The following is a 461,373-nucleotide window of genomic DNA, read 5'->3' as shown; positions in this document are numbered from 1 at the left end:
CGAGTCGTCGCGTGGATGTCATCATTAGTGTCCTGCCGATCAAAGCCGAGGTGCCAGTTGTGATTGTCAGTCCTCTTCCAACCCGACAAGATATCAACCAGATTCAGAACTGTCTGGAAGCCTTGCAAGTGGAGGGAGGAATTCGAGAGCAGGCTGTGAATGCTCACAAGGAAGCTTGGTTCCCCACTCTGACTGCTGATCTTAATCCGTCAGATTTGCCGGTGGTAGAGAGGCTGTCCCAGGATGTCATTTGCAAAGGGTATGAAATCAGTCAAAAAATCGTGACTGCTTTCCGGGAGTACCTAACAGAACAAATGGCAAGCGGACTGACGCTGCACCTCCTATTGATGGTAAATCGACTGGCTTTTGGCTCACCTTATCAGGAGGAGTGGGAATCGTCGGCAGAGGCGGAATCGATAGAATGGAAGGCATGGCGTGAAAGGCTGAACCGATTGATGGCTGAGGCAAACTTCCAAGTTCCACCTAGTGAAGTGACGGCCATTATGCGCTATTTTTCAGGAAAGGGGACGGTAGAGAGTGAAAGTGGATCTACTCATACGCAACGGACGGGTCGTTGATCCTTCCCAGAACCTGAACGGGCACTATGATCTTGCCATTCGGGAAGGGCGGATCGTTGGGTTGTATGAGAAAGGGAAGACAACCGATGATCAAGGGATGAATCTGGAAAGCAAGGAGATAATCGATGCTGAGGGATATGTGGTGACACCTGGTCTGATCGATTTGCACGCTCATGTTTTTCCGACAAAGACGAGTTTGGGCGTAGCCGCGGATCGGGTCGGGATCGAGCAAGGAGTGACAACCGTAGTAGATGCTGGCAGTGTCGGACTATGGTCGTTTGATGCTTTTCTTGAAGAAGCAGTGTATCCTTCTGTTACTCGTGTTCTGGCATTTCTGAACATTTCAGGGGATGGCTTGTGCACAGGAGGCGGGGAACTCGCAGACATGTCGCGGTTAACCCCGAGAGAAGCGGCAGCCCTCATAAGAAAACAACCGATTTTACGAGGGGTAAAAGCCCGCATGAGCGGTTCTGTCGTCAAGCAAAACGGGATACAACCCTTGCTCGTAGCCAAGGAAGCAGCGAGGGGAGCGGGCGTACCTATGATGGTTCACATCGGAAACGCTCCGCCAAAACTCACGGAAATATTGCCTCTCTTAGACCGGGGAGACGTAGTGACACATGCGTTTCACGGAAAAAAAGGAGGGATGTTCGACGAACGAGGAGAGTTGATACCAGAGGCGCAAGACGCGTTGGAGCGGGGAGTCTTACTCGACATCGGGCACGGCGAAGCGAGCTTCAGCTTCCAAACATTGCGTCATGCGCAGGCCCAAGGTATTATGCCACATGTCATTAGCACGGATGTTCACCGGCGCAACATCGATGGTCCTGTGCACAGCTTGACGCACACCCTCACGAAGTTTCTCGCCATGGGTTATTCGCTCGACGGTGTGATTGCTGCGAGTACGCTTGCGCCCGCACGAATTCTCGGGCTGGAAAACGAGATCGGGACGTTGAAAGTAGGGGCATGCGCGGACGTATCCATTTTGCAGATTAAAAAAGAGCCGACAATTTTGAGCGACAGTGAACAAGAAACGGTGGAGACAATGGAAAGAGTAGTGGCTTATCAAGGGATTACTTCGGGAAGGGTACTGACATGCAAATGATTGATGACATTCTCAAGGAACTGATTGAGACAAAATCAGAACATTTATCTGAAATTTCAGAAACAAAACAAATTCTCCAAAAAATTGAGGAGGAGTTCCGCCTCATGGAGATTCAAATACCGCGAGATCGCTGGCTAGCCATCGGAGCTCATGTACTGGCATTTGTACGACGGATGACCAACGGTGAAAGGCTGCCCGTGATTGAAGCGGAGTTATTCGCCGAAATTCATCCCGATATGGTTACGCTCTCGCACAAAATTCTTTCGGAAGAGAAGAGTGCGTGGCAGGCAGATGACACAGAAGCGTTTCTGTTAGCAGTTCATTTTGAAGCCATCCGTGCCATGCAGATGGGGCCATCGTAAAACATTGCTGTGAATATAGGGAGGTTTTGGATATGTCTAAGGTAAAAATCGTGATTGGTGATCGTCTCGGAAAAGGACAGAACATTGCAAAAGGAATCGAAGCTGCTGGCGGGACCGCGATCGTCATTCCAGGTGTTGGCGCGGATATGAAGGTAGGAGATGTCATGGTCAGTGAGAGTGCAGATCTCGGGTTGTCCTTTTGCGGAAGTGGTGGGGCTGGGGCACTCACTGCCAAGACCAAGTATGGTTTTCCGGTCGAGTACGGCTTGCGCTCCGTAGATGCTGGTATTACTGCCTTGCGTAGCGGAAAAAAAGTAATTGGCTTTGGCTTCATGGATACAGAAGAGCTGGGCAGGCGCATGGTGGAAGAATACATCAAGCTGGGAGGGAAGTAATCCATGTACACGGAGACGACACAGACCTTGCGATTATCCGGCAGTGGCGATACGAAAGAAGGAGCCTTCAACAAGATTTTTTCCCAAATCAAGCATGTGGTTGCGAGACAGACGAGTGATTTGGTCGTGCGAATCGAACCTGTAGGGGTTTCCATTGTGTCGGCGACAGAAACAGTCAAGCATGAGCGATTTTTGGGATTGTTCTTCCCTCGCAAACGGACGCGGTATGACATCACCGCAGATATTCAAGTGAGGCTGGGTCTAATCCATGTAGAAAATATAACGTTTCAGCAGCAGACCGAGCAGAATGCGGGTATAGGGCAGTTGGTTCGTCAGCGATAGAAAGAGACAGGGGGTAGGTTCAGTGGTTACGTTGATGATTGTGTTGAAGTCGATTGTCATCGGGGCATTGGTCGGCTTCGGTGTTGGTGCGGGGGCAGCGAGGATGTTCCATGCACCCAATGTACAGGGGATGGGAGCATTCCGGACTTTTGGAGAGCTGAACGCGTGTGCGGGCGATCCCATTTCCCACTTTTCATTTGGTCTTGGCTTTTTGTTTAACTCGTGGGCGTCTGTTGTTGGTGCGGGTGCGTTGACGCAAGATGTGGATCATCGCGTTATCCCGAACTGGGCGGCGGCCGTGTTGCTCTGGCGCAACAAGAATGTCGCGGAGACGTTGCACAATCCGAAGCAAATGGCGATTGCCGGAGCAGCAGTTGGTGTCGTCGTGGTCACTGTGTTGAATTCCACTGCAACGGCGATTCCCGAATCGATGCAGCTCGTAGCGACGAAGGTACTGGTCCCGGCTGCGAACTGGTTGATCAACCCGATCATGCCGATTGTGTTCTGGATGGCGACGATGGATGCAGGCAAACGGACAGGGATTTGGGGAACGGTCTTGGGTGGTTTGTCTCACTTGGTCATGGGAAATGCGGTGCCTGGAATCGTCTTGGGTATTTTGATCGGGAAAGGCCTGGACGACAGTGGTTGGAACAAAATTACCAAATCCATGTTTATTGCAGTCATTCTCTTGTTTGTATTCAGTGGCTTCTTCCGCGGTTTTGATGTCGCGCTCTTGAAGAGTATGTACGTGGAAATTCCACAGTGGTTGATAGAGCTTCACGAAACATTTGGATCGGTGGTGAAAAAGTAATGGGTGAATTGCAAGCAAAAGGGTTTTGGTATTCAGAATGGGCATTTCCGCTTTTTGTGGCGTGCTTGTCTGCGGGAATCTTTGCGGGTACTCATCTTTACTATGTGTATCATGTCGGTGCTTTTAACGATATCGCCATCGTTGCGATGCTCGAGGCGGGGATCAAGGGTGGCGGTTATGGTGCAGCTGCTGCGTTTGGTGCGAGCTTTTTGTTTGCACGTGTTTTGGAGGGGCCGCTGGTTGGGATTCTCGATATTGGAGGTTCGTTGCAAACAGGTATCGGGATTGGCGTACCAGCGTTGATGTTGGGAGCGGGATTCACAGCTCCGTTGACTTCTTTTCCTTTGGCGCTGGCGACAGGTGCGCTCTTGGGCTTCATCATTGGTACCGTGATTATTTTGATTCGGAAGTATACGATCAACGCATCGAACTCCACCTTTGGTGCCGATGTCATGATGGGAGCCGGAAACGCTGCTGGGCGTTACTTAGGCCCATTGATCATCATTTCTGCGATTATGGCTTCGATTCCAGTTGGACTTGGCGCAACAGCAGGAGCAGCGATTTTCTACTATTACAACAAACCGATTGCAGGAGGTGCGATTATCGGAGCCATGATTCTTGGCGCCATTTTCCCGATTCCGACACAATGAGGATAGAAAGAAGAGTTTTCACAGGAAGGATGGGCAAACCATGGGAATCTATCAGCAGTTAGGGTTGAAGCAAGTCATAAACGCAAGCGGTAAGATGACGGCACTGGGTGCTAGTGCCGTCCATCCTTCTATCGCACAGGCCATGGGAGAAGCCGCCATGGATTATGTAGAAATCAGTGAGCTGATGATTGTGGCAGGTCATCATATCGCAGAGGCGACAGGTGCAGAAGACGGTTGTCCTACCTCAGGAGCAGCTGCCGGCATTGCTATTAGTGTAGCGGCAGTCATAGCAGGGTGCCATCTGAGTATGATCGAGCGGCTTCCTTTTTCCGAAGGGTTGAATAACAAGATCATCATCCAAAAAGGACACGCGGTGCACTTCGGCGCTTCCGTTCAACAGATGATTGCACTGGGCGGTGGGAAAGTCGTAGAGGTCGGGCATGCCAATCACGTAGAAGCAGAGCATTTGCGAGAAGCCATTGACGATCAGACCGCAGCACTGCTCTATGTCAAATCTCACCATGCGATTCAAAAAGGGATGCAATCGCTAGACGCGATGATTCAACTCGGTCGGGAGTTTGGACTTCCGGTCATTGTTGACGCGGCGGCGGAGGAGGATCTGCGGCGCTACGTGGCGATGGGTGCCGATCTTGTCATCTACAGTGGCGGAAAAGCAATCGGCGGACCAACGTCAGGCTTTATCGCAGGGCGTGCCGATCTGATTGCCGCATGCCGCGCGCAATATAAAGGCGTCGGTCGTGCCATGAAGGTAGGCAAGGAAGCCATTGCGGGTTTGCTTGCAGCGCTTGGACAGTACGACCCCGAAAAGCAAAATGCTCCCGAACAGCGCAGTCGAGTGGAGTGGCTGGCTGGAGAACTGAACAGCTTGCCCGGTGTGAAAGCAGTGATCGCACAGGATGAGGCAGGCAGGTCGATCTATCGAGTGCAAGTTCAGCTTGACGAACGAGTGGCAGGAATGACGGCTCGGGAGCTTACACGCCAACTGGAGCAAGGAAATCCAGCTATTTTTACCCGTAACCACTATGTGAATACGGGTGTGATTGCCTTTGATCCACGACCGTTTCACGAAGGGCAAGAACACATCATTGCAGCGCGAATAAAGGAACTGCTGCAAAAACAAGGAGAAGGAGAATAACAAAAGTGGGCACACCGAAAATTCGTTTAAACGTTTTAGCAAGGGATGTAGAAAACGCAAAACAAATATGTGCCGTCGCTGATGGCCGCGCTCTAATCGGGATCTTGGTCAAAGGATTTGCGTCCGTAGAAGCAGCAATAAAGGCTGTTGAACAATACCAGCAAGCAGGTGTACCCGTGTCTGTAGGGCTGGGCGCAGGTGATCCTACGCAATGGAAAAAGGTCGCAGAAGTCGCGGTGCAGACCCAACCGGATCACGTCAATCAGGTATTTCCGGCAGCAGGCTATACGCTCGGCGGGCTACAGGCAGTCGGCAACTCACATACGATCGTGAATGCATTGATTGCCCCTGGTGGTCAACCAGGAAAGGTTCACGTCACCACGGGACCAATGAGCAACAAAGTTACAGAATGGCTGTCTTGCGATGCAGCCGCCGCGATGCTGGCGGAGATTGGTGTACACTCGGTCAAATTTTATCCAGTTGACGGACTGGAAAGGCTGAATGAAATCAAGGCGATGGCAGAAGCAGCCGTACGTTACGGGATTCCCGTTTTTGAGCCGACTGGCGGGATCGATGCTGCTTCGATTCGGCCGATTGTGGAGGTATGCCTCGAAGCAGGTGCAAAGCAGGTCATACCGCATATTTATACATCCATCGTGGACAAGGAAACGGGATTGACTCGTTTGGATCAAGTAGAAGAACTGCTGACGGCTATAGAAGGCCTATAGCAATTTAATGACAAAGGGATAGGAGTGAATCGAATGAGAGAGAGACAGGTCATCGTCCAGTTGGCACAGGGATTACACGCGCGTCCGGCTTCTTTGTTTGTGAAAGTGGCAGCTTCCTTTTCCAGTGAAATCGGATTGAACAAGGATGAGAAGAAGGTGAATGCGAAGAGTATTATCGGCGTCATGTCCCTCGCGGTGTCGAAAGGACAATCGGTCGTCTTGACTGCGGATGGTGCCGATGCGGAGCAGGCGCTGGATGCGTTGGAGCGCGTGTTGGCAAGTGTGGAGTAAAGGGATGCGTGAATGCGTGTAAAAGAAAAAGGGATGTCTCAAGTGAAAGCTTTGAGATATCCCTTTCTCCATTGTTTCGCTCTTTAGCACTAAAACACGTATTTTAATTGGTTACAGAATCCTGTTCCGTGGGGTTGAAACCTCTAATGATTAGCCATATAGCCAAAACCAATTGTTGAAAGGCTATTGGAATGTTCAACATCATGTAGGTTGTATCCAGCCCGATGAAGCGAATCATAAATAATAAGCTAGCCAATATGGACGATGTTGACCCAATTAGACCCCAGACTGACAACCAACGTGGAACTAATGTAGTTCGGTAAAATATGTAGTTGAACAAGAACATAGCCAGAACAAATGCCAGTGTCGTTGCCACATGGTTTACCAAATCACGTCCTTCCCGCAACAATTCACCCAGTGTCTGAAAATACATTGCATACAAAGTTCCAACTTTTGCAAACTCTTGGCTTGCTGACAATAGCAACAGAAGAATGATTACACCAAGAATAATGAACACGCCCGCAATGATGCCAAAAGCAACAGATCCGAGAGCTAAACTTTTATGATGCTTACTTAACAACGGATACATCAAAATAGGAATACCCACATAGGCAACAATCATCAACAATTGAAAAAATGCGCCTAGTAGTACCTGATTCTCATTTGAAGAAGCCATGACAAGGTAGTCTGCTCCATCAATTACAGGAACAACACTAAATAAACCTGTAATCAATCCGGCTATTAATAACACCCCAGTCATAGTTGCAGATCTTCTACCTGCATTTGTACTCTTCCTCAACATAAATTGCCTCCTTCGGCATTTTTATCGCGTATCAAGTCTAGAGGGTGAAGACGAGTATAGTTCAATGAGGCTGTCTATAACATTACTATTCAGTTGAGATCCATGTTTTGCTTCATGCTGACGTTGAGTCTGGAACTAATTTTCAAACCAAAACCGCACATCTTATAGCTCCTTTCTTTAAAAATGCTTCCAAGTAATATCAATACTCAAATACCCAATCGCTTTCTCCTTGAAGGTCAGCGTTTCTTTCGTTGCCAATTCTGGTTTACGAAAACAGACAAGGTCTCTGTGATATCCAAAAGCGCGACACACTTCCGGTCGAACGCTATGAATGCCACACTGATCTTTTTGCATGTCGTAGAAGATACAAGTCCCAAACAGTCTCGGTTGATTTTCCAGGTCGTCACGGAGCTTTTTTGGAAACGCTTTCAATTTCTTGTATATCATTTTAAATTCCTTCTCTGTAATGGGAACAGGACCACAGCACAATCCTTTACAGCCTTGGCAAGGCAATGCTTCCATATCATCTACAACCTTTCGTCATGTGATAATTACTAGAAAGAACAAAAAAGATGATCCTCGTTGATTCAGGGGATCATCTTTAGAACTACCGCATGTAATTGTGTGGGTTATTCAGAAATTCCGTTAGAAGAGAATACTGTTCTTTTATTATAACACATGTAGGAAGATTTTGACGAAGCTTTTGAATGAATGGCTTGTTTATTTCGTCAAAACATACAACCACTCACCGTTGCAGTCCTCGTCGTCCCCGGTCAGTCCATCTAAGACGCGTTCAAACGAGAAGACGAGTTTCTCAATGATGCGCCGCGATGCTTTATTGTCTTGGTGTGCTTTTGCGTACAACCGATCGAATCCGATTACATCAAATGCGTACGCAGTAAGAGCGGAGGCAGCTTCAAAAGCGTAGCCGTTCCCCCAATAATCCCGTCCGATTAAATCATAGAGCTCTTTTTCTGGAGTCAGAAAATCGAGAACGCCAGGTAAACAACTTTGGGTTTTGCATGAGTTCAAAAGATTCCATCAAATCAACTTCTGCGTAAGGACGGATGATGAGGCGTTCGGTTTCTAAGTGCATGGTAGAGATCGTTGATTGCATATAGGATGTTCCCGTTCGATTTAGAAATGATCGTTGGATAAAAAGAGGAGAAGCGCTCACGGTAAGCGCTTCAGACCTCATGTGTGTTTAATCAGAATGAGTTCTTCCACTTCTACGCCTCGTGCTTCCGAAAATGCCCGATCTACACCGAAAGGCTGAAAACCGTTTTTTTCCAACACACGAATGGACGCGATGTTGTCATGGGCGACACGCGCATATACAGGACGTGTTCGGAGTTCCTCTAAAAAGAGAGTAAGTGCATTTGTCGCGACTCCTTTGCCCCAAAAGCTTTTGTCTATCCAGTATCCAATCGTAGGCAAGCCAAACAGTTCAAAGCACGAAACATTTCCGACAATCTGCCCATTCATGACAATGGCTTTTTTCACAATCGAATCATTGTTCAAAATCCTTGTCCAATGAGCGGTGAATCCGTCTCTATCTTCCGGGTCCTTGACAGTAAAGGCCGCCATCTCATGAGCAGATTTGTCTAATTGCTGAGTGAAAAATATGGGGAGATCTGCCTCTGTTACTTCTCGTAAAGCAAGGGACTGATCACGCAATGGTTCCAAGGAAAAGCACCTCCGAAAAACATCAGCTATTCTCTCTTCACCAACACTTTGATAATCATCGACAGTACTGTGAGAACCAAAATGACATTAGCGATGAGCATAAAGCTAGGTAAATCCAGCCTAAACAAGATGTACACACTCCTACTCGTTACTACCTCTGAAAGTGAAGAAGACTAGTTCTCCCCGGTGACAAGCATGATCGCAAAGCCATCATAGCCCTTGCTGCCAACTGTCTGTACAACGGTTCCACTGACACGTTGCTCTTCAGCAACCATATCGGTGAATTGACGTACACCGACAATATTAGGATCCGTGTTTGTTTCGTCCACAACTTGACCACTTCGTACAACATTATCTGTGATAATCACAGTGCCTTTGCGAGAGAGCTTCAATGCCCATTGGAAATAATCGGGGTTTCCTTTTTTATCTGCATCGATAAAAATAAAATCAAAAGGACCCTGATTTTCTTCGTGCAGTTGGATGAGAGAATCAAGGGCAAGTCCGATCTTCACTTCTACAATCTGATCCAGCCCTGCGCGGGTAATGTTCGATTGCGCAACTTCAGCATGCTTCTGATCATATTCGAGAGTAATGAGACGACCATCTTCAGGAAGTGCCCGGGCTAGCCAGATGGTACTGTATCCACCAAGAGTGCCAATTTCCAGGATCGAACGAGCGCCTTGAATCCGTGCTAATAGATGAAGGAATTTACCTTGATTGGGTGCTACATCAATAGCTGGAAGACCTGCAGCTGCATTCACTTGAAGAACTGTGTCCAGAACGGAATCGGCTTCCAGTAATTTATCCGTAAAATAGTGATCAACCGCTGTCCATTGCTCTCTGTTCATCATCTCAACTCCTCAAGAATTTACAGGGATATCATAACACGATTAGCAACTTTTGGCTGAATTTTTTGAAGCAATTAACACATTTCAGCGGAAGGTTCCATGGTCGATCAAGTTTTATAGGTAATATTTTCACCTGTTACCATTATTTTCGCATAGCGTGAACGAAGAGTTTTCAAGATAATAGAAAAGTAATCCAAGCTAGCTAGTATAATCCAACCTTGGGGATTCTATTCCACGCGTCCGACTAATTGATGCAGTCAAAGTCGGCGCCATTTTTTTATTCCATCCATAGGTAAATGTACCTATTATTGCTCGTTGTCAACAGAAAACAAGTCCTATATGATTATATCATTCACGTATGACATACGCGTACTACCCCGTACGCCCCAACCACTTTTTGTTGGTTGGGATTTTTTTTTGGTCCGTTTCATATCCAATTATCTCCTATCGCGTTTCGATGCGATTTTTTATATCCTTGTACATAGGACTCGAAATGTTCTTGGGGTCCGCGGTGACTCAAATTATGCAGAAGAGTCACCGCTTTTTTCTTTACATACTTCCTCCATTCAAGGTCAAGCTAGTAACAGGTGATTTTGTTCAGGAGGTGTTTTTTGTGCGTGCAACTTTCGTGGTGCTGACCCTAGCTTTTGCTTTGACCGTAACGGGGTGTACAAAGCAATCTGGTACGGAAACAAAGAAATCTGGTACAGAGACGAAGCAAAAAGCGGAAGCGGAGCCGTTGTGCATGCCTGTTCCCGTCAGACATTATCAATGGGAAGATCGGGCGAGATCAATTACAGCTAGCGTGAAGGGCATTGACAAAATAGTGGTTGTGCAAATCGATAAAGATCTCGATGTGGCTATTCAAGTAACGAATTTTAATCGGTTCAAGATGGAATCGATTCAAAAGGAAGTCGGAAAGAAATTAAAAGAGGCCTTCCCAGAAGCCAATATTCATGTGACAGCTGATAAGCGATTGATAAAAGATTTACAAAGGCTGAGTGACGAACGGTGGCCAACCGATGTAAAGGCGGCATGCCAGAAGAAGAAATCCTTAAAAGAAATTGAAAAGAAAATGAAAGGCTAGCGGATTTCTCAAACCTCACATACTACATGGGTAGAGTGAGGTTCTTGCTGTCTCTTTTTGGTGGAATAATTAAAATCGAATGAAAATTATGTGATTGAAAACGAAGAAGGACCCCCTGACTGGGAGTCTATATAAGCTAGTGGTGATCATGATCGTAATAATGCGCGCGTTCTCGATCTCGTTCTCGATCTCGATGGAGGTCGATGCCGCGTAATTCACCCTTGGCTTTTTCCACGAGGACTTGATAATCTCTTACCACTTCCGTCAAGGTCGTAACGGATTCCTTATAGTCGGGATCATTACAGATTCCATCTATCGCTCGATGGAGGTGATACATCTTATCTTCGGTTTTTCGGATAAATTCTACCCAATCCATTCCGTTCATAAAATACCTCCTTTCCGTCATAGCCTTTACTCCCATGTACGAAAGTATGCAAGGTGAAATTCGAATAAATGATGCGTAAGTAATCTAATAATGAACTTTGGTCTTGTAACAATAATCTGTTCATGATAACATACCTCACATCACTAGCATCAAAGGACGAGACTTGAGGTGTATCAAATGAACGGGTTAGCCAAACTGAATCGATCGCTTGAGAAAATCATGCCCATACTAACGCCGAGCAGTGTTGCTATTGGCGTTTTAGCCGGGACACATTTGCAACCGTTTGCTTTTTTGTCCCCTTGGGTGTTTGCCTTCATGACATTTGCGGGCAGTCTCGGTTCAGGATTTAAAGAATTTGCAAAAGTACTGACCAGACCGCTCCCCTTAATCGTCAACTTGTTGATTCTCCATGCACTAATGCCGCTTGTTGCTTGGTCGATGGCGCGGTTGTTTTATCCAGATGATATCCATGTCATCACGGGCTTCTTGTTGGCTGCCTTAATTCCCACAGGGATCACGAGCTTTTTGTGGTCATCGATTTATTTCGGGAATATCGCACTGACGCTATCCATTATTTTGTTGGATACGATGCTCTCCCCACTGATTGTTCCGTTGGGGATGTCCTTGTTTTTGGGGGCTACCGTCGAGATGGATTTGGCAGAGCTGATGAAGGGTTTATTTTATATGATCGTGTTGCCATCTCTTGTGGGAATGCTGCTCAATCATTTGTCAAAAGGGAACGTCAAAAAAACGCTGGCACCAAAATTAGCGCCATTTTCCAAGATGGGTATGGGTGTTGTCGTCGCCATCAACAGCTCGATGGTCTCATCTTACTTTCATATGATGGATGCTAAACTGGTAGGAATGGCGGTCCTCGTACTCGTAGTAGCCATTTCAGGTTATGTAATGGGATGGGGGATCGCAAGGCTATTCGGATGGGAACGTGATGTGATTGTCACGTTAACCTTCAACAGTGGAATGCGAAACATTAGTGCAGGGGCAGTTATGGCAATCACGTACTTTCCGGCGCCAGTTGCTCTTCCTGTTGTTCTCGGTATGCTTTTTCAGCAAATACTCGCTTCTACCTTCGGAAAGTTTTTGGAGCTGGTCGAGAAAAGACCGCAGCATCAACCACAGGAACTATCAAGCTAAAAGCAAGAGCCGTTTTCCAAGACCAATGGGAAAACGGCTTTTTTCTTAGAGATTCTTCCTAAATAAAGCAATTTGTGCGACTTGGCAGGACAATATTGAAAAAAGGGTTGCGAACTTATGTTCTCATTTCCTATAATGTAAATACAATTTCCCACACAGGATGGGTATCTGGATTACAAATGTTCGTAGGTAGGCGGGTGGAAAGGTGTGGCTAACGGCAATCTTGAAGTAACGAACGAAGAAAGAGAGGCATTTATGTACATGCTGCGAGATTCTGCAAGAGAGAATTACCCCTTGAATGTGAGCTGGTGTGTGTCCTTTGAGGGGGAGCGGGGGAATACCTGTAGCATGTGGGGTGTGGTCAAATGGGTAGACCCAAAGGCGAGACGTGTTCAATTAGCAAACCAAACGGGTAGTCAATGGATCGAGATGGAGAAAATTATCAATGTACATGCATAAGGGAACGTATAGAAACCTTACATGAAAATCGACTCATCGTAAGGTTTCTTTCCTTTCTTTGCACAAAGAAGAGAGTGTGTCACAAAACCTAACATTAAAACGCAGAAAATTCGAAAGTTTGGTTGACATTCGAATTTTCTATGTTAGAATATATAACATGGCATGCATTCTCTCCACTTCCTATTTTGACCCAATCATTGGGTCCTTTTTTTTGCCTATGTTTCATTCTTCAAATACGGCTTTCCATCCGCTTGAAATAACTTGCTCACCATTCCATAAAGGCGACCTGACATGTTAGGAAAAACGAAGGAGTATTCATTCGCTCCTTGATTCAGCAAGACAATCGGTGCTTCCACGATGTAGGGGATTTTCATGAGATCGAGCATCTTCTTATATTCCTCTACCTTGGAATGGTCGACCGTATAATAAAATGACTTGGAAAAATTCATGCGAACACGCTCCTTTTCCTTATTGTAGCATATCCTCAGTATGTCGTATAAATGGACATAATAAATATTATGTAAACACAATATGATTTTTTCTTTATCCTTAGAAATAGAGAAGATTCACAAAGACCCCTACCTGTGATAAGATGAAAGACCAAAATTTTACCAATAGGAGAAAATGATGATAATCAGCCAACAACTACTTTCTGTGAACGGGTTATCCTACACGATTCGCTCTGCAATGGAGACAGATGCACAACAATTGTCGGAACTGCGACTGCAAATCGATGGTGAGACTGAAAATTTGGACAGAGAAAGAGGGGAGGCTTTCATCGATGTGCAAGGATTCGAACACATCATCAAAACGGATGCAGAAAGTGCAAGAAATTTGTTTTTAGTGGCTGTTACTCAAGATCGGATTGTCGGGTTTTCCAGATGTGCAGGCGTTTACTTAAATAGATTTGCCCACAAAGTAGAGTTTGGTGTATGTGTTTTACAAGAGTTCTGGGGTTTTGGCATTGGGAAGAATCTCTTGCAAGAATCGGTTGACTGGGCAGACGCCAACCACATTACCAAAATGACGTTGAATGTAATGGAAAAGAATGAGAAGGCAATTGAGTTGTACAAACGGTTTGGTTTTGAAATCGAAGGGGTACTCAAAAACGACAAGGTCCTTTCTGATGGCAATTACTACAACACCATTATTATGGGTAGATTCAAAGGCGACATGAGAGCATAATGAAAAAACTCCGCTAGCATAAGCGGAGTTTTGCTGTCTAATCATTGGTGAAACAGTTGTTTAACTGCTGAAGAAGCTACGGCTGGAGTGCTTTCTTTTATAATGAGAGCTGCCGTAATGGGAATGTCCGTACCGATTGCTAGAGCTATACTTTCTGCGGTGTTTGTAATCGCTGCTGCTGTATTTCCGGTACTTATGCGAAGATGAGTGATTACCGAGTAAATTTTTCAAAAGCTTCTTAAGCATATCAATCACTCCTAGTTAGGTTGGAAGTCTATTTCGTATAAGTATATACGAATATGTCTGAGAACCGTTTCATTATTTTTCTACGTTTTCGTGAAAAGCTGGACCAATCAGATCGATCCGGTTCGTCCATATTCCACCTGTAAAGCTTTCTGGCACCCGATTTAAATCAGTCGGAACATCAAAGCCTTGCGACACATCTCCACTGCCTGCGACTAGGATCACGCGTGTGTCTTTTGCTTCCATTCTTGCCATGAACCGATTCGGCCAACCCCAGAGCCATGGGGCAATCTGATCGGGAATATGCAATTGGGTTTGTGCACAGGCTTCTGGTACATATCCGGACCAACCTGCTGCTATGTACGGGATCAGGCAGCTTTTCATTGTCGCCATAGACATCACACGCAGCTGGGGCAGTTGTTGTTTCAATGTCTCGATTGGCTTGTCACCGCCATAAACAGAGAGCTGTGCCAGTCGTTTTGCAGGCAACGCCGCCAAAACATCCGCCAACGCTTTCCCTTCGAGTGGGTCATTACTTTTGATATGGATAAGCAGTGATCGATTAGGGAATGTTTGTAGCACATCATCGAGAGAGGGCATCATGCCAATCCCTTTTCCACGGAAGGAGAAGGTTTTCCCTTCATCCGCAGTATAATGGTAGCCAATGTCGAGCTGTTGTAATTCGGCCAAGGTATAATCTCTCGTGACACCGGTGCCATTTGTCCGACAGTCGAGCGTCCAGTCATGAAACACGGCGAATCGATTGTCTTTGGTCCATTGTACATCCAGCTCGACGACGTCCGCACCTGCATCAAAAGCTGCCTGCATGGACGGAATCGTATTTTCCAGGTACGGATGCTCCGGTGGATAAATCCGTTTCGCCGTACAAGTTTCATTGGTGATGTTCTCCATATGAAAGGTTTGTGCCATCCCGCGGTGAGCAAGTAAAAAAGGCTCGCCTTCTGGCTCTTTTGCAAGATAAGAGCTGTTGCCTAGAAAGAGGAAAGCCATGAAAAGAAGGGGAATCCAGATGCGTTTTCGCTGGAACCATTTCTTTCGTGGTTGATTTCGTTGATTTGACATGATGGAATACCGCCCCTTCCTTAAAATTCTCTGTTCATTGTAGCAAAACGCAAGGGAGGAAGGTACATCCTTTGGGAGTAGGGCTAGGGCTAGGGGCTTGGCATCATTCGAAAAGACTGGCACAATAGACAATAGACGGAAGAGAAGATGTATCCTTGAACAGCAAGGGGAGATTCCATGAAAATAGCATTGCACCAAATCGCTTATCAGATCGGTATGCATCCAACTGAGATGGCGAAGCTTGTCTACGATGGTGAAATAACGGGTGAGGTACCTGACCGCGATCCGCAAGCAAAGGATGCCTGGGTGGATTTGCACTCTCTGCGTAACTTCGTTCAATGGCGATATGATCAGGGACGAATGGAGCAGATGTTCTATGATAAAGCTATGCGTCACCTAAACAAAGCAATGCCAAAAAAATAATCGAAACCGGAGGAGAAACATGCAAGACAATATTATTTACTGCATGGTGCCAAAAGCATACTGGGAAAAGTGGATGGACAAGGATCACTACTTGCCGCGCGATTACGAGCAGGAAGGCTTTATTCACGCGACGAAAGGGGACGAGCTGCTTGAAAAGGTAGCAAACCGCGTCTATGCACAGTTTGACGAGGAGTTGTATGTACTCGTTGTCGATGAAACAAAAACGACTTCGGAAGTCAAATACGAGGCTGCGAAGGACGGGTTGCTGTATCCACACATCTATGGACCGCTGAATCATGATGCGATTGTGGATATAAAGAAAATGAATCGGATAGACGATCAGTGGCGTCTGGGAACGTCCATCCGCTAATCTTCTACCAGCTAAACCACTTGAGTAGCGCAAGCACTTCTTGGCGCTTAGCCTCAGGGAGCTTGTCGAGTCTGCGCAAGAGAAGATCGATTCGCATGCGCTGTTCCACTTCGGATTCCGGTACCTTTTGTCCCTTCACCCATTGACGTTTCAGGCGGACTGGATCTGTATCAGAGATGATCCGAAGCAGCTTTCTTTCCAACAAATCTAAGGAAGCCATAGGTGAAACCCTCTTTTTCGTTTAATCCGTTTCTTCTATTATAACACGGGTACATAAAGAAACCATGATTGGCGCACAATGGTAAAGGTGTTGAATATAACCCTTTGTAGGAGGCGTATCGATTATGGCGAAGCCGGATGACCGTTCTGACAACGCAGAAAAACTTCAACAGATGATTTCCAATACGGAAGAGAACATTCGTGAGTCCGAAGATTACCTGACGGCTCATGCTGGAGAGATTTCTGCAGAGGAAAAATCAACCCTCGAAGCGAAAAATCAGCGTCGTGAAGAAAGCATCGAGGGATATCGCGCGGAAATCAAGGATGAATCTTCGCAGGCATAACCTTGCTATCAAACGTCTGGCGCCACCTATGCGTCAGGCGTTTTTTCATTCTATCGGGCAAAAGTGCAACAAAACATGATTTGTTTTGCGAAACATGGTAATCTGTAAGGGTACAAATTGAATAAGAGGAGAAAGACTTATGAAGCGACCAGAAGATACACGCGTCGTTGTCGGCATGTCCGGCGGAGTTGACTCCTCCGTGACGGCTTACCTGCTTAAGCAACAGGGATATGACGTCATCGGCATCTTCATGAAAAACTGGGATGATACCGATGAATTCGGCCACTGCACGGCGGAAGAAGACTTCCAGGATGTCCGGCGCGTCTGTGAACAGATCGGCATTCCATATTACACGGTAAACTTTGAAAAAGAATACATGGACAAGGTATTCCAGTATTTTTTGGATGAATATAAACGAGGACGTACACCGAATCCGGATGTCATGTGCAACCGTGAAATCAAGTTCGGTGAGCTTCTCGCCAAGGTCATGGATCTGGGGGCGGATTATATTGCTACCGGCCATTACGCGCAGGTCAAGTACATCGATGGCGAGTACAAGCTGATTCGCGGCGCTGACAACAACAAGGATCAGACTTACTTCTTGAATGTACTGGGCCAAGAACAGCTTTCCAAAACGATGTTCCCGATCGGTCATCTTCCGAAACCGCAAGTAAGGGAGATTGCAGAGAAAGCAGGACTTTATACAGCGAAAAAGAAGGACAGTACTGGGATCTGCTTTATTGGGGAGCGCAACTTCCGCGAGTTCCTGCAAAACTACTTACCTGCCAAACCAGGAAATATTGAGACCGTAGATGGAGCAGTCATCGGTACGCACGACGGACTGATGTACTATACATTGGGTCAACGACAAGGCTTAGGGATTGGCGGAGGTCATGGCACGAGCGGACAGCCTTGGTTTGTTGTAGACAAAGATCTGGAACGGAATGTCCTGATCGTTGGTGAAGGCTCTGATCATATCCGCCTGTACTCGAAGAGTCTCTTGGCGACCAACGTGAGCTGGGTCAGTGATAAGAAGCCTTCCGAAACGTTTTCTTGTACAGCCAAATTCCGTTATCGTCAGCCAGATCAGGGAGTAACCGTTCACCTGCTGGAGGATGGCAACGTAGAAGTTGTATTTGATCAGCCGCAAAAAGCAGTGACACCTGGTCAGGCTGTTGTCTTCTACGATGGAGAAGTATGCTTGGGTGGAGGGACGATTGACAAGGTACGCTTAGTCGATAAAGAGAACTAAGATAGACGGGGGAAGCACTCGGTGGATGCTACGAAAAAATCAAAAGTGATTATCGTTTCATTTTTGGCGGGAGCAGTTCTCTTGGCGATCATCTCTTATTTCGGGATGGCCTCCATGGGTAAAGAGCATATGGCGACGATCCAAAACGTCATCAAGGAGAACGGCGGGGTTGTAAGCGCGGGTGGAGTGACAGCGGTTCCGCTGGAGGAAAGTCCTTTTACCAACAGCGGAAAAGGCAATACCATTTACCGAATCCACTTTACGAAAGATGGGCAAACGTTGACGGCTTGGTATCGTGCCGATAACGAATCCTCCATCAAGAAAGAGCCGGAAGCATGGATTCTACCGTAATAACAAGGATAAACCTGACTGGGAGAGTGAAGGCATCACATGACCCAATATGCTGGACTGCGTGAGCTGGCTGAACTGATTCGAAGACTCGAGCCAGAGTTAGCGGGTGCACAATTAAGTATTCTTGCTCATGAGAATAAAGAGGAAATCGCAACACTGCTAGTGGAAGGACTCGGAATGAAGGTTCCTGTCCAACACAGCTCCGGCGAATATGCGAATCATTTGGCGATTTTGCGTGTTGGAGCGAACAAGTACACCTTTGCGCAAGACTGGAGAGAAGTGTACATCAGTGAAATCAACTACTGTGCGTGTCGCATACCTCCAGGGGCCCATGGATTGTTGGTTCACCATATCGATTATCCAGGCGTGATTTATGATGTCTCACGAAAACTGGCCGAGTATGAAATCAATGTTTCCAAGTTGAATGTATCGCGCGAGCAAAAAGGGAAGAATGCCCTGCTTGTCTCTGTGACTGATGAAGAGATTACACCGACGATTGTTTCCGCCATCGAAGAGCTGCCCCAAATCACCAGAGTGTTATCACTACAGTAAGCAAATCATGATAAACAAAAACTGCCCGTTTTTAGCGGGCAGTTTTTTTCGTAGCGAATTTGAGTCCATAGCTAATGAGGACTGGCAAAACGGACGAATGATTTTCGTCAGCAAATTCTTTAAAGGAAGCCTTGATTTGACCTTTACCCATGGAGGATAATCGTACGACCATCGCCAGGGATTTTTCTTTGACCAAGAACCGGCCATCGTTTTCCAACTCCCCAATGCTGAGGAGCGCATGGACGTCGAGATCATCTGTCAGCAGCTTCGGTAATTGACTCTCCTTCGCAAGCAGCACGCTCTCATTCCAATGAATCGAGGGACTGCCAGCTATATAACGTTGAAAAGCATGTGGTTTGGTCAAAAGTACATGCAAAACAAACAAGCCACCTAGCGAATGTCCAATAATCGCTTGCTGCGTCCGATCGATGGGGAAGTCATTTTCAATGCTAGGTTTGAGCTCCTCCTCCAAAAAGGTGAGGAACTGTTCCGCTCCCCCCATCTGAGGCCACTCTGTACCACTTGGGTTGCAAGGAAGCTCTGAGGCTGGAACTTCATATGTGTAATCAAAGAAACGGGCAGGATGGTACGGACCCTCCGTTGGATAGCCAATCCCGACGACGATAGCAGGATACACACCAGTTCGTTCAGGGTCACGTGATTGTATCCGTATCGCTTCGGTCATGGTGGCAAAAACAGAGTTGCCGTCTAGCAAATATATGACGGGAAAACCTGATTCCGGAGCGGGATCAGCAGGTATACTTACGAAAATGTGATAGTCTCGCTCTTGATAGGTCATGTTTTTACTGTATGAACGAGGAATGACGACAGGTTGATAGTCGGTGCTTTTCATGAAGGCTACTCTCCAATCTCCCCAAGGCTAACCAGCACGCACAAAATCTATTATATGAACGAGAACCAGAGATTGGCAATAGCCGAAAAAGGAGAATAGTTAGTTTTCGAAAAGAGCCCATACTGAGCTTGACTCCTACGATATATTGAGGTAAAGTAAGTTTTACCAACTACATATTGATGCGGTAAGGTGTTTGCCAGCCAGATTTGGTAGACTTAATAGGGAAGTCGGTGAGAATCCGACGCGGTCCCGCCACTGTAATGAGAGAGTTCCATTTGCGAAAAAATGCCACTGATCCTGAAGGATCGGGAAGGTGTAAATGGAGCGATGATCCAAAAGCCAGGAGACCTGCCTAACCGCTTGCACTGTTTACCCTACGGGAGATAGGGAAGTGTTCGAGCGCTCAATTCGCATTGGCGAATTGCTAGATGGAAGTCATCACGCGCATTCGGCATGTAAACGTCGGATGCGCTTTTACTTTGGCTAAATAACATACATACAGAGTAAAAATAGTAGGATAGGATGAGGGACATGCTAATCGCTTATGATTCAAAAACAGGAAACGTCCGAAGATTCGTCAACAAAATTAATTTGCCACATGTGGAAATTAATCAAGATATGGTGCTGGACGAGCCATTCATTTTGGTCACATACACGACGGGATTCGGACAAGTGCCGGAGAAGGTGGCGACGTTCCTGAAGCGAAATCATGTCCATCTGCGCGGAGTATCTGCCAGCGGCAACCGCAACTGGGGAACCAGCTTTGCCAAAAGCGCGGATACGATCGCGAGCCAATATGGCGTTCCGGTGATTTCTAAATTTGAACTGTCCGGTACCGGCCGTGACGTGGAACAATTTACGAGTGGGGTGGCAGCAATTGCGGCATATTGAACTGAACAACGAACTGATGCAGCGTGGCAACGACGGATTTTATCAACTGGAAAAGGATCGGGAAGCGGTTGCGGTCTTCATGGAAGAAGTGCAGTCCAACACGATGACTTTTAACAGTGTCAAAGAACGCATGGACTATTTGATCGAGAATGACTTCTATGAGAACGTCTATGAAACATACACGGTTGAGCAGGTTGATGAAGTTTTCCGTTTGGCCTATGACGCTGATTTTCAATTTGCTTCGTATATGGCTATCTCCAAATTTTATAAAGATTACGCCTTGAAAACGAACGATAAATCGATGTACTTGGAGCAGTATCCAGACCGGGTGGCCGTTGTGGCACTGTCCCTTGGACAAGGTGACTTTGAGCTCGCCAAGCGTTTAACAGTATCCATGATGGACCAACGTTTGCAACCAGCGACACCAACTTTCCTGAACGCAGGCAAAAGCCGCCGCGGAGAAATGGTCTCCTGCTTCTTGCTCGAAATGGATGATTCACTGAACTCTATCAACTTTATTTTGGGCACTTGTATGCAGTTATCCAAAATTGGCGGCGGGGTAGCCGTGAACCTGTCCAAGCTCCGCGGACGAGGAGAGCCGATCAAAGGCGTCGAGGGCGCGGCAAAAGGTGTCATGCCAGTCCTCAAGTTGTTGGAAGATGCATTTTCCTACGCGGATCAAATGGGCCAACGCAAAGGCTCAGGTGCAGCGTATTACAACATTTTCGGCTGGGATATCAACGAGTTTCTCGATTGCAAAAAGATCAATGCAGATGAAAAAGCGCGCATCAAAACGTTGTCCATCGGCCTGATCGTACCAAACGTTTTCTACAAGCTGGCTGAGGAAAACAAGCCACTGACTGTGTTTGCTCCGTACTCCGTGTACAAAGAATACGGCGTGCATCTGGATGATATGGACCTCGATGACATGTACGAGGAGCTCCTGGCAAACGATCGCATCAAGAAAAAGACCGTGATGAGCGCACGCGAGATGTTGACCAAAATCGCGATGATCCAAATGGAATCAGGCTATCCGTACATCATGAACAAAACGAATGCGAACAACAATCATGCCCTGAAAGATCTCGGCTCGGTGAAAATGTCCAACCTGTGCACGGAAATCTTCCAGCTGCAGGAGACTTCGACGATCACCAATTACGGCGAGATGGACATCATCCGTCGCGATATTAGCTGCAATCTGGCATCTCTCAATATTGTCAACGTGATGGAACGCAAAATGATCCGTGAATCTGTCCACGAAGGAATCGAAGCCATTACAGCCGTAAGTGACATGACGCGTGTAGAAAACGCTCCAGGCGTTCAAAAGGCTAACCGCGAGCTGCACTCAGTAGGTCTCGGTGCGATGAACCTGAACGGTTATCTGGCAAAGAACAAAATCGCTTACGAAAGTGAAGAAGCGAGAGATTTCGCCCGTACGTTTTTCATGATGATGAACTTCTACTCCTTGGAAAAAAGCATGGAAATTGCCAAGGAAACAGGCAAGACCTTCTTGGGCTTTGAACAATCGGAATATGCAAAGGGCACTTATTTTAACAAGTACGTGACGAATGACTACAGCCCACGGACGGAAAAAGCAAAGCTTCTCTTTGAAGGAATGCACATTCCGACGCCAGAGGATTGGGCGGAGCTACAGCAAAAGGTGCAAAAGCATGGCGTTTACCATGCGTATCGTTTGGCGATTGCACCGACACAGAGCATTTCCTACATTCAGAATGCGACTTCTAGCGTGATGCCAATCGTTGAGCATATCGAAACGAGAACGTATGCCAACTCTACGACGTATTACCCGATGCCGTACTTGTCGCAGGAAAACTATTTTTACTACAAATCGGCATATGTGATCGATCAATTCAAAGTAATTGATCTGATTGCCGAAATTCAAGAGCACATCGACCAAGGAATATCGACTGTGCTGCACGTGAACAGCAACATTTCAACCAGAGAACTGGCTCGCTATTACATTTACGCAGCGAAAAAAGGTCTGAAGTCACTCTACTATACGCGTACGAAGCATTTGACTGTAGAAGAGTGCATTAGCTGCGCGGTTTAGTGAACGCGATTCATAAAAGGAAAAGCATCAAGCAAAAAGAGAAGAGGAACGCCATATGAAAGCAGTCAATTGGAACAGGCCGGACGACGATTTTACGATGACGTTTTGGAATCAAAACATCATGCAGTTCTGGACGGATGATGAGATTCCGCTATCAGATGACAAGATGGCCTGGATGGAGCTCAGTGCAACTGAACGGGACACGTATAAAAAAGTATTGGGCGGTCTCACCTTGCTGGATACGGTTCAAGGTGGAGTAGGGATGCCGAAAATCATGGAGCATGTCGATGGACTGCAAAGAAAAGCGGTTCTCGCCTTCATGGGCATGATGGAGCAAATCCATGCCAAATCGTACAGCAGTATTTTTACCACGCTGGCATCGACAGAAGAGATTGACGGTATTTTTTCGTGGGTAGAAAATAATCCACATCTGCAAAAGAAAGCGGCCCTCATCTCGAAACGCTATCAAGAAATTGAGAAACCGAAAGATTTGTATATGGCGATGGTAGCGTCCGTCTTCCTGGAAAGTTATCTGTTTTACAGCGGCTTCTTCTATCCGCTCTATTTGGCGGGTCAAGGAAAGATGACAAGCAGCGGGGAAATTATCGATTTGATTGTTCGCGACGAGAGCATCCATGGACTCTATGTCGGCGTTCTCGCGCAAGAAGTCTATCAAGGTCTGAGTGTGGTCGAGCAGACCGCAGCAAAAGAGGAGCTGTATGCCCTTTTGCATGAGCTGCAAGAAAATGAAGAGGCCTATACGACTTCGTTGTATACGGAAATCGGATTGGCTGACGAGGTTCATGCCTACGTGCGCTACAACGCGAACAAGGCATTGATGAATTTGGGGCTGGACCCGCTTTTCCCGGAGGAAGAAGTGAACCCAATCGTGCTGAACGGAATTCGTACGCAGACGAAGCAGCATGACTTCTTCTCGAAAAAAGGAAATGGTTATGTCCGCACGCTAAACGTAGAACCATTGACGGACGATGATTTTAGATTTTAGTATGACAAAAAATGGAATCTGTGTTACTGTATGAACAGTATGCTGCCCTGCTCGTTTAAGGGGGCACTTCACAGAACCATGACAATTTCATAAGAGTGGGAACAGGTTCTTTGGTTATCAAGCTCGACCAAGGATGAAAAGGGAAGTCGGTGAGAATCCGACACGGTCCCGCCACTGTATGTGGGGAGTCGGCACATTTATCAGCCACTGATCCAAACGGATTGGGAAGGCATGTGCAGATGATGATCCCAAAGTCAGGAGACCTGCCTGTTTCGACGACACTGCTTAACCTACGGGAGATAGGGAGGTGTTAGGATGCTGTGATCTCAGTGCTTATTTGGCATTTCTAACGTTCTTTTTGATCGTTGGAGATGCCTTTTTTATTGGGCGGATTCAAGTCAGGATCGAATGAAGAATGGAGAGGAAGCTCATGAAAAGCAGCAATTTGGGATATCCACGGATCGGGAAGAACCGCGAGTGGAAAAAGGCATTGGAAGCATTTTGGGCTGGCACCCTCGATGAGGCAAGCCTGGTTCAGCAAATGGAGCAAATCCGTCACCAAAACCTGTTGGTTCAGCAGGAAAAAGGGGTCGAGCTGATCCCTGTAGGTGACTTTACGTACTACGATCACATGCTGGATATGGCTGTGATGTTTGGATTGGTCCCCAAGCGCTATGAATACGAGGGCGGCCCGGTTTCATTAGCGACATACTTCGCCATGGCTCGCGGTTCGAAAGAAGCTGTCGCCAGCGAAATGACGAAATGGTTTAACACGAACTACCATTATATCGTCCCGGAATTCGGGGAACGACAACCAACCATAACCGAGAACAAGCCTCTCCAGGCATATTTGGAGGCCAAAGAAAAGTATGGCATCATCGGAAAGCCCGTCATTGTAGGCCCGTATACGTTTGTCAAATTGTCCAAAGGATATGAGAAAAACGAATTGGAGATCGTCGTGGATCAACTCGTACCGCTCTACATAGACGTTCTCCAGGAGTTGGAGCTGCACGGTGTGGAATGGGTGCAAATCGATGAGCCTGCATTTGTACTGGATGTTTCGGAGCAAGAACGCGCCCTCATCAAGCGTATCTATGCGCAAATGGGTCAAGCTCTACCACATCTGCAGTGCATGCTGCAAACCTATTTTGAAGCAGTGGATTGGTATGAGGAGCTGGTTTCCTTACCGGTAAAAGGAATCGGTCTTGATTTTGTACACGGATCGAAGCGAAATCTAACCAATCTGAAAAAACACGGGTTTCCAGCAGAAAAGATTCTCGCAGCGGGAATCATCGACGGTCGAAACATATGGCGTGCATCCATTGAGGAGAAATGGGAGCTGGTCAAAGAAATTTCCGAGATTGTTCCGCTCGAAAAGCTGTGGCTGCAGCCGTCCAGTAGTTTGTTGCATGTACCGGTAACGGTTGAGGCAGAGAGCGGTTTGCCAGAGGAAGTCATGCCTGCATTGGCGTTTTCCGACGAAAAACTGGGGGAAGTACAGCTTTTAGTCCAAGGATTCCGATACGGTAAATATGTTATATCAAAAGAGATCGCCCAAAATGAAGCGGACTTGCTGAAGCTAGCATTATCCCCAGCGAGGAATCGGGGAGAAGTAAAGAATGCTTTACGTCAAATCGCTACTGCAAAACTTGAAAGAAGTGTTCCTTATCCCGAACGTCGAGAGATTCAACAAAATACGTGGAAGTTGCCACTGCTGCCAACTACCACAATCGGAAGCTTCCCGCAGACGGCAGAGGTTCGCCAAGCCCGACAACAGTTTAAAAAAGGGAGTTGGACAGTGGAGCAATACGATGCTTTCATTCAGGCGCAAATCAAGGAATGGATCAAGATCCAAGAAGAGCTCGGACTGGATGTCCTGGTCCATGGTGAGTTCGAACGAACAGATATGGTTGAGTATTTTGGCGAAAAGCTCGATGGCTTTTTGTTCACGAAAAACGGCTGGGTGCAATCATATGGCTCCCGCTGCGTCAAGCCTCCTATTATTTACGGAGATGTAGAGTTTGTGGCACCAATGACGGTCAAGGAAAGTGTGTATGCAAAATCATTGACCGACAAACCAATGAAGGGCATGTTAACGGGCCCAGCAACCATTTTGAACTGGTCGTTTGCTCGGGTAGATGTCTCCAGAGAAGAAGTGTGCGAACAAATTGCCTTGGCATTGCGAAAGGAAGTAGAAGCCTTGGAAGAAGCGGGGATTCTCATGATTCAAGTCGATGAACCAGCGCTGCGCGAAGGACTTCCGCTCAAAAAAGAAGAGCAAGCCGCTTATCTCGAATGGGCAGTCAGAGCGTTTCGTCTAGCGACCTCTACCGTTGCGCCGAGCACACAGATTCATACACATATGTGCTACTGCGAATTCCATGATTTCATGGATGTCATCAGTGAGCTCGATGCCGATGTGATTTCGATTGAGACTTCCCGCAGCCACGGAGAGCTCGTGTCAGTGTTCGAAACAGGTACATATGACAAAGGCATCGGGCTCGGCGTATACGATATCCATAGCCCCCGAGTTCCAGCTGTCTCTGAGATGGAAGATATGGTAGCCCGAGGTGTACAAGTACTTCCACCTGATCAATTTTGGATTAACCCGGATTGCGGGCTGAAGACAAGAGGGAGAGAAGAAACCGTTCAGTCATTGCGAAACATGGTTGCGGCAACCAAAGCGATTCGGAGTCGTTTGACAGCCCAGTAGGGAAGGTGCACACGATGAGAGGAGCCACACAAATGATGACAGAAGCGCGACCGATCCAACAATCGAGAACCTTTTTGACTGATCTCGTCTTGCCGCCGGATACCAATCACCACCATACCATTTTCGGCGGGAAAGTCATGGCATACGTTGACAAGATCGCCTGCATCGCAGCCATGCGGCATTGCCGTAAGCCTGTTGTCACTGCGTCCAGCGATTCCTTTGATTTTCTAGCGCCAATCAAGACGGGGGAAGCACTCAACCTGGAGGCATATGTCACCTGGACCCATAAGACATCGATGGAAGTATTCGTGAGAGTGGAAGCGGAGAACTTGTTGACCGGAGAAAAGCGGATGACAGCCCGTGCGTATCTGACGATGATTGCCCGCGACGATCAAGGAAAGCCGACGAGCGTGCCTGGTGTCATTCCTGGTACAGAAGAAGAGCGGATACAGTATGAAAAAGCGAAGGAACGCCATGTATTGAGAAGGAAGCGGAAGGAAGAGAGGTAAGGAGAAACACCGTGCTACATAGAAGCCTTCGGTTAACTTGTTTGCGACAGGTTACCGGAGGCTTCCTTATTTTATTCGCAAACATTACCCATTTCCAAAAATTCATCCCTCGCCGTACCCCTTATCCGTCCAAAGGTATGCGGTGAGCCAGTGTACAAAAGGAGACAAAACGAGACAGGTGTCCACTTTTGTTCCCCCCAAAAAGTAAAGCGGTTACAAAAAACCGCAATGTGACCTGCTTCGGCGGTTGGCATACTTTTTGCGATATCCCTTGAGTCAAAGGCTGGACCTCAATAAAACATGTTCGAGGAGGAGACACGTAAATGACGAAAGTGGATCAGCAAGTCAAAGGGATTCCGTTGTCCCGCGAAAAGGCCGCTTGGATGTACCAAAAAATGCTGGAGATCCGGAAGTTCGAGGACAAGGTGCACGACCTGTTCGGCCAAGGGAAAATACCCGGTTTCGTCCATTTATACGCGGGGGAGGAGGCCATCGCGGTCGGGCTTTGCGCGCACCTGGACGACAGCGATACCATTACCAGCACGCATCGCGGGCACGGACACTGCATCGCAAAGGGGTGCGATCTGAATGGAATGATGGCGGAGATTTACGGTAGAGCCACGGGACTTTGCAAAGGGAAGGGAGGCTCCATGCACATTGCGGATTTGGACAAAGGAATGCTCGGGGCGAACGGCATTGTCGGTGGAGGCTATCCGCTTGCTTGCGGAGCCGCTTTGACTGCCAAGTACAAGCAGACAGGCGCTGTAAGCGTATGTTTCTTTGGTGACGGAGCGAACAACCAGGGGACGTTCCATGAGGGGATCAACCTGGCAGCCATTTGGAAGCTGCCCGCCGTGTTTGTAGCAGAGAACAACGGATATGGGGAAGCCACGCCGTTTTCGTACGCCTCCAGCTGCAAAACCATTGCGGACCGTGCGATCGCCTACAATATTCCCGGCATCCGAGTGGATGGCAAGGATGTACTGGCCGTTTATCAGGCTGCACAGGAAGCGATCGAGCGTGCCCGCCGGGGAGAGGGGCCGACTCTGATCGAGTGCGTGACGTACCGCAACTACGGCCACTTTGAGGGCGACGCCCAGAAATACAAAAAAGAAGAAGACAAGAAGGCGCATTTGTCGGAAATAGATGCGATCAGGAAATTCCGGAACGATTTGCTCTCCGGAAAGCTGTTTACTGAAAACGAGTTGGATGAAATCGAAGCTGCGGTTGACAAGGCGGTCGAGGAAGCAGTCGCGTTTTCGGAAAACAGTCCGTACCCGGAGCCGTCCGAACTGCTGACAGACGTATACGTGTCGTACTGAAAAAACGATAGCAAAGGAGGAAGGAACATGACCAAAAAAATGAGCATGTCGCAGGCAATCAACGAGGCGATGAAACTGGCGATGCGCAGAGACGAAAACGTGATTTTGATGGGCGAGGATGTAGCTGGCGGGGCACAGGTCGACCATTTGCAGGATGAAGAGGCATGGGGAGGCGTTCTCGGGGTAACGAAAGGCCTCGTCCAGGAGTTCGGAAGAGAGCGGGTGCTGGATACCCCGATTACCGAAGCGGGCTATATCGGGGCGGCGATGGCTGCTGCGACCACTGGTCTTCGCCCGATTGCCGAATTGATGTTCAACGATTTCATTGGGAGTTGCCTGGACCAGGTGTTGAACCAGGGAGCCAAGTTCCGGTACATGTTTGGCGGCAAAGCACAGGTGCCGGTTACGATCCGCACGACGCACGGCGCCGGATTCCGGGCGGCGGCGCAGCATTCGCAAAGCCTTTATGCTCTGTTCACGGCCATTCCTGGCATTAAAGTGGTGGTCCCGTCCACACCTGCTGACGCGAAAGGGCTGCTGCTGGCAGCCATCGAGGACAATGACCCCGTAATCTTTTTTGAGGATAAAACGCTATACAACATGACGGGGGAGGTGCCAGACGGTTATTACACAATTCCGATTGGCAAGGCGGACATCAAGCGGGCCGGTTCGGATTTGACGATCGTCGCGGTTGGTAAACAGGTGCATACAGCCTTGGAGGCGGCGGAGCTGCTCGCCAGGAAAGGAATTGAAACGGAGGTCGTCGATCCGCGCAGCCTGTCGCCGCTCGATGAGGATGCGATCTTGGGGTCCGTTCAAAAGACGAATCGGCTGATTGTCATCGACGAGGCAAATCCACGCTGCAGCATTGCGACCGACATCGCGGCCTTGGTCGCGGATAAAGGCTTCGACAGTCTGGATGCGCCGATCAAGCGGATTACAGCACCGCATACCCCGGTTCCGTTCTCACCTGTGCTGGAGGACCTGTACTTACCGACGCCACAAACGGTGATTCAAGTGGTATCCGAACTGCTTGGCGACAAATCGCTGTTGAGTGTCTGATTCAGAACGAAAGAAAGAAAACGGAGGGAAAACCGATGGCAGTAGAGGTGCTCATGCCGAAGATGGGAATGGCGATGAAAGAGGGAACGGTTTCCCATTGGAACAAACAAGTCGGCGATCTGGTAACCAAAGGAGAAGTGATCGCTAGCATCAGCTCGGAAAAAATCGAGGCGGATCTGGAAGCACCGGCGAACGGTGTTTTGCTGAAAATCGCTGTTTCGGAATGGGAGGGTGTGCCGCCTGGAACAGTCATTGGATATATCGGTCATCCAAGCGAGCAAATCTCGGAGGAAACGGCCGCAACGGCGACGTTCGAAACGGCTGCTCCCGAGAAAAAGCCGGCGGAGCCAGAGGTTGCGGCGAAGTCAACCACAATAGCAGCAAGTCCGGCGGCTGCGAAAGAAGTGAAAATTTCCCCGGTCGCGCGCAAGTTGGCCGAGGCGGCCGGTCTCCCCTTGGAATCTCTCATCGGCACGGGACCGGTGGGCAGGGTCACAAAGGAAGACGTAGAAAAGGCGATCGCTGACCGGGAGGCGAAGCAGGCTGTAGCAGCGGAGGATGATAGACCACCTGCCGTTGTCGTGGAGGAAACGACGGAGCAATTGCCTGTCACGGGCATGCGGAAAGTGATCGCTTCCCGGATGATGGCCAGTTTGCGGGAAAGCGCCCAGCTTACGATCACCACACGGGCCGATGTCACGGACTTGATCGGTTTGCAAAAGAAAATGAACGAAGTCACTCAAAAAGAGCACGACATCAAGCTGACCCTAACCGATCTTATCGCGAGGGCGACGGTTCTCGCTCTCCTAAAGCACAAGCAAGTAAACAGCGCCTATATCGATGACCGGATTCATCGGTACGGGCACGTCCACCTGGGAATAGCCGTCGCGCTCGAACAAGGGCTGGTCGTTCCGGTCGTTCGGTACGCGGAATCAACATCGGTGCTGGACCTCTCCCGCCGGATCAAAGCGCTAGCTGCACAGGCGCGGGAAGGGACGCTTGGCATGGAAGAGATGCAAGGGTCTACCTTCTCCATTACGAATCTTGGAGCTTACGAAATTGAATTCTTTACGCCGGTGCTGAATCCACCGGAGGCAGGCATTCTCGGCGTAGGGGCCGTGCAGGAAACGCCTGTCTTCATCGATGAGGAAGTGCAGCGGCGGAGCATTCTCCCGCTCAGCCTGACGTTCGACCATCGCGTACTGGACGGAGCACCGGCAGCCGAATTTTTATACACGCTGAGAAAATACCTGGAAGAGCCGTACCGGATGCTCTTGTGAAGGACGTGATGGGATGAGTACGATTGCAGTGATCGGAGGGGGACCTGCCGGCTACGTTGCAGCGATTGCCGCCGCAAAAAAGGGCAAACAGGTCACCCTGATCGAGCAGCGGGTGTTGGGTGGGACCTGTCTGAACGAAGGATGTATGCCAACCAAATCGCTCCTGGAGTCCGCGGAGATGGCAGAGAAAATAAAGCATGCCGGCCGTTTCGGAATTCGCGTGCCCGAGCGGGAAGTATCGATTGACTGGCCGGGAGTGCAGAGCTACAAAAACAACATCGTACAGCAACTCGTCATGGGAATCGGATTTCTCATGAGAAAAAACAAAATCAAGGTGCTGACGGGCAAGGCTCGTTTTGTCAGCCAACGCCAAATAGCGGTAGAGAATGATCAAGGAGAAGAAATTGTTGAAGCCGATAAAATCATCATCGCTTCGGGATCGGAGCCGATTGAGCTACCGTTTGCGCCGTTTGACGGTCGCTGGATCATCCACAGCGGACACGCGATGTCGCTTTCAGCGGTTCCCGAGACATTGCTGATTATCGGCGGAGGTGTCATCGGATGCGAGTTTGCTAGCATATACAGTCGCATGGGGTGCGACGTGACAGTGATTGAAATGGCGGATCAGCTTCTCCCCGGCGAAGATGCGGATATTGCGGGTGTTCTGCATGATCAGCTGGAACGAACCGGGGTGAAGATCTTGACCTCCACGTCGTTGACCTCGGTCGATCAGCAGACGAAAACCGTTCGTTTCAAGAACCCGGATGGTAGCGGGGAAGTCGCAGCAGAGATTGTGCTGGTTGCCGTCGGAAGGATACCACGGACGGCTGAACTGCAACTTGATCGGGCGGGTGTAGCATTCGGCAAGCAAGGTATTTTCGTAAACGGGCATATGCAAACGAACGTGCCACATATTTACGCATGCGGGGATGTTGTCGGAGGCATCCAGCTCGCCCATGTCGCTTTTCATGAGGGAACGGTAGCAGCCTTGCACGCGTGCGGTCTGGACGCCAAAGCCAATTATCGGGCCGTACCGAGGTGCATCTACACGTCGCCGGAAATCGCTGGTGTCGGCCTCACTGAGAAGCAAGCCAGGTCGCAATACGGAGACGTGCGAATCGGAGAATTCTCGTTCTCTGTTAATGGCAAGGCAATGATTCTCGGTGAAGCGATCGGAAAGGTGAAGGTCATCACGGAACCGGAATACAACGAAATACTGGGTGTGTCCATCGTAGGTCCGCGTGCGACGGAGTTGATCGGACAAGGAACGGTCATGATCCACGGAGAAATGACGGCGGATATGATGGAAACGTTCATTTCTGCCCACCCGACGTTGTCTGAAGCTGTTCACGAAGCTCTGCTGTCTGCCATCGGTCATGCCTTGCACGCCTGAAGCATCGGTGCAACCAAAAGCCCCCTGTAACCCAGGGGGAATTTTGCTTTGGGCCATTGTAAGCGCTGCGATTTTTGATTAGAATTTAGACAAAGAGAGACGACCTTGCATACATTCTGGCAGGAGTTACTTCAGGCGAGTTACTGAGGGAGGGAATGTATCTTGTTTGAATTCGCATTAAGTTCGCAGATGTGGAAGCGGTTCGTTCAGGAAGGTGTATTGGATTCTTCCCGGATTCACCAATCCATCATCGAATCTTGGTATCGCTCCCGGAACGCCCAAGTCAGCCCGTACTTGGACCGGGGAAGGCACATTCTGAGCGGGGAATCTCTTAGGCACCAACAGCAAAAGAATGCTTTGCTTATGGACGTCGCTGCCCCTTTTCTCGAAAAAATGGATCGAATCGCGAGCGAGATGGGAATGATCGCGCTTTTAATCGATCCGGAAGGCTACGTGCTCTGGATGAAGGGAAACAAAAATGTCCGGGAGGTAGCCGAAAAAATACGATTCGTAGAGGGCGTGCGCTGGACCGAAGCCGAAATGGGGACAAATGCAATTGGGACGGCGTTGTCACTGGGGCAGCCGATTATGGTAACCGGCTCGGAGCATTATTCCATAGCTTCCCATGGCTGGAGCTGTGCTGCCGCTCCAATACGCAGCGATGACGGGGAGGTCCTGGGTATCCTCGACGTTTCGTGCCCGGTCGACCGGGCGCATCCATACATGCTGGGGATTGTTACCCAAGCCGCTTATACGCTGGAAAAAGAAGTGAAAATCCGCTCTCATCGCGATGAGATGGAATTGATTCAGGGATCGATGGAAGTACTGGAAAAGGAACAGCCGCTCATTATTTGCACCCCACGTCAAAACGTCGTCGCGGCGAGTAGGTCGATTCGTCAGAACATTCCGAACTGGAGTGGGATGCGTGCCGATGAAATATACATACGCGGGTACCAAAATCGGATGGAAGTGCCGATTTGCTCTGCGGAGCACGGTGGTTTCATCGGCAAATGTATCTACCTTCGGAATGCAGAGGAGCAACAGGTAAGGCAGGCCGTCTATCAGGACAAGGGTTCCGCCAAGCCGTTTCGGTTCCTTGGCGAAGCTGGCACAAGCCGTGTATTTCGAAAGATGCTGGAAGAGCTTGGACGGGTTGCTTCCACGGACATCAATGTCTTTATCCTGGGCGAGACAGGCACCGGAAAAGAAGTGATCGCACGTTCGATTCATGAAAACAGCAAGTGGGCAAGCGGGCCGTACGTTGCGGTAAACTGCGGCGCGATCCCGAGAGAGCTGCTGGAAAGCGAACTATTCGGCTATGTGGAAGGGGCGTTCAGCGGGGCGAAGCGAACCGGAGCGAAGGGGAAATTCCAACTTGCCCACCAAGGAACTATTTTCTTGGACGAAATTGGGGAAATCCCCCACTCCATGCAGGTGGCGCTTCTCCGTGTCTTGCAGGAACGGAAAATTACTCCGCTAGGCGGCAGTCAAGAGATACCCGTCGATTTTCGCGTGATTGCGGCCACGCACCGCAATATCCATCAACTGGTCAAAGAAGGTAAGTTCCGAGAAGACCTTTTTTATCGTCTGTACGTATATCCGGTGCATGTTCCGGTACTCAGGCAGAGGGCAGAAGACATCCCGCACCTCGTTCACCATTACTGCGAAAAGCATGACTGGGATGCTGTTTTCCCTCCGGAATTCTTTGCCGCGCTGATGGCTTACACCTGGCCAGGAAACATTCGCGAGCTTATGAATGTACTGGATAAATTGCGGATTCTCTCTATGAACAGCTGCGACGACCTCTTGCATCTGCTGCATTCCTTGCTCTATCAAAACGCAGAGTTGAGCAAAAGCGTCTCCTCCAGCCTTAGCTTTTCTGAGCAGAGGATGGAGGAACATGGGGCTTCTCTTTCGTTTCGCGATAAGATATTGCAGCAGCAAATGGTCGAGGCGCTGCAAAAGACGAACGGGAATGTGTCGAAAGCGGCAAAACTTCTGGGAATCCCCAGAAGTACATTCTACAAACGAATGCATCGGTTTGAAGAAACGACAAATTCCCCTCGGAGTTGACGGTGTCAGAGGGGAGCACTACAGGATAAGTCTTCCTCTCTGCCAACTGAGAAAATGGAAGAGAAGGTACGCGAGCGAGTTGAAAGGGTATAGGTTAATTAATAAACATTATAAGGAAGACAGCTTTCGCCGTTATCCTGCACCGATCTGGAGCTTGCACTTCACCAACATGCCAAAAACAGCTAAAAAAGAAGAGTATGACGCATACTCATCCGTTAGGCTTGAGCTGGATGCGCATACGGGCCGACTGCTTTTCATGAATATCCGAAATCCAGCATGGGCTTCAGCTGATTACCCGGAAGAAAAGCTTGCCAGAGACAAGGCTGCAACTTTTATCGAGGACTTATTCGGTACGGAAGCAAAACAGCTGAAAGCCGAACAAAATCTCGGCAGAGGAAAAGCAGGATCTGGTGACGGGAAAGGCAACAAGCTGGAATGGGCTCACACCACCGTCGACTATCACTCTCTCATCAATAACCTCCCTCTGTCCAGCAACTCTCTCTCTGTATCCGTTGATCATGCTGGTCATATTATTCGCTATGAAGCGTATGATTTCATCGATCCTAGCAAAGTGAACTGGCCTGATCCGAAAAAAGCGATAACACTTGAGGAAGCGAGCAAAATCTATAAGGACAAGCTTAAGATGGACCTGGTATACGTATCGGAGCAGCCGATTTCCTATGCAAAAAATGGAAAATCGGCAGAAATGAAACCGATGCTCATTTATCAATTGAATACCAGTGGTTGGATCGACGCTCTAACCGGCAAAGTCATAAGGGAAGAAACCGAAATGTCAGGAGAGAGTGTTCATGTAAAAGGAGAAGGGAAAAGCATCAAAATAGCTTCCCGCGAACAAGGAGAGAAATGGCTGAAAACTCAGTTTGGTATTGATGTGTCTGGTGCGACCTTTGAATACGATGATCACAAGGACAATCTTTTAGATGGACTTCAGACAATCGAATCCTATCGTTGGATGAACGATTCAAATAAAGGTACGCCTGCATTTGAGCTGGTTAGCATCACGACAGATGAACAGAGTGATCGGCTCATCGACTTCGATCTGATTTTGCCAGACGAACGAAAAACAGAGCAGAAAATCAGTGTAGAGGAAGCGAAGAAAAAAGCGATCGCAGCACTCGTACCTTATCTTGACCCGGCGTTAACGGAGCTATCGCTTATCATAGAGACTCCTGAAGAGGATATTCCGGAGTGGGTAGACAAGAACAAGCTGGATAAGGAAGAGGATAAAGCGTATTCATTCACTTTCCTCGGAAAACGCAACGGGATCGAAGTATATGACGAGTCTTATATGGTGAGGGTAGACAAGGCAACGGGGACGATTACAAAGTTAAACCTCCACCCTCTCAACCCGGGCATTACCCTTCCAGATTCCAAGAAGATTGTAAGTGCAGCAGAAGCAAAAGAAACGATCCAACAAGAAATTGACCTGGAACTGGTCTACGTGTGGGAGCAGTATGATGGTCAAAGAGCTCCCGAACCGCAGTTGGTCTACCAGCGCAAATGGAAGAATGGCTATAGCTTTATCGATGCTTCGACAGGGGAGCTCGTCAAGGTGTCCCGCCAATAAATGACGACAGCCGATTTGCTCTCGCAGCATTATCGGCTTTTTTGGTGCGCCTAGACTGGGCGTCGTCTCAAAGGTGAAAGTCGGCAACCACGCAAAAAAATATCCATGAGACATGAGTTCAGATATAATGAGAATATATGTTCCTATTCTTGTGAGGTGTTTCACGTGACGAAGAAAAATGAGGTCGTAATCAAAAATCATCGCTCCAATTATCCGAATCCGATCACGCTTGTAGAAGGGCAAAGAGTTAGAATAGGCAAGTTGTATGATGGACCGGAAAATTGGCAAAATTGGCGGTATTGCTACACCTTGGATGAACAGCAGCTGGAGGGCTGGGTACCTGAGCAAATCATTGAAAAAGATGGGGAGATTGGGATTTTGACCACCACCTATACGGCAAAAGAGCTAAATGTGGACGCTGGTGATCGCGTAGTCTTTATGCATGAGTTGAATGGCTGGAGCTGGTGCGAATTAGAGAGCACCGGGGAATGTGGATGGATTCCAAATGAATGTCTCAGTACGGAACGATAAAGAAAAGAGAAGGGGGCATCCGACTACGGAGGCTCCTTTTCGTTATCCACCAAAATGAAGCATAAACTACATTTTCCAAGAAGTATTGAAGTGATTTACTGCAAAAGATATACTATTCTCAAAATTAAAACAAATCAGCATGATAAAGGAGCTTCAGGCATGGCACAACTCGTAAAAGAACGGATTCGGAAGCAGTATGGAAAGCTGACAGCAAGCCAAAAAATCATCTGTAAGATCGCGATTGAAAAGCCAAGCTTACTTGCGATCCATACCGCCAAAAAAATCGCGGAGTTTACGAATACCAGTGAAGCGACCGTCATTCGCTTTTGTTATGCATTGGGTTACTCCGGATACACAGAGCTTCAGGAAGAAATCAAAAAGTCTCTATTGATAGGAGACCAAAGGAAGGGGCCGATTCAGAAATATCGAGACACGGAGGTTACTCTGGATCTGAGCAATTACGCTCATCAAGTGATGGAAAGTGATATTGCGTATCTCCAACAAGGCTTGCAGCAAATTGATTACACGTTGCTCCAAGAGGTGGTTAAAAGCATCGTACAGGCAAACCGAATCGTAGTGGTAGGGTTTCGCTGGTGCCATATTCCTGCAAAATGGTTGTTCCAGGCGTTGAATGCGATCAAAGGAAACACACATCTGTATACGGGAGCCGTTGATAACGCAGATTATTTTCTCACCGAACGGGATCAAGAATGGCTAGTCATTGCGATTTCATTTCCTCGTCATCCTGGCGAGACGGTCGCAATGGTCCATTCAGCAAAAGAGTTGGGAGCGAAGATTTTGGCGATTACGGAAGGCGAGTTCTCCCCCATTAGCCAAGTCGCAGATTATCTTCTGAAAATCACCACACCCCAACCCGTTGCCACTAGCGGTATGCCCACACTATTTTCCATGCTAAATGTTCTAATCAAAGGCGTCATGCTCCATGACGCGGAAAATGTCCAGAAACGATTGCACCACTATGATGAAATCAGTTCGAAACTATACTCGTTTGTCGGAGAGGAAGAGGAAGACTTCTCGATCTTTTGAAAGCAGAAAAAAGGAGAAAAGGGAAAGGGGAATCCTGCCAATGACCAAGCCGATTTGGTTCACAGCGACTGGCGACAGCTTCATTACTCGCAATCTTCCATACAGGGACCAAGCTTTTGAAGAGATAGCCAGCTTGCTGCACCGTGCGGACGTACGCATTGCGAATCTGGAGACGACCGTACACGATAATGAGGGCTATCCCAGCGCACAAAGTGGAGGCACGTGGGCAATGTCACCACCTTCCGTTTTGCAAGTCATGAAAGATTATGGCTTTAACATGATTGGCTGGGCGAATAACCATGCGCTCGATTATTTGTATGGGGGGCTAGAAGCAACGGAACGATATCTCAATGAGTATGGCTTCGTCCATGCTGGCGCAGGCAAAAATCTCGCTGAAGCGGGAGCTCCGCGTTATCTTGAATGCGAAGGCGCCAGGGTAGCCCTGATCGCTGCGACATCGACTTTTCATCCATGGTGGGCGGCCGGAGATCAGCGTTCGGATAGTATCGGGAGGCCAGGTATCAACCCGATGCGCTATGTGATGACTCACCACATTACTGAAGAAAAGCTCGCTGATCTGCAAGCCATTGCGGAGTCGACGGACATTAACGCCTTCAACAAGCTTCTCATCGAGGAAGGCTTCATGAACGATCCGGGCAAGGAGATCTTTCTCTTCGGAAATGCACGTTTCATGGTAAGCGAAGAAGAAGGGACGACTACTCAGCCGCATCCGCGTGATCTGAACAGAATCGTCAAAACGATTGAGCAGGCAAACAGGCGGGCTGATTACGTCATCGTGAGTATTCACGCTCATGAGATGAAGGGGGAAGCGAAAGAGGTTGCGGCTGATTTCTTGCCTGTATTCGCAAAAGCGTGCATCGATGCGGGTGCACACGCAGTGGTGGGACATGGCCCCCATTTATTGCGAGGCATTGAAATCTACAACAACCGACCGATCTTTTACAGCCTGGGAGATTTTATTTTTCAGACAGAAGCCGTTACGAGTCAGCCCGCAGATTTCTACGAGCACTATGGTTTAGACCACACCCATAATGTGGCAGATGCGTTGGAAGCGATGAGTGCCAACTATACACGCGGACTCTGTGTGCACAAAGAAGTGTGGGAGTCGGTTATTCCCTTGTGGAAAATGCAAGATGGTGAACTTCTCGAACTGGAGCTGCATCCGATTGAACTAGGTTTTGATCTGCCTGTACATCGTATGGGGTGGCCGAAATTAAGCGGGGATACCACCATTTTAGAGGGGCTTAAAGCGTTGAGTGAACCATATGGCACAGTGATTGAGATCACGGATGGAATTGGGCGCGTGAGACTTACAAAATAGCGGGAAACAGCGGTAGTCTATTTCCTGTACAAACGGAGTGATTCACATGATGGCCAGAATCACAATGATTATGTTGTTTTTGCTATACATGATCAATTATGCGGATAAAACGATTGCGGGATATTCTGCCGTGCCGATCATGACTGAATTTTCATTGAACGAAAAAGACTGGGGACTTGTTGGAAGCAGTTTCTTCTGGTTTTTCTCCATAGCCGGGATTGTAGGCGCGGCATTGTCGGATCGCATCGGGACGAAAAAAATGCTGGCGATCATGGCACTTTCCTGGACTGTCATTCAATTCGGCGCTTATGCGATCGCGGGTTTGCCGATGCTTGTCGTAGCGCGGGTATTGCTTGGAATAGGCGAAGGGCCGTTTTGGGCAACAGTTGTCAGCCATTTAAACAAATGGTTTTCCGAAGAAAAGCGTGGATTGGTTTATTCCACCGTGAACTTCGGTGCTTTCGTCGGTGCGGTTGCTTCCGCACCGGTGATCGTCGCGCTGATTGATAGCTATGGATGGAGATTTTCCTGGGCGTTTATGGGCGCACTCAGTCTGATGTGGCTCTTGGTCTGGCTGTGGATCGGAAAAGAAAAACCACTTGTCAGCGTCGCACCTGCAAAAGTCGAACCTCCGACCTTGCCAAAAGCGAAATGGTCGGATATATCCGGTGTCTTGCTCTCATCCACGTTTCTATTCTGTTTTTTAATCTATTTTGCTCAAATATGGGGGACGACCTTCGCATCCGTATGGGAGCCTGTCTATCTCGTCAAGGTCTTCCAGTTTACGAATCAGGAAATGGCCTATGCGATTGCTGGCACGGGACTTTTAGCTGGACTGATGACCATACTGATTTCTTCCATTGGTGATCGTTTCTTTAAAAAGCATCGCAGCTATCGCAAATCATACGTTCTGGTTGGAGGTGTTTCGATTATACTAGGGGGACTGTGCTTTTACAGTGTTACTCTTTTTCAATCTACGGTACTTGTTTTGATCTTTCTGTGTCTAGGAAAAGGGTTTGCTTTTTCTGTTGGAACAGCTGCCTCAGTCATTGTCAGCAGCTTGTGGCCAGAACGCACGGGACTTTTGGTAGGCGTGTTGTCCAGCCTGGTTACGTTGGCAGGGATCATCTCGCCGCTAGTAACAGGCTCTATCGTTCAGTCTGCTGGAGATATTGGCACTGGTTTTGGCAACGCCATGATCGTCAACGGGTTGCTCTTTATCATTTGCGGCGTGCTTTTCCTGCTCTTTGTGAAGCGCAATGAACAAGTCAATCAATCAGCACCGCCAATCCCTCATGTTTCCTAAAAGTAATACTTTATAGGCTTGGTTCCAGATGTTAAAATTTTCTGAAAAGGGGGTAGGTGTGTGATGTATCATTTGAGTGAAGGTCTCATGCAGAGCGCGAAACAGTTTGCGGATTGTCCAGCCTTTGTCTTTATGGGAGAAACGACGACGTATGCACAATTCAATCAACAGGTCGAACATCTCGCAGCAGGACTCGCCCAGCACGGGATTGGAAAAGGGGATGCTGTCGCCCTGCTCATGGATAATCGGCCGCATTTTGTTAGCGCTTACTATGCGATACTCCGCGTAGGAGCTGTTGTTGTTCCCATGAACCCCATCTATACGGCTCGCGAAATTAGCTTCATTCTATCAAATAGTAAAGCAAAGGCAGCCATTGCCTTATCCACATTGCAGCCGGTACTAACCCCGATGAAGGACCAAATAGAAGATTTGCAGCTTCTCATCTACACGGAATCTATTGAAAATGAAATAACGATCGATCAGCTTGTACAGGAAGGGCAAGAGTCAGAGGAAGGATACGTGGAGCCGGAACGAAACGAAGATGACCTCGCTGTAATTCTGTATACATCAGGCACGACTGGCCAGCCAAAAGGAGCGATGCTCTCCCACCGTAATATGGCATCGAATGCGGATGCGATGGGGATATTGTTCGAGTTGGTGCCAGAAGATCGCATGGTCGCGGTACTCCCGATGTTTCATGTCTTCTGCATGACGGTGTGCATGAATGGCCCGATTCGCACGGGAGCAGCCATCATTATCGTGCCAAAATTTCATCCAGTAGACGTCCTTCAAACGATTCGTGAGCAAAAAGCCACATGTTTTGCAGGGGTTCCGACCATGTACAACTATCTGCTACAGGTGCCGACTGCGACAAAAGAAGATGTCTCCTCCATACGGATATACTGTTCGGGAGGTGCATCCATGCCCGTAGAGCTCCTGCACAAGTTCGAAGCGAAATACGATGCCAAGGTACTGGAGGGCTACGGTTTGTCCGAGGCAGCACCAGCTACAACATTTAACCCACTGCACGGGACCAGAAAGCCAGGATCGGTAGGAGTCGATATCCCGCTTGTGAAGAACAAGGTCGTCGATCCGGAAGGAAACGAAGTGGCACGTGGAGAAGTGGGCGAGCTGGTGGTGCAAGGGCCGAACGTTATGATAGGGTACCTTGGTTTGCCAGATGATACGGCAGCGGCGCTTCGAGATGGTTGGTTGTATACGGGAGACATGGCGCGTATGGATGAAGAAGGATATGTGTACATCGTTGACCGCAAAAAAGACATGATTCTCGTTGACGGCTATAACGTGTATCCGCGTGAGGTAGAAGAAGTGCTTTATCAGCACCCTGCGGTTATCGAGGCGGCTGTGATCGGGATTCCTGACGAGGTGCATGGTGAAGCAGTCAAGGCATTTGTGGCTTTGAAGGAAATAGCGGTTTCTCAAGAGGATATTATGGCATTTTGTCGTGACAAGCTGGCGAAATACAAAGTTCCTCGTCAGGTCGAATTCGTAGCAGAGCTTCCCAAAAACACTACAGGGAAAATCTTGCGTCGCTCGTTGCGCACCTCTTAAATGATCGTATGACGAGATGTGGAGGTGTTTGGATTGCTGCGTTTGATTCATGCAACAGAAGGAAATCAATACGAACAAGCACGTGAACTTTTCATGGAGTACGTAGATTCATTAGGAGTTGATTTGAGCTTTCAAAATATTGCGACCGAAATGCAAAATATACCGGGCGAATACGCACCCCCAGACGGTTGTATTTTGTTGGCGTTAGATGATGAACAGCCAGCAGGATGTGTTGCCTTACGAAAAATAGATGAACAAGTTTGCGAAATGAAGAGGTTGTATGTGAAACCTGAATGGAAAGGAAGGGGCGTTGGGAAAAAATTAGCCTTGGCGATCATGGACGATGCGAAATTACGAGGCTATTCCTTCATCCGTTTAGATACGCTTCCTACGATGGAACAAGCAATTCAGCTATACCGCTCGTTGGGATTCTATCCAATTGAGCCCTATCGTTTCAATCCGATTGAAGGCACGCTGTATATGGAGAAAAAGCTCTTCTAAAACATTGGCAAAGAGGCCTCCCAACGATACGAACCTAGATGCATTAGGTCGCGGGGAGGCTTTTTTCTGTTCTTTACACTCACCTTTATGTAAGTAACTGAACAAAATGTGCATACTTACAAATTTGCAGAGAGCATTTTATACTCATAAAACAACAAACTTCAAGGAGGAACTTACTTTGAAAACCCTTGTAATTGTCACACATCCAAGCATCGAAACATCCGTCATCAACAAGCGATGGGTAGAAGAACTCAAAAAATATCCAGAAAAGTATACCGTACACGAATTGCATAAGGCATACCCAGATGGAAACATTGATGTGGAAAAAGAACAGCAATTGATTGAATCGCATGGGAATCTTGTTTTACAGTTCCCGGTTTACTGGTTTAATTGTCCGCCTCTCCTGAAAAAATGGCTTGACGATGTTTTTGCATATGGGTGGGCGTACGGTTCAAAAGGAGGCGATAAATTAAAGAATCGCAAAGCTGCATTAGCCGTATCTGCGGGAATAAGGAAAGAGGATTATCAGGAAGAGGGAAGGTATCGGTATACACTTGCGCAAATATTGACCCCTTTTGAAACAACCTTCCGCTACTGCCACGCGGATTATCGTTCATTCTTTGCGTATTATGGTACGGAGACAGAGTCCGGGGAAAATGTACCTGGTCAAGAGCTTGAACCGACCGGCAGCGTATTGGATAAGAGCGCGCAAGATTATTTGAAATTCATTGATAACCTGTAAGAAGTCGGAAAGAAAAAAGAAGTATTTCCTCGTTCGGGAGATACTTCTTTTCCTGTTAGAAACAATCTATGCTTGCTGCCTTACTTCCTCCCGAGGGGGCACGCTGTTTTTCTCTCCCCAGTCGCACATCATATTTAATAAGGGAATCAGAGAAAGCCCACGTTCTGTTAAGGAATATTCCACTTTGGGAGGGACTTGGGGAAATTCCTTGCGGATGATCAGGTCATCTGCCTCCAGCTCTTTTAACATCAAGCTTAGCGTTTTAAAAGAAATGGTACCGATACTTCGCTTTAGCTCATTATGCCGCATTACCTTCTTTTCAGCTAGCCAATACAAAATGATCATTTTATATTTACCGCCTATTAGAGACAATGTATATCCAAAGCCAGTGTCTTTCAGCTCCACACCAGTCGGAACACAGGTTTCACGCACGAAGTACACTCTCCTTTGGGAAGTATAGTTTGCAAATGCATATACTTCACCATACATCATGCTGCCATTTTTGGAAAGCGATGCGAGCAAGAAACCCTTGGATCTTTATGATTCGACACTCTTTTGCTGGCGCTCAAGCTTGCTGGGGCCTGCGTATAGTACAGAAAAGAAACCAATAACGGCGAAAATCAATCCCACGGTATAACCATGATTGATGGCGCTTCCTAGAGAGTGACTCAGAAAAGAATGAACACTCGGCTCAATTGTTAAAGGCTCACGCATGAGAACTTCAGGATTAAGCAGATCAGCTACTTTCTCCAAGGAAATGCCATGTAATGACGCCCCTGTGGATACGATACTCGCATAATTTTGGTTCACAACAGCAGCCGTGATCGATGCGCCGAGTACGCCTCCCATGTTTCGACAAAAACCAACGATCGAGGAAGAAATACCGATATATTTTTTATCAACCGAATGCACGATCGCGTTTTGTGCAACGCTCATTAACGGCCCGATTGCAGCAAACCCGAACAGAATCATCAAGAGTGTTAAGAAAAAGAAGGAAATGCCAGTTGAAACGTACATAAGAAAAATAGAACTAACTACACAAGCGAGCATAGAGAACGCCATGAGAGATCGAAAGGAAAATTTTGTTTGCAACATTCCGAATACCACGGCACCTCCCGTCAAAGAGAGCATCAACGGGGTCAAAACACTATTGGAGTTCGGATATCCAAGTACGGCCACAGCGAAAATAGGCAAATAAGTAATAGCAGCAAACATGATGGCACCTTGAGAAAGACAGGCGATACAAGTCGCGACCACCATTCGGTTTTGGAAAATCTGGAAAGGAAGGATCGGTTCCTGTACATGACGTTCTACCATAATAAAAGCGATCCCCACTATTCCGGCCAGTGCAAACAGTGAGATGATTTGCCAAGAAGACCACTCATATTCTTTTCCTCCCCATTCAAGCGCCAGCATGACAGCTACACAAGCGACGATTAATGTAACGGTACCCCAATAGTCAATCGTTGGCTTTGTATGAGAACGGGATTCTTTTAGGGAAAACAGAAGCGTTAAGAGAGACAACAAACCGATCGGAACATTGACATAAAAGCACCAACGCCACCCCAAGTAATCAGAGAGCAAGGTCCCGACTTGAGGGCCGGCGATAGAGGAGAGCCCAAAGATTCCGGCAAACACGCCAGAGATTCGTGCCGTATATTTCGGATCAGAGGATAGCGTAAACAGGATTGTGAAAGTAATCGGAAAGAGCGCCCCTGAACCAATTCCTTGAAGGGCACGAAAAGCAATTAGCTGTTCGATGCTTTGGGCAACGCCACACAGTGCCGAGCCAATGAGAAAAATCGTAATCCCTAGTAAGTAAAACAACTTGCGCCCAAAAAGATCGGACATTTTCCCGAAGATGAGCATCGTACTGGTCGCGGCTAAGACGTATGAGGTGAAAACCCAGCTCATGCTTTCAAAGCCACCAATATCTTTAATAATGTGACTAATAGCCGCCGAGGTGATGGTATTGTCGAGGGAAGACATCAGTAAGCCCAGTGCCATTGCAATGATAATAAAGCGATTACGTGTATCGGATCGTGACATAAAAAGCGAACTCCTATCTCTTTTTTCTATTTATCTAGCAAACTTCGCTACAAGACTATTATTTGTGCATTCGTTGCCAATAAATAGGGAAAGAACAGTTGCAAATCAAACTTTACCTCGTCGATGAATTGTACAGAAAGTGCAGTCAATCTTACCATCTACCCTTACCAATCAAAACAGCGGTAGCCATGGACCAGAAATAAAGTCCTTGTCTACCGCGATTCATTGAACGATCATTCCGATAGTTGAAAAGTGCTGAGGATTACTTTTTAATCAAGCATGAGATACCAGTAAATTGCTACCTCATCACTGTCTTTGTCAAGCCCCCTGTAGACGTAGGAATCGAAACCTCCGATGACAAAACCACAACTTTCGTAGAATTTACATGCGCGGACATTATTACTTTGTGTCTCCAGCATGATTCCCGTCATCCCGCCATCCTTCGTCCAACGTATAGCCTGTTCGATTAGTTTTTTACCGAGACCGTATCCTCTATATTGCTTATCAACTTTAATATCTTCCACATAGGCAAATTTGTTCCAATTTCTTTTCAAAACAATTTGACCCACAACTTGATTATTCACGAGCGCTACATAAATGATTTGATGGGGATTGCCGATATAGTTCGAATAATCCTCAACAGTATCTTCCTCAAGCTGTTCATCATCGTAGCTTTTATTCCTAAGAGGGACCTCCTTCACCGTATATCCGATTCGCTGTCCCATAAGTTGTAAGACAAGGGTAGAGTCTACGATAAAGCTCCCATCAATGTTTGAACCACAATCATCGTCCCCAGCACGCATTTCCCTAATGAAAATATCCATATTCGTCCTCCTCTATTTTTATAGGGTGAGAATAGAGATATTAGGGGGACCACGGACTTAACGGAATACATATTGCTCCGTCATTTTCAGAACCTCCTGGTTTTATTTAGCATTTACGATTCACTAGATCATTGTACAATCATTGCTTAGCAGGTGCTAGCAGTTTGAGAACAAAGTCAGATTCGAGCAGGTTGCCGGAGAACGGCTCTTGCAGTTGACTTTGCCCTAAGGGGAAGGGGTATAAGTAGAATATCGATACAGATTGAGCAATGGAGGTGAGCCTGTGCTAGCAATCGGAGAGTTCTCAAAGATATGCGGAGTGTCAACGAAAACGCTTCGTTATTATGCCGAAATTGGACTAATGAACCCAGACGAGATTAATCCTGAAAATGGCTATCGGTATTATTCTATCAAGCAACTGACAAAGATGCTCTTCATCAACCGTTTGAAATCGTACCATTTTTCGCTGGACGAAATCAAAGCCATTCTGGAAGTGGAAGATGATCAATCGGAAGAAAAGCTTGTCTCCACGCTTCTTCGCAAACAAAAGGAAATGTATGAAAAACGAAACGCTTTGGACTATACCATAAAACAACTGAACCATGATCTTTTGAAAATGGCGCAGGGGATCCCCATGATGGCATACCTTGACAACATAGAAGTACAGCTTGTGGAGACCCAGCCAATCCATATTCTCTCGTTACGCCAGATACTGACGAGTGCTGATTATGTAACAGGATATGGAAAGTACTTTGGTAAGCTGTATGAAAGGGTTGCGACTGAAAAGCTTAACTTGCTCGGTACACCAATGACGATTTATCACAGCCCTGAATACAATCCCTCTGGAAACGATACAGAGTTTGCGCTCCCGGTCGAGGAGGCTGTAAAGGGAACAAGAGATTTTCCAGGGGGACTTTGTGCAAAGTCTGTCTGTCAGGGTCCTTACTCAGAATTGACATCGGTATATGCCAGGTTGAGGGAATGGGTAGAAAATGAAGGCTATGAATTGGTGAGATCACCTTACGAAGTCTATGTAACCGCACCCGATCATGCCAGTGTTGTTACAGAAGTGTATTTTCCAGTCAGAAAAAATTGACATTCTCCGTGCATAGGAGGGAATTATCATGCAAAGAAGCGATTGGCCTACTACAGAATGGCAAGCAGGAGACCCGGCCGTGTTGAGCATAGACGCTGAAAAACTAGCAGAGCTAGACCCTATCATTAAAGCCTCGTACAGCAACATAAACGGAATCGTTGTTGTGAGAAATGGTTATCTCGTCTATGAAAGCTATTTTCATGGCTATGGACCGAAAGATAGGCACCATGTAGCGTCTGTAACGAAAAGTATTCTATCCGCTCTCATTGGTATTGCTATAGAGGAGCGGTTTATCAAAAATGTCGACCAAAAGGTGCTGGATTTTTTCCCAGACTATGCACCCAATCATACCGATACACAAAAACAAGCAATCTCCATACGCCATCTCCTCACGATGACAGCCCCCTATCTTTTTGAGGACTGGCACGAACCACTGGACAAGATGTGTATGCAGTCCGATTGGGTAACATATACCCTGGATATGCTCGGGCAAAAGGGAGAGATTGGAGCGTTTAAGTATTCGACCGCTGGAGCGCATCTGCTTTCAGCCATCCTTACACGCAGCACAGGTAAAAGTGCCAGAGAATTTGCCAACGAACACTTGTTTAAACCCATCGGTATAGAAGAAATCCCTGATTATGATATGAAAGCGTTTGGGTTTGAAGATTTATTCGGGAATGATGTGAGAGGGTGGGTAAAGGATCCTGACAACAACTCCACAGGAGGATGGGGGCTCACGTTAACTCCCCGTGATATGGCACGTATTGGCTTGCTCTATCTGAATCGCGGCTGTTGGGACAATCATCAGATCATTCCAGAGGCTTGGATAGATGAATCAACCGCAATGAATCCCAATCAATACGGCTATTTATGGTGGTTGCGTGAAGAGGACGGTGTTTTTTCATATGCTGCACTGGGCGATGGCGGTAATGTTATCTGCTGTATCCCGGAAAAAAACCTCGTCGTAGCCATTGCTTCAGCATTCATGCCGAATTCTCGTGATCGATGGACGCTGATCAAGGAGCATATTAGCGGGGCGGTAAACTAAGGCATCAGATAGGAATGGAAACAATGAACCGGGGAGTTGCAGCTCACCCGGTTTCACTGTTAAACGATCGTTTAACTACACTTTACTTGGAAGCGTAATTTTCGGCAGCAATGCAAATGTAGTAGCTTAATCCCGTTTGCTGTTCTTCCAACATCGCGCGGTGGAACTCATCTGATAGGAAAAATCTTGCCTGCTCGGCAAATGCTCTCGCATCAATCGGATGGTCTTTTTGTAAAAAAGCAAGATGGTTTTCGATCGCAGAAACAACAGCTTCGTCGTCGACACTTTTGTTGTTTTTCAACGCCTCTGCCATAAACGTCATGAAAGCCTTCGCTTCTGCAGCTTTTTCATTCAGGGAAACCACGTCGAGATTCTCTGTATCCAATTGAAAATCGTACGCTTTCTGCAAATGCTCATTTTGTTGAGTGAATGCCTGCTTCCATTCTTCTTCATTCAATCCATCAAACATGTTCGCTGTGGACATATTTCCTCGCTTCCTTTCGTGTCGAATCGTTTCTTCGAGAGTATTCAAGAGGCGCTCCAAGCGTAGCTGGCGTGCCTTTAACAGCGTTTGCTGCTCACATAAACACCGAAGTCTGTCTGGCTCGTGATCAAGTGCAGCTTTAATGCTGTCCAACGAAAAATCAAGCTCACGATAAAACAAGATTTGTTGTAACCGCTTGAGTTCATTCTCACCGTAATAGCGGTACCCATTTTCTGAAACGGTTTCTGGCATCAGCAAACCAATCTTTTGATAGTGATACAGAGTCTTGATTGTGGTACCAGACAGTTTGGCTACATCGTTAACGGTATACAACATGGCGATTCACCTCCTGAAATCGAGTTTGCAGTCTGACCTTAGGTTGGAGTCAAGCGAAAAAATGAAAAGAGGAGGATGGCGAAAATCAAACGAATGTCAGCGTATGATCCATTTATTGGGTGGAGGGATTCGCATGACGAAGTTGTTTCACTTGGATTCTGAAAATGACATCGAGAAGGTAGTGGCCCAGTCACAGCAAATCGCACAAAAAGCGATGCACGAATACGACTTGGATTGGCAACACATTCGATTCAACCAACTGTCCGACACTTGCACGTTTGTCATTGAAACGGAGAAGGATGGGAATTATTTACTCCGCATTCACGGGACCACGAACAGAAAGGAAATAGATTCCGAGCTTGCTTGGCTCAGTTATTTGCATGAAAAAATAGAGGTCGAGATTCCAACGGGAATAGATGGCCGCAATGGTTCCAAGACTGTGAGCATCAAGCTCGCAAATGGTGAATGTGTCTTCGTATCCGTCATGCGTTGGGTCAAAGGGGAGCATACAGATAAAGAACTGACCGAAGAACAAGTTTACAAAGAGGGTGTCTTATTAGCAAAGCTTCATACAGTATCTCAGCATTTCCAATTGACCCCTGAATTTGCTCGTCCGATCTGGGGAGTGGATAGCTTCAAGCACGCTATGACTCGTTTGACAGAGCATTACCATCGGTTTCTGACAGATGAAGAATTCGAGCTATATCAATTGGCAGCGGATAAGGTACTCACTTGTCTTGGAAAATTGGACAAAAATAGCAGCCACTATGGAATGATTCATGGCGATTTGCACCAAGGTAACATCGTTTTTCACAACGGAGATCCTCGGCCGATTGATTTTGGAAGATGTGGGTTTGGATACTATCTTTATGATATCGCCCATACCATTTTGGGTCTATATCCTGCCCAAAGAGAGCTAGTCGTAAAAGGCTACGAGAGTTTGCGGAAGCTAGAAGGCGACTGGCTCCCTACACTCGAGAGCTTCACGGTGATGGTCATGATCGAGAATTATAGTCATCATGCTCCTGACCCCAGGGAAACCGAGGGGCTAAAAGAGGAACAGCCCTATGCAATACCGATCATCCAAAACTATATGAACGGTAAGCCGTTTCTTTTTCCTTCATCGCACTAGCAAAAAAGGCGACGGAAGCTATTCGGGTTAACTACACGAATATCAAGCCACTATTTGAAATGGTTTTATGTGTTGGAATTGAGAAATTTAATAGGAAACAGTTAAAAGTTATGAAAAAAACAAATAATTACAATAATGCGTTGACAGATAAAATGCTTGGGGGTAAATTTTGGTAAAGAATTTTTTAAAGTAATTTAAAAAATCGTAATCCAGAAGAATAAACGGAGGCAAAGAAATGATAGTAAGGGGTAGTGTTTTTTCTAGTATGCTAGAAATGGAAACCGGAATAACGGTTATTATTCCAAACAAATTTAATATGGAGCAAAATTATCAAGTGGTATATCTGCTTCACGGTCTTTGCGGAAGTAATGGTGATTGGGCAAATTATACGATGTTGCCTGTTTACGCAAATGACTATAATGCAATATTTGTAATGCCGGAAATTTCCAGAAGTTTTTGTTCGGATATGAAATTTGGATTTAAATATTTTAGTTACATTTCCGAAGAATTGCCAATCATATGCAAAAGTGTCTTTAACATATCTTCAGAAAGAGAGGATACGATAATTATTGGTGATTCAATGGGAGGATATGGAGCTTTGAAATGTGCATTGTCAAAACCAGAGCAATATGGTTATTGTTGTGCATTTTCATCACCGTGCTTGTTTTTAAAGGAGGATTTAGATGAGCATGGAGAGATTGAAAAATTCAGAATGGTTTATGGAGAACAGATGCTCAAGGATTTTCAAGGGATTTTAGGAGGGGACTTGGAGTGGAGTGAAGAGCATGAGATATTGGACTTAGCTAACAAGATCAAAGATCAGTCAGTCAGACCTGAAATATATATCGCATGTGGAACTGAAGATTTTTTGCGTGATAGTAATGTAAGATTCAGCAATGAAATGCGGAATCTTAACTTTGACATTGAATATGAAGAATGGTCTGGCAATCATGACTGGTATTTTTTCAATGAAGCGTTACAAAAAGCATTAAAGAAAGTTTTGAAATAATTTGAAGTGTTATTCTCATCAAAGCCTCGGCACTTTAATAAAGAAATTTACATAAGATAATTATGGTAAACAAATATTCAAGGACACGTAAGCAGACTTTGCTAACAAAAAAGGCAGCGGTAGTCTAGGACTTTTTCTCGTCCGAAGCTACTCCTGCCTATTTGAGTTTATCCTTCCTGTCGCAAATGACAAGCGAGCTGTAATTTCAGCAAGTCTTCGGGATTTCGCAAATCAATATGAAGAAGCTCCTCAACTTTGCGCAATCGCTGATACAGCGTATTGACGTGAATGTGCAGCTCTTTGGCGGTCAGTTGAGGGGATTGACTGCATTTCATATACGTTATGATTGTCTGTTCCCATTCCTCATATTTTTCCGGGTCTTCCCAGAAAGGGGCAAAGACATCTTGAATGAATGCATCAATATCGGCCTGACTCTGGTTCAGCATGAGGCGATTGACACCAAGGTCTTTGTAGTGCACCACACCAGAACGGCTGCGGTTGGTCAGGTAGTGAGCGGCTTTCTTGGCTTCCTCGTAGCTTTTGCTGATTTGCTCAATCCCGCTTGCCAAACTTCCCACACCAATGGATAACGATGCTTCTTTGCCAAGATCCCATTCATAGGACGCTTGTTGCAGCCTCTCCCGGATGTCCTTTCCATCTCGAGAGCCGAAAGACCGGACGAGGAGGGTGACATGGTTATGGAATCCATAGACAAACATCTGTGTTTTACTAAACTCCCATTTCCAACGGGTAATGAGTCGGTGAATGTTTGCTTCTAGCAATGCCAGGTCTTGGCACTGCGTCAGATGGGCATAAACTAAGTAGTATTTTGCTTGCGGCTGTAACCCCATCGAACGGGCGCGGTCAACCAGTTCATTGCCTTTGCTTGCGATCAGTTCTTGAAAAAGATCGTGTGCACGTTTGTACAGCACGGAGCTGATCGATTGCTTTTTTACCAAATCGAGTATGAGCACAGCACTCCCTTGCTCGACTGTCATACGTGCGAGATCAGATAGTCCGCGTTCGTCCAAGGGAATCATGAGACATCCGAGAAAAATGCTCCCATTGATTAGTGGATACAAACAAAATAGTTGATCGTCACCCGAAGCGGGAGAGAACAAGGTGACAGAAACAGGCTGTCTTCTTTTGTTCAGCAACGTATACAGTTCATCCCAGCTAAAAAATATCATACTCTTTTCAGGATACATTTTTTGCTCAAGCCAGTCGGCAAAATGGATGGAATGTCCGGTCATTTTGCTTAGGTTTTTTACGATTGTTTCGGCCCCTTTATTTTGCAAGGACAACTGCTTGATAGATTCATGGATATGGTTGCGTTGTATCAAATCATCGTGCTTGGCTTGCAGTTGGGCTCTCATGGCAGCCATGTGGTCATACGCTTGTTTGACTTCAGCATAGAGCTCGGCATTTTGCAGGGCGATGGAAGTTTGGTCTGCGAAGCCTTGGAGGAGGTCAAGGTCGTACTCGGTGAACACATTTTCCTGATGAAACTGATGCAGGACAAGTACACCAATACGCTTTTCTCCACGTGATATTGGAACACATAACAACCCATTCAAGTCACGCAATGCTTTGGCGTGGTTCAGAGAGTGAAAGTTGTTAGCAGAGATATCCTTCATCGCATGGGCTGTTTCTTGGTTGGTTCTGTACATGCGTGGGATTCCGTCTTCGAACACTTTGCCCGCGATGGATTCTCCCACCCGCATTTTGAGATCCTTGAACACCGTATCGTGAAAACCGACGGCCTCTTTCGGAATCAATCGGTCGATCGTGGGATCGTACAAGTGCAGGAGGCCTGCGTCTGCAGCCGGGATAACAGCCAGTGCATTACCAATGATGCCACGGATGATTTGGTGAACGTCGAGGGTAGCAGATATCGAACGAATTCCTTCAAAAAGCTTCTTGCTTTCCTTTGCTTTGGCTGTCATTTTTTCTTCTGCCATCAACAGGCGAATGCCGAACCACAATAGTTCCCATTGGTCAGCGGTAAGAATGATAGGTTCGTTTGTTGTATGTGCAAGGCAAATGACGGCTTGTCCCTCGTTTTCGTAGAAAAAACGGTATTTCTGTTGGGCATAGGTATAACGCATGTGGACAGCAACGTTGTCACAGGGAGGTACTGTCAGAGGGGGAATATTCGTGGTGGCGTTTTCATGAAAAGAGGAGAAAACAAGCCGAAAATGTCGATCACGCGAAAATTGGAACCAGATCGAAAAGGGCTGATCGCCAAACCATTCATGTAGTTTTTTAAGCAGGAGCGAAAAAGAATTCATCCACGTGTCCTCCATGTAGAGAAATACACATTTATAGTTGGAAATAAGTGTCTGTATATACATTGTATTCATAATTTTTGCTATATACAATACTTCTATAAGACGCGGAAGGTGGGAGACGATTTGACAGCAACCTACAATAACTACATCGCTGGAGCTTGGGTGACGAGCCATACTGGACAGGTTTTCCCTAGCACGAACCCTGCCAATACGAATGAGATTCTCGGTTATTTTCAAAAATCGGACGGGCTGGATGCACGTTCTGCGATTGAAGCTGCTGCCAATGCTTTTGGTGAATGGTCGCAAAAATCGGCTCCCACACGTGGAGAGTTCTTGTTTTCCCTCATTCACTTATTGGAAAAACACAAAGAAGAGCTCGCAGAAACGATCACCCGTGAAGTAGGAAAAACATTGCGCGAAGCGAGAGGCGAAGTTGCCAAGACAATCACTTCCATGAAGCAGTTGACCGGGGAAGCCACACGCTTGACGGGTCAAACGGTGCCTTCCTTTGATGAACGGGTAATTGGTTACACGGTGCGAGAGCCAATCGGGGTTTTCGCGATCATTGCCCCGTGGAATTTTCCGCTGGGGATTGGCTTGTGGAAGATCGTCCCAGCCATCCTCGCGGGCAATACGGTTGTATTCAAACCAGCGAGCAACACCTCCTTGATTAGCGTAAAGCTGGTACAGCTCCTGATTGAAAGCGGCGTTCCCAGTGGCGTTGTGAATTTGGTAACAGGACCGGGTGCGGTAATCGGGGATGAATTAGCGAATCATCCACTGGTCAAAGGGATCTCATTTACGGGTTCTTCTGAAGTGGGACTTGCCTTGGGGAGGGCAGTTGGAGCCAGAGGAGGCAAGATTCAGGCGGAGATGGGCGGGAAAAATCCGGCGATCATACTCGCGGACGCCGATATTGACCTCGCTATCGATTCCATCGTATTGAGTGGATTCTTCGATAATGGCCAACGCTGTACGGGGACAAGTCGTGTATTGGTTGTTCCCGAAGTAGCCGAACAAGTAAAAGCAAAACTGATCGAGCGGGCGAAGGGCTTGAAAATCGGGAATGGTTTCGATCCAGACAATCATAACGGTCCAGTAGTGGACGAGCATCAGCTCAATTTGTATCTTCATTATGTACAGAAGGGCATCGAAGAAGGCGGCGTACTGGAATGCGGGGGTAAGCGCCTTGTAGATGGTGATCTCGCCCAGGGCTATTTCGTTGCTCCGACGGTGTTTACCGGCATCACGCAGGAGATGACGATTGCCAACGAAGAAATTTTTGGCCCTGTGATCGCCGTGATCGATGTGGATTCTTTCGAACATGCTATGCGAGTGGCTAACCAGGTGGAATTCGGCTTGTCCTCCACGATTTTTACGAACGATTTGCAAAAAGCGTTCCAATTTGTCAAAGGCATTCAGTCAGGTGTCACGCATGTCAATATGCCGTCGACTCATTTTGAATCACAGTTTCCGTTTGGCGGCAAAAAAATATCTGGGTTGGGTCCGAGAGAGCAAGGGGAGTCAGCGCTCGATTTTTACGTCGAGACAAAAACAGTTTATATTCGGCCATAAGTATAGGGAAAGCAGGAGGAGCGAAGATGGAAGCGATTGGCGTTATCGGCATTGGTGCAATGGGCAAAGGGATGGTCTGCAATCTGCTGCAAAAAGGCTACCACGTGTATGCCTATGATCCAAGTCCGGCAGCAAAAGCCTGGGCGAAGGAAAAAGGAGCGACGGTCGTAGAGTCTCCACTGGCAGTGGGTAGCGTAGCGCGTGTCGTTTTCACTTCGCTTCCAGGTCCTGCGATTGTTGAGGAAGTCATGCTGGGTGAGGACGGACTTTTCTTATCATTAGGGGCTGGTAGTTTCGTATTTGATACAAGTACGATCGATCCTGCCACGGCAAAACGTCTGAATCAGCATGGCGTAGGTAAAGGGATCTACTACTATGATTGTCCGGTGAGTGGAGGACCCGCGGGTTCTGCTGCCGGAACGTTGACCATTATGGTTGGCGGTGATGAGGCAAAGCTTCCGGAAATCATGGACTATCTCAGGGCGATTGGGAAGGAAATTTTTTATCTGGGGGAATCCGGCTCCGCACAGGTGGCGAAGCTTTGTCACAACTCTGTCGTTGCAGTCATTACAGCAGCGTTGGGCGAGGCGTTCAGTGTCGGGGCAAAAGCTGGCGTTGATCCACACAAGCTGGCAGCTGTTATGGACAAAGGCTCTGCCCACAATCGTGTGCTCTCTGTTTTTGGGCCGAACATCTTGTACGGTACGTATGAAAATACCGTCTTTTCCTTGGATCATATGCACAAGGATTTACAGCTATATGCACAAACCGCACGTGAACAGCAAGTGCCTGTTCTCGTTGGAGGCACGGTTGCGCAAATGTATGCGGCAGCCAAAGCACAAGGCAAAGGGAGCTGGGATTCGAGTGCGGTCTGTACCGTGACCGAGGAGCTGGCTCATACAACGATTGCGCGTTAAGTGTTGAGTTTGACGAAAGAGAAAGTAGACTACGGCAACTATTGCTGTAGTCTACTTTTTTATGCAGGCTCTTATTGAATGAAAGTATGGATCACTATCTGCGATCAAAAGCAAGACTCGCAGCAAGACCTGTCAAGACACTTGCCATGAGCCAACGCTGCACGCGCAGCCATGTTGGGCGTGTGCCAAACCACATAGCAACTCTGCTTGCTACCAGAACAATAAGCAGGTTAACGGTAAAGCTGACGGCTATTTGTGTGAGGCCTAAAGTAGCACTTTGCAGGAGCACCGATCCCCGCGCAGGATCTACAAACTGAGGCAAGAGTGAAACATACAAAATTGCAATTTTGGGGTTCAGTAGATTTGTCATGAATCCCATCAAAAATAACTTTTTCGGTGGTTCAATCGAAAGAGTATCAGGCTTGAGAATGGAAGCTGCACCCGGTTTGACCGCATTCCAAGCGAGCCAAAGCAGGTACACAGCTCCGACCCATTTGACTGATTCGTAAATAAACGGAACCGTTATGAAAAGAGCAGAGAGGCCGAGCATGGTTGCAATCATGTAAATCACGAATCCAAGTATGACACCAAGAAGTGAGATGACTCCAGCTTTGCGACCTTGAGAAATGGTACGAGAAATGAGGTAAATCATGTTAGGGCCCGGAGAACAAACCATGCCGAGCGAAACAAATAGAAAGGCAATAAGAGTACCAAAGCTCACCAATTTACATAACTCCTCTCCGTGGTTTTGTTCATTTTTGCACAAGAGTGCTCAATCACATACAATGCTTCGAACGGATGGATCACTGTCGGGTTGCTATAGCTATAGTACATCGTCGGGTCGAAATTAAACAGATTAAGTGTAAACGGAACGCCGTAAAAAGGACTGATTGGGGCAAGAACGGGGATGTTTTGATTCATATAAGTGAGAAAAGGCGGATTCATCGACAAGTAAAACAAGAAAAACAGGCAAACAGAAGAACCGCTCTGACATTATCTTTTCGATCATGAAACAAATAGCTGAAAACATTCAATTGGCTATCAATTTTTACGAAGCCTGTGCATCACGCTGTTGACATCCACAAACAGTGGGTCTAGCATGAATGATCATGTCCGATGAGATAGAAAGGAGTGAACGACTTGCAAGAACTATCCTCCATAGAACTGAACCAATACCTGCAAGAAAAGGAGTCGGTCGCTCTTTTTGTCTATACACCGATGTGTGGGACCTGCAAGCTTGCAGCACGTATGCTCAGCATCATGCAAGAAACATTGCCTACCGTCCCTCTGTATCAGATCAACATTAATACGGCACCAATATTGGCAGAACAATGGCAAGTAACCAGCGTACCCGCCTTGCTGATCTTTTATAAAAATCAATTGTTAGACCGCCATTATGCCATCCAGTCCGTTGGATTTTTATACGATGTATTGAAACCTCTTGCCTAGACATACACCTATTTCCTTCGCCATGAATATGACAAAGAGAGAAGAAATGCGAAGGAGGGGGCGTATGCAAATCCACGTGGTGGAAGAAGGACAAACCTTAGCGAGCATCGCCGAGACGTACGGAACGACCCCGGAAGCGATCAATAAGGCGAATGAATTGCCAGACCCCGATAAACTGGCAACCGGACAGGCGATGGTGATCCCGATTGTAGGAAGCTACTATTGGGTCAAACGAGGAGATACGTTGTATACGATCAGTCAGCGAAATCAGATCAGCGCAGCAGAGCTTGCTCGCGTCAATGGGATTTCTCCCTATAAACCGCTACAAGTCGGGCAAAAGCTATATATCCCGCCTCGCCCTAGACGAGCGGCTGATTTCAATGCGTATGTGGAACCGCGCCGTACAGTCCCACCCGCGATGGAAGCGGATGTTCGGACGGCTGCCCCTCATCTTACGTATTTGGCACCGTTCAGCTTTCGTATCAAACGGGATGGAACTCTCCAACGACCAAATCTGAACAATTTTCCGGCAATCGCAAAAGAAAACCAGGCCCTACTGATGATGGTCGTGACGAATTTGGAAAAAGGTCAGTTCAGCACGGAATTGGGCGCACTCATCCTGAACGATCAAGAGTTCCAGAACAAATTGTTGGATAATATTCTCGCGACCGCCCGTGAGCTTGGAATGGGGGATATCCATTTTGATTTGGAGGCTTTGCCTACAACAGGTGCAGAAGCGTACGCGAGCTTCTTGCGAAAAGCAAGGGATCGTATACATGCAGCGGGGTTGATGATGTCTGTTGCGCTCGCGCCGAAGACGAGTGCTGTGCAAGCAGGCAAATGGTATTCCGCCCATGATTACAAGGCGATAGGAGCGCTTGCCGATTTTGTCGTGATCATGACGTATGAATGGGGCTATAGTGGTGGTCCTCCCATGGCGGTTTCTCCGATCGGACCGGTGCGGCGTGTCTTACAGTACGCCATTACCGAAATACCAGCCGAGAAAATTTTGATGGGCCAAAATCTGTACGGATACGACTGGACCTTACCGTACGAGCGAGGGACGACAGCGCGAGCATTGAGTCCACAGGCAGCGATTGCACTGGCTTCCCAGCATAATGCCGTCATCCGGTATGACTATCGGGCGCAGGCTCCGTTTTTTACGTACACCGATAATCAAGGCAAGCAACATCAGGTGTGGTTTGAGGATGCACGGTCGATCCAAGCCAAGTTCAATCTGGTTAAACAGCTTGGTTTGCGAGGCGTCAGCTACTGGAAACTCGGTTTGCCATTTCCGCAAAATTGGCTGTTGATCGAGGAGAACTTTCGCGTCCGCAAGCGTGCATAGTCATCTGGCGTACATTCCATCACGGGTTGTACGCCTTTTTTTCGAATGAACAATCATGGTATGATGAAGATGACAGGAAGGAAAAGGGGAGAAATCATGGGAGAATGCAAATTGGATCACAGCCATGAGGACGTACTCAAGAAACTGGCAGAACAAGCGCCTCATCTGTCGGAATTGCGTGTGAGTCAATTCAAAAATCAGTTGAATAGCGAACTCAGCCAAGAGCGTCTAAACGAGCTGTTTCATTTATTGAAAAAGTATGACCTGGCAAGCCCAGAGGAGCGTCAAGAGCGCGAAAAACAAATGGATCAGTTGTTTGGCTAAGCTTTATACATACGTTTTTTCGTTTTGCCCCCAAGTGGGAGAATCAGGCTGGAACCATGGTTCCATGCAGCGAGGAGTAACGATGGACGACAGACTCTATTATCAGGATGCCTATACAAGAACCTTCTCGGCCCAGGTGACTAGGACTGGTGTCGAGCAAGATGGGACACCTTACGTGGTACTGAATCAAACGGCTTTTTACCCTACTGGAGGCGGACAGCCTTCCGACCTGGGCGTATTGGAAGAGATTCGTGTGGTAGATGTGGAAGAGGTAGATGGCGAAATTCGTCACCGACTGGAGGCTCCTTTGTCCGAAAGCACAGCGGAAGTAACGGGGCACATCGATTGGGACCGCCGCTTCGATCACATGCAGCAGCATGCTGGTCAACACATTTTATCGGCGTCTTTCCTGGAAATCTTGCAGGCGGAGACCGTCGCCTTTCACCTGGGCAAAGAGCGTGTCACCATTGATGTACGACTGGATGAGTTGACTGCAGATGTATGGGAGAAGGTAGAAAAGCGAGCGAATCAGATTGTTTTGGAAAACCACCCCATCATTGCACGGTTTGTTGATGACGAGGAATTGGCAACGCTGCCCTTGAAAAAACAACCGACTGTTACGGAAAATATTCGCGTCGTGATGATACCTGATTTTGATTACAATCCATGTGGAGGAACACATCCAGCGCGGACGGGCGAAGTCGGGATGATCAAGATCTTGGGCTGGGAGCGGCATCGCGGAAACATTCGTTTGGAATTTATCTGTGGCTGGCGAGCTTTGCGGGACTATAACCAAAAGCAAGCTGTCGTTCGTGATACGGCGAAGTTGCTCGCTACCAATGAAGGAGAACTGATCGCACAGACGGAACGTCTCCTTGCAGAACGCGACACCTTGAAGGCAAAAGTGGCAGAAGTGGATAAGCAGCTCTTGGAAGTGGAAGTCAATCAACAATTGACTGCTGCCACCAAACTCGGTCATTCTCGCCTCATAATGAGCACCTTCACAGACAAAACCATTCAACAGCTTCAGCAGTTCGCACAGCTGGCTACTGCTCTGGCGCCAGATGCAATTTGCCTCTTGGCTGCTACTGCCGAAGACAAAATGCAAGTCGTGTTTGCTCGTGGACAAGAAGTCAACATAGCCATCAATCAAGTGTTGAAAGAAACCTTGCCGATCATTAACGGAAAAGGCGGGGGAAATCCTGCCATGGCACAGGGTGGCGGGCAGTCAGTAGTGGATGCGGAAGAAGTATTGCTGCATGCACGCAATCTGCTGGAAGCCTCGCTGATGTAAATGCATTCGATTCAAGAAAAGGAGGAAACCGCGATGAACTGGAATCCGGGAGATATTGTTCGTGTTTCGCAGCGGACTGGTGAATATATTGCAGAAGTATTGGAAATCCACGACTCGAAGCTGCTGGTAAAAGTGTTGGCAGTAACCAAATACCCAACCCAAGGCGATTTGCATTCTTCCTACGAAGTAGATGTGCCGCTGTTTCACCAGCGTCCAGCACTCTCTTACATGGAAAAATTCATGACGCCTGTCCAAGGGGTCATTCACTACAATGGAGCGATTCCAGATTACAAGGAATCTGTGCGTCAGGCGATGGAGAGAGAAATGGAAAAGCTTGCAAAAATGGCAGCTTGGGCAGAGCGCTGTCTCGCTGAGCTCGAAAAGATGCACAAGGAAGCCTTTACAAACACGAAATAGAGTGGTACTGTAAAACTCGAATGTACGATAATTGCATAGCTTTACTACCAAACGGGGGCCAAGCAACGTTGGCTGAGATTGTAACGAGTGTGTTACTGACCGTTGAACCTGACCTGGGTCATGCCAGCGGAGGAAGAGGTATTTGGAATCAGGATCACATGTCGCATCCGAGCGGAACTATGCTTGTTTGCGAGCATGGATGATAAGATGACACTCAACCATCCGAGGCGGATGGTTTTTTTATGCCATTCGTCCGGGGAGATGGGATGGGTATACGGCTTCTTCTGTTTGTCTGAATCGACTCAGGCAGGTGGGAGAAGCCGTTTTTTTTCCAGTAGAAGGAGGTAATCAATGATTGTTCAACTGAATGGGAAAAAAGTAGAGTTGGCGGAAGAAATCACGACAGTGCGGGCCTTGCTCGCTTCTTATTCCCTGCAAGAGAAAATTGTCGTCGTTGAGCGAAATGGTGACATTATTAATCGCTCTGCGTACGAACAAACACCGATTGCAGACGGAGATCGCATAGAAATCGTTCATTTTGTCGGAGGAGGATGATCAGCATGATGGATAAATTGAAAATTGGACCTTACGAGTTTCGCTCCCGTTTACTTCTAGGGACAGGTAAATTCGCTGATTTGGATACACAAGGGAAAGCAGTAGAGGTGTCGGAAGCAGAAATTTTGACCTTTGCGATTCGCCGCTTGAATTTGGAAAATCCGCAAGAACCGAACTTTTTGGAACAACTCGATTTGAAAAAATTCACCCTGCTACCAAATACTGCAGGTGCCTATACAGCAGAGGAAGCAGTGCGCATTGCCCGTTTGGCTAAAGCATCTGGACTGTGTGACATGATCAAGGTCGAAGTCATTGGAGACCCGAAAACACTTCTCCCTGACCCGATTGGCACGCTCGAGGCTTCGAAAATCTTGGTGGAAGAAGGCTTTATCGTGCTGACCTACACCAATGATGACCCGATTCTGGCCAGACGTCTGCAAGAGGTTGGCGTACATGCGGTTATGCCAGGTGCGTCTCCAATTGGTTCCGGGCAAGGGATTGTCAACGAAAACAATATCCGCTTTATCATCGAAGATGCGAAAGTACCGATTATCGTAGATGCAGGGATTGGCTCGCCAGCAGACTGCGCAAAAGCGATGGAACTGGGGGCTGACGGTGTCTTGTTGAATACAGCAGTCGCTCTCGCTGACAATCCTGTCCTGATGGCAGAAGCGATGAAGCTAGGGGTCGAAGCAGGTCGCAAAGGCTTCCTGGCAGGCCGTATCGCGAAAAAGCGTTACGCATCCGCGAGCAGCCCGACCGAAGGGATGATTGAGTAACGTGCATCGACTGACAGAAGCGGTAGAATCGATTGCCAGCCGCAAAGAAGAGCTGTTCGCCTTATTGGCAGAGCTCGTTTCTCATCCGACTGTGAGTCCTCCCGCACGAAACAGCGATGTCGCACAAGGAGTAATCGCCAATAGACTGCAAGCGATGGGATTCGAAGTGGATCGCTGGACGGTATATCCGGGAGACGACAATATCGTCGGGCGGTTATCAGGGAGTGCCTCAACTCACGCAAACAGCTTGATTATCAACGGGCATATCGATGTGGCTGAAGTCGGAGATGACATCGGGTGGACGTATCCACCTTTTGCTTTGACATATGGCAAGGATGGACGCCTGTACGGTCGTGGAGTTGCGGATATGAAAGGCGGACTCGCAGCGAGCTTGTTTGCGATCCAAATGCTTCGCGAACACGGAATCGAGCTCCAAGGCGATTTGCTCTTTCAATCCGTCATCGGTGAAGAAGCGGGTGAAGCGGGGACATTGGCCGCCATCGAACGTGGCTATCAGGCTGACTACGCCGTTGTAGTGGACACGAGTAATCTCCAAATGCAAGGGCAGGGCGGGGTCATTACAGGCTGGATCACGATTGAGAGTCCGATGACGCTGCATGACGGAATGCGTGCACAGACGATTCATGCAGGCGGCCGCGTCAGGGGAGCTTCTGCCATTGAAAAAATGACGAAGGTGATTACCGCACTACAGGAGCTGGAGCGGGACTGGGCAGTAATGAAGTCCTATCCCGGCTTCCCGGCAGGCAGCAATACGATCAATCCCGCAGTCATCGAGGGAGGTCGTCACGCTGCGTTCATCGCAGACCGTTGCGCTCTCTGGATTACTGTTCATTTTTATCCGAACGAATCCTATGAAGAGATTATTCGAGAGATCGAGGATCACGTCGGGCGTGCAGCAGCCGCTGATCTTTGGCTGAGAGACAATCCTCCAACCTTCCGTTGGGGTGGACGTTCGATGATTGAGGAGCGCGGTGAAATCTTCCCATCACTGGAGTTGGATACGAAGCATCCGGGGTTGGCTACACTGCAATCCGCATATGAGAGTCTCATGCATCAAACGCCTATTGTTAACATGTCGCCTACGGTGACGGATGCAGGCTGGTTTGCGCATGCAGGCATTCCGGCTGTCCTATTCGGACCGGGTGAGCTCGCACATGCACATGCCGTAGATGAATCCATTGATCCTGACCAGCTCGTTCATTTTGCCCAGATCATGACCCGTTTCATCGCCACCTGGTGCAATACCCCAAAGGAAGCGAAGGAGTGAGTATCCGCATGACAACCTTTACTGATCGTTTGAGAAAAAGTGTAGCCCCAATCTGGGAGCGTGTTCATCAACATCCTTTCGTCACCGGACTTGGAGATGGCAGCCTGCCTGTTGGTGCCTTCAAATATTACATGAAACAAGACTACATCTATCTGATTGATTACGCGAAAATGTTCGCGATTGCCAGTGTGAAGGCGTACGATCTGGAAACAAGCTCTCGCTTTGCCGCTTTGCAAGAATCGACGCTGAACACAGAGATGGAGCTGCATCGTCAGTATGCCGAGCGCTTTGGCATCTCTCGCGCGGAGCTGGAAGCGACAGAGCCTTCCTTTGTGATGCTCGGGTACACCAGCTACATGCTGCGTGTCGCTCATCAAGGGTCGTTGGCCGACTTGGTGAGTGCACTACTCCCATGCACATGGAGCTATTGGGAAATCGGAAAGCGCTTGGCACAAGTAGAAGGAGCGCTGGATCACGAACTGTATGGCGAATGGGTACGTATGTACAGCTCTGATGAATTTGGGCAGTTGGCGATTTGGCTGATTGAGATCATGAACCAATTGGCGGAAGGTAAGAGCGAGCAAGAACTGGCCAAACTGGAGGAGTATTTCGTCAACACCTCCAAAATGGAGTACATGTTCTGGGACATGTCCTACAGAGAGGAAATGTGGCCGTGGGAGAACAACTAGCTTTCGCCGACGTCAGCTTTTCGTATGGCGACAGGCAGATTCTCGATCATTTTGATCTGCGTGTGGAAAAAGGGGAATTCGTCAGCTTGATCGGTCCGAGCGGGATCGGGAAAAGCACCTTGTTTCAGCTCATCGCAGGTCTTCTTGAGCCGGGACAAGGCGAAATCAGGCTCGGCAGTGTACCAGTCGCAAATCGTTTAGGGCAGGTCGGCTATATGCCCCAACGCGATCTGCTCATGCCATGGCGTACAATTGTCGAAAATGCAGCTTTGCCGCTGGAAATCAAAGGTATGACGAAAAAAGAAGCGCATGAGCGTGTCAGACAGCAATTGCCAAGGTACGGGCTTCAGGATTGGGCTGACAGCTATCCAGCCCAGCTTTCCGGTGGCATGCGTCAGCGGGTTTCCTTTTTGCGTGCGTTGTTTTCAGGCGCAGAGATGATGCTGTTGGATGAGCCATTTAGTGCATTGGATGGAATTACGAGAATGGATATGCAAGAGTGGCTGATGGAAAAGTGGCAGGAAACAGGCAGTACGATGCTGATGATTACGCACGATATCGACGAAGCTATTCTACTTGCAGATCGGATTATCGTCCTTTCAGGTAGTCCGATCACCAAGCCCATCGAATTAACCGTTCCGGTGAGCAGACCGCGAACGGCGAGCAGCCGCAACCAGGCCGGATTTTTGGCATTGCGTGAGCAAATTTGGGAATTGCTTCGACAGGATCGCCAATCAGCAATGAAGCCCTTGAGGAGAGAAGCATGATGGGGAGAGGCATTTGGTTTGGCATCTCCATCGCCATTTTTCTCCTGGCGTGGGAAGCTGGTTGTCGCTTCCTTGGGGTGCCGCCATTCATTTTACCACCGCCTAGCGCTGTGGTCGTATCGTTGTGGGATTTACGTACCTCTCTAGTAGGTGTACATCTTTGGGCGACGTTAAAGGAAGTGTTACTGGGGCTATCGATCTCGATTGTATTTGGAATCTCCCTTGCCTTTGCAATGATTCGCAGTCGGATTGTGGAGCGTCTGGTCTATCCGTACATCGTTATTTCCCAAACAATCCCAATCATCGCATTATCACCTGTATTTATTTTATGGTTCGGTTATGATTTATCTGGAAAAATCGCTGTAACGATTCTGTTTACTTTCTTTCCGATCGTTGTCAACACGTATGATGGACTTCGCTCGACTGACAAGGAAATGCTCCAGTTGTTAAAAACAATGGGGGCAACGAACGGACAAATTTTCACCAAGCTGCAACTCCCGTCGAGTTTACCCCATTTCTTCAGTGGTCTGAAAGTGGCAGCTACTTACAGTGTGGCTGGGGCGACGATTGGGGAATGGCTGGGAGCGAGCGAGGGACTCGGGTACTTTGGGAGACGGGCATCCGGCAATTTTCAGGCACCCGCGTTGTTTGCCTCGGTCCTGTTACTCTCCATTCTCGGCATGCTACTGTTTTGGCTAGTTGGACGAATCGAACGTCATTTTTCCCCGCATATGAAAATCAAAGGAGAACAACAATGAAACCTTTCAACAAATGGACAAAAGCATTCATGGTACTTACATTGGCAACGGGTCTTGCTGCATGCGGCAATCAGGCGAGCTCGGATGCTGGTCAGACGCAAGCCCCTGCTGATAAAGGAACGGAGCCGACTGAGTTGACGATTGCGCTCGATTGGTATCCGAATGCTGTACATTCCTTCTTGTATGCCGCAGAGGAGCAAGGGTATTTCAAAGACGAGAACCTCAAGGTGACCATGCAAATGCCTTCGGACAGCAATGATCCGTTGAAGATGGCGGCTGCGGGCAAAGTGGATTTGGCGATCAGCTATCAACCACAGCTCATCCAAGCTCGTGCAGAAGGCGTTCCTGTCGTATCTGTAGGTGCGCTCGTTCGTCATCCGTTAAACGTGATCATGACGCGCCAAGACAGTGGAATCGATACTCCGCAAAAGTTGGCTGGAAAAAATATCGGTTATCCATCACTTCCACTGGATGAATCGATCGTACGTCAAGTTGTGAAGCATAGTGGTGGCGATGATTCCGGATTGACCTTCACAGATATCGGCTTTGACATCGTCCCAGCGTTGACGGCCAAAAAGGTCGATGCAGTGGTAGGTGGCTATATCAACCATGAACAACTGATTTTGGAGAAGCACGGCATTCCAGTCAATGTGTTCAAGCCTTTTGAGTTTGGTGTTCCAGACTATTATGAGCTCGTATTGGCAACAAGTGACGAGACTTTGGGCAAAAAGCAGAAAGCTGTGGAAGGTTTCCTGCGTGCGATTGGCAAGGGCCAGGACTATGTGAAAAATAATAAGGAAAAGGCACTCGATCTGTTGCTTGCCAAACAGGCTGCCGATTTCCCGCTGGAAAAAGACATTGAGACCAAGAGCTTGGATACCCTGATTCCGTTGATGGATGCGGGGGAAAAGCCTTTCGCATACCAGACGGCCGAATCTTGGCAAACACTGATTGATTGGATGAAAAAAGAGAAGCTGATAACCACTGACGTCAAAGCAGAAGAGATCATGCGCGATCTCGTGAAGTAATTGACGCAGGAACATTAAAAGCACCTCATTTGCACGCTTGTGAGAGTCTACTCTCCATTGGCGAGTCAAGGGGTGCTTTCTCTATGCTGTCTTTCTTTTAGGAAGAGAGGGGGAAGCAAAGCTCTGCTGTCATCCCTTTTCCTGTATCGCTTGTTAACAGCAGGTGTCCATGATGAGCGGCAGCTATACGTGCAACCATTGGCAAACCGAGACCATGACCATTGTGTAACGGAGATTTTCTTTTTGACGAATACGGCAATTCCACCAAGTCAGGCAGCATGCTTTGCTCAATGCCTTTTCCGTTGTCAGTGATAGTCAGGAGAGCATTGCGCTGGTTGGGTGACAGGGTCGTTTGCACGTGGATGCGACAGCCTGATGGGTTATGCACGATGCTGTTTTGGATCAAATTCGTAATGGCGCGGACAAGGAGTTTTTCATCGCCCATCACGAAGCATTGTTCAGTCGTGACATCCAACTCGATGGTAAACGTCTCTGCCAAATCATTATTCAAAAAGTCAGTGACAATTTGCCGGGCTAGTGTCGATAGCCGAATTGGTTTGGGATGGATGGGCTGCATCTCGTATTCCAGCATGGAGACGAGATTCAAGTCGCTGACCAAAGACCGGAGCTTTTCCCCTTGCTTTCGAATAATGCTTGCTTTTTGTTGCTGTTCGTAAGGCACCACGTCGCTTTCTTCCAATTCACTGGCATACCCGAGCACCATCGATAATGGCGTGCGTATATCGTGGGAAATTCCTGCGATCCAGTTCGAGCGTGCTTCGTCTCTGGCTTTTAGCAAAGCGTTCTTCTCCTGCAGAAGCGCCGAAGCATGATTGATGCTTCGGGCAATCCCGCTGAACACTCCTTTTGCCTCAACATGTGTATGCTGATCTTCTGACAGAGCGTGAATCCCCCTAATCAGTGGACGGATTGACCGAATGAGTCGAGAGCCGATGAATAGCGAGAGAAGAGCGGCGAGCAGTATATTTCCGAAAAGTAAAGCCAGCAATCGATATGGCAAATCACTTATCCAACTGATCGGGAAATGAATCTGGTACTTGGCGAGACTGTCCTTCGGGTAGCCCACGACGACCAGCCCCATCTCATGTTCCCAAACAAAAACAGGATAGTCTTGTAAATAATTTCGTGAGAACTGCGCCACTTCTGCTAAGGAAAAGGTGCGGGGCAATTGGTCTGGTATGGCGTAGTCCCAGAGGACCTTCCCATCGTTCGCAATCAGCATGGCCCAAGCCTGGCTTTTTTGCAACCATTCTCGTGCATTTGGTTCCAACGTATAGTGGGAACCGTTTACGTGAAGACCTTCTGCGACAGTTTGTGTGACGTAAATGGGAGGAGAGCCTTCATTTATGCCTTTGAAAACAAATGTACCGAGAATGATGTAATTGACGATGAGCAAAAAGACGGCGATTAGGATAGAAGCACCTGTATAACGACGTAAAATTCGTGCGGCTCCATCCATCTACGACTCTTCCTTTACGAGTAATTTGTACCCGAGTCCTCTTACCGTCAGCAAATATACAGGAGTGGACGGACATGGCTCGATCTTTTCGCGAATGCGCCGCATATGAACCATCAGTGTGTTTTCATACCCGTAGTAATCGTCACCCCAGACGGATTGGCAAAGGGCATCACTCGTGACGATTCGTCCCCGATTTTCATAGAGTTTTCGCAAGAGGGCGTGCTCCTTGGCAGTCAACGCGTATTCTTGTTGGTCTCTCGTCACGGTTGCTGCCTCCAAATCGATTATACTGTCACCAAGCTGGAAAACGGGCAGACGTTCGATTTGGGGAGGAGCGTAAACGCGTCGTAAAATGACCAGAAGACGAAGAACGAGCTCACGCGATAAAAATGGCTTCACGATATAGTCGTCAGCGCCCAGGCCAAGTCCGAGCAATCGATCTTCATCTCCCCCTCTCGCTGACAAAAAAATGACAGGGATTTGCGAGAAACGACGGATCGAAGTCAAAAGTCCAAATCCATCTCCATCAGGCAGCATGACATCCAGAATGGCGACATCTGGCTTGTCCGAAGCGAATATCCCTAGCGCCTCTTTACAACTACCCGCATGAAAAATACGAGAGAATCTTTCCTTACGCAAAAATCCATCGATCATATTTCTGATTTCAAGCTCATCTTCCACGATGAGCACTTTTTTCTGTTTCCACTCTTCCATATTGAATCACCCGTATTCATTATACTCGCTCGATTTGTCTGTTCTACCCACTTGGAGTCGATTTAAGGTTGTCGTAAGATTCCTGTCAGCTTATTGACGGGTTGGGACTCTATGATTTCATTTGAGAGACCAACAGATAGGAGCGAGAAAACATGAATACGGTGATTCGAACGGAAAACCTTTCAAAACACTATGGAGGAGCCTATTGCGTCCAGCGTGTGAATCTTGCGGTAGGAGAAGGGGAGGTCTATGGCTTCCTCGGTCCAAATGGTGCAGGAAAATCGACGACTCTAAAAATGCTGCTAGGATTAGTCAGGCCGACGGAAGGGAGTGTATCTGTATTCGGGAAGGATTTTTGCAGAAACCGACTTGAAATTTTGAGTCAGACGGGTTCCTTGATCGAGGCTCCTTCCTATTACGGTCATCTTACCGGCCTTGAAAATATGCGTGTCATGCAGCGGCTGCGAGATGTCCCGGACAAATATGTAGAGAAGGCTTTGCAAATCGTTCGTTTGGAAAAACAAAAGAACAAAAAGGTAGATCAGTATTCGCTCGGGATGAAGCAACGACTGGGAATTGCCATGACTTTGCTGCATTTTCCAAAGCTCGTTATCCTCGACGAACCGACAAACGGTCTGGATCCTGCGGGAATCGGGGAAATTCGGGAATTGATTCAATCATTGCCACATCAGTATGGAATGACCGTGTTGATTTCCAGCCATCTGCTCTCGGAAATCGAGCAAGTAGCGACGTCCATTGGCATTATCCACGGGGGGAAACTCTTGTTTCAAGGAAGTATGGAGCAGTTGCAACGGAACAGCCAGCCTCATGTTTGGATGAAAACGCAGGATAATGAAAAAGCGAGAAGAGTTCTTCAAGAAATGGAGCTTTCTCCAAGTCTCCAAGATGGCTTTCTTGTCATGGAGGGTATGGAAGATAGGGAAGTAGCACAGACAAACCGGACGCTGATGATGGCGGGCATTGATGTTTATCGCATTGAAGTGCACAAGCAAAGTCTGGAGAGCATTTTCCTCTCTCTTACTGGTAGGGAGGGAAGTTTGTAATGCGGACGCTTTGGCTGGAGTTTTATAAAATTCGACATAAGCGTTTGTTTCTCATGCTCGCTATTCTTTTGAGTATCGAACTGGCATGGGGGTTTATGGCTGTTAGTACGTCGATGAATAAAAATCCAGATGCGCAGACGTGGAGCGCCATACTGGTTACGATTACAGCCATGAACGGATTGTTTTTGCCGATCGGTTCGGCTGTCATTGTTTCACGAATTTGTGATATGGAACACAAGGGGCGTACATGGAAGCTGCTGATGGCTGCCTCTGTTAGCCGAAAAGCGGTTTATGCGGCAAAATTCGTCTCTGCGGCTGTTTTGATGGGGAGTGCAGTCATTCTACAGGCTATGGCGATCGTGGCATTTGGCATTGGCTATGGTTTAGCAGAGCCAGTCCCGATTGGCCTTTTACTCTGCATTGTCGTAGGGACCACACTGACAAACCTCGTGGTGATTGCTCTGCAACAATGGGTCTCTCTCGCCATCAAAAATCAGGCGTTCAGCCTATGCCTCGGGATGATCGGGGGATTCATTGGCATGACAGCGAGCTTATTTCCGCCACAAGTCGGACGTCTTTTCATCTGGTCGTACTATGTAGACTTTTCGCCCGTTGCGTATCAGTACGTGAACGAAACCATGTTGTTTACCAACCGTGAAATCGGCATTCATTTGCCGATCATCGTCGTACTCATGGGCATCGCATTTTTCCTTGCTGGGAGTATTCACATATCCCGGCAGGACGTATAGGGAGGACCTTGCATGATATTCAGATGTTTGGGAGCAGAATGGGTAAAGCTTCGCCGTTCTCGTATATGGCTCGTTTTGCTTGTGCTACCTGTTTTCAGTACGCTGATCGGCTTTGCGAACTACTGGATGAACCAAGCGATCCTGCAAAATGGCTGGTACAGCCTGTGGACGCAGGTGAGTTTGTTCTACGGAGAATTTTTCTTGCCCATTCTCATCGCGATCTGCTGTTCGTTTGTGTGCAGACTGGAGCATGTAAATCGTAACTGGAATGTAATCCTGACAGCGCCAGTATCAATTCCAACGATTTTTTTCGCGAAGCTGGTGGTAGTTGGTGTTCTCCTTTTTATTGTGCAGCTTTTCTTCTTTGTGCTATATATTTGTGCAGGTTTCATGGCTGGACTGCACACACATTTTACGTTTCCTCTGGAAGTGTTCGGATGGATCATGCGAGGCTGGCTGGCTTCGCTCACCATCATCGCCTTCCAGCTTTGGCTTTCCACGCGGATACCGAGCTTTGCTGTACCTGTCGGCATTAGTGTTTGCTCTGTTTTTGTAGGGTTGGGCTTGTATGTGTCGGGGCTCGGGATGTTATTTCCTCAGTCACTTTTAACGATTGGCATGGGCGTGCTCAGTCAAGAGAGTTTGACGCTAGGAGAGCTGGGGGCGTTTGTAGTCATGTGTGTACTTTTCGTGACGAGCGGTTGTGTGCTGGGGATTCGTCGTCTTACGAGAGAAGGTCTTTAACAGTTTTCACCATAATAACGGTTTCCCTTTCCTGCCAAACAACCTTATAATAGAAGGTGAATGCTTGAATGAGGAGAAGTTTCCATGGACGACAAACACATAAACAAGACGAATAGCAAATGGGTGATCTGGGGGTTTATTCTCAGTGTACTCGCTTGTGCTGTGTCTATGGTGATTTTCATCTACGTGATGCGCAACTGACAGCACATGATGGTAACGTCAAAAAACCGCTCGTTAACGAGAGCGGTTTTTTGCTATTTCATTAGCGGGATATCGCCGTTATTTTTCGGATGACTTGTTCTTGTGATAGCTGATTCAACTCGGTAAAGCCAAGGTTGGAAAGAGCAATGGTTTTTCCTTGATAGATTGGATAAACGCCTTGCCAGAGACCTGCTGTACTGTACATCTGTGATCCGCTCACTTTTCGTAAAAATAATAAATAATTCCCTTCCGCCAGCGGCCCAGGATACTGCAGGTTGAGCGGACTGGAGGCATCGGGAAGCGGCTCTACGCCAGTGCTTAGCACAGTTACTCGTCTGGATGCTGTGCCTTTTATGGCCTTTTTTACCTGTAGTTTTTGTGTGTAGTTCACGATCTTGCCTTGGGGAATGTTGCGTCCCGTGGGATAAGCCCGATGGGTACTGTCTACCTGTGCGATGACGATTAAGTCGCACTTTTTGACGAGCTCCGCAAGGGAAGAATAGGGGGAGGGATCTACTTGTACGCGCCCGATGTCGGTTTGGGCATGGACGGGGAATGAAAAGGCGCAGAGAAGGGACAGACAGAGGAGCAATCGATAGAACATGAAACCATTTCCTCCAAACGAAAGAAGTCTTGAAGGTAGTATGAACGGAATGGCTATCCTTCATGCCTGTAGACTTTTAGTATAATGGTAATATTCCGAATAAATAGAATACGTGCTATCATGATGGCGTACTGTGATTTGTTGGTGGAAATCGCCCAGACTATGACAAGGAGGTTATCATGAATCATTTATTTGCTTTTCGACGTGTCGGTACGTGGTTTTTCGTGTTGGCTCTCTTGTTGCAGGTAGCAGCTTCGCCTGCGCTAGCCAAGGAAGAGGCCGCTTCTTCTAGTCCTCTTGCACTCAGCATAGAAAAATTCCTCGCCGATTTGAAAAACGATGAGAATAGCAAGGGAATGTACGCTGGAATCGCGGTCTACGATCTAACCGACAAAAAGTACGTATATACGCACAATGCCAAACGTAATTTTATCCCGGCCTCCAACATGAAGCTGTTTACGACAATTGCAGGTCTGGATAAACTAGGGCCAGACTATCAGTGGAAGACCGAGGTGTTTGTTTCGGGAAAGGTAAATAACGGTGGAGTTTTGCAAGGAGATCTGATTTTAAAAGGCTATGGGGACCCTAGTCTGAAGCCAGAAGATTTGCAGCAAATGGCAAAAGCCATCAAAGATTTGGGGATCAAGCGAATCAATGGAAATCTGCTTCTCGATGACAGCTATTTCGATGAGACCAGATTGGGTACGAGCTGGATGTGGGATGATGAACCGTATGGGTACAGCGCCCAGATCAGTGGATTAGCCGTAAATAAAAACGTTGCGACTCTAACCGCAATCCCTGGAAAAACGGTGAACGATGCTCCCGTCCTGACCATGAACCCAGCTACTACATACATAACAGTCACAAACCAGTTGAAAACGACAGCGGGCAAGGAGAGCAATGTGCTCATTGAGCGTCCGCGCGGAAAAAATGAAATCATCGTATCCGGTACGATTGGGATGGAAGCAGCTCCTTATGCTGAAGATGTCACGATGGAAGACCCGGCTTTGTATGTGGGCGATCTATGGAAGGATCAGTTGCTGAAACAAGGGATTGCCTTACATCCGAAGACAGAAGTGAAAAAAAACGTGCTGCAAAGCGGAGTACCGCTCTATACTCACTTGTCCAAACCGTTGGGTGAGATCACGGTGGAGCTCAACAAGGATAGTGACAACTTCTATGCGGAGATGCTTGTAAAGACACTGGGCGTTACCCAGAAAGGTGAGGGGAGCTTTGAGGCAGGCAGTGAGGCGGTAGCAGACGTTATGAAGCGAGCTGGCATTGAGTCAGGCTTCCGTCAGGTAGATGGCTCGGGGTTATCGAGATTTAATATGATCACTCCGGAACAGATAATCGAAACACTCATCTTTTTGCAGGAGCAAGAATATCGAACGGAATTGGAAAAATCACTCCCAATCGCAGGAGTAGACGGCACCTTGAAAAACCGCATGAAAGGAACCGGTGCGGAAAAGAACCTGGTAGCAAAGACAGGCTCATTAAGCGGAGTCAATACCATGTCGGGTTATGTAACGGCAAAAAATGGTCATAAGCTCGCTTTTTCGATTTTGATCAACGGCATTTATAAATCGAAGTATGCAAGGGAGCTGCAGGATCGAATCGGAATTTTGTTAACAACCTACCCGGATATCGCAGCACCGGAAGGATTCAGCCCTCCAGAGAAAAAGACGTACCCACTCTCTGCTATGATCGATCCCATCCTAGATACCCCGGAAGCAGCAGGGGTAACGGCCGGAGTTATGATCAAATCGTTGGATTCAACAGGTGACCCTGTTTTATACGAACGGGATGCGGATACACTGCTTACCCCTGCTTCGAATCTGAAGCTGCTGACGATTGCCACGGCGTTGAACCAGTTTGGCTCGGATTACGTATTCAAAACGGAAGTGTATGGAGACGCCCCGATCACCTCTACAGGCATACAACAAGGCAATCTGTATGTGAAAGGATACGGTGACCCTACCTTGCACACAGAGAATGATCTAAAAGCGCAGGAAGGTGTGTCGATTGAAAAAATAGCAGGGTGGCTCAAGCAACAAGGAATCACGCGTATCAATGGGAACCTCGTGATGGATGACAGCTACTTTGACCAACAACGGCTTGGCCTCGGCTGGGCATGGGATGACGAGAGCTACTATTACAACCCGACCATAGGGGCTCTTGCCATGAACCGTGGGACGGTCATGATCGAATTCAAGCCCGCTAACGATGCTGGAGAACCAGTGAAAATCAACGTACTTCCCAAAACGGCTTATGTGCAAGTGATCAATGAAGCCAGGACCGTACAAAAAGGCGAGGAAAATACATTTGCTATTCTGCGTGACCGTGGAACAAATACCATTCGACTGTCAGGGAACCTCCCGCTTGATCATGAAGGGGATTACGAGCGAGTCCCTGTGGAAGAGCCAGCCAAGTACGTAGGGACCGTGCTGAAAGAGACGCTGGAGCAAGAAGGAATTGCGTTTGCTCCGAAAAGCGAAGTGCTGATTCAGCCAGTTCCTCCAGCAGCAGTAAAATGGACACAATTTGAGTCACTGCCTCTAAAGGAAATCGTACAGTACCTCAATAAACGAAGTGACAATTACTACGCAGAAATGCTCCTCAAGACGCTCGGAGCTGCAAAGAAAGGGATAGGGAGTGCAGCCAATGGTGCAGAGGTCGTTCAGGAAACCGTAGCTTCGCTCGGCGGAAATACCACCTTCGACATGATGGATGGCTCAGGATTGACCCGCTACAATCTTATTTCTGCTCGGCAGATCGCATCTGTACTTGAGGGGATGACCACGGAATCGAATTTTGCCGCTTATGATGAATCTTTACCCATAGCGGGAATAGATGGGACACTGAAAAGCCGCTTGAAGGACACAGCCGCTGCGAATAATCTTCATGCGAAAACAGGTTCGATGACAGGTGTGAACACGCTGTCGGGCTATATCACGACCAAAGGCAAAGAGAAGCTCATCGTATCGATTATGTTCAATGGGTATGTCGAGGATGAAGAGCTGTTTACCAAGATGCAGGACCAGATCATTACGGTACTAGCCAATTATGAATAGGAATCACGCAAAAAAGGAGCCCCAATTCCGGGAGCTCCTTTTTCTGTTGGCGTCCCCTGAACTGGGTCAATGCCTGTAGCGGTCAATCAGCAGGCGACATATCTATATTCAGATCAGGAAGCAGGCGAAGTACAGAACAACGGTGAAGGAGGGGAAAAAGAGAAGATGCACCCTGCACTCTTTCATTGGAAGCGTTTGGAGCAAGTCGTAACAGAAGTGCTTGTTCAGGCAGGTGCCAAACATAAGCACGCAAGGCTTGTCGCAGAATCTCTCGTCCATGGTGATTTGCGCGGCATCGAATCCCATGGTTTAGCGAGGCTGCCGATCTATATCCAACGAATCGAAGCAGGCTTGATTGAATTGAATGATGAACCAGTGGTATGGAAACAGGAAGGAGCAACAGCACTGGTAGACGGCAAAAACCAACTGGGTGCGGTCGTCGGGGTTGCGGCATTGGAGGAAGCGATCAAGTTGTCGCAGCAGATGGGAATCGGGGCAGTAGGTGTTCGTCATTCCAACCACTTTGGCTCCTGTTCGTACTATGCAGAACGAGCGATAACAGAAGGGAGGATTCTTCTGGTCCTTTCCAATGCCCCCGAAGCCATGGCGCCAACAGGAGGGATTCGCCCTTTTTTCGGAACGAATCCGATTGCAGTGGGGATACCGGCAGGGAAAGAACCATCCTTTTTGCTAGATATGGCTACAAGTGTCGCTGCCAGAGGAAAAATCGCCTTAGCCGTTAAAAAAGGAGAATCCATTCCTGCGGATTGGGCCATCGACCCCAATGGGAATGAAACGACTGATCCCACACAAGCCTTGCTAGGCTCACTTTTGCCGATCGGGGGAGCAAAGGGTTATGGATTGGCGATGTTCATCGATATCTTGTGTGGGCTGCTCACGGGTGCTGCGACAGGGCCACATGTAAAAAGCCTGTATGACAATTGGGACGATCCACAAAATGTTGGACATCTATTCTTGACAGTGGATATTGAACGATTTATGCCACTCCCCGATTTTTGTGCCAATATGGATGCCTACATTCGTGAGGTGAAAAGCGTACCTACGAAAGAAGGTGTATCCGAAATTTTCATTCCTGGGGAGATCGAGAGCCGAAAAAAGCAAGAACGTTTGGAAAACGGTATCCCGTTCGATCCGAATCTGACAAAAGAACTCAGCCAATTATGCCGCACCTATGGAGTCGATTTGCGCGCCGCGTATCATACCCCCTAACTTTCCTTTCGCAGGAGGTTTCCTGGACAATCCATCGGACATAGACTAATGTCATCGGTTTGGAAAGGAGTGAACCGCTTATGCAGCGACACATGTGCAAAGGCAAAATTCACAGGGCGACAGTTACGCAGGCCGAACTGGATTACGTGGGGAGTATCACAATTGACGTTGCTCTCATGGATGCGGCAGATATCAAGCCGTATGAAATCGTGCAAATAACCAGTTTGCGGAATGCAACGCGCTGGAAAACATACGCATTACCCGGAGCGTCGGGTAGCGGAGTCATCTGTCTGAACGGTCCGCCTGCCCACTTATTCTCGCCAGGAGATCTTGTCATCATTTTGAGTATGGGCATGTACGATGAATCCGAGGTCGAACAGCTCGTTCCCAAGGTCGTGTTTGTGGACGGACAGAATCGTATCACGAAAATAGAGGAGCATCATCTGATAAAGAATGGAGAGACACTGCCATAAAACCGCCAAACGTTGGAAAATGGGGCAAGCATAAGCACTTGGTTAAAGACGAACTTTTGCAGGAGTATTTGCCCAAAACCCGCGTGTACTCTCCTGAAGAGCTATGGCAGTATGCAGAAGCGTTTACACACGTGATGCTGAAGCCTTCGGGGGGCGGCGGTGGGGCAGGAATTATTCAAGTAACGGCACGTGGAGAAGAGAAGTATTTGGTCCATAGCGGGAGTCGTCAGCGTCTCGTAGAGGGGAAGGAGGCCACGATCCGATACGTGGAATCGCTGTTTCGACCAAAAACATACCTGCTCCAGCCACGTATCCCACTCGGTAGAATCAACGGCAAGCCTTTTGATGTGCGTGTCATGATCCAGCGCAGGAACAACAAGGAGCCTTGGGTGATAACAGGGTGGTGTGCAAAGCTAGCAGGTCCGGGCTATGTCGTGACAAATGTGGCTCGCAGCCGCGGAAAAGTCTTGCCTATCCAGACGGCAATCAAGCTGTCCAATATAGAAGCAGGCCCGCACCTCTTGCGTGATATCCGCATGATAGCTACGGCGGTAGCGAATCGATTGGGAAGAGCCTATCCGACACTCCGGGAGATCGGTTTGGACTTAGGGATTGATGTGGATGGCAAACCGTGGATTATTGAGGCCAATTTCCGTCCTTCTCTTTCTCTCTTTCAAAAGCTGGAGGATAAGACCTTTTACAAACGAATTGTTTCCATGCGAAAACGATAAGAGGAAGACCACTTGTCGAGGTTGCTCAAACGGTAAGATATGGGCAGGTGGTTTCCTCTTTTTTCTATTGCGAATGAAGTGTGAAAAATCTTTCAATTACAACTATGGCGTTGCTACTAGCGAAGGAGCGCAAAAGTTGATAGAATGCCTCTCAATAAGATGGGAGGTAATATACACGTCGATGATAACCTTGTCTAAGAAAGAGATGCTGCTGGTCAGTTTTATGCTGTTTTCGATGTTTTTTGGTGCAGGAAACCTTATTTTTCCACCCTATCTGGGTCAAGAGGCTGGTTCCCTTGTTTGGCTGTCGATTGCAGGCTTTGTACTATCTGCTGTTGGTCTTCCTATTCTTGGTGTGATTGCTATCGCAAAGGCAGGGAGCTTTTACCAATTGGCAAGTCGTGTTCATCCAAGCTTTGCTCTTATTTTTCCTATTTTGATTTATGTGTCGATTGGACCCGCACTTGCCATCCCGCGTGCAGGCAGTCTCGCTTACGAGATGGGAATGGCACCGTTTTTGCCGGCACAAGCCGCTGATTCCACCTGGAGTCTTTTCCTCTATACGCTTGTATTTTTTGGCATTGTCTTTTGGTTCAGTCTGACTCCTTCCAAATTGATTGATCGTTTTGGGAAAATATTGACGCCTACACTATTGACAATGATTGCATTGATCTACATCAAGAGCTTATTCACACCACTCGGTCCAACGGGGGTACCAGCAGGAAAATATGCCACCAATCCGGTTGTGCAAGGTTTTCTGGACGGGTATTTAACGATGGATGCTTTGGCTGCACTCGTATTTGGAATCGTGATCGCCAATACACTGCGGAGCAAGGGAATCGAGGACAAGAAGCAACTGTCAGCGAATATGATCAAAGCAGGTCTCGGAGCAGGCATGTTGCTGACATTCATCTATGTCGTTTTGGGATTGCTGGGTTCATCCGGTGCCTCTTTAGGAAGACCGGAGAATGGCGGGCTACTCCTGACAGCAATCATGAGGCAGCTATTTGGGACAAGCGGTACGCTGATTCTTGGTGTCATCTTTACCGTTGCTTGCCTCTGTGTATCAATTGGACTCGTAACTTCTTGCAGCCAATACTTTCATGGACGATTCAAAGGTTTGTCTTACAAAGGATGGGCGATTATTCTCTGTGTCCTGAGTATGGGGGTTGCAAACCTGGGACTATCGGAGATTTTAAGTGTATCTGTCCCCATTCTGGGAGCTATTTACCCGATTGCTATCGTACTCATTTTGCTGGCGCTGCTAGAGCGCTGGATACCTGCGCATTCGTCTGTGTATATGACGACTGTCGCAGTTGTGACGGTTTTTGGTATCGTGGATTTGATGAATCTTACGTTTTTTAATCAGGGCTGGAACGATATTTTGGGTGTCCTTCCGTTTTATAAGGAAGGTGCCGGTTGGATCATGCCAGCGATATTTGCTGGTTTTGTCGGTGTTCTGCTCGACCTTCGGAAAAGGACAAACCGCACAGGAACAGGAACAACAACAACAACAACAACTTCCCCATCAAAATAAGGCAGCATGTAGAGAGGGCTTCGTTTTTGCGAAGCTCTCTTTGTTGTGGAAGAAGCATTTGTTACTTTTTCCGAGGTTCATCCGTATTAAAAGTGTTAAAGCTTAAGCAGCAGTTGAGGAGGTTCATTGACGTGAAAGTAGCACCTGTAGCGGAAGGTGAGCGCATTCGACAGCTAGATGGGATTAGAGGCTTTGCCCTTCTGGGGATTGTGCTGGTGAATATGCCGTCATTTTTATATCCCATCATGTTCTTGCCAGATGCAGGGATGGTCAATACCCATTCGGAAATGGATAGTTGGATACGGCTTTTGTTTAACATGTTTGTACAGGCGAAGTTCTACACCATCTTTTCGTTTTTGTTTGGGGTAGGTTTTTTTCTGTTTATGCATCGCGCCGATAGCAAACAGTTGCCTTATCGGAGTCTGTTTACTCGCAGATTATTCGTGCTGCTGATTGTGGGGATGGCCCATCTTGTTTTCCTCTGGTACGGAGACATTCTTCATACGTACGCCTTAGCTGGTTTTCTTTTGTTGCTGTTTTACCACAGGCAAGAAAGTACGATCAAGAGATGGGCGTGGACGCTTTTGGTTGGTATGCAGGCCCTCTCTGCTCTGACTCTGACCGTTCCTGAGGAGCTCGTTCCTATACCAGATCAATCACTACTCATTCAAAAAGCTATCGATGCTTATACCAATGGGTCGATGATCGAGTGGTTGCAATTCCGGGTTGGTTACGAAATTCCGCTCGTTCTTTCCTTTGAGTTTTTTGTCATTCTATCGGTATTTCCTCTCTTTTTATTCGGATTCTTGGCAGCCAAGCGGGGAGTATTCGAGAGGACGGAAGATTTTATTCCAGCCATCCGCCGCGTTTGGTGGCTCGCACTGGGCCTGAGTGTTGTGCTTGTACCAATGATTCCTCTTGTTCAGTTTGGCGTTGTAAAATTTCCTGCCTCAATCTGGATCACCGTTCAAACATTTGTTACATGGAGCGGTCTTAGTCTATGCGCTTTTTACATCACATCACTGCTGCTTCTTTATCGGAAAGAGAGCGGCAAGCGCATGCTAAAGCATTTCGAACCGGTCGGCAGAATGGCGTTAAGCAACTATTTGAGCCAAACCATCATCGCCGTGTTGGTTGTGCGTGTTGGACATTTTTACGGAACGCCTGCGTTGGCTCTCGGATTGGTGTTTAGCTTGGTAATCTTCACTGTGCAAATCTTCGTTAGTCGCTGGTGGCTTGCCAACTATCAGTTTGGTCCGGCAGAATGGCTTTGGCGCTGCTTGACATACGGTAAATTTGTACCAATGAAACGAAAAGGAGGATCTCATGCGATTTGACACTCTCATGACAATTGCTGTCGTGCTTGTGCTGACGTCCTGTTATTTTTATTTGTGGAGAAGGCTTGGCTCGAAAACGTCCAGTTAATTTGGACGTTTTTTTGTTCCTTCAGCGTCAGGGCGGCATCGGATAAAAGTGGAAGGATTGGGGCAAAATTTTCCTATCTCACAACCCGAGTAAGTAATAGCAGCGCTCTGACAGTAGGAAGGAGAAAGAGGATGGCGGGCAACTGGATTCCGTTTTTGATCGGCTCCTTTGTAGGATCAATGGTAGCACTCATCGTGGTGGGACTGCTTTTGATCTGTCTTTTTCGTCCTCTTACCCAGTGGGTGCTCGCCAAGTTTATGAAGCGCATTATGTCAGACCGCTATCCGGAAAATATTTTTGAGATGGTCTCTGCAATGACCAAAGTCAGTCCACGTTACGTCCTGGAGAACAGCTTGCGAGCAGCTGCTGGACAAGCTATCGAGCGTCCTTTCGGAAGTCCACGTAAGTTCTTGAACTTCGATAGCTTGATATTTTCGCCTGCACAGCTGGCGAAGATGCCTTCGAGTGAGGATACAGAAGTGGATATGAAAATCACGATTGGACCCATGGCAAAAAAGCCGTTAACTTTGGACATTCCGCTCATGGCAGGGGCCATGGGATACGGTATCGGTGTAAGTGAGGATGTGAAAATCGCGATTGCCAAAGGAACGGCCGCCGTAGGGAGTTTGACGAATACGGGTGAAGGTCCATTACTGCCGGAAGAAAGGAAATTCGCCAAACATCTGATTCTCCAATACAACTCGGGAAAGTGGGCAAAGGAGCCGGAAATTTTGCGACAGGCCGACGCCATCGAAATCCATTTTGGGCAGGGGGCGACTGCAGCTGCCGCGAGCTTTATCCCCGCTGAATATATCAAGGGAAGAGCTGCTGAAATCATGGGGGTTCAGGATGAAGAAATGATCGTCATTCCTTCGCGGCATCCGGAAGTAACAAAGCCGGAGGATCTAAAGAAGCTCGTAGACAAGCTGCGCACCATAACAGACGGCGTTCCGATCGGCGTCAAAATCTGTGCTAGTGCCATTCTTGAAAAAGACCTGGAGATTGTCATCCAAGCCGGTGTAGATTTTATTAGTATTGATGGCGGACAAGCGGGGACAAAAGGAGGACCTCCCATTCTGGAGGATGATTTCGGTTTGCCGACGATTTATGCGCTGACCCGCGCTGTGCGCTATTTGAAGAAAAAAGGTGTAAAAGAACGGATTACCTTATTGTCCGGGGGCGGATATAATACCCCGGGGGAGTGCTTGAAAGCGATTGCTTTGGGAGCGGACGGCATCTTTATGGGGACGGCTGTTTTGTGGGCGATGACTCATGATCAGGTGACAAAAGCCATACCGTGGGAACCACCGACAGAGCTAACCACCTATCCAGGAAGCTTGAAAAACAAATTCGACCCCGAATCAGCTGCGAAATACTTGACTAACTTTTTTCTTTCGTTTGTGGATGAGATGGAAATTGCCATCCTCGCGCTGGGGAAAACGTCTCTTCGTGAAGTGACCGCTGCGGATCTCGTCTCACTCGATGAGATGACGAGCAAAGTGACGAAAGTACCCCTTGCCTATCATTCATCCTCTTCCAGTTAGAATCGCTTGATCGACGTACGAATGGGAGGGATTCGTATCGAACAGAAGATCATCCAAATCAAGTCGCCCGCACAGTATAACGGATGGACCATGACGCAGACGTGGGAGCATCTTCTTTTTTTACATTGGGCAATTTCCCCAGCGTCTATTCGAGCACTGATTCCAGCAGGACTTGAACTCGATACCTACAATAACATGGCTTGGATCAGTATTATCCCGTTTTTGCTGAGTGGCGTGCGTCTGCGTAGGATGCCATCCGTACCATTCACGACGACTTTTCCTGAAATCAATGTTAGAACGTATGTGAAGGGGAAAGGGAAGACGGGTGTGTATTTTCTTTCTCTGGATGCGTCGAATCCTTTAGTGATCAAGATTGCAAAATTTTGGTACCGACTGCCGTATTATCGGGCCCAAATGGCTTTTCAACGCCAAGGGGATGAGATCGATTTTACCTCTCGACGACTATCTGGTCTACCTCAGTCACCCTCGTTCGAAGGCAGCTACCAGCCTCTCAGTGACAAATTTTTGGCAAAAGAGGGAACGCTGGTGCATTGGCTAACAGAGCGATACACGCTCTTTTGCAGGTGTAGCAGAACGAAGCAATTGATGTTTGCGGATGTAGTACACGAGCCGTGGCAGCTACAGGAGACAGCATTTCATATTCGTGAAAATGCGATGACCGAAAACCTGTCGATCCCACTCACGGATTCTCCACATTTAGCACTGTATTCACGTGGGGTACAAAGTCTGATTTGGCCGATTCGAAGTCTAGCGGATCTATCTTCGGATCAAGGTGGATAGTAGTGACTGATACTGCTCCAAAGGGTATCAGTCTTTTTGATTTGAGGCTTGCCAGACTGACTTTTGGTCGGTAAGATGGAAGGTAGCACTTTTTTTCGCAAGAACAGGAAGGATCTGGTATTTGGTTATGGCTCGAAAAGAACGAATTGGTGAGTTGGATCTGATCCGGGCCTTTGCATTCTTGGCTGTGGTTTATCAGCATGTCATTGGTGTGTACATCCGTGAGCCGGGTCTGACAGAGCAGGTGTCGATCATCTACGGAATGTTGTTTCATTTGCTAAAATTCGCGGTACCAGCATTCATTTTCATCACGGGTCTTGTTTTGTTTTACAACTACGCTGAAAAAGTGAACTATATTTCCTTCACGCGTAAACGGATAATCGAGATTTTGGTCCCGTATGGAATATGGTCGGTGGTCTATCTTTACTTGATGGAGAAGCCTTTGGGTGAGGGAGCAGCGTTCGTTTGGAATGTAAGCAAAAATTTCCTGACAGGTACATCCTCGTATCATCTGTGGTTCGTCGTGATGATTTTTCAGTTCTATCTTTTGTATCCGTTTTGGCAAAGAGTATTTGAACTTTTCCGCAGATTCGTGACAAGCCGCTTTCGTCTCGTTCTCGCTCTTGGTGTCACCGGATTGATTTATGGGGGCCTCATGTGGTTTTCAGCGCGGTACATCCCGGCGCACGGTTTTCGGTTCGATATGAATTGGCTTGATACGTATTTCATCAAATACCGTGATCGAAATGCGTTCTATTATTTCTATTACTTTTTGTTCGGTGGTTTGGTCGCCTTCACGTTGCCTGCGTTTCGTACCATGCTGAAAAGATACTGGTACTGGATCATCATTTCGGTTGGTGTCCTGTACGCAGTCATTGGCTATGAGCTTTTCCGTGAATCAGGGCAAGGCCAAATCAATTTAAACGAAGCGACATCCTTGAAACCGTCCATGTTCCTCTATACGATGGCTTGCTTACTGGCTGTGTACGCTCTCTGCCTATGGGTGAGCAAAAAGCAGTCCAAATGGACACATTGGCTAGGACTCCTTGGGAAGTATTCGTACGGAGCTTATTTGATTCATGCGCTGATCTTGACATACTTGATGAAGTTTTTGCGCGAGCTTCAGCTTTTTCACACGGGCGTGTGGGGGAGTATGGTAGCATTCGTCTTGTGCTCCATTCTTTCATTTGCCGTATCATATGGGCTGGGAAAACTACCGTTTGGTTCCTGGCTGGTGGGGGCAGCAGAGAAAAAGACAAAAAAGGTCCCGTCCTCTCAAAAAGAATGGCAAAACGCTGGGTAATCGCAGGCAGTTTGGCCAGATGCAGAGAATTGTTGGAGCTTGAAGGGAGAAGCGAGACGTCATGCTGTTAGCTTATATACAGTTAGCCATGGCTATGGCCTTGGTCGGAAGCAACATCTCCATCGGAAAAGAAATTGTTTCCCATGTTCCCGTGTTTTTGTTTTCGGAGCTGCGCTTTTTGCTCGCGATTGTCATCCTATTGCCGTTGCTCGCTATGCGTGGAGAATGGAAAATGTCTTGGAGCCGTGAGGAAGGCAAGGTGTTATTCTGGCAGTCGTTTTTCGGCGTTTTTTTGTTTAGTATTTGCATGCTGTACGGTGTTCAGTGGACGACTGCTACTGCAGCCGGTATCATTACGAGTACGGTACCTGCCTGCATCGCTTTGTTTTCGTTCTGGATTCTCAAGGAAAAATTACACGCCAACAGCTTAGTGGCGATCGGTCTTTCTGTGGGCGGCATCGGCTTCATTACGTTCACAGGAAGTGGAGGGGAGCAAAACTGGGTAAGCATGCTTGGAAATTTGCTCGTGTTTTTTGCGGTCGTCAGCGAAGCGCTTTTCACGATTTTCGCCAAAAGACTGTCTGGGAAAATTACGCCTTTTCAAATGACGACTGCGATTAATGTCATCAGCTTTGTCTTGTTTCTTCCGTTTGCGATCTGGGAAAGCTTGCGGTTTGATTGGAGTGCCGTACCTGCACATGTATGGTGGCTTCTTGTGTACTATGCGTTTACGGCCAGCGTCTTATCTTTCATTCTCTGGTACAAAGGAGTGGAGAAGGTGGAGGCTTCCAAAGCGGGTCTGTTCACCGGAATGATGCCGATAAGCGCTGCTCTCGTGGCTGCCTTTTTCTTGAACGAAGCATTTACTTGGATGCATGGGGTGGGGATGATCCTGGTGCTCGCTTCCATTTTTATCGGAACACAGCAGCCTCGTCGTATGCGTTCGTCGATTGAAAGCTAATAAAATAGCATGATGGAACAGGTCTCGGAAACCCTCGTATTTATACTTCTTGGGTATTCGGGGCCTTTTTGAAAGAAAACGAAAAGCGCCCAGACACGAGGTCCAGACGCTTGTTCAATAGAGCAAGCTACATTTATTTGGTCAATGCCTTTTCCAAATCTTTCACACCGCTGTAGACTAGTTCGAACAAGTCCGCAATGTTTTCTTCTTCAATGCAAGAGAAAGCGATACGCAAATCGGTTTGACCGAGAGCGATTGTACCTACGCCATACTGTTCCAGCAAGTGCTGGCGCAATGCTTCCGCTTCGACAGTCTTTAGCTTGAGGCACATGAAGTAGCCAGAGTTGAATGGATAGTAGGTCCACACGTCATCGTATTTACCGCTGTCGAGCACTTCCTTGGTGCGGTTGGCGCGGCCTTTCATGATATCGAATTTCTCTTGCTTCTGTGCTTTGTACTCCGGTGCAGTGATTGCCTGTAGGACGAACGTTTGGGAAGGATGTGATCCGCTGGAAAGAGTCGCACGGATGATTCCCATTGTCTTCTGCTCCAAAGCGCTGAGCAAGTCGCTGGATGGGGATGCATACGTAATGAAGCCAACACGGAAGCCCCATACGTAATCCTCTTTAGTAGCCCCATCTACTTTTACAGGCAGAATGCGAGGGTGAACGTCGCACAGGCTAGCGAAGAGAGATTCGTGCATCGAATCCTCGAAGAACAAGCCGAAGTACGCGTCATCCGTTACGGCAACAATGTTGATCCCAGCCTCTGCGCCTTCTTTTAGTGCAGCGACGATTTGTTTTCCTTCCTCTGGACCTGGTGTATAGCCAGTTGGGTTATTCGGGAAGTTGAGTACGACGATGGCTTTGCCTTTGTCTTTTTGTGCGAGAATGGCATCACGCAAAGCAGCAGCATTAAATTTCATCTCGTCGTTATACAATGGGTAGTAGACCATTTCCGCACCACGGCGGATCGAAAACGTAAGCTCGTAGTTTTCCCAGTTTTTGTCCGGGATGATGACGCTGTCGCCGCTGTCAGCGAACAAGTCAGATACGATGCTCAGACCATGGGTCAATGCGTTTGTAACGATTGGGTTACTAAACGTATGATTAGCCAGTGCAGGCTGTTCCTCGATCATTTTTTTACGCCATGCTGCACGCAGCTCAGGCTTTCCTGCTGGGGGAGCATATTCGTAAATGTCTTTTGGCTGGTAAGCAGATAGGTTATCCTGGATGACCTTAAGGTGCATCGGTTGACCATTTTCCAGTGCAATCCCGATGGTTGCATTGTACTTTTTCGCTTTTGCTTTCGCTTCTGCCGACTGGCTGAGAATCCCCTCTTTAGGGAAATAAATCAGCTTGGCGATATTGGATAGCATTTCATACACGTGGGGGTTTTCTCGTTGGATGGTTTCGTTCAGCGTTGATGCTAATGAATGCATGGTAGCCTCCCTTTTCATATACAAACATCTATCTTTACCAATAAAGATAGCGTATCTACATGCATTTGTCACCCTTGCCCAACGGGATATTTCAGATTTTACGAGGTTCCTTTTGACAGCGAGGACCTGATTTGCTACCTTGAAATCGAAAACTGACTAATGCGGGAGGGAGAAGCAAATGGCTGAACGCAGGATCGTTCGCCTGGGGGACCCTGTCTTGCGTGAAACTTCAAAAAGAGTACTATCCATTACTCCGCAGGTCGAAAAGATATTGGATGATATGGCCCAAACGATTTACGCTGCGAAAGGTCGAGCAGGCTTGTCTGCGATCCAGATTGGCATCCCGGAGCGTTTAGTCGTGATGGATTGCGGTAGCGGCTTGATTGAACTAATCAATCCGGTGTTGGTGGAAAAATCCGGTGAGCAGGTAGGGCTAGAAGCTTGTCTTTCGATACCAGGTGTTTTTGGAATCGTTCGTCGGGCGAATTATGTCAAAGTTCAGACGCTGAACCGCCAAGGACAAACAAAGACAATCGAAGCGGAAGATTTCCTGGCTCGGTGTATTCAGCACGAGATGGACCATTTGGAAGGAATATTGTTTATTGATCATACGGAAGAGATCTACTCAGCGAAAACAGGAAAGAAACTGAATCGCAAGGATTTGCTCCGGATACAAGATAAAAGTAGAAAAAATGGTGGAAATAAGCGACGCATAAACAGCAAGGAGATTGACTCATGAAACGTTGGAACATTATGTTAACAGGCTTCGGAACAGTAGGACAGCAGGTGGCTCGACTGCTGGAGCAGCGAAGGGAGAGGTACCGCGAGCTATATCAAGCGGATGTCAGACTCGTGGGAGTCGTTCGTTCAGCTTCCGGCCTCTACGATGAGAACGGAATCGATTCGGGAAAATGGGCAGACTATGCTCATACAAAACAAACAAGGAACCCATCTTGGAACGCGCTGGAATTTATCAAGTCAGCTCAAGCAGACGTGCTCATCGAGGCAGGTCCATCTGAAAAAGAGGGCGGACCCGGTCTTACTTTTATTCGTTATGCTTTGGAGAATGCCATGCATGCGATCGCCATTTCAAAAGGCGCACTTGTAGTCGATTATGCTGGCTTAGCCGCTCTTGCCAAAAAACATGGCGTCGCATTGAAAGGGAGTGGAGCAACAGCAGCAGCTCTGCCGACGATCGATCTGTTGCAGTATAACTTGGCAGGCTGTGAAGTAAAACGCGTCGAAGGTATTTTTACGGGAACGACAAACTTCGTGCTCACAAAAATGATGGAAGAGGGGCTCACCTGTGCAGAAGCAGTCGAGCTCGCTCAGAAGATGGGGATTGCCGAACCGGACCCTTCCTATGATATCGATGGATGGGATACAGCTTCGAAGCTCACGATCTTGGCAAACGCTGCTTTTGATGCGCAAGTAAAACTAACCGATATAACACGCGCAAGTATTCGCGAAATAACCTCGTTACAAATCGAGGCGTGGAAAAAGCACTCGAAGATTCCCAAGCTGATCGGAACGATCCAAAAGGAAGCGAATGGCACGGTATCTGTCGCAGTAGATTTATGTGCGGTGGATCTTACCCATCCATTTGCATCTGTATCTGGTACGACAAAAGCCATACGGGTAGAAACAGATGTCATGGGGGATTTATTGGTCGTTGGAGGAAAATCAGATCCTGTGGCGGCAGCGGCGGCTGCCTTAAAAGACCTTGAACATATTATAAGCAGATAGGTTCATTTGCATGTGCTTCCAGTGTTCCTTAGGAATGAGTCGTTTAGAACCGCGTGCATACTAGGGATGTACCACCAATAACGGTGAGGGGGCCATACGGATGAAACAATCGTCTGATGTCAATGCCGAGCTGCAGCAAGTATCTGCTTACCCAACGAAGCAAGAAATGAATCAAAAGGATGTTGCTTTGCTCAATGAGCAGGAAAGCTGCTGTACCCCCAAAAAACAGGCGGCAGAAGCGAAGCGAAAGTAACGCGTACACGAAAAAGCCGGGTCTCGATTACGAGACACCGGCTTTTCGTTTATCAGGCAGTGTTCTACCCGATAAATTCTTGTACCCAGTAGCCATTTGTGAAGCCTACACCAATTTTTGTGAAATCAGGGTTCATAATGTTTTGGCGGTGGCCTTCACTGTTCATCCATTGTTGCATAACTTCTTGTGGACTCTGTTGACCCATGGCGATATTCTCGCCTGCAGTCGAGTACTGAATGCCATACTGCTTCATCATGTCAAATGGAGAACCGTACGTTGGACTGTTGTGGTCAAAATAGTTGTTAGCAGACATATCTTGTGCTTTTGCCAACGCTACTTTGGACAGTGCCGCATCCATTTGAACAGGTTTGAGACCTGCTTTTGCACGTTCTTGGTTCACCAAATCCGCGACTTGTTTCGCAAAATCACCAGTTTTAGCTTCATCCGCTTGATTTACCGGAGCGGCAGGCTGAGTGACATTATTGCTAGGTTGTGCTGGTGCCGTTTGAACTGGTGCTGGTTGTGCTGGAGCTTGTTGTACGGGTGCTGGTTGGAAAGTTCCTGGTTGAATCGGGCAAGGTTGTACAGGTGTTGCTTGTCCTTGCTTAACAGGTTGCATTGGCTGTACTGCTTGTGGCTGGCCAGGAACAAAGCCTTGTTTTTGGAAAAAGTTAAAGAACTGTTGTGCATTTGGTGCTTTTTGGAATTGTCCCATATTTTGACCCGCATTGAATTGGAATTGTCCGTTCTTCAATGGGCAGTTAGATGCTGCGGAAGCAGAAGAAGCAAACCCTGTCAAAGCCAAGCCCAGACCAAGAGTCATCGCGATTGTAACAGAACCAAAACGTTTCATTAAACAAATCTCTCCTTTTTTTGGCCTACGAGGTTAGTTGTCGGATTCGGATTGAGGAAACAACCCTACGCCAGTTCGGCGATTCACCCCAATGTGGAATAACTCATCCACAAAAAAGTCCCCCGCACTTCCTTTTCAAGAGGAAGTCTCGGCTTATTTCGTTTGGCATGAACAACGATATCAGACAATCCCAATCGAAATAAAGGAGTAATATATGGCAACTAGCTAGAATCGTTGATAAATTAGGCTCATTTCGCTTTGTTTGATTGTTCCTTCCATGCAGTTAAGCCGCCTTCCAATGCATTCGCATGAAAACCATGCTCACGAAGCAGAGCCGCAGCTTTTTGAGCTTTGTTACCTGTTGTACATAAGGTAACGATCTGCACATTTTGCGCGAGTTTTTCGGTTTCTTCATCAAGTGGCTTGTCCTGTTCCTTCATAAGAAGATAAGGGACGTTTCGCGCCGACGCGTTTTCGTGAACGAGGCTGCCGGAAATAAATTTCTCGGCGTCGCGTACGTCCAATAAAAGTACAGGCACTTTCTTTTCAAGCATTTCGGATAATTGAATGGTTGTCAAAATATGATTTTCCAATGTAATCCCTCCCAATCCTATTGTAACAGAGTACCGCTTCGTCCAGAATAAGGCTGAACGGTTGCTTTTATTGGACAACCATGGTAGAATGAGGTTGCTACTTGGAAAATTGATACCTAATCATTCATCGAGGTGTTTGTATGCTGATGGATAACATTTTTGAATCCCCGATTCACACTGGCGCGGTCATCGGAGCCGCAAGGATGGAAGAGAGGAAGGGCTTTCATTGTTTTAGGTTTTCAAAAGGTTTAGTTTTTAATTTTGCAGTTCCGTCCTATGACATTCATATATTTGCTAAGTAAGTAAAATTCACATATCATGAAGGCGTATCACAGCACATGATTTGGTATTTCTTCATGATATGTGAGCTTTATTTGCTTCGGTAAATATGACTAGCATATTCAAATTGAATTTTTGGAGGTTTTTTTAGATGCAAACGAACGGAACAGTAAAATGGTTTAACGCAGAAAAAGGTTTCGGTTTCATTCAAGTAGAAGGCGGAGACGATGTATTCGTACACTTCAGCGCAATCCAAGGTGACGGTTTCAAAACTTTGGACGAAGGTCAAAAAGTTCAATTCAACATTGTTCAAGGCAACCGTGGCCCACAAGCTGAGAACGTAGTAAAACTGTAAGTCTCCTTTTAAAAGAAACTGTCCTTTCGAGGGCAGTTTTTTTGTCGTAGAACATAGAAGTAAAAAGGCGTTGGGATAGTCCCCAGCGCCTATTCGTGCATGCGAATCATTAAAAAAGGAACTATGGCGTCCCACCATAATTCCTCATTTTCTTCCTGCAAAATAGTTAAATACAAGTTTCGATATCGACAGTTTGGAATTGACTGTCAAGAACGGTAAGACCAACAACTTGACCGCCGCCGATAGAAGTACGGCCATAAGTGGTGAGAAGGACATTTCTGTTGTTTTCTGCTACGGTAAGGCGAACTTCATAGTGGAAAGAAGCGGGGACAAGCGCATTGAAAGCAGTGCGAGTATTCGCAGGGATAAATTGCGTAATGTCAAGCAAGGTGCTAACTGGATTCGTTTGCGTAACGGCGTTACCCCAGTTCAATACTTGCACACGTACTTCAACCTCTTCTGTGTTCAGGTTTACCAGGTCGAGGTGAGCAGTGACAGCTCGGGCGAGGTTATTTTGCAAAATACCAGTCGTTCTCACCGTATTTCTTCTTGGGCGTCTGTGATTTCTGCTTTCAGTATTACCTTGATCGTCGTCGTATTCGATTTCAGACATCCATGTTCACTCCATTCTTGTGTAATCTAGTGGGACAATAATACGATATTGTTTCTTGTCTTGATTTGTAACGGCGAACGTAAGGGGACGAGTAACTATTTTTGATAGAGGACGGTGGAGGGTTTGGGAGAAATGCCTGTATACAAGCAACTAGACTATACGGCTCGATTTGATTGGGGATACGAAGGGGTGGAACAGGTCGGAGCAGCATCGGATATGATCGTGATTATCGATGTACTCTCGTTCAGTACGTGTGTAGATATCGTAACGGGACGTGGGGGTATCGTCTATCCTTATCAGGTACAGGATGAGTCAGCCATTGCATTCGCCAAACAAAAAGCAGCGCTGCTCGCTGGAAAACGCGGCGAACCAATCTCCCTTTCGCCAGCCTGTCTGAAAACGGTTCCGGTGGGAAGTAGAGTGGTGTTACCCTCACCAAACGGATCGACCTGTACCGTGTTGGCAAAGAAAACAGGGGCGAGGGTGGTCGCTGCGTGCTTGCGTAATGCGCTATCCGTAGCCAGATACATACAGCAGCAGAAAGGAACGATAACGGTCATTGCTTGCGGTGAACGGTGGGGAAATGGAGCATTGCGACCCGCTATTGAGGATATGATTGCGGCAGGTGCGCTGCTTCACGAACTAGAGAGGTATCGTTTGTCACCAGAGGCTGAAATGGCGGTGGCAGCCTTTCGATCTGCTCAAGGTCTTCTTCCCGCTTACTTGCAGAAATGTGCTTCCGGCCAAGAACTGATCAGTATGGGCTACCTAGAAGATGTCTCACTGGCAGCGGAATGGAATCAGAGTGGCTCAGTTCCAGTGCTTAACGATGATTTTGCGTACGAAGCGATTTAGTCTTTTCGCATAAAGAATCCCTCATTCGGTAACCATGGTTATGAACCACACATGAGAAAAACTGGATAGGGAGGATTCATATGGATGACAGCAGAAAGTCCATCAACCAGGCAGAAGAAAATATCCTGACGAATCGTCAAGGCCATCCGATCACAGACAACCAGAACTTGCGGACAGTGGGAAATCGCGGGCCAACCGTTCTGGAGAATTACGACTTTCTTGAAAAAATCACGCATTTTGATCGAGAGAAAACACCTGAACGTGTCGTGCATAGTCGAGGTGCAGGAGCACATGGCTTTTTTGAAGCGTATGGAACCGTAGGTGATGAGCCAGTTTCTACATACACGAGGGCAAAGCTGTTTTCGGAGCGTGGGAAAAAAACGCCTGTGTTTGTGCGTTTTTCTACGGTTAATCATGGCACGCATTCGCCCGAAACATTACGCGATCCACGTGGGTTCGCGGTGAAGTTTTATACAGAGGATGGGAACTGGGATCTGGTTGGCAATAACCTCAAAGTTTTTTTCATTCGGGATGCGATGAAGTTTCCTGATCTTGTACATGCATTCAAGCCTGATCCTGTCACAAACATCCAAGACGTGGAACGGATCTTTGACTTCATCTCGAACACGCCTGAGGCTATGCATATGATTACGTTTTTGTTCTCCCCGTGGGGAATACCAGCGAACTATCGGCAAATGCAAGGCTCTGGCGTAAATACGTACAAGTGGGTAAACCATGAAGGCAATGCGGTCCTGATCAAGTACCATTGGCAGCCGTTAGCGCAAGGGATAAAGAATTTGACACAAAAACAGGCGGAAGAGATCCAAGGGAAAAACTTCAATCATGCCACACAAGACTTGTATGAAGCGATTGAGCGAGGAGAATATCCAGAGTGGGAATTGTGCGTCCAGATCATGAGTGATGACGATCATCCTGAGCTCGATTTTGATCCGCTTGATCCAACGAAAATATGGCCCGATGATCAGTTCCCGTTTCTTCCGGTAGGCAAAATGGTTTTGAACAAAAACCCGGATAACTATTTTGCAGAGGTCGAGCAAGCAGCTTTTGGGACAGGTGTTTTAGTGGATGGACTGGATTTTTCTGATGACAAGCTCCTGCAAGGAAGGACCTTTTCTTACTCCGATACGCAACGCTATCGGGTCGGCGCCAACTATTTGCAGCTTCCGATCAACGCGCCCAAAAAGCATGTCGCTACCAATCAGGAAGGCGGCCAAATGCTGTATCGAGTGGATCGGACGCAGCGGCATATTAACTATGAGCCATCAACGATTGGCGGATTGCAGGAAGCCAAGCAAGCAGCTCCTGATCATCAGCCAGAAGTGGAAGGGAAGGTCGTTCGTCAAAAAATTGATCGCACCAACGATTTCAAACAAGCGGGAGAACGTTATCGCCTCATGGAAGACTGGGAAAGAGAAGACCTCATTGCCAATCTGACGGATGCACTTCTCTCCTGTGATCCTCGTATTCAAGAGAAAATGCTTGGCTACTTCTCGCAATGTGACGAAGAGTACGGTCAGCGTTTGAAAGCTGGAGTTGCACAGGGCAATGGCGGAAATAGCAAAGAGATGGGCGGACCGATGGGGGCAACAAATCCTGGAGCGGCTGTCAAGGAAGCCGAACAACAGTCCCGTCCGTCCAAGCCTTACTGATGACCCGAGAACAACATTACCGAATGAACAGTGGAGCTTTGCTAAATCCATGGCAAAGCTCTTTTTGTATCCTGTTGCAATTTTACTTAACAATCAGTAGGCTAAAACGTATCGGATTGATTTACCAAAGGAGACGTCATTCATGTCAAAAGATAATAAAACACATCAACATATTGTAGATGCAGCCTTTCAATTGTTTGCGGAGCATGGGATTGAAAAGACAAGTCTAACGATGATTGCTACTGAAGTAGGGATCACGAAGCCTGCGATTTACTACCACTTTGCATCAAAGGAAGCACTTCTCGATTATTTGTTTGATCAACTGTTTGGATACTATACATTCTCCCATTTTTTCACCGTTACTGATTTTACAGCTGACAATTTCGCGGAACTCCTTATCGAAACTGGGTTGAAGCTATTGCCGAGCGAGGAAGAGGATTATGCGGTTTTACGTGTCTTCAATCAATTTCTGCTGTCTGTCAGTCAAAAAGAGAAGTACCGAGACAAGCTGCGTCTGATGCAAGAAGATTTTTTGCAGGGCTTTACCTCCTTACTGGAGCGAGGGATAGAGTTAGGTGTCGTCAAACCTGATCGTGTCGTAGCAAAAGCTCATATTCTAGCACTCGTCGTCGATAATATCAGTAATTACATGCTGATGGGAATTGAGCTAGATCAGAGGGAAATCTGGACTGAAACAGTGGGAAGCGTACTAAAGTAATCGAAAAACAGTGACGCAATTCGAGTTTCCAGCGTCTTACAATTGTTTACATTAGACGATGGCGAGGAGATTCATGATGGTACGAAAAAAGAAATGGGTAGCACTGTTGAGCTATACCGCGGTACTCTCCCTATTGACGACGGGTGGGGTCTTTGCTGCATCCCCTGCGAAGGTAGCTTCCCATAAAGTAGAAGCTTCGGTTGATGCGAAGGGCAATACCGAGGTGAAGCTACAGGCTTGCAGTCAAGATAATGCGAAAGCGGATCTTTCGAGCATAACGACGAAATTCTGGAAACCGTTGGAAAATAAGCTGGTACTGGAAGGGATTACTTCGATTGCAACAGGCGTCATTTTTGATGAAGCAGGCTATGGGTGGAGGCCAGGCATTTCTTATGCCTTCACCGAGGATGGGGAAGTGTGGAAATGGGGCTTTCAATCTGACAAGAAGTATGAACCGCACAAGCTAGCCGGGATCAAAGATGCTAAGCAAGTCATGACGGATTATGTCCTCACGAGCGCCGGTGAAGTATGGCAGATCGATGAGAAGAAAGCACCAGAAAAACTGGCCGGTCTGGACAAAATCAAGAACATTCAGCAGATCGACCTTCATGACGGCGTACTCTTTTTACTGAAAGAAGACGGTACTGTATCGAAATGGGAAAAAGGAGCGAAAGCAGCCGAAAAGGTGACGAAGCTCTCGAATATCCGTGAAATGTATAGCTCAGCTTTTTCCTTGTTTCTAGTAGATGACCAAGGGAAACTGCTTTATCTCGATGGCAAATCCGGAGAGCTGAACACAGAAAATCTGCAGGTCATGGATATCCCCGGGAAAGTCAAACAGGTAGCCATCGATTATACGGATCGCGCCTTGATCCAAACAGAAAAGGGCGAAATGTACAGCTACAATGCAAAAGAAAATGAAAAAGTTGTGCGTGCTGCTCATGCAGATGGTGCGATGCGGATGGCAGTTGGTGGAGAAGGATTGTATTTGATCGTAAAAGCGGACGGAACGGTTTGGGGTTGGGGACATAATACCCTTGGAATGCTCGGTGCGAATCTGGAAAATGATCTGGAGGAGCCTGTCAAAATAGCAGGTCTCTCAGATATTACAGACGTAAAAGCTGGTACCGACCATGTGATTGCTCTCGATAAAAAAGGAAACGTCTATTCATTTGGCAGCAATATGACAGGACAGCTGGGGAGAATTCCTGTTACCTTTGACAAATGGACAGAATTTGGCGAATTACGTGATGTAAAACAGGTAGTAACTGAGCTGGATCAACCGTACTTCGTTCGGAAGGATGGTTCTGTATGGAGTTTTGGCGCAGATCGAGTGCCATATGAAGTGAAAGGACCTACCAAAGTAAAAACGATGGATACTATCCTGGATTCTCCGGTTACCTTGAATGAGAACGGACAAATCCAGTTGTGGACCAGTAAATTTAGCAATTGTGAGACATTGGCATTGCCTTCTCGCATCAAGGATTTTGTTGGTGGGGAGGAGCATCTCTTATTGCGTACGGAAGATGACCAATTCCTGACAGTAGAATTCAGCTTCGATTCCGCAGAACGCGGAGGGGTATATGTCATCACGAACTTGCGCCCACAAAAAGTGGAAACCCTCCAAATCGATTCAAAAATGGCAGCGGATGTGACCAAGCTTTATGCTAATCTTTATACGTTTTTTGCTGTGACGAAAAATGGCCAGGTATTATACGCAGAACGGAAGAATGATGAGCCGTTCACTTCATTTGCACAAATAGCAGGTTTGGAAGGTATTCGTGAGCTAGCACCGGAGTATTTTGTCCGTTATACAAAGGATATCGCATCAGTTTGGGCAATCAATGATGCAGGCAAGGTTCAGGAAATTCAAGTTTACCCTGAGAGCGAAGGAAAAGATGCAGGAGCTATCAAAGTGAAGCTGGAACCCAAATCGGAAGAAGGCATTGCCATGATGAGCGGACGTTTGCGAATTACCAAGGATGGGCAAATATTCGAGCATGATTGGGAACCACTTCAAAAGCAAAAAGTGGCGGCTCCCGTTAGACTAATTTCCTCCTCGTACAACTATGGTATCGAAGGACCAGGCTCGCATTATCATGTGCTGGTTACTGAAGATGATAAGATCGTATTAATTGGCAATAATCCATACGGAAAAGGTGAGCATCAACCGGGTATGGTCAGACAATAAAAGACGGGAAGAGATGGCACAGTGGGAACATTCATTTTCCACTGTGCTTATTTTTTCCCGTTTTTAGAATGAAGGTGATCTGGCGAGATGATCCAGCGACAGCGGAGCAAATAATTGAGCGTTTAGCTGACGCATTTGAAAATCATGAAAAAGTAGCGGGAACATTCAAGTCTGTACATAAATCGTCCAGACTTTTTCCTTTTCACCGAGAGGGAGATTCATCATTGCCATGGATAAACATGGGAGGACAATGTAGAATTATGTCGAATGTATATTTGTGAATAAGCATGAGCCTATACGCACGTTGGTTCTATGGAAAAGGAGAATCTATGTAAATGCAGAAGTCATCAAATTCGTCCAAAGAAAACAGCGCTGCATGCTGCCAACCGTCGAATTCGCCGGCAAACGATTCTGCACGGATATTAATAGAAGGAAACACCGAAGTTATCGCACAAATGAACATGATTAACTTGACGGAAGAGGATTTGCAGTTAATCGCAGCGTTTCGCCCTGTCATTGAGACTGAAATTGAGCAGATTACTTCTTCTTTTTATGAATCGATTCTCCATGTGGACTCTTTGAAACAAATTGTGATGGAGCACACTACCGTTGAACGATTACGTCAAACCTTAAAAAATCATTTAATCGAGATGTTTGACGGCCGGATGGATCCTGCCTTCATTGAAAAACGCATGAAGATTGCGATGGTCCATCGAAAAATCGGGCTTCCTCCCAAATGGTACATGGGTTCTTTTCAAAACCTATTAGGTACACTCATGCGAATAATAGATGATCGGAAAGACGTTTATCCTGACTCAAAAAAATTGGTTCATGCTATTACAAAGCTGCTCAGCTTTGACCAGCAATTGGTTTTGGAGGCTTACGAAGACCAGACACGTATGCTGGAGCAGCGTGCCAAGTCGATGATCGAATATCAGGCGTTCCACGATGAACTAACCGGCTTGCCGAACAGAAGAAAGCTCCATCAAGCCTTGCAGGAGGCGATTGGCAGCAATAGCGAACAGGGTACGCGATTTGCGGTGCTGGTACTTGACATCGATCGTTTTAAAATGATCAATGATTCTTTGGGCCATACGTACGGGGATCGCTTTTTGCAAGAAGTGAGTGATCGGATCAAAAAAAGCGCGGAAGGATTCGATGTGACGATTGCCCGTATGGGTGGTGATGAGTTCACACTGATCTGCCAAAATGTCGAAGATGATTACGAGTTTTCGACGTTGGCTGAACGGGTGGTCAAGGAAATCGAGATCCCATATCTCTTGCAGGGAAAAGATTATTATGTCTCGGCGAGTATTGGTGTCGCGGTGTATCCCGATCATGGATGCAGTGAGGAGCAATTGCTCAAAAATGCTGATGCTGCCATGTACGAAGTGAAGAAAAACGGGAAGAACGGATTTCAGTTTTTTACCAATGAGCTCGATGACCAAGTGTTGATGCGTATTGAACTGGAGAGGGATTTGAGAAAAGCGGTAAAGAATGACGAGCTGGTTTTGTACTACCAGCCACAGATTCAAACGGGGATCAATCAGCTTATTGGCGTGGAAGCGCTCGTCCGATGGAATCATCCGACAAAAGGAACCCTGTCACCTGGCGTGTTTATCCCGATCGCGGAAGAAACGGGCTTGATCTTTGAGATAGGCATGTGGACATTAAAGGAAGCCTGCAAGCAAATGAAAAAATGGCATGAGGCGGGTGGACCCTTGATTCCCGTTTCAGTCAATCTGTCCTCTCGTCAGTTCCACCAACCCAATCTCGTAGGCTATATCCGACAAATCCTTGTGGAGACTGGACTCGAACCGCAGTACTTGGAATTGGAAATAACGGAAAGCATGATGATGGACGCAGAGCTTTCCACAGAAATTTTAAAGGAATTGCACGAATATGGCGTGAAAATTAGTCTGGACGACTTCGGAACAGGTTACAGCTCGCTCAGCTACCTCAAGCTGCTACCCATTCACAAACTAAAAATTGATCGTTCGTTTATTACAGATATCACGATGAATCCGAGTGATCAGGCGATCGTCGCAACGATCATTTCCATGGCGAAGCATCTAAACATGAATGTCATTGCGGAAGGAATCGAGACGCAGGGACAGTTAGATTTTCTCACAGAGAATGCTTGTAAGGAAATCCAAGGGTATTACTTTAGCCACCCACTACCCGCAGCGGAAATGGAAGAAGCACTCTTCATGCCAGTTCGCGAGCGTTTTGACCATCCTTTGTAAAGCATTTCTAAACAGTCGATGGAATCATTTTGAAATTATTGATACAATGATAAGAGTCCCTTCGGGGGCTATTTTTTTAAGGAGGGTTTTTCCGATGATGAAGAACATTACGCTCATCAAACATGTTTATGAAAAGCAACTGGGGGGTGAAATCTACTATGAACCCTAGTATTTTGAACGGCACCAGAAATCATCTGATCAACCAGCTTGTCTTTTTTGACGAGCAGTATTCACTTTTTTACGATCAATATGTACGCAATTATGGGAAAGAAAAGCAAGCCATCGATGAGATTGTCGAGCGTTACAAGCAAACACTTGAAAGCCTTTTGGCAAAAGAAGACAGCGCACTCTTTCAATCGCTTAAAGCAATTACGTTATTAGGCAGCAGCGTTAAAGTGCTATTTGAAGAAGATCAATTTGAGGAGTCATTTACTGTGGTTTATCCCACAGACATTGACCCGGATAACAACAGAATTTCATTCTTATCGCCGATAGGCAGGCAACTGCTGCTAGCGGCTCCACACGATTCTGTTGTGCTGGAGAGCCCTGTTGGCAGGCAACAGGTGCAGGTTCGGGAGATAAGCTTTACATATATGGGGGGATTCTCGTCACCTTAGGAATCTACCCTTCGCAAAGATCATGTGAGAAGACACTAACACGAGGTTAGTGTCTTTTTTGTCCATTCTAGTAAAATACAAGAAAAGGAAGCTGTGGATACAGGAGGGAAAGACGATGAAAATCATAGCCTGTCCAACATGTGAGCAAGACGTGCAATGGGATATGAATCGCCTGCAGAAGCTTGGGGAGCGATGGGTGATGGCTTGCGAAAAATGCGGTGATCAGTGTTTCAGCGTGTCAGAGGAAGAAAAGGAAATGATTCTTGGAGGCATACGATTGACGGAAGAGTATGTACCGGATATCATCAATGCTTATTCGACTGTTATTCCTCGTGAGTAAATGCCACTCGAATACTTCGAGAGTCTGATTGTTTTTAGGGATGATGATTGCTCTGGTATGTCATACAAAGAAAGAGATAGGTGTGGAGCATCGTATGGAAGAAAAAATTACTCTAATATCTACAAGAATCCATCTAATATTGAAGATGAAGAGTTAGTCAGTTGGGCTATAGATCTGGATTAATCGACAATCGGAGCATGTTTGAATACACTACCATAATCTGCACATACTACCATTCACGAAAACAATCAAAACCTGAGGTGAACAGCAATGGCACGTTCGAATTCCCTGGTGTATGGACAAGCTCGTGCAGCATTAGATCAATTAAAGTACGAGATCGCTGCTGAATTTGGAGTCGAGTTGGGAGCAGATACGTCAGCACGCCAAAATGGCTCTGTCGGCGGAGAGATGACGAAGCGTTTGGTACAATACGCGGAACAGCAAATGTTTCGACTGTAATCCCTCCTTGTGAGGGATTTTCTTTCGCTTACATTTGACCGAAATATCGCGTATAGGATTTTCTCCTACTCATGCGTATCTCATGTTGGCTGTTAACGAAAAAAGGAAAAGGTAACCCCGACTCAATTGGCGCAAATTCTTCACATGACGCCATCAACGATTACTCGTTTTGTCGATCAGGTAAAATCAGTCACACAGATGATTCACGAAACAGTCGAAATGCTGGAAGGGAGCAAGTCGGAGTCTCGATTCCAGCATTTGTAAGGTGCGGGATAGTTGACAGTGTCCTAGACTTTTGTCAATTTGTATGTACAAACCAAATTTTTGGAGGATTTCCATGGAAACTCTCGTCATCGCAGTACACCCTACCATGTCTCAATCTCGAATCAATCGAACATGGAAGGAAAGAATACAACAAGAAGAAAGTGTAACGGTTCACGATTTATACGCTGCCTATCCGGATTTTCAGATCGATGTTGAACAAGAGCAAAAGCTGATGCAAGAGCACGATCGTATCGTCTTTCAATTTCCGCTTTACTGGTACAGCACACCGGCCCTGTTGAAACAGTGGCAGGATGTTGTGTTGACGTATGGTTGGGCTTACGGATCTGAAGGAAACAAGCTGCATGGAAAAGAGCTTCTCCTCGCGATTTCTACGGGCGGACCCGAGGAAGCTTATCAACGTGATGGATACAACTACTATTCCATCAGCGAATTGATCAAACCGTTGCAAGCGATGGCAAATTTAACGGGAATGAAATTCTTGAAACCATTCTTATTCCAAGGGGTATCGGGGGTTTCGGATGAGCAAATTCAACATAGTGCAGAAGAATATGTTGCTCATGCACTGAACGCTTCCTTGGAGCCGATAGGAAAATAGTCAGACACGAGAGACGATGAGAAAGTTATCATCGTCTTTTTTGTGTTGCTTGAAGTGGTTCGGGGTACCCCAGCAAAAAACCTTGACCAACAGGTACCCCAAGTGCCAAAGCGACAGCTAAGTCCTCTGGCTCCTCGATTCCTTCCAGTACAAGCTGAATATGATCTTGGCAGTATTGGACGAAAAGCGAGACGAGCTTTTGCTTATTGGGCATGGAGGACAGTTGATTGCCGAAGTATCTGTCGAGCTTAACGATATCTGGTTCATATTCCACGATCTTTTTTAATGACGCGGCACCTGAGCCGACATCATCTAATGCGATCAGGAATCCATGCTGACGCAGCTCACGTATTTTTTTCCCCAACAATCTTAACTCCCACATCTTGTCTTCTTCATTGGTCTCATTGATTTCCAAGACAATTCGACGGTTCCACGATCCAAATAGGCCCTCGGTAACAAACGATAGGAAAGCGGGGTTCACCAACGTAGAAGGAAACACATTGATGAACAAATATGGGGCATGATCGTTGAAAGTCACATTCGTAAAGTAAGATTCAATCGCTTTTTTCATCGACATGGTATCCAATTCAAACAAGTGTCCTTCTTCACGAGCTTTTCGAAAAAGGAATTCTGGTGAGTGCTGTGTAGAGGAGCGAAGAAGTGCTTCGTACCCGAAAAAATGTCCTGTCGCCAGATGCACCAGGGGCTGAAAAACTGGATATGGCGGTTCCTTTGCCAATACGACGTTCATGGAATCATATTCCTTCCTGCACGAAATATTTTACTTGAGGAAAAATTGTTTCCTTAAGGAAAGATAATTTGTCGATATTTTACAACAGAGAGGTGTTGTTTGCAATGCAAGCCTCATGTGAAATAAATTTTGCATCAAGGAAACAAAATTGGGTGTATACAAAATATTTTTCATCTTGTAAACTAGGCTTGTAATCGACAATCAAGATTGGAGGAAATAGGAAATGGAAGCCTTTACGTTACCGGAACTGCCATATCGTTATGATGAGCTGGAACCTTACTTGGATGCGAAAACGATGGAAATTCATCACGGAAAGCATCATGCTACATATGTGGCCAACTTAAATAAAGCCTTAGAAAACCACTCGCAGTTCAGGAATGCCTCGGTCAAAGAACTAATCAGTAACTTGCAGGATATCCCGGAAGACATTCGCATGGCAGTTCGAAATCATGGGGGCGGGCATTATGGACACAGCTTGTATTGGTCGATCATGAGTCCCACTGGCGGCGGGAAACCAACAGGGGATATTGCGAAAGGAATCGACAAGTATTTCGGAAGTTTTGAGAAAATGAAGGATGAATTGACAAAAGCATCTGTCAGTCGTTTCGGATCAGGATGGGGATGGCTCGTCGTCAACGGAGACAAGTTGGAAGTGATGAGCACGCCTAATCAGGATACTCCTTTTATGGAGAAGAAAACGCCTATATTGGTCGTAGATGTGTGGGAGCACGCGTATTACTTGCAGTACCAAAATAAACGTCCTGATTTTGTCTCTTCGTGGTGGAATGTAGTCAATTGGGAGGAAGTCAATCGTTTGTATAACGAAGCAATCCGCTAAGGCAGGTCCATTAATGAACAGACACGCAGTTTATTTTCAAGAACAGGAAAAACGTCGAGAAATTTTGGTGTTGCTTAAGAAGCGCCGTTCGGTCGATGTCCAGGAACTGTCTAAATATCTCGGCATAACAAAAGTCGCAGTACGGAAGCATTTAGATGTTTTGCATAGGGAACGGTATATCGAGTCTCGATTGGTTCGTCAGCGAACAGGCAGACCAGCCTATGTGTATCATCTATCGAATACTGCTGAACAATTATTTCCGCGTCACTACAGCGAGTTGGCTACAGAGATGTTGACGGGCATTCAGGATTTGTATGGGGAAGCTTTTGTCGATCAATTATTTGAGAAGCGGATGGCACGGATGTTACAAAACTATCGGGAGGTAATGAGAGGACAAGGTTTTGACCAGCGAGTGAAAACATTGGCAAGCATACAAAATGAAGAAGGATACATGCCTCACTTGGAAAAAGTCGGGGATGGTTTGTATACGCTTGAAGAAGCGAATTGCCCTCTCTTACAGGTAGCTATTCGCTATCGCCAAGCATGTCGATGCGAGCTCTCCTTGTTTGAGTCGCTAGTAGACGCGCATGTAGAGCGTACTTCGTGTATGGCGGAAGGTCAAGTAAAATGCCGTTACCTGATTAAAGAAAAGCTCAGCAATGAAGAATCGTAGGTAGCAAGACATCCGTTACAAGGGCGGATGTCTTTTTGTTGTAAGCAAGGAGTTGATTGGTCGGTGATTCATAATTTTGCGGGTTATGCGGGATAAGGTTTGCCATGGGAAGACGAATTGTATACCCAAAGGGCAAGTGTCTATACAACCAGACGGGCGATCACGTATGGATAAAGAGAGGCGTATTTTGATGGAAAGGAGTGAGGACATGCCGATCGACAAGAAAAATCCTAAGAATAAAAGACCAATGCCAAACCAGCGAGGCTCCTTGCAAAAGTCGAGAGCATCACTCCCGCTCCTCTTTGTCGCACCGAAGGAACAGATGCGGTCTCTGGAAGGTGCTACAGATAAGCAGAAAATGTATCGCTCCAAGAAACCAAAGGGCAAGCGAAAACAAGCACCTCCACCTCCGGTCAAGCAGATGACTACCGAACAAGTGCCACCTGTTGCAGCTACGACCCCACCCCCTATGAATGCCAAGGATCGTACGCAAGAAAACAACAGTTCTCAACAAGAACTGATTCAAGCAAAAGTAGTCTACGTGGAAAACGCGGGTCAATCGTTCATGCAGGTTGCTTTTTTAGAAGAAATTTGGGACGTAGAGTGGGTACATTCCTTACGTGTCCCCTGGAAACTCGAGTGGAAGGAAGTGGAATGCCAAAGTAAGATCCATATCCAGCACGTTCGACACGATGATAGCAAAAAGATTGTCTGGCTGTCAGGTGAGTTGGAAATCAAGGGGGTGGGGGTCACTGTCCATTCGCAAAAAGTAGAGCATGAAACGATTCGCATACCCTTTACTTCTACAGTATTACGCCCTTCTTTGCCCAAAGAAAATGTAGGAACAAGCGCAATTCTTCTCACAGCACCAGCTTGTCCGACGAATAGATGGGTAGAGACAGGGGACTGGCAAATCAACCTCACAGCAGATCCTCTCACCCATTCGCAATCAGAATGGAAGGAGTTCAGCGGCTTGGCAACCATTAGCGGTCGTGTATGGTGGTATCGGAAGCAGCTGGTTCCCGTTCCGCCTCCATACATAACGAAAAAGGTAAACAGTCTTTTCTAGAAAAAAGGGCAGATAACGCTTGGCATCAGCCAAATCCATATTGTGTCTAGTCCATATAATATAAAGAGAGTAGGTGGCTGATAAAGGAGTGAGAGTAAAATGGGTATACATGGCGATGGCTGTAAATGTGGCCAAACTCAAGTGACGCAAAACAGCTGTACAGTGGAAAATGCCCGAGTGTTCGGAATGGCTTCAACCGAAACCACTTTTCCTAAAACGATTAAAGTACCTGTAACGTTGGCAGAAACGGCTGTTGTCGTATGTGTCGAGGCTAATGTCCATTTAGAGAGGCCTGCCCTTGAGATCATTCGGGTATTGAAGAGTGTCATTCTGGAACAATGTGAGCTGGTTCCCACATTTAACCCGCTGTCTGCAAAGCTGTTCGTCAGCGGTTTTATTCGAAAAAATATCGAGTACACCACAGTCGATCAAGTAACGGGAACTGCTGTTTGCGGTGATGTACGACATACAACAGCACTGATACCATTCGATTTCTGTACGGATCTGACCTTTCCTGCTACAGGACCGACTTTGCAACTGGCACCAGATTTCGAGTCACACGGAGAATATTTGAATAAATCAGGTCACGCGGCAAAGATTAACGTAGGTTTGTTTGGCAACCGAAAAGTTTACAATGAGAGACCGTATTGTGAGCTGTTATTCACGGAATTCACCGAATTAGATATCGGTTTGGAAAGTAAGCGGTGCAAGGACACAACCAAAACATTCTCGACCGTTCGTGAAAAAATCGTTCTGCGTATTGGTCTAAAAGTTTTGCAGGATCAACAAGTTCCTATTCCAACGACCCCACCACCGACACCCCCACCAAAACCGACATTTCCGCCACCTTGCAAACCGATATGTCCACCTAAGAAAAAATGGTAGTAAAGCTGTAGGAAAAGAAACATAGAAGAAGGGCAGATGAGACTTCCGGTAGCGTGATTACATGCTGACTGGTAGTCTCATTTTGTTAGGCGTGATAAAAAATGTTAAATATGAAATGAAACGCAGGAAGTAAGTGAGGTCAGCTGTGACGATGGATGGAAAGGATTTATTTAAACAAAGCGACAAACAAAATCCGTTACGGAGCATAAACTCTCCGTTCTCAGGTAGTAGCGGTCACGCATTTCTCTTACGATTTTGATGAAAAGCGTGCTCTATGGAAGGAGAAGGATGTGCGATGTTTCGAATCCGTTTTAGTATATTTTTGAGTGTATTTGTGGCGATGGTGGGATTGATGATTATTGCTCCCGTAATGCCGCCGCTTATCCGTGAATTAGGCCTCAGTGAAATTCACTCTGGCATCATTATTTCACTCGGTTCAATTGCAATGGCTGTGATGGCACCTGTCTGGGGGCGGTTAAGCGATCTGAAAGGAAGGAAAGCTGTCATTGTCATTGGTTTTTTCGGAATGTTTATGAGTTATGTCCTGTTCACAGCGACCATGTATGCAGGATTATCACAGGTAATAAGTGGCGGGCTTCTCGTTGGATTGCTCATTGTGGCACGCGGATTGATCGGTATGTTTATCCCGGCAGTTCCATCTGCTGCGCAGGCGTACATAGCGGATGTAACTAACGAAAAGGGTAGGGCGGCAGGAATGGCTTTAATCGGTGCAGCCAATGGGATGGGGCTTGTTCTGGGTCCAGCGATTGCTGCAGCCTTTGCACTGATCGGTCTGATTTGGCCGTTATACATAGGCGCACTGTTGCCGCTGGTCGCATTGGGCATCGTGTACTTCTTGATTCCGGCTCAAAAACCCATCATTCACGAAAAACCTCCCAAGGTGAGTCCTTTTCAAAAAGGCCTTCCCCTATATTTGTTTGCCGGTTTGGCAACGATGCTCAGCATTATCACCTTACAAGTCGTTGGAGGGTTTTATTTTCAGGATCAGTTGTCTTTAACAACAAAGGAAACCGCCAGAATGTTATCAGTAGGACTTATGATTTCTGGCATAGCGATGATTGTCACACAAGGACTACAAATGAAAAATCCTAAATGGCAACCAAGATCACTCATACTTTTCGGGGCGGTGCTCTTAATCATCAGCTTGTCTCTCTTTCTTTTCTTCATCCATGTGATCGTCTATGCCGCGGCATTTTTCTTGTTTGGTGTAGGAACTGGGCTCATGATGCCAGGATTTATGGCAGGAGCTTCGCTTGCCGTTGATCATGAACAGCAAGGAGGAGTTGCGGGGCTTGTGGCATCGGTCCAAGGAATTTCCGCTGTCATCGCACCGATTCTCAGCACAAGTCTTTACCAGTTGAATAAGTATCTGCCTTTTGCCGTAGTAGGTTTATTTGTGATGCTGATGGGAGCAACATTGCTTTTCGTCAAAAGCAGGTCAAAGATCAACGAAAATACAAGAATAGATTCGTAATCAAAAACGATATGGATACATTGACATTCTGGCATATAATTGGGATAGCAATTTCTTACGAGGAGGATCTATGCTCCGTGAAAATAAGTGAATTATCCCAATTAACGAATGTCAGTACCCGGTCGATCCGTCATTATGAAGAAAAGGGCTTGCTACAGGCAGAACGACTGGAAAACGATTACCGCTATTTTAATGAATCGGCAGTCAAACGTGTCAAAATGATTCAACTGTACTTGAAGCTGGGGTTGACCGCAGATGAAATCAGGACGGTCTTCAGAGGGGAAGTGGCAGCTCCCGACGATTACGAATATTGCGAGGAAATGCTGGCGATCTACGAACAAAAGCTCAGAAAAGTGAACGAACAGATGGAGGCACTCCAAGAGTGGAAGAAAACGCTGGAGAGGCAAATAGCTATTACACGTGGTAAAAAGGTTACGAGTTAGTTCATGGTCACGGCCCCGAAGCGATCAGCTGCTCCGGGGCCGTCTTTTTACAAGGAATGCAAGTTTTGCCCGATGCCACCATCCACAGTTAGCCTCGCACCAGTCGTAAAGGTAGCGTCAAAGGCGAGGAAAAGCACCGCTTTCGCCACTTCTTCTGACGAACCATGACGTTTCATGGGTGTAATCTTGTCACCAAGCTCCTGGAAGGTAACGCGTTCTGCATCCGTGAAACCGGCAACTCCCATGGAAGGCGTATCAATGAAACCGGGACTCACGACATTGACGCGAATACCCTTGTCTAGCAACTCCACCGCAAACCCGGAGGCCAAGGAACGCAATGCCGCTTTAGATGCACTGTATACGCTCATGCCAGGGTAGCCGCCTTCATCCGCTACGGAAGATGTAAATACGATGGAACCTCCTTCATGAATTAGCGGCGCCAAGCGCTGGACGGTGAAAAATGCCCCTTTCGTATTTACCTCAAAAATCCGATCGTAGGTCTCTTCAGTGACTTCCAAAAACGGTTCCAGAATAGAAGTACCTGCATTCACATGGAGAAAATCGATCTTGCCAAAATGCTTTTCAACATAGTCCCCGAATGCTTGCACATCCTTCATGCTCGATACATCAGACACCACAACATGTGCCCGTTCGCCCAGCTCACGTTTTGCTTCCTCGGCATTTTTCGGATTACGACCAGAGACGATGACCTCGGCGCCGCCTGTCAGCAAAGCTTTTGCCACAGCCAAGCCCATACCATGTGTTCCTCCAGTTACGACTGCTTTTTTCCCTGTGTAGTAGTTCATTTTTGTTCCTCCTTGAGCGAATGAGATCTCTTTCTGGATGTAGTCTAAACGTTCACGCTAATGTGAAAGTCAAGGGCTTATAGAAAAAAGAGCGGTTCATCCCTCATGAATACGGAACCGAAGTCGTAATTTTTTCTAATTTGATCCTACCTATGCTTTTCATATCTTTGTTAACGCTTGGCTGTTGGGAACAAACGTGATGAGAGAGGAGAGCTCGCACGCCAAAAGAGGTGTACCATATACAGAAGCACTGGATATTCCATTTACAGGTAATCGTCAACAGCTTTTATGATACTCCTAAGGCGGAGAAAACCTTCTAATTCAGAAAAGTAGCTTTGAGATTAATGGGAGCATGATAGAAAAGGGGGAGGCGAACCCCCACCCTTCTGGTGGTTCGGACGATGGTGGCCAGTTGAAATCCATCGGACATTCGTATGTGATTCCGTTTATCCTTTGATCTCTTCTTCAAGGATAAGTGCGTGAACAATTCCTGGACCATGAACGCCAATAGTTAAGTCGTTCTCAATATCGGCGGAACGGCTGGGACCGGAAATAAAGTGAACGCCCGCAGGCATTTTGCCGTCATTCCATTTGTTGATTTCCTGTAGAGCTTCACCCATACGTGTTTTGATATTTTCAGTTCGAATGACAGCCATAAAAATGGTGGGTAGCAAGCTGAGAGAGCGGCCTTTTGACGCTGCCGAAGTCATCACGACTGTGCCAGTATGGGCAATGGCAAAATCTGCAATAGAAATCCCAATATCAGCATGCGCCGCTTTACTCAGCAAATCAGATTCTTCCTGTTTCCGCCATATCGTCATCTCTACACCATTGAACGAGCTGTCCTGGTACATGCTTTGAAAAAGGACGTGGTCTTCGTGAATGATTCGTTTTGCTTCAAAGGTTTGGACTACTTCAGCGATATATGAGCAAAGAGCTTCTGGAGAAGAAAAGCGTTTAGCGACACCACCAAGCATCTCCCAATTTTTAATAAATAGGTCTATTCTTTCATCAGAGCTGAGATGGTACATTTTCCAAAAGTCCGGAACACCGCGAACGGGTTGTGGGGGAGGAGTGGTCATCCGGTTTCTGCCTAACCGATTTGCGATCGTGTTGAAGAATTGTGCTTCTTTTTCACTGTGACTCATGTGTGTTCCCCCGTTTTTTCAGGATGTCGGTTAGACGATCTTTCATTTCCGGACCCATTTCCTGCCATTCAAACTGAAGTTCAGTGTCAAGCGCTTTCCACGTATCCCGGAAGGAGTGTTGGGCAAGTTTTGGTGCGTAACGATAGGTATTCCAACCCTTTAAAGGTCCGATTTTGGCTGTGATCACTCCACCTTTGACAAAAGGCTTTTGTCCCAGTTGGCTGATTCGCAGAATTCGACGGAACAGTCTGTGGTTGGAAGAAATAAATTTAAAGGCTTTCATTCCCAGTTGTTCCGCTTTCTTTGTCAAAGCTTCTTCCACATTTCGTCTGCGTTGGTAGACGAGCATATCATGCAGCGGTATTTTAACGGGACAGGCTTCATAGCAGGCCCCACATAGGCTGGATGCATTCGCCAATTCCTTGTCTTCATGCAGGAGAGGAGTCAGTACGGCGCCAATCGGACCACTGTACACCCAACCATACGCATGTCCGCCTACATGTCGATAGACAGGGCAAGCATTTAGACATGCTCCGCAGCGGATGCAGTTTAAAACCTCCTGAAATTCGGGATCTCCCAGCTGCTTTGAACGGCCGTTGTCAATAATTACTACGTGTAACTCCTCTGGTCCGTCGGAGTCATCTGAGCGGCGAGGCCCATTTATCAACGACATGTATACCGTCAGCTTTTGCCCTGTAGCGGCACGCGGCAGCAAGGTAGCCATTACTTCAAGGTCTTCCAAAGAGGGAATGATTCTTTCCATGCCCATGAAGGTGATCTGTGTTTTAGGAACCGTGCTTACCATGCGGGCATTTCCTTCATTGGAAAACAATGCGATGGAGCCTGTTTCCGCGATAGCAAAGTTGCATCCGGTCATCCCAATCTCGGCTTCAAGGAATTTCTCCCGCAGCTTTGATCGGGCAAAGCCTGCCAGAACAGCAGTATCTGCTGGTAAGCGCTTTCCAGCCACGTTTGAAAATAGCTCTGCTACTTGCTCTTTGTTTTTGTGAATGGCGGGAATGATTATATGGGAGGGAGTCTCACCGGCGAGTTGAATAATATATTCTCCCAAGTCCGTTTCCACCACTTCGATTCCATGTTGTTCAAATACTTGATTAATATGCACTTCTTCAGAAAGCATCGATTTTGATTTGACAACGGATCGAGTATGTTTTTCTTTCACGATATTCATTGTGATTTCTATAGCTTCTTTGGCATCAGAGGCGAAATGTACATGCCCACCTAACGCTCGCACATTATTTACGAACAGCGACAGGTAGTAGTCTAAATGTGCAATTGTATGCAGGCGAATCTGCCGTCCTTGTTCACGCCATTCTTCCCAGTTACCCAACTCGTCAGTTGCAGTAACTTTGTTTGTTCTCAGTCTTTCTGTTGTGAATTTTACGGCATTTCGCAAAAAATTATCGTTTAGTGCAGTTTGTGCGCGTTCATTTAAAGTTGCGGTTGAGGATGCTTTTGCGCTCATACTCCTTTCACTCCTTCATACAATAGCTCTGCCAGATGCATTACGCGAATCGGATGTCCCTCATGGTGCAAACGTCCGGAGATATTTGTTAGGCAGCCCATATCAAGGCCGACCAGGACCTCTGCATTGGTTTCCAGCACATGTTCTGCTTTTTCTGTAACCATTGCACCGGAGATGTCGGAGACCTTTATGGCAAAAGTTCCTCCGAATCCGCAGCAATCCTCCGCAAAAGGAAGGGGCACAAACTCCAAACCTTTTACCTGGGAGAGCAGAATATGAGGCTCGTCTTTTACGCCAAGTAAACGGCTACCGTGGCAGGAGGGATGATAGGTGACCCGGTGGGGGAAGAGGGCACCAATATCGGTCACCCCGAGCACATGAATAAGAAACTGCGAGAACTCATAGCTTTTACCAATGAGATCATGAGCAAGTGCCAGATATTTCGGATCTTCTTTAAAAAGAGTAGGGTAGTGGTGATGAATCATCCCGATACAAGAACCGGATGGAGCAACCACAAAATCGCTGTCTGCGAATGTATGAATAATTGTTTTTGCTCCTTCTCTAGCGGTATCCCAATACCCGCTGTTAAAAGCTGGTTGGCCGCAACACACTTGCCGTTCGGGAAAATCCAGCTTGATGCCATATCTAGCGAGAAGTCGTGCCATTGCTTCGCCCACTTCAGGATATAAAGCATCCGATAGACAGGTAATAAACATTGATACTTTCATTCATCCAGCTTCCTTTCGAATTTATTAGCCATCATGATCCATCCAAATATATGATCATGATGTCATCTGATGACTTGTTTAAAAAAGAAAATGCTTGATCTTAATCAAACATTTCTTTTTCTACGCCAAGTAGGTGGTAGAGCATGGATTCTTCGGCTCTTTTGGAATTTTTGTTAGCGATAGCCTTGAAAATTTCCTTGTGTTCAGCCAGGAGCCGTTCCGGATTTCCTTTCGTTTGAAACATTTTTTCGCGGCTTGCTTTTAGTGCCTTGCTCATGGTCTCAGATATGGATTGCATGATTGATTCCAGAACCGAGTTATGGCATGCTTTGGCGATTTCGTAATGAAATTTCCAGTCGGCCTTTTCTCCTAAATCTCCATTTGAAACTGCTGCTTCCATTTCCTTCAATGCATCCTCGATACGTTGCAAATCTTCATCAGACCGTCTCTCGGCGGCTAGTTGAACGATTCCCGTCTCAATGATCTTCCGAACCTCCAAGAGTGACATGATGTCTTGTTCCGTGACAGGTTGAATCGGTTCAAATCCAGACAATACCTCTTCTGGATTTAAGCGGGTGACAAACGTACCTTCACCCTGACGAATGGTCACAAGACCCAACGTTTTGAGTGCACTGATTGCCTCTCGCATGGTTGACTGACCGACTCCAAAAAGGTCACTGAATTCGCGAAGAGAAGGCAGTCGATCTCCAGGTTTGTAAACGCCATTGATAATTTGATCTTTGATATAGTCAGATACTTCTTCGTACGTTTTGCGTACTTTGAATTGTGGCACCGCTTTCATTCTGCATTCACCCTTTACTTTCTTAGGGTCATCTGATGAGTTCATCCTACCTGAATTGTCAGTTATTTGTCAAGGCTGCATCCTTTCTGGCATAGGTTACGAGGGAAAGGGTACATAATTCAACTTTTAAAACAACTAGTTTCGAATATTCAAAAAATACTTGTCAAAAAAAACAAGGGTACATATAATGAGAACTGTCGAAAAGAAGACATCAGATGACCATATCAGATGGTGACACTTTGACTGTCTGGTAAATACAAGTTCGTAAGGGGGATATCAAGCCATTTTACATTTAAAATTCCGAAACCGCTTTCAAATAAAAAGAATAAAAAAGAGGTGGAAACCATGACATGGACGCAAGTTTTTACTCCGGTTGGGGGGAGTCTCGTAATCTCTGCGCTTGTTGCGCTTATTCCCATTCTTTATTTTTTCTGGGCGCTTGCGATCAAACGTATGAAGGGCTATATGGCAGGGCTGACCACTTTACTGATGGTGATCCTAGTTGCTGTATTGGTGTATCGCATGCCCGCGGGAATAGCGATAATGTCTTCGGTGCAAGGGGCCGTTTATGGTATTCTGCCCATCGGTTGGATCATCATTTCCTCCGTATTTTTGTACAAGCTCACGGTGAAAACAGGGCAATTTGATATTATCCGCAGCTCTGTCTTATCAATCACGGAAGACCGCCGTCTGCAGGCACTTCTTGTCGCCTTTTCTTTTGGAGCCTTTCTTGAAGGGGCAGCCGGTTTTGGCGCTCCTGTAGCGATTTCTGCTGCGCTTCTTGTCGGCTTGGGTTTTCATCCTTTGTATGCCGCGGGTCTTTGCTTAATTGCCAATACGGCACCCGTTGCTTTTGGTGCTATTGGAATTCCGATTATCGCCATGGAAGGTCCCACTGGCGTTCCAGCCATGGAAATATCCAAAATGGTCGGCCGCCAGCTGCCTATCCTATCTGTCTTTGTTCCCTTCTATCTGGTTGTAATCATGTCTGGATTTAAAAAGACTCTTGAAGTGCTTCCGGCGATCCTAGTTTCCGGCATTTCTTTCTCCTTGACACAATACTTGACATCTAATTTTATGGGGCCGGAGCTACCTGACATTTTATCTGCACTGGTTTCTTTGGTTGCGTTAACCTTGTTCTTAAAGGTTTGGAAACCGAAAACGATTTTCCGTTTTCCCTCGGAACAAGCAGCTACCGCGGAAGTAGCTGCCTCTGCACAAGCTATCAAGAACAGCAAAGCTCTCTTTACACCCGGACAAGTTTTCAAGGCATGGTCTCCCTTCCTGGTATTGACCGCCTTTATCTCTATCTGGGGAATTCCTACTGTGAAAAAAGCGCTGGTCGGCAAATATGAAGGGGCTAACCTTTTATTTAACTGGCTCAATCCGATTGGGAAAGCATTGAGCTTCACGCCTGAGGTCCCTGGTCTGCATAATCTGATTATCGATGGGAATGGAAAACCGATTGCTGCTCTTTTCAAATTAGAAGTATTGGTAGCAGCCGGAACAGCGATATTGCTTGCTGCCATTGTTACCAAATTCATCGTTAGCATCTCTTGGAAAGATTGGCTTGCCACTTTTGGCGAGACATTGATCGAGCTGAAATTTCCGCTGCTCACGATTGCGACTGTTGTCGGTTTTGCCTATGTTGCAAACGCTTCCGGAATGAGTACCACACTGGGGATGGCGTTGGCGGGCACAGGGGCGTTATTTCCGTTCTTTTCTCCGTTCCTTGGCTGGTTAGGGGTGTTTATAACTGGCTCAGATACTTCTTCCAACCTGCTGTTTGGAAACCTGCAAAAAGTCACAGCAACATCAGTGGGAATGGAACCTGTGTTGGCCCTAGCAGCTAATACGAGCGGTGGGGTAGCGGGTAAAATGATTTCGCCGCAGTCGATTGCCGTTGCCTGTGCTGCGGTAGGACTCGCCGGAAAAGAATCTGATTTATTCCGCTTTACGGTGAAACACAGTTTATTCTTGGTTGTAATAATCGGTATCATCACGTATTTACAGTCCAATTTACTGTCATGGATGGTTCCATAAAAAATAGCGGGTGCTGAAACAGCGCTCGCTGTTTTTTGATCCGTTCCAATTTAAGTTTAACCAGCCACGCGTTATTGGAATAGATTCAATTACTTTCCATTCGAAAAAATGATAGAGGCTCTAATTAAGTCTTCCAATATCAATTCCTCTGTCAATGACTACCGCCGTATGTGGACTGCATATATGGTGGTATGGGAAGAAGGGGGCTATCCGTCCTCTCTTAATCCTTGAGCGGGCTAGGATTTGCGAACAGGTAAATAGGCTTTTGTAATTTTACAGACGACACTGTAAGCGGGATTGAACACGTTGGCCACCTCATATTCGACGACTTGGCCGAGCAGCAGGCTTGCTTCATTTACCGAGAGTCCATAGTCTTCGACTAGCAAGGAGAGCATTTCAGTAGTTGCGTGCTGGAGCGCTTGTTCGAGCGGTCTGACGTTGCCGATGCAAGACAAGTGAGTGTCGGACTCCACCCTCGGCCATTTTATCGTCTTGCCCTTATGCACACGGACGGAAAAACGGACGTCTAACGATATTTCTATACCCGTGCCAACAATTTCGCCGCATCCCTGTGCCACATGTCCATCGCCAAGATGAAAAAGCGCGCCTTCCGCAAACACTGGAAAGTAGACAGAGACACCGGCAACTAACGCTTTGTAGTCCATATTCCCGCCGTAATTGCCGCTTGTCGCCGATGATATGGCCTGATCTCGGGAAGGGGCTACACCGAAACAGCCGAGAAACGGACGAATCGGCAGGTTCAGGTATTCTAAACCGGGTGTCGGCTCCTCTAACCTCGCTATACCCTGCGCAGCATCCACCTGCCAGCGGACGATTTCCAGAGTGGGCAATGTTGTAGCTGTCAGCGGATCGACTACGTTAGGCGCAAGCACATTGGCTGTCCATCCCCAGTCCCGGTTTGGCGTCATCGATTCCAGCTTAACCTCCAACACATCACCTGGTTGTGCGCCTTCCACGTAGAAGGGACCCGTCATCGGATTTCCTCTGGGGGCAACGCTTTCTCCCATGTGATCCCATCCTCTTGCATCGATGGTAGAGGTGATAACCGTGTCGCCGTCGTTTATAACCAGCGCCGGTTCATAAGAGCCGAAATTGATGTAATACCGTTGCGGTTGAAACGTATGTATGGCCATTTCATTCACTGCCTTTCCTGGAATGTTTGAAGTTAAATATCCGAATATTTGTTTATACTAATTCCTAGTATGGAGGATAAAATCCTTTTCGGTATCTTATCCAAGTTTTCTCGATGTAATATTGACTAGTGTCTAATACTTTATTTTCTTTTGACAGTAGCTATCTTGAAACACATTATCGGTTGCTCATTCCTCTCCCATTTACAAGGTGATCGTAATAATCTTTAATAAATTCGGTTTTGTATTTGGAGAGAGTAGAACTAAAACCATTGAAAAAATGATAAAACGTTACTGACATACTGTTGTCAGTAACGTTTTTATATAGTCACGTTGAGATGATATATGAAGGAACATTTATGCCAAATACTATACGTTCTTGAAATGCACAATCGTCATCTATTCTGAAGACGAAACGTTGTAATTAGCAAGAAACGTATAAATTTTAAAGAAGGAAGGGATAGGAACGATGCCGATCAAGGTAACAATCCAGAAAAGTCGCTACTGGATTGGAGTTGTATCTGCTTCACATGTAAAACGGGGGGTGCTGGGTGGATTCGCCCAGCTCTGCCATGGCAAGTCGGCACCGTTGCGTCGGATGTCTCCCGGTGATTGGTTGATATACTATTCTCCACGAACAGACTTGTCTAAGGGGGAAGTGCTTCAAGCATTTACCGCTATTGGACAAGTTGCAGATGACAAAATCTACGAATATCCGATGTCCGAATCCTTTGTGCCATATCGTCGGAATATCCGCTATATTCCGTGTCGCGAAGTGAAGATTGCCTCTCTATTGGATCAGCTTACCTTCACGCGCGGGAATCGAAATTGGGGATATCACTTCCGCTATGGTCACTTTGAAGTCGGTTTCAAAGATTTTCTGACGATTGCTGGCGCAATGCTTGGCGATGTGGAAGGTATCCACGAGTAGATAAGTGAATGGCAGCCGTTTTTTAGCGGCTGCCTCTTTCACCTCATTCCCAATCCCGAAACACTATATTTTAACAGGAACGTGTAGATACGCCTTCGCGTGGATTTTATCTTCGATGCCTGTGACATTGGACTCCAAATGAAGTAAAACAGAACGGGGCTATCGTCAACAAAGCTGCCAATACAGACTCGTAAGCTTATTTATTATTTATGATTTTCTATCCTTGGAAAAGTTATGCAACAGATCCTTTGCCTACTATCGGTAAACACAAGGTGTTTTCTTCTCCAGCTTCTAGAGGGTGCTCGAATGCCGTGAATGGGCAAAATCGTATCTCAGGGGTATCTACAAAAACACATGGTAACACTGGCGTTTTTGTTTGTGCGAGAAGGTAGTGGTGTGTGATAACATGGAAAATATTTCTGTTGGCGTATTTGGAAGGGGGAGAAGGAAATGTCCACGATCGAACAGATTACCGAACATATCTTGATTATGCATGCAAGTCATGACACAGATCGCCCGATCCTAGTAGCCATTACGGGGGCAAGAAAAACCCTCTTGATCGATGCTGGAAATTCACCGGCGCATGCCGCGTTGTTTCGTCAGGAGTTGCAAAGGCTAGGTGTTCGTCTTCCAGATCTGCTCATATTGACTCATTGGCACTGGGATCATACATTTGGAATGTCAACATGGGATCTACCTACCATCGCGCAGGCAAAAACCGCACATTCATTGAGTAAGTTGATGGGGCTGGAATGGTCGGATGAAGTCATGGAACAGCTTTGTAAGGAGAAGATCATCAATGCCAGCACGATGGCGAACATCAGAAAAGAGTACGGAATGAACCGGGACTTGATCCGAATAGTCGAGCCGGATATCCTATTCGATGAATCGATCACGATCGACCTTGGTGGCGTGACATGTCAGGTGAACCATGTCGGAGGTGATCATTCGGAAGATTCGTGCTATGTGTACGTAAAAGAAGATCAAACGCTGTTCCTAGGAGATGCCTTGGGTCCCTCTGTCTATGGAGGACCGCGCAGTTATACAGCCTCCTGTTTTCTGCGCCTGTTGAAGCAAGCGTACCAGTCTGAAGCAATCCTTTTCGTGGAATCGCATGGTCGGCCATTGGACCGAGCTGCCTTTCAAAAGGAGCTCAGTGATTGGGAGCAGCTAGCTCGACTTACAGAGCAATACGGGCAAAACAGAGAACGGATCGTAAGCGAGATGTGTACCTTTCTCCAGGTGTCAGAGCTTCCACATGAATTTTCAGAAGCTCTCGAATGGTTCATGGTAGGGGCTACCTACCAATGATGTATTTAGACGGGTTATTGACAGTATCTTGGGAATGAAAGGAGAATCTAACATGAGCATTTGGCCTAAGCCTTTCTTGGAGCCCGAAGTATTAAAACAGCGTCTGCTTATCCTGAGCGCACTGGATATTGTATTGTGTGAAGAGGAGTGGCTGCGCAGATATCAGTTCGATCCGCAATGGGATGAAAACACGACATTCGCGAGCGTTAGCAACGGTTCAGGCGACGATCTTTACATCCTGTTCACCCCTGAGGGTGTTATTGTAAAAGGATTCGATCATGAATCGGAAATGAGTCCACATACCAGGGAAGAATACGAAGTCTGGCCTGGTATCTATGAGCAAATCCCTCCTGCTTTGCTTCATCGACTCGATGACGAAGCGTTAACCAAGGAGGAAGTTACATTTTGCCTTTGGCGAGAATCTACCGATCACGTATGGAAAACGGGAGACGTACATAATCCGCAAGGGCTGGATGACGGATCAGATTTTTTGCTTGGGATGATATATGATCATCCAGAAGACTATGTAGAGTGGGCGGAGGCCTACTACGAGGTGAAGGTCCCACTTGATGTAGTTGGTCATGTATTTACGAATACTTCCATCACTAAAGAAATGATGATGGGGCTGAATCCAGAAGTTGATCTGGAAATGGCGATGAAGGAGCTTCAAGCAATCGGTTTTACCGTTACATAAAGGACGCCATGACTCATAAAACCACATTGGAAAGAAGATGACGATATGCCAAAAGGTATGTATTCTCAAGGAGTTGCCGTCTTGCTGTCAACGGCGGTTCCGATTCACAAAATAGCAGATATGCTCAAAAATCAATTCGAAATTGCGAACATCATGGAAACGTTCGACCAATGGGTGTTTAGCGGCCCTAGCTTGCTTATTCCGTATCGTCCAGAAGTAAACGGATATATTCAGGTCGATGTCGTCGATAAGCCTTGGCCGGATGCAATGGGAGACCCAGCAGAAGATACGATGCTGTTTGGCGCTTGGTCGATGGGCTTTTTCGGACCGTTTACGTTCTCGAATAGCCTGGAGCGGGCAGCTCAGCAGTCGTGGGGATATCCCGAAGGGCGGCAAGCCGCATCTGAGCACGGAGCGTTTATCCGTATTCGCTCTTCTTTCGTGCTAGGGGAGTCGGACGATCAGGCTCCTGTGCTGCCTGAAGATTATGAAGCGCTCCCGGAGTTGATGACGGTCACTGCCATCGCTGAGTCGCTGTTGAAAATGCCAGAAGCCCTTTGCTTTTTTAATCCGAATGGGGAGTGCGTCGCGTCTGCCGAGCTGATGCAAGAGCTGAATCAACGTTATGAGCAAATCCAGCTCCTTCCGCTGGAGCTATGGTCCAATGTCCGGTTGTTCAATCTTTCAGAGGGATGGCTCTTGATGGATACCGTCGGCATGCAGCAGTTGGATGTGATCGATCATGAGGCGGTATTTAATGGGGATGCCTACGATCCGAATGAGGTCGCGAGTTTCTTGCGCAATATATCGAACTATGTATACGAGAATGGTCCTGTTATCAATGACGGCGATACAACCGATGGGCCGGGGGATGAAATTTGGAAGTGTGTCTTGTTGGAGGAAGGGTTGGCAAGCCCTCCGCGTGATGTGCTTCGCTGGTATCCGTTAGATGGAAGGGAAAAGCCTGCTGGATTGGAATAATCACTTAGGAGTACTAGGAACTTAATAGGAAAAAGCACGACCATCCCCCTGTTTCAGGAGATTGTCGTGCTTTTATTTGTTAGTATGAGAATTTAAGAGAAGTCAGGCTCACTGGTACCTACTTATTTGATAATCTCCTCATAGATCAGCTTGCCGTCATGCGTATACACGCCAATCTTTTTGGTCCCCGAGATGGTGTACTCGATGGCGACTGTCTCATTCGTAGGAGTGATCAGCAATTGATGTGGAAAGTTAAAGCTTTGATTGTTAGCAGTGTTCGCAATGACCTGGGTATCCGTATGGAATAATTGTCCCGTCTGCTTGAGCTCTTTTATTTGTTCTGGCTTATTTAGCACATATTGTTGAGGGGAGACGACTTTATCTGCTGCATTTATTTTAGTAAAGGTATATTGCTTGTTGGTTTTCGTCACAGCCAGAAAATGGCCATCGGATGTCGGGTGGATAAACGCATACTTTTTGGAAACTATGAGTCCCTTTTTATTCATCAGCACATAAAATTCTTCGTTCCCCAGCTTGCCTGAGACAATAAATGCTCCACTGTGCATATTCGATTCAACTTTATAGTTACGAGAAGGCTTCAGCATAATTTTGCCTTCATTGCTGATAAAATGCGTCTGTCCATTTATTTTTACTCGATGCCAGCCTTCACCATACCCGAAATATTCATCGAAAAATGGCTTGCTCAGTATTTTTCCGTGAATAGTTCGCATGCCCATCTTGTAGTATTCGTTCCCTTTTGCGTCTTTTACCATTTCACCATAGGGCAAGTAGTACGGATCAAACGTTTTCGTAGTCCGTTCGGCTAAGTAGAATGGATGATCCGCGTCGGGAAACTTCTTGGTAATTTTCCCTGTTTTGGCATTGTACAGATACGGCAGGTTTCCCGGATAGTCCGTGCCCGTAAACCATTCTCCATGTATCTGCTTGAGAAGAGCCAACATCGCAACAGGTAATCATTTTCTTAACATTGCCCTGCTTATCGTAGAAGTAATAGTCCATATGCTTAAAAAAACCAGTATCAAACAAATAACCGTACCCATTTTGGAGTGGGTACACCTCACTTTTATAGGGGGGCACAATGCTTTTTAATACTTTTCCAGACGTTGAAACCAAAGACATGGTGTACTGCGTTGGGGGTGAATCGCGCTTGTAAAGTGGTTGCTTCGTGAAAAGAAAGAATGGCTCTGTCAAATGAGACGGTATTTGCAGGTTTTGATACACCACTGGCAATTCCGGTAATCTTGATGAGTCTTGCTGCTCTTCGGCCTTGATTGGAGAAGTTGAGAAGAAGGTGAGTAACAGAACGAGCATGGTTTTTAATAAGGTAAAAAATTTCACGATAGGAATTCCTTTCTAGTAGGTTGATGAGTTGGTCCTTAATCTATGCCGGTTCCATGGTTACAAATGTTACCATACGTTTGTAAAAAAATGAAAGAGTTATTAATGTGGCTACGAATTTTATTCAACTCAGGGAACAAAGAATCCATCAGAAGTATATATTACGAGAAACAAATCAGCGAAAATGTAAATTCCGTATTTTATATCTAATTATTACATTATTGTTCGGTTTTAAAGCGACCTCTTTGTGCCTTGTTAAAAAAATTACGGGGGTAATACTTTTATGTGGGCCCTTCATTCACTTTAAATCCGAACATTATCGGCATGGAAGAAGGGGCGGAAATGTTTTAATGGTTCTGCAATCAAAAACGCTTTCTGATTACATTCCCTGGAACCGAAATCCGACAGAGCGTAGACAACCCCAAATACCCGAACAACGGATACAAAAACATGAGCAACTGACTATACCCAATCAGGCACAATACGAAAGCAGTAGAGAACAAATACAAATATAGCCGCGATTCCGGAACGTCCAGTAATTCACGCAACTGCTGACCAATTCCGAATACATTAGAAATCAATGTAGTAAAAATCTCGGAATAGAGCACGAAAACAAAGAACAATTGAAGCCACTCGTTCCATTGGTCTGTTACAAAAAGGATCGGGATATTCATGAGACGGACGTCGTCCCAGTTGGCCAACATGGCCGTATGGACGACGAGGAGCATGAATCCAAGCACGACTCCGCCAATGACGGCTGCCCGAAACAAAACAACCTTGTCGCGGATCGCATAGCCGATCGGGATGAGAACGGATTGGGCCATGGCCAGATTAAACGACACGTATAAGACTGTTTTCCATAAGAAGGAGTAATCGGATGGGGGTGAGAGAGGCATGGGAGATTCTGCGGTGCCATCCAGCAAAATGAGCAAAGCGAACAATACCATGGACGGAACGACAATCGCATTCACGACGAGTAGCTGCTCCAACCCTTTTCGCAGAATCAACAGGGCGAGCAAAACAGTGGCTGTGGTCCCGATCAAATACGGGATGTCAAACTGCTCCTCCAAGACTGAGCCCGCTCCTGCCAACATGACAGTCGTTACGCCAAAAAGGGTGAGAAAGACCAAAATATTCATCGTACGACCAATCATCGGTCCAAACAGTTTTTGATTAAAGGATTCATAGGAGGGTGTGCGCAATTGATGAGCGATTAGCATCATCTTGTAGCCCAGCCAGACAAAAAGAGATGTGGCGAGCAGGATGCCGATTGTTCCGGCATGGCCGTAGGCGGTGAAAAACGCGAGTATTTCTTGACCGCTCGCAAACCCGGCGCCCACGACGGTCCCAATGTACGTCGCTGCGACTTGGATACTTTTTCCCCACAACTTCATACTGGTTTTTTCCTTTCCTATCCAAATAGAGGCTAGTACAAGTGTATGAGTCTCGGAGAAAAACAGAATGAGAAAACTCGTCTATCTCATAACCTAACCAAGGAAAAAAAGCGAATGGCTCGTGACCATTCGCTTTTTCGTATAAATACCGACATTTTACAGAAGAAACATCGCCACGATTGTCGTCACCAAAAGCCCAATCGCCACGGGATACAAATTTCGTCTTGCCAGCTCAAAAGGATCTACTCCACAAATGGCTGCAGCAGGTATCAATGCCCAAGGAATGATCGTTCCACCGCCGACCCAGATGGCGGCAATTTGTCCGAGCGCTGTTAACGTTGCGGCACCGGCACCCAGAGCAGTTGCAAACAGTTGGGCCAAAGAGCCAGCCAGTGTAATCCCGGAGAAGCCTGAGCCATCCAGCCCTGTAATGACACCCACTGCGGATACTGTGAGGGCAGCTACTTCCTTGCTAATGGGAATCATATGTGCAAGCGCCACACCGAGGTCATTTACGATTCCGTGTGATCCCTGTGGCAGCACCTCCCCAAACACCTTGATAAACCCACTGTCCCCCATATAAAAGAAAGCAGCAATCGGGATGACCGGACCAAATACTTTAAAGCCGAACTGAAAGCCTTGAATGAGATGTGTGGTTACCTGCTCGAGACCACTTTGCTTGTGCGCCAGCATCGTTGCGATGATGAGGATGAGCAAGGCGGTTCCGCCCACAAGCGCCGTTGCATCACCTCCGCGTAAATCAAAAGCAAACATGGCCACGACATCAAGGACAAATAATACTGGTACGAGCCCAGCCAACGTACGCCGCACGCCATCTGACAACGGGACTCGTGCGGAAGTAAAAACAGCATCGGGGACGACTGTCTCTTTGGGAGATGCAAGCACGCCGAGCTTCATGTCTTTTTTCAAATACCAGAATGCAATTGCAGTAGTCACCACGCCCATAATAATAACGAGAGGGACGCTAGCCGAAATCACGTCCGAAACAGGAATTCCTGCGGCTTTGGCCGTTAAAGTGGGAGCGCCTTGAATAATATAATCGCCGGACAGTGCAATCCCATGTCCAAACAAGTTCATCGAAACGGCGACACCCATCGCAGGCAAGCCAGCGCGCAATGCCACAGGTAACATGACAGCTCCGATCAGTGCGACAGCTGGAGAAGGCCAGAAAAACCAGGAAATGACCATCATGACGATCCCGATGACCCAATAAGCCCATGCAGGATTTCGAACCAAATGGGTCATCGGCCGAATCATCGTTTCATTTACGCCCGTATCGGTCAAAACGTGACTCATCGCAACAATGATGCAGATGACTAAAATCGTCGGCAATAGCTCGGTAATCGCGTAGATGAAGCTGCCGAATATTCCGCCGACGGCTGTTGTCACAGAGCCTGTCGCGACGAACCCGATGATCGCTATACCCACGATACTGATCAAACTCGTATCTTTTCGCAAAACCATCACAAGAATAATGCCGATTACGAACAAGACATACACACCATGTATCCACAAAAGCTCGATTCCCATGTCGCACCCTCCTTTTTCGTTACTCCGATGAAAGTACCTTGATGTCACAACATATGCGAAAAATAGGCCATGGGTGAACGCACATCCTAGAGCAGACGGGTGAAGCATCTGCAAAACTGGCATTTTTGTCCACGATATGCCACTATTAATGAATGACGTATATTTGGGTTCCAAGCAAGAGAGGGGGATCGGCATATCGACGTACGTAACCAGTCCGTCGTGAAGCCAACTACGATGAATTCGACTACACCCATCCAACGTAAAATGGACCAGGCAATTGAGCTATTGGAGCGCCGTTTCCTGGAAAGAAGTGAACTGATTCGCCTTTTAATGCTCGGCATCATGAGCGGAGAAAATGCTTTGTTAATCGGTCCGCCGGGTACAGCCAAGTCTCAGCTAGCACGATCAGTCTCTCAGCTTTTTGGATCAGAACATTGGTTCGAGTATTTGCTTACCCGTTTTACGACACCTGATGAGATATTCGGTCCAGTCTCCCTTCAGCAATTGAAACTGGATCAATACGTACGAAAAACAACGGGCTATTTGCCCAACGCCCAGTTTGCGTTTTTGGACGAAATTTTCAAAGCGAACAGCGCGATTCTGAATGCGCTGCTATCTATATTGAACGAACGAATTTATTTCAATGGCAGAGAAAAAGAGGAGGTTCCCTTGCAGTTTTTAATCGCTGCATCGAATGAACTTCCTGATGACGATGACCAATTGACTGCTCTTTATGACCGCTTCCTGTTCCGTTACGAGGTTCACTATTTGAAAGTCGCTTCCAGCTATGAGCGCATGTTTTCTTTGCCAACAACGCCTCTTCCCGTTGTGTTCTCGCTGTATGACGTGAAGGATATTCAAGCGGCAGCGAAGCAAGTGGTCATTCCAGAAACCATCATTTATTTCTTGTACCGCCTAAAACAAGACCTGGAAGAAAAAGAGTATGTGCTCTCCGACCGTCGCTGGAGCAAAATCGCGCATGTATGGCGTACTTCTGCCGCCTTGCATGGACGTGAGCAAGTGACGATCTGGGACACGGTTTTCACTCCGCATATGCTGTGGAATGTCCCTGAGGACTTAACCGTTATGCAGGAAGTGTTTGAACAACAATTTACGGAAATGTTGAAGAGTGATATGGAGAATGAATTGCCACTCCAGCGTTTCGGACAAATTGCGGATAAATGGAAGGAAAAAGAATCGGAGCTGCATGCCTTTCAGTTTAAAAAGGAAGTGGGCGCAAAGCTGGGCAAGGAAGCGACGGAGCGCAATGTCCGTTTGCTGGAGGAGAGTCGCGATGAGGTCGAAGACACGGCGCGAGACTTGCGTAATCGGCTCATTCAGTGGGAGAAGCGGGAGCACGATCTGCATGCCTATGTCCTGGAAAAAAACCGCTTGATTCCCCATGTAGAAAAATACGCGGTCAAATATTCGTATCTGCGCATTGAAGGCGAACGGATTTTGCAGCAGCTCCAGCGCACGTATCGGACGATTTTTGACAAGGAAATCCCCGGGGCGGATTATGATTTTACGTTGTAGGGGGTAGATCGTATGATCATTCGCGCTAGCGGTGTTGATCGCTATGTATTTGAAACATACCTCGCCTCTTCGCGCACCGCTCAGGAATGGGTTCATGAGGCGCGAGCACGAGCAGCATGGTTTGATTTGGAGCTCTTGGCCGACTTTTTCCTCGTTTTTTATTTGGAAAAGCCGGAGATCGATCTGACACAAGAATCCACTCCTTTTCATCATTGGATGATTCGTACGCTCATGAAGCAGTATTTTACTCGCATGATTCATCCCCGTACGGTCGGGCAGGAAAGTGCGTCGTTCAAAACCGCAATCAAGGCTTTGCTGTGGCTGACCGAGACGTTTTCCGAGGAAGTGAAGCAGCGGGAGAAGGATCAACGGCCCTCTCCGCTCTTAACTGGCTTGAAAGACCAGCAAGGTCAGGAAGGAAGCCAACAAGCACAGCTTTCCGAGCTATTAACCGAAAAACAAAAAGCCAAGCTCGAGTTGGTCGGTTATACCCTTCAACAGGGGAAGCGGGTCGTGGAGGACAAGCAGGAGGCCATGGACACCAAGCCGTTAGTGCGGGCAGAGGTATTGTCTTTGCAAAATCGCATTACCGAGCTGCAAGAAGAAATGAAAGTGCAGTTCACGAAACGGACCAAGCTTCTACAAAAGGTGAAAAAATTGGAGGGGGAGCTCGTCCAACGTGAAAAGCAGCTAGATAGACTGCAAAAGCAAGAGAAGGAAGCGATCGCCGCTTTTGAAAAAGAGCTGGGACAATGGCTGGAGCAATCGTTAAAGGCGACGCTATCTACTGAAGAACTCGATACGCTTTTTGTCGAAGAGGTATTTACGGCCAGTCAGCGTTTTGCGAACCGAAGCTGGGGGCATGAGCTAGGAAAGCTGCGGAGGCAAAGCTTTGAGCAGTATTTGAAGTGGATTGAGAAATTAAAGCGCCATCCTGATCTGGTCGCTTTTCTAAACGAGGTAGGCAGGCAAGTCCATCGCTTCCGAGTAAAGCGCAAAGAAATTCGCTCCAGACATTTTCCAGAGGAATACTATGATTTGCGACAATCGGGCGATATTGCACACATGCTGCCTGGTGAAGCAGTGCTTCTCGCTGATCCGGACTTCGAGGACTACTTCATGCTCAAATGGCTGGAGCAAAAGCTCATGACCTACGATACCTCGGGATGGGCAGAAGAACCGCCAAAAGGTCCGGTGATCTGCATGTTGGACACATCCCATTCGATGCGCGGAAGTAAGCTGCGGCTTGCGCAAATTTTTATCATGACGTTTGCCGCCCTTTCGATGCTGGAAAAGCGTGATTTTATCCTCCTCTTGTTCGGGGCTAAAGGTGAGATTAGAGAGCAACCGCTCTATCACAAAAAGCCGGATTGGCCTGCTTTTTACGGCCTGGCGCAAATGGCGTTTGGCGGCGGAACGCACTTCGACGCCCCGATGAAGCGGGCCATCGAGCTGGTAGAAAAGGAACAAGCGTGGAAAGGTGCGGATTTTGTCATGGTAACGGATGGAATTGGGGGCATTTCTCCTTATGTCCAAGAAAAACTCATCTCTTTGGGTCAGCAGAAACAAGTTCGCTTGCACAGCTTGATTGTGGGTTCTGCGAGGCAGCATCTTGTACAAACGTATGATCTGCTGGGTGTTTCTCACCGTGTCAAATTTGCGACGAGCTGGGAAGCGGATGGGGAGGAGAATACAGGATTGCTCCTGGATGTATTTCAAATAGCCAAATAAGTCGTTCGACGCTACTTCCAAATCTCGTCTCCTCTCGTGGGACGGGATTTTTTAGTGAAGCTTAAGAAAAAATTTATCTCTTACCCACTTTTTTCTTTATTTGTTTCGCCTATGCTGAGCGTAGCCAGGCAACCTGTTCAAATGATGGATACTGCAAAAGGAGGACACTATGGAGGAACTGATTAAGCTGGCCAAGCTTATAAGGGGAGTCAATGTCTTGTTTTCAAATATTGCGCAAAAAGAGTTAGAGACAAATGAAATCAATTGGCAACAAGTATTGATTCTCGAAATTCTTGAAAACGGGCCAAGAACGATGGGAGACATTAGCAAGGCTGTTAATTTGTCAAACAGTACAACTTCGGGCTTAATTAGCAGGTTGGAAGAGGAAAACTTGGTACGGAGATACCGAGACCAAACGGATCGCCGAATCGTCTGGGTTTCACTGACGGAGCGACTATACAGTGCATAAAGAAATCGGCTGAAAAAAGCGGATAGACCGCTTCTTCTCAGCCGTTGATTATGACCCTTATTAGCCAACTCTCGCTGCCATCGTACGTCCGAATTCAAGCTCGTCGAATTTGTTCTGAACGACTTGACGATCGTATTCCCATTGGGCATCCTCCAGCGCATACTCTACTGGAACATCCCGAATAATCGTAGCCAGCTTTTTGCTCAAGTACACCTGATCGCGATTTTCTTCCAGCTTGCTGCGCATTTTAGGCGTACAGCTTGCCAGATTTACATATAGGTTATCCAGATCACCATGCTCGGTAATCAGTTTTGTCGCTGTTTTTTCACCAATTCCTGGGCAGCCTGGAATACAGTCAGAGGCATCTCCCATTAAAGCTTTGACATCAACGACCTGTTCAGGTGTAATTCCCCGCAATGCCAAGAGGCTCGCTGGATTATAATGCTCGTGTTTGCCACCATTTTTCAGGATTTTAACGCTTACTCGCTCAGATACGAGTTGCAAGCTATCGTAATCACCTGTCGCAATGATCACCTCGTGTCCTTCTTCGGAAAGGCGTGTGGAGAGCGTACCTAATACATCATCGCCTTCATAGCCTGGGCAACCCAAGTTCGGAACCGAGAATGCATCCGTTACTTCTTTTACCAAATCGAATTGTGGAATGAGCTCATCCGGTGCCGCTTGACGATTTGATTTATATCCGTCATACCATTGACTGCGCACCAAAGACTCGCGCGAAGCGACATCCCAGCCCACCACGAGATGAGTAGGACGTGTCAACTCTGCGTAATCGAGCATCATTTTTGTAAATCCATAAACCGCATTTGTGTACACACCTGTTGAAGTCTGGCGATAGGCTCCACCCCAAGCAGAACCATAAAAGGCGCGAAATAAAAAGCTCATGCCATCGATGAGCAGTACTTTTCCTGAATCACTCACAAAACCTTGCCCCTCTCACTACCAAACTATACGCACCATTATAGCATAAAGGAGCGGGACAACCTTGTCAGATTTTACAACAGAAATATCAAGTGAAAACGTGCATGTACTTTTTTTACGGTGGGATGATAGTACCACAAGAGGTCAACAACCACTCTTGAATATCAACTTCCGGTCTCAAGGTGAGAAGCAAAAAACGCTAGGCGGTTCAACTCCGTCCCGGGAGAAAAAAAGCGTTGGGAGGAATCAATCATGGCAAACAACGGTGGAAGCTCCAACAACCTGCTAGTTCCTCAAGCGAACCAAGCTTTGGATCAACTCAAGTATGAGATTGCATCTGAATTCGGTGTAAATCTCGGACCAGACACTACTTCTCGTCAAAACGGTTCTGTTGGTGGCGAAATTACCAAGCGTCTGGTGAGCTTTGCTGAGCAACAAATGGCTGGCCGTCAAGTCTAACGTACTGACAAGTAAATAGCTGGATGATGAGAGGTCCCTTCAATAAGGGGCCTTTCTATTTTTCCAAACGCCGCCCTTTTCTGCCACTTGTGTGCAAACACACAAGCACAATCGCGGACTAGTCATATGGTGTAACGAACAGTTAACTATCCTCGTTTGTCCAGTGGAAAGGAGCGACGTCCGGCTATGAAGAAAAAAGAATTCAAGCAGCTTTTAAAAAAGCATCCCGAATTTGAAGCGTGGGTCCTCGAAGATTCCATGCGGATTAGAGCGGTCCGTAGCAACCCCGGTATGGCCGAAGAATTGTTTAAAAGATGGAACGACCGAAAAAAAGGGGTACTTGATTTTGAGGGCATCTCACAAAAAACCAAACGTGCAAGCGAAATGCTGACAGGCGTGCAATCCATCATGGAAATGATGTCGGATTATTCGAAGAAACAGTAAGATTACATTTGGAATGATTGGAGAAGGCTAGCTCATTAGCCTTCTTTTTCTTTTTCCTTTCAGGGTGTGTTTTGTTATACTAGAAAATGGGAGGGAGCATGTCTATGTTCAAATCAATGGTTAGTCTCATGTTGGTCACAGCATTGACGCTCGTCTCTGGGACAAGCATATTTAGCCAGACAGTAGAAGGGGTTTACGCCCAAACAACGAAACAACAGCCAGCGATTAGCGTAACTCCAGCCAAAACATATCCTGGGGACGTTATTTTTGTACGCAGTAAGGAGCCACAAACCGTAACGTTATTCTCTCAGAACTATCGTTTGCAAAAGACACAGGATGAGTACGCCCGGTTTATCCCGATTCCTTTTAACACGAAAGCAGGGACCTATAAAGTTACCTCTGCGGACAAAAAACTTTCCGTAACAGTGACAATCGCACCGAAAAAATTCGAAGTAGACAAGCTCACGGTAAGTAAACAGCTTAACAAAATGCGACAGGATACAAATCGAATCAATGCAGATCAAAAAAAGATCAATGCAGCCAGATCAAATTCGCGAGCGATTCCATATTTCACGGAGCCGTTTCAACAGCCAGCAGTCGGAAAATTAACGACTCCATTCGGCTACCAACGTGTAGTAAATGGTGTACCAGCCAACCGGCACGCGGCGATTGACATCGCAAACAAAACAGGAACACCAATCTGGGCGAGCAACCATGGGAAAGTGGTTCTGGCCGACTCTTTGTACTTAACAGGCAATACCATCATCATCGATCACGGGTTAAATATTTTTTCCATTTATGCTCACTTGTCCAAGCTAGAAGTAAAGACAGGGCAAGAAGTGAAACAGGGACAGGTGATTGGACAAATGGGTAGCACCGGTTTTTCTACAGGTCCTCACCTTCATTACGGCATGTTAGTGGGTAATACGTATGTGAATCCGCAGCCGTTTTTTGACGCATCACCTTTCCTCTGGAAGTAATTTGGAGGTGTCTTCATGAGAGTCACAAATGTGCCAAGCAAAGTGCTCAACAACATGGTTCATTTCTTGGCGCCGTATGAACAGGCAGTTGAAGAGCTGAAGTTAAAACTAAAAGGAATTAAATACGGCTTTCAAAAAAGCGGCCGTTATTCTCCTATTGAATTTGTTGTCGGACGAGTGAAAAAAGTCGACAGTTTAATAAAGAAGGCGAACGAAAAAGGAATCGACTTTTTGGGAGATCATTGGCAAAGTGACGTCGCCAAGGAAGTCCAGGATATCGCGGGCCTTCGAGTCGTATGCCGCTATGTAGACGATGTGCGTGAGGTGCAGCAGTTGTTGCAGGAGCGGGAGGATATTGTCATTCACGATGTCAAAGACTATATAGCAGCCCCGAAGGAATCCGGCTATAGAAGTATCCACATGATCGTCTCGTATACGGTCTACCACGGTAGCGAAAAGAAAACACTTTTTTGTGAGATCCAAATTCGTACATTGGGAATGAACTTTTGGGCGACAAATGAACACGAACTGCGCTACAAATATGCGGGCAACATTCCGTCAGACGTTTTGCAGCAGCTTCATGAAGCGTCCGTGATCACCCATCAGCTGGACGTGTTGATGAACAATTTGCGTCAAGAAATTCTCACACCGGCAGAAGTTGATACGACACTGGAAGAAAAATTGGAAGAAATATTTTCTTTGTACGTCAAGCAAGATCTTGATTCCGCTGCTGCCTTGTACAGGGAACATGTCAGTGGTTTCGAAGAGGCTTTTGCGGACAATCCTAAGTTTAAAATGATCCACGATTTGTTGGGAATCCGGTTGAAATAACGTCTTTTGTTGTCTACAGACCAAATGTAACCTGAAAATACGCGACAAAGTAGGAAAGGATATAGACTAACATGCGCTTTTTACTAACGAACCTACTCGTTGTGGTGATGGTTTTGTTCAACCTGGGCATGCCTTCCGCTTATGCCGAGGAGTCATCAAGCCTGGAGCCTAACACTCTCACTGGACAATCAGCCATTCTGATTGATGCTACAACGGGACAAGTCTTGTTTGAAAAGAACCCTCATGAGAAGTTGTACCCTGCTAGTATTACAAAAATCGCAACAGGTATTTACGCGATAGAAAAAGGGAATCTGGATGACACTGTCACCGTCTCCAAAAAAGCACGCCGTGAAGAAGGAACACGTGTTTATTTGGAGGAGGGAGAACAGATTTCCCTGCGCAATTTGTTATACGGACTGCTCATGAATTCAGGTAACGACGCTGGTACAGCGATTGCTGAGCATATGGGCCAGACGACGGAGCGTTTTGCAGTGGATTTGAACGCCTTTTTGAAAGAAAAAGTAGGTGTCAGCGAAACGAATTTTACCAATCCACACGGACTGCATGATCCGAATCATTACACGACTGTTGCCGACATGGCCAAAATTTCGCAGTACGCGATGAAAAACCCCGTATTCAGGGAAATTGTTGGCACGAAGCGGCTGCCTTGGCATGGACAAACGTGGGAAACAGTTCTAGTGAATCACAACAAGCTCCTGCGCGATTACGAAGGGGCAACTGGCATCAAAAACGGTTTCACAGATCAGGCGATGCATACGCTGGTAGGCTCCGCCAAGCGTGGAGAAACGGAGCTCATCGCGGTCACGATGAAGGCCTCTACCAGTGCAAATGCTTACAAAGATGTAAAAAAGCTACTGGACTTTGGCTTTCAAGGATTTGAGACGAAACCAATCGCCAAAAAACGAGATTCTTTTTCAGAAGCTGCTGTCCCTGGCAACAACTCGGTTGTGACTTTTACAGCCAAGGAGGATTTGTATGCGACGGTTCCCAAAGGTTTAGAGCCTTTAGTAGAGCTAAAAGCAGATGGGAAACTGTCTGTACAGGCTGGTAAACTAGCCGTCTCTTATCCGTTGCTTCGTCATGATCCGCCTGCTCCAGCTTCTACTACTGTGTTTGGGGATTCAGAAGGTGGTAACCCACATCCACTGGCCCGTTATAGCGTCTTAATCGTCTGGTTAGGAATGAATCTTTTCTTAATCGTGTATACGTTTTCCCGTGCACAGAGGAATAAACGAATTCGCGAGCGCAGTCTTCAACGGCGGTTCTACTAATACAAAAAATGAGAATCCAAACAGGACGTGTCACTATGCGCGTCCTGTTTTTTTGTTAGGTCATCTCATCTCTTGTTGAGTCGTGAGGGATAGATGCCGTGTCCAATTGTGGAAAACGAGCGTACATTAGAGTAAGAACTTTTCTCTGGTGAGGGGGAGTGAGATGGACAACCGAATCTATGATCGCCCTGCCGTGTCCGTCATCATCCCATTGAGTGACAGCGCCAGGAATATGAAGAAACTGCTTTCTGTTGTCAAAAGAATAGATCCACACACGGAGGTAATCGTCGTGTGCAACGGTGTGAGCTCCCAAGAAACTAGCCTGTCCAATGAATGGGGAGCACAAGTTATTTCAACCGGTTTGGAAGTAGACAGCTATGAGGCAAGAGCGATCGGTTCTGCTCATGCGAGGGGAGACGTTGTACTTTTTATCGACGAGTGCCTCGCCATGCCTCTCTTATACTTGAAGAAATATGTCACGCTGGTCAAAAAGGGATCGGATGTCATTATCACGACATGCTCTGACCATTGGGGATCCAAAAGAGGAAACCGTTCAGCAGGGAGTGCCTATTGCCTGTTGAATCATCTTCTTGGTCAAAAAAGTATGGGCTCCGCTTCCTTTGAGAATATTCCCTTTGCCTTAAGCAGAAAAGCGCTGGAGGCAATTGGTTCCGAGACTTTATGCAATCCGGCAGTTGCTTTGGTTCAAGCGACTGTCTTGGGGCTCAAAATGACGACAATCGCCCCGTTTGCTGTGGAAAAACAACCAACCGGCACTTGTGATATTGTGCGAAAAGACATCCGTACGATTTACCGTGAGCATGCGAAGGCAATCCAGTTACTTACGGGTGGAACGAAGCTGCGACGCGCAGAGCAGGATGGACAAAGACACCGCGACTTGGTGCAGTCATCGGACGTTTTACATTTGCGCTCGGTCATTCAACTAGAATCACGCGTTAAGGAGGGCGGTGTATGGGGTGGCAAACGCAAAGCGAAATATGCGAGATCCCACAAAAAAACGCGAAGAAGAGCACATTAATGGCAAAGAGAAATGCCAGAATGTAAATCGATTAAGTGTCATCCTCTCTGTTCACCACGAGCGGACGATCAAAAAAGTGCTCAAACAAATTGAGAAACTCCGACCCATGGAGATTGTACTCGTTGTGGATGGCTGTCCGGATCAATCGGTAAAAAAAATGCTCGCTTACTCCTCCTGTCCACTCACAGCGTTTGTGTACCCGTTTCCTTTAGGAAATGATGTATGGCGAGCAATTGGTGCCAAGGAGGCCACAGGAGATGTGTGGCTGTTTCTCGATTCAGATCACGTCGTAGCTGCAAATGATATGCAGGCCTTTGTCAGATCGTGTTACCAAGGAGCAGACATTGCGTTGAGAAAATGCATGACACCCCTCCGCCAAACATCCATGGAAGCGGACACCATTTTGCTAGCGAAGACATTTCTCAATGCCCTGGTTTCACGTCATGAACTAGGAACTTCCTCGATGTATGAATTACCTTTTGCTATGACGCGACAAGCTGCCGCTATCATCGGCGTTCAACATTTGGTCGTACCTGCAGTTGCGCACGCTATTGCTCTACACAATCAATTGCGTGTCGTGTCATCTCCTTACATTGCATCAGCAAAACTTACGAGAAAAAGAACGACACCAAGAAAGAATAAACCGAGCGATAACCGGACGATCCTGGGAGATCACCTGGAAGCAATGGATTACGTGATGTCCATAAATGAATGAAACCGATGTCGAGGCGATGCCATTTGTGGGCATCGCTTATTCGTTGTGTGCTGAAGTCACGCGCAAATGCGCCATAATAAGCCGCTGGAATCATTTGATCTCTTGACTTTGCATTGTTCGGTTTTTGTAGTACGATAGGCAAGTAGGTCATTTTTTCTTGATAAAGGAGCAAACAGATTATGAGTATCCATATTGGAGCACAGCAAGGTCAAATTGCTGAAACCATCCTGCTGCCGGGCGATCCGCTACGGGCCAAATACATTGCTGAAACTTTCCTCGAAGGAGCAGAGTGCTACAACAACGTGCGTGGCATGCTTGGCTTCACAGGTACATACAAAGGTAAGCGCGTTTCTGTACAAGGAACGGGCATGGGTGTTCCTTCTATCTCGATCTACGTCAATGAGCTCATGGAATCTTATGGCGTTCAAAACCTGATCCGTGTAGGCACTTGCGGGGCGATCCAGGAAGACATCAAAGTACGTGACGTGATTATCGCCATGAGCGCATCTTCTGAATCCCAAACAAATCGTCTCCTGTTCAACCAGATTGATTTTGCTCCTACTGCTAACTTTGAATTGCTGCACAAAGCGTATCAAGTAGCGACTGAGCGCAATCTACCTGTCAAAGTAGGGAATATCTTTACGAGCGACAGCTTCTATCGTGAGAGCTTGGATTTGTACAAAAAATTGGCATCCTATCAAGTGCTTGCAATTGAAATGGAATCTTCCGCGCTGTACACATTGGCTGCAAAATACAAACGCAACGCATTATCTATCCTCACCGTGAGTGATCATATTCTAACTGGTGAAGAAACTTCCGCTGACGAGCGCCAAACGACTTTCAATGAAATGATTGAAGTAGCGCTGGACGCAGCTCTGATCAAGTAAATTAGCATGCAGACGACATCCCACTGGCAAACTATCGTCAGTGGGATTTTATGTAGAGGATGGAAAAGGGGGAAGGAATCATGAATGATAAATGCCCAGCATTTTTTGAAACGGCATTTAACGAAGGGTATACGAAAGAGCAGAATGGCTATTTATACAGGTTGTTCCGTCAAGATGTAGGCAAACTTCAGATAAAAACTGGAAAAATCGTGGCGAACGATCCGTTTGTCATGTTTGAGACGGAACCATTTGTGGAGGTTTTTCCAAAGGGGAGCTTCTCCGTACAGCTCGCTATCGCGCAAGTTCAATCCCTGTCAAAGGATGGGCAAACGGATGACGCTCTGGAGCCTGATGAACGGGTAGCATTGGCACGGCTTGTCTTCTCTGATAAACCTGTCGTGTCTTGGAAAATGGCTGTTTGGCCGGAGTCAGATGTATCGCAGCTTGGCGAAGGTGAATTTTTTGGCTATGGTGTGGATGCGGGGACAGGCTCGTTCATGGATGCAGAATCTTGCACGCTTTTGGAACGAGAAATGGAGAAGGACGAGATGTTCTATGAGACGTTGACAAAGAAAATGGATCAAACGTATAAACACACGCGGAGTTGGGGGCTAATTGATTTAGCGGAAGGCTGTAATGTTGCCATGTTTTCAACAGGTTGGGGAGACGGCAGCTACGCGAGCTATATCGGTTATGATGCTGAAGGACAGATTGTGCGTTTGGTAACAGATTTTTACTTGTTGGAATGGATGGGAACCGCAGAAGAATAGAAGGTGGGTAAATAGGGGAAAGAGAGAAGAAAAGCGAATAGACGCCAAAGTAGAGTGCCTCCAGTGGCACTCTTTTTATTGGTTATTTTTTCTTATTTCGTTCGAGATATTGCGCCAGGTTATTTAAGGTATTTTCGTACGATCTTTTTTTCGTCGTAGTGGTGATCGTTTTGGATTTTGGGATGACTTTGGTCATTTGGGGACCTCCGGGCGTTTTTAGTTATAGTGATCTTAATTATAATATATATGAATTTACAATAAATGTAAATACTGTTTTTTATTTAAAATGAATTTTTTTATTTTGATGAAATTTAAGCGATTTAAGCAGATCGTTGATAAATGTCTGAGTAAGCCTTATTCGATGATGGATGGTTCACAACAGTTCTGTTGCTGCCTGTTAATGTCTTGCACTGAAACTGACAAATTAGGTTTTTAAGAGCAAGTTTGGGTGCATCTATGTATGTCATATGGCAGTAATAGATGAGAAAAAGAAAAGCTATATATTTTACAGCATCATTCAGTTAGATCCATGTTCGACCAAGTTTGTGACACAAAACTAATAAACAGGTGAGTGCCCCTCTCAGAAATTATGCATTTCATTTTGAGTCCGATAATATATATTATGTAAACTGATAAAAAGAGCAAGTGGGACAGTAACTAAAGGTTCTTGGTTCCGATGATCTACATTATCAGGAATCTGGTTGGCAAAGGTTCCGGATAATCATCAGTTGCGTCCGGATAAGTTTCGGAGCCGTTCCAATAAGTTTCGTGGATGGTCCATAAAAATCGGTTGCGTCCTTATAATCGATTTATTAGGAGGACGATTAAGTTTGCAGGTGAAACAAGCGATGGATGAATTCTTGTTTTATATGGAGGTTGAACGCAATGTATCAGTGAATACGATACGTAGTTATGCGTACGATTTACATGTTTTTGAGGCTTTTCTCACGAGGGTCCATGGCACATCGGCACTGGAACAAATTCGTAATTCGACGGTTCGGAGGTTCATTCAAGACCAGGTCATTGAGCATCAGACACATCCGCGCACGCTGCAAAGACGTATTTCCTGCTTAAAATCCTTCAGTCGTTTTTGTGCAAAGGAAAACTGGATATCGAACGATTTTATGGTGGGCATTCATGCACCGAAAACAGACAAAAAAGTACCGGTTTACATGAAGTTAATCGAATTACAGATGCTATTTCGGTTTTTAGAGAATGATCAGCGTAAGTTATCGTTACGGAATCATTTGATGTTTAAGCTGTTGGCAACAACCGGGATGCGTCGCCAAGAATTAGTTGATTTGTCTTGGGGGCAGGTTGATTTGGAATGGAATTCCATACGGATTCATGGGAAAGGTAATAAAGAACGTATACTCCCGCTGCATCCGATGGTGATTCCATTGATCAAGCAATACCAGGAACACTTGGAAACGTTTCAATTGCATACTTCCGAGCCAGTTTTTACGAATTACATGGGTCAACGGATAGATCCTCGCGGTTTACATCGGATCTTTAAGGAAGTCCTTCATAATGCGGGCTTACCCCCTCACCGGTTTACACTGCATCATTTGCGGCATACCTTCGCGACTCTGCTCTTGCGTTCCAATGACGATCCTTCAAAGGTAGATATTCGTACGTTGCAGGAGCTTCTTGGCCATGAAAGTTTAGCGACGAGGAGGTTTTATAAAATGCTGTTTCAGTTCATGAAAACGCTATTTCATGAACTGTTTAATAAACGCACTGAAAATCGATTAATTACGTGCTTCGCTTCTAAACGAAATCAAACATTTAAATGATTCCTCTTACTCTGATCATTTCTCTTTATTTTTCCCAATCCTTCTTTCACTCTCAGTTCATTTGTTATCTTCTTCACTATCAAGTTTTGATTTAACTTAACACACTTCTATCCTCTTTCCACTTGTGTTCATTCTAATGGCTTTTTGATTCGTACTGATAATTTTTTCGAATGCCCCTACTCTATGCGAATGTAACTGAAGAACCTTTGGACCAATTGCAATTATCAATGAATTAGAAGGCATTATTACATTATTTTTTACAATTGGACCAATCCTTTTTGAGGGATCATAGCTGCTACATCTGGATGGGTTTGGAGCAATTGAATCAAATCTGCTGAACAACATTTCCTACAAAATTATTTATTCAGCAAGATTAGATTAAGAAAAATGACTTCAACCTATTACACATAATTATTATTTTGTGCAATAGGATCGAATACGAGAATGATTTACACGATCTACAAAAGAAAAAGCCTCATCGTCGTCCGATGAGGTCCTATCATCATTACTTCCTCGCCCAATCAGCGATGGCCTTTATGTCTTCCGGTTTTGTTCTGCAGCAGCCGCCGATTAATCGGGCGCCAGATTCATACCATTCAAGGGCATTGTTGCCATAGCCATCTCTAGAAGATGCTCCGTACCACGTCTTGGTTGTCGGGTCATACCGCTCCCCTGCATTCGGATATACGACGATCGGCTTCATTGTGCAACTGCGTATTTCCTGAACAAGCCTAGGAATATTCCTGGGCGACGTGCAGTTAATGCCTAAAGCGGCTATTTGCTCTTTTTTATCTAGCCATATTGCACATTCCGTGATCGGTGTGCCGTCTGATATATGCAGTTCGTCTTTTGCACTGAAGCTGATCCACGCATAAACTCCGGGAAATTCTTCCAGAAGCCTGACAAGTGCTCTGGCTTCGCTCAAGCATGGTATCGTTTCGCAGGCAAGTATATCGGCGCCTGCATCAATCAGTGCTTTCATCCTAGGCCTGTGGAAATCGATCAGTTCCTCTTCGCTCAGTTCATAAGCTCCTCGGTATTCGGAGCCATCAGCCAAATAAGCACCATACGGACCGACTGAAGCAGCTACAATAGGCTTTGGCCGATCCAGGCGGCCATCTGAGTTTTTCCAAAATTCATCCCGTGCTTGTACGGCTATCTGAACGGACGCCTGAATGAGAAGAATCGCATCCCTCTGGCTCATTCCCCGCCGGACAAATCCTTCCACCGAAGCCTGATAGCTGGCCGTGATCGCGCAGTCAGCCCCCGCCAAAAAATACTCCGTATGCACACGTTTAATTAACTCGGGATTTTCCATCAGCACTTTTGCTGACCATAGGCTATCGTTCAGATTGCATCCGTGACGCTCAAGCTCAGTGGCCATGGCGCCATCGAGGATCATCATCGGAAATTTCTCTAAAATCGTTGCAATCGGATTCATCGTACGCCGAACCTACTCTCGTTCTATTTTTTTATTTCCATTACATCCACAATAGAGTCACTGGTTTTGGTGATTTGCTTTTTGCGATTTTTGATATAGTAAAATAAATAGCAACCAGCCATAAATGCTATACCGCAATAGATCGCAATCCGTTGACTTGGGTCAAAAGCAAGTCCGACACAAGATGCGAGGCATAAACCAAAAGCGGCAATCGGTACAAGCGGGTACAGAGGCGTGCGGTATTTCAAATCGTTGATATCATTGTTTTCCTCAAGAAAACGCTTACGAAACATAAATTGGGACGCTGCAATTGCCATCCAGACAACAACTACGGCAAAACCAGAAATCGAAACAAGAACGAGATATACGGTGTCAGCAGCAAACACACTGGACAGAAGCGATAAACACGCAATCAACATGCTAATGATCAAAGCATTCATCGGTACACCTTTGGAATTTACTCTCCCCAGTCGATGGCTGATCATATTTTCTTTCGAAAGAGCCCACAGCATGCGGGTTGAGGCATACAAGCCCGAGTTAGCAACGGAAAGCAATGCCGTAATAATGACAAAATTCATAATATCGGCCGCGTAAGGCACCCCGATGTTGTCAAAGACCAAGACAAACGGGCTTTCAATAACGCCAGCTTCTCTCCACGGAATTAAACCAGCTAGTACAAAAATGGCGCCGATAAAGAATATCATTGTTCGCCAAATAATGTTCGTCATCGTACGGGGAATACTCTTCTCCGGGTTTTCGCTTTCCCCAGCAGTGATCCCGATTAGCTCCGTTCCCGAGAAGGCAAAGTTGACGGAGATCATCGTCATCACTACAGGGAGAAATCCGTTCGGGATAAGACCGCCCTCTCCAAAAAAATTAGACAACATGGGAGCGGGTGATCCTGTTTTCAATGGAAGAAATCCGAACATCGCAGCGCCGCCCAAAATGATGAACAAAATAATCGCAATGACCTTCACACCTGCGAACCAAAATTCAGTTTCTGCAAAAAATTTGACGGAAAGCGCGTTTGCTATAAAGATCACTCCACCAAAAATAGCGCTCCACATCCACACAGAGGTGTCCGGAAACCATCGCTGCATCAAAAGACCAGACGCTGTAAATTCAGAGCCTACTGTAACCACCCACGTCAGCCAATACATCCATCCTACTGTAAATCCGGTTGCTGGCCCGATATATTTAGTGGCGTAGGTTTGAAAAGAGCCGGTTACAGGCATGGCAACTGATAACTCCCCTAGGCACAACATGACAAGATACATGATTAAGCCACCCACCAGATAAGCAAGAAGCGCTCCCCCAGGACCTGCCTGATTCAGGGTATAGCCAGAGCTTAAAAACAGCCCTGTGCCAATTACCCCTCCTAGGGAGATCATAAACAAATGTCTGCTTTTCATCGTACGACGTAGTTCGGTCTGACCTTTTTCATTCATGTGCCCCATGTTGTTCCACCCCTTAGTGAAATGAATGTTTTTCAGGCATGGTGGTTCCCTGTTACGTTAAAAGTCTGAAGCATACTACTTTCGGTTCGGTCATTTCTTGCAGGGCAAAGGCAATTCCCTCACGACCGATTCCCGATCCTTTCACGCCCCCGAACGGCATCGCATCGATACGGTAATCAGAACTATCGTTAATCATAACACCTCCCACTTCTAGCTTGTAAATAGCAGAAAATGCCTTGTCCACTTCACGTGTGAAAATGCCAGCTTGAAGTCCGAAAGGTACTTGGTTCGCTTCACGTATAGCAGTATCCAAATCCGCGACTTTGAAAATAGAAACGACCGGACCAAATACTTCATCCTTCGCAATCTTGCAATTCGCCGGCACATTGATTAATACGGTCGGTTCGTAATAGGCACCGTTACGTATCCCCCCGCAAAGCAGCGTCGCACCTTTCTGCACCGCTTCAGTCACCCAATTCTCAACTCGTTTCGCTTCGTTTTCCGAGATCATGGGACCCATATCGGTTTCTTCCGATAATTTGTCTCCGACTCGGTATTGTTTCGTAAGCGTGACGAACCGATCAACGAATTCATCATAAATTTCTTCCTGTGCATAAATGCGCTGTACTCCTAGACAATTTTGACCAGCTGCCCAAAACGCACCCGACACAGACGACTCTACCGCTAGTTCCAAATCAGCATCTTTCAAGACGATGACGGGTGAGTTTGAGCCTAGCTCCATGCTCATCTTTTTTAGCCCGGCTTTTTTCATGATCGCTTCTCCAGTAGCTAGCCCACCTGTAAACGAAATCATTCGAATTGCCGGATGAGTGATTAATGCCTCCCCCATGTCATTCGTAAAGCCAGTAATAATGGAGAGCACCTTCGGAGGAAGTCCCGCTATATCAAATGCTTCTGCAAGCAGCAAGGCACTCAAAGGTGTCGTTGGCGCAGGTTTGACAATAATGGCATTTCCAGCAGCAATCGCGGGTCCGATTTTGTGTGCGACGAGGTTTAACGGATCGTTAAACGGTGTGATGGCAGTAATGATGCCAATCGGAAAACGGTAGTAATAGCCGACGCGATTTTCGCTGCCTGGCATTTGGTCAAATTGTATCGTTTCTCCGTAAATTCGTCTCGCTTCTTCCGCACTGATCCGCAATGTCTCTACACAACGCCTTACTTCCTTTCTTGCTTCCCGGATCGTTTTACTTCCCTCAAGAGCAATGACCTTCGCATATAGTTCTTTGTTCTCGGAAATCCAATCAGCGGCACGATGGATGATAGCCATCCGCTCATGCACTGGAATGGCCGCCGCTATCGTTTGTCCATCTTTTGCCTCTTCAATGGCGAACAGTACGTCGTCCTCATTAGCAGCCGGCACCGTTGCAATGATGCTATTATCATGCGGATTATGAACGTTCATTTCTTTATCGCGGGATACCCACTTCCCAGCTAGAAACATCTTTTTTTTAATGAAAGTTTCCGTCATCATCAAGTATAGACCTCCAGTCGAATTTCTTTTGCCCTACAATTGGCCACGGCTAATGTTGATCAAATCAATGAGAATAGAGAAGCCAGTCTCTGTGCGTCCAGCTCCTGCACCGATAAGCGTAATCGGACCTGCCAAATCGCAGTAATAGGTGATCGCGTTTTGCGCCCCTAATACGCCTGCCAACGGGTCGGTTAACGGGATTGCTTCGGGACCAACCTTTGCCATTACATGCTCCCCTTCTTTAACAACTCGTGCGATCAGCTTCCATCTTTTCTTATTTTCTTTTGCCCATTGAATGTCTTGTGGGGTAAGTTTCGAAATTCCTTCACGCGCGATCTCGTCTCTTTGAATATGAGCGTTCATGATCGTGTTTGCCAAAATCGTTACTTTATATTGAGCATCAAAGCCTTCGACATCGTTTCGCGGATCTGCCTCTGCATACCCGAGAGATTGCGCTTCTGCCAAGGCGTCCTCATAGGTCAATCCTTCCTCCATCCTAGTGAGGATATAGTTTGTTGTTCCATTGAGAATTCCGCGAATTTCGGAGATGTCGTTACCTACCAATGAAACGAGTGGCATACGGATGGATGGCGTTCCACTCATAACTGTTCCTTCATAGCACCAGCGAACCCCGTTTTGTTTTGCTACTGTCTCCAACTCTCGGAATGCCAGAGAAACGGGTCCCTTGTTGCTCATCACGATATTTTTCTTACTTTCAAAGGCAGCCTTACAATGATCGATCGCTGGCTGACCTGTTTTAATATCCGTGAACGTCATTTCTACGATCGTATCCGCATTGCTTTCCCTAATCGTTTGAAAGCTGTCCCAGCCTTTGATTAAGCCAGGGGTATCAGGGTAGCTCTGCAAACTGCCCGTTTCGCCCACAATACGTAAAGCCAAAGAGAGATCCAGACCGTCTGGATGATAGAGGGAGCCTTTCATCAGATCAGAAATCGCTACTACTTTCGCCTCGAAACCTACATTTGCGTATAAAGCGTCCGCTTTCGTTTCCAAAATTTCCGCCAATCCTTGTCCTACCACTCCAAAACCGAGTAATGCTACTTTGTGTGTCATTCTGATTCGATCCTCCTACAATGCTGTTTTGTTCATCTGTGAAGCCAAATAGTTGAATGCCTGTTCGAGATCTGAAATCAAATCTTCCGTATCTTCAATCCCAACCGACATACGAACCAATCCTTCAGAAATCCCCAAGGCCATCCTCTCCTCAAGCGTGCATTCCACGTGACTGGTCGTCCTAGCTGGGCCATAAATCGTCTCGACAGCACCCAAATTTCCCGCCCGGTTTCCTAACCGCAAATGAGGCAGAAAAACTTTAATCGCCTCCATTTCACCTTTCAGAACAAAACTAAGAATACCCCCGAATCCACTCATCTGCCGTTTGGCGACCTCATGATTTTTGTGGCTTTCTAATCCCGGATAATAGACAGCTTCCACGCACTCTTGTTTTTGCAGGAATCGGGCAACTTCCATTGCGCTTTTCGCTTGCTGCTCTACCCTGAGCTTTAATGTTTTCATCCCCCGCAAAATGAGGTAGGCGGACCAAGGATCCATCGTTGCTCCATTTATTTCTCTGTAGTGATACACTTTTTCCATCAACTGCTGAGAACCGCAAACGACTCCGCCCAATGCGTCCGCATGCCCGCTTAAAAATTTGGTGGCGCTGTGAATAACGAGATCAACACCGAGTAGAAGCGGATTTTGATTTATAGGGGTCGCAATCGTATTGTCGATAACAACCAATGCCCCGACTGATTTTGCTAGCTTGGCCAAATGCTCGATGTCCACAATTTTCAATGTCGGATTCGTTGGTGATTCCAAATAAAGTAACTGGCAGCCCTTTTGAATTTCTGTTTCAATTTCTTCTTGATTGCCGGTGTTGCACAAAACAACATCAACATTAATATTGGGCAAAAATTCAGTGAAAATTTTGTTCGTACCTCCGTACGTATCTTTTATGGAGACCACCCTGTCACCTGGTCGTAAAAATGTATACAAAGTACTGCTGATCGCAGCCATGCCGGATGAAAACGCTATAGCTCGCTCGGCCCCTTCCAGCGTTCTCAGTTTTTCTTCAAAGGCCTGAACAGTTGGGTTGGTCATGCGATTGTATATATGGCCTGGTTTATTCCCGATCGCTACGTCATACCATTCATCCACATCATCATATCCATAAGCTACACTTAACACGACAGGGACTTGTGTAGAACCAAAAACACTAAACTCCTTTTCGCCAGCCCAAACCGTTTTTGTACCCATTAGACTGTTGGAATTATCGATTTTTTTCATTTTTGCCTCCACTTTTGTAGAAATAACTTAACTCATGTAAAGAATATACAATATATAATATAATCATTGGTGAACACCTCCTATTCAATGATGAACATTCGTGATGTTTTTTGTGTTTAGTATATTGTATATTTTGTATTGTATTATTCGTTTCTAGAAAACACAATAGTCTTAATTTTTTTATTTATAAAAACGACAAGAGTTGTTACTACTCTTGTCGACCAGTCAAACTTATTTCTATTAAATCATCTCAGGATGCTCAATCTTCCAGTGATGGAATTGGATCAAGTTCGCCAAAGCATCTGAATCTCGTTCTTTAAAATAACGCAAGATCTGTTTATGTTGGTCGTTCATTTGTTTTAAGATGACATACAGTTTTTCCGAGTCGTTGCTCAAATAGGACTGCCGAATAAAACTGTTTTGCAATGATTCCATCATCGTAATCAGTGTATGGTTGTTGCACTTGTCGATGTACACCTTATGGAAAGCGGTTTGATATTTTTGATAATCATCGTAATTGTTCTCTTGGATCGACACATCAATTTTCCGTATATACTCCTCCATCTTGGACATATCATTGTCCGTGATAAACTCCATTGACAACCGTGCAGCCAAGGCATCCAATGAACCAATGACGGCGAATACATCCAACTTTTCTTTCGTATTTAGTTCCTTTACGAGAAAGCCGCGTCTCGGAATATACTCCAGGAGATTATCAGAGGACAACTGGATGAGTGCTTCCCGAACGGGAGTCCTGCTGACCTCCAGCTTTTCACAGATCTCTGCTTCATTAATCTTGTGATTTGGCAGCAATGTTCCATTCTGGATTCGCGAAGCAATATATTTGTATACGTGGTCTTTTAATGAGTCGTATTTGCGAGTAATCATCGTTCACCTCAATCAAAATAATATTTTGTATTTAATATTATGGTAGCATTGCACAATCTTTTGTTCAAGGTGTACCCTTCTGCTACAAGAACCTCGAAATGTAAATGTATCCCGGTTGTTTGTCCAGTTGTACGAATGTCTCCAATTGGTTGGCCTGACTGGTCCGCCACCAATTCTTCCGATCATTTTTAATTCCTTTCTTGAACACTTTTGATATGGAATAAAATCCTAATTCATTTTGGTGCAGTCGTGGTGTTTAGAAACAATTTAATCCTCCTAGATCATCCATCTGGCATTACTTACTTTGGATAAAATTTACTTGCTAGAATGAATGTTCTACGCCCCATTATCTGCTTATTAACAGCTTGTCATGCAGTTTGATTCTTATGCCGTCCTTCCCCTGTTATACCTCTCCTACAACTGTGCCGTCATAGACAACAAATATGATTGCTGGTTACAGGATCGATGACTGGTCTACCTTCTCCATCAAACAACGGTTCATCCATTTGAGCAAATTCTATCAGGTCTTTATTGTCCGTGAATACAATCTTCATGTATTCTGCGATAACCCCAAGTCCCTGGTTATCAGCCGTTGCTTCCTTTTGACGCTTGATCTCGGCTTTAATTTGAGGTTTTCGTGGGTTTTCCCAGCCAATTGCTTAAGCTTGCAACCTTTAATAGCAAATAGGAGGGGTATGCCCCTCCTATTTGCTATTAATCAGCAAGACTACCGATTCTTGCTGATGTGATTGGAGACTAGTAAACCGCATTCCAACTGAATACGTACCAATTTTTGAATGGGAATAACTGTATAGTTTAGTTCTCGTTCCAGCTCATCCGTATACTGTCGCAATTGGCGAAGCCCTTCTTGCAGCACTGCTTTCAATTTTGTAATTGCCTCTTGGTCGGTTGAGCCTTCCTTTGCTAGCCGCTCTAGCTCATATTCGCAAGTGCGGACCGCTAGTCCCAGGCTCAATCCTCGATAAAACTTCGAAACCACGAAACTGCTGAAAACTTGGGAACCCTTTGCCGGCTTTTCAAATTCAGGATCGCTCATTGCCCATTTTCTCTGTGCTTCGTTCCTTTCTTTGCGTGCAGGGGAAGAGGGGTCCATCAACTTGAAAAACGGGTTATCCTTTGAAATATAGGACCGTATGCCACCCAAAAGTCCCTCCAACATTTCAAAAAAAGCCTCACTTTGATCTGCTTCGGTCAGAAGTGCCTCTCTGCGGGAGATATTTGAGTCACTCTGATCCTCTATTCGTGGATCGAAAAAATATGGCAGCTCGGTGATTAATGTTACACAATCCGCTTTCGAAGAGGCGTATGTGTGGCTGTCTGCCCCCACATCAAGTGTCGGGGCTGTTCCTGTATGTTTCTCCATATAATCATAGTATTCGTCTTGTCCGTTTAAACTGAAGATGGCCGGAGCAAACTCTGTCGCAAATGGCGTCTCTGGTTCTCCTAGATCTAAAGGCACGTCTTCTTTCCTTGCTGAATTGTGAAATTTTTTGTATAATTCTGGCGAATCGTGTGAAATATACCAATAGGCACCGCATAATCCCCCATTGTGTAATGAATACATAAACGCAGGTCTAGTCTCGTCTATGATTTTCATAAGCACTTGCGTTTCAGGCAATGGTTTGTCAAAGCGATATTCTTTATATTCAAAAGGAAAAGTCCATTCCACCTGCTCGTAGCCGACAGGTCTATAGTAATTTCTAATGTAGTTAAAAATATTGAATGGTCCTTTAAACCAATTTTCATTTAGTCGCGTACCATCAGGGTCAACACATTTGATGATGTACCACGTGAAGCCCAGCTCGTCGCGCAAGGCCTTGTCCTCTGCCAATGCCCGGGAGAGATATTCCATCGTCATCGCGCCAATTGGCTCGTTAGGATGCGGGCAGGCAAAGCATAACGCATTTTTGGGCCCGTCTCCGATTTTGATACATTGAATGGGGTGTCCATCGCGGGACTTTCCCGCCTCAAATACGGTTACAGCATCAGGAAACTCTTCGGCCAGCTTTCTGGTGCTTTCATCCATTTCATCTACTGTTAGAAAAACCTTGTAGTCTGGCACCTTATCAATCACATGTTGAAAATTCATCGATCATTCCCCCTCGTCTGATGCAATCTTCCAAGTCATTCTAAAAAGATGCTATTCCTGTAACGTATCGATTAGGTTCTTGACGTAGACGGAAAGACTCCGTTTATTTTTCTACCCAGCTATCTTGGAAATTGGGAGTATAAGACGTCCATTTCACGCCTTTTACTCGCGAGCTTACTACCACAAAGATCTTGTCACTATAGATGGGAACAACATATGCTTGCCCAAGGAGATGTTGTTGGGCATCTACATATACCTGTTTTCTGGCTTTCGTTTCAGCGGTTGCACGTCCTTTTGTTAATAAGGCATCCAGCTTGCCGTCTTTTAGACCACTTATGTTAAAGCCAGCACCAATTTGGCTAGAGTGGAAACTTTGATATAAAGCATCAGGGTCATCGTAACTATAAGTAACCAGCGTTACATCAAAATTTCCTTTCATTAGTCCATCACTATACGCTGACTCCTCTAAATTTTGAATGGTAGCTTTGATACCCACCTCGCCCAGCATAGCTTGCAGCAACTGAGCTTGCATCTCAAACCTAGCCGAAATCATAAAGGAAAGGGTAAATACTTTTCCATCCTTTTCTCTCAGGCCTTCTCCGTTTACCTTCCATCCAGCAGCGTCAAGGAGCTTCTTTGCTTCTTCCACATTGTATTGGTATCCGTATTTTTCCAATGACTTATCATACCCCAATGTTGAAGGGGATAACAACGTTTGGGCAACCTCTCCTTCACCCATCAAAACCGCCTGGACCATCGCTTTTTTATTAACCAGCATATTGAATGCTTTTCTAACTTGGAGATCCTGGAACTCCGGTTTTGTCAAGTTCATATATAAACTAAAAGGTATCCCAGCCCGTAAGAGTTCCAGAACCTGATATTTTGGGTTATTTCGATACTTCTTGATATCTTTTGCGGGTACATCGAATGCAACATCGATGGTACCGTTTTCCAAAGCGGCCAACATAACACTTTTATCTGGAATTGTTTTGACCACCAGTTTATCAGCTCTTGGCGGTCCTTGATTTTCATCGAGCGGCATGGCCCACTTAAAGGCTTCATTGCGAACCAATGTAACCCCTTCGCCAGCCTTCCAGCTCTCAAACTTCCATGGACCCATTCCCACAGGATTTCGTCCATATTCCTCACCATATTTTTCAATGGCCTTCATGGATAGCGGTTGAGTTATACCAGTGCCTAAATCTTCAAGAATCGACACATTGGGTTCATGTAATTCAAGGATGAGGGTTTTATCATCAGGGGCACTGACGCTCTTCACCGGCATCATAACTATTCCCGCCAGTTTTGCTTTTGTTTTCGGATCCTTAATGCGTTCAAAGGTATCCTTAAAACTTTTGGCAGTCAGAGGTGTTCCATCGTGAAACGTAACATCAGAACGAATGGTAAAGGTGTACGTTTTTCCATCCTCTGAAATCTTAAATTCACTTGCGAGATTAGGTTTGAATTCTTTTGTAACAGGATCCTTGTAGACCAGCGATCCACCCATATTCCAAGTAACACCCATATCGTTACCAACTGACTTGTGAACATCTAGGGTATCTGCTTCACTTGCGTAAGCCACAGTGATGGATCCGCCTGTCTTTGGTTTGTCAGCCTCTGGCTGTTGATTTGGTTCAGATGTGGTTGATTGTGTGCTGCATGCAATCACCAACGACGTACATATCATAATTAGTAATCCTAAAATAATGCCATGAAATCTCTGTTTCTTCTTCTTTACCATGTTACAGCTCCCTTGTTCTGTATTTTTTAAAAAATCTACATGACGACATAATTTTAAAAATATATCTGACCTCCTTTACGTTTAAAGCGCCGGCATTAGCCCCCTGGTCCCGATTATAAAACCTCCAGCAAGAGGAGATTCAATCGTTAGTTTTCGACAATATGTTTCTTCAAAAGAATAGGGAGCTTGTTTAAGAAGCTCCCTGCGCGTGCTGAAATTTCAGCTCAGTCTTATTTTATTATCGTATTGTTAGAGTGATCGGAGCGTTGGAGAGAAGGGAATGGAATCAAGAGAATGCGGCCATTTGGCAAAATAACAGGTGCTCCTATTCACCTACTTGTTTTGTCATAAAGCCTCTTCCGTACACATTATTTTTCGGATGAAAAATCCCCGAACTACGTTAATCCGATCTGGACTGAGTTGTTTTCAAGCGGTTTCTATGTTTTAAGAAAAACTGCTTCTTCTTGTTTTCGTTACTCTGTTCGGAGGGATCAGGCATCGATTGATCACTGTCATTCTCGCTCGGAACCAAAAGCGATTCCATAAACTCTTTTGTCGGGATATACGGTTCATAGGCAAGAGGAACTTTTGTTATCTTGCTCGTCAATTCATCAAGGGCTGCAAGATCATCAACGCCAACTTGATGAACAGATGTTTTTCCCAATGCAAGAATTGCGACCTTCATTTCTTCCACAAACGACGTAAGAAAGTTCTCTAAATACTTTGCTGCTTCTTCCTCATCAAATTGAGCAGTTAAACTTCCCGGATAAAAAACAAGTTGAGTAGGAGGTTCCCAAGGAACTGCTTTTGTTACCTGATCATGCGTCATTGCCCACAAGAGAGCCGTCCCCATATAGACACCATCAACCCCTAACGCAAATGCTTTTAGGCAATCAGATGGCGTGAAGTATCCTCCTCCGCTTAACAAGGTAATTCTTTCCTTCACCCCGCGTTTTTGTAAGTAATGTACGGCACGTGAAACAGCATAAATGGTGGGGATTCCAAAATCGTCTTCCAGGATGGGAGGTCCGCCCTTAGATCCTGCCTGTCCGCCGTCAATGCTTACAAAATCAACCCCAGCAAAAATGGCGACTTCCAAATCGGCTTCAATCTTTGCGCTTGCACATATTTTAACTCCAATGGGGATTCCACCAGTAAGGGCGCGCAGATGATCAACTACTTTGCGAAGATCTTGTGGTTTATTGATATCCTTATGCCTGGAAGGAATGACGACATAATCATCATTCCCCACCTTCAAGATTTTTCTGGCTCTTCCTTGAACGTACTCCGAAGGGATAAAAGTTGCCGCACCCGCAATGGCTCCTTGGCCGATATGGATTTCAATCGCATCGGCCTGTTTGAGAATTTCTGGCTCTTTTGACCACTTGCCGCTGTGGTATTGAATAATTAAATGTTTGGCGTTTTGTCTCTCTTCGGGTAAAAATCCCCCTTCACCCGTATTTGTTAAAGTGCCGACCGCAGCGGTTCCTTTTGCAATCGCTATCTTTGCTTTCTCTGACACACCAATCCCATATCCCATTCCTCCTGCCATAATGGGTATTTCCAGAGATAAAGGTTTTTTTGCCTGAGGCCCGATGGTAATCCGCATATCTACATCTACATCTTCAGGGGTAACTAACGTGGCCAGTTGTGCCGGTGAAAAGATAAGTCCGTCGTAAGTAAGAAATTTACGCGGACTCCCAAATGGTCTTTCTATAACTGCCCCTTCTGAAGCGCGCAAGCTATTTTCAATCACAATTCTTGGTGACAGGCGAGTCAGTGCTGTTACCATTTCCCAAATGTTTTCGGGATACCGTTCATTCATGAGCCGCTTCGTGAACCGGCCAATGATCCATTGCAGCAACGACCTTGAAAAAATAAGAGCTAGAATTCCTGAAAATAGAATGGCTGTCATTGTACCCGTAAATGATCCGATGTCAAAAGACATCCATTTACTTCCCATTACACTTCTCCCCTTCGATACCGTTAGCAAAAGCGTACAGGCAGATAAGAATGATCCATGCGCAGGTTAGTGATAGTGGCAAGATTTTCAGAAATTTTGTGTTTTACCATCTTTTGGTTTACCGCAGTATCGTATTCTTTTCCTCCTGTAGTATTATCCAGTTAGACAAGTTTATTCCCACAAAAACGCCGGTGAGCACCCGCCGAACCTCCCGGGGCGAATACGATTTATGTTTGTTCAGCACCAGATCGAACTGACATGGACAGGAGGGTAGCAGGAATTTCATGCATGGAGTCAAAAAAAGCCTTTCCATCCGGTTGTCCCGGCAGAAAGGCTTTTTTGACTTTAGCTTTGCGGTTCCTTTTTGTGGAGTTCCTATATGATGCCCCCAAACTCTATGGCCTTAAACTAGAAAAAGGCAGCCGTTATAAGCTTGAGGAAGTTTGTGACTAAAAATCTTAGGTTTGTCGCTGTTTGATTAGAAGTTGTCATTGTATAATTCTTGTTGCTGTTCCTCTGCTATGGTCTGTAAGTCATATGCGTTAATTCGAAACAACTGATAATCGCCCGTATCCGCTTTTTTTGCGGCGAGCTTACTTAGAAATTTCGGGGAGCCTTCGTTTTCTTCATCGTAAACTAACAAGATACCGTCAGAATTGGCTAGCAAGAATTTGTCTTTCTCTCCAAGCTGCCAAGCTCCCTGATAAGGAGTTTGATAGACACTATTGATATAATCAGCTTGCATCACAATATTTCGGTAGTAATCCTGGGTCTCTTCCTTCCACTTTTCCTCTTGATTCAAAAACGGAGTAATTACCGCCAGTTTTAGATGCGGATACTCCTTTTTCAATTCCAGAACAGTTTCGGCTGCCCACATTTCTACCCCTAGTTGACCTGATATGATGACCCATTCCAATTCTTCTTCAAGGAATCTTGCGAGTTCCCGCTTCAGTGCTTTCTTAATTATCGCTAAGCCCGGATTTTTTTCATTGAAAATGCCAAGCTCGTGAGCCTTGTATCCTGATACAAATAACCGTTTTAACATGTTGCCACCTCAAATTTAAAAGAACTCTAGCGCTTCGTCTCATTTTTTCTTATATTATCACAAAGGTAGTTGGTCTCCTAAATTCCGATGATCGAGATAATAAATCCTCTATCCAAAAGCGAAGGTGTAATTTTTCACCCTTCAAGCTGAAATGTGCCCAAAAAAGCTGTAAAACAGCTGCTTAACCTCACAAGACGAGAATATTGAAATACCTGCTGATTTTATCGATAATATTGCCTTTTGTCCTTTTCTTTTACAGATACTCTTAGTTTCCAAAGTTCTTGAGCCAATTGAAAAGCTTCCTTATCATCTCCTTTTTCAATTGCTATTCCCCTTGCTTTTAATAGAGCATTCACAGCAGGAGATAGGTCGGGAGAATCCACAACCCATATTTTAAAGTCATGTTGAAATGGATCCGTATCGCTCCAAACATAATGATGTTTTCGAAATGCAGCACCAACTGTGCTTTTCGGAAGCTCTTGCTTACAACGAAATAGTTCTTTCTCATCTTTACCTAAAAACACCAATTGCTTGTTATCCACAAATACAAGGGAGATATCTTGCTTTTTGAAGAGAATTTCATCATCTCTAATTTTACATGTGACTTTATCATCATATACAGACGTTTCTAAGCTTTCATGAAAAGAGAGTAGAGTCAAGACAATCCCTGCAATCAAGCCAAGGATCATAGTAACAATGCCTACCCATGCTCCGTTATAGGAGGCAATTAGTTGTAAGGGCCCCTGGAAAGGTATCCACGGCAAAGAACTGCCCCATTTAGCAATACTCGGAAGAAACCAGCCGAACACTAAACCGATAAGAGGGAAACCAAGCCACAAGATAATCTTGTCCGTTTTTGAAAAATTTAATAATGTATGATTCTCACTCATGTAAAGTCTCCTTTGTTAGATAATACGCTTGTAATGGTTTCTCTCCATACAGCTGAAACATCCAGTTGAATGCCAATCAACGGATAATTTGATAAGTTATCGAGTGTTAACGCTAGTACACATGCTTTTTCACGCAAGCCTTTTGAATCCGTATGACCAAATTCTTCCCCTTTTTGTAGTAATCGAAAAAAACCGTCAATAAAGCCTTCCTGTACGGCCTTAATTTTTAATCGGTACTCTTTATTATGGGAAGATTCTCGGCTCCCATATATAAGAAACTCATTTAATACCTGTACAACAAGCATTTGTGTATCTGTAGTCTCTTCAACCAATAATTGCAAGCCGTCACGAACCATCTTCTCTACAAAATTCTTTTTCGTATACTCATGAATTTGAAAGTATTGTTCAAAACTATACCCTTCTAAAATCCAAGCGAAAACAGCGTCTATTAGTTCCTCTTTCGAAGAGTAATAATAATAGATGGATGGCTTCTGTATGCCTACAGAATGAGCAATCATGGAAAGGGAGGCTTTTTCAATTCCATACTGTCCGATCAACCATGTGGTCGTTTCAAGAATTTTTTGTCGTGTTGCTTCGCTTTTATTCATTTTATCACCATTTTCTACCTAACGTTAGTTAGATAATAGCCGCTAATTTCGCTGATTGTCAAGATGGAGGTAAAATATTCGGCTCCCAACATAAAAAGAAGCCGTGAGAATACGGGATAACTCCCTGCATTCTTCTCGGCTTTTCGCCTTACTGCCTAACCCATTTTCACTACGAACTCCATACTTCCGAGGCCACCCCATTTGGCACTTACGACATCTCCTTCCCGTAGCTGATGGGAACCGGTAATGCCCCCGGACAAAATCAAATCTCCCTTTTGCAGCTTGCGACCTTCGCGAGCAAGCATATTCGCCAGCATTGCGACTGAGCGGGCTGGATGACCGAGAACTGCCGCACCAGCCCCCAAGTCTTTGAGCTCGCCATTGATCGAAAGGGTAACGCCAACCAAATCGAGTTCAAGTTCATCAGGCTTTCTCCATGTCGACCCGATAAATACACGGGAAGACGAAGTATTGTCCGCAATGACATCCGGCAAGGTAAACTGGAACTGCGCATACCTGCTGTCGATAATCTCCAGAGCGGGAACCACATAGTCAGTGGCTGCCAGAACATGAGCCTCCGTGATGCCCGGTCCTTCCAAATCCTCACGCAAAACAAAGGCAATTTCCGCTTCCACCTTGGGATGAATCAATTCATTGATCGGCAGAATCCCGTCCTCGATATTCATATAGTCAAAAATATAGCCCCGAATCGGTTCGTGCACATTCATCTGCTTCATTTTTGCCTGACTGGTCAAACCCATTTTAGAGGCAAAGATTCGATGACCCTGCTGAAGCTTGAGGGAGACAAGCTCATTTTGGATACGATATCCATCTTCCACGGTCAGATCGGGGTATTCAGCTGTCAGCTTCACAACCTCCTCCCTATTCAACTCCGCATCCACCAGCTTCTGAGCTAGCCTTTTGTATAATAGTTCCGATTGCACGCTGATCCCCCCTAAATCATTTTGGTAGAGCTGTACCGTTGGGCGATTTCCGCTGCGACATCCAAGATCATGTCTTCTTGTCCGCCCACGACCTTTCGTTTTCCCAGCTCGATCAAAATATCCCGGGAATCGATACCGAATTTCCTGGCTGCACGCTCGGCATGAAGCCGGAAACTGGAATAAACACCCGCGTATCCGAGAACGAGAGCGTCTCTGGTAATTTCCTGAGGTACTTGAAGAATCGGCGACACGATATCCTCCGCCAGATCCATCATTTTGTACAAATCGACGCCCGTCTGAATGCCCATTCGATCCAGCACAGCTAGGAGAACCTCGGTCTGTGTATTGCCCGCACCTGCACCCAAGCACCGAACACTGCCGTCAATCCAGGTGGCACCCTCTTGAATGGCGACGAGCGTATTGGCCATGGCTAAAGACAAATTATTGTGTGCATGGAAGCCAATGGGAATATTCAGACATTGCTTCAATGATCGGACTCGTTCCCCTGCTTGATCAGGTAGCAGAGCGCCAGCAGAATCGACGATGTACACGACATCGGCTCCATAGCTTTGCATGAGTCCAGCTTGCTCCGCCAGTTTTTCCGGAGCAGCCATATGCGCCATCATCAAAAAGCCAACTGTCGTCAAGCCAAGCTCTTTCGCTTGATAAATATGCTGAGCGGAAACGTCCGCTTCGGTCGCATGTGTGGCGATTCGTGCCATGCCTACCCCTAGGCCTGAGGCTGTCTTCAAATCTTTGATCGTGCCGATTCCCGGCAGCAGGAGCACGCCCACTTTCGCTTGTTTACAAACGGAAACAGCAGCCTCGATCAGCTCCAGCTCGGGGGTTCTGGACAGACCATATTGCAGGGACGATCCGGCCAATCCATCTCCATGGGAGACTTCAATATACGGTACGTTTGCTTCATCTAATGCGCGCGCCACTTCGACTACTTGCTCCACGGTAAACTGGTGATTGATCGCATGGCTTCCATCTCGAAGCGCTACTTCAGTGATCACAATATCACGAGTCATTTGCGGTTCCTCCTTTCATTCGTGGCTATATACTCGTGCCGATGCCGATAGCTTGCTTGGCATATTCCTCTGCTACCTTCACCGCTGTCGCCGTCATGATATCCAGATTGCCTGAATAAGTAGGGAGGTAGTCGCCCGCGCCTTCCACTTCCAAAAACACGGTGATTTTGTTTTCATCAAAGATCGGTTCTGAGCGTAGGCGGTAACCAGGAACGTATGATTGAATATAGGAGACGGTCTGATGAATAGCCTTCACGATCGCCTGTCGGTCCGCTCCTTCCTCCACTACTGCATAGACAGTATCCCTCATCAGGATCGGCGGTTCTGCCGGATTCAGGATGATGATCGCCTTGCCTTTCTTCGCTCCGCCAATCGCTTCGATACCATGTGCGGTCGTCTCCGTAAATTCGTCGATGTTGGAACGTGTGCCAGGACCAGCGCTTTTACTGGAAATAGTGGCCACGATCTCTGCGTAGCTGACCGGACTCACACTCCCTATCGCATGAACAATCGGAATAGTAGCCTGGCCGCCACATGTGATCAAATTGATGTTTTTTTCATTCAAATGTGCACCGAGATTCACAGATGGTACGACAAAGGGCCCTACAGCGGCAGGCGTAAGATCGATGGCGAGCTTTCCAGCCTCCTGGAGCGCCTTCGCATGCCGAATATGCGCATGGGCAGAAGTAGCGTCAAAGACGATATCCGCAAGATCCGCACTGCTTTCCAAAAACGGTTGTAATCCGCCGTCAAATACGTAGTAACCAGCTGCCTTTGCTCTACGCAGACCATCCGAATCAGGATCGATTCCAATCATGGACGTCAGTTCAAGAACTGGCGACCTTCCCAGCTTGATCATCAGGTCTGTCCCAATGTTACCCGAGCCCAGTATGGCTACCTTTACTTTCTTCATACACGCACTCCTTTCGTGTTTTTTACTTACTAAACCTGACTCCTACAGAACCAAGTCCAGCAATCCGTGTATGAAATACATCGCCAGGCTTCGCTTCGACCGCTGCCGATAACGCACCGGACAAGATGATTTCTCCCGCTTGGAGTGTTATCCCTAATTCGTACAGCTTGTTCGCTAACCATGCTACACAAGATGCAGGATTGCCTAACGCGGCGGCACCTACACCGGTATTGACCAGCTCTTGATTTTTATAAAATGCCATTCCTGCCAGAGGAAGATCCAGATCTTGCGGTTTCATAGGATGTCCACCCAGCACGTAGAAGCCGGAGGATGCATTGTCCGCAATGGTGTCTTCCAGTTTGATTTGCCAGTTGGCGATACGGCTGTCCACGATTTCCAAAGCAGGCACTACATATTCCGTTGCCATTAAGACGTCATAAGTGGTTACATGTGGCCCTTCCAAATCTCGCTTCAGCAGGAAAGCAATTTCTGCTTCAACCTTTGGCGAAAGGACATGCTCGAAAGGCAGTTCTCCGTTGTTTTCCACGACCATGTCGTCCAAAAGATGTCCATAGTCTGGCTGTTCCACGCCAAGCAGTGTCTGCATGGCGCGAGAGGTCAGGCCGATTTTCTTCCCTGTAATCCTCGCGCCTGCTGTCACTTTTCGCTCAATCGTCTTCAATTGAACGTGGTATGCCTCTATTTCGCTGATTTGCGGATCCAGTAAAGTGAGTGGCGATACTCCCACCCCTTCACGACTCGCCGCCGCTAAATGATCGGCGAATCGCGTGATTTTTTCTATGTCCACACGGCTCCCTCCCTGATTTGCTGTTCTTCTCGCTATAATTTTAGGGTGATTGTCTTGACCTCGGAGTAGAATTCGAAGCTGTGACGCCCGCCTTCGCGGCCAATCCCGCTGTCCTTGGCACCGCCAAACGGAGTTCGCAAATCACGCACATACCAGCAATTGATCCATAAAAGACCTGACTTCACCCGATCAGCCACGCGATGCGCGCGCCGCAGATCGTTGGTCCAAACGACTCCTGCCAAGCCGTAAGCCGAATCATTGGCGATCCGAATAGCGTCCTCTTCTGAACGAAATGGAATGATCACGATGACCGGACCGAAAATCTCTTCCTGCGCCACCCTCATTTTGTTGTCTACATCATAGAGAACGGTTGGCTCCAGGAAATTGCCGTCACCCAGCCCGCTGATCCGTTTTCCGCCGTAACCGAGTTTGGCTCCTTCTTCCAGTCCGATCTGGATGTAGTGCTCCACCGTTTCCAAGTGACTGCGGGACACCAACGCCCCCATATCTGTATCTGGTTCCAGAGGATTTCCCACCTTGATTCTTTGAACAGCCGCCAAAAATTTGTCCAGAAACTGATCATATACGCTTTCTTGTACCAACAAACGCGATCCCGCCAGACAAATCTCGCCCTGATTGCGGAATATCGCCTCGACCGACCCTTTTACCGCTTCATCAAGATCGGCATCCTCAAACACGATATTGGCTGATTTGCCTCCCAATTCGAGCGATACCGGAATCAGGTGCGAAGCGGCATTCTGCATGACAGTCTTTCCAGTGTTCGATTCTCCCACAAAAGAGATCCGGCGCACATGGGGATGCGTCGTCATTGCCGTACCGACAGTCCCGCCAGGACCAGTGATGATGTTGAGCACGCCAGCAGGCAAACCCGCTTCATTGGCAATCTCACCGAGCATCACCGCCGAGAGAGGCGTGTACGAAGCTGGCTTTACCACGACGGTATTTCCTGCCGCTAAAGCAGCCGATGCTTTCCAGGTCATCTGCATAAAGGGCAAATTCCATGGAATGATCAGACTTGTCACACCTGCCGGAGCATATTTGGCGTAGGACATAAAATGGCGCATTTCATAATGCTCATGGACCGTGTATTTAGCCATTTCGGCAAAGAAGCGCAAATTGGCTGCCGCTCTCGGAATATCGAAGCCCCGGCTTTCTTTGATCGGCTTGCCGACATCAAGCGTCTCCACCAAAGCGAGTTCGTCCACACGCTCCATCACCAGATCAGCCATTTTGCAGAGAATCTTGGCTCGCTCATCTACGGACCTCTCACTCCAAACGCCTGACTCAAACGTACGCTGCGCCACGTCAATCGCCCTTTTTACATCCTGTTCACTTGCATTGGCCACAGAAGCCAGCTTGAGATTTGTCGCCGGATTGATCGTATCAATGGTTTCTCCGGAAACAGCGTCCACGTAAGCTCCGTCTATGAATAGCTTGGCGCCTTTTATTACCGGGTTTTCCTTGGCAGTATGACTCATGGGAATCCTCCTAATTCTCGATTTCCAAGATCATCTCTACTTCTACGGCGTTATTTAGCGGGAGCTGGGCCATCCCTACAGCGGATCGCCCATGCCTGCCTTTCTCGCCGAATAGCTCCACCAACAAATCGGATGCCCCATTCATGACTGTAGGCTGATCGATGAAAGCTGGGTCGCTGTTAACGAATCCGAGTATTTTGACCACTCGTTTGATTCTCCTCAGCTCCCCTAGCTCATGTTTGGCAACAGCCAGCAGATTGAGCATACACTGCCTGGCAGCCATGTAACCTTCCTCTGTCGTGACATCCTGTCCCAGCTTCCCTCGATATTCATTTGTCCCTTGTCCTGCCAGAAAGAGGAGATTGCCCACTTGGACACAACCGACATAATTACCGGCAGGCTGTCTCGGTTCAGGCAGGTCTAAGCCCATAGCCTGTAGCCGTTGTTCCGGTGTTTCAGTCTGATGCTTCACAGTGCTTTCATCTCCTTTATGTTCAGGAAGCGAAGCGCGTTTTCACCCAGCAACGCCCGCTTCTGTCCGTCAGTCAGCTCCAACGTATGATCGATGACTTCCCCGGGAGGTGTTTCACGAAGCAGGAAGGGATAATCCGAGCCCATCAAGATCTTATCTTCGCCAAAGCGCTTCATCATGTATGGAATGTTCAGTGGGTCGTATGTCAAGGAATCAAAGTAGAATTGTTTCGCGTACACACTAGGCGGTTGTTCGGTCAGACGCAGATGCGGCCATACCTTCCAGCCTTGGTCCAGCCTGGGGAGAATATAAGGAAAAGAGCCGCCGCCATGGGCAAAGCAGATTTTCAGGCGCGGAAACTTCTCGATCACACCTCCCAAGATAAGACTTGCTGCGGCAAGCGCTGTCTCACTTGGCATCCCGACGGTGTACATTAAGTTGTGCCGCGGCATTCGTTCTCTGCCCAGTGTCTCCCATGGATGGACGAAGAGTGGCACATCCCATGTCTGACACATTTCAAAAAAAGGAATCATTCCCGGGTCGTCCAGATTGTTGCCATTTACGTTGGTACCGATTTCGATCCCTCTCAGGCCTAGCTCGTGCATGCAGCGATCCATTTCCCGAATGGCTGCCTCGGTGTCCTGCAAGGGAACTGTCCCCAATCCGATGAAATGATTCGGATGTTGGTTGACTGTCTTTGCAATAAAATCGTTTTGAATCCGCGCCATCACTTCTGCTTCGGATGCCGGGGCCCAGTAGGAAAACGTGACCGGAATAGGTGACAACACCTGCATATCCACGCCTTCTTGCTGCATGTCATGAATCCGTTTTTGGGGATCCCATACCTGATCCGTCACTTCGCGAAATACTTTTCCCCCGACCATGATAGTTGCCCCGCATGTGCAAGTGCGGTGCAGAACTGGCCAGCGCTCTCCATGAAATCGTTCAGCCAGATTAGGAATATCCTCTGGAATGATGTGGGTATGGAAGTCTACTCGCATTTCCACTCACTCGCTTCCGGAGACATGACGTGCCCGCATTTTTGGCATGTACGCAGCTCCAGATTACTGTTGAAGCCTTCGATCGCCTCTTTTACCTGCACCTCTATGTTGGTCAGTTGAATCCGTACGCGATGCATTTCGTGGTCGCAGTTATCACAGTACCAAGCAAAGTCCTCCAGTTCTCCCTCACTTCTGTTGCGCTCAATCACAAGGCCGATGGTATCCGCGATCCGGTGTGGGGAATGCGGGACATTCGCCGGAAGAAGGAACATTTCCCCTTCTCTGACCGTAATGATCTCGCGCTTTCCATCCTGATTTATGATCTCTACGAAGCAATCACCCTTCAGCTGGTAAAAGACTTCCTCGGATGGATCAATGTGAAAATCCCGCCGCTTGTTCGGCCCTCCCACTACCATGACCATAAGCTCTGCATCTTTCCAAATCACCTTGTTATTCACAGGTGGCTTGAGCTGATCGATGTGATCCTCGATAAACTTCCACAAATGGATAGGTGCCAATGTACCCATGCTCTATTCCCTCCCTGTTTTACCTTGTTTAAAGAACCTGCTCCGTCTGCGATGCCGATTTGGCAGCAAAAACGCTAAGCGCGTCATCCACCATCGTGCAAGCATGAGACTTCTTGTAGTTGTTGTAAAAAATAGCCAATTTACGCACCGGATCACCGGTATAGTACCGCTCGTATTGCAGCAAACGCTGTCCAAAGGCTTCCCCGCACAGGTCCCAAGCGAGCTTAAACAGGCGAACCCGATCTGTACCGGAGATACCCTTTCGTCCCGCATAAAACTTTTCCATATCCTCCGCCAACTCGGGATGCACCATATCACTGTCTGTCGGGGACATGAGCAATCCGCCTGCTCCAATAATTTGGATGACTTCGATCGCCCGCGGGTACAGCTTCGGAAGCAGTCCGCGAATGGTTTCGAGCTGTACATAACCCGGCATGAGCTCGCCCGACGGCAAGGTCTCGTACTCCAGCTCTGCTGTCTTTAGCAGCGCTCTGACCGATTCCAGCGATTGCGCTAGCTCCCCGAGATGGTTTTGGACATTCGGATAGACGTCTACCCCGATGGAGTCTGCCAGCCGCATGGCAACTTCCGTGGCAAATTGGAGCTTCAACAGTCCTCTCACCCCTGTCTGGTGCGCCGGCTGTTGTCCGATACCTGTCTTTGGATAAAGCAGGTTGGCTGCTTCTACATTGTTGTACAGGAATAAGCGCTCCCAAGGCACGAGTACGTCATGAAAGACAAGAACAGCATCCATTTCTTCGAAGCGAGATGCCAATGGATGGTCATAAACGGAACGAATCCCATCCTGCATGGGCTCTCTACAAATGATCCGCAAGCCTGGCGTGTTAATCGGTATGGCAAATGCCAAGGCATAACGCTCATCTCCTGGCTGGAACCCGGGGAACGAGTAAATGATGACTTCATCCGTGATCGGCGCCAGTGTCGCGAGCATTTTCGCTCCTTTGACAATCAGTCCTTCCGGCGTCTCCTCTACTGCCCCCAAATGGGTGTAGACATCGTTTTGTTCGTGCGAGGACTTGCTGCGGTCATTTTGCGGATTGATAATCGCATGCGTTAAAAACAGGTCTTGATCGCGAACATACTTGTAATAATTTTTCACATTTTCTGCCCACTGTGGATTGTACCTTTCCAAGAAAGACGCATTGCTGTATAGCGACGTCAAGACGATATTGAGAAAATCCGGCGTTCTTCCCATCAAGCCAAAAGTGGCTTCCGCATAAGCTTCGTACACGGCTCGTTTCGCCTGCAATTCCTCAGGGGTCTTTGCAACGAGAAAGGCGTTGTTCACACGCTCACCGGTCTCCTGACAAATATGGGTAATCTTTTCCTGGTATTTCTCGTCATGCTGCATGTCATACAGTTTGGCTATTTCCTGAATCGGCTGTCGAAAAACGGCTTCCTCACATACATTTGTCACCTTTCTGCCTTGCAGCCAAATCTCCGGTTGCCGTGATTTCAAGCCCCGAATGTATTGGTCACCTGTACGGATTCCCACTACCATTCCTCCCTGTAGATTTTTGTTGGTTGAGCCGTTTTTGATCTTAAATCGCATTATAATGTCTGTCTCTTCTGAAAAATGTAACCCACTTAACATCACGGCTGAAAAATAGAAACGGAGTGGGAAAGTCGAATGGCTCACCTGGTTCATCGGCAAGTGAGTATGTAAACGAATTAACATCATTTCTGTTTTTCTTTCGAATGCACATCCTTTTCACGTTGAAATATTGGTAAGGAGCTTTTTATTTTCATATAATCAAGAGTAGTAAATTCAGAAAATTAAGACTCAATATGGGTTGGGGTGGATGCTTAGAGGAGGCAAGATCATGGTTAAGGAAAGGAGCGGCGATGATGGTATCCCCTTTTGAAACTGATTTGAAATGGGAAACCCTTTTAGAATACGGTACCCGCCAATTTGTGAAAAGAAAAACGGCTATCTATCAGCAAGAGACGATGGGAGAAGGTTTTTATTATCTTCATAAGGGTTTGGTGAAGATAGTGACCTCTACCTTCAAGGGGAAAGATCGCCTGGTGAACATCGTAGTACCTGGTCAAATTATGGGACTTCAAACGATGGATCAACAACCTCATTTCACTACGGCTATTGCTGTAAAGAATGCAGTCGTCTACCATTTCTCCTGTTTGCAATTCCTCGAAATGTTGAAGGCACGCCCTGAACTCTTGTCTCTTTTCACCCAAACAATCAATCAAAAAATGCGGATTCTTTTAACCGCCATCAACTTGAAAGCGCTAACTTCGGAAGAGCAAATTGCTCGTCTCCTGCTCAACATTTGTGAAGACTTTAAAAACCACGAGGTTCCCCTCACTCAACAAGAGCTGGCTGAATGTGCTGGCCTCACCCGTATTACTGTCTACAAGATCCTGAAGGCATGGAAGGAAAATGGCATCATTGAAATCAAAAACCGATCCTTTGTCGTCAAACGCCCAGATATGTTGAAGCCTCCACAACTCACGGCAAATACTGCTCGCACAGTGTAAGCAAATCATGTGAAAGGTGGTCACAATGGCCTGTCTCCGCTATCAGTGGACCCCGTACCTCATGTATGGCAAGAAGATCGAAATGGAAAAACACACAACGATCTACCATCAAGGCAATGTGGGAACTGGATTTTATTATCTTGACAAAGGGAGCGTAAAGATTACGCTGTTATCTGAAAACGGACATGAGCGGACTATCGATTACATTCCCACAGGTGGGTTGTTTGGGGAGCACGGCGCCTACAACGGCTCATACCTGACATCAGCCATAACGACTTCTCCTTGCGTCATTCACTTTTTCTCCGACGAGGTCTTATCGCGCATATGCCAAGATCACCCCCAGTCGGCAGTGATCTTCACCAATTCACAAATCTATAAGCTCCGTCTCCTCGCTGAAATCATCGCGTTTACTGACAGTCCCATTGAGCTTGCGATGGCTAATTATCTGCTCAAACTAATAACAGTGTACGGAAATAATGTTATTCCTATCGATCAGTTGTCTTTTGCCCGCTATATTGATACGTCTCGCATGACGGTGAACAAGACTTTGCAGAAATGGCGACAGCAAGGCTTGATTGAACTTTCTGAGCGCAGTGCCATTCGAGTTGTAGATATAGAGGGATTGCGTGGGATTTACTCTCGCATCCAATGTAAATAGGGCGAAGCCTCATCAGGCTCGCCCTCTGCATTACAAATATATTAATACAGCCTGTTCATTTCTGCTCAGAGCAGATGCATCTTGGCTTCTGCCTCGTCCCACGGCACCGAATAGCCAGCCCCTTTGGCGCAAAAGATCGAGGAGGAGGTATAAACCGGATCGGCATCCTTTTTATAGCTTATCCTTTCCATCACTTCCTCCGCGTTATGGCAGCGATCGTATCCGCCAAATACACAGCGGATGCTGCCTCGTCCATGCGTGAAAGAAGCGAATTCGGTGCTGTAATTCATGAATGTTGCTATGGGTACCCTGCCCGTAATGACCGCATGCGTATCCGACATCTGTGGTGGCTCGAACGAACCTGAGGCGCGCTGAACATCCGAAAGTACCCTCCCCATCTCGTTCACTCCCACCTTTATTTTGAAGTCGTAGTAGGGTTCTAACAGCATATTCTCCGCTTTTTCCAGCCCCTGCCGCAGTGCGCGGAAGGTGGCCTCACGAAAGTCGCCCCCATGCGTATGTTCGTTATGCGCTCGGCCTCTTAGGAGCGTAATTTTCATGTCGGTGACCGGCATGCCTGTCAATAGTCCATGATGCTCCCGTTCATAGAGATGAGACCGAACTAAATTCTGGTAGTTAAAACTCAGTTCATCAGGATGACATACGCTAGTGAAGCGGATGCCGCTGCCTCGCTCTCCCGGTTCAAGCATGAGATGTACTTCCGCGTAATGCCGGAGTGGCTCGAAGTGCCCATATCCCGTCACGGCAGACTGTATCGTTTCTTTGTACAGGATTTCCGGTTGACCGAAAGAGACAACAAAACCGAAGCGCTCCTTCACAACCTGCTCCAGCACTTCTAATTGGATCAGACCCATAACGCGAATGTGAATCTCTTGCAAACTCTCTTCCCAAACCACATTCAAAGACGGGTCCTCCGCATTCAGAATGCGAAACGCACCGAGGACTTGCTGCACATGAAGCGAATTGTCAAATAGTACTTTCGACTGTAGTGTCGGTTCAGTCTCATAAGTAAACTTGTCTGAGTAGACCCCCACCCCTTGTCCAGCTTCGGCTTCGGACAAGCCGACAACCGCGAACAAATCGCCAGCAGCTACTTGTTCAACCGAGTGTGATTTCCTACCAGTAAACAATAAGATTTGTGTAATTTTCTCTTCGTACCGAAGTCCACCGTTCTCATAGCTGAGCAACTCCCGGACCTTCAGCTTGCCACTCAGCGCTTTGACGAAAGTTAGTCTCAATCCGTTTGCTGCGTGTCGAATTTTATAAACGCGCCCCCCGAATGGAGCCGTTTCGTCATAAGACGCAGTTGTCAACGAGGACAGTTGATCCAGGAATTCTACAACGCCATCATCCTGTAGTGCCGAGCCGTAGGTACAAGGGAAAAGCTGACCTTCTCGTATCATCTCTTGTAAGGCGCCCAGCCAGAATTCTTGATCGTCCCTTTCCTCTAAAAATGCTTCCAGCAGTGAGTCGTTTCGCTCTGACATCATTTCCCGTAGTCCTTCGCTGACAATACCGTTGACGAAATTGTCTCTGATGCAACAAACATCCCCAGTCAACTGACTGCGTATCTCCTCTTCTGTCCTGCTGGCATCCGCGCCGATCCGATCTGTTTTATTGATGAAGAAAAAGGTCGGTATCCGATGTTTGCGCAACAACTCCCAGACTGTCTCAGTATGACCCTGAACACCTTCTACCGCACTGACAATCACGATAGCGTAATCCATGACCCCGATCGCCCGCTCCATCTCGGAGGAAAAATCGACGTGTCCAGGTGTGTCGATCAAATAATAAACGTCGCCCTTATGGTGCATAACCGCCTGATCGGCGAACACGGTAATGCCTCTTTTCCTCTCAATATCATGGCTATCCAAAAAGGCATCTTGATGATCCACCCGGCCCCGCGACCGGATACTGTTTGTATGGTATAGCAACTGTTCGGCGAAAGTAGTCTTGCCCGCATCCACATGGGCAAACAAGCCGATCGTTAGACGCTTCATGTTATCCCTCTTCCATAGCTACTCGACTGCAAATTCTTTTCTTATTAAAACATAAGAATGGAGAAGAAGAATAGTTGATTAAGGAATGATGCGAGGGTCTAGCGGTATGTACACCAAGGATGGCGAATTATTCCCAGGCAGCCAAATGTAGAACAGCTCTAGTGGGTGACTGGCGTGGAATCTGTTCGTACATTTCATAGAAAAAGACCCGCGTTACCTGCTCGTGGTTGTCCACCTTGGCTAACTGGAGCTCGGTGGCTCGATTCGAATATAACGATGATAGAGAAGGCCCCCCCTGTGGGTCACTCTGCAACTACACTCATTCGCATTCCATGCCAATGGATTTTTACTGTTCCGTAAAAATAAAGGGTTAGATTGGCTGCCAGTTATTTAACTTGCGGGCAGTTATTTTTCAATAGCTCTTGTTTTTATGCTTCAGACAATGGTAAAATATCACAGGAACATCAGTTCGTATTTTGTGTATTTTCCTACAGATAGGGGGAATAGGCGTGGTTGACATCGTTGAAAAAGAGCAATTTTCGATTATTGGAAAATTAGGAAAGGGGTTTGCTCCTGAAGCTCCCCAATGGGTACCGCCATTATGGCAAGAAGCAAATCGTAACTTTATTGTGATAAGCAACTTCGCCATCCATCAGCATGTGCAAGCTGCTCCCGTTTGTTTGGTTAAGGAGTCGACGCATACATGATCCAATTGACGAACCGCCAAGCACGGCAATTTCTGTTAATGAAGCATGGGCTGTTGGGCGAATATCAATTTACCGGAAAGCAAGGCGTAATGGATTTTGTGCGGCAGGTCGGTTGTATTCAATATGATCCCATCGATGTTTGCGGAAAAAACGCCGAACTGGTTCTGCAGTCGCGAATCAAAGGATTTACCAAGAATATGCTCGACGAGTTGCTGTATCAAGATAGACTCCTGATCGATTATCCTGACAAGAATCTGGCTATTATTCCGATCGAGGACTGGCCGTATTTTGAGCGATACAGGCAAGCCGCCCGACAACATGCCAAGCGCTATCCCCAAATGGAGGTTTTGACAGCGCAAGTACGGACTCATATTCAAAATCACGGTACGATAAGTTCGGATGAACTGAAATTGGATGGAGATTTCACTTGGCAATCGGCGATCCACTGGAGCAGCGGAAACAATACATCGCGATCGGTGCTAGAGCAGATGTACTCGACAGGTGAGTTGATTATCCATCATAAAAAAGGAACGCGTAAATATTACGATATGGCTGGGAAGTACATACCGCCAAACCTGCTGAATTCGCCGGAGCCACTGGAGGACGAGCTTGAGCATCACAAGTGGCGGGTACTGCGTCGAATCGGTGCTGTTGGCCTTTTATGGAACCGCGCATCCGATGCCTGGCTGAATATATGGGGATTGAAAGCGGAGCAGCGCAACGAGGTTTTCCGCCAACTGTTACACGAAGATCGCATTGTTGCTGTTGCCGTAGAACAAATGAAGGATATGCTATACTGTCGCACGGAGGATTTGCCGCTTATTGAAACTGTCCTGCAAAATCCGGCACCGAAATTACGCTGCGAGCTGATTGCTCCGCTGGACAATTTGATATGGGACAGAAAGCTGATCAACAAATTGTTTGGCTTCGATTATACTTGGGAGATTTACACGCCTGCAAACAAACGGAAATTCGGCTATTATGTGCTGCCTCTATTGTATGGAGAGAGCTTCATCGGACGAGCCGAGGTAATCGTGGAACGAAAAGCCGGGACGCTTGTTGTTAAAAACATCTGGTACGAGAACGACATAAAGCCAACAAAGCAATTGCGAACAGCTTTGAACATTTGTTTTCAAAATTTTGCATTATTCAACGGATGCGAGACGATTTCGACAGAAAACAGAGCCTGAGGTAACAGTAAAAATGTCGAAAGGCGGCAATCATATAAATATCAGCCGCCATCTGTAAATCGCTAAGATTGATGAATTATTTTCTTTTATAATTTGAAAGCTAACGGAGAACGTTAATTTGAATAATAAGCATAACACTAGCGGTAGTCTAAGACTTTATTTCCAAGGTCTTAAACCACCGCTTTTTCTTTTTATAGATCAAACATTTACTTCATCGCTTCGTCAAACACAGATTCTATTTGATCCACCTCTTTTGACACCGCGAATAAAACAAACGGCCCTTTCGTCTTCAAAACATGCTTTTCGATGAGAAAATACTCCTCTGGGCGATAGTCTTTTAATTTGATTGTTTGGGCCTCGATCCGTTGCTGGATTTTCTCTGTTACATTTTCGGTGTCGCTCGCATCTTTGACTTTAATGATAGCCAGTTCCTCTGCTTTCACATTGGATGAGGCCGTAAAGAGGATAAAATCCTCCACTTTTTCTGCGTCGATGTGATACAGCTTTTGAAGTTTCTCCAGATCCCCTTGCTTCATATCCTGAAAACTTACAGTTTGTTGCATTCTTTCTCCCACTTTTGCAGCCGATAGTTCTTCAGAAGTCCCGCCGTCACTGGAGCATCCGGCCAACATTCCCATTCCGATAGCAACCATAAGCAGTACAGACAAAAATCGCTTCATTTTATTCACTCCATGATGTTCAGAATAGAGGTGTCTTCAAAAAACGTTTGGACGTTGTAAAGGAATAGCATGTCATGAAACTGCCGATCTTGTATGAGCTTTCCTACGGATTCCTCATAATATCGAAGGTCAACGACATCAATCTCTGCGAAGTGTTCGGCCAAAAAAGGTATCAGGCTATTGGCGTACGAATCTTTCACGATCAGCAGCTTTTTCCCGTCAGGATGGTCGGTTGTAATTCGGACCAATGCATGATTGCCGTTCAGGAATACGGCATACTTATCCTTTTTGGACAGGTTGTCCATCTGGTACAAGGAATCCTCAGTACGGCCTTCGTCCACGTACTCCACCTTCTTTTTGCTTGCCTCTTTCGGCAGATAAAGATCGATGAGATCAGGCTGCAGATGACGAAAGCCGCTTTTCGAATAGAGCGATCCGTAGAATGCATCCGTCACCTGCAGAATGTTGAACGCAGCTTCGTCTTTCGGAACAATCCCCATCTGTTTGCACAACACCCGGTAAGCATCATAAGCGCCTTTGCTCGTCCAATGATGATCCGTTTTATAAAAAATGTTATCTTCACGTCCGGCATACAGCGCGGGATAGATATCAACGAAGCGAATATCAGGTGGAAGCAATTGCCGTACTCGATTCAGCGCAGCATGTTCGTCACCCATTGGTGCGTAGTCGGGGAGTTTATCCCGAAGCAAAGCCGCGGCGGTCGGTACCAGCATGATGTACTTACGAAGGTCGGGCGTTGTCTGGTGAATCGACTGGATGGCCTGAACTCTGTCATTCACCTCGGTGTCTAGTGGCGATGAGAAATGTTGAATCAGGTACCCATCCTTGCCCAGATAAACACCATTGCTGTCCTTTTTGCCCATAACACGATCTGCATCCGTTTTTAGCCCGATCCAAACGTCCCGGAAAGCAAATTGATCGGTGATATAGGTCTCGTAATCAGAAGTGAACTTCCCCGCCAGCAGTGATCGCAGCGAAAATGGCGGCCTCTTTTCGAGCACCCTGTTTTCCGATTCCGAGAATGCCTGATCAGGGGTCAGTATGTTCAAAACAGCCACTATGAGGATAAACAGCAAGAACATCAAGCCCGTCACGGCTCGTGTTTGTTTGTCAGAGCTGTTCAAGACAACTCCCTCCCCTCAAAACCGAAAATATAAGAATGGATTGTAATCCTCAAAGACCAAATAAGCAGACGACAAAACCAAACTGATGATAGAAAATGTCAAAGCAGCGATCATGCCAACTGAATTCCATCGGGCTTTCATTTGCTCCAATCCTTTCCGGGGCAGCGGTGTCGCGCATAAGGCCAACAGAACGAGCAATCCCCCATACGTCGTCAAGTCGTAGAGCGCCTGACGATCCACCCATTCGTGCGACCCGAAACCAAACATCGTACGGATGAACATCCACGCGGAAGGTAACTGTTCGAATTCAAAAAGGACCCACCCGACAACGATAATCAGCAACGTATAGAGATGTCCCGCCCAGTTTGGCCAACGCTTCAGCCATGTCAGTAAAAACAGCTTCTCAAGCGCAACGAAACAGCCGAAATACAAGCCCCAGACGATAAAGTTCCAGCTAGCCCCATGCCACAGACCAGTTAAGAACCATACGATCAAGAGGTTACGGAACTGCTTGCCCAAGCCCATCCGATTACCGCCGAGCGGAATATAGACATACTCCCGGAACCAGGAACCGAGGGAAATATGCCATCTGCGCCAAAATTCTGTAACGCTTCGTGAAATATAGGGATACTTGAAGTTTTCTGGAAATTCGAAACCGAACATTTTGCCGAGTCCGCGCGCCATATCCGAATACCCGCTGAAGTCGAAGTAAATTTGAAACGTAAACGCCAGGATGCCGAGCCACGCGGACAGGACAGTCAAGTCTTCCATCGGCGTCGACTTCACATTGGTCCATAAGAGTCCGATATTGTTGGCGAGTAGCACTTTTTTGGCCAATCCCCGGATGAACCATTCCGCTCCTTCTCCGAACCGCTCCAACGTCACTTTACGAGAGACCAGTTGCTCCGCGATATCTCCATATGTAACGATAGGACCTGCGACCAGTTGGGGAAACATCGTGACGTACGTGCCGAAAGCGACAAAATTTCGTTGTGCTGGCACTTTTCCCATGTATACATCCACTACATAGGACATCGTTTGGAACGTATAAAAAGAAATACCGACGGGTAGTGGCAGATCAGCCACCTGTATATGCAAACCGAATAGATCATTCACATTCGAAACGACAAACCCGGCATATTTAAAGAAACCGAGAATCGCCAAACTGCCGCAGATGGAGCCGAACAACACTGCTCTGGCGATCGGCTTGCGGTGACTGTACTTGTCGATCACAAGCCCGTTGATATAATCAAATACGGTTGTAAAAATCATGATGATGATATATATCGGTTCACCCCATGCATAAAAGATGAGGCTCGCTCCGAACAGAACAGCATTTCTCAAATTTTTAGGCGACACATAATAAACGAGTAGTACGGCGGGCAAAAATTGAAACAGGAATATCAGACTGCTGAATACCAACGTTCGTTTCCTCCCGCGCCGTTATTTTGCGCTCTTGTTACGACCCAGCTCATCTTTTATGTAATCGAGCAGGATCGGATAGAGCTCGGCTTGGAAATGAATGCCGTCCGCATCGTACATCTCAGGATGATCGTCCACAATTGATGACACATCGATGTATCCGACTTGTACCTTGCTTGCCAGCTCCTTCAGTCCCTTATTGTAGTCGTCGATATTTTGATAGCGGGGCTCCGCTTTTTCTGCCTTTTCGGTAACAGGGGTAACGGATAATATCGTGATGGACGCCTCAGGAAGCCTTTCTTTGATGCGACCGATCAATTGGGCGTAGTACGACAACGAATATTCCTTGGGATGGTCGGTCGGCCATAAAATGTCGTCCGAACCCAGCTGGATAAAAATATGCTCGGGCTTTCGCTTGACCAATTCGTCCACATCTTCCAGCGCGAATTCAGCCGTTTTCCCCGCACCGGCCAGCACGTTCTCCTCTTTCAGCACATCATGGTAAGACAATCCCTCCGTAATCGAATCTCCTAGAAAAACGCTTTTCTGATACAGTGATGCATATGAGGTTTGCTTCGCAGTGGAGATGTCCTCGACCTGCCTGGTCATCTCGGGAGCGGGTGGTTGTCCATTGCTGCCACACGCCGCAACCGATAAGGCGACCATGGCGAACAGTGTAATACTCATCATTTTCCTTTGCACTTTCATCTTTCCCCTTTCTTCTTGAACAAGGTAAAGAGTAATCGTCAAAGATCAAGATCAGATGCAGATCGTGTGCAGATTAGGTAGAAATGCAATAAAAAAAGTGCAGAACCGAGGTTCTACACTTTCGTTTTCTTCAATTCAAAATAGAACAAGACGCCTTCCTTCGTGTTCATTGCCCCATAGAGCGCCCCATGAAGTTCTAGTATCTGTTTGGAGATCGCCAGGCCCAATCCGGTTCCTCCCGTCAAACGGTTGCGGGAATGCTCGACTCGGTAGAAACGATCCCATATCTTCTCCAACTGCTCGCTCGGAATCTGGACGCCTTTGTTTTCGATGCAAATCTTGACAGTATCCTCCCCTTCAACCGTCGAGATGACAATTTCCTCTTTTTCCGGTGTGTAGCGAATGGCGTTTGTCAGGAAATTCACGATCACCTGCTCGATTCGATGCTGATTGGCGATAACCTCGACTGGGATTAAACGGTGGTGCAATTGTAACTGCTTGCTGGCGAGGTCCGGTATCAACCTTACGCAGATTTGCTCGAGTAGCCCATCAATCCGGAACGAATCCATCTGCATTCTATACGTACCGGATTCATATTTTGCCAATTCCAGCATATCCGCAACCAGCATGTTCATCTTCTTCACTTCATCTTCCATCGCAGCAAAATAGTAATCTCGCTTCGGGCTATCTGCCTTATCCTTCAAAATGTACAGGCAGCTTTCCATAATGCTGAGCGGAGTTTTCAGCTCATGCGACACGCCAGCTATAAATTCCTTGCGCGTTTGCTCCAGCCGCTTTTCTTTCTCAATATCCTGCTCCAGACGGACAATATGGGCATGCAGCATATCCGAAAGCCGATTAATATTCCGTGACAAGCTGCCGATCTCATCCTCCGTTTTGATCGGAATTTTTTCAGAGAAGTCCAGCTTGGCCATTTTTTGCGTCATGTCGTCCATTCGGAGCAAAGGAGCTGCTATTCTGCGGGAATAATAGAAGGAGGCGAGCAGAATGAGCAGCAAGGTACCTGCAATGATGTAGCCATAATAACTTCTCATCACCCCTGCAGCTTCGTTTACGGGCTGCAGTGATGTCATGGCAAACAGATAGGCGGGTTTCCCTGTTTGATCGGTCACGCGCTCAACGAATATTTTGTAATCGATATTGTTCTCTTGGTAGTCCGTTATGGTGCTTGTTTGCTCCACAACATCTCCGTATAGAAGATCCGCTTGAAAAGCTTTCACCCGTTCAAGAAATAAGCGGTTCATATAGCGGGATACATCCGCGCCTTGCGGTGTTCGGACCTGCGTGATGGTTCCACGAAACAAAACGCTGGGATAACGCTCATGGTATTCGGTGCCACTCTTGAATCTCGGGACGACCTCATACTCTTTTTTGACGAGTTGCTGATTCTCCAGTTGATCTTCCTCTCTGAGATTGGAGACACTCCTCCCGATCCGTTGCGCAAACCATTGATTATCGAACATGATCCCTTCCATGGCAATCTGTTGTCCCGCTTTCACATAAGTATCTAAGAAGGGGTTATCGGAGCTTACATCCTCCACATCCATGACCGTGTACAACGGAACGACAATCGACTTGCGAGAGAGAGCTGGAGCGGCGTCCGAGTTATCCAAACGGACCTCCATCTGGAAATCGTCCGTGTATTTCAACTGGCCTCTGTCATCCAATCGAGCAAACCAGGCATTCGTCTTTTGATAAAACTCCTGTTCCTTCCTGACCTCATCCTGGGAAGCCCCGTCATGAGTCAACTCGTTTTGCCGATAGGATTGAAGAACTTCCTTCACCTTTTCTACCTTTTGATGAACATAATACTGCTCGAAAAATACGGTTTGTCCGATAAAAATGCTCGCGATCACAGACAGGCATAATCCGGTTGTGAGCAGAAACAGCTTGCGTACAATGCTCGTTCTCATGGCCGGTCCTCGAATTTATAACCGGAACGAACAACAGTGACAATATGCTTCGCCTGCTCTCCCAGCTTGGAACGCAAATTCCGAACATGGCTGCTGAGTGTGCGATCCTCGCCGACAAAGTCGTAACCCCAGATTTTTGTAATGAGCTGTTCTCTGCTGAGGATGATGCCCTTGTTTTTCATCAAGTAGGCTAAAATTTCGAATTCCGTGTGCGTCAGGCTGTAGTTCTTTCCCTCAATCGAAACGGTTCGGGACGGCAAGTGAATCGTAATCCCGCCGCCGGACAACATATCCCCAGGTTCTTGCATTTGCCGGTTTTCCAGCAACCGTTTGGAGCGTGCCAGCAGAATGGGTGGACTGCACGGTTTCACCACATAATCGTCTGCCCCGAGCTCAAATCCAAGCAACGTGTCATCCTCATCCGAACGAGCTGTTAACATCAGAATGGGGACGTTGGAAACTTTGCGAATGCGTCTGCATACTGACCACCCGTCCAATTCCGGCAGCATAACGTCCAGAATGATCAAATGTACTTCATGCTCCTGAAATAACGTCAGTGCTTGAGTTCCATTGCTCGCTTCCAACACTTCGTATCCTTCGTCCATCAAGTATTCCTTCATAATCTCTCGCAAAATCTGCTGGTCTTCTACAATCAGTATCGTTTTCGTCATGCTTATGACCTCTCGTCCCTCTATCTCTCCAAAAGATATTTTTTAGAATGTTATCATGACTTTGGGGTCGTCACAATATGGCACAGCGTCAAATCGACATTCGAGCTATCGTCCATACTGGGTGCACAACAAAAGCCAAATCTTGTCGTCTAACAAGATTTGGCCCGTTTCTACTAGAGCTGGAAGTCATCCTCACCGCTTATTTTTCAACTTTGTAATACCGGTCCCCGGTCTTTGGATTGAAGTATACACGACGCTTTTCCTGACTTACTGGATCGATCGTCACTTCATTCGTCGGCTCAAATCCGGGCGGGACGACTTCTCCGTGGTCTTGGTGCAGTCGTTTGTCTTTGAATTTCGAAATGATGAGCAAGGTGATGAAAAGCAAGATCTGAAAAACGATGTAGGAAATGAAATAAATCATTCCTTACACCTTTTCAATGACAACTGCTGTACCGTATGCGACAACTTCCCCCATATTTCCCATATTTCCAGAGTCGTAACGACACATGACCACAGCGTTAGCTCCCATGGCAGTTGCGTTTTTTATCATGCGGTCAAGTGCTTGCTTGCGCGCGTCCTCCAGGAGCACCGTGTATTCCTTGATTTCTCCGCCAACTACTGAACGAAGACCTGCCATGATGTCTCCCCCAATTCCGCGTGCTCGAACGATTAAGCCGAATGTTGTTCCTTTCACTTCAACGACACGATATCCTGGAATGTTTTCTGTTGTTACAACGATCATTCGCTTCTCCTACTTTCTGCTTTTATTTTTAAAGATCACATGCAGCACGATGTCAGCGCTAAAATGACTAATGATCGCAGCTTCTAAACCGTAGCGCCAATATAGGAAGCCAAACAAGATGCCCATGATACCGTTTAGCAACAACGTCCATACAGTGACCACGTTACCTTTTCCGTACGTCATGTAATTGGATGGGAGATGGGATACCGCGAAAACAATGGCGGCAACAAGGATGCCCAGCCAATAGGAAATTCCCAGCCACCCCATCTTCTGTACCAAAAATACGACAACAGTCATAACCCCTAGACGCATGAGCACTTCTTCGCAGACCCCCCCGTAAAAAGACGAGAGAAAGCCGAAGAACCGTGATGAAATCGGTTCTTTACCCATTAATGTGGTCATGTGTTGTTGAAAGAAAGAACGATCCGCCCATTTTACCAAAAGTCCTACCGCGATACCTGAACCAATCGATATGGTCCAAAACGACCAGATGGAAAAAGGCAGCTCCGTTCTGGACACCCAGTAATCGAGAATCCAGAGTCGAAGACCAGTAGAAGGCATGAGCCACAAGCCTATGGCAGTCGCCAGAGCCAGAAAGACACAACTCTGCATGATCATAATCGCAACCATGACGGAAACAGGCGGGACTTTATTAGTAGAGTAGATGGCGGCTTGCAACTGTACATGTTGGCGAATCGTGTTGGATTGAATAGGTATCGTGCATAGAGCGCACAGTACACTAACCAACCAGATCAGCCAAAAATGTTCCATTTCTACGCCTCCTCCTTAGATTTCTGATCGCTCCAAAAAGTACCAGCCCATAAAGAAAAACACGATGTTGAGTGTAAAGACACCTGCGAGGCCCGGTAAACCTGTGATGAATGCTTGCGCCAGCGTTGAGTTTTCTTGAATCACCATCATTGCCGCATTTGACAATCCGCCTGGAGACACCATATCCAAAAATTTACCGAGAAATTGTGGAACCGTGAAAATCAGGATATTGAATACAAGTGAGGCCCCACCGGCACCAACAGCATTGTTAAAAAAGCTGGAGGCGCACAGCGTTGTTGTGACGACAAGGAATAGATTCGGTATGTACATCAACGTACCGATCCATACGTGGGTCCAATCAAGTTTTCCGAAAAGGATCTCTGTATAGTAGGCAGTTATCCCCATTCCTATTAGCATGCTTGCCATTGTTAACGTGTAGTAGGTAATGGCTTTGGCGAGATAGTATTTCGCCCGACTGATGGGCTTGACGAATACCATGGATGCTACTCCAGAGGCTTTTTCTCCGGCAATGGACCCCATGACGATAAGGATTAGCACAAACGTGCCGAGTGAGCTAAATTTGCTAATCGCCGTCGAAAGTACTTCCGGAGCCGACGGGGTTGGAATTTTGATGACGGCCCCTTCCGGCAGTCCTGTGGAATTGGCCAAAATATCCGGGAGCATTTTCATCGTAATCGGTTGTGTAATCATTAAAGCAATAAACACAATCGGAATAATGAGTATCTTGTAGGTTTTGACCAATTCATTAAATTCTTTTTTGATCATTGGGTGGGAAGTCATCAGTTATTCACAACCTTTAGGAAAATATCTTCGAGGGTCGATGCGGACAAGCGATAATACGCAAGTGTCCCGCCAGTTTCCAAAAGAATGTGCGGCAGGAGTGCCTTGGCTTTTTCCATGTCATTGATAAGAACTTTGTAAATACCGCCTTCTTGGCTCCATTCCCTAATCCAGGTTAGCCCATTCAATACATCAGTTAAATCGATGTCCTGTTGATCAAGCTTGAACTCAATCAATGGCTCCACATGGTTTGCTCGCAGCTGATCCAAACTCGACGACAGCACCACCGTACCGTCCTTGATGATGACGATGTGGTCGGCGATTCTTTCGATGTCATCCAAAATGTGAGTCGACATGAAGACAGTCATATGTTGCTTCAACTTTTCAATTAGCAATAAGACGTCATATCTGCCCATGGGGTCTAGCGCGGAAACGGGCTCGTCCAAAACGAGTAGCTTGGGGTTGTGGATGAGCGCCTGGGCAATACCCAGACGCTGTTTCATCCCTCCGCTGTAACCGCTTATCGGGCGGTTCCTCGCCTCATTGATTCCGCATAACTCCAAGAGTTCATCAGTCCGCTGCGCAATTGTGCGCTTGTCCAATCCATAAAGTCTGCCCACCCAATGCATCCACTCTGTCGCAGTCATGTAGTTATAAAAGGCTGGGATTTGTGGACAATATCCGACTTCACTTGTGACTTTATTACGGTCGGTCACGACGTCGTAGCCTACTACTCTCACTTTTCCTCCGGTCGGTGCAGCCAACCCGGTAAGGATGCGGATGGTCGTCGTTTTCCCGGCACCATTCCCCCCAAGAAAACCGACACAACCGATGCCATCGACGGAAAAGGTTACGTTCTTTAACGCTTTATGGTCTTTGTATTCCTTTGTGAGGCCTTCACATTCAATAACTCGCAAAGAATGTCAACCCTTTCCTCGGTTCTCTTGAGCTAGTCTTTTCTGCCTACAAAGAAATACACGATTGGACCCAAGGTGTTGATAAAGATAATGCCGAGAGCCCACGGCCATTTTTTTCCACCTGCAACTCGGTATGCTTCACGTCGAGCCAGGTCAATTAATGCAATAACTGCTAGGATCAATTGAATAGCAATGATAGGTGCAAGTAGCTGAATGTCAAATGGCATGGATAAAACCTCCAATTTTTATAGTTATTTTAAAGTTTATCACTATTTTGGATATTTTCCCACCCGCCACCATGATAATGAGGTGACGGATGGGCATTTATTTTTTATTGCAGGGCTTGTTCCGGTAATTTTAGTTGGCCGCTTCTGATAAAGTAATCAAGGACTTTACCGAAAACTTCCTCGTCAATTTCCGGGCAATCAATGTCGTTTTGACGCAGCAAACGAGTCGTTTTATTGCCCACATAGACGACACTTCCTCTGCTTGTGTGGCCGTCTGTGAACAGATTGCCGAGCGGAGCGGCTGAGTTGGCCTCATTACCTTTTTCTTTCGTATCTTCTTGCACCGCCTCAATCCATTCATCCATGGTGACTCGTTCCAATACAAAACCTCTGTTTTCAATCGCTGAAATCAGGTCTTCGTAATCGGTTGAGTTCGGGTTGAGCAAGTGGAAGTTTTCGCTCAAGCTCTGCTCGGTCATGGAGAGATGAACGATTCCTTTACTTGCAAAATCTACCGGCATCATGTCCAGATCGCCGCTCATGTCAGGAGCTTTGCCCAAATCTATAATCCCTGCTGCAATTCTCCACATCAGGTCGTCCTTCTGGCATGCTCCTGTTTCGCTGTCCCCAGTCATCCGTCCGCAACGGTATATCGCCGCTGGAATGCCGCGTTCGCGTGCGAGGTTGACGAGATGCTCGGCTACCCACTTGCTTTGTGTATAACCGGAAGTAAGGACGCGACTGTTCTCTGGCATGTCCTCTTCGCGGAAGGCCATGGATTCTTCCGTTTCTTCGGATGCAAACGTGAAAATCGTGGAGACGAAATGCACAGGCTTGGTCTTTTTGGCTACAGCAAGTCGGAGGATTTCCTCTGTCCCTTTTACGTTTGCTTTCTTCAAGGCTGCGTATGGATAGACAAAGTTAACAAGAGCACCGTTGTGGTAGATCACATCCACTTTTTCAGCCAGCGCAGAGAACTGGTCTTCGGACAGATTCAGACGTGGCTTTGCCAAATCACCGATTACAGGGATGATCCGATGCGCCTGCTCCTCATTCCATAACTCGTATAGCTCTAATGTTTTGCGGAGTCGTGCCATTCCTTCCTCTTCGTCAGAAGCTCGAACCAAGCAGTAAATGTCAGCGTCAGTCATTTGTAGCAGGTCACGCAACAAGAAAGCACCAAGGAAACCAGTGGCTCCTGTCAATAATGCCGCTTGGAACTGGCTTGGATCACCGGCGTACGGCTGTTCAGCCTGAATCGCTGGGTCGAGTACGACTTCATCCTTGAGATCCTTTGCGTCGATGTCATGGGAAACAGCAGAAAGACCGTGTTTGAGAATTTCCTCGATGGTCTTGGCCATACCCGCAATGGTCGGGGTCTCGAACAGGATTCGTAGCGGTACCTCAAGCTGTAGCTCTTCGCGAACCTTGAAGATAAGCTGAGTGGCGAGCAATGAGTGACCGCCAATCTCGAAGAAGTTGTCGTGTACTCCGATTTTGTCCATTTCCAGTACGGAGGCCCAGTGCGTATGCAACATAATCTCGACTGGCGTTTGCGGCGCTTGGTATTCGACGCCTGATTCCGAGCGGTCGTATTCCGGCTTCGGTAGCGCTTTGCGATCCAGTTTACCGTTTGGCGTCTTCGGTAAGCTCTCCATGATCATAAAGTGTTGCGGGATCATATAGGCTGGAAGCTTGTCAGTCAGGAAGTGGTTCAGGTCATGAGACGAACTTGTGTGATTCTCTTCGAACACGATGTACGCTACTAGACGTTTGTCCCCTTCTCTGTCTTCACGAGCGACTAGCACGACTTCCTTGACTTCAGGGTGGCGTCTCAAAACAGATTCGATTTCGCCCAACTCGATACGATAGCCGCGGATTTTGACCTGGTAATCTACCCGGCCCATAAACTGAAGATTCCCATCTGGCAAGTAGCGTACGAGATCTCCAGTCCGGTACATCCTCTCTCCTGGCCCACGGAACGGATTCTGCACAAAGCGTTCCATGGTCAGATCGGGGCGGTGGAGATAGCCACGTGCTAAGCCTGATCCACTGAGGTACAATTCTCCCGGTACCCCTACTGGAACTGGTTTGCGATGACTGTCTAATACAAATACTTGCGTATTGAACTGCGGTCGTCCGATCAGTGGTTCGCTGATGGCTCCTCTTTTCACGATGGAGTGTGTAGAGTAAACGGTGTCCTCTGTCGGTCCGTAGAGATTAAAGACTTTTTCTACGTGTTCGAAGGCGTACAATTCCTGTGCCAGCTTGTTAGAAAGTGGCTCACCGCAAAGGTTGATGACACGAACCGACGCCGGAATCCCTTTCATACGTACCAGCTCCATCGCCGCTGACGGTACGGTATTGATCAATGTCACCTGGTTGGCTGCTGGCAAGGCTGGCAACTGTAATGCATTTTCAGCCATGATAACTTTGCCACCCATGGTGAGTGTTGCGAACATTTCGTAGACAGACAAGTCAAAGCAGATTGACGTAGAGAACAGTACGCCGCTCATCTCCTCTGGTGTGAATGTGTCGTGTGCCCACGATAGGAAGTAGCTGACACTGCGATGTTCGAGTGCTACACCTTTTGGATTGCCTGTAGAACCTGACGTGTAGATGACATAGATCAAATTGTCGGAAGTCCCAAGCTTGGTCGGGTTTTCCTCGCTTTCGTCGGCAACTGCTTCCCAATCATTGTCCAGGCAGATCACTTTGGCGTTGTGCTCAGGTAGAGTTGGGAGCAGATTTTCTTGCGTTAATAGGACGGGAACCTGTGAGTGCTCGATGATGTAGGCAATGCGGTCTGCTGGATAGCTTGGGTCGATTGGCACATAGGCCCCGCCCGCTTTCATAATGGCCAAAAGTCCAATCATCATCTCGGTTGTCCGCTGAGCGCAAACACCGACGAGCACTTCGGGTCCCACGCCTTGCTTGCGTAAATAATGAGCCAGCTTGTTTGCTTGTCTGTTCAATTCCCTGTAGGTAGTCGTTTGATCTCCTACAATGAGAGCGATGTTGTCCGGGGCTTTCGCCACCATGTCCTCAATCATCTCATACACGCATTTTTCTTTCGGGTATGGCGCTTCTGTACGATTCCATTCGGTAACGAGTCGTTGTTCCTCTTCCTCACGCATGAGCGGTAGCAAGGTGATTGACTGATCCGGGTTGGCAATGATTTCTTCCAAAAGCTTGTGGAAATGATCAACCATTCGAACGATCGTACTGTGATCAAACAACGCCTTGTTGTACTCCAAGGTAGCAATGAGACCGGCTGATGTCTCCAACATGGTCACCGTCAAATCGAACTTCGAGGTAACGGCCTCTGCACCGACGTCAAAGCTGCTTATCTGAATATCATCAACAGGATCTACCTGCATCGGGATGTTTTGCAGAATAAACATCACCTGGAATAGCGGCGAGTAGCTCATGCTACGCTCGAGCTGCAGCTCATCTAACAGTTTTTCAAACGGAACGTCTTGGTTCGCATATGCCCCCAGAGCTGTCTCACGAACGCGTGCAAGCAATTCGCGGAAACTTGGCTGACCTGACATATCTGTGCGTAAAACGAGTGTATTGATGAAGTAACCGATCAATTGCTCCGTCTCTTGTTTGTTACGTCCCGCAATCGGAGTTCCGACGAGAATATCCTCTTGGTTCGTATAGCGGTACAACAGCGTTTGGAAGGCTGCAACCAATGTCATGAAAAGTGTAGCCGTTTCTTTTCCGCTCAGATTACGCAATTCTTCCAAGAGGTCGGCTCCAAACTGAACGGAGAGCTTTTCTCCTTCGTATGTCTGTACAGGTGGGCGCGGTCGATCAGTTGGCAGTTGCAGTAATGGTTCGCTGCCCTTGAGTTTTTCTCTCCAATACTCGAGCTGTCCATCAAGAACCTCTCCACGTAGCCATTCACGCTGCCAGACGGCAAAATCTGCATATTGGATCGGCAATTCCGTAAATGGCGATGCCTCTCCTTGACTAAACGCTTTGTAATTGGTCATTAATTCGCTCATCAAAATTCCCATCGACCAACCGTCTGCAGCAATGTGGTGCATCACGAACAGGAACACAAAGTCGTTTTCATCGAGCTGAACCAGATTGGCTCGGAGCAACGAACCTTTGGTCAGGTCAAATGGCTCGAGTGTGGCCTCTTCAGCTAGGCGTTTGACTTCTGCTTCCCGTTTCGAAGGATCCAAAGCCCGCAGATCGGTTTGGTTCATAACCCAGTCGTCCTCTGAGTGAATCACTTGAACAGGACGTCCGTCACGAACCTCAAAGCGAGTACGCAAGCTCTCATGACGCTGTATGATAGCTTTCAAGCTTTCTTCCCAAGCGGATATGCTGAGGTCTCCCTGAATCCGTAGGAACGATGGAATATTGTTGACTGAGCTTCCTTGCGTGAACTGCTCCAGGAACCACAAACGCTGCTGGGTAAATGACAATGGGAGCGGTTCTTTGCGAGATACTTTTACAATCGGTGGAGCCATCTTAATGGATGTTTGCTTGGTCAGCATAACGAGCTGTTCACTAAGCCCTTCGACTGTTGGGTACTCAAACAACGTACGAATTTGCAATTCTACCCCAAAGATTTCCCGCAAGCGAGAAACGGTCTGCGTTGCGAGCAGGGAGTGTCCACCTAATTCGAAAAAGTTGTCATGGACGCCAACTTTCTCGACGGAAAGAATTTCAGAAAAGACGTTGGTGACCATTTCTTCCACGGGGGTACGTGGAGCGACATATACGGCTGTTAGCTGGCCCCAATCTGGCGCAGGTAATGCTTTGCGGTCTATTTTTCCGTTGACCGTCAGTCGAATTTCCGGAAGCCACATGAAATAGGACGGGATCATGTACTCGGGAAGTTTCTCTTTGAGCCAGAGCTTGATTTCGTCTATCGACGTCTCCTGCTCCAAAGCATTAGTCAAATAGGCTACCAATCGTTTGTCACCAGGTCTTGCTTCTCGCGCAATAACGACTGCTTCTTTGATTGCTTCATGCTGTCTCAATGCCTCTGCAATTTCGCCTAACTCGATACGGAATCCGCGGATTTTCACCTGATCGTCGACACGACCGATGTAATCCACGTTGCCATCTGGCAGATAACGAACGAGGTCGCCTGTTCGATAGAGTCGTTCTCCCGGTTGACCGAATGGATTCGGGATAAAACGCTCTGCTGTAAGCTCTGGACGATTCCAATAACCACGCGAAAGACTCTCGCCACCAATGTACAGTTCGCCCGGAACACCGATAGGGACTGGTTGTAGATTTCGATCTAACACGTACAGCTTGGTATTCGGGAATGGACGCCCAATCGTTGGGGCTTGGTCAGCATCCGTTAATCGAGCGATGACCGTACCAACTGTTGCTTCCGTCGGTCCGTAGCAGTTATAAAATTTTCGTCCTTTTGCATAGTGGGCAACCAGTTCACGGCTGCATGCGTCTCCTCCGACCTCAAGGCAGACCAGATCCGGGTACTCTTCAACAGGTAGTGACGCGAGTACCGAAGATGCCATCGATACCTTGGTGATGCGACGTTCACGAAGGGTGCGAACGAGGTCTGGTCCTGGTAACAGAGACTCACGATCTTCGATGACTAACGTTCCTCCAGAGAGCAGCGCCTGAAGAATCTCGGAAATGGAAACGTCGAAGCCAAATGACGTAAATTGCAGGACACGGCTGGATTCGTTTATTTCGAAGTAATTCAGGTAAGCCTGCACCATATTCATCACACTTCGATGCTCAACGGCTACCCCTTTCGGCAATCCCGTGGTGCCAGATGTGTAGATAACATAGGCAAGATTGGTTGATACGACATCGCTTTGTGCGTTTTCTACGGACATCTGCTCGTAGAACAGTCCTTCATCCAGGCAGATGACGTTCGCTTTCGTTTTTGTGAATGGCTCTGCAAGTTTCGCTTGTGTCAGGACGACAGTTGCTTGTGAATCTTCCAGGATGAAAGCCATTCTTTCTTCGGGATGAGCTGGATCAACCGGCACATAAGCTGCTCCCGCTTTTAATACACCAAGAATGCCAATGATCATTTCCATGGAGCGCTCCACGCAGATCGCAACAGTCGTATCAGGCTGCACGCCTTGAGCGAGAAGCAGATGTGCTAACTGGTTGGCTCTTTGGTTCAGATCCGCATAAGTCATGGCTTGTTGTTTATACTCAAGTGCAATATTTTCAGGAGTTTTCGCGACTTGTTGTTCAAATGCCTGATGAATGCAAAGTTCGCGTGGATACTCTTTCTCCGTGCGATTCCAATCGATGAGTACCTGCTCGCGCTCGACATCGTCTATCAATGTCATGTCACCGAGATGTATCTCCGGAGACTTGCTCATAGTGACCAAGAGCTGGGTAATTTGGTTCAAGACCCGGTCGATCATCGCGTCATCAAAACGGTTTTGCTCATACTTGAGTTTGATGGCCACTTGCTTGCCTGGTGCTGCCACCAAGGTAAGAGGATAATTCGTCTGTTCGACTGCTGCTACGTCGTGAATTTCCAAAGAAACACTGGACGAAGCTGAACTGGACTCTTCTGTTTCTTGCCCTGTTGCTTGTACAGCCGGATAATTCTCAAATACGAGTATCGATTCAAACAAGGCAGATCCACGCGGCAGTTCGCTCCATCCTTGAATGTCGAACAGCGGAGTGTATTCATATTGGCGTATCTCCAACTGTCTGTGCTGCAAGTCTCTCAGCCACTCTAGCACGGTCGCGTTCGTCTGCAAGGATATCCGGACAGGTAAGGTATTAATGAAGGAACCTACGATCGTCTCAACATTGGAGAGGTCTGCCGGTCGACCTGAACCTGTCGCACCAAAAATGACTTCCTCTTCCCCGCTGTAGCTTCCGAGAATCCAGCCCCACGCCGCTTGTACCAAAGTATTGAGCGTTAACTGGTGTTCGCGTACGAATTTTTGCAAGTGCTCGCTCGTTTCTTCTGATAGAAGGACGCTCTTCTCTTCGTATTGCTTCGGTCCCGCAGTGACTACTGCTTTGCTCATACCCAAGCTGGTTGGTTCGTGGAAGCCTTTTAGTTGGTTTACCCAGAAGCGTTTGGCCTCCTGCATATCCTGACGTTTCAACCAAGCAATGTACTGGGAAAACGGCTGAGGATGTCCAAGCTTAACCTCTTGGCCTTCGCTGATCGATGCATAATAGGCAAACAGTTCGTTCAGTACCAAAGGAACACTCCAACCATCAAGGAGAACGTGATGGAAGCTCCATACGAAGCGATAGCTATCTTCTCCTGTTCGGAAGACAACCCATCGTGACAAAGGTACATGTGTAATATCGAAGCTTCGTCTACGGTCTTCCTCCAGAAAGGCGGTAAACATCTCATCCTGTACATCCGTATGCAGATGACGCCAATCTTCCTGACAAAGAGATACGTTTACCTCTTTGCGGACAATTTGGTGTGCTTGATTCAAACCATCCCAGACAAAGTGAGTTCTTAGAATGCTATGACGGTCCATCACTTTTTGCCATGCTTGCTCGAATACCGGCACATTCAGGTTCTTGAAATCAATCGCAAATTGGACGACGTAATCCCCGCTGTCACTCGCATACAGGGAGTGGAACAGCATCCCCTGCTGGAGCGGAGAAAGTGTATAGACATCCTCGATATATCGGTCAGAACCGATGTGTTTGTCGATGCTCTTCTGATCCAATTCAGCCAGCGGAAAATCAGATGGGGAGTAACCGCCAGCTTCCTCTGTCGCGCAATGGGCAATAATCTCACGAAGCGCATCCATAAAATCCTTCGCGACTGCTGTTATCGTACTCTCCAGATGAATCTTCTCACTGTATCGCCACGTCACATGCAGTTGTTCTCCTGCAACGACACTATTTACGTCGATCAAATGGTGTCGCCCGGCGTCCGGGCTAAGGTTGGAACCGCTGGACTCAGGTGCCCAGCCAAATAAGGAGTCGCCATCGACAATCTGATCGATTTTGCCCATATAGTTGAACAGCACTTGTGCTTGAATGCGGGAAATTTCATCGACAATATGCTGATCCGCATGGAGGTAACGAAGAACGCCATAACCAAGCCCTTTGTTCGGGATCGCACGCAGTTCTTCTTTGGTCGTCAAAAGTGCTTTTCCTACGGAGAATGTTTCGTCCCATTGAAGGTGCACTGGATACATGCTGGTGAACCAGCCGATCGTACGGGACAGATCAATTCTCTCTGACAATTCTTCACGACCATGCCCTTCTACGTTTACGAAGACAGATCGATTACCCGTCCATCGAGTAAGCGACTTTGCCAAAGCGGTTAGCAGGACGTCATTGATCTGGGTGCGGTATGCCTGCGGTACGTTTTGCAGTAGTGCTTTGGTTTCTTCGCTGGTTAATGTAGCGCTGACGGACTTTGTCGTTGCTTCTGTATTCTCCCCTTCATCTGTCATATCCACAGGTAGTTGTGCTGAATCGACGGAGGATTTGCTCATCCAGTACTTTGTTTCGTTTTCCAAAGCATCTGAATTCGCATAGCGCTCCAGTTCTTCCGCCCATTCTTTGTAGGAGGTCGTTTTCGCTGGTAGTTTCACCGCTTGCCCTGCGACAATTTGTTGGTAGGCGTTTTGCAAGTCCTCGAGAATGATGCGCCACGATACCCCGTCAATGACCAAGTGATGTGCGACAATCAACAGACGATTAGGTTGGTCTTGACCCAAATCAAAATAAATGGACTGAACCACATGTCCTTCAAACAAATTCAGACTTGCCTGCGTCTCATCTGCAATCTTTTCGATGGCCTTGCATTGCTCATCTGGTGTAAGGTGGGACAGATCTTCCATCCGGAATGGAATCGTATCACTAGGCGCTTCCATCTCTTGCTTCCAGCCAAACTCTGTCTGTATATAACGCATACGTAAAGCATCGTGCTGATTGAGTAAATGCCCTACCGCTTGTTTCAGTGCTTCCTGATCAATACCTGGCTGGATGGAGAGCAGTACGGATTGATTCCAGTGATGTCTGTTCTTCAGCGGAAGCTGGAAGAACCACTTCTGAATCGGCAAGAGCGGCAATTCGCCGATAATCGGACCTTGTTCAGCAAGGATCGCTTCTTTTTCCTCAACGACCTCTGCTAATTCAGCGATGGTTTGGTACTCGAATAATTGCTTCGGAGTGAGCCTTAGACCTGATTGATTGGCACGTGACACGATCTGGATACTGAGAATCGAATCACCGCCCAGCTCGAAGAAATTATCGTGTATGCCAATTTGGTCAATACCGAGCACATCTTTCCATATCGCGGCAAGCTGTTGCTCCTTTTGCGTTGTTGGGGAGACAAATTTTCCTTCCAGCTCAGGACGATTGAAGTCAGGTGCAGGCAAATTTTTACGGTCTACCTTTCCGTTTGGTGTGAGCGGCAGATATCCTAACGGGATGAAAAATGCAGGAACCATGTAATCAGGCAGTACTTCCTTTAGCGCTTTGCGGATGTCACTTGTGGTAATCTCCGTGTCCTCTTCTACAACCAGGTACGCAGCAAGACGCTTCGTCCCTTGATGGTCCGTGCAAACAGTGACCACTGCTTCTTTTACCGCAGGGTGAGCGAGAATGGCTGTTTCTACTTCCCCCAGTTCAACGCGGAATCCGCGAATACTCGTCTGATCATCTGCACGACCGATGAACTCAATGTTGCCGTCCTCCAGGTAGCGCACCAGATCCCCTGTACGGTAGAGACGTGCTCCTTCTCTTTCACTAAAAGGATGAGTGACAAAGCGCTCTTGTGTCAGTTCGGGACGATTCAGGTAGCCGCGGGCCAAGGAACTTCCACCAATGTATAGCTCACCCGTGACACCTACGGGTACAGGCTGCATACGCGCATCGAGAATATAGACTTGCACGTTGTCAATCGGACGTCCAATGGATGGTGCAATGCTTTGTCCTGTCGCTACCGGAACGATACCAGCTGTTGCAACGACTGCGTTTTCGGTTGGACCGTATTGGTTCACCAGGATAAACGGCAGGTTCGAACTCGGATAGTGATGGAGCTTGTCTCCTCCTGTCAGCATGTAACGAAGCTTGGTATGGCTCGGCCAATCCAGCGCCAACAAGCTCTCTGTTAAAGGCGTCGGCAAAAAGCTGATGGTGATCTCAGAATGGATGAGCCAATCACGCAGTTTTTCCGGTATGAGACGGATTTCCTCTTCTGGTAAATAAAGCGTGGCTCCTTTTGTTAAATAAGGCCAAATTTCCCAAACAGATGCGTCAAATGCCGTCCCGGAGATCTGTGATGCGCGATCTTCAGACGTGACATGATATACGCGTTGATGCCAGGAAATTAAATTGAGAAGAGCCGCGTGCTCGATCTCAACCCCTTTTGGCGTGCCTGTCGAACCAGATGTGTAGATGACGTAAGCAAGCTGGTTCGTCGTAGTCAAGTTCATTGGAGTCATCGTACTTTCCTGAGCGATCGACTCCCAGTCTGTGTCCAGGCAAATCAATTGGCTCGTACCCGCAGGGAGTTTTTCTGCGAGGCTGGCTTGTGTAAGCACAATCGACATACCTGCATCCTGCATCATGAAGGCGAGACGATCCTTGGGATACGCGGGGTCCATTGGTACGTAGGCACCGCCAGCTTTCATGATAGCCAATTGACCGATCAGCATCTCAATCGAGCGCTCAACGCAGATCCCTACCAGATTTTCCTGACCGATTCCCTGTTTTTGCAGATAATGCGCGAGTTGATTCGCTTTGGCATTCAGTTCCGCATACGTAATGGATTGGTCCCGTGTGAAAACAGCCAGCTGGTTGGGCATTTCATGAGCGACCTGATCCACCAGTTCATGTACGCAATGATCCTTGGAGTAGGCCATTGCGGTGTTGTTCCATTCTGTTACGACCTGCTGCTGCTCCGTTTCTCCCATCAGTTGTGTAGCGGTGATCGCCTGGTTTGTGTTGGCAGCAACGGCCTTGAGCAGCTGAGTAAAGTGTTCGATCATTCGTTCTACTGTGTTCTGGTTAAATAGAGATGTGTTGTACTCGAATGTAGCGGACAGACCTTCTGCCGTCTCTGCCATCGTCAAGGTGAGATCAAACTTGGTTGTTTCTACCTGTTGATTCCCTTTTGGTGGCAAAATGCGAATCCCGTCAAGCGCTTCTACCTGAACTGGAATATTTTGCAGAACGAACATCACTTGGAACAAAGGCGAGTAACTGAGACTGCGCTCTAATTGCAGCTCGTCTACAAGCTTTTCAAAGGGTAGATCTTGATGGGAATAGGCTCCCAAGGCTGTTTCCCGTACACGGCTAAGTACCTCTCTGAAGCTAGGCTCGCCTGACAAATCTGTTCGCATCGCCAATGTGTTGATGAAAAATCCAATTAATCCTTCTGTCTCTTGGTGACTGCGTCCTGCTACAGGAGTACCGACGAGAATGTCGTCTTGTCCTGTATATCGATACAGAAATACTTGGAATGCGGCGAGCAACGTCATAAACAACGTCGTACCTTCGCGCTTGCTCAAAGAATGCAGATTCGTCATCAATTCTTTGTCATACATCAGTGTGATGCTGCTTCCTTCATAGGACTGAACAGCAGGACGGGGACGATCTGTCGGCAATACGAGAAGCGGTTCTGCTCCACCCAGCTTTGCACGCCAGTAGGACAGTTGTTTTTCCAATACATCTCCTGTAAGCCATTCGCGCTGCCATGCCGCATAATCTGCGTATTGTATAGGCAGGTTGGTAAGTTGCGGTACTTCTGATTTGCTAAATGCCTGATAGCAGGTAAATAATTCGCTGAGCAAAACACCCGCTGACCAACCATCGGCGATGATGTGGTGTACATTCAGCAGGAAGATGAAATCCTGCTCTCCTGTTTGAATAATCGTCGCACGCATGAGCGGTCCTGTGACGAGGTCAAACGGCTTGTTCGCATCTTCTTTGGTCAAGCGTTGTCCTTCGTCATCTCGTCTATCATCTGGCAGCTCGCGTATATCCATTTTGTTCAGTTTCCAATCCATCTCTGGATGAATCACCGCAACGGCTTCCCCGTTGATGTCGGAGAACGTTGTACGCAAGCTCTCGTGACGGCAGATAATCATCTGCAAACTTTGCTCGAGCGCTTCAATGTTTAGCTCTCCTTGCAAACGAACGGCAGTTGGAATGTTGTAGAGCGAACTGTTTGGCATCAAGCGGTCAAAGAACCATAAGCGCTGCTGTGCAAACGAAAGCGGCAAATGTCGATCACGTGAAACGGGTACGAGCGGAATACTAGAGAGTCCAGATTTGTCCTCGTTCATGGATACAATCCATTCACTGAGTCGGTTGACTGTCGAATATTCAAATAAAGCACGGAGCGGTAAATCTACGTTAAACGCTTCTTTTAAGCGAGAAATGGTTTGCGTAGCCAAAAGAGAATGGCCACCAAGCTCAAAGAAATCGTCGTAGCTACCGACTCGTTCTACCGAGAGAACCTGCGACCAGATGTTGGCCACTAGCTCCTCTGTAGGAGTACGGGGGGCAACGTAATTACGCTGCGTGGAAAGTTGTCCCCAATCTGGTACCGGTAGTGCCCGTCGGTCTACTTTTCCATTAACCGTAAGCGGAATCGTCTCCAGCCATACAAAGCCTGCTGGTATCATGTATTCAGGCAACGATTCTTTCAGGAAAAGAACGAGCTCCTCCGCGGTTGGCATGTCTCCCGTTGCTACCAGATAAGCAGCCAAGCGTTTGCCCCCCGCTTTTTCTTCCCGGACGATGACCACAGCTTCATGGACGGCAGGATGCTGTCTGAGCGAATTTTCAATCTCACCCAATTCAATGCGGTAACCGCGAATTTTGACTTGATCATCCATACGTCCAAGAAATTCGAGGTTGCCGTCCTCCAGATAGCGAACCAGGTCGCCCGTCCGATAGAGTAGCTCTCCTTCTTTGCCGAACGGATGCTTGATAAAGCGCTCTGCTGTTTGTTCTGGACGATTCCAGTAGCCGCGAGCCAAGCCTTTTCCTCCGATATACAGTTCACCTGGTACGCCGATAGGCACAGGCTGCCTATTTGCATCCAAAACGTACAGCGTCGCGTTGGCAATTGGCCGACCGATAGGCGGATTGCTCATTCCAGCTTCGCAACGCATCATAGTGGAGCATACGGTTGCTTCCGTTGGACCGTAGCAGTTGAAGAACTGCCGATTCGCTGCATAGCGTGCCACAAGTTCTCGGCTCGGAGCTTCTCCGCCTACAATCAAGGTTCGTAGATCAGGCAGGTGAGCTTCAGGCAATGCTGCCAGTACCGAAGAAACCATGGATACGGTGGTAATGCGTTGTTCTTGCAAAACTTGGATCAATTCAGGGCCTGGCAAAAGGGACTCTCGATCCTCGATGACTAGCGTCGCACCAGCGAGTAAGGCCATCACAATCTCAGACACCGATACGTCGAAGCTAAACGAGGTAAATTGCAGAACGCGACTGGCTGGCTGAATATCAAACGCATCGATCAAGGCATGGGCCATGTTTATCACACTGTGGTGCTCTACCATTACCCCTTTTGGCTGCCCAGTTGAACCAGACGTATAAATGACGTAGGCAAGATTATGTTCTGTGACCTTGCAAGCAATGTTGGCACCAGGTTCATTCGTTAACGGATTGCTGGCTAAACAAATGACATTCGCCTGTGTTGCTGGCAAGATGTCCATGAGAGACTGCTGGGTCAGCAACACATTTGTTTGAGAATCCTCGATCATATAGGCGATGCGTTCTTGCGGGTAAGCCGGGTCAATCGGTACGTAGGCAGCTCCCGATTTTAAAATGCCGAGTATGCCGATGATCATCTCAGGGGAACGATGCACGCATATGCCGACGAGTGTATCCGGTTTTACCCCTTTGCTTACGAGCTGATGGGCCAGTTGGTTTGCCCGCTCGTTTAGTTCCCTGTAGGTGAGCTCCACGTTTTTATAGGTAACGGCAATCGCATCTGGTGATTTTTCCACTTGTTGTTCAAACGCCTGATGAACGCACAGGCCGCTCGGATATTCCACCGTTGTCTGGTTCCACTGAACGAGAACCTGTTCACGTTCGTTTTCGCTGATCATCGAAAGATCGGCTATCCGTTGCTTGGCGTTTGTAGCGATAGAGATCAGGAGCGAATGAAGCTGATCGAGAACTCGCTCTATAGATGATTGCTCAAACTGGCTTTCATCAAATTTGACCTTGATGTCGATTGTTTTGCCTGACGCCGCAACCAAGGTAAATGGATAATTGGTTTGCTCCTCGGAATGTACACCTATGATCGAAAGCTCACTCTCTCCACTACCGCCGCTAGCATTACCGACAGGAGTATTTTCAAAGACGAGAATGCTCTCAAACAGAGATTGTCCACGTGGCAAATCGCTCCAGCCCTGAATTTCCACGAGTGGGGTATATTCGTACTGGCGGAAGTCGGCTTGCTGTTGTTGCAGAGATTTGAGCCAATTGATTACGCTCTCCTCCGCTCTTACCTGCACGCGGACAGGAAGTGTATTAATAAACAGACCAATCATTGTCTCGACCCCAGGCAAATCGGCAGGACGTCCGGATACTGTGGCGCCGAAAATAATGTCGTCTTGCCCACTGTAGCGATTCAACAGCAGTGCCCATGCGCCTTGCACAACCGTGTTGACCGTCAGGCGATGTTGACGAGCCAATGTCTGTAATGATTTGGAGATTGCCTCGGAAACGGTCAGATCTAGCTCCCGATAATTTTTCTGGTCAAGGTACGGATTTTTATACGCTCGACCGAATGAAAGTGGCGTGGTTTCCGTGAAGCCTTGTAGATACGTGCGCCAAAACGCCTCCGCTTGCTTCAAGTCCTGCTTTTTCAGCCAGACGATGTAGTCACGGTAAGATTTAACCGGAGGAAGTTGTACAGGCTGCCCTTTGCACAGCATGTTGTACGCCGCAAACACTTCCCCGAAGACGAGCGGCATACTCCATCCGTCTATTAGCACGTGGTGCAAAGTCCACGAAAAATGAAAGGTATTACTACTCAACCGGAACAGATTTAATCTCATCAACGGCGCTTCTTCGATATTGAAACCACGTTTGCGATCATCTTTGGCAAAGGTATGAAGAAACGATTCTTGCTCGGAGGAGGAAAGATGAATAATGTCATGTTCCACCAGGGAAACCTTCAGCTCTTTTAAGACAACCTGGACGTATTCTTTTACTTTACCGCCAATAAACCTGGTGCGAAAAATAGCATGTCTGTCTACGAGGCATTGCCATGCCTGTTCGAATAACGGAATGTTCAAGGGACCTTGCAGCTTCAACCCCATCTGTACGATATAGGCTCCGGACTCTGGTTCCAACAAGCTGTGGAAAATGAGACCTTGCTGCAAAGGAGTAACGGGATAATACGTTTCAATGTTATTCATCTTCTCCTGCCCACTCCCATAAAAAATTTGCCATAGAGGCGCCGTGGTTGACGCCTCTATGCAGTTTGTATTCATTACTTGTCTTGGATGAGATCAAGTAAGTCGGCAATCTCTTCATCATCCCAACCGAATTCGGACAGATCACTTGTTGTTGGTGTTGAGGTCGTCTCCGTCTGACCTAGCTCGATCAATTGTCGTAGCGCGCTTACATAGTAATCAACTAAATCTTTGACGGTTTCTTTGCGATAAATCTCTTCACTGAAGGCGATCGTTACAATCAATTGTCCCCCAACGACAGAGCTACCGAAATCCAGCAGGTGCTGACGTTCCGAGTTGCGGTTGAAGTTGTCGCCTCTTGCTTCGTTTGCAAAGCCAAACAAGGATTCTGTGTCATCGGCTGTCTGATCAAGCTGACCGAGGTAGTTGAAGCTAATCTCTGCTTTTGGCAAAGACTTGAACGTTTCAGTCGTTTCCTCGTTCAGGTAACGGAGAATTCCATAGCCGATCCCCTTGTTCGGAATGCTACGCAGCTGTTCTTTGGTCGTTTGTAGCGCTTCTTTGAGAGAGGTAGTTCCCCTCGTATCCAAGAGGATGGTATACATGCTCGTGAACCATCCCAAGGTACGCGATAGATCGACATCGTCAAAAAGCTCTTCACGTCCGTGCCCTTCCAAATGGACGAGGGAGGTTTGATTTCCAGTCCAGACGAAAATGGCTTCTGCCAATGCAGTGAGCAAGACATCATTGATCTGCGTTTGGTAGATCGAAGGCAGATCCTGTAAAAGCACTTTGGTTTCTTCCTGCGTAAGTGCAACAGAAACCATCTTTGCAGTAAGCTCGCGGTTCTTTCCGTTCTCATAATCTTTTGGCAGAGCGTTTACTTCTGTATCGAGGCTGCTTAACCAATAATCTGCTTCCTCTCGCAGGCTGTCCGATTGGGCGTACTCCGTCAATTTTTCAGCCCAATACTTGTACGAGCTGGTTTTTGGCGGCAGCTGCACCTGCTTGCCTTGTAGCAGCTGGATGCTTGCCTTATTCAAGTCTTCCGTGATGATGCGCCAAGACACACCATCGACTGCCAAGTGGTGAATGACGATTAGCAAGCGGCCTTCCTGTTCACTGCCCAAATCAAAGTAGACGGCACGGAGCAACGGACCTTCCGAGAGATGCAAGCTAGCCTGAGCTTCCTCAGAGATTTCCCCGATTCGCTTCACTTGCTCTTCATGCGGCAAATGACCCAATTCCTCTACGGTAAATGGAATGATATCTGTCCAGTCCTCGTTGATTTGCTTCCATTTTCCATCCTGATGGTAGAAACGGAGGCGGAGGGCATCATGATGACCGAGCAAGTGATAAAAAGCTTGTCTCAAAATTTCCGGATCGATCGGTTTGACCGTTAAAAGTACAGATTGGTTCCAGTGGTTGCGATCTGCCAATTTTTGCTCGAAGAACCAGCGCTGAATCGGCAGAAGTGGTACTTCCCCTGTGACGATGCCTTGCTCGGCGAAAATGTTAACCGACTCCCCAATCGCTTGTGTCAACTCGGCAATCGACTGATTTTCGAACAAGAGCTTCGGTGACAAGCGAATTCCAGATTGTGCTGCACGGGCCACGATCTGAATGCTTAGAATCGAATCACCACCGAGTTCGAAGAAGTTATCGTGAATTCCGACTTGCTCTACGCCTAGAACCTTTTTCCATATTTCGGCCAATACTCTCTCGGCGAACGTCTCCGGAGCAACGAATTCTCCATTACTTACTTTGTACTCCGGTACAGGTAATGCACGACGGTCTACTTTGCCATTTGGAGTGAGTGGCAGAGCATCCATGATGACGAATGCAGCTGGCACCATGTACTCCGGCAGTATTTCTTTGAGGTAGCTGTCAAAGTTGCCTGCTTGGTCCTCTACCCCTTCTTCAAGCACGACATACGCGGCCAGTCGTTTGACACCTGGCATATCTTCGCGGGCAAGGACGATTGTTTCTTTGACAGAAGGGTGCGTGTACAGGGCGGTTTCAATCTCGCCCAGCTCGACACGGAAACCACGGATACTCACCTGATCGTCGGCACGACCGATAAACTCGATGTTGCCGTCCGGCAAGTAGCGGACAAGGTCTCCTGTGCGGTACATTTTTGCCCCTCGAATGTGCGCAAACGGATTTTCGACGAAGCGTTCTTGTGTCAGATCAGGACGTTTTAGATACCCGCGCCCCAAGCTGTTCCCTGCGATGTACAGTTCGCCTGCAACACCGATCGGCACAGGTTGCAGTTTTGCATCAAGAACGTATACTTGCACATTGTCGATTGGGCGTCCGATTGTGGGTGCGGCTATCTGACCAGCTTGTACAGGAACGATGCCTGCTGTAGCTACCACGGCATTTTCCGTTGGTCCATACTGATTCACCAATGTAAATGGCAGATGAGCCGATGGATAGTGATGCAGTTTGTCACCGCCTGTCAGCATGTAGCGCAAACCAGTATCGGCCGGCCATTCAATAGACATCAAGCTCTCTGCTAATGGTGTTGGCAAGAAGCTGATCGTGATTCCTGAGTCGACGAGCCAATCACGCAGTTTTTCCGGTACGAGACGAATCTCTTCTTGTGGCAGATACAGGGTGGCTCCAGCCGTCAGATACGGCCAAATTTCCCAGACAGCGGCATCGAAGGCCGTTCCGGCGATTTGTGATGCCCTATCTTCTGGCGTGACGTTGTAAGCGTGCTGGTGCCAATAGATGAGATTCAACAGAGCACGTTGCTCGATTTCCACGCCTTTTGGTGTTCCGGTAGAACCAGAAGTGTAAATGACATAAGCGAGATTGTTCGTTGTCGTCGTAATTTCGGGTGATTCCGTGCTCTCACTGGCAATCAAATCCCAATCGATATCGAGACAAATAAACGTTGCATCACCTGTTGGCAATGCTTCAAGCAAGCGTTCCTGGGTTAATACGATCGGCATGTTCGTGTCATCCATCATGAAGGCAAGGCGCTCCTTTGGATAAGATGGATCCATCGGAACAAACGCGCCGCCTGCTTTGAGAATCCCTAATTGGCCGATCAGCATCTCGAGAGAGCGTTCCACGCAAATACCAACGAGTGTCTCTGGCGTAACCCCTTGTTGATGCAAGTAGTTCGCCAGCTGATTCGCTTTCGAATCCAGTTCTGCGTAGGTGAGCGAGCCTTCGCTGGAGACGACTGCCAGTTGATTAGGCATGTTCCTTGTCATTTCGGCAACTAGCTCGTGTACTGTCTTCTCATACGTGTAATTGGCAACTGTGTTGTTCCACGCAAGTATAAGCTGTTCACGTTCATCCGGACGAAGCAATGGTAGCGCCATGATCGATCGATCTGGTTGGGCGACGATTCCCTCCAGTACATGATGGAAATGGTTCACCATTCGCTCCATCGTTGTTTGGTCGAACAAATCGGTATTGTAATCAAACGTAGCGATCAGGCCGTTTGGCGTTTCTGCCATCGTCAAGCTGATGTCGTATTTTGACATCACTTCTTGGCTCTTGCTTTCAAACGGAGCAATCTGAATGCCTTCAAGCTCATGCGTCTTCATTTCAAAGTTTTGCAGAGCGAACATGACTTGGTAGAGCGGCGAATAGCTTAGACTACGTTCCAGCTCCAGCTCATCTATTAACTTTTCAAAGGGCAGGTCTTGATGGGTATATGCTTCCAGTGCTGACTCGCGCACTCTTGCAAGTAGTTCACGGAAGGTTGGAGCGCCAGACATATCGGTTCTCATCGCCAGCGTGTTGATGAAGAAGCCAATTAATGACTCCGTTTCTTGTCTATTGCGTCCAGCAACCGGACTTCCGACGATAATGTCGTCTTGCCCGCTGTAGCGATGAAGCAGGATTTGGAATGCTGCGAGCAAGGTCATAAAGAGCGTGGCGCCTTCTTGTCGGCTGAGCGCGTGTAATTTTTCCACAAGCTCGGTCGGGAAACTCGTCGTGTATAAGGCTCCATTGTATGTCTGTACAGGTGGACGCGGACGGTCTGTTGGTAAGGCCAATAGCGGCTCACTGCCACTCAGTTTTGCTTTCCAGTATGCGAGTTGTTGCTCCAGCGCCTCTCCTTGTAACCACTCACGCTGCCAAGCTGCAAAGTCTGCATATTGGAGTGGCATGTCGGTGAGTTGCGGCGTTTCTTCCTTGCAAAGCGCTTCATAAATCGCAACCAGCTCTCTTATGAAAATGTTCATCGACCAGCCGTCAGATACGATATGGTGCAAATTTAGCAGGAAGACGAATTTCTCTTCGCCGATCTGGATGATCGTTGCCCGCAGTAACGGTCCTGTACGTAGGTCAAATGGTTTGGTTGCCTCTTCTCTCTCCAGGCGGTGTACCTCGGTGTCACGCTCTTCTTCTGGTAGATCACGCAAATCAATCTTGCCCAGGCTCCACGCGATTTCTGGGTGAATGACCTGTATCGCTTCCCCGTTGATGTCAGTGAAGGTTGTTCGCAAGCTCTCGTGCCGCTCGATGATCATCTGCAGACTGCGTTCCCATGCATGAATGTTGAGGTGTCCTTGCATCCGCATGGCAGACGGGATGTTGTACAAGGCGCTGTCCGGCATTAAGCGATCCAAGAACCACAAGCGTTGCTGGGCAAAGGAGAGCGGTAGATGCTGGTCGCGAGAAACGGGTACGAGTGGAATGCTGGCAACATTCGATTTGGCTTCCAGTAGTCCGGTTACTTTTTCGCTCATTTGTGCCACGCTAGGATTATCGAACAAGGCACGGAGTGGTACTTCCACACCAAATGTTTCTTTCAGGCGGGAAACGGTCTGGGTAGCCAAGAGTGAATGTCCACCCAGTTGAAAGAAGTCATCGTGGATTCCAATTCCCTCAACGGAAAGAACCTGCGACCAAATATGGGCAACGATTTCCTCTGTTGGAGTACGCGGTGCCACATATTCCTTTTCTGTTTCCCCCTGTCCCCAATCCGGTGCTGGAAGGGCACGGCGATTTACTTTCCCGTTGACCGTGAGTGGAATCTCTGGCATCCATACATAACCTGCTGGAACCATGTATTCCGGTAGGGTCTCTTTCAGGTAGTGGATAAGCTCAGCATCACTCGGTTGTTGTTCGTTTGCTGCAACGAGATAAGCGGCCAAACGCTTGTCTCCTTTTCGATCCTCACGCGCGATAACGACGACATTCTGAACAGCCGGATGTTGCCTGAGTCTATTTTCGATTTCGCCCAGCTCGATTCGATAACCGCGAATTTTGACTTGGTCGTCGATTCGTCCGAGGAATTCGATCTGTCCGTCTTCCGTATAGCGAACCAGGTCGCCAGTCTGATAGAGGCGTTCTCCTTCCTTACCGAACGGATGATTGATAAAGCGTTCTTTCGTAAGCTCAGGACGATTCCAGTACCCTCTGGCTATTCCTTTTCCGCCGATGTACAACTCGCCTGGTACGCCTATTGCCACAGGTTGCAGGTATGCATCCAGTACATACACTTCCACATTGGCGATGGGTCGGCCGATTGATGGAATTTGGCCGTTATTCTCACAACGTACGAGAGTAGCGGTGACAGTTGTTTCTGTTGGTCCATAGCAGTTAAAGAGCTGGCGATCCTTGGCGTGACGAGCAACAAGCTCTCGGCTTAACGCTTCCCCGCCGACAATCAGAGTCTTCAGGTCTGGCAAATCCGCTTGTGGCAATGCCGATGCTACAGAGGAAGCCATTGTCACGGTCGTGATGCGTTGTTCCTGCAGGACTTGGATCAACTCCGGACCAGGTAAAAGTAATTCGCGATCCTCCAAGACGAGCGTGGCACCAGCGAGCAGGGTCATAGCGATCTCGGAGACTGAAACATCAAAGCTAAAGGATGTGAATTGCAAAACCCGGCTCGTCGCATCGATTTGGAACGAATGGATCAGGGCATGTGTCAAATTGATAACGGAGTGGTGCTCGACCATTACCCCTTTTGGCAAACCGGTTGATCCAGAAGTATAGATGACGTACGCGAGATGATGCTCATGGACGCTGCTATCCACGTTTGTGGTAGGTTCTTCTGCCAGTTCATCGCTATCGAGGCAAATGATCTGTTTAGAAGGAACTGGTAGCATGTCTTTCAGCGATACTTGCGTCAACAAAATGTTCGCCTGCGAATCTTCGATCATGTAGGCAATGCGATCTTGCGGATGCGCCGGATCAATTGGCACATAAGCTGCCCCTGCTTTCATTACACCGAGGAAAGCGATGATCATCTCGAAAGAACGCTCGACGCAAATGCCAACTAGCTTGTCCGGTTGTACTCCCGATGCAATCAACCTGTGTGCCAGCTGGTTTGCACGGTTGTTCAGCTCGGCATAGGTCAGCTCCTTCTTCTTGTAAACGAGTGCAATCGCATCAGGGGTCTTTTCCACTTGTTTCTCAAATGCCTGATGTATGCATAGCTGGGTCGGATAATCTACGCGCGTGTCATTCCATTCGACTACTACTTGCTGGAGCTCGCTTTCACTGATCATCGACACCTCTGCCAAGCACTGTTCAGGCTTAGCCATCATGGATTCGAGCAAGTGAGACATCTGGTGCAGAACTCGTTCGATATTTTCAGACGCGAATCTGCTTTGGTCGTATTTGATCTTAAGGATGAACTCTTTACCCGGACCGCAGACGACGGTAATTGGATAATTCGTTTGTTCCATCGTCTCCACATCAGATAATTGCAGCTGATTGTGTTCATCTTTTACCGATTCACCAATCGGGTAGTTCTCAAAAATGAAGATGCTCTCGAACAGGGCAGCATTACGAGCTATTTCACTCCAGCCTTGGATGTCAACCAACGGCGTGTACTCAAACTGACGAAGCTCCACTTGATGTTCTTGAATCTCGCGTAGCCATTCCCGCACCGATTTGTTCGCATCTATAAAAACACGAATCGGCAGGGTGTTGATGAAGAGACCTACCATGCCCTCTACGGTAGGCAGATCAGCCGGACGACCGGAAACGGTTGCACCGAAGACGACATCATCCGTTGCGCTGTATCGGCTCAGTATGAGAGCCCATGCTCCTTGGACAAGCGTATTCAAGGTCAGCTGATGAGTACGGACAAAGGCTTGCAAACGTGAAGTCATTTCCGCTGATAAGCGAATTTCTTTCTCTTCGTACACTTTCAGCGTATTTTCCCGGACGCCTGAGTGGTTACTCATCGCTAATGGGGTTGACTCGTGGAAGCCTTTTAGCTGTTCACGCCAAAAATGTTCGGCAGCACTCAAGTCTTGTCGCTGTACCCAATCGATATACGCAGAGAATGGTTGGACGTAGCTGTACGAAACCTCTCTGTTTTCTGCTAGGGACACATAAGCACTAAACCAGTCTTTTAGTACAATCGGGACGCTCCAACCATCAAGCAGTACATGATGGAAGCTCCAAGTGAAGCGATAAACTCCCTCACGTAAGTGGAACAACGTCCAACGCATGAGTGGTGGAGACGCAATCTCGAAATTTCGTCTGCGGTCAGCTTCTAGGTAGTGGGCCAGCTCCGTTTTTTGCTGCTCCGTTGTCAAATGACGAAGGTCGATTTTTTCTACAGTTGCTTTTACTTGTTTGCGTACAATCTGATGAGCCTCAGAACCTTCCCAAACAAAATAGGTACGCAAGATTGGATGACGATCCACTACCTTTTGCCACGCCTGTTCAAACGCATCGACGTGCAAGCCCTCCATCGTCATGGCAAAGTGAACAATATAGTCTCCCCCTTCTTGTTCGTACAGGGAGTGGAACAGCATGCCACCTTGCAATGGACTGAGTGGATACACGTTCTCGATCAGGCGATCCTGTCCCAGATGCTTGTCGATAGCCCGTTGATCCATTCGCGCTAGCGGGAAGTCAGATGGTGTATAGCCGCCTGCTTCTTCGGACTGGCAGTGCGCCATGATCTCGCGCAAAGCTTCCAGATAGTTGCACGCAAGCTCTTGAATCGTGCTTTCCTCGTGAATGTTTTCGCTATAGATCCATGTGACATGGAGTTGTTCGCCGGATATGACACTGTTTACATCAATCAGGTGCTGGCGTCTTGTGTCTTTCCCCAGATTGGAGCCTCTTGATTCTTGTGCCATGCCAAATCTCGATTCGGCTTGTACGATCTGATCAAACTGTCCGAGGTAGTTGAAGCTGATTTCTGGCTTCGTCTTTTCACCTAGCCATTTTTTCAACTCCTGATCCTGACTCAGGTATTGGAGGATGCCGTAGCCTACACCTTTCTTTGGAATGAGACGAAGCTGTTCCTTGACCGCTTTCAAAGCGTCGCCCCATGTCTTCGACGGATCAATCGAAAGCTGTACCGGGTACATGCTCGTAAACCAGCCAACCGTACGGGATAAGTCTGCTCCTTCGATAATTTCCTCTCGTCCGTGCCCTTCCAGATGAACAGCTACTGTTTTTTCACCTGTCCACCGATTCATTACTTTGGTTAAAGCCGTAAGCAATACATCATTGATCTGCAGGCGGTAAGGCGAAAGGGTATCCTGCAGCAACGCACGAGTTTCTTCGATAGTAAGCGCAAGACTGACTTGTTTGGAGGTTGCATCTGTGTTTTGGCTTGGCTCGAAGGCACGGTCAATGGGAAGTGGACTCACTTCATCACTTTGACCCAGCCAGAACGCTTTTTCCGGCTCGATCGCTTCGGAATTCGCATAGGATTGCAATTGCTCTGCCCATGACTTGAATGAAGTCGTTTTCGCTGGGAATGATACCGGTTGATCGTTTACCAATTGCTCGTAAGCAGTTTGCAGATCCTCTAGCAAAATGCGCCAGGACACACCGTCAATCACCAGATGGTGGGCAACAATCAGCAGACGACCAGGTTGGTCCGCTCCAAGATGGAAGTACACCGCTTGGAAAACGGGTCCCTCACTTACATGTAGACTAGATTGCACCTCGTTTGCGATTTGCTCCAGACGATCGGCTTGTTCTTCTTCGCGAACAGCGGACAGGTCCACACTACGGAATGGAATGGTCTCAGGAAGTCCCTCGATATGTTGGGTCCAGCCTTGCTCCGTATGGATATAACGCATACGTAATGCGTCGTGATGCGTGAGCAGACTCTCGATGACACGCGCTAGAACAGTCAGGTCAACAGGTTGTTGGACCGTCAAAAGCAAGGATTGGTTCCAATGATGGATCGACGGTTGTTCAGTCGTGAAGAACCACGATTGAATTGGCGTGAGCGGTACCTCTCCCGTCACGATGCCTTGTTCTGCTTGGATTTTTACTGCTTGTAAGCCGCCAATCTCTGTCACGACACTTGCCAGTTCCGCGATGGTTTGATTTCTCAGGAGTTGTTTCGGTGTCAAACGAATTCCAGCCTGATTGGCTCGAGAAACAATTTGGATACTCAAGATGGAGTCTCCACCCAACTCGAAAAAGTTGTCATAAATACCAACGTTGTCAATACTTAGGACTTTTTTCCATATATCTGCAAGCGTAGCCTCTATAGCAGTTGTCGGCGCAGCAAAACTGCCTTCTGTTTCGTTGTGTAAGAAATCAGGTACAGGCAATGCTTGTCGGTCTACCTTACCGTTTGGGGTCAGCGGCAGGTTATCCATGATGACAAATGCAGCTGGCACCATGTACTCAGGCAGCTTTTCCTTCAGATAGCTACGGAAGTCACTTGCTTGAATTTCTTGATTTTCTCCAAGTACAACGTAGGCAGCGAGTCGTTTTACGCCCGGAGTATCCTCTCGCACGAGGGCGATGGTTTCTTTTACTGCCGGATGAGTGTACAGAGCCGTTTCAATTTCACCCAGTTCGACCCGGAATCCTCGAATGCTCACCTGATCGTCAGCGCGGCCAATGAAATCTATGTTTCCATCTGGCAGGTAACGAACCAGGTCTCCCGTTCGGTACATGCGCGCTCCTGGTTTTTGTGAGTATGGATTGGCTACGAACCGCTCTTTGGTCAGATCGGGGCGCTTCAGATAACCCCGTGCCAAGCTGTCTCCTGCAATATAGAGCTCTCCGGCTACACCAATCGGCACAGGTTTTCGTTTTTCATCAAGGACGTATACCTGCACATTGTCTATTGGACGACCGATTGATGGTGCGAAAACATGAGTAGCTTCTGTCGGAACGACACCTGCAGTGGCGACAACCGCATTTTCAGTTGGGCCGTATTGGTTCACAAGTGTAAACGGCATGGTTGCTGGTGGGTAATCGTGTAGCTTGTCGCCCCCTGTGAGCATATACCGCAGCTTCGTGTCGATAGGCCATTCCAAGGTAAGCAGCCTTTCCGCCAATGGCGTCGGCAAAAAGCTAATCGTGATTCCCGATGCAACAAGCCAATCTCTGAGTTCCTCCGGGACCAGACGAATCTCTTCTGATGGGAGATAAAGCGTTGCTCCCTTTGTCAGGTACGGCCAGATTTCCCAAACAGACGCATCAAAGGCTGTCCCTGCGATTTGTGAAGCTCGATCATTTGAATCTACGCTGTACGACCGTTGGTGCCAGGAAATGAGATTTAACAAGGCGGCATGTTCGATCTCTACCCCTTTTGGCGTCCCAGTAGAACCAGACGTATAGATGACATATGCCAGATTCTCTGTTGTCATTGCCATGTTCGGCGCCTCGCTGCTCTCTTCCGATATGATAGTCCAATCACGATCCAAGCAGATGAATGAGGCAGTACCTTCCGGCAATCGCTCTAACAGTCGTTCTTGGGTTACTACAACTGGCATATTGGCATCTTTCATCATGAATACAAGGCGCTCTTGTGGATACGCTGTGTCCATTGGGACATAAGCACCGCCAGCTTTGAGGATTCCCAATTGACCGATGAGCATATCGATGGAACGTTCTACGCAAATGCCGACAAGTGTTTCGGAGGATACTCCCTGTTTTTGCAGGTAGTTCGCTACCTGATTCGCTTTGGCATCCAGTTCTGCATAGGTGATCTGCCCTTCTTCGGATACAACTGCTAATTGATTTGGCAACTCTTGTGCAATCCGGGCAACCCTTTCATGCACGCATGTTTCGCGTTCAAAAGGTACATTTGTATCATTCCATTGATGGAGAAGCTGCTCCTTTTCCATATCGCCCAGGAGAGGTATGGCTGTGACTGGTTGCATCGGATTTACCGAAATCGCCTCTAGCAAATTCGAGAAATGGTTCCCCATGCGCTCGATCGTTGCTGGATCAAAAAGATCAGTGTTGTACTCGAATGTTGCAATAAGTCCGTCAGGTGCTTCTACGGTGGTCAAGGTGATATCAAACTTGGCGCTTACACCCTCCTGACCTTTGTGGAAAGGCTCGATGCGAATCTGGGACAATTCTTGTACTTCCATCGGGATGTTTTGCAGTACGAACATCACTTGGAATAACGGTGAGTAGCTTAGGCTTCGTTCCAGCTCCAGTTCATCTACCAGTTTTTCAAACGGGACGTCTTGATGCGCATAAGCTTCCAGTGCGGTCTCTCGTACTTTTGCTAGCAAGTCTCGGAAGGTTGGTTCCCCAGACATATCCGTACGCGTTACCAGGGTGTTAATGAAGAAACCAATCAGTGACTCCAATTCCTGTCTATTTCGTCCTGCGACCGGACTTCCGACGAGGATGTCTTTTTGACCACTGTAGCGATAGAGCAGGGTCTGAAAGGCAGCTAGCAAGGTCATGAATAAGGTTGATCCCTCTTCACGACTGAGCACTTTTAGATCGGCAAGCAGTTTTTCCGGGAGCCTAATTGTATGCATTGCCCCTTTATGGCTCTGAACAGCAGGGCGTGGACGATCTGTCGGCAATCTCAGAAGTGGTTCTGCATCGCCTAATTGTTTTTTCCAGTACGCCAATTGTTGCTCCAATACCTCACCTTGTAACCAATTGCGTTGCCATGTGGCATAGTCTGCATATTGCAGCGGCATTTCGGCCAGTTGTGGTGTTTCCCCAGCAGATAACGCTTCGTAAATGGAGACTAACTCCCCCATGAATACACTCATGGACCAGCCATCCGCAATGATGTGGTGTAAATTGAGCAAAAATACATGCGCTTGTTCATCCATGCAAATCAGTTTTGCGCGCAATAACGGCCCTTGATTCAGATGAAACGACTGTTCCGCATCTTCTATGGCGAGACGCAATACTTCCCCTTCTCGCTCTGCTTCGTTCCAGTCTCGTAAGTCGATTCGTCCCAGGTTCCACTCAATCTGCGGGTGAATGACTTGAACGGCTTCTCCATTCCTATCGGAGAAAGTTGTACGCAAGCTCTCATGACGTTGGATGATCAGCTTGAGACTGCGTTCCCATGCCTCGACGTCTAGCTCACCCATCAGACGAACAGCAGTTGGGATATTGTAGACGGAACTGTCTGGCAGCAGCTTGTCCAAGAACCACAAACGTTGTTGTGCAAATGAGAGCGGCAAGTGTTCGTCACGCGACACGGGCTTGAGCGAGATGTCAGTGAGACCCGCTTCCCCTTGTAATAATGCCGTAATTTTTTCGCTGATCGCTGCCGTTGTCGGATAATCAAACAGCGTACGAAGCGGCATGTCTACGCCAAAGGTTTGACGCATACGGGAAATCGCTTGGGTAGCTAGGAGAGAATGTCCCCCTCGTTCAAAGAAATCGTCGTGAATCCCGACTTGCTCTACGGAAAGCACCTGTGTCCAAATGTTCGCCACTATTTCTTCTGTTGGTGTGCGTGGTGCGACATACTCCTGTTGTGTGGTCAAAAGTCCCCAATCCGGTGTAGGCAGCGCCCGGTGGTCTACTTTTCCGTTGACCGTAAGCGGAATCGCCTCCATCCAGACGATGCCTGCTGGGATCATGTAATCCGGCAATGTCTCTTTCAGATAGAGAACGAGCTCCTCTGTAGCTGGCTTCTCGTCACCCATTGCAATCAGATAAGCAGCCAAACGATTGTCGCGTACGGTAATGACAGCTTCCCGAATCGCAGAGTGCTTTCTCAATGCGTTTTCGATTTCACCTAGTTCGATGCGGAAGCCGCGAATTTTCACCTGATTATCGATACGACCGAGGAATTCAAGGTTACCGTCTGGCAGATAGCGTACCTGATCCCCTGTACGATAAAGACGTTCGCCTTCCGCTCCAAACGGATGAGTGACGAATCGTTCCGCTGTAAGCTCTGGACGATTCCAGTAACCGCGTGCCAAGCCTTTTCCACCAATGTACAGCTCACCTGGTACACCTATAGGGACGGGCTTAAGATTGGCATCTAAAACGTAGATGGTCGCATTGGCGATAGGGCGGCCAATTGGCGTGTTCGTCAGATTTGTATCCAAAAGCATCAGCGTGGTGCAAACGGTTGCTTCCGTTGGGCCGTAGCAATTGAAAAATTGACGATGATTTGCATAGCGAGTGATGAGCTCATAGCTTGGCGCTTCGCCACCGATTACTAATGTTTTCAGATCAGGTAAGTCGGCGTCAGGTAATGCCGCAAGAACAGCGGGCACCGTCATCACAGTCGTGATTTGTTTTTCTTGCAAGACAGAGATGAGTTCAGGGCCTGGCAAGAGCATTTCTCGATCCTCAATGACTAGGGTCGCACCCGAAATCAAAGCCATGACGATCTCCGCGACAGATACGTCGAAACTGAACGAACATAACTGCAAGACGCGGCTAGACGGCTGGACTTGGAACAACTCAATCAGGTAATGAGCCATATTCATTGCACTTTGGTGTTCGACCATAACGCCTTTGGGCAAGCCAGTGGAACCAGATGTGTAAATGACATAGGCAAGATTTTGTTCTGAAACCCCGCACTTCACATCGTGAACAGGTTCATTTTCCAAAGCATTGCTATCAAGGCAAATTACCTGAGCCTTCGTTGTAGTTAAATGGCTTGCCAGAGATTGCTGGGTCAACACGATGTTTGCCTGCGAATCCTCGATCATGTAGGCAATACGCTCTAGCGGATGCGCCGGATCGATTGGAACGTAGGCGGCACCTGCTTTCATCACTCCGAGAATCCCGACGATCATCTCAGGAGAGCGCTCGATGCAAATCCCGACGAGCGTATCTGGTTTCACGCCTTGGGCAAGGAGATAATGCGCCAATTGGTTCGCTCGCTGATTCAGCTCGGCATACGTCATTTCCATCTCTTTGTACATGAGTCCGATCGCATCGGGCGTCTTTTGTACTTGTTGTTCAAATGCTTGATGAATACAAAGCCCGGTCGGATAATCGACCTTCGTATCGTTCCACTCGACCAAAACCTGCTCTTGTTCGCTTTCGCTGATCATGCTCACATCTGCCAGAGTTTGATCAGGATTGGCTGTCATCGATTGGAGCAGAAGAGTCATTTGCTCTAGGACACGTTCGATACGTATAGGATCGAATCGGTTTTGATCAAAAACGATTTTGAGGACAAATTCTTTTCCAGGGCCACATACTACGGTAAGTGGATAGTTCGTTTGCTCCGCAGAGTCTACATCAGAAATCTGAATACGGCTGTCCGCTTCTTTCACAGACTCGTCAATCGGATAGTTCTCAAAGATAAAAATACTTTCGAACAGAGAGGTGTTGCGCTCGAATTCGCTCCAACTCTGGATGTCAACCAGCGGCGTGTACTCATATTGGCGAATCTCCAATTGCATTTCTTGCAATTCGCGCAGCCATACCCGAACGGTTTTGCTTGGATCGAGTGTGATTCGCACCGGAAGCGTATTGATGAACAGACCCACCATATTTTCTACACCAGGCAAATCGGCTGGACGTCCTGAACCAGTTGCCCCGAATACGACGTCTGCTTCCCCACTGTAAGCTCCGAGGATCATGCCCCACGCACTTTGTATGAACGTATTCAGCGTTACCTGATGCTGACGGGCAAAGGATTGCAGCTGTTCGGTAAACTCGGCCGAGAATCGGATAAAGCGCTCGTCGTAGGTTTTGGGTTCTCCAGTGGATTGGAGTGCTTGTCCGAGATTGATTTGTGTCGGCCCGTATATCCCTTTCAGATGGTTGCGCCAGAAGCGTTCCGCAGCTTGCATGTCTTGGCGCTGGATCCACGCAACATACTGGGAAAATGGCTGTACAGCCCCAAGCTGAATGTCTTTTCCATCTACCAGTGCTAAATAAGCGGCAAACCAGTCCTTTAAGACGAGCGGCAAACTCCAACCGTCCAGTAATACGTGGTGGAAGCTCCAGATAAAGCGATATGTTTCGTTGCTAATCCGAAACAAAGTCAAACGCATGAGAGGTGCTTCTGTAATCGAGAAGTTCCGCTTGCGATCCTCTTCCAAAAATGCGTCTAACGATGCTTTCTGCCTATCCGTCGGTAAGTGTCGCAGATCTCTTTCATCAACTGTCACTCGAACGTGTTTGCGGACAATTTGATGCGGATTCACTATTCCATCCCAGATAAACGAGGTACGCAGAATGGAATGACGATCGATGACTTTTTGCCATGCTTGCTGGAGTGCATCGACTTGCAAATGATGGATCGTCATGGAGAACTGAACCACATAGTCTCCGCCCTCTTGCTCGTACAGGGAATGGAAAAGCATGCCTTCCTGCAACGGCGTCAGTGGATAGATGTTCTCGATGGAACGATCTTTCCCCACATACGTGTCGATTGTACGCTGATCCAGACGAGATAACGGGAAATCAGAAGGAGTATAGCCCCCTGCTTCTTCCGAGCGGCAATGAGCCATAATCTCACGCAAGGCGTCCATATAATCTTGAGCAACTGCTTCCACCGTACTTTTCTCGTGGATGTTTTCGTTGTAAAACCAGGTGACATGCAGTTGTTCTTCGGAAATGACGCTATTTACATCGATTAAATGCGAGCGAATGGAATCAGGTGCAAGATTCGAGCCTCTCGATTCAGCAGCCATGCCAAACTTGGAGTTAGATGAAACGACCTGATCAAACTGGCCGAGGTAGTTGAAGCTGATCTCTGGCTTCATTCGAGACTTCAACTGCTCTTTCAGCTCGTCATCCTGACGTAAGTAGCGCAGGATACCATAGCCAACTCCATTTTGCGGAATGGCTCGAAGCTGTTCTTTGACCGCTTTCAATAGTTCGCTCCACGGTTTCGTCTGGTCAAGTGTAAGTTGTACAGGATACATACTCGTGAACCAGCCAACGGTGCGGGATAAATCCGCTCCTGCCAAAATATCCTCGCGTCCATGCCCCTCGAGATGGAAAGATAACGTCTGTTCCCCCGTCCAACGGTGCATCGCTTTTGTTAAGGCAGCGAGTAATACATCGTTGATTTTCAAACGGTAGGGAGAAAGTGTTTCCTGCAACAGGGCACGGGTTTCTCCTGCGTTTAACGAGAATGTTACTTGTTTGGTAGTCGCTTCGGTGTTCTGACTCGGTTCATAAAGGTGATCAATCGGGATCGGACTCGCCTGATGATCTTGTTTGAGCCAGTACTCTTTTTCTTGCTGGATGGCGTCTGAATTGGCATACGCAACTAATTGTTCAGCCCACATCTTGAACGAAGTCGTCTTTGCTGGCATTTGTACGTCTTGACCGTTCGCTATTTGATCATAGGTATGTTGAAGATCCTCCAGCAAAATACGCCACGATACACCGTCAACAACCAAGTGGTGAATGACGAGCAACAGTCGGCCAGCTTGCTCTTCGCCCATGTTGAAGTACACAGCCTGTACAACGGGACCTTCTGTGATATTTAGGCTCGCTTGTACTTCTTGTGAGATTTCCTCCAGCCTGGACTCTTGTTCCTGTTTAGGGAGATTAGAAAGATCCACGCTACGGAATGGAACATTCTTTTCAAGACCTTCCATCATTTGTGTCCACATGCCGTCATGGTGTGAAAAGCGCATGCGCAACGCATCATGATGGGCCAGTAGGCTCTGGACGGTTTGCTTTAGTACAACAAGGTCTACTGGCTGCTGAACAGTTAGAAGTACTGACTGATTCCAGTGGTGCAGTGACGGTTGATTGGAGTCAAAGAACCAATTTTGGATTGGGGTGAGCGGTACATTTCCAGTAACAGCGCCCTGTTCATTTTTCCATTTGATATCTGTTTCTTGGCTAAAATCAGTAACAACGCGCAGTAATTCTGCAATGGTTTGATTTTCAAAAAGTTGCTTGGGTGTGAAGCGTATTCCGGAATGATTGGCTCTTGCGACGATCTGGATACTGAGAATGGAGTCGCCGCCCAATTCGAAAAAGTTGTCGTAGATGCCGATGTTCGCAACACCCAGCACACTTTTCCAGATTTCTGCCAATTTTATTTCCAAATCCGTTGCAGGTGCTACATAACCGCTATCCGCCTCATTTCGGGAATAGTCAGGGATTGGTAGCGCCCGGCGGTCCACTTTTCCGTTTGGTGTCAGTGGGAAGCTGTCCAACTTCACAAAGGCGGATGGGATCATGTACTCTGGCAACTTATCCTTGAGGTAGGATCGCATCTCGGTGTGAGCAACCTCTTTTTCCTCTGCAAAAACGAGGTAGGCGGCTAGGCGCTTGTCTCCTGGAGTTTCCTCTCTCACCATGAGTAATGATTCTTTTACAGCCGGATGGCTCTGCAACACTGTCTCGATTTCGCCTAGTTCAATGCGGAAGCCGCGAATTTTTACTTGATTGTCGATACGTCCGATAAACTCAATCGTGCCATCAGGCAAATAACGAACCAAGTCACCAGTACGGTACAGGCGAGAGCTTCCATGTGGATCAAACGGATTCTCCACAAAACGCTCTGCGGTCAACTCCGGATTATTCAAATAGCCAAGAGCGAGTCCATCTCCGCCTATATATAATTCGCCTGCTGCACCCAGAGGGACAGGTTGTTGATGCTTGTCCAATACGTACACTGTGGTATTGCTGATCGGTCGGCCGATCGGGAAGGAGCTGACTCCTTCTGCAAGCTCCGTGACGGGATGGCAGCAAGTAAACGTCGTATTTTCCGTCGGTCCATAGCCGTTTATCACCGTGATATCGCCAAGAGAGAGCACCTTGCGTACATGGGATGTGGAAACAACATCCCCACCGACAAGTAGCTGCCGCACGCCGCGCAAGTACTCCACCTTGTGGTCAACCATGACCGTGAACAGACCAGCCGTCAACCAAAGTGTCGTCACCTTGTGATTTTGAATCGTCTCCCCCAGTTCATCGAGGGAAGGCTGATGTGGCGGCATCAACACCAGCTTCGCTCCGTTTAACAACGCTCCCCAAATCTCAAAGGTAGCAGCGTCAAACGATACGGTGGAGGCTTGCAGGAACACGTCCTCTTCCGTAATGGTCACGTAGTTTGTGTTTTTGATCAGGCGGACAATCCCGCGTTGGACGACCAGCACTCCTTTTGGTGTTCCCGTCGAACCGGAGGTGTAAATGACATAGGCGAGACTGTCGGCTGTCATATCTACTTGAGGAGCAAGCGTGCTTTCTTCTGCCCATTTTTCCCCGGCCTGGTCGAGATTGAGAATGGTAAGCTCTTGTCCTTGCCACTTGTCAGCCAAATGCTTCTGTGTCAATAAAATGGAAATCTGGGCATCTGCCACCATGAAAGCCAGGCGTTCTTCTGGATACGCAGGGTCGAGTGGCACATACGCCCCGCCCGCTTTGAGAATCCCGAGCATACCGACGAGCATATCTAACGAGCGTTCTACGCAAAGCCCGACAAAAGTGCCTGTTTCTACTCCTTGCTTTTGCAAGTAGTGGGCAAGCTGATTGGCTTTTGCCTCCAGCTCGGCGTAGGTCAACTGTTCATCTCCCGCAACGATGGCGATACGATCCGGGTATTGGGTCGCTGTTTCGGCAAACAGTTGTGGAACGGTTTTATCCCGAGGGTATTCGCTCGCTGTGTTATTAAGCTCTACTACCTGTTTATTTCGTTCGCTCTCCCTTAGAAGATCAAGCTTTTCAATCGACTCCTCTGGTTGGGCGATGATAGCCTCAAGCAAATTTTGCAAATGGCCAGTCATTCGCTCGATCGTCGATCTGTCGAACAAATCTGTGCTGTACTCAAAGGAAGCCACAAGTCCGTCTGCCTGCTCTCTCATCGTCAATGTGAGGTCAAACTTGGATGTCGTCAAATGTCGCTCAGAATCCAGTGGTGTCAACTGAATGCCGGACGTTACTGCATCCTCCAGCGGGAAGTTTTGCAGGACAAACATGACCTGGAACAACTGCGAGTAGCTGAGGCTACGCTCTAGCTGTAGCTCATCGACCAATTTTTCAAAAGGTAAATCTTGATGTGCATAGGCCTCCAACGCTGTTTCTCGAACGCGTGCTAGTAATTCTGTAAAGGTGACATCTCCTGTTACGTTGGTTCGCAGTGCCAAAGTGTTGACAAAAAATCCAATCAAATTCTCGGTTTCTTGCCGATTGCGTCCAGCTACCGGACTTCCCACAACGATGTCTTCTTGTCCACTATAGCGGTATAGAAGGGTCTGGAATGCAGCCAGCAACGTCATAAACAAGGTAGAATTGGACTCCTGGCTAAGCACTTTCAATTTGGCAAGCAAGTCCGCAGAAAAGGTCTTGGTGTAAATGGCTCCTTTATAGGATTGCACAGCGGGACGCGAACGGTCTGTCGGCAGTGCTAGAAGCGGTTCTGCTCCATTCAGTTTTTCTTTCCAATAAGCAACCTGCTGTTCCAAGATTTCGCCGTCCAGCCACTCACGCTGCCATGTGGCAAAATCCGCATATTGAATCGGCAGATCTGGAAGCTCTGGTGTTTCTTGTTTACGGAAGGCTTCGTAGTTGGCAAGCAATTCGCGATAGAAGATGCCCATCGACCAACCATCAGAGATGATGTGGTGCATGTTGATCAAGAAGACATATGCGTGATCATCTGTTTGGATCATCGTTGCACGTATCAGCGGTCCCTGTCCAAGGGAAAAAGCTCGGGCCGTTTCGGTTTCAGCCATCTGCTCTACCTTTTGTTCTTTCTGTTCAGCGGATAGGTCCCGCAAGTCCAAAATGTCCATTTTCCAGTCCATATGCGGATGAATCACTTGTATGGATTGTCCGTCTATTTCGTGGAACGTGGTACGCAAGCTTTCGTGACGCAAAATGATCGCCTGTAAGCTCTTCTCCCATGCCACTACATCGAGTTCTCCTTGTAAGCGAAGGGCAGATGGGATGTTGTACATCGGGCTTTCCGGCATGAATTGATCAAAGAACCACAATCGCTGTTGGGCAAAAGACAACGGCAGATTGCTCTGTCTTGACACAGGCTGAATTGATCCGCCAATCGTTTCTTTTTCTCCCAAATGAAGTGCTGCTCCCTGTTCACTCCATGCTGCAATGGTTGGATGTTCAAAAATGGAGCGCACCGTCTGCTCTATTCCAAACGCCTCTCTCAGGCGTGATATGACTCGTGTCGCCAAAAGGGAATGTCCACCTAGCTCGAAAAAGTTATCGTGAATCCCCACTTTTTCTACTCCGAGTACCTGCGACCATATGTTGGCAATCAGCTCTTCTACCTGATTGCGCGGCTCCATGTAGCCTTTGTCGGAAGCAGGATTTGTCCATTCCGGTTCCGGCAATTGTTTGCGGTCGATTTTACCATTTGCCGTCAAAGGCATCGCATCAAGGAAAATATAAAATGATGGCCTCATGAATTCTGGCAACTTTGTTTTTGTCCATGCACGCAAATCAGAAGTTTCGAGGTTGTTGTCTCCTGAAACGGTAAGATACGCCGTTAGATGCTTCTCGCCCGGCTTCATCTCACGGACCAAAACCACAACTTCGTTTACAGATGGATGCAGGCTGAGTGCTGCTTCCACCTCACCTAACTCGATGCGGAAGCCGCGGATTTTTACCTGATTGTCGATACGACCGATAAACTCAATCGTGCCATCAGGCAAATAACGAACCAAGTCACCAGTACGGTACAGGCGAGAACTTCCATGTGGATCAAACGGATTCTCCACAAAACGTTCTGCGGTCAACTCCGGATTATTCAAATAGCCAAGAGCGAGTCCATCTCCGCCTATATATAATTCGCCTGCTGCACCCAGAGGGACAGGTTGTTGATGTTTGTCCAATACGTACACTGTGGTATTGCAAATCGGTCGGCCGATCGGGAAAGAGTTGACACCTTCTGCAAGCTCCGTGACGGGATGGCAGCAAGTAAACGTCGTATTTTCCGTCGGTCCATAGCCGTTTATCACCGTAGTACCGCCAAGAGAGAGCACCTTGCGTGCATGGGATGTGGAAACAACATCCCCGCCGACAAGTAACTGGCGCACGCCGCGCAAGTACTCCACCTTGTGGTCAACCATGACCGTGAACAGACCAGCCGTCAGCCAAAGTGTCGTCACCTTGTGATTTTGAATCATCTCCCCCAGTTCATCGAGGGAAGGTTGATGTGGCGGCATCAACACCAGCTTCGCTCCGTTTAACAACGCCCCCCAAATTTCAAAGGTAGCAGCGTCAAACGATACGGTGGAGGCTTGGAGGAACACGTCCTCTTCCGTAATGGTCACGTAGTTTGTGTTTTTGATCAGGCGAACTATCCCGCGATGGACGACCAGTACTCCTTTTGGCGTACCTGTTGAACCCGATGTGTAAATGACGTAAGCGAGACTGTCGCCGGTCATATCTACTTGAGGAGCAAGTGTGCTTTCTTCTGCCCATTTTTCTCCAGCCTGGTCGAGATTGAGAATGGTAAGCTCTTGTCCTTGCCACCTGTCAGACATGTGCTCCTGTGTCAATAAAATGGAAATATGGGCATCTGCCAGCATGAAAGCAAGGCGTTCTTCTGGATACGCAGGGTCGAGTGGCACATACGCCCCGCCCGCTTTGAGAATCCCGAGCATACCCACGAGCATATCTAACGAGCGTTCTACGCAAAGCCCGACAAAAGTGCCTGTTTCTACTCCTTGCTTTTGCAAGTAGTTGGCAAGCTGATTGGCTTTTGCCTCCAGCTCGGCGTAGGTCAACTGTTCTTCCCCTGCAACGACAGCGATACGATCCGGGTATTGGGCCGCTGTTTCAGCAAACAGTTGTGGAACGGTTTTATCCCGAGGGTATTCGCTCGTAGTATCGTTTAGCTCAACCAGTAGATGCTGCCTCTCTTCTGGACTGAGGATAGAGATAGAGGACAAGCGTTGTTTCGGATTCTCCACGATGGCAGCTAGAATGGATGCCATTTGGTCAAGTGTCCGTTCGATTGCCGTCTGCTCAAAGCGGTCTGTCCTGTATATCATTTTGATGCTAAATTGCTCGCCCGGAATCCCGACAATCGTAAGCGGATTATCTACTTCTTGGAAGTGCTCAACCTGAGAGATGGAAAAACCGAATTCCCACTCTTCTCCTTCTCCTAGCGGATAGTTCTCAAAAACGAAAATACTTTCAAACAGTGGTAGTCCACGGGGTACATCCGTCCAGCCCTGGATATCCACCAATGGCGAGTATTCATATTGGCGGACTCTCGATTGCTGATTTTGCAACTCTTTGAACCACTGATCCAACGCTTGCTCAGGCTCTACTTTCGTTTTCATCGGCAACGTATTGATAAACATTCCAACCATCTGCTCTACACCTGGCAGATCGCTCGGGCGCCCGGAACCGGTTACCCCGTATACCACGCTTTCTTCCCCACTCAAACGGCTGAGGAGAATGGCCCATGCCCCTTGCACGATGGTGTTGACCGTAACCTTATACGTTCGAGCTAATTTTAAGAGAGCTTTCGAGACTTCATCAGTCAAGGTTCGAGTGGTTTCATGAATCCCTTTTTCCTCTTCTGAACCTCTCAAGGGATAAGATTCAAAAGGAAGAGGGGTTGGACCCTCGACGGACGACAGGAACTCGCGCCAGAACTTTTCAGACTCCGCCTTGTCCTGACGACGAAGCCAGGAGATATAATCCTTGAATGGCTTTGGCTGCGGAAGTCTCAAGTCCTTGCCTTGGCAGTACGCCTCATAGAAATCGAGAACTTCCTGGAAAAGAATGGGGCTGCTCCATCCATCCAAGAGCAAATGGTGAAAGGTCCAGATGAACTGGTGCACATCTTTGGCCTTTTTGATGACCGTCACTCGCATGAGTGGGGCTTCGCTCAAGTCGAAGCCCACCTCTTTTTCTTTTTGCAAAAACGATGTCAGCATGGTTCTTTGCTCTTCATCGGTGTGATGTGACCAGTCGTCCTGGTGTATGGAAAAAGGAACACTTTCGAAGACCACCTGAAGTGGCTTCTCCACTTCTTCCCAAAGGAATCCAGTACGCAAAATGGAATGTCTTTGAACCACTTTGTTCCAGGCTTTTTCAAAGTTGCCGATGTCAAGCTCGCCTGTAAGAATGGCAATGTTCTGTACCATATAGGCTGAACCCTCAGAGTACAGCGAATGGAACAACATCCCTTCTTGCAGCGGGGATAAGGTGTATAGATCAGTAAAATCCCCCATTGGATTAATTCCCCTTTCTTTTCTTCAGCTTGGAGAGAACCTTGTTTAACGCCGTCTGACTCAAGTCCGCATCCTCGAAGTCTTCGACTCTATAACTTTGTTTCTCCGCCTGTATCAGTGAACGCAGGATTTCTGTGAAATGACGAGCGAAAGTCTCGACACTCTCTTCGCTATGCAATGTCTCGCTGTAGAGGAAGCTGAGGTTCAGCTTACCTCCTGTGACTGCCCCCACCACATCAATCAGATGGGCCCTTCTGTTGTCCGGACTGATGTTGGAGCCTCTTTCTCCTTCCGCAAATCCAAACAGGGAATCTCCTTCACCCACCTGATTGAATTGTCCCAGATAGTTGAAACTGATCGGTGGTTGTGGAATAGTTGCCAACTTTTCGGACACCTGGCTATCTTTTGTCAGGTAGCGCAGGATGCCGTATCCAAGACCTTTGTTCGGAATTTGTTGAAGCTTTTGTTTGACTCTTTCCAGCGCATTTTCCTGAGACATGTTCTGATCCAGTCGAATCAAGAGTGGATACATGGACGTAAACCAGCCGACCGTGCGGGAGAGATCGACCTCCGAGAACAATTCTTCACGACCGTGGCCTTCCAGGTTGACTAATAGGGCTTCTTCTCCCGTCCATTTGGCGTGTGCCAATGCTAGCGCGGTCAATAGAACATCATTGATTTGTACGCGGTAACGGGACGGTACTTTTTGTAGCAGGGCTTCTGTCTCTTCCTCCTCCATTGCAATTGTTATCGTCCGGCAGTTCCCTTCTGTGTTCGACTCACTGTCATGGATTGGCGATGTAAAGGACACCATCTCTTCTGCTGCAGCTATCCAGTACTCCTTTTCAGCGATAATACGTTCAGAAGCTGCGTACTCATTCATTTTTACTGCCCATGCCTTGTAGGAGGTTGTTTTTGCTGGCAATTGAATCTCTGTTCCCTCCGCAGCCTGTCTATATGCCGTTTGCAAGTCTTCGATCAAAACACGCCACGAAACGCCGTCTACCGCCAAATGGTGGATGACTATCAGCAAACGGCCCGGTCGATCATACCCGAGATCGAAATAGACGATCTTCATGAGCGGTCCGTTTTCCAAATCTAGGCTCGCTTGTGCTTGGTGTGAAAGTTTTTCGATTCTTCTCATGTGCTGAGCCGGCGAGATCATGCTCAGATCCTCCACGATGAGCATGGGTTCCGATTGGACTTCAGCGTGAGTCTGCTTCCACTGTCCATCAGTGTAGGTATAACGAAGGCGGAGCGCGTCGTGGTGAGCAAGCAGGTGGGAAATGGCTTGCTCCAGATGCTCTTCGTCCAATTGTTCGTTCACTTGCAGGAGCATCGATTGGTTCCAGTGATGTGGCGTTGGTTGCTCTTGCTCGAAGAACCATTTTTGGATCGGCAATAATGGAGCTTCACCTGTTACCATTCCTTGCTCTGCTTCCATTTTCGTGCTTTGGCCTGCAACCTTTGCCAACTCTGCAATCGTTTGATGATCGAAAAGGTTTTTCGGAGTTAGATGGATGCCAGCTTTGTTTGCACGCGCGACGATTTGAATGCTGAGGATGGAGTCGCCCCCAAGCTCAAAAAAGTTATCGTGAATGCCGATGCGATCCATTCGCAGAACGCCGCACCAGATTTCCGCCAGTTTTTGTTCGATAACGTTGGTAGCCTCTGTAAACGAATCAACATCTTGGCTGCGATCATAGACAGGCATTGGAAGTGCTTTTCTGTCTACTTTCCCGTTTGGCGTAAGCGGCATTTCATCCAGCATGACGAAAGCAGATGGCACCATATAATCCGGAACATGTGCTTTGAAGTGTTGGCGCAGCTCGGCTGTGTCAACCTCCTGCTCGGCTTGCTTGACCGCATAAGCGACGAGCTGTTTCTTGCCCGGTTCATCTTCGCGGACAATGACGACGGATGCGGCAAGAGCAGGATGCTTGGCTAAAACTGCCTCTACTTCACTTAGCTCGATGCGGAATCCGCGGATTTTTACCTGATTGTCGATTCGGCCGATGAATTCGATAACACCATCTGGCAGGTAACGAACCAAGTCACCCGTCCGATACAGTCGTGCCTGCAGATCAGTTGAGAACGGGTTTGGTACAAAGCGCTCTTCTGTCAAGTCAAGACGGTTCAGGTATCCTTGGGCCAGACCATCTCCGCCGATGTACAGTTCACCTGTTACGCCAATCGGGACGGGCTGCATGTTGCTGTCCAGTACGTACACCGTCGTATTTTTGATGGGTCGGCCAATCGGGAATGAACTGATCGTCTCTGGCAGCTCCGTGACTGGGTAGCAGCAAGTGAATGTCGTGTTTTCCGTTGGGCCGTACCCGTTGATAATCGTGATCCCTTCGATTTCCAACGCTTTTCTTACGTGAGGAACCGAGACGACATCTCCACCGACGAGCAGTTGTCGAACTCCCTTCAAGTACTCTTTGTGATAATCCACCATCAGGGTGAACAGACCCGCCGTCAGCCAAAGTGTCGTAACCTTGTGCGTCTGAATGGCTTGCCCCAGTTCTTCCAGGGAAGGCAGATCCGGTGGCATCAGCACCAGCTTTGCCCCATTCAGCAAGCTGCCCCAAATCTCAAAGGTCGCCGCATCGAATGATACTGTCGATGCTTGCAGGAAAACGTCCTGGTCTGTGATCGTCACATAATCGGTTTCTTTGACGAGACGGACAATGCCTCGATGGATGACAAGCGTTCCTTTTGGCAATCCGGTAGAGCCAGAGGTGTAAATCACGTAAGCGAGACTTTCCGCTGTGGTGTCAATGTCAGGTGCCTGTTCACTTTCTTCGGCAATCATCACCCAGTCGCGATCCAGACAAATCACGGTATGCTCACTGGATGGGAGTGACGGTAGAAGTTGCTCCTGTGTGAGCAAAACGGTGACTCGAGCGTCGTCCATCATGTATGCCAGACGTTCCTTCGGATAATCCGAATCGAGCGGTACGTAAGCCCCACCAGCTTTGAGAATCCCGAGCACCCCGATCAGCATTTCGAGCGAACGCTTTACGCAAATACCAACGAGTGAACCTGGGCGAACGCCTTGTTTTTGCAGGTAGTTGGCCACTTGGTTGGCTCGCGTCTCCAATTTGGTGTAGGTGAGACTCTGGCCTCCCGCTACCACTGCTATTCGATTCGGGTAGCGAATCGCGGTCTGCTGGAACAATTGATCGACGCGTTGATCCCGTGGGTAAGCTGTCGTGGTGTCGTTCCATTCCACCAGCAACTGCTCCCGTTCTGCCTGAGGCAAAAGCGGCAATTGGGTAATGGCCTGCTCCGGCATTTGAACGATGGCTTCGAGTAAGTGATGGAAGTGCTGTGACATCCGCACAATCGTCGTCTCATCAAACAGCGCAGTATTGTACTCAAATGTTGTGATCAATCCGTTTTGCTTTTCTGCCATCGTCAACGTCAGGTCATATTTGGCGGTGACAAGGTGCTTGTCCATATCGAATTCCGATACGCGAATGCCAGCCTTTTCATCTAAATCTAGCTGGAAGTTCTGAAGGACAAACATCACTTGGAACAGCGGCGAGTAGCTGAGACTACGCTCTAGCGCCAGTTCATCGACCAATTTTTCAAACGGAAGATCCTGATGGGCATAGGCTCCTAGCGCCGTTTCCTTCACTCTTGCCAGCAAATCACGGAATGTCGGTTCTCCTGACATATCCGTACGAAGCACCAATGTATTAATGAAGAATCCAATCAATTGTTCCGTCTCTTGTCTATTGCGTCCTGCGACTGGGCTTCCGACGAGGATGTCTTCCTGTCCGCTGTAGCGGTAGAGCAAAGTTTGGAAGGCAGCCAGCAAGGTCATGAACAACGTCGATCCTTCTTCACGGCTAAGTGCTTGTAATTTGTCGAGAAGTTCACCTGCGAGCGCCGTTGAATAAATCGCTCCCTCGTACGTTTGTACAGCAGGACGTGAACGGTCAGTCGGCAAAGTGAGAAGCGGTTCAGCACCACTTAATTTTTCATTCCAGTAAGAAAGCTGTTCGTCTAATACCGAACCTTGGAGCCAGTCACGTTGCCAAGCCGCGTAGTCAGCATACTGCACAGGCAAATCAACTAAATCGGGTATGGCGTTTTGGCTAATCGCTTCGTAGGAAGTGAACCATTCGCGAATGAATACTCCCATCGACCAACCGTCAGAGATGATGTGATGCATGTTCAAAAGGAAGACCGTTTCTTGCTCGCTTATGCGAATCAAGGTGGTACGGAACAACGGACCTTCGCTCAGGTTAAATGGCGTAGCTGCCTCGATTCCCGCCAGTCGCTGTGTTTCTGCTTCGCGCTCGTCCGCTGGAAGCTCCCGCAAATCGACTACATGCAGCGGCTGTTCTTGGTAAGGGTGAATGATTTGAACGGCTTGCCCATCCACGTGGTCAAAAGTTGTCCGCAAGCTTTCGTGGCGCTGGATCATTACCTGCAAGCTCTTGTTCCACGCCTCCATATTCAAATCTCCGTGCAATCGCATCGCGGACGGGATATTGTACAAGGCACTGTCTGGCATCAGACGATCCAGGAACCATAGACGCTGCTGCGCAAAGGACAATGGCAGATGACCTTCCCGTGAAACAGGTTCGATCGAAGCTCCTGTTGTTTCTTGCAAAAAGCTTCCGAGTGCTTCGGATAGTTCTGCAACGGTTGGGTTTTCGAAAAGAGTACGGATGGGTACTTCTCCGGCAAACATGTCACGAAGACGGGAAATGACCCGTGTCGCTAAGAGAGAATGCCCGCCGAGCTCGAAGAAGTTGTCATGAATCCCGACTTTTTCGATACCGAGCACGTGCGACCAGATTGTGGCGACCAGCTCCTCCGTTTGGTTGCGTGGCGCTACATACTCTTGGGTAGAAGCCATTTGCCCCCACTCCGGCTCTGGCAGCTGCTTCCGGTCAATCTTGCCGTTCGGTGTGAGCGGCATAGCGTCCAGCCAGACAAAAACAGATGGAACCATAAACTCCGGCAATTTTGCTTTTGCCCAGACCGCTAAGTCAGTGCTCTCTTCGCTACTTTCCTCTTTTGTCGTCACATACGCCGCCAGACGCTTGTCACCCAGCTTGTCTTCTCTTGCCATCACCACGGCTTCCTTGACAGCCGGATGGGTGCGAAGGACAGCCTCCAACTCTCCCAACTCGATTCGATAGCCGCGAATCTTCACCTGATGGTCAATCCGTCCCAAATACTCGATTTGTCCATCTGGGAGATAACGGACCAAGTCACCGGTGCCGTACATCCGCGCTTGCGGGTCAGCGTGGAATGGGTTGGACAAGAATCGTTCTGCTGTCAGCTCTGGGCGGTTCAGATACCCGCGCGCCAATCCTTCCCCGCCAAGATACAGTTCCCCAGGTAAGCCGAGTGGTACAGGTTGCAGGTTGGCATCGAGAATATACGCTTGTGTGTTGGACAGAGGACGACCGATTGTCGGTTCTGACGTCGCGCCTTTTGTGACCTGTACATACGTGGAGTAGGTCGTATCCTCAGACGGACCATAGAGATTGAAGACTTTTTCCACATGCCCCAGCGCGTACAGACTTTGCGCCAATGTGTTTGGCAGTGGCTCTCCAGCCAGGTTGACCACTCGTACCGTTGACGGGATGACGTTCATCCGCACCAGTTCTTTGGCCGCAGATGGGACGGTATTGATTAATGTCACTTCGTTGCCTGCTGGCAGACTCGGCAAATGCAAGGCGTTGTCCGCCAAGATGACTTTTCCGCCGTAGGCTAAGGTCACGAATATTTCATAGACAGACAGATCGAAACAGATAGAAGTCGACGCGAGCACCCCACTCATTTCTTCAGCCGAAAAGACCGTTTTCGCCCAGGCGATGAAGGCAATGACACTGCTGTGCTGAATCGCTACCCCTTTGGGCAGACCAGTCGAGCCCGAGGTGTAAATGACATAGGAAAGGTTCGTTGGTACCACTAAATTCGGCAAGTTCTCTTCGCTTTGCTCTGCGATAGCCTCCCAGTCTCGATCCAGGCAGATTACTTTTGCTGTACGCTCGGGCAGCATGGATAGCAAACTTCCTTGGGTCAATACGATCGCCGCTTGCGAATCCTCCAACGTATAGCCGATTCTCTCTTGGGGATACGCCGGATCAATCGGGACATACGCCCCGCCAGCTTTGAGAATACCCATCATCGCTACGATCATCTCAGTCGTACGTTCCATGAGCACAGCCACCAAGACCTCTGGGCCGATTCCTTGCACCCGCAGATAGTGAGCCAACTGGTTTGCTCGGCGGTTCAGCTCGGCGTACGTCAGTCTTTCTTCTCCGACAATTAGAGCCTCCGCATCCGGTGTTGCGACTACTTGTGCTTCAAATAGCTGGTGCATCACCGCGTCACGAGCATATTCCGTTTCCGTTGCGTTCCATTCTACTAACAGCTTGTGGCGTTCTTCGTCTGTGATGAAGGAAAGTGTACTCAACTGCTGTTCCGCTTGAGCAGTTAGAGCATGTAGAACCTGAGACATCTGTTCCAATACTTTTGCAATCGATTCCGTATCAAAACGTCCTTGCTCATAGATCAATTTGAGAGCAAGTTCATCGCCAGGAGCCACTACCAAAGTCAATGGGTAATTGGTTTGCTCCACTGCTTGGACTTCACTCAGCGACACTCCGGAATCTGACCCCTCACTTGTGCTATTCAAGTAGTTTTCAAAAACGAGAATACTATCAAACAACGATTGTCCATGTGGAACCTCACTCCAGCCTTGGACGTCTACAAGTGGTGTGTACTCGTACTGGCGGATGTCTAATTGTGTCTTTTGCAGTTTTTGTAACCATTCTTGTATTGTTTGGCTTGGGTCAAACATGACGCGGACAGGTAGTGTATTAATAAAGAGTCCTACCATGTTTTCCACTCCTGGCAGCTCTGCTGGACGACCAGAAACTGTCGTTCCAAAGACAACATCATCTGATCCGCTGTAACCGCTCAGGATCAGTGCCCATGCCCCTTGCACCAGCGTATTTAGCGTCAACTGCTGCTGGCGGGCAAAAGCTTGCAGGTGGGCCGTTACTTCTTTGGACAAGTAAACGGTACGATCTCTGTAGGCTTTAGGCTGTATGGCATGACTTCCTGCTTTTCCCATAGCAAGTGGCGTTGATTCGTAGAAGCCTTTTAACTGCTCCCGCCAATAGCGCTCCGCAACTTGCTTATCTTGCTTATGGAGCCATGCGATATAGCGACTGAATGGTTGGACTGCTTCTAATTTTTCTTCTGCGCCTTTATCGATCGCTTGATAACTTGCCTGCCAATCTTGCAAGACAATTGGCATACTCCAGCCATCTAGCAAGATATGATGGAAGCTCCATAAGAAGCGGTACGTATTATCGTCTGTGGAAAACAATGTCCAACGCATTAATGGCGCCTGATTAAGCTGGAAGTTTCGCACCCGGTCTTTTTCCATGTAGGATTGGATTTCAGCTTCCTGCTTATCGACATCCACATGACGTAGGTCGATTATTTCCACGCTTGCTTTTACTTGCTTTCGGACGATTTGATGCGGTTGTTCCAAGCCTTCCCAGATAAAGGAGGTACGAAGAATCGCATGACGGTCGACTGTTCTCTGCCATGCTTGCTCGAATGCTTCCAAGCGAATATCTCGCACTGTCATGAGGAACTGTACAACATAATCGCCGCCCTCTTGTTCATACAGGGAGTGGAACAGCATCCCCTCTTGTAGTGGGGTCAACGAGTATACACTTTCGAGCTGACGATCCGAAGCGATGTATTTGTCGATAGACTGCTGATTTAGATTAGCCAATGGGAAGTCTGACGGTGTGTAACCCATTTCTTCTGCTGATTGCGTGTAAGACATAATCTCCCGCAATGCTTCCATGTAATCATCAGCAATCGCCGCAATCGTCTGTTCGTCATGGATGTTTTCGTTGTACAACCAGGTGACGTGTAGCTGATCTCCTGTCACCGCACTAATGACATCGAGCAAGTTCTCTCGAATCGAATCAGGGGCAAGATTGGCTCCACTGCATTCAGACGCTATGCCAAACGTAGAGGAAACGGCCACCGTCTGATCAAATTGCCCGAGGTAGTTGAAGCTGATTTGCGGTTTCGGTTGAGCGTTCAGCTGATGTTGTAGTTCAAGATCATCACTTAGATATCGCAAAATTCCGTAGCCCACACCCTTATTGGGAATCCGGCGGAGCTGTTCCTTGACCGTCTTCAGCGTATACCCCCAAGGTTTTTCTTGCTCGATAGAAATCTGTATCGGGTACATACTTGTGAACCAGCCAACCGTATGGGATAAATCTGCTCCCTCGATAATCTCCTCGCGTCCATGCCCTTCCAGAGTGACGACCATTGTCTCTTTTCCTGTCCAGCGATTCAGCGCTTTTGCCAAGGAAGCAAGCAATACGTCATTCATTTGCAGACGGTAGGAAGGAAGCGTCTCGTGAAGCAAGTTGCGCGTCTCTTCGGCGGTCAGAGTAAGTGTAATCTGTTTCGTGGATGCCTCCGTGTTTTGCGCTGGCTCATACGTACGGTCGACAGGAAGTGGTTCCACTTCATACGCTTGGTTTGCCCAAAAAGCTTTCTCCTTTTCAAGCAAATCAGAGTTGGCATAAGTGTGTAACTGTTCAGCCCATGCCTTAAACGAGGTCGTTTTTGAAGGGAATTGCACCTCCTGACCATTTACCGCTTGTTCATAGGCCAACTGCAAGTCTTCCAGCAAAATGCGCCAGGATACCCCATCGACTACCAAGTGATGAACAACGAGCAGCAGTCGTCCCGCGCGTCCTTTTCCAAGGTGGAAGTACACAGCTCGTAACAAGGGGCCTTCCGTGATGTTCAGACTTGCTTGCTTCTCGCCTGCAATTTCTTCCAATCTCGTAAATTGTTCCTCTGGTGAGATGCCAGACAAATCAACCAAATGGAAAGGTACAGGTTCGCCCAAGCCCTCGATGTGCTGTGACCATATACCGTCGTTGTTGATATAACGCATGCGCAAAGCATCGTGGTGTGCAAGCAACTCGGTAATGGCACGCTCCATGGCGCTTGTATCAACCGGTTCCTCGACTGTCAACAAGAAGGATTGGTTCCAGTGATGGATAGACGGTTGATTTGCGGCAAAGAACCACTTCTGGATTGGCGTAAGCAACACATTGCCAGTCACGAGGCCTTGTTCCGCCAGTTGAATAGCACTTTCCCCGTTTCCAGTTGTGGAAACAAGAGCTGCCAGTTCAGCGATTGTTTGGTTTTCAAAGATCTGTTTAGGTGTAAGACGAATCCCTGCTTGGTTAGCCCGAGAGACGATTTGGATACTCAGGATCGAGTCTCCTCCGAGTTCGAAGAAGTTGGAGTTGATACTGATTTCGTCGATTCTGAGAACGTCTTGCCAAATCTCAGACAGTTTGTGCTCGATCAAGGTATGTGGTGCAACGTAGTGCTCATTACTTGTGTACGCATAGTCAGGTTTTGGCAGGGCCCGACGGTCTACTTTCCCGTTTGGCGTAAGCGGCATTTCATCCAGCATGACGAAAGCAGATGGCACCATATAATCCGGAACATGTGCTTTGAAGTGTTGGCGCAGCTCGGCTGTGTCAACCTCCTGCTCGGCTTGCTTGACCGCATAAGCGACGAGCTGTTTCTTGCCCGGTTCATCTTCGCGGACAATGACGACGGATGCGGCAAGAGCAGGATGTTTGGCTAAAACTGCCTCTACCTCACTCAACTCGATGCGGAATCCGCGGATTTTTACCTGATTGTCGATTCGGCCGATGAATTCGATAACACCATCTCGCAGGTAACGAACCAAGTCACCTGTCCGATAGAGCCTTGCCTGCGGATCGGTTGAGAACGGATTTGGTACAAAGCGTTCTTCGGTCAAGTCAGGACGGTTCAAATATCCTTGCGCCAGACCATCTCCGCCGATGTATAGTTCTCCTGTTACGCCAATCGGGACGGGCTGCATTTTACGATCCAGTACATACACAGTCGTATTCTTGATCGGACGGCCAATCGGGAATGAACCGATCGTCTCTGGCAACTCCGTGACTGGATAGCAGCAGGTGAATGTCGTGTTCTCCGTTGGGCCGTACCCGTTGATAATCGTGATCCCTTCGATTTCCAACGCTTTTCTTACGTGAGGAACCGAAACGACATCTCCACCGACGAGCAGTTGTCTAACCCCCGTCAGGTACTCTTTGTGATGATCCACCATCAGGGTGAACAGTCCCGCGGTCAGCCAAAGCGTCGTAACCTTGTGCGTCTGAATGGCTTGTCCCAGTTCTTCCAAGGAAGGCAGATCAGGCGGCATCAGTACTAGCTTTGCCCCATTTAGCAAGCTGCCCCAAATCTCAAAGGTCGCCGCATCGAACGATACCGTGGACGCTTGCAGGAAAACGTCCTGCTCAGTAATCGTCACATAGTCGGTTTCTTTGACGAGACGGACAATGCCTCGATGGATGACAAGCGTTCCTTTTGGCAACCCGGTAGAGCCAGAGGTGTAAATCACGTAAGCGAGACTTTCCGCTGTGGTGTCAATGTCAGGTGCCCGTTCACTTTCTTCGGCTATCATCGCCCAGTCGCGATCCAGACAAATCACGGTATGCTCACTGGATGGGAGTGACGGTAGAAGTTGCTCCTGCGTGAGCAAAACGGTGACTCGAGCGTCGTCCATCATGTATGCCAGACGTTCTTTTGGATAATCTGAATCCAACGGTACGTAAGCCCCACCAGCTTTGAGAATCCCGAGCACCCCGATCAGCATTTCGAGCGAACGCTTCACACAAATGCCAACGAGTGAACCTGGGCGAACGCCTTGTTTTTGCAGGTAGTTGGCCACTTGGTTGGCTCGCGTCTCTAACTGGGTGTAGGTGAGACTCTGGTCTCCCGTTACCACCGCAATACGATCCGGGTAACGCATCGCGATCTGCTGGAACAATTGATCGACTCGTTGATCCCGTGGGTAAGCCGTCGTGGTGTCGTTCCATTCCACCAGCAATTGCTCCCGTTCTGCCTGAGGCAAAAGCGGCAATTGGGTAATGGCCTGCTCCGGCATTTGAACGATGGCTTCGAGTAAGTGATGGAAGTGCTGTGACATCCGCACAATCGTCGTCTCATCAAACAGCGCAGTATTGTACTCAAACGTCGCGATCAAGCCGTTTGGTCTTTCTGCCATGGTCAACGTCAGGTCATATTTGGCGGTGACAAGGTGCTTGTCCATATCGAATTCCGATACGCGAATGCCAGCCTTTTCGGCTAGGTCTAGCTGGAAGTTTTGGAGGACAAACATCACTTGGAACAGTGGCGAGTAGCTGAGACTACGCTCTAGCGCCAGTTCATCGACCAATTTTTCAAACGGAAGATTCTGATGGGCATAGGCTTCTAGCGCCGTCTCCTTCACTCTTGCCAGCAAATCACGGAATGTCGGTTCTCCTGACATATCCGTACGGAGCACCAATGTATTAATGAAGAAACCGATGAGTGACTCGATCTCCTCCCGATTTCGTCCTGCAACTGGACTTCCGACAAGGATGTCTTCCTGCCCACTGTAGCGATAGAGCAAAGTTTGGAAGCCAGCCAGCAAGGTCATGAACAGTGTCGATCCTTCTTCACGGCTGAGTATACTCAATTTTGCTAACAGCTCAGCTGGAAGCGTAAAGGTATACATCGCGCCATCATAGCTTTGAACGGATGGACGCGGACGATCTGTCGGCAAAACCAATAGTGGTTCGGCATCCACTAGTTTTTCTTTCCAGTACGCTAGCTGATGCGTAAGTACATCTTCTTCCATCCACTTCCGTTGCCATACAGCATAATCGGCGTACTGTAGTGTCAGATCGGCTAATGCAGGTTCTTTGCCGTGAACAAACGCTTCGTACAGTGCTCTCATTTCTTTGATGAAAATACCGATAGACCAGCCATCGAAAATAATATGGTGCATGTTAAATAAGAAAACGGCTACTTGCTCGCTTATGCGAATCAAGGTGGTACGGAACAACGGACCTTCGCTCAGGTTAAATGGCGTAGCTGCCTCGATTCCCGCCAGTCGCTGTGTTTCTGCTTCGCTCACGTCCGCTGGAAGCTCCCGCAAATCGACTACATGCAGCGGCTGTTCTTGGTAAGGGTGAATGATTTGAACGGCTTGCCCATCCACGTGGTCAAAGGTTGTCCGCAAGCTTTCGTGGCGCTGGATCATTACCTGCAAGCTCTTGTTCCACGCCTCCATATTCAAATCTCCGTGCAATCGCATCGCGGACGGGATATTGTACAAGGCACTGTCTGGCATCAGACGATCCAGGAACCATAGACGCTGCTGTGCAAAGGACAATGGCAGATGACCTTCCCGTGAAACAGGTTCGATCGAAGCTCCTGTTGTTTCTTGCAAAAAGCTTCCGAGTGCTTCGGATAGTTCTGCAACGGTTGGGTTTTCGAAAAGAGTACGAATAGGTACTTCTCCTGCAAACATGTCACGAAGACGGGAAATGACCCGTGTCGCTAAGAGAGAATGCCCGCCGAGCTCGAAGAAGTTATCGTAAATCCCGACTTTTTCGATGCCGAGCACTTGCGACCAGATTGTGGCGACCAGCTCCTCCGTTTGGTTGCGTGGCGCTACATACTCTTGGGTGGAAGCCATTTGCCCCCACTCCGGCTCTGGCAGCTGCTTGCGGTCAATCTTGCCGTTCGGTGTGAGCGGCATAGCGTCCAGCCAGACAAAAACAGATGGAACCATAAACTCCGGCAATTTTGCTTTTGCCCAGACCGCTAAGTCAGTGGCCTCTTCGCTACTTTCCTCTTTTGTCGTCACGTACGCCGCCAGACGTTTGTCACCCAGCTTGTCTTCTCTCGCCATCACTACGGCTTCCTTGACAGCCGGATGGGTGCGAAGGACAGCCTCCAACTCTCCCAGCTCGATCCGATAGCCGCGAATCTTCACCTGATGGTCAATCCGTCCCAAATACTCGATTTGTCCATTGGGGAGATAACGGACCAAGTCACCGGTGCCATACATCCGCGCATGCGGGTCAGTGTGGAATGGATTGGACAAGAATCGTTCTGCTGTCAGCTCTGGGCGGTTCAGATACCCGCGCGCCAAGCCTTCCCCGCCAAGATACAGTTCCCCAGGTAAGCCGAGTGGTACAGGTTGCAGGTTGGCATCGAGAATATACGCTTGTGTGTTGGACAGAGGACGACCGATTGTCGGTTCTGACGTCGCGCCTTTGGTGACCTGTACATACGTGGAGTAGGTCGTATCTTCAGACGGACCATAAAGATTGAAGACTTTTTCCACATGCCCCAGCGCGTACAGACTTTGCGCCAATGTATTTGGTAGTGGCTCTCCAGCCAGGTTGACCACTCGTACCGTTGATTGGATCGCGTTCATCCGCACCAGTTCTTTGGCCGCAGAGGGAACGGTATTGATTAATGTCACTTCGTTGCCTGCTGGCAGACTCGGCAAATGCAAGGCGTTGTCCGCCAAGATGACTTTTCCGCCATAGGCTAAGGTCACGAATATTTCATAGACAGACAGATCGAAGCAGATAGAAGTGGATGCGAGCACCCCACTCATTTCTTCAGCCGAAAAGACGGTTTTCGCCCAGGCGATGAAGGCAATGACACTGCTGTGCTGAATCGCTACCCCTTTGGGCAGACCAGTCGAGCCCGAGGTGTAAATGACATACGAAAGGTTCGTTGGTACCACTAAATTCGGCAAGTTCTCTTCGCTTTGCTCTGCGATAGCTTCCCAGTCTCGATCCAAGCAGATCACTTTTGCTGTACGCTCAGGCAGCATGGATAGCAGACTTCCTTGGGTCAACACGATCGCCGCATGCGAATCTTCCAGTGTATAGCCGATTCTCTCTTGGGGATACGCGGGATCAATCGGGACATATGCGCCACCAGCTTTGAGAATGCCCATCATCGCTACGATCATCTCGGTCGTACGTTCCATGAGAACAGCAACCAGGACCTCTGGACCGATCCCTTGAGAACGAAGATAGTGAGCCAACTGATTTGCTCGTCGGTTCAGCTCCGCGTACGTCAGTCTTTGTTCTCCGACGATTAAAGCTTCCGCATCCGGTGTCGCGACTACTTGTGCCTCAAATAGCTGGTGCATCACCGTATCACGCGCATACTCCGTTTCCGTTGAGTTCCATTCCACTAACAGCTTGTGGCGTTCCTCGTCTGTGATGAATGAAATGGCAGAGAGATGTTCCGTAGACCGAGCCATCATTGACTCTAATACTTTGATCAACTGAGCCAATACCTTATCCATGGTGATCTGCTCGAATCGATTTGTCTCATAAATCAGTTTGAGCATTAGCTCTTCGCCAGGCGCCGCCACCAATGTCAATGGATAGTTCGTCTGCTCAACTGCTTTGATTGTGTTTAGTGACATGTCTGTATTCGCATTTGTATTTGCACCAGACATGTAGTTCTCGAAAACGAGTATGCTGTCAAACAACGCCTGTCCGAGCGGCACTTCGCTCCAGCTTTGAATGTCAACGAGCGGTGTGAACTCGTACTGACGAATCTCACTCTGTTCCTGTTGGATGTTCTGCAGCCAGTCGATCACCGTCATTTGTTCCGAGAAAAGCACACGAACAGGCAGCGTGTTGATAAACAGCCCCACCATGGAGTCCACTCCACGCAAATCTGCAGGACGTCCCAGATTGGTTGTCCCAAATACTACTTCCGACTCACCTGCGTAACGGCTTAAAATCAACGCCCACGCACCTTGGACTAGCGTATTCATCGTCAGTTGATGCCTACGGGCAAAAGCTTGCAGACTCGCAGTTGTTTCCTTCGATAAAAGTATCATTTGATCGGCGTATTCTTTTTGTTGCACAGCTCTTCCACCCGGTTTCCCCATGCTAAGAGGAGTTGGTGTACGGAAGCCACGCAGATGTTTTCGCCAATACTGCTCTGATGCCTCAAGACTCTGCTGCTTTAACCAGGCAATATAATTGGAAAACGGAGGAGCGATAGGCAGTTCTGCTTTGGTACCATCAACAGATGCCTGATAATAGGCCAACCAATCGTTAAGTACGATCGGTGTACTCCAACCATCCAACAACATATGGTGAAAGCTCCAAACGAGCTGACTGGTTTTCGAATCTAGTCGAATCAACGACCAACGCATCAATGGCGGATGAGCGAGATCAAAGCCTAGCTTCCGATCTTGTTCGAGATAGGTTTGTAAGTGAGCTTCTTGCTTTTCTTTTGGTAAGTGACTCCAGTCCAGTTGTTCGACATGTGCTTTTACTTTTGTATGAACAACCTGATGCGGTTTCTCTAATCCGCTCCATAAGAAGGAGGTTCGGAGGATGGCATGTCGCTCGACCACTTTTTGCCATGCTTCTGAAAACTTCGCCTCATTCAAGTGATCCAAATTCACGACCAGTTGAACGACATAGTCTCCGCCTGCTTGCTCATAAAGAGAGTGGAACAGCATCCCTTCTTGTAATGGTGTGAGTGTGTAAATGTTCTCGATCAGACGATTGTTCCCGATGAACTTGTCGAGGCTTTTTTGATCCAACTCCGCCAATGGGAAGTCGGAAGGTGTATAGCCACCTGCCTCTTCAGCGTGACAATGGGCAATGATCGCTTGCAATGATTGCACATAGTCACGAGCAAGCTCTTCAATCGTTCGTTGTTCGTACATATCGCCGCTGTACGTCCAGGTCATTTCTAACTGATCTCCTGCCACCATACTCTGGAAATCGAGTTTATGGAGTCGGGCTTCGTCCTTGCTGAGATTGGATGCTGACCAGTTCGGAATGATCTGGAACAAGGAAGCATCAGTCGTTTGATCCTGGTCGAATTGTCCTAAGTAATTGAAGCTAATCTCAGGTTGCGGATAAGCTTGCAGGGTATTTAACGTTTGTTCGTCTTTCCTTAAATAACGATGAATGCCGTAGCCAATCCCTTTGTCAGGAATCGAGCGCAATTGTTCTTTGACTGATTTTATCAGGGAACCCCAAGGTGTCTTTGGCTCCATTTCCAGCAAGACCGGGTACATGCTTGTGAACCAACCTACTGTTCGGGAAATGTCTACGCCATCGACGATTTCTTCTCGCCCGTGTCCTTCAACTGAAACATAAAGTGTCTTTTGCCCGGTCCAGTTGTTATAGGCTCGGACCAAAGCACTGAGTAGCACATCGTTAATCTGAGTACGGTAAGCGGCTGGTACCTCCTGCAACAAGGCACGTGTCTCGTCCACGCCCAGTTTTACCTTTACTTGTACGGCCAGACTTTCTGTGTTCTTTCCATTCGGATCGTCAACAGGCACGTTGAGTACATGACTTGTATCCAGATTCGCCCAGTATTCGTCGACTACGCTTTGCTCTGCGTACTGTGTCAACTGTTCCGCCCATCGCTTGAAAGAAGTCGTCTTTTGAGGCAAATGCAGCTGTTGCAACCCTGTCAATTGTTGATAGGCCGTTTGCAAGTCTTCCAGAATAATTCGCCAGGAAACACCATCTACAGCGAGATGATGAATCGCAATGAACAGACGTTGTTTGTCCCCGCATTGGAAGTATGCAGCACGAAGCAATGGTCCTTTTTCGATATCCAGACTTTCTTGTAGCTCGTCTGCAATGGCTTGCATTTGTTCCTCTATGTCCGTCTCAAGTACCGCCGTCGTCAAATCTACGATCTGAAAGACGTCCTCATCCGAAACGACATCATGATATTGCTCCCATTTTCCGTTGACGTTCCGAAAACGCAGGCGCAAGGCATCATGGTGCGCGAGAATCACCGCAAAAGCTTTTGCCAACAAACTCGCATCCATTTCTTCACGAACAGCAAGCATGACTGATTGATTCCAGTGATTGACATGGCAAATTTCCTGCTCAAAGAACCATGTCTGAATGGGTGTCAGAGGCAATTCGCCTGTCACAATCCCCTGCTCCCTATGCACTTGTGGTGCATCCTCAAGAACATCTACACTTGCGGCCAATTCTGCCAATGTTTGAGAGTCAAACAAGTGCTTTGGTGTAAATCGGATACCCGCCTGATTGGCCCGCGCCACGATCTGAATGGTCAGAATCGAGTCACCGCCCAGTTCGAAAAAGTTATCGTGAATCCCGATTGACTCTACACCTAGAACTCCTTGCCAGATTTCGGCCAGCTTGAGCTCAATTTCCGTTTGAGGGGCAACAAAGCCGTCTTCCCATTGAGTTCGCACAGTATCGGGTAACGGCAAAGCGCGGCGATCTACTTTTCCGTTTGGAGTGAGAGGAAGGGCATCCATCAGTATAATGACAGAAGGCACCATGTAATCTGGAAGTCTATCTTTCAAAGACTGACGCAATTCAATCGTCTGTACCTCTTCTCCCTCATGAAGCACAGCATAAGCCACCAGTCGTTTCACACCGGGCGTCAAATCCTCCCTGACGATCACCACTGCTTCCGAGACAGCTGCATGTGCATACAAAGCCGACTCTATTTCCCCTAGCTCAACCCTGAATCCGCGAATGCTCACTTGATCATCAGCGCGCCCAATAAATTCCAAATTGCCATCTGCCAAATAGCGAACCAAGTCGCCTGTGCGGTACATCCGTGCCCCTTCATCTGTAGAGAATGGGTTGGGTACAAAACTGGCTTCCGTCAAGTCAGGACGATTCAGATAGCCACGTGCCAAACTTTTCCCCGCGATGTAAAGTTCCCCGACAACTCCTACAGGCACAGGTTTTCTGCTTGCGTCGAGCACATAGACAGAAACGTTGTCAATGGGACGTCCAATGGAAGGAGCCGCTTCTCGTTCTCCGTGCACGGGCACGATGCCGGCAGTAGCAACGACGGTATTTTCTGTTGGGCCATATTGGTTTACCAACGTAAACGGTACATTCGCAGACGGGTACTGGTGCAAAGTATCACCACCCGTCAACATGTAGCGCAATGCTGATTCGGCTGGCCAATTCAACGTAAGCAGGCTCTCTGCCAAAGGTGTTGGTAAAAAGCTTATCGTAATGCCAGATTCGACTATCCAATCACGCAGTTTTTCCGGTACGAGACGAATCTCTTCCTGTGGGAGGCAAATCGTAGCACCCGCTGTCAAATACGGCCAAATCTCCCACACCGAAGCATCAAATGCTGTACCAGCTATTTGTGATGCACGGTCTGCAGTATTTACGTTGTACGCTCGCTGATGCCAATTGACTAGATTCAAGAGTGATCCGTGCTCGATCTCTACTCCCTTTGGCGTTCCTGTAGAACCTGACGTATAGATAACATAGGCGAGCTGTTCTGCTTTGGTCGTAACCGCTGGCGCAACCGAACTCATCTGAGCCATTAGATGCCAATCTCGATCCAAGCAAAGGAACGTTGCAGCGCCTTCTGGTAATGCATCTACCAACCGCTCTTGAGTTAAGACCATAGACATCTGTGCGTTCTTGATCATAAAAGCGAGTCGTTCTTGGGGGTATGCAGGGTCCATCGGCACATAAGCGGCACCTGCTTTGAGAATCGCGAGTTGACCGATCAACATCTCGATGGAACGCTCCACGCATATTCCCACCAAGTCTTCCGAGCCAATCCCTTGTTTTTGCAAGAATTGAGCGAGTTGATTGGCCTTCGCATCCAGGTCTGCGTAGGTGATTGCACCTTGGTCACCTGAAACCGCAATCTGATCAGGCAACGTTTGTGCGATCTGGGCAACAAGTTCTTGCACGCAAAGATCGCGGGAATAATCAACCTCAGTATCATTCCAACCGCCGAGTAGCTGATCTCGCTCCCCATCGCCTAACAGTTCAACTTCCGTTATTTTCTGCGCTGGATTGGCCGCAACAGCTTGCAAAAGATTGCAGAAATGCTCTGCCATGCGCTCAATTGTCGTACGATCAAATAGATCTGTACTGTATTCAAACACACCCTTCAGTCCGTGATCCTCGTCTTCAATCATGGTGAGAGTCAGATCAAATTTGGTCGTCTTGTTGAGATTGACTTCATTAGGGGTAATGGATATCGTTTCGCCTTTACGTACACCCGTTGACATTCCCTGTACGGAGAAAAGTACCTGGAATAGCGGCGAGTAGCTGAGACTGCGCTCAATTTGTAATTCATCCACCAATTTTTCAAAAGGAATATCCTGGTTGGCAAAAGCATCAAATGCCGTCTCACGAACACGTCGCAACAGTTCAACGAATGTAGGGTCGTTCGACAGGTCCGTACGAAGAACCAGCATGTTGACAAAGAATCCGATCAGGTTTTCGATTTCCTGACGATTACGTCCCGCAACAGGTGTTCCGATCAGAATATCTGTGGTATGCGTATAACGGTACATGAAGTGCTTAAATGCCGCTAAGAGCGTCATGAACAGAGTCGCGCCTTCTTGTCGTCCAAGCTCGCGTAGCTTTTGCCCTACTTCCCTCGGCACGTAGAAAGAATAATTGTCACCGCGATAGCTTTGCACGACTGTCCGTGGACGATCGGTTGGAAGTGGCAAAAGTGGTTCACTCTGGCCCAGCTTCTTTTTCCAATAACTGAGCTGCTGCTCCCATACATTGTCTTGCCATTTCTCTCGTTGCCAAACTGCGTAATCCCGATATTGAATGGGTAAATCGGCAAGCGGTACTTCTGCTTCTTTAACGAATGCCTCATAGATTGTGCTTAACTCGTTTACGAATACATCCATGGACCAACCGTCTGAGATGATGTGATGCATATTTATCCAGATTACGGACTCTTGTTCCTCCAGTCGGATCAACGCTGCCCGCATCAATGGCCATTGATCCAGCTGAAATGGCGTCGCGCCATCTTCTTCCACCATACTCATCCAGATCGTGTCTTTTTCCGCTGCTGGCATCTCGCGCAGATCAGTGACAGGAAGTGACAAATGTACATGTGGATGAATCACTTGAACCGCTCGTCCTTCTATGTCCTTAATCGTTGTTCGAAGGGATTCATGCCGTTTGATGATTTCATTCAAAGCACGTTCCATTACATCCGTATCAACCGCTCCACGCAGATGGAATCCGACCGGAATGTTGTACATGGCGCTATTCGGGATCAGTCGATCAAGGAACCATAGACGTTGTTGGGCGTAAGACAGTGGCAGCTCTTGGGAACTGTCCAAGGAAAACGGTTGTATCGGGCTTTGCTTTATCGGCTCAGTACCTTGACGAGTGAGTCGAATACGTTCAGCCAATTCTGCTACCGTCTGATAGGTAAAAATCTCACGCATCTGAAGCTGGGTCTGAAATACTTTGGATGTACGGGACAGCAATTGTGTCGCTAAAAGCGAATGCCCTCCCAATTCGAAAAAGTTATCGTGGATTCCGACCTGTGATACACCGAGAACCTCCTCCCAAATCCGGGCGAGCAATTCCTCAATCGGATTACGCGGCGCACTGTACGCGTTGCCTGTTTGCACATTGCCATCTGGGAGCGGCAAAGCTTTGCGATCAATTTTGCCACTCGAGGTCAGAGGGAACTCTTCCATTTGAATGAAATGCGACGGAACCATGTAATCTGGCAGGGTTTGCCGAAGCAATGTACGTAATGAGGCAACAGTCCACATCTGGTCGGCGATAATATAGGCGCATAGATACGCTTGTTGGTTATGATCTGTTTGTGCCACTACCACTGCATCGCGAATCGATTCTTCTTCGATCAACCGGCTTCGAATTTCGTTTAACTCAATCCGGAACCCGCGAATTTTCACTTGATGGTCAATGCGTCCGAGGTATTCAATGTTTCCATCCTTGCGATAACGAGCCAGGTCGCCCGTACGGTACATGCGTTTGCCTGCTTCAAACGGGTGGGGAACAAACTTTTCGTTCGTTAACTCTTCATTGTTTAGATAACCCCTCGCCAATCCAGCTCCGGCAATGCATAATTCACCAGGAACCCCGATTGGCTGTAACTGCCCATGTTGATTGACGATATTCATTTGGTAGTTGGCCAAAGGCTTTCCAATAGGCACAGGATTTTCTATCAAGTCTGCCGTGAGTGAGAAGCAGGAAGCATAAATGGTAGCTTCTGTCGGACCATAGATGTTCTCCACTTTCACTTCTGGCAATACTTTATATACTCTTGGCGCAAGATCATTCGGCATTGCTTCCCCGGCAGCCATGATGTACCGTAGTCGGTTTGCCTCTTTTCGCCCCTCGAGATACTCGATAAAAAGAATGAGCATAGATGGAACAAAATTGACGTGAGTTACGTCATAATTAACGATGGATTCCCAAATTTTGTCAGGTTCTTTTTCTGCGCCAGGTTCGAGAATCACCAGTCTGCCGTTACCGAGAATCCAACCGAAGATTTCTGCGACGGATACGTCGAAGGTGTAGGTTGTTTTTAACAAATACGCATCTTTTTCTTGAAGCGGATATTGCTCTTGCAGTGCGAAGATTTGGTTCAATAGACTCGCATGCTCGATCATGACGCCTTTCGGTTTGCCTGTCGAACCCGATGTGTAAATGACGTATGCAAGATTACTCGTTTGGGCTACATTTGCAAGATTACCCGGTGCTCCCTGATAAAGCTCATCCGCCTCCAGATCAAAGATCCGATCAGCAAAATCAATTGTTTCTAAAAAGCGTTTTTTGGTAAGAAGCAGCACGCTGCCGCTGTCTTGTAAAATGTATTCGATGCGTTCTTTCGGGTGAGCCGGGTCGATTGGTAAATATGCGCCGCCTGCTTTAAAAATCGCAAGAATGGCAATGATCATTTCCGCTGAGCGTTCTGTGAGCAAGCTGACAATACTTTCTGGCCCGACCCCTTTTGCACGTAAAAATGTAGCGAGTTGATTTGCCTTTTCGTTTAGCTCACGATACGTAAGCTTTTGCTCTCCCATGACTAGGGCAATGAGGTGTGGTTGTTTCTCTGCACGCTCTTCAAAAATCTGGTGAATCAAATAATCAACAGGATAATTGCGATATGTATCATTAAAAATATGGAGCTGAAGGTGCTTCTCTTCGGAATTGACCACTTCTAGATTTTTCAAAAGGATATCCGGTGTTTTTGTCACTTGCGTCATGATAGTAGTGAGTTGCTGATTGAGGTGTTGGAGCTGATCTTCCGTAAATACGGATGCATTGTAAAGATACGTAACAGTGAGGGTATCGTCTGAGGTGACCATTATGTTTAGGTCGTAGTTGGTTTGTTCAAAGGCATGCAGATTTGTAAGAGTGAATTCTTGGTTATATTGGTTCAGACGGGCCAAAAGCTCTGCGCCCATCGGATAGTTTTGAAACAGAATGATATGATCGATCAATTGTTGATTTTTTTGAATGTCGGCGAGGGAAAGATAATGATATTTTTCCAGCGAACTCGACTCTTCTTGTACTTGTTTCACCAGATCAGAAAACGTTTGATTGTCACTCATCTGAACACGGACAGGTACGGTATTGATGAAAAGTCCAACCATCTGGTCTACGTTCGGGATATCGATTGGACGGCCAGAGACAACCGATCCGAATACAACGTCATCAATATTGCTTTGGCGCTGCAACATGAGGCCCCAGATTGTACGAAAGAGATTGTTTACCGTTACTTGCAATTTTCTAGCGATATGATTCAAGTCGCTCGTCAGCGACTGACCAATGGAAAAGACCAGCTCTGCTTGCTTGTATTTGATTCCGGTACCCTGCTTTTGAATAAATGTGCTCGGCTCATAGCCACTTAAATACCGTGACCAATTGACTTTTGCTTCTTCTGCATCCTGTTCCCCTAACCAGCTAATGTACTGGCTGTACGGATAAACTTGGCCGAGATTGACTGGTCGTTCTTCTTTTACTTGTTGATAGATTTGGAAAAAGTCATGTAACACAATCGGAATGCACCAGCCATCTAGCAAAATGTGATGGTGACTCCAGATCAGTGTATATGCGTCAGAAGAGGTTTGGACAAGAGTGAGACGAATGAGCACATCTTTTGCCAAATCAAAGTTTTTCTGACGTTCTCTTTTCGCAAAGTCCTCCAAAAAGACAGCTTGCTCGTCTTCAGAGAGGTGTGTGATATCTATCACCTGAACGTTTGTCTTTCTTTCCTTAAGGACAATTTGTCGCGGCTTTTGAACCTTCTCAAGGATAAAGACAGTTCGGAGAATATCGTGTCGCTCGATCAGCGCGTTTAAGCTTTGTTCGAGAATAGCTGGATCGATGAATCCTCTAATGGTAAAGCGCAATTGTTCGAAATAGGACTCTGTTCCTTCGTCCAGGAGGGAATGAAATAACATTCCCTCTTGCATGGGAGATAACGGATATATATTGGCGATCTTTTTACTTGACACGTCTACTCTCCTCCTGAGCTCCATTTACTTACAAATCGCCTATCAAGTCCATAATGTCATCGAGTTCTTCCAGAGAGAGCTTCTTGTCCACGAAATCACTCGGTGTTAACTCAGAATCTTTCTTTTGCAAACAATGTACAATAATAGCGTTCAAATGAAATTGATAGAGTCCCATGAGCTTGTCTATCGTCGTTTTGTGATACTCATGGCGATTGTAATTCAAATAGATAATCAGCTCACCACCGATAATCTTGGCATACATATCTAGTGGGTGCATGCGTTCGGCGTGCGGGCCTTGTACTCTACCCCCTGATAGATCCGATATCGTAAACAGGTCATTGTCCAGATCGGCATCATACTGTCCCAAATAATTGAACACAACTTCGGGTTGGTTTGTGAAAGGGATGTCTCGTTTGTGCTCGGTCTCTGTGAGATACTTTAAGATGGCATACCCGATTCCTTTATTAGGAATTCCACGCATCGTTTCTTTGACCAGCTTGATCTGCTCCGCCAGTTGGCCTGATTTGGCAGCAGGAAGGACGACTGGGAAAAGGGAAGTGAACCAACCTACCGTACGGGAGACATTCAAGCCTTTTACAATCTCTTCACGTCCATGTCCTTCCAAAAAGACCCTAACATCGTTTGCCCGTGTCCATTCCTGCAACGCCATTCCCAAGGCAGTCAACAAAATCTCTTGCGTTTCCGTTTGGTAGGCGTGATTGGTATGGCGCAGTAATTGTTCCGTCTCCATTTTGGAGAAACGAACTGACGTTGTTATCGTCTCATTTTCGGTCTGGTAAATGGTCTCCTGATCCTTTGGCAATGGACGGGTCTGAATGGATTCGACTTTTTTCCAATAAGCTCGTTCGTTTTCAAGCTTCTTGCTATTGGCGACGTTTTTTAGCTCTTTCGCCCATTTTTGATAAGAATGTGTTTTTTCCGGTAAAGCAATTGGATTGCCTGATGCTACTTGCTGATAGGCGATTCGGAAGTCTTCCAGAATGATTCGCCAGGAAACACCGTCAACAACCAGATGGTGAATCGCAAAAAGCAGATGGTCACCTACTCTTGTCTTGAAGAGCGCTACTTGAACGAGCGGCCCCTCCTGTAAATTCATACTCGCTTGAAGACGGCTTGCTTCTTCTTCCACTTTGTTACGAGCGTCCAGCTCTTCTGTAAAATCAAACACATGGAATTCGAACAGATTACCATCGGCGTCCCGATTAAACTGGACAAATCCCTCATCCGATTCGATAAAGCTCATGCGCAGGGCATCATGATGAAGCACAAGTGCATGGAGAGACTCCATCAATAGTTCGCTATGGAAGCCCTCTCGGCTGAAAACCATCATGGCTTGATTCCAGTGATGTCTACTTGATGTAATCCGTTCAAAGAAGTAGTGCTGGATTGGTGTAAGCAAGACAGGCCCTGTTACCAGTCCCTGATCGATCATGATACTTTCGGAAATGACAAATGGTGCCATTCGTTCGATCGTCGGATATTTAAACAAATGATTGACTGCCATTATGAGATTCATCCGTTGCAGACGAGACGCAATTTGCAAACCCTTGATCGAATCTCCACCAAGCTCGAAAAAGCTGTCTTGAATCCCTACCCGCTCGATGCCAAGTACTTCTCCCCAAACTGTGGCAAGAATCTGTTCCATTTCAGAGCGCGGTGCCACATATTCCACTTCGCTTCCCACACTTCCATCTGGTTCGGGGAGGGCCTTGCGATCTAGCTTACCGTTGGATGTAAGGGGAAACTCCTTCATGAGAACGAAGTGGGCGGGTATCATATATTCTGGCAATTCACGGCGAAGCAGGTCTCGCAATTGACTGACTGTCCATTCCTTCGCGGAAAGCAGATAGGCGCACAAGTATGCCTGATTGTTCTGGTCGACTCGAGCCATAACCACCGCGTCATTAATGGACGCTTCCTGAATCAGTTTGCTACGAATTTCTTCCAGCTCGATGCGGTATCCACGAATTTTTACCTGATGGTCCATCCGTCCGAGATACTCGATATTGCCATCCTCACGATAGCGTGCCAGGTCGCCTGTTCGATAGATACGCTTACCAGCCTCTAATGGATGGGCAACAAATTTTTCTGCTGTCAGCTCTTCGTTATTCAAATATCCTCTTGCCAAGCTGATCCCAGCTATACAAAGTTCGCCAGGAACGCCTATTGGCTGCAATTGTCCGTACCGATTGACGATGTACATGCGATAGTTGGGCAAAGGCTTTCCAATGGGGACAGGATTCTCCAGTGAGTCTTTTGCGAGCGAATAGCGAGACGTGTATATTGTCGCTTCTGTTGGCCCGTAGATGTTTTCCAATTTCACCTCTGGCAGTACTTCATATACTTTTGGCACGAGATCGTCCGGCATCGCTTCCCCACAAGCAAGAATGTACCGCAATCGGTTGGCTTCGTTTCGCCCCTCCAGATATTCGACGAACGGAATCAACATGGATGGCACGAAATTGATGTGGGTGATCCCTTCTTGGACTACCGCGTGCCATATTTCTTTGGGAGTCTTTTCTGCCTCTGGCTCGAGAATCACCAATTTTCCATTTCCAGGTATCCATCCGAAAATTTCGGCTACAGAGATATCAAAAATGTAGGTCGTCTTCAGCAGGATCGCATCTTCACTCATTAGCGGATATTCATCCTGCATGGCATGGAGCACATTGAGCAGCCCCCCGTGTTCAATCATCACGCCTTTGGGCTTCCCGGTTGAGCCTGATGTGTACATGACATACACGAGGTCATCCGGCATGTTAACCAGTGGTAGATTGCTTGTATCTGGGGAAAAGCTACTCTCGCTGTCCAGATCTATAACACCCGCTGTAAAGCTTGCTTTTTCAACGAAACGGGACTGTGCCATCACCATCTTGGCGCCGCTATCTGTGAAAATGTAGGAAATTCGGTCAGCCGGACTGTTCGGATCGATCGGCAGATAGGCTCCACCTGCTTTCAATACGGCGAAAATGGCCACTATCATCTCGAAGGATCGTTCCGATATAAGCATCACCAGATCGTCTGGTTTCACCCCTTTTGTCCGGAGGGTATGTGCCAGTTGATTAGCTCGTTCGTTCAGCTCTCGATACGTCATGCACTGTTCTCCAAGAACCAATGCGATCTTGTCAGGTGTAACAGCAGCCCATTCTTCTAACAACTGCATGATCAATTTGCCGGGGTATGTTTTGGATGTATCGTTTACCCCTAGTAACAAATCGAGGCGTTGCGCTTGGGGCATTAGTTCAAACGTTTTAACTTGCGCCTCCAAAGCGTGAACAGCTTGCAAAAGGAGGTGTTCAAACTGCGCAATCATGCGGTGGATCATGGATTCATCAAACAACCGTGTGTTGTATTCAAAGACAATGTGCAGCTCATTGTCCCGCTCCACTGCTTCTAGTGTCAGGCCGAACTTGCTAATCCTGTTGTTGATATGACGCGTGTAGTTTTCCAACCCTGTCTCCGATGAGCCTTGCATCATGAACATCACATCAAACAGGGGATGACGATTCCCGTCGCGTCTTGCGCCGGAGCCTTCGAGAATTTTATCAAAGGGAACGTACTGGTTTTGCAAAGCGGACAAAAGCTCTTGCTTCACCTGTTGCAGGTTATGTAAGAAGCTTTCTTCATGATCAATTGAGAGTAGAAGTGGCAAGGTATTAACGAACATCCCAAGTATCTCTCGCGTATCTGGATGCTGTCTTCCATCTGTTACGGTACCTAGTATGACTTGCTCGCTGTCGTTATTCATCTTGGATAGCCAGACAGATACGATGGTAAGCATCAGCATATAGAGGGTTCCATCATGTTTGGTTGCGGTGGTCTTGAGCTTTCTCGTGAGTTCTTTGGTTGCGCGATACGTGATCGTAGCCCCATCAAATGTCAGTTGCGGCGGACGTTTTCGTGTAGGAAGCTGAACAACAGGAAGCTCGCCCTCAAGAAGGGTTTTCCAGTAAGTAGCTTGCTGTTTGTATTCCTCGCTTGCATGCCAGTCATTTTGCCATCGCGCAAACGACTTATAGGTATTCTTTAAAGGGGGAAGCTGCTGTTGTTCGAGTAAAGTCTGTAATTCCCGTAACAAAATCGACTTGGATAATCCATCCATGAGGATGTGATGGGAGTCGAGCCAGAGAACCTTTTTGTCAGGAGTTTCAATGATTCCAGCCCGGAGCAATGGCGCTTTTGCCAAGTCGAATGGCTTGATGTGCTCTGCAAGTAGACTGTGCAGGACCTCTTCTACACCCGTCTGACGGACAAATGATAGTTCGGAACACGTGACAATTCGCTTTACGATTTCGTCATGATACATGTGGTACGTGCTTCGTAATCCTTCGTGACGTATCACCAGCTGTTGCAAGGCCAGCTGGATATGCTCCACATCTACGGAGTGGGGAAAGTCAACCGTGAATGTCACATTGTATGCGATCGACTCGGGATCCTGCTGTTGGATAATGTACATCCGTTTCTCCACCGCGGATGTTTCGTATTGCTGTTGTACGGTCAGCTCTTGCAATGGTGGTATGTTCGTCTGCTCTTGCTCTGTGAACAAACGTTTCAATTGGCGAATCGTTGGATGCTTAAAAAGCTGGTCATATCTCAAATCGAATCCGATATTTTTGAACTGGGAAATGAGCTGCATGGCCTTGATCGAGTCCCCACCGCATTCAAGAAAATGGTCGTCGATTCCCACCTGCAAGATTCCTAGCACACTGCTCCACACGTGAGCCAATTGTTGTTCAAGCTCATCAGTCGGCCCGACGTAATATTCCCTCAGCAGCTCCTCATCTCCCTGTACATCTGGCAATGCCCGCTTGTCTACCTTTCCATTCGTGGTGAGCGGTAGCACGTCCATGTGAACAAAGTGAGTCGGGATCATGTAATCAGGAAGATCATTTCCGAGCCATTCCCTCAGCTCGTGAAAAGGGATTTCATCAGGAGCGACATAGTAGCTAACTAGGTATTTGCGGCCATCCTCCCGTTCTTTGGCGATAACGGTTGCCATTTCGACCATTGGATGATTCATGAGGAATGGTTCAATTTCTCCTGGCTCGATCCGATACCCGCGAATTTTCACCAAATTGTCGAGGCGGCCCATGAACTCGATGTTCCCGTCAGGCAACCAGCGTGCCCTGTCTCCCGTGCGGTACATGCGCTCCCCCGTCTGCGGATGAATGATGTATTTCTCAGCAGTCAAATCTGGTCGGTTCACATACCCTCGTCCCAACCCTCTACCGAGAATAAATAACTCGCCTGCTACCCCAATCGGTTGTAATGCCAGCTTTTCGTCCAAAATTAAGATGGAGGTATGACCAATAGGCTTGCCAATCGGAATGCTCTGGTATTGCTTGTCCACCTCAAAAACAGTAGCAAGAATCGTGCACTCTGTCGGTCCATACAAGTTGTACAGCTTGTAAGCACCGCGCCGATCAACCTTTTTTAGCACATCCCCGCCTGTAAGCATCGCTCGAAAAGAACAATTATCCATTTGCATGAACTGTTCAGCTGCTCCCGTCGGAAAAAAGCTGATCGTAATGCCTTCGTGGTTACAATAATCATTCAAGGCAATCAGATCATACTTCAGGGCAGTTGGCACGATGTGTAGTGAAGCGCCCGTAAGCAGATAGGGGAAAATATCCAATACAGATCCGTCAAATGAAAAACTGGAATAGACAAGGGCTTTGTCTTCATGGCTCACTTCAAAGTACTGGCGATGCCATTCACAAAAATTTACCAAGTTGCCATGCTCGATCATCACGCCTTTGGCCAAACCGGTCGATCCCGATGTATACATGACATAGACGAGATCTGTTGATCGATTGACGTGCGGTAGATTCTCTTTTCTGTCGCTAAAGCTATCAGGGTCACACACGTCCATCACTTCTAGTTCGCAGATGCTTTTCGCCTTTTCGATAAAGGGAGTCTGTGTCAATAAAACAGGTGCACTACTGTCGTTTAGCATATAAGCGATTCGTTCATCCGGATAATCCAGATCGATAGGGAGATATGCAGCCCCTGCCTTTAGAACGGCGAGAATACTCACCAGCATGTCCAGTGATCTGTCCATCATGAGCGCCACCAGATCGTCAGGCTTAACTCCTTTGGCACAAAGGTTATGAGCTAACTGATTGGCTCGCTCATTTAGCTGTTTGTATGTCAAGGACTGGTCTTGACATACAGCTGCCAGACTGTCCGGTGACACTTCGACTTGTCGTTCAAACAACTGATGATAGGTTAGATCGCTCTGCCTCTCTACTTGTGTTCGTTTCCCACAAAAACGCTTTAATGCCAGCAGTTCTTTTACGGTAGTCATATTCAGGTTTTTGTAGAAATCTCGGTCTTTTTTGTAGTGAATCGATCCGCCAGTTGGTTGTGGAAAAGGTGTGATCCGCCCGCTGACAATGTTCTCCCATTCTCGGATGAACAGGTCTTCAATCACCTGATTCGCTTTGTTGTAACAATCGATCAACGTATCATCGTCATTAAAAGAAATCTCTTCCTGAACAAGGATATTGCCGGTATCGATGTTCTCGTCTATGAGGTGTAGCGTAACCCCTTTTGGTGTCTCATCCCAAATGCTCCAGAAAACAGGGTCTCTCCCCTTGCTCCAGGGCAAGAGGGATGTATGTAGATTGACAATGCGCCCTTTGAAATGAGAAACGATTTCCTTACCCAGAATATAGCCGTACGCGTAACTGACAACATAGTCAATCTCTTCGAAATATTCGGTTTGTTGCTCCCGTTTTTTTGTGCACACAATGACTTCGTGGTTTCTTGATTCCAGATACTGGACAATCCTGTTTTCTTTGCTCATGAATGTTGTTAGGAATAGTATTCTCAAAAAAACATCACCAGCATTTCTCATAATTTCGTTGACAAAAAGTTGACTTCGATTGAAAATCATCCTAGATGGAAGTTGTACCACATTTTTACTTTTTGTTACATGTTTTTACATATAACTCAAAAATATGGTTCTCTGCAAGTAGTTGTATGTAAATTTTTTTATTTTTTTGGCCCGACAAATAGAGGAAAGAACGCCAAAAGGCGCTACTCTGCTTGTTTTGAGCGATGAAAGGAGGTAAGTTTACCACTGGTAAAAATTGACAATTTCTGACAACTCCCGTTTTCAATGCTGCACTTCGCTCAATTTGACATTTCACTCTGATATGAAATTGCCTCTGTGTCTCCATCTCCAGTTGGTTTTGCCCATTTGGTAATCAACTCATTACCTTTACAGATTTTTAATATTCCGAATTGGATAAAAAGGTTACGATATGAGAGCTGCACATGAAATTGGAGTCACAGAGAAATCTAGGAAAGGGGATTTTTTTATGGAGCCTGCAATCGTCATTAAGGATCTCAAAAAATCGTTTGGAGACAAAAAAGTTCTCGATGGCATTTCCCTCTCGATTCCCAAAGGTAAAATTTTCGGTCTACTTGGACCTAATGGAGCTGGAAAAACAACCTCTCTACGTATCTTGTCCTGCCTCATTGAGCCTACGTCAGGAGAAGTCACTATCCTCGGTCATCAAATCAGCAAAAATAAAGAAGAGATTCGCAAAAAAATTGGTTGTGTAACGGAATCTCCCGGGGTGTATGACAAGCTTTCTCTGTTGGACAACCTGGAATTCTTCGCCTCCTGCTACCAGATTCCCAAAGCCAAGCGTGCTTCACGCATCGAGTATTTGCTACGCCAGTTCGATTTGTGGGACAGAAGAAATGATCCTGCCGGCAGATTGTCGAAGGGAATGAAACAAAAACTTTCGATTGTTTGCGCGATTTTACACGACCCAGAGGTGCTTTTCTTAGACGAGGTCACAGCCAATCTCGATCCGGTCAGCACCCGGAAGCTGAAAGATCTGATTCGCGAGTGGGCTGCATCTGGAAAAACGATCATCTTTTGTTCACATATCCTCGCAGAAATTGATGAGTTATGTCATGAATTCGCCATCATTAAGGGTGAGGTGATTCGATTAACCACCCCACAGAAGTTCCGCGAAGAGTGGACCACCTACAATGTGCTTCTTGACGTAGGAGCGGATTCGAATAAATCGGAACAGATCATTAAAGCCGCCGAGGAAGTGGAGACGTATAAGCGCACCGAAGATCAGTTCCATCTGAGGGTAGCCAATCCGAAGACCTCAAACCCTCAGCTGGTCAAAAAGCTGGTTGCTGCGGATATTACCGTCAATTACATAGCACCCATCTCCGTGTCACTGGAGGACTCCTATCTCAGCTTGTTGAATCAAGAAAAGGAGGCGATCTAGGATGCCGGGATTTGTTATTCTCCGGGAATGGAAAGAGCTTTTCGCTGCCCGCTCCGTATTGATTACGAACCTTGCGGCACCATTCGTTATATTGATTGTCGCTCTGATCACTACTGTATTTGCCCAAAACGGTAAAATGGAGTTCATCCTTAACCTGATGAAATTGACCAATCCCCTCCTTAACATGGCAGGTACAGATGGTCATATAGCGATTGCCCGCTTCTACTTCCTTTTGTTCCTGATTGTACCGGCGATGATCCCCTTAACATTTGCCACGACGAGTATCATCATGGAAAAAATGACAGGAACATTGGAAAGCGTACTGGTCACCCCGATTTCCACCAAGGAGTTTTTGCTCGGTAAGGTCTTAGCTTACTCCTTGCCTTCCATCGCTTTGACCTGGGTGGTACAGCTAATTTTTCTAGGGTTCATCTTTGCAACCTTTGACAATGCTAGCGAGTATTTTTCCATCGTATTTATTCTCGCGATGCTCCTGCTGGTTCCATTTATTTCGATCATCAGCGTATCCATGAGCGTCATTGTTTCCTCCAAAGTTGACAACGTCGCAGCAGCCCAACAATTTGGTGCCATACTGGTTCTGCCGATCATCGGACTTGCTGTCAGTCAGGTCATCTTCCTCTCCATGATGAGCAATCCGGTAATCTATCTGGGTATGGTCACGCTTTGTGCGGTGGTAGCCCTGATCCTGTTCCAGATAAGTATTAAAGTGTTTGATCGCGAGCATATCATCAGCAAGTGGAAATAACCGAGGGGATGAAAAATAACCACCTTATGAAATCGTTGTTGTTACACGATTCCATAAGGTGGTTTTACTTTTGGGTTTTGTTTTTAGCCAATAACCGCTTTGAGAGTTTGCGTCATCGTATGCCAGTCTTCTTCTTGCATGATCGTATCTAAAGGTCTCTTCAATTCCATTAGTACATCCTCTACATAATGCTCACGTCTCATCCCTACGAGGACACTGTGCACCTCTGGAGTGGCACGCATCGTTCTAATCGCGGATTGGCTGAGGTTATCTGTTGTCATTAAATGCGGTTTCACCCTCGTCAGCTCTTTCGAGATATCCAGTGAACGCTGGTAGTCTTTCGGGGCGTAGTAGCTCTGCAAAGCTTCTGCTGTCTCCATGAGAGCTGCCTTGTAAGTATCCAGCCATTGCTGCGTCTGGTCGTCCAAGCCCTCATGCCTTTTAATCGTATTGCGAATATCTTCGATGATCGGTTCAAACAAGAAGTTTCTCACATTTTGCACATTTGTGGCAGAGTATAGCTTTTTCCAGTATTTGCGAAGTGTAGCTCCAGATGATATTTTTTTCTTCAGCTCTTTCACATCTTCCTTCTCCATTTTTAATAATGGCAAGACGCGATAGACGATCTGATCCTCTACATCATCTACACGATTCAAGCAATCCTTGATTCGACGAATGGCTTCTTTTTCGTCAATGACCGCGCTCTGATCTAGTTGGATGTTCGTCAGGCGGAAGATTTTTTCCTTTGCTGTCACATCTAACGTCCGGTTGGTCATGACACCAAGCCCTTTTTCCTTGGCAAATAACAAGGCACTCTTGCCTTGCGCATGACTTTTTTCCAGTATGGCACCGGATTCGTACATGTTCATTGGAAACTGGATGACGCGAAAATGGTGATTCGGCGTAATCTTTTCTGCAATGTCCCAGAGGGTATCTAACGCAACAAAATCAAATTCTTTGACATTGCTGACAAACGAATTGGCACTGACACCATAGCATTGAATCCGACCTGATTCTACTTCTTTCTCCAGATGTCGAAAAGCCTTCTCCACTCGCTCTAATAATTCATCATACGCTTCCTGTTGTTTGATCTTTTTCATTTTGGCCCATAGCAAATACCACTCTGGATTGTGCAGCATGTAGCAATCAATCGTGTCAACCTGCAAGCGCTGCAGGCTGCGTGTCAGCTGGTCTTGAAGATATTCAGGGTGGATACATATCGACATTCCTTCGTGTACCGTCGTGAAGTCTTGATACGGTTTTCCTTCCGCTGTCCTCTTCGTCGTTTCCTCGGAATCCTCGCCTTGTACGATACCGGCCTTGGACACGATTACAAGCTCTTCCCGCTTTATTTTTTCCTCACTTATCAGCTGCTTCAGCACATTACCGATGACTTTCTCGGCGCTCCCATTTGTATACATACTACTCGTGTCAATCAAGTTAATTCCTTCGAGCAACGCTTTACGGAGAGCCTGCTGGTACTGCTCATCCTGTTCATCAATCCGGTACGTTCCGAATCCAACCTGACTGATCCACACATCGAAGCTGCCAAATTGCTTATAGAAAAGATGGGGATTGGCCTGAGCTAGGCGCTGTGTCCCCTCTCGTGTTGCTTTTCCTGTCATCATCCTATCCCCCTGTACCCAGTAAGATAATTTTGAAGAGTTGACCCCACAATACTAATGACTTGGTCCTGTTGCGAATGGATGAAGAAATGGTCCCCTTCCAGCATGTAGGTTTGAAAAGCAGCGTTCGTGTGATCTGCCCAGGCTTCGAGATGTGTTATGGAAAAGTCAGGATCCTGCCAACCGCCAATGGCCGTTATTCCCGACTCCAGCGGCTCCTCGTCTTGATACCGATACGTCTCGCATATCGTGAAATCGGCCCGAAGCGTAGGGAGAAGCATATTCAGAATCTCCTGGTCCTCAAAAATTTCCTTTGGCGTGCCATTCATCGTTCGTACGCCCTCCAGAAACTCTTGATCTGGGAGATGATGGATAGCTTCACCCGGATCTGGTAGATGTGGAGCATGGTATCCGGATGCAAACAGGTGCTGCGGCTTGAGGTTGTAATGTTTGCGTAAATATCTGGCCAGCTCAAAGCTGACCAGCGTTCCCATGCTATGTCCAAAAAAGGCAAACGGTCGATTCAGATAGGGAAGGAGCGCTTCTGCCAAATCACGAATCATTACAGACAAATCCGTGTAGCAAGGCTCTAAAAAGCGATTACTTCTGCCCGGGAGCTGTACAGGACAAACGCCAATCTGAACAGGCAGCTTTTTTTGCCAATCCCGATAAATACCAGCATGGCCACCAGCATAGTGAAAGCAAAATAATAGCACTTCTGCCTCTGCCGTCGTTTTTGCAGAGAGTAGCCATCTGTTCTGGGAAACGTACATCTTTTGCATAGGTATCCTCCTCGCTATTACTTAGGGAACAATGCGAATCTTTGCATTATCTTTTAATTGTGATTGCCCCTTGATAACTACCTTGTCTCCAGGTTTCACTCCAGAGCTGATTAGTGTCTTCTCCGTTCCTTTCGAAGCAATCGAGATTTCCTTCTCAGCTACTCTTTCTCCATTCACGACGTAGGCTACCGATTTCCCATTTCGCTCGAGGATCGCATCTGTTGGTATGAGAATCCCTGCTTGTCCATTGATTGAAGAGACTTCTGCCTTCATTCCGGGTAGTAACGTGCCTTTTGGATTTGGCACTTCTATTTCCACGGGGAAAAGCTTGGATTGGTCAGAAGCCTTTAGTCCCACGTAGGTAATACTGCCCTTGACCTTGATATTTTGAGACGGAACCTGCAAATTTAGCTGTGTTCCTTTTTGAAAGCTTGCCAACGCTTTTTCAGACACATTCACCTTCACAATCATCGGGTCAAGGTTAATTACCGTTGCAATAGGCTTTTGCGGGTTGATTGTATCGCCTTCTTGGACTTGGATATCGGTAATAATGCCGTCAATTGTTGATTTGATCAGTGTGTTTTCCAATGCATTCCTAGAAATATCCACTTCAACCTTTCCTTGTTGCACATTTGCTTGCGTGACTCGTCCATTTTTATCGGCTGTATTCACTTGTGACCGTGCAGTAATCAAAGCGGTTTGCGCCTGATCCAGCTGGCTTTGATACTGGTTTTTTGCTTGCAGATACGCGTTTTCCGCATTCTCAAGCTCACCTTTGGACAAAGCTTTCTGTTCAAACAGCTTTTTAGAGCGGTTGTAATTTGCCTGCGCGAGCGTCAATCCTTGTTCCATCGTACGCTTGACACTCGCATAGGTTTGCTCCGCCTGCTTCAGTTGACTGTTAGCCAATTCGCCAGACGTCCCCATTTTGTTGGAATGCTCAAGATTTGCGTTGGCGACTGCTAATGCTGCCTCAGCTTGGCGCAGTTTCAATTGCGCTTCGGTTTGATCCAGCTTTCCGATGACTTGTCCTTTTTTTACTGTATCCCCTTTCTTTACCAGGATTTGAGAGACGGTTCCGGTAGTTTTGCCGTAAATACTCACATCCGTGTTAGCGAATACCTCTGCAAGCAACCTGTCAGAGTCTTTGAGTTCTCCTTCTATGACTTCCTCTACTTGAACATCAACGGAATTCTCCACTTTAATGGTTTCAACCTCAGTGCCGGACTGGCTTTCGGTTGGTGTTCTTCCTTCTTTTGAATTGGTATTGTCTACGGATTGTGAATTGCATCCCGACAGTATTGTCAAGCCTAAAAGACATGCCACGCCTGAGCTGATTAGCTTCGTCTTCTTCATATTAAGTAAACTCCTCCCTCTGCCTTACCCAGACTTTTTCATATCGCGTAAACTTCTCAGTACGGAAATGAACATATCTTCACTTGGCTCGATCTCCGCTTCTTTGGTATCAGGGGCAAAAAACTCTTTTTTGATCCGATACAGCAATTCATACCCGATAGGAACCACGAACAAGGTCAGGATCGTCGAAGTAACGAGTCCACCAATGACCACAATCGCCAAGCTTTTAGTCATCAAGGCCCCTTCAGAAAAGCCGAGGTAAAGTGGCAAGAGCGCACTGACTGTCGCAACAGCCGTCATAATAATGGGTCGTACGCGGGTAACGCCAGCTTCGACAACTGCCTCACGCATAGAAGTCCCTTCCAGTCTTCGCTGCTGGATATTGTCCACATACACAATTGCATTGGTAACAACGATTCCGACCAGCATCAAAAAGCCGATAAGTGCCGTTATATCGAGAACGGTATCCGAAATGAACAGACCAAATAATCCGCCGATCACAGCAAGTGGCAGGGACAGTAGAATCGCGAGCGGAGCTGTAGCATTGCCAAAAGTGATGAGCATGACGATGTAGACGATAAAAATCGCTGCACCAATGGCTAAAAGCATATCTTTAAAGCTTTTTTCCATGTCACTTGAGACACCTTCAGATGACAATGTAACTCCAGCAGGCAATTTTTCCGCTTGCAACATCGCAAACAGGAAATTACTCGCACCACCTTTGTTGTCGCTCGTGATATCTGCTGTAATTTGCACGAATTGTTTTTCGTCCTTGCGCATGATTTGTGATTGAACTTTTTCTTGGTCAATCTCGGCAAAGTCCACCAAACGAACTTGTTGCTTGCTTGGCGTTTGGATGTAGATATTATTCAGTTCCTCTAACGATTTCGCATGGTTTTCACTGAGTCCAAAGAAGAGACTATAGTCTTTGTCGTCGACTTTGATCTTGCCAATTCGGGTATCCGAGACCAGGAGGTTGACTTCTTGAGCCACCTGTACAGGGGAAACGCCCAGTTCCGAGGCTTTGTCTCTATCGACTTTGATGACAACTTCATTTTTGAAATCATTCAGATTGTCCTTCACGTTGGTCAACAGCGGACTTACTTTCAAGTTTGATTTGACAATTTCGCTTGCCTCTTTCAAACGATCCAGATCTGGTCCATACAGAATCACCTTGAACTTGTTGGTATCGCTGCTACCAGGTTTCGTCAAGGCCATTTCGGTTCCTAGTGGAATCATAGGTTTGACGATTCCCTCAAATTTTTTGATGGTTTGGTCGAGATTCACATCTTGCCCTATTTTGATTAGTAAGAGGGCTTGGTTCGATTGGCGTATTTCCGCTTCATTTTCAGAGCCAAGATTGATTTCTATGTACTCTACTTCAGGCTGCTCCATCAATTTACTTTCGACCTGGGCAACCGTTTGATCGAGTCCATCTAGTTGTGTACCTTTTGGCATCGTTACTTGTGCGAATATGTACTTCGCTTCCGGATCAGGAAACAAACCGTATTTCATATACGGGAGAAGCGCTAGACTTGCGACAAATAGAACGAGTGACAGAAATCCGACAGCAGGCTTGCGGTTGAGTGACCATTGAAGCAACTTCCTGTACGTGTCAGACCCTTTCCCATGTTCATATTCCTTGATATTGTGGTCTTTTAAAATCATCAGCTTGGCTAACAGTGGAACAATCGTCACGGCTACTAATAGTGAGGCAAACAGCGAGCAGACGACGGTTAGTGCAAATGGGCGGAATACTTCTCCGATCATCCCCCCCACAAATACAATGGGTAAAAATACGGCGGTTGTCGTAAAAGTCGATGAGGTAATGGCATGTAGCATTTCGTGGGTGGCGATTTGAATCAAGCTTTCCTTGCGTTCTTTGTTCAATTGCAAATGGCGGAAAATATTCTCGATAACGACGATACTGTCATCCACGACTCGTCCTACAGCCACTGCCATCCCGAACAGTGTGATCATATTGAGAGTGATGTCCATCCAGGACATGAAAATCAGACTTACTAAGATGGATGTTGGGATCGAGACTAGGACGATGAGGGTCGCTTTTACATGACGTAAAAACAGCAAAATGACTACAGAAGCCATAATAGCTCCAAGCAAGCCTTCCTTGAGCATGCCGTTAATCGAATTCTTGATATCGACAGAAGTATCATAAATCGTGGTAAAGGTTAAGTTCGGGTACTCTTCTTTCAAAAGGGACAATTTTGCATTAATGGCATCACCGGTTTCTACCGCATTGGCGTCACGCGTTTTGTAAATATTGATGTTAATTCCATTCTTTCCGTTATAGCGGCTGATCGAATTAACGACTTCATCAAAATTGATTTCAGCGATATCGCCAAGTCTTACGTAGGTAAGCCCATTTTTAGGGTCACTTGGGAGGAATATCTTGGTGTTACGAATATCTTCCACTGTGAGGTAACGGCTCACCACGCGAATGATGCGCTCTTCCCCATCCTCGATGATCGAACCGATAGGCAGGGCTACGTGATTGTCAAGTAAAAGCTGTTTCAACTGCAACGGAGAGATTCCGTAGTAGTTTAGGGCATCTACCTTTGGCAGGATTTTCATTTCTTTGAATTGCCCGCCTATTGTTGATACTTTATCAACACTTTCAATGCCTTCTAACTCTTTGAGTACGGTTTCTTTTACATCGTTGTCAAAATGATCGAGTCCACTCTCCTTATCCTGTCCTGTCACGAACAGATAATAGACGGGTTGATTGCTGAAGCCCTGAATCATTACTTGCGGTCTGTTTACTTTACTGGGAAGCGCGATACTGGAGATTCTTCTTTCCAGCTCGTCCCTGACAGCTTGTACATCTGAACCGGTCTCCAAGTAAACCTGTAGCGTGGAACTATTGTTGCTTGAGTATGACTCCACTGCCTTAACGCCCGTTACATGCCCAACTTCACGTTCCAATGGCTTCGTTACATCATCGAGAACATCTTCTGGTGATGCATCCGGATAAGTCGTATTGACTAGAAGCACAGGGAAAGTGATATCCGGCATGTTCTCTACCTTGAGAGACATGGCGGCAATGATTCCACTAACTACGATAAGCAGGCTCATAATAATGATAGCTGTTGAATTTCTGAGAGAAAAATTCGTTAGAAAACGCAAGGCATGCCCCCCTCATTCCTAATAAATTCCATTCTCTATATTACCCCTCATTTTTTCCGTATTCAATAAATTTCCATAAAAATTAAAATTTGTTTTTCATACCGCTTTTTGAACAAACAGAAAGAAGACCAAAAACCACCTTACGACGGAGTTTTTGATCTGCTTACTCGATTAAGCTCTCGAAATGTTAAAAAATTGTATGTTTTCTACTCACACGGAATGTGAGGGAAACGGTCTTATTTAATGAAACCATGAAGGACGATATCCCCGATCGCGTGTGCAATCATTGCGTACTCCAGCCCGCGCTTCCAGTAGAGGTATCCGTATAATATACCTGCTACCCCATTAAGGGCGAGCGTGCGAATGAACAAAAGCGGGGTAATCTCACCAAAATAAACATTTGCCGCAGGGAGATGACCAAGCCCAAATATAAGGGCTGCCCCAATGATGCCTGCCCAGTACATCCATGGCTTAGGGGAGGATTTACGTCCGAATAACTTGCTCAAAATCCACACGATCATGGTCATCATAAATAAACGAACCATGACTTCCTCGTATACTCCACCTTGAATGGCTGTCAGGATGCCTGCCCAAACCGACACTTCTACGTCTTGGGCTTTTTCTGCCAAGATTGGTAGTAATGGTTGGAAAACGGCGAATTCCAGTAGGAGCAGCAGACCCGTTGCTGCAAATCCAAAGATGACTGCTTGAATGATTCCCTTTTTATGAAAGGACTCTCCACCCGTTTTATATAACCACTTCCGAAGGACAGGGGCATCCAAACCAACCTTGGTTGCGAAGGTCAATCCAATCCACGAAAACAGAAACGCCATGATGGTTCCCTGTAAGACGAAAATTGCCATTGCAACCGGTATCGGGAGAGGTACCAGGGCTAATGCATCCCCGCCAATTGCCAGCAAATAGGGAATAGCTGCGATAAAACCGATAGCGCTCACCAACGATAACAGAAATGCTATTTTCAAGTTTTTCATTTTACTTTCTCCTTCCTGTTTTTTTGTAATAGTAGTGGCTGCTTGCGATCGAAATCAGAATTGTCACCAATACAATGATCAACATTAGGATGTAATGTAAGGTTGTTGGTAAGAATGAGGTGAGCATGATGAGAATTCCTCCGATGAAGAACACACGGGAACTCAGTAGGTGGGTATTTTTCCAGACCTCTTCACTAGCGAGTGACCATGGCGTGCGTATCCCAATCAGATAGTTATGTCGAAAACGAGGCATAAAATTCCCAATTGTTATAAAGAGAATTCCCAAAATAAGGGTTACGAATATCCCAATATCTAACATATACCCATATCCATATGCGATTATCACGCTATGGATGACGAGAAGTACGATCATTAATGTATGCAAGATTGTATCGTGACTGCTTTGGAACTTTTGGTAATACTGTTTTTGACTGCGAACAGCCACGAAGAGAAACAGCATCACAACCGGAATGAAGGCTACACCCACAACCTTAGGCGCAAAACCATTCGGTTCACCATTTGGTCCCCAATGAATGACCATCTGATCCGGCATGGAGGGATAGCAAAATACACTTATGACTACACTGATGGCAAATAATAATAGAGACAAATTGGACTTATTCATGTGACTCCCTCACTTTCTAATGGAATTGTATAAACCATTTTAATAAGTCTTGAAAAACGGTCGTATTCAGAGAGTAGTAAATGTTTTGCCCTTTTCGTTCGTCGTAAACCATTTGTGCCTGTTTCAACAAGCTGAGGTGGTGGGAGATGCTGGGCTTTGTCATTTGAAAATGATCGGCAATTTCTCCAGCCGTCATATCTTTCTCCCGCAAAAGGTCAAGAATCTTTCTTCTTGTGGGATCAGAGAGTGCCTTAAATGCGTAATTCATTGACATAATCAATCGATCCTACTTTCATACGTCATTTTTAGATATTTAGGAATTTATCTAAATATTGAATTGAAAAATGCCTTGTGCCAGCTCGTAAGGCACAACTGGAAGGAGGAAGTTTTTTGAATCGTTCATTTCCATATCAATTCTACCACAAATTACAAAATTTATCCAACCATTCTGATACAGTTTATCCTAACTCAGATAAGTATTTACTTCCATAGTAATTCCAAAGTAAGTAGAATGTCGAGTGACATAAGCATTTTCTGGCAACACGCAGTCAGTATCCTTGGATATATCACTCGACAAGAATCAATCTAAGCGAGCAATCTCATTCTATTGTTTCCGCCGACTTTCATGAGCACATCTTGTCAATTACGATTGGATTCGTGAATATCTAAAGGTATGCCAAATTTCATTATCATCCTTAATGGTTAGATAGATTTGCCCCGCTCCATAATCCGCCATGGCTACGTATACTTTTCCAGGGGTATAATCGCCCACATATTTCCCATAATAATCGCTATCAAATGTTAAACTTCTTCCCGATATTTCAAAGGTTACTGATGTCCCTGTCGCTGCTATGCATTTGACATTTACTTTATCTACTGCTGGTTGTTGATAGGTTTGATCATTCTGAGTTTGCACTGTGCTTTGCTGTCTGACAACTTCTAAATCCTTTTTTAATGCGTCATTCTTTTTCGTACATGCTGACAAGGCTTCTTGTACTTCCGCCAGACGTCGCTCTAATCTGGCAATGTGTCTCAGTAATTCGTAATCGTTGTAGTGTCTGCCTTCTCCCGCCGAAATTGGATAATAACCCTCTTGCGGATACCACCCGTACATATATTCCCTCCTCCATTGGCTTTCACACACTTTACGTTATGGATTTAACGCCTAACTCGTTCGCCCATTTTGCCAAAAATTGGTTTTGTGCTAACTCCACTAAATGAGACAACGGCCACCTAAGACCTGCATATAGAGTCTTAGACTGACCGCTGTTTTTATCGCTTATCAAATTCCACTCCATATTTAGTGAAGATGGCCGTGTATTTATTCTCGAATATGGTCCATCGCTTTTCTGTTCCGTACTTTTCCTGCAAAGCCTTCCAATAATGTTTAGCCGCTGCTACTTCATTGGATTGTAATAGCAAATGAAAGCTCTCTTCGCTCAGATGTAAAAATGGCCCTGAAGTGTAATAATCCACAATAGATCTGGCACTGGTCATCGTTTCATAGAAATGAATCGCCTCTTCTAGTCCACTTAGAAGTGTTTTTCTTACGTCATCCATATTCGTATCCGGAGTGATTGAAAATCGATCTGGTACAGACTCAACAATCTCCCCCATTCTTGCTCTGAAGTGACACTCCGCTTCTAGAGGTGCTGTTAGAATCTCTCTCGATTGTATTTGTGCCAACTCCGCTGCATAAATACCACAGTTCACATAAAACATTACATGGTCCGCTGCATTGCCAGCAGATTTTTGGAAGTTGAACATGTAGATGAGGCTTTCGGTTTTCTTAGTGAAATTCAAACCCTTCTTTGCGAAGCCACGCTTAGAAAGGAACGGCTTTACGTCCTGTTTCATCATATCGGTAAAGAGCTGCTGCAACATGATCCCTCCTAGAAGATTTTTTTGGTATGTCGTACATCCGCCCAAAATCAGGAGCGCTTACGCCAAGGCCAGGCTAGGTCGAGCAAGGCAGCGATGGCTGCTCCCGCCGTGTACCGCACAAGATCCGCCGTCAAAAAGCCTTTTCCTAAAACCAATGCCCCAAGCGTTGTCTCCCGTAGGTAAATGATCCAACCGGCCTGATACAATTGGCTGCCTTCGATCGCAAAGCAAAACGCGAGGCTACACCACAGTGAAAAAGAAATCTTTTTATAAGTATAACAAGTACGAAAGCCGAAGTAGATCATGCACGCCCATAATGCATCGCCAAAATGCTCAGCTACAAAGACAGGCAACACATCGTCGAATACTCTGGACCCTAAACCCAAAGCCATAACAGCAAAAACGGCTACGATATAGCCACCCCTGGCTCTCCATCCACACGTGGAGTGCTTGTTACGCGTAATCAAAACTTTATGAAAGTAATCGTAAATTTTGTAAAGCTGTCTTTCTCACTCTCCACTTTAATCAAGGCACGATGTGCTTCGACAATGGCTTTGACTAGCGCCAATCCAATCCCAGTCGAATCATGCTTGTTAGAACCTGTTGCTTTGTAAAATCGATCAAAAATATGCGCCAATTCCTTAGTTGCAATTCCTTCTCCAAAGTCTTGAATCACCAACTCCGTATAAATAGGCGTATCTTTTACGTGAATGATGATTGTACTGCCGGGTTTTGAATGTTCGATCGCATTCTTCAGCAGGTTCATCAAAGCTTCCTGCATCCATAGTTTATCGTGAACAACGACGATTTCCTTGGGGGCATCCCAGTCAATCGCTATATCCTTATCAATGACCATCTTTGCCAAGCCGTCTATAACTTCCTCGATCGTCTCCACCAAATTGGCTGGTTCTTTAACAAACGAAATAGCTCTGGCGTCGATTTTCGCTACTTTTAACAAATTTTGAATTAAGACATTCATTCTGGAGATTTGAACTTCATTATTTTGCAAAAGTTGAACTTGCTGCTGACGAGGCAGCTCTGCATTTAATAACATTTCATTGTATATGGATATCGTGGAAAGAGGCGTTTTTAATTGATGGGAGATATCTTGCAGAATTTGTGCTAAAAACTCTTTCTCTTCCAGAAGATCCTGCATGCTTTTTCGGATAATATCCTTCATGGAACGAAAGGAAGCCGCTAGTTTGGCAAGATCCCCTTCTTTATTTTCATTGATGACTACCGAGTAGTCCCCGTCGATTATTTTTTTAGCTGCGGAAGTAAGTTGTCTGATTTTATGGAAGACCATCTTGAATTGCATATAGCTTGCGCCTAGCAGAATCAATCCGAAACAAATCAATCCCCAATAAATCCATTGATTATGGCTGGAAATATGTTTATTTAATAGGGGAAAAAGCTCTGACTCCAAATCTTCATATAATCCATACTGTCTAAAGAGCTCTCTTCCTTTTTCCCGATACTCATTTGAATTAGATGCGTGATTTGTTAAGACCTTCATAATTTCCGCTTCATTCTCGGGATTTTGTTCAACCAATCTAGCCGTAATTTCACCCCAGGTTGCAATGGAGTCGCTTTTCACAGCATCATAAAACAGTTGATGGGCAATAATCTGGTGAATGGTAAATAGTGATAACAGAACGGCCAGTATCGTCATATACCCTTTCAATTCGGTATTCTTCATCATCTTACTCGCTACTCACATCCTTATTCCACCGATAGCCTAATCCTCTTTGGGTGACGATAAACTGCGGATTTTTGGGGTCATCTTCCACTTTATCTCTTAGACGCTTGATGTATACAGAAAGCGTGTTTTCATCAAAAAAAGCATCTTCTCCTTCCGATACTTTCATCAAGAGATCATCTCTTTTTAGTGCTTTATGGGCGTTCATCATGAAAGTAAGCAGAAGCTTGTATTCAAGATTGGTTAATGGAATGCTTTCCTGATTTTTATAAGCCTTGACGAGGTTCGTATCCATTTTTATATTTTCAGATACTAAAGTGATAGAAGATGTTTGCAACCGTCCACGTTTGCGCAATTGCACTTTCACTCTGGACATGAATTCTTTGACTCGGAATGGTTTCGTTATATAATCGTCTCCGCCAATATCCAGTCCCATTACTACATTTGCTTCCTCATCCAAGGCCGTTAAGAAGATAACAACCGATGAATCGTTTTGTTTTTTGAAATGCAGACATAAATCATAGCCGTTTCCATCTGGAAGGCCGACATCTAGGATCGCCAAATCAAAAGGTTGAAGTTCAAACTGGTGTTTGGCTTCTTTTACACTAGAGGCTCTGACTACCTCATAGCCTTCATTTCTCAATGAGAATTCGATGGCTAGACCAAGCGCCTCATCATCTTCCACGAGCAATATTTTATGCAAGGTTGTCCTCTCCTCATTTTCATTCCAGTGTTCAGCCATTGACCAATCCGAAAAGCCCGACTATAAAATAGCCAGGCCCATTTTATCATTGTTCCCTGATCACATCGATAAGATTATCTTTTTGAATTTTTCTCAGTGGCAATAGAACAGATAAAAAGCTGATGATCAAAGCTGAAACAAACGTAATGAGACAAGCTTCGTAGGGGATCGTCCATTCGACCCTCAAGACACCGGAAGCCGCCAAATAGATAATATAAGACAGTATACAACCGAAAAAGATCCCTTGCAAACTTCCAGAAAAACCGTAAATCAGCGCTTCATAGATGATCATTTTTTTCAAATCCCTTTGTGACATGCCTATGGATTTTAACGCAGCAAGTTCTTTTCGTCTGATGATGATGCTGATCGTAATCGTATTAAGGATATTGAGACTGCCAATCAAAGAAATGACTGTGATAAAACTGTATACCAGCACTTTTATGACGAGCTCCGAATCTTTCTTCACTTTATTCTCATCGATGTGATTTACAATGGAAATGACGTGTTTTTTTCCAACAGAGTCCTCGATGTGAGCAACAGTTGCAAGAGATTGAGTCTTATCCTTCAATTCGATTTCAAAATGGAGGTCCTGTTCCTTCACTGCGGATACATTTTCAACTGACTTCAAAAGCTCCAAAATTTGCTGTCTTTCTGCTGAAGAATCATCATGATCTTGTTTCAGGTAGATGGATAGATCAGTTTTCGCAGATAAGTCCTTCACATATTTGGATGCAAATGCCATATCCATCATTGACGAGAAAGTAATAAACAAGACGCTGGATATAATGATGGATAGAATCGTGATGGTATAACGATTTTTATTTCTTTTGACATTTTTCAAGGCTAGGCTCAAAGGAAAAGATAACGGCTTTTTCAACACGTTATTCTTATGTTTTTTGATCGCTTCTTTTTTGATGGATAACCTGCTGCTGATGGCCAGCAGTGGGGATATTCTGCCCGCAAAAAAAGCTGGGTAATAACTGGACGCTAGTACGGCCGTCAGCGTAATGATCGAACTGATGAATAAAATCCACCAATCGATATGAAAGAACGAAACACCTGCACCCTCTTCTAAAATGATCGAGAAAATGGATTGGAGAGCAGCGACCGCCAATATGCTACATACAAGTCCAACCGGAATGGCGATGACAGCCAGCACAGCCGCTTCTCTCATCACGATTTGTCTAATTTGCTTTCGCGTAGCACCGATGCTTCGGAGCATCCCGAACTGCTTCATCCGCTCTACGACGCTGATTTGAAAAGCGTTGTAAATCACCACAACTGTCGCGATCACAACAATACTAACAACGATGACGAGCACGGCCAGAATCGATTGATTCGATCCTGGTTTCAAAACTTTGATCAATTCCTCATTGATAACCAGATCCTCGTCTTTCGTCAGTGATTTTATCTCATCTATTACCTCTTTAAAGTCCGCTTTCTCGTTGATTTCGGCTAAGATCCTACCCTCCCCGATAGCAAAATCATGTTTATAGGTTAGGAAACGACCCTCTTTATTTTTCTGAGTGAACGCCCGATTATCCAGTAAACCAACCAGTTGATAGGTTTGACCATCCAATTCTAAGGAATCGCCGATCTGAAGACCCTTTTTCAAAAAAGGAAGCGTCCATGAATCGACAGCTGCTTCATGCTCATTGGCAGGTAATCTGCCATCAGCGAGACTGTAGGTTAAAAACTCCAATGCGCTATGATCAGCGAAATTCTTTTGAACAGAAACATCTCCATCTCCAACCGGAACGATTCCGCCCTGAGACATCAAACCATACGAAGCAATTTGGGGATTATATTTGATTTTGTTTAATAGAGCTTCATCGTAATTGGAAATACCGAGATGAAAAGAAAACCCGTTTATCTTCTTGATGTTCTCGATTTGGGATAGTTGTGATCCTTTCATAAAAAGGCCGACTGTCGAAATTAACGCTACAGAGAGTATGATTCCGATCAAAGTCAAAATCGTTCGTTTCATATTCCCCTTTAAATACTTGCTGCTTAATTGTTTATAGCTGCTGATCAAAATCATTCTCCTCCAGTCTTTTAGCTAATTCGCAGCAAGCCGTTGGTCTGAAATGATCGTACCGTCTTCTATCGTGATGATCCGGTCAGAAGCCGAAGCAATCGCGAGATCGTGAGTAATCAAGACAATGGTTTGATTGTATTTTTTGGCAGTCAATCGTAATAAATCTATGACTTCCTTCGTATTTCGTGTATCCAGATTCCCAGTGGGCTCATCCGCCAAAATCAAATGCGGCCGATTCATTAAGGCTCTGCCGATGGAGACCCGTTGCTGTTGACCTCCCGATAATTCGGAAGGCAAGTGGTCTTTCCGTTCATGGAGACCCAGGATTTCAATAAGTTCATCCAGATACTTCATATCTATCGGTTCCTCATCCAATAACATAGGCAACGCGATATTTTCCTGGACATTCAATACCGGGATCAAATTAAAAAATTGAAAAATAAACCCGACTTTTCTTCTTCTGAATATCGAAAGCTCATCATCTGAATAATCATAAATATTATGATCCCCAATGAATACTTGTCCTGAAGTTGGACGATCCAACCCGCCTAAAATATGCAGCAGTGTACTTTTACCAGAGCCGGAAACACCAACGATGGAAACAAACTCTCCTTGCTGAATCGAAAGGTGAATCCCCTTTAACGCATCTACCTTGCTATTTCCTTCCCCATAACTTTTTACTACGTTTTCCATTCGTACAACTTCCATACAGTCACCCTCTCATCAACCAAACTCAATCTTGTACGTCTACGAAGTTTACTTTGTCTTCACTATTTGCGTATACGTTCCCGATTTCTTGTAAGATTTGGTTCACCTGATCTTTTTTCTTATAATCGAAGCTGCGATTTTCAAACTGGATCAAGGAGAGCGTTGACTCTGCTTCGGTTAATTGGTTGTAAGTCTGGTCGTCAACGATAACAAGATCCGCTTGTGGTATATACCCGATCCACATCTGATGGTTCACATGGGCTACAGGTACCATCTTGCCGTTCAAATCAATTTGGCCATTCTTCATTTCATCATCACTAAAAGAGTAAAGCAGATTTTGACCATTCGATAATTGTTTTATGCTAGTAACAGGGTCTGAAATAATAGATGTGCTGTTTGGCTCTTGTCTGGCTCTGAGAATCCCCTTCTTGACGAATTGCTCAGCGGTGGCTCGAGTAACAACCGAATATTTGATCTCTCTAGTATCAAATTCTTGACCTGTTTCTTTCTGACCTTGCTCTGACAATTTCGTAATTTTTTTCGTTGTAACCAATTTGATTTTGTAGTCCATCGCTTGTTTGGTGTTATCTTTATACAACTCTTTGACCTTATTCGCATCTTTTTCTGTGCCGATTACGAGAACGCCATCGACCGGTTGTGATGGACCTTCTACATATCGGTTTACTCCGAATCCAATCCCTGCAAAAATGACAATAGCCAACAAGAAACCTATTACTTTTTTCATCTTAATTGCTCCCTTATAAACTATTTATGTCTGGATTATAGACGAGACTTTCCTGTAATTGAATGACTCTAGTCTAACGATTTTGACCTTCTTTCTTACCATTTAGTAAGAATGGAGCCAAGCATCAGTCTCCTCCCGCAGGATAAATCAAAAAAGACCGCTTCACTGGCAAAAGAAGCCGAAGCAGTCTTTTCTCTTATACAGATGTAGTTGTGCTTTCTTCTCGTTGAAGTAATACATTTCTCATTTCCTGCATCACCGATGGTCCTTGTGGCAAGACGAAGTTAGGCTGCGTGGTGCCAGATGCTACTTCATAAGCCATAGCTTCTACTGGATTCACAACAATGTGACCATCCTCTCGGAGCTGGTTTACATTTCGCTGAACCACATTTTTTGTCCACATTAATCGATTCATATTTGGAAAGAACATAACGGGTTTTGGATGCGCTAGAATAGTGGAGGTTAGCAAGTTAGGGGCAAGTCCGTTTGCAGCTTGTCCAATTACATTCGCCGTCGCTGGCAAAACAACGAACAGATCTGCCCACCGTGCTAACTCAACGTGGTTCATTTTCTTCTCAAGACTAGGCTCTTCATCTATAAATATCTCGTCACAGTAAAATAAAATCGTAGACGGCGGGATGAGTGTTGCCGCCTGTTCAGTCATCACGACTTTTACCTCTTTGAAAAGGGCTCGAAACATACTAAGATAAGGAGACACTCCTATAACGGCAATCGAGCCTGATATTCCGAGCAAAAGTTTCTTCTCCTTCAGAAATGGATCGTGTGTCATCCTTTGATTTCTCCTCTTCTAGGCCAACAGGAATGGCTGATCCCATTGTGGCTCTTGATTACTGCTTGCAGAAAGAAGAGCAAGACCAATACCGGCTGCACCTTCAAGTGCGCCTGCCTTATTGAGCCCTACTTTTCCGTCACCATTTGGTTCTATATCTTGATAACCAAAAGGGAGTAACGGATTAAAATTATCTATTAGGCACTTAGCTAAATACGCGATATGTGGTTGATAACGCTCGTCATCTGTAGTTGTTGCCATTCTAAGCGTCATTTGCATAAGCCCCGCTTTTCCATGACAAAACGTATCTGCGTACAGATTCCAATCGCTTTCTGATCGCTTGAAAACATCATCATAAGCTTGAATAGCCAGATGACAATAAGATGAATCTTGCAAAGCTTCACCCGCTAGATAGAGCGAACGAGCTACCCCTGGTGTCCCATAGCACCATGCATCACGTCGAAACGACTGCGGAGAAAGCACTTCTTCCCCTAGCTCTTCCTCTAATTTCACTCTACCTCTCCACATAATCCCATTAGCGTCCTTTTCCTTCCAGCGCACCAACCATTCAGCTATGCTACGTATTGCCTCTCTCTGACCAGTTACTTCTACTCCTTCTTTCAAAGCAAGTGATAATAAGGCTAATGGTCCGGGAATCCCATGAGCAAGTCCTACGTTAAAATTTCCTTTCGGATACAACTCTTTATCAATGTCTAAATACTGCATCTCTTGGGTCAAGTACCACCCTGGTATTTTTCTACCATCTTCATAATCTCTTGGCTGACTTATATATACGAGATATTGCAAAACATCCTGTAAGGCGGCATGAAGAACATCGATTTGCTTACTTGCCAGTAAGTACCGTCCAATGCCTGCTACACCTTTAATAGCATCATAGATATGAGGATTACTTCCCCCTCTTTTTTTATTAAGGACATACTCATCTTCAAGTATGACCGCAGTTCGTTTAGCGAGCAATTGATCCAGCTGTCCAAGAAAACGCTGATAATGCTCCCGATTGCGTGAAGCTACCAGCGTAGCAAAGCAAATACCTGCTACTCCACCAAACATGGATTCGCTTGAAATTCCAACGGCCTTAATTTTTTCTTGAAGAGCAAGAAGATGTTCATGAGCAACTATATTCCAACCTTGATCAGGGAAATGTCGATCCAGCTCGGCAAAAAAGAGTATCGTACCGGGATATCCGTGAGAAAGAGTAGCAGCCCCCCAAGGATGTTGATGAATCGGCCCTACGACACTGATGTTATCTTTATTCATTACGACTTTTTCTACTTGAATGGGATCTCTCAAACACTCGGCTACCTTGAGCGCAGTAGATAAAGCCTTTGTTCTTAACTCTTCATTTTTCATCCCTTTCCATGCTTGATTAGTCGTTACCACTGCTTTATTTGTCTCCATACTTTTCCTCTCTCTTTTACATTTGTCCAACCATCTGTCTTGTCGATTCATCCGTTTCTTCCAGATAAAAAGAAGCCTGCATGTGAAAAAGAGATGCATAAACGCCGTTTTCTGCTAGTAGATCCTTATGCGTACCCGCTTCAATGATCTCTCCTTGTTTTAGGACAAGAATCTGGTTGGCATATCGAACAGTTGAGAATCGATGGGAAATAAATAATCCCATTTTATTTTGGGGCATTTCACGGAACCGAGTGAATACTTCTTGCTCTGCTTGAGGGTCTAGTGCTGCTGTCGGCTCGTCAAGAATGTATAAATCCGCATCGCGCATGTAAGCACGAGAGATGGCAATACGCTGCCACTGTCCCCCTGAAATCTGATACCCATCCGCAAACCATTTTCCAAGCTGAGTATGAAACTGCTGCGGAAGACGTTTAATCATTTCATCTGCTCCGGCCTGTTTGCTTGCATCGATTATTGCTGCTTCATCATCAGCTTTTAGATAGTTACCAAAGCCAATGTTTTCATTGACTGCCATCTCATATTTAATAAAATCCTGAAACAAGGCGCTAATTTTTTGGCGCCATTCATTCTCCTCATAGTGGTAAATTGGCTTACCATCATACAAGATTTCGCCTTCTGTCGGTTGATACAATTGCGTAATTAATTTTACGATGGTCGATTTTCCTGAACCGTTCTCTCCTACTAATGCTAGCGTTTCTCCTGGACGAATGACGAAGCTTACATTCCGTAATGCATAGGACTCGACACCTTGATATTTAAACGAGACATTGCGAAACTCTAAACCAGACGCGTTTTTCTCACATGGATCACTTTCTGAAATTGCTAATCTGTTTTCATCTGGCACTGCTAGAAATGTAAATAACTGACTAATGTACAGATTGTTTTGATACATGTTAAAGATCGTTTGCATAAGATCTGTGGAGGTTGTTTGGGTGTAAGATATCGCTTGGATAAACGCTATCAAGCTGCCTACTGCAATCGTACCTAACATCGTTTCCCATACGACATACGACTGCATCGATACTACAGCAAGAAGTGACAGAGCTTGAAACCCAAGCGCCACCTTTGTCCTTTTTATCACCATTGCCTTGTCTTGATTAAAAAATCGCTCGTAATATTTGCGATATCTCTCGACCAGAAATGGGCCAAGTTGAAAGATTTTTAGTTCTTTTACTGATGAATCGCTGGTCAATAAATTCATCAGATAATATTGCTTACGACGATCAGAAGCTCGGTTGTGGTCAATCATGAATTCCTCTTGTCCTAATCGAATAAATGAGAAAGTAGAACAAATAGGTAGCAAGAGCAAAAATACTGCTAGCCACCACTTCCAAGCGATCAGCATAGCGGATACAGACAGTAATACAATCACATTACTAATAATACTTATCACCTGTTGAAATAACTGATAGGGGCGAAACGTGGAATCTTGCTTTGCTCGTTGAAGCTGGTCATAGATTCCGGCATCCTCAAAACTTGAATAAGGAAGTCGCGTAGCTTTATTCATGATCAATAGGTTTACATGATTGGATAACAGTTCTTGATACAACGTTTTATAGACCAGGTCAACATGTTTGAGAATATCGCGGATCACGGCGAGAAACGCGAACAGCCCAAACGCGATAATAAGCGGAACGATCCCGCCACCTGCAGAAATGGCGACTGCCGCATTAATTAATGATTGCGTGGCAATAATCACACCTACAGGAATCAAGCTACTTAGAATCGTCAATATCATAACAATCGCAAAGTAACGAGGATTTGTTTGATACAGTAAACGAAAAACACTCGGCCAATGAGAGAAGGAAACAAATACATTTCGAATCGTTTCTAATCGATTGCTGTTGTGCTTAAACGGAGTCACCAACATTCTCCCTCCAGTGAAGCTGGCTGTGTAAAGTATGGCGTACAAAGGCCATCGCTTTATCTTCCATTTCTCGCCTTACTCCAAATAAGCGATTGCAATGTAAATGGATCAAGCTGCCCATGATCATCGATGGGGAACTCCAAAGAGAATGGTTTTGTTCACCCTCAGCTACAAGCCTTCCAAAATCCTCCATTACATCCGCTCTCAAGGCCATTGCTTCACAAATGGCTTCCCCACTTGGATGACTACGCAATCCTTGCCAATCGTTCCGCGGATCAGCGAGAGAAAGCAATGGTTTGCGCCATTTTCGGAATTCTTCTCTATGGGCATCCTTTTTTACACGCATTTCCATCCATGCCAGTTGCTGTTCGAAACCCAGTCCGAATCTAGTCATTATGTCAATAATACTAATCGTAGCCAAAACATAGTCAGGTAGATTCGTTTGACGGAACCGCAATAATCTCAAAAGATTCGCAGTCGTCTGGCTATCTTTAGCAAATACTCGCTCCGCATCAGCCATGATCGATGGTCCACCGTATCTTTCTACTTCGCGATCATATGTATCAATGACCATTCTTTGAATGAATCCTTCTCGTTGACACTCTTGAATCCAAGGGTAAAGTTCTGGAAAAATCTCCTGCATAAGCTTTTCGGGCTTGCCGTGAAAACGGAGGCGAATATGATGGCCCGGGTCTATGTATCGCATGAAAAACCATTCGTCTGCCGCTCCTTTTTTAACCATGGAATCGGCAAACACACGTATCTGATCAACGATAAATTCATCCTGTCTCTGGTGGCCCCCATACAGTTTTAAAAACAGCCAATCACTTCCAGGAAGTTTTGTGTATTGCTCCTTAGATAGAACATTTTCATTTTGATAGGAGGGGGTATTTTTTTTCTTCTCAATATGTGGTCTTCTCAGTAATGGAACCACACATTCCATCGAAAAATGCCCCTTTGGTCCAGTGACCCAATACTCTTCTGTACCCCCGATTTTTTCACGGAGTTGAATGCTGCTTGTCTTAAACAATTCTGTACGCAACTCTTCTACATGATAAGGATTATCCAAATCTAACAAAATACGGTTGTCACCGAATGCCATGTACGCATATCGTGGTAGATCCCACGCGATTCTCCATGTAGCAAAAGCTTCATTCCAGATTTTGTCTTCTTTCGGATCTCCCTTCAGTCCCAGAGAATCTGGTGTCACCTTCCAAATAGCAGGTGATAAGATGGTTTTTCCATATCGAACACGTGGAAGATACGGCGAGGCATCCATATTCCCCCAAGAGAATGGACTCCAAAGACGTACATTTTCCATAGAAACTTCACGCAAGAAACGATAAATATTTGGAGCATTCTTGAAATTAAGCATATTATCCGATGAAAAAATTAGTTTCTTTCCATGTGTACGGGATCTCAGATAGAAATGCTCTATAGTGGCACCTACCACAATATCCTCAAGTTGAAGGGAATGTAGAGTCTTCTCTGAGCAATTCGTACCAATGGCCAGTTCATATTTGCTAACGGATGGGTGGAGTACGATATTGGCATGACGACCAACGGCTGAAAGATAATTGGCATCAACAAAGATCACATCTTCATGTTGTTCCTGTATTTGATTATGGACCTGTTCATGTTTCTCTATCGCTTCTGGTCCGAGTATATCGAAGAATCTCCCAAACGATTGACCCACCTTAGCTGAACCAGGCATGGGTGCTACCTCTAGTAGATAGTCTCCTTGATCGATTGCATCCTGTGAGGGTCCGATTACCTCCACGTACATTTCCAAGGAATCCGGTGCGTATTTCGTATCTACTGGCTCTGTATCTAGCTGGTCGAGAAGATCATTAGTAATTTCTATTTCTCTTGTTTTTGTTGCAATTGCATGAACTACTTTTCTCATCAAACTAGCTTCACGCTTCTCAGAATACTTCAGAGGCGACACTGGCTCTCTTCGACTGCTTTGTGGAAACATATATCCTGCTGGAGCCCCTAAACCAACCTCATCACTAAGAAGCTCCAAAACGGGGACTTCTCTTGACGTTCCGTATTTCTCCAAAAAGTCCTTATGGTAACTTCTTAGATGGGCTGCTCCTCGCTGTGGTAAGGATAGTCGCCACAGACATTCCACCGCTTTTGCTACTTCTTCACCTATACCCTTGTGTAAAGATACGCTGTGATTACCTACATGGAGGTCTACTTGTACGGGCATAATGCTTGCTTCAAGAACCTTCATCCGCGTAATTAATTCTTGAAAGCCTTGTATCCCTGTTCCAATCGGAAGTCCATCGTACTGTTTCATTCTTGCTTGAATCGCAGCTAATTCTGAATATATATCCTGTACACCATCAAGTAATGCAAGGCGCTCCATCACATAAGCAAATGGAGTTGCTACCGTGAGTGGTGGACGTAATTCGCTAATCAAAAATTCTTGAGAAAATAATTGCCATAGTAGTCCGGTTACTTTCTGTTCCCCCGCCTCAGGGTACTTTTCCATCAACCTTGCAATTAATTGTTCAAATAGGATCGGCTTTTTTGCCAGATCAAACACGGTGTGCACCACTTCTGTAGCACGGATAGAAATCCTCTCTTTTTGTTTACCATCTAACCATTTCATTTGCCCGTATTCAGTGGCAAACGTAAGTTCCATTCGCCCGCCGACCTGTACGGAAGCGTGATTTCGTTGTACTTTTAACTGTTTAACTACATCTAGTCGTTGCTCTATTCTCTGAATGATTGCAAGCAACCATTCCATGTCTGGACGTGTACGTTTTTGGTGAAGGTGTGAGTCTTTCAAAGAGACGTTTGTCTTGTCAGTGAATGAGCCCAGAGCAACACCAGCGAATAAGCCATATGGAGTGGCACGGGTACTCATCCTTAACAAAAAACGAACAAAACTAGATAGTGCCTGCTTGGTCTTTCGAGAAGTAGGATCGCCTTCTAGATTCGGCAATGCTTCGTAAAGCGATGGACTAGAGATGAGAATAGCTTCTCGTACCTTTTCGTCCTTCGCATATTCCTTTATAGCAGCTAGATAATCACTGGTTTTATTTGATTCATAGAAGGTTTCTATTGGATACAGTGGTACCCGTAGCATAAAAAAGTCAGCTGAGGCATATAGGTTACCCTCCTTCTTGTTCTCAGGGTAGCGAGTAGTCAGCTCCCTCTCTAACATCTGCTTGGCCATTCATACCCCTCTTTCCTATGCATGAAGTGAGACTATAAAGGAAGAACATCGCTTATCGCGATGCTCCTCCAGCGTCAAACTAAATTAGCAGCAGTTGCTTTGGCACCAAGTAACTGAGCAGAATGTAGTGCAGATGATGTCGCTCACTACTGAATCCGATTGTACTTGATTTACCTCTTTTACTTGAACATCCAAATCAAACAGATCGTTTTGCATTTTTTGTTCCTCCTCAAATTTTAATATTCGTACCCAGAACTTCACGCGCGTTTGTAAGTGCTTGGTTACGCTTACAATAATAAAATAGTAATTATTACCAGTAAAGGGTATTTTTTAAAAATTCATAGAGTTTTTTTATTTTTTTACTCTTAACGTTTTTTAAACAGAAAAAACCATGTCTCATTGAAAAAAATCCAATGAACATGGCTTGTCTCTCGTCACAAAGAAATCGTCTCAAGAATTTCCTCTTGCTCCCGGTTGTTAACAATGAAAAACCAATTGGATAATAGTACCTTCACCGAGCTTACTTTCTATTCTTATTTCAGCGTCATGAATGTTAGCTATCTCCTTACATAAAGAAAGCCCGAGCCCGAGGCCTCCTCCATTCGCTCTCGATCTCGATTTGTCGGACATAAAGAATGGCTCAAAGACTTTGTTTATGTCGTCATCAGGAATACCAATCCCTGTATCTTTCACTTCAAGAATAATTTTTGACTCCGTATCTCTGTATGAGCGTAGCAGTATTTTATCGTTGTTCTTCGATGCTTTAATGGCATTGTCTATCAGGTTTGCAAGTAAAATTTTCATCAAATCCTTATCCATGAAAACACTCAGATTCTCCGTCGATATTTCCAGATCGATATTCTTTATGTTCAGCTTTGGTATAAAGGAATGTTTGATTTCCACAAAAAGCTCGTCAAGATTTCCCTTTTTTAACTCATAGTCTTCTTTTCGCAAAACAATGAGCTCCATAAGCTTAAATGTCAATTTCTCTAGCCGCTTTCCTTCTTCATAGATAAAGCTTAATGAGTTGATATAAGTCTCTTCATCATATTTATTTGTCCGCAAATAATCCGCATAGCCTATGATCGAAGTTAAAGGAGTCCGAAGTTCATGTACCAGGTTATCGATAAACCTTTGCTTGTCTTCTGAAGATCTTTTAAGCTGGTTTACTTTATCTTCTACATCAACGGCCATCATATTGAAATTTTCCGCTAACAGTCCGATTTCATCCTTCGATTTGACCATGACTCTTTCGCTGAAATTCCCGCCTGCAATTATTCTTGTTGACTGGATTAGTTTATTAATCGGTTTTACGATATACATGCTCATGATGATGGTAACGATGACCAAAATTACTGAAATAAGAGCATTTAACTTGATTAAAAGGCTTAATAGGTCTTGTCTATTTTCATAAACACTCGAAATATCTTTCACGTAAGAAAGCTTATAGTGATTATTTTCCAAATACATATTCTTCGCTATAAATAAGTACGTCTTTTCCCCTAGATCCCGTATGATGTAATTTACTTTATCGGATGGGATGTTTAATTCTTCTCGATTCGTAAGAGTTATCTTGTTATTTTTAAAATGGCTAAAAATGACTTCGTTTTTCTCATCTATTACATCCAAATACACATCCTGTTCTCCGAGGTTGTCCAAGTACGTACGAATCATGGAATCTATGTTTGCTTTGCCAACTCCTTCTGCAACTGGGGTTGAAGACTTTTGAACTTTAAGTAGATATAGATTTGATTCTAAAGAGTTAGCAAATCGATCTTGTTCACTTATCCCGGAACGGATCTCCATATTGAGATTGAGTTCAAAGCTGCTATTAATAAGGTAAATGGATGCTGGTACAAAAAAGATTTCGAATATGATTAATGTACATAAAAATATCCGCTGCCAAAATTTCATTTATTCCTCCAGCCTATATCCCAGTTTAAATACTGTTTTAATTTCCTCTTTCCATCCCAGCTTTCTTCTTAGCTTTTGTATATGGTTGTCAATCGTCCGAGTCTCGCCAACGTAGTCATATCCCCAAATTTTTTCTATGATTTTTTCCCTCGTTAACACGATGTTTTTATTTTGCACTAAAAACACCAATAATTCGAACTCCTTCAAGGTAAGCTCTATCAATTCACCGTTCTTTTTCACCTTCATTTCTTCCAAGTATACTTCTGTGTCTTTAAAATTTATGATGTTGCTTTTTTTATTGTAATGCCTTAATACATTTTCAATCCTGGCGAGTAATTCAATTCCTTCAAAGGGTTTCGTAATATAGTCATCGACTCCTGCTTTTAATCCATACACCTTATCTGTGACAGAACTTTTCGCAGTTAAAAAAATGACAGGTATCCCTAAAGGTTTAATTTTTTCAAATAAAGTAAATCCATCAACTTTCGGAAGCATGACATCCAAAAGTATGAGATCAAAACGATCTCTTTCAATCACATTTAGGGCTTCCTCTCCATCAAAAACGATGGAACTCTCATAATTTGCCGTATTTAAATTCAATTTTATTAAATTTGCTACGGCGATATCATCTTCAACCACTAAAATTTTTATCATACAGTTTTTACCTCGTTCCTTTTGTAACGGTTAGATGGAGTAAGTACCATTTCGGGCACTTACTCCATCTAATCAATCCGCCAATTTTTAATTCACTTTCAGTCCTCTGAAATTCTCACTGTGGTCTTTTTCTTCGGAAGGTAGAGGGAGTAGTCTGTCATAATTAATCTCATAACTAGATACGGAATAATTCTTCAGACTAATTGTCATCTCTACATCTCTTCCATCTTCCAGGTTACAAAGAACACGTACGGTTCCGGAGCTAGCGGTCTTACTAACCTTCATCGTATTTTCCTTAACGTTTTTCTGTTGTTTACCAAAAAAGCTGATAACCGCAGTTTTAACTTTCGCATCATCGATTGTTGTCTCTGAGCTTCGATCTTCATTAGTGAAAGCAGTTAAAGAAACAATTTCACCTGTTTTTTCATTTATGACAATGCGATTAGAAGATGGCATTGGCTGGTTTAAGTCTTCAGCACGAGCAAACTGTACCACGATAACATCTGCCGTTTCTTTTTTGGCGTTTTCTTTTAATACAGCTGCATCTTCTTTTGAATATAAATCCATAAAGAACTTAAAGTCTTCTTGGTTGTTCGTTCGATTTACATGCGCCTCACCAAAAGATTTCGCGTCAAGCTCCATGTAGTCTTTTAGAGCTTTCGTTGCCATTTTTACCGCTTCTTCATCACTAATCTTTCCGTTTGTTACTTTGACTACATCATTCGTAGTGGTTTGAGTTGTGCCATTTCCTTCTTTGCTTGCTAACGTTACGACTTTGTTTTTCGTAGATTGAATCGCGTTATCGCTTGCAAATACCGCTGCTGTAGCACCGCCTACAATTGTTAGTGCCATTGACAAAACGAGAATATTTTTTTTGTTCATGGTAATGCCTCCTGCAATGTTTTATTTTTGGTTTGGGCACGAAACCCTTGTTACAGGTAATAGAATATAGCGCTCATATGTTAAAAGTATCTTTCAGTTGTCTCCAAGTTGTAAATTCTATAAAAACCATTTCGTTCGTTGTTACAGGGAAGATTGAAAACCACCTGGAGGCTTGCTTCAGATGGTTTCCAAGAGGGGGGTATTGCATTCCTACCATTCAATTACTAATACTACTATAGAAAGAAAAGCAAAGAACAGTATCCAACAACAAATACTGTTCTTTGCTTTATATTTTCAGATTATGCTTATTTAAGATCGAAACGATCTGCATTCATTACCTTCACCCATGCAGCAATGAAGTCTCGGACAAACTTTTCTTTGTTATCGTCTTGGGCATAGACTTCTGCAATGGCACGCAGAACAGAGTTTGAACCGAACACGAGGTCAACAGCAGTCGCTGTACCCAAGAGTTCACCGGTTTTGCGATCACGTCCTTCAAATACGCCACCGTCTACTGGCTTCCACTGTACGCCCATATCTAGCAAGTTAACAAAGAAGTCGTTCGTGAGTGTACCTACCCGATCCGTAAATACACCGTGTTGTGTGCCCCCGTGGTTTGTACCAATAACACGCATACCGCCAACAAGTGCCGTCATTTCAGGAGCAGTCAGGTTTAGTAGCTGTGCCTTGTCTATCAGGAGTTCCGCAGGACTGACACGATATTGCTTCTTCTGGTAGTTCCTGAAACCATCAGCAATTGGCTCGAGCACAGCAAAGCTTTCTTCATCTGTCTGCTCTTGGGTAGCATCGCCACGTCCTGGGGCAAAAGGAACCGTTACATCAAAGCCAGCATCCTGTGCAGCTTTTTCTACTGCGGCGCTACCGCCCAGTACGATCAAATCGGCCATACTGACTTTTTTACCAAAGTCCTCTTGAATGACTCCCAGGATCGTAAGCACCTTTTCAAGTTTTTTCGGCTCATTGACTTCCCACTCCTTCTGGGGAGCAAGACGGATGCGCGCTCCATTCGCGCCGCCACGCATATCCGAGCCACGGAAGGTACATGCGGAAGCCCAAGCCGTTGTTACCAGCTCGCTGACGGTAAGGCCAGAGTCTAAAATCCGTGTTTTCAGTTCTGCTACATCGGCATCTGTTAATTCATATTCAGCAGCGGGTATAGGATCTTGCCAGATAAAATCTTCTTCTGGAACTTCTGGACCTAAATATCTTGAGCGAGGTCCCATGTCGCGGTGTGTGAGTTTGAACCATGCAGTTGCAAATGCATCTGCAAACTCTTCTGGATTCTCATAGTAACGACGTGAAATCTTTTCGTATACTGGGTCCATACGCAAGGCCATATCCGCAGTGGTCATCATCGTTGGAACACGAACGGACGCATCTTCTGCATCCGGTGCAAGATGCTCATCAGCAGGATTTACAGCAACCCATTGGTGTGCACCTGCTGGGCTCTTGGTCAGCTCCCATTCATATCCGAACAAGAGTTCAAAGAATCCATTATCCCATTGTGTCGGATTCGCAGTCCATGCACCTTCAATACCGCTGCTGATGGCGTCGCGACCTTTACCGGAACCGTGTGTGCTCTGCCATCCTAAGCCCATTGCTTCCAAAGGAGCAGCTTCCGGCTCTGGGCCTACAAGAGCAGCATCTCCTGCGCCGTGAGCCTTCCCAAATGTATGACCGCCTGCTACAAGTGCAACGGTTTCTTCATCGTTCATTCCCATGCGTTTGAAGGTTTCGCGAATGTCACGAGCACTAGCAAGCGGATCTGGATTCCCGTTCGGACCTTCGGGGTTCACATAAATCAGACCCATTTGAACAGCAGCGAGCGGATTCTCGAGATCACGATCGCCGGTGTAACGCTTATCACCTAGCCATTCCTTTTCAGCACCCCAGTAAATATCTTCTTCTGGATGCCAAACATCCGCGCGTCCGCCTCCAAAACCGATTGTCTTCCCGCCCATGGATTCAATAGCAGCATTACCTGCTAGAATATACAAGTCTGCCCAAGAGATCTTGTTGCCATATTTTTGCTTGATCGGCCATAGAAGTCGACGAGCTTTGTCAAGGTTGGCATTGTCTGGCCAGCTGTTAAGGGGAGCGAAACGCTGTGTGCCGGTTCCAGCACCGCCACGGCCGTCTCCTGTACGATATGTACCAGCGGAGTGCCAAGCCATACGGATAAATAATGGCCCATAATGTCCGTAGTCGGCAGGCCACCAATCTTGGCTGTTTGTCATTAGATCATAAAGATCCTGCTTGAGGGCCTGGTAGTCCAACTTTTTGAACTCTTCTGCATAATTGAAGTCTTCGCTCATCGGGTTAGATTTTCTGTCATGCTGATGCAGGATGTTCAAGTTCAACTGGTTGGGCCACCAGTGTTTGTTCGATGTAGCACTAGGGTTGTGATTCGTAGTGCTACCGTGCGAAAACGGGCACTTTCCAGTGTTAGCAGTTGCCATAGAGTCCATTTGTCCCTCTCCCGTCATTTAAATTAAGTATTAAATAATAATACTTCTAATTAATTTATATAGCAGTTAACAGGGGAAATCAACATCTTTTTGCTTTTTTCATCGTAAGGATTTATGGACAGTTGCGATTGGCATCTCATGAATACGATAAAATATATGAACTCTTTCATTTTCGATATTATGCTGATTCTAACGTATGCATGGACCTTGTAGATTATGATCTTGTCACCAGCTCGTTAGCCTCTTTTCCATGTGATTATGGTTTGTTATCAGAAAAAGCCCACTTTTCTCCCTTACGGAATGAGTGGGCTTTTAGTGCGAAAACGGTTCAACTTCGCTTACGATGATTCTCTATCATTTTCTTAATACAAGCTGAATGACATGGGCTAATCCAGTGTGTGCCTTTCCTGCGATACGCTCTTGTTCACCATAGAAGAAATGGAGCACCTCATGCCCTTCGCACCAAGCAAGAATATCTTTTGGTTCATATAGCATTTCACGTTCTGAAGGGCCGCCTGTACCATACTTTACTTGTTCCTCGGAAAATACCTCAAGCATGAGAATTCCTTTAGGCCTTAACGCCTTTTTCATTTTATTAAGAACCGTGGTTTGAGCGTCTTTTTGGAAATGTCCATATACCATAATGGCAGCGTCATATTCCTCTCGCGGGACATCTTCCTCCAACAGGTCAATTTTTTGGGTATGCACGTGAACGCGATGTTTGTGAGCCAGTTTTCTTGTTTTTTGCAATCCGCTTTCCGAATAGTCAATGGCTGTCACTTCAAGATTTTTTTTTGCTAAAAAAACTGCATTCCGGCCTTCACCCTCTGCAAACGCAATAACTTTTTGAGATTGTTCTAAGCGGAAAGCTTGTTGTTGAATAAATATGTTTGGTTCTTCCCCGTAGTAATATTCGTCTGTCTTATAACGCTCATTCCAAATATTCCCCATACTTACCGGCCTCCCTTTATGTCTTTAATGAGTGTAAAAAAGCAACGTAGCTACAAAACACGCTCTGGTTACTTACAATGACTATTATGGAGTTATTATATCTATAATATCTCTGAAACTTGTTCTGCGTCAATAGGTGACGATTCATGCCACCGTACGCACGTGCAGGCAGAGCGGACTTACCAGCGATATGGTAAAGGGCGAATCGTCTCTACTAGACATCCGCCCATTTCCCGCTTTGCTTCAACTTGATGAGAGCTAATGTAACAGCTGAATGCAAAACGGTCAGATAAAGACCCTTTATTTGGTCATGAAATCCAACGTTGGGGTACCCGTCTTCAGGCATGGGTCTTAAGAACTCTTTGCTCATGCAGCTTCACGATTTCGATGATGGTGTTCACAGCGTGCATCATGTTGTCAACGGAAACATATTCGAACCGCCCGTGGTAGTTTTCCCCGCCTGTGAAAATATTCGGTGTTGGCAACCCCATGTAAGATAGCTGGGAGCCATCCGTACCACCGCGAATCGGCTGGATACTCGGCACAATTCCGAGGTTTTCTAGTGCTTGCGTGGCAATGTCCACTACTTCCATTACAGGCTCAATCTTTTCCCGCATGTTGAAGTATTCATCTTTGATTTCGAGTTCAATTCGATTTTCTCCGTATTTTTTCTGTAATTCTTCTACGATACGAGCCAGTTCGGACTTCCTCTCCTGAAACCGATTGCGATCGTGGTCCCGGATTAAATAGCGAAGCTGCGTTTGCTCGACGTCACCTTGAATGGAAGACAGATGATAGAAGCCTTCGTAGCCCTCCGTCTCCTCAGGAGCTTCGTCAGCCGGCAGCTTTCCATGCAGCTCCATGGCTATTTTAGCGGCGTTAACCATTTTCCCTTTGGCCGAGCCGGGGTGAACGTTCTTCCCTTTACAAATAATGGTCGCTGATGCCGCATTAAAACTCTCGTATTCGATTCCGCCAAGAGGGCCGCCATCCATCGTATAGGCATATACTGCGTCGAAGGCGGAAACATCAAATTTATCTGGGCCTCTTCCGATTTCTTCATCCGGGGTAAAGGCCACTCTTACTTTCCCGTGTTTCAGTTCTGGATGGCGAATCAGATAAGCCATGGCGGTCATGATTTCGGCAATACCGGCTTTATCATCAGCGCCAAGCAATGTGGTGCCGTCTGTCGTGATTAAGGTGTGGCCTTTGTAACCAGCCAGCTCTGGAAACTCGCGCGGCGAAAGGACAATATTCAGTGCTTCATTCAAGACAATGTCTTGGCCGTTGTAATTTTCAATGACTTGCGGCTTCACGTCAGCGCCGGTAAAATCGGTGGCCGTATCCATATGAGCAAGAAAACCGATTGTGGGTATTTTTTTATCTGTATTGGACGGTAGGGTTGCCATTACATAACCGTTCGAATCCATCGTAACTTCCTGCATACCTATGGCTTGTAGTTCGTCAACAAGCATTTGGGCCAGCACGAGCTGCCCTGGTGTTGAGGGGCACGTTTCGCTGTTCTCATCGGATTGTGTATCAACTTGTGCGTAAGAGATGAATCTATTCATGATCTCCGTTTTCATGGTCTTATCTCAGCTCCAGTACAATTAGTCAAACCTATTTTAGAATGAAGCAATCTCGTGACAAATTCTACCACGATCCCCATCGATTCTTCAATCAATAGCCTGATGCTTTCAAATGCCCTTCCATTACGTTTCTAGACAGTTAACTAAATGCTCCCAGCCTCATCGAAATTCGTTTTGGCACTAACTCTGAAAAATAAACCAACGGCGAACCAAGACCTGAAAATATAGTCTTAGACTCACCGCTGGTTTGATTGAAATTTCTATCCAGTATTACTTCCCATTCCAATGATAAATGAGTTGCACAACGCCAGAGGAGAACGTTCGTGTTTTCACCAACGTTAGATTCAACCTCTGTTTTATATCCATAAACAACGGTTTTCCTTCACCTAAAATAACAGGGTGAACAGATAAACGAAATTCATCTACAAGTTCTAAATTGATAAAAGTTGTCATAAGACTAGCTCCACCATATAGCCAGATATCTTTCCCAGGCTTATTCTTTAGTAGGTTTACTTCTTCAAGAATATTATCATTGATGAATATTGCTTTATTATCCGTCCCTTTTTGTGTCTTGGAAAACACATATTTTTCTTTACTATGAACCAATGACCAAATCTCTTTTTCAGTATCTGTATGTTCATTTTCCGGCGTAAATTGCCCCCATAAATCATAACTTTTTCTTCCGTATAGAATCGTGTCTATTTCATGTAAGAAATCCACAAACCCCATCTCAGAGTCCATTATGCACCAATCAACTTCTCCATTTTTCCCTTCAATAAACCCATCTAAAGTAACAGCTAAATCTACTATGATTCTTCGTTTCATGAGTGGTTACTCCTTTCGTTGATCTACCACCCATTTTAGACCATTAAACATGTCACCTTGTGTCTTATTCGTCATACAAAAAAGCTCACTTCATTGGCGATAGATGGACCATGCATGTGGGGAAAACGCGGTTGCCCCGGTTATACATTCTCCCTTACCACGCGTTCTCATGTCCATGCATCGGGCAATAAATGTCCTTCTGCTACCAGCTTTGAGTTGCCTTCCAAGTAAACGGATTCGGCAGCATAATCTGTGAGATGGTAAGAAATTCTAAGTGGTCCCCCTCGAGTAAGCAGGTTTACAGAGGTGTCTACATGTCCTAAAACACCTGCAATGATTGCTGCAGCAGTCGATCCGGAACCGCACGCGTAGGTCTCTGCCTCTACTCCGCGCTCATAGGTTCTGATGCGAAGCGTTTGCCTATCAATCGGTTCCACAAAATTTACATTCGTACCATTGGGAAACTGCTTCTCATCATTTCTGACCATTCGGCCCCATTCTCTGAGCTGGTCGTCCGTTATCGCGAAAACATTTTCGACAAACCAGACCGTATGGGGAACGCCGACAACACCGTAGTGGTAGACGCTATTCGGTCCGTCCCACTCATATGGTTGATTCAGCTTCAGCGCTTGCAATTGAACGTCGGGGAGCTTGACCTTCACGCCGTTTTGATTGAGCTCTGCCTGATAGATGCCGGCCATCGTTTCGAAACTCATCTTCGTCTTGGCTGCTCCGATTTGGTAAGCAAAGCGCGACATGCACCTTGCACCGTTGCCGCACATTTCTCCTTCACTGCCATCTGCGTTAAAATACCTCATCTTAAAATCGGCGATGTTGGAGTTCTCCAGCAGCATGAACCCATCCGCACCGATTGAAGTGCCTCGCCTGCATACATGTTGGACAAAGGCTGAAAGCGCAACCTCGTTCAACAGGCCATCGCGATTGTCTACTATAATAAAGTCGTTGCCACAGCCATTCATTTTTGTAAACGGGATCCCAAGATCAAACATTTCGCTCCTCCTTTTATCTGATTTACCTTGCTTAAGAAGGATCGATTGCGCGAAATGATTGATAGAGATGACAAGCGACCGATTGCCCTTCTATTTCACTGAGCTTTGGCAACTCGACTTTGCAAATTTCCATGCTGGAACGGCAGCGCGGATGGAATTTGCATCCCTTCGGAGGATTAGTCGGAGACGGGAGATCCCCCGATAACACAATTTGCTCTCGTATATCATCAGGATCGGTAATGGGTTTGGCTGAAAGCAACGCTTGTGTATAGGGGTGCAGCGGTCGTCCAAATAGCTTCTCTTTCTCAGCATACTCGATGATTTCACCTAAATACATGACCGCCACTTTATTGGCAATGTGCTCAACTACGCTCAAATCATGGGAAATGAAGACATAGGTCAAGGAAAATTGTTCTTGTAAATCCTGCAGCAAATTAAGGATTTGCGATTGAATCGACACATCTAGTGCGGAAACAGGCTCATCTGCGATAATCAGCTTTGGCCGAAGAATCAGGGCGCGGGCGATGCCAATTCGTTGTCTTTGCCCTCCGGAAAATTCGTGAGGATAACGAGATAGATGCTGCTTGCTCATGCCGACAATCTCAATCGTTTCTTCCAGTAGCGCTTGTCGATGCTGTCGGGGAATACCATGCGAAATCAGTGGTTCCGTCAAGATGTGCCCGATCGTTAGTTTCGGGTTCAATGTTTCAAATGGATTTTGAAAAACCATTTGCATATTTCGTCTAACTGCATGCATTTCATTTTTGTTCATTTTTCCTATTTCGTTCCCTTGGAAACGAATCTCGCCTTGGACGGGCTCCAGCAAACGCAGAATACATTTTCCCAATGTAGACTTTCCGCAGCCTGACTCCCCGACAATCCCCAGCGTTTCTCCTTCATAGACGCTCACATCAATCCCGTTTAGAGCATGAACATCATGCGGTTGTTGAAGCCACCCTCTTTTCAAGCGAAACAGCTTGCGTAGTCCTTTCACTTCCAGGATTGGAGTCGTCATCCACCTACCACCGAGCTTTCCTGTACATGCCCCTTGTCTTGGGTAAATAACCAGCATCGACAAGAAGAATACTGATCCACTGGACGGAGAACGGGATTCTGCTCCCAACATATCGCCATCGCTCGATCGCATCGCGGGGCAAACCTGCACCCATTGGGTTTGTTTTCCGGTGTCGGCACACTACCTTTTATGCTGTGAAGCCTCTTTGTGCGTTGCCTTGGTGTCGATTGGAGCAAACCTACGGTGTACGGGTGCTTCGGATTGCGCAGCAACGACCGTACGTCCGCTGTTTCAATCGCTTGTCCCGCATACATCACCATGACGCGGTCGCACACTTCAGCGATCACCCCTAGATCATGCGTAATCATGATCACTGACATGCCGATATCCCTTTTGATTTTTTTGATCAGATTCAAGATTTGCGCTTGAATGGTCACATCCAATGCGGTCGTCGGTTCATCAGCGATCAGTAATGACGGATTGCAAGCGATCGCCATGGCAATCATCACCCGTTGCCTCATTCCTCCTGACAAACGGTGCGGGTAATCCCTGTAAATCTCTTCCACTCGGGAGATGCCCACCACCGTAAGCAAATCCAGTACCCGTTGCTTTACCGCCGCTTTGCTTTCCCCCTCATGCGCGTGCAGTACCTCACTGATTTGTCGGCCGATCGTCAACACCGGATTTAACGAATGCATCGGTTCCTGAAAAATCATCGCCATTTCCTTGCCTCTGAGACTGCGCATCTCGGCTTCACTCAGCGCAAGCACTTCTTTCCCGTTGAATCGAATGCTTCCAGTCAAAGTGGCATTATTGTCCAACAGTCGCATGAGCGAGAGCGAAGTGACGCTCTTGCCGCACCCCGACTCTCCGACAATTCCCAGCGTCTCCCCTTTTTTCACATGTAAATCAAGCTGATCAACCACCGTAATCGTGCCCGACTCTTTCGAGAATCGGGTTGTCAGCCCTGTCACTTCCAATACATTGTCCATCAATGGAATCCCCTCTCCCATCCTCTTATTGCCCTTTTACTTTTGCGTACGAGGATCAAAAATATCACGCAAGGCATCTCCCAGTCGGTTTACAGCCAACACGACAATGGTGATGGCCAATCCCGGGTATGTCGCTAGCCACCAGGCATCGGACAAATAATCTTTTCCTTCATTCAGCATGGTCCCCCATTCGGGTGTCGGCGGCTGCGCGCCCAAGCCGATAAAGCCCAATGCAGCCGTATCGAGAATCGCTCCCCCGACGAACAATGTCATGTAAACGAACAATACATTCGTAATATTGGGGATCACCTGAAAAAGAATGATCCACCAGCTCGGCGTGCCGATCGATCTGCTGGCTTCCACATATCCAGACGACATGATGACGAGCGTCGCTGCCCTGATCAGACGTGCAAAGCTGGGAATGGAAGAAATGCCGATTGCGATCATCGCATTGGTTTGACTCGGTCCAAGCGCCGCGACAATGGCCAAGGCCAAAATGATCCCCGGCAAGGCGAGCAAAATATCCATAATCCGCATGAGCAGGTGATCAATGAATCCTCCCACATACGCACTGATGACACCAATCATCGTTCCTGCCACTACTGTGATGCCGACCGCCATGACAGCAACCACAAGCGTAACGCGCGTTCCGTATAAAATACGGGAAAGCAAATCGCGGCCGATCGCATCCGTTCCGAGAACATGCTTGGCAGACGGTCCTTGCAAAAAGGCATCGTAGTTACTTTCAGTAGGGTCATAAGGAGCGATCCAAGGCCCGACGATTCCAATCGCAGATATAAGTAAAAGCACCACCAAGCTTAGTTTTGCTGCTCGCTGTTTCTTGATTTCCCCCCAAAATGCAAGCGTGGGAAACATCGGGGATTTGGCATGCGTCGCCCCATGTGCGGCGGTTTTGCTCACATCATTCAATTTACCGCCCCTCCTTTTCCGTAATGAGGTCGACACGCGGATCAATCAAACCATAGAGCAAGTCGACCATCATATTTACCACGACATAGACGAAGCCCATCAGTAGCACAATACCCTGAATCATCGGAAAATCACGGGCTGAAATCGCTCCGATAGCTAATGTGCCAATTCCAGGCCAGTTGAACACTTGTTCGATGATAACTGCCCCGCCCAGCAAAGTCGCGATTTGCAAGCCCACCACCGTAACAACAGGAATCATGACATTGCACAACGCGTGTCGGAATAGGATGATCGACTCCCTCAAGCCCTTGGCCCGTGCCGTTCGAATGTAATCATGGGAAAGCACTTCGACCATACCTGAACGCGTCAGTCGGCTGATCATCGCGGAAGACAAAACGCCCAAGGTACACGCAGGCAAAACAAGATCCTTCCATCCCGTACCACCCGCAATCGGAAACCAGCCTAATTGAACGGAAAATAACATAATGACGATTAACCCCAGCCAGAAGCTCGGCAGCGATAATCCGATCGAAGCTGCCGCCATCAGCATAAAGTCCAAGAGTGTATTCTTGTATTTCGCAGCAATCATTCCCATCGTTAAGCCAATGACAACCGCGATGCCAATCCCAGCAAAGGCTAGTTTGGCCGTTGCCGGAAACCGTTCCATTATTTCCACGATGACTGGTCTTTCTGTTTGTAAGGAGGTCCCGAAATCTCCTTGGATGACTTTTTTCATGTAGGTCAGGTACTGATGAGGAAGGGGCTGATTTAGCCCCATTTGTTCACGCAACTGTTCCACTTGTGCTTTTGTAGCCTTTTCCCCTATCATAATCCGTACCGGATCACCAGGAATAAAATGAACGAGCGCAAACGAAAAGATGGAAATGCCGAGGAGGACAATCACTCCTGATAGCACCCGATTCAACAAGTACTGTTTCATGATTCGTTCACTCCTCTCTTCCAGATTGCGTATGGCTAAACTCGCTTGGGAATTTGGCGATAAGAGCCCATCATGCGAATTACCGTTTGACTTTTGTCTCGTATAAAGCGTACAGTTTGATCCGAGCCGTCAACGTTCGCAAGAAAAACGTCTTCGTCGATAGCTTTTAAAGAGAATGAGTCCGAATGATCTACCGTTATGATCAGCGTACCTGCATCCACGCTTACCTAAAGATGAATTCCTTCCATAGAGCCATACTCGCCCGCATATTCATGCAGACGCTCTGTCGGGAGGTCATATTCCTTATACGTGACATGCGTTGATTTCGCCGGACGATTCTCAATGCAGTGAAACGTGCCATGTGCCAATGCGGCAGCCGGCGAACCACTGAGATTAGTGAGCACCACGGTAGCCAGTCCGTATTCCGGGATGATACTCATGTGGGCTTGGATCCCTTTTTCTCTGCCGCTATGGCCCAGCATCACAGCACCGTAGAAATTGGGTGTAATCGCTACACCATACCCGTAATATTGGTTTTGTTCGCAGCGGAAATAAGGGGTGATCATCTGCTGTACACTTTCCGTGCGAAGAATCCGTTCCTTGCCAATCAAACCTTTCGTTCGAAACAGCTCGGTGTATCTCATCATATCGGTGAGCGTTGATTTTAATCCGCCGGATGATTGAAACGGCGGTGTCTCAAATAGCGATGTTCTATCCTCGTACCCGTGCAACTCCGCCAAAGAAAAGCAACTATGCTGCATTCCCGCTGGTTGGAGAATATGCTCCTTCACATACGTCGAATATGGCTTGCCGCTTGCCCGCTCAACAATTGCTCCCAGTAGCGTATAGCAATCATTGGAATAACTGAACTCCGTACCTGGTGCGCCCAATAAAGGAAATTCCAGTTGTGCCATATAAGACATCAATTCCTCATAAGTATTTATCCCACGCTTGAGTGCTTCATCGACGCAAGATAATGGCGGCAAACCGGAGGAATGAGTTAGAAAGTTGTGAATGGTGATTGCTTCCGTTCCACCACTTCCCGTTTTTACTTGAAACTCTGGCAGAAAACGGGAAACAGGATCGGCAACCGTCAGTTTTCCGGCTTCCTGTAGCTGCATGATCGCAATAGCGGTGAACGATTTCGTAATCGAAGCGATTCCGAACAAAGTATCAACTGTCACTACCTGACCTTGCTCAATATCTCGATAGCCGAAGCCTTTGGCATAAATGAGCTGTCCGTGTTTGGCCACTCCAATTGCAGCTCCAGGCACCTTGCTTCCCAACATTGTTTCTCGGGCAAACTCCTCATAACTCACGATCCATTCCTGATTGTTCATCACCTGTTCTCCTTGTTTTTTGTTTCTCCGCTTACTTAACCCACACGTCCTGATACCATTTCAGTCCGGATGGATCAAGCATCAATCCATGAACACGGTTGTTTACCACGACAAACCGTTTTTCCGTGTAAATGGGAATCCAAAACGCCTCCTCTACAGCGCGCTTCTGAAGATCTTCATAGATTTTCGCTCTATCGTCGCTCTTCATCGTCACCTGTCCCTTTTCCAGTAAGGAATCGATCGTTTTGTCATGGATAGCTGAACGATTCATCCCACCGATCTGACTTGAATGCATGAACGGAAACAAGATATCAGGGTCATCAGCGACGTATCCATCCAGCGCCAAGTCAAATGTGCCGGCAGCAGTTAACTGGTCGACTGCGCTGCCTTCCAGAGTAATGATTTTCACGTCTACCCCAATTGCTTTGAACATTCCTTGCATCAACTGGGCAGGTTGAAACCATGCTTCCATACTCAACAATTCGAGATGAAGCGGTTTTCCTGCTTTCTCCCTTATCCCTTGTGCATTCAGTTTCCATCCGGCTTCTTCCAGGAGCTTCATCGCTTCCTCGGGGTTGTATTTGTATGCATATTGGGCAATGGATTGATCGTATCCGAACAAATTTGCTGGCAGCGGACCATCTGCAACAATTCCTTCGCCTTGCAAATGCGACTGCACGATAGCCTCTTTCTTTACTGCCATTTGCAACGCTTTGCGTACGTTTTTATCTTGTAAAATTTCGTTTTTCAAGTTCAGCTCGACAAACAGCCCCAAACCGCGCTTTGTCTGCTCCAGTACGGTAAAATGATCGTTGTTCTTGAATTTCTTAGCGTCTTTCGCAGGCAGATCAGCGATGTCGATGGTTCCGCTTTCCAAAGCAGCGACAGCCGTTTGCGGATTTCGAATCAATTTCAGAACTAATTTGTCCGGCCTCGGTGGTCCTTGATTTTTAAAGAAGGGCATTGCCCAGCGATACGCATCATTCTGAATCAGCGTGATTGAATCTCCTGATTTCCAGCCCTCCATCTTCCATGGACCGACACCGACCGGATTCCTTCCGTATTGATCCCCAAACTTTTGCACAGCTTCCACCGAGAGTGGCTGCATCCAGCTCGCGGAAGTGAAATAGGTGAGGAGTGTGGCAGACGGTTCATTCAACTCCAAAATAAGGGTCTGATCATCTGGTGTTTTAATCGATTTGATGATGCCAAGAACCATCCCTACGCCTTTCGGAGCGATTTCCGGAGACATGGCCCGCTCAAACGTTCGCTTGTACGCCTGTGCAGTAAGCAGCGTCCCATCATGAAAGGTAACGCCTTTGCGAATCTGAAATGTCCATGTCTTCCCATCTTCCGAAATGGAGTACGATTCCGCCAGATGGGGATTAACCTCATTTGTTTGGGGATCTCTGTAAAGGAGAGCCCCCCCTAGATTGAGTGCGACCCCCTCTGTGCTTAACGTTGTCGATTTGTGGACATCGAGTGTATCTGGTTCACTGCCGATCGCGACGGTGATCGTTCCTCCCTTTTTCTCGGATATACTGGCATCTTTATTTCCTACATCCGTATCTTGTTTCGTTGCAGGTGCATCGCAGCCGGACACGATTGCCAGCAGTACGAAACAGGAAAGGACAATGCTCACAAACGTGGCGCTTTCCCGCTTTCTTATCCACATGAATGACACCACTCCCTTGTTTGGGAAATATCCTCGCCCCCTACGATTTGAGCCAATCAACCGTTTTTTGATCTAGCTTTTTGACGAGAGCCGTCAGCAATTTCACCGTATTTTCCACATCATCATGATGGAGAATCGAAGCGTGACTGTGGATATAACGCGCAGGGATTGCAATGACGATGGATGGAGCCCCTTTGCCAACCATATGAGCAGCTCCTGCGTCCGTACCCGCACCTGCAATAGCACCATATTGATACGGGATGCCTTCCTCTTCCGCCGTATCAAATAACAGATCCCGCAACTTCCGATTGGGCACGAGCGAGCCGTCGAATAGACCAATCGTAGGCCCGCCACCGCACTTGATATCAGGCAAATTAGGAGAGTCGGCGCTTCCCGGCGTGTCAAACGTTATCCCCGTCTCCAATGCAATGAATAGATCCGGCTGCACCATATACGTGCTTGTGAATGCGCCGCGGCATCCCACTTCTTCTTGTGCTGTAGCGCCGCTAAATACGATGTTGGGATGATCCGTTTCTTGCAACTGTTTCATCACTTCAATGGCTGTCAGACAACCGCCGCGATTATCGAGCGCTTTTGCCATATACATCTTGTCATTTGCCATCACCGTGAAAGGGCAGATCGGTACAATTGGATCACCCGGGCGAATTCCCAGCTCCTTTGCCTGTTCTTCGCTGGATGCTCCGATATCGATGTACATCCGCTCGATTTCAACCACTTTCTTTCGTTCTTCCGAAGACAGCAGATGCGGCGGTTTTGACCCGATTACGCCGACAATATCCCCTTTGCGTGTTTTAATGTTCACGCGCTGTGCCAGCATCACCTGCGACCACCAGCCACCAAGCGGCTGGAAGGCGATGAATCCATCCTTCATCACACGCGTTACCATGAACCCCACTTCATCCATATGGCCCATCATCATGATTTTCGGTCCATTGGCCAGGCCTGTTTTCTGACCGATTATGCTTCCCAGATTATCTGTGAACACTTCTTCTGTAAGCGGTTCCAAGTGCATGCGTATTAATTCTCGCACTTCCTGTTCTTGTCCGGGAACGCCGGAAGCCTCTGTCAGCTCTTTCAGTACCTTTACCCAACTATTCATTCATATCTTCCTCTCCATTTGCAGGTTATCTCCATGTATCATCCATTCGATCATAGGAACCGATGCGAAGATCTGCTTTTTCGTTCGCCAGTACATGCTTGGCTATACGCTCAGATGGGGTACGAGGCAATTCACTACGGTATTCCCAATATCGTGGAACCTTGTAGTAAGCAAGATGCTCGGTGCAATGAGAGATCAATTCATGAGGAGACACCGTTTGGCCCGCTTTCACTACCACGTATGCCTTGATTTCTTCCCCGCGTATTTCGTCCTTCAATGGAAGGCAGGCGGCATATTGCACAGCCGGATGCATTTTCATGACTTCCTCAACCTCAGTAGCCGAAATATTTTCCCCACTCCGGCGAATCATCTCCTTTTTTCTGCCGACATAATAGATGTATCCGTCTTCGTCCATTCGCACCAAATCTCCGGTGTGGAACCAGCCGCCCTGAAAGGCAGCGCAAGTCGCATCAGGATCTTTATAGTAGCCATCCATCAGCCCCAAGCCCCGCAGGAGGAGCTCGCCAACCTCCCCCCTCGAAACGGGGCGATTTTGAGTATCAACAATGCGGACAGTCCGGTCTTTATCCGGTTTTCCGATGCAGCCTGTTCCGAGCAATCGGTCATGATCTTGTGGTTTAACCGAAATATCTCCGCCTGTCTCTGTCATGCCAAAAACCTCATACCATGGCGCGCCCCATCGCTCTTCCAATTCGCGGTGCAGATGCGGGGGAATGGCCGAGCAAAGGATGGTGCGAACGTTATTTTCCCTGTCAAATGGTGAGCGTGGTGCTTTGACCATGAGCGTGGGCATGATTCCCAGACAGTAGAAAAAAGTAACGCCATATTGCCGTACTTTCTGCCAAAATGTAGAGGGATGAAATCGATCGAGAACCACAAGCTTTGCCCCTACAGCGATTGCCCCCAGCAAATTCCACTGCGGGTCCATATAGTAAAAGGGCTGCGCCGTTAACAGTACATCTGAATGGGTCAAATGGGGATGCTGCTCGACCATCTTGTTTGCTATGGTGAGCCAATATTCATGTGAGAGCATACACCCTTTGGGGAAGCCTGTCGTGCCGGATGTATACTGGATGTTGACTAAAGTTTCAGGAAAAACGGTAAGCGCTGTTGGAGTCGTGGGCGCTGTCTCACACATTGCTCTGAAATCGACAACGTTGGGATCGTCTGATTGGTCTACTGAGAGGATTGTTTGGAGGGTTTGTAAGGAAGGTCTGATCTTCTGTAGTAGGGATAAAAACTCCTGTGAAGTGACAATAACGATTGCTTCGGAGTGGTTTAGGATATACTGTGCATCGTACTCTTTGTAATTTACATTTATCGGCACGATATTCGCGCCTAGTTTTGCCAACGCCAGCCAGGTAAGCGGGAATTCCGGCTGGTTCCTCAGCATGACGGCTACCCGATCCCCGTAGCCAACGCCCAGCACTTGGAGCATGTTGGCGATCTGATTGGAACGGTCTTCTATCTCCTTAAATGATAGTTGTTCATTCCATTCATCAAAGACAAGCCCGATTTTTTCTCCCCATCGTTTGGCCGCCCGTGCCGTCAAAGACTTGATTTCTTGCACGTCCAAAAGGTTTCAGCCCTCCTTCTCTAAACCGATCCTTTTTTTCGGAACCCTTCAGCCGCCTGCTTGGATTCAATCGTTTGCACGGTTGCCAGCGCATGCTCGATCTCCAATTCAAAAGCTGCCTCCAGATCGCATTGTGCCCCGCGATTTAGCGCAAATTTGGCTTTTGCAAGCGCTACTTGCGGGAGCTCCGCTAACCGTTTCGCCCACTTGTCAGCTTCTTCAGCTAACACTTTATGATCCACTACCTTGTTGACGAGTCCTAACTGCAGTGCTTGCGATGCACCAAACCTTTCGCCCGAAAACAGCAATTCTTTCGCCCGGACCAGTCCGATCGTGATGGGAAGGATATGCGAAATCCCTCCGGTAACACTAAGTCCCACACTCACTTCGGGAAAGCCGAATTCGGCATCTTGAGCGGCGATGATCAAATCGCATCCGAGCGCAAACTCACACCCTGCTCCTAATGCATAACCATGGACCGCAGCGATCACCGGGAAAGGAACACGCTGGATCTTTCGAGTTATATCCTGAATCTTCTGTAAATTAAGGCGAAGATCAGCCTCATTTGCAGGCTTTTCTTCATGCCGCAAATCATGTCCTGCACAAAAAGCATTCCCGCGGCCAGCCAGTATTGCTGCCCTTACTCCTTCCCGTTCCAACTTGTCGAGCGATCCATACAGCTCCTCTACCAATTGTGGAATCACCGCATTTAACCGCTCGGGGCGATTCAGGTGAATCCAGCCTACCTCTTGATGGATCTCACACTCTACCACCGCCTTACGTGTTGTCATCCTTTATTACCTCCGTCTTTATTTTGGAAATCAATGCTTTTGCATTCGAACCGAGCACCTTCTCCAGCACCTCGGGCTTTATGCTTAATTCCTTCCATTCTGCAATCGCGCGTTCCAGAGGAAATACAGGCCAGTCTGTTGCAAAGAGGATTTGATCTTGCAAGAGGTTGTTAGCTAACCTGTACATCATTTCCCACCCTGCTCCTTGCACTCCCAAATACTTTGGAGAAAGCCCGCCCAAATCCATCAGAACATTGGGGTGCTTGCGCGCTACGGCAACCATTTCGGGCACCCAGGGCCATCCCCCATGACACGCAATCAATGTTAATTCCGGAAAATCACAGGCGACTTGATCCAGCAACAGCGGGTGTTCATTCCGGATGGGATGAATCATCGAATAATTAATTCCGGTATGAATAGCAACTGCTAAGCCTAACTCGGCAGCCTTTGCGTATACGGGATATAATTTGCGATCATCAATCTGCATCTCAAAAAATGCAGGCTGGATGTTTACTCCCAGAAAGCCCAGTTCTTTGATGCGGCTCACTTGTTGGACAGCGCGCATCGGTCTAAAATGCTCCATTGAAATTGTACCGAATCCTGAGAAGAGCCTGGTGTGAGCGGATATGACTTTTGCCAATGCTTCATTCAGCGCATCCCCATCCTCGCCGAATTCGTATTCTGCGTGCATAATGGCGTGGTCTACTCCTGATTCCTTCATTTCTTGAATCAAATCGTCGAGCGTTTTCGCGATAGTCGATCTTACTTGTAACACCGCATCATATTGCGCGACGTACTCATTTCGCATTTCACCTAGGCTCGCCTCACGGAACTGCTGTGGCAAGCGGACACGGGCATCAAGAATGTTCATCCGCAGTAGCCCCCAGCCATGGTTTCATAAAAAAACGAGCGGGTTCAGGTAGATCCAAATCGGCGACAGTCAGTTGCTGGCCGTTTCGCTTTGCCTGAACGAGTGCAAGCGCCATATCTGAAAAATTCAAGCTGATTTCTTCCAATGAATTTGGGCCATCGGGCGAGTACCAATGGGCGACACCTGTGCACATTTGAAGCAAAGCCAGGACGGCAAGCTTGGTATTTTCTATCGTAAATACGCCCTCCTCTAATCCGCCCGTTAAAATACGCTGCCAGAGCAGCTCATATTCACTGCGCAACTTGGCAATTTCTTCGCGCGTATTTCCTGTCAGCGCACGGAACTCGGTATCTACTACTAGCGCTGTTAGCTTGTCAATGGCATGGCTGGTAACATGAAGCTGTACAAATGCTGCCAATTGCTGTTCGGGCGCTTCAAGCTCAGCGAGTACTTCCTTTGCATTCCCAAGAAGAGTCTGTAATCCTTCTTGCATGATGGCAACGAGCAGATCCTCTTTTGTCTTCATGTAATGATAAAGGGTGGAAGAGGTTACCTCTGCTTCTAGGGCGATATCACGTATGCTGGTTGCTTCAAAACCTTTTCTTGCGAATAGCCGTAATGCTGCTTGAAATATTTTTTCTTTTGTCAAAAAAGCGCGCTCCTTTCTACCGATGATTGCAGGAAAAGAGAGTCCCTCATGTCCAGTTACTTGTGGCGGTACCAGGTACCATCATCTGCTTTTTGAGTTTAGCCGATCGATCGATCGATAGGCTGTTTGTAATCACCACTTTACTAATCACCTGATTTAATGTCAATATTATTTTTTATTTTCTGATATTTATTTTGGCATAACAAAAATCTCCTCCGGTTTCCCATGAGGAGATCTGAATTCGTTATGTTTCATTACTTCAAGTATCTTCCCGTGATCGATTGCTCCGCATGGATGATCTGCGGAGGTGTGCCCTCGAAGACCACCTGACCGCCGTAGCTGCCTCCGTCCGGCCCCATATCGATAATCCAATCCGCTTGGCTTATCACATCGAGGTTGTGTTCGATGACGATTACCGTATTGCCTGCATCCACGAGGCGGTTCATGATCTCCAGAAGGTGACCGATATCGGACATATGCAGCCCAGTCGTCGGCTCGTCCATCACATAGATGCTGCCCTTCTTGTGCAGCTCGCTTGCCAGCTTGATGCGCTGGCATTCCCCGCCCGAGAGCGTGCTGAGCGGCTGGCCGAGTGTAATATAGTTCAACCCTACATCACTCATCGCCTGGAGCTTGCGCACAACCTCTTTTAGCTCAAAAAATTCCAATGCCTGTTCGACGGTCATCTCCAGTACTTCTGCAATTGACTTGCCGTTCAGCTTGTACGCGAGCACCTCTTCCTTGAACCGTCTACCTCCACATACTTCGCACGGTAGCTTTACGCTTTCAAGGAATGCAAGGTCTGTATACACAACACCCAGTCCTTGGCAGTTCTCGCAAGCACCTTTGGAGTTGAAGCTGAACAAGCCTTGGTTGACCTTGTTCGCGGAAGCAAACGCCTTTCGCACATCATCCATAATCCCTGTGTAGGTCGCGGGATTCGAGCGCGTTGACACGCCTACCGCCGATTGGTCAATGACGATCGCATCTGGATGCTTGGCAAGGAATACTTCGTTAATCAGCGTACTCTTCCCAGAGCCCGCGACACCGGTAACGACCGTCAGCACTCCTGTTGGAATATCAACATTTACATTTTGCAGGTTGTGTAGTGTGGCGTTTTCGATGGTCAGCTTGCCAGTCGCTTTCCTGGAATCTTGCTTGAGTTGGAGCGGCCGATTCATATGGGTACCAGTCAGAGTCCCTGACTCTAGCAGGCCTTGGAAGTTTCCTTCATACACGATGGTACCGCCGTGGCTGCCAGCGTGAGGACCGACATCGACGATATGATCTGCCACCTTAATTACATCGGGATCATGCTCGACGACAATGACGGTATTGCCCTTGTCGCGCAGCTTCTGAAGCAATTCGTTTAGTCTATGCACATCACGCGGGTGCAGGCCAACACTGGGCTCATCGAAAATGTAAGTGACATCCACCAGACTGCCGCTCAGGTGCTTCACCATCTTGACGCGCTGTGACTCGCCGCCGGACAATGTATCCGTCTCACGGTCCAGCGTCAAGTAGTCCAGTCCGATATCGACCAGATGCTGCAACCGCTCCGTCAGCGATTTGACCATCGGTTCAGCAACTGAATCGTCAATCCCTTGAATGACGCGGATAAGCCGACCGACCTCCATGGAGGACATCTCCGCAATATTAAGTCCGTTGATTTTGCAGTTTAGCGCGGCTTGACTGAGTCTTGCTCCGAGGCAGCTTGGGCAGGGACCCTCAGAGATGAACGGCGCAACAGCTTTTTGTGTACGCTCAGACTTCGCCTTTACATCCTGCTTAATGTATTTGTTGGTGAACTTCTCAATAACGCCTTCCACTGTAATATTCGTTGCCTTCCCTGCGAAATCCATCTTCACTTTTCTCGCCTTGCCATAGAGCAGTTGCTCCAGTTCCACTTCCGAATAATCGCTCAGCTTCTTGTCTGGATCGAACGAACCCGACTGCACGATGATCGTCCAATCCCAGCTGTCCACTTTATAGTCCGGCAGCATGATTGCCCCTTCATTCAACGACTTGGACATGTCTACTGCCTTGCTGAGGTCGACGCCTAATTTGCGACCGATCCCGTTGCATTCGGGACACATACCTTGTGGATCGTTAAAAGAGAACATGTGCGCTTGTCCAACATTGGGCTTTCCTACTCGGGAGAAGAGAAGACGGAGAATGGGAGAAATATCGGTAATCGTGCCCATCGTGGAATGGGAACCGCCGCCCAACCGCTTCTGGTCCACGATAACTGCCATGCTCAGGTTCTCGATCGCGTCCGTATCCGGCTGCGGATAGCGCGGCAGGAAATTGCGAACGAACATGCTGAAGTTTTCATTCAGCAATCGTGTGGATTCTGCAGCGATCGTATCGAAGACGATCGACGACTTGCCGGACCCAGATACACCGGTGAAGATCGTAATCTTCCGCTTGGGAATACGTAAGGAGACGTTCTTGAGATTGTTTTCCCTCGCACCCGAGATTACGATATACTCCTGATTAGACTCGCTCATGCCCATCATCCTTCCGATAGTATTCAGTTTTACTTATATTTACATTGTACCATGAAAAAGCTGTTAGGGAACATCAGTTCCTCCAACAGCTTTTCATTGTCAATCATCCCATGTTTCTTTGCTTGATTACAGAAGAGGCAAAATTGCGTTCGCGTACGCCTGGGCTCCCTTTTGATTAGGATGACCGATGGAGGCACGTTTGCAAATCTCGAAATCCAAGCCTGTGCACCCAGCTTCTGTGCAGGAGACGAGTCGCTCGGCTGTGATCAGGTCTTGGGGTGTCAGATCCAAATTGATGCCGAATACATAGGGATCATCGGTCAGCGCCGCATGCTCCGGATCAAAATTCGGATCAGCGAAAAAGATACTGCGTCCGCTCGTCGAAGCTGCTGCCGTATTGCGTCACTTCAATTAGGATAATCTGTCTTTTTTATTGAAAAGGGAAATTACGGCGTCCGAGTTTTTCCAATTGATCCGATTTTCGTTTGTACGGAAAGTGGACAGCGGCTGGACGATTCATTCCTTGATGAGAGAAGCAATCGCCCAGGACATGCGGGCACGCACTCCTCTTCATTTTGCAGATTTGCAAAAGCGGTCCGTTCACTACTATTATGAGAAGTTCACCAAGTCAGCCCATTCGGTCCGCACTCCAGAGGCATTGGAGCTAACCTTCTTTTTAGGTGACGCACTCATTCGCGCTTTTTTAAATTGGTTCGATCCATTACCCCAACCATTCGAATCGATCCACATTGGTCATCGGGAAGAACTGCTGGAGTATATCCGCAACCAGCGACTCTGTCCCTCCCCTAAAACAATCAAACTGTTTGATCCGCATACAAACCGCCATTTTGATTTTCACCTGACAGCGGAGACCTTGTACCCATTGAATTGGCTTGATCATGACCGACTATTCTCTCTCGGGTATGACGTACTTCGCGTTCTGCGCAATGAAAACGGAGCGATCTCGGCACTTGCCGCAGTTGTTCCCATCAATGAAAAAACTCTTCCTTATCTGATGGAACATTCCGGCTCCCGTTCCTATTTTACTGCGCTATCCAAACAAGACCTAGAACGGTTCTCCGTGCCAGAACACGCACGAGCAGGCTGGTTCATTCACACGATTCATCAAGACCATTACGAGGATGTTTCCCAACACACTGCCATTGGCCATTTGCTGCATGGGTTGATGTTCACTGGGGAGTTTTTGTTGTGTTCACCTGCACCAATTCCTTTTTTCAAAGCCGCCCGTGAAAGTTTGGGATTTGATATTGCTGAATTTGCCACCCACACCAACTACGATGGAGTAACACCCACACTCGTATTTTTTCGTGATACGCAAGGCGAGCATCTCCCCGCTTACTTGCAAAAGCTGCTCAAACGATCGGGATTGGATTTGAATTTGCGTCTGGAAGAAGAAGCGGTTCCATCTCTTGCTCTACCAGCTTCACAGGGCATGGTTACCTCGCAGAACATGAGCATACTGACGGTACGAGAAAGGGAAGTAGCTGCTCTTGTTCTGGAGGGATTAACGAACGCCGAAATCGCTGCCCGCTTGTATTTGAGCGAAGTAACGGTAAAAAAGCATTTGAAATCCATTTTTGAAAAGATGGATGTCAGCAACCGGACACAACTGGTGAAAAAAATGCTTGTGTAAATCGAAAAAAAGAGGAACCGTAGATGGCGGCTCCTCTTTTTTATGTACCTAACAATGGTTACGGCATGACATACGGTTGTTCGAATAAAATATTCTCGACTGCCTCTACTACTTTTTCTGTCCACTCCCGTTCCTGGTCCACGTTTGTGAGATAAATAATCGTTTTATCTTTTTGAATGTAACGTCTTAGCCAGCTTCTATACCCCGGCCAGCTTCCGCCGTGATGCACGACTTTTCCTGTCACCTGATCTTCACGTAGCCGCCAGCCATACCCATAATGAGATAGACTGTTGTCACTAAGCTGCACTGGGGAAAACGCTCTCTCTAGTGTTGCTTTTTTGACCAGCTTTTCTGTGTAGAGAGCTCTGTCCCACTTACGCAAGTCATCCAGTGTTGAACTGACCGCGCCGTCTCCCTGAATGCCATCCAGATAAATGACAAAATCCTGCTCACTTGATTCATCCGGTAACACTAGTGCTTCAGATGGAGCAGAATACAAGTAACCGTAGGCGTAATGCTGGATCAACTCAGGAGAATGTCTTCGGTTGTACACTTTCGTGTGCTGCATATCTAGTGGTTGAAAAATGTGTTGCTGCAAGAAATCGGCAAATCGTGTACCAGCTACGTGTTCTACGATAGAAGCCAATAATGCATAGCCAGTATTACTATACTCATACTTTTCATTGGGTGGAAACAATACGGTGGGTCGATGCTTGATTAGCTGTTCGAGGATGTCTTGATTCGTCGCGATTTTCGATTTGTCCCAATGTTCTGCAAATAAATCCATGTAATCTGGCAAACCGGATGTGTGCACAAGTAGGTTCTCTACGGTAATATCGTCATAAGGGAAATCTGGGAAGAAGCTGTTCACTGTATCTGTATAGTCGAGCTTCCCTTGCTCTTGCAAGATCATGATGCCCATTGCTGTAAACGCCTTGGAAACGGATGCAAGCTCAAATACAGAATGCGGTGACAATCTCTCGGCCGTTTCGAGATTGGCCATTCCTATGGAATTTTGATAAAAAGGTTTTCCTTCTTCCAAAATCAAGATGTTGCCGCTCCAATTATTTTGTTCAGCAATCGCAGAAAAAAGCTCATCAAGCTGGCGGCATCTTGCATCACTTACGTTGGCTCCCAGTGTCATTATTCGTTTCCCCCACTCGTTTTTGTAAATTGTCTCCCCGAAAAAGCCATTCGAACAATCTTATTCTTTTCAGCTCTGATAAACCGTGCCGCGAAATCTGTACCAAAAGCCCGGACTACAAAGAGATCTTCAGAAAACGGCTTCATTACGTAGTTTTCTCCCAAAAAAGAGAGCATTAGCTGACCATTTTCCAATCGGACCGGCAATGTCCCAAACTCACTAGAATGATAATCCCCCACGAATTGATTCATTGCTTCCTCAGTTAGGAAATCAATCTTGCTAACCAGATGAGAGGATTCAGGAGGGCGGTTTTCCAGACTGTTTAGCGCACCCACCATAACTGCCAGAACCGGCGACAATTCTAGATTGGACAGTGCCACTCCGGCCAGTCCTGTTTCGGGAAAAAAGCACATCTGAGCCGTAACCCCTTTAATACCACCACTATGCTCCACTAATGTTTTTCCATAGTAGTCAGTTGTTATGACCAAGCCATATCCGTAAAATTGACCAGGTACCAAGTCAGTTGGAAAGTAAGGGGTTATCATTTGTTGTACACTTTCCGGCGTCAGGATACGATTGCCCCGTGCGGTAAGCCCACCTTTGCAGAACATGTCCGTATATTTCAACATATCCCGCACGGTTGATTTTATAAATCCTGCCGCCCGAGAAGCGGGAGAATCCCACCAGTTCGGAGATGAGAGCACTTCCTTGTGATCGCCTCTGTCTCGCATGATATACAGCTTTGTAATATTCTCATAGCCATTTAGCTCTTCCAGAAAAAAGCTCGTGTGCTCCATCCCGATTGGATCGATGATATGCTCCTTGACATAAGCCTCATACGACTTCCCGCTGACGCGTTCAATGATCGCTCCCAGCAAGGCGAAGCAGTCATTGGAATAACTGAACTCCGTGCCTGGTGGCCCTAGCAGCTCTAAATCTAAAGTAGAGATTACACTCATCAGGTCTTCGTACGTATCGATTGGGACCGTTTCATCTGCCTGATTTTGCATCAATGGAAGGTCTTCTACCTCGTTCGCTTCCAAGCTTCGCATCACACTTGCCAAAAATGTGGGCAAGGGGGGAATTCCACTCGTATTCGTCATAAAATGATGAATCGTGATTTGCCCCACATCAAGATTTTTCAGACGGAATTCCGGCAAGTATTTGACAACAGGGTCATGTACGGATAACTTACCCGCCTCTTGTAATTGCATGACTGCCACACAAGTAAAGGATTTTGTTATCGATCCGATACCAAAAACCGTATCGATTGTAACTCGTAACTGCCGTTCCACATCACGGAAGCCAAATCCGTTACTATAGAAGGTTTGACCATCCTTTGCTAATCCCATACAAACACCAGGAACCTGACTTTTGGTTATCAAATTTTGGGCATATTTTTCAAAAGAATCAATCCATCCGTTATGTTGCATGCGCTTCTCTCCTTTGTTGGCATGTAGTTAGTTCTCGACCCAGCTGTCATTATATGTCGGCATGACAGATGTCCACTTTACTCCTTTTACTCGAGAATTTATGACAGTATAGGCCTTATCGTAATAAAGAGGGACAACGTACGCTTGCTCAATGAGATGCTTTTGTACATCCATATACACTTGCTTTCTGGCATGAGTCTGTAAGGTTGTCCGCCCTTTCAAAAGGAGGGCGTCTAGCTTGTCGTCTTTTACACCAGACAGGTTGTAGGCACCGCTGGAATGGAAATAAAAGTATAAAATATCAGGATCATCATAGACGCCCGATATCAACGTTACATCAAAATTTCCTTTGATGACTTCCTGCATGTACCCTGCTATTTCCAGATTCTGTATCTTTATGTTGATACCAGCCTCTCCCAGCATGGCTTGGAGCAATTGGGCTTCTTTGTCAAAATCTGCGGTACTGAGTAAATTCAGACTCAGTGTTTTTCCGTCCTTTTCTCTCACACCACTTCCATTTACTTTCCAACCAGCATCGTCCAACAATTTCTTGGCTTCGCTCACATTATACGCGTACCCGTACTTTTCTAAGGATTTGTCATACCCTAGCGTCGATGGAGATAATGGCGTATGGGCTACTTCGCCTTCTCCCTTCGTAACAGCCTGGACAATGGCTTCTTTATTGATGAGCATATGAAATGCTTTACGCACCTGAATATCTTCAAACGGTGGTCTCTTCAAATTCATCTCCATCAATAAGCCCAGTCCTGGACGCAAGCGTTCTATCACTTGATATTTCGAATTATTCCGATAATAGATCGCGTCTTTCGCAGGTATTTCCGTTGCTACATCGATAGCACCACTCTCTAGCGCTGACAATCTGAGTTGGCTGTCAGCAATCGCTTTTATGACAAGCTTGTCGGCTCTTGGAGGACCTTGATTTTCATAATATGGTTCTCCCCACTGAAAAGCTTCATTTCTAATATAGGTGACAGCTTCGCCCGTATTCCAACTCTCAAACTTCCACGGCCCTACTCCCACAGGACTCCTGCCATAATCCTCCCCAGCGTTTTCAATCGCTTTCAATGATAACGGCTGTGTAATATAATTCCCTAGCGAATCGAGGAAGGCAGTATTGGGTTCATGTAGTTCCAAAACGAGGGTCTGATCGTCTGGCGCTTTCACACTTTTTATTGGAGCCATTACCTCAGCGGCTGTTTTTGCTTTTGTCTGTGGATTAAGAGCACGATCGAAGGTTTCCTTAAAACTTTTTGCGGTCAGCGGTGTCCCATCGTGAAAGGTAATCCCGGAACGAATGGTGAAGATCCACGTTTTGCCATCCTCAGAAATTTTAAAGTCACTAGCTAGAGAGGGCTTGTATTCGTTTGATGCAGGATCCTTATAGAGCAGAGATCCACCGAGCAACCAGGTATAGACCCCAGCAGATCCAGCAGACATGTGAGCATCTAATGTATCTGGTTCATAAGGGTACGCTACTGTAATGGTTCCGCCCGATTTTGGTTTGGCACTCTCCTGTTGCCAGGTTGGAACAATTGTTTGCGTGCTGCAACCAACCACCAGGAACAGACATAGCGTGACAAATCCCCCTATAAAGACACTGTACGTTTTTCGGTTGTTTTTTTTCATGTGTCAGCATGCCACCTCCCGCCCTTTTTTATTTGAAAGAACTTCCGATGATGACAGATGATTTCACCTCCTTCGCAAGCTGTAACAAAGAGTACTTTTACTCGTTATCCAGTTGTTGAAGCTTACACTGTACTCCTTGGTAGAATAATTCATTTGTTTTCATATACGATTGCAGACCTGGGTACAGGATTATACAAATTCTTCTAAAGCGCTCGAGATTTTCGGTTTGGCTTGAAAGCAACCATTCAGCAAATCGACGGAAAAATGATTGCGAGACAGGGAGTTCGTCAACATCCGCAAACAGCAACACATACTCTTGAATATTCGCCTGTACGACAGGACTATCTGGAGTTGCATGTTGCTCTGCTGCTTTCAACAGCTGTTTATGGTTTTTAAGCATTCTGGCAGTCCACATCTCCACACTGATTTTAGGCAGGTGAACTACTTCCAGGAAGGACATAACATTATGCTTCATTTCCCGGACAATCTGTGGATCATTAAACATTGCCTCCAACTCATCTAATGCAGCCGTTTGCGCTGCCGAACGATTGCCTTCCAGCAACGAAGAGACGTTAACCCCTAGTAAAAATATCTCTCGCCATTCAACCGGAAATTGTTCAGGAAAAACGGACGAAAACATTTTTTCCAAAATAAACTTTTCTCGTTCCAATGCATTTGTGGAAATCGATTCAATTAGCTCGTGCATATAGCTCAAAGAATCATTGCCATCCTTACTCTGCTTTGTTTGTTCCAAAATAGTCTTCATGCTGGCAAGTGTACGCATTTGGATGTCCAAAGCTTCGATTTGCCATTCTATCGCCATATCAACAGGGATATCCCCAGCTAACATTCTCTTAATATCATCAATTCCAAAGTTTAAATAGCGCAGGGTTAGGATCAGTTTTAACCGCCATATTTCCTCTGCTGTATACATACGATGACCTCCAGGAGTTATCTCAGCAGGTGAAAGCAGGCCAATCTCATCATAATACCGAACAGTGGGTACAGAAGATCCTGTCATTTTCGCCACTTGTCCTATGGAGAACTTCACTTCCTTTGTTGTTAGATCGTTCTGTTGATTTTGTGTGGTGTCTAATCTGTTCCTCGCCTTTGCGTGCACGTTATAACACCCCCCTTTAGCCAATTATAAAACCTCATGTCACTTGAGATTCAAGAGGCAATATGAAAAAGCCCGGTGGTTCTTGACACCTGATTTCGTAAACAAGATCGGACGGTTGGAATTATTCATAGATATCTGTGCTTACATAGCTCAGACCTGAATGATTAATCGTTAACACAGCAGCAACATTTCCATCGGAATTTTCCGTGATCCTTGAAAGATCTTGTTCTCCATAGACATAGCACCTCTTTTCGTATATTTTGGACTATATAGTGTCTGGTCCGAGCTATATACAGATTAATTGCAGAATATAGCGTACATACATGGAATATAACGTCCGAATTCAATGGAGGGTATTTATGGAAGAGTTTCACACAAATATTGGTGAGAATATAAAGCGTATCCGAAAAGAAAGAAACTTGAGCTTGGATAAAACTTCTGAAATAACAGGGGTTAGCAAAACGATGCTCGGACAAATTGAGAGAGGCAAGTCTGCGCCAACCATCACTACCCTTTGGAAAATAGCTAGTGGGTTGCGCTTGTCCTTTTCTTCACTCGTTAGTCAATACAAGCCGAATGTCACGATCATAAAAAAGAAGGAAGTAAACCCCATTATTGAAAATAACGGTCAATATCGTGTGTATCCACTAGTCCCATATAATCCCGAACAGCAGTTTGAGATCTTTTCAGTAACCCTTGAACCAGGATGCGAGCGTATAGCAGAACCGCATACTACTGGCGTTGAGGAGTTTATTCTCGTAAATGAAGGCACGCTAGAGGTTGTCGTCAATGAACAAGTTTACGTAGTTGAGCCAGAGGATACTCTTATTTTTAAAGCAGACAGACCTCACATTTATCGGAACAACGGAGATCGTATTGTAAAATGTTCCGTAGTCATTCACTACTCCAGTCAATGAAACAAAGAGAAACCCCATACATGTAGGGTTTCTCTTCCGTTAGATCACTCGTATAGATGTTATCCTGTTACAGTGTTCCCCCATTCCCGTTTCCGTTCGTGGAGCGAGCTGGCAATAATACGGTCTAACAGATGTGTAAAGGTCATACCTGCTGCACCTGCACTCTTTGGAAACAGGCTGTTTGCGGTCATCCCCGGTAAGGTGTTCACTTCTAATACGTAAGGTATATCCTGACACAAAATCATATCGACCCTTGCATAGACTTTGCACTGCAGCAGTTGGTAGCTTGCGAGCGCAGCCTCGCGCACACGCTGCTGGGTAACGGGAGGAAGCTCGATCACCTCCTCCTCCGCGCCCCCATCCTCATATTTCGCTCGGTAGTCGAACCACTCTGAATGTGCGGAGCGAATGCCGATTATCGGTAGTACCTCGCCATCCAGAATCGCGCAGGTTAACTCCGTCCCTTTCAAATAGGGCTCAATCAAGATCCCCTGATCCAAATGGCTGGCTTCCTGAACAGCCGACAGCAGCTCCTTCTCATTTTGCACGAGCTGGACACCTATGCTGGATCCCCCCAAGTTTGGCTTCACAATCACCGGGTAACCCAATTGCTTCACCGCTTGTGGATCATAAACGTCCTTCCAGTAAAGTCCTGCAGGCGTTTGAATGCCCGCTGCCTTCAACAGCATCTTGGACAGTTGTTTATTCATGCATAGGCTGCTTGCCAGGACACCGCTTCCTGTATAGGGAATACCAAGTGTCTCCAGTGCTCCCTGCACTGTGCCATCCTCACCATATTGACCATGCAGTGCCAACAGCGCGAAATCGATGCCAGCCTGCTGTACCTGCGTGATTAAATCCGCTCGCTGAGTAATGACAATGGGAACTGCCTCGTAGCGACTCCGATCCAAATGATTGATCATCTCTTGACCAGTCTTCAGCGAAACTTCTCGCTCTGAAGAAATACCACCCATAATAACGCCTATCTTCATGATGACACCTCATTTTTCTTCCAAATGGTTGTGTAGTTTGTAATCGTTATGTCTCCAGAAAGCGGCGCACCTGTTTGCCGATTATCTGAATCCCCCGCTCGATATTTTCATCCGTTACTCGTGAAAAACCTAGTCGCAAGGTATTCGTCCCTGTTCCTTCTTGAATAAAAAACTTGTCCCCCGGTGTAAAAATGACCCCTTGCTCTGTGCAAGCTTCTAGCAGTTGGCGTGTATTTACGCCTTGCGGAAAGGTAAGAAACAAATGCAAGCCCCCGTCCCCAGATAGCTGCGCCTCAGGGAGATATACTTCACAGCATGCCTTTGTCAGTTCATATTTGCGCTTATATTCCATACGGGCTTTTTTGACATATTTATCAAAGTTTCCATTTAGCAAATATTGATAGAGTATTGATTGATCGATGGTTGAAGTGTGAATGGTGCGTGCACGCTTAATGCTTTCCAGATTGTCGATCAATGCCTTGTCTCCGAGCACCCAGCCCACTCGCAATCCAGGGAACAGTACCTTGGAGAAGCTACCAATATAGATGACACCATTCCCCTGCCCTGCTGTGGCGATTAATGGCGCAACATGCGCTCCCGAGTAGCGCAACTCCTCGTTGAATCCATCCTCGATCACCGGAATCTGATAATGCATCAGTAATTTCATAACCGCACTGCGCTTCGCTGGCGACATGACTATGCCTGTCGGATTGTGATAGGAAGGAGTCAAATAGGCCAAATCGAAGCTGTTTGTCTGCTTATGCAACACCGCCTCAAGCTGCTCCACATCCATACCATCACTCTCCATCGGTATGCCGGTAATCTCAAATCCTTGCAACTTCAAATTCTTGATCGCTGTATGATGGGTCGGATTTTCACAAATGGCTGCCCCACGGCGCGCAGAAGGACGAAGTACCGACAACACGATGTCAAAACCTTCTGTAAACCCGTTTGTTATTAGCATATCCTTACCGCTTAAATCGACGCCCTTATTCTCCATATATCGCATCAAGTAATCGATCAGTGGCTTGTAGCCCTTGGCATAGCCGTAGTTGAGTAAGACCTGCCCTTCGACTGCCATCCGATCCAAAAACGCCCGCCTTACATCCCCCAAGTCAAACAACTGCTCATCCGGCGCGATGCTTGTAAATGAAATGGTTTCTTTTTTGCCGCGTATGCCTTGCTTCATCATGTCCAGTTCTACAGCAGATACAGCATATTCGTTCATTCGTGCCTTCCAGTCGATTTGCCAGGAGGCATAGCCGTCAGTTCCTTCGTTATCCGCAGTCAAATGGCCCACCATCGTGGTAACATAACTGCCTTTTCCTGGAATCGCATACGTAAATCCGTCATCCTCTAAGCCTTCGTATGCAGCAATGACCGAATTGCGGCTCACTTTTAACAGACTGCTCATTTCTCGGGTGGAGGGCAGCTTTTGATCTGCCTGAAGCGCACCTTTGATAATTAAACGTTTGACGTATTCTTTCACTTGTATCGCGACTGGACGGTCACCAACAAGCTTGAAATCCTGGAACATCCTTCATCGCCCCCGTCTATAATGATGGCATGGGAGACGAGAGAAAAAAAGAACCACCTCACTGGATTTTTCATCCTTCGGTGGTTCCTCTGAAGCGGTCAGCATCCATCCGGCGGTAAAAATGACGTAAAAAAGAACCCATTTTTCTTAAGGGTTCCTCTTTTGCAATCAGTTTTAATAGACCGATCGTGGATCCTTTACCAAATGCTATCCACTTTATGGTTGTTTTGCGCCATCACTATATACTTGTCCAATTGCTGGCTTACCCCCAACACTACGTCACTTGTTAGACCATGTTTTCCAGCCAATTCAATCATTTGCTGTCGTAGTTGTTCGATGCTTGTTTCCAGATCCAAGTGGTGGCGACTTACTTCTATTCCCGCGCCCCAGAACGTGCCCTTGCTTTTCGGGGATGTTCCTGGGTGCACAGAGACGTCCCTTTCTAATGAACTTGCGATACCTTTTATGTTAAGCACCTCCTATGATTTACAAAATATGACATTAATAACTATAAATCAATATGCAAGAATTCACCAACTAAGAAAAAATTGAATAGAAAAAAACATCCTATCGAAAGGATGTTTTTTCGTGTCTTATAAAAACTGTTTCTAAAAATCTGCACCATGCTGATAGTTAATTACGTGTTGGGCCTCAGACTTTTGTGGTTCGTAAACGATGCCACTGCTAAACCCAAACGTTAGAAGAAGGGCCAGGAATACATTTTTCATTCTTTTTCATCCTCTCTACTTATCATCTTTTTTAGTAATTGTTGATACAGCGTCCTACAACTCGTTTATAAATGTAGCTTCAGCCTTCTTCTCTCCAATTACAATGGCTTGATATTGGAGAATCTGTGATGGAGAAGCAAGATGTCGATATTTTTCAAACAACTGTACGCATTGCAGAGCATCATAATGTCGATTCATCAAATTCGATAGTACGAAACAGTGCAGGGTTTCATTGAGTCCACTTTCAATGCGCCCCTTTGTAAAATCATATATTGCTTTCTGATATCGATATTGGAGGTGCTGAACCATATTAACCAACAATGTTCGTTCATGGAATCTACCAATGTCTTCAGAGAGGCGTAATAAAACCTCATCGACACAAAAATGATATTTATTAGCAGCTTCCATAATTGTAACGAGGCCCGGAAGTATTTCATCAGGCTGCTCCGCCAGATAGTCGGTGTATTCCTTAATGATATCTTCATTTCCCATTAATACTTCCAGTGTGTAAAAATTCGCTTTCGCAAAGACAGCAAACCGCTCAACGATTCGTAACCCTTCATCGTCCAGAAGTTCAAACCAATATAAATCGGCGTATGCTTGTACATATTCTTTCGATTGTGAATAAGCGCCTTGCATCTGTAGGACTAATCCTTTATATAAATAACCCATTCCATAGTAGTAGACGAGTGGGCGTTCTGTTTTTATCAACTCTGCCGCTCGATTTTTTCTGCGTTTTTGCAGCTTATCTTGATAAATAATTTTGGAAAGCTCTCGTAGCTCATCTGCGTAAGTTTCTGCTTCACTCCATTTTTGCAAAGTGAAACAAACCTTCGCCAAATTTAATAAGGCGTCTAATTGATCCGTTTCGGGTAATCGCTTTCGATATAATGAAAAGCGAATAACAGCCTTCTCATTTTCATCGGCATTTGTCCCGAGAATTGCCTGAAATAATCGGTAGTGACTCATCACAAACTGGGTTGAGTAGCTATCTTTCTCGTTCTCAATTACGTACTCATAGAATGGCACCGCCTTTCCCAGTTTTCCCTCCTCATATAATTGCTCTGCCACAGTAAAAAGGATGGAAATATTTTTGGGATTCTCCAACAATTGGGAGGCAACAGCTTCAATGCAATCCTTTCGCCTATTCTCAGCGCTTCGAATCAAATAAGGTATCAATCGGGGGCGCGAAATTTTCCCTTCATATAAACATTCATCGGGATATAGTTCATACATCCAGCCTGGCTCGTAGCCAAACACCGAAGCGAGCGCATCTAATTGACCTATTGTGATAGCCCGAGGTGGATTCCCATTTAGAATCTCGCTCAATGTCCCCGGATTAATACCAGTTAAATCCCCTAGTTTGCTTAATGTATAACCGCGCGCTCGCCGATGTTGTTCGATTTCTGACCGCAGCGACTGGTGCAATGTCCCTAGCAGTCCCCCCATATTGGATCACCCTTTTAGTTTTACTTTATTTTACAATCAAATGGTTTTTTTTGGAAGATGTATTAGACATTTCTTTGTCGTTTTACTAGTTTTTGTAAGGAGATGTTCACATGCAAGTAACCATAACAGAGCTTGTTATGGTTACACTAAGCTTTCGCTATTCCTTTTTCCCAATCAACATTTCCACTTCCTCGATTTCCTTCGGGATCTGTGACGAGAGTATCTCGCAGCCCTCTGCTGTTACCAACACATTATCTTCAATCCGAATCCCAATGGCTTCTTCCTCTATGTACAGACCTGGTTCAATCGTGATCACCATACCAGGCTGCAAGCCAACATTGTAATCTGAGAAATCGTGCGTATCCAGTCCAAGGTGATGTGACACGGAATGATAGTAGTATTTGGAGAGCTCACTGCTGTCTTGGATGAGACCGAGACGTAGCAGACCATCTGTCAGGACCTGTTTCGTAACATCATTGAGTTCTGAAAGTGTGACACCAGGCTTCACTGCTTCGATGGTCTTGATTTCTGCTTCGAGCACGAGTTGATAGATCGCTTTCTGTCGTTCAGTAAAGCGACCATTTACGGGAAACGTTCGCGAAATATCAGCCGCATAGTAATTCGATGCTGCACCGAGGTCGAGGAGGACCAAGTCACCATCTACCGCACGCTGATTATTCGCTTCATAGTGCAAGATAGTAGCATTGACGCCACTAGCAATAATGGGTAAATAAGGAAGCTCGCGAACACCGTGCGACTTCAACGTGAAATCATAGTGCGCCTCTAGTTCATATTCCATGATTCCAGGACGTGCATACGACCACATGCGCCGGATTGCTTCATCCGTGATCGTAATCGCACGTCTGATCTCTTCGATTTCGGCCGAACTCTTCAACATACGCAGTTCTTTCAGCCATGGGCCCGCATCGTGAATTTGAAGGGTCCGGTATTTCTTCTGCGCGTCTTCGGCAAAATTGTCTGCAGGGGTCAGCTCGTCGCTCCACTGATAGCGATACAAGTCAAGATAGAGTGAGGACTTGCCTTCGCAGCGCCTCACAAAGACTCCAAATGACTCCAGCCACTCATCGAGATAGTCGAAGTGTTCAATACCAGATTGCTCCTTCGCCTCTTGATCGGATAAGACCGCCCCTGTCCATTTCGCTTCCAGCTCATTTGGGCGCTGAAGAAATAGCGTTTCGTTTACGATGCCAGCGCGTTTTGTGATCATGAGAATGAGGTTGCTGCGCGAAATGCCCGTTAGATAATAGAAGTTGCGGTTTGGTGAAAACAGATATTTATCGTCATTGCTGCGTGTCTTGACAACCCCTGAAAAGAGGACAAGTGCGCTGTGGTCTGGCATTTTTTCCGCGAGTTTTTGACGGCGCTTGATGAATTCTATTGAATGTATGGTGTTTGTCATATGTTTGATACCCCTTCGTTCGTGAGTTTCTTCACGGATTGATATCGATTGTGAAAAGCGTTCTTGATCGCTTCAAGTTCAGTATAGTCTGATAATTTTCTGCCGATTTCAGTTTGAAAGTATCCTCCTTTCTTCTTTATTTTAGGATACTTTCATCAATTGGGAAACGAGTTTCAACAAAGAGCAGTTGCTTTATGCAAACTGCTCCTTGTCACCGTAGATTACGAAGGTTGCCGGGTTTCATCGGGCCAGTCCCTCCACCACTCTCGATAAGAATGTTCTATGAAATGTAATTTCATAGAACATTCTTTTATTTTTCTTTATTATTTATGGAAATGCAAGAATGTCGGCCCAAATCTTAATTGTCGTGGCTAGGATCAACAAGGCTAGAATGGTTTGGAGAATCCGGGTGTCCAAACGTTTGCTGACCTTTGTACCGAGCGGCGCTGCCAAGATGCTGGCGAATACCATGATCACGGATGGCCAAAACAATATATCCCCTGCCATCCATTTTCCTATGGTCGATCCAATGGAAGAAAGGAAGGTGATGGCAAGAGAGGAAGCAATCGCAACTCTTATCGGTATCCTAAGGATGATCAACATGATGGGAACCAAAATAAAAGCGCCAGCTGCCCCTACAATTCCAGAGGCACCTCCGACAATCAAAGCGGATAATACAGCTGTTGGCTTATGAAAGATCATCTCGGTCGTCTGTTCACGTTCGTCCATTCGCTTTTTTGGCAGGAACATCAAGATTACAGCAATGGTGGCCAGAATGGCGTAGACGATATTGATGGCATCTGCTGAAAGATATTTTCCTCCATATCCTCCAAGCAAGCTCCCTACAATAATGGCACTTCCCATGTACACAACGAGCTGGTAATGGATAAGCTGATCTTTGCGTAGAGTCCAAACAGCAGCCAGGGTGGCAAAAAATACTTGGACGGCACTTATTCCGGATACTTGGTGAGCTGTGTAAGCAACGAATCCAAGGGCGGGCGGAATGTACAGAAGCATCGGATACTTGATGATGGAGCCCCCGATCCCGACGAGACCAGAGATAAATGATCCCGCGAAACCGATAACAAACAGTGTGATTACGAGGTCGATAGTCATAGGCTCACCCTTGCAACTCCTCGCTTCGTTTTATCCTAGTTCTACGACTGCCAAGCCGTCTCGTTGCCATTTCAATATTCCGCCGCTCAAATTCATCACTTCTTTGAATCCGTTTGCTTTCAGAATGCTGGCGCCAATAGCGGATCGGGCACCGGAACGGCACTGTACAAGAAGTGGCTTCTCGCGAGGAATCTCAACCAGCCGCACGGCGAGTGTACCGAGCATGATGTGCTGTGCATCCGGAATGTGTCCTTCCTTCCACTCAGCCAAATTACGAACATCTACTACGTGAACCTCTCCTTTTTCCACGCGATCTGCAATCTCCAGCGGTGTTACCTCCTCGATTGTCTCGAGCGAAGACGCTTCCCTTTCTATTAACTTGCCGCAGTCGATATATCCTGTGACATGATCAATCCCTACGGAATGCAGGGCTTGCAAAATCTCGTCCAGCTCATCTGGGTTGGCCAGAATGTGAACCGGGCGATTGTAATCGACAATCCAGCCCGCCCAGTTGGCAAATGACTTGTTAAAAGGAATGTGAAGAGTTCCCGCCAGATGCCCCTTCGCAAATTTCTGAAAAGGACGCGTATCGATCAGCTGTCCGTTTTCCACCGATTCCTTGACCGCTTCAAGCGAGTTGAACTCTTGAACAACGGGGAGTTCCTTGAGCAAAGCAGGGCCTTCCTTATTCACGCGCTTCATCACTGCAAAATACGTTGGCGGCTCTGGTTGTCCATCAAGGAGTGCCTGAACGAATTCCTCTTCACTAGAGTGTGACATCGCCCAGTTAAAGAGTTTTTCGTAGCCGACGGTAGAAGACGGCACGGCCCCCAGTGCTTTCCCGCAAGCACTTCCTGCGCCATGAGCTGGCCATACCTGCATATAATCCGGCAGTTGCTTGAATTTTTGGAGGGACTGGAACATGTCTCGTGCACCTGACTCGGACGTACCCTTCATTCCCGCCGCTTTTTCGAGCAAATCCGGTCTGCCGATATCGCCGACAAAGACGAAATCTCCCGTGAAGATCCCGATGGGGCGATCTGCATTCCCTCCATGGTCAGTCAAAAGGAAGGAGATGCTCTCAGGCGTATGGCCAGGCGTATGCATAACTTCAAATAGCAAGTTTCCGATAAAAAAACGATCTCCATCGTGGACAAGCTGATGGTTCAAACCCTCCAAGTATTGATATTTCCAGTCTTCATCGCCCTCATTGGATAAAAACAGCTTCGCTTGGTGAACTGCCCCCAATTCCCTGGCACCAGATACAAAATCAGCGTGTATGTGGGTTTCCGTGGCGGCTACAATGGTAACTCCCTCTTCTTTGGCGACTTGAAAATAAGGAGCCAGATTACGGGCAGGATCGATCACAATCGCCTCCCCGGTTTTTTGGCAGCCAACCAGATAAGATGCATGGGCCAATTTCTCATCAAAAAAGTAACGCAATAACATGGTTCATTCCTCCCTTTACAACATCTCTTATTCGTTTAATTTTCCCACGAGAACTTCGAGAAGCGCCACGGAAACAGATTCGCTTTTACGCTCGGCTCGCACTTTTGCTTCTTGGAAGACAGCCACGCCATACTCTACCTGCGCAGCCACATTTACATCAATCCTTTAAGCATGCCATTCCAATAAAGGATGGGAAGCAGTTCTCTTTTCATCAGGTACATACTGAATCTCTCTTTGGATTGGTCAAAAGGAAAGGTTTCACACGGTGTCAGGTTGTAATCAAATTCGGCTAGCACGAGTTTGTTGTACCCCGTTACGAGTGGGCAGGATGTATAACCGTCATACTTGGCAGCCAAGGGAGTCCCATTGATCAGCGCGAGCAGGTTTTTCTCGACGACTGGTGCCTGTTTGCGAATCGCAGCTCCGGTTTTGGACGTGGGAAGATTCGTGCAATCGCCAATACCGAAAATAGTGGGAAACCTTTTGTGCACAAGTGTAAATGGATCGACATCCACCCAACCTCCTGTGTCTGCCAATGCGCTGTTTGCAATGAAATCGGGCGCTTTCATGGGAGGGGTCACATGAAGCATGTCATACTTCCATACTTCCTGCTCTTTGGTTTCCAGATTCTCGAATACAGCTTCTTTCGTATCCGCCCGCACTTCCAATAGGTTGTGCTTGTATCTCGTTTCGATGTTCTTTCGACGAATGACGTTGTTGAGGGTATTGGCATACGTAGGAACGTCAAAAATACTTCCCTTTGCCGATGCAAAAATGATCTGTGACTGCTTGCGAACTTGGAGCTTGCGAAAGTAGTCATCGGCCAAATACATGATTTTCTGAGGGGCCCCGCCACACTTTACGGGTGAATTCGGGTGGGTAAAAATGGCAGTACCGCCTTTAAAACTCCGGATGGCTTCCCATGTACTTTCAACCGTTTGGTATGCGTAGTTGCTGCAAACACCGTTTTTTCCAACGGCATCCTTCAAGCCCTTTACCCCTTCCCAATCTAGTTGCAGACCGGCTGCAACAACGAGGTAGTCATAGGAAAAGACGGCCCCCTGTTTCGTATGAAGCGTATGTTGTTCTGGTTGAAACATGGTGACCGCATCGCAAATCCAGTCGACGCCTGCGGGAATCAGTGCAGACAGATCACGCTCGGATTTCTCCTTTTTTGCAGCACCACCTCCGACTAATGTCCACAAAGGCTGATAATAATGCTTGGATGCGGGATCGATGATGGCGACTTGTCCTCTGAGCCTTTTGGAAGCCCGGACGAGACGGGCAGCAACAGAGATACCGGCTGAGCCTGCTCCCACGATGACAACCGTATAGTGTACTTGTTTTGCCATAGTTCCTCCTTCGACGACGATATGGTTTCCAAGTGTACGATGATGGTTCTTGAGGTGTAGTCTCTCTATTCAGTTTATTCGCCTGTCCTTTTTTCCATATAGGGGAAGTCCCCTACTTTTTGATCTATGCAAATTAAAATGCCAAATCGAGATATCTATTTTTTATGGCGTATTGGATCAATTGATGCTTAGAATCCAGTCCTAGTTTCTGCATGATATTCGTTTTATGGTTCTCCACAGTTTTGACACTGATCAACAGCTTATCTGCTATTTCCTTATTGGTATAGCCAAGCACAATGAGTCTGACTAGCTCCTTTTCACGTAGCGTTAAAACAGAAGGTATCGTTTTGGCATCCGATTTCAGCCATAGATTAATGATCTCTTGCGATACAGAAGTCTTGTAAAAGCGCTTGCCTCTGTAAACCTCCACAATGGCTTGATACAGCAGCTCTCCATGGCTGTTTTTTAAAATGTATCCATGGGCTCCGACGGTGATGGCTTTCTGGACAAAAATCTCCTCGTCATGCATAGTCAAGATGACGATTTTCGCGAAAGAATTCGACTTGCGAATCTCATTGCTCGCGGTAAACCCATCCAGCCCATTCGGCAATGACAAATCCATGAGCACTACATCGGGTTTTAGCTCATTGGCTTTCAGGATGGCATCATTGCCTGTGTGACTCTCTCCGACAATTTTAATTTGAGAGTAACTTTCGAGAAGCACACGCAATCCCTTCCGAATCATCGTGTGATCATCAACCAAAAGCACCCGTATCACTCTACTCCCCCTCCCTGTCCTACTACCGTTACCTTGATCGAAGTACCTTCGTGAAGCACGGATTGAATCTGAAGAGTCCCCTCCATTTGATCCACTCGTTCTTCCATATGTTTGAGGCCCAGACCAACTTGAACCTGATCGCGCACAAATCCAATTCCATTGTCCTGAATCAGCAAAGTCAGTAGGTCGTCCTCCTTGTACAAGATCACCTCAATGAGTGTCGCCTTCGCGTACTTCAGTGCATTATGTAAGCTTTCCTGGATGACACGGTACAGATTGATTTCCAAGTTTGGCTGAAAATGATCACTGACATTACTGTAGGAAAAGGTAATGGAAACATCCTGATGTGCTTTGTTCAAGCTGGAAACCAGATGCCGTACCGTAGGAATCAGACCCAGTTGATCGAGACTATGCGGACGCAGCTGTAAAGAATACAGCTTGACGTCTTGTATCGCTTTTTCCAGCTCATTTACGATCTCTTGCATGAAGTCCCGGAATTGTCCTTTCTCGTTGAGGTGCGCTTGAATCGCTTGAATGCCTACCGAAACGGAATACAAGGATTGTCCTACGCCGTCGTGCAGCTCACGGGCCAGGCGCTTATGTTCATTTTCTTGAGCTTCTAGCGTTTTTTGCAGCACCTGCTTGGAGATTCTGACCTCCTCCTCTTTTTTCTTGACCGTCATATCTTTTAAAACTAATAGGACATCCTGCATGTTTTGTTCACCATTTTCATAGATGACAGCCGTGCTCATCTCCATGTCTACGTACCGTCCTTCATAGGTAGGCATCGCAGAAAGAAAATAGGGAACCTCCCGTTTGGCGAGCAAATAACATCGTTCTTCTCCCGGTTCCAACTCTCTGTTTTGGCAGTAGGAGCAGAACGGGACCTTTTCTCCTCGTTTCCAACCGGTCATTTTCTCTGCGGATGGGTTCATTACCATGATTTTTCGTTCCTGATCCATGAGAATAATCCCGTCCTGCAAGTGGTCGAAGATTTGTTTCAGATATCCGTTATCCATCGCCTTTCCTTCATCGCCAGAGCGTTCAAAACAAGTCGGACTTTGATCCATTATTGGTCCTCCATACTGAAAGATATTGGGATCATTTCCCCTATGACCCAATCGTAAAAGACGGGGAGCACCTTTCAAATAGGTACCTTCCCCTATCTTTTGTGACGCTAAATGATGGTTAAATAGATACTGTGCTGTACTTCGCATCTGCGTATGAAAAAGCCGAGTAAACGCTAGGTATCATCTCCTAACATGTACTCGGCTTGCCACCTGAATATTTTCCTCCGTGCCCAAAGACGATCTACGGATAACCGTTTTCTTGCTTACACGATTGAGCTTCAGCAATGAACATCATCGGTTTTATCGTAATCCAACAGAAGCTTTGCTTCGTTCATAGGCAAAAATGATCATCGTCACACCTAAGATTGCACAAATCATATACATAAAGGAATAAGAGAAATGATCAGCAACTGGCCCCATGATGACTCCTCCCAGAGAAACACCCAAATCGGCCATAGCTATGAATAACCCGATTAACACATTGCGATCCGTCTTTGGTAGAACAAATGTCAAATACGTCGTTAACGTTGGATAAAGAAGGGCTTGAGCAATTCCCATTAATATGGCCCCTACGTAGAGAAAGGCTGCTCCACCCACGCTAGAAAAGCTTACACTTAACGCCGCTACCGCAAGAATGAGCATAATTCCCATCATAAACGAGGAACGCCACTTGCCGTCTGATGGAATTTTTTTTCTCAACACAAACCGTGATAATACGACGGTACCCGCTTGAAGCATCAGGAAAATTCCCGCATTCCCGTAGTTGATTTGTACAGCGTACAGCGGTATAAAGGTTGTCACAGCTCCAAATATAATGGATGCCGCCAGCATCAGGACGCTGCATTTACATAAATACGGGTTTTTGACCAATTGGCTCACGGAACCAAGCATGGTTGCTCCCTGTTCAGTCTGACTCGGAGCAGGCTCAGCTACTTTTTTGTCGATGCTGGCGCTATAACCCACCACTCCTGTAAGGATCGCAATGGTGACCATGGCAACTGTAAAATAAGAACTATCCCCCGCTTGCCAGATGCCTAAAGCGAGTAGAGGGCCAAAAATACCAGGCAAATAAGCACATAAGGAATACAGAGAGATCCCTTGTGAACGATCTTTGTCCGGCAACGCATCAATAATCCCCAGCTGTAAGGCCATGGAGAAAAAAGCGGTACACATCCCTTGCAGAATACGGGCAACAATAAAACCCTCTAATTCAGTGAACGTATATAAAATGAGAGCCGCTCCATTGAAAATAAGAATCGTGCGGAGCACTTTGATTGGTCCATGTTTTTGGATGATATGGCCTGCCCACGGCCGAAAAAACATGGTTGTAAACAGATACGCTCCCATAACGACTCCAATTGTTGTATTGGTCGCACCCAACTCTGCACCCTTTAACGGAATAATGACATTCAGAATAGAGTTCGCACTAAAATACAAAAGAGTCAATATGTATAAACGTAAAAATGACCAAGACAGAGCCCCTCTCATAGCTCTTGCTCCTTCCTCTGATCCTCTGCTCACTCTTATTGCCAATTCCTTTAAGCAATAGTCATTTGCAGCAGTTTCCTCGTATAGGCGGATTGAACATCTTTTAAGTCTTCAACCCTCACAATCTCTTCGATCTCACCATTTCGTATGATCATGACTCTGTCGCAAATATAGGCGGCAGCCTGTATATCATGAGTGATGAAGATATAGCCAATCTTGTAACGTTTTCTCAAATCTTTTAGTAATTCAAGCACTTGCATTTGCACAGACCCATCCAATGAACTGATTGCTTCATCGAATAGAATGCATCTCGGTTCCGTGGAAATGGCTCTCGCTATGCATACCCTCTGAGCCTCCCCCCCTGATAGCTCATGAGGATATTTCTTTCGATAGGAAGGATCCAACCCTACTTGACTTAATAAATGATCAATCTCGCTTCGAACATCTTTTCGTCCCCTTCTTTTCATTTGCAAAGGCTCCCGAATGGCGTCCTCAATCGTATATAATGGATTGATCGAAGAAGTGTAATCTTGAAAAACAGCGCTGATATTCCCTGTTCTTACTTTTCGATCCTCTACTTTTTTGCCCTCAAACAAGATGGTACCTCGATCAGGCTTTTCTATCCCCAGGAGCAATCTTCCTAATGTCGATTTACCACTTCCGCTTTCTCCGATGATGCCGAGACACTCCCCAGACTTGCATTCGAAGCTAATGTTACTCAACACTTGCTCTCTTTCCCTTGAGAACAATCCGCCTTTTCTGTATGATTTCTCAACACACTCAACGCTCAGCAATACTAACTCCTCCCATGACCCTCTTAAAATGTTGATTCATCGCCAGCTTCGTGGAGAGCAAGTAACGGGTATAGGTATGCTGCGGTTCATAGAAAATGGCTTGTGTCGTCCCGTTTTCAACAATTTCTCCTTCTTTCATGACGAGAACCTCATCTGCCATTAATTTGACAATCCCTAAATCGTGAGAGATGAAGATCATGGAGCAGCCCATTCGATCGCGCAATTGCAGGAACTGTTCAACCACTTCGAACTGCGAGATTGTATCAAGTGCTGTCGTGGGTTCATCCGCAATCAGAATGTCAGGCTCCAATACGATAGCCAGCGCAATCATGACCCGCTGCAGCGTTCCACCCGACAACTGGTGGGGATACTTATTCATTACCTCTATCGGGTCTTTCAGCATGACGCTTTCCATGGCATTTTTCATTTTGGTTGTAATTTCGTCACGGCTCCATCCAAAATGCTCCACTAGCGTTTCCTTTAAATGAACGCCCACCACGCAAGAGGGATCAAAGGCACGCATGCCATTCTGTAAAATCATGTAAATCTGCTTTCCCCTCTTTTTCCTCATCTCCTGTTCTGAGAGCTCCATGAGGTTTTCTCCTCGTAATAGAATGTCTCCCGATTGGCGAAGCCCGGCCTTATTCAATCTCATGATGGCCTTGCACGTAACCGACTTCCCGCTTCCACTTTCTCCTACAATGGCCAGACAGCTTCCCTGCTTCACATGAAAGGAACTGTTTGGAACGATCACTCGATCATTGCGGCTGTCCCAGATTTTCAGGTTATTTACCTCCAAAATGTTCATCTTCCGGTTGCCACCCCTTTTCCTTCGAGCTTCACGGCAGAGGCTCTTATTAACCCTTGCTGGTTATAGGTAGAAGTCATCAATTTGGGATCTAAAGCAACTTGAAGCGTATCAGACAAATAGTTAATGGCCGATACGACGATCACGATGGTCAAACCGGGAGCTAGCATGAATTCCGGGCGGGCAAACATGACGTCTCTCGCTTCATTCAACATCATGCCCCACTCTGCTTCCGGTGCTTGAATGCCTAAACCGAGGAAAGAGAATCCCGATATTTGCAAAATCATCGAACCGAAGGAGCTGCTTGAAATGACAGCAATGTCGGGCAATGCAACCGGAATCATGTGCCTGATCATGATTCCCATATTGCTTGCGCCGATTGCCTTTGAGAATTTTACATAGTCGGATTCCGCATATTGCATGACTGACGCTCTGATGATTCGAGCAAACCACGCCCATTTCATCAATACAAAGGCGATGATTACATTTTCAAAGCCTACTCCCAAAATGCCGATAATCGCCAGGGTCATGACATATCCCGGAAAAGAAAGGATCACATCGCAAACACGCATCAAGAAGGCATCTGTTTTTCCACGAAAGTAACCCGCAAGAACCCCTACAATTGACCCAATCAATACAGATAGGAGCAGCGCAGCGAAGACCCATAGCATGCTGGGACGAATCGCGTAAATGAGTCTGGATAAAACGCATCGCCCTAAGTGGTCGTTGCCCAAGAGATACTCCCATGATGCGGATGCAAATCGAAGCTCCATATGTACTTCTGCGGGATCATGCGGTGCAACGAAAGGTGCAAATATCCCAGCCATTGCTGTAAGCGAGATAACGGATAAGGATAGGACAGCAACCTTGTCTTTCCACACATTTTGTAATCGATTCATCTATAGACCATCCCTTATTTTGGGTTTCAATGCCGCATTGATGATGTCGGAAACGGTGTTGAACAGAATAAAAGCGACTGCCAACACAAGGACATAGGCTTGAATGATTGGAAAATCCCTGCTTAAAATGGATTTGACACTTAGCGTGCCGAGTCCCGGCCAAGCAAAGATGTTTTCCACGACGACTGTGCTTCCCAAAATAATGGGAATCGCCATGCAAAATACAGAAATGGCCACCTGCAATGAATTTCTGAGAATGTGCATCGTGATCTTTTTCTCCGATAAGCCGCATGCCCTTGCGTAGAGAACATAGTCTTCATTCATGTTGCTTAACATGGAACTTCTGATGATTCGAAAATAGATGCCAGCATAGCTGATTGTAATCACAACAACGGGCAATACATAGCTTTTGTACGACTCCATTCCGCTTGTCGGAAGCAAATCCAGCTTGACGGAAAAATACCAGATCAGCAGAGCGGCGAGCCAATAGGACGGCATCGATGTCAGGAAAAATGAAACGCCTCTGACTGATTTGTCCACCCATTTGCCTGCGTTCAATGCGCATGCCACTCCCAAAACGATGGACAGCGAAACGATGGCAAAGGCCGAAACCAACGTCAGCTTTAATGTGTGGAAAAAGGCTGGTCCTAGCATAGACCACACGGGTTTTCCCGTTATGTATGAATCTCCAAAATCAAGCTGCAAGCATGAAGCAACCCAGTTTAGGTACCGGGTCAAAAAGGGTTGGTCCATCCCAAGTTTCGCTCTGGTTTGCGCAAGTAACTCATCCGTTATTGTGGGGATGCCTTGCGAATGCAGGACCACTTCGGCAGGATCCATGGGAGATAGATGAATGAAAGAAAACGTTACAAACGATACGATCAGGACCAAAGGAATCGATAGCATGAACCTTTTGATGATATAGCTACCCATGGCACGCTCCTTTTTTCCGTATTTATTCAAAGTACATCCGCTCAAATGGAAGCTCGAATTGCGTTTGCTTAAACGAGATACCCTGCAGGTTTTTGGGAGCCAGGATCGTGACTCTTCCATTCGTAATCGGAATAAATACGGCTTCCTCATGGACCATGGTCAAAATATCGGTATATAACGATTTTCTATGTTCCTCATCAGTCGTCACCATGACTTCTTCTATTTTTTTATAGAGCTCATCAGCTTGCGCGATGCCTCTTGTCGAATGGTAATAGGAAGACTTGGAGGTAAAAGCAGCGATTGTGCTCTGCGGATCATACGCGAGTCCCCATGTTTGATTAAAAAGCAGGTCATAGTCACCTGTAGACCTTCTGTTCGCAATCGAAGATGACTCCTCGCCAATAATCTCCAGATGAACCCCAATCCTTTTTACCGTATTTTGAATCAATTCAGCCTGCGTTTTTTGCGTGGACGAATTTACATCATAATAGAGCTTCACTGTTAATAGCTTTCCGTTTTTCGTTCTGAATTCGCCCGCATTCCCGATAACCCAGCCTGCCTCCTCCAAAATCTTCTTCGCTTTTTCCAAATCGTACCCCCGCTTCTCTAATTTCACGTTGGCGTAATTCACATTCGAAGAGAAAAGGGTATACGCTGGTTGTTCCGTGCCTTCAAATATTTGTTTGCTGATGGTCTCTCTGTCAATCGCATGCCAAAACGCTACGCGTACAGCCTTTTCATATACAGGGCTCTCTGTTTTGCTGCTATTGGCGACAATTATGCCTGTGTTCATTGGTTGACTGCGAATGATTTGGTGTTCACCTGATTCAACAAATTGATTCATGGCTGCCACATCGAGACTATTAGCTCCTCGATCATCCGTAAATAAAACGTTGACTTCTCCCTTTTGCAGTGCCAAGAAAGTAGTTTCTCCTGCGGGAAGTACTTTGGCTGTGATTTTCTTCACTTTAGGTGGGCCACCCCAATAATTTTCATTCGTTTCAAATACGGCATACTGGTCGACTTTATGCTCAGTGAGCTTATAGGGACCCGTTCCGTTATAACCACTAACACCATCTTTGGTTCCCCCGTTCACAAAATTTTTAGGCGAGATGAATACATAAGGTCTTGTCATCGACAATTCGACCAGAGTCGGGTAGTACGGTTCGGATAAGACCAGTTCAACCGTATACTCATCGAGTACATTGCAGGCCACGATCTTTGTTGATAGCTTGATCCAGGAATGCTTGCTTGCATTGCTTTGCACCGCTTCGATATTCTTTTTTACTGCTTCCGCATTAAACAGCTCTCCATCATGAAACGTCACGTTTTTTCTCAAATGAAACGTGTACACTTTTCCATCTTCGGAAACTTCCCAAGATTCAGCCAACGAAGGTTTGATCCCATCTTCTGTATTTTCCACCAACGATTCGTACACCATCCCTTGAGCTGGCATGGAGCCGGAATAAAAATGTGGGTTCATATCGTTAATATCTTTCGAAGTGGCATACACGATCTCTTTCCCTTTATTGGTTGACTCCGTTTTTTCCATATCACCGTTACTGCAGCCAACCAGCAGAACGACGGAGACCATGAAAGTCCTTAATAAAGATCCCATTCTTCTTGTCATACCATTTCCTCCAGAAAATACGTGTTAGTATGGTTTCTTTGATCCGATACCCTTTTCGATCTCACTACATATCATTTTCAAATCTTCTGCAAAGCTTTGCACAACGAACGCATCCGATAACTGTTCACCCTTACGTGTTCGCGCAGCTTCCGAAATTTTACTCTCGTACGTTTCAATGAATGTATCAATTGTCGGGCAGCTGATATCTATGTATCTTGCAATGCCCTGAATCATTTTTATCCGATAGTAATCTTCCTTTGGCATGCGCGGGATATCCCAATACCCTTCTTTATTCATAAATATTTTCTGGATGGGGACAGCAGAAAAATCGAAGTATTTACCATCTGAATCTGGCTCCGAAAAAGGATCAATCAACAGTGAGGTATATCGAATGAACAATAAATACTCTTGATGAATCGTTTCATACTGAACGAAGTTTTCGATATCATCACGTGATAGACTTTCCAGCCTGACCGGATAGTTGTCATCTGTCATGAACTTTAGCAAATTGAGCCCTTTTATATTGAGCTTTTCCACCACTTTGGTAATCTCTTTCCATTGAGCCAGCATATCGCGTATGAGATATTGCGTGATGGGGCCCTCTGGAAACATTTTGTATACGTACTTTTTGATTGGTTCCTCTCCAAATATCACACGAAGGGAGAAAGCATTCATAAACAGTGGCGGATGCACGTATAGCGATATGTTTCGCGTTTCCGCTTCGATCGGAGAGTCCATGACTTCCAACTGAATACCTAATTGCTCAAATAACTCACAAAGTCTTTTTACATTCGGGGAGAAAGAGCGCGTCGAGCCGATGTAAAGCTTTTTCTTAACCCCTGTCGTAATCACTCGATTTGAAGGCTTATCATGGAACCAGCGTGTATCACCAAGGTATGTAGAAAAACTGATAATCTCCGCATTCGAACCAATCCTGTTTAAATAATGGCGTAGTAAACTGTTGGAACCAAAGGTGGGAGAAACCAAAACCATGCACGTTATTCGTTGTAAAACCTGATCATTTATTTGTTGTAAAACCTCTGTATATGCATCTGTTGTGACAGATAATATGAAGGTATCCCATTCCCCTGTAACGCTCCCGTATCCATGGAATACATGATCGATTTGGCATTCGCCTTCCATCTTTTGATGCTTTTCATTTTGAATATCTGCGCGAATTTGCTGACTGCTTTGCTTAAGTGCAGTAAAGAATGATTTGGAACGAACAGACTCACGCCCAACGACCCCGACGCAACAATTCCAATGTTTTTTAAGCATGACAGCCATTTGAATGGAAGCAGGACCTGTTCCCAATAGCAAGATTCGTTTCATATCACCCATAGAAACCTCCTTTTAAGATCAGCATGCAGCCGATGCTTTTTTGTACAACGCGATATCAAATACATGCTCGGGACGCAAGATGGTTTCAATCAGCCTCCATTTCCGCTGATCTACCTCTCTCATCGGGTAGTTAAAAAGGGATTTCATTTGATTGCCGTATCGCATCGCCACGATCACTTGGTCATTTGTCAATGGATGTAATTGTTCCAGGAGATCATACTTATTTGCAACCGTTGAACTAAAGATGATATGGGTTGCATCCTTCGTCATATCAAGTCGTTCCACAAACTCTTTCTCCAAGCGGATAGACAATCCACTTCCCAGCCTTTCTACAACACTCCGTCCTAGTTCGATGGCCTCCTCATCAATGTCGATACCAACTACTTCTGCTCCAGTCCGCTTCGCAATCAATAATGGCGTCATGGGAAAGGAACCTGAGCCTACCATCAACACCTTTGAATCAACAGTAACTTGAAAACTCCCAAATTCTTCTTCAATACAAGATTCTATGTTCTGAAAGTAGTCGGTCTTGTCGTCAATCCCTTTTAGCAGCTTCAGCGCACGATATTTCTCCATAATCGCAACGCAAATCGCCGACGATTTCCTTACATTCTCCACAAGCTGGTTCAATTGGTTTACGATTGGCTGTTCTATCTGCTCCCAGGCCTCTTTGTTTCTTTCATCCGTTATGAAAGTAGAATACTCATCGATGATCTTCTCTAACTCCGAGCTGTAATGGATGGTACCGTCATATCGATCGGCTAAATGGGTGAACCTTTCAAGAAATGCAGTCAACTGTTGATGCAACTGTTCTGGTCTATTCATTCCGTTCTCCCCTTGCTATCTTGAATCTCGATGAATGCTTTGCCTTGTGCCACGATTCCGACTGCACCCTCTATTTTGAGACTTGTTACTTCTTCTTTTTGCCAAGAGGCCGTTACATGAATCGTGCCTCCCGGTTGCCTAATGTGAGCAGCGATATCGCCTTGCTTTTTCCAAGCCAGATAGGCCCCAAGTGAAGCAGTACCTGACCCACAGCCGTTTTCCCAGATCATGCTATCTAATGACGGAACAAAGATAAGTGGAGCCAATTCATTCGAAGCTGGCTGATACAATAGCACCCCGATTAAACTCAACCCTACTGTTACTCCAAGCAGCTTGGCTAAAGATTCCGCACGTTTTCTTACCGCCTCACTGAACTGGTCTACTTCAATCACGATGTGAAAGAAATCTTGATACCTCACAATCACCATGTTTATTTCATCGCCATCATAGTTGATTGACTGCTGCTCGATCTTTTTGGGAAGAGGCATCGAAACTTGACAGTAATATTCGTCTTTAATTCTTTTCACTTGACAAACAACGAAATGATCTGTGCCGGAAGCTTCCAAAACAATTTCGGTCAAATCATGATGCTGTAGACCATTTTCATGCGCGATAAGCAACGCTAATGCCATGCATGCGTTGCCGCAAAACTCACCCCCAGCCATTTGTAGATGTGCTGCTGCTCCATGATTATTCGGTTTTTCAATAAAACCCACTTGTTCAGCATGGACACTAGCGTAGGACATCATTTTTGAGGCGATGTGCGTATACTCTTCAGCTGGATGATTGTTTTTCACAAGAATGGTCATATTTTGTGTGGGATTAAACTTTATAAAATCGATTTCCCGTTTCATCTCAACCTACCCTCTTACCATATTTTTGATGAAAAGCTAATGACCTTAGATTAACCGTAATCATTACGATTTAACACTCAAAAAAATAAACCGTAATGATTACGATTATTATCGAGTAAATCATAACCACAATTTGGGTGTCTGTCAACGGTAGACTTGTCGTTCTTTATTCCTTTTCTCGAACTCGATCACCCTTCCAGGGATGCGCTCTAGTATTTTCTAGTAGGATTTTTGCATTTATACAAGAAGAATACCTTGACTTAACAAAGTGGAACAGGTAATCTTTACCCGCACCACAAACGGATTTTATCGTACAGAAAGGTTGTATTGACTTCATGGCGTTATCTCAAACTAGTATCAAGAAACAGGTCAACAAGGAAAAGTCTTCTATCTCATTGCTCTCTCTTACCGTCGGTTCTTTTGCCATTGGGATGACGGAATTTGTCATTATGGGGCTTTTGCCGAATGTTGCAGAGGATTTGAATGTCAGTATTTCATCTGCGGGACAACTCATTACCATGTATGCTCTGGGGGTAGCCGTCGGCGCACCGATCCTGACAGTCCTCACCCATCGGATTCCCCAAAAGAAGCTACTCTGTCTCCTTATGATTCTATTTATTCTCGGGAACGGAATCTCTGTGTTTGCTCCCAACTACGAAATATTGATGGGAGCACGCCTGATCACCGCTTTGACGCACGGGACGTTCTTTGGGGTTGGGGCTGTTGTAGCCTCCAGTCTTGTAAGTCCTGACAAACGTGCCGCAGCCGTTTCCATTATGATGGCAGGTCTGACGATTGCTAATATTATTGGTGTGCCTCTGGGGACTTTCATTGGTCAACACATGGGATGGCGGGCCTCATTTGGCTCTATTGCGATCATGGGAATGATAGCACTGATCGGAATACTCATTTTCGTCCCAAACATCCGGCAAGAAAATACGGGGAGTATCACTGGGCAAATTACTGCCCTACTCAAGCCGAAGCTTCTTCTATACCTTTTGATCGGAGCGCTAGGCAATGCAGGTTTATTCACCGTATTTACGTATATAACGCCACTGCTGACGCAAATTACCGGTTTTGCTGAGTATCATGTAACGTGGATTCTTGTCCTCTTCGGCTGTGGTGTGACCATCGGCAATATCGTGGGCGGAAAGCTTGCGGATTGGAAGCTGATGCCGTCCATTCTCGGACTTTACTTAATAATATGCATCATTCTGACGCTGTTTACGTTTACCCTGTATAGTCCCATAGCTGCCGTATTGACCATCTTTCTTTGGGGAGCTGCTTCTTTCGCTGTATTTCCAGGGCTGCAAGTACGGGTGATGAATCTCGCTCAGAATGCACCAGCACTTGCTTCTACCTCCAGTCATTCTGCCGGAAATCTAGGAAATGCTACTGGCGCTTTCATTGGTGGATGGGTGATTACACATCTTGATATAACCTCCCTCCCATGGGTCGGTGCGATGCTCGTAGGACTGGGTCTGATTTTGGGAATCGCATCCTATCTGGTTGAACGCAAGCCGCAACAAAGTTGAAAAGGGTACTCAGTATGAGCACCCTTTTTTCTTTTACCCTGTTTTTGCTGTTCCGTACGGTTTTGCCAACATTCGTTCCCACATCGGAATAAACTGCTTGATCAGCGGTCCAATGGCAAGGGCCGTCACAAATGTCCCCACCGAAACAGGCCCGCCAAGTAACAAGCCCAACACCATGACCGTGCACTCTATACCGATCCTGACTTTACCGATGCCCCATCCCATTCGTTCATGTAATGCTAACATAAAACTGTCACGTGGACCCGCTCCCAATCGTGGTGATATATACATCCCTGTTCCGATCGTATAGATAAGCAGACCGACAACGAACAAAATAGCTCGTTCTACAACGGTCTCTCCTGTAGGAATCCAGTTCAGCCACATAAAAATGTCAATAAACAGCCCAAAGAAAAACATGTTTAAAAACATACCCACGTTAGGCCGGATCTTGCCAATGATGTAGGAAGCGAGAATGATCATGGCTCCCACGATCTGCGACCATATGCCGATGGTCAGTCCAAATGTCTTCTGTAATCCAATATGCAGTGTATCCCATGGCGCAACACCTAAATGAGCCTCAATCATCATGCCTATGCCTAACGCCATGACCGCCAGTCCGATCATAAACACACTGTATCGAACTGCAAGCGGATGAAGCAGAAACTTCCTCCACATGAATTTCTCCCCCTCTAATTATTCTGACTTTTCCAACGCGCGTAGGTGGAGATTTGGTGAATACTACCATATCAAAAACGATTTGCGAATTCATAAGGATCACCTTCCTATTTCGAAATGGGAAACATGATTTCTACGATGGTACCCTGGTTGATCTCACTTGAGATGGTGATGGTTCCTTGATGATCTTTCATTATTTTATTGCTGACAAGTAAACCTAAGCCTGTTCCTTTCTCTTTCGTGGTATAAAACGGTTCACCGAGCCTGGGCAGCAGTTCTTGGGAAATGCCACATCCATTGTCGGTAAAACGTATCAGCACTTGGTTATTAGGTAGACATGTGGTTTCTATACTGATTATGCCATTCGTCGTGATAGCATCGAGGGAATTTTTCAATATATTGATAAAGACTTGTTTTACTTGATTTTCTTCTCCATTAATCGCTATCGGAAAATGACTGAATATTGTGTTGATTGTAGTGTTGTTGAGATTTGCTTCTGATTCAAGAAACTTTACCACGCTTTCAATGAGCGGGTGTAAAAGAATCCGCTTCACATTCAGCGTTTGCGGTTTGGCCAATACAAGTAGCTCACTCACAATAAAGTTGATTCGATCTAACTCGGACAACATAATGTCTGTATAAGTAGCGCCCCCCGATAGTGTTGGCCGCAAATATTGGATAAAGCCTTTCAATGCCGTAAGCGGATTTCTTATTTCGTGCGCGATACTTGCAGCCAATTCACCGATGACGGACAACTTCTCTGTTCTGCGGAGAAGTTCTTCATTTTGTTTCCTCTCCGTTATGTCACGTGTAATATTGATGAAGTATTGATTTCCGCCATCCGAGCTAAAAAACGGCATCCCTCTTGATTCGAGGTAGATCCATTTCTCGTTTTCCAGTTTGTATCGATACTCACATGTAACCGGGATATCGAACTGAATCATCGTGGAAAATCGCTCACAGACGAGTGCTGCATCTTCTGGATGTATGTTCTCAAAAATAATATGGCTCGTACCTAATTTCTTCACATGGGAAGGTGAACTATATGATACGTGACCGTACTTATCCATCACGGAAATGAAGTCCGCCGTGTGTTCGGCAATGAAGCGATATTGTTCCTCGCTCTTGCGCAAGGCTTCTTCGGAGTGTTTCCGCTCGGTGATATTGCGTGAAACGAATAGAAAGCTATCAATCTCTTTGTTCTCAGACATAATCGGAACACAACGTGACTCCCAATACACCCACGATCCATTTTTATGACGTAATCGAATCTCCATTTGAACATTTTGGGGATGCATAGAGATTAAGGAACGCATATCTTTCACGGTTTTTACATCATCAGGGTGAATGAGATCAAAACTATTCGTTTGAAGAAATTCATCCTGAGTGTATCCCAAGTGGTGTTCGATAGAAGGAGATACAAAAAGATTATTCATGTGTACATCATGTTGGCAAATAACATCACTCGTATTTTCTACAAGGATGCGGTACTTTGCCTCGCTTTTCACAAGTGCTTCTTCCGCCATTTTGCGGTCCGTTATATCTCTGGCGATGACTGAAGTGCCTACAATCGTACCTTCTGTATCTCTTATAGGGGAAGCTGTTAGACCAACCTGAACGATCTCGCCATTTTTTCGTTGACGCACGGTCTCATAGCCCGTTATATTTTTTCCTGCAAATTTAATCTCGTGGAAAATGTCCTTTGTCTCGTTAATGAGATCTTCAGGTACAAGACAGTACGGGTCATTCAGGAGATCTTGATACGTCCAACCATAGATTTTTTCAAAAGCACTATTCAAAAAAAGTATATTACCCTGCATGTCCCTAATTGAAATCGCGTCCGTAGTCGTTTCAACAAGTGACTGAAGCAGCTCTTTCATGTTGAACTGTTCTTGTCTAAGGTTGATTCGCTGAGCTTCTTTATCCATAGGTTTATACCTTCCTTAAACGAAGATTGTGAATAATGTTAATATTCTATGCCCGTTGAAAATATCCTTGAGAAAATATCTATCCCACTAAAAAAATCCCGCCCCTTAAAAAGGAGCGGGAAATTCTGGCACCATTTCTTATTGAGGGCTTTGCTCAGAAGCCATGGCACTGGCTTTTGTCTCATGAACGGTGCCAAAGGGATGTTGCGGTGGCGCATAGATGGAGTATACCTTGAGCGGCGTATTGCCTGTATTGATGACATTGTGCCATGTGCCCGCGGGAACCATGATGGCATCGTTATCATTGACTCTTCGTTCAAAATCTAAATGATCTTGGCGATCACCCATCCGAACCAGTCCTTGACCTTCTTCCACTCGGATGAATTGATCTGTATTCGGATGGTTTTCTAAACCAATGTCGTCTCCAACATTTATGCTCATTAGCGTCACCTGCAAGTGCTTCCCTGTCCATAATGCCGTACGAAATGTGTTGTTTTGCTTTGTGGCTTGCTCAATATTCACGACAAAAGGCTTTGGTCCATAATCTCTCAATTCGATGGTATTCTGATAACGATCCCAGTATCGATTCCCATTCGCATGGCCCCAGTTGTAATAATGAGGGCTCCACCCATAGTGAAAATGGCTGTTATTCCAGCCGGCAAGCACGGGATAATACCCTTGATGGTAATGGTAATAGTTGTTGTACATCTCAATCTCCTCTCCAGTGTAAAGGATTTACCCTTTAGCCTATGTAGCTACCTGATGACAGGTAACTATGCCGAAGAGCAACTTCAGATGGTACTACACAACCATCACATTCTTTCTTGCCTTTATTGTCGTTATGCTTGGTGGCCGGTCATCCTTTCACGGGTATCAATTTCCACGCCGGATAATCGTTTGCTAAAGGTCGCTCGCCAATTTGAGGACAGTTCTTCTACTTCCAACAGATTTTTCATCCCATCGATATTGTCTTTTTCTTGATGCATGATTCGGTTTGCATACGATACAGTTATTGCCTTTGGGTGGCACGAGAGCCTTGTCAACACATCTGAATGCGATACCAGCCCTTCTTTCAACACGCGAAAATAGAAGCCGGTATAGCCTGTCTCCTGTACCTTAAGCAGCATTTCAGGTACACCATATCGTACAGACAATTTGTAACAGGGCTGTCTCGGTTGACTCACCTGTACGACCGCTTCCCCTAGCTGAAAGGTATCACCGATACAAACATCCGTTTCTACTAATCCCCGGATCGTCAAATTTTCTCCGAAGGCACCGATTGGAAGCTCCGTCTGTAATTCAGCCTCCCAAAATGGGTAGTGCTCATAGGGATAGACGCATACAGCCTTTTCTTTCCCTCCATGGTGGACAAGATCTGCTTGCCCATCTCCCTCCAAGTTCAAAAAGGATAAATATAGAGCCTTTGTGGTCGGGGTTTTGTAAATACCGGTAGAAACCTCTTTGTTTTGATACGGTACCTGTTTGGGTTTCCCTACATTTATCGAAAGGATTTCGATATTCACAAGCGATCACCTCATACTTTCATGAAAATGTATATTGTGCAGTACATTCATATAAATTTATAATGGTTTATTCTATAATGATAGGATAATCCTATTATTAGATCATAAATCGCTGGAGGGATGGTCGTTGGAGCTCAAGCAATTAGAGTACTTTATGGCACTGTGCCAGGAGTTGAATTTTACTCGTGCAGCCGAGAAATTAGGTATTGCACAACCTTCACTCAGTCAGCAAATTCGTTTGCTTGAGCATGAAATCGGCATGCCCTTGTTTGATCGCATCGGCAAACGAACGGTTATGACGGAAGCAGGCAAAACATTGCTTCACCATAGCTATCATGTGTTTCATGAATTGTCACAGGCGCGTGCAGCGATTAGCGAGCTGCAAGGCTTAAGCAGAGGTGCATTAAAGATTGGTGTACTGCTGACAGTTGTCAATTACTTGCTCCCGCCTACTGTTATTGAGTTTCACCAGCGTTATCCAAAGGTTGAATTGTCTGTTTTCGGGTTGAGAACCGGTGATATTTATGAAGGACTTCTGAAAAACGAACTCGATCTGGGGATTGTTTTTTTGCCTATGGAGCATGACGATCTGGAAACCATTCCGCTCTATACAGAAAATCTGGCATTAGGAGTTCCTGCTGATCATCCGCTCGCGAAGGAAACGTTTGTTTCGCTTACGATTTTGAAAGAAACCCCCTGCATTTTATTGCCGAACACGTACTTTTTGCGTCAGTTGATTGATGAAAGGTGTAAGGAGCTGGGCTTCTCGCCACAGCCTGTTTTGGAAATGACCACAATGGAATCGATTACGAATATGGTCGGGCAAGGTGTCGGTGTCACGGTACTTTCGAAAGGCTACCTCGACTATATCGATGATAAACGGATTCGCACGATTCCGATCCAACAACCTAATATGACGGCGCAAATCGGTATCGTTTACCGGAAAAACAAGTATTTGTGTGCAGCAAGCCGAGTTTTTATGGAGCAGTTGATTGCTTCGGTTAAGCGTGATGAAGGTGGATCATGCGTGAGTCAAGATTAGTTTATGATGAGGCGAATCATTGTTCAATAGCATCGTTGTTATCATTTCGATAGGTATTCCCTATCATTTGTCAGGTACTCAGGTACTTATGAATCACCTGTATTCGGCTTAAAATGAAAATGAATGCAGCTTATGGTTATCATAGGGAATCACGATGAATAAAGCCTTTGAACGCTTCAACAAATTCTCTATACTGGCTTTTTTCGAAAGCTAAAGGCGGAACATGGATCGGTTTTGACATGTCCACGCCATATCCGAACGTTTTCCAAATGATGTAATCCTTCGCCTCCTCTACATACGTGGTGACAACTGTACAAGAGAAATCCATGTCATCCGAACAAACCAAAATAGGAAGAGCAACATTTGTAAAAGAAAGCAATGCGAGGACTTTTTGTTGATCGCGATTATCAAACAGTCCGATAGGTGGCACTAATAAATCAAAAGAACGACTCTGAGTATTTTGATTCAAATAGTCATTCAAAGTGATGTCATTGATTGTAATGACGTATTGGGGATGCTGAAAACCCTTCATCTGATCTTGGCGTATTTCGATTTTACTATGTATGTATTTATGGGCCTTACCCACTATAAGCACCTCCGTCAAGGATGACTCTTTGTATTGACTCCCTTTCATTTTACATGTTCATAAATCAGAACACTATGAGAAACGAAGGCTCTGGAATGCACGCTCACAGAGCCAATCGTTACTCTTTCGTGTCGTCAATCTATTCCCGCTTTTTTCAACGAAACATGAACACTCAAGCCTCTATCCGCAGAAGGAGCAATAGAGATGCTTCCCTCGTGATCTGCGACAATCGCTTGGGCGATGGCCAGACCAATCCCGCTTCCGCCCCTTTTTCGCGTACGGGATTTGTCCACACGATAAAATCGCTTAAAAAGGTGGGGAATCTCTTTTGCCTGAATACCGATCCCTGTATCCTCTACCACAATGTGCACAGCCTCTTCATCCCCATATGCGCGTACCTTCACTTGTCCTTCATCTGTATATTTCCGTGCATTGTCCAAAAGGATGTCCAACAACTGGCGAATCCGCTCCCGATCCATCAAAAGGACAATCGCTTCTTCCCATTCAAAAAGCAGCTTAATTTGTGGAGGGAAAATGGGAACCCACGCTTGCTTTACTTCCAGAAGCAGAGGGGTTAGTGGCTGCACGACTTTCCTTGAGCCTAGTTGTGAGTTATGCTGCAATTTGGCTAGCGACAACAGATCATCGATGAGTTTGAAAAGTCGTTTACACTCCTGCTCCACAGCAGCGAGTGCTTCGTCCCTTACTTCTGGTTTGTGCTGCCCCCATCTTTGCAGAAGACTTACATACCCTTCAATAATCGAGAGCGGTGTACGTAATTCATGAGAGGCATCTGTGACGAATCTCTGCTGATAGACCATTGCTTCTTCCATACGATCTAACAACAGATTAAAGGCATGGATCAACTCGTAGATTTCACTCTCTACGTGATGATGGTGAATTCGCTGGGAGAGACGTTGAGGGAAAATGGAATGGATTTGCTGGATAAGATGATCGAGAGGCTTCAGTCCCCAGTTGCTCAACCAGTAGCCTCCAATCGCCGAAAGTAGCAAGGTAAAAAAGGACGAGAGAAAAAGAATCGTGAGCAGGATGGAAAAATACCATTCAAGTGCTTCTGTCGTAGTAGAAATTTGCACAAACAAAAGCTCCGATGTGAACGGTAGCTGCACAGGTTCTTTAGCAACCAAGGTCCTTTCATAATAGTCTTCCGGCTCTTTTGTCCAATTGGCTCCCTGTATTGAAGCGATTTCCTTGCCGTTTTGGTCGCTGATGTTGATGAATTGATTGACGTCAGCGTAATTGGTTAGCAAACGCGTCAGATAGGGAATCTTCAAAGATGCTTCTTCGGTGATTTCTGTTTTCAAATCGGCTGCGATGGCCGTCGCTTTTTGATTGAGTAATTTTTGCTCATGTTGATGGACGAGATTAGAGGTACTGAAAAAAATAAAAATAGACAAAAAGAGAAGCAAAACCAGCATGCCAGAGCTAAAAAACAGTGTCAGTCTCCATTTGAGTGAGTATCTGCGAGGTGTAAGCACTGCGTTCTCCTTCTAATCTCGTAGTGTATAGCCGATTCCTCGAACAGTATGTATCAGTTTGACGGATGGATCACTTTCAATCTTGTTTCGCAAATACCGGATATACACATCCACGATGTTGGTATTCCCCATAAAGTCAAAGCCCCAAACGGCTGTAAGAATTTGCTCTCGCGAGACCGCTTGCTCTTTGTTTTGAACCAGATAATAAAGCAAATCAAACTCGCGTGGGGTCAACATGATTTCCTCGTCATCGAGGAACACCCGCCGTGCGTTGGGCTGGATACGCAAGCGACCAACCACTATCTCCTGATTCGCTTTTGATTCCCGCTGACGTAACAAGGCCCGAATCCGGGCAAACAACTCCTCGATGGCAAACGGCTTCGCCAGATAGTCATTGGCTCCACTGTCTAGCCCCGTGACGATATCTGGAACCTCTCCACGAGCCGTGATCATGATAATGGGGACATCCTTGGTTTCCCGTATGCGCCGGCATAGTTCGATCCCCGATAATTCGGGCAACATGACATCCAGAAGAATGAGGTCGTACTCAATCGTCAGTGCCTTTTCTAATCCGGAAAGCCCGTCGTATTCAATATCCGTCGAAAATCCTTCATTCTCCAACTCCAACTGTAAGTATCTTGCCAAGTTATGCTCATCCTCCACGAGCAGCAAATAGCCTTTTCCATCTGGCGTAGGCATGCATATCATCTCCGTTTGAATATCTTACCAACAGTTTTCTCAGGAAACTCTCATGAAATTCTACCGGGAATCTTAGTTTTATTCTGTACGATAAGAGCGTGGACGAGAAACATACAACAAGATTAACCATTCAGAAGGAGGAACATCATGACAAAGCGAAACTGGAAAGGTACTACTACGGTCGTAGCTATTCTAATGGGAACTTCTCTTCTCATGAACGGACAAGCCTACGCGGCTTCTGAGACAGGTCTCACCTCCACAACTACACATAATCAGGATAAACTGCAGAAAAAACATAAGAATGACCAGAACCTGCAACAGATTATCGAAGAATCCATTGCAAATCAGGGCAATGGACAGGCTGAAATGGACCAATTTGATCAAATGGTTCAAGATGGTATGAATAACGACCTGACAGCCAACGAGGAGAGTACTACTGATAGTAATCTGAATAAACAGACGAAAGATACTGCTGCTTCATTTGATCACAATACTTCTGCCTCCTCTTCTGACATTGCCGATCAGGTCATTTCCGAAGGATTGAAGTATAAAGGCGTTCCCTATAAATACGGTTCGAGCAAAAAAACAACACGTACATTTGATTGCTCTTCCTTTACACAGCGAGTGTTTAAAGAGGTTGGCGTAAAACTGCCTAGAGACTCGCGACAACAGTCCAAAGTCGGTCAAAAAGTCTCGAAGGATCAACTGCAAAAAGGGGATCTCGTGTTCTTCCACAGCTATGGCAGCTCGTCTTCTCGCATTACCCATGTTGCCATCTACGCTGGAGACAATAAGCTGCTGCACACGTATGGTAAACCTGGAGTTACGACAACCAAATTCAAAGGGACTTCCTGGGAAAAACGCTTTGAGCTTGGAAGACGTGTGATTTAATCATCTTCGGTGCCACACAAAAAGACTGCTGAGTGCTTCAGCAGTCTTTTTCATCATCACTGTAACGAAGGAAGCAGGAGAAACATGTTCCGCTACCCTACTTTGTAAAAGAATCTCAGCAAACTACAAAAACTCTGTCACAATGACACCTTCCTGATTGTCGCCTGAAAGCACATATTTTCCATTGGTAGGCACTTGAATCATGATGCTAGTATTTACCGGATAATAATAAATTTTGTAGTCGCCACCATTTATACTCCCCGACACTTCCTTTGCTTCTCGCAAGTAATTCACGTATTCCTCCAGGGAGAATTGACGCTCCTGCATAATAGCGCTGTGTGGCAAACCTATAAATCGGTAATGCATAGGATTATAAGGAATGCCAGTGATTGTGACCTTTTCCTTTGGATAGCGAAGAATGAACCCGTATTTCCAAGCGTTTTCTTGTAGCCACTTCCCTTCAGGAGATTGGTCGATTTTCATTTGTGTGGATGCAACATCCAAGGCTGTTCCCAAATGATGTTCCTTAAAACAATCTGGCAATGCACCTTCGTCATGTCCCTTTTCTTCAGCCGGTTTTCCCGTTTTTTCCAAACTTCGATAGCCGCTTTTGATCATAAAATCATTTACATTGTCACTGCTTGCTGCACCGGCCATCTCGTTGAACGCCTCCGCTGCGTTCTCAGACAATTCAATAGAATTATCTTGCAAGCGATAGCCTTCCACCAAATATTTGTGCGAAGACAAAAGGATCACATCGGATGGGACAGCCTCTGAATGGATCGGATGGTTCTTGTTGACTAATAACAGATCGCCCTGATAAATCTGGTCTTGTTCAACGCGAATCGCTTTGTATTTCGGGAAAGCTGCCGTGTACGGCTCTTTTTGTTCCCATAAAGCATCTATGAATGTCCGCAAGAATGGATAACCCAATAGCAATAAAAGAATACCTAGTAAGAGAAACCTCTTTTTCATTTCCATTTCCTCCATGGTTCGAGCGCATGTTGTTTTTTTCAATATGATGGTACTAGGCAATGTTAAATGAAATCGTGGTCAAAAGATAAAGTTTTCCTTAAATATTTTTACTGTAAACAAACTGAAAATTTTCAAGGTCCCTTGATATTCGATAGGAGCAAAGGAAAGCTGAAACGTTGTCAATTATTGCTCGTCAAATGGAGTGAAACTTCAAAAATAGACGAGGTGGCTACCATGAATGTCAGACAACGTACGATTTCTCTTTCTTTCCTTGCATTGTTAACCGTGTCATTCGCCCAACCAAGCTTTGCTGCAACGACTCCTTTTACGGATCTCGTCCAATCTGGAGCAAAGGATAAAATTCTTTCCTTACAGCAAGAAGGTGTGATAAAAGGCGTAGATGATAACAAGTTCGCACCTAATGAAACGATAACAGCTGCTCAAGGTATTCAACTGATTGTAAATGCCTTTGATTTGAATCTGGCAGCGATCCGTTTTGTAAAAGCTCCACAAGCCAATGACTTTTTTTCCAAAGCAGATAACGAGGCTTGGTATGCAGAGAGTCTCATCATAGCGGCTGTGAACGGTTTGGAGTTACCAGCTGATCTCGATCCGAACGCTGAATGGACTAAAGAGCAATTCATTCACCAGCTGATGAGAGTGATGGAGACCAAAGGTAATCTTCCCATGATCAAACTAGTGCCGGTAGAAATCAAAGATGATCATGACCTCACCGTGGATTATCAAGGCTCCATTCAACGAGCTTTGGCAAGAGATGTGATCGAATTGGATAAGGAAAACAAGCTCCATCCGCAAAAGCCCATCACGCGTGAAGAGGCAGCCGAAATGATTTATAATGCCCTTGCTTATTTGAAAAACCATAAGCCTTTGAACTAAAACAAAAAAATGCAGCGATCCTCGTGAAGAGGGGCTGCATTTTTTACTTACTTAACCAGTAATCATCTGATTTACTTGCCCGGTTATCAACAGCATCGCTTGCAAGACAGGCATCATACTGACAAGATCAGACGAATGGAAGCGTACCGTGCGTCCTTCGATGAGTTCAATTCCTGGCATCCAGCTGACTGCTGTGGCAAATTGTGATTTTGTAAACTCGACTTCTATCGTATTCTCTACTCTTTGCTCAAGCGGTTTCACTGTATTGCGATGGAGCAATGCCTCTTTTGCCCGCTGACGGATCAGCTCTCTCGCACGGACGGGATGCATCGCTTGCGACGAGAGTCCAGTTATCCCTGTTTTTACAGCGACTGTAAAGACTCCAGGGATATGTTCTTCCACCTCCTTAGCCGTTTGGGAATCTCCGGTAACGAGTACGACTGGGACACCGAAGGCTCCTGCGATTGCTGCATTTAAACCCGCTTCGCCCACCTCTTTGCCATTTAAGATAAGCCTATGGATAGCGAGGCCAGACAGTGTATGATTGAGTACTGCATCTCCTGTTCCCGCTTTTCCATGATAACCGATGAAAAATGCGGCATCGCAGCTACTGTCGATTCCCTGCATCATACAGAGAGGCTTGAAAAAACCGCGGATGACATCTGCCTGTGGGTGCAATTCTTCCAGGATGATATTGTTCATCGGTCCATGAGACTCATTGACGATAATTTCGGTAGCTCCTGCTTCCAGTGCACCCTCAATCGCCGCATTAACATCTTGGGTCAGCAGTCTTCTCCCCGCTTCGTAATGTCTGCGACCGGGGATCACATCCTCCCATTCACTAAGTCCGGATATCCCTTCCATGTCCAACGAAATAAACACCTTCATGAGAAACTTCCTCCCTATCTTCGATTAGGTTGCTTTCGGTATTTGGCGCGATCCAAAGGCCATGCGCTTGATCTTACCGTCTGGATGGCGAACAAAGCGGATGAGTGAATCGATGTTGTGGCGCGTGAACAGAAACGTGTCTTCGCCCACGGAACGCAGTGGAAACACATCATTGCCTAAAACGAGTAAGAGCTGTCTCTGTGCTTCATCGAATCTAATCTCTACTGCGTCTCCTTCTCCTGATTTATATGTACCAGGGCATTGCTGCAAGGAATCAAGCGACACTTCCCTATCAGGAAACGTGGCGAACTGCGTCTCGAGCGGGCGACCGAACATGCTGTTCAATAAACCTAATGTCAGATTGGTAATGGGGGCATCATCCATGTTGGTCAAAAGAACGCCGGTTACTCCCGCCTCTGGGATGATGAACATTTGTGCTGTGATCCCTTTTAAGCCGCCGGTATGGGTGAGTAACGTGTAATCTTCAGTAAATGGAAGTACGCCGAGTCCGTTACCATAGCTGCGACTCAAGTCAATGCGTACATGAGGAGCAGTCATTTGTGACACGCTATCTCCCGAGATGATTCTCGCTCCATTTGAAAGCCCGCCTGTCCGATAGACATCCGCATACCGAAGCATGTCACGTGCGGACGATTTGAGAAAGCCTGCTGCACGCATGGAGGGAGCATCCCACCAACCAGGGGCACGTACAACCTCACGAACACCATCATTCATGCGACATGTGTACAGCATGGTAGTATTGTCGTCCTCTCCTAATTCCTCTACATGAAAAACCGTTCGTTCCATGCCAACCGGCTGTAAAATATGCTCTTTAACATAGTCTTCATATGTTTTGCCGCTGACACCCTCAATAATTGCCCCCAGCAAGCCAAAAGCTTCGTTCGAATAGCTGAATTCTGTCCCGGCAGGTCCCAACAATTCGAAGGGCAGCTTCTCTATATATGCCATGAGGTCTTCGAAGGTATCGATTGGGTGTTTACATTGCGCTTCAAAATGTTGGAGTAATTCTTGTGCTGTCGGATCGGCTTGTAAACTGGGTAGCATTGCGGGAATGAGAGATGGAAGTGGTGGAAATCCGAGGGTATGGGTCATGAAATGATGAATGGTGATGCTCTTCGTTTGGGCTTCATCCGGTGTGCGAAACTCAGGCAAATACGTGATGACCGGATCATGTACGGAAAGCTTTCCTTCTTCCTGAAGCTGCATGATCGCCATGCATGTAAACGACTTCGTAATTGACCCGATGCCAAATACCGTATCCAGATCGATAGGAGCTTGCTTTTCGCGGTCTCGATAACCAAACCCTTTTCCGTAAGCGAGTTCCCCGTCTTTGGCTACCGCAATGATCGCACCGGGAACCTGAAAATCATCCATCAGCTTTTCGACGTATGCTTCAAATGACGCTTCCCACTCATTCATCTTCATGTCATACCTCCTTAGATTTATTACATACAAACCGGAAAGCAATTTCAGTTTTTTAATTCCGAAGTGTACACTTCAAAAAAACAAGGATATGAAGTTCATGCACTAGTAGAATTATAAGCGGCAGATGAAAAAACAACAATATATAATTCTGAAAATAATTAATTTTCACAACGAAACACAATTAAATAAAAATGGCCCTTCGTCTTGTATGACGCACGTCAATCAGAAACTTTAAAATGTAAAAGAAACAATCTCTTATTAGAATAAAAAATAGAGTAATAGCTGCCGGTTTTAACACCAGCAGCCTCTGTTTGTGTTTGCCTTACTATCGAACATATAAGGCTCAACTGGCCGAGCCGTGTGGACATATGCGGAATCCATAGGGGAAGTTTCTTGAAGATGAGCACACGTTCGCACGATACGGTTAACCAGATATTTAAAATATGAATCTGTCCTTTTCTGTTACCATCTATGAGCCGGCTATTTTTTTTCCTCTTGGTTGTCTGCTGTTTGCGTCTGGTTCGACAGTAATGCCGATTTGATCAAAAGTCTGCCCTTCGGCGAGCTGGTAGGTCAGTAATCCGAATCCGTTTTCGTCCGGCTTGAATATGCCACCATTTTCTCTCTTGCTGTTTTTCAGCAGCCAAACCTGGTAAACCTGTGAACCTTCGACGCCGGGCAATTCGTGAACCTGCACCACCAAATTTTTCTCTGATCCCTGCTGGACAATATAGGCGACACCATTTGTTTCCGGGTGGCTTTGATTGGCTGCTTTTAAGGGAATCGCCGTTACAATTTCAATGGGGACATTTTCCTCATGGCGATTTTCTACTTGTATATTCGCTATTCCAAGGCCAATAAACGCGAGCAACAAGACGGTCACCATACTCGTTGAAACGGGAGTGAACTGGCTTTTAAGCATCATGGCGAGCTTGTTCATCTTAACCATGAATGTTTCCGTACCGCTTCTTTTGGGCTCAAAAACAAACCCAAGTACCTCGCCTTTTAGCGATTCAGGCACCTCGATTTCAGTATAATCGAACGGCAAAGCATGCCAGGCCTGGGATAATTCCTGATATTCTTTTTTACACTCCGCACAATTCTTTAAATGTTCAGCAAAGGCCATGTGTTCGCTCTCCTTGAGCTCATTTGCTATATATGAAATTAAATGATCACAAACCCTTCTCATTTTATATCCTCCATCTCCAGATGCTTCCTCAATCCTTTAAGAGCCTGGTGAAGCCTGCTTTTAATCGTGCCAAGCGGCTCTTGTTCCAGCTTGGCGATCTCTGAAAGAGAATACCCTTTCCAATATAGCAGATCGATTAATTTTCTTTGGGCCGTCGGCAATTTGTTTTTCGCCATCGCAATATCATTCGTATTTACTCGTTGCTCGACTGCATTTGCAGGATCGGCGATCTCTTCATGTTCCTCTTGATGGTGTTGCGTATGCTTCTTCTCTTTGCGAAGGTAGTCAATGCATATATTGCGGGTAATCGTGAGCAGCCAATTTACAAAGCTGCCTTGAGCAGGATCGTAATGGCTGTTTGTTGTCCATAGCCTCAAAAAGACCAGCTGAATAATTTCTTTCGTCTTATCCTCATTCCCATTGCAAAACTTCATAACGAAGCCGTAAACAAGCTTTATATATCGATCATAGAGCTCCTCTAATGCGTGACCATTTTTTTCGTTAACCAATCGCATTAATTCCGCATCGTAATTTTCTTTCATGTGGCACTCCCTGCTTTTGGATAAAAATTATACTGCCATAACCCTTTTTTAAAAGTAAAGATGGGAACGACCGCGACTGATCGTTCCCTGGGAGGCTTATTCAAATGTTGTTTCGCTGTTTACGACAAACCATACTTCTTTTACTCCTTGTCCGTTTATATCCCCTTCTTGCTGGTCTTTTGCAAAATAATAGAGAGGAAAGCCTTTGTATGTAACCTGCTTCTTCCCGTTGTCTTCTCTTGTGATCGTACCGAAATCCTTTTTGTCAAAACCTTCTGGGACTGCGAAATTCTCCTGGGTAAATGCCGGCCAGTTTGCCAGGCATTCCCCGCTGCAATTGCTTTTTCCTGCTTCGTCCTTTTTAAAGTAATACAGGGCCCTTCCCTGTGGATCCGCCAAATACTCTCCTGCTTTTTCATTCTTCAAAAGCTGGAGGGCTTGTTCGGATTTAGTTGGTTCCGTTTTGGCTTGATCGGGTTGAACCGCCTCTGTATTTACCTCCGTGCTTTTTCCACAAGCAGCCAAAGCAAAAATAATCAAAAGCATTGCAAGTGTAAAAACTACTTTTTTCATGTATGTTCCTCCTTACTTCCAGCCCCATTTTTGAAAGATTTGGTGAGATTTTTCCGTTCTTAAATAATCAATAAATTGCTGTGCCTCTTTTTTCTGATCAGTGATTTTTGTCAGGGCGATCGGCGTTCCACGATAGAGTTTTTCTTCTTCGGGCAGTTCGACCAGGTCAGTCACATCCTGGAGCCGGTAATGCCACGATTCATAGGTAATCCAGGCGTCCAGACTGGAATTCGATTTCCATCGTTCAATGGCTTCGGCACTCGACTTTACAGAAACGGTAATATTTTGAGTAATGCCTCCGATCAGCCCTTTTCTGCCTGCCAGGTCTTCCCACAGGCCAAGCTGGCCAGCCCCATTCACATCCATTATTTTTACTCCCTTTTTCGTTAAATCCTCCAGACTTTCAATCTTCTTAGGATTTCCTTTCCTCACCAATATTCCTGCAGCACGTGCGTAAAGCTCCGTACGTGTTTTGGTGTCGATCATGTCGGGGTAGTTAAAGATAAAGTCCTGCAGCATATACTCGGAGCCACCGAAAATAATATCTGCATCTTGCTTTGCTTGACCGATCCACTTGCTCTCTGGTCCGGCTGTTATTTCCACCTTCATTCCCGTCTCAGCTGAAAAATGTTCAGCAGCTTCTTTGATCGGTCCAAGTGGTCCACCTGGTCCGTACACCCGGATGACTTGGTCACTTTGGCTAGAATTTGGTGTCGCCTGGGACGCCGGCTTACCGTCCATTTGTGCATAGGCTGACATTCCGGCAGCCGTAGTGAAAAAAAGCAGTAGAACTGCTAGGCACACGGTCTTCCTCATGATTCTTCCTCCATTTCACACTTGTTTTTTAATGGTACTATCAAAGGAAACGAAGGGAGGCTGTAAACGGTTTGATTGTAATTGTGAAATAGTTAGAAAGTTACATAAAACGATGAAAAACTAGACTGGTGAAGAATAAATAAAGATCTCCGCACAACCTACGCCAGTCTGGCCAGGTGTGGTGATCTTTGTCTTTGAGATGCCGTTGTAAACAGAAAAAAACGACCCTTTTTCAGGGCCGTAAAATAGTTTGCTCTTATTTTTCTAATTCTCCATCGCTATTTGTTACCGCAAAGTTGTAATTAATAGAGCGTGTAAATGGTTCGCCATCCTCATTGATGCCAGTTACGTCAAAGGAGAGATTATAAACACCTGGCTTCGTCGGCACAGTAAAATTGCCAGTAAGCTCATCTTCTTTTACGGCAAACTTCACTTCATCAAGGACGCTTGCTTTTTCGCCGTTCATGGAACGAGTCAGGTTTGCTTTTTCCAGTAACGATTGATCAATTTCGTTTTTGCCCAGGTCGACGGAAATCTTCGCTTTGTCGCCTTTCTTGAATACCTTTTTGCTCGCCTTTACTTTCGCTTCTTCTCCACCATCCACGGAACCAACCATGAAAAAGGCGTCGTCAGAGCCCTCCACTTCAAGTGTCCATTCGCCTGCTTCAGGTTCCTCTACTTCAATGAAGTGATGAACAGCATCTTGGAATATCCCGGGCTCATCTTCCGAGTTGCTTTTTTTACTAAGATCGGCCTCATACTCTTTGCCAGACGGACTGATCAGGGTCACAACGGTGTCTTCCGACGAGGTCATCGTATCAAGATTCAGCTTATCGATTCCGCTCTCCAGGAAAAATGTTTCGGAGGTGTTGTCTTCCACTTCGCCTCCGCGGAGAATAACGGAGCTTTCTTCTACAGTGGTTTCTTTCGATTTGTCTTTGCTTATTTTATTTGCACGTTCTTTAATGGATGCGTTTTGCAATTTCGGCTGAACCAGATCCCATGTTTGTGAGGCTTTCGCTATTTGACCGTGGGAAACGTCTTTTGTAAAGCTCTTGATCCCATACGGCAAACCGAAGGCAGACTCAACAGAAACGGCTCCATCGTCTTCACCAGGAAGAACCGCATGACCAAACCAGGTAGCACTAAACCAGCCATCATCCCCTGTTCCAGCGGCCATGTATGTCTTTGTTGAACTATTTTCGCTACGGCTGTCAGTCTGCGCACGGAAGTTGGCCATATAGGACGTTTGCAGGGAATACACGGCATCATCTTTTTTGCCAAGAATGTCAGCGAGCCATCCCGCCCAGTTGCTGTACGCCATGTCAGCCAATTCTGAACCTTTGTTTGGCGTGGAAAGCTGGTGAACTACGTTGACATACGGATGTGCGCCATAGTGAACGAGCGCTGTCTGTGTATCGATGCCACCTTTGGAATGTGCAATGATATTGATTTTGGAAACACCGTAATAATCTGCAACCTTTTTAATGACTTCGGCGAGCTTGGCTCCGTTTGTCCACATGTTTCCACCAGTACCATCCGCGTCCTTCAGTTGTACAAATGCGGTACGATACCCGGCGTTATAGGCTGCATCATAATATCCGTCTGTTGTATACCAGGTATTGTAGGTGGAGTGCAGACCCTGGACAAACAGGATCACGGGCTTGTCTTTGGATGCATTGGGAGGAACCGCACCTGTGTACCAGTCACCAAAATGACCACTTGGATTGTCGTCATGCAAAACCGGAGCTGGAGCGGCTGCGCTTGCTGCTTGCGGGTAGACCAGCGCCGTTGATAATGTAACGGCCGCTAGCAAACGAGATAGTGCTTTCTGATTCATGAAAAGAACACCAACCTTCACCTTTGGATTTATTGTTGCCGTACACAATTGTTAAAATGGTGCACGGATTGCAACTGCCTGTTCTACCTTCAATGTGTCTTGAATAATCACCATGATCGTATTCATTTGCTGATGAATAAAGAAATGCCCACCAGGCATGGGGTAAAATTTGCATTCTCCCCCGCAATAGTCTCGCCATGCCACAATATCTTGGATTTCAATAGAATCTTCTTTCCCAAACAATACCGTCATATTGACAGGGATTTGTTTGGGAAGCTCATTATTCATTTCATAAGTTTGCACGGCCTGGAAATCAGCGCGAATCATAGGCAAAAATACCTCCAAGATCTCGTGATTATCCAAAACTTCATTGGGAGTGCCCCCAAGTGTACGAAGCGATTCGATGAACTCGTCATGCGGCAGGTTGTATGTTTTCACCAGCTTCTGATACGCATGTGGCACGCGGGAGGCAGACAGGAACAAGTGCTGGGGCAGTGGCTTTCCATTCTGCAACAGCTTTCGCGTCAGTTCAAACGCAATTAATCCGCCCATACTGTGGCCAAAAAAGGCAAAAGGTTCTTCCCCCAGCTCTGGTGTAATCCGGTTGTATACATCCTCCAAGACCTCATAAAACGAGGTGGAAAGAACCATGCTATCGCCAATTAATGAAGGCCGTACCTCGAATGGATCAATTTCCAATAACGCTGGCGACACTACCCGCTTCCACCCGTAATAGATGCTGGGAAGCCCACCTGCGTACGGAAAGCAGAACAATTTCATCTCTTACCCCTCCCTTTCCTCATTGCGTATTATCTCGACATCTTTCTATGAAAAATAGCCTGATCCAAATCTTGTAAATCCCTCATCACTACTTGAGCAGCAAACTGATTGGCAGTCGCGCATGCTGATAATTTGTAACCTGGATCGATCTCATACTGATGAAATGCCCAAGCATCGCGGGAATCACTTTGCGATATCGTAATCGATTGGTCCAGGTTTTTTCTTATGGCGAATGATTGCAACGGGATGGATAGCCCCATGCCTCTCGCTTTTATATAGCTCTCCTTCAAGGTCCAAAGGTCGTAGAAATATGAAACCTGTTCATCTGGATGTTTTGCCAAGAGATCCTCTACTTCGGCTGTTGCAAAATAATGAGTGGCAATATCCAAATCAATCGGACATATTTGCTCCACATCAATCCCCACCTGCGCGTCATGCGTGGCGCAGACGACCCATTCCCCGGAATGCGAGACGTTAAAGCAGAAGTTGGGAAATGATTTCAAAAAAGGTTTTCCGTATGCATTGTAGTCATACTCGATTTCGTCATTGGAAATCTCGTAGACTTCACAAATGAGAGAACGTACCAGCACGTCCGCGAGCAACGCCCGATAGGAGTCAGCCGGATTTCTGAAACGATTGACCCGTTCCCGTTTTTCTTCGGGCAGTGCTTGTAAAAATCGGTTGAACGACTCTTTCTCCATGACAGCAGGACATTTCAAAGCGTAAATGGCAATCATGTAGCGCTCACCCTTCTTTCGGTCAATTCCAGGCTACTCATTTGATCTGCTCGATCCTTTCGCTGCTGCACTTCATACAAGTTGGCATAGATGCCGTTGTACTGCATTAATTCCACATGGCGCCCTTGCTCGATAACCTTTCCTTGATCCATCACGTAAATCACATCGGCAGCCTCTACAGTCGACAGGCGATGAGCGATGACAAGTACTGTTTTATCTTTCATGAGTGCAGTTAATGCTTGCTGCACCCAATATTCCGATTCTGCATCCAAAGCAGAGGTTGCTTCGTCCAGTAAAAGAATCGGTGCATTTTTCAAGATAGCTCTGGCAATGGCAATTCGCTGACGCTGGCCGCCGGATAGCTTGGCACCGCGTTCTCCTGTTTTTGTCTGGTAGCCATCTGGCAGTTCCATAATAAAATCATGCGCATGCGCGGCTTTGCTTGCCTGGATGACATCCTCTTCCGAAGCGTTCAAGCAGCCGTAACGGATATTGTCTTCAATGGTTCCTTCGAACAAAAAGGCATCCTGAGGCACGTATGAGATCAAGCTTCTGATTTCTGCCAGAGAATAGGCGCCCATGGGCTTGCCTAGTAAATAAAGAGAGCCGCTCGCAGGTGGGTAATACCCTAACAGAAGTTTCATGACGGTGCTTTTTCCACTTCCACTCGATCCGACTAGGCCAGCCATTTGGCCTTGCTCGACTCGCAACGAAACACCATCCAGCACATTTGTATCTTCGGTGTATCCGAAAACGACCTGCTCCAGCTTCAGCATGCTTTCGCAATGCTGGTGTTTGTCGGTGCTCTGCTGATACTCTTCTGGTTCGAGAGGTTCATTCAGAAAATCGACGACCCGAGAAGCGCCAGCTAGCGAGCTCTGCAACGCTGTAATGACTTGGCCAAGCTGGAGAAAGGCCAGTGTTACAAGCATCTGTTGTTGAACCAGAGCAACCAGCACACCCAACCCGATTATTTGTTTGGACACCATCATGATTCCAAAAACAAGCATTCCTCCGAAGCTTACGAATTGGATGAAGAAATTGGTCCCTTCCAATAATCCGTGTTTATGCCCTTGCTTGATGGCAGACGAAGCTACTTCTTCATTTGCTGCCGTGTAACGGGCGGTCACAACGTTATGTAAATGAAACATTTTGATGATGGGCAACCCAGACAAAAAATCGTTTAATCTTTCTGTCCCAATCCCCATCTGCTGCTGCATTCGGTCTCCAATGCGCCGTACAGACTTGGCAAACAGCGTATTCACATAAAGAGTCAATGCGCTTACGATCAACAAGACGACGGCAATTTTCCAATCCATTGCAAACATTCCTATGATCGAGCCAATCAGTGACAGCAGGATGATGCTCAATGTTTTCAATTGCTCTGCGTACGCGTTTTCCATGAGGACAACATCATTGCCCAGTCTCGACATCGTATCTCCCGAATGGTGCTGCTCATAGTAATCGAAAGGCAGCTTGCTCAAACGTTGATAGACATGAAGCCGAATGTTGGCAATGAGCTCACGGACGCATCGACGATAGATGTAGCTGAAAAATGGAGACAGGATACTTAGCAAGAGGAACATCACAGCCATGGTGGCAATCGCTCTGGTTAATAAAGCAGGGTCTTTTGTGTTCGCAAAATCCGTCAGATCCTTGAATACGAAAGGTAAAGATACCAATACAGCTGCTTGACCGATTCCGTCTCCTACGAGTCCTAATATATACGCTCGCTTTTTCGATTTCATAAACGACAGCAGTTGAAGTAGTTCCCGCATCAAACTCTTGATGAACATGCCTATACCCTCCCTGCTGCCAGTGAGCTGTGCGTCTCTGTGGCAAACTGTTTTTGATACAATCTGGTGTAAGCGCCGTCTTGGGCAAGCAAATCATAATGTGTACCCCGTTCAACAATTTGTCCTTGCTCCAAAACGAGCACTTCATCCGCGTCTTTTATCGTAGACAGTCGATGAGCAATGACGAGAACCGTCCGATTTTTCATTACATTTTCCAGTGCTTCCTGTACCAGAGCTTCCGATTCTGTATCTAAAGCAGACGTTGGTTCATCCAGCAGCAGAATCGGGGCGTCCTTCAAAATCGCTCGGGCAATCGCGATCCGCTGTTTCTGTCCTCCGGATAAACGAGAGCCTCGTTCTCCCACTTTTGTTTGATATCCTTGCGGCAGCTCCATGATAAAGTGATGCGCATTGGCTGCTTTTGCCGCTGCGATAATCTCGTCTTGTGTCGCATCAATTCGTCCATATGAGATATTTTCCGCAATAGACACGGGAAATAGCGTCGTATCCTGAGAAACCATGGAAAGATAGCTCCGCATGTCCGGCATATTCCACTCCGTCATGGAATGACCGAATACATTGAGTCTTCCGTTGCCCGGTTCCATTTGATAAAACCCGCACAGCAATTTCATGATGGTGCTCTTTCCACTTCCGCTTGCACCAACTAACGCAACGGTCTTATTTGGATGTAACGTAAAGCTAACATCATCAAGAATCCTTACCTGATCGTAGCCAAACGTAACGTTCTCAAACTGTACAGGAATCGCTTGTGGATCAACAGGAATCGCAGGCAGATCATTTTGTTCAACTGGCTGTGAAAAAATTTCTTGCAGCCGCTTTGCCGCACCTGAGGTCTCTTGTACTTGGGCAAACAAAACGGGCGCGAGTGAAAGAGGTTCGATAATGAAGTGAAGCAAATAGCTGAAAACGACCAAGCTGCCCAGATCCAATTCTCCCGCCTGAATCAAGTACCCACCATAAGCAACAAAAAACAGAATGGGGGAAGAAAACAATAAAATCCCTGGTGCTGTCATCCACGCACGTTTCTTCTCTGCCTGGAACGCATTTTTCAAAACCTGCTTCATACCCGCATGGTATTTACGATACAGGACACCTTCCAATTGAAAGGCTTTGACCATGTGAATCCCGGAAAGCGTATCCTGAGCGATTGCGTTCGTTTTACCCAGATGGTCCTGCATTTGCTCCGAATATTTTTGAAGCGGTCTGCTCATCCACCCTGTGATCGCGATAGCGACGGGGAGGATTGCAACGCTGAAGATGATTAACTTCCAATTGATCGTCAACAACAGTCCTAGAGCTCCGACAAAAACAACCGGCAAATAAAATAGCTGATAGAAATGCTTTTGCAAAAAGCTTTGCAAGATTTGGGCATCCGTTGTTAAGCGAGAAACGAGATCGCCAGAATGAAATTTATCCATTGTGGACATGGGGACTTTTTCAAGATGAGAAGCCATGCTGTTTTTCAAATCTCTCATGGCTCTTGCACTAAATCTAGCTGCCGAATACGTGATGAAATATTTTGAGAGAAAACCGACGATGGTCAGACAAAAAATGATAAGGGCAATACTGACCAGCTTGTCGAAGTTGTCCGTATGTTCAACCATGGTTTTGATCAGGATTCCCATCCAAATGTCTGCAACAGCCACAAGGAGCGAGGCAATGATACAAATCATGACCCAACCTCGATAAGGCTTTACATATGAGAGTATCCAGCCAAACACGGGCTCTTTCTTTCTGTGCTGAGCTTGCTTGGTAAAAATCATTTGCTGCTCCTCTCCAAGGATGTAATGGATGAACTCCCCTTGGAAAACGTGTTCCCAAGGGGAATCATCACAAAGCCTCGATCTTATTTCAGAATGAACAGCTCTTGCAGGATGTCTCGGAGGATGGAGGCATTCATTGTCACGTAATTTCCACCCAACATTCTGGAGTGGATACCGTACCCTTCGTACGTCATCAGTCGTTTCGTAGCCTGTGTCCAAGCGGCTTCATTCCATTTGACTGCGGCCAGATCTTCTTCGCCCGATTCCAGCTCTGATTGAATGAGATGGATCGCTGCGTTCGTTGCACCCGTATTGATCAGTTGATTGTGGTACATCACGTAGCTGACCGTTTTTCGAATGAAGCTTTGCTTGACGAATTCATTGGCAGCGTACAAATTGAAGTCTTCTTGCGTCATGTTGAACATCTCGATGTTCTCACCAATTTCGGCAAATAACTGGGCAATGTCACTCTCTGTTTCCGCCAGAGTCCTCTCCATCACCTTGTCTTTCCAGTACGAATCGAACAAGATGAGATCGGTCACGACATATCCTTGGTTCTCCAGTTCTTTTGCGACTTCAAATGCCAGATTGCCTCCAGAGGAATACCCCATGAGCGTATAGGGTCCTTTTGGATCAATCGCTACAATGGCTTCGATGTACTGCTCAAGTCGATTGTCTTCTTGGATGAAATCAAAGCTATACAAGGAGACGCCCTTGATTTCATCAGCAAGCTTTTGGTAATAGACACTTTGGGCTCCAATCGGCGTAAAGCAGAATACCTTTCTCGCCGTCTCTTCATTTAAGAGAATGGGACCACCGGAGTTGCCCTCGAAGTTCTTGTGCGTGATGAAATCGGCTACCTTCTCAATGGTTGGATGCTGGAAGATAAGGTTTAACGGAAGTTCAATCTGCATGTACTCATACACCTTTGCAACTAACAGTGTTGCTTTCAATGAGTGCCCACCCAGTTCAAAGAAATGGTCAGTGATGCCGATTGGTTCTATCCCCAAAACTTCCTGCCAAATGGCAGCCAATTGATGCTCAGTCGCACTTCTTGGGGCCACGAACTCACGTGAGGCCGCATCCGATGGCTTTGGCTTCGGCAACGCTTTGCGATCCACTTTTCCATTGGCTGAAAGCGGCAGTTGATCCAACTGGACAAAATAGCTTGGAACCATGTAAGCAGGCAGTTCCTTCGCCAGATAATTTCTCAGCTCGGAAATGGATACCTCTGCTGCTGGGACGAGATAAGCGCAAAGATACTGTCCGGCCGTTACGTCATCCTCTTGCACAACTACCACTGCCTGATCGATGCCATCGTAAGCAAGTATAGTGCTCTCGATCTCCCCGATCTCGATGCGGTACCCTCTCACCTTCACCTGTTCGTCAGCCCGGCCGATGTAATCGATCGTGCCATCCGTCCGCCATTTCACCAAGTCACCCGTTTTATACATGAGCTCGCCTGGCACAAACGGATTCGGAACGAACTTTTCTTGAGTGAGCTCTGGTTTATTCAAATAACCTCTTGCCAGTCCGGGTCCTCCGATGCATAGCTCTCCCACTACGCCAATCGGTTGCAAATGATGTTGCGTATCTACGATGTAAACCTGTACATTGGCTAGCGGTCGTCCAATCGTGATATCTTGCCCCGCTTCAATCGAACGAGAGATGGTGGTGACGACGCTGTTTTCGGTCGGACCGTATTCATTGTTGATCTCGATTGCTGGATGCTTTTCTTTCGTTTTTTGCACAAGCTGCGGAGGTAGTTTCTCGCCTCCCAGTGTCACGCAACGCAGAGGTGAGAAGTCGGCAGCAGTCGAGCAATCCAGAATTGCCTGGAACAGACTCGGTACACCGTAGTAATGTGTGACTTCCGTCGAGGCAATCAGCTTTTTCAGCGCTACCGGATCTTTCGCTTCTTCCTCTCTCGGCAAGACGCAAGTAGCACCTCCGAAAAGCGGAGCGAACAAGCTGGCTACAAACCCATCGAAGGCAAATGAGAATACCTGCAACGCCTTGTCTCCCGGTCCGAATCCATATTCATCTCTTCTCCACTGCAAGCAATTGACGATTCCTCGATGTGGAATCATAACGCCCTTCGGCTTACCGGTCGTACCCGATGTATAGATTACATAGGCGAGATCAGTTGGTTGATTGAGTGATGAGAGATTGGAGCCATCCATCTTGTTGTCATGCTCTGCGTTCAGATCAAGCCAGTCAAGACCGCTCGACACGCGAGACAATAGTTCTGATAAATGAGATTGGCAGAGAAGCAGTGCTGCGTTGCTGTCCGCAAGCAGGTACTGGATGCGTTCTTGCGGATAAGCCGGGTCGATTGGAACATACGCTCCGCCTGCCTTTAAGATACCGAGGATGCCAATGATCATCTCTGGTGAACGCTCCGCCATGACTGCTACAAGACGATCGGGTCCAACTCCCCTGGTGCGCAAAACTCTTGCCAGTCTGTTGGCCCGCTCATTGAGCTCGCTGTACGTCAGTGACTGACCGTTAAAGAGAATGGCTGCCTGATCTGGCGTCTTCGCGACTTGCTCTTCGAATAATTGATGCATCGTTTTGTCCGGTACGTAGCTAACACCTGTATCATTGAACTTCCCGAAAATTTGCTGCTTCTCTTCCGTCGAGAGCATATCGATTTCGCTCAAGCGGATATGCGGGTTTTGCACAACGATTTGGGCAATAGCCATGAAGTGGTTGCTTAACCGTTCAATTGTCTCTCTCGTAAACAAGCTTGTGCTGTACTCCACGCCAATGCGAATCTCTTCACGCTCTTCTGTGGCAATCAACGTCAAATCAAATTTGGAATGGTTGCCAGCCTGATCAGTCATGAAAGGAGCGAGTGTCAAGCCGAGCAAGTCGATAGCATCATCCGTGTTGTTTTGCACAGTAAACATCGTGTCGAAGAGCGGGTTTCTGCTTAAGTCTCGCGGAATGTCGAGTTTTTCCACCAGTTCCTCAAACGGATAATCCTGATGAACATAAGCGTCCAGTGCATTCTGCTTGACTTCCAGCAACAACTCGGTGAATGTTTTCCCAGCAAGCGGCTTGTTTCTCATCGCCAATGTGTTGACAAACATACCGACGATTGGTTCCAGATCAGCATGGGATCTGCCTGTAATCGGTGTGCCGACGATGATGTCCTCTTGCCCGGAATATTTGGAAAGCAGTACGTTGTACGTCGCGAGGAGCACCATATACAGTGTCGTTCCCGTTTCTCGGGCCAACTGGTTCAAGCCTTCCATGAGCTGTTTACCGGTTCCGATGCTATACTGATCTCCTGCGAAATTTTGAATGCTTGGTCGGGTGAAATCCGTTTGCAGATTCAGCACTGGAATTTCGTCTGCAAACACTTGAGCCCAGTACTGTTCTTGCTTGTTGAAGGCATCGGACTCAAAAAGCTCCCGTTGCCATACGGAGAAGTCCTTGTACTGGATTCGCAGCTCTGGCAAAACATCCCCTTGGTATAACTTCACTAAGTCAGACAGGAGAATGCCGGAGGATACACCGTCGGAAATGCTGTGATGCATGTCGGTAAAGAGCACATGACGATCTTCTCCAATATGCAGGAGACGGACGCGAAGCAACGGCGCTACCCCCAGATCGAATGGCTGAACAAGGGATGAAAGAACCTCTTGTGCCTGATCTTCTGTGATCGTTGTATACGAAAGTTCAAAAGATACTTCCTCGTGAATCTTCTGAACAGGTTCTCCATTTACAACGGCAAAAGACGTACGAAGACTTTCATGTCGCGCAATCAGCCGCTTGAACGCTGTCTCTAATCGTTCCGGTTCCAGCTTTCCTTCGATCAGCATAGTCGAAGGCATATTGTAGCTGATGCCGACTCCCTCGAACTGATGGAGGATATACATGCGCTTTTGAGCTGATGAAACAGGGTAATACTCTTGCGCAGGTGCTGGTTGGATCGAAATGACATATCCTCTTGCTGTCTCTTCGATGTGTGCAGCCAATTGCTGAATCGTCGGTTTTTCGAACAAAATACGAAGCGGAATATCGACTTGATATTCGTTATGCATGCTCGAAATCACACTCATCGCACGCAGGGAATGACCGCCAATTGCAAAGAAATCATCCAGAACCCCTACATGTTCCACATTCAGCACTTGCTCCCAGACGCGGGCCAATTGTGCCTCCAACTCCGTACGAGGTGCCACGTACTCTGTCGTTCTGAGTAGAGATACATCTGGCGCCGGTAAGGAACGTCTGTCGATCTTCCCGTTTGCGGTAAGCGGCAGCGCTTCAAGCGTTACGAAATACGATGGAATCATCGCTTGAGGCAATTCTTTTAGCAATTCCTTACGTACTTGTGCTGTATCGATCTCATGGTCTGCCACCATGTACGCGCATAGATACTTTTCTTGTCTGTGATCCTCTCTTGCGATGACAACTGCTTCAAGGATTCCGTCCAGCTTGCGTAGCTGGGTCTCGATTTCGCCCAGCTCGATACGGACACCCCTGATTTTCACTTGATGATCGTTACGACCCAGGAATTCTACATTGCCATCCGTGCGCCATTTTGCCAGATCACCCGTACGGTACAAGAGTTCACCTGGTGCAAAAGGATTTGGTACGAACTTCTCCTGTGTCAGCTCAGGTCTGTTCAAATAACCGCGAGCGACCCCAGCTCCACCGATGCACAACTCCCCCACGACTCCAACAGGTTGAAGATTCAATTGTTGATCCATCACATACATCTGCATATTCGGCAGCGGTTTTCCGATCGGTACCGTTCCCGAGCGAATGGATGAGACATCTGTTTCTTCGTAATAGCTGGAATCGATGCACGCCTCTGTTACGCCATAACTGTTAACAATGCGCATTGTCTGGCTGAATCTGGCGAGCAAGGTCTTGAAGTCTTCTGCCGGACAACTGTCTGCTCCGAGGATCAGGAGCTTCATCTGACTGATGTCGAGCTTGTTTTCGTAAATGTAATGCATCAACGGCATGATCAAAGCTGGTGTGGCTTCGAAAATCGTTATTTCATACCGCTTGATGATTTCGTACAAGGAAGCAGGGTCCATTTTGACCTCATTCGGGCAAATGACCAGTTGCCCTCCTGTGAGCAATGCTCTGGCAAAATCGCCAGTCGATACGTCGAAGGCGAAGCTCGCCATTTGCAGCAAGCGAACCGGGAAGGTATCCAAGTGATACTCATCCTGCCATGCAAACGCGACATTCGCATAGCTCCGGTGCTCGATCACGACCCCTTTTGGCTTGCCAGTCGTACCGGACGTATAAATGATGTAAGCAGCGTGTTCCGGCAGTGCAACAGGTTCCAGATTGCTCGCTTCTCCCTGATACAACCCCTCTGCATCCAGATAGAGCGTTTCGTAAGGGAATGCAAGCTGCGTATTCATCTTTTGCAAGGTAAGGAACAACTTCGCATCGCTATCTTCCAAAATGAATGTTTGGCGCTCCAACGGATAGTCTGGATCAATCGGAACGTAGGCGCCGCCGGCTTTCAAAATACCGAGCGTCCCTACTACCATGTGCAAGGAGCGGTCTACCATGATGCCGACATTGCTCTCTGGCTTGACTCCCATTTTGCGCAAAACACGTGCGAGTTGGTTGGCTTTTTCATTTAATTCCCGATACGTAAGCTGTTCGTCCTCGAAGATGACAGCTACTTCGTTCGGTGTTTTTTCTACCTGCTCTTCGAATAGCTCCTGGAACGTTTTATTCGTTGGATAAGCGGCTTTTGTTGCATTGAAATCATGCAGCATTTGCTCTATCTCTTCTTTTGACAAAACATTGATCTCTGCCAGCTTGCAATCTGGATTGGCAATGATCGTCTGTAGAAGATGGACGTAATGTGCTGCCATGCGGTCGATCGATTCTTTTGCAAACAACTTCGTGCAATAGCTGAATTGCACGAGAAGCTCATCCTGTTGTTCCATCGCGTCCAGAGCGATATCGAATTTCGCGATCTTGCCATCTACCGGGTAAGCGGACATGTTGAGTCCGGCAATTTCTAATGCAGACGAGTCCGCAAGCCCCAGACTGAACATCGTATCGAACAGTGGATTTCGGCTTAAATCGCGCCGTACTTGCAACTTATCTACGAGATGTTCAAACGGATAATCCTGATGTTCAAACGCTTGCAGTGCATTCTGTTTCACGTCACCCAAAAACTCGCGGAAGGTCAGGTTGCCTGCTGCCACATTTTTCAAGGCAAGCGTGTTGACGAACATGCCGACGACTCGTTCCACATCTGCGTGGGATCGACCTGCAATCGGTGTACCGACAACGATTTCTTCCTGTCCTGCGTATTTGGACAGCAGTACATTGTAGGCTGCCAAAAGCACCATGAACAGTGTGGAGCCCGTATTTGCAGCGAGTTGTCGCAACTCCGCAAGTAATTGATTTCCTGTACCGATCGCTACTGTGTCGCCTTCGAAGCTTTGAACAGTAGGTCTTGGGAAATCATTTGGCAGGTTGAGTAACGGGATCTCCCCTGCAAAGACATCCGTCCAATAGTCCTGCTGTTTTTGGAAACGCTCAGACTGGGACAGTTTCGTCTGCCAAGCAGCAAAATCTTTATACTGGATGCGCATGTCAGGGAGCTGCTTTTCTTCGTATAAGCTCGCAAACTCCTTGGCGATGACTGCAAGCGATACACCATCAGAGATAATGTGATGCATATCCATGAAGAACAAGTGTCGTTCTTCTCCCAGTTTCAACAAGTGAACCCGGAACAGCGGAGCCAACTCGAGATTAAATGGCTGAACCAACTCTTGAATGCGTTGCTCTACTTGGTCTTCTGTCGCCTCGGAAATACCGATGTGCAGCGTGACATCCTCATGGATTCGTTGAACTGGTTCCCCGTTTTTCGAATGGAAGGATGTTCGCAAGGATTCATGTCGTTTTACCAGTGTTTGGATCGCATGTTCAAAGCGCTCGTAATCCAGTTGGCCATCTATGATCAGCACATTTGGCACGTTGTAGCTGATCCCGCTTCCTTCAAACTCATGCAGGATGTACATTCTTTTTTGTGCGAACGAGACTGGGTAAAACTCTGCTTGCTCTACTAGTTGAATGGTCTCGAACTGTTCAATCTCACTCGCAGTGATATAGGCAGCCAGCTCATGGATCGTAGCAGATTCAAACAGTGCTTTTAACGGAAGCTCTACCTGGAATGCTTTATGCACCTGCGTGATTACATTCATAGCCTTGAGAGAATGTCCACCCAGTTCAAAGAAGTTGTCATGAATGCCTATCGGATGAATCCCCAGAACCTCTTGCCAAATTTCTGCCAGCTTCTGCTCCGTTGTATTTTGTGGGGCGACATATGTGGCGCCTTGTACCCGATCTCCAGATGGTTCAGGCAAAGCTCTGCGATTGACCTTCCCATTTGCAGTCAAAGGCAGTTTATCCATTTGAACATAGAAGGCTGGAACCATGTAGCTAGGCAATTCTTTGGAAATAGCCTCTCTCACCTCTGCTACGTCGAGCTCCTCTTCTGGAACAAAGTAAGCGCAGAGAGCTTTTTGGCCGTTCGTATCATCCATCACGGTAACGACAGCTTCTTTTACCTTTTCCAGATTAGTCAAGACGCTCTCGATTTCCCCAAGCTCGATCCGATAGCCCCTGATCTTTACCTGTTGGTCGATACGTCCCAAATACTCAATCGTTCCATCCGCCTTCCATCTCGCCAAATCCCCTGTGCGGTACATATTTTCACCAGAAACAAACGGATTCGGAACAAACTTCTCGGCGGTCATTTCCGGTTTGTTCAAATAGCCTCTCGCAACTCCATCACCACCGACGCACAATTCACCGGGCACCCCAATTGGCTGCGGCTGGTTGTAGCGATCCACGATATAAGCTGTGGAGTTCGAGATTGGCTTCCCAATCGGAATATTGTCTTCGAATTCCTTCTCAATCAAATAGCATGTCGAGAAAGTTGTGTTTTCGGTCGGGCCGTATCCGTTCCAAATTTCCAGAGCTGGATGGGCGCTGTTAACTTTGTTGATGTGTCTCGGAGACAGTGCTTCGCCACCGACGATTAACGCACGCAAACCTTCAAACATCGCCGGGTTGTCTTGCGAAAGCTGGTTAAACAGTGGTGAAGTTAACCACATCGTGGTAATCCGATTCTCTCGCAGGAAGCTGCCTAACTTCTCCGCATCCAAAAGGACATCCTTGCTCACAAGGAACAAGCTAGCACCATGCAACAGAGCCCCGAAAATCTCGAACGTCATGGCGTCAAAGCCAATGGCGCCCGTTTGAATCATGCGATCTTCTTCACGTACCTGAACGTAATTCGTATGTTTCACCAATCGGGTGACATTGCGATGCTCGACCATGACTCCTTTTGGCTTGCCTGTTGAACCAGACGTGTACATCACATAGGCCAAGTCCTTGGCGTCATTGAGGTTAGTCGGATTGCTGGCATCTTCTTGCTCCAGGCTCTCGTCTTCCAAAATGATTGGAATGAGACCTTCTTCCACGAGATGCAAGAGATGTCTTTGAACAAGGACAACCTTCACGCCGCCATCTTCGAGCATGTAAGTAATGCGCTCGGATGGATGCTCTGGATCAATCCCCAGATAGGCGCCTCCCGCTTTGATGATCCCCATAATGCCTGTGATCATCTCGAGAGAACGATCTGCGATCAATCCGACAACGGAATCCTTCCCGATTTCCTCACGGCGAAGAGCACTTGCGATCTGATTGGCTTTCTGGTTCAGCTCCTGATACGTCAACATCTGTCCGTCAAAAATGACAGCGGCTTGCTCAGGCGTTCTCAGAACCTGCTCCTCGAATAGCTCTTGAATGGTGCTCTCGCGTGGATAATCGACTATCGTGTTGTTAAATGCGACCGTCACAAGCTGTTTTTCTTCTTCGGTCAACAAGCTGAGCTCGTGCAAGGCAGCGGTTTGATCTGCAATAACTCCTCGCAGCACCTGTAGAAAATGACCTGCCATTCTTTCTATCGTGTCTCTTTGGAACAATTTCGTTGAGTATACGAGACCAAAATGAATTCCTGTCTCATCTTCATGTGCTTCCAGCGTGAGATCGAATTTGGCGTTGCCTTGCTGCCCATCTCCGGAGTAGGCTTCAAATTTCAGTCCATCCACCTCAAAGGCTTTTTTGTCCAGGTTTTGCAAAATAAACATGGTGTCAAACAGTGGGTTTCTGCTGAGATCCCGCTGGATTTCCAGTTTTTCGACCAGTGCTTCAAACGGATAATCCTGATGGGCGTATGCTTGCAGTGTATTCTGTTTAACATCTTCCAAAAATGCCTGGAACGATTTTTTGCCGTCAGGGTAGTTTCGCAAAGCCAATGTATTGACAAACATCCCCAAGACTTTTTCTACATCCGCATGCGATCTACCAGCAATCGGCGTTCCCACTACGATGTCTTCTTGACCGCTGTATTTGGAAAGGAGCACATTGTAAGCCGCCAGCAAGACCATAAACAGCGTAGTTTGGTTCTCATGGGCGAGCTTGTATAAATCGTCCATCAACGTTTTGTCAGCCTGGAACGTAATGCAATCTCCCTCAAAGCTTTGAACAAGCGGGCGAGAATAATCGGCGGGCAGATTCAGTACCGGAATGTCTCCCGCGAAGGACTGCAACCAGTAGTTCTCGTGCTTTGTATAGATGTCGGTTTGGAACAGATCCTTCTGCCAGACAGCAAAGTCTTTGTATTGAACAGCCATATCTGTTAATAATTGGTTTCTATACAACTTCGAGAATTCCTCCATGATGATCCCGACAGAGACACCATCCGAAATGATGTGATGCATATCCATCAGGAAGAGATGTCTCTTCTCTCCCAATCTGAAGAGTCCAACCCTCAACAACGGAGCCTTTTCCAAATCAAATGGTTGCACAAATGTTTCGATGGTTTGCTCGACTTGATCTTCCGTCAAATCCTCATAGCGCACATCCAGTTCGACTGCCTCATGTACACGCTGAACAGGCTCACCATTCACTGTGTGGAAGGATGTCCGCAACGATTCGTGTCGCTTGACCAGCCCGTGTATCGCGGTTTCAAAGCGTGCGTAGTCCAGATCGCCTTCAATAAACATTACGCTTGGCATGTTATAAACTGTGCCGGTACCTTCAAACTGGCGCAGGACATACATCCTCTTTTGTGCTGAAGAAACGGGATAATATTCTTGCTGCGGTACAGGATGAATCGGTATATGCGTGTCTTTTCCACTTGTCTCGATATACTGTGCCAATGCCTGAATGGTAGGTGTCGCAAAGAGCACGCTGAGTGGAAGCTCTACTTGATATTCTTTATGGATCTGTGCGGAGAGCGACATGGCTTTCAAGGAATGCCCGCCTAACTGGAAGAAGTTGTCGAGAACACCGATGTCGGTTATCCCGAGCACATGTTCCCAAATCTCTACCAGCCTGCTTTCCACAGGACTTGCTGGCGCCACATATTCTGCCCCCGTTACAGGCCTGCCTTCTGGTTTCGGCAAGGCTTTCCTGTCGATCTTTCCATTCGGCGTAAGCGGGAGATGATCGAGCTGGATCAAGTACGCAGGAATCATGTAAGACGGCAAGCTTTTCGACAGATACGTCCACAGATTCGAGACTTCAAGCCTTTCTTCCGCCGTGTAATAAGCAGCAAGCGACGATTGGCCCTGTTGGTCCTCATGGACAATCACGACAGCCGAAGTCAGCTTTTTAAAGGAGAGCATAACCGACTCAATCTCGCCGATTTCAATCCGATATCCTCTTACTTTTACCTGTTCATCCAAGCGACCGATAAATTCAATCGTTCCGTCAGGGAGCCACTTTCCTAGATCGCCCGTCTTGTACATGCGCTCGCCTTCCAAATACGGATGAGAAACAAATTTCTCTGCTGTGAGTTCCGGCTTGTTCCAATATCCACGTGCCAAACCGTGGCCACCGATGCAAATTTCCCCGACGACGCCGATTGGCTGTAGCTGATGGAATTTGTCCACAATATAGATGCTGGTGTTGGCAATGGGACGTCCGATTGTTATCACAGAATCCAGTTGCGAAATTCGTTGATAGGTGGCGACGACACTGCTTTCTGTCGGACCGTATTCATTGACGATGACCAATTGCGGATTCTGCTGATTGCTCTTCTCAACGAGCTGAGCGGTTACTTTTTCGCCCCCTAGTGTGACGTTTTGCAGGGAACTGATATCTGCAGCAGAACCGCATTCCAATATCGCTTGGAATAAACTTGGCACGCATGTCATTTGAGTGCATCTCGCAGCTGCAATGAGCTTTCTGAGAGATACAGGATCTTTCGCTTCTTCGTCCTTCGCCAGGATGACAGCTGAACCGGAAAGGATCGGCGTAAAGAAGGAAAGAACAAAGGCATCAAATGCAAAGGATAGGGACACCAGTTTTCGATCATGAACACTAAACTGATACTCCTCTTTTTTCCACAGCACGTTGTTGACAATGCCTCTATGCTCGACCATGACTCCTTTTGGTTTACCTGTTGTCCCCGATGTGTAAATGACATAAGCCAAATCGGAAGCGGTTTGAATCGGTTCGAGATTCGAACGGTTGGGAGAATAGTTGTTCTCCTCCTCCAGATACAGGCATTCCACGCTCACGCTAGAAGCCAGTTTAGCTCCAAGATGCTTTTGGGTAAGTAACAGACGGGCTTCGCAATCCTCCAGCATGTAGGCCACACGGTCTTCCGGGTATTCGGGATCGATAGGCACGTAGGCTCCACCTGCTTTCAAAATGGCCATGATTCCCACAACCATTTCCAAAGAACGATTCGCCATGATTCCTACGAATTGGTTAGCCTTTACTCCCCGTTCACGCAAGGTAACGGCAAGCTGGTTTGCTCGCTCATTCAATTCGTGATAGGACATCTGCTTATCACCGATTACAATCGCTGTAACCTGTGGTGTTTTTTCCACTTGCTCCTCAAACAGCTCATGGAGTGTCTTGTTCTGCGGATATTCCGTATGCGTTTGGTTGAATTCTACTAATAAGCGATGCTTTTCTTCAGCGGAAAGCATACTGATTTCGGACAATGTAACGGCTTCTTGCTCAATAACGGCATGAAGGATTCGGATGAAATGTGCCGCTATTTTTTCAATGGTCTCTCTTGTAAACAATTTGGTGCAGTAATCAAGGCTAAAGATGATTTCTTCATCTTCTTCGTACGCCTCTAATGACAGATCAAACTTGGCCTGATTTACTTCTGCCATATAGGGTGTAAACGTCAGTTGCTCCATTTCGAATGGCTTCTGATCCATATTTTGCAAGATAAATACGGTGTCAAACAAAGGATTGCGGCTCAGATCCCGTTGAATGTCCAACTTATCGATCAGCTCATCCAGTGGATAATCCTGATTCTCAAAAGCTTTCAGCGTATTGTTTTTCACTTCTGCCAAAAAGCTAAGGAAGGTCTTCGTCCCCACAGGCTCGTTTCGCAACGCCAGTGTATTGACAAACATACCGATGATCGAATCCGTTTCAGCATGGGACCTGCCAGCAGTAGGCGCGCCAACAATAATGTCCTCTTGTCCAGAGTATTTGGCCAGAAGTACATTGTAGGCCGCCAGCAAAACCATGTAGAGCGTAGCTCCTGTACCATGGGCAAGTCGATTCAGTTCTTTTTTCAAAAGGGCACCGGAGCCGAAAATAAATCGCTCACCCTCGAAGCTTTTCACAGAAGGTCTCGGATAATCCGTTGCAAGATTCAATACAGGAATTTCTCCCGTAAAGGTATCGATCCAATAGGCTTCCTGTGCAGCAAACTCTTCCGTCTCGTACCATTGATTCTGCCAATGGGCAAAGTCTTTGTACTGAATGCTCAGTTCAGGCAGCTCTTCCCCGTGATAAAGCTGAGCAAGCTCTTGAACCAGAATGCCAATCGATACACCATCCACCACAATATGGTGAAAATCCAGCATAAAAAGATGGCGTTCCAGAGGCAGTTTGACCAGTCCAGCGCGTATCAGTGGAGCTTTTTCCAAGTCGAACGGTTGAATAAATTGCTCGACGATTTGTTTCAGCTCTCCCTCTGTTGACTCCATCGACGAGATTTCCAGTTCAACATCTTCATGTACGCGCTGAACAGTCTCTCCTTTCACGGTGTGGAACGAGGTACGCAGAGATTCATGGCGTCTCACCAGACTCTTGAGCGCTTGCTGCAAACGCTCTGTATCCAGCTTGCCATCGATGTACAGGATGCCCGGCATGTTGTAGCTGATACCTGCACCTTCCATTTGTCGGAGAATAAACATTCTCTTTTGTGCAGAAGACACGGAGTAATACTCCTGCTTTTGGACAGGTTCAATCTTCGTATACTTGCCTTTTCCAGCAGTAGCGATGTATGCCGACAAGCCAGCGATGGTAGGCGATTCAAACAGTGTTTTCAACGGCACATCTACATGAAGGGTGCGATGGATCAAAGAGATGACGTTCATCGCCTTCAAGGAGTGTCCGCCCAACTCGAAGAAATGATCGTGTACCCCGATTGGGTTCACGCCAAGTACACTTTGCCAAATGTCTGCGAGCGTAGCTTCCACTTCATTGCGCGGAGCTACATACACGATTTCAGATGTGGATGCTCCCTCTGGCTGAGGCAATGCTTTGCGATCCACCTTGCCATTTGCTGTGAGCGGTAGCTTCTCCAAATAAACAAAATAAGAAGGAACCATATAAGCTGGCAAATGGGACGCCATATAAGCTCTCAGGTCGGCTGTCTTGATTTCCCTATCGGAAACGATATAAGCGTACAAGTTGTTTTGCCCTTTTTCATCTGGACGGGCAAGGACAATAGCCGTTTTGATCCATTCATGCTGCATAAGCCTTGCTTCGATCTCACCCAATTCGATCCGGTGTCCTCTGATTTTGACCTGATGGTCGATGCGTCCGAGATATTCCACGTTGCCGCAGGCTAGATACCTTACCATGTCTCCCGTACGGTACATCCTGCTACCCGGTTCAAACGGATTGTCAATGAAGCTGGCTGCTGTCAGTTCTTCACGATTCCAGTAGCCGCGGGCCAAACCATCGCCAGCAATGCACAGTTCTCCTGCAACCCCTATTGGCTGGAGCTGGTTGCTCGCATTTACGACATACAAACGGACGTTATCAATCGGTTTGCCAATGGGAATCACGCCATACTCCGGCAAACGAGGGCAAATCCAGTATGTCGCATCAATCGTGGATTCTGTAGGACCATAGAGGTTAATCAACTGTGCCGTTTGCGTCTGGTAAAAGCGCGAAACTAGCGCAGGTGCCAATGCTTCTCCACCACAAAAAACGCGTTGCAAGCTCGTGCAATTGCTCCATCCTGGTTCGGTCATGATCAGGTCCAGCAAGGAAGGAACCATCTGTAATGTCGTGATCTTCTCTTCTCTGATCATGCGAGTCATGTACGCGATGTCGCGATGTCCGTCTGGCATTGCCAGTACCAGGCGTCCCCCTGTGATCAGTGGCAAATAAAATTCCCATACGGAAGCATCGAAGGAAAATGGCGTTTTTTGCAAGACAGCATCTTCTGTAGTCAGCGGGAAGGCATTCCTCATCCAAAGCATGTGATTGCAAATCGCTTGATGCGTGATCATAACCCCTTTGGGATTTCCGGTCGATCCAGAAGTATAAATGACATAAGCCAAGTCATCCCCACCAGCGACATTGTCAAGATTGGTGTCGTCCCCTGCATAAATCGCTTCATCGTCAACATCAATGATTTCTCCTGTATACTCTACTGTCTCTTTCAAATGACGCTGTGTCAGAAGAATAGGAGCCTTGCTGTCGCTGAGCATGTATTGGATTCTTTCTGGCGGGTAGGTAGGATCAATTGGCGTATACGCACCACCTGCTTTTAACACGGCCAACATGCTCACGACCATCCCGATAGAACGGTCTACCATAATGCCGATCAACGTATCTGGTTGCGTTCCTTTGCTCCGCAGCAAACGAGCTACTTGATTGGCCCGGGCGTTCAACTGGCGATAGGTCAATGTGTATCCGTCATAGGCTACCGCTACTTGATCTGGCGTAAGCACTACCTGCTCTTCAAACATTTGATGCAATACCTGATCAGCGGAACGTTCGACAAAAGTGTCATTGACGTTCAGGATCAGAGCACGTTTTTCTGCTTCTGTCATCATGTCGATTTCTGCTAGCTTGGCATTCGGCTGTGCAGGAATGGTACGCAGGATTTCCAGATAATGATGGGCCATTCTTTGGATCGTTTCTTTTTTGAACAGCTTTGTTCCAAATGCAAATTGGAATTGAATGTCAGATTGCGATTCACTCGCATTCAAAGCAAGATCGAACTTTGAAATTTTGTTAAACAACTCATAAGGAGCTGCTGTAAGCTGCTCGATTTCCAGCGACTGCTGATTCGCATTTTCCAAAGAAAACATAGTATCAAACAAAGGATTTCGGCTGATGTCACGTTGAATCGCCAGCTTTTCCACCAGCTCTTCAAATGGATAATCCTGATTGTCATAAGCCGCCAGCGCATTTTGTTTCACTTCTTGCAAGAATTCGGTAAAGGTTTTGTCACTCGCAGGATGATTTCTCATCGCCAACGTATTCACAAAGATTCCCATGATGTTTTCCACGTCGGCATGAGAACGACCAGCGACAGGCGTCCCCACAATGATGTCCTCTTGGCCCGAATACTTGGACAGGAGGACATGGTAAGCTGCGAGCAAGACCATATACAGGGTTGTTCCCGTATCTGCTGCTATCTTGCGCAAACTCTCCGTCAATTCTTTTCCTGCGTCAAAAAGGACAAGATCCCCATCAAAGCTCTGAATGGTTGGTCGCGGATAATCCGTCGGCAGATTGAGCAAAGGAATTTCATCAGCAAACGTATTTAACCAGTGGAGCTCCTGCTTCTTGTACACATCCGTCTGGAAAAGCTCATTTTGCCAAGCCGCGAAATCCTTGTATTGGAGAGAAAGAGGCTCCAAGGCTTCCCCTTGGTATAACTTGGCAAATTCGCTCAGTAAAATTTGGGACGAAACACCGTCCGAGATGATATGGTGCATATCGAGTAGGAACAAATGACGATCTTTGCCCAGCTTAACCAAGCCTGTTCGAATCAACGGAGCGATTCCGAGATCAAAAGGACGGACGAAATCGCGCATGATCTGCTCCGCCTTGTCTTCCGTAGACTTCAGCATCAGGATGGGTACTTCTACCTCATCATGCACTTTCTGTACAGGCTCACCATCGATACGGTGGAAGGAGGTGCGCAAGGCTTCGTGGCGCTCCGCCAGTCGTTGGACCGTGCTAGCAAAACGATTGTAATCCAGCTTTCCTTCCAGCAGCATTGCGCCCGAAATGTTATAGCTGATGCCACTTCCTTCAAATTGCTGAAGGATGTACATTCTCTTTTGAGCAGAAGATACGGGATAAAATTCTTTTTCCTCAACCGGTTGAATGGCTGTGTACGCGCTTTTCCCCGATTTCGCGATAAAAGCAGCGAGCTGGGATACGGTCGGATTCTCAAACAGTGCCTTTACTGGCAAATCCACTTCCAACGCTTTCGATACTTGAAAGATGACTGTCATAGCCTTCAGTGAATGTCCGCCCAAATCAAAGAAATGATCGTGAACACCTACACGACTAACCCCCAGGGCCTGCTGCCAAATCTCAGCCAATTTGGTTTCCATTTCATTCTGCGGAGCGACGTACGCCGTTCCCGTTACAACTGCACCGTCAGGCTTCGGCAATTTCTTCCGCTCAACTTTTCCATTGGCTGTCAGCGGAATTTCTTCCAGACGAACAAAGAAGGACGGGATCATGTAGGAAGGAAGCGTACTTCCCAAATGCTCTCGTAGTTCTGATACGGTCAACTCCTGCTCGGAAACAATGTAGGCATAGAGCACATTTTGACCACTGTCATCCTTTTCCGCGATAACAACGGCTTCCTTGATCCATTCATGCTGCGTTAAACGCGTCTCAATCTCACCCATCTCAATCCGATGTCCACGAATCTTCACTTGATGGTCGATTCTTCCCAAGTATTCCATATTGCCGTCGGGCAGCCATTTCGCCAGATCGCCTGTTCGATACATTTTGGTCCCCGGACGGAACGGATTATCGATGAACTTTTCCTGGGTCAGGTCTGGTCTGTTGAAATATCCTTTGGCTACGCCATCCCCAGCTATATACATTTCACCGATGGAGCCAACGGGTATCGGCTGCATAGCGGAATCGAGCAAATAAAGCTGGACGTTGTCAGCAGGAACTCCGATTGGTACCGATTCTTGGATCGGCTTCTCTGGGTCATACAAATAAATCATGCAGCCTACAACCGTTTCGGTAGGTCCATACTCATTGAAAATCTTGACATTCTGTCCAAAGTTCTCATAGATTCTCTTCGCCAATTGGGTTGGCAAGTTCTCACCACCGACAATAAACCGTCGGATGCTGCTGTTTGTTCCATCTATTTCTTCTATCAGCTTCAAATGTGTTGGCGTCAGCTTGATGATTCCCACTTGATTATCTTGGATGATGTCTAAAATGACCTGTACCTTATCTGCCCCTCTGTATACATAGATCGTATTGCCTGACAAAAGTGGCGTGAAAATCGAGGTGACAGTCAAATCAAACGAAATGGAAGAGTATAACGGAAAGTCGACAGCTTCCCCTTGAACATACTCCTTGTTCGCCCACCAAATGTAATTGACGAGACCTCGGTGGGTAATCATCGCGCCTTTTGGATTCCCCGTTGACCCGGAAGTATAGATCATGTACGCCAAATCGTCCGGTGTGCATGAATTGTCAAGATCCGTACTGTCACCTTCAAACAAAGAAGGATTGTCTAGGTAGAGGATGTCGCCTTCAAACTCGACTTTTTCTTGAAGATGAGACTGCGTCAATAGAATCGTCGTCTGACTGTCATCTAGTAAATACTGAATTCTCTCTATCGGATACTCGGGATCAATCGGCAAATAGGCGCCGCCTGATTTTAGAACTGCCATAATCGCCACAATCAGCTCGAGTGAATGCTCCGCCATAATGGAGACGATACTGCCCTGAGAAATTCCTTTCCCACGCAGAGCTCTGGCCAACTGGTTGGAACGCTCCTGAAGCTCCTGGTAAGTAAGGCGATCTTCCCCGCAAACAACCGCTACTTTCGAAGGTGTCTGTCTTGCCTGCTCCGCGATCAGCTCGAAAATCATTTTGTCGCGTGGATAATCAGCGGTTGTGTCGTTATAAGCGACCAGCAATTGCTGTTTTTCCTCATCCGTAATGATGCCGATATCTTCAAGCAGTACATTCGAATTGTGAATGACCTGATCAATGATCGTTTTCAAGTGACCTTCTACTCGGTTCATAAATGACTCTTCATAAACCGATGCATTGTAGCTCAACTTTACATACATCTCATTCGAAGGCGCGACTGCTACCACAACGTTAAAATCATAGGAAGTCTGTTCTTCCCCATTTTCCACGTTGAATTGAAAGCCTAAGGAATCCTCCCGATCACTCGAAGCATGATCCGGGTAGTTTTCATACGTCACCAAATGATCAATTAACTCTTGTTTCAGTACCGTCTTGCTCTGAATTTCGTACAGCGGAGCGAAATCATAAGAAGCAGAAGCCAAGGCTTGCTTCTGAACTGTTTTTAGCAGCCCACTGAAGGTTTGTTTTCTACTCGTTTGCACGCGGGTTGGGATCGTGTTAATGAACAATCCGACCATGCTCTCAATCCCTTGAATCCCTGGCGGACGACCTGACACAACAGAACCGAAAACCACATCGTCCGAGTTTTTATACTTGCTCGCCAAAATCCCCCAAAGAGATTGAAATACACTGCTCAACGTAGCCTGATTCTGACTGGCAATCTGCATCAACTGCTGAGTCTTCTCAGGTGCGATGGTGAAAAGATTCTCCACATGGACATAACTGCCATCTTCCGCTACATTCTTCTTTTTAGGGAAGTCAGCCTGATGGTCATAGCCTTCCAGGTAGTTCTGCCAGTAAGTAAGTGCTTCTTCTTTATTTTGCTTATCCAGCCATTTGATATATTCGCTGTATGGTTTGGTTGCTTCTCGCGGAATAGTCTCACCCTTACGAATGGCGGCATAGTACGCGAGCAGCTTATGAAGCAAGACCCCCAAAGACCAACCGTCGACGATGATATGGTGGAATGCCCAAACGAACTGGTACTGGTTCTCCCCCGTTTGGAAAATGGCTGCTTTCATCAAGACGTCTTTCGTCAGCTCAAACGTATGATGCTGGTTGGTATACGCTTTTATGTATTCGTTCTGATCATCTATTGGCAAATGAGCAATGTTTTCGAAATGAATGGTAACTTTTCTCTCTTTAAAAACAACCTGTCGAGGTCTCTGCAGGTTTTGATAAACGAACACCGTGCGCAAAACTTCATAGTTCTCTACGAGCTTGTTCATGCTCTCTTCAAAAATGGGCAGGTGAAAATCACCTTGGAGTTTTGCGGACATTTGGAGGCAGTAGGCGCTGCTGTTTGTGTCACTGACAGCATGAAACAACATACCCTCTTGCAATGGGGTTAACGGGTAAATTTTTGCGATATTTTCCTGCTTATTCATTCTGCACCTCAACTCTGTGATTTATCGTTTTAGAGAGGGTTCCTCCAATAAAAGCGAAATGTCCAAGCTTTTATTGGAGGAATAACATTTCTCATGTCGCCTGATTAGATTAATTCCAGGATGTTCTCCAGTTCTTCCATGGAAAGGTCATCATCACCCAGATCGCTCGGGGTCAATTCCCCATTTTCTTTTGATAGGCAATGCTCAATAATGCTGAGCAAGTGATTCCGATAGCTATCTGCCAATCTCGCGATGGTTTCTTCCTGATACTGGAGACTGTTGTAGCCAAAACTGATCTGGAGCTTTCCATCCTCGATCATGCCGGAAATATCCAACAAGAATACTCTCTCCGATTCTGGACTGAAAAGCTGACCCGTACCAAGTGGCGAGAAAGTAAATCCACCCGATTTTACATCCGAATCAAATTGCCCGAGGTAGTTAAAGCTGATTTCCGGTTGCAGGCTAAATTGCAGGGATGGACGCAGTTTATCCGCCGTCATCGTGCGCAAAATCTCGTAGCCAATTCCTTTTTTCGGAATACGGCGCAAGCTTTCTTTGATTTGCTTGATTTGGTAGGACAAGTCCTTTGATTTTTCCATATCAAGCACAACAGGGAACTGGGATGTGAACCACCCAATCGTTCTCGTCACGTTCATTTCATTCTGAATATCTTCGCGACCGTGACCTTCGAGGTTGATAACAGCATAGTTGGTATTCGCCCATTCTTTCACGGTTAATCCCAAAGCAGTCAGCAACAGGTCATTCATTTCGGTGTGATAGGCATGATGAACGTGGCGTAACAGGTTTTCTGTCTCTTGGGCTGTCAACTCGACCTTCGCTGTACGTGTGTGCTTTTGTTTACGATCTGCTGTAACAAAATCAGTAGGCAACTTTTCTGCCGTGACCGTGCTCTCGAGGTTGTGCCAGTACGCAACTTCTCGTAAAAGCTCCTCACTCTCCGCATAGTTTTGCAATTGAGCCGACCAATCCTTGAATGAATCTGTCTTTTTCGGCAAGACGATCTCCTGATTGTGGAGAGCCTGCGAATAGGCAGATGAAAAATCTTCAAACAAGATGCGCCAAGAGACGCCATCCACGACCAGATGATGAATCGCGATCAGTAAATGGTCCCCTTCCCTTGTGGAGAAGAGCGCCAAGTGAACGAGCGGCCCCTGTTCCAGATCGATACTGCTTTGGATGTGATCAGACAACTCCAAAATATGAGCTGCGCTATTTGCATGGTCTTTCAAGTCATACGAATGGAAGCGGAATCGCTCACCTGTCAGTGCTCGATTGATTTGCGTGATCGTCTCATTCTCCTGTTTGTATACCATGCGCAACGCATCGTGGTGCTCGACGATTTTATAGAACGCCTGCTGAACAAGTGCCGGATCAAAGCCATCCTCCCGGAACAGCATGACAGCCTGATTCCAGTGGTGACGATCAGTGAAATTGCGCTCGAAGAACCACTTCTGGATGGGTGTCAAGCCAATCTCGCCTTCTACTACTCCCTGATCGCTCTCTCTGTTGTTTGGTATGACATGGACGGCAACTTGTTCGATGGTCGGATATTGGAACAGTTCCTTCATCGCCAGCGTCCAGCCTGCTGCGTGCAAACGCGTGGATACCTGAATGGCTTTGATAGAATCTCCGCCCAATTCAAAGAAGTTGTCTTTGATTCCCACTTGCCCGATTCCCAATACCTCTGCCCAAGTCGTTGCAAGTAAATGTTCCAGTTCGTTTTGCGGTGCTTCATATTCTCTGCCCGATTTTTCTTCGTGGCTTGGCTTTGGCAATGCTTTGCGGTCAATTTTGTCGTTCGGTGTCAACGGCATCTTATCCAACTGAACAAAGAAGGAGGGAACCATGTAATTTGGCAATTCTTTTCCCATAAATTCTCGAAGTTGAGCCGGGCTTGCTTCCCCATCAGCTACATAGTATGCGCACAGGTAAGGTTGCCCCTGGTCATCCAAATGTGTGATAGCTGCTGCCTCAATAATCGACTCATATCGCAACAGAACACTCTCGACTTCGCCCAGCTCTACCCGATGACCACGCACCTTCACCTGATGATCGATTCTGCCGAGATACTCGATATTTCCATCCGGAAGCCATTTGGCCAGATCCCCGGTACGATACATCTTCTCTCCTGGCACAAACGGATTGTCGACGAATTTTTCAGCCGTCAATTCTGGTCGATTCCAATATCCTCTGGCTAACGCCACCCCGCTGATGCACAATTCACCTATTTGACCAACTGTCTTCAATTGCATTTGTTCATCCACGATGAACAGCTTCGTATTCTGAATCGGTTTGCCAATCGTAATGGTCTGACCAACTGGTTCATGAGGCAAAGCTTTCCAGAGTGTCGCGCAAACCGTACTCTCTGTAGGGCCGTAGCCATTGACATAGGTCACTTTCTCTTTCCATTGCTCTACCAAAGCGATAGATGCTGCCGATCCAGCAGTAATCAAGATGCGCAATGACGGCATACGATCAGGCTCAAGATAAATGGCATACGTCGGCGGCAACGTGAGAATAGTAATTCCGTTTTTGTGGACGTATTCCTCAAATTTGCGGAAGTCATTGATCGTATCACGCGAAATGATATACAAGGTCGCTCCTGTCAATAGCGCCATAAACATATCCCACACCGATGCATCAAAAGAGATACTCGCAAAATGCCCTGGACGATCTTGTGGCGTTACGCCGAGTTGATTTTTGAAAACCGCCTGTAGGTTTGCTGCCCCTTTGTGCTCCAGCATGACGCCCTTTGGATTGCCAGTGGTACCAGACGTGTAAATGATATAGGCCAGATCTGACGATTTGTTGATGCAAAGCAAGTTGTCTGTATGCGACGAATAGCTCCCCGCGTCGTCCAAATCGATAATTTCTGCCTGACTGGACACTTTGTGGGTCAAGTGAGAATGGGTAAGCACGAGCTTCGACTGACTGTCCTCGATCATGTAGCGAATTCTTTCTTCGGGATAATCAGGATCGACCGGTAAAAATGCGCCGCCAGCTTTTAAAATAGCGAGTGTGGCAATGACCATTTCCAAGGAACGCTCTACCATCATGACGACAATTTGCGAAGGACCTACCCCTTTTTCCCGCAAAACCGCGGCTAGCTGGTTCGCTCTTTCATTGAGCTCTTGGTACGTCATCTGCTTCTCTTCAAATACAATAGCCGTTTGATCAGGCGTATTCGCTGCCAGGTCCTCAAAGAGCTGTTGTATCGTCTGGTCTTCCACGTACTCTCTGTCTGTATGATTGAACTCCACCAGCAACAACTGCTTTTCTTCTGGCGTCAACATCTCAATCGCTTGAAGTTGCCTATCAGGGTCTGCCGCAACATTGCGTAGAATTTGCATGAAATGACGCGACATTCTGTCTACGGTGTCTCTTCTAAACAGCTTGGTGCTGTACTCCAGTCGCAGCAACAGGTCTGTTTCTCGTTCAGTTAGATGAAAAGACAGGTCGAACTTTGAAATGGCAAGCGCGCTTGTCGATTCATAGGGATGATAGGTTAGTTGACCAAGTGTTTTTTGGTACAAATCGTCGGTTTGCAGAATGAACATGGTATCAAAAAGTGGATTGCGTCCCGGATCACGTTGAATGCCAAGCTTCTCAACCAGACTTTCCAACGGATAATCCTGATGATCATAGGCATCCAATGCATTCTGCTTGACTTCCATCAAAAACTCCCTGAAGGTCTTCTCTGCTATCGGTTTGTTTCTGATTGCTAGCGTATTGACGAACATGCCGACAATCGGTTCGAGCTCAGCGCGAGTCTTGCCGGAAATTGGCGTTCCGACAACGATATCATCCTGCCCCGTATACTTCGAAAGCAGCAAATTGTAGGCGGCTAGCAAGACCATGAACAAGGTCGTTTTCGTCTCTGCAGCCAACGCGTGTAAAGCTTCCAACAGAGGTCTATCGGTAGCAAGTACGATTTGATCACCCTCAAAGCTTTTCACAGCTGGACGCGGAAAATCTGTCGGGATCTCCAAGACAGTGTTATGCCCCTCAAACGCATGACGCCAATACTCTTCCTGCTTCTTGAAGTCATCTGATTCGATAAAGCGTTTTTGCCAGACAGAAAAATCTTTGTATTGGATATGCAGCTCCGGTAATTGTCTGCCTTGGTACAACTCCGCCAGTTCGTTGAAAATAATTGTGATGGACGAGGCATCCGAAGCAATATGATGCATGTCATACAAGAGAAGATGACGTTCATTCGAGATTTGCACGAGACCCATGCGCAGCAGTGGCGGAACAGCCAGATCAAACGGACGGACAAACGCATGGAAAATCTCATCGATCTGATGTTCTTCTGCACTCCTATACTCCATTTCCACTTCCACACGGTCATGAATTTTTTGGACCAGCTGATCTCCTACCATTTCAAAGGAGGTTCTCCATATTTCGTGACGATCTACCAATGCTTGCAGCGCATGCATCAATTGATCGCGGTCCAGTTGACCCTCTAGCATGATCATCCCAGGCGTATTGTAGCTGATGCCCGCGCCTTCCAACTGATGGAGCACGTACATCCGCTGCTGGGCAGAGGATACCGGGTAGTACTCTTGTGGTTCTGCTGGCTGAATCGATGCATCCGACGCATTCTCACTGTTTGCGATCAGCCTGGACAAGGCTCGAACGGTAGGCTGTTCAAAGAAATGCTTCAACGGAAGATCGGTTTGAAGCTCCCGATGCACATGCGCTACTACCGTCATGGCTTTCAAAGAATGTCCGCCCAGCTCAAAAAAGTTATCCATTACTCCGATGCCGGAGATGCCAAGGACGTCTTCCCATATCTTTGCCAGTGTTGCCTCTACTTCATTGGCAGGCGCGACATACTCCACACCTGTTGTAGGCTTTCCTTCCGGCTTCGGCAGCGCTTTGCGATCGATCTTGCCATTTGGCGTGAGCGGGAAAGCGTCCATTTGAACCAGATAAGTTGGAACCATATACGCTGGCAGTTCTTGAGATAGATGTGTTCGCAGCGCCACTTCCAGGATGTTTTCTTTACCGGTAAAATAGGCTGTCAGGTAGGCGTCCCCACTATCGTCCTGATAAGCAACGACAATCGCTTCATTTATCGTTTCATAGCTGAGAAGAACCGATTCTATCTCCCCGATCTCAATCCGGTATCCTCTCACTTTTACTTGTTCATCCAGGCGTCCTGCGAATTCAATCGTACCGTCCGGGAGCCATCTGCCAAGGTCGCCTGTCTTGTACATGCGTTCACCTGGTTCAAATGGATTGGAAACAAACTTCTCCTCGGTAAGCTCTGGTTTGTTCCAATATCCGCGCGCCAAACCAAGTCCGCCTATGCATATCTCTCCTACTACACCGATTGGTAGCAGCTGGTGAGCATGGTCCACGATGTATATGCTTGTGTTTGCAATTGGCCGTCCGATGGTGATCGGAGCATCCGGGAGCGTATCGCACAGATAGGTGGCGATAACGCTGCTTTCTGTTGGACCATACGCATTGACAGTGATCATCTGCGGATTCATCTCTTTGCACATCTCAACCAGCTTCGGCGATAGCTTCTCTCCCCCGAGCACAGCCATTTTCATTGGGCTGATCTCTTCGGTGGTGCTGCATTCCAAAATCGCTTGGAACAAACTCGGCACGCATAACGTGTAGGTGCAACTCCATGTTGAGATGAGGTTTTTGAGTGCTATCGGATCTTTGGCTTCTTCATCCTTCGTTAAGACAACAGTTGAACCGGATAGAATCAACGCAAAGAAGGTAAGAACAAAACCATCAAAGGCAAAAGATAGGGCCAACAAACCTCTGTCATGGACGGATAAAGCAAACTCCTCTTTGTTCCACGTCACACTGTTGACAATACCTCGGTGCTCCACCATGACCCCTTTTGGCTTGCCTGTCGTACCCGATGTGTAGATGATGTAAGCCAGATTGGTAGCCGCATGAATCGGGTCAAGGTTTGTGGTGATGCGGGAGTAGTTACTCTTATCCTCCAGATACAGGCATTCCACCCCAGCAGCAATCTTTGTTCCAAGATGCTCATGAGTAAGCACCAGACGAGCTTCGCAATCTTCCAGCATATAAGCAATGCGATCATTCGGATATTCGGGATCAATCGGCACGTATGCTCCACCAGCCTTGAGAATGGCAAGGATTCCAATCACCATCTCCATGGAACGATTTGCCATAATCCCAACTCGTTGGTCAGCCTTTACTCCCTTTTTCCGTAATGTGCGAGCTAGCTGATTGGCTTTCTTATTGAGCTCATGATATGTCAACTTTTGGTCCCCGCAAACCAGTGCGATTTGATCAGGGGTTTTCAGCACTTGTTCTTCAAATAGCTGGGGAAGTGTGCTTTCCAACTGAACAGGCTTGGATGTGTCATTGAATTGAACCAACAATTCCTGCTTTTCCTGCTCGGTGAGCATCTCTATCTCATAGAGAGCCAAATCCGTGTTCCGGGTGACTTCTTGCAAGATTTGGGTGTAATGACGCGACATGCGCTCGATGGTCTCCTGCTTGAACAGCTTGGTGCAAAATTCGAAGCAGAATAAGAGACCTGCATCGTTTTGAGTTGCTTCGAGCGACAAATCGAATTTCGCCATCTTGCCCTCTGGCACGTACGGCGTCACTGTCATGCCCTCGATCTCAATCGGATCGGCATCCATGTTTTGTAAAATGAACAACGTGTCAAACAATGGATTGCGGCTTCGATTTCGATTGACCGCCAGCTTTTCGACGAGCTCCTCAAACGGGTACTCCCCATGCTCAAAAGCAGAAAGTGTATTGTCCTTCACTTCTTGTAAAAATTGCTTGAAACTTTTGGTTGCCACCGGCTGATTTCTCATTGCCAGCGTGTTGACGAACATACCCGTGATGCTTTCCGTGTCAGGGTGCGTTCTTCCAGCTGTCACGGTTCCGACCACCATGTCTTCTTGCCCGGAGTATTTCGCGAGCAAAACATGATAGGCTGCCATGAGCACCATGTAGAGCGTAGTACCCGTATCGGCCGCCACTCGTTGCAAGCCATCCAGCAGCTGTTTTTCAGAACGGAATAGATAACGTTCGCCCTCAAAGCTTTGAACAGACGGTCGAGAGTAGTCCAAAGGCAGGTTCAAGACAGGAATTTCACCACGGAATCGCTCGGTCCAATACGCTTCCTGCTTTTTGTATTCGTCTGTCTGTGCCAAGCCTTTTTCCCAAACTGCGAAGTCTTTATATTGAATGCGCTGCTCTGGTAAGGAATTGTCTTGATAGAGCTGCGCAAAATCATTCAGGATGATTTGCGATGACACGCCATCCGAGATGATATGGTGCATATCGATAATCATGACATGGCGCCGCTCTCCCAGTTTGACCAGTCCAACCCGGCTTAATGGCGCCTTTTCCAAATCAAACGGACGCATAAAATCCGTGATGACTTGATTCAAACGATCTTCTGTTGCTTCCATGTAGATAATTGGCAGCTTGCATTCCGGATGGATGCGTTGAACCGGCTCGCCGTTGATAGTATGAAAGGAGGTTCGCAGCGATTCATGACGACTCACCAATTTGGCAATGGCATGCTCCATCTGCTGCATATTCAATTCCCCATCGAGTACCGTCACAACGGGCAAATTGTACACCGTACTATCTGGATCGAGCTGGTTTAAAATCAGCATGCGTTTTTGCGCAGAAGATACGGGATAATGCTCTTGTATGACGACCCGCGGAATAGCGTGATACGATCCTTCCTCTACCCCTTCCACATACTTGGCGATTTCTTGAATAGTTGGTCTATCAAACAAGACGCGAAGCGGAACATCTGCTTGGCAGTCTTTTTGCATCCGGGAAATGAGATGAATCGCTTTTAGAGAATGACCCCCGAGCGTGAAAAAATTATCCAGAATGCCAATCGGGGACACGCCGAGTACGCTTTCCCAAATCGCTGCCATTTTCTGTTCCAGTTCGGTTGTCGGAGCGAGATAATCCGCTCCCGTAAAAGCGTTCCCCTCAGGGATGGGCAAGGCTCTTCTGTCTGTTTTTCCGTTAGGTGTGACCGGAATTCGCTCGAGTTTTATAAAGAACGAAGGGATCATATACTCCGGTAGCTTTCGTGATAAGTACGTACGCAGCTCCTCGTTGCTGACTTCTTCTGTCAAAACGACATAGGCGCACAAGTACTTTCCGCCAGTCTCATCCGCTCGATCAATGACCACTGCTTCCTTAATCACGTCGTGGTTGAGCAACTGCGATTCGATTTCCCCCAGCTCGATGCGGTGACCCCTGATTTTTACCTGATGGTCGATTCGCCCTAAAAACTCGATATTGCCATCTGGCATCCAACGAGCGAGGTCACCCGTTCGATACATTCTTTCTCCTGATTGATACGGGTTCTCGAGAAACTTCTCCGCAGTCAGCTCCGGATTGTGCAAATATCCTCTTCCTACGTTCGCACCAGAGATATACAACTCCCCAACAATGCCCTCTGGTTTCATCTGGAGCTTTTCATCCAAAATATAAATGCCAGTGTTGCTGATCGGTTTTCCGATTGGTGGCAGCTCCGGTATATCCATGCTTGGGTCCATGGTGTAGGTGGTCACCACATGTGTCTCCGACGGCCCGTAATGATTGTGCAAAAATACGTGATGGTTACGCAGATATTTCTGTAGCTCAAGCGTGACGACGAGCTGTTCTCCGGCCGTGATAATGTGCTTGACGCAACGCGGGAAGCTTTGTGCATAATCTTTTTCGTTAAAGATAAATTTCAAGAAGGATACAGGGAGGGACAAAATGCTGATCTGATTTTCCTGGATAAAGGTAAACAGTTTTTCAACATGACGTCTCAACTCATTCGTGATGAGATAGAGCTGTCCCCCGGAAAGCAGCGTGGAGAAAATCTCCTGGTAGCAAACATCAAAGCTGCAAGTGGTATACTGCAATACTTTTTCATGAAAATCGATGTTGGTCTTGGCAAACGTAAAGTGCATCAGATTTGCCATGTTTTTATGCTCAAGCATGACGCCTTTTGGTTTCCCCGTTGTTCCTGAAGTGTAGATGATATAAAACAAGTCATCTGGATGATTGATCGTTTCGACAGGTGCACTGCTCTCTTCCCAGATGGCTGGAGCGTTAATATCGATTTTTTCAGTAGAAGCGGAGACTTTCCCAAGCAAATACTGCTGGGTCACTACCAATTGAATCCCGCTATGCTCGAGCATGTAGGCAATTCGTTCTTCTGGCAGCTCTGGATCAATCGGTACAAACGCACCACCGGCTTTCAGAACCCCTAGAATTCCGACAATCATCTCGATGGAGCGATCCATCATCGTTCCAACCAGACTGTCTGCTGCAATCCCTTTTCTTCTCAAAAATCTGGCGACCTGATTGGATTTTTCGTCTAGCTCCCGATACGTCAGATGCTGTTCCCCGAATACGACAGCAACCTGCTCGGGTGTCCTTTCCACCTGTTCCATAAAGAGTTCATGCATCGTCTTCGTAGGATAGGCAGCCGAAGTATCAAGATTTCTAGCCATTAGCTGTTGTTTTTCCGTTTCTGTCAGCAAGGTAACCTGTTGAAGGGTGACCTTCGGATTGTTTGCCACGCAAGCTGCGATCTGCTTGAGGTGCCCAGCCATTTTTTGGATAAATCCTTCATCGAAAACAGCAGCATTATAGTCAAACCGTATCGCAATCTCTTCTTTCGGCATTACCATGACGGTCATGTCATAATTCGTAGGTTCAAACATCTCGACATCAGAAATGGCAAAGCCTACCTGCTGCGTCGCTGCTTTTTTCTGCAAGGCCTCGACTAATGGATAGTTTTCGATAACCATCAGGTGATCGATCAAATCTTGCTTTAATACGGAATCGTTTTGAATGTCGTACAAAGGTACATGCTCATATGGCTGAGATTGCCGTGTTCTTTGGTGCACATCCTGTATTAAATCGGCAAAGGATTGATCGTTTTTCGCTTGAATACGGAATGGAATGGTATTGATAAACAACCCTACCATTTTTTCGATTCCGACGATTTCTGTTGGTCGCCCGGATACAACAGAGCCGAATAGCACATCATTCGTAGCGTTATAGGATTGGAGCAGGATTCCCCATAAGGTTTGGATCACAGTTGGCAATGTCACTTGATTTTGACTTGCGATCGCAGAAAGCTGCTGCGTCAGCATGCGGTCCAGCACAAAACGATATTGCGCTGGTAGAAAGGCATTGCTAGAAGACTTCCCAAATTTCGGCAAGGAAGTTTGCTGTTCAAACTGTTCCAGATAGTCTCTCCAATATGCGAGAGCAGCCTCTTTATCTTGCTTTTCCAGCCAACGAATAAATTGGCTGTATGGCTGCACCGGATCAAGGGAAATCGGAGCCCCGTTCTTCAAGGATAAATAGACGGAAAGCAAGTCATCAAAAATAATGCTAAAGCACCAACCGTCCATGAGTATGTGATGAAAACTCCAGATGATTTGGTATTCGCTCTCCGTCATTTGGAAAATAGCCACTCTCATCAACGAGTCTTTCGCTAGATGAAAGGTTTTCTCTTGGTCATTCCTTTTGTATTGTGTATAGCGTTGCTGCTTTTCTTGCTCGTCGTATGCAGTTAAATCACAAAAAAGGATGGGAATGGGCCGTTCTTTCAAGACAACCTGCAAAGGCTGCTTTAATTTTTCATAGAGAAACAGCGTACGGAATACGTCATATCTCTCTACCAGCACATGCAGACTATTGGTAAACAAACCAACATCAAGATCGCCCTGAATCGAAATGGACATCTGTACAAGATGAGAGTTATGTTCTTCGTCTAGCAAGGCGTGAAATAACATTCCCTCTTGCATGGGCGTCAATAGATACATATCTTGTACTTGTTCTTTGCTAAAAACACTCATTCCGGCACCTCGATATCAACATTATTTGTCTTATTTGTTTAAAAATGTAAGTTGGGAGCATGATTTTCCCCATGAAATTTTAGCAAGCGTTTCTCTAGTTAAGCGTATTGGCAAGTGCTTCGAAGATGTCGTCCATTTCTTCTATTTGAAGTCCTTTTAGACTAAAGTCACTGGGAGTCCGTTCGACTTCTTTTTTCTGCAAGCAATGGGTAATAATTGCCCGGAGATGTTTTTGATAGCTCTCACTCAATTGAAGGATGGACTCTTCTCTAAACTGCTCCTCACTGTAAGTAAACGTGATGAGAAGCTCCCCACCTTCCATTCTTCCTGTAATATTCAAGGAGGTATAAATCTCCGAATCGGGACTCAGATTGTTCTTCCCATCGGCACCGAGTGAGTTGCCTGAACTATAAGGAGAACGGGTAAACATTTCACTGTTAAGTCCTGAGTCAAACTGACCCAAATAGTTAAACGTCACTTCAGGTTGCAAGGAAAAGGACAAGGAACTTCGTTTTTCAGGTTTTGTCATATATTTTAAAATTTCATAGCCAATGCCTTTATTAGGGATCTTCCTCAGGTTTTCTTTCGTGCATTTGATATGGTCAGGCAAGTGATTCATTTGACTCAAATCTAGTAAAACAGGATATTGGGACGTGAACCATCCGATTGTTCTTGTCACGTTAGCGTGTTCGATCACATCCTCGCGCCCGTGCCCTTCCAGATTAATCACGATTTGGTCAAGCCTGCTCCACTCTGCAACAGCCAACCCCAACGCTGCCAGTAACAAATCATTGATTTCTGTTTGATAAGCAGAATTTGCCTGCTTCAACAACTGTTCGGTTTCCTCTGCTAACAATCCGACCTGTATGTTTCGGATACTTTTCTGTTTGCAGCCGACCGTTTCATAGTCTTTTGGAAGGGAAGTATGCCTAGCTCCGGATTCAAGATTCTCCCAATACGGGATTTCTCTGATCAATGCATCACTATTCGCATACTCGTTCAGCCACACTGCCCAATTTTTAAAAGAATCTGTTTTTTCTGGGAGAACGATATCTTTTCCTGCTAGTGCCTGACTGTATGCAGTTGCTAGATCCTCAAACAGAATGCGCCAAGAGATTCCATCCATGACTAAATGATGGATAGCCAAAAACAAATGATCGCCTTGAAGCGTATGAAACAAAGCTGCCTTTACCAACTGTCCCTCTTGTAAATTCATACTGCCATGCAACCGTCTCGTCTCTTCTTCGATTGCTTGCTGGACATCCGAATGAGTGGTCAGATCATATTGAAGGAATTGGTATAATTCACTCACCAATCCACGATTCTGTTGAACGATCCTACCATTCTCGTTTCGATAGATCATACGGAGCGCGTCATGATGAGAAAGGATTTTATCCAAGGCCTTTCGGATGGCTTCAGGATCAAATCCCTGTTCGCGATACAGCACATAGGATTGATTCCAATGGAACATATTCGTAAAGTTCTTTTCAAAGAACCATTGTTGAATTGGTGTTAAGTTAACAGTGCCTTCGACGATTCCCTGTTCGCTTCTCCTCGTCGTACTTTTGACATAAAGAGCAACCTGCGAAATTGTCGGGTAATTCAGCAAATCTTTCGTGTCTAGTTTTCGTTGATAGGCATGTAAACGAGCAGCGACCTGGATCGCTTGTATGGAATCCCCACCGAGTGAGTAAAAATTGTCGCGAATCCCAATTTTCTCGATTCCTAATACCTCTTGCCATACGTTTGCAAGAATCGCTTCTGTCTCATTTCTGGGAGGTTCGTATGCTGGATTTGTCTCAGAAGTAATATCGGGTTCTGGCAATGCTTTTCGATCAATTTTGTCATTCGGCGTAAGCGGCATTTTATCCAGCTTCACGAAATAAGAAGGAAGCATGTACGCAGGAAGCTTTTGAGCCGCATATTCTCTGATCTGCGCAGGAGTTACTTCCAGTTGCGAAATAAAATAAGCGCACAAATAGGGTTGAGCGTGTTGGTCTTCTCTAGCGATTACCACTGCCTCTTTTATTTGTTCATGTTTCAGTAAGACAGACTCGATTTCTCCTAACTCAATCCGATGACCCCTGATTTTCACCTGATGGTCGATTCTGCCGAGAAATTCGATTTCTCCAGTCGGCAACCATTTGGCCAGGTCTCCTGTCCTGTACATCTTCTCTCCTGGTACAAACGGGTTATCCACAAATTTTTCGGCGGTCAAGTCTGGACGATTCCAATATCCTCTTGCTAAGCCTACTCCACCTATGCATAATTCACCTTCACTGCCAATTGGCTGAAGTTGCAGCTCTTCATTGACAATATAAGCGGATGTATTTTGAATCGGTTTACCGATTGGGATCGTCTGGTTGAGAAGCACATTGGAAGGCGCCTCCCATATTGTCGCGCAAATGCTTGTTTCTGTAGGTCCGTATGCATTCACGTACCTGACTTTGTTTTTCCATTTATTCACTAAAGGGAAGTTAGCAGCTGAACCTGCCGTAATCATGATGCGAAGAGTAGTAATATGCTCTGGGGTGAGGTGCGTCAAATAAGTGGGTGGCAACGTGATGATGGTCAATTCATTTTCATTTACATAGTTTTCAAAACTGATGAAATCATGAATCGTCTGCTTGGAAAGGATATAGAGGCTGGCACCGGTTAATAAAGCCATGAACATTTCCCATACCGATGCGTCAAAAGACATGCTGGCAAACTGCCCAATCCTGTCTGCAGGTGTTACACCAAACGTATTTTGAAAGAATGATTGCAAATTCGCGATCCCTTTATGCTCCAGCATGGTTCCTTTCGGTTTGCCGGTTGTGCCTGAAGTATAGATGACATACGCCAAGTCAGTAGGTTTGCTTGGCAAGTCAAGGTTGGAATCTGAGCGAGAATCCAACTGTTCTTCCTCGATTACCACTACAGGACCACGGTATCCGACGTCGTATACAAGTTGGCTGACACTTTTCTGGGTGATGACGATTTTGGTTTGACTGTCTTGTAGGATATATTGAATCCGATCACGGGGATATTCGATATCGATGGGAACATACGCTCCGCCAGCCTTGAGGATGGCCAGAATAGCCGTAACATTTTCAATGGATTTTTCCATCATTACACCGACAATGCTGTCTGTTGTAATCCCTTTTTCGATCAGTGCTCTTGCTAATTGATTGGCCTTCCTGTTGAGCTCCTGGTAAGTTAAGCGCTCATTTTCATAAACGATGGCAACTCGGTGCGGCACAGCCTCTGCCTGCTCCTCGAACAACTGATGGATCGACTTATCCTGGGGATAATCCGCCTTTGTATTATTAAACAAGGCTACCTGTTCTTTTTCCCACTCCAAGTCGATAAGATTGGCCTGATTTGCTAACATATGTCCCCTCCGATAATTGGCAAACTTTTGTCTATCATGAAGTACGACAATACAATGAAATGGCCAAACAAGTAAACGAAGCTACAAGGAAATGGTCTGCTAAAACTGAAGATGGAGCCTCAGTGACGAATGGATCATGTTAGCCCCCCTCTCATCAACACCATTTAATATAATGGCCAATTGTAACAAAATATGTGGGTTTTTGTATCTTTTTTGTAAGTATTACCCATCTTCATATTACTATGGTCATGAACCAATTTTCACCTACAAATTTTCCACGATTTTACACTTTTTCACAATGGGAATAATTCCCTGTTTGCTCCATGCAGTTTTCAGGACAAAAGTCACCTTCCATTTTTGGTCAAAACATGTGCTCTGCTACTCTTACCTGGAAACAAATGTGCTGGCCTGCACACCTCCTTACAATCCAGCAGAATAACGTATTCTTATGCACCTGTTTGAGAAACTGTTATTCATTATAACAGAGAGTGTTTTGGAAATCAGTTAAAAAATAGGTAATTTTTGTTATTTGTGTTACTTTTTACCCAACCATTCTCCCATCCCTAAAAAAGGCTCACACTTTCTGGGTTCATTCGAAAGTGTGAGCCTTTTGATTTACGATTTCATGGAGGAATCGAAACGGTGGACACTATTCTTTCAGGGAAATATTCTTGTCCTTCAGTCGCTTGTTCGTCGTACTTCTGACGAGCGTATATATGACAGCAAAAGCAGGGATTCCAAGCAGCATTCCCATTAGCCCGAACAATGCTCCCCCAACCAATAAGGCTATTATCACCCATAAGCCATCCAATCCGATTGAATTACCTACCACTCTTGGATAGATAAAATTCCCTTCAATTTGCTGCAAGACAAGAATAAAGGCAATGAACCAAATAGCCTTGACTGGATCGATCATTAGAATGATAAAGGCACTCGGAATCGTCCCGATATAAGCACCAAAAATCGGAATGATGCTCGTAACACCAATGATCACACTCACAAGTAATGCATAAGGCATGTGAAATGCCCACATTCCCACAAAACAAAGCCCGCCAAGAATGAGAGCCTCTGTTAGCTGGCCTGAAATAAAGCCACTAAATGCGCGATTGGTGATTTGTCCAATTTCTACAGCCCGATCCGCCTTTGCTTTTGAGGAATAGGCATAGACGAGTTTTTTCGCAATGAGCGTCAACTTTTCCTTATGGAGGAGCAAATAGACGGACAACATTAGTCCCATGATGACATCGATAAAACTAACGGTAAACATTTTCGTGTACGTCAGTAATACTGGGATGGAAGTCAGGAAAAAATGGCCTAACTTATTTACAATTTCATTCCACTTCTCCATGAGTGGATTCCATAAATCGCCGGACAAGTTAAACCTCTCTGCAAAACCGTCGACGAAAGCCTTTAATGATTGCATGTCATTCGGAATACTTGCCGCAAGCATGGAAATACTCGTCAGAAGCTGAGGGACAATAAACCACATGAGAAATGTAAAAAATACCAGGACAGTCGCAAGGGTTAACAGGATTGAAAAAGGACGTCTTACTTTCAACCAGATTCGATTGTTGCCGCGGTTAAGGGGGGAGAAAAGTCTTTCTTCATAAAATCTCATTAAAATGTTCAAGATGAAAGCAATGGCAATCCCATAAATCACAGGATCTAATAAGTCAAATATTTCATAGACAAATGACTTTACCTCAGGAAAATTCCATACCACAGCAAACAGCAATACGGTGTAAGTCGCGATCATTATGTATTTCTTTATATCTCGCCAGTGTACTTTCTCCATCATTTTCCGGATGACTCCTAATCTTTGTGAGTTCTAAGTTGATCTGTTTGTTCATAAACTTTTCCATTACTATGTCCACCCAAAAGTATACTATGTTTTTTAGCTGTACGTAATTATTTTTCCACTTTCACTAAAACTCCCCACGAACTTATCACAATCATGCGTATCAAAACATACTGAAAAAATATAACAGGCTACCACTTAGGGCAGCCTGCCTATCTTCTATAGGGGGATTAACTCCCCTTTTTTTACTTGGGTGAGTTACGTAGCACGTATCAATTCCCGATCCCGTTTGCCGTGTAGCCAGTGATAAAGCGGGATACTGAAAAGGATAAAGGCAACCATCCCGCTGAAGATCATGCGATATCCTGTGTGTGGTACGATAAATCCGAGCAGATAGGGCCCGATTCCTAATCCCAGATCATACATAATGTAGTAAGTAGAGGTAGCTAATCCAAAGCGATGCGGAGCTGTCACCTTCACAGCTACCGTTTGGGCAATGGAGTTAAAGTTACCGAAGCCTACTCCAATCAATGCAGCGGATAACAGCAGCATCCAGGAAGTCGAAGCTTGACTGAATATAAGCATCCCGGCAGCAAATATCACCAGGCTGGGGTAAGTCACGATGTTCGCCCCTCTTGCGTCCATTAGCTTCCCTGAGAATGGTCGCGAGAGAATAATGACAATGGCATACACCAAAAAGAAATAACTCGAAGCTGAGGTGAGATTAATTTCTTCCGCATAAAACGAGAGAAATGACAAGACACCCGAATAGCTGAAGCCGATTAATAAAGCGACGAATGAAATCGGTAAGGCTTTGGGCTCGATGAATTTCGAAAGCAGAGAACCTTTTGCTTCCTCTTTTACACTTGTGGAAGGAAGCGGAACATTGATTTTTGCCATCGCATAAAACAGCAAACAAATCAGGGAAAACACGACATTCAGCGTGAAGATCCAGGTGAAACCATTTTCAAGCCGCAATAAGATCATGCCGAGAAAAGGACCAATCGCAGTGGCTAAAATCGCACTTAAGCTGTAATAGCCAATCCCCTCACCCTTGCGAGATGCGGGCAAGATTTGGGCAATAATGGTACCTGTAGCTGTACTGGCAATACCAACGGCGATTCCTTGCAGCAATCGATTTACCAGTAAAAAGCTGGTATGGACGGCAAAAAAGTAAAGCAACGAGGTGACAGCAAAAAATCCCAACCCAATCCAAAGCGTTTTTTTCGTGCCAATATGACTTATGGCTCTACCCGTGAGTAGCCGCCCGATCAAAGCACCAATGATAAAGATACTGGAAACTAATCCGGCTAAACTGGTTGAAGCGTGAAATTCTGTTTTGGCATACGAAGCGATTGTAACCATTAGTAAAAAATACATAAGTGTCAAAAGAAAATTGATGAAAGAAACAATGACGAACTCTTTTGTCCAAAGCCTTTCCTTATTCACTGCTTACCCTCTTCTCTTTAGGTTCATGATAAGTTTTTCTAATACTGTGGCTGCTGCGTCTCTTTCTTCTTGTGTGATGCCCTCCATTACTTCTTCCAAGAATGGATCAGTCGCTTCCATGATCGTTTTATATAGCGCTTCACCTTTCTCAGACAAGCACATAATTTTTTGCCGTTTGTCTTCACCTGATAAAATTGAAATCATTTCACGCGCAGCTAATTTTTGCGCAATAGGTGTAATCGCCGGCTTCTCTACTTGCCAATAATCGGCAACGTCGCTAAAAGTAGCCGAACCGTTATTTTTGAGATAACGAATTAACGCCCATTGCGTGACGGATATACCGAATGGAAGTAATTCCTCTTGCAATTGGTTATTGTATACACGATGTGTGAATGCGACTTTTGAAAAGAATGGGTACATGTTACGCTCCTTATCATTAGTTAATTAATTTAATTAATTATAAAATTATATATCTTTCCTTGCTGTTTGAGAAGGTCTAAATCAAGATGGGTTACCTTGTGGCTTTTTCCTCACACATTCGTCTAACCTATATCATCATACAAAGGAGAAAATCATGCTGGAAAAAAGGTTCTTCGCTATTCACTTCCTATTATTGCTTTTCTTCGTACTTTCTTTTCCAATCCCTACGCTTGCGAAGGAATCGTCCATTCAAAATCTGTATTATGTATTTGGCTGGGATGAGAAAGGCAATGTCCGCATTACTGATTTGGTAAAAAACGAAATCCTCTCTTCCATTCAGTACCAAGCTGAATATGGCACCATTTATAATGCGATGACTCCTTCCCTTCCGAATGGTTCCAATCAATTAACGTTGGATCAAAGCCCACCATTTCAACCAGGCGCGGCCATCGAAATTCGCTCAGAATCGTTTGGCGGTAGAATGAATGCTCCGCTTGTCCATCAGGCGAAAGTTACTGCCGTCCGAGGAAATGATTTGTATTTCTCTCCACCTACGACGAAAGTGATCGACAGGAACATTTTTATCAAACGGGGCAGCCACTGGGTTCGTAAATGGGATGACGTAAAGGTGGAACACCAGGAAACCGCTACTGGTAACACAGTCATTGTCACAGGTCATACTCCGATTGCAGTGGTTACAATACAATATGCATTGCAAAAAAACAGCCCAGCCATCGATATCACCGTAAAAACCACCTATAAGCGAGAGGCAAAGGTTTTTCGTGAAGCCTTCGCCCTGCAATTCAAGCCAAATGTGACAGAGGTATATCGCAAGAATCGGAAAGTGGACGCACAGAAATTCCAACCTTCTTACTGGCTGGATCACCAAGGCGCGAAATTTGGTCAAGGAAAGCAAGCAGCTTTTTTGTACCATGCCCCCAACGTGTCTTCACTTGAATTGAATACAACGCAAAAACAGCTCATCGTGAATCTGGATCACATGAACGATCACAGATACGTACAGCAAGGCTCTACGAATCAAGTCGGAAAAGTCCGCCACGCTTCCGAATATCGCGCAAACGAAGAACGGACGAATTCTTTCTCGCTGGTAGTTGGGTATCAACCAAAGCTCATGCCGCGTTTTATGAGCCAGCCTTCTGGTTTTTTGGCGACTCATGTATGGACAGAGCATGCTGACGAGCAGACGCTGCAAACGAATCGAGCTGTTTATTTCGGCTCCGAGAGGATTACATCGTCGGCACAAGCAACAGGCGGTTTTGTTAAACACCGGATTCCGGTTACAAAAAGCGTATTTTACTCGAATCCGTATTTTCAAGCGAAATTGCCTGTCAATGTCGCCATTGCGCAAAGCCCTGAATTTTTGCAGTTTCTGAATGATCTGAATCGGAACGGTGATGAAATTGGGCTACATACCCTCTATCCATACGAAATCAGACACTATCAAAAGACGACGGAAGATGCATTGCAGGTAATGAAAGATCACTTCCGGAGCCGTACCTGGATTGACCATGGGTATTTGAAGACCAGCTTTGCGTTTAACGCGCTCGACAACCAGACTGCGAATTACTTGGCGCATCAGTGGAAAAAATACGGCACATCGTATTTTTGGCACTACAGCTCAGAAGATATCGCGAATCCGAATAATGGTCTCGATCTGTACCAATCCCAAAGAGGCGACTCCCTGCGCACTCCGCTCTATTGGTCGCACCCGACAGTGACAGGCCCGTTTTATTCATGGTCGGCTGCCACCATTCCAGAAGATTCACTTTATCTGTATCGGAAGCAAAATCTCCAGCAGCTCATTCAAAACCGTGGAGTTTTTATCAACCATACCTACTTGGCAAGATTTCCATCCAACAAGCAGGGCGGGAAATTTGTCATTCGAGATGCCCAAGGAAACTGGATCATCCATCCCGATTTTGACCGCTTGCTAAAGCGAATGGAAGTTCTGCGAGACCAAGGAAAATTGCATTTGACAACCGTACGTGAAATCATGGATTATTGGCTCGCCCTCTCTCAAGTCAGATTGGAATATGCACCAAACGGCTCTATCGTTCTGCACAACGATGGTACGCAAAAGATTTCTGGTCTTTCCATGGCGACAAAAGCTTCGGAAGTTTATGTGAACGGGATGAAGCCGTCGCAAAAGAAAGCGGATGGCGATCTTATCTTTTGGTTCGATCTGGAGCCAAATGCAGTTGCCGTTATTGCTGCGAACAAAGTAGATAGTACTTCACATCCGAAATAAATCCCACAAATACAAAGAAGCTTCCCTAGTGGGTCTAGGGAAGCTTCTTATTCCTTTATCTATTGAGACAATTTTACCAAGCTGTAGTTTTTCTTACCTTTGCGGATAATGATGAAGCGACCGCCGATAGCAAGGCTTGGCGTTACTTCCAGTTCCAGATCGGTAACACGTTCACCATTCATGGAGATAGCGCCTTTTGTAATATCCTCACGTGCTTGACGTTTGGATGGCTCGATGCCGACCTCAACGAGCCAGTCGACAATGTTCTTCGTTTCGAGGGTAGATTCGAATGTCGGCATTTCTTTGAAGCCTTGCTCGATCTCATCTGCCGACAGCGATTTGATATCTCCAGTAAACAAAGCTGCTGTAATGCGCTTCGCCTGCTCCAGCAATTCCTCGCCGTGCACAAATCTCGTCATTTCCTCTGCCAGCGCTTTTTGCGCCTCGCGTTTATGTGGCTCGGTCTGTACTTTTTCAGCCAGCTCTTCAATTTGTTCCTTGGAGAGGAACGTAAAGTATTTCAAGTATTTCACAACATCGCGGTCATCGGTATTCGCCCAGAATTGGTAGAATTCGAATGGTGTTGTTTTATTTGGATCAAGCCAGATGGCTCCTCCTGCTGTCTTCCCGAATTTCGTGCCATCTGCCTTCAGCATCAGAGGAATAGTGAGACCGAATGCTTTTGCTTCTGGTCCTTCTTTTTTGCGGATCAGATCGAGACCGCTCGTGATGTTACCCCATTGGTCGGAACCGCCGATTTGCAGTTGAACATCTTCATGTTTGTACAGATGCAGGTAATCCAGGGATTGCAGAATTTGATAGGAAAACTCCGTAAACGAAATGCCGCTTTCCAGTCTGCTCGATACGACATCCTTGGCAAGCATCGTATTGATGCTGAAGTTTTTCCCGTAATCCCTCAGAAATTCAATGACATTGATTTTGTGCGTCCAGTCGTAGTTGTTCACCAAGCGAATTTGGTTGTCGCCATCTGTAATGAACAGCTTTTTCATCTGCGCGGTGAGTTTGTCGACGTTCTCCTGAATCTGTTCCAGTGTTTGCAAAGAGCGCTCGGATTGACGGCCGCTCGGATCGCCAATCGTACCTGTTGCACCACCGATCAAAATGACCGGACGATGACCAGCGAGCTGAAAGCGTTTCAGTACCATGAAAGGAATCAAGTGACCGATATGCATGCTGTCACCTGTTGGATCGACACCACAATATAACGAGACTGCTTTTTCATTCGTTAATTCTCGCAGCCCTTCTGCATCTGTTTGCTGATTAATGGCTTCGCGCCATTCGAGTTCGTCGATAATATTCACTGCCATACACTCCTTCAATCTCCTATGGTAAAAAAACAAAAAATCGCCCCTTGTCTATTGTAGACATAGGGACGATTGAATAACCGTGTTACCACCCATCTTGCACCAATGGACCCAAGCGCTTGCGCAGGCCATTCATGCCACTCGTAGCGAGTTATCGTTCGCGATTCCGCTCGGCATTACCCGAGATACTCCAGAGTGTAATTCGCTCGCTTATTGTGTACCGGGTTCCATCAACCCCCGGCTTTCTAGGACAGGGAATAAGCTGCTACTGGGCTCTTTCAACGTATGTTTCATATGAAATTAAAGTCAGTATATTGAATTCAAATAGCAATGTCAACCATGTAGCAAGGATTCCGCCACGATCCCTTATTTTATTTTCGTAAGACCGTTGGAGGTTAGTTCATAAACAGTTGTTGCGACCTCATGCAAATACCGTCGATCATGCGAAATACTGATAATCACACCGTCAAAAGCCGTTAACGCCCGGCACAGAACAGGAGTCGTCAAAGGACTGAAGTTTCGGGTCGGTTCATCCAATATCAAGATTTCGCACTGATCCAAAATCATTTTTAACAGGAGCAATTTCGCTTTCTGTCCCCCAGACAAGTTTTGAATGGGTTGGTGCATCTCATCTTTTGTAAATTTCATACTGCCTAAATGCGTATACGCTTTTGTGATCGCTTCTTTATTCCCGGTTCTTTCCAGGTACGCAATCGGTGTTTTGGTCGAATCCAGTTGTTCTTCATAATTTTGGGGCATATACCCGATCTTTAATGACGAGTGCTGGACTAGCTCATCCATGATCTTTTTCAACAACGTCGTTTTTCCGATCCCATTTTCCCCAATAATCGCGACTTTTTCTGGCCCGTTAATCGATAAATGAATCTGTTTCGATAGCTGATTGTTCGCTATTTGCAGGACTTCCAATGAAAAGTCGAGGATTTGTTTACTGCCAGGCACATGTACCTCAGAATCAAATCGGAATTCGCTTGCTTCTTCCACACTCGGAGCCTCTACAAACGTTTCCGATGCTTTCTCCATGCGCTCTCTTTGATTTTTCAAAGACTTGATCTTCTTTTGCAGACGTGGATTTGAGCGGGACACGTTCCGATGTTGATGCTCTGCCTTATTCCAAACGTCGTGCCATTTCTCCATTTGCTTTTGATGATCAGAAACTTGCTTTCTGGCTATCTGTTCTTGTTTGTTCAGGTGGCTCTCGCGATTCGCAATGTAATTTTCATATGGCTCTCTTGAAAAAGTATATTTGGGTACTTGTTTACGCTTCGTCAGCTCCATATGAAGGATACCGTTTGCTGTATTCGCAATAAATGTTTCGTCATGCGATACATATAGGACAGGAAGCGATGTTTGTTGAATAAACTCTTCCAGCCATTCCATCGTTTGAATATCCAAATCATTCGTGGGTTCGTCTAGCAATAAAACGTCAGGATTCTGTGCCAGCAGACTTAAAAAGCGGTATTTGAAACTCTCACCACCTGACAGAACACCCATCTTTTTATCTGAATCCAATACATGAATGCCGAGGTCATCCATCGCCCTCACCAGTTCTTTGCTCCATTGATTTTCGACAAAAAACTCGGCGATGGTCCATTGTTTTTCTTCGCCCGATAGCTCCTGTGCAAGAAATCCCATGGAACAATCGTTTCGCAGCACGTTACCTGCAAATGTGCAATACTCGGCAATCATTTGTTCCGCGTATATCAACTTTAATAAGCTGCTTTTTCCATTTCCCTCTTCCCCGATGATGGCTATCTTGTCACCGGTTTGCAGGGTCAGATGCAAATTTTGAATGAGAGTCCTGTCGTCTTTTTTGGTGGTAATCGTGATATTGTGCAGTTCAACCATGTGGATTCCCCATTTCGTTTTTACGTTTCTCGTCATTTACTCCTTGTTCATCTGTATCACCCCCTTTTTTGACAACAAAAAAAGATGCTCCTGTCCAATAAACAGAAGCATCTTGCTCTCGTAATAGAAATCGCTATATGAAAAATAGATCATACAGGAATTCAAGCTATACATTTGCGGGTGAATTTGGCTTCTTGTTTATTTATTATGGGATTGGCTTTTCCAATAAATAAACAATTGCGCAAATGATTCACCCTCCGTTCCATGAAGTTGACTTCAATATAGCATGGCCTTCTAAATATTGTCAATGTAGCTATTCGACCAAGGCTAGCAATTGTCCGAGCTTGTCCTTGATGGGGGAAGATTCCTTTTTTACCACCTGTGCGAGCTTCTTATTCCCACCAAAAAGACGATAAATAACGGTTTCCCGCTTGTAATCTTCCAGCGCTGCAAGCTCCTCTATAAGCGCATCCACCAGTTCTGCACGATCGATGGTGACATTTTTCAAAGGCTTCGCCGAATCACTACTGCCAAGCACCAGAGAGACGAGTACGGGGATATTCTCTACGGTTACACCATGCGCCTCCATAAAAGCTAAAGCAAAATCGTCCTGAGCAGACTGATGCTCCGTGTCGACCATCTCCATATAGCGACGAAAGAGTGGAAAAAAATCGCTGCTAGACAAGCCGAGAGCCAATACCGCATAGGTACCAGGCATCACGGATTTCTCGCTTGGCTCTACATCCCCGTACCACGCGAACTCCTCCATCGCAAGCTCGGCATATTCTGCGATTTTCGGATATAACGCAGGATAACGGGACGCATTGGCAAAAAACTGATGGAGACCTGACTTCGCCAGCTTTTTTACTTGGAAGTAATTCTTTTCGCTGCTCTTCAGCTTGAGCTTGTACCCTTTGGGAAAGCCTTCACGCAAAAGGCCGTTGATAAAATCAATGGCTTCACCGTAGGCAGCTTCTTCCTCCGATACGATACGGATGTCGATCGCTTGTAAAACGTCATTGGCCATTGCTTGAATCAGGCTGCTTTTATACTCGTTTTCAAAGCGACCACTGCCCCGTTTTACATAGTCCACAGCTCGCTTGGAGCCAAGCTGAACAGCGAGGTCCAGGTACTTCTTGCGGGTATCCGGCTCCTTGTTACCTATTGCGAGAGCGACGTACAGGAAAAAGTCCAGCTCCTCTGTTTTTGGTTCCTGACGCTCCTGCTCGGGTTTCAAAATCCAATCCAATCCATAATGCCCGGTACGATCAAAAAATTCGACTAAAAAACGCTCATCCGCCCAGCCTTTTAAAGCCAAAGTATAGTGGTATGTCCACGAATCACTGCGTTCTTTGTTGGAGCGCAGCTTTTCGCTAAGACGCTGGATGAGTGGTTCGACAAGCTCCTGCTTTTGTTCCATCAAATCGGGATTGACGAGGCAATGAGCGAAGAAGAAATCGTCTCTTTCTTTCGGACGTACAGGAAGCTCCGCTTTAATTTTTGTTTCGATAAATTGATCCAGTACTTGTTTTAGACTCTCGCGTTTTCGCTCGTTTATGAAATGGCGAGCATGGCATTGCACCGATTGTTTCCACTCAAATTCGAAAACAAGCTCGAAGCGGTAATTAAAAAAGTGAGAATCATAATCGGTGGAATGGAACAGGGATTCCATTCGATCACACAGTGCGGGGAAAAACTCATTCATGAGCATTTCCTCTGTAAGCTCCTCGATATAAGAGCCAGCATCGTATTTGTACGAGTCGTCACTCCAACTGAAAGGTTCGTGGACATCCACGTGGATTTTGCCATTGGCCCAATTGAGTTTTCCTTTTCTCCACGCCACTCTCAGGTAGTCTTTGACCCCCGCCTGCAGTAGACTCCAGTCTTTGATCTCTTTGATCCGCTGGTTCTCTTTTTGGTAAATTTCTTGGATAGAAGTCCATACTTCGTTTAGAAATGCTTCTGCTGCCTCATGCATTGACTGACTCTCCTCCTCGCAAAAAACAGCGCTGTCGCCTTTAACCGATGACCTTGACGACATTGCCCTCGCTATCGGTAATATTGGTTTTCACAATGTTGATGGCAATTCCTTTCAGGGAAGGAATCTCAAAGCTGCTTTCCTTTGGAAGCAACTGCTTGGTAAGCGCAATCGTTGTCGCATCATCGAGAACAAAGCGAATAACGTCCTCTCCTGGAATACATTCAGGATTGGCTCCTGACTCAAAGACAATGCGGACATCAGGTCCCAGCAGGCTCAGGCTTTCTCCTTTTCGCATACGTCCGCGGAGAATTTTTCCGATGACTTCCGCTTGCTTAGCTCCCAAGCTCAGGGTCGAAGGTGCTTTTTTCAAGAAGCCTTTTTTCCCTGGCTCCCAGCCAAGCTGGCTGACAAACAAATAGGCAGTGTTGGAGCCTTCTTGTTCCATTCCTTTTTGAACAGCATCAGAAACTGTAGAGTTGCAAAGGAGAGAATCACGCTCGAGATCGGTTATGTAGGAAGGCATATACGGCAAGCCAGATTGAAGCACACCACGTGTATTCCAAGCCATCATTGCATCGAGTTCATCACCAGTGATTCCTACCATTTGCAAAAATTGCACCCGCCCATTCGGCGTATCGATTTCGGCAAGCTGTGGGTCTGTGACAAAAGCGAGCGCAGTCAGTTGGGTATCGGCACCCAAGCATATCGGACCGTTTGCATCCAAATGATCACCTGCTTGAAAAACATTGCCCGTGTTGAATACGTAACGCCCCATATTTTGAAGCAAATTCAGCGCCCAGGCAGGCGGTTCCTCCTCGTCGTCTTTACGAGCCAATCGAAACGTCAATTCAAAGCCAAAACCGCTTTCCTCTTCATTCTCGGACTCTTTTTCATACAGTTCAGTAAACCCATAAGTCACAAAATGCCAATGCGGGTAAGGCTCGTCCGCTTTGTAGGCGCTAATTCCATCTAATGGATCGGGACCACCCAGTGCATACGAGATAAGCGTGCCGTAATGTTTAGGCTCCTGCTCTCCATAAATCTTTCGCATCTCCTGATCAATGGCATCCCAGCCAGCTGACATCATTTCTTCATTCAATTCTTCGTTCATCTCTTCGTTCATTTCTCACGCCTCCTATGTAATGACTGTCTTAACAATAGCCAAAATGAAATTTGGATACTCTATTAGACGGTCAATACTACTTAGCAAATTACATCGTTCTCATTCCCTTCAATATCAAAGTCTTTAATATGTTTGTGCTAGCCCATTTGGAACGACTGGCTTCGATAACCAGTGCTGGTCGGTTTGCACATGATTTTTGCGCACAAACTTGGCGGCAGATTGTTTAAAATCTTCGTACGGAAACCTCTCCGTTACCCGTACCACGTACCCCTCTTGTTCTCCGCCGAAGGCAGATTGTTTGGTGTAGCAACTTTTTACGGTCTCTTCCTTCCAAATCCCTCTGTATAAGACAGGTGCTGTTTCTAAGCCCAGTAGTTCGGCCCATTCTACCGTTTCATCCCACGACAAGCATTCATTGTTTTCATTCCAGATCGAGAACACGTAGAAATAGCTCGTTAGGTATTCGTAGTAGATGGAGTGCAGCGCATATACGTTTTCCCCGCAAATTCTCCAGCCTTCCGGGATATGAAACGAAATCGTCCCGTGAAGCATCTTTACCCAATGTCTAGATGCGTGATCTTTGCTATCGAGTGACCTTGCATGGATATGATTTCGGTACAGCGTGGTATTTTCTCCATCCAGCTTTTCTGTTACGACTACTTGTTTCCCCTCGAAGTGACACACTGAACTCAAGATTTTATCGTCGTCGGTTCTACTTCTTGACCAGGGTAGATGAAAGGTTCTCGGATATTTTTTCAACAACGTTATTCACCTCCTTATTTGGCATAGGCATCTCCTTCCTTGAAGAAGTACAGCTTCCACAGGTACTCTTCGCCCAACAAATGATAAATCTCGGAAATATCTTGCTGAGTTCCATAGTTAATCTTCATGTGCATTTGAATCAGGTTGACGGCTTCGAAAATAAAATCATCTTCGAATCCTAATTCTTTTAAGAAATGACAAGCAATTTGCGCAGAAACATGCTCATGTCCGAAGTAGGAGTAATGGCCTTTCATCGGCTTGTAGGTTTTGCAAAATGGTTTTCCTGTATCGTGAAATAAGGCGACCACTTGCATGAGAAATTTGTCTTCTTCCGTGTAAAAGGCGTTTACATAATCGAAAACATGATAGGTATGCTTGCACAAAGGGTACTGATGATAAGGGTTTTCCTGATTAAATTGATACATCTCTTTGAAGATGGGAATGGCATTCAACCTTTCAAACAGCTCTTCATAGGAGGGTTCTTTTTGAAGCAATTGAACGAATTCTTCTTTTTCAATGGAATAAGGAACTGGCTCGTGCAAGAGATGAATGTGATCCCAGCCCTCATTCTTAATGGGAAAATGGAAGTTCTTCCGCATCTTCGCCAGGATGTATTCGTCTACGGTTCTCTTTCGGGATCGATTGCGCTCTAGGCAAACGGTATAGGGAACATCGACGTAATAGCATTCCTTCTGGACATCGGGAAATTTGGCAAGGACCTTCATTCTTTTCTCTCTGTCAATATTGGTTGCGTCTAAAATGACATTCTTTCCATTCGCCAGCTCCGTTGCGATTTTCGAATAGACCTCAAAAAATACTTGTGCTGATCTTTTTTGTTTTCGCTCGTCACCAAATAAGTTCTGACGAATTTCATCCGTAGACACGATTGTTGCCCGTTCCTTTTTGGCAATTTCTTGTGCCCACTTGCTTTTGCCACTGCCCGCAATGCCTGACAGGACGATTAATTTCTTTTTCACTTATATCTCACCTCCTTTCAATAAAAACAAACTTTCGACATGCTTTTCCAATATTATACACACTTCGCGTATTGATGGCACCCTTCTTTGTTCCTAGATTTTCCGTTCTTTACAGCCATGGGCCAAAGAAGTTCTGGATAGCTTGCTCGGAATAGCTATCTTCGCCGCGCCAATTTACTACGGCAAAAAAGTCGTTCTTCCCGCCACGCCCTGGTCTGTCCTTGCTTGGCGCCAAGATCCCGGCGGATGCAAGAATTTCCATGAAGACATCCCGTTCGTTTTTGCTAGATGCAAAGACACCATGGAGGCGCTTCTCCAATTGACGGGCGGCATCGGTTGGTTCACTGCTGGCAATGATGGCTAGCACCTGACGGAGAATTGCTACATCTTCTTCCTGTACGGAAAGATTTTCTTCCTTGCTTAACAGCTCCAGATCAAGCATGAGGTACGGTAGATAGTTTAGGCGGATACCTCCCCACTTGATTCTTTCAAAATTCAAAACGTTCAAATCTTCTTCGGTATATAACTCTCGTCCAGCGATATAATAACGGTCGCACTTATGGCAGTCTCCGTACATGGCGAAATAGGTGCCGTTTTCTGGATTTGTATACTTGCCGACGTTACTTTCGAAGTCATGGGCTTTTAAAGACTCTGTCAAAGCCCAGCTAGACAAGGCGCTGCGCAGGTACACCTTTCGCGTCGAGAGACTGTGCAAAAATGCAGCGGCGGCTTGTTCTTTCGTCACTTTTTTATGCAGAGTAATGATTTTGTCTATACACTCTTCGTGACTAATTGTCTGCAGATCAAACATGAGACCTTTGCTTTTGGCGTATTCAAAATCTGCTCCCGAAAAATCGTATGGGCGACTCTTCCACCCGTTGCTGCTCCAAAATGTTTTCATCAAGATTTGCTTTGCTTTTTTATCCATAAAGCAATTGCTCCTTTTTTCTTCAGCTTCCCATATTTTAGCGCGAATCCGACGTATGAAAAAAGAGTCCAACATGTGAAAGATCGTTGGACTCTGATTGCATACTATCATGTACCGCAAAACGTTTGGTAAGGACATGCCGATTCCGCTGGTAAAGTCGTGTATTCTACCTGTTCAGGCGTGTACGCATATGGATTGGAAAGGACCTCCAGGAGTCGTTCCATCACCGTGTAGTCGCCCTCTTTCCACGCTGCTTCCAATGCTTCTTCTACACGATGGTTCCGTGGGATGATTGCCGGGTTGCTCTTTTTCATTACCAGTTGTGCCGCAGCGGTGTCCTCTGGCTGTCTTGTTAGTCGTGCTTTCCACTGCTCGTGCCATTCCGTGAATTCGCTCGTGCCAAACATTGCAGTTTCTTCTGGTTGATTAAGCGTGAAAGCACGGAATGTATTCGTATAGTCAGCATGGTGGTCCTTCATCATGTTGAGCAGACCTTCGATCAACGCTTCGTCTTGCTCCTCTTCGTTGAACAATCCGAGCTTTGCCCGCATTCCTGTGAGCCAATGGCTGTGATACAGTTTGCTAAATTCGGCAAGTGCATCTTCGGCCACTTTTACAGCCTGCGCTTCATTTTCATGCAACAACGGCAATAAGCTTTCCGCAAAACGAGAAAGATTCCACATAGCAATGTACGGCTGATTTCCGTAAGCATACCGACCCTGAACGTCAATGGAGCTAAATACAGTTGCAGGGTCATATGTGTCCATAAAAGCGCAAGGACCGTAATCAATCGTTTCGCCGCTGATTGCCATGTTGTCGGTGTTCATGACTCCGTGAATAAATCCTGCGAGTTGCCACTTGGAAATCAGCGCAGCCTGACGCTGGATGACTTCCTTCAGTAAGAGGAGGTAGCGGTTTTCTTCTGCTGCGATCTTTGGAAAATGTCTTTGCAACGTGTAATCAGCCAACGCACGGAGATCTTCTATGGAGCACCATCTTGCCGCGAATTGGAACGTCCCTACTCGGATATGACTGGCAGCGACACGCGTCAAAATAGCACCAGGCAGCTCGGTTTCGCGATAGACAGACTCGCCCGTTGTCACTACTGCAAGGCTCCGCGTAGTAGGAATTCCGAGTCCATGCATGGCCTCGCTAATGATGTATTCGCGCAGCATCGGGCCAAGGGCTGCTCTACCGTCACCGCCGCGTGAATAAGGTGTTCTGCCTGAACCTTTCAGTTGGATATCAAAGCGCTCGCCGGAGGGTGTAATTTGTTCACCAAGAAGAAGAGCCCTGCCATCGCCTAGCATGGTAAAATGACCGAATTGGTGTCCCGCATATGCTTGGGCAAGAGGCATTGCGCCTTCTGGGGTTTTGTTTCCCGCAAGCATGGCTATGACTTCTTCGCTTTGCAGAGCTTCGACATTCAGCCCAAGCGTTTTTGCCAAACGTTCATTGAGAATGGCTAGTTTCGGCGATCGTACAGGAGGTGGATTGAGCCTGGAAAAAAACGATTTTGACAGCGTTGTATAGCTGTTATCAAAATTCCATCCCGGTTCGATTGTTGCTTTTTTGTCTGTCATTGGATCTCCTTTTATCGATTGGCGTTATTTACATGGACGTAACGTACACATGATACATTTTGCCAATTTATTATACCCTTTTCTTGCGAGTTTCGAGCACATTCGTACATTTTTAGCCTACTCCCAGCCGAATATAATTCATGAATGGGAGGAAAAATACCATTTACATATAACCAAAAGGTGTTATATTATTTTAAAGTATAACCAAAGGGTGTTAGATTTTCACTACGAAACGGAGAGATTTTATCGTGGAACAAAACAATCAACAAGCCGTAGAAGATATTAGACAAACCATCGTTTTCGACGCCCCTATTCAAAAGGTATGGGAGAAAGTATCCACTGCGGAAGCCATTTCTGCTTGGTTTATGCCCAATGATTTTCAACCAGTGGTAGGTCATGAGTTCCATATCCAATCCCCTTTTGGGCCGTCTCCATGCAAAGTGTTGGAAGTAGAAGCACCACATCGCCTTTCTTTTGCTTGGGATACAGACGGGTGGGTCGTCTCGTTTCTTTTAAAAGAACTGGGAGAAAAAACGGAGTTTACCCTCATTCATGGTGGATGGAAAGCGGCAGATGAGATTATCGGAAAAGCAAACGCGAAGAGCTCAATGATTCGCGAGAAGATGAATCAAGGTTGGGTTGGTATTGTACACGAACGTCTGAAAAAGGTTGTGGAAGGGTAAATGTCTGCTTCAGCAGAAAAGGTTGATGTATTTCAAGCGATCGCTGACCCTACTCGTCGGGAAGTACTTCGCTTGCTCGCTGAAAAAGAATTGCCGATCTCAGCGATTACCTCTCATTTCCCCATAAGCCGAACGGCTGTAGTCAAGCATCTTCATATACTTGCTGACGCAGATTTGGTTACAGGACATAAGGTAGGTCGCGAGAAAATCTATCGGTTGCATCCCGGTCCTCTGACGGAAGTAAAGCAGTGGCTTTCCTTTTACGAGCAGTTTTGGAACAATAAGCTCTCTATGTTGAAGCATCTGGTGGAGACCGATGGTGATACGACGTTAACTGTCGTGCAATCCGAACCGGATCAAAAAAGGAAATAGATTGTCATGCCCTTCCCTCTTGATCGTTTGCCCCAAGATCAAGAGGGTTTTCTTTGATCAGGCAGTACAGATAGAAAAAGACTGCCGATTGCTCAACAGTCTGGGTAGTTTGCTTACTTATTCAATAGCTCGGTCAGTTCAGTGGATTCGGTCAAGTGCAACGGTGCCGTTCCATAAGTTTTGCCATCTTCTGAATCAAACATATGGTCTTTGTTTTCTCCACTCAATACGAAGAACAGTGTCTTCGCCTTTACTTCCGCTTTGTTATCTGTATTAACAGTCGCTGGCAAAGTGTTTGTCGTTACTTCAGCGTAGTTGAATTCTACTGCCAAAGCCTCTTTCTTGTCCTTCTCCACCGCTTGGGTGCTCTCGTCAAAACGCATTTGGTCCGCAGGTGTTTCAAAGCGTTTGTTCATGAGCGCAAGAATTTCCTTGAACTTGTCATCTTCCGGCTTTAGGGATGTTTTTTCCCCTTGCTTGTACACGACGATTTCTTGTGGAGTAGCGATCACCTGTTGCTCTTCTTTTTTCGTTTCTTCAGGTTTTTGCGTAGTTGTTTCACCCGCTTGCTGTTGGGTACCTGTTGCCGCCTGATTTTGATTTTTTGGTTGCTCTGTAGGCTGCGTGTTGCCGCAAGCAGTCAGGACTGCTAGCAGGAGTACAGCCGGGATCCATGTAGACTTTTTCATGTTGAAGACCACCTTTTACTTTTTCTCTCCATTGCTTTACTCCCGTAATAGAAATAAGAGCGATCACGAACATACGCGAACACGCCCGACCGATTGAACTAACGTGGAGTGCTTTTAACCAAAGCATTATAATAAAACCAAAGTAATATTGCAAATAATCACCAATTGTTGTCTTCGTGCAAGCACGTCTTATTGAATGGGAAAGATGAATGAAGGCAGTACAATTCGGACGACAGACGGATTCCTAAGGAGATACTTCATGAATCATCAAAAAATCATTCATTTCAGTGATAAGGACTTGGATGGCGTATCCTGTGCAATTCTTAGTCAAATTGCTTTTTCCAATCAAGAAGTCGATTACCGCGGGGTGACTCCTTACACTGTCAATCAAGAAGTTCAAAAGTTTATCGAAGAAGAGCTTACCCCCGATGCGTACGTGATGATTACCGATGTAAGTGTCACTGACGAGGTCGGATCGCTTATTCAGAAAAAGGTCGATCAAGGACATGCGTTTGTCTTGATCGATCATCACCCAACTGCCTTGCCGTTGGCTTCCAAGTACGAATGGGCAAAAGTTATTACGGAAGAATCAGGGAAAAAGACTTCGGCAACGAGCCTTTATTATGATTACCTGGTAAACCAGGGGTATCTGACCCCTACTGGCGTTCTCTCTGACTATGTGGAGCTGGTTCGGGCCTTTGATACGTGGGATTGGGATGCAACCGGTACTGTACAGGCTAATCAACTGAACATTTTATTCTATATGATCGAGCGAGACACGTTTATTCAAAATGTGCTAGGACGCTTGCGTGTTGATGGTGCCAATACAGACCAATTTGTATTTGATGAAGTAGAATCTATTCTCATCTATACAGAAGAAAAGCGAATCGATGAATTTGAACAAAAAAAGCTGAAGCAAATGAAGCTGATCCCCGTAGAAATCGATTTAGATGAGCCAAAAACATATCAAGTAGGCGTGGTTTTCCTTGAGCAATATCACTCCACGACAGGCAATTTCTTATGTAAAAATGCGGAAATGATTGATTTCGTCGCGATGCTCGATCCTGGAAAAGGCAGAATCAGCTTTCGAACCATACGCGAAGACCTGGATCTGTCGGTGATCGCCCAACATTACGGTGGGGGCGGTCATCCAAAGGCTTCCGGATGTTCCTTTACAGGCGTTACGTTAAAGGCTTTTGTGTACCCTGCTTTGCGGACGAATTAGAGCAAAACAATAAAAAGTCCCATTTCTCTATCCGTGAAATGGGGCTTTTTATTCTTCCAGAGTACAACTAATTGTTAACACAACCATTTATTTTACTTGTGCCTCTCCGATCTCATATCGCAGTTGTATGGACCCGCTTTTTCCATAAAGCTTTGTTTCTAGCAACTTCATGTCGTGACGTGTGTTGATGTTGTCAAAGTAATGTTTGCCGCTGCCCATTAAGACCGGATGAATGATTATCCGGAGTTCATCAAGCAAATCAGCATTGATCAAACTTTGAACAAGACCCGCACTTGCAGGAACAATGATATCACCTTTGACTTGTGTTTTTAGCTGTTGTATTTTTGTCATGACATCAGAGTGAAGGAGTGTAATCGTCTCGGTGTAGTTCCCCCAATGAACTTCTGTAAACTCACGATTATTGGTTACTACAAACTTCTGAGTCTTATTCATTGCATCAGCCCAATCCCCCACTTGAAACGGCCAATAGCTTGCAAAGCCTTCATAGGTGACTCGCCCCATCAAGATGGCGTCAACCCTCTGGAAGAACGCAAGACCATCATCTGTGGCGTCGATAATTCCAGGCAACGCCCAGCTAACCATATTGTCTTCTTCTCCTGTCGGCCCCGTATAAATACCATTCAATGTGCTGCTTACGTTTGCCATTATCTTCCCCATCGAATCTCCGCCATTCTTTCAAAATTATTATCAAAAGATTACCACATTTCACCACTTAGTACTTCTTCTCGATTGCTCAAATTCCCCCTCCAGCAGAAGCAGTCGTTCCTACATTTGGAGAAGACATTACAAAGAAAGGTGAGGAAAACGAAACGGTTTTCCCCACCTTCTTTCTTTTAGAGACTTTTCGTCCAATTACAGTTCAACGATCTTTGTAGCAATGTTATTGCAAAACTCCCTGTCATGCTCGACAAAAAGGATCGTTGGCGAGTGCTCGAGAAGCAGCTCTTCAATTTGCATGCGCGAAATGACATCAATAAAGTTAAGCGGCTCATCCCAAATATGGAGATGGGCTTTCTCGCAAAGACTTTTCGCAATCAATACTTTCTTCTTCTGGCCGCCGCTAAATGCGGAAATGTCCTTCTCAAATTGTACGCGGGAAAAGTCCAGCTTTCGCAAAATCGATTTAAACAGGCTTTCATCAATGCCGTTTTCTTGGGCAAAATCCGTCAGATTGCCCTTTAGATGCGAAGTGTCTTGGGATACATACGAGATTTTCAACTGACTCCCCTTTCGGAAGGCACCAGTATGATCGATGTTCTCCCCGCAAATGAGCTTGAGAATGCTGGATTTGCCAGAGCCGTTTTTGCCTGACAGCGCGATACGCTCCCCCTGCTCAATCGTAAAACTAATATCTGAGCAAACCAACTTCTCCCCATAACGAATCGAAACCTTATCCAGTTCAGCAAGTTGGTTCTTATGGTAAGCAAGCTGTGCAATCTTTAAGCTGTCATGGCTTTCAATGTTTTTCAGGAGCTTCGACTTTTCTTCCAGCGCAGATTGCTGTCTTTGCTCAATTGATTTAGAGCGTTTCATCATTTTCGCAGCTTTGTGACCCACGTAGCCTTTGTCGAGCTTAGAGCCTGAATTTAAGGTACCATTTTTCGTTTTTTCCACAGCGTCCGACCAGTTGCTCGTACGTTTCGCTGCGTCCGACAAGCGTTTAATGTCTTTTTTGAGCTTCTCGTTCTCAGCGAGTTCATAGTTATCCTGTCTCTGTTTATTTTCCCACCAATCGGAGAAATTCCCTTTTTGCACCTCGATGTTCGTCTTGTTGATGGACAAGATGTGATCGACACAATTGTCCAGAAATGCTCGGTCGTGAGAAACAAGAATATAACCGCTTTTGGAATGGAGATAATCACTGACGAGCTCCCTTGCATGCATGTCGAGGTGATTGGTTGGTTCATCAATTAACAAAAAACTGTTTTCCTTTAGAAATAAGGCGGCTAACATCACTTTCGTTTGCTCCCCGTTAGACAAAGATTCAAATGGACGATATAGAACATCCTCTGAAACCTTTAAGAGGGAGAATTCGCGCATTAATTCCCATAGCTGATAGTCCGGGACAATGTCTTGAACGATATCAAGCGTCAGATATTCTTTGTTCTCGACTTGGAAAGGAAAGTATTCAAAGCTGACATGGGCACTAATCTTCCCGCTGTATTCATATTTACCAAGCAACAGGTTGAGAAAAGTTGTCTTCCCCCTGCCGTTTCTTCCCGTAAAACCCAATTTCCAATCCGTATCAATTTGGAAGCTCACGTTTTCAAAAATGTTATCAAAACTGCCTTCATAGGCAAACGTCAAGTTATTTACATTGATTAATGACATACAATCATCCCCCTGCATGCAAAAAATAGAAAAGCTACAAGAAAGTTACTCTCTTGTAGCTCAAATAAATACAGCAAATCCAACTCAAAAAATGAAGTTAGATAAGGATATATTGTTTGAGTGAAGAGATATAAGTAACTTTCTTGCACATAAAGAATAAAACATGCGAAAGATATCGCAGTTTGTTTTATTTTTTAAGCAAGAAAATTATCCATTATACTCTTCAGCTCCAGTCATTAAGTTAACAGCATCATAACATATTCATTTATACGTTTCAACAAGTAATATTTCCGTTTTTTTACTGCGATTCTATTGAAAACTCGTGTACCCTCGCAACAATCGTTTTGCTGGAATAAGAATTTTTTTCCATAAAAGAAGGTATTTTCAAATGTGTTTAGAATTCTCATGCTTATTGAAATTCTTTTTTCTTATTCGCATTCATATGGAGGAGTAAATCATGAAAAAAGTGGTAAGAAGTCTGGGTATTCTCGTCTTGGCATCATCATTCCTGTTCGTCCCGACTCAAGCAGCGGATGCGGTAGGAAAGGGAAAAGACTCTAACGTCCGTCCACAAAAATATATCTTTGATGGAAACTGGAAGTACGGTGATACGTTAGTAGTGGCATACGATACGTTCTTTCCGAATGGATGGATTTCGATTGAAAAAGAGCCACATCGTGGAACACAGCTTGGATATGAAGTAGCGAAATATATTAATGGCGCGAATTATGGGCAAGTGGAAAGAAGCTTGAGCTTTAACATCCCTTCTGGTTGGGTAGAAATCGGTCGAGGTTATAACAGCAAGAGACAGGCTTATATCGATATCAGAAATGAGAATAAAAAACGGTACCAACCTCACGAGCTGGAGAATAAATGGGTCGGTACCGGGGTGCCTGTACCATATGGCTGGGTCGTGGTAAATGTAAGTCTCTATGAAAAACAAATCGTCAATATCACCAGTATCCCTACTGAATCCAGCATTGAAGCGGTCAAACACCCTTCGCCAGCCTTTGCTTATGAAATCCCAAGAGGCTGGGAAATCACTGTAGACGGAGAGCATTCTCGAATTCTCACAAGAAAGTACTAAATCATAACGGATACAATCTATTACGAAATGAGATCATGAAACGACCTGTAGGTAACACGATGGAAAACCATTCGTGCAACCCACAGGTCGTTTTCGTTTTTCGAAATGTAGCTCTCAGCGGCTTCCAATTATATGTGCAGTTGAATCTCATTGCCATAAGGAACCTCCATAACCGCACCTCATGGCTTTGAAGTTTTTTCAGCCGACATTCATTTCAGTAATTTCAGTATTGACTAAAATTACTGAAAATACTTAATATAATACTCATAACATCTTTTAGGAAGTGATGCACATGAAAAAAACTACTTCGATCAGTGCTGTGCTCTTGTTTGTCACCATACTCGTTGGGGTTCTTGGCTCGTACAGCATCATTATTGCGCTGCCATTTATTGGAGAAGAATTTCATCTGAATCCAGTGGAGCAAGGTGCGATCATCAGTGTTTATTTTTTAGGCTTCGCGATTTTTACCATTCCGGGAGGGATCATTGCTGATAAACGAGGATCGAAGCAAATTATTGTAATCAACTTGGTACTGTGGGCAATATTGACTGCGCTTACAGGGGCGGTCACAAGTTTTGCAGCCTTACTCGTCATCCGATTTTTGTTGGGGTTTATCGATGCCCCCCTAATGCCTGCTATGTTAAAAGCGATTGCCGAACGAACACCTGCAAACATCCGTACGACCACAGTCTCCATCGTTTCATCAGCTGAACCAATTGGGACTGGACTTGCCCCTTTTCTAGTAGCACCATTGATTGCGATACTGGGATGGCAGGAAGCTACTTTTGTTACAGCATTAATCGGCCTGCTCTTGGCCCCCATTCTCTGGATATCCCTTCCCCGTCCTTTCGTGAAGGAATCACCATCATGCTCAGCATCATCAGAGTCGAACCCCATCCCTTTCATGTCTCTTTTCCGTAATGGGCATTTGTGGAAACTAACAAGTATGCTCTGCGGAATTCAAATCGTGATGGTTGGATGCTTGACATGGGTACCTACTTACTTAACAACGGAAAAACATCTTGCTATTACCCAATCAGGCTTATACGCATCGCTTCCTCTTCTCATTTCCATGCTTGGCTATTTGGCAGGAGGTTGGTTGTTTGACCGTTATTTTCATCAAAAGTTTCGATCGATGGTCATTCCGTCCCTTCTGTTCTCAACGATTCTCCTTACACTTATGATCCTATCTGACAATGTCAACCAGTTTCTGTTGTTTGAGTCGATCTCTTTGTTTTTTCTCTCCCTTACCACTCAACCCATTATTGGCCTTACCATGCGTATCATTCCCTCAGATGCTTTGGGTACTGCTAGTGGAATTCTGTTAACCGGAGGAAAGCTGGCAAGTATTTTTACACCAATCGCGATGGGCGCATTTATTCAGGCGTTCTCCTTTCAAGCCGGTTTTTCCCTGTTGCTGGTAGGTGCAGGAATTGCACTTGTTTCATCCTTTCTTATCCATCTCAAAAGGAGTGAGGAGCTTGACTGATTTCATTCAAAAACTGTTACAAGAAATGCCTGATTTTTCACATTTTCTAACCATTGAGGAATTGGACACCTCTTCCCGTGAACTAGCAGCCGCCTATCCAGATCTTGTTTCCCTCAGTACCATCGGTCACTCAACAGAAGGACACCCCATCCTTATGCTGCGAATTGGAAATGGCCAGCATCGCGCGCTGTTCGTCGGTTGTCCGCATCCAAATGAGCCGATTGGAGCTCTATCGCTAGAGTATCTCAGCAAAAAGCTATGTGAGGATTCAGCCCTATTAGAGCAAATGGATTATACCTTTTATATCATCAAAGAAATCGATGTAGATGGTTGCCGACTGAATGAAGGTTGGTACGGCGGCCCGTTTTCTCCAGATCGTTACATCCGCAACTACTATCGTCCCAGTATGCACGAACAAGTTGAATGGACATTCCCGTATGCGTATAAAACGTTCAGCTTCAGCGAGCCCATTCCTGAAACCGTAGCATTTATGCGGGCGATTGATGAAGCCAAGCCGCATTTCCTCAACAGCTTGCACAGCTCCGATCAAACTGGAACGTTTTATTATGTATCGACTCCTCTTCCCGACGCATTGTGCCAACAGATCATAAAACTGACCCATGATCATCAATTACCGCTGATGATCGGCGAACCGGAGGCACCATTCATGCCCCCTATCCAAGCCGGTTTTTATCTGCTACCTGAGCTGTCTGCTATGTACGATTACTACCAAAGTATCCTGCCTACTGGAGAAGACCCTTCGAAAGCAATCCTCATGGGGGGCTCATCGCGCGATTATGCTGGGACACGTTACGATACCTTTTGCCTTGTTTCGGAAATATCGTTGTTTACGGATCCAAGGATGGGAGATAAATCGGAAACCACTCATAGCTACAAGGATGCTACGCTGGACATAGCCAAACTGGAAGGGGAACAGATTGCTTTTTTATCCAAACAGTACCAAAACGCACAGGTATTCATAACGGTACCAACCAAATTTCAGCGGTCTGTAGAGGATTTTCTGATCGGTATGGAGGAAGTTCGATCCCATCATTTACAATCAGCTGAAAGTGATGCAGCTTTAGCACGCTTCGCAACAGTAGCTGAAATGTTTGACCTGAAACTACGCACTTTTTGGAGTTCTCTATGCTGCTGTAGCATGCTTATCCGCATGCTGGATGCCCAGCCCGACAACATCGCCCTTTCGGAGATTCGAGCAGATTCAGAACAATGGCTGAATCAAGGCTTACAAGAGCTACTCTCCTTTTTTAACTGGTCGATGCGTCCGCTGCGCGAATTATGCGGTGTCCAGCTAGGTTCTGCCTTGATGATCATGGAATATCTTCGTCAAACCCATGAAACTACTTCCACGCCACTAAAATAAGGAATGACGTGGGCACCTGTCAAAAGAGCAGGTGCATTTTCTTTTGGTATTTTCTGAAGAAAGCGATGACTATTGGTAGTATAATAGACAAAAGCATGGAAATCGGGCAAAACGAGGAAAAAGGAGTCATGAAGTTGGACAAATTAACGGCGGAAACAATGCAATTGATTGAAGAAATGGCTCTCCATCACGAAAATCAAGGATTATCCAGAATTGCTGGCCGGATTATTGGACTGTTGATGGTCTCTCAGGAACCCCTTTCATCCGAGCAGATTGCCACTACATTACAAGTCAGTCTCGGAAGCGTGTCTACCAATATGCGCATGCTTTTGAAAATTGGATTCGCGGAAAAAAAGAGTGTGACAGGCGACCGTGTGAGCTATTACATCATGGCACCAGACACAATTGAGGAAGAGCTTATACAGGGTTTAGAGCGAATCCTATCATTAAAGAATATCATAGAAAAAGGAATGCAAATTGAAAATTTGCAGGATAGTGAGCTAGTTATGCAGCGATTCCATGAGATGCTGGAAGCAATTGAGCTATACAGGGAATCTCTCAACCAAATGCTCGTTGAGTGGAAGTCTCGTCGTATGTAACAGCAAATAGCTCGTATCAATGGAAAAGCAGAAAGGCAGCTTTGGCGCTGAAAAAGCCGCGGCTGCCTTTTTCCATAAAAGGATGGCATCGATCATTTGACTGGTGATATCTCATCCTCCGTTACCCATTTGTAGTTCTTTATTTCTCCTCCCCCTGTCGTGGGAGTGTAATCGATCATATAGACAGTCGTTGTATTTGCCGTATCAAGCTTGGCTGATGCATCGAGCATCCCTTTCACATGATCCGCCTTCAAGACGACTTCCGTTCCCGGATTATACGGTTGCTGGATATGGTTCTTGATTTCTTCTTGAATGATCCATTTATAACCTTTCACAGGGGGCTCACCCGTTGTAGGCGTATAGGTAACGGAATAGGCCGTCGTGTCGTAAGCCCCCACGATTTTTGCTTTCGCCCCTTGCATCCCTGGTTGGTGACTTGCTTTCAAGATGACTTCACTCCCTACTGTATACGTAGGTTTCGGTACAACTTCTACTTGCTCCAGCACATCCGGTGCAGCAGGACCGCCACATGCGCTTAACCCCATTGCGGTAATCAGCATGAGCGATAACAGTTTCCATTTTTTCATTCTAAACACCCCGAATTCTTTGTTGTCTGTCAAAGGTATTATGGGTACACAATACCTTCCTTATCCACTTGTATCCTGCTTGATGCTTTATTTGAATGCATCCTTGGACGGGCTTGGCAAATCCTGCGCATCTGTGTACAGCAACATCTTCCTCCTGCTAGCCATTCTGCCAGTCAACTCTTGTCCATACAGACGCACCACCCAAATAAAATGTTTCATGTAAAAAGAAACCAGTTCGAAGGACCTGCTCGTGCCCTGAACTGGTTTTCGCTCTATTCAGCTGCAAGTATGTACTTTCTGAATAAAGCAGAAGGCCGCAAAGAATGGTCGTACAGCTCACTGCTGAACACAACAAGCCGTAAGACCCAATCCTCTCGTATGTCCGAAATTTTGGCTGAATCGACTCTTGAACCCACGCTGCTGAAACAATCTGCTTTTCTTGCCAATTTCTGATCTTTCTGTCAAATTCCTTGAATAGCTCTGTATCTAACCGCGTTTTTTGCAGGGTCTGCAACTTCTTTGCCCGGTATTTCCCCGCGTAGGTAACGTTCGCCCCATTCACACATGAGATCCATAATTGGTTTGAGCGATTCTCCCAATTCACTCAATTCATACTCGACCTTTGGCGGTACTTGGCTGTACACGGTCCTAATGACGATTCCATCCTCTTCTAACTCACGAAGCTGCTGTGTCAGGATTTTTTGGCTAATGTCCGGCATTTGTTTTTTCAATTCGCTCGTTCTTTTTGGCCCGTAGTATAGCTGACATAAAATCAAGGTTTTCCATTTTCCACCTAAAACATCTAGCGTTGCTTCAGAAGGAATTTGGTATGTATGTTTGAGCTTTGGTCTCATCGATTTACTATCCTCCCTCATGGCTTACGATTTTTTCAGGAACCTTTTTGTTCCTATGTTACTTTTTGGTATTAAAAGCACAAAAAAGTGCGTACTTTTCACATTCCATTATATGGTGCATGATTCGGATATACCAGCGCCTTAGAAGATGGCCGTATAAATGACTACAAAGATAGAGGGTGTATGAAATGAAAGTACTGACAGTTGTTACCCATCCACGAACCAATTCCTTGACCTTTGCCGTTTCAGAACGCTTCGTTCAGGGCCTAAAAGATGCAGGGCATGAGGTTGAAGTTTTGGATTTGCATCGCAGTGGGTTTCACCCTGTATTATGGGAGGAAGATGAGCCGGATTGGAATAATGGCGATAAGAAATATTCCGAAGAGGTCGAGATTGAAATGGAGCGTATGAGAAAACACGACGCGTTAGCCTTCATTTTTCCGATCTGGTGGTTCAGCATGCCAGCCATGTTGAAAGGATATATCGATCGCGTCTGGAACAACGGGTTTGCCTACGGCTCAAGTAAACTGCATCATAAGCATGCATTGTGGATTGGTCTGGCAGCTGCAACGGAAGATCATTTTCAAAAAAGAAGTTATGACCAAATGATAGCGCATCACCTCAATGTCGGAATCTCTGGTTACGTCGGAATCGACAATTCGAGAGTTGAGTTCCTTTATGACACCTTGGCGCAAAATCCTGCGCATATCGAGCAGTTGTTGTTGGACCGTGCATATCAATTGGGATTCCATTATGGGAAGAAAGAGAGCCTGCAAGTATAAAAAATGTCTTTCTATCGTAGCCAGCGGTGGGAGTTGCAACTTAACGCCCACCCCTTCTGATTTACCGGATGTTTAAACAATAAAAAAGAAAACCCTCTTTTCTTGTGAGAAAAAAGAAGGCTTTCAACTATGTGTATTTAATGCTACGCAAGTACCTCAACTGTAAATCCACCAGGAGCTTTCACGTAAAACGTCCAGCCATGCGATCTTACTGGCGGTGCTACTTTGTAACCATCTTCTTTTAAGCGTTGATTGATTTCATTTACTTTCTCTTCGCTCTCCTGAATGAAGCCGATATGAAATGTCTTTGGATATTGGACTTCGGCACCCTTCATCAAGGTAAACACCAGGCCGTTATCGTCAAATAGGACCCCAAAACTATCGCCACGGGCATCATCCGACGTATCTAACTTTTTCAAGCCAAAATATTTCTCCAAGAAATCAGAAGCAGCTGGAACATCCGTAACCGTAAGATTGACGTGATTCAATTTCATAATGACCACACATCCTTTGCACGAGATTAATTCAAGCGTAGCACATTCATGCAAATGCTAATCTTGACAGGGTCTGAGGCTGATCATTGTCATGAATATCCGTCACATATCTTTAAGGTTTCACGATAGTTCTATTGGTTCACAGCTACTTTTGATTTGTTTACGATATGAATGGCATGACCTAACACCGCTTCAGCAGCCTCCAGCCATACTTCGCTTAAAGTGGGATGCGGATGCATAGTTAACGCCACATCTTCTACACGTGCAGCAAGCTCAAGTGCCAGCACACCCTCCCCAATCAGGTTTGAGGCATCCGCACCTACAACGTGCATTCCCAATAATAAATGGCTTTCTTGATCCACTATCACTTCTGCAAAACCCTCTCCCTCATCCATGGCGAGTGCTCTTCCATTCGCCCGATAAGGAAAAGCCGCTACCTTGACCTTGTATCCTTGAAGTTCTGCCTCTTCGCGTGTCATCCCCACACCCGCTATTTGCGGTTCGGTAAAAATCACATAAGGTACAAAAGGGGAATCTACGCTGCTAGGCAGCCCTGCGATCACCTCGGCTGCCACAATCCCTTGCTTCGTTGCACGATGGGCTAACGCAGGGCCAGGTGTTACATCGCCGATGGCATAAATATGCGCCCTGTTCGTACTGCCAATCGATGTGACGGGTATGTAGCCGCGCTCGTCCATTTCTACACCCGCCTGCGCAAGTCCGAGTTCGCCTGTGTTCGGCACTCGCCCTATGGTGACGAGCGTTTTATGTGCGGTGACACTTTCGGAACCGTTCTTTTCCGAGGTGCATGCGAGCGTGACTCTTCCGTTCGTTACCTCAGCCTTTTCTACCTTTGTTGCGGTCTTGACCGTCATCCCGAGCTGTTTTGCTTGCTTGAGCACTTCCGAAGAGAGATGCGCAGCTGTCTGTGGCAAAATTCGCTCGGTTGCCTCGATGACAGTCACCTGCGATCCAAGCTTGGCAAACGCCATCCCGAGCTCCATTCCAATATAGCCCCCGCCGATAATGGCAAGTGTTTCCGGTACGTCATCCAATGCCAGCATATCAGTAGAATCCAGAATATATTCTCCATCTGTTTTTAAAAACGATGGAATGAATGGACGTGATCCTGTCGCAATAATGGCTTGTTTGAATTTGTACGTTTCAAAATCGCCACCCGTCTCTACGCCAATCCGATCACTCGAGAGAAATGTCGCTATCCCCTTTACGACCGTAACCCCGTTGGCCTGGCAGAGATAATCGACCCCTTTGTTCAGCTGAGCAACGACAGAAGACTTCCACGTCTGCCAGCTCGGCATGTGGAACGTCGTTTTCCCTGTCGGCAGTTGAATTCCAAGCTTAGTTAGACTACTTAACTTGTGGTATTCGCCTGCTGTATGAATCAAGGCTTTCGACGGAATGCATCCGCGATTCAAGCAGACCCCACCCAGTACTTCTTTTTCAATGAGAACAACTGATTTCCCCAGCTGTCCGAGACGAATAGCGGCTGCATAACCTCCTGGCCCACCGCCGATGACAACCACATCTGTTTCGACTGCTACTTCGCCGACTACCATCTATACCATCTCCGCAAACAATAGATTCGGATCTTCCAGCAACTCCTTGATCCGGTTGGTAAAACGTACCGCCGTCACGCCATCGATCAGGCGATGATCAAACGAAAGTGACAGGTTCATCATCCAGCGAATAACTCCTTCATCCTCACGCACGACCCAACGCTTCTCCATTTTGTGCAAACTGATAATCGCCACTTCGGGGTGATTAATGATGGGAGTTGCTTGCAGTCCCCCGATAGGACCTACATTGCTGATCGTGAAGGTGCCGCCTGTTATGTGCTCCATAGTCAATTTGCCTTCGCGAGCCAAGCGTGCGAGCTGATCGATTTCCTCTGCGAGTTGAAAAATCGATTTGTGGTCTGCATCCTTGATAACTGGTACGATCAAGCCCTCCGGCGTATCCGTTGCAATACCGATATGGTAAAAACGCTTGAGCAGGATTTCATTCGTAGGTTCGTCAATCGATGCGTTCAGCGTCGGGAATTCCTTCAGTGCAATGACCAGCGCCTTGATAAAGAACGGCAGGAAGGTCAGCTTGATATTCCGTTTTTCCGCATGTGGCTTTAGCTTTTCGCGCAAAGCACGCAGCTGATCCATCTCCAGCTCATCGACTGAAGTAACATGCGGGATGATTGTCACTGATTTCACCATATGCTCGGCAATCTTTTTCCGGATGCCTTTTAAAGGTAGCCGTTCGATATCTCCCTGCGACGAGGTGGTCGCACGAGTAGTGGTTCCTATTTTCGGCTGAACAACCGGTTCAGTCTCAACCTCCACCGTACTTGCCTCCAACAGACGCTCATTGCCAGTAGCCGAGGTCGGAAACTTGGCTGGTACTGATTTTTGCAGTCGATTGGCGAATTGGCGCAAATCTTCTTCCGTCACACGCCCTGCTGCTCCTGTTCCCGTGACCAACTCGATATCCAGCTTCATTTCCCGTGCCAGCTGCCGAACGTATGGTGTGGCCAATGAGCGGCGGTGATCAGCACGAGCTGGGGCAAAATTGACTGTCTTATCCGGATTTACGACCTTTTCTGGAAGCTTTGTCTCTTCCTTCTTTGCTTCCGTACCTGCATCGATTACGAGAAGGGTAGTTCCGACCTCTACTGTTTCCCCTTCTGATATGAAAATGTCACGAATAATGCCTGTCACTGGCGCAGACAACTCGGCATTCACCTTGTCTGTCTGAACCTCCAGCAGCGGTTGATCCTGTTGAACGGATTCGCCCGTGCGAACCAGTACTTTTACAATTTCTCCTTCATGCATACCTTCTCCCACATCAGGAAGCTTGAACTCAACCATATGACTCGCTCCTTCTCTTTAAAACGTAGCCGTTTCCAAAATTCCGTCCTTCACGCGTTCAGCCGTTGGCAAATAGTCATCCTCAATGCTGAATTGCGGGACGGGGACGTCAAATCCGGTAATCCGTTTCACGGGAGCCTTCATGTAGATCAATGCTTCATCATTGATTATGGAGATGATCTCTGCACCCAACCCGGCGGTCTTATGCGCTTCATGTACGACAACTGCGCGTCCAGTCTTTTTGACCGAGGCGATGATCGTATCCCGATCCAATGGATAGAGCGTCCGCAGATCAATGATTTCACAACTCAAGCCGTTTTCGCGCTCGATCTGCTTCGCAGCATCCTCAGCGACGCGAAGCATCGCTCCCCAAGCAAAAATGGATACATCCGAGCCTTCCTGGACGACCTTCGCTTTTCCAATGGGGACACGGTACATTTCCTCTGGGACCTCTTGTTTAAATGCACGATACAGCTTGGTCGGCTCCAAAAATATGACCGGGTCAGGATCTTCCATTGCTGCAATAAGCAAGCCTTTTGCATCATAAGGTGTGCTTGGTGCTACAACCTTTAAGCCAGGGACATGAGCAAAAAACGTTTCGACACTCTCCGAATGCAGCTCAGGACCGCGAATCCCTGCTCCATACGGTGTGCGTATGACCATCGGGACATGGTACTGTCCGCGAGTCCGATAGCGCATGCGTGCCGCATGAGAAACAATTTGCTCAAAGCCCGGATATATGAAGGCAAGGAATTGAATCTCGACCACAGGAATTTTCCCGTTCATGGCAAGACCGATTGCTGCCCCGATGATTCCCGCCTCAGCAAGCGGCGTGTCCACTACACGATCCGGACCGTACTTGTGAATCAAATCTTCCGTCGCCCGGAACACGCCACCATTCACGCCAATATCCTCGCCGAGCAGCATAATGCGTGAATCATCTGCCAATTTTTGATCCATAGCCTCCGTGATTGCTTGAATCATCGTCAGTTTGCGTTTCATGCGGGGATTCCCTCCTGCTTCGATGGCTTGACGAGCTCGCTCTCCTGTTCCGTTGCCATCCACGATGGTTCAGCGTAGACGTGCTTGAACATGTCTTCCGGTTTGGACTTCGGATAGCTCTCTGCTTCGACAAGAGCTGCGTCGATCTGTTCATTCATCCGTGCAACCAACTCTGCTTCCTTCGTTTCATTCCACAACCCTTGATTCTCCAGATATACACGCAGACGTTGGAGTGGATCGCGTTCTTGACGCCATTCCTCGGACAAACTCTCTTGATCCCGGTATTTCTTTGGATCATCTGCGGTTGTGTGTGCGCCATAGCGGAATGTCACCGCTTCGATCAACGTCGGTCCCTTGCCATCTAGTGCACGTTGCATGGCTTCTTTCATCGTCAGCCAAACAGCGAAGATATCATTGCCGTCTATCCGAACTCCAGGGATGTCATAAGCAGCCGAACGCTGTGCAATCGTTTTCGATGAAGACTGCTGTGAAAACGGAACGCTGATGGCGAAGCCGTTGTTTTGACAGAAGAAAATGGTCGGTGTTTGAAATACGCCTGCAAAATTCAATGCCTCATGAAAATCGCCCTCTGAGCTTGCTCCATCACCAAAGTAGGCGATGCTGACATGCTTTTCGTTTTGCAGCTTGCTCGCCCAAGCCGTCCCTACCGCATGAACCATTTGAGTCGCAATCGGTACGCAGGGCGGCATGATGTTCAAATGCTTCGGACTGATACTCCCTTCCATGTGGCCCATCCAATAGAGGAACACCCGTGCCATGGATTGACCATGGACGATTGCTGCCGCATGGTCTCGGTAGGTTGGGAAAAGCCAATCTCCAGGTGTTAATGCCATCGCGCTGCCTACTTGCGAAGCTTCCTGCCCTTCAAAAGGAGCATACGTACCCATTCTTCCTTGTCGTTGCAGGTTAATCGACTTGCGGTCAAACTGGCGAACCAGCACCATATTTTCATACATCTTGATCATCGTCGCCTCGTCTAATTGCCCCTTGAGATCGCCTACCAGCTCACCCGCTGGACTCAATACCTGATATAATGAAGACATGGAAACATCCCTCTCTTTTTCAATGAAAAACACCGCAGTGTCTTTCGTTAGTGTGATTCAGATCGACTTACTTTTGCTTTCGTCCCTATAGAAGAGCAAGTAACATGCCAAACATTTGAAAGCGATTTCACAACAAAACTATTCAAAAATGATCATTTTTGCATATGCATGTTTGCGCATTGATGATTAATTCTGATTATTCCGTTTACAAGCCTACCAAGGAGGACTTCGATGTATCAAACCAAGTATTTCCAGGCCAGTGATAATCATGAACTCGCAAAATTGCTGACAACCATCTTCAGTACGTCTCACGATGGATTGGCGATCTGTGACCGCAACGGCTACGTCCTACTCTACAATGAGGCGTACTTGAACATCACGGGAGTTCCCGCCGACATCCTGAATAATTTCAGCTTTATGGAGCAAAAAGAAATGCATCTTGTTCCTGACTCTTCTGCTGTGCGGACGATTTTGACGAAACAAACCCATAGTGTCGTGATCGATTATCCAAACGGTCGGCAAGCGATTAACACAGCTACCCCGCTGCTCGATTCAAATCAGGAATTATTGTTTGTAGTGGGAAATGTGCGCGACGTCACGGAACTGAATCAGCTTCAGAAGGAGCTGGAAGAAACACGTCAAATCAGTTCGGCGTATCAAAGGGCTCTGGAGCATATCCAAACCGATGGTAACTTTGACGAGCAGATCATTTATCGCAGTGGGCTCATGCATCGAATCGCTTCACTCGCCAAGCGCTTTGCGACCAACGACTCTCCCATCCTTTTGCTAGGCGAGTCTGGTGTTGGTAAAGATGTCATGGCGAATTACATTCACGCGCAAAGCGGACGAACTGGAGAGTTTATCAAGATTAACTGTGGGGCCATTCCCGAGCATTTGCTTGAGTCTGAATTGTTTGGCTATGAGAAAGGCGCATTTACGGGGGCAAGCCAGTCAAAGGAAGGATTGTTTGAGCTGGCGGATCGAGGAACCATATTTCTCGATGAGATTGGAGACCTTCCCTTTCCTTTACAGGTGAAGCTCTTGAATGTGTTGCAGGATGGACGGATTCGCAGACTTGGGGGGAAAACATCTCGTCAAGTGAACATGCGTATCATCGCTGCCACTAATAGTGATTTGGAAGCGATGGTGGAACAAAAGCGTTTTCGGCAGGATTTGTTCTACCGGCTAAACGTACTTTCTCTTACCATCCCACCCTTGCGTGAGCGCCGCGAGGATATTCCGGCTCTCATTTTCTACTATTTGAAAAAGCTCGAATGGAAGTACCAGCAAGAGATGCGCATCGAAACAGATGCGTTGGAGGCGCTGATGGATTATGATTGGCCAGGGAATACACGCGAGTTGAAAAATGTGGTGGAACGTTCTTTCCACATGTGTGAAAATGGGCGGATTACCTTTGATCAGTTGCCAACATCCATTCGTAATACGCAACAGACAGCCCTGCCTCTCCAACTCGCTAAAATGGATGAGCTATTGCCGCTAAAAGAAGCGGTCGAACGGTTTGAACGAGCGTATATCCAGCGCCTCTTGAAAGAGACAGACACCATGCAGCAGTGTGCGGATAAGCTGCAAGTGAACATATCCACGCTCGTTCGAAAAAAGCGTACCCTCGGCATTAAATAAGGCAAAAGGAAAAGCCCGATACACTTTGGTTCGGGCTTTCTCGTTCTTTCAGCGTATGGTCTTGCAAACATTCGGGGGCTATTTCACAAGCCCTTCTCTTAAAGTGTTGATCCCATGCTCCAGATACCCCTTCAAACAGCTTAAGACGTACACCCAGCCTTCTTTATTGTCGACGATTTTTTGTAGAAGCGCTGGATCCTCTTCTTGAAAACCCTCTTCGTTCACTTCAATGATCGTCGTGGCTTCATCCAACGCGTTTAATGTAATCGTTACAGTATTTTCTTCTCCCGCCCACTGGAAAACGATTCGTTTGTGCTCTTTGATTTCGCGAACGGCAATCCCTACTTCTGCGTTGTAAATATCGTAGAATAATGTAATGTGCTTCCCTTCTTCCCACCTTGCCGAGCTGGAAGAGAACCAGAAGTTGCCGATTTTCGCCGGGTCCACGAAAGCTTCGAACACTTCATGGGCAGGCCTGTTAATCTGAAATTTTGTAAGATTATTCATGCGTTCGTCAACTCGCTTTCTGATTGCTGCTTCCACCGTAACACAATCACATTTGCGGGACAAATGATCGAATGACTCCCTTTCATTCTTTTACTGCCCCGGACGTCAATCCTGAAATAATCCGCCTCTGGAAAATCAACACCATCACTACGAGCGGGATCGTCACAATGATGGAGGCAGCAGATATTTCTCCCCACGGGATTGTAAACATTCCCTGAAACATGACGATTCCCACAGGCACTGTCTTCATCGCTTCCTGTGTATTCAACGTCAAGGCGAACAAAAATTCATTCCACGCTGCGATAAAAACGAGGATGGCGGTCGTAAAAACCCCAGGCATAGCAAGCGGGAAAAACACTTTCGTCATCGTTTGCCAAATGCTCGCACCGTCTACTTTGGCTGCTTCGCCCAAATCACTCGGTATTTTGCGGAAAAAGATGGTCAGATTCCAGATGGCGAGCGGCAGCGCGAAGGTTGTATACGGAATGATCAGGCCAATGTAGCTGTTCGTTAAGCCCATCGATTGCATGAACATAAAAATAGGAGAAATGGTAGCGATCTGCGGAAACATGGACACAGCCAGTACGACACCCAAAATAACCGTTTTCCCCCGAAAGGAAAGCCAGGCAATTGCATATGCAGCAAAGGAAGCGATCGTTATAGAGTAGAGTGTGGTTAACGTCGCCACGACAGTTGAATTCCACAAGTAACGGGCAAACGGTCTTTCCGTGAAGACGCGGACAAAGTTGTCCAACGAAGGATTTTGGATGATAAAATGAAAGGCTCGCTCTCCAAACAGCTCCGCTGGTGGCTTCAATGCTGCGAGGAGAATCCATAAAAACGGGAACATCACAAGAAAAACGAATAACAGTAGCCCCACGTAAAACAAGGGACCTGTATGTTTACCCATCCAATCACCTCCTTATTTGCTACTGCCATCACTCAGCAGATCAGCTCCCAATATTTTGACATAGCCGATGGAGATCAATGCCACACATAAAAAGACAATGACCGCAAGCGCAGAACCTTCTCCAAAACTCATTTGAGCAAACATCGTTTTGTACGCGTAAATGGAAATGGTCTCGGTTGAGTTCCCGGGTGCCCCACCTGTCAGCGTGTAAATCAGGTCAAATACACGGAACGCATCTAGTGTGCGGAACAATAGCGCCACCAGAATGGTTGATTTCAGCATCGGAAGCGTAATACGAAAAAATTGCTGGGTGCGGGTGGCACCGTCGACAGAAGCTGCTTCATACAAGCTTTGGGGAATCGTTTGCAGGCCTGCGAATATGAGCAAAGCCATGAACGGCGTCGTCTTCCACACATCGGCCAAAATGACGGAAAACATGGCTCCAGCCTTTGTCGTCAGGAGCATCCCCATATCCGCGATCAGCCCTGCCTGCTCAAAAAGATAGGCGACGATGCCATTTTGCCCATCGTACAAAAACTTCCACATCATCGCGGAGATAACAGTCGGAATCGCCCACGGTATTAACACAGTTGCTCGTACAAGACTCCTTCCACGAAAAGGTCGATTGATCAACAGCGCGATCAATATGCCGAGCACTAGTTCAATAGCAACGGAAATAACGGTAAAAAATGCTGTATTGTACATAGCCCCCCACATCCGGGCGTCCGTTAAAAACTTCTTGTAGTAGGCAAAGCCAACAAAGTTGGGTTCGATTATCGAAGCTTCAATGCCTTGGATCACGCCAAGAGCACCCTCTGGCTTCGAAAGCAGCTTTTGTTCACTCATTTGCAAAAGGACCGCTCTGATTTCCGCCAAGGTGTTTTTGATAGACTCTGTTTGTAGGTTCGAGAGGCTCACATATTTGAGTTCTGTGGGGACTGGTTTAAAGTCCAGCAATAGCTGGTCGATCATTTGGTATCGGCTCGCGACCTCGCCTGTTTGGTTGAGGGAAGTGTTCATTTGCTCGATTTGCACTTGGAGCGCGTTCAATTTTTCTTTTGATGACCCTTCTGCAGAGTCCGCCTCCCTCTTTACATACCGGAGCAGATTGGGTAACGTGCTGACGTAGCGTTCCATATCTAGTCCGTATGAAGAGTGAATCTCTGATTTCGTCGGGTCGTTCAACCGAATATCGTGCAGACTGATCCAAAAGGATCGCATGACAGGCCAAATCGCGATAACAAGTATGATGAGCAGTGCAGGAAAAATCAGCACATACCCCATCTGTTTTTCTGAGAGAGACATTTTGGTTGATCGATTCATCCGTTCACCACCTTCCTTCCCGCTAGAAGCATGCTTGGGCTTGCCTGATCGTTGTGCAACTTCCAAGGAAGTCGGTTAGACTCCCTTGGAAGCTCCATATGGTGCCGCTTAATTTCTCATCAAGTCGTTCATCTGCGTTTCCATGTTTTGCACCGCTTGCTCGGCTGTTTGCTGCCCTGCAAGCGCTTTGGACACTTCAATCTGGATCACTTCCGAAATTTTGGGATAGATCGGAGTCGTTGGACGAGATACAGCAGCGCTTACGCCATCGACGAAATCTTTGTTGGCGAACAACGGACTGGCTTTTTGAACATCGGCGTCTTCGTAGGCTGGCAGGTAAGTTGGTGCGAGCCCACCTTCTATCGCTGATATTTTCTGACCCTCTGGACCTGTCATGAATTTGAGGAATTCCCATGCTTCTTTCGGGTGCTTCGAGAACTTGTTGATTCCGCCCATCCAACCGCCAAGTGCTGCTGCGGAGCCTGCATCGCCAGCTGGCAGTGGAGCGATTGCTACTTGATCAACGATTTTGGACTGGGCCTGATCCTGCGCCAACGCGAACTGATACGGCCAGTTGCGGATAAATGGTGCCTGCCCCTCGAGGAAAGCGGTGTGTGATTCCGGCTCCATGAATGTGGTGACATTGGATGGGACGAAATCAGATTTGACGACCTCGATCATTTTTTTCAACCCTTTGATCGTAGCCGGATTGTTGACCGCTACTTTGCCTTGTTCATCCAAAATTTTTCCGCCGTACGATGCACTGAACTCGACAAAGTTGCAAACCAGTCCTTCATATTGCTTGGCTTGCATCAAGTAGCCGAACTTCGTGCCGCCCTTGCCCTTCGTTGCCTTTGCTTGGGCAATCAGGTCATCCCACGTCTTTGGTGCTTCGGATACAAGATCTTTGCGGTAAAACAAGAGTCCCGCGTCGATAAACTTGGGCATGGTCCATTGCTGGCCGCCAAAGTTCCCAGCATCCATGGCCCCCTTGATATATTTTCCGGTCTCGATTCCATCTTGCTCCATCAGGCGGTCGAGCGGCAGAAGATAACCCGCTTGTGCGAATTCAGCCGGCCAGATCACGTCCAGGTCAAATACATCGATCTCGGAGGATTGGGAACTGAACATGGTAACGTATTGATCATGACTCTGCCCGGAATCGGCAGGCATCTCACGGATTTCTACTTCGATATTCGGATGGGCTTTTTGGAAAGCCTCCACGAGCTTTTTGGTGGAATCCGTCGCGTCTTTTCCGCGTGCGTAGACAAGCTTGATTTTTTCTGCTGTGGGCTGTGATGGCTCTGTTTTAGGTGCGGTTGGTGTTGAAGGCTGTGATGGGGTTGTATCTGTAGAAGCTTGCTGAGGTGTGGAAGAACATGCTGCCAATGAGAAGGCCATTAATAAGGTAAGTCCAGCGGATGTAAGTCTTTTTGCAACTTTCATCTAAGTAACCCCCTATGCTCATGTTAGAAGCGGACTGCTTCACCTTTTTGTGCAGATGCGTAGATGGCTTCGATCAATCTGTTGATGTACAAGGCTTGTTCCGGTGTGCAGAGCACCTCTGCTTTCCCTTCGATGGCGTCTATGAAATTACGGAATAAGAGTACGCGTTCTTTTTGAGGTTTTGGTGTTAATTCTGTCGAAGCAGTTACGCCGTTCCACTCGTGGTAAAGCGTGAACTGGTTCTCCAATAAACGCAGGGAGGCCCCACCCTCTTGTCCATATAGTTGAAGGAAAACGTTTTCCTCTGCGATGTGAGAAGCCCAGCTTGCATCGAGCGTAAGTGACAATCCATTCTCAAAAGTGATCATCGCAACTGCCATATCTTCCACGTCAAACTTCCCGTTATCATCGATCCTTCCCCACTCTGACAAGCCGCGTTTGTGAGGTCCGAATTGCGCATACGTTTGCCCGAGGACAGATACAGGCTTTGGATGATCCAAGAGCCATAAGGTCAAATCGAGCATATGTACGCCGATATCAATCAACGGACCGCCGCCAGCCCTTTCTTTTTGCGTAAACCAGCTCCCCCATCCGGGAATCCCATTTCTCCTGATCCAACCGGTTTTGGCGTGATAAATGTTCCCCAGTTTTCCTTCCTTCAGCCATGTTTTGACTTGCAGGGAATCGCTTCGGAATCGGTTGTTTTGAGCTACCATGAGGATTTTGTCTGCTTTCTTCGCGGCTTCGATCATTTCTTCTGCTTCCTGGGCATTCATCGCCATCGGCTTTTCGCACAACAAGTGTTTGCCTGCTGCAAGCGCACGTTTGGTCGCTTCTGCATGCAAGTAGTTCGGGACACAAACAATGATTGCGTCCGTATCAGACTCTTGCAGCATCGTCTGGTATTCGGTGAAAACTTGCGGAATCTCATGCCGTTTCGCACGAAAGGAAGCCATTTCTGCTGAAATATCTGCAATCGCAACTACCTCTGCTCGCGGCTCTTCCTTGATCGCCTCCAAGTGTGCTTCTGTAATCCCCCCTGCACCGATGATTCCGATTTTCCATTTGCGTCTACTCGTCATTTCCTTCCCTCCTACACCCACCATAGATTCTGGACTGGTTCTCGCAAGATGACCTGCTGCAGATTTTGAACAGCGCGCAAAAAGCCTTCTTCAATCGACATGATGGCATCCTCATGCTCGATACTCACGACATAATCGTATCCATTCATGCGCAGTGCACTCATCATATCCGCCCACGTCTGCTGCGAATGCCCATAGCCTACGGTTCGGAAATACCACGCACGTTCATGTAGGTTGGCGTAGGAATTCATATCCGTCAGCCCGTACATGTTCACTTTTTCCTGGTCGATATACGTGTCTTTGGCATGGAAATGATAGATAGCTTTTTCTTTGCCCAAGATTTTGATCGCAGCTACAGGATCAATCCCTTGCCACCACATGTGACTTGGATCGAAGTTTGCCCCGATTCCCTCGCCTACCTGTTCCCGCAGCTTTAGCAGTGTCCCTGGTGTGTGGACGAGAAATCCGCCATGCAGTTCCAGCGCAACCTTGACATGATGGTCAGTCGCATAAGCAGTCCATTCGCGCCAATACGGGATGAGCCTCTCATTCCATTGCCAATGCAGCACATCGTGATACTCATTGGGCCAAGGAGCAACGGGCCAGCTCGGGTATTTCGCTCCTTCGTGGTCGCCTGCCGTGCCTGAAAAGCAGTTGACCACAGGCACCTCTAGCATCTCGGCTAATTGTACCGTTTTCACAAACGTATCGTGGGATTGCTGCGCAAAGCTTTTCTCTGGTGTCAACGGGTTTCCGTGACAACTAAGCGCGCTGATTATCAATCCCCGATCCTCTACTGCTTTTTTGTACGCTCGTCTTTTTTCCGGACTTTCCAACAGCTCATCCAGATTGCAGTGTGCATTGCCCGGATAGCAGCCTGTGCCGATTTCCACGGCCTCTAAACCTGCTGCCTTCACATGATCCAGCATTTCTTCGAACGACTTCTCGCTAAAAAGAACAGTAAATACGCCAAGCTTCATATCTCTTCACCCCTTTTGAATGCGTAAACTCGTTTGCTTCTTCTATATGGTAAAGACTTGTTGCCTCACTCCAGTAAAACGCTTACAGTTTGGCGAATGACGAGATGATGGGGGACGGTGCTCATTCTCTCTACAGGTTCATTGCGGATTTGTCTGAGTAATTGCTCTGCTGCGGCTTTTCCGTACATGAACGGGTCATTGTGCACGGTGGTGAGCATCGGACGGGAAAGTGAGGCGAGCTCCAAATTGTCGAAGCCCATGACGGAGATGTCTTCTGGTACACGAATGCCATGGTCGTACAAGTAATTGAGGACGCCAACCGCCATCAGGTCTGTGGCGACAAAAACGGCTGTTGGACGAATTTTTTCCTCACAAATACGGCGCATGGCTTCGTAACCGCTCTTGGCTGTGAATTCTCCTTCCACGACAAATCCTTCATGGATGGGCAAATCATGTGCCCGCATGGCTTTTCGGTAACCACCCATGCGATCCAGACCACACGGCGGGTCCCACAGTGGACCAGATATACACGCGATTTTTGTATGGCCTTGCGAAATGAGATAGGCGGTAGCATCATAAGAAGCTTGCACATTGTTCACGTTGACAGTCGGAATCTGATAGCCGGGCAAATCGTGGCCGGTAACAACAAGGGGAACCTGAATCTCTTGCAGCGTCTGGATGTTGCCCTCCAGGAAATGGATGCTCGCAATAATGACACCATCGATTTGTTTTTCTTTGAACAGGCGCAAGTACTTCAGCTCTTTGTCCACCACTTCATCGGATATCGCCAAAAACATACTATAGTCGTACTCGCTAATGACGCTGTCAATTCCGTAAATGAGATTGGAGTAAAAATTGTTGGAGATATCGGGAATCATCACCCCGAGGATGCGGGTTTCCTTGCTAACCAAGCTCCTGGCAATCGCATTCGGCTGAAAGCCCGTCTCTTGCACGATTTTCAAGACTCTTTCCCGCAGCTCTGGTCGGACTGGCTTGGAATTGTTCAGCACGCGCGAAACAGTCGCGATGGAAACGTTGGCGAGTTGAGCGATATCTTTAATGGTTACAGTAATGGTTCTTCACTCACTTTCTATGTAGCGGGTAAACGTTTTCCTAATGTGAAAATAACACCCAATTTTCGTTTTGTCAATATTCAGTTAATTATAAATTGTGTTGACATTGCAAGGAACTTACTAAATAATTCACTATATAATTTAGTTACTAAATTAATTATGTATGAAGGAGGTTTTGTCATGAATGTTTTCCTTACAGGAATAACAGGTTATGTCGGGTCCGTAGTCGCCGAGCATTTTCAGTCTCTTGGGTATCAGGTTGCTGGACTTGTACGATCGGAAGAGAAAGCGGAGCTGTTGCTTTCACAGGGGTTCACCCCTATTGCTGGCGATCTTGCGGACACCACACTGCTAACGGATATTGTTAAAAAATTCGATGGGGTCATTCATATGGCGATCTCGCACACTCCTGATATGGAAAAACTGGATGTAGCTGCGGTTCAGGCAATGCTGGATGGTTTGGAAGGGACAGGGAAGCCATTCATTTATACGAGCGGAACGCTGATCTATAACGATACGTACGACACTGTCGTGGATGAGAACTCCCCTCTCAACCCTTTGCCTTTTCTCCAATGGAAAGCGAACCAGGAGCAGGAAGTTTTAGTAGCTGCCGAGCGCAACATTCGAACAATCGTCATACGTCCTACACTTGTGTATGGTCGTGGTGGTGGACTCGTCCAAGCAACGATTCAAAGAACGAAGCTCTCTCAGTCAGCCAACTACATCGATGATGGACAAACGGCATGGTCTACTATCGATGTTGATGATTTGGCGAGACTTTACGAATGCGCTTTTTTACGCGCACAGCCAGGCTCATTATTTAATGGAACTTCCAAGGAAATGATCACGACGAAAGAGCTCATGACTTCGATTGCAAAAATAGCTGGGATAGACAAAGCGGAATCATGGAGCTATGAGGATGCGGCCAAGGAGTTAGGACCAGCCGCTTGGGGGGCGAGCATCAATCAGAGGATATCTGGATTGCGCGCGGAACAACAGTTGCAGTGGAGCCCCTCTGCGAACTCTCTCCTTAAAGAGCTGGAGCAAGGTTCTTATCAAAACAATAAAAAACCATAGTTCCTCTTCGAACTATGGGTGTGATTCATCGCTATCCTGATAGGTATGCATGAATCGGATTGATTTCGTTAAAATTCGTATGAGTGCCTGTGCATCATCCGTACCTAGATGTTCATGCAGCTGCTGAAAACGATTAAACAGCTCTTGCTCTCTCGCTGCCACAAAATCAAATCCCTTTTTCGTAGGGGCTACGAGAATGGAGCGTCGATCCTTAGGTCCTACGGTACGGGTTATGTAGCCTTGCTGTTCGAGTGATTGAATCACATGGGTCACAGCTGCAGACGTTATTTTCAACTGCTTGCCTAGCTCAGAAACTCTGATGCCGTTCGTGCCAGGTGGACTGACGTAGGTCAAGTGAACTAGCAAATTCAGTTCGCTCTGACGGAGGTCTTTCGAAGGACTGAAAACATGTCCGATCCGCTTTAGCTGACCAAATACGAGAGCAAGCTCTTTCGTTGTCTGATCAATAGTAACATCCGAGTTTGAGTTTGTATGGTCTGTACTCATCCGTTTAGACTCCCATTCTTTGATGGTATCAATCGATTATTTACGAAATGAAAAGACATTGTCAAGAATGAGAGTCCACTTACCACTCGAAAAACACCGTATGCCAAGGTTTGACCCACCGGCATACGGTGTTTTTCCCACCGGCTCTATTCTGGGAAGCAGAACTGCATCTTGCTAAACGATCTGCGCAATTCGATCACCTTTGACTTAACCACCTCGGGCTTTTCCCTGCCGGACAACACACTAACAATGAGTTCTGCAATCATGTCCATCTCTTGTTCCTTCATACCAAAGCGAGTGACTTCTGTCGTCCCGATACGCAGACCGCTTGGAAAGTCCCAATCCTCTGGTCCATCGCCTGGAATTAAATTTTTGTTCGTGATGATGTTCGCTTCTGCCAATCGCTTACCTACCTCGTACCCACCGCCAAACTCTTTTATGTCCAGAATGACTTGGTGTGTACGTGTATAGCCTTTATGGGCGCAAAGAACTCGAATACCCCGTTCATCGAATGCTTTTCCCAGCGCTTGCGCATTCGTCACAATTTGCGCCATGTATTCTTTGCCAAACGCCAAAAACTCTGCCGCCGCCGCAGCCAGTGCCGCTACCCGGTTGACTTGATGTGTCGCGGCAAGGGCTGGGAAAATGGCATCTGTAATCGGTATCGAAATTTCCGGGTCATTCCAGACGATAATGCCGCTTTGCGGACCGCTAAATGTTTTGCCAGCCGAGCCAGTCATCACACATGCCCCTTCTCGTAACGGGTCTTGAAATTGACCGCCACCGATCAACCCCAACTGGTGTGCACCATCAAAATAAATGCGCCCGCCCCATTCCTTCACGATCTCAGCCATTTCCTTCAAAGGAAATGGGAATAAGGTCATGGACGCGCCGAGGGTAACGAGCTTTGGTCTAACTTGCCGTGCGACTTTCGCGAATTCGTCCAAATCAACGGTAAGCTCAGCGGGGTCCATTGGCACATCCACAATTTGCAAACCGCGAATGCCAGCAGGCCCGTCCACCCGATTGCTGGAATGCCCCCCAAACGGTTGCGCAATCGTCATAATCGTATCGCCCGGTTGTGTTAACGCCGCATAGACTGTCATGTTCCCGATCATGCTCGCTACCAATCGATGGTCAGCAAAATTGGCGTGGAATACTTTTTTCAATAGCTCCACACATAGCGCTTCGATTTCGTCGATATATTTTGTGCCAGCGAACCATCTCTGCGTGCTGCCAATATGTCCTTCCGCAGCGCGAGTACCAACCTCAGAAGCGAGCAGTTGACGTACGATGGGCGTGGTAGGAGCTTCTGGTGCGAGCAAATTCAGGCATTCCTCGCCGCGCCAAATCGCATTGCGGTTGACAGCATTCACGATCTCTTGCTGAATCAGACGGTGGGACGGACTCTTTTCGATAATGGATCGTGCCCATTGAAGAACACGCGAATCATGTACTTCTCCCTTCATTTCAACCGTACTCATGCCATTACCCCCTATTCATCATTAGAATGGTCCGTAAGCAATCTGCCAAGGTTGATCCAGTTTTCTTCCATTAAAGAAGAGGCAAGCTGACTGTTGTTGTCTCGAATCGCTTCGATGATTCTGCGATGCTGTTCTACTGATTCCACCCCTTCTAAGGAACCAAACCGAGCAAATTCCAAACGCCGAATTTTCGGTACAACTCGCTCAAGAGCCAGGTAGATTTCACGATTCCCAGCAGCTTCGAGGATCACGTCGTGAAAGCCATCATCTGCTTCAAGCGCTTTGATCACATCTTGCTGTTCGAGTGCGACCTGCAGCTTTTCATTCCATTGCTCCAAACTACAGATGACCTCTGTTTCAAATGGCATCGCCAATCGTGTTGCCAACCCGTGCAAGGCCGCAACAACCGGAAAAGCGTGCTTCGCCTCCTTTTCGAGTAAGGGTGTCACCCGTGTGAGAGAGCCGGGAACGGATTCAATAAGCCCTTCGTCCTCCAGCCGTTTGAGCGCTTCTCTCACAGGTGTTCGACTCACGCCAAATAAAGCCGCCAGCTCGTTGTCGTTGACTCGTTGTCCTGGCTTTAGCTCCAGCATGATGATCGCTTTCTTCAAGCCTTGGTATACCTGTTCGCGTAATGTGGGGCGTTCGATCTGTTTGATTAGGTTCATGTCCATAAAACCAATATATTGGTTTTATTTATTTCTGTCAATTTTAAATATTTAGACACAATAAGGCGACGGTTTGGATGGAATGTGCTGTGGGCTTTTCAGTAATACCATAGGTACAGAAAAAAAGAGGCTACCCCACCTGTATCCTTTACGAATGGGATAGCCTCTTCATTATCAATCAAAACTCTCTGTTTCTGCCGGAGGGCTACAATACTCCCGAACAATCTGCTCCTTCATCTCTTCAACCGGAAACCCTTCCGGATAAGTCGTCATCATCAGCATTGCGCCTTGGAGCGCCGATGAAAAATAGAGCGATCTCAATCTGGGCTGCTTTACTCCTAATTGTTTGAAGATCTGGCACTGGACTTCAAACTGCCTGCTTGACTCCTCATTTAATTGCTCTCTGTAAGAAGCAAGAACACGATCATCTTCGGGCTGCGTCTGCAAATTCAAGTAAAAACGATAAACATCCGGTCGCTGGTATACGTTATCAAGCGCACCGTTGACAATATGGCGCAGCTGTTCGTTCGGCGTTGCAAGCTGAGTCGCAGCCTCCATCACTTCTTTTACTTCCTCGATCCGTACCTGAACCATCGCGGCGAGAAGCTCTTCTTTGCCTTTGTAATAATTGTAAAGCAGTCCCTTCGATATCTGGGCCTGTTTGGCTACATCGTCGATTGAGGTCGCGTGGTAGCCTTTTTTTATGAATAGCGTCATCGCGGCTGCATGGATTTTGTCTTTTGCAGCTTGGCGAATGCGTTCATTTTCAGCTGGAGTACGCGGCACGGTTTACATCAATCCTCCAAAAATTCAATGATAGCGCGAGCGATTTCTTCCGGATGCGTCAACGTTGGTTTATGATCGGCACCCGTAATCTCGATAACCCTATGCTCTGGCAAGACTTGTTGAAAATGTTCGGCGATACGTTGTAGATCAGGCGCATCTTCCTTGCCGAGGAGAAAGCATGTTTTATGAGCCAAATCTCCCAGACGCTCAATCGCAGGTGGTTGCGGCCATACGGACTCCCAGGTGGCCCACTCGAACATTTTCGCTATATTATGCTTCGTCATCTCTACCATGAGGTCCTTCTCGGGACTTGCCATCACGACGCGGTACGAGCAGGAGGACAGAGAAAGCTCCAACATACGGTCAACATCCGGTGCTGCCGCTTGAATTGTTTGCATCCATTCTGTGAAAGGCTTGCTGAACGTATAGCCTGACAAATCCGGAGCGATCAACACGAGCTTGCTCACTCGCTGCGGATAAGCCAAAGCAAACTCAGTTGCAATTCGTCCACCTATCGAATGCCCCACGAGTGTGGCTTCATCCAGCCGAAAATGGTCCATGACGGAAAGCAAATCATCGACGTAGTTCGGTGTCTCTGTTGGAGACGGCGATTTCCCGCAGCCGCGTCCGTCAAAAGCGATGACCTGAAAATGCTTCGCCAGAATCGGCGCGACAAACACCCAATCCCGCAAATCAGCACCGCCACTGTGCAACAAAATGACTGGTTTTCCTTCCCCTGAAACCTCATAGTACAAATCCATCGGTGATCCCTCCGTGAATTGTAGATTTGGTATTTGGTATATGACCCCAGTTTATTATTGAATGAACGTTTAGTCAATGAAAAACATGTATTCCCCATACAAAGCAAAAAGCCCTAATCAACCTGATCAGGACTTATCTCTATACGTTAGAATCTGCCAATCACGACTCCGACTGTATGCGCTTCGCCTCTGCATACAGCACTTGAATGAACTTTTTCATATTGATCCGAATATCTGAACTCGGCGATGTAGCATTGCTTTTCAATTCCGCCATCTTCTTCCACACATACGTAAAATCAAAAAACTGCGAAGCGTAATTCTCGAACTTCCAATTCGAGAGGTCCGCAAGCCCAAGAGACGCCAAATGATTCAGCGACTGATAAATCGCTCGACGTACTCTCTGCTCAGAAGCTTTGACAACCTTAGCGATTTGTGGATCATCCGGAGCTACTCCTAGCCTGTCCTGAGCTACTGCCACAAAGATCTCTTTTAAAGCAGGAAATCCATTTTTAAACGTATGCGTCTGTTCGTATCCATGCAAGAAGTCCAAAATATCTAGCAAGTCATTACTACCATTGTCCCCCGCGATGCCCAATTCTGTTAATAGAAATTGCCCCGCCTCGCGAAGTGGTTTACCCTGTGACGGACGATGTTGTCCGGAAGGTGGCTGGTCCACTTGCATGACGGCATTCAGCGATTTGTGAATGTCCCGTATCGAACGCTCGAGGCGAATTTTCTCGATCACTTTTTGGAGGATCGTTACGACTTCGATCTTGTTTACAGGCTTGATAATGTAGTATTCGCTTCCAAGGGCATAAGCTTGGGCAATCAAATCTTTTGTTTCTGCCTGCGAGATCATAACGATCTTTCCTGAGAACGTCGGCTTTACTTGGCGGATCGTTTCGATCCCATCCCGGTCGGGCATGAACAGATCGATCAGCAAAATATCTACGTTGCGTGCAGTTAACGTATGACCGTCTACCATCGAACCGTCAGATGCTTCCCCCACGACTTCGCCCAGATTCTCGTCTTCTATAATTTCCGTCAGCATAAGGCGAACAGCATCATCGTCATCCACTAAATAAAACAGCATCTTCTCACTCTTTCTTCGTTATCGGATCAATTGGTATTCGCATGAGAAATGTCGTCCCCTTCCCATCTACTCCATCCTGTAGGGAGATTTCCCCTTGCCATTGTTCTACCAATTGTTGTACATAAGACAGTCCGATCCCTGTAGAGGGGTTACCGGTTTGATCGTATTTCGTAGTAAAGCCAGGCTTGAATAATAAAGCCTTTCTCCGTGGAGGTACTCCCGGCCCGTCATCGTTGATTTTGATTTCCACATGATCCCCAATTTGATCAATTTCTATGGAAATGGCTCCTGTTTGCTGGATAGCTTCCACTGCATTTGCCACCAGATTATTGATCAGGGAAAGCATCATGAAAACATGGTAGAGCGGATGTGTCCCCGTAATGGAAGCTGTTATCTGTATGTCCTTCTCCAACAAAGTCGCATACTTCATATTGCTTCGTCTGATAATGTCCACGAGCTGATGGATGTCCATGTAATCCGTAAGGCTTTCATCGGAAATCAGCTTGTGCAGCCCTGCAAAAATGCGTTGATTATCCTTTTTAATCTCGTGAACCTCGCCTGCAACAATCAAGGCTTTCTTGGCAAAGCTCTCTACATTCGTGACCACCTGTTCCTTATGGAGCTCCTGTAAGCCTTGGTATAGCTCGAAAGACTTCATACTAATACTCTCGGCATTTTGCAATGTTTTTTTCAAATGAATCGATTCCTCATACAAGTTTGATATCAGCATCAGGATGTGTTCGTTCTGTTTTCTTGTCTGTTGCTCTCGCGATTGTGCTTCGTACAGCTTCATCATGTTGAGAAAACTGATCACGATAAAGCTGTGGGACAGAGCGATGACGAGCATTTCTTGCACCGCTCCCCATGTGAGGACGGTATCCAGCAGTACATGTTGCGAGAGAAACTCAATGAGGTCAGCCAATACCTCGATGACCATTCCCATTAATCCAACCAAAATCGTCCTGTTGTGAAAATGACGTATTCCGGTTAAGTAAAACAGAACACAATAAGCGAAATAAAAGAAAAAGCTAGAATAATGCGCTTGGAGAGAAGCCTCCCATGCTGTATGATTCCCGGCGATGAGGTCCATCACAACCCGGAAGCATACGACCGTAATCCCCGTCAAAAAGCCAGCGAGAACAGATGGAATTCGTTGAAACAATAATAAAAAGAAGAAAAAGGTAGGAGCTCCAAAGCTAATTCGAAATGTCTCATTGACGGGATAAAATTTCAACTCCCCTGCCAATGGCACCGTAATCAGCATGAGCACCAATATATACCAATCTCGTTTTACTTGTGTCTGAACACGCACGCCTTTCACTTCCCACGTTGTTTCTTGATGCCCCTATCTATTTTTACCGAGGATACGCATATCGGACAAGTAAAAAAAAATGTGAAACTCTCATGAAACAATCTGTGAGTTTTTGTTTTATTTTGTAGGGTGGTTGTAAAGTGATCATTATATGTATTTTCGCGAAGCATGGAAGCGCTTTCTCATCCACTTCGCGTAAGAGCAGTGTATTCGATTTTTGGGGGGACAGGCGTTGATTCAACAGGTTTTACTCGTGGATGAATTAGAGCAATGGGTGGAACAATATCGTTCCAAGGCATCAGAAGGAAAATGTGCCAGTTATATCCCTGCCTTGTACAGAACGGATCCGAATCAGTTAGGTATTTGTATCATCGAGCCTACAGGAAAAATGCACACCGCGGGTGACTGGGAAGTTCCTTTTACGATGCAAAGTATTTCCAAAGTCATCAGTTTTATTGCTGTTTGCTGCTACCATGGCATCCCTTACGTGTTGGATCGGGTAGATGTAGAACCGACTGGAGATGCATTCAACTCCATTATCCGACTGGAAATGAACAAGCCAGGTAAGCCTTTTAATCCGATGATCAATGCGGGAGCAATTACGACCTCTTCACTCCTCCCTGGTCAATCACCGGATCATAAGCTGCGCTACTTGTATGCATTTTTCAGTAAAATCACAGGTGTCACGCCAATGGTGAACGAGGAAGTGTTTCTTTCCGAATGGGAAAACTCTCACAGAAACCGGGCACTCGCCCATTATTTAAAGGATACAGGCTATCTGGCCTGCGAAGTAGAAGAGGCTTTGGAGGTTTATCTGACGCAATGCTCGATTGAAGTAACTACCGAGCAAATCGCCTTGATTGGTCTCCTGTTGGCACTCGACGGCTTCCATCCTCTGCGCAACGAACAAGTTCTTCCGAAAGATGTCGTCCGTTTAGCCAAAGCACTGATGCTCACCTGCGGCATGTACGATGCATCGGGCAAATTTGCGGCGAATGTTGGCTTGCCAGCAAAAAGTGGTGTTTCAGGCGGTATCATGACGCTGGTTCCTCCTAACCGCAAACCACATTCACCGTTTCAAGATGGCTGTGGAATCGGTATTTTCGGACCTTCCATTGACGGTTGTGGAAATAGTGTAGCGGGCGTTTCTTTGTTAAAACATATGGCTCACGAATGGGATGTAACAATTTTTTAGAGAATACTAAGGAAACATTCATAACAAACTCCGAGGTGACACGATGCAACAATTCCTACTGGATGTAACAACTTCTATAAACGATTTTTTGTGGTCCTATATTATCATTATCATGCTTATCGCGTTAGGCTTGTTCTTTACCTACCGGGGTAAATTTTTGCAAGTACGTATGTTGCCGGAAATGATCCGTTCCATTAAAGAAGGACGAGCGAAAGACGACGGTGGCATCTCCCCTTTTCAAGCTTTCGCTATTAGTATGGCCGCGCGTGTCGGCACAGGGAACATTACAGGAATTGCCATTGCCATTGCTCTAGGTGGTCCTGGCGCCGTATTCTGGATGTGGGTCATCGCGATTATCGGTTCGGCATCCAGTTTTGTTGAGAGTACGCTCGCTCAGATTTATAAAATCAAGGATAAGAGCGGTTTTCGTGGCGGTCCAGCTTATTACATGGAAAAAGGCCTGAACAAACGTTGGATGGGCGCGCTGTTTGCTGTCCTCATCACCCTTTCGTTTGGTCTCGTATTTAACGCAGTGCAATCCAACACGATCACGATTGCTTTTGAAAATTCGTTTGGGACAGATCGTTTGATACTGGGTATCATCATGACGATCGCATTTGCAGCAATCATTTTCGGCGGCGTAAAGCGCATTGCGAAAATGTCTGAGTACATTGTAATTGTATTGGCTGTATTGTACATCGGGATGGCGCTGTTTATCGTGTTGATGAACATCACCGAGATGCCTGCACTGATCGCGTTGATTGTGAAAAACGCGTTCGGCTTCGAACAAATCGCAGGCGGTTCTCTGGGTGCAGCGCTCATGCACGGCATCAAGCGAGGATTGTTCTCGAACGAAGCAGGTATGGGTAGTGCGCCGAATGCTGCGGCAACGGCAACGACAAGCCATCCAGTGAAGCAAGGTCTGATTCAGGCATTCGGTGTTCTATTCGATACCCTCGTGATCTGTACAAGCACAGCTTTCATCATTTTGCTGTCCGGCGCGTACACGCAACAAGGATTGAGTGGCATTGAGCTGTCCCAAGCAGCACTGAGCATTCATATTGGTTCTTGGGCGTCCGGCTTCCTTGCCATTATGGTATTCCTGTTCGCCTTCAGTACATTGATTGGTAACTACTACTACGGCGAGACCAACATCGAGTTTTTGAAAACAAGCAAAGCTTGGCTATTGCTGTATCGTTTGAGTGTACTCGCTATGGTGTTGTTCGGATCAGTGGCAAAGGTACAGCTCGTATGGGATTTGGCCGATTTGTTCATGGGCTTGATGGTCATTGTCAACCTGATTGCAATTGCCATGTTGTCAAAAGTCGCCTATGCTGCGCTACATGATTATTTGAAACAGAAAAAGGCAGGAAAAGACCCTGTGTTCTACAAGGACAGTATTGAAGGTCTCAATAATATTGAAGCCTGGGATAATGCTACGCCTTCCTCCAACAAATAACGCAACGAATAAAAACGAGAAGCCTGTGTAGTAGCGGCTTCTCGTTTTTCATTTACAATCGTGGATCGATCTCTTTTTCCTTCGCCACTTCAAAGAGCATCGTTGCGACTACTTTTTGATACTCCGTATTTTCTGGAGAAATATCGGCGAATTTGAAACCAAGCATCCGCTCACCCAGCCTATGCTCCTGCATGGAAGTCTTGAGTTTTTGCGTAATATTTTTCTGATGGAAAAGCTTGCGGTATTTGTGTGGGAATCGGTAGTCGTAGCCATAAATAATCGACAAGTACTCCGGATTGCGTACCTTCATGGCAGGAACGACCTTCTGATTGATCAGCTCTGGCTTGATCACGACGCCTTCCATCTTGTTTTCCATTGTAATCGTGGAAAAGTAACGAGCCGCTTCTTCATACGCATTCGGCTCAGACAAATCGATAGTGAGAAAATGATCGTCATTGACAAAGCGATACATATCGGATGTTTTCCAATCGGGCAATTGCTCGTCCCCATTCAAATAGACGGTCTTTAGAATCGTAAAAGGCTTGTAGGCAAGCTCCCCTTCTCCTGCATAGAGCTCCATCTGTTTTTGGTAAATGTGATAGGCCTCCAAATGCTCGGCGACAGAAACGTAGCTCTCTTTGATTTCTCGCACATACTTATAGTTTTGATACAAGCTCGCGCCGAATTTTTCCGTGAGTGCACTCTTGGATAGATGGAACTGGTCTTTTTCGAATCCGCTCTCGTCATAGTTGTGAATGAGTTGCTGAAGCGCCTCTTCAAAACCGTTTTCCTGCAAAAATGCAAATTCACTCCGCAACGCGGATTCAATTGGTTTGAACTGCTTTTCGATCAAGCCCTTCCCTATTGCACTCCACGGCAACAATTCACCATCCAGGATGAGCATCGCAATTTCATTTTGCTCCATGTACGTGCGGAACCTTGCATATAGACTGTCATAAATCGGTGTCAAATCAACCTGATTGATGGCATAACCGTTTCTGCTGATCGCAAAGCATTTGTCGCGCTCATGATGGAGATAGAGATTGCATCGCGAACCCATGTATTTTGGCTGCAACACGACTTGATGAACGCCTCGACTCGCAAAATAGTCTAGCCCCGCCTTCAACGACTCCAATTCCTGAGTCGCCGTATTCTTATCCGCGGGAGGCATCGTTCCAGAAATAAAATTGACCTTGTTTTGCGAGCAGTAACGGAGTCGACGAAGTTCTTCCTCTTCCAAATCTCCTATGGATACTTGTTTTTCAGCGTGGAACAAGATCGGCAACTCCTCAGTCATCACCCGATGCTCAGACTGAAACGATTTGAAAAACGGCTTGTGTGCGATCACGACAGAGGTCAAAGCATTTCCGTGCACACATCCGGTATCGAGATGAAGCTTGTTTTTCAAGCGAAACGCTTTTTGAGCCGCAATATGCCCAAAAATATGGTAGGGATGGTTACTTACTGCTTCAACCGTCAAAAATGCGAGTTGCTCTTCCAATGAAGCTGTTCGGTCTATCCGAAAATTGCGTTGGCGTCGCATCGAATTCGCATCAAGCTTTCCGATATACTTCTTTTTGCAGGGCGCGTGTGTGACATAATAGGACGGGCCAGTCAGTGCGTTCGATCGATAAAACGGCTGAGCGAGCGTATACAGGTGATTGAACCTCTCAGTTAATTCGGCGTCTTTTTCCAGGACGTGTATGGAATCAAAATAAGTATCCAGTAGCTGTGGGTCTACCCCTTTTAGTTCCTTGCGCAGGTACTTGTAGACAAAATTTTCGTGATTCCCGAGAACAAACAAGAAATACTCTTGATTCGTATATAAAAACTCGATGATCTCCCTCGTTTGCGCTCCTTTGTCAATCCAGTCTCCTGCTATGATGATTTTGGTATGCTGCACCTTGTCAGTCGAGATGAGACGATTGTCCTCCAGCTTGAATCCGTAGGTTTGCAGAAGACCTTTTAACTCATGGACGCATTCGTGAACGTCTCCGATGATGATGTATGTTTGATCTTTGGGAAGGATCGTAGCCAGATAGGCATCCTTATTTTCGATCACGACCTCATATCGAGGATTTGCCATCCCATCAGCTATTGCATAAAAATCTTTGTGCCGTATCCTGCGAATGTTGTGGTACCCTTCTTTGGACAATGCCCGGAGCACTTCTTGCTTTAGACGGAGAATATGGTTGGTAATCAGTTTTTTCGACCGTTCAGATGCGTAGTAATCTTCCCGATTGCGATAATCAAAGAGGATCACTTCCAAGCGGTAATTGTTCTCGGCTGCAATGTCGCGGACTTTCGAGCGGAAGTCTTCCGCTAGCCCTGTTGTATCGACAACCACGAATTCGGCGTTGATCGGAAACGAAGTCACCAAGCGCAGCTTTTCAAACAGGAGCTGAAAAGCCTGCTCACTAGCCTCCAGCATCACCTGATCATACTTGTCGTAATCATAGCCCAGCAATTCCTGGCGAATGCTGTCCGAGGAAATGTATTGGACATTTGCTTTTACGTTTTTTTGTTCATCTTCGAATGAAAGATTTGGCATGAGTACTTCCTTGGCAAAAGTCGTTTTCCCACATTCGGTGGGACCGACGAGCATGAAAATCGTATGAACCTGTGTCTGTAACAGCATCGTTACGCCCCCTTCCTCTGGAGAATGACGCCTTGCGTGGTATGGATGTCGTTTACGCCGTCACCAATAGATACAAATTGCCCCTCTACCCCGGCTTCTTCCATGATCTCGGTCATCCATGCCTGGAACTCTTCTTGTCCCATTTCCCATTTATGATCGTCGTGGCGATAGCCTTCCAGCTCGTAGAACTGATTAAAATCCGCGTTGGGCGTTGTAATGATAAGATGGTCAAAATCCAATCGACTGCAGATTTGCTTAATGAGCGCTCGCGCTTCCTCTTTGCTCATATGCTCAATGACCTCAGTCAAAATGACATCTACCTGTTCACCGTTGTAATCCTGTAAAAACTGATCAAGCGAGCGGAACAAAATGAGATTCGAGATTTCTTTTTCCTCTGCCCTGCGTCTGACTACTTCCAATGATTGTTCATCGATATCGATGGCATAGTAATACTGTGGCAGCTTGGTAGCAAACGGAATCGCATAAAAGCCTTCTCCGCATCCGATATCCACAATCGATTTGGTAAAAGGAAGCTTACTCGCGATGTAGTTCCTTCTCTGCAAACCAGTGCTGCCATACTCCAATTGAATGGGGTAGCGGCTTGTCTTCTCGATCTCGGTCTTATACTTGCGATAGCGATCTCTGGTTGTCAGGAAGTTGCGTGCGAACAGGCTTCGTATGTAAAAAGGTGCGTCGATGACATGGATGCTTTTGATGTATTTATCCAGGATGTTATCGGATATATCGATGTACTCTTTTCCAAACATACTCAAGAATAGACAGAGCACGCTTACGACATGGAGAAGCTGATGCAGACTCGTTCTCGTTGTGATGGTCAGAGCGTAGCTTTTATCGGCGTGGTGCTTGAGTTCAAAGGTGAAATCCTTGAGGTGCTTCTCAAAAAAAGTCAGATAAAGCAGGCGTTCGATGTGTATCATGTTGATGAAAAAAACATGCTCATACCCTTCAGCATCCCGCTCGTCGTGTTGCTTCATCGAAGCGGAAAAAAATTCATTAATCGCATTTAACGGAAACAAGGGTGTATTGTACCGGGAGACATTCAAATATTCAAAATGCTCCTGTTCCGATTGTTTGTAGGAAACCTCATTTTCTGCATCTTTAAAGTAAACGTTGTATGTATCCGTATTGGAAAACCACCCGTAAGCGATGCCTTTTCGAATAGATCGTAAACTCAGCCCGGAATTTGGATTTTTCTTGATCATGAACGAAAAATCCGGGTTCTCTGAGCGTAGCTGAACAATGGCCATACGTTGTCTCACCTCTGGAAAAGAAGTATGAATATCTACTGACAATATTCGCCTTTCCATCCCATGCTGAACAGGGTAAAAGTATGGCGACTTCCCAAAAATGACAGGATTATTTGCTTCGAATTGCTGTTCTTGGTATAGTGAAATCCGCGATAACAAACCAGCGGGAGGTGCGTCAGATGCCTTATTTCAAGCCGATTGAGATCGCTCGCGAGCTACATATTAGCACGAGTGCTTTACGCCATTATGAATCTTGGGGAGTCGTTCCTGCTCCCGAACGTGCAGACAATGGCTATCGACTTTATACAGAGAGCCATCTTGCCTATTTTCGTTGCCTTCGCGCTATGTTCCCCGGCTTCGGTGTCGCCATCACCTGTGAAGTCCTTCGATTGATTCAAAAAGCAGATATGGATGCTGCCTTTTGGCTTGTGAATAAAGAACAGGCCACCCTCCAACAAGAGAAGGTCGCAGCAGACCAAACACTCGGACTTTTGGAAAATCTCGATGTCTCCTTGCCTTCTAACAAAAAGTGGCGAGATCGCATGACGATTGGTGAAGTCGCTGCTTACACAGGAGTCACCACGTCTGCGATTCGCCATTGGGAAAAAGAAGGCTTGCTCGTACTGCCACGAGATCCTGCGAATGGCTACCGCCAATTCACTCCCATGGATATTCGGAAGATTTTGCTTATCCGGACATTGCGCAATACGGTGTATTTTTTAACAAACATGAAAGAAATTGTACAAGCAGTAGAAAATCAAAGTATTGAGCAGGCCAAAAAAGTGACGACGGATGCGATTAGAAGCATTCACGATCGCAATCGCCATCAGATGTACGGAGTTAGGCGGTTGGTTGAATTGTGTGAGGTACTGAAGCTCGTGTGATTATCTCCCTGTAAAACGCGGTGGAGTTTTGTCTAAGAAAGCTTTGGTTCCTTCCCGAAAGTCTTCGGTGGATGCCACGAGTCCGAAATAGTCTGCGCCTAGAAGTGCGGACTCCTCTACTGTCAGGTTGCTTCCGCGGTGAATCGCGTCCCACGTCAGTTTCACTGCTAGCGGAGACTGAGACAAAATTTCCTGGAGAAGCTCCTCTGTTTCCGCCAGTAGCCGCTCACGCGAAACGACCCGATTTACCAGACCCATTCGATATGCTTCATCCGCATCTATCGCTGACCCTGTAAGAAGCAATTCCGCAGCTCGGCCTTTTCCTATTAGCCTAGGAAGTCTGGTTGTCCCACCAAAGCCCGCCACTGCTCCAATTCGTACCTCTGGATGTCCCATTTTGGCATGGTGAACCGCAATACGCAGCGTGCACGATTCGGCGATCTCAAGCCCCCCACCTAACGCATAGCCGTTCATTGCAGCAACGACTACTTTTCCCAACGATTCGATTTTACTGGTCACCGACACGGCCAACTGAGCAAAATTCCTAACTTCCAACGGTGTCGCCTGATGCAGATACGAAATGTCAGCGCCGGCCGAAAATGCTTTTTCTCCCGCCCCTGTAAGGATGACCGCTCTCACACTGGTATCGGTCTTGATCCTGTCCAAGATGGTCGAAAGCTGATTAAGGACATCTCGGTTCAAAGCATTCAATGCCTCTGGTCTGTTTAGCGTAAGGGTCACAATTCCTTTCTCATTTTTGTACAAAACAACCTCTTCAACGCTCATCTTTCCATCCTCCCATCGTTTTAGAAGCTACTGAATAAAAGCACTTTTCGACCAGGCAAACTTCTGGGTGATACCTGCACACTTTGCTTTCTGAATCAAAAATTCCTTCTTTTTCCATAAACAAAAAAAGGATGACCCCGGAGCTTCATCCACCGAAGCACCTTTGGTCATCCCCTATCTTATTTCTTTTCTACGGCATGCCCGCCAAATTCATTACGCAAGGCTGCGACCACTTTTCCGTGGAACGTATCCTCATCCAACGAACGGTACCGCATCAGCAAGGACATCGCAATCACGGGTGTGGCTGCCTGTAGATCCAGCGCGGTTTCCAGTGTCCATTTTCCTTCCCCGGAAGAGTGCATGACCCCACGGATTTCATCAAGCTTGGCGTCTTTTCGAAAAGCTCGCTCTGTCAAGTCCATCAGCCAGCCTCGAATGACGGAACCATTTGCCCACACGCGTGCGACCTCTGCAAAATCATAGTTATATTGGCTTTTCGCAAGTACCTCAAAACCTTCTCCAATCGCCTGCATCATGCCGTATTCGATTCCATTATGAATCATTTTCAAGAAGTGGCCGCTGCCCGCTTCCCCAGCATACAAATATCCGTTTTCAACGTTAATGTCGCGAACCATCGGCTCGATATGCGTGAATGCTTCCCGATCTCCGCCAATCATCATGCATGCTCCGTGGCGCGCTCCCTCCATGCCTCCGCTCGTTCCTGCATCCATGAAGTGAATAGCTTTCTCTTTCAAGCGTGCATAGCGATCTAGCGATTGCTTGTAATGAGAGTTGCCACCGTCAATGACGATATCTCCTGCGGCAAGCAAGGTGGAGAGTTGATCAACCAGTTGATCCACAATCTCTCCTGCTGGTACCATCATCCATACTACGCGAGGTGTCGGCAGTTTCGCTACAGCGTCCTCCACCGAAAATGCCGGAATCGCGCCTTCATGACTCAACTCTTCTGCACGCGCAGAATCTACATCATACGCTACAACCTCATGCTGATGCGAAAGCAAATTCAGCGTGAGATTGTACCCCATTTTTCCTAATCCGAGGATCGCTAGTTTCATATCGTGTACGTCACTCCTTTTTTGGATCATATCCGTTACCACGTATTATAAGACAAAAATTTTCATCTTTCATCAAAAATGAAGAAAATTTTTTCGAACCTATGAAAAGGAGTCTGATTTTCCTTATACTATCAGTACAGATTCACAATGGAACGTTAGGAGGTACCTATTGATGAACGCTTCCACCCCGCATGCTCCGCGTGTTCTCACGCAATTACGCGCCATCTATACACAATTAAGCGGGAAAGAACAACAGATCGCCGACTATATTTTGGAGCATGCCAGTGAAATTATTCATTTCTCGATCACGGAGCTAGCCGATCAATGCCAGTGTGCAGATGCTACTGTATTTCGTCTGTGTCGCAGGCTTGGATTTCGCGGTTACCAAGCATTCAAGATCGCCTTGGCGAGTGAAGTCACAAATCCGAAGCAAACGATTCACCAAGAAATCAATCTCGACGACGATGACGTCAGTGCAATCGCTGAAAAAATTTTCACAGCGAATATCGAGACGATTCGTGATACGCAGCAGATTATCAATAAAGATGAGTTAATGAAAATCGTCTCCTGTTTGGAAAACGCTAGCCGGATCGAGTTTTATGGCTCGGGAGGCTCAGCTGTCATCGCACAGGACGCATACCACAAATTTATGCGGACAGGCATCCCTTGTCTCTATCATTCTGATGCCCACTATCAAGTGATGTCCGCCTCTCTGCTTACCGAGGGTGCTGTCGTCGTAGGCATCTCCCACTCTGGGTCCAACAAAGATATCTTGGCAGCCCTGCAGGTTGCCAAGGAAGCCGGAGCAAAAACAATCGGCATCACAAGCTATGGGAAATCCCCTCTTGTGCGTCTGGCAGACATGTGCTTGTACACGACTTCACGCGAAACGGTATTTCGTACAGAAGCCCTGTCGTCCAGGCTTGCTCAGCTCAGTTTAATTGATCTGCTTTATGTAGCTGTATCCTTACGGCGCCAGGATGATACGATCGCCAATATCCAGCACATTCGCGAAGCTATTTCACTCAAACGCCTGTAAATCAGGCGTTTTTTCTTTTGCTTGCCTACTCTTGCAACTTACAGGAGAAAAATGCAAATCATACAAGCAACGTGTAAAGTGTTCAATTATGAAATAATTTTTTTCTTTATGCTTAACAAATGAAAAAAATTTCGATATAATCGCGTTATCTCCATGACAACACGTTGAAAGCGTATTCAATTAGGGGTGACTTCTATGACGCAAACCTACTTTATCGGGCTTGATATCGGGACAACCAGTACCAAAGCAATTGTTTTCACTCCTTCCGGCGCCATCCGCGGTACGGGTAATCTCGATTATCAGCTACTCGTTCCCCAGCCGTCTTGGGCTGAGCAAGAGCCGGAGACGATTTTTGCTGCTGTCATTCAAGCATTGAAGCAAGCACTGGAACATGCAGGCATCGCCAAAAGCGAGATCGGTGGTATTGGCTTCTCTACTGCCATGCACAGTTTGATCGCTGTCGATCCGAGTGGCAATCCCCTGACGAATAGCATTATCTGGGCTGATAATCGGAGCGTGGCACAGGCAGATCGATTAAAAGCCGACGGTGTCGGTCATCAGATTTACTTAGCGACGGGCACGCCCATCCATCCCATGTCTCCACTGCCCAAAATCATGTGGCTACGGGAGAACTTGCCAGATACGTTTCGGCGGGCTGCCAAGTTTATTTCGATCAAGGAGTATGTCATTTATCGGCTTTTTGGTGAGTATATCGTCGATTACTCCATTGCTTCTGCTATGGGGCTATTTAATCTGAGAAAGCTCGACTGGGATGAGGAGGCGCTGCGAGTCGCAGGCATTTCCAAGCAACATCTCAGTGAGCCTGTACCGACTACTCATATCCTGCGAGGAATGAAGATTCGTTATGCGGAAGAGATTGGGATCGATCCAGATACGCCTTTCGTTGTCGGTGCGAGCGATGGAGTTTTGGCAAACCTCGGCATCGGAGCCATTGACCCCGGACAAGTAGCCATCACGATTGGCACGAGTGGCGCAGTAAGAACTGTTGTTCCAGAGCCGATCACGGACCCAAAAGGACGGACTTTCTGCTACGTGCTGACGGAAAACCACTGGGTGATTGGCGGACCCTCAAACAACGGCGGGATCATGCTTCGCTGGTTCCGTGACGAATTCAGTTGGCCCGAAGTGGAAAAAGCCAAACAGCTCGGCGTTGATCCCTATGATGTCATGATTCAAGCTGCTGAGCATGTTCGAGCTGGTGCAGACGGGTTGCTCTTTCTCCCCTTCTTGTCGGGCGAACGGGCTCCGTACTGGAACGCACAAGCAAGAGGCTCCTTTTTCGGTATCGGCCTGCATCATAAGCGCGAGCATTTTATCCGAGCTGTTCTCGAAGGAATCTTGTTTAGCGTCTACAGCATCGGTATCGCCCTGCGCGATCTGGCAGGTGGAGCCAAGGAAATCCGGGCATCGGGTGGATTCGCCCGCTCGCGAGAATGGCGGCAGATTATGTCCGACATGTTCGGATATGAAGTGCTGATCCCGGAGAGTCATGAAAGCTCGAGCTTTGGTGCCGCTCTTCTGGCGATGCATGCATTGGGAGCGATGGATCAATTACAAGATGTGAAAAAGATGATTCATATTTCGCATCGCCACGAGCCTGATTTGGAACGATCCAGTGCTTATTTGGAGCTTTTCTATATATACGAGCGTGTTTACTACAACCTGCTGGAAGAGTACAAGCTGATAGCCGAATTCCAAAAGCGGTTAAACAACTAGAGACAACAACTAGGGAGGGTTCATCATGCCACTCGTCATTACACTGCTGTCCATTGTCTTCCTGCTCGTTCTCATTACTCGTTTCAAACTGAACCCATTTATCGCACTGTTATTGGCCGCTGGATTTGTGGGAATCGCATCCGGCATGCCGCTTGTAAAAGTTGTAGATTCAATCAAGGATGGGATGGGTGGCACTCTCGGTTTTATCGCGATTGTGCTGGCCTTGGGAACCATGCTTGGCAAAATGATGGCTGAATCTGGCGGTGCCGAACGCATTGCCCGTACGCTCATCAACCTCTTCGGTGAGAAAAACGTGCACTGGGCCATGATGTTCGTGGCATTTATTGTAGGGATTCCGGTATTTTTCCAGGTTGGTTTTGTGCTCTTGATTCCTCTCGTGTTTACGATTGCCAGACAAACAGGGGTCTCCCTTGTCAAAATCGGAATTCCGCTCGTAGCCGGCCTTTCCATCGTTCACGGGATCGTCCCGCCTCACCCTGCTGCTATGGCCGCTGTCGATCTGTTCCAGGCGGATGTCGGTAAAACGATTCTGCTCTCGATCATTGTCGCCCTGCCTTCCGCGATCATTGCAGGACCGATCTACGGCAGCTGGATTAGCAAACGAGTCAAGGCCAGCATCTCTCCAGAGCTCGCTTCCCAGTTGGCAGAACCAAAATCAGAGCGTGACTTACCTGGCTTTGGGATTACCGTTTTCACCGTCTTGCTCCCTGTGCTGTTGATGTTGTCTGCAACCGTTGCGGATGTAACTCTGCCAAAAGAACATACGATTCGCCAATGGGCTGATTTTATTGGAAGCCCGATTACGTCTCTATTGATTGCCGTGATTGTTTCCTTCTGGACGCTCGGGTTCAACCGTGGATTTACGAAAGACGATATTCTGAAATTCACAAATGATTGCTTGGCCCCAACCGCGACAATCTTGCTCGTCATCGGTGCAGGTGGCGCATTCAACAAAGTACTGCTGAACAGCGGTGTTGGTGACTATATTGCCGAGCTCGCTACGGCATCTGCGATCTCCCCTATTTTCCTGGGCTGGTTGATCGCGGCCCTGATCCGTGTGGCAACAGGCTCTGCGACCGTCTCCATGATGACAGCAGCCGGTATCGTAGGTCCGATCGCGTTGCAAATCCCTGGAACCAGCCCAGAGCTTTTGGTACTGGCGACTGGTTCTGGCTCCCTGATTCTGTCCCACGTAAACGATTCCGGGTTCTGGCTGATCAAAGAATACTTCAATATGTCTGTGCAAGACACGCTTAAAACATGGACAGTGATGGAGACCATTCTTTCTGTTGTGGCAATCATTTTGATCATGGGACTGTCCTATATCGTGTAGCACAAAATGAAAAACAGGTCTTTCCATCCATATCGTTGGAGGTAAGACCTGTTTTTGGTCTGGCTGGGTAACTTGCTACTTCATTCGTTTGGCAATCGGATGATCCTCATTCAGCTCCAGTAAATCCCACAGGTTGCCGTATAAATCCTGAAAGACTGCCACCATTCCATACGGCTGTTCTTTTGGCTCTCTCACAAATTGGATTCCTCTTCCGACCATCTCATGATAATCTCTCCAAAAATCGTCTGTGTTTAAAAAGAGAAAAACTCTCCCGCCAGCCTGATTCCCGATAAATGGCTCTTGCTCAGGTTTTGATGCTTTTGCAAGCAAGATTGTAGTTCCAACAGAACCAGGCGGAGATACGACAACCCACCGCTTATCCTGTTCTGGCTGATACGTATCTTCCACTAAGGTAAAATGGAGCTTCTTGGTATAAAACTCAATGGCTTCATCATAATCTTTGACCACGAGCGCGATATGGACGATGGACTGAATCATGATCTGGGTACCACCCTTGAAGGTTTTTTTTGGAATGAAATGATAAGTTTGGGACACACTATGCCTTGGGGCTGCACGTTTGATATAGCAGAGCTTCCCAACACTAATCGAGGGAGTGACAATCTTGGCTACGAACAACGAACGCAATCACAACGATGCTGTTGGCAACGACGGAGCGAACATGACAGGCAATGGAGCTGGTGAAGCTGTAGGAACAGTTGGCGGTGCGGCTGTAGGTGCGGCTGTAGGCTCTATTTTAGGTCCTCTTGGTACCATTGCAGGTGCCGTTGCCGGGGGTGCACTTGGCAACAAAATGGGGGAAAATGTGTCGGCTGACGCCAATGACGCGTTTGGTGCTACAAATAATGATGCCAATAGAGACCGAACCGAATAAAACAAGCTTCTTCTATGTCTGACAAGATGGGGTGCAGGGGCAAACCTGCACCTCGTTCCACTAGCTGATGTAGAAAATAAGGCCTTTTTCTTGCTCTACTGCTCGCTTGAAAAATGCTTGAATGGATTGAAAATGATGATACATGTACGCAAAAAATCCTTCTGCTTCATCTCCCTCGTGAAGTGGGTACACATCGTTTTCCACCAAGGTAGGAAAATGGTACTTCTCTTTTAGAGCTGACTCGGACATATTGGCAATGGCCTCATACGCTGCTTTTACCTGTTCACTATGTAAATAGAATGCGCCAAACTCCCCGAATTCACCTGTTTGGTCCGTTAATAGAGGTACCACATAGCAAAAGGGAGGCTCTCCATCCATTAATTCTCCGCACAAAGTATAGGGAATGGCTTGCCAGGTTTTATCTATATCCAGCATATCCTCTTCTATCAGCTCTACGTCATATAAATCGATCGCTCCTGCAATCCATGAATCGATCATCTCGTCATTTGCTATCATGTAATTGCCACACATGCCCATTGCGATCCCTCCTCTACCTTTTTACTCATCATCATAGCAAACTTCCCAATCCCCTACCACGTCGCATTGGTTACCAAAAGAAAAAGCCGACGACTCACATAATAAGTCATCGGCCAACTCCTTATTTCCCCACTGAAACAAAGGATTGCTCGCGGGCTTTCTTTTTCGATGCTTTGGCATCGCCTTTCTTCTGGCTCATTTCAAAAGCTGCCAATATTGCCTCTTGACGCTTCATGCCGGATTTCTCTAACTCCTCCATTGTGGTAACAATTTGCTTGTAATCTTTTGGAATGACTTTGACAAACTGTTGGACGGTACGTTCCCACTCATTGAGCAAAGCTTGTGCATGACGGCTGCCTGTGTGGCTGACGTGGTTTTCCAGCAAGCGTTTGACTCGAGCGATTTCCCGCTGATCTTCCAGTGTCTCCAGGAGTACCATTTCCTGATTGCACATCGCAGCAAACTTCTCTTTATCCTCGGCCAGTACGTAGGCAGTACCACCTGACATGCCTGCTGCAAAGTTTTTGCCAACGGGGCCGAGAACAACGACACGTCCTCCAGTCATATACTCGCAACCATGGTCACCTACTCCTTCAACCACTGCAGTCACGCCGCTGTTGCGAACGCAGAATCGCTCACCAGCCATCCCGTTGATATACGCCTCTCCAGAGGTCGCTCCGTAGAACGCAACGTTTCCGATAATCATGTTGTGCTCGGGAGCGAATTTGCTGTTTTTCGATGGTGCGACCGTTATTTTGCCGCCCGACAACCCTTTTCCTACGTAGTCGTTTGCATCTCCCTCAAGATGCAGCGTAATCCCACGTGGAACAAACGCCCCGAAGCTTTGACCTGCCGACCCAGTAAAATGCAGGCGGATGGTATCCTCCGGCAGACCATGCTCGCCAAAACGTTTGGTTACCTCGCTGCCCAAGATCGTACCAACCACACGATTCGTATTGGTGATGGCGAGCTTTGCCTCTACCTGCTGCTGTTTATTCAATGCTGGCTTGCACAGCTTGAGCAGCTTTTGACGATCCAGCGTTTCTTCGAGCTTGTGATCTTGGTTGCGCTGATGATAGCGGCCCACATCCTCGGAGACATCCGGTTGGAACAAGAGCGCAGACAAATCAATGTGCTTGGCTTTCCAATGTTCTTTTGCCGAATCACTCATCTTCAGGACATGGCTCTGACCGACCATCGACTCGATAGAGTGGTAGCCCAGCTCCGCCATGATCTCTCGAACTTCACGGGCAACGTGACGCATGAAATTCACGGCGTGCTGCGGGTCGCCTTTAAACCGTTTTCTCAGCTCGGGATTTTGTGTCGCCACACCCACTGGGCATGTATCGAGGTGGCATACGCGAGCCATGACACACCCTATCGAAACAAGTGGTGCCGTAGCGAAGCCGAATTCCTCCGCACCGAGTAAAGCTGCAATGACGACATCTCGTCCTGTCATCAGTTTGCCGTCTGTTTCCAGAACAACACGGTCGCGCAACTGGTTCAACAACAGCGTCTGATGTGTCTCAGCAAGACCGAGTTCCCATGGCAGTCCTGCGTGCTTGATACTTGATTTTGGGGAAGCGCCTGTGCCGCCATCGTGTCCACTGACCACAATGACATCTGCAAGACCTTTCGCCACACCAGCCGCAATCGTTCCGACTCCCGCCTTGGATACGAGCTTCACGCTGATTCGTGCTCGTGGATTCGCATTTTTCAAGTCAAAAATCAGCTGTGCCAAATCCTCAATCGAGTAAATATCATGATGAGGCGGCGGTGAAATGAGCCCAACTCCTGGCGTCGATCCGCGTACTTCGGCAATCCACGGGTAGACCTTGCTTCCTGGCAATTGACCGCCCTCGCCCGGCTTTGCTCCTTGTGCCATCTTGATCTGGATCTCAGAGGCATTGACCAAGTAATGACTGGATACGCCAAAGCGTCCGGATGCGACCTGCTTGATGGCACTGCGACGCAAATCTCCGTTTTCATCCATGATGTAGCGTGCCGAATCCTCGCCGCCTTCCCCGCTGTTGCTTTTCGCACCCAAGCGGTTCATGGCGATTGCTAAGGTCTCATGCGCTTCCTTGCTGAGAGAACCGTATGACATCGCCCCCGTTTTAAAACGATGAACAATGGAGTCAACAGATTCTACCTCGCTCAGCGGGATCGGTTGTCGGTTGGACTTGAAATCGAGCAAATGGCGTAGGGCTACGAATTGCTGGGCTGTGGCTTGCTCCGCATAAATTTTGTACTGCTCATAGCTGCCTTCCCGACAAGCTTTTTGCAAGGCATGAACTGTCTTCGGGTTGAACAGGTGGAACTCACCATCACGGCGGAACTGAAAATCGCTGCCTGCCTCCAATGCTTCCTCGGAATGCTCTGGCAAAAATGCTTTCGCATGACGTATCAATGTCTCTTGCGCAATCACATCCAGTCCAATCCCTGAAATCTGAGAAGGGGTACGGCTAAAATAGCGATCGATGACGGCAGAATGAATGCCCACCGCTTCAAAAATTTGTGCGCCACGGTAGCTCTGAATGGTCGAAATGCCCATCTTGGACATGACTTTTACGACACCTTCTACGGCTGTTTGCAGGTACACTTCGACTGCTTCGTCGCTTGTGATATCCTTCAGCTTAGCCGATACAGCCAGATGGTTTACCGTTGAGATAGCGACGTACGGATTGATCGCATCGACACCGTAACCAATCAGCATGGCAAACTGGTGTACATCACGCGGTTCACCGGATTCTATGATGATGCTCGCTTTGGTACGTGTCCCTGTGCGGACGAGATGATGGTGAAGTCCACTTCCAGCCAGCAAGGCAGGGATCGCAGCCAAATCTTGATTCATTCCGCGATCAGATAAAATCAGCAAGGTGTAACCGGCAGCAATCGCTTCATCTGCCGCAGCGAACAATTGATCAAGTGCCTGCTCTAGCTCCTGTTCGCCCCCTTGCGCCGGGAAGAGTGTCGACAATGTTTTTGCCTTGAACTCTTGGTGTGGATTCGCACGAAGCTTCGCCAGCTCTTGATTGGAGATCAACGGATTGGACAAACGAATTCTGCGGCAATTCCTCGCATCCGGTGCAAGCAGATTTCCTTCCGCGCCAAGCACAGTATGGGTCGATGTTACGCAAGCCTCTCGTAGTGCATCGATCGGCGGATTCGTGACTTGGGCGAATGATTGTTTGAAATAGTGGTACAAAAGCTGTGGGCGATCAGACAGTACCGCAAGTGGTGTGTCTACTCCCATCGAACCAATGGGATCTTTTTGTTCTGCCACCATCGGGACAAGTACCTTGTCGACTTCCTCCTGTGTATAGCCAAATGCTTTTTGATACGCAAGCAAGCTATCTCCTTGCAGCTCCTCCATGCGACCTGCTGCCGGCAAATCCTCGATCGCATACAGGTTGTTTTTCACCCACTCCCGATATGGCTGTTCGCTTGCGATTTTTTGCTTGATTTCCTCGTCAGCTACGATTCTGCCTTCTTCGAGGTCGACGAGCAGCATCCGTCCAGGACTCAGCCGTCCTTTCTGAACAATTGTTTCATCTGGTACTTCGAGAACTCCAACCTCCGATGAGAAAATGATGGTATCATCGGACGTCACATAGTATCTCGCTGGTCGCAAGCCATTTCGGTCGAGAATCGCGCCGATGTGTCTGCCATCGGTAAATGAAATAGCTGTTGGACCATCCCACGGCTCCATGAGGCAGCTATGGTACTCGTAAAAAGCTTTCTTATTTTCGTCGATCCGCTCATCCTGATCCCACGGTTCAGGAATCATCATCATCGCGACATGCGGCAAGGAACGGCCTGCCAACGAGAAAAACTCCACGCAGTTATCCAAAATCGCCGAATCACTGCCCGCCATATCAATGACTGGCACCACTTTTGCCAAATCAGCACCAAACGCCTCGGACTGGAACATTTTTTCACGAGCCATCATCCAGTTCATGTTTCCTTGCAAGGTGTTGATCTCCCCGTTGTGAATCAAATAACGATTCGGGTGCGCCCTCTCCCATGTTGGGAATGTGTTCGTGCTGAAACGCGAGTGAACGACGGAAAAGGCAGAAGTGTATGAATTATCTTTCAAATCGAGATAAAAAGCATCCAGTTGTCCTGGTGTGAGCAATCCTTTATAGACAATCGTGCGCGATGACATGGAAGCGGCGTAAAAATCAGCACCTGTTGCCTGTTCCACCTGCTTGCGAATGACGTACAGCTTCCGTTCAAATGCCATTTGGTCCTGTATATTCGAGCTGGCTCCGATAAATACTTGGCGGACATAAGGCTGACTCGCTACAGCCGTCTTGCCAATTTTCGTAGAATCGACAGGAACGGTTCTCCAGCCAAGCAGCTTTTGTCCCTCTGCCGCAACAATCGCCTCCAGCTGATCTTCATACATTTGGCGTTTCGCTTCATTCATCGGAAGAAACAGCATACCTACACCGTATTTGCCTGGCGCCGGTAGCGTGATATTCAGCTCTTTACAGGTCTTTTTGAAAAAGGCGTGTGGTATTTGCGTTAAAATCCCTGCACCGTCTCCCGTTTCCGGATCACTGCCTTGACCGCCGCGGTGTTCCAGTTGGCACAGAATTTTCAGACCTTTCCGGACCATATCATGCGTCGATTTCGATTTCAAATTTGCAATAAAACCAATTCCGCAAGCGTCATGTTCAAAAATCGGATCGTACAGACCTTGCTTAGCAGGCATTCCTTGTGTCGTCATGTATCTCCACTCTCCTTGCTCTCTCTGGTATGTACATTTTAGATTGAGTGAAACGATACAAACAATATATAATTTATACAAAACCTATCTCAAATCGAGATAAATGGGTAAGGTGGGAGTATTCATGGAGCTACGACAGATTCAATACTTCATCGAGGTTGCCAAACGAGAGCATTTCACCGAAGCCTCACATCATTTGCACGTCGCCCAATCTGCCCTTAGTCGGCAAATCGCCAATTTGGAGGAGGAGCTTGGTGTTTCCTTGTTCCTCCGCGAAGGTCGCAATATCAAGCTGACAGCAGTTGGAAAAATCTTTTTGCAGCACGTCGAAATGGCCATGAACGAAATCGAGAAAGCGAAAGAAAAGATCGAGGAGTTCCTTGACCCGTCAAGGGGCACGATTCGTGTTGGTTTTACGAGCAGCCTTGCAGCCAATCCCCTTCCGACGGTCATCTCAGGTTTTCGGGCTCGGTATCCGGACATCGGCTTTCAATTGAAGCAAGGTTCTTATCAGGGATTGATCAGCTCGGTCATCAACGGAGAAATTGACCTGGCTTTTCTTGGACCTGTTCCCACTCAGGAAAAAAATGTGCGCAGCTACATCTTTTTCGCTGAAAATATCGTGGCACTCCTGCCCGCGAAGCACCCGCTGTCCAAACAGCCAAGCTTGCGTCTCAGTCAATTGCAGGAAGATACCTTTGTGTTGTTTCCACCCGGTTTCATCCTCCGCAATATCGCAGTCAATGCTTGCTCGCAAATGGGCTTTTCTCCTAAAGTTGCGTTTGAAGGGGAAGACATCGATGCCATTAAAGGGTTGGTGGCAGCGGGCTTGGGCGTCACTTTGTTGCCAGAGCTTACCTTAACGGATAACGTTCCTCGTGAGACAGTGAAAATCCCGATAAGTGAGCCATTGGTGACGCGAACAGTGGGCATTATCATCCCCAACAACCGGGAGCTCCCCCCTTCCGAAAAGCTTTTTTATCATTTTCTGAAAGAGTTTTTTGATGTGCTGAGTAAGTACAGTTAAACTACTGACAGACAGTTGTCAGTAGTCGATCCTTATAATCGGAAGTACCATCCATTTTAAGGAGGAACTTCGATGATGATGAGTCACACCCAAACCTTGCGGGGCTTTGCTACGATCAGTTATTGGGCGGATGATGTGCAGGCGGCAAAAAAGTGGTACACAGAACTACTGGGCTATGCGCCATATTTCGAACGCTCTGGACCAGATGGACAGCTCGCCTATGTCGAGTTTCGCATTGGCGACTACAAGCACGAGCTAGGCCTCATTGATCGCCGTTTCGCACCTGCTAAAGCGGTACCTGATCCGGGCGGAGCTGTGATGTACTGGCACGTCGACGATATCGAATCCGTACTGGAAAAGTTGTTATCCATGGGAGCAAGAGAGTACGAACCTTTGGTCCAGCGAGGTGACGGATTCATTACGGCTTCTGTCCTTGATCCATTTGGGAATGTCCTCGGCATCATGTACAATGCACACTACCTGGAGATTCTCGCTTCTTTTCAACCACAGTAAGAAAAAGTCCTGATGAACAATGCATCAGGACTTTTTGTATCGATCTCCGTATTTTAAAAAATAGTTGGCACCATGCCCCCGTCCATACGAATTGGTGAACCTTTAAATGCGGTTGCATAAGGGCTGGATACAAATGCTACCAGCCTGCCTATTTCAAAAGGCTTGATAAACCGCTGTAACTCGGATTGAGGGAGGTTAGCTGCCATAAATTGCTTCTCTTTTTCCGAAAATGCCATATCATCAGAAAACAAACGATCAATGATTTGATAGACATTTTCGGAAAGCGTTGGACCTGGCATGATTGTATTGGAGGTGACTTCTGTTCCTACCGTTCGTTTCGATAGGCTTTTTGACAGTGATAATAGCATCGATTTCGTCATGCAATACTGAGGCATTTGCCCTGAAGGCATGATCGCTTCTTCACTTGCGATAAAGATGATTCGTCCATAATTGTTCTTCAACATGTTAGGCAAGTAAAATTTAGATAATCCATTCGCGGCAAGGACATTTGTTCGGAAGTATTTTTCCCATACTTCATCGTCAACGTCTTCATAGGACATGATCTCATAAATACCCATATTGTTAACGAGAATATCTACATGGGGATATTTCTCAAATAAAGCTTCTCTTTGCTGCCTATCCACAAGATCGGCCGTAGCATTCTGAGGAGAAGTATCCGGGAATTCCAACTTCAATTCATTTACGATACGTTCTACCTCTTGATCATTCCGTCCATTTACGAGGACATTGACGCCTTCTCTGGCAAGCTCAATGGCAATTGCTTTCCCAATACCCTTCGTCGATCCAGTAACTAAAGCAGTTTTGTTCCTTAATCCCATATCCATAACACTTGTCTCCTTTGTTGTCATCTACGGCAAGCTTGACTAGAAGTTCATCTTGGAACATCCTTGTGCTCCGGATAGAGATTATCGTACTTTTTCTGGATCGTTGGGTAACTAGCGTACTGCGCCAAATTTCTTGCTGAACCCGCCAAATATGAGAAACCGTAAAAATGCTAGCCCTGGGAGGAACGGGTTAGGTCACGGATTCTATGACGACGGGATTGACCTGAGAGTTTTGGAACGCCAATTTGAAGGTGTATCGCCTTCCCAAAGGCGAAAGGCCCGGTAAAATGAGTTCTGATCCTCATATCCAAGTAAAAAAGCCACTTCTTTTATATCGAGCTTGGGGTCAACCAAGTATTCTCGTGCCTGTTCATGCCGTGCCTTTGTTAATAATTGCTTGAACGTTGTGCATTCATCCGTAAGTCTGCGCTGCAAAGTACGATCACTCATGCCCAACTCGCTCGCTACAGCTCGAATATCAAGGCGACCTCCGGTTAGACCTCGCTTCAAAATCCACTTGACCATCTCAGCAACGGAATGACTGTACTGTTCATCCAATGATCGGTCCAATACAGGTGTCAATATCTCCAGCAATTCTTTGTTATACGAAAGAAAGAGGCGGTCTAGGTCCCGGCGATGGAGTGTTAATCGGTTATCGGTGGTGCCAATCCGTATCGGACAACCGAAGTAAGCTTCAAGAGCAGTGACATCCCCCATCAAATGAGAAAATTCCACGGACTGTGCGGTTAATCGCTTGCCCGTGCCCCGTCGTCCAAGTTCTAAAAGAAAGGCGAGCGTGGTTCCAACCAAGACTGGTGGTCCGGGTTGCTCACTATGCATCCACTTCAATTCGATTGTACAGTGCTCTCCCTCCTCTGTTATACGCAACCTTTCCGGAGGGCACAGTTGTTTGTACCGTACCATTCGATTAAGCGCGTCGCGATAGTCACGAGCATGGTAGGTCGCTAAAACAGTGGGTGGGTATTGTGCCGTTTCAAAGTTGGTTGAAAGTGTGACGATTGCAGTAGCAATGTCACCAACTAGATCAGAGTACGCTTGCCAGATTGTGAAATATTGGGCAGTGGTGACTACAGCTGGTTCTGTAAGAATGGTGAGCGGCAGGCGCGCTTTGCGAACGAGCTCGTCGGGGGCAATCCCTAGTCGTTGTAATCCCGCCCAAAATCCCGCCGGGAATTTTATTCGGTCTGATTTCATTACGTATGGATCTCCTTTAGTTGCTTACCGATTCGTTCCGCTTATGCTTAAGTATACATGAAGGTGATCGTATGCGTTATTTTTGGCTTGCCAAGCATCTGGAAAAGCTCAATAAGTTTCCTATTATATCGCGGAAGAAACCGACGAACATACCCCTCCCCCATCTCTGGATGCAGGGACAGATTTGTACAACGCATATGCTAATCATGCTCAAATTATAGCGAAAGGCGGAAAGTTCTACTATGATATGGGAATAGTGGCACATTTCAGCAAGAGAGGTGAAGTTCTTATGCTAGATTTAGCAAGTCCTCTATGGGGGAAGCTACATGGTCCTTATGGTCTTTCCGATCGCATCCCTGCGCTCATCCAGCATATTCAGCACGACTATTTTTCCGAGGAAAAAGAAGAGTTGTATTGGGAGCTTCTGTATCATCAAAATACGATTTATCCATGTACATATGCTGCGGTCCCCTATTTAGTTGAGATCGCACGAAAAACAGAGAGCCCCGATATTTTGTTGGACATCTTCATAACCTGCGGCATGTTCGAAGCCAGTAGCGAAAATGCGCCTCATCTGGAAGTACCATCGGAGTTTTTACGAGATCAGATACCATTATTGGATCAAGAGACCATCCGAGATATCTATCGGGAATACCGACAGGCCATTCTCTCTTTGACAGAGAAGACAGAATCGATTCTTCACCTAGCACGGATGGGAGAGCATGATGCAGAGAAGCGCTACATACTAGCTGCGGACGCTGCGTTTCGTGGGGACAAAGACATTGCCAACATGCTTCTCACCTTTTCGGCGGGAGACGAATATGTAACGGTGTGTCCAACGTGCGATCAGTCTATCTATATATGGCCAGATGAGGAAGAGGGAATCTTGTATGGTTACGAAGAAGACCCCGTTTTTCATGATAAAGCGAAACGACTTTCAATCATCACCAAAAGACCGGACACGACAAACGACAGCGGACTTCAGGGATTATACCAATGTGCGCTTGCAATTGAGGATAAAACGCTGCTTGCCCACCTTCCTTATCTTGCTGGTGAATTGAACTGCTGCTCATGCGACACTCCTATCCAAGTTTGGACGGGACTTTTTCCATAAACAGCAAAAAGGCCCCAGCTAATGCCGTGGCCTTTTTGCTTTAGATTGCAGATACATCTGCCAAGGAGCCTTTCGTTGCTTGTAACAAGCCCTCTACTGCCATCTCGATCTGGACGCCAATGTTTCCACCACTGACGATGATCGTCTCTAACGATTGTGCTCGTTGATCGATCACCGTCGGAAACAATTTCTTCATCCCGACTGGCGAACATCCACCACGAATATAGCCGGATACCTTTGTGATCTCCTTCACGGGAATCATCTCGATCTTCTTCTCGCCGACTGCTTTCGCCGCTTTTTTGAGGTCAAGCTCGGCTTCAACGGGAATGACAAACACATAATATGATTTGCTCGTCCCTTGCGAAATCAAAGTTTTATAGACAACGTTCTCTTCGCGACCGATCTTTTGGGCGACAGCGATTCCGTCGATTTTCCCATCATCCGTTGCATATGTCAGCATGGTGTATGCGATTTTTTCTTTATCCAATATCCGCATTGCATTCGTTTTTCCTTGCTTCACGCCATTCCACCTCCACTCCACGCTGGTCAACAAAATATAATCTATCTTAGGGGATGGCGTTCTACTTTTCAACCCAAAAACGCCACTGACACAATCATGTCAGCGGCGCCTTGTATTATTGAATCGTTACTTCGTCAATCTCGATATGGCCTGCAGGGCTAATCCATACACCCTGTACATTTTTTTGAATCGCCGCTAGGTTCTCGGAGAATCGGAACGGAATGAGCGGTGCTTCAGTCATTTCGATTTGTTGTGCTTTTTCATTGAGAGTTACATAAATTTTTGATATGATTTTATTTGTTAAAAATTTACATTTAAAGGAGTTTTATGCAATGAAAAAATTTTGTTATCTACATTAATTACAGGATTATTAATTTGCTCTACTTCACTCCCAATTTCAGCCAAAAATAGTGATCTTCGCGCTAGTGTACTTAAAAATGAAGTACAAAAGTATGAAGGCGCTTACGAAAAGTTGAAAAATGGGGATTTTGACAAAATTTTTAGTGAAATCGTTGATTTTAGAACAAACAATCCAGATGCTAGCCAAGATGAGCTTAATGATAAGCTTCTTGAAATCACAGAACAGTATAGCAATAATCAATTCTCCGCTAAGGCTTCTGGTGATGATTATGACTGGCCTGTACCTGGCACCACACTAAACGATCAAGAACAAGAGATGTACGACTCCAACCCAATTTACGGTATTTACGCGTTGGGTGCAGGAAAAACCGCTTGGGATTATACTATTGCTAAATTCGGTCGTAACGGACTTGGTGATAGATCAGATGCATTTAGACATGCTGCATGGAGCCTACTCTTAGTTAGCATGACGGATGATGCGTGGACTAGAGCGTGGACTGACGCTCATGAATATGGAGCAGCAGATTATTCGAAAAATAACCCTCATACAAAAATGGATTTGCATAATAATGGGGAAGGAAGATATAAAGCTACTAAAGAAGGATTAAGCGGTTATACTGATCCCGCAGATGTCGTATACATTGTTGATGATTATATTGATGAAGTATATTTCAGTGGCGAACTTAAAAGACTAGTAAAAAAATCGAACAATAGTGAAAAAATAACTGGTAAAGAACCGTGGGACCAACTAAAAGTTACTTATTTTACTGGTGATGAGTCTGATTTTAAATAATTTTCCACAATTTGGCGTCAGCTGTGTCATAATTATATGACGACTGACGCCTATCTATACTATTCGAAAATCC

346 protein-coding genes, 5 riboswitches and 1 other annotated feature (1 of these 352 only partly in view) are annotated in these 461,373 nt (G+C 46.6%); of the genes, 141 read left to right on the top strand and 205 right to left on the bottom strand.

All coding sequences use genetic code 11. The features are described 5' to 3' along the window. The 10 genes in view from KB186_RS01715 to KB186_RS01670 are tightly spaced (at most 40 nt apart) and all read left to right on the top strand, a layout consistent with a single transcriptional unit that may run on beyond the window. On the top strand, positions 1-578 hold the 3' portion of the coding sequence (locus KB186_RS01715) for a BglG family transcription antiterminator (RefSeq protein ID WP_232772990.1). 1,393 nt of this gene lie to the left of the window's left edge; only the last 578 of its 1,971 coding nucleotides appear in the window; its start codon lies beyond the left edge, outside the window; its stop codon occupies positions 576-578. Next, positions 538-1,683 (top strand): amidohydrolase/deacetylase family metallohydrolase, encoded by a 1,146-nt coding sequence (locus tag KB186_RS01710; RefSeq protein ID WP_232772989.1) that lies wholly within the window; start codon positions 538-540, stop codon positions 1,681-1,683. The genes KB186_RS01715 and KB186_RS01710 overlap by 41 nt, the downstream gene beginning before the upstream one ends. Further along, a complete protein-coding gene (locus KB186_RS01705; protein WP_232772988.1) occupies positions 1,674-2,045 on the top strand; it encodes a hypothetical protein in 372 nt (123 codons plus the stop codon). Before KB186_RS01710 ends, KB186_RS01705 begins: the two co-directional genes overlap by 10 nt. A gap of 32 nt (positions 2,046-2,077) precedes the next feature. Next, the gene (locus KB186_RS01700; protein ID WP_007727312.1) at positions 2,078-2,440 is read left to right on the top strand and encodes a glycine-rich SFCGS family protein; all 363 of its coding nucleotides are present in this window, start codon (positions 2,078-2,080) and stop codon (positions 2,438-2,440) included. A gap of 3 nt (positions 2,441-2,443) precedes the next feature. After that, on the top strand, positions 2,444-2,782 hold the full coding sequence (locus tag KB186_RS01695) for a DUF4312 family protein (RefSeq protein ID WP_173607793.1): 339 nt from the start codon (positions 2,444-2,446) through the stop codon (positions 2,780-2,782). 22 nt (positions 2,783-2,804) lie between these two features. Then, positions 2,805-3,593, top strand: coding sequence for a DUF4311 domain-containing protein (locus tag KB186_RS01690; protein WP_232772987.1), 789 nt, complete (start codon positions 2,805-2,807; stop codon positions 3,591-3,593). After that, a complete protein-coding gene (locus KB186_RS01685) occupies positions 3,593-4,243 on the top strand; it encodes a DUF4310 family protein (protein ID WP_173607792.1) in 651 nt (216 codons plus the stop codon). Before KB186_RS01690 ends, KB186_RS01685 begins: the two co-directional genes overlap by 1 nt. Positions 4,244-4,283: 40 nt before the next feature. Continuing rightward, a complete protein-coding gene (locus tag KB186_RS01680) occupies positions 4,284-5,399 on the top strand; it encodes a DgaE family pyridoxal phosphate-dependent ammonia lyase (protein ID WP_232772986.1) in 1,116 nt (371 codons plus the stop codon). A gap of 5 nt (positions 5,400-5,404) precedes the next feature. Further along, positions 5,405-6,127, top strand: a complete 723-nt coding sequence (locus tag KB186_RS01675) for a KDGP aldolase (protein ID WP_173607790.1) — start codon at positions 5,405-5,407, stop codon at positions 6,125-6,127. Between the two features lie 33 nt (positions 6,128-6,160). Then, positions 6,161-6,418: an HPr family phosphocarrier protein gene (locus tag KB186_RS01670; RefSeq protein ID WP_173607789.1), complete on the top strand. Its 258-nt coding sequence runs from the start codon at positions 6,161-6,163 to the stop codon at positions 6,416-6,418. A gap of 103 nt (positions 6,419-6,521) precedes the next feature. Here the strand turns inward: KB186_RS01670 and KB186_RS01665 are convergent, their stop codons facing one another. The 5 genes from KB186_RS01665 to KB186_RS01645 all read right to left on the bottom strand — a co-directional run bounded on the left by KB186_RS01665 (position 6,522) and on the right by KB186_RS01645 (position 9,757). After that, positions 6,522-7,220: a DUF4386 domain-containing protein gene (locus KB186_RS01665; protein ID WP_232772985.1), complete on the bottom strand. Its 699-nt coding sequence runs from the start codon at positions 7,218-7,220 to the stop codon at positions 6,522-6,524. 177 nt (positions 7,221-7,397) lie between these two features. After that, positions 7,398-7,742, bottom strand: coding sequence for a YkgJ family cysteine cluster protein (locus tag KB186_RS01660; protein WP_232772984.1), 345 nt, complete (start codon positions 7,740-7,742; stop codon positions 7,398-7,400). 198 nt (positions 7,743-7,940) lie between these two features. Continuing rightward, complete coding sequence (locus KB186_RS01655; RefSeq protein ID WP_232772983.1) at positions 7,941-8,252, bottom strand: GNAT family N-acetyltransferase; 312 nt, start codon at positions 8,250-8,252, stop codon at positions 7,941-7,943. A 162-nt stretch (positions 8,253-8,414) separates the two neighbouring features. After that, positions 8,415-8,906 (bottom strand): GNAT family N-acetyltransferase, encoded by a 492-nt coding sequence (locus KB186_RS01650; protein WP_173607786.1) that lies wholly within the window; start codon positions 8,904-8,906, stop codon positions 8,415-8,417. A gap of 173 nt (positions 8,907-9,079) precedes the next feature. Then, on the bottom strand, positions 9,080-9,757 hold the full coding sequence (locus KB186_RS01645) for an O-methyltransferase (protein ID WP_173607785.1): 678 nt from the start codon (positions 9,755-9,757) through the stop codon (positions 9,080-9,082). Positions 9,758-10,367: 610 nt separating this feature from the next. Here KB186_RS01645 and KB186_RS01640 point away from each other — a divergent pair. Continuing rightward, positions 10,368-10,841 (top strand): YhcN/YlaJ family sporulation lipoprotein, encoded by a 474-nt coding sequence (locus KB186_RS01640; protein ID WP_232772982.1) that lies wholly within the window; start codon positions 10,368-10,370, stop codon positions 10,839-10,841. A 136-nt stretch (positions 10,842-10,977) separates the two neighbouring features. Here the strand turns inward: KB186_RS01640 and KB186_RS01635 are convergent, their stop codons facing one another. Further along, on the bottom strand, positions 10,978-11,226 hold the full coding sequence (locus KB186_RS01635) for a hypothetical protein (RefSeq protein WP_173607783.1): 249 nt from the start codon (positions 11,224-11,226) through the stop codon (positions 10,978-10,980). Positions 11,227-11,403: 177 nt separating this feature from the next. Here KB186_RS01635 and KB186_RS01630 point away from each other — a divergent pair, with 177 nt between their 5' ends. Beyond that, positions 11,404-12,378 carry a bile acid:sodium symporter family protein gene (locus KB186_RS01630; protein WP_173607782.1) on the top strand — a complete coding sequence of 325 codons (975 nt, stop codon included), beginning with the start codon at positions 11,404-11,406 and terminating at the stop codon, positions 12,376-12,378. A 207-nt stretch (positions 12,379-12,585) separates the two neighbouring features. Further along, the gene (locus KB186_RS01625) at positions 12,586-12,837 is read left to right on the top strand and encodes a YolD-like family protein (RefSeq protein WP_173607781.1); all 252 of its coding nucleotides are present in this window, start codon (positions 12,586-12,588) and stop codon (positions 12,835-12,837) included. 215 nt (positions 12,838-13,052) lie between these two features. Here the strand turns inward: KB186_RS01625 and KB186_RS01620 are convergent, their stop codons facing one another. Next, entirely contained in the window at positions 13,053-13,286 is a 234-nt protein-coding gene (locus KB186_RS01620; protein ID WP_173607780.1) for a hypothetical protein, read from the bottom strand. A 178-nt stretch (positions 13,287-13,464) separates the two neighbouring features. Between KB186_RS01620 and KB186_RS01615 the strand changes: the two genes are divergently transcribed. Next, the gene (locus KB186_RS01615; protein ID WP_232773074.1) at positions 13,465-14,022 is read left to right on the top strand and encodes a GNAT family N-acetyltransferase; all 558 of its coding nucleotides are present in this window, start codon (positions 13,465-13,467) and stop codon (positions 14,020-14,022) included. Between the two features lie 60 nt (positions 14,023-14,082). On the opposite strand, the gene KB186_RS01610 is transcribed toward KB186_RS01615, so the two are convergent. Continuing rightward, the gene (locus KB186_RS01610; RefSeq protein ID WP_083994995.1) at positions 14,083-14,268 is read right to left on the bottom strand and encodes a hypothetical protein; all 186 of its coding nucleotides are present in this window, start codon (positions 14,266-14,268) and stop codon (positions 14,083-14,085) included. Between the two features lie 72 nt (positions 14,269-14,340). Then, on the bottom strand, positions 14,341-15,348 hold the full coding sequence (locus KB186_RS01605) for a glycerophosphodiester phosphodiesterase family protein (RefSeq protein WP_232772981.1): 1,008 nt from the start codon (positions 15,346-15,348) through the stop codon (positions 14,341-14,343). A 177-nt stretch (positions 15,349-15,525) separates the two neighbouring features. On the opposite strand from KB186_RS01605, the gene KB186_RS01600 reads away from it, so the two are divergent. After that, a complete protein-coding gene (locus tag KB186_RS01600) occupies positions 15,526-15,771 on the top strand; it encodes a hypothetical protein (RefSeq protein WP_221868543.1) in 246 nt (81 codons plus the stop codon). A 19-nt stretch (positions 15,772-15,790) separates the two neighbouring features. Beyond that, positions 15,791-16,141: a DUF952 domain-containing protein gene (locus tag KB186_RS01595; RefSeq protein ID WP_173607777.1), complete on the top strand. Its 351-nt coding sequence runs from the start codon at positions 15,791-15,793 to the stop codon at positions 16,139-16,141. A gap of 4 nt (positions 16,142-16,145) precedes the next feature. Here the strand turns inward: KB186_RS01595 and KB186_RS01590 are convergent, their stop codons facing one another. Beyond that, complete coding sequence (locus KB186_RS01590) at positions 16,146-16,361, bottom strand: hypothetical protein (protein ID WP_056487845.1); 216 nt, start codon at positions 16,359-16,361, stop codon at positions 16,146-16,148. Between the two features lie 124 nt (positions 16,362-16,485). On the opposite strand from KB186_RS01590, the gene tlp reads away from it, so the two are divergent. The 4 genes from tlp (at position 16,486) to KB186_RS01570 (ending at position 18,859) form a co-directional block, all read left to right on the top strand. Next, positions 16,486-16,704: a small acid-soluble spore protein Tlp gene (gene tlp, locus KB186_RS01585; RefSeq protein ID WP_173607776.1), complete on the top strand. Its 219-nt coding sequence runs from the start codon at positions 16,486-16,488 to the stop codon at positions 16,702-16,704. A gap of 139 nt (positions 16,705-16,843) precedes the next feature. Continuing rightward, positions 16,844-17,956: a tRNA 2-thiouridine(34) synthase MnmA gene (gene mnmA / locus KB186_RS01580; protein WP_173607775.1), complete on the top strand. Its 1,113-nt coding sequence runs from the start codon at positions 16,844-16,846 to the stop codon at positions 17,954-17,956. A 21-nt stretch (positions 17,957-17,977) separates the two neighbouring features. After that, the gene (locus tag KB186_RS01575; RefSeq protein ID WP_221868542.1) at positions 17,978-18,307 is read left to right on the top strand and encodes a hypothetical protein; all 330 of its coding nucleotides are present in this window, start codon (positions 17,978-17,980) and stop codon (positions 18,305-18,307) included. Positions 18,308-18,346: 39 nt separating this feature from the next. After that, positions 18,347-18,859: an ACT domain-containing protein gene (locus tag KB186_RS01570; protein WP_173607773.1), complete on the top strand. Its 513-nt coding sequence runs from the start codon at positions 18,347-18,349 to the stop codon at positions 18,857-18,859. Between the two features lie 31 nt (positions 18,860-18,890). On the opposite strand, the gene KB186_RS01565 is transcribed toward KB186_RS01570, so the two are convergent. After that, positions 18,891-19,712, bottom strand: coding sequence for an alpha/beta hydrolase (locus tag KB186_RS01565; RefSeq protein WP_232772980.1), 822 nt, complete (start codon positions 19,710-19,712; stop codon positions 18,891-18,893). A 170-nt stretch (positions 19,713-19,882) separates the two neighbouring features. After that, a riboswitch (cobalamin riboswitch) is annotated at positions 19,883-20,082 on the top strand. A gap of 161 nt (positions 20,083-20,243) precedes the next feature. Between KB186_RS01565 and nrdI the strand changes: the two genes are divergently transcribed. From nrdI to KB186_RS01475, 18 genes are all read left to right on the top strand, one after another. After that, entirely contained in the window at positions 20,244-20,603 is a 360-nt protein-coding gene (gene nrdI, locus KB186_RS01560) for a class Ib ribonucleoside-diphosphate reductase assembly flavoprotein NrdI (protein ID WP_173607771.1), read from the top strand. Continuing rightward, a complete protein-coding gene (gene nrdE / locus KB186_RS01555; RefSeq protein ID WP_173607770.1) occupies positions 20,590-22,674 on the top strand; it encodes a class 1b ribonucleoside-diphosphate reductase subunit alpha in 2,085 nt (694 codons plus the stop codon). The genes nrdI and nrdE overlap by 14 nt, the downstream gene beginning before the upstream one ends. Positions 22,675-22,729: 55 nt before the next feature. After that, positions 22,730-23,680 (top strand): class 1b ribonucleoside-diphosphate reductase subunit beta, encoded by a 951-nt coding sequence (gene nrdF / locus KB186_RS01550; RefSeq protein WP_087350004.1) that lies wholly within the window; start codon positions 22,730-22,732, stop codon positions 23,678-23,680. Positions 23,681-23,766: 86 nt separating this feature from the next. Further along, positions 23,767-23,965: riboswitch (cobalamin riboswitch) on the top strand. Between the two features lie 145 nt (positions 23,966-24,110). Continuing rightward, a complete protein-coding gene (gene metE, locus KB186_RS01545; RefSeq protein WP_232772979.1) occupies positions 24,111-26,393 on the top strand; it encodes a 5-methyltetrahydropteroyltriglutamate--homocysteine S-methyltransferase in 2,283 nt (760 codons plus the stop codon). Between the two features lie 14 nt (positions 26,394-26,407). Then, positions 26,408-26,902, top strand: a complete 495-nt coding sequence (locus tag KB186_RS01540) for an acyl-CoA thioesterase (RefSeq protein ID WP_232772978.1) — start codon at positions 26,408-26,410, stop codon at positions 26,900-26,902. 323 nt (positions 26,903-27,225) lie between these two features. Continuing rightward, the gene (locus KB186_RS01535; protein WP_173607767.1) at positions 27,226-28,224 is read left to right on the top strand and encodes a thiamine pyrophosphate-dependent dehydrogenase E1 component subunit alpha; all 999 of its coding nucleotides are present in this window, start codon (positions 27,226-27,228) and stop codon (positions 28,222-28,224) included. Between the two features lie 27 nt (positions 28,225-28,251). Further along, positions 28,252-29,286: an alpha-ketoacid dehydrogenase subunit beta gene (locus tag KB186_RS01530; RefSeq protein ID WP_232772977.1), complete on the top strand. Its 1,035-nt coding sequence runs from the start codon at positions 28,252-28,254 to the stop codon at positions 29,284-29,286. Positions 29,287-29,321: 35 nt separating this feature from the next. Then, positions 29,322-30,566 carry a dihydrolipoamide acetyltransferase family protein gene (locus KB186_RS01525; protein WP_232772976.1) on the top strand — a complete coding sequence of 415 codons (1,245 nt, stop codon included), beginning with the start codon at positions 29,322-29,324 and terminating at the stop codon, positions 30,564-30,566. Positions 30,567-30,579: 13 nt separating this feature from the next. Further along, positions 30,580-31,959, top strand: coding sequence for a dihydrolipoyl dehydrogenase (gene lpdA / locus KB186_RS01520; RefSeq protein WP_232772975.1), 1,380 nt, complete (start codon positions 30,580-30,582; stop codon positions 31,957-31,959). Between the two features lie 189 nt (positions 31,960-32,148). Next, positions 32,149-34,032: a sigma-54-dependent Fis family transcriptional regulator gene (locus tag KB186_RS01515; protein WP_232773073.1), complete on the top strand. Its 1,884-nt coding sequence runs from the start codon at positions 32,149-32,151 to the stop codon at positions 34,030-34,032. 79 nt (positions 34,033-34,111) lie between these two features. Continuing rightward, the gene (locus KB186_RS01510) at positions 34,112-35,620 is read left to right on the top strand and encodes a YcdB/YcdC domain-containing protein (RefSeq protein ID WP_232772974.1); all 1,509 of its coding nucleotides are present in this window, start codon (positions 34,112-34,114) and stop codon (positions 35,618-35,620) included. 165 nt (positions 35,621-35,785) lie between these two features. Further along, on the top strand, positions 35,786-36,151 hold the full coding sequence (locus KB186_RS01505) for an SH3 domain-containing protein (protein ID WP_173607763.1): 366 nt from the start codon (positions 35,786-35,788) through the stop codon (positions 36,149-36,151). A gap of 159 nt (positions 36,152-36,310) precedes the next feature. Further along, positions 36,311-37,198, top strand: coding sequence for a MurR/RpiR family transcriptional regulator (locus tag KB186_RS01500; RefSeq protein ID WP_173607762.1), 888 nt, complete (start codon positions 36,311-36,313; stop codon positions 37,196-37,198). 40 nt (positions 37,199-37,238) lie between these two features. Continuing rightward, positions 37,239-38,540 carry a CapA family protein gene (locus KB186_RS01495; protein WP_173607761.1) on the top strand — a complete coding sequence of 434 codons (1,302 nt, stop codon included), beginning with the start codon at positions 37,239-37,241 and terminating at the stop codon, positions 38,538-38,540. Between the two features lie 46 nt (positions 38,541-38,586). Next, positions 38,587-39,846, top strand: coding sequence for an MFS transporter (locus tag KB186_RS01490; RefSeq protein WP_232772973.1), 1,260 nt, complete (start codon positions 38,587-38,589; stop codon positions 39,844-39,846). Positions 39,847-39,909: 63 nt separating this feature from the next. Beyond that, positions 39,910-41,418 (top strand): fatty acid--CoA ligase family protein, encoded by a 1,509-nt coding sequence (locus KB186_RS01485; RefSeq protein ID WP_232773072.1) that lies wholly within the window; start codon positions 39,910-39,912, stop codon positions 41,416-41,418. 24 nt (positions 41,419-41,442) lie between these two features. Then, the gene (locus KB186_RS01480; RefSeq protein ID WP_232772972.1) at positions 41,443-41,919 is read left to right on the top strand and encodes a GNAT family N-acetyltransferase; all 477 of its coding nucleotides are present in this window, start codon (positions 41,443-41,445) and stop codon (positions 41,917-41,919) included. 178 nt (positions 41,920-42,097) lie between these two features. Then, entirely contained in the window at positions 42,098-42,661 is a 564-nt protein-coding gene (locus tag KB186_RS01475) for an NAD(P)H-dependent oxidoreductase (RefSeq protein WP_232772971.1), read from the top strand. Positions 42,662-42,727: 66 nt separating this feature from the next. Here KB186_RS01475 and KB186_RS01470 read toward each other — a convergent pair whose 3' ends face one another. The 3 genes from KB186_RS01470 to KB186_RS01460 form a co-directional block, all read right to left on the bottom strand. Then, positions 42,728-43,093 (bottom strand): winged helix-turn-helix transcriptional regulator, encoded by a 366-nt coding sequence (locus KB186_RS01470; RefSeq protein WP_232772970.1) that lies wholly within the window; start codon positions 43,091-43,093, stop codon positions 42,728-42,730. Between the two features lie 105 nt (positions 43,094-43,198). Continuing rightward, positions 43,199-44,710, bottom strand: a complete 1,512-nt coding sequence (locus KB186_RS01465; RefSeq protein ID WP_232772969.1) for an MFS transporter — start codon at positions 44,708-44,710, stop codon at positions 43,199-43,201. 269 nt (positions 44,711-44,979) lie between these two features. Then, positions 44,980-45,534, bottom strand: a complete 555-nt coding sequence (locus KB186_RS01460) for a GNAT family N-acetyltransferase (RefSeq protein WP_232772968.1) — start codon at positions 45,532-45,534, stop codon at positions 44,980-44,982. A 283-nt stretch (positions 45,535-45,817) separates the two neighbouring features. Between KB186_RS01460 and KB186_RS01455 the strand changes: the two genes are divergently transcribed. Further along, entirely contained in the window at positions 45,818-46,630 is an 813-nt protein-coding gene (locus KB186_RS01455) for a MerR family transcriptional regulator (RefSeq protein WP_221868528.1), read from the top strand. A gap of 28 nt (positions 46,631-46,658) precedes the next feature. After that, positions 46,659-47,678 carry a serine hydrolase domain-containing protein gene (locus KB186_RS01450; protein ID WP_232772967.1) on the top strand — a complete coding sequence of 340 codons (1,020 nt, stop codon included), beginning with the start codon at positions 46,659-46,661 and terminating at the stop codon, positions 47,676-47,678. A gap of 82 nt (positions 47,679-47,760) precedes the next feature. Here the strand turns inward: KB186_RS01450 and KB186_RS01445 are convergent, their stop codons facing one another. Continuing rightward, positions 47,761-48,498 carry a MerR family transcriptional regulator gene (locus tag KB186_RS01445; protein WP_173607752.1) on the bottom strand — a complete coding sequence of 246 codons (738 nt, stop codon included), beginning with the start codon at positions 48,496-48,498 and terminating at the stop codon, positions 47,761-47,763. A 133-nt stretch (positions 48,499-48,631) separates the two neighbouring features. On the opposite strand from KB186_RS01445, the gene KB186_RS01440 reads away from it, so the two are divergent. Then, the gene (locus KB186_RS01440) at positions 48,632-49,630 is read left to right on the top strand and encodes a phosphotransferase enzyme family protein (protein ID WP_221868526.1); all 999 of its coding nucleotides are present in this window, start codon (positions 48,632-48,634) and stop codon (positions 49,628-49,630) included. Positions 49,631-49,865: 235 nt separating this feature from the next. Then, positions 49,866-50,639 (top strand): alpha/beta hydrolase, encoded by a 774-nt coding sequence (locus tag KB186_RS01435; protein WP_232772966.1) that lies wholly within the window; start codon positions 49,866-49,868, stop codon positions 50,637-50,639. 167 nt (positions 50,640-50,806) lie between these two features. Here the strand turns inward: KB186_RS01435 and KB186_RS01430 are convergent, their stop codons facing one another. Further along, positions 50,807-52,930, bottom strand: a complete 2,124-nt coding sequence (locus KB186_RS01430; RefSeq protein WP_232772965.1) for a helix-turn-helix domain-containing protein — start codon at positions 52,928-52,930, stop codon at positions 50,807-50,809. A gap of 123 nt (positions 52,931-53,053) precedes the next feature. On the opposite strand from KB186_RS01430, the gene KB186_RS01425 reads away from it, so the two are divergent. After that, the gene (locus KB186_RS01425) at positions 53,054-54,505 is read left to right on the top strand and encodes an aldehyde dehydrogenase family protein (protein WP_221868523.1); all 1,452 of its coding nucleotides are present in this window, start codon (positions 53,054-53,056) and stop codon (positions 54,503-54,505) included. Between the two features lie 26 nt (positions 54,506-54,531). Next, positions 54,532-55,422 carry an NAD(P)-dependent oxidoreductase gene (locus KB186_RS01420; protein WP_173607747.1) on the top strand — a complete coding sequence of 297 codons (891 nt, stop codon included), beginning with the start codon at positions 54,532-54,534 and terminating at the stop codon, positions 55,420-55,422. A gap of 94 nt (positions 55,423-55,516) precedes the next feature. On the opposite strand, the gene KB186_RS01415 is transcribed toward KB186_RS01420, so the two are convergent. Beyond that, complete coding sequence (locus KB186_RS01415; protein WP_232772964.1) at positions 55,517-56,146, bottom strand: LysE family translocator; 630 nt, start codon at positions 56,144-56,146, stop codon at positions 55,517-55,519. Between the two features lie 416 nt (positions 56,147-56,562). Here KB186_RS01415 and KB186_RS01410 point away from each other — a divergent pair, with 416 nt between their 5' ends. From KB186_RS01410 to KB186_RS01355, 12 genes are all read left to right on the top strand, one after another. Beyond that, positions 56,563-56,871, top strand: a complete 309-nt coding sequence (locus KB186_RS01410) for a thioredoxin family protein (protein ID WP_173607745.1) — start codon at positions 56,563-56,565, stop codon at positions 56,869-56,871. A 64-nt stretch (positions 56,872-56,935) separates the two neighbouring features. Further along, the gene (locus KB186_RS01405; RefSeq protein ID WP_221868522.1) at positions 56,936-58,219 is read left to right on the top strand and encodes a glycoside hydrolase family 18 protein; all 1,284 of its coding nucleotides are present in this window, start codon (positions 56,936-56,938) and stop codon (positions 58,217-58,219) included. Between the two features lie 96 nt (positions 58,220-58,315). Then, positions 58,316-58,543, top strand: a complete 228-nt coding sequence (locus tag KB186_RS01400; protein WP_232772963.1) for a hypothetical protein — start codon at positions 58,316-58,318, stop codon at positions 58,541-58,543. Between the two features lie 82 nt (positions 58,544-58,625). Further along, positions 58,626-59,837 carry an alanyl-tRNA editing protein gene (locus KB186_RS01395; protein WP_232772962.1) on the top strand — a complete coding sequence of 404 codons (1,212 nt, stop codon included), beginning with the start codon at positions 58,626-58,628 and terminating at the stop codon, positions 59,835-59,837. 33 nt (positions 59,838-59,870) lie between these two features. Continuing rightward, the gene (kapB, locus tag KB186_RS01390) at positions 59,871-60,254 is read left to right on the top strand and encodes a kinase-associated lipoprotein KapB (RefSeq protein WP_232772961.1); all 384 of its coding nucleotides are present in this window, start codon (positions 59,871-59,873) and stop codon (positions 60,252-60,254) included. Positions 60,255-60,295: 41 nt separating this feature from the next. Further along, a riboswitch (TPP riboswitch) is annotated at positions 60,296-60,406 on the top strand. 199 nt (positions 60,407-60,605) lie between these two features. Next, positions 60,606-60,809 (top strand): sulfur carrier protein ThiS, encoded by a 204-nt coding sequence (thiS, locus tag KB186_RS01385; RefSeq protein ID WP_173607740.1) that lies wholly within the window; start codon positions 60,606-60,608, stop codon positions 60,807-60,809. Positions 60,810-60,814: 5 nt separating this feature from the next. Further along, positions 60,815-61,588 carry a thiazole synthase gene (locus KB186_RS01380; protein ID WP_232772960.1) on the top strand — a complete coding sequence of 258 codons (774 nt, stop codon included), beginning with the start codon at positions 60,815-60,817 and terminating at the stop codon, positions 61,586-61,588. Beyond that, a complete protein-coding gene (locus KB186_RS01375) occupies positions 61,581-62,876 on the top strand; it encodes an acetylornithine deacetylase (protein WP_255688300.1) in 1,296 nt (431 codons plus the stop codon). The genes KB186_RS01380 and KB186_RS01375 overlap by 8 nt, the downstream gene beginning before the upstream one ends. 8 nt (positions 62,877-62,884) lie before the next feature. Further along, the gene (tenA, locus tag KB186_RS01370) at positions 62,885-63,565 is read left to right on the top strand and encodes a thiaminase II (protein WP_221868520.1); all 681 of its coding nucleotides are present in this window, start codon (positions 62,885-62,887) and stop codon (positions 63,563-63,565) included. Continuing rightward, positions 63,550-64,332 carry an ABC transporter ATP-binding protein gene (locus KB186_RS01365; protein WP_232772958.1) on the top strand — a complete coding sequence of 261 codons (783 nt, stop codon included), beginning with the start codon at positions 63,550-63,552 and terminating at the stop codon, positions 64,330-64,332. Before tenA ends, KB186_RS01365 begins: the two co-directional genes overlap by 16 nt. Then, positions 64,332-65,090 (top strand): ABC transporter permease, encoded by a 759-nt coding sequence (locus tag KB186_RS01360; protein ID WP_232773071.1) that lies wholly within the window; start codon positions 64,332-64,334, stop codon positions 65,088-65,090. Before KB186_RS01365 ends, KB186_RS01360 begins: the two co-directional genes overlap by 1 nt. Continuing rightward, a complete protein-coding gene (locus KB186_RS01355; protein ID WP_232772957.1) occupies positions 65,087-66,118 on the top strand; it encodes an ABC transporter substrate-binding protein in 1,032 nt (343 codons plus the stop codon). Before KB186_RS01360 ends, KB186_RS01355 begins: the two co-directional genes overlap by 4 nt. 97 nt (positions 66,119-66,215) lie before the next feature. On the opposite strand, the gene KB186_RS01350 is transcribed toward KB186_RS01355, so the two are convergent. Together KB186_RS01350 and KB186_RS01345 are read right to left on the bottom strand one after the other, a co-directional pair. Then, positions 66,216-67,598, bottom strand: coding sequence for a sensor histidine kinase (locus KB186_RS01350; RefSeq protein WP_173607734.1), 1,383 nt, complete (start codon positions 67,596-67,598; stop codon positions 66,216-66,218). Further along, a complete protein-coding gene (locus tag KB186_RS01345) occupies positions 67,599-68,312 on the bottom strand; it encodes a response regulator transcription factor (protein WP_232772956.1) in 714 nt (237 codons plus the stop codon). 152 nt (positions 68,313-68,464) lie between these two features. On the opposite strand from KB186_RS01345, the gene KB186_RS01340 reads away from it, so the two are divergent. The 3 genes from KB186_RS01340 to KB186_RS01330 are packed head-to-tail and all read left to right on the top strand — an operon-like array spanning position 68,465 to position 70,869. Beyond that, positions 68,465-69,376 (top strand): ABC transporter ATP-binding protein, encoded by a 912-nt coding sequence (locus KB186_RS01340; RefSeq protein WP_221868515.1) that lies wholly within the window; start codon positions 68,465-68,467, stop codon positions 69,374-69,376. Further along, complete coding sequence (locus tag KB186_RS01335) at positions 69,376-70,125, top strand: ABC transporter permease (protein ID WP_221868514.1); 750 nt, start codon at positions 69,376-69,378, stop codon at positions 70,123-70,125. Before KB186_RS01340 ends, KB186_RS01335 begins: the two co-directional genes overlap by 1 nt. Positions 70,126-70,137: 12 nt before the next feature. Then, complete coding sequence (locus KB186_RS01330) at positions 70,138-70,869, top strand: ABC transporter permease (protein ID WP_232772955.1); 732 nt, start codon at positions 70,138-70,140, stop codon at positions 70,867-70,869. A gap of 262 nt (positions 70,870-71,131) precedes the next feature. Here the strand turns inward: KB186_RS01330 and KB186_RS01325 are convergent, their stop codons facing one another. Next, positions 71,132-71,674 carry a hypothetical protein gene (locus KB186_RS01325; RefSeq protein WP_232772954.1) on the bottom strand — a complete coding sequence of 181 codons (543 nt, stop codon included), beginning with the start codon at positions 71,672-71,674 and terminating at the stop codon, positions 71,132-71,134. 179 nt (positions 71,675-71,853) lie between these two features. On the opposite strand from KB186_RS01325, the gene dacB reads away from it, so the two are divergent. The 10 genes from dacB to KB186_RS01275 all read left to right on the top strand — a co-directional run bounded on the left by dacB (position 71,854) and on the right by KB186_RS01275 (position 84,753). Next, positions 71,854-74,748 carry a D-alanyl-D-alanine carboxypeptidase/D-alanyl-D-alanine endopeptidase gene (dacB, locus tag KB186_RS01320; protein WP_232772953.1) on the top strand — a complete coding sequence of 965 codons (2,895 nt, stop codon included), beginning with the start codon at positions 71,854-71,856 and terminating at the stop codon, positions 74,746-74,748. A gap of 165 nt (positions 74,749-74,913) precedes the next feature. Continuing rightward, positions 74,914-75,978 carry an Ldh family oxidoreductase gene (locus KB186_RS01315; protein WP_232772952.1) on the top strand — a complete coding sequence of 355 codons (1,065 nt, stop codon included), beginning with the start codon at positions 74,914-74,916 and terminating at the stop codon, positions 75,976-75,978. An 80-nt stretch (positions 75,979-76,058) separates the two neighbouring features. Beyond that, a complete protein-coding gene (gene panD / locus KB186_RS01310; RefSeq protein WP_173607726.1) occupies positions 76,059-76,451 on the top strand; it encodes an aspartate 1-decarboxylase in 393 nt (130 codons plus the stop codon). Positions 76,452-76,489: 38 nt separating this feature from the next. Then, on the top strand, positions 76,490-77,182 hold the full coding sequence (locus KB186_RS01305; protein WP_217366845.1) for a YheC/YheD family protein: 693 nt from the start codon (positions 76,490-76,492) through the stop codon (positions 77,180-77,182). A gap of 181 nt (positions 77,183-77,363) precedes the next feature. Next, the gene (brnQ, locus tag KB186_RS01300) at positions 77,364-78,719 is read left to right on the top strand and encodes a branched-chain amino acid transport system II carrier protein (RefSeq protein ID WP_173607725.1); all 1,356 of its coding nucleotides are present in this window, start codon (positions 77,364-77,366) and stop codon (positions 78,717-78,719) included. A 131-nt stretch (positions 78,720-78,850) separates the two neighbouring features. Further along, positions 78,851-80,056 carry a DUF418 domain-containing protein gene (locus KB186_RS28385; RefSeq protein ID WP_232772951.1) on the top strand — a complete coding sequence of 402 codons (1,206 nt, stop codon included), beginning with the start codon at positions 78,851-78,853 and terminating at the stop codon, positions 80,054-80,056. A gap of 219 nt (positions 80,057-80,275) precedes the next feature. Beyond that, a complete protein-coding gene (locus KB186_RS01290) occupies positions 80,276-81,688 on the top strand; it encodes an FMN-binding glutamate synthase family protein (protein WP_232772950.1) in 1,413 nt (470 codons plus the stop codon). Between the two features lie 6 nt (positions 81,689-81,694). Then, the gene (locus KB186_RS01285; RefSeq protein ID WP_232772949.1) at positions 81,695-82,489 is read left to right on the top strand and encodes a YqjF family protein; all 795 of its coding nucleotides are present in this window, start codon (positions 81,695-81,697) and stop codon (positions 82,487-82,489) included. A gap of 127 nt (positions 82,490-82,616) precedes the next feature. Further along, positions 82,617-83,792 (top strand): acyltransferase, encoded by a 1,176-nt coding sequence (locus KB186_RS01280; RefSeq protein WP_221868648.1) that lies wholly within the window; start codon positions 82,617-82,619, stop codon positions 83,790-83,792. Between the two features lie 61 nt (positions 83,793-83,853). Continuing rightward, entirely contained in the window at positions 83,854-84,753 is a 900-nt protein-coding gene (locus KB186_RS01275; protein WP_232772948.1) for a DMT family transporter, read from the top strand. Positions 84,754-84,886: 133 nt separating this feature from the next. Here KB186_RS01275 and KB186_RS01270 read toward each other — a convergent pair whose 3' ends face one another. Further along, on the bottom strand, positions 84,887-86,194 hold the full coding sequence (locus tag KB186_RS01270; protein ID WP_232772947.1) for an aminotransferase class I/II-fold pyridoxal phosphate-dependent enzyme: 1,308 nt from the start codon (positions 86,192-86,194) through the stop codon (positions 84,887-84,889). A gap of 178 nt (positions 86,195-86,372) precedes the next feature. Here KB186_RS01270 and def point away from each other — a divergent pair, with 178 nt between their 5' ends. The 3 genes from def to KB186_RS01255 all read left to right on the top strand — a co-directional run bounded on the left by def (position 86,373) and on the right by KB186_RS01255 (position 88,193). Next, a complete protein-coding gene (def, locus tag KB186_RS01265; RefSeq protein ID WP_232772946.1) occupies positions 86,373-86,933 on the top strand; it encodes a peptide deformylase in 561 nt (186 codons plus the stop codon). After that, entirely contained in the window at positions 86,930-87,940 is a 1,011-nt protein-coding gene (locus KB186_RS01260; RefSeq protein WP_173607718.1) for a homoserine dehydrogenase, read from the top strand. The genes def and KB186_RS01260 overlap by 4 nt, the downstream gene beginning before the upstream one ends. A gap of 100 nt (positions 87,941-88,040) precedes the next feature. After that, positions 88,041-88,193, top strand: coding sequence for a hypothetical protein (locus KB186_RS01255; protein WP_173607717.1), 153 nt, complete (start codon positions 88,041-88,043; stop codon positions 88,191-88,193). A 64-nt stretch (positions 88,194-88,257) separates the two neighbouring features. Here KB186_RS01255 and KB186_RS01250 read toward each other — a convergent pair whose 3' ends face one another. Next, positions 88,258-89,046 (bottom strand): CAP domain-containing protein, encoded by a 789-nt coding sequence (locus tag KB186_RS01250; RefSeq protein ID WP_173607716.1) that lies wholly within the window; start codon positions 89,044-89,046, stop codon positions 88,258-88,260. 7 nt (positions 89,047-89,053) lie between these two features. Beyond that, a riboswitch (cyclic di-AMP (ydaO/yuaA leader) is annotated at positions 89,054-89,210 on the bottom strand. Positions 89,211-89,294: 84 nt separating this feature from the next. Continuing rightward, positions 89,295-89,639 (bottom strand): rhodanese-like domain-containing protein, encoded by a 345-nt coding sequence (locus KB186_RS01245; RefSeq protein ID WP_232772945.1) that lies wholly within the window; start codon positions 89,637-89,639, stop codon positions 89,295-89,297. Between the two features lie 430 nt (positions 89,640-90,069). Between KB186_RS01245 and KB186_RS01240 the strand changes: the two genes are divergently transcribed. Next, on the top strand, positions 90,070-90,273 hold the full coding sequence (locus tag KB186_RS01240; RefSeq protein ID WP_007729289.1) for a cold-shock protein: 204 nt from the start codon (positions 90,070-90,072) through the stop codon (positions 90,271-90,273). 166 nt (positions 90,274-90,439) lie between these two features. Here the strand turns inward: KB186_RS01240 and KB186_RS01235 are convergent, their stop codons facing one another. Beyond that, complete coding sequence (locus tag KB186_RS01235) at positions 90,440-90,811, bottom strand: hypothetical protein (protein WP_229088072.1); 372 nt, start codon at positions 90,809-90,811, stop codon at positions 90,440-90,442. 207 nt (positions 90,812-91,018) lie between these two features. Between KB186_RS01235 and KB186_RS01230 the strand changes: the two genes are divergently transcribed. The 10 genes from KB186_RS01230 to KB186_RS01185 all read left to right on the top strand — a co-directional run bounded on the left by KB186_RS01230 (position 91,019) and on the right by KB186_RS01185 (position 100,862). Further along, on the top strand, positions 91,019-91,741 hold the full coding sequence (locus KB186_RS01230; protein ID WP_232772944.1) for a 2-phosphosulfolactate phosphatase: 723 nt from the start codon (positions 91,019-91,021) through the stop codon (positions 91,739-91,741). A gap of 80 nt (positions 91,742-91,821) precedes the next feature. Next, on the top strand, positions 91,822-93,411 hold the full coding sequence (locus KB186_RS01225; protein ID WP_232772943.1) for a catalase: 1,590 nt from the start codon (positions 91,822-91,824) through the stop codon (positions 93,409-93,411). 142 nt (positions 93,412-93,553) lie between these two features. Beyond that, entirely contained in the window at positions 93,554-94,129 is a 576-nt protein-coding gene (locus KB186_RS01220; RefSeq protein WP_232772942.1) for a TetR/AcrR family transcriptional regulator, read from the top strand. Between the two features lie 76 nt (positions 94,130-94,205). Continuing rightward, positions 94,206-96,320 carry an RCC1 domain-containing protein gene (locus tag KB186_RS01215; RefSeq protein WP_370646640.1) on the top strand — a complete coding sequence of 705 codons (2,115 nt, stop codon included), beginning with the start codon at positions 94,206-94,208 and terminating at the stop codon, positions 96,318-96,320. A 335-nt stretch (positions 96,321-96,655) separates the two neighbouring features. After that, positions 96,656-98,566: a putative bifunctional diguanylate cyclase/phosphodiesterase gene (locus KB186_RS01210; protein WP_232772940.1), complete on the top strand. Its 1,911-nt coding sequence runs from the start codon at positions 96,656-96,658 to the stop codon at positions 98,564-98,566. 158 nt (positions 98,567-98,724) lie between these two features. Further along, a complete protein-coding gene (locus KB186_RS01205) occupies positions 98,725-99,183 on the top strand; it encodes a GreA/GreB family elongation factor (RefSeq protein WP_047068594.1) in 459 nt (152 codons plus the stop codon). 115 nt (positions 99,184-99,298) lie between these two features. After that, a complete protein-coding gene (locus KB186_RS01200; RefSeq protein WP_232772939.1) occupies positions 99,299-99,523 on the top strand; it encodes a hypothetical protein in 225 nt (74 codons plus the stop codon). Positions 99,524-99,793: 270 nt separating this feature from the next. Continuing rightward, entirely contained in the window at positions 99,794-99,982 is a 189-nt protein-coding gene (locus KB186_RS01195; RefSeq protein ID WP_007729278.1) for an alpha/beta-type small acid-soluble spore protein, read from the top strand. Positions 99,983-100,108: 126 nt separating this feature from the next. Next, complete coding sequence (locus tag KB186_RS01190) at positions 100,109-100,246, top strand: hypothetical protein (protein ID WP_232772938.1); 138 nt, start codon at positions 100,109-100,111, stop codon at positions 100,244-100,246. A gap of 73 nt (positions 100,247-100,319) precedes the next feature. Continuing rightward, a complete protein-coding gene (locus KB186_RS01185) occupies positions 100,320-100,862 on the top strand; it encodes an NAD(P)H-dependent oxidoreductase (protein ID WP_232772937.1) in 543 nt (180 codons plus the stop codon). A gap of 28 nt (positions 100,863-100,890) precedes the next feature. Here KB186_RS01185 and KB186_RS01180 read toward each other — a convergent pair whose 3' ends face one another. Next, the gene (locus KB186_RS01180) at positions 100,891-101,613 is read right to left on the bottom strand and encodes an EAL domain-containing protein (protein WP_232772936.1); all 723 of its coding nucleotides are present in this window, start codon (positions 101,611-101,613) and stop codon (positions 100,891-100,893) included. Between the two features lie 223 nt (positions 101,614-101,836). Between KB186_RS01180 and KB186_RS01175 the strand changes: the two genes are divergently transcribed. The 6 genes from KB186_RS01175 to KB186_RS01150 all read left to right on the top strand — a co-directional run bounded on the left by KB186_RS01175 (position 101,837) and on the right by KB186_RS01150 (position 107,016). Next, the gene (locus KB186_RS01175) at positions 101,837-102,451 is read left to right on the top strand and encodes a superoxide dismutase (RefSeq protein ID WP_173607704.1); all 615 of its coding nucleotides are present in this window, start codon (positions 101,837-101,839) and stop codon (positions 102,449-102,451) included. 13 nt (positions 102,452-102,464) lie between these two features. Continuing rightward, positions 102,465-103,124, top strand: coding sequence for a helix-turn-helix transcriptional regulator (locus KB186_RS01170; RefSeq protein ID WP_173607703.1), 660 nt, complete (start codon positions 102,465-102,467; stop codon positions 103,122-103,124). 190 nt (positions 103,125-103,314) lie between these two features. Further along, positions 103,315-104,193, top strand: a complete 879-nt coding sequence (locus KB186_RS01165; protein ID WP_173607702.1) for a hypothetical protein — start codon at positions 103,315-103,317, stop codon at positions 104,191-104,193. A 99-nt stretch (positions 104,194-104,292) separates the two neighbouring features. Continuing rightward, the gene (locus tag KB186_RS01160) at positions 104,293-105,078 is read left to right on the top strand and encodes a CsxC family protein (RefSeq protein WP_173607701.1); all 786 of its coding nucleotides are present in this window, start codon (positions 104,293-104,295) and stop codon (positions 105,076-105,078) included. A 295-nt stretch (positions 105,079-105,373) separates the two neighbouring features. Continuing rightward, positions 105,374-106,573 carry an MFS transporter gene (locus KB186_RS01155; RefSeq protein WP_173607700.1) on the top strand — a complete coding sequence of 400 codons (1,200 nt, stop codon included), beginning with the start codon at positions 105,374-105,376 and terminating at the stop codon, positions 106,571-106,573. A gap of 77 nt (positions 106,574-106,650) precedes the next feature. After that, the gene (locus KB186_RS01150; protein ID WP_173607699.1) at positions 106,651-107,016 is read left to right on the top strand and encodes a MerR family transcriptional regulator; all 366 of its coding nucleotides are present in this window, start codon (positions 106,651-106,653) and stop codon (positions 107,014-107,016) included. 47 nt (positions 107,017-107,063) lie between these two features. On the opposite strand, the gene KB186_RS01145 is transcribed toward KB186_RS01150, so the two are convergent. The 5 genes from KB186_RS01145 to KB186_RS01125 form a co-directional block, all read right to left on the bottom strand. Further along, entirely contained in the window at positions 107,064-107,822 is a 759-nt protein-coding gene (locus KB186_RS01145) for an SDR family oxidoreductase (RefSeq protein ID WP_173607698.1), read from the bottom strand. Between the two features lie 446 nt (positions 107,823-108,268). Then, complete coding sequence (locus KB186_RS01140) at positions 108,269-108,970, bottom strand: LutC/YkgG family protein (RefSeq protein WP_173607697.1); 702 nt, start codon at positions 108,968-108,970, stop codon at positions 108,269-108,271. Next, positions 108,957-110,456 carry a LutB/LldF family L-lactate oxidation iron-sulfur protein gene (locus KB186_RS01135; protein ID WP_232772935.1) on the bottom strand — a complete coding sequence of 500 codons (1,500 nt, stop codon included), beginning with the start codon at positions 110,454-110,456 and terminating at the stop codon, positions 108,957-108,959. The genes KB186_RS01140 and KB186_RS01135 overlap by 14 nt, the downstream gene beginning before the upstream one ends. After that, the gene (locus KB186_RS01130) at positions 110,453-111,184 is read right to left on the bottom strand and encodes a (Fe-S)-binding protein (RefSeq protein WP_232772934.1); all 732 of its coding nucleotides are present in this window, start codon (positions 111,182-111,184) and stop codon (positions 110,453-110,455) included. Before KB186_RS01130 ends, KB186_RS01135 begins: the two co-directional genes overlap by 4 nt. 100 nt (positions 111,185-111,284) lie before the next feature. Continuing rightward, complete coding sequence (locus KB186_RS01125) at positions 111,285-111,986, bottom strand: FadR/GntR family transcriptional regulator (protein WP_173607694.1); 702 nt, start codon at positions 111,984-111,986, stop codon at positions 111,285-111,287. Positions 111,987-112,331: 345 nt separating this feature from the next. On the opposite strand from KB186_RS01125, the gene KB186_RS01120 reads away from it, so the two are divergent. Further along, positions 112,332-114,029, top strand: coding sequence for an L-lactate permease (locus KB186_RS01120; RefSeq protein ID WP_232772933.1), 1,698 nt, complete (start codon positions 112,332-112,334; stop codon positions 114,027-114,029). A gap of 236 nt (positions 114,030-114,265) precedes the next feature. Here KB186_RS01120 and KB186_RS01115 read toward each other — a convergent pair whose 3' ends face one another. After that, positions 114,266-115,183: an acetamidase/formamidase family protein gene (locus tag KB186_RS01115; protein WP_232772932.1), complete on the bottom strand. Its 918-nt coding sequence runs from the start codon at positions 115,181-115,183 to the stop codon at positions 114,266-114,268. Positions 115,184-115,649: 466 nt separating this feature from the next. Between KB186_RS01115 and KB186_RS01110 the strand changes: the two genes are divergently transcribed. The 4 genes from KB186_RS01110 (at position 115,650) to KB186_RS01095 (ending at position 119,097) form a co-directional block, all read left to right on the top strand. Further along, the gene (locus tag KB186_RS01110) at positions 115,650-116,111 is read left to right on the top strand and encodes an EVE domain-containing protein (protein WP_232772931.1); all 462 of its coding nucleotides are present in this window, start codon (positions 115,650-115,652) and stop codon (positions 116,109-116,111) included. Between the two features lie 450 nt (positions 116,112-116,561). Next, positions 116,562-117,422 carry an MBL fold metallo-hydrolase gene (locus tag KB186_RS01105; protein ID WP_232772930.1) on the top strand — a complete coding sequence of 287 codons (861 nt, stop codon included), beginning with the start codon at positions 116,562-116,564 and terminating at the stop codon, positions 117,420-117,422. A 52-nt stretch (positions 117,423-117,474) separates the two neighbouring features. Beyond that, a complete protein-coding gene (locus KB186_RS01100; RefSeq protein WP_221868491.1) occupies positions 117,475-118,116 on the top strand; it encodes a hypothetical protein in 642 nt (213 codons plus the stop codon). Between the two features lie 81 nt (positions 118,117-118,197). Beyond that, positions 118,198-119,097 (top strand): DUF4261 domain-containing protein, encoded by a 900-nt coding sequence (locus KB186_RS01095; RefSeq protein ID WP_232772929.1) that lies wholly within the window; start codon positions 118,198-118,200, stop codon positions 119,095-119,097. Positions 119,098-119,219: 122 nt separating this feature from the next. Here KB186_RS01095 and KB186_RS01090 read toward each other — a convergent pair whose 3' ends face one another. The 3 genes from KB186_RS01090 to KB186_RS01080 all read right to left on the bottom strand — a co-directional run bounded on the left by KB186_RS01090 (position 119,220) and on the right by KB186_RS01080 (position 123,401). Next, positions 119,220-120,059: a hypothetical protein gene (locus tag KB186_RS01090; RefSeq protein ID WP_232772928.1), complete on the bottom strand. Its 840-nt coding sequence runs from the start codon at positions 120,057-120,059 to the stop codon at positions 119,220-119,222. A gap of 759 nt (positions 120,060-120,818) precedes the next feature. Continuing rightward, positions 120,819-121,850, bottom strand: a complete 1,032-nt coding sequence (locus KB186_RS01085; protein ID WP_173607687.1) for a YkvI family membrane protein — start codon at positions 121,848-121,850, stop codon at positions 120,819-120,821. Between the two features lie 156 nt (positions 121,851-122,006). After that, entirely contained in the window at positions 122,007-123,401 is a 1,395-nt protein-coding gene (locus KB186_RS01080; protein ID WP_232772927.1) for a hypothetical protein, read from the bottom strand. Between the two features lie 234 nt (positions 123,402-123,635). Between KB186_RS01080 and KB186_RS01075 the strand changes: the two genes are divergently transcribed. The 3 genes from KB186_RS01075 to KB186_RS01065 all read left to right on the top strand — a co-directional run bounded on the left by KB186_RS01075 (position 123,636) and on the right by KB186_RS01065 (position 127,137). Further along, positions 123,636-124,937 carry an AAA family ATPase gene (locus KB186_RS01075; protein ID WP_221868488.1) on the top strand — a complete coding sequence of 434 codons (1,302 nt, stop codon included), beginning with the start codon at positions 123,636-123,638 and terminating at the stop codon, positions 124,935-124,937. A gap of 12 nt (positions 124,938-124,949) precedes the next feature. After that, positions 124,950-126,668, top strand: a complete 1,719-nt coding sequence (locus tag KB186_RS01070) for a hypothetical protein (protein ID WP_232772926.1) — start codon at positions 124,950-124,952, stop codon at positions 126,666-126,668. A 169-nt stretch (positions 126,669-126,837) separates the two neighbouring features. Then, positions 126,838-127,137: a MarR family winged helix-turn-helix transcriptional regulator gene (locus KB186_RS01065; protein WP_173607683.1), complete on the top strand. Its 300-nt coding sequence runs from the start codon at positions 126,838-126,840 to the stop codon at positions 127,135-127,137. A gap of 60 nt (positions 127,138-127,197) precedes the next feature. Here KB186_RS01065 and KB186_RS01060 read toward each other — a convergent pair whose 3' ends face one another. After that, positions 127,198-128,076 carry a 5'-3' exonuclease gene (locus KB186_RS01060; protein WP_173607682.1) on the bottom strand — a complete coding sequence of 293 codons (879 nt, stop codon included), beginning with the start codon at positions 128,074-128,076 and terminating at the stop codon, positions 127,198-127,200. A 252-nt stretch (positions 128,077-128,328) separates the two neighbouring features. Between KB186_RS01060 and KB186_RS01055 the strand changes: the two genes are divergently transcribed. The 10 genes from KB186_RS01055 (at position 128,329) to KB186_RS01010 (ending at position 137,289) form a co-directional block, all read left to right on the top strand. After that, positions 128,329-128,535, top strand: a complete 207-nt coding sequence (locus KB186_RS01055; RefSeq protein ID WP_047067213.1) for an alpha/beta-type small acid-soluble spore protein — start codon at positions 128,329-128,331, stop codon at positions 128,533-128,535. A gap of 186 nt (positions 128,536-128,721) precedes the next feature. Further along, complete coding sequence (locus tag KB186_RS01050; protein ID WP_173607681.1) at positions 128,722-128,979, top strand: hypothetical protein; 258 nt, start codon at positions 128,722-128,724, stop codon at positions 128,977-128,979. Between the two features lie 104 nt (positions 128,980-129,083). Beyond that, positions 129,084-129,959, top strand: coding sequence for a M23 family metallopeptidase (locus tag KB186_RS01045; protein ID WP_173607680.1), 876 nt, complete (start codon positions 129,084-129,086; stop codon positions 129,957-129,959). A gap of 15 nt (positions 129,960-129,974) precedes the next feature. Then, positions 129,975-130,790, top strand: a complete 816-nt coding sequence (locus tag KB186_RS01040; protein ID WP_221868486.1) for a GTP pyrophosphokinase — start codon at positions 129,975-129,977, stop codon at positions 130,788-130,790. A gap of 71 nt (positions 130,791-130,861) precedes the next feature. Further along, complete coding sequence (locus KB186_RS01035) at positions 130,862-132,082, top strand: D-alanyl-D-alanine carboxypeptidase family protein (RefSeq protein WP_232772925.1); 1,221 nt, start codon at positions 130,862-130,864, stop codon at positions 132,080-132,082. A gap of 163 nt (positions 132,083-132,245) precedes the next feature. After that, entirely contained in the window at positions 132,246-133,121 is an 876-nt protein-coding gene (locus KB186_RS01030; protein WP_232772924.1) for a glycosyltransferase, read from the top strand. Further along, positions 133,081-133,836: a glycosyltransferase family 2 protein gene (locus KB186_RS01025; protein WP_255688346.1), complete on the top strand. Its 756-nt coding sequence runs from the start codon at positions 133,081-133,083 to the stop codon at positions 133,834-133,836. The genes KB186_RS01030 and KB186_RS01025 overlap by 41 nt, the downstream gene beginning before the upstream one ends. A 179-nt stretch (positions 133,837-134,015) precedes the next feature. Continuing rightward, complete coding sequence (deoD, locus tag KB186_RS01020) at positions 134,016-134,723, top strand: purine-nucleoside phosphorylase (RefSeq protein WP_173607676.1); 708 nt, start codon at positions 134,016-134,018, stop codon at positions 134,721-134,723. An 80-nt stretch (positions 134,724-134,803) separates the two neighbouring features. Further along, positions 134,804-135,493 (top strand): DUF4241 domain-containing protein, encoded by a 690-nt coding sequence (locus tag KB186_RS01015; protein ID WP_221868483.1) that lies wholly within the window; start codon positions 134,804-134,806, stop codon positions 135,491-135,493. Positions 135,494-136,329: 836 nt separating this feature from the next. Further along, positions 136,330-137,289: a tyrosine-type recombinase/integrase gene (locus tag KB186_RS01010; protein ID WP_232773070.1), complete on the top strand. Its 960-nt coding sequence runs from the start codon at positions 136,330-136,332 to the stop codon at positions 137,287-137,289. A 505-nt stretch (positions 137,290-137,794) separates the two neighbouring features. On the opposite strand, the gene mmuM is transcribed toward KB186_RS01010, so the two are convergent. The 21 genes from mmuM to KB186_RS00905 form a co-directional block, all read right to left on the bottom strand. Then, positions 137,795-138,730 (bottom strand): homocysteine S-methyltransferase, encoded by a 936-nt coding sequence (mmuM, locus tag KB186_RS01005; protein WP_232772922.1) that lies wholly within the window; start codon positions 138,728-138,730, stop codon positions 137,795-137,797. A 23-nt stretch (positions 138,731-138,753) separates the two neighbouring features. Beyond that, a complete protein-coding gene (locus KB186_RS01000) occupies positions 138,754-140,187 on the bottom strand; it encodes an amino acid permease (RefSeq protein ID WP_232772921.1) in 1,434 nt (477 codons plus the stop codon). 52 nt (positions 140,188-140,239) lie between these two features. Then, entirely contained in the window at positions 140,240-141,682 is a 1,443-nt protein-coding gene (locus KB186_RS00995; RefSeq protein WP_232772920.1) for an aldehyde dehydrogenase family protein, read from the bottom strand. 33 nt (positions 141,683-141,715) lie between these two features. Then, a complete protein-coding gene (locus KB186_RS00990; RefSeq protein WP_232772919.1) occupies positions 141,716-142,756 on the bottom strand; it encodes a homoserine dehydrogenase in 1,041 nt (346 codons plus the stop codon). A 15-nt stretch (positions 142,757-142,771) separates the two neighbouring features. Then, positions 142,772-143,989: a cystathionine gamma-synthase family protein gene (locus tag KB186_RS00985; protein WP_232772918.1), complete on the bottom strand. Its 1,218-nt coding sequence runs from the start codon at positions 143,987-143,989 to the stop codon at positions 142,772-142,774. 240 nt (positions 143,990-144,229) lie between these two features. Next, positions 144,230-144,877 carry a GntR family transcriptional regulator gene (locus tag KB186_RS00980; RefSeq protein WP_232772917.1) on the bottom strand — a complete coding sequence of 216 codons (648 nt, stop codon included), beginning with the start codon at positions 144,875-144,877 and terminating at the stop codon, positions 144,230-144,232. 727 nt (positions 144,878-145,604) lie between these two features. After that, on the bottom strand, positions 145,605-146,987 hold the full coding sequence (locus tag KB186_RS00975; protein ID WP_232772916.1) for a M14 family zinc carboxypeptidase: 1,383 nt from the start codon (positions 146,985-146,987) through the stop codon (positions 145,605-145,607). Between the two features lie 103 nt (positions 146,988-147,090). After that, positions 147,091-148,728 carry an ABC transporter substrate-binding protein gene (locus KB186_RS00970; protein ID WP_232772915.1) on the bottom strand — a complete coding sequence of 546 codons (1,638 nt, stop codon included), beginning with the start codon at positions 148,726-148,728 and terminating at the stop codon, positions 147,091-147,093. 400 nt (positions 148,729-149,128) lie between these two features. Next, positions 149,129-150,691, bottom strand: a complete 1,563-nt coding sequence (locus KB186_RS00965) for an FMN-binding glutamate synthase family protein (RefSeq protein ID WP_232772914.1) — start codon at positions 150,689-150,691, stop codon at positions 149,129-149,131. Between the two features lie 478 nt (positions 150,692-151,169). Continuing rightward, complete coding sequence (locus KB186_RS00960) at positions 151,170-151,736, bottom strand: SLOG family protein (protein ID WP_173607668.1); 567 nt, start codon at positions 151,734-151,736, stop codon at positions 151,170-151,172. Between the two features lie 221 nt (positions 151,737-151,957). Further along, positions 151,958-152,626 carry a YqeB family protein gene (locus KB186_RS00955; RefSeq protein WP_173607667.1) on the bottom strand — a complete coding sequence of 223 codons (669 nt, stop codon included), beginning with the start codon at positions 152,624-152,626 and terminating at the stop codon, positions 151,958-151,960. Further along, on the bottom strand, positions 152,623-153,234 hold the full coding sequence (locus KB186_RS00950; protein ID WP_173607666.1) for a TetR/AcrR family transcriptional regulator: 612 nt from the start codon (positions 153,232-153,234) through the stop codon (positions 152,623-152,625). The genes KB186_RS00955 and KB186_RS00950 overlap by 4 nt, the downstream gene beginning before the upstream one ends. A gap of 155 nt (positions 153,235-153,389) precedes the next feature. Next, positions 153,390-154,178, bottom strand: coding sequence for a 2-keto-4-pentenoate hydratase (locus tag KB186_RS00945; protein ID WP_221868456.1), 789 nt, complete (start codon positions 154,176-154,178; stop codon positions 153,390-153,392). A gap of 11 nt (positions 154,179-154,189) precedes the next feature. Beyond that, entirely contained in the window at positions 154,190-155,212 is a 1,023-nt protein-coding gene (gene dmpG / locus KB186_RS00940) for a 4-hydroxy-2-oxovalerate aldolase (protein WP_173607664.1), read from the bottom strand. Positions 155,213-155,237: 25 nt separating this feature from the next. After that, entirely contained in the window at positions 155,238-156,125 is an 888-nt protein-coding gene (locus KB186_RS00935) for an acetaldehyde dehydrogenase (acetylating) (protein ID WP_232772913.1), read from the bottom strand. A 22-nt stretch (positions 156,126-156,147) separates the two neighbouring features. Beyond that, positions 156,148-156,933, bottom strand: a complete 786-nt coding sequence (locus KB186_RS00930) for a 2-keto-4-pentenoate hydratase (RefSeq protein ID WP_173607662.1) — start codon at positions 156,931-156,933, stop codon at positions 156,148-156,150. A 32-nt stretch (positions 156,934-156,965) separates the two neighbouring features. Beyond that, complete coding sequence (locus KB186_RS00925; protein ID WP_232772912.1) at positions 156,966-158,432, bottom strand: aldehyde dehydrogenase; 1,467 nt, start codon at positions 158,430-158,432, stop codon at positions 156,966-156,968. 10 nt (positions 158,433-158,442) lie between these two features. Then, the gene (locus KB186_RS00920) at positions 158,443-158,904 is read right to left on the bottom strand and encodes a RidA family protein (RefSeq protein ID WP_173607660.1); all 462 of its coding nucleotides are present in this window, start codon (positions 158,902-158,904) and stop codon (positions 158,443-158,445) included. Continuing rightward, entirely contained in the window at positions 158,901-159,905 is a 1,005-nt protein-coding gene (locus KB186_RS00915) for an amidohydrolase family protein (protein WP_221868644.1), read from the bottom strand. The genes KB186_RS00920 and KB186_RS00915 overlap by 4 nt, the downstream gene beginning before the upstream one ends. After that, the gene (locus tag KB186_RS00910) at positions 159,896-160,432 is read right to left on the bottom strand and encodes a 3-hydroxyanthranilate 3,4-dioxygenase (protein WP_173607659.1); all 537 of its coding nucleotides are present in this window, start codon (positions 160,430-160,432) and stop codon (positions 159,896-159,898) included. The genes KB186_RS00915 and KB186_RS00910 overlap by 10 nt, the downstream gene beginning before the upstream one ends. 28 nt (positions 160,433-160,460) lie before the next feature. Further along, entirely contained in the window at positions 160,461-161,948 is a 1,488-nt protein-coding gene (locus tag KB186_RS00905) for a 4-hydroxyphenylacetate 3-hydroxylase family protein (RefSeq protein WP_232772911.1), read from the bottom strand. A gap of 353 nt (positions 161,949-162,301) precedes the next feature. Between KB186_RS00905 and KB186_RS00900 the strand changes: the two genes are divergently transcribed. Both KB186_RS00900 and KB186_RS00895 read left to right on the top strand, forming a co-directional pair. Continuing rightward, positions 162,302-162,949 carry a Crp/Fnr family transcriptional regulator gene (locus KB186_RS00900; protein ID WP_173608350.1) on the top strand — a complete coding sequence of 216 codons (648 nt, stop codon included), beginning with the start codon at positions 162,302-162,304 and terminating at the stop codon, positions 162,947-162,949. A gap of 25 nt (positions 162,950-162,974) precedes the next feature. Next, the gene (locus tag KB186_RS00895; RefSeq protein WP_173607657.1) at positions 162,975-163,607 is read left to right on the top strand and encodes a Crp/Fnr family transcriptional regulator; all 633 of its coding nucleotides are present in this window, start codon (positions 162,975-162,977) and stop codon (positions 163,605-163,607) included. A 65-nt stretch (positions 163,608-163,672) separates the two neighbouring features. On the opposite strand, the gene KB186_RS00890 is transcribed toward KB186_RS00895, so the two are convergent. Continuing rightward, positions 163,673-165,628, bottom strand: coding sequence for an elongation factor G (locus KB186_RS00890; RefSeq protein WP_232772910.1), 1,956 nt, complete (start codon positions 165,626-165,628; stop codon positions 163,673-163,675). A 509-nt stretch (positions 165,629-166,137) separates the two neighbouring features. On the opposite strand from KB186_RS00890, the gene KB186_RS00885 reads away from it, so the two are divergent. Continuing rightward, positions 166,138-166,335: a hypothetical protein gene (locus KB186_RS00885; protein ID WP_173607655.1), complete on the top strand. Its 198-nt coding sequence runs from the start codon at positions 166,138-166,140 to the stop codon at positions 166,333-166,335. After that, positions 166,332-167,525: a winged helix-turn-helix domain-containing protein gene (locus KB186_RS00880; RefSeq protein ID WP_232772909.1), complete on the top strand. Its 1,194-nt coding sequence runs from the start codon at positions 166,332-166,334 to the stop codon at positions 167,523-167,525. The genes KB186_RS00885 and KB186_RS00880 overlap by 4 nt, the downstream gene beginning before the upstream one ends. A 206-nt stretch (positions 167,526-167,731) precedes the next feature. Here the strand turns inward: KB186_RS00880 and KB186_RS00875 are convergent, their stop codons facing one another. From KB186_RS00875 to KB186_RS00805, 16 genes are all read right to left on the bottom strand, one after another. After that, a complete protein-coding gene (locus KB186_RS00875; RefSeq protein ID WP_173607653.1) occupies positions 167,732-168,205 on the bottom strand; it encodes a DUF4358 domain-containing protein in 474 nt (157 codons plus the stop codon). Between the two features lie 5 nt (positions 168,206-168,210). Then, a complete protein-coding gene (locus KB186_RS00870; protein WP_221868448.1) occupies positions 168,211-169,350 on the bottom strand; it encodes a DHHW family protein in 1,140 nt (379 codons plus the stop codon). 15 nt (positions 169,351-169,365) lie between these two features. Then, positions 169,366-170,772, bottom strand: a complete 1,407-nt coding sequence (locus KB186_RS00865; RefSeq protein ID WP_232772908.1) for an MBOAT family O-acyltransferase — start codon at positions 170,770-170,772, stop codon at positions 169,366-169,368. Between the two features lie 21 nt (positions 170,773-170,793). Then, complete coding sequence (locus KB186_RS00860; protein WP_232772907.1) at positions 170,794-171,480, bottom strand: GDSL-type esterase/lipase family protein; 687 nt, start codon at positions 171,478-171,480, stop codon at positions 170,794-170,796. 113 nt (positions 171,481-171,593) lie between these two features. Further along, the gene (locus KB186_RS00855) at positions 171,594-173,414 is read right to left on the bottom strand and encodes a sensor histidine kinase (protein ID WP_232772906.1); all 1,821 of its coding nucleotides are present in this window, start codon (positions 173,412-173,414) and stop codon (positions 171,594-171,596) included. Further along, positions 173,411-174,085, bottom strand: coding sequence for a response regulator transcription factor (locus tag KB186_RS00850; RefSeq protein ID WP_232772905.1), 675 nt, complete (start codon positions 174,083-174,085; stop codon positions 173,411-173,413). The genes KB186_RS00855 and KB186_RS00850 overlap by 4 nt, the downstream gene beginning before the upstream one ends. Positions 174,086-174,284: 199 nt before the next feature. Next, positions 174,285-174,509, bottom strand: a complete 225-nt coding sequence (locus tag KB186_RS00845; protein WP_173607647.1) for a hypothetical protein — start codon at positions 174,507-174,509, stop codon at positions 174,285-174,287. A gap of 3 nt (positions 174,510-174,512) precedes the next feature. Continuing rightward, entirely contained in the window at positions 174,513-174,830 is a 318-nt protein-coding gene (locus KB186_RS00840) for a heavy metal-binding domain-containing protein (protein ID WP_015891250.1), read from the bottom strand. Positions 174,831-174,839: 9 nt separating this feature from the next. Continuing rightward, positions 174,840-175,601: a CPBP family intramembrane glutamic endopeptidase gene (locus tag KB186_RS00835; protein WP_232772904.1), complete on the bottom strand. Its 762-nt coding sequence runs from the start codon at positions 175,599-175,601 to the stop codon at positions 174,840-174,842. Positions 175,602-175,616: 15 nt separating this feature from the next. Further along, positions 175,617-176,402: an ABC transporter permease gene (locus KB186_RS00830; protein WP_232772903.1), complete on the bottom strand. Its 786-nt coding sequence runs from the start codon at positions 176,400-176,402 to the stop codon at positions 175,617-175,619. Further along, positions 176,402-177,319 carry an ABC transporter ATP-binding protein gene (locus KB186_RS00825; protein ID WP_173607644.1) on the bottom strand — a complete coding sequence of 306 codons (918 nt, stop codon included), beginning with the start codon at positions 177,317-177,319 and terminating at the stop codon, positions 176,402-176,404. Before KB186_RS00825 ends, KB186_RS00830 begins: the two co-directional genes overlap by 1 nt. A gap of 32 nt (positions 177,320-177,351) precedes the next feature. Continuing rightward, the gene (locus KB186_RS00820; RefSeq protein ID WP_007729128.1) at positions 177,352-177,546 is read right to left on the bottom strand and encodes a PLD nuclease N-terminal domain-containing protein; all 195 of its coding nucleotides are present in this window, start codon (positions 177,544-177,546) and stop codon (positions 177,352-177,354) included. 104 nt (positions 177,547-177,650) lie between these two features. Next, positions 177,651-192,905 carry a linear gramicidin non-ribosomal peptide synthetase LgrD gene (gene lgrD, locus KB186_RS28230; RefSeq protein ID WP_255688278.1) on the bottom strand — a complete coding sequence of 5,085 codons (15,255 nt, stop codon included), beginning with the start codon at positions 192,903-192,905 and terminating at the stop codon, positions 177,651-177,653. Positions 192,906-192,979: 74 nt separating this feature from the next. Beyond that, entirely contained in the window at positions 192,980-216,193 is a 23,214-nt protein-coding gene (gene lgrC / locus KB186_RS28225) for a linear gramicidin non-ribosomal peptide synthetase LgrC (RefSeq protein ID WP_255688276.1), read from the bottom strand. 4 nt (positions 216,194-216,197) lie between these two features. Beyond that, the gene (gene lgrB / locus KB186_RS00810) at positions 216,198-239,432 is read right to left on the bottom strand and encodes a linear gramicidin non-ribosomal peptide synthetase LgrB (RefSeq protein WP_255688273.1); all 23,235 of its coding nucleotides are present in this window, start codon (positions 239,430-239,432) and stop codon (positions 216,198-216,200) included. 4 nt (positions 239,433-239,436) lie between these two features. Beyond that, the gene (locus KB186_RS00805) at positions 239,437-246,264 is read right to left on the bottom strand and encodes a non-ribosomal peptide synthetase (RefSeq protein WP_232772902.1); all 6,828 of its coding nucleotides are present in this window, start codon (positions 246,262-246,264) and stop codon (positions 239,437-239,439) included. A gap of 490 nt (positions 246,265-246,754) precedes the next feature. Here KB186_RS00805 and KB186_RS00800 point away from each other — a divergent pair, with 490 nt between their 5' ends. Both KB186_RS00800 and KB186_RS00795 read left to right on the top strand, forming a co-directional pair. Then, entirely contained in the window at positions 246,755-247,690 is a 936-nt protein-coding gene (locus KB186_RS00800) for an ABC transporter ATP-binding protein (RefSeq protein ID WP_173609155.1), read from the top strand. A gap of 1 nt (position 247,691) precedes the next feature. Beyond that, complete coding sequence (locus KB186_RS00795) at positions 247,692-248,456, top strand: ABC transporter permease (RefSeq protein ID WP_232772901.1); 765 nt, start codon at positions 247,692-247,694, stop codon at positions 248,454-248,456. Between the two features lie 83 nt (positions 248,457-248,539). Here KB186_RS00795 and KB186_RS00790 read toward each other — a convergent pair whose 3' ends face one another. The 40 genes from KB186_RS00790 to KB186_RS00595 all read right to left on the bottom strand — a co-directional run bounded on the left by KB186_RS00790 (position 248,540) and on the right by KB186_RS00595 (position 296,827). Further along, positions 248,540-250,084, bottom strand: a complete 1,545-nt coding sequence (locus KB186_RS00790; protein ID WP_232772900.1) for an aldo/keto reductase — start codon at positions 250,082-250,084, stop codon at positions 248,540-248,542. Further along, a complete protein-coding gene (gene lgrE, locus KB186_RS00785) occupies positions 250,081-250,863 on the bottom strand; it encodes a linear gramicidin aldoreductase LgrE (RefSeq protein WP_173609158.1) in 783 nt (260 codons plus the stop codon). The genes KB186_RS00790 and lgrE overlap by 4 nt, the downstream gene beginning before the upstream one ends. Positions 250,864-250,884: 21 nt before the next feature. Then, the gene (locus KB186_RS00780) at positions 250,885-252,219 is read right to left on the bottom strand and encodes an efflux RND transporter periplasmic adaptor subunit (RefSeq protein WP_232772899.1); all 1,335 of its coding nucleotides are present in this window, start codon (positions 252,217-252,219) and stop codon (positions 250,885-250,887) included. A 24-nt stretch (positions 252,220-252,243) separates the two neighbouring features. Further along, positions 252,244-255,363, bottom strand: coding sequence for an efflux RND transporter permease subunit (locus tag KB186_RS00775; protein ID WP_232772898.1), 3,120 nt, complete (start codon positions 255,361-255,363; stop codon positions 252,244-252,246). 236 nt (positions 255,364-255,599) lie between these two features. Then, a complete protein-coding gene (locus tag KB186_RS00770) occupies positions 255,600-256,355 on the bottom strand; it encodes a CPBP family intramembrane glutamic endopeptidase (protein WP_173609161.1) in 756 nt (251 codons plus the stop codon). A gap of 1 nt (position 256,356) precedes the next feature. After that, complete coding sequence (locus tag KB186_RS00765; RefSeq protein WP_232772897.1) at positions 256,357-256,980, bottom strand: SdpI family protein; 624 nt, start codon at positions 256,978-256,980, stop codon at positions 256,357-256,359. A gap of 16 nt (positions 256,981-256,996) precedes the next feature. Next, positions 256,997-257,254, bottom strand: a complete 258-nt coding sequence (locus KB186_RS00760) for an autorepressor SdpR family transcription factor (RefSeq protein WP_007729097.1) — start codon at positions 257,252-257,254, stop codon at positions 256,997-256,999. Positions 257,255-257,623: 369 nt separating this feature from the next. Next, entirely contained in the window at positions 257,624-258,094 is a 471-nt protein-coding gene (locus KB186_RS00755) for a hypothetical protein (RefSeq protein ID WP_173609163.1), read from the bottom strand. A gap of 158 nt (positions 258,095-258,252) precedes the next feature. Continuing rightward, the gene (locus KB186_RS00750; protein ID WP_232772896.1) at positions 258,253-258,864 is read right to left on the bottom strand and encodes a DUF4304 domain-containing protein; all 612 of its coding nucleotides are present in this window, start codon (positions 258,862-258,864) and stop codon (positions 258,253-258,255) included. Between the two features lie 47 nt (positions 258,865-258,911). After that, positions 258,912-259,256 carry a ribosomal maturation YjgA family protein gene (locus KB186_RS00745; protein WP_173609165.1) on the bottom strand — a complete coding sequence of 115 codons (345 nt, stop codon included), beginning with the start codon at positions 259,254-259,256 and terminating at the stop codon, positions 258,912-258,914. Positions 259,257-259,327: 71 nt separating this feature from the next. Further along, the gene (locus KB186_RS00740; RefSeq protein ID WP_173609819.1) at positions 259,328-260,563 is read right to left on the bottom strand and encodes a HAMP domain-containing sensor histidine kinase; all 1,236 of its coding nucleotides are present in this window, start codon (positions 260,561-260,563) and stop codon (positions 259,328-259,330) included. Between the two features lie 4 nt (positions 260,564-260,567). Then, the gene (locus KB186_RS00735; RefSeq protein WP_217367011.1) at positions 260,568-261,266 is read right to left on the bottom strand and encodes a response regulator transcription factor; all 699 of its coding nucleotides are present in this window, start codon (positions 261,264-261,266) and stop codon (positions 260,568-260,570) included. A gap of 85 nt (positions 261,267-261,351) precedes the next feature. Further along, entirely contained in the window at positions 261,352-263,340 is a 1,989-nt protein-coding gene (locus KB186_RS00730; RefSeq protein ID WP_232772895.1) for an ABC transporter permease, read from the bottom strand. 24 nt (positions 263,341-263,364) lie between these two features. Next, positions 263,365-264,051, bottom strand: a complete 687-nt coding sequence (locus KB186_RS00725; protein ID WP_221866914.1) for an ABC transporter ATP-binding protein — start codon at positions 264,049-264,051, stop codon at positions 263,365-263,367. A gap of 25 nt (positions 264,052-264,076) precedes the next feature. Then, entirely contained in the window at positions 264,077-264,796 is a 720-nt protein-coding gene (locus tag KB186_RS00720) for a lipoprotein BA_5634 family protein (protein ID WP_232772894.1), read from the bottom strand. A 196-nt stretch (positions 264,797-264,992) separates the two neighbouring features. Beyond that, positions 264,993-265,586: a flavoprotein gene (locus KB186_RS00715; RefSeq protein ID WP_232772893.1), complete on the bottom strand. Its 594-nt coding sequence runs from the start codon at positions 265,584-265,586 to the stop codon at positions 264,993-264,995. Positions 265,587-265,604: 18 nt separating this feature from the next. Next, the gene (locus tag KB186_RS00710; RefSeq protein WP_232772892.1) at positions 265,605-267,005 is read right to left on the bottom strand and encodes a lanthionine synthetase C family protein; all 1,401 of its coding nucleotides are present in this window, start codon (positions 267,003-267,005) and stop codon (positions 265,605-265,607) included. Between the two features lie 16 nt (positions 267,006-267,021). After that, complete coding sequence (locus KB186_RS00705) at positions 267,022-268,896, bottom strand: ABC transporter ATP-binding protein (RefSeq protein WP_217367012.1); 1,875 nt, start codon at positions 268,894-268,896, stop codon at positions 267,022-267,024. Next, positions 268,877-272,083 carry a lantibiotic dehydratase gene (locus KB186_RS00700; RefSeq protein WP_232772891.1) on the bottom strand — a complete coding sequence of 1,069 codons (3,207 nt, stop codon included), beginning with the start codon at positions 272,081-272,083 and terminating at the stop codon, positions 268,877-268,879. The genes KB186_RS00705 and KB186_RS00700 overlap by 20 nt, the downstream gene beginning before the upstream one ends. A gap of 84 nt (positions 272,084-272,167) precedes the next feature. Beyond that, complete coding sequence (locus KB186_RS00695) at positions 272,168-272,299, bottom strand: gallidermin family lantibiotic (protein WP_173609174.1); 132 nt, start codon at positions 272,297-272,299, stop codon at positions 272,168-272,170. A 261-nt stretch (positions 272,300-272,560) separates the two neighbouring features. After that, entirely contained in the window at positions 272,561-273,997 is a 1,437-nt protein-coding gene (locus tag KB186_RS00690; RefSeq protein ID WP_232772890.1) for a sensor histidine kinase, read from the bottom strand. After that, positions 273,998-274,651 (bottom strand): response regulator transcription factor, encoded by a 654-nt coding sequence (locus KB186_RS00685; protein WP_173609176.1) that lies wholly within the window; start codon positions 274,649-274,651, stop codon positions 273,998-274,000. Positions 274,652-274,738: 87 nt separating this feature from the next. Then, positions 274,739-275,533 carry a hypothetical protein gene (locus KB186_RS00680; RefSeq protein ID WP_221866919.1) on the bottom strand — a complete coding sequence of 265 codons (795 nt, stop codon included), beginning with the start codon at positions 275,531-275,533 and terminating at the stop codon, positions 274,739-274,741. Between the two features lie 305 nt (positions 275,534-275,838). Further along, a complete protein-coding gene (gene katG, locus KB186_RS00675) occupies positions 275,839-278,022 on the bottom strand; it encodes a catalase/peroxidase HPI (protein WP_232772889.1) in 2,184 nt (727 codons plus the stop codon). 354 nt (positions 278,023-278,376) lie between these two features. Beyond that, positions 278,377-278,973 (bottom strand): class I SAM-dependent methyltransferase, encoded by a 597-nt coding sequence (locus KB186_RS00670; protein ID WP_232772888.1) that lies wholly within the window; start codon positions 278,971-278,973, stop codon positions 278,377-278,379. 338 nt (positions 278,974-279,311) lie between these two features. Beyond that, complete coding sequence (gene pepT / locus KB186_RS00665) at positions 279,312-280,559, bottom strand: peptidase T (protein WP_232772887.1); 1,248 nt, start codon at positions 280,557-280,559, stop codon at positions 279,312-279,314. Between the two features lie 273 nt (positions 280,560-280,832). Beyond that, on the bottom strand, positions 280,833-281,387 hold the full coding sequence (locus KB186_RS00660; protein WP_221866923.1) for a dihydrofolate reductase family protein: 555 nt from the start codon (positions 281,385-281,387) through the stop codon (positions 280,833-280,835). Positions 281,388-281,554: 167 nt separating this feature from the next. Beyond that, the gene (gene dapF, locus KB186_RS00655; protein WP_232772886.1) at positions 281,555-282,397 is read right to left on the bottom strand and encodes a diaminopimelate epimerase; all 843 of its coding nucleotides are present in this window, start codon (positions 282,395-282,397) and stop codon (positions 281,555-281,557) included. Positions 282,398-282,428: 31 nt separating this feature from the next. Then, positions 282,429-283,412, bottom strand: coding sequence for an ABC transporter ATP-binding protein (locus KB186_RS00650; protein WP_232772885.1), 984 nt, complete (start codon positions 283,410-283,412; stop codon positions 282,429-282,431). After that, positions 283,409-284,404 carry an ABC transporter ATP-binding protein gene (locus KB186_RS00645; RefSeq protein WP_232772884.1) on the bottom strand — a complete coding sequence of 332 codons (996 nt, stop codon included), beginning with the start codon at positions 284,402-284,404 and terminating at the stop codon, positions 283,409-283,411. Before KB186_RS00645 ends, KB186_RS00650 begins: the two co-directional genes overlap by 4 nt. Before the next feature lie 36 nt (positions 284,405-284,440). After that, complete coding sequence (locus KB186_RS00640; RefSeq protein ID WP_232772883.1) at positions 284,441-285,334, bottom strand: ABC transporter permease; 894 nt, start codon at positions 285,332-285,334, stop codon at positions 284,441-284,443. Between the two features lies 1 nt (position 285,335). After that, on the bottom strand, positions 285,336-286,274 hold the full coding sequence (nikB, locus tag KB186_RS00635; RefSeq protein WP_232772882.1) for a nickel ABC transporter permease: 939 nt from the start codon (positions 286,272-286,274) through the stop codon (positions 285,336-285,338). A gap of 227 nt (positions 286,275-286,501) precedes the next feature. Beyond that, the gene (locus tag KB186_RS00630; protein ID WP_232772881.1) at positions 286,502-287,614 is read right to left on the bottom strand and encodes a serine hydrolase domain-containing protein; all 1,113 of its coding nucleotides are present in this window, start codon (positions 287,612-287,614) and stop codon (positions 286,502-286,504) included. 31 nt (positions 287,615-287,645) lie between these two features. Next, a complete protein-coding gene (locus tag KB186_RS00625; RefSeq protein ID WP_232772880.1) occupies positions 287,646-289,289 on the bottom strand; it encodes an ABC transporter substrate-binding protein in 1,644 nt (547 codons plus the stop codon). A gap of 40 nt (positions 289,290-289,329) precedes the next feature. After that, positions 289,330-290,409 (bottom strand): M42 family metallopeptidase, encoded by a 1,080-nt coding sequence (locus KB186_RS00620; protein WP_232772879.1) that lies wholly within the window; start codon positions 290,407-290,409, stop codon positions 289,330-289,332. A gap of 25 nt (positions 290,410-290,434) precedes the next feature. Beyond that, positions 290,435-292,000 carry an AMP-binding protein gene (locus tag KB186_RS00615; RefSeq protein WP_232773069.1) on the bottom strand — a complete coding sequence of 522 codons (1,566 nt, stop codon included), beginning with the start codon at positions 291,998-292,000 and terminating at the stop codon, positions 290,435-290,437. Between the two features lie 26 nt (positions 292,001-292,026). Continuing rightward, the gene (locus tag KB186_RS00610) at positions 292,027-292,797 is read right to left on the bottom strand and encodes an enoyl-CoA hydratase/isomerase family protein (protein ID WP_232772878.1); all 771 of its coding nucleotides are present in this window, start codon (positions 292,795-292,797) and stop codon (positions 292,027-292,029) included. Continuing rightward, a complete protein-coding gene (locus tag KB186_RS00605) occupies positions 292,784-293,668 on the bottom strand; it encodes an amidohydrolase family protein (protein WP_232772877.1) in 885 nt (294 codons plus the stop codon). The genes KB186_RS00610 and KB186_RS00605 overlap by 14 nt, the downstream gene beginning before the upstream one ends. Beyond that, on the bottom strand, positions 293,655-294,317 hold the full coding sequence (locus tag KB186_RS00600) for a TetR/AcrR family transcriptional regulator (protein WP_232772876.1): 663 nt from the start codon (positions 294,315-294,317) through the stop codon (positions 293,655-293,657). The genes KB186_RS00605 and KB186_RS00600 overlap by 14 nt, the downstream gene beginning before the upstream one ends. Before the next feature lie 254 nt (positions 294,318-294,571). Further along, complete coding sequence (locus KB186_RS00595; protein WP_232772875.1) at positions 294,572-296,827, bottom strand: ATP-binding cassette domain-containing protein; 2,256 nt, start codon at positions 296,825-296,827, stop codon at positions 294,572-294,574. Positions 296,828-297,260: 433 nt separating this feature from the next. On the opposite strand from KB186_RS00595, the gene KB186_RS00590 reads away from it, so the two are divergent. Continuing rightward, a complete protein-coding gene (locus KB186_RS00590) occupies positions 297,261-298,481 on the top strand; it encodes a helix-turn-helix transcriptional regulator (RefSeq protein WP_232772874.1) in 1,221 nt (406 codons plus the stop codon). Between the two features lie 58 nt (positions 298,482-298,539). Here KB186_RS00590 and KB186_RS00585 read toward each other — a convergent pair whose 3' ends face one another. The 4 genes from KB186_RS00585 to KB186_RS00570 form a co-directional block, all read right to left on the bottom strand. Further along, the gene (locus KB186_RS00585; RefSeq protein WP_173609197.1) at positions 298,540-299,625 is read right to left on the bottom strand and encodes a serine hydrolase domain-containing protein; all 1,086 of its coding nucleotides are present in this window, start codon (positions 299,623-299,625) and stop codon (positions 298,540-298,542) included. After that, the gene (locus KB186_RS00580) at positions 299,625-301,058 is read right to left on the bottom strand and encodes a serine hydrolase domain-containing protein (RefSeq protein ID WP_232772873.1); all 1,434 of its coding nucleotides are present in this window, start codon (positions 301,056-301,058) and stop codon (positions 299,625-299,627) included. The genes KB186_RS00585 and KB186_RS00580 overlap by 1 nt, the downstream gene beginning before the upstream one ends. Before the next feature lie 27 nt (positions 301,059-301,085). After that, entirely contained in the window at positions 301,086-302,705 is a 1,620-nt protein-coding gene (locus tag KB186_RS00575) for an ABC transporter substrate-binding protein (RefSeq protein ID WP_232772872.1), read from the bottom strand. A 97-nt stretch (positions 302,706-302,802) separates the two neighbouring features. Further along, positions 302,803-303,825 carry a MerR family transcriptional regulator gene (locus KB186_RS00570; protein ID WP_232772871.1) on the bottom strand — a complete coding sequence of 341 codons (1,023 nt, stop codon included), beginning with the start codon at positions 303,823-303,825 and terminating at the stop codon, positions 302,803-302,805. Between the two features lie 359 nt (positions 303,826-304,184). Here KB186_RS00570 and KB186_RS00565 point away from each other — a divergent pair, with 359 nt between their 5' ends. After that, the gene (locus KB186_RS00565) at positions 304,185-304,742 is read left to right on the top strand and encodes a helix-turn-helix domain-containing protein (protein ID WP_221866939.1); all 558 of its coding nucleotides are present in this window, start codon (positions 304,185-304,187) and stop codon (positions 304,740-304,742) included. Between the two features lie 59 nt (positions 304,743-304,801). On the opposite strand, the gene KB186_RS00560 is transcribed toward KB186_RS00565, so the two are convergent. From KB186_RS00560 to KB186_RS00470, 20 genes are all read right to left on the bottom strand, one after another. Next, a complete protein-coding gene (locus tag KB186_RS00560; protein ID WP_221866940.1) occupies positions 304,802-305,734 on the bottom strand; it encodes a D-alanine--D-alanine ligase in 933 nt (310 codons plus the stop codon). Positions 305,735-305,780: 46 nt separating this feature from the next. Continuing rightward, positions 305,781-307,271: an aminotransferase-like domain-containing protein gene (locus KB186_RS00555; protein WP_232772870.1), complete on the bottom strand. Its 1,491-nt coding sequence runs from the start codon at positions 307,269-307,271 to the stop codon at positions 305,781-305,783. A 197-nt stretch (positions 307,272-307,468) separates the two neighbouring features. Next, positions 307,469-307,699 carry an aspartyl-phosphate phosphatase Spo0E family protein gene (locus tag KB186_RS00550; protein ID WP_173609204.1) on the bottom strand — a complete coding sequence of 77 codons (231 nt, stop codon included), beginning with the start codon at positions 307,697-307,699 and terminating at the stop codon, positions 307,469-307,471. Positions 307,700-308,053: 354 nt separating this feature from the next. Beyond that, positions 308,054-309,448: a helix-turn-helix domain-containing protein gene (locus KB186_RS00545; RefSeq protein ID WP_221866942.1), complete on the bottom strand. Its 1,395-nt coding sequence runs from the start codon at positions 309,446-309,448 to the stop codon at positions 308,054-308,056. A 157-nt stretch (positions 309,449-309,605) separates the two neighbouring features. Then, the gene (locus tag KB186_RS00540; RefSeq protein ID WP_232772869.1) at positions 309,606-310,868 is read right to left on the bottom strand and encodes an aminopeptidase P N-terminal domain-containing protein; all 1,263 of its coding nucleotides are present in this window, start codon (positions 310,866-310,868) and stop codon (positions 309,606-309,608) included. A gap of 149 nt (positions 310,869-311,017) precedes the next feature. Then, a riboswitch (SAM riboswitch) is annotated at positions 311,018-311,144 on the bottom strand. Positions 311,145-311,195: 51 nt separating this feature from the next. Then, positions 311,196-311,984 carry a sulfite exporter TauE/SafE family protein gene (locus tag KB186_RS00535; protein WP_232772868.1) on the bottom strand — a complete coding sequence of 263 codons (789 nt, stop codon included), beginning with the start codon at positions 311,982-311,984 and terminating at the stop codon, positions 311,196-311,198. A gap of 30 nt (positions 311,985-312,014) precedes the next feature. Beyond that, a complete protein-coding gene (locus KB186_RS00530; RefSeq protein WP_232772867.1) occupies positions 312,015-313,433 on the bottom strand; it encodes an MBL fold metallo-hydrolase in 1,419 nt (472 codons plus the stop codon). A gap of 27 nt (positions 313,434-313,460) precedes the next feature. Further along, positions 313,461-313,583: a hypothetical protein gene (locus tag KB186_RS28220; protein WP_255688264.1), complete on the bottom strand. Its 123-nt coding sequence runs from the start codon at positions 313,581-313,583 to the stop codon at positions 313,461-313,463. A 2-nt stretch (positions 313,584-313,585) separates the two neighbouring features. Further along, positions 313,586-314,785, bottom strand: a complete 1,200-nt coding sequence (locus KB186_RS00525; protein WP_232772866.1) for an FAD/NAD(P)-binding oxidoreductase — start codon at positions 314,783-314,785, stop codon at positions 313,586-313,588. 133 nt (positions 314,786-314,918) lie between these two features. Beyond that, positions 314,919-315,563: a response regulator gene (locus tag KB186_RS00520; RefSeq protein ID WP_173609210.1), complete on the bottom strand. Its 645-nt coding sequence runs from the start codon at positions 315,561-315,563 to the stop codon at positions 314,919-314,921. Further along, positions 315,560-316,633 (bottom strand): PAS domain-containing sensor histidine kinase, encoded by a 1,074-nt coding sequence (locus tag KB186_RS00515; protein WP_232772865.1) that lies wholly within the window; start codon positions 316,631-316,633, stop codon positions 315,560-315,562. Before KB186_RS00515 ends, KB186_RS00520 begins: the two co-directional genes overlap by 4 nt. 300 nt (positions 316,634-316,933) lie before the next feature. Next, positions 316,934-318,121 (bottom strand): staphylopine family metallophore export MFS transporter CntE, encoded by a 1,188-nt coding sequence (cntE, locus tag KB186_RS00510; RefSeq protein WP_232772864.1) that lies wholly within the window; start codon positions 318,119-318,121, stop codon positions 316,934-316,936. Between the two features lie 50 nt (positions 318,122-318,171). Beyond that, complete coding sequence (locus KB186_RS00505; RefSeq protein WP_232772863.1) at positions 318,172-318,915, bottom strand: ABC transporter ATP-binding protein; 744 nt, start codon at positions 318,913-318,915, stop codon at positions 318,172-318,174. Next, a complete protein-coding gene (gene cntD, locus KB186_RS00500) occupies positions 318,902-319,723 on the bottom strand; it encodes a staphylopine uptake ABC transporter ATP-binding protein CntD (RefSeq protein ID WP_232772862.1) in 822 nt (273 codons plus the stop codon). The genes KB186_RS00505 and cntD overlap by 14 nt, the downstream gene beginning before the upstream one ends. Then, entirely contained in the window at positions 319,720-320,622 is a 903-nt protein-coding gene (cntC, locus tag KB186_RS00495; protein ID WP_221866951.1) for a staphylopine uptake ABC transporter permease subunit CntC, read from the bottom strand. The genes cntD and cntC overlap by 4 nt, the downstream gene beginning before the upstream one ends. After that, on the bottom strand, positions 320,623-321,555 hold the full coding sequence (gene opp1B, locus KB186_RS00490; RefSeq protein WP_232772861.1) for a nickel/cobalt ABC transporter permease: 933 nt from the start codon (positions 321,553-321,555) through the stop codon (positions 320,623-320,625). Positions 321,556-321,577: 22 nt separating this feature from the next. Next, positions 321,578-323,185 (bottom strand): staphylopine-dependent metal ABC transporter substrate-binding lipoprotein, encoded by a 1,608-nt coding sequence (cntA, locus tag KB186_RS00485; protein ID WP_232772860.1) that lies wholly within the window; start codon positions 323,183-323,185, stop codon positions 321,578-321,580. A gap of 24 nt (positions 323,186-323,209) precedes the next feature. Beyond that, positions 323,210-324,526 carry an opine metallophore biosynthesis dehydrogenase gene (locus KB186_RS00480; RefSeq protein WP_232772859.1) on the bottom strand — a complete coding sequence of 439 codons (1,317 nt, stop codon included), beginning with the start codon at positions 324,524-324,526 and terminating at the stop codon, positions 323,210-323,212. Between the two features lie 18 nt (positions 324,527-324,544). Next, positions 324,545-325,351 (bottom strand): methyltransferase domain-containing protein, encoded by an 807-nt coding sequence (locus KB186_RS00475; RefSeq protein WP_232772858.1) that lies wholly within the window; start codon positions 325,349-325,351, stop codon positions 324,545-324,547. Continuing rightward, positions 325,348-326,205, bottom strand: a complete 858-nt coding sequence (locus tag KB186_RS00470) for a histidine racemase CntK family protein (RefSeq protein WP_232772857.1) — start codon at positions 326,203-326,205, stop codon at positions 325,348-325,350. Before KB186_RS00470 ends, KB186_RS00475 begins: the two co-directional genes overlap by 4 nt. 335 nt (positions 326,206-326,540) lie before the next feature. On the opposite strand from KB186_RS00470, the gene KB186_RS00465 reads away from it, so the two are divergent. After that, positions 326,541-327,740, top strand: a complete 1,200-nt coding sequence (locus tag KB186_RS00465; protein WP_232772856.1) for an MFS transporter — start codon at positions 326,541-326,543, stop codon at positions 327,738-327,740. A gap of 33 nt (positions 327,741-327,773) precedes the next feature. Here KB186_RS00465 and KB186_RS00460 read toward each other — a convergent pair whose 3' ends face one another. The 4 genes from KB186_RS00460 to KB186_RS00445 all read right to left on the bottom strand — a co-directional run bounded on the left by KB186_RS00460 (position 327,774) and on the right by KB186_RS00445 (position 331,866). Continuing rightward, complete coding sequence (locus tag KB186_RS00460) at positions 327,774-328,415, bottom strand: YczE/YyaS/YitT family protein (protein WP_232772855.1); 642 nt, start codon at positions 328,413-328,415, stop codon at positions 327,774-327,776. A 107-nt stretch (positions 328,416-328,522) separates the two neighbouring features. Further along, positions 328,523-330,343, bottom strand: coding sequence for a PAS domain S-box protein (locus tag KB186_RS00455; protein WP_232772854.1), 1,821 nt, complete (start codon positions 330,341-330,343; stop codon positions 328,523-328,525). A gap of 138 nt (positions 330,344-330,481) precedes the next feature. Continuing rightward, complete coding sequence (locus KB186_RS00450; RefSeq protein WP_232772853.1) at positions 330,482-331,051, bottom strand: cupin domain-containing protein; 570 nt, start codon at positions 331,049-331,051, stop codon at positions 330,482-330,484. A 131-nt stretch (positions 331,052-331,182) separates the two neighbouring features. Continuing rightward, complete coding sequence (locus KB186_RS00445) at positions 331,183-331,866, bottom strand: MOSC domain-containing protein (protein ID WP_232772852.1); 684 nt, start codon at positions 331,864-331,866, stop codon at positions 331,183-331,185. Between the two features lie 127 nt (positions 331,867-331,993). Between KB186_RS00445 and KB186_RS00440 the strand changes: the two genes are divergently transcribed. Further along, positions 331,994-332,908: a LysR family transcriptional regulator gene (locus KB186_RS00440; protein WP_232772851.1), complete on the top strand. Its 915-nt coding sequence runs from the start codon at positions 331,994-331,996 to the stop codon at positions 332,906-332,908. A gap of 139 nt (positions 332,909-333,047) precedes the next feature. Here the strand turns inward: KB186_RS00440 and KB186_RS00435 are convergent, their stop codons facing one another. From KB186_RS00435 to KB186_RS00425, 3 genes are all read right to left on the bottom strand, one after another. Beyond that, a complete protein-coding gene (locus KB186_RS00435) occupies positions 333,048-333,503 on the bottom strand; it encodes a hypothetical protein (RefSeq protein ID WP_232773068.1) in 456 nt (151 codons plus the stop codon). 125 nt (positions 333,504-333,628) lie between these two features. Then, complete coding sequence (locus KB186_RS00430; RefSeq protein WP_232772850.1) at positions 333,629-334,993, bottom strand: sensor histidine kinase; 1,365 nt, start codon at positions 334,991-334,993, stop codon at positions 333,629-333,631. Positions 334,994-335,005: 12 nt separating this feature from the next. After that, complete coding sequence (locus KB186_RS00425) at positions 335,006-335,692, bottom strand: response regulator transcription factor (RefSeq protein ID WP_173609229.1); 687 nt, start codon at positions 335,690-335,692, stop codon at positions 335,006-335,008. Positions 335,693-335,839: 147 nt separating this feature from the next. Here KB186_RS00425 and KB186_RS00420 point away from each other — a divergent pair, with 147 nt between their 5' ends. After that, positions 335,840-336,583: a C40 family peptidase gene (locus KB186_RS00420; RefSeq protein ID WP_232772849.1), complete on the top strand. Its 744-nt coding sequence runs from the start codon at positions 335,840-335,842 to the stop codon at positions 336,581-336,583. Between the two features lie 123 nt (positions 336,584-336,706). Here KB186_RS00420 and KB186_RS00415 read toward each other — a convergent pair whose 3' ends face one another. Continuing rightward, a complete protein-coding gene (locus KB186_RS00415; protein ID WP_232772848.1) occupies positions 336,707-337,558 on the bottom strand; it encodes a M15 family metallopeptidase in 852 nt (283 codons plus the stop codon). A gap of 234 nt (positions 337,559-337,792) precedes the next feature. Between KB186_RS00415 and KB186_RS00410 the strand changes: the two genes are divergently transcribed. Then, positions 337,793-338,455, top strand: coding sequence for an S-layer homology domain-containing protein (locus KB186_RS00410; protein WP_232772847.1), 663 nt, complete (start codon positions 337,793-337,795; stop codon positions 338,453-338,455). Between the two features lie 51 nt (positions 338,456-338,506). On the opposite strand, the gene KB186_RS00405 is transcribed toward KB186_RS00410, so the two are convergent. From KB186_RS00405 to KB186_RS00325, 17 genes are all read right to left on the bottom strand, one after another. Further along, positions 338,507-339,343, bottom strand: a complete 837-nt coding sequence (locus KB186_RS00405) for a M55 family metallopeptidase (protein ID WP_173609233.1) — start codon at positions 339,341-339,343, stop codon at positions 338,507-338,509. Between the two features lie 24 nt (positions 339,344-339,367). Beyond that, positions 339,368-340,789, bottom strand: coding sequence for a serine hydrolase domain-containing protein (locus tag KB186_RS00400; RefSeq protein ID WP_232772846.1), 1,422 nt, complete (start codon positions 340,787-340,789; stop codon positions 339,368-339,370). A 469-nt stretch (positions 340,790-341,258) separates the two neighbouring features. Then, the gene (locus KB186_RS00395) at positions 341,259-341,978 is read right to left on the bottom strand and encodes an anti-sigma factor (protein ID WP_232772845.1); all 720 of its coding nucleotides are present in this window, start codon (positions 341,976-341,978) and stop codon (positions 341,259-341,261) included. Beyond that, positions 341,975-342,520, bottom strand: a complete 546-nt coding sequence (locus KB186_RS00390) for an RNA polymerase sigma factor (protein ID WP_221866967.1) — start codon at positions 342,518-342,520, stop codon at positions 341,975-341,977. The genes KB186_RS00395 and KB186_RS00390 overlap by 4 nt, the downstream gene beginning before the upstream one ends. A 96-nt stretch (positions 342,521-342,616) precedes the next feature. Beyond that, complete coding sequence (locus tag KB186_RS00385; RefSeq protein ID WP_221866968.1) at positions 342,617-343,093, bottom strand: hypothetical protein; 477 nt, start codon at positions 343,091-343,093, stop codon at positions 342,617-342,619. 12 nt (positions 343,094-343,105) lie between these two features. Continuing rightward, a complete protein-coding gene (locus KB186_RS00380; protein WP_221866969.1) occupies positions 343,106-343,909 on the bottom strand; it encodes an extracellular solute-binding protein in 804 nt (267 codons plus the stop codon). Positions 343,910-344,165: 256 nt separating this feature from the next. Next, on the bottom strand, positions 344,166-345,749 hold the full coding sequence (locus KB186_RS00375) for a lipase family protein (RefSeq protein ID WP_173609239.1): 1,584 nt from the start codon (positions 345,747-345,749) through the stop codon (positions 344,166-344,168). A 51-nt stretch (positions 345,750-345,800) separates the two neighbouring features. Then, complete coding sequence (locus KB186_RS00370) at positions 345,801-346,529, bottom strand: thioesterase II family protein (RefSeq protein WP_232772844.1); 729 nt, start codon at positions 346,527-346,529, stop codon at positions 345,801-345,803. A 29-nt stretch (positions 346,530-346,558) separates the two neighbouring features. Further along, the gene (locus KB186_RS00365) at positions 346,559-347,266 is read right to left on the bottom strand and encodes a 4'-phosphopantetheinyl transferase family protein (protein ID WP_173609241.1); all 708 of its coding nucleotides are present in this window, start codon (positions 347,264-347,266) and stop codon (positions 346,559-346,561) included. Beyond that, entirely contained in the window at positions 347,263-349,062 is a 1,800-nt protein-coding gene (locus KB186_RS00360) for an ABC transporter ATP-binding protein (protein WP_232772843.1), read from the bottom strand. The genes KB186_RS00365 and KB186_RS00360 overlap by 4 nt, the downstream gene beginning before the upstream one ends. A gap of 2 nt (positions 349,063-349,064) precedes the next feature. Then, complete coding sequence (locus tag KB186_RS00355) at positions 349,065-350,846, bottom strand: ABC transporter ATP-binding protein (RefSeq protein WP_232772842.1); 1,782 nt, start codon at positions 350,844-350,846, stop codon at positions 349,065-349,067. A gap of 83 nt (positions 350,847-350,929) precedes the next feature. Continuing rightward, complete coding sequence (gene tycC, locus KB186_RS00350; RefSeq protein ID WP_232772841.1) at positions 350,930-370,393, bottom strand: tyrocidine non-ribosomal peptide synthetase TycC; 19,464 nt, start codon at positions 370,391-370,393, stop codon at positions 350,930-350,932. 104 nt (positions 370,394-370,497) lie between these two features. Beyond that, positions 370,498-381,267 carry a tyrocidine non-ribosomal peptide synthetase TycB gene (gene tycB, locus KB186_RS00345; RefSeq protein ID WP_232772840.1) on the bottom strand — a complete coding sequence of 3,590 codons (10,770 nt, stop codon included), beginning with the start codon at positions 381,265-381,267 and terminating at the stop codon, positions 370,498-370,500. 94 nt (positions 381,268-381,361) lie between these two features. Next, positions 381,362-384,640, bottom strand: coding sequence for a tyrocidine non-ribosomal peptide synthetase TycA (gene tycA / locus KB186_RS00340; protein WP_173609246.1), 3,279 nt, complete (start codon positions 384,638-384,640; stop codon positions 381,362-381,364). Between the two features lie 649 nt (positions 384,641-385,289). Continuing rightward, entirely contained in the window at positions 385,290-386,438 is a 1,149-nt protein-coding gene (locus tag KB186_RS00335) for an AI-2E family transporter (protein WP_173609247.1), read from the bottom strand. Between the two features lie 258 nt (positions 386,439-386,696). Then, positions 386,697-387,887 (bottom strand): MFS transporter, encoded by a 1,191-nt coding sequence (locus KB186_RS00330; protein ID WP_173609248.1) that lies wholly within the window; start codon positions 387,885-387,887, stop codon positions 386,697-386,699. 3 nt (positions 387,888-387,890) lie between these two features. Continuing rightward, a complete protein-coding gene (locus KB186_RS00325; protein ID WP_173609249.1) occupies positions 387,891-388,307 on the bottom strand; it encodes a MarR family winged helix-turn-helix transcriptional regulator in 417 nt (138 codons plus the stop codon). Positions 388,308-388,461: 154 nt separating this feature from the next. Here KB186_RS00325 and KB186_RS00320 point away from each other — a divergent pair, with 154 nt between their 5' ends. Beyond that, entirely contained in the window at positions 388,462-390,576 is a 2,115-nt protein-coding gene (locus tag KB186_RS00320; RefSeq protein WP_232772839.1) for a hypothetical protein, read from the top strand. A 59-nt stretch (positions 390,577-390,635) separates the two neighbouring features. On the opposite strand, the gene tyrS is transcribed toward KB186_RS00320, so the two are convergent. From tyrS to KB186_RS00280, 8 genes are all read right to left on the bottom strand, one after another. Then, positions 390,636-391,904, bottom strand: coding sequence for a tyrosine--tRNA ligase (gene tyrS, locus KB186_RS00315; protein WP_255688258.1), 1,269 nt, complete (start codon positions 391,902-391,904; stop codon positions 390,636-390,638). 58 nt (positions 391,905-391,962) lie between these two features. After that, positions 391,963-392,192: a binding site (T-box leader), on the bottom strand. A gap of 75 nt (positions 392,193-392,267) precedes the next feature. Next, positions 392,268-393,803 (bottom strand): ATP-binding cassette domain-containing protein, encoded by a 1,536-nt coding sequence (locus KB186_RS00310; protein WP_232772838.1) that lies wholly within the window; start codon positions 393,801-393,803, stop codon positions 392,268-392,270. A gap of 277 nt (positions 393,804-394,080) precedes the next feature. Further along, entirely contained in the window at positions 394,081-395,745 is a 1,665-nt protein-coding gene (locus KB186_RS00305) for a DUF6138 family protein (RefSeq protein ID WP_232772837.1), read from the bottom strand. Between the two features lie 40 nt (positions 395,746-395,785). Then, positions 395,786-396,847 carry a suppressor of fused domain protein gene (locus KB186_RS00300; RefSeq protein WP_304502612.1) on the bottom strand — a complete coding sequence of 354 codons (1,062 nt, stop codon included), beginning with the start codon at positions 396,845-396,847 and terminating at the stop codon, positions 395,786-395,788. Between the two features lie 147 nt (positions 396,848-396,994). Next, entirely contained in the window at positions 396,995-397,633 is a 639-nt protein-coding gene (locus tag KB186_RS00295; protein WP_232772835.1) for an RNA ligase family protein, read from the bottom strand. A gap of 14 nt (positions 397,634-397,647) precedes the next feature. Continuing rightward, positions 397,648-398,610: an AAA family ATPase gene (locus tag KB186_RS00290; RefSeq protein ID WP_173609253.1), complete on the bottom strand. Its 963-nt coding sequence runs from the start codon at positions 398,608-398,610 to the stop codon at positions 397,648-397,650. A 109-nt stretch (positions 398,611-398,719) separates the two neighbouring features. After that, a complete protein-coding gene (locus KB186_RS00285) occupies positions 398,720-399,538 on the bottom strand; it encodes a hypothetical protein (RefSeq protein ID WP_232772834.1) in 819 nt (272 codons plus the stop codon). Between the two features lie 107 nt (positions 399,539-399,645). Then, positions 399,646-401,121 (bottom strand): protein adenylyltransferase SelO, encoded by a 1,476-nt coding sequence (locus KB186_RS00280; protein WP_232772833.1) that lies wholly within the window; start codon positions 401,119-401,121, stop codon positions 399,646-399,648. A gap of 248 nt (positions 401,122-401,369) precedes the next feature. Between KB186_RS00280 and KB186_RS00275 the strand changes: the two genes are divergently transcribed. Continuing rightward, on the top strand, positions 401,370-401,804 hold the full coding sequence (locus tag KB186_RS00275; protein ID WP_173609256.1) for an SRPBCC family protein: 435 nt from the start codon (positions 401,370-401,372) through the stop codon (positions 401,802-401,804). Next, complete coding sequence (locus KB186_RS00270) at positions 401,805-402,176, top strand: ArsR/SmtB family transcription factor (RefSeq protein WP_087347353.1); 372 nt, start codon at positions 401,805-401,807, stop codon at positions 402,174-402,176. 113 nt (positions 402,177-402,289) lie between these two features. Here KB186_RS00270 and KB186_RS00265 read toward each other — a convergent pair whose 3' ends face one another. Then, positions 402,290-402,865 carry a hypothetical protein gene (locus KB186_RS00265; RefSeq protein ID WP_173609257.1) on the bottom strand — a complete coding sequence of 192 codons (576 nt, stop codon included), beginning with the start codon at positions 402,863-402,865 and terminating at the stop codon, positions 402,290-402,292. A gap of 259 nt (positions 402,866-403,124) precedes the next feature. Between KB186_RS00265 and KB186_RS00260 the strand changes: the two genes are divergently transcribed. Next, on the top strand, positions 403,125-404,090 hold the full coding sequence (locus KB186_RS00260) for a DHH family phosphoesterase (RefSeq protein WP_173609258.1): 966 nt from the start codon (positions 403,125-403,127) through the stop codon (positions 404,088-404,090). Positions 404,091-404,177: 87 nt separating this feature from the next. On the opposite strand, the gene KB186_RS00255 is transcribed toward KB186_RS00260, so the two are convergent. Together KB186_RS00255 and KB186_RS00250 are read right to left on the bottom strand one after the other, a co-directional pair. Then, positions 404,178-404,768, bottom strand: a complete 591-nt coding sequence (locus KB186_RS00255) for a dihydrofolate reductase family protein (protein WP_173609259.1) — start codon at positions 404,766-404,768, stop codon at positions 404,178-404,180. Positions 404,769-404,963: 195 nt separating this feature from the next. Beyond that, positions 404,964-406,442, bottom strand: coding sequence for an Lsa family ABC-F type ribosomal protection protein (locus KB186_RS00250; protein ID WP_173609260.1), 1,479 nt, complete (start codon positions 406,440-406,442; stop codon positions 404,964-404,966). 457 nt (positions 406,443-406,899) lie between these two features. On the opposite strand from KB186_RS00250, the gene KB186_RS00245 reads away from it, so the two are divergent. From KB186_RS00245 to KB186_RS00230, 4 genes are all read left to right on the top strand, one after another. After that, positions 406,900-407,529, top strand: a complete 630-nt coding sequence (locus KB186_RS00245; RefSeq protein ID WP_173609261.1) for a hypothetical protein — start codon at positions 406,900-406,902, stop codon at positions 407,527-407,529. Positions 407,530-407,821: 292 nt separating this feature from the next. Beyond that, positions 407,822-409,018, top strand: a complete 1,197-nt coding sequence (locus KB186_RS00240; protein WP_173609262.1) for an MFS transporter — start codon at positions 407,822-407,824, stop codon at positions 409,016-409,018. Further along, positions 409,011-410,402 (top strand): M14 family zinc carboxypeptidase, encoded by a 1,392-nt coding sequence (locus KB186_RS00235; RefSeq protein WP_232772832.1) that lies wholly within the window; start codon positions 409,011-409,013, stop codon positions 410,400-410,402. Before KB186_RS00240 ends, KB186_RS00235 begins: the two co-directional genes overlap by 8 nt. 128 nt (positions 410,403-410,530) lie before the next feature. Further along, the gene (locus KB186_RS00230; RefSeq protein ID WP_173609264.1) at positions 410,531-411,001 is read left to right on the top strand and encodes a GbsR/MarR family transcriptional regulator; all 471 of its coding nucleotides are present in this window, start codon (positions 410,531-410,533) and stop codon (positions 410,999-411,001) included. A gap of 92 nt (positions 411,002-411,093) precedes the next feature. Here the strand turns inward: KB186_RS00230 and KB186_RS00225 are convergent, their stop codons facing one another. The 3 genes from KB186_RS00225 to KB186_RS00220 all read right to left on the bottom strand — a co-directional run bounded on the left by KB186_RS00225 (position 411,094) and on the right by KB186_RS00220 (position 412,442). Next, positions 411,094-411,588 carry a YdhK family protein gene (locus KB186_RS00225; protein ID WP_173609265.1) on the bottom strand — a complete coding sequence of 165 codons (495 nt, stop codon included), beginning with the start codon at positions 411,586-411,588 and terminating at the stop codon, positions 411,094-411,096. Between the two features lie 87 nt (positions 411,589-411,675). Continuing rightward, the gene (locus KB186_RS28215; protein WP_255322387.1) at positions 411,676-411,807 is read right to left on the bottom strand and encodes a hypothetical protein; all 132 of its coding nucleotides are present in this window, start codon (positions 411,805-411,807) and stop codon (positions 411,676-411,678) included. A 242-nt stretch (positions 411,808-412,049) separates the two neighbouring features. Next, positions 412,050-412,442 (bottom strand): winged helix-turn-helix transcriptional regulator, encoded by a 393-nt coding sequence (locus KB186_RS00220; protein WP_173609266.1) that lies wholly within the window; start codon positions 412,440-412,442, stop codon positions 412,050-412,052. 188 nt (positions 412,443-412,630) lie between these two features. Here KB186_RS00220 and KB186_RS00215 point away from each other — a divergent pair, with 188 nt between their 5' ends. After that, positions 412,631-413,224, top strand: coding sequence for an NAD(P)H oxidoreductase (locus KB186_RS00215; protein WP_173609267.1), 594 nt, complete (start codon positions 412,631-412,633; stop codon positions 413,222-413,224). Between the two features lie 143 nt (positions 413,225-413,367). Here the strand turns inward: KB186_RS00215 and KB186_RS00210 are convergent, their stop codons facing one another. The 5 genes from KB186_RS00210 to pdhA all read right to left on the bottom strand — a co-directional run bounded on the left by KB186_RS00210 (position 413,368) and on the right by pdhA (position 418,663). Beyond that, a complete protein-coding gene (locus KB186_RS00210; RefSeq protein ID WP_173609268.1) occupies positions 413,368-413,718 on the bottom strand; it encodes a VOC family protein in 351 nt (116 codons plus the stop codon). Positions 413,719-413,849: 131 nt separating this feature from the next. Next, on the bottom strand, positions 413,850-415,295 hold the full coding sequence (gene lpdA / locus KB186_RS00205; RefSeq protein ID WP_232772831.1) for a dihydrolipoyl dehydrogenase: 1,446 nt from the start codon (positions 415,293-415,295) through the stop codon (positions 413,850-413,852). Beyond that, positions 415,296-416,597, bottom strand: coding sequence for a dihydrolipoamide acetyltransferase family protein (locus tag KB186_RS00200; protein ID WP_173609270.1), 1,302 nt, complete (start codon positions 416,595-416,597; stop codon positions 415,296-415,298). It lies immediately after the preceding gene. Positions 416,598-416,615: 18 nt separating this feature from the next. After that, positions 416,616-417,599: an alpha-ketoacid dehydrogenase subunit beta gene (locus KB186_RS00195; protein WP_173609271.1), complete on the bottom strand. Its 984-nt coding sequence runs from the start codon at positions 417,597-417,599 to the stop codon at positions 416,616-416,618. Beyond that, a complete protein-coding gene (gene pdhA / locus KB186_RS00190) occupies positions 417,596-418,663 on the bottom strand; it encodes a pyruvate dehydrogenase (acetyl-transferring) E1 component subunit alpha (RefSeq protein ID WP_173609272.1) in 1,068 nt (355 codons plus the stop codon). The genes KB186_RS00195 and pdhA overlap by 4 nt, the downstream gene beginning before the upstream one ends. 231 nt (positions 418,664-418,894) lie before the next feature. On the opposite strand from pdhA, the gene KB186_RS00185 reads away from it, so the two are divergent. Continuing rightward, positions 418,895-420,304, top strand: coding sequence for a sigma-54 interaction domain-containing protein (locus KB186_RS00185; protein WP_173609273.1), 1,410 nt, complete (start codon positions 418,895-418,897; stop codon positions 420,302-420,304). 78 nt (positions 420,305-420,382) lie between these two features. Here the strand turns inward: KB186_RS00185 and KB186_RS00180 are convergent, their stop codons facing one another. From KB186_RS00180 to KB186_RS00150, 7 genes are all read right to left on the bottom strand, one after another. Further along, on the bottom strand, positions 420,383-420,874 hold the full coding sequence (locus tag KB186_RS00180) for an SRPBCC family protein (protein WP_173609274.1): 492 nt from the start codon (positions 420,872-420,874) through the stop codon (positions 420,383-420,385). 19 nt (positions 420,875-420,893) lie between these two features. Further along, positions 420,894-421,721, bottom strand: a complete 828-nt coding sequence (locus KB186_RS00175; RefSeq protein ID WP_232772830.1) for a carbohydrate ABC transporter permease — start codon at positions 421,719-421,721, stop codon at positions 420,894-420,896. Positions 421,722-421,733: 12 nt separating this feature from the next. Then, complete coding sequence (locus KB186_RS00170; protein WP_173609276.1) at positions 421,734-423,044, bottom strand: carbohydrate ABC transporter permease; 1,311 nt, start codon at positions 423,042-423,044, stop codon at positions 421,734-421,736. Positions 423,045-423,152: 108 nt separating this feature from the next. Continuing rightward, complete coding sequence (locus tag KB186_RS00165) at positions 423,153-424,490, bottom strand: extracellular solute-binding protein (RefSeq protein ID WP_232772829.1); 1,338 nt, start codon at positions 424,488-424,490, stop codon at positions 423,153-423,155. A gap of 23 nt (positions 424,491-424,513) precedes the next feature. Next, positions 424,514-425,572 carry a Gfo/Idh/MocA family protein gene (locus tag KB186_RS00160; RefSeq protein WP_173609278.1) on the bottom strand — a complete coding sequence of 353 codons (1,059 nt, stop codon included), beginning with the start codon at positions 425,570-425,572 and terminating at the stop codon, positions 424,514-424,516. Positions 425,573-425,583: 11 nt separating this feature from the next. After that, entirely contained in the window at positions 425,584-426,552 is a 969-nt protein-coding gene (locus KB186_RS00155; RefSeq protein WP_173609279.1) for a sugar phosphate isomerase/epimerase family protein, read from the bottom strand. Positions 426,553-426,617: 65 nt separating this feature from the next. Next, a complete protein-coding gene (locus tag KB186_RS00150; protein ID WP_370646639.1) occupies positions 426,618-427,604 on the bottom strand; it encodes a substrate-binding domain-containing protein in 987 nt (328 codons plus the stop codon). Between the two features lie 201 nt (positions 427,605-427,805). Between KB186_RS00150 and KB186_RS00145 the strand changes: the two genes are divergently transcribed. Next, entirely contained in the window at positions 427,806-428,702 is an 897-nt protein-coding gene (locus tag KB186_RS00145; protein ID WP_232772827.1) for an NAD-dependent epimerase/dehydratase family protein, read from the top strand. Between the two features lie 12 nt (positions 428,703-428,714). Here KB186_RS00145 and KB186_RS00140 read toward each other — a convergent pair whose 3' ends face one another. The 7 genes from KB186_RS00140 to KB186_RS00110 all read right to left on the bottom strand — a co-directional run bounded on the left by KB186_RS00140 (position 428,715) and on the right by KB186_RS00110 (position 435,265). Continuing rightward, positions 428,715-429,209, bottom strand: a complete 495-nt coding sequence (locus KB186_RS00140) for a MarR family winged helix-turn-helix transcriptional regulator (protein WP_232772826.1) — start codon at positions 429,207-429,209, stop codon at positions 428,715-428,717. A gap of 146 nt (positions 429,210-429,355) precedes the next feature. Then, a complete protein-coding gene (locus KB186_RS00135) occupies positions 429,356-430,693 on the bottom strand; it encodes a serine hydroxymethyltransferase (RefSeq protein WP_232772825.1) in 1,338 nt (445 codons plus the stop codon). 11 nt (positions 430,694-430,704) lie between these two features. Continuing rightward, a complete protein-coding gene (locus tag KB186_RS00130; RefSeq protein WP_173609283.1) occupies positions 430,705-431,367 on the bottom strand; it encodes a GntR family transcriptional regulator in 663 nt (220 codons plus the stop codon). 168 nt (positions 431,368-431,535) lie between these two features. After that, positions 431,536-432,147, bottom strand: a complete 612-nt coding sequence (locus KB186_RS00125) for a TetR/AcrR family transcriptional regulator (protein WP_221867002.1) — start codon at positions 432,145-432,147, stop codon at positions 431,536-431,538. A gap of 8 nt (positions 432,148-432,155) precedes the next feature. Next, entirely contained in the window at positions 432,156-432,908 is a 753-nt protein-coding gene (locus KB186_RS00120; RefSeq protein ID WP_173609285.1) for an alpha/beta fold hydrolase, read from the bottom strand. 160 nt (positions 432,909-433,068) lie between these two features. Then, on the bottom strand, positions 433,069-434,001 hold the full coding sequence (locus tag KB186_RS00115) for a response regulator (protein ID WP_173609286.1): 933 nt from the start codon (positions 433,999-434,001) through the stop codon (positions 433,069-433,071). A gap of 4 nt (positions 434,002-434,005) precedes the next feature. Then, positions 434,006-435,265 carry an ATP-binding protein gene (locus KB186_RS00110; protein ID WP_221867250.1) on the bottom strand — a complete coding sequence of 420 codons (1,260 nt, stop codon included), beginning with the start codon at positions 435,263-435,265 and terminating at the stop codon, positions 434,006-434,008. Between the two features lie 265 nt (positions 435,266-435,530). On the opposite strand from KB186_RS00110, the gene KB186_RS00105 reads away from it, so the two are divergent. Both KB186_RS00105 and KB186_RS00100 read left to right on the top strand, forming a co-directional pair. Then, complete coding sequence (locus tag KB186_RS00105) at positions 435,531-436,508, top strand: glutaminase (RefSeq protein ID WP_173609287.1); 978 nt, start codon at positions 435,531-435,533, stop codon at positions 436,506-436,508. 43 nt (positions 436,509-436,551) lie between these two features. Then, a complete protein-coding gene (locus tag KB186_RS00100; RefSeq protein WP_173609288.1) occupies positions 436,552-437,967 on the top strand; it encodes an alanine/glycine:cation symporter family protein in 1,416 nt (471 codons plus the stop codon). Between the two features lie 52 nt (positions 437,968-438,019). On the opposite strand, the gene KB186_RS00095 is transcribed toward KB186_RS00100, so the two are convergent. Further along, positions 438,020-440,605 carry a metallophosphoesterase gene (locus KB186_RS00095; RefSeq protein WP_232772824.1) on the bottom strand — a complete coding sequence of 862 codons (2,586 nt, stop codon included), beginning with the start codon at positions 440,603-440,605 and terminating at the stop codon, positions 438,020-438,022. Positions 440,606-440,607: 2 nt separating this feature from the next. Next, on the bottom strand, positions 440,608-441,873 hold the full coding sequence (locus KB186_RS00090) for a class I SAM-dependent methyltransferase (protein ID WP_232772823.1): 1,266 nt from the start codon (positions 441,871-441,873) through the stop codon (positions 440,608-440,610). 179 nt (positions 441,874-442,052) lie between these two features. Between KB186_RS00090 and KB186_RS00085 the strand changes: the two genes are divergently transcribed. Further along, complete coding sequence (locus KB186_RS00085) at positions 442,053-442,757, top strand: MerR family transcriptional regulator (RefSeq protein WP_232772822.1); 705 nt, start codon at positions 442,053-442,055, stop codon at positions 442,755-442,757. On the opposite strand, the gene KB186_RS00080 is transcribed toward KB186_RS00085, so the two are convergent. Together KB186_RS00080 and gnd are read right to left on the bottom strand one after the other, a co-directional pair. Beyond that, positions 442,758-443,543, bottom strand: a complete 786-nt coding sequence (locus KB186_RS00080; RefSeq protein ID WP_232772821.1) for an enoyl-CoA hydratase/isomerase family protein — start codon at positions 443,541-443,543, stop codon at positions 442,758-442,760. It lies immediately after the preceding gene. Positions 443,544-443,722: 179 nt separating this feature from the next. Beyond that, positions 443,723-444,619, bottom strand: a complete 897-nt coding sequence (gene gnd / locus KB186_RS00075) for a phosphogluconate dehydrogenase (NAD(+)-dependent, decarboxylating) (protein ID WP_173609293.1) — start codon at positions 444,617-444,619, stop codon at positions 443,723-443,725. A gap of 172 nt (positions 444,620-444,791) precedes the next feature. Between gnd and KB186_RS00070 the strand changes: the two genes are divergently transcribed. The 3 genes from KB186_RS00070 to KB186_RS00060 all read left to right on the top strand — a co-directional run bounded on the left by KB186_RS00070 (position 444,792) and on the right by KB186_RS00060 (position 448,749). Beyond that, positions 444,792-445,658, top strand: coding sequence for a MurR/RpiR family transcriptional regulator (locus KB186_RS00070; RefSeq protein ID WP_088907452.1), 867 nt, complete (start codon positions 444,792-444,794; stop codon positions 445,656-445,658). A 195-nt stretch (positions 445,659-445,853) separates the two neighbouring features. After that, positions 445,854-447,395: a gluconokinase gene (gene gntK / locus KB186_RS00065; protein ID WP_232772820.1), complete on the top strand. Its 1,542-nt coding sequence runs from the start codon at positions 445,854-445,856 to the stop codon at positions 447,393-447,395. Between the two features lie 25 nt (positions 447,396-447,420). Next, entirely contained in the window at positions 447,421-448,749 is a 1,329-nt protein-coding gene (locus KB186_RS00060) for a GntP family permease (protein ID WP_173609295.1), read from the top strand. 75 nt (positions 448,750-448,824) lie between these two features. Here the strand turns inward: KB186_RS00060 and KB186_RS00055 are convergent, their stop codons facing one another. Further along, positions 448,825-449,247 (bottom strand): VOC family protein, encoded by a 423-nt coding sequence (locus tag KB186_RS00055; protein WP_173609296.1) that lies wholly within the window; start codon positions 449,245-449,247, stop codon positions 448,825-448,827. Between the two features lie 115 nt (positions 449,248-449,362). On the opposite strand from KB186_RS00055, the gene KB186_RS00050 reads away from it, so the two are divergent. Then, entirely contained in the window at positions 449,363-449,641 is a 279-nt protein-coding gene (locus KB186_RS00050) for a glycine zipper domain-containing protein (RefSeq protein ID WP_370646631.1), read from the top strand. Between the two features lie 60 nt (positions 449,642-449,701). Here the strand turns inward: KB186_RS00050 and KB186_RS00045 are convergent, their stop codons facing one another. Together KB186_RS00045 and gltB are read right to left on the bottom strand one after the other, a co-directional pair. Beyond that, the gene (locus KB186_RS00045) at positions 449,702-450,178 is read right to left on the bottom strand and encodes a YfbM family protein (RefSeq protein ID WP_173609298.1); all 477 of its coding nucleotides are present in this window, start codon (positions 450,176-450,178) and stop codon (positions 449,702-449,704) included. Between the two features lie 121 nt (positions 450,179-450,299). Next, positions 450,300-454,913 carry a glutamate synthase large subunit gene (gene gltB, locus KB186_RS00040; protein WP_173609299.1) on the bottom strand — a complete coding sequence of 1,538 codons (4,614 nt, stop codon included), beginning with the start codon at positions 454,911-454,913 and terminating at the stop codon, positions 450,300-450,302. 124 nt (positions 454,914-455,037) lie between these two features. Between gltB and gltC the strand changes: the two genes are divergently transcribed. Both gltC and KB186_RS00030 read left to right on the top strand, forming a co-directional pair. Next, positions 455,038-455,940: a glutamate biosynthesis transcriptional regulator GltC gene (gene gltC, locus KB186_RS00035; protein WP_173609300.1), complete on the top strand. Its 903-nt coding sequence runs from the start codon at positions 455,038-455,040 to the stop codon at positions 455,938-455,940. A gap of 78 nt (positions 455,941-456,018) precedes the next feature. Continuing rightward, complete coding sequence (locus tag KB186_RS00030; protein ID WP_232773067.1) at positions 456,019-456,453, top strand: VOC family protein; 435 nt, start codon at positions 456,019-456,021, stop codon at positions 456,451-456,453. A 53-nt stretch (positions 456,454-456,506) separates the two neighbouring features. Here the strand turns inward: KB186_RS00030 and KB186_RS00025 are convergent, their stop codons facing one another. Then, positions 456,507-457,298, bottom strand: coding sequence for an SDR family NAD(P)-dependent oxidoreductase (locus tag KB186_RS00025; RefSeq protein ID WP_232772819.1), 792 nt, complete (start codon positions 457,296-457,298; stop codon positions 456,507-456,509). 204 nt (positions 457,299-457,502) lie between these two features. Further along, complete coding sequence (locus KB186_RS00020; protein ID WP_232772818.1) at positions 457,503-458,513, bottom strand: helix-turn-helix transcriptional regulator; 1,011 nt, start codon at positions 458,511-458,513, stop codon at positions 457,503-457,505. A 289-nt stretch (positions 458,514-458,802) separates the two neighbouring features. Between KB186_RS00020 and KB186_RS00015 the strand changes: the two genes are divergently transcribed. After that, positions 458,803-459,627: a hypothetical protein gene (locus KB186_RS00015; RefSeq protein ID WP_232772817.1), complete on the top strand. Its 825-nt coding sequence runs from the start codon at positions 458,803-458,805 to the stop codon at positions 459,625-459,627. A gap of 40 nt (positions 459,628-459,667) precedes the next feature. On the opposite strand, the gene ybaK is transcribed toward KB186_RS00015, so the two are convergent. Continuing rightward, positions 459,668-460,147: a Cys-tRNA(Pro) deacylase gene (ybaK, locus tag KB186_RS00010; protein ID WP_232772816.1), complete on the bottom strand. Its 480-nt coding sequence runs from the start codon at positions 460,145-460,147 to the stop codon at positions 459,668-459,670. 343 nt (positions 460,148-460,490) lie between these two features. Here ybaK and KB186_RS00005 point away from each other — a divergent pair, with 343 nt between their 5' ends. Beyond that, entirely contained in the window at positions 460,491-461,300 is an 810-nt protein-coding gene (locus KB186_RS00005) for a DUF6973 domain-containing protein (RefSeq protein ID WP_232772815.1), read from the top strand. The last annotated feature ends 73 nt before the right edge of the window (positions 461,301-461,373 follow it).

Origin of the sequence: Brevibacillus sp. AF8 (genome assembly GCF_021270385.1) — a bacterium.
Lineage (GTDB): Bacteria > Bacillota > Bacilli > Brevibacillales > Brevibacillaceae > Brevibacillus.
Note: the sequence above shows the minus strand (reverse complement) of the source record. Positions and strands in the feature narration are given on the sequence as shown.

Coding starts and splice junctions, on each gene's coding strand:
- KB186_RS00845 (WP_173607647.1), bottom strand. CDS start 174,509: ATGATTTATTTCATTTCCTACATCGTTTTTCAGATCTTGCTTTTCATC.
- KB186_RS00465 (WP_232772856.1), top strand. CDS start 326,541: ATGGCGTTATCTCAAACTAGTATCAAGAAACAGGTCAACAAGGAAAAG.
- KB186_RS00890 (WP_232772910.1), bottom strand. CDS start 165,628: ATGAAGCGTCTAACGATCGGCTTGTTTGCCCATGTGGATGCGGGCAAG.
- KB186_RS00980 (WP_232772917.1), bottom strand. CDS start 144,877: ATGATTACTCGCAAATACGACTCATTAAAAGACCACGTATACAAATAT.
- KB186_RS00610 (WP_232772878.1), bottom strand. CDS start 292,797: ATGACAACACGTAAGGCGGTGGTAGAGTGTGAGATCCATCAAGAGGTA.
- KB186_RS00840 (WP_015891250.1), bottom strand. CDS start 174,830: ATGATCGTTGTAACAACAGAAAACATTCCAGGATATCGTGTCGTTGAA.
- KB186_RS00860 (WP_232772907.1), bottom strand. CDS start 171,480: ATGAAAGTGCAAAGGAAAATGATGAGTATTACACTGTTCGCCATGGTC.
- KB186_RS01620 (WP_173607780.1), bottom strand. CDS start 13,286: ATGAATTTTTCCAAGTCATTTTATTATACGGTCGACCATTCCAAGGTA.
- pepT (WP_232772887.1), bottom strand. CDS start 280,559: ATGAAAACGGAGATCATGAATAGATTCATCTCTTACGCACAAGTTGAT.
- KB186_RS00410 (WP_232772847.1), top strand. CDS start 337,793: ATGAATGTCAGACAACGTACGATTTCTCTTTCTTTCCTTGCATTGTTA.
- KB186_RS00515 (WP_232772865.1), bottom strand. CDS start 316,633: ATGGATCAAAGTCCGACTTGTTTTGAACGCTCTGGCGATGAAGGAAAG.
- KB186_RS00085 (WP_232772822.1), top strand. CDS start 442,053: ATGCCTTATTTCAAGCCGATTGAGATCGCTCGCGAGCTACATATTAGC.
- KB186_RS00725 (WP_221866914.1), bottom strand. CDS start 264,051: ATGGAAGTTGTACGAATGGAAAACGTAGTAAAAAGTTATGGGGAAGGA.
- KB186_RS01465 (WP_232772969.1), bottom strand. CDS start 44,710: ATGTCACGATCCGATACACGTAATCGCTTTATTATCATTGCAATGGCA.
- KB186_RS01195 (WP_007729278.1), top strand. CDS start 99,794: ATGGCACGTTCGAATTCCCTGGTGTATGGACAAGCTCGTGCAGCATTA.
- KB186_RS00660 (WP_221866923.1), bottom strand. CDS start 281,387: ATGAAACGAAGAATCATAGTAGATTTAGCTGTTACTTTAGATGGGTTT.
- dacB (WP_232772953.1), top strand. CDS start 71,854: ATGAATCATTTATTTGCTTTTCGACGTGTCGGTACGTGGTTTTTCGTG.
- KB186_RS00110 (WP_221867250.1), bottom strand. CDS start 435,265: ATGCTGATTACGGTGCCATTGGCAGGGGAGTTGAAATTTTATCCCGTC.
- cntA (WP_232772860.1), bottom strand. CDS start 323,185: ATGACAAGAAGAATGGGATCTTTATTAAGGACTTTCATGGTCTCCGTC.
- KB186_RS00770 (WP_173609161.1), bottom strand. CDS start 256,355: ATGAAAAACTTGAAAATAGCATTTCTGTTATCGTTGGTGAGCGCTATC.
- KB186_RS01355 (WP_232772957.1), top strand. CDS start 65,087: ATGAAACCTTTCAACAAATGGACAAAAGCATTCATGGTACTTACATTG.
- KB186_RS01500 (WP_173607762.1), top strand. CDS start 36,311: ATGGCACAACTCGTAAAAGAACGGATTCGGAAGCAGTATGGAAAGCTG.
- KB186_RS01115 (WP_232772932.1), bottom strand. CDS start 115,183: ATGGCCATACATACGTTTCAACCGCAACGGTATTACATCAATTTCGGC.
- KB186_RS01460 (WP_232772968.1), bottom strand. CDS start 45,534: ATGGATATTTTCATTAGGGAAATGCGTGCTGGGGACGATGATTGTGGT.
- KB186_RS01290 (WP_232772950.1), top strand. CDS start 80,276: ATGGCGGGCAACTGGATTCCGTTTTTGATCGGCTCCTTTGTAGGATCA.
- KB186_RS01530 (WP_232772977.1), top strand. CDS start 28,252: ATGACCAAAAAAATGAGCATGTCGCAGGCAATCAACGAGGCGATGAAA.
- KB186_RS00360 (WP_232772843.1), bottom strand. CDS start 349,062: ATGTTCATCAAGAGTTTGATGCGGGAACTACTTCAACTGCTGTCGTTT.
- KB186_RS00415 (WP_232772848.1), bottom strand. CDS start 337,558: ATGAAAAAGAGGTTTCTCTTACTAGGTATTCTTTTATTGCTATTGGGT.
- KB186_RS00970 (WP_232772915.1), bottom strand. CDS start 148,728: ATGGTAAAGAAGAAGAAACAGAGATTTCATGGCATTATTTTAGGATTA.
- KB186_RS01395 (WP_232772962.1), top strand. CDS start 58,626: ATGGACGACAGACTCTATTATCAGGATGCCTATACAAGAACCTTCTCG.
- KB186_RS00455 (WP_232772854.1), bottom strand. CDS start 330,343: ATGGATAAAGAAGCTCAGCGAATCAACCTTAGACAAGAACAGTTCAAC.
- KB186_RS01685 (WP_173607792.1), top strand. CDS start 3,593: ATGGGTGAATTGCAAGCAAAAGGGTTTTGGTATTCAGAATGGGCATTT.
- KB186_RS00285 (WP_232772834.1), bottom strand. CDS start 399,538: ATGGATAAAAAAGCAAAGCAAATCTTGATGAAAACATTTTGGAGCAGC.
- KB186_RS00480 (WP_232772859.1), bottom strand. CDS start 324,526: ATGGGTGATATGAAACGAATCTTGCTATTGGGAACAGGTCCTGCTTCC.
- KB186_RS01660 (WP_232772984.1), bottom strand. CDS start 7,742: ATGGAAGCATTGCCTTGCCAAGGCTGTAAAGGATTGTGCTGTGGTCCT.
- KB186_RS00095 (WP_232772824.1), bottom strand. CDS start 440,605: ATGCTGTTACAGACACAGGTTCATACGATTTTCATGCTCGTCGGTCCC.
- KB186_RS01040 (WP_221868486.1), top strand. CDS start 129,975: ATGAGAGTCACAAATGTGCCAAGCAAAGTGCTCAACAACATGGTTCAT.
- KB186_RS01325 (WP_232772954.1), bottom strand. CDS start 71,674: ATGTTCTATCGATTGCTCCTCTGTCTGTCCCTTCTCTGCGCCTTTTCA.
- KB186_RS00225 (WP_173609265.1), bottom strand. CDS start 411,588: ATGAAAAAATGGAAACTGTTATCGCTCATGCTGATTACCGCAATGGGG.
- KB186_RS01360 (WP_232773071.1), top strand. CDS start 64,332: ATGGGGAGAGGCATTTGGTTTGGCATCTCCATCGCCATTTTTCTCCTG.
- KB186_RS00580 (WP_232772873.1), bottom strand. CDS start 301,058: ATGCAACATAACGGATGGATTGATTCTTTTGAAAAATATGCCCAAAAT.
- nrdF (WP_087350004.1), top strand. CDS start 22,730: ATGAAAGCAGTCAATTGGAACAGGCCGGACGACGATTTTACGATGACG.
- KB186_RS00715 (WP_232772893.1), bottom strand. CDS start 265,586: ATGACACACGATCCATTTCTGAAGGAGAAGAAACTTTTGCTCGGAATA.
- KB186_RS01000 (WP_232772921.1), bottom strand. CDS start 140,187: ATGGGGCACATGAATGAAAAAGGTCAGACCGAACTACGTCGTACGATG.
- tycB (WP_232772840.1), bottom strand. CDS start 381,267: ATGAGTGTTTTTAGCAAAGAACAAGTACAAGATATGTATCTATTGACG.
- KB186_RS01525 (WP_232772976.1), top strand. CDS start 29,322: ATGGCAGTAGAGGTGCTCATGCCGAAGATGGGAATGGCGATGAAAGAG.
- KB186_RS01435 (WP_232772966.1), top strand. CDS start 49,866: ATGATAGTAAGGGGTAGTGTTTTTTCTAGTATGCTAGAAATGGAAACC.
- KB186_RS00700 (WP_232772891.1), bottom strand. CDS start 272,083: ATGGCCAAGCAGATGTTAGAGAGGGAGCTGACTACTCGCTACCCTGAG.
- KB186_RS01485 (WP_232773072.1), top strand. CDS start 39,910: ATGTATCATTTGAGTGAAGGTCTCATGCAGAGCGCGAAACAGTTTGCG.
- KB186_RS01670 (WP_173607789.1), top strand. CDS start 6,161: ATGAGAGAGAGACAGGTCATCGTCCAGTTGGCACAGGGATTACACGCG.
- KB186_RS00585 (WP_173609197.1), bottom strand. CDS start 299,625: ATGACACTGGGAGCCAACGTAAGTGATGCAAGATGCCGCCAGCTTGAT.
- KB186_RS00245 (WP_173609261.1), top strand. CDS start 406,900: ATGAAAAAAGTGGTAAGAAGTCTGGGTATTCTCGTCTTGGCATCATCA.
- KB186_RS01110 (WP_232772931.1), top strand. CDS start 115,650: ATGCCGATCAAGGTAACAATCCAGAAAAGTCGCTACTGGATTGGAGTT.
- metE (WP_232772979.1), top strand. CDS start 24,111: ATGAAAAGCAGCAATTTGGGATATCCACGGATCGGGAAGAACCGCGAG.
- KB186_RS01680 (WP_232772986.1), top strand. CDS start 4,284: ATGGGAATCTATCAGCAGTTAGGGTTGAAGCAAGTCATAAACGCAAGC.
- KB186_RS01225 (WP_232772943.1), top strand. CDS start 91,822: ATGGATGACAGCAGAAAGTCCATCAACCAGGCAGAAGAAAATATCCTG.
- KB186_RS00395 (WP_232772845.1), bottom strand. CDS start 341,978: ATGAGAAGGGTTTGTGATCATTTAATTTCATATATAGCAAATGAGCTC.
- deoD (WP_173607676.1), top strand. CDS start 134,016: ATGAGTATCCATATTGGAGCACAGCAAGGTCAAATTGCTGAAACCATC.
- tyrS (WP_255688258.1), bottom strand. CDS start 391,904: ATGGCAGTGAATATTATCGACGAACTCGAATGGCGCGAAGCCATTAAT.
- KB186_RS00705 (WP_217367012.1), bottom strand. CDS start 268,896: ATGTTGGTGACTCCGTTTAAGCACAACAGCAATCGATTAGAAACGATT.
- KB186_RS00260 (WP_173609258.1), top strand. CDS start 403,125: ATGAATCATCAAAAAATCATTCATTTCAGTGATAAGGACTTGGATGGC.
- brnQ (WP_173607725.1), top strand. CDS start 77,364: ATGATAACCTTGTCTAAGAAAGAGATGCTGCTGGTCAGTTTTATGCTG.
- KB186_RS00670 (WP_232772888.1), bottom strand. CDS start 278,973: ATGGGGAATATTTGGAATGAGCGTTATAAGACAGACGAATATTACTAC.
- KB186_RS00140 (WP_232772826.1), bottom strand. CDS start 429,209: ATGAGTACAGACCATACAAACTCAAACTCGGATGTTACTATTGATCAG.
- KB186_RS00060 (WP_173609295.1), top strand. CDS start 447,421: ATGCCACTCGTCATTACACTGCTGTCCATTGTCTTCCTGCTCGTTCTC.
- KB186_RS01105 (WP_232772930.1), top strand. CDS start 116,562: ATGTCCACGATCGAACAGATTACCGAACATATCTTGATTATGCATGCA.
- KB186_RS00195 (WP_173609271.1), bottom strand. CDS start 417,599: ATGAAACGCAAACTGACGATGATTCAAGCAATCACGGAGGCTATGGAT.
- KB186_RS00555 (WP_232772870.1), bottom strand. CDS start 307,271: ATGTTCCAGGATTTCAAGCTTGTTGGTGACCGTCCAGTCGCGATACAA.
- KB186_RS00790 (WP_232772900.1), bottom strand. CDS start 250,084: ATGATGACAGGAAAAGCAACACGAGAGGGGACACAGCGCCTAGCTCAG.
- KB186_RS00720 (WP_232772894.1), bottom strand. CDS start 264,796: ATGAAAAAAGTAATAGGTTTCTTGTTGGCTATTGTCATTTTTGCAGGG.
- KB186_RS00160 (WP_173609278.1), bottom strand. CDS start 425,572: ATGACGAGTAGACGCAAATGGAAAATCGGAATCATCGGTGCAGGGGGG.
- KB186_RS00185 (WP_173609273.1), top strand. CDS start 418,895: ATGTATCAAACCAAGTATTTCCAGGCCAGTGATAATCATGAACTCGCA.
- KB186_RS00170 (WP_173609276.1), bottom strand. CDS start 423,044: ATGAATCGATCAACCAAAATGTCTCTCTCAGAAAAACAGATGGGGTAT.
- KB186_RS01215 (WP_370646640.1), top strand. CDS start 94,206: ATGGTACGAAAAAAGAAATGGGTAGCACTGTTGAGCTATACCGCGGTA.
- nikB (WP_232772882.1), bottom strand. CDS start 286,274: ATGAAACAGTACTTGTTGAATCGGGTGCTATCAGGAGTGATTGTCCTC.
- KB186_RS00370 (WP_232772844.1), bottom strand. CDS start 346,529: ATGAAATTGTTCTGCTTTCCGTACGCAGGTGGGCTTCCCAGCATCTAT.
- KB186_RS01165 (WP_173607702.1), top strand. CDS start 103,315: ATGGAAAGGAGTGAGGACATGCCGATCGACAAGAAAAATCCTAAGAAT.
- KB186_RS01085 (WP_173607687.1), bottom strand. CDS start 121,850: ATGAAGTTGTGGGGAAAAAGTATCCAAGTCGCAGCGACGTACATTGGG.
- KB186_RS01200 (WP_232772939.1), top strand. CDS start 99,299: ATGAAAATCATAGCCTGTCCAACATGTGAGCAAGACGTGCAATGGGAT.
- KB186_RS00965 (WP_232772914.1), bottom strand. CDS start 150,691: ATGGGAAGTAAATGGATGTCTTTTGACATCGGATCATTTACGGGTACA.
- KB186_RS00830 (WP_232772903.1), bottom strand. CDS start 176,402: ATGACTTCCCACCCAATGATCAAAAAAGAATTTAATGAATTGGTCAAA.
- KB186_RS01275 (WP_232772948.1), top strand. CDS start 83,854: ATGCTGTTAGCTTATATACAGTTAGCCATGGCTATGGCCTTGGTCGGA.
- KB186_RS01055 (WP_047067213.1), top strand. CDS start 128,329: ATGGCAAACAACGGTGGAAGCTCCAACAACCTGCTAGTTCCTCAAGCG.
- KB186_RS01185 (WP_232772937.1), top strand. CDS start 100,320: ATGGAAACTCTCGTCATCGCAGTACACCCTACCATGTCTCAATCTCGA.
- KB186_RS28215 (WP_255322387.1), bottom strand. CDS start 411,807: ATGAAACATTTTATTTGGGTGGTGCGTCTGTATGGACAAGAGTTGACT.
- KB186_RS00925 (WP_232772912.1), bottom strand. CDS start 158,432: ATGAGTCATACTGCCAAGGAAAACCCGGTAATAAAAGGCGCCAAGCTA.
- KB186_RS01080 (WP_232772927.1), bottom strand. CDS start 123,401: ATGGGAATCGAGCTTTTGTGGATACATGGTGTGTATGTCTTGTTCGTA.
- KB186_RS00145 (WP_232772827.1), top strand. CDS start 427,806: ATGAATGTTTTCCTTACAGGAATAACAGGTTATGTCGGGTCCGTAGTC.
- KB186_RS01615 (WP_232773074.1), top strand. CDS start 13,465: ATGATAATCAGCCAACAACTACTTTCTGTGAACGGGTTATCCTACACG.
- KB186_RS00070 (WP_088907452.1), top strand. CDS start 444,792: ATGAACGCTTCCACCCCGCATGCTCCGCGTGTTCTCACGCAATTACGC.
- KB186_RS00545 (WP_221866942.1), bottom strand. CDS start 309,448: ATGGGGGGACTGCTAGGGACATTGCACCAGTCGCTGCGGTCAGAAATC.
- KB186_RS00630 (WP_232772881.1), bottom strand. CDS start 287,614: ATGAACAATCAGGAATGGATCGTGAGTTATGAGGAGTTTGCCCGAGAA.
- KB186_RS00020 (WP_232772818.1), bottom strand. CDS start 458,513: ATGAAATCAGACCGAATAAAATTCCCGGCGGGATTTTGGGCGGGATTA.
- KB186_RS01025 (WP_255688346.1), top strand. CDS start 133,081: ATGCGAGATCCCACAAAAAAACGCGAAGAAGAGCACATTAATGGCAAA.
- KB186_RS01075 (WP_221868488.1), top strand. CDS start 123,636: ATGAATTCGACTACACCCATCCAACGTAAAATGGACCAGGCAATTGAG.
- KB186_RS00200 (WP_173609270.1), bottom strand. CDS start 416,597: ATGGTTGAGTTCAAGCTTCCTGATGTGGGAGAAGGTATGCATGAAGGA.
- KB186_RS00950 (WP_173607666.1), bottom strand. CDS start 153,234: ATGAATAAAAGCGAAGCAACACGACAAAAAATTCTTGAAACGACCACA.
- KB186_RS00280 (WP_232772833.1), bottom strand. CDS start 401,121: ATGACAGACAAAAAAGCAACAATCGAACCGGGATGGAATTTTGATAAC.
- gntK (WP_232772820.1), top strand. CDS start 445,854: ATGACGCAAACCTACTTTATCGGGCTTGATATCGGGACAACCAGTACC.
- KB186_RS00975 (WP_232772916.1), bottom strand. CDS start 146,987: ATGAATTTTCAACATGTGATTGATAAGGTGCCAGACTACAAGGTTTTT.
- KB186_RS00265 (WP_173609257.1), bottom strand. CDS start 402,865: ATGAAAAAGTCTACATGGATCCCGGCTGTACTCCTGCTAGCAGTCCTG.
- KB186_RS01135 (WP_232772935.1), bottom strand. CDS start 110,456: ATGAGCGCAAAAGCATCCTCAACCGCAACTTTAAATGAACGCGCACAA.
- KB186_RS01380 (WP_232772960.1), top strand. CDS start 60,815: ATGATGGATAAATTGAAAATTGGACCTTACGAGTTTCGCTCCCGTTTA.
- lgrD (WP_255688278.1), bottom strand. CDS start 192,905: ATGAATAACATTGAAACGTATTATCCCGTTACTCCTTTGCAGCAAGGT.
- KB186_RS00595 (WP_232772875.1), bottom strand. CDS start 296,827: ATGAGCGAGTCTAATCAGGAGTATATCGTAATCTCGGGTGCGAGGGAA.
- gltB (WP_173609299.1), bottom strand. CDS start 454,913: ATGACGACACAAGGAATGCCTGCTAAGCAAGGTCTGTACGATCCGATT.
- lgrE (WP_173609158.1), bottom strand. CDS start 250,863: ATGCAAAAGATGTACGTTTCCCAGAACAGATGGCTACTCTCTGCAAAA.
- KB186_RS00240 (WP_173609262.1), top strand. CDS start 407,822: ATGAAAAAAACTACTTCGATCAGTGCTGTGCTCTTGTTTGTCACCATA.
- KB186_RS01035 (WP_232772925.1), top strand. CDS start 130,862: ATGCGCTTTTTACTAACGAACCTACTCGTTGTGGTGATGGTTTTGTTC.
- KB186_RS00250 (WP_173609260.1), bottom strand. CDS start 406,442: ATGTCATTAATCAATGTAAATAACTTGACGTTTGCCTATGAAGGCAGT.
- KB186_RS00365 (WP_173609241.1), bottom strand. CDS start 347,266: ATGATTGCCATTTACGCTTTGAAATGTCCTGCTGTCATGGAGAAAGAG.
- KB186_RS00475 (WP_232772858.1), bottom strand. CDS start 325,351: ATGAATAGACCAGAACAGTTGCATCAACAGTTGACTGCATTTCTTGAA.
- KB186_RS01495 (WP_173607761.1), top strand. CDS start 37,239: ATGACCAAGCCGATTTGGTTCACAGCGACTGGCGACAGCTTCATTACT.
- KB186_RS01595 (WP_173607777.1), top strand. CDS start 15,791: ATGCAAGACAATATTATTTACTGCATGGTGCCAAAAGCATACTGGGAA.
- KB186_RS00135 (WP_232772825.1), bottom strand. CDS start 430,693: ATGAGTACGGTTGAAATGAAGGGAGAAGTACATGATTCGCGTGTTCTT.
- KB186_RS00310 (WP_232772838.1), bottom strand. CDS start 393,803: ATGACGAGAAACGTAAAAACGAAATGGGGAATCCACATGGTTGAACTG.
- KB186_RS00695 (WP_173609174.1), bottom strand. CDS start 272,299: ATGCAAAACGATCTGTTTGATTTGGATGTTCAAGTAAAAGAGGTAAAT.
- KB186_RS00325 (WP_173609249.1), bottom strand. CDS start 388,307: ATGTACCCATTCTTTTCAAAAGTCGCATTCACACATCGTGTATACAAT.
- KB186_RS00355 (WP_232772842.1), bottom strand. CDS start 350,846: ATGATTTTTACCAAGCAAGCTCAGCACAGAAAGAAAGAGCCCGTGTTT.
- lgrB (WP_255688273.1), bottom strand. CDS start 239,432: ATGGAGCTCAGGAGGAGAGTAGACGTGTCAAGTAAAAAGATCGCCAAT.
- KB186_RS01255 (WP_173607717.1), top strand. CDS start 88,041: ATGAAACAATCGTCTGATGTCAATGCCGAGCTGCAGCAAGTATCTGCT.
- KB186_RS00565 (WP_221866939.1), top strand. CDS start 304,185: ATGGAAGAGTTTCACACAAATATTGGTGAGAATATAAAGCGTATCCGA.
- KB186_RS01405 (WP_221868522.1), top strand. CDS start 56,936: ATGCAAATCCACGTGGTGGAAGAAGGACAAACCTTAGCGAGCATCGCC.
- KB186_RS01645 (WP_173607785.1), bottom strand. CDS start 9,757: ATGATGAACAGAGAGCAATGGACAGCGGTTGATCACTATTTTACGGAT.
- KB186_RS00755 (WP_173609163.1), bottom strand. CDS start 258,094: ATGTACGGGTGGTATCCGCAAGAGGGTTATTATCCAATTTCGGCGGGA.
- KB186_RS01210 (WP_232772940.1), top strand. CDS start 96,656: ATGCAGAAGTCATCAAATTCGTCCAAAGAAAACAGCGCTGCATGCTGC.
- KB186_RS00795 (WP_232772901.1), top strand. CDS start 247,692: ATGCCGGGATTTGTTATTCTCCGGGAATGGAAAGAGCTTTTCGCTGCC.
- nrdI (WP_173607771.1), top strand. CDS start 20,244: ATGCTAATCGCTTATGATTCAAAAACAGGAAACGTCCGAAGATTCGTC.
- KB186_RS00850 (WP_232772905.1), bottom strand. CDS start 174,085: ATGACGAAAACGATACTGATTGTAGAAGACCAGCAGATTTTGCGAGAG.
- mmuM (WP_232772922.1), bottom strand. CDS start 138,730: ATGAATCCGATTGCAACGATTTTAGAGAAATTTCCGATGATGATCCTC.
- cntE (WP_232772864.1), bottom strand. CDS start 318,121: ATGAGAGGGGCTCTGTCTTGGTCATTTTTACGTTTATACATATTGACT.
- KB186_RS00910 (WP_173607659.1), bottom strand. CDS start 160,432: ATGGGTACATTGGCACCTATCCATTTGTGGAAGTTTATCGAGGATCAC.
- KB186_RS00215 (WP_173609267.1), top strand. CDS start 412,631: ATGAAAGTACTGACAGTTGTTACCCATCCACGAACCAATTCCTTGACC.
- KB186_RS01350 (WP_173607734.1), bottom strand. CDS start 67,598: ATGGATGGAGCCGCACGAATTTTACGTCGTTATACAGGTGCTTCTATC.
- KB186_RS01240 (WP_007729289.1), top strand. CDS start 90,070: ATGCAAACGAACGGAACAGTAAAATGGTTTAACGCAGAAAAAGGTTTC.
- KB186_RS00765 (WP_232772897.1), bottom strand. CDS start 256,980: ATGAATAAGTCCAATTTGTCTCTATTATTATTTGCCATCAGTGTAGTC.
- mnmA (WP_173607775.1), top strand. CDS start 16,844: ATGAAGCGACCAGAAGATACACGCGTCGTTGTCGGCATGTCCGGCGGA.
- KB186_RS00900 (WP_173608350.1), top strand. CDS start 162,302: ATGGTATCCCCTTTTGAAACTGATTTGAAATGGGAAACCCTTTTAGAA.
- KB186_RS01260 (WP_173607718.1), top strand. CDS start 86,930: ATGAAACGTTGGAACATTATGTTAACAGGCTTCGGAACAGTAGGACAG.
- KB186_RS01420 (WP_173607747.1), top strand. CDS start 54,532: ATGGAAGCGATTGGCGTTATCGGCATTGGTGCAATGGGCAAAGGGATG.
- KB186_RS00535 (WP_232772868.1), bottom strand. CDS start 311,984: ATGACTATCGACCTCGTAATCACACTGTTTGTTATCGGTTTCGCGGGA.
- KB186_RS01140 (WP_173607697.1), bottom strand. CDS start 108,970: ATGAGTCACAGTGAAAAAGAAGCACAATTCTTCAACACGATCGCAAAT.
- thiS (WP_173607740.1), top strand. CDS start 60,606: ATGATTGTTCAACTGAATGGGAAAAAAGTAGAGTTGGCGGAAGAAATC.
- gltC (WP_173609300.1), top strand. CDS start 455,038: ATGGAGCTACGACAGATTCAATACTTCATCGAGGTTGCCAAACGAGAG.
- lgrC (WP_255688276.1), bottom strand. CDS start 216,193: ATGGGGGATTTTACTGATCTATACACCTTATCCCCGCTGCAAGAAGGG.
- KB186_RS01030 (WP_232772924.1), top strand. CDS start 132,246: ATGGACAACCGAATCTATGATCGCCCTGCCGTGTCCGTCATCATCCCA.
- KB186_RS00895 (WP_173607657.1), top strand. CDS start 162,975: ATGGCCTGTCTCCGCTATCAGTGGACCCCGTACCTCATGTATGGCAAG.
- KB186_RS01120 (WP_232772933.1), top strand. CDS start 112,332: ATGACATGGACGCAAGTTTTTACTCCGGTTGGGGGGAGTCTCGTAATC.
- KB186_RS00690 (WP_232772890.1), bottom strand. CDS start 273,997: ATGAAATTTTGGCAGCGGATATTTTTATGTACATTAATCATATTCGAA.
- KB186_RS01345 (WP_232772956.1), bottom strand. CDS start 68,312: ATGGAAGAGTGGAAACAGAAAAAAGTGCTCATCGTGGAAGATGAGCTT.
- KB186_RS01605 (WP_232772981.1), bottom strand. CDS start 15,348: ATGTCAAATCAACGAAATCAACCACGAAAGAAATGGTTCCAGCGAAAA.
- KB186_RS00530 (WP_232772867.1), bottom strand. CDS start 313,433: ATGTTATTGCGTTACTTTTTTGATGAGAAATTGGCCCATGCATCTTAT.
- cntD (WP_232772862.1), bottom strand. CDS start 319,723: ATGAACATTTTGGAGGTAAATAACCTGAAAATCTGGGACAGCCGCAAT.
- katG (WP_232772889.1), bottom strand. CDS start 278,022: ATGGACTCTATGGCAACTGCTAACACTGGAAAGTGCCCGTTTTCGCAC.
- KB186_RS00575 (WP_232772872.1), bottom strand. CDS start 302,705: ATGAAAAAAAACAACCGAAAAACGTACAGTGTCTTTATAGGGGGATTT.
- KB186_RS00995 (WP_232772920.1), bottom strand. CDS start 141,682: ATGATGACGGAAACTTTCATTAAAAAAAAGATGTTTCTAGCTGGGAAG.
- KB186_RS01695 (WP_173607793.1), top strand. CDS start 2,444: ATGTACACGGAGACGACACAGACCTTGCGATTATCCGGCAGTGGCGAT.
- KB186_RS00620 (WP_232772879.1), bottom strand. CDS start 290,409: ATGAATAGTTGGGTAAAGGTACTGAAAGAGCTGACAGAGGCTTCCGGC.
- KB186_RS00915 (WP_221868644.1), bottom strand. CDS start 159,905: ATGCGAGTAGACTTCCATACCCACATCATTCCAGAGGATATTCCTAAT.
- KB186_RS00335 (WP_173609247.1), bottom strand. CDS start 386,438: ATGATGGAGAAAGTACACTGGCGAGATATAAAGAAATACATAATGATC.
- KB186_RS00305 (WP_232772837.1), bottom strand. CDS start 395,745: ATGCATGAGGCAGCAGAAGCATTTCTAAACGAAGTATGGACTTCTATC.
- KB186_RS00855 (WP_232772906.1), bottom strand. CDS start 173,414: ATGAGAACGAGCATTGTACGCAAGCTGTTTCTGCTCACAACCGGATTA.
- dapF (WP_232772886.1), bottom strand. CDS start 282,397: ATGTTTGATCTTGGGATCCCGTTTACAAAAATGAATGGCTGTGGCAAC.
- KB186_RS01430 (WP_232772965.1), bottom strand. CDS start 52,930: ATGAATTCTTTTTCGCTCCTGCTTAAAAAACTACATGAATGGTTTGGC.
- tenA (WP_221868520.1), top strand. CDS start 62,885: ATGACAACCTTTACTGATCGTTTGAGAAAAAGTGTAGCCCCAATCTGG.
- KB186_RS00525 (WP_232772866.1), bottom strand. CDS start 314,785: ATGGCAAAACAAGTACACTATACGGTTGTCATCGTGGGAGCAGGCTCA.
- KB186_RS01700 (WP_007727312.1), top strand. CDS start 2,078: ATGTCTAAGGTAAAAATCGTGATTGGTGATCGTCTCGGAAAAGGACAG.
- KB186_RS00400 (WP_232772846.1), bottom strand. CDS start 340,789: ATGAAGATGAATGAGTGGGAAGCGTCATTTGAAGCATACGTCGAAAAG.
- KB186_RS00255 (WP_173609259.1), bottom strand. CDS start 404,768: ATGGGGAAGATAATGGCAAACGTAAGCAGCACATTGAATGGTATTTAT.
- KB186_RS00740 (WP_173609819.1), bottom strand. CDS start 260,563: ATGAAGAATACCGAATTGAAAGGGTATATGACGATACTGGCCGTTCTG.
- opp1B (WP_232772861.1), bottom strand. CDS start 321,555: ATGGGTAGCTATATCATCAAAAGGTTCATGCTATCGATTCCTTTGGTC.
- KB186_RS01340 (WP_221868515.1), top strand. CDS start 68,465: ATGAATACGGTGATTCGAACGGAAAACCTTTCAAAACACTATGGAGGA.
- KB186_RS01065 (WP_173607683.1), top strand. CDS start 126,838: ATGGAGGAACTGATTAAGCTGGCCAAGCTTATAAGGGGAGTCAATGTC.
- KB186_RS01050 (WP_173607681.1), top strand. CDS start 128,722: ATGAAGAAAAAAGAATTCAAGCAGCTTTTAAAAAAGCATCCCGAATTT.
- KB186_RS01600 (WP_221868543.1), top strand. CDS start 15,526: ATGAAAATAGCATTGCACCAAATCGCTTATCAGATCGGTATGCATCCA.
- KB186_RS00155 (WP_173609279.1), bottom strand. CDS start 426,552: ATGAAGCTTGGCGTATTTACTGTTCTTTTTAGCGAGAAGTCGTTCGAA.
- KB186_RS01230 (WP_232772944.1), top strand. CDS start 91,019: ATGCCTGTATACAAGCAACTAGACTATACGGCTCGATTTGATTGGGGA.
- KB186_RS00115 (WP_173609286.1), bottom strand. CDS start 434,001: ATGCTGTTTTATTTAGTGGATGACGATGATGCTGTTCGCCTTATGCTG.
- KB186_RS00165 (WP_232772829.1), bottom strand. CDS start 424,490: ATGAAAGTTGCAAAAAGACTTACATCCGCTGGACTTACCTTATTAATG.
- KB186_RS00820 (WP_007729128.1), bottom strand. CDS start 177,546: ATGCCATTTGACATTCAGCTACTTGCACCTATCATTGCTATTCAATTG.
- tycC (WP_232772841.1), bottom strand. CDS start 370,393: ATGAATAAGCAGGAAAATATCGCAAAAATTTACCCGTTAACCCCATTG.
- KB186_RS01250 (WP_173607716.1), bottom strand. CDS start 89,046: ATGAAACGTTTTGGTTCTGTTACAATCGCGATGACTCTTGGTCTGGGC.
- KB186_RS00055 (WP_173609296.1), bottom strand. CDS start 449,247: ATGATTCAGTCCATCGTCCATATCGCGCTCGTGGTCAAAGATTATGAT.
- gnd (WP_173609293.1), bottom strand. CDS start 444,619: ATGAAACTAGCGATCCTCGGATTAGGAAAAATGGGGTACAATCTCACG.
- KB186_RS00380 (WP_221866969.1), bottom strand. CDS start 343,909: ATGAGGAAGACCGTGTGCCTAGCAGTTCTACTGCTTTTTTTCACTACG.
- KB186_RS01400 (WP_232772963.1), top strand. CDS start 58,316: ATGGGAGAATGCAAATTGGATCACAGCCATGAGGACGTACTCAAGAAA.
- dmpG (WP_173607664.1), bottom strand. CDS start 155,212: ATGACTCGTGATATTGTGATCACTGAAGTAGCGCTTCGAGATGGAAGC.
- KB186_RS01635 (WP_173607783.1), bottom strand. CDS start 11,226: ATGAACGGAATGGATTGGGTAGAATTTATCCGAAAAACCGAAGATAAG.
- KB186_RS00025 (WP_232772819.1), bottom strand. CDS start 457,298: ATGGATATGGGATTAAGGAACAAAACTGCTTTAGTTACTGGATCGACG.
- cntC (WP_221866951.1), bottom strand. CDS start 320,622: ATGAATCGATTACAAAATGTGTGGAAAGACAAGGTTGCTGTCCTATCC.
- KB186_RS01130 (WP_232772934.1), bottom strand. CDS start 111,184: ATGAAAGTATCAATGTTTATTACCTGTCTATCGGATGCTTTATATCCT.
- KB186_RS00685 (WP_173609176.1), bottom strand. CDS start 274,651: ATGATAAAAATTTTAGTGGTTGAAGATGATATCGCCGTAGCAAATTTA.
- KB186_RS01440 (WP_221868526.1), top strand. CDS start 48,632: ATGACGAAGTTGTTTCACTTGGATTCTGAAAATGACATCGAGAAGGTA.
- KB186_RS00470 (WP_232772857.1), bottom strand. CDS start 326,205: ATGAAACGGGAAATCGATTTTATAAAGTTTAATCCCACACAAAATATG.
- KB186_RS01335 (WP_221868514.1), top strand. CDS start 69,376: ATGCGGACGCTTTGGCTGGAGTTTTATAAAATTCGACATAAGCGTTTG.
- KB186_RS00985 (WP_232772918.1), bottom strand. CDS start 143,989: ATGAAAAAAATCGATAATTCCAACAGTCTAATGGGTACAAAAACGGTT.
- KB186_RS00210 (WP_173609268.1), bottom strand. CDS start 413,718: ATGAAATTGAATCACGTCAATCTTACGGTTACGGATGTTCCAGCTGCT.
- KB186_RS00625 (WP_232772880.1), bottom strand. CDS start 289,289: ATGTGGATAAGAAAGCGGGAAAGCGCCACGTTTGTGAGCATTGTCCTT.
- KB186_RS00990 (WP_232772919.1), bottom strand. CDS start 142,756: ATGACACACAAAGTAGCATTACTCGGTTTTGGAGTGGTAGGACAAGGA.
- KB186_RS01280 (WP_221868648.1), top strand. CDS start 82,617: ATGGCTCGAAAAGAACGAATTGGTGAGTTGGATCTGATCCGGGCCTTT.
- KB186_RS01160 (WP_173607701.1), top strand. CDS start 104,293: ATGGGTATACATGGCGATGGCTGTAAATGTGGCCAAACTCAAGTGACG.
- KB186_RS01450 (WP_232772967.1), top strand. CDS start 46,659: ATGCAAAGAAGCGATTGGCCTACTACAGAATGGCAAGCAGGAGACCCG.
- KB186_RS00090 (WP_232772823.1), bottom strand. CDS start 441,873: ATGGCCATTGTTCAGCTACGCTCAGAGAACCCGGATTTTTCGTTCATG.
- KB186_RS00375 (WP_173609239.1), bottom strand. CDS start 345,749: ATGAATCAGAAAGCACTATCTCGTTTGCTAGCGGCCGTTACATTATCA.
- KB186_RS01665 (WP_232772985.1), bottom strand. CDS start 7,220: ATGTTGAGGAAGAGTACAAATGCAGGTAGAAGATCTGCAACTATGACT.
- KB186_RS00745 (WP_173609165.1), bottom strand. CDS start 259,256: ATGGCTTTGGGTTTAGGGTCCAGAGTATTCGACGATGTGTTGCCTGTC.
- KB186_RS01515 (WP_232773073.1), top strand. CDS start 32,149: ATGTGGAAGCGGTTCGTTCAGGAAGGTGTATTGGATTCTTCCCGGATT.
- KB186_RS00030 (WP_232773067.1), top strand. CDS start 456,019: ATGAGTCACACCCAAACCTTGCGGGGCTTTGCTACGATCAGTTATTGG.
- pdhA (WP_173609272.1), bottom strand. CDS start 418,663: ATGTCTTCATTATATCAGGTATTGAGTCCAGCGGGTGAGCTGGTAGGC.
- KB186_RS01015 (WP_221868483.1), top strand. CDS start 134,804: ATGAATGATAAATGCCCAGCATTTTTTGAAACGGCATTTAACGAAGGG.
- KB186_RS01490 (WP_232772973.1), top strand. CDS start 38,587: ATGATGGCCAGAATCACAATGATTATGTTGTTTTTGCTATACATGATC.
- KB186_RS01205 (WP_047068594.1), top strand. CDS start 98,725: ATGAACCCTAGTATTTTGAACGGCACCAGAAATCATCTGATCAACCAG.
- KB186_RS01610 (WP_083994995.1), bottom strand. CDS start 14,268: ATGCTTAAGAAGCTTTTGAAAAATTTACTCGGTAATCACTCATCTTCG.
- KB186_RS00560 (WP_221866940.1), bottom strand. CDS start 305,734: ATGAAGATAGGCGTTATTATGGGTGGTATTTCTTCAGAGCGAGAAGTT.
- KB186_RS01540 (WP_232772978.1), top strand. CDS start 26,408: ATGAGAGGAGCCACACAAATGATGACAGAAGCGCGACCGATCCAACAA.
- KB186_RS00750 (WP_232772896.1), bottom strand. CDS start 258,864: ATGTTGCAGCAGCTCTTTACCGATATGATGAAACAGGACGTAAAGCCG.
- KB186_RS01070 (WP_232772926.1), top strand. CDS start 124,950: ATGATCATTCGCGCTAGCGGTGTTGATCGCTATGTATTTGAAACATAC.
- KB186_RS01330 (WP_232772955.1), top strand. CDS start 70,138: ATGATATTCAGATGTTTGGGAGCAGAATGGGTAAAGCTTCGCCGTTCT.
- KB186_RS01100 (WP_221868491.1), top strand. CDS start 117,475: ATGAGCATTTGGCCTAAGCCTTTCTTGGAGCCCGAAGTATTAAAACAG.
- KB186_RS00320 (WP_232772839.1), top strand. CDS start 388,462: ATGCTGGAAAAAAGGTTCTTCGCTATTCACTTCCTATTATTGCTTTTC.
- KB186_RS00045 (WP_173609298.1), bottom strand. CDS start 450,178: ATGGGCATGTGTGGCAATTACATGATAGCAAATGACGAGATGATCGAT.
- tlp (WP_173607776.1), top strand. CDS start 16,486: ATGGCGAAGCCGGATGACCGTTCTGACAACGCAGAAAAACTTCAACAG.
- KB186_RS00175 (WP_232772830.1), bottom strand. CDS start 421,721: ATGGGTAAACATACAGGTCCCTTGTTTTACGTGGGGCTACTGTTATTC.
- KB186_RS01045 (WP_173607680.1), top strand. CDS start 129,084: ATGTTCAAATCAATGGTTAGTCTCATGTTGGTCACAGCATTGACGCTC.
- KB186_RS01705 (WP_232772988.1), top strand. CDS start 1,674: ATGCAAATGATTGATGACATTCTCAAGGAACTGATTGAGACAAAATCA.
- KB186_RS00130 (WP_173609283.1), bottom strand. CDS start 431,367: ATGGACATGAACCTAATCAAACAGATCGAACGCCCCACATTACGCGAA.
- def (WP_232772946.1), top strand. CDS start 86,373: ATGGCTGAACGCAGGATCGTTCGCCTGGGGGACCCTGTCTTGCGTGAA.
- KB186_RS00650 (WP_232772885.1), bottom strand. CDS start 283,412: ATGACGACTCCAATCCTGGAAGTGAAAGGACTACGCAAGCTGTTTCGC.
- KB186_RS00955 (WP_173607667.1), bottom strand. CDS start 152,626: ATGAGTGAGAATCATACATTATTAAATTTTTCAAAAACGGACAAGATT.
- KB186_RS01535 (WP_173607767.1), top strand. CDS start 27,226: ATGACGAAAGTGGATCAGCAAGTCAAAGGGATTCCGTTGTCCCGCGAA.
- KB186_RS00405 (WP_173609233.1), bottom strand. CDS start 339,343: ATGAAGGTGTTTATTTCGTTGGACATGGAAGGGATATCCGGACTTAGT.
- KB186_RS00460 (WP_232772855.1), bottom strand. CDS start 328,415: ATGTGGAGGAAGTTTCTGCTTCATCCGCTTGCAGTTCGATACAGTGTG.
- kapB (WP_232772961.1), top strand. CDS start 59,871: ATGAACTGGAATCCGGGAGATATTGTTCGTGTTTCGCAGCGGACTGGT.
- KB186_RS01145 (WP_173607698.1), bottom strand. CDS start 107,822: ATGAACTACTACACAGGGAAAAAAGCAGTCGTAACTGGAGGAACACAT.
- KB186_RS01445 (WP_173607752.1), bottom strand. CDS start 48,498: ATGTTGTATACCGTTAACGATGTAGCCAAACTGTCTGGTACCACAATC.
- KB186_RS00450 (WP_232772853.1), bottom strand. CDS start 331,051: ATGTACAACAACTATTACCATTACCATCAAGGGTATTATCCCGTGCTT.
- KB186_RS00645 (WP_232772884.1), bottom strand. CDS start 284,404: ATGGACAATGTATTGGAAGTGACAGGGCTGACAACCCGATTCTCGAAA.
- KB186_RS00015 (WP_232772817.1), top strand. CDS start 458,803: ATGCTAGATTTAGCAAGTCCTCTATGGGGGAAGCTACATGGTCCTTAT.
- lpdA (WP_232772831.1), bottom strand. CDS start 415,295: ATGGTAGTCGGCGAAGTAGCAGTCGAAACAGATGTGGTTGTCATCGGC.
- KB186_RS00080 (WP_232772821.1), bottom strand. CDS start 443,543: ATGAGCGTTGAAGAGGTTGTTTTGTACAAAAATGAGAAAGGAATTGTG.
- KB186_RS00760 (WP_007729097.1), bottom strand. CDS start 257,254: ATGTCAATGAATTACGCATTTAAGGCACTCTCTGATCCCACAAGAAGA.
- KB186_RS00390 (WP_221866967.1), bottom strand. CDS start 342,520: ATGAAAGAAAATTACGATGCGGAATTAATGCGATTGGTTAACGAAAAA.
- KB186_RS00100 (WP_173609288.1), top strand. CDS start 436,552: ATGCAACAATTCCTACTGGATGTAACAACTTCTATAAACGATTTTTTG.
- KB186_RS00935 (WP_232772913.1), bottom strand. CDS start 156,125: ATGAAGAAAGTAAAGGTAGCCATACTGGGCTCGGGTAACATTGGGACA.
- KB186_RS00875 (WP_173607653.1), bottom strand. CDS start 168,205: ATGAAGCGATTTTTGTCTGTACTGCTTATGGTTGCTATCGGAATGGGA.
- KB186_RS01570 (WP_173607773.1), top strand. CDS start 18,347: ATGACCCAATATGCTGGACTGCGTGAGCTGGCTGAACTGATTCGAAGA.
- KB186_RS00220 (WP_173609266.1), bottom strand. CDS start 412,442: ATGAGACCAAAGCTCAAACATACATACCAAATTCCTTCTGAAGCAACG.
- KB186_RS01155 (WP_173607700.1), top strand. CDS start 105,374: ATGTTTCGAATCCGTTTTAGTATATTTTTGAGTGTATTTGTGGCGATG.
- KB186_RS01175 (WP_173607704.1), top strand. CDS start 101,837: ATGGAAGCCTTTACGTTACCGGAACTGCCATATCGTTATGATGAGCTG.
- KB186_RS00120 (WP_173609285.1), bottom strand. CDS start 432,908: ATGGATTTGTACTATGAGGTTTCAGGGGAAGGAAAACCAGTCATTTTG.
- KB186_RS01180 (WP_232772936.1), bottom strand. CDS start 101,613: ATGAACGTCGTATTGGCAAAGGAACCGCCATATCCAGTTTTTCAGCCC.
- KB186_RS01270 (WP_232772947.1), bottom strand. CDS start 86,194: ATGCATTCATTAGCATCAACGCTGAACGAAACCATCCAACGAGAAAAC.
- KB186_RS01315 (WP_232772952.1), top strand. CDS start 74,914: ATGCACCCTGCACTCTTTCATTGGAAGCGTTTGGAGCAAGTCGTAACA.
- panD (WP_173607726.1), top strand. CDS start 76,059: ATGCAGCGACACATGTGCAAAGGCAAAATTCACAGGGCGACAGTTACG.
- KB186_RS01220 (WP_232772942.1), top strand. CDS start 93,554: ATGTCAAAAGATAATAAAACACATCAACATATTGTAGATGCAGCCTTT.
- KB186_RS01630 (WP_173607782.1), top strand. CDS start 11,404: ATGAACGGGTTAGCCAAACTGAATCGATCGCTTGAGAAAATCATGCCC.
- KB186_RS00540 (WP_232772869.1), bottom strand. CDS start 310,868: ATGACAAACACCATACATTCAATAGAATTCATCAAGCGCCGTCAAAAA.
- KB186_RS00880 (WP_232772909.1), top strand. CDS start 166,332: ATGATCCAATTGACGAACCGCCAAGCACGGCAATTTCTGTTAATGAAG.
- KB186_RS00835 (WP_232772904.1), bottom strand. CDS start 175,601: ATGGAACATTTTTGGCTGATCTGGTTGGTTAGTGTACTGTGCGCTCTA.
- KB186_RS00230 (WP_173609264.1), top strand. CDS start 410,531: ATGAAGTTGGACAAATTAACGGCGGAAACAATGCAATTGATTGAAGAA.
- lpdA (WP_232772975.1), top strand. CDS start 30,580: ATGAGTACGATTGCAGTGATCGGAGGGGGACCTGCCGGCTACGTTGCA.
- KB186_RS00270 (WP_087347353.1), top strand. CDS start 401,805: ATGTCTGCTTCAGCAGAAAAGGTTGATGTATTTCAAGCGATCGCTGAC.
- KB186_RS00425 (WP_173609229.1), bottom strand. CDS start 335,692: ATGCCTACGCCAGATGGAAAAGGCTATTTGCTGCTCGTGGAGGATGAG.
- KB186_RS00385 (WP_221866968.1), bottom strand. CDS start 343,093: ATGAAAAAAGTAGTTTTTACACTTGCAATGCTTTTGATTATTTTTGCT.
- KB186_RS00710 (WP_232772892.1), bottom strand. CDS start 267,005: ATGGAGACAAATAAAGCAGTGGTAACGACTAATCAAGCATGGAAAGGG.
- tycA (WP_173609246.1), bottom strand. CDS start 384,640: ATGTTAGCAAATCAGGCCAATCTTATCGACTTGGAGTGGGAAAAAGAA.
- KB186_RS01170 (WP_173607703.1), top strand. CDS start 102,465: ATGAACAGACACGCAGTTTATTTTCAAGAACAGGAAAAACGTCGAGAA.
- KB186_RS00605 (WP_232772877.1), bottom strand. CDS start 293,668: ATGAACATTCTTGATGCCCGTGTCCGCTTGCCACAGCAGTTCCGTGAG.
- KB186_RS01090 (WP_232772928.1), bottom strand. CDS start 120,059: ATGTTGGCTCTTCTCAAGCAGATACATGGAGAATGGTTTACGGGCACG.
- KB186_RS00780 (WP_232772899.1), bottom strand. CDS start 252,219: ATGAAGAAGACGAAGCTAATCAGCTCAGGCGTGGCATGTCTTTTAGGC.
- KB186_RS00420 (WP_232772849.1), top strand. CDS start 335,840: ATGACAAAGCGAAACTGGAAAGGTACTACTACGGTCGTAGCTATTCTA.
- KB186_RS01590 (WP_056487845.1), bottom strand. CDS start 16,361: ATGGCTTCCTTAGATTTGTTGGAAAGAAAGCTGCTTCGGATCATCTCT.
- KB186_RS00680 (WP_221866919.1), bottom strand. CDS start 275,533: ATGAACAAAAAAAATATTCTCGTTTTGTCAATGGCACTAACAATTGTA.
- KB186_RS00960 (WP_173607668.1), bottom strand. CDS start 151,736: ATGTTAAAACGGTTATTTGTATCAGGATACAAGGCTCACGAGCTTGGC.
- KB186_RS01565 (WP_232772980.1), bottom strand. CDS start 19,712: ATGAAAAGCACCGACTATCAACCTGTCGTCATTCCTCGTTCATACAGT.
- KB186_RS00800 (WP_173609155.1), top strand. CDS start 246,755: ATGGAGCCTGCAATCGTCATTAAGGATCTCAAAAAATCGTTTGGAGAC.
- KB186_RS01125 (WP_173607694.1), bottom strand. CDS start 111,986: ATGAAAGCGGTGCCACAATTCAAAGTACGCAAAACGTACGAAGAAGTA.